Below are 388,343 nucleotides of genomic sequence, written 5' to 3' on the forward strand. Positions count from 1 at the left end.
TTTGCCAAACTCCCAAGATCAACAACGTAATTCCTCCATACATTTGGTAGCGTGCTGCTGTCTCAAATGTTTCTAGGCGATTAATCTCGCGTAAATAGTCCTTCCACGCGTGTGCCCCAAAAGCGCCTATGGCAACAGAAAGTCCAGCAATAAGTGAGCCGAAAAAGAGCGAGAATTTTTTCATGGAGGAGAGATAAAAAAAGGCCTTGTTTCCAAGGCCTTTCGATTAAGATGCTAAAGAAACTTTCAAATCGTTCAGCTTCCGCTTGATCGAATCATCGATCTGTTGGTCACCTACTTTCAAAATGAATCCACCGATCAGGCTTTCATCAATTTGTTCGATCAATTCTACTTCTTTACCGGTGTAGTCTTTAACGATTTTCGCTACTGTTGCTTTTTGATCTGCTGTTAAGCTAGATGCTGTAGTAACGGTTGCTTTTTGGATTCCTTTGTAATCCGTGTACATCGAGATGAATTCCTTTGCCACAGCAGGAAGAATCTTCTCGCGGTTTTTGTTCGTGATGATCACGAAGATTCCGTAGGTAACTGGATTGAATTTATCCTTAAATAGCTTCGCTAGGATAGCTAATTTCGTATAATGCTTAATGATTGGGCTCTTTAGCGCTAACACTAATTCGTGACTGGCGTCGCAGGTTTCTGCGAAATCTATCATGTCTTTAGCTACTGCCTCTACTGCGTTCTTTTCGATCGCGAAGTCTAGCAGGGATTTAGCGTAACGGTGAGCTACAATTAATTCTGACATGGTCTATGCGATTAAGATAATTTAACGTCAGCCATCCACTCAGTCACTAATTTTTCCTGAGCTGCTTTGTCTTTTAATTGGCTTTTTAACACTTTTTCCGCTAAGTCTAACGAAAGAGAAGCCGCTTCCTTACGGATGGCTGCTACAGCACTTGCTTTCTCTTGTTCGAAGGCTACGCGCGCTTTTTCGATTTCTTGGTTAGCGGCTGTTTGTGCATCTAATTTAGCTTGAGAGATCATCGCATCGGATGCCTCTTTCGCTTGCTTGATCAACGCATCACGTTCAGCACGCGCTGAAGTGATTAATTGCTCATTACCTGCTTTCAATTCGGCCATTTCAGCACGTGTTGTTTCAGATAATTTGATCGCCTCGTCGATCGATTGCTCGCGTTCAGCTAACGATTGAATGATTGGTTTCCAAGCAAATTTGGCTAAAAGGAAGAATAAGATTCCAAAGACAATTAGTTGCCAGAAGATAAGTCCAAAGTCTGGGGTGATTAACTCCATAGTATGTTAATTTTTTTGTAAATCGTGTCAAAAAACGCAATTTGGCACCTAATGTAAACCAAATTGCGTTTTAAATGGGGTAGAATCGGATGCAAAGGCTAACCCTTTGGAGATTCTGATTGGTTTCTTATTTCAAAGTAACCAATAGACAAATTACAGCAGCGAATAACGCAACCGCCTCAACGAAGGCAGCAACGATTAACATCGCACCTTGAATTTTTCCAGACGCTTCTGGTTGACGAGCGATAGCTTCCATGGCAGAACCACCGATACGACCGATACCCATTCCAGCTCCTAAAGCAGCTAAACCAGCACCAATACCTGCAAGACCAAGACCTACAGAAACTTCTAATAAAATCGATAAAATAGACATACGATTTGGGTTTATATAAAAAAAATAATTTACAAATTAATGGTGATGCTCTTCTACCGCCGCTCCGATATAAGTCGAAACTAACATCGTAAAGATGAAGGCTTGAATGAAGGCAACAATCAGCTCAATTACGTTCATGAAAAGCGAGAAAGGGACTACTGCTAGACCTAAAGCCGCGTTTTCAAAAATGAAAATCAAGGATACTAAACTTAATAAAATGATGTGACCCGCTGTAATGTTCGCAAACAAACGAACCATTAAAGAGAAAGGCTTCATGAAAATACCTACGATCTCTACCGGCGTTAAAATAACTAACATCCACTTAGGAACACCTGGCATCGCGAAGATGTGCGTCCAATATGTAGAACGGCCATTGAAGTTCGTTACAAAGAAGGCAATGATCGCTAACACTAAGGTTACCGCGATATTTCCCGTTAAGTTAGCTCCACCGGGAATTAAACCTAACATGTTATTAAACCAAATAAAGAAGAAGATCGTCAATAAATACGGCATGAAACGACGGTAGTGTTTTTCGCCAATGTTATTCTTCGCAATTTCATCGCGAACGAAAATGATGATCGGTTCGAACATCGATTGCATTCCTTTAGGAGCTCTGTGAGGATTTTCCTTGTATTTGCGACCAATACCGATGAAGATAGTCAATAATAAAACCGCTGAAAGCAACAAAGAAGCTACGTTCTTCGTGATAGAAAAGTCATAAACTTTCTCGCCATTTTCTGCGTGTATCTTTCCGTGCTCTAAAACGAATCCGTTGTAAGGAATTTCTTCATGGTGTTCGTTTTTGAAATTAGATGACGAGAATACTTGAACACCTGCTGATGTTGTGTACACGATGCAAGGCAAAGGTAAAGTCGCATGGAAATGGCCAATCGTAAAGAAATGCCAATCGTGCTCATCCGCAATGTGGTGAAGAATTAATTTACCTGGATCAAATTTTTCAGATGGAGCTTCATGAGCTGCAGGAGTAGCTGCGTGAGCCGCCGTATCTGCGTGAGCAGAATCGTGCGCTACAACTGGTTCGTTTGCGAACACATTAAAGCTAATAAAGCTTAAGAAAAGCCCTAGTAGTATATTCGAAAAGTACATTTTTTGTGTTGAAGTCTTGACCTGCATCTGAAACATTAATCTTGCTATTTTCTAAAAACGTCGCAAGTTACGAAGCAAACCAAAAATTTCAAAATTTGTGCTACATAAATAGAGTACAAAAAAGTTGCTGACGAACAAGACAAGGTTTGGGGTGTGGATATAGGCGAAGAAACCGATAAAAACGACGCTTAAAATAAAGCGAATCGTCAAGGAAATCATCTGAAAAGGAATGAATTTCTCGCCTTCGTTTTTTAAACCGAGTTGAGCGAGGTTGAAGGTCAAATAGGTTTGGAACAACAGAAAGACAAAGATGAATTTCAAGTCCGGGTGTAAATAGGTTAGGAAAGATGTCTGTGCAAGAGCATACAGAATACCACCTAGAAGACCGTAAAAAATTGCCATTTTTAACATGGGACAAATATCGGTAGAAAGGAATTAATCGGCAAAGTTTTTGGAAAAAAGCGATTTCGGCTGTTAATTGCATCCTCAAATCAAAAAGCCTCGCTTGTTGATTTATAAAGAAGAAGGGAGAGACTAGGCTCAGTGAACTTCTGGCAACCCGTCTGCAAAGCAGACCCCGGTGCTAATTCCTACCCCAGGCGGTGCCTGTTTAGGGAAATATAAACCATTTTGTGCATGCAAGCTGAGTTTCATCATTTTCATTCCGCGTCCCCATTTGCCCTTGAATTAGGGGGTGAATTACCTGCTTTGGATTTATCTTACCAAACCTGGGGCAAACTCAATGCTAAAAAAGACAATGTGGTCTGGATTTGCCACGCCTTCACCGGAAGTCACGATGTGGCAGAATGGTGGCAAGGGCTCGTAGGCCCCGGAAAGTTATTCAATCCAGAAAACAATTTAATCGTCTGTGTGAACATTTTGGGTTCTCATTATGGTTCGTCTGGCCCCTTAACGGTGGATCCGAGAACTGGAAAGCCTTATTTTCACTCGTTTCCGGACGTGACGATTCGCGACGTGGTTTCTAGTTTCGAGATTCTGCGCAAGGAATTGAAGATCAATCGCATCAAAACCTGCATCGGTGGTTCCCTGGGAGGTCAGCAGGCGGTGGAATGGGCGATTGTGAATCCCGGTTTGATCGAAAACCTGATTTTAGTAGCGACGAACGCCGTGCATTCACCTTGGGGAATTGCCTTTAATGAGTCCCAAAGAATGGCCATCGAAGTCGACCCCTCTTGGAAGGAATCACAGCCTAAAGCCGGTTTAGAAGGAATGAAGGCTGCTCGTGCGACCGCTTTGATCTCTTATCGGAATTACGAAACCTATCAGATTACGCAAGCCCGTAAGGAAAATACCTATGGTTCTTCCCTTCGTGCCGTTTCCTATCAACGCTACCAAGGCGAAAAATTAGCCCAACGCTTCAATGCCTTTTCCTATTATCAATTATCGAAAATGATGGATTCGCAGGATGTGGGTAGAAATCGTGGCGGAGCCATCGCTGCATTAAAATTGATTCAATCAAAAACCCTGGTCATTGGTATTAAATCTGATGCCTTGTTCCCGATTGTGGAGCAAGAGTTTTTGGCTAAATACATTCCTGGTGCCTCTTTCCACGTCATCGACTCCCTGTATGGGCATGATGGATTCTTAATCGAAAGTGGCTTGATGACCAAGGCCGTTCGATTGTGGCAGAAATTACAACGCCTCGAAGTCAATCCGATGGCCGATTTCTTCCAAGCTTTAGAAGCTAAACTCGCATCCCATGAAATTTCACAATAAAGTTGTTTGGATTACGGGGGCATCCTCTGGAATCGGTGAAGCCTTAGCTTATGCTTTCGCGGCGGAAGGCGCGCTTTTAGTGTTGTCTGCTCGCAGAGAAGAAGAGTTGCAGCGGGTGGCCAAAGCTTGCGGCAATGGGTACGTGCTCCCTTTCGACATGCTATCGCTGTCAGAACACGCAGATCGCGTGCAGGATGTCATTCAAACCTATGGTCGTATCGATTATTTGGTTTTGAATGCCGGAGTTTCTCAGCGTTCTTTTGTAAAAGATACGGAATTCGACGTGTATCGCCGTCTTTTTGAGGTGAATTTCTTTTCGATTGTCTCTTTGACACAGGCTGTTTTGCCTGTCTTTACCGCCCAAAAATCGGGCGTTTTTGTTCCGATTGCTTCGGTCGCTGGACGTATTTCTACGCCGCGCAGAGCCGCTTATGGTGCGACGAAACACGCGTTAATCGGATTCTTTGATTCAGTTCGCGCGGAGGTTTTCAATGATGGCATTCGCGTGACCACGATTTTGCCGGGTTACATCAGGACGAATATTTCCCTTCACGCGATGAACGAGAATGGGGAGGCATACGGAAAGATGGATCCGAATCAGGCCAAAGGCTTAGATCCCAACGTCACCGCACAGAAAATCTTGCAAGCCGTGCTAGCACAGAAAAATGAATTCTTTGTCGGAGGTTTCCTCGAAGGATTTGGCCTATTCGTCAAGCGTTTCTTTCCTTCGATTATGCCGTTTATGCTACGGAAGATTAAGAATACGTAGTCTTTTTTTCATTAAAGAAGAAAACGAAAAGCAGCAAAACGACTCCTGCAATCGCAGCCGGAACCATCCAAACCGCTTGCCAATTCTTGACGTCATTTATAGTATAATAATCTAATACGATTCCTGATAGCTTCGATCCGATGCCCATTCCGATGCCATAGGTGGCAAACGTGATTAAACCTTGTGCGGAATTTTTGATTTTATCGCCGGCTTTTTGGTCCGTATAAATCTGTCCGGTCACAAAGAAGAAATCGTAGCAAACGCCGTGCAGAATAATCCCGATATACAGGATCCATTCGCTTGAAATTCCATCCCCATAACCGAAGCAAAGGAATCGAATAATCCACGCCACTAAACCCACGACAAGCATTTTCTTTACACCTAATCGGGTAAAGGCAATCGGAATTAACAGCATGAAAATCACTTCAGAAGCCTGTCCTAAAGACATTTTGTTCTCTACATTGCTCATATGTGCATCCGTTAAGGATGGATTTGCCATCGCATAATAGAAGGACAAGGGGATGCAGATCAAAATCGAAGAAATAAAGAAGATCAAGAAAGAACGGTCTTTAAAAAGTTTCAGCGCATCTAAACCCAAAATCTGTGCTACTGACGCATTCTTATCAGCTTTAGGAGGCGTATTAGGTAAGGTAAACGAGTAAATTCCTAGAAGGAAGGAAGTGTACATCGCGATCTCAAAAATGGCCACCTTGTCTCCCAGCGCATAAAATCCAATAATATTAGTCACCACTATCCAAGCAATCGTTCCTGTCACGCGAATCGTAGGGAATTCCTTTTCTGGATTAGACATCTGGTTCATTGCAATCGAATTCGATAAGGCCAAATTAGGGGCAAAGCAAAGTGTATAGGCTAAGATATACCAGAAAAAGGCTTCAGGGTCTCTTTCTAAGCTCAAGAAGTAGAGGATCACACCGCCCAAAATATTTAAAAAGCCCATGACTTTTTGAGCAGCAAAAAAGCGGTCTGAAATCAAGCCCACGAAGAAAGGGGCAAAGATGGAAGCAATCGCAAAAGTGGTGTAAGCATTCCCTACTTGATCACCCGTAGCGTGAAGATTATCTAATAAGTATTTACTCATTTGACCATACCAGGCGCCCCATCCGAAAAACATCAGGAACATCATGGACATGAGTTGGAATTTTACGCTACTTTTCATCTTTTTTTAGGTTTAGAGAGACCAAAAATACAAATTTGTGCGAAATTTAAAATTTTCTGAAAATATATTTTTCGGGCTTTTTGTCGGTTTTCCTATACCTGTTTTCCGTATTTTTTTCATTTTTCCGAAAGACAAGTCTGTTTTTGTATCGGCTTTTTGGGATTATGGCAAAAATCTCATTTTATCCCCCAAAAACACTACTTGGCTCCGCTTTTCTCCCGGGGTTTACTTATTTGATAAACCGTATTATTTATCGTTTTTTTGAGGACTGAAATGTATTCAGCCACTCATTATGTTCGGAATCTTATTAATATCGGCGCGGCCAACAGGAGAATTTCACGGATCGATGCCCTTGTTTTTGGGAGCATTTACGGTGATCTCCTTGGTATTAATTGGTTTTGGGATAGTCCTTTTCAAAAAGCGAAAAGAGTGGATACATAATTCGAAAATGACCTACGGCAAAATCGTCGAAATTTCGAAGCGTTATTCCCGCGATGACCACAGCGGTCGCTTCCCCATTTATTTCCCAATTGTCTCTTACTATGTGAACGGTTTGGAATTTAGACGCGAAGCGGATAAAGGTTTGGCCAAAAACTGTGAAATAGGGCAAGAAATCCCCGTTCGTTACCTTTCCGAGAATCCCTACGAAGCCTCTTTAGCTGAAAATACGGTTCCCGGTTTAAATCCATCGATCTTCTTTGCGATGGGCCTCTTGATGCTAGCTAGCGCGATCATCTTGTTGATCATGAAGTCCTAATTTCATTTTTCGTAGCCTTTTTGTAAATTGGTCCAAAATCTAGGACTATGGAAACCCCTATTAAAGAAAAAGAGCAGTTTAGAAATTACGATCAAGGTGATATCACCGCTGCCGTAAAAGAACATTACCGCAAAATGCGCTCTCGCCAAACCTACGACTACGTTCAGCGCATGAAGGCCAAATACCTGACATTCGAACGTCCCATGGATCTTTGGGAAATGATGGAGCGCCTAAACGTCCTCGTCGATGTTTCCGATCCTGATTTAAATCTACCTAACATCATTCACCTATTGCAATCTGCAGAAGGTATGCGCGCGGACAATCGCCCCGACTGGATGCAGTTAGTCGGTTTAATTCATGACCTCGGAAAGGCCATGTACTTATTCGGTTCAGACGAAGACGGCACTTCACAAGCCGAACAATGGGGATTAGTAGGAGATGTATTTGTCATAGGATGTAAATTGCCAGACTCTTGTGTCTATCCAGAGTTCAATGCCTTGAATCCGGACATGCAAGACCCTCGCTACAATACCGAATTAGGAGTTTACGAAGCAGGATGTGGTCTAGATAACGTTCATCTAGCCTGGGGACACGATGAATATTTATTCCAAATACTACGTAATCACCAAGAGAATACTATCCCAGAAGCAGGAATGGCCATGATTCGGTATCATTCATTCTACCCATGGCACTCAGGCGGTAGCTACAAAGCTTTGCTGAACGATAAAGACTCGCAATACCTCGAGTGGATCCGCGATTTCAATCAATATGATTTGTATACCAAATCTCCTGTGATTCCTGTGTATGAGGAATTGAAGGAGTATTATAAGCCGATTGCGGAGAAATATCTCGGTAAAGGGCCTATTTATTGGTAGTTCTTTAGAGGCTCCTTAAAAACGGCGCAAGCACATGTTTTTTGCGGAGCCTCTAAAGAACTATCCAAAATAAAAAGGGCTCTTGGCCTCATAAAACTAAAATACCCCTTGAAAATGGCGCGAGCACATATTTTCTACGGGGTATTTTAGTTTTAATCTCTTTCTGAAATAAGTTTTAGATTGGGGTCAAAAATCGCCACCTATTTCCAGAGATAAATTTCTTCTCCCTGCTACAAAACATGTGCTTGCGCCGTTTTAAGCAGGGAGAAGAAATTTATCACCATCCATCATCCGCCTTCGGCTTCGCCACCGCTTTCTTAACCGGTGCAGCTGCTTTTGTAGGAGTGGACTTCGTTGCACCTGTTTTGGCACCCTGACCCGTCGCCAGATTAACATCTAAAGGCACCCGACTATATACGCGACAAACGATTTTCCAATCGTCGTTCATTTTAATTAAGCTTAGTAAATCGATGTACTTGAAATCATCAAACTTGAATTCCACTGTCGCTACCGCCGAAGTTCCAGCATAAGAGTAATTTAATAGAGCTCCAGTTGCTTTTGCGCCGCCTGCTGGCATACCTGCGATGAATTTACGCAAAGGGGTGTCTGTGATTTTTCCAGTCGTGGTATTGAGGTTTCTCAGTAGTGCATTGCTTGCGAAAGCACGGCCAAGGCTAGCTGTGTCGCCTTTTGTGAAACCTTCCGTGTAAGAAGTAATGGCAGATTTAATGCCCTCGTCTTCTGATTGAGCGAAAGCCGAGGTGGCTACTAGGCAAAACAGTGCAATAAATAGATTTTTCATGGTTTGTTTAATTAATTGCCTCCTGAAGATTCGCTTTCTGCTGGGAGATTTTCTCCTTTCAGGAAGAATTTCGCTTTTTCAGGATACAAGATGGATTGAACGATATTGACTTTGGCTAACGAATGATTCGCCATATTACCTAAAATGATAATAGCCGAATTGTCTTTTTGATTATGCAAATAATAATTTTTGAATCCGTGCCACCAGCCTGTGTGGTAAGTAAGCCATTCTCCATTCTCAAGTTGCTTCAATCGCCAGCCTAAGCCGTAGTTCGTTGCAAGGACTTTAGGCTTCGTATGTTGTGGTGTAAATGCTTCCGCTAAGGAGCTAAGTTTGACTACCGTTTCTGAATTCAAAGCCTGGTCCCAAAGAAACATATCCTCCACCGTAGAATAAATTCCTTTGTCCCCGGTAACACCATCTAAATGGTCGAAACCTACCACGGCAAGTCCGGAACGTTTGGGTTGATAGCCAGTAGCCGATTTTTTAAGTAATTCCGGGTGTTGCGGATCATATACAAAAGACTCGCTCATGCCCGCAGGCGTGAAAATGTTTTCTTTTACGTATTCCCTGAAACCTTTACCGCTAATGCGCTCTACGATATAAGCCAATAAAATGTAATTGGTATTATTGTAATGAAACTGGCGATTCGGGTGGTAATCGATGCCCGGTTTGATTTTGTTGAACAGTTCGACCACTTTGGCATTTGTTAACGGGGCTTTCTTGTCATAGTATTTATCCAAACAATAGGCGTAATTAGGTAGGCCAGACTTGTGTGTCAATAAGCTGCGAATGGTGATGCTGGAATCGTAGGGAAAACCGGGGATGTGTTGTTCTACTCGATCATCGAGTTTTAATTTCCCTTGTTCCATCAATTGTAAGATGGAAACGGCGGTGAATTGCTTAGAAACGGAGGCTAATTGAAAGGGAGTTCGCGTACTTAATTGTGCTTTCGTGAAGTTATTCGCAATCCCAAAAGCGCGTTTGTAAATAATCTTACCATATTGTGCGACTAGCACGGTACCATTGAATCCTGTTTTCTTTTGTAAGGTTTTAAAGAAGGTATCGAGTTTAATCGCTTTTTGCTGCGCTATTTTAGGGTCAAATAAACTCGCAATACTATCGTTTCTCTTTTCGACCGCGCTGTTTTTGGCAAAAAAATGACCAGGAACATTATTGCAGGAGGCCATGCAGAATAAGGATGCCAAAATACTAAGAGCCAAAGACCTACGATTCATATGCGAAATTGCGAAATGTATTTGTTAAATTTAAAAGCAATTTAATCAGAAAAGGCCTTATTTCAAACCCTATGATACAGCGGATTTTTGTTTTCTTTTTTCTAGTCTTCATTCGCTTATACCAAGGGATGATTTCTCCCTTTCTTCCTAATTCCTGCCGCTACACGCCTACCTGTTCTGAATATGCTAAGATAGCCTTTCAAAAGCACGGCCTAATCGAAGGTTTACGTCTTACCTTGAAACGGGTAGGTAGTTGCCATCCCTGGGGAGGAAGTGGTCATGATCCGGTGCCTTGAACTCCGACGCAACAGTGTAGCACTGTTTTAATTGTATTATTCTAATTTTATCCTAAATTATTTTTGGCATTAGATTACCGAAAAAAAAGTGATTTTTTTTTCAAAAAAGTTTCTATTGAAAAAATACAATCGAATGCGAGCTGTTTTGGAGGTTTTGGTCTAAAAATGACTTTGAAATAGGGGCTCTGTTTATAATTAGCTAACAATTAGATTATTTTCAGATTCTGTCCTATACTGTGCTAGCTTTCAACAAAATCTAGATTAAGTACAATTTGTGGCCCTAAAGTCATCGTTTCATTATCTATTTTCATTTTTTTATTCAATTTATTCTTACTTTTTTTGTGAAGGTTTTGAAATTAGTCTCCTTGTGTAAACGATTACAAGGGCATTTCAGAAGGCTTCGGCCAGCAGAAACTCTGTCTTCTATATATTAAAGGAATAAGAACAAGACCTACAAGAATCATTAATCATTTTTAACCCTTAATTTTTCACTTATGATTCATTCTTACAAAAGAGTGGGTCGCCTTGTGCGATCAAGTGTTAGTAACCTAGGCTTCAAGCAAGCTTTTAGTGTTGCTGTAGCACTATTAATTTCCTTGGGTGCTTTTGCTCAAGATGTGGTTTCAGGGAAAGTTACTGATGCTGCTGATGGCTCAGCAATCCCTGGTGTTTCTGTTACTGTTAAAGGTACTACAAAAGGTGCTCAAACTGACATTAACGGTACCTATAAAGTAAACGCAGGAAGTGGAAGCACTTTAGTGTTCACATTCGTAGGTTATACTTCTAAAGAAGTAAAAGCTACAGGTTCTGTAGTAAACGTTTCTTTAGCTGCAGACAACAAATCTTTAGAGGAAGTTGTGGTAGTAGGTTACGGTACACAAAAGCGTAAAGAGATTTCTGGAACTGTAACAAGTTTAGGTTCTCGTGAATTTAACGCGGGTGTAGTAACTAACCCATTAGCTGCTGCTCAAGGTAAAGTGGCTGGTTTAGTAATTACGCAGTCTTCAGGAGATCCTAACTCTCGTCCAACTGTTCGTTTACGTGGTACAGGTTCATTGAACGCAGGTTCAGAGCCATTATACGTAATTGACGGTGTGATTGGTGCTCCTATCGAAAACGTTGCTCCAGAAGATATCTTATCTATGGACGTTTTACGTGATGCATCTTCTGCTGCTATCTACGGTTCTCGTGGTGCGAATGGTGTTATCTTGATCAACACAAAACGTGGTAAATCAGGTGCTCCTACAGTTGATTATTCAGCTTATGTAGGTGCTGAGACTATTTCTCAACGTCCTGAGTTATTAAACGCTGCTGAATTCCGTGCTGCTGCATCGAAATACAAGCAAACATTTGATGACAACGGTGCTAACACAGATTGGTTAGACGTTATTACACGTACTGCGGTTTCTCAAAACCACAACGTAGGTGTTTCTGGCGGTTCAGAAAATTTATCATACCGTGCTTCAGTAGGTTATTTAGACCAAACTGGTACATTGATCGGTTCAGCTAAAGATCGTTTAACAGGTCGTTTGAACTTAGATGCTAAGGCATTAGATGGTAAGTTGATGATGAAATTTAACATGTCAGCTATGCAAACAAACGGTACATTCTCGGATAACCGTGCAGTAGGTTTTGCCATGAACATGCGTCCAACTGATCCAGTTTATGCTGCAAACGGAAATTATTTCCAATTGCCAGGTACATTCGCAAACTTTAACCCGTTAGCGGCTTTAGAGAAGAAATCTAACACACAACGTTTACAAGATTTCTTATTCAATGCATCTGCTGCTTATACTATCTTAGATGGTTTAGTATTCAACGTTTCAGGTACATTACGTACTCAAAACGCGAACAACTCTTATTTCGCTTCAACTACTCCAGGTAACTTATTGTCTACTGTAGGTGGAAACTCTGCTTCTCGTTCATTGAACTCAGTAACGGATAAGCAATTAGAAGCTACTTTGAACTGGACTAAGAAATTATCTGATGTGTCTACTTTGACATTATTAGGAGGTTATACTTACCAAGATGTAGTTAACGACGGTTTCGGTGCTGCTAACAACAACTTCTTAACAGATGCGTTTGGTGCTGATAACATTGGTTCTGGTTTAGGTATTCGTACGAATCCTTCTTTATTGTATTCTTACAAAAACGAATACAAATTAGTTTCTTTCTTAGCTCGTGCTCAATACTCGTTAATGAACAAGTATTTCGCTACAGTGAACATGCGTCGTGATGGTTCGACTAAATTCGGTGATAACAACAAGTGGGGTTTATTCCCATCGGTTTCAGTGGGTTGGTCATTATCTGAAGAAGCATTCTTAAAAGGAAATACTACAATCGACAACTTGAAGCTTCGTGTTTCTTGGGGTAGAACAGGTAACTCGGAAGGTATTCGTCCGTTGTTATCTAAATCATTCTACGGTCCATCAGGGTCATACTATGATGGTTCAGCAGATGACTTCTTACCTGCATACGCTATCCAATCTAACCCGAACCCTAACTTGAAGTGGGAGATTAACGAAAACTACGGTGCTGGTATCGACTTCTCTATCTTGAAAGGTAAGTTAACTGGATCGATTGACTGGTATACTCGTCAAACGAAGGATTTATTGTACACGGTTAATGCTCCGCAAGAAAAAGGATATGTATATCCTACGATCTTAGCGAACATTGGTTCGATGCAAAACCGCGGTATTGAAGTTTCGGCTACTTACCAATGGTTAGATACACAAGATTGGTCAATTAGCTCTACATTCGCTGGTTCATTCAACCAGAACGAATTGATCGCATTGAAAAATGATGAGTTCGCTGCAGCAGACCAAGTATTCTTGTCTACTACTTTAGGAAGCTTTATCCGTGGTACATCAGCTGTAAACTTCTCAGTTTTACAAGCTGGTCAACCAGTAGGTGTGTTCTACGGAGCGAAAATTGCGAAAATCGAAAATGGTCGTTATGTATTCCAAGACCTTAACGGTGATGGTACAGTAGATCCTAACGCAAAAGATCGTACTTACTTAGGTGATCCTAATCCTAAATTTGTAGGAGGTTTAACTACGAACGTACGTTACAAGGCATTTGACTTACAATTCCAATTCACTGGAAATGCAGGTGCTAAAATCGTTAACACAAACAACCTATTATTAGGTCGTCAAGATGGACGTATTGCTGAATCAAATGCATTGAAATCTGCTTTAACATCGATTATCAATGATGAGCGTACTATCCCTATGGATTACTACGTAGAATCAGGAGATCACATCCGTTTGAACAACGCTTCATTAGGTTACACTTTTGCATCTAAAGGTGTATTCAAAAGAGCTCGTGTTTATGTAGCTGGTAACAACTTATTGTTGTTCACTAATTACTCTGGTGTAGATCCAGAAGTTAGCCAAAACCTAGCCATTGGTTCTGCTGCTCCAGGTATCGATGTTCGTGAGACATATTACAAAACTCGTGCATTTACTGCGGGTATCAATTTGTCTTTCTAAACAAAATACCACTCTATTAGTTATATAACTTAATTAATAAAATAATTAAAAAAATGAAAAAATATATCTATAAAGTACTTTCAGTAGGTGTTTTCGCTTCGTTAGCCCTATCGTCTTGTACAGATTTAACTGAGCCAGTTTACGATTCGATCCCTGCGGATCAGTTCTTGAAAACTGACGCTCAAATTGCTGCGGCATTAGGACCTGCTTATGGTGGTCTACGTGGTATCACTTGGGATTGGTTTAATCCAAGTGAAGCATCTTCGGATGAGTTAATCGTTCCTACACGTGGTGGTGACTGGTTTGACGGTGGTGACTGGTTAGCGTATTCTCGTCACACATGGACTCCACAACACGGTCCTATCAATGGAATGTGGGGATTCATTTTTGGTAACATCTCTCAGGTGAACCAATTGATCCCAGTGGTTGCTTCTAACCAAAAAGCAGTAGATGAGTTACGTGCAGTACGTGCGATCTATTACTTCATGGCGGTGGATGCATTCGGTAATGTACCTATCGTAACAGATAACAAGTCTTCTGCTGCGACTAAGACGCGTGCTGAGGTTTATGCATTCATCGTTTCAGAATTGACTTCTGCTATTCCTAACTTGCCTTCAGGTAAGGCTTACTCTCGTATGACACAAGATGCTGCTAAAGCATTGTTAGCGAAAGTATACTTAAATGCAGCAGTTTATAGCGGTACAGCACAATGGCAAAAAGCGTATGATACAGCTGATCAAGTTATCAAATCTTCGAACAACTGGTCATTAGCTTCTTCTACGTTGTCTAACTTTATCGTTCAAAACCAAGGTTCTAACGAGAATATCTTCGCGATCCCTTTTGATTCATTCAAAGCGGGTGGTATGAACTTCCAAATGAGAACGTTACACTATGCTAACCAACAAACGTATGGTTTAGGTAACTCTCCTTGGAACGGTTTCTGTACTTTAGCTGACTTCTATAACTCATTTGAGTCTGGTGACTTACGTGGTGCTATGTGGATCAAAGGACAGCAATATGCTGCTTCTGGAGCTAAGTTGAAAGATGCAAAAGGTGCTGATTTAGCATTCGTTGCGGATTGGGATAAAGATCAAATGACTGATGCAGATGCAGTTTACCAAGTAGCTGGTATCCGTTCTCAGAAATATGAGATCCAAAAGAACAACCCGAACGGTGATCAATCAAATGACTACGTATTCTTACGTTTAGCTGACGTTATCTTAATGCGTGCTGAAGCTGCTTTCCGTTTAGGAAATACAGCGCAAGCGTTGACAGACGTAAATGCTATCCGTACTCGTTCAGGTGTTGCTCCGTTGACTGCTATTACAGCTGATGATATCTTAGCTGAGCGTGGTCGTGAGTTAGCTTGGGAAGGATGGAGACGTAACGACTTAATTCGTTTCGGTAAGTTCTCTGTTGAGCGTAAGTTCATGAAGGTGACTGACAAGACGCGTGAATTGTTCCCAATTCCACAACCTCGTCGTGATGCTAACCCATTATTGACTCAAAATCCAGGATATTAATCTGACGGTTTTTGATAGAAAGGCAGAACCATTTGGTTCTGCCTTTTTGTTTTAGGCGGGTTTTATATGCCCCTCGTATTTTGTATTTTTGTAGCGCAAAAATTCGATCATTCAGAATGAAAAATTACCCTTTAATCTTTCTTATTTCCATTAGTCTTTTCTCCTGTTCTCAGCAGGAGGACAATCTTTTCGAGGAGTTGCCTGCGGAGCAAACCGGTATTGATTTTGTCAACCGTAGTTTGGAGAAAAAAGAGTTCAATATCTTCAATTACCGCAATTTCTATAATGGAGGAGGCGTGGCGATAGGCGACGTGAATAATGATGGTTTATCGGATCTTTTTGTGACCTCTAATTTCGAAGACAATAAGTTGTATTTGAATAAGGGGTCGATGAAGTTCGAGGATATTACGGTGAAGTCAGGGATTGTGGGGAAGAAGTTTTGGTCTACTGGTGTTACGTTTGCAGATGTGAATGGAGATGGCTTGATGGACATCTATGTGTGTAATTCAGGTTCACGTGATCAGCGTGGGAATCAATTGTACATTAATCAAGGAATAAAGGGTGGTGTGCCTACTTATAAGGATCAGGCTAAAGAAGCTGGTCTAGAAGATGGAGGATTTTCGACGCACGCGGCTTTCTTCGATTACGATCGCGATGGCGATTTGGATATGTATTTGTTGAATAACAGTTTCACCCCGATTGATAAATTAGGGTATACGAATTTGCGGGAGGAGCGAGATAAGTTAGGGGGTGATAAGTTATTTAGAAATGATAGCAAGGATGGAAAGGAACTTCATTTTACCGATGTGTCGGAGACGGCAGGTATTTATGGAAGTTTAATTGGTTTTGGTTTAGGAATTACGATAGGCGATGTCAATAATGACAACTGGCCTGATATTTATATTTCAAATGACTTTTATGAGCGTGATTATTTATATATCAATCAAAAGAACGGCACGTTTAAGGAAGATTTAGAGAATGAGATGCCGCATATTTCGCTTAGTTCGATGGGTGCGGATATGGCGGATTTGAACGACGATGGCTACATGGACATCTTCGTAACGGATATGTTGCCGGGCGACGATCGCCGGTTAAAGACTACGTCGGTATTTGAGGGATATAACCTAGTGGAGTTGAAGAAGAAGCGTGGGTTTTGGAATCAATATATGCGCAATAATTTGCAGCTGAATAATGGCGATGGCACCTTCTCTGAGGTGGGTCAATTAGCCGGTGTACATGCGACGGATTGGAGCTGGGGCGCCTTGATCTTCGACATGGACAATGACGGAAAGAAGGATATTTTTGTGGCGAATGGTATTGCGAAAGATCTAACGGATCAAGATTTCGTCGATTTCTTAGGCGATCGCAACACGATGCAGCAAATGCTAGATGGCAAGAAGTTCGATTACAAAGAGTTTACAGATAAAATCTCCTCCGTACCTATCCCGAATTACGCCTACAAAAACGAGGGCGATTTGAAATTCTCGAATCAAGTAAAATCATGGGGTTTAGAGGGCCCAGGATTCTCGAACGGTTCTGCCTATGGTGACTTAGACAATGATGGTGATTTAGACTTAGTGGTGAATAATGTGAATGCACCTTTGTCAGTTTATAAAAACAAGTCGAATGAGAAGTTAAAGAACCATTATTTGACCGTACATCTGAAAGGGGCGGATCGTAATTTGAATGGTATCGGAGCTCGCGTAACGGTGTATCAGAAAGGCGGATTCAAAGTATTGCAGCAAATGCCGAATCGCGGTTTTCAATCGTCGAGTGATCACCAAATGGTCTTTGGATTAGGAGCGAATGGAGCGATTGATTCGGTACAGGTTTTATGGCCAAACGATAAGATCGAAACAATTAAATCTGTGAAAGCGGATCAGATCATTACCCTTAAGCAGGAGAATGCAAAGGAGATCTTCCACTTTTTTGAGGCGAAACAAACACCGATTTTTGCAGATGTGACATCTGGTTTATTGGATTATCTACACGTGGAAAGTATGTTCAATGACTACGATCGCGATGTGTTATTAAAACAAAAGTATTCTACACAAGGACCAGCTTTAGCGGTGGGTGATGTAAATGGTGATGGTCTAGAAGATATTTACCTAGGTGGGGCAGCGGGTCAAATCAAGCAATTATTTATCCAAAAAACCGGTGGCAAATTCGTCAATTCTCCTCAAGCAGATTTCAGTTTAGATCAGACTACTGAGAATACGGATGCGACTTTCTTCGATGCGGATAAAGATGGCGACTTAGATTTGTTCGTGGTAACGGGAAGTAATGAGTTCGCGGAGAATGCGCCGGAACTTCACGATTTATTGTATTTGAATGACGGCAAAGGCAACCTAAAACGTGATGTTCGATTCCCAATGATTTACGAAAATGGTTCAAGTGTATCTGCTGCGGATTACGATAAGGATGGTGACATCGATTTATTCGTGGGAACGCGGATGATCAATGCGAAGTATGGCCAAAGTGCCCAAAGCAATCTGTTTATCAACGATGGAACGGGAGGGTTCAAGAATCAGTCAAAACGCTACATGCCACAAGTGACAGAGCTAGGGATGGTGACTGATTCAGAATGGGCTGATGTGAATGGCGATGGCTATGTAGATCTTTTAGTGACGCAAGATTGGGGTCCGGTGGTTGTGTTTAAGAATGAAAGAGGTAGAAAATTAACGAAGCAGGAGCCCGTTGCGGGATCGGAAGGACTTTGGTCTTGTATTAAACCGGCGGACATAGATGGCGATGGGGATATGGATTTTGTGCTGGGGAATTTTGGCCTAAATTCTAAGATTAAAGCCTCAGCTGAGTCACCGGCCTACTTACACGTAGGGGATTTTGATAAGAATGGTGCCATCGAACAAATCATCTCTTGCGTAACAGAGGATGGAAATACCTATCCGATGGTGTTGAAAGGGGAGATGCAGCGTGCGCTTCCGATGATTAAGAAAAAGTTCATCAAGTACAAGGATTATGCGAACAAAACGGTAGACGAATTATTCACGGAAGAACAGCGTGAAGGTGGAACTGTGCGTCAAATTACGACCACTCAATCGTCCTTTATGATCAACGATGGGAAAGGCAACTTTAGCTTGCAAGCACTTCCTTACCAGGCTCAATTCTCTCCTATTAGGGGAATTCAAGCAGCCGATTTCAATAAGGATGGCAAACTAGATATTTTATTAGCGGGTAATTTCTTTGATTCACTTCCGGAATGGGGGCGATTTGATGCGAATTATGGTCTTCTACTAGAAGGACAAGGAAAAGGGAAGTTCGCCGTGAAATTATCAAAGCAAACAGGATTTAAAACCCTCGGTCAAGTACGTAATATGGCGCTCGTAAAAGGAGGAAAGTCGACGTATGTAGTATTGGCCAAAAATGATGACAAAGCCCAAGTATTTAAATTTTAAAACAATGCGTACCAATTATTTTTCAATTCTCTTTCTTTCTATTGTTCTTTTTGCCTGTAATTCAGGTGATGATGTAGTGCTTTTTGAAAAATTAGATGCAGAAAAAACGCACATCGATTTTTCAAATAATATCACAGAAACGAAGGATTTCAATATCCTAGATTATCTCTATTTCTACAATGGAGGCGGAGTTTCGTCTGGTGATATCAACAATGATGGCCTGGTAGATTTGTTTTTTGTGTCAAACCAAGGCAAAAACAAATTGTACCTGAACAAGGGAGATATGCAATTTGAAGACATCTCCGTGAAGGCAGGAATCGAAGGATTCTCTGACTGGAAAACGGGGGTGACGATGGCCGACGTAAATGCGGATGGCTTTTTGGATATCTACATTTGTGCGGTAGGGAATTACAAAGGTTTAGAAGGGTCGAACGAGTTATACATCAACAACGGTGACAATACGTTTACAGAGAAATCGAATGAATTCGGTTTAGATTTCACCGGATTCTCCACTCAAGCGGCCTTTTTTGATTACGATAAAGATGGCGATTTAGACTGCTACTTATTGAATCACGCCGTGCACAACACGCGTTCGTATGACCGCGTCAATACGCGTTCGTTGAAAGATAACGAGGCGGGCGATTATTTATACCGAAACGATGGAGGCAAATTCGTAGATGTGTCGAAAGAGTCTGGCATCTACCAAGCGGCAATGGGTTATGGTCTAGGAATTTCGGTGGCGGACATTAACAACGATGGCTGGTTAGATATCTACGTGAGCAATGACTTTCACGAGGATGATTATTACTATATCAATCAAAAGGACGGTACTTACAAAGAAGGTATTCGCGATCACTTCAAGCACTTGAGTCGCTTCTCGATGGGTTCAGATGTGGCGGATATTAATAACGATGGCTTTCAAGATGTGATGACCTTGGATATGTATCCGGATGACGAGAAAGTGGAGAAATCGTCTGTGGGAGAGGATCCTTTGGACATCTACATGTACAAATTACAGTTCGGTTATTTCAATCAATACAGCCGTAACTGTCTTCAGTTAAATATGGGAGGCCAAAAATTCTCCGACATCGCTGCCTCTTCCGGAGTTGCCGCGACAGATTGGAGTTGGTCGACTTTAATGAATGACTATGATGGCGATGGCATTAAAGATATCTTCATCTCGAACGGTATTTTACGCCGCCCGAATGACTTAGATTATTTGAAATTCGTCATTGGCGATTCGCTGCATTATGGTTTGCCTACGTCGGAGAAATTAGATCAAGAAGCCATCGATTTGATGCCGGATGGCCGTGTACACAATTACATTTTTAAAGGCGCGAAGGATTTACGTTTCGTAGATAAATCAATTAAATGGGGCTTTGAAGAAAAAGGCGTTTCGAACGGATCAACGTATGCGGATTTAGACAACGACGGTGATTTGGATTTAGTGACAAACAACTTGAATGAAAAGGCAAGTGTCTACCAAAACAACAGCCGCCAATTATTGAAGCATAATTTCGTCAATGTTAAATTCAAAGGTGATGGCGGAAATACGTTTGGTATAGGGGCAAAGGTCATCTTGAAAACGAAAGACGGACAGCAATTGCAGCAGATGATGCCCACGCGTGGTTTTATGAGTTCGGTAGAGCCTACTTTACTTTTCGGTATCGGAGATTTACAGCAGGTGGATGAGATGCTCGTGATTTGGGAGAATGAAAAAATGCAGATCATTAAGAATCCTAAGATTAATACCACGTTAACGATGGAGCAAAAGAATGCGAACGTAAATGTGAAAGATTACGTGTTCTCTGCGCCGGTGAAGCCACTTTTTGCGGAGGTGACGGCCGGAATAAATGTGCCGTACCAGCACCAGGAAAATGTGTATTTCGATTTCAATCGCGAGCTTTTAATACCTTTCAAGGTATCGATCGAAGGACCGAAAATTTCGGTGGGTGACGTGAATGGAGATGGTCTGGAAGATGTGTACCTGAGTGGTGCGAAATACCAGGCAGGTCAATTATTGCTTCAGAAAGGTGCTGGCTTTGTGGTATCAAATCAGCCCGTATTTAAGGCAGATTCATTATATGAAGATGTGGATGCCCTGTTCTTTGATGCAGATGGAGATACGGATTTAGATTTGTATGTGGTAACCGGGGGAAATGAATTCTTTGACAAAATGCCGGAGCAATTCGATCGTTTGTATACGAATGATGGCAAAGGGAATTTCACCCGCGCCTTGAATGCCTTACCTCCGATGTACGATAATAAATCAGTGGTTCGTCCTTGCGATATCGACCGCGATGGAGATATGGATTTGTTTGTGGGTGGCCGTGTCGTAGGTTATTCGTATGGCGCTTCGCCGCGTTCTTATTTATTAGTGAATGACGGTAAGGGGCACTTTGCAGATAAGACTGTTGCACTTGCTCCGGAATTGCGTGAGGCGGGGATGTTGACGGAGGCGATTTGGGCAGATATTGATAAAGATGGAGATCAAGATTTAACCGTGGTGGGTGATTGGATGCCGATTAAGACCTTTGAAAATAACAAAGGGAAATTCAAATTAATCGAGAATGGACTGGAAGAGAAGACGGGATTCTGGTCAGGTATAACGGCGGCGGATTTTGACAAAGATGGCGATATGGACTTCATCATAGGAAATCTAGGGACGAACACGAAGCTTCGCAAGGACTTAGAGGGTCAGTTGCGGATGCAGATTAAGGACATCGATAAAAATGATACCAAAGAGCATATCGTATCGTATAACCGTGGGGATGATTGGTTCCCGATTAATAGCAAGGATGAGATGGGAAAACAGATTCCAAGTATCATCAATAAGAAATATACGGCCTACCATATGTTCGCGGGTAAGACGGTGGAGGAGATTTTTGGCGATAAGGAATTAGAGGGTGCGGAGGAAAAACGCGTGAATACGTTTGAATCTGTTTACTTGGAAAACCAAGGAAACAAGACCTTCAAAATGGTAGCGCTTCCTCCATTAGCTCAGGTTTCTAAAATCATGGTCATGCGCACGGAGGATGTGGACAAAGATGGAAACCTGGACGTGATCGTGGGAGGTAACTTTAACGGCGCTTCGATGTACCAGGCGCGTTATGATGCCTTCTTTGGGCTAATCCTGAAAGGCAATGGGAAAGGCGGGTTCAAACCACTTATCCCCACAGACACAGGTTTGATGCTCGAAGGCGACATTCGCGACATAAAACAGGTGAAGACTACCGCTGGAATCTTGTACCTAGTGGCTCGTAATAACGATAAACTCCAGGTGTTTAAGAAATTATAGGATGCGCAATCTGCTGGCAATCGCCCTCTTCTCGGTACTAGCCTATGGCTTGCCCAGCTGCTCGAACAAAGCAGCGGAGGGGAAAGAGCTAGCAAAAACCTATTGTGCCTCTTGCCACTTGCTTCCGGATCCCGCGAGTTTACCTAAAAATGTGTGGCAGTATAGCACCTTGCCCTACATGGGAATCATGATGGGGGTGAATAAGGAGATCGGGATGTTGGAAAAACCGCTATCTGATTACACGATTCTAGGTCCAGGTTCGCAGATGATTCCAGATGAAGACTGGGAAAAGATCAAGGCCTATTATTTAGAGGAGGCGCCCAAAACTTTGGAGATGCCTGCTTATATTCCTTTGCCTTCGCAGACTCTATTCGAAGCAGAACCCATCGTAGCCACCTTGCCCGGTACAACTTTGCCTAATATGACAGCCGTCAGAATAGATGCGCGACGTCATCAAATCACCGCAGGGGATCAATCGAATCGCGTGATTTGGAAGTGGGATGCGGCGGGAAAATTACTCGAAACTAAGAAAGATCAAGATGCCTTGACAGATATTACTCTGTTAGGTTCCGAAACCTTGTATACGTTCATCGGGACCACGACACAGGCCAATCCGGACGTGAATGGATTCGTAAGCCAAGCGACGACAGGTAAGAAATTAGTGCAAGGATTGAATCGCCCGATTGGTTTGGTGTCAGCTAACTTGGATGCGGAAGCAGGCGATGAATTGATCACGTCTGAATTCGGATTTAAGGTGGGTGGAATGAGTGTCTGGAAGTTGGATAAAGGCACGTACAAAAAACAGGTGTTGAATCCGCAAACTGGGGCGACGAAGACGATTGTTCGCGATTTTACGGGGGATGGTCGTCTCGATATTTTGGCGCAGTTTGCGCAGGGTGATGAGCGTATTTTGCTCTATGAGAACTTAGGTGGATTGAAGTTCAAAGAAAAACAACTACTTCGTTTCCCCTCTATCTATGGATCCTCTTCGTTCGATGTCGTGGATATCGATGGGGACAAGGACTTGGATATCATTTATACGGCAGGGGATAATGCCGATTTTACGACGGTTTTAAAGCCATACCACGGGATGTATGTTTTCGAAAATACGGGTGGATTTACATTCAGACAAAAAGCCTTTTTCTCTCAAAACGGCGCCACCAAAGTAATGCCCGGCGATTTTGACGGCGATGGCGATGCGGACTTGATATCGATTGCCTTGTTCCCAGATGTGGCGGCTAGACCGGGCGAGGGGGCGATGTATTTTGAGAATAAAAAAGGAACCTTTGTTCCAATGACTTTACCCATACAACACTTGGGTCGCTGGTCTGTGATGGACGTGGCGGATCTGGATGGAGACGGTGATTTAGATGTGGCGTTGGGTTCCCACGCGGTGGCTAAATTCCCACAAGGAGGATTTGATCCTCAATGGAAGCAGGCAAAAGGTCTGCTCATCTTACGAAATAAAACAAAATGAAACTAAGCCTAAGGGTAATCCTATTATTGCTACTCTGTGGCCCATTGACTTTTGCCCAACGCAAAGGTTATGTCATCTTTAGTGGAAAAATTGTCGATGTAGAGAATAAAGCACCCATTGCTGGAGCTTCGGTCTTTTTCTCTGGCTCCTCTGCCGGGGGAACCTCTGATTCGCTTGGGCAGTTTACTGTCACGATTGCCGCTAGATCCTATCAAGTCATAGCGAGAAGTCTAGGCTATAAGTACAAAACCTTTCGCTTAGATCTCTCTAAAAACACCCAAACAACCATCGAATTAGAACGCTCCGAGCAATTATTAGGCGAGGTGGTCATCACAGCGGAAAAGGCAGATGCGAACGTGAACCGAGCCATGATGGGGGTGGAGAAGATGTCTTCCAAAACCTTGAAAAAACTGCCTACCTTAATGGGTGAGGCCGATGTGATTCGTAGTATTTTATTGTTGCCCGGGGTATCGACCGTAGGCGAGGGCGCCTCAGGATTCAACGTCCGAGGTGGTAATGTGGATCAAAACCTGGTCTTGTTAGACGGTGTTCCCTTATTTAACACCTCCCATTTATTCGGATTCTTCACCGGTTTTAATGCCGATATGGTCCAGGATTTGAGCTTGTACAAAGGTGGTATTCCCTCCATGTACGGCGGTCGCGCTTCATCCGTTTTAGATGTGCGCGTGAAGGAAGGCGATTTTGAAAAATGGTCATTGCAGGGTGGCGTGGGACCCATTTCATCTCGCATTTTAGTGGATGGACCTTTAGTGAAAGGAAAAACATCTTTAATCGTGGGAGCCCGCGGTTCTGTTTCGGACTTTTATCTGAAGTATTTCCCTAATCCGAGTCTAGCGAAAAGCAAGGCGGATTTCTATGATGTGAATTTTAAGTTGACACATCGATTTGGGAAGAACCAGCGCATCTCTTTATCCGGTTATGCGAGCAATGATGGATTCAAATTTGCGCAGGATACCCTGTATTCTTGGAACACGAAGGCGTTAAGCTTTAAACACAATGCCTTATTGAAGGGTGATTTGTCTCATAATTTTACGGCTTTTTATAGCGATTATACCTATGGGATTGAGGGCCAAAAAAGTGGCTTGGAATTCCTTTGGAAACCATCCATCATCCAAACCTCCGTTAAGGAAGAGTTGAGCAAGGACTTAGGTAAATATGGTCGCCTGGATGCGGGTGCAGAGTTATCGGCCTTTACGAATGATGCAGGTAGTTTCTTACCTAATTCGTCCTCTTCTAAGGTAGACAAATTCGCGATGTCCACCGAGCATACCCGGGAGATGGCGGCCTATCTAGGCCACAGTTTACCACTTGGCAAGAAATTGAGTTTAGATTATGGACTTCGCTATGCGTCTTATCAATTGTTAGGGCCAGGTGATTTCTACCAATATAAACTAGGGACACCTCGTGAAATCAATACGATTACGGACACGCTGAGTGCAGCTTCTAATGAGGTAGTAGCTACGTATGGTGGATTCGAACCGCGTCTTTCGTTCGCTATTAAATTAGACACAAGTTTCTCGATCAAAATCGGTTTCAACCGCATGCAGCAGTTCCGCCACTTATTGTCGAATACGATGGCCGTTTCGCCCTCTGATATTTGGAAGAATTCGAATCAACAAATTCCTCCCCAAATCGCAGATCAATATTCCATCGGTTTCTTCAAGAACTTCACGAATGCTTCAAACGCCGTTTTCGAAACCTCCGCAGAATTCTATTACAAGAATTTAAACAACGTGGTGGATTATGTGGATGGAGCGCAATTATATTTGAACCCGACGGTGGAGACACAATTATTAGTGGGTAAGGGTTTAGCGTATGGGGGAGAATTCTTCTTGAAAAAGTCACGCGGCAAGCGATTGACCGGTTGGATTTCGTATACCTATGCAAGGACGTTTAGAACGATTCAGGCGAATGAGAATCAGAAAGAAGCGAATTTTGGGATTCAATTCCCGGCGAACTTTGATACGCCACACACCTTTAAATTTGTGTTGAATAATCGCTGGACAAATCGCATCTCATTCAATGCGAACTTTACCTACACGACGGGTCGCCCGATCACGTATCCGAATGGTCGTTACAAGATTTATTCGTTTAATGATTTGTACGACTATGCGGTGGCGACAGGGATATTTCCGCGACCAGGTTTGGCACAATCATCGTATACCTACAACGGAACGACGTACACCTTTTTGCAGCCTAAAGAAATCAAAGAACTGTTAGATGGCTATTCCACCGCCTCGTTCACGTTGCGAAATGCAGAGCGAATCCCAGATTACATCCGCTTAGACGTGGGGATAACGATTGATCCCAAACCAGGTAAGCGCTGGCAAGGCAGCTGGAACTTCTCGATCTATAACTTATTAGGTCGCCAGAACGCCTATTCCGTTTACTTCCGTTCCTCGACCGGCGAAATTAACCAAGCGAAAACTTTCCAATTGTCGGTTTTGGGCGCCGCGATTCCATCTATCACTTATAACTTCAAATTCTAATGAGACACTTACTCTTATTTTTCTGTGCCTTGTTTCTTTTGAGTTCTTGCGAGACGGAGATCGAGGATTTTCAAACCCAAAACGTGAGTTCAGCCATCGTGGTCTACGGTGAAATTTCGAATGTAGACGGTCCCTATAACGTGCGCTTGAACTACGTGAGTGCTTATTCTCCCTACGACGCGACGCAGTTTTCTGGTCAGCCCATCACAGATGCCAATGTGCGCATTGTGGATGGTAATGGGAAGGAAACGGCCTATTATGAAAAGAGTAAAGGCTATTATTTGAGTCCAGTCGGTTTTAAAGGCGAGGTAGGCCAAAAATACAAATTACGCATTAAGCTTTCAGGGGGAAAAACCATTGAATCGAATTTTCAAACGATTAATGCCGCTCCAGAATTGGCTGAATTTTCGTATTCTTTTAAGGATGCGACTAAAGTGGAAGATATGCGCTTTCCACTAACGGCAAGTATCAAGGATCCCAAAGCCACCGAAGATTTTTATTTCGTGAAGCGCCAGGACTTTAGACAGTTTTTATTAACCTGTCCTAATCCGCCACCACCACCCGCTCCCGTTCCAGCCTGCAATTGCAAATGCTGGCAAGCTCCGCAGAACACGCAGCCTTATTTACTCGATGATTTTTTGCTCAGCGGTAAGAATTTATCTTTGGATTTAGGTCAGCTTCCTTATGAGGATTTGACGGATTGGGTGGTGCAATTAGATGTCTATTCGGTATCTAAAGAAACGCATACCTATTGGAAACGATTAGAGGATCAGCGCAAGTTAAGTGGGGGGATTTTTGATAAGGTGCCTGCTCAGGTGATCGGTAACTTAACCTGTACAAGCGATCCTTCACAGGAGGTTTTGGGCTATTTTATGGTGGGCGGATTAACGCAGAAGCGATTGAGTGTAGACCGCTTTAATGGGATTCCTACAGAGGCTTATCAGAAATTATTGTTTTATGTAGACTTCCAAAATGTGCGCTACAAAGACATCCCCCTTTGGAATTGCAAAGACGCCGCTTTTATCAAATATAACCTCGGATATTCCTTGCCTCCATTATAAATATAGTATGCTTGCATAATAGTTTTTTTCTCTGCAAATTTGTTACAACCTAAACGTTATAACCATGGCAAAAGAATACGACCGTCGCAACCTAGACTTTATTTTAAACGAGGTTTTTGATACTGCTTCTCTTTGTAACTATCCTCGATACGCGGATTATACCCCTGATATGTTTACAATGGTATTGGATTCAGCCGATGCCATCGCGGAAAAATATTTACGTCCCATCTATGTGGAATCGGATCGCAAAGCGGCTGAATTAGTGGATGGCGTCGTCCATGTTCACCCTGGAATTGAGCCCTACATTAAGGAGATGGGGGAGTCCGGAATGATCGGTTGTACCTTTGATCTAGAACATGGTGGTCAGCAAGTGCCATCGATGATCGGTGGGGCACACGAATTCATTCGCGGTGCGGCACACAATTCAGCGGTCATGTTTACGGGATTATCCCATGGGGCTGCTCACTTAATTGCCTCTTTTGGTTCCAAAGAATTAGCGGATACTTACGTTCCTAACATGCTTTCTGGCAAGTGGACTGGTACGATGTGCTTAACAGAGCCACAAGCCGGAAGTTCATTGAATGATGCGTCTACCTCCGCTAAGGATTTAGGGGATGGAACCTATGCCATCAAAGGACAAAAAGTATTCATTTCAGGAGGGGATAATCACTTCTCAGAAAATATCATTCACCTGGTTTTAGCCCGTTTAGAAGGCGCTCCAGCGGGTACGAAAGGAATTTCTCTTTTCGTTGTACCTAAGAAGCGGATTGAAAATGGAACATTGGTGAACAACGAAGTGGTTTCTATGGGCGTCTACCATAAGATGGGCCAAAAAGCGACCCCAGCCCTCCACCTCTCTTTTGGGGATAAAGGTAATTCTATCGGCTATTTAGTGGGTGAACCTAACAAAGGTTTGTCATACATGTTCCAAATGATGAACGAAGCTCGTTTAGGGGTGGGAATGGGTGGAGCCTACATCGCATCTGCTGCCTACCACGCTTCTAAGCAATACGCGAATGAGCGTGCACAGGGTCGTTTATTGACGAATAAAGACCCGCATACGCCGCCTACCTTAATTAAAAACCACCCGGATGTGCAGCGCATGTTGTATTTCCAAAAAGCGATCGTCGAAGGCTCGATGGGCCTATTATTCCAATGTTTTATGTGGGATGATTTAGCAAAAAGCTTAGAAGGGGAAGCAAAAAAAGAAGCCCAAATGATGCTCGACTTGATGACTACCGTAGCTAAAACCTATCCTGCAGAGATGGGGACTCAGGCGGTTAATCAAGGATTGCAAGTTTTAGGAGGCTACGGATACACCGAAGATTTCCCTTTAGAGCAAATGGCCCGCGACGTACGGATTATGTCGATCTATGAAGGAACAACCGGTATTCATGGTTTGACTTTATTAGGTCGCGGTATTCCCGCGAACAACGGAGCGGCTTTGCAGACCTTAGGAAAGTTAGTTTACGCAGACATCGCTGTGGCAAAAGGCCACGAAAACCTAAGCAAATATGCAGAGATGTTAGAAAAAGAACTGGAGAATCTGACCAAAGTGACGATGCATAAATTAGGCTTCGCGATGAAAGGCGAAATCGAAGTGTTCTTAGCGGATTCGACCTTGTATATGGAGTTGTTCGGCTTGATTACTGTCGCTTGGCAATGGTTGAAGCAAGGTCACGTGGCGGCTGCTGCCTTAGCCAAAGGTGGGTTAAACGCAGAAGATGAAGCTTTCTACAAGGATAAGATTCACACGATGAAATTCTTCTACCACTACGAGGTGCCTAAGGCTTTGGGTTTATCGAAGCGTTTGATGGATGAAGAAGTTTTGACTATTTTTGATCACAAATAAAAAGTATTATGTTTAAAAAACACGTATTCCTGGGTCTAGCGTTGTTATTATCAACTGCTGCGTTAGCTCAAAGTAAGTATTCCGCTTACGAATTGTTTCATCCGCTTTGGAATTATGGACCTGTATCTCCTATGCGTTCTGCGGCGGGTGTTCCCGGACCAGGCTACTGGCAGAACTCGGCAGATTATAAGATTGCCGTTTCATTAGACGATGTCGCGAATAAAATCACGGGCGATGTAGAAATTACCTATAAGAATAATTCCCCTGATAAGCTGCCGTTTTTGTGGTTGCAATTAGACCAAAATAGTTTCAATACGCAGTCTCGCGGAGGCAAGACGACGCCTATTTCGGGTGGTCGTTTTGGGAATTTAGCTTTCCAAGGTGGGTATAAAATTGAGAGCGTAACGATCGATGGTAAGCCAGCTAATTTCATTGTGGAGGATACGCGGATGCAGATTCGCTTGGCTTCTCCTTTGGCAGAAAAAACAGGAACAGCTAAAATCAAAATCGTTTATTCATTCACTTCACCGGAGAATGCTTCGGATAGAATGGGTATCCAGCAAACGAAAAATGGCGCGATCTACACGGTAGCGCAGTGGTTCCCCCGCGTTTGTGTGTACGATGACATCGAAGGATGGAACGTATTGCCTTATTTAGGAGCTGGGGAGTTTTATTTAGAATACGGTAATTTCGAATATTCAATCAATGCCCCGGCATCACACATCGTGGTGGGTTCAGGTGAATTGTTGAATCCGACAGAAGTATATACGGCTGATCAGGTTAAGAAATGGGCTGCAGCTGCGAACTCAGAAACAACGGTCGTGATTCGTTCGGCGGCTGAGGTTACAGATCCAGCTTCTCGTCCGGCGAAAGATCGCTTGACTTGGAAATTTAAGTGCAACAATGCGCGTGACGTTGCATTTGCGTCATCGAAATCATTCATTCTGGATGCATGTCGTATCAATTTACCTAGCGGCAAGAAATCGATGGCCGTATCGGTTTATCCGGTAGAATCAGATGGCAAAGAGGCTTGGGCACGTTCATCAGAATACGTGAAAGCATCGATTGAGCATTATTCGAATTGGTTATATGAGTATTCGTATCCGGTAGCTACGAACGTCGCTGGTATCGTTTCTGGTATGGAATATCCGGGCATCATTTTCTGTGGCTATAAGGATAAAACAGCTTCATTATGGGGCGTGACGGATCACGAATTTGGCCATAACTGGTTCCCTATGATTGTGGGTTCTAATGAGCGTAAATTCGCCTGGATGGATGAGGGTTTCAATACCTTTATCAATTTCTATTCGACGGATGCTTTCAATAAGGGCGAATACAAGAACCGTAAATTTGATATGCACACGATGGCGAAATCGATTTTCCGCGAAACCGCAGATCCAATTATGTCGATTCCTGATGTGATTCAAACCCGTAACTTAGGAATGGAGGCTTACGGTAAACCTGGTTTTGGCTTACGTATCTTGCGTGAAAATATTTTAGGTGCTGATCGTTTTGATTATGCTTTTAAAAATTATATCAACAAATGGGCTTTTAAACACCCGACTCCAATGGACTTCTTCCGTGCAATGGAAGATGGTGCTGGTGAGGATTTAGGTTGGTTCTGGAGAGCTTGGTTCTATGAACTTTGGAAACTAGATCAATCGGTGAAAGACGTAGATTACGTAGAACAAGATCCTGCAAAGGGGGCTGTGATTACGATCGAAAACTTAGACAAGATGGCTATGCCAGCAGTGGTGGAAGTGGAATTAACGAGCGGAGAAAAAGAACGCTTTACGTTCCCGGTGGAGATTTGGCAGAGAGGTTCTAGCTGGACGTTCCGCACTTCAACGAAGCTACCAATTAAATCGGTGGTGATCGATCCAGATCATTCATTTCCGGATATGGATTCGAAGAATAATACGTGGAAGCCGCTGAGTGTTCGCTCAAGGTAAGAAATGAAAAAGGCCCTTTATGGGCCTTTTTTTATGATAAAATCTATAAGTCGTAGTTGGAAATTAATGATTTTTTTCAATTCAAGAATCGTTTCCTCGTAAGTAGGTTCAATTAAATTATAAGAATTTATTTCTTTAATTTTCGATTCAAAAAGCTCTACTAATGGTACTTCAAGGATCTGAGAAATAATAAGTAGTGTTTCATACTTAATTTTAGTTTGTTGATTTTCGATTTTCGAATATGCTGTTTGAGATATCTCTAATTTGTTAGCAATATATTCTTGTGAAATACCAAGTTTAGATCTAATTTTCCGGATTTGATCGCAAGGGTGTGTCATTTTATTAGTGGTTATTTATTCTAAATGTACGAAACCCATTTGTTTTAATTACTTAAGTTATAATGCTATAACTTATATTTTTTGGTGGACATAATTTTCAACCCATATTTGAAAAAAAATCAAATATGAAAAATCCACTAATACTATTTATTTACCTGTTTTCATTCAGCACCTTATTTAGTTGTCAAGATGAATTAGGAGGAATAAAGCCACAAAATGCCCTAAAAGGGCAATTGATCCCGTTAGAAAAACGACCCAATGGCGTTGCAATCATTTTTAAATCTACTGAAGAGATGATTGAGTTTTTATCTATTTTAGAAAAGGATAAATTAACCAAAACTGATTCTGTAAAACTAATTAGTCTTAGTTTAAGCTCAATGAGTGATTCAATAAGGCAAACATTTTTTAATCGTTACAATTCAGAAAACAAGTTACAATTGTTGGGCAATACAGATGATATGGAAATTTGTACTGATTGTGTAAATAAAAATCCTAAAGGATTTATTAGATACAATTTGGATTGGTTGAGAAATTTTTCTGCAAATTTTACATGGAACAAAAACGGAGAAGTTGATAATGTATTTTCTCGTTTAGATGGTTTTTTCTTTGGTGGGTCTTACGTGCAAGATTACTGGAATCAATTTGGGAATATTCAACCAAATGGTAATATTCAATTAATAATTGGTGGACATTGGGAAATAATAGTCTCTGTTAATGGATCTTTAAATTTTGGTTATTCACATCCTATGGAAGAATTGTATATAACCTATAACACTTTAACCGGAGTCTATTCAATTTCTTCAGTTAAACCTTCAGCTTGGAAAATACACTAATCATGAAATATCTATTCCTACAATCGCTTTGGCTCGGAGAATTAATCTCTGTATTTATTTATGTACTTGTACTATTATTTATAGTTCAAGTATTTCGTTGGTTTTACCTTCGATTTAAATAACTACCCTTTTAAAATCCTCCCGATATCATTCGCCTTTCCTAATTCTTCTTTCAGTTTTTCATAGCTGCCAGAAAGCATCAGGCCTTTGTATTTCAACAGGGTGTTGATGTATTCGTCCAAAACGTCGAGCAGATTCTCTTGGTTTTGGTGGAAAATTTGGCTCCAGGTTTCAGGGGAAGATTTCGCTAGACGCACGGTGGATTCGAAACCGGTGGAGGCTAGTTCGAAAATGCGGGCTTCGTTTTTTTCTTTCTCCAGTACCGTATTTGCCAAAGCAAAGGAACAGATGTGCGAGATGTGTGAAATATAGGCCGTGTGCATGTCGTGCTCGATGGATCCCATATAGATGAGGTTCATCTCTAAGCCGCTGCGGTATAAATCTTCAATCAAAGCAACGGCAGCAGGGTCACTGAGTTCTTTATCGCAAATGACACCTCGTTTACCCACGAACAAGCCTTGAACAGCTGCTTCAGGGCCCGAGAACTCGGTTCCGGCCATCGGGTGAGTGGAAACGAACTGAGCTCTTTTCGGGTGGTTCTTTAAAGCCTCGAAAACCGGGGTTTTGGTGGAACCTACCTCGATGATCACTTGCCCAGGTTTTAGCGCATCCAATACCGATGGAATTAAAGCCACTAACAGATCAACTGGGATCGCGCAAACGAAGACGTCTACTTGATCGATGGCCTCTTGCCAAGAGGCGATGCGGTCAACGAGTTTTAAGGAAAGGGCCTTTTTCTGGTGTTCGGGATTGGTATCAATACCGATGATCTCGGATGCCCAGCCACTCTTGCGAAGACCGAGTGCGATGGATCCACCAATTAATCCGATACCGATGATGCCTACTTTAGGAGATGCCATTGCTGTGGTTTTTGATGCGATCAATCGCTTGTGAGAAAACGGATTCTTGTGCGCAAAGCGAGATACGGATGTAGCCGTCGCCTTGTGTTCCAAAGATTCCGCCCGGCGTAATGAACACCGCGTTTTCGTCTAATATTTTATCAGAAAGTGCGTAGCCGGAGTTGAATGTGGCTGAGATTTTGGCCCAAACAAACATCCCCGACTGTGCCGGATCATACACGCAATCGAGTAAATCCAATAAGTCAAATACGAGTTTCTGGCGCGAACGGTAAATGCGATTCTGATTCTCAAACCACGCGCTGTCAGCAGAAAGAGCTTTAACGGCTGCCTGTTGCAAAGGCAAGAACATCCCAGAATCCATATTGGATTTGAACTTCAAGACCGGTGCTAGAAACTCCGCTTTCCCAAAAGCCGCCCCAATTCTCCAACCCGCCATATTGTGGGACTTCGAAAGGGAATTTAATTCGATCGCGACATCCTGCATCCCCGGAATGGACAGCATGCTCATCGGCTTCTCGTTCAGGATGAAGCTATAGGGGTTATCATTGACTAATAAAATCGCATGGCGAATAGCGAAATCGCGCAACTCCGTGAAGAATTCCACCGTTGCTTGTGCACCGGTAGGCATGTGCGGGTAGTTGACCCACATGATTTTGACTTTGGAAAGATCACGCTTTTCTAACGCCTTTAAATCAGGTAACCAACCCGTGGAGGCTGATAATTCATAGCTTTCTACCGTCGCACCGGCTAAAGAGCAAGCCGCCGAATAAGTAGGGTAGCCCGGATTAGGGATCAAGGTCACGTCGCCTTTCTCTAAATAGGCCATCGCGATGTGCATGATACCTTCTTTGGAGCCGATCAAGGGCAGAATCTCAGAAGCGGGATTAACCGTAACGCCATAATGCTTCGCATAAAATGAGGCGAAAGCCTCGCGCAAAGCGGGAATACCTTGGTAACCTTGGTAGGCATGGTTGGCTGGATTTGCCGCGCTTTCTGTCAATGCCGCGATGGTCTCAGACGATGGGGCTAAGTCTGGAGATCCAATACCTAAGTTAATGATAGGTACGCCGGATTCCTTTAAAGCCGCGATCTGCTTCAATTTCTTAGAGAAATAGTATTCCTCCACGCTGTTTAAGCGGCTCGCCGCTGTGATGTGTAAGCTCATAAAACAAAAAACCGACGTAAAGTCGGCTGATATAATTGACAAAAAACTATATAACCGATTAGGCAGCGTTGTAATAACCTGCGTAATAATACCCTGTTAAATAGTTGATTGCGTGTGAATTCATATGCCAAAGGTAGGAAAAATTTGCTTTTATGCAAATAGAGGCTTCAATAGCTCGCGAACGAGGGAGGATTCGTATCCTTTAGAGAGGCCAAAGTTATAACACTTCTGATACCGTTGTGGCGAGGTCCCCGTTTTAATCTCGTCTCTTTTCTTCTGTAAAATAGCACGAGCTTTTTCGATGTAATCCGCATCATCGATGCCATCCCAAGCTGAGGCTAAAAGAGAAGCTGAAATGCCGCGCTTGCGTAATTCGTAATTGATTTTCGTGCGTCCCCAGCTTTTCTGATTGAACTTCGAGCGGACGAAGATTTCGACAAAACGCGCTTCGTTCAGGTAGTTGTTTTCGCGGAGCCACATTAAATACGAAGGGAAATCAGCCGGCGAAACCTCAAAAGTCTTCATCTTCTGCTCCAGTTCTTGGACGCATCTTTCCTGGTAGGCGCAATAGCGGGCCAGCTTTTGGAGAATCTCGCTATTCATAAAGGCAGATTTAAGAATCGATTTCTTCGAAACTTTCTAGGTTGAACAGATCGTTCAGAACGTCCACCATTTTATCCGAATCGCCACGCTTGCAAGCGGCTTTTAAGTGGATGATGGGTTGTTTGATGATTTTTTGGACTAAACCAGCCGTGATTTTCTCTAGCTTCTCGGTCTCTTCCTTCGTCAAACCTTTCATATGGCGGTTCATCTCCTCCTTGCGGATTTGCTCCAGCGCATTTTTCAATTTGTGGATGGTAGGCGAAACCTCCATCTCTTTAGACCAATCATTAAAGCTCACAATACTCTCTTCGATGATGGTGCGTACATCCGGAATAGAGGCTAAGCGAGTGGCCAAAGCCTCATCCGCGCGCTCCTTCAAGGTGTCGATGTTGTATAAAAGGACCCCATTAATCTTCTCAATACCATCCTCGATGCTGCGAGGCACAGAAAGGTCGATGAAGTATTTGAAGGATAATAATTGCAATTTCTTAATCTCTGCCTGCGTGATCATCGGGCTATCCGTGCGTACAGACGAGATAATGATGTCAGCAGTGGCGATTTCTTTCCACAAGTCAGCGATAGGAGCAACTCTGAAAAGTTCCTTTCCAGCGGCAATCTTCTCTGCTTTCTCGATCGTGCGGTTCATAATGGTGAACTCCGCAAAATCCTTTTCTTCCATATTCTTGCATACATCCAAACCGATTTCGCCTAATCCTAGGATTAAGACTTTCGGGTGAGGAAGTGCTTGAGAAAGTTCTTCCGCTAAGGCAACGGTCGCATAGGAAACAGAGGCTGCTCCATCACGGAACGAAGTTTCTTGGGCTACGCGCTTGTTAGAATAGAAGATGGTATGCATCAAACGGTGCAAATACGGACCAGCCATATTTAAATCCGCCGCTTGTTGGTAGGCTTTTTTGATCTGGTTCGGGATCTGTAAATCCCCTACTACTTTTGACTGCAAGCCGGTTGCTACTTCGAATAAATGGCGTAGAGAATCCTCTGTTTCGTCCATTTGCTTGAAATAACCTAGGTATTCGGCGGTGTTCGTTAAGCCTTTTTCGATTAAGAAAGCCTTGATTAAGTCGGTCGAGATATCGCGATCAGACGTATAGTAGAACTCCGTGCGGTTGCAGGTAGAGACAATTAATAATTCATTTAGCCCGAAAAGATCCTTACACTTCACATAAAACCCTTTGCTCTCGTCCTCGTTCAACGCTAACATCTCGCGAATGGCGAGCGGCGCAGTACGGTGTGAAAGGCTGACGGATTTAAAAGGTAAACTCATTTCTGTCTTAAGCGTGATTATTAATTCACAAAAGTACAATGCAAAAGTTTAAAATGTATCTGTCTTTGAAAGAAAATCGTAATTTAGATGAAGAAAAAATAGGAATCATATGCACTTCAAAAATAAGACAGTCTTTATCACCGGAGGATCTCGCGGAATTGGATTAGAGATTGCAAAAAAATTAGCTTCAGAGGGTGCAAACATCGTTATTGCGGCTAAAACGTCTGAGCCACATCCTAAATTACCAGGTACGATTTACACGGCGGCGGCTGAAATTGAGGCGGCTGGCGGAAAGGCTTTGGCCTGTATGGTAGACATTCGTGACGAAAATCAGGTTTTAGCGGCGGTTAAATTAGCTGTCGAGACCTTTGGAGGCATCGATATATTAATCAATAATGCGTCGGCGATTCAGCTGACCGGGACCTTGCATACGAAGATGAAGAAATACGATCTGATGAATCAGGTGAATACGCGCGGGACCTATTTGTGTGCTCAGGCTTGTTTGCCTTATTTATTGAAAGCGGAAAATCCTCAGGTATTGACTCTTTCTCCGCCCTTGAATGTGGAAGCGCGCTGGTTTGAGAATCACGTGGCGTATTCGATTGCCAAATTTGGGATGTCCCTTTGTACCCTCGGAATGGCGTCTGAATTTAAGGGGAAAGTGGCATTTAATTCACTTTGGCCTAAGACCATTATTGCGACTGCTGCCATCGAATTCGCGGTGGGGAATGTGTCGATGATGCAATTAGGACGCAAGGCAACTATTATGGCGGATGCGGCTGCAGCGATTTTACAGAAAGATGCGAAGACGGTCACAGGAAATTTCTACATCGACGAAGACGTGTTACGTGCAGAAGGAGTGACGGATTTCACGGAATACCGCGTCAATCCGAATACGCCAGAAAATCAATTGTTACCCGACTTTTTCATTTAATGGTAGAAAATTATACCCCGCCACTTTGGTTACCGGACGGGCATACACAAAGTATTTATCCCTCGGTTTTTCGGAAAGTGATTCTTTCGGAAACGCCACGTCGCGAACGAGTGACGACTCCCGATCAGGATTTCTTGGATATCGATTGGTATGGTGGCGAACTTTCAGAGCGTCCCTTATTAATTGTGTCCCATGGTTTAGAGGGATCAAGTGATCGCCAATATGTGACAGGCTTAATTCACAAATTGAAGGGAATGAACGCGCTGGCCTGGAATTACCGCAGTTGTTCAGGGGAGCCAAATAAGAATCTACGGTTTTACCACAGTGGGGCGACGGATGATTTGGACTTCATTATTAAACTAGCCATCGAACGAGGCGCGAAAGATATCTATCTCGCTGGATTTAGTTTAGGGGGCAACTTAACCTTAAAATGGTTAGGTGAACAGGGTAAAAATCCTCCCCAAATGATTCGAAAAGCTGTCGCATTTTCCGTACCTTTACACCTTTCATCGAGTAGCAAGCAATTAGCTAAGCGGGAAAACAGACTCTACACTCATCGATTTCTACAAACTCTCATTAAAAAAGTCAAGGAAAAGTCCGCGCGCTATCCTCAGGATATTACCGTGGAGATGATTGATTCGATTAAGAGTTTAGTGGATTTTGACGATGTGATCACAGGGCCTTTACACGGGTTTAAAGACGGGGAAGACTATTACGAAAAGAGTAGCTCCTTGTATTTTTTGGATCAGATTAACGTACCCACTTTAATCGTGAATGCAAAAAATGACCCATTTTTATCGGCGGAATGTATTCCGGAATCTTTTGTGAAGACCTTGGACTTTGTCCAATTAGACGCACAGGAAAAAGGAGGACATTGTGGTTTTTATCCGAAGAATTACCAGGGTTATACTTGGTCGGAAAATCGCGCCGAAACTTGGTTTAAAAAAAGCGTTTAGAAAATAATAACATGCCTACAGCTCAAGCAGAACCTTTAAAAATTGTCATTGATTTCGATAGCACATTCACGAAAGTGGAGGGGCTCGATGAATTAGCGAGAATCGCGCTTCAGGGAAATCCGAAGCAGGCGGAGATCGTGGGAAAGATTACCGATATCACCGACCAAGGAATGGTAGGGGCCTATTCTTTCGCCGATTCCTTACGCGATCGCGTCGCTTTATTGCCGGCAAATCGCTCGCATGTAGATCAATTGATCGTCTTTTTAAAAGGTAAAATCTCCGAGTCATTTAAGCGCAACAAGGATTTTCTAGAAGAAAATGCCGCACAAATCTTAATCGTTTCCTCTGGTTTCAAAGACTTTATCGTTCCCGTAGTGAACGAGATGGGTATCCCAGCGGAGAACGTATACGCGAATACGTTCACGTATGATGCGGAAGGAAATATCACCGGATACGATGCGGACAATTTATTGTCCCAGGATAAAGGTAAAGTACGCTTGTTGCAATCATTGCAATTAGAAGGCGAGGTTTACGTGATCGGTGATGGTATCACGGATTATGAGTTGCGCGAGTCAGGTTTAGCGAATAAGTTCTTTGCGTTCACGGAGAACGTGTCGCGGAAGGCGGTGACGGACAAAGCGGATTACGTAGTTCCGTCATTAGATGAGTTCTTGTACATCAACGGTTTAAGCCGCGCGCAATCGTATCCTAAATCAAGAATCAAAGTTCTTTTATTAGAAAACGTGCACCCTGGTGCCGTTCAGGCGTTCAAGAAAGAAGGTTTCCAGGTGGAGCTTTTGAAAGGCGCTTTGGATGAGGATGAATTGATCGAAAAAATCAAGGATGTGTCCATCATTGGTTTGCGTTCGAAGACGAATTTGACGAAAAAAGTATTAGAACACCCGAATGCCTCTCGTTTGATGTGTGTGGGTGCTTTCTGTATCGGTACAAACCAAATCGATTTAGTGGAATGTGAGAAGCGCGGTATTGCGGTGTTTAATGCGCCGTATTCGAATACACGTTCGGTAGTGGAATTGTCGATTGGTTTAATGGTGATGTTGACGCGTAATATCTTCGAGAAATCGACGAAAATGCACGCGGGTGTTTGGGATAAGTCGGCTACGAATTCGTACGAGATTAGAGGTAAGAAAATTGGTTTAGTAGGATATGGAAGTATCGGTACGCAGATTTCCGTGATTGCGGAGGCGCTGGGTATGGAGGTGTATTTCTATGACTCGGTAGATAAATTAGCTTTAGGTAATGCCAAAAAATGCAGCAGCCTGAAAGAGTTATTATCGCAAGTGGATTTTGTGAGTTTGCACGTGGATGGTCGTAAGTCAAACACGAATATCATCGGCAAGGAGCAATTCTCTTGGATGAAAGATAATGTCATCTTCTTGAACTTGTCACGTGGTCACGTGGTCGAAATTTCGGCTTTAGTGGAGGCGATCAAGTCCGGTAAAGTGTGGGGCGCGGCGATTGACGTATTCCCGCATGAGCCGAAGACGAATGACGAGGAGTTTATGAGTGAATTACGCGGATTGCCTAACGTGATTTTGACGCCGCACATCGGTGGTAGCACGGAGGAAGCGCAGCAAAATATTGGTGAATTCGTGCCAGCGAAGTTGTTGCAATTTATGAACAATGGTAGCACGTATGGCTCTGTGAACTTCCCAGAATTACAATTGCCGCCGTTAGAGGATGCGCACCGTTTGTTGCATATTCACCACAATGTGCCGGGGATTTTGGCCCAAATCAACCAAATCTTCGCCAAATACCACGTAAATATCATCGGTCAATACTTAAAGACCACAGAGAATACGGGTTATGTGATTACGGATGTGGCCAAAGAATACTCGGATGAAATCGTGAGCGAATTGAAGCTGATCGATAACACCATTAAGTTTAGAATGTTATATTAATATGAGCACCTTTTTTACCCCCGGCCCTGCGGCCTTGTTTCCTACGGTACAGTCCCATTATATGGAGGCTTTTCGCTTAAACCTCGGTTCGATTTCCCATCGTTCCGCGGCTTTCCGTAAGATCTACCAGCACGCAGATGAGCAATTGCGCGAGTTATTCGCCTTGCCTAAGAGCCACGCAGTCCTATTTACGGGATCTGCGACAGAGGTATGGGAGCGTATCATCATGAATACAGTGGAACACGAGAGTTTTCACCTAGTGAATGGCTCGTTTTCGAAGAAATTTTTCGATTTCTCTAAAGACCTACACAAGTATGCGAATTCGATGCACAAGCCATTTGGCGAGGGTTTTGATGCCGCGGAAGTGGAAGTGCCGGAATACGCGGAATTGATTTGCTGCACGGCAAATGAGACGAGTTCAGGTGTGCAGATGAAGGCTTCAGAGATCCATAAGATCAAGAAAGCAAACAAGGATAAGTTTGTGGCGGTGGATATGGTTTCGTCTGCGCCTTACCCGAATCTCGATTTTAGCTTAGTAGACTCAGCCTTTTTTAGTGTCCAAAAATCATTCGGAATGCCCGCCGGTCTAGGCGTTTGGTTTGCGAATGAGGCGATGCTGGAGAAGTCGGAACGAATGAAGAAGCACGAGGGTATCGTGGGGACGTATCACTCGTTGCCAAGCCTTTGGGAAAATTATAAGAATTTCGAAACGCCAGAAACTCCTAACGTGATGGCGATTTATGTGTTAGGCAAAGTGGCGGAGGATTTTAACCGAATCGGCGTGGAGACTATGCGCAAGGAGACGGATAAAAAAGCGAAAGCTTTATATGATTTTGCGAAGAAATCGGATAACTTCGAAATATTCGTGGAGAATGAAAATCACCGCTCGGCGACTGTTGTGGTGTTAAACTGCAAAGAGGGGTCGTCTAAAGTGATCAATACGATTAAAGAGAGAAGCGATATGATTATTGGGGCTGGATATGGCAAATTGAAAGAAACCCAAATCCGCATCGCGAATTTCCCAGCAGTAAATATGGACCAGGTTCAGGCTTTAATAACTGAATTAGGTTCACTTTAATAAAAACCTAAAACTATGAAAAATGGATCACCCATTCGGTGGGGTATATTGGCATGCGGCGGAATTGCCCGCAAATTTGCAGATGATTTAGCCTTTGTTAAGGACGGTTATTTAGCGGCTGTTTCCTCTAGAGATATTTCCCGTGCAGAAGAATTTGCGTCCCATTATGGGCCCGATGTAAAATGCTTTGGTTCGTATGAAGCGATGCTTGCAAGCGGCGAAATCGATGTGGTGTACATCGCCTCTCCGCACGGATTGCACCACGAGCATACGTTATTATGTCTGAATGCGGGACTTCCTGTTTTATGTGAAAAAGCCTTTGCGATCAATTCGAAGCAAGTCGCTGAAATGATTCAGACGGCGCGTGATAAGAAAATCTTCTTAATGGAGGCTTTATGGACGCGTTTCCATCCCTCTATCGTGAAACTGCAAGAGATTCTAGCCTCGGGTGTGATCGGAGATATCGTTCACCTGGCAGCAGACTTTGGCTTTCACGCACCCTACGATGCGGAGGCGCGTTGGTTCAACCCAGCGTTGACCGGCGGATCCTTATTAGACATCGGTATTTACCCTTTATTTATCTCCAAATTCGTGTTAGGGGAGCCTTTAGAAATGAAAGCGACTGGCGTGATGGCGCCTAGCGGAGTGGATATGAACACGTCCATCGCCATGAAATATAGTTCAGGAGCAACGGCTACCTTGTTCTCCACGTTCGCCACGAAGACGGATACGACCTGTGAAATTCATGGTACGAAAGGTAAGATCCATATGCATTCGCGTTTTCACGAAACGAAAGGAATCACGGTAACCATTCACGAAACAGAGCAAGAAACGTTCTATGAAACGGAGCGCTTAGGCTGGGGTTATAGCTACGAAGCGGAGGCAGTGCAAGCGGATTTGCGTGCGGGTCGCACAGAAAATGCCTTGATGACGCACGCCTTCAGTACGGAATTAATGGCTTTATTAGATGAAATTCGTTCTCAAATTGGTTTAAAATATCCTAATGAATAAGATCCTTCTTTTCCTGTTATTGTCTTTTAGCGTATGCGCACAGAATCGTTTCGAGAGAGAAATCGTGGCCTATGAAAAGCAAGATTCCATCGCATTGCCGGCAAAAGGGATGAAATTGTTCCTCGGTTCATCGAGTTTTCGTTTGTGGAAAAGCTTCGATGCGGATACGAAAGGAATGAATGCCTTTAACCGCGGCTTTGGCGGAAGTACTTTAAAAGATGCCTTGTATTATTTCGATCGCATGGTCGTGAAATACCAGCCCTCTTGGGTATTTATGTATGAAGGAGATAATGATTTAGCGATGGGCCAAAGTCCGGATGAGATCGCCTCGCAATTTGAGGAGTTTTCAGCCCGTTTAGCGAAGCAGGTTCCGGGGGCAAAACTCGTTTTCGTATCAGCTCGTCCTAGTATAGCTCGGGAGGCGATGAAATCCAAACAACAAGACTTGAATCAACGCATCGCTGCGATTGTTGCGAAGAAAAAGGGGCATTATGTCATCGATATGCACTCGCCTTTCTATAACGCGGACGGCACTTTAATGCAAGATATTTTCGTAGCGGATAAATTGCACCTGAATGAGAAGGGCTATGTCATTTTCGCCAAACAAATACAAAACTTCATTCAACAGCATGCCAAATAAAGATGTTTTAAAAGGTGATTGGTTACCGAATATCTCGGTGGACTGCGTCATTTTTGGGTTTCAAGAGAATCACCTGAAGGTGCTTTTGTTGAAATTTAGAAATAACGAGATTTGGTCGTTGCCGGGTGGTTTTATTGGAAAAGAAGAGGACGCGGATGAGGCTGCGAAACGAATTTTGTGGCAACGGACAGGTCTGGAGAATATCTATTTGCAGCAGTTTCATACTTTTGGCGATTTGAAAAGGAATATCGGGGCGATTGAAAAACATGAGGAGATTAATCTAGCCATGGGTCGTTCGAATGAAGATTTAAAATGGTTATCGCATCGCTACATTACCATTGGTTATTATGCTTTAGTGGAATATTCTAAAGTGAAAGTGACCTTAAATGATGTGTCAGATGATTCTTCTTGGATGGATGTGGATCAAATTCCGTCCTTGTTTTTAGATCACACCGAAATCGTAAAAACGGGATTAACTCATTTGCGCAGCTCAATTGATACGAAATTAGCGGCGTTTAATCTGTTGCCAGAGACGTTTACCATGTCTGAGTTGCAACAAGTCTATGAGACGATTTTAGGGAAGGAATTAGTGCGAACGAATTTCCAGCGTAAGATGCTGAGTTTAGATATTCTGGAGCGAATTGAAAAGAAATATTCCGGTGGAGCGCACAAAGCCCCTTATTTATATCGTTTGGACAAGAAAAAAGCGGAGGCTTTTTTGTCCTCCGCTTCGTAATTTCATTAGCCCATGTTATGGTAGACGTTCTGTACATCGTCGTCTTCTTCTAGACGCTCGATGAGTTTTTCGACGTCAGCTGCTTGCTCTTCGGTTAATTCTTTGGTCTCATCTGGGATTCGCTCGAAATCCGCACCCATTAACTCGAACCCTTTTTCTTCTAGGAATTTTTGAATTCCGCCAAAAGCCGTGAACTCCCCATAGATATTAATCTGGTTCGTTTCCTCATCTAAGAAAACTTCATCACCACCAAGGTCGATTAATTCGAATTCTAATTCTTCTAAATCGATTTCTGGTTTAGCCGCGATTTTGAAAACGGATTTACGGGTAAAGATGAAATCTAACATCCCAGTTGTTCCTAAACTTCCTCCGCATTTCGTGAAAGAAGAACGGATATTGGCTACCGTACGGTTGATATTATCGGTGGTTGTTTCGACTAAGATAGCGATACCGTGTTGTGCGTATCCTTCGTAAACGATCTCTTTGTAATCCTCTTGGTCTTTCGAAGTCGCGCGTTTGATAGCGCGTTCTACGTTTTCCTTCGGCATGTTCACTGCCTTCGCGTTTTGGATGATGGCACGTAAGCGGGAGTTAGACGAAGGGTCGCCACCACCTGCTTTCACTGCAATCACAATATCCTTACCAATTTTGGTAAAGGTTTTGGCCATTTGACCCCAACGTTTGAATTTTCTCGCTTTTCTAAATTCGAAGGCTCTTCCCATAGTTCATTAATTTGAATTGCAAAAATAAAACAAGCTGATGGAATTCCGCTATCCCATCTAAAAAAAATCCCCCTATAGTACCGCCTTCTTAGCTGATTATTTTGGCTAAATTGCAGAAATGAAAAAATACGTCTGGCTCTTTTTTGTCCTTTTTACCACATCGCTCTTTGCCCAAAAGAAGAACGAAAACTTCCAAATGCACATCAAAAAAAGCACGGGAGCCATCAAAATCGATGGAATCTTAGAGGAGAACGCCTGGTTTCAATCTGCAGCAGTCAGTGATTTCATGATGTGCAATCCCTTCGATTCCTTGTGCGCCCAGGTGCGGACGGATGTGAAGATGACCTACGATGACAAATACATGTATATTTCCGCGGAATGTTTCTTAAAAGAACCCGGGGCTTTCGTGGTGGAGTCGATGAAGCGAGATTTTAGTTTTGGAGTCAATGATAATTTTTTAGTTTTCATCGACACGTTCGAAGATAAGACGACGGGTTTTGCGTTCGGAGCGAATGCGGCTGGGGCGCAATGGGACGGCCAAATGTCCGAGGGTGCTAAAGTGAACTTGAATTGGGATAATAAATGGGAATCAGCGACCACCTACAAGCGAGATTCGTGGATTTTCGAGGCGGCGATTCCCTTTAAGTCGATTCGCTATAAGGGGAATCTGAATCGCTGGGGGATTAATTTTTCTCGCTATGATTTGAAGGCCAAAGAAAAATCCGCCTGGGCCCCTGTCCCTCGGCAATTTCCCACGGCATCGTTAGCCTACGCAGGTGTTTTAGTGTGGGATACGCCGCCACCCACACCTAAAAAGAATGTTTCCTTGATTCCCTATGTCTTATCAGGGGTGACGGCTAATTACGAAACGAAAGATCCTGCCTCGATGCGCAACCAAATAGGGGGTGATATTAAAGTAGCCATTAATTCAGGATTGAACTTGGATATGACCTTGAATCCAGATTTCTCGCAGGTGGATGTGGATAGGCAACAGACGAATCTGGACCGTTTTGAGCTCTTTTATCCAGAAAAACGCCAGTTTTTTATTGAGAACTCGGATTTATTTGATGGATTTGGGACGGATAATATTCGACCCTTTTTCTCCCGTAGAATCGGTTTAGCCTTGAATCCCAAGACGGGGATTTACGAGCAGACGCCCATCACCTACGGGGCGCGATTAAGTGGAAAGTTAAATCAGGATTGGCGGATTGGGGCTTTGAATGTGCAGTCTGAACGAATTGACGCGAAAGGAGTGCCTACCCAAAATTATTCCATGGTTGCCTTGCAACGCAAGTTATTCGCCCGCTCAAACTTTGGGGCCTATATGGTGAACAAGCAATCGTTTATCGATACGGATCTGCAGCGTTCGAATGGCTTTCAAACCTATAATCGGGACCTGGGCTTCGAATATAATTTAGCTTCAGCAGATAATTTCTGGACGGGATCGCTCTTTTATGCGAACACGATTAGCCCTTTGCAAAAGGATCGCAGTTTTTCGCAAGCGGCTTCTTTGGCCTATAAAGACAACGACTGGGCATTTGGCTTCAAAGAATCTTGGGTAGGAGAGAATTATAATCCAGAAACAGGCTATGTTCCTCGCGTTAATTATATACAAACGCAGCTAGATGCAGCGAAGAATTTCTACCCTAAAAATAAGTCAACGAACGTGTTTTATACGACACTATCCGCGATGACGATGAGCTATTGGAATAACCAAGGCACTTTTACAGACAATACGACCTACGTTGCCTATGAGGGGACGATGAAGGATCGCTCCACTTTTGGGGCCTATTTGTCCTATGATTATGTGAAATTATTATATGATTTTGATGCGACCCGCATGGGCAATACGGCCTTGAAAAAAGGGACTGAGCACGATTGGTATGCGCTGAATGCGCGTTATGGTTCTTCGCCTATCAAGTTATTTACCTATACGTTATCGTCTCGTTTTGGGGGGTATTATGGCCAAGGTTGGCGCACCGGAATTACCGCAGATATTGGATATCGATTCCAGCCTTATGGTAGTTTCTCTGTTGCCGTGGATTATAATGACATTGTGGATGTGGCCATCCCAGGAACGGATGTGGCGGCAGCGAAGAAAGTGTCCTCTAACTTCTGGATCATTCGACCTAAAATAGATATCACTTTTTCAAACAAATTGTTCTTTGCTACGTTCTTTCAGTTGAACCAGCAAACAAAGAATATCAACTTAAACGCACGTTTGCAATGGCGTTACAAGCCTGCTTCGGATTTATTCTTAGTGTACACGGATAATTATTTTCCGGAGATCATGCAAATTCGTAACCGCGCATTGGTGTTGAAATTGAATTATTGGCTTAATTTGTAATCTAAATAAAAAACAACCTATGAAGAAGTTCTTATTACTATTGACTTGTTTAGTTTCTTTCAGTGTTTTGGCACAGAAAGCGGCTCCATCACCTGCTGCTGTGGCTACGGCAAAAGTAGGCAACACCGAAGTGATGATTAAGTATGCGCAACCTTCGGTGAAAGGCCGTTTGGTTTTTGGTACGAAAGAAGCGAAAGCTTTAGTTCCTTATGGTGAAGTTTGGAGAACAGGCGCGAACGAAGCGACTACAATCGAAATCTCCAATGACATCACGGTTCAAGGCAAGACCTTAGCTAAAGGAGTTTATTCTTTATTGTCTATCCCAGGCGAAACAGAGTGGACGATTATCTTTAACAAAGAAGCTAAAATGTGGGGTGCTTATACCTACAAGGAAGCAAATGATGTGTTACGTGTAAAGGCACGCGTAAGCGAGCATGCACACACAGAGCAATTCACGATCGGAATCACGGCTGCAGGCCAGGTGAGCTTAGATTGGGACAAAACTTCGGTTTCGTTTTACTTGAAATAAAATCAAGATCTTGATAAAAAAGCGGTTCAGTATTGGGCCGCTTTTTTTATTGCCAAAATTCGTTTGAAATACACATTCCTTTGGCTATTTTTACTCGCAATTGACGATAAATAAAGAATATATGAAAAAGGTATTGATAGCGGAAGATAGTTCAGTGATCCAAAATCTAGCTAAGAAGATTTTAGAATTTCAAAACTTCGAAATTCACGCCGTGAAAAATGGACAACAAGTGTTAGATGAATTAGCGAAAGCTGAATTTGATATTATCTTACTTGATATCAATATGCCAGTAATGGACGGTATGGACTGCGCTCGTGCGGTTCGTGCGTTAGCAGACAAGAAAAAAGCAGCTATCCCGATGATTGCGATCACTGGAAATGCACGCAACTATTCGATGGATGACTTTAAAGCAGCCGGATTCAATGATTTCTTAGCTAAGCCTTTGAACTTCGATTCCTTGGTTTCTCAGGTGAAAGCCTTAACGGAATAAAGTTATGTCCCCTTCTAAAGTGACGTTTTTAGGAACGGGAACTTCGCAGGGGATTCCGATGATCGCTTGTGACTGCGCTGTTTGTCAGTCCACGGATGAGCGAGATAAGCGTCTGCGTGTTTCGGTGCACATCGAAATAGGAGGGAAGAGCTTCATCATTGATACGGGTCCAGATTTTCGCCAGCAGGTGCTTAGGGCTGGAATTAAGCGATTGGACGCCGTTTTATACACACACGAACATAAAGATCACACGGCAGGAATGGATGATGTGCGGGGATTTAATTTTCACCAGCAATCGTCGATTCCTTTATATGCCCGTGCTCAGGTCATCGAGCAGTTGAAGCGGGAGTTTGCCTATGCTTTTGGCGAAAATAAATACCCAGGCGTGCCGGAAATTGATGTCTATGAGATCGATGGCCAGCCCTTTACGGTCCAAGGGATCAACATTCAGCCCATCTTCGTGAAACACTTTTACTTAGATGTGTTGGGTTTTCGGTTTGGAAATTTTGCCTATGTGACGGATGCGAATTCCATCGCCCCAGAGGAGCAAAATAAACTACGAAATCTAGACGTATTGGTTATCAATGCCTTACGTAAAACAACCCACGTTTCCCATTTTACGCTAGCAGAAGCCCTTGAATTAATCGCGGATTTAAAGCCGAAACAGGCGTATATTACCCATGTTAGTCACCAAATGGGTTTGCATGCCGAGGTACAAAAAGAATTACCCCCTAACGTTTCTTTGGCCTATGATGGGCTCGTTTTAAACTTATAAATATGGCATTCAAAGCTGTTTTGTTCGATATGGATGGCGTGATCGTAGATAACCTACCGTATCACGTGGAGGCTTGGTTGCTTTTTTGTGAGCACCACGGCATTCCCCTGACCAAAGAAGTATTTTACAAAGAGTTAAACGGGATGAATTCGAAGGACACCTTTGAATGGTTTTATAAAAAGGAAATGACTCGCGCGGAAGTGGAAGTGCTGGAAGAGGAGAAAGAATTACTTTACCGAGCGTTTTATGCGGAGCATAGAAAGCCAGCTGAAGGGCTTTTAGTCTTTTTAAATGAGCTGCGTTCCAGAGGAATTAAAACCGCGTTAGCTACTTCGGCAGGTCCGGGGAATATTGATTTTATAGTGGATGGTCTAGGTATTCGGGATCAGTTCGACGCGATCATTGGTGGTGCTGAAGTAACAAAAGGAAAGCCAGATCCAGAGATTTATAGTAAAGCGGCTGCGCTAGTGGGTGTCGCACCGGAAGACTGCTGGGTGATTGAAGATTCCCTCCAAGGTATTGCGTCTGGGTTAGCAGCCGGTGCGCGCGTGGTAGGAATCACTACCTCTCATACGGCTCAGGAATTAGCCCATACCCAGGTGATTGCCCCTAATTTTATTGGTTTATACGATCAAATAGCTTCCTTATGAGACATCTACTCTTCTTATTCTTGTTTATCTGCACAGCTACTTTTGCCCAAAAAGGCCGCTATAAAATGGAGATGGTGCCGGGTAAAATGATCCAGGAATATACGCCCGAATACTTGGGCCTGAAACGTGATTTGCCAGCAGGCTATACCGAAAATATGCGGGCTATTTTAGCCCAGGCTGCTGCCATAAAATTAGACGCTTCATCCCAAACGAAGGCCGCAGCAAACATCGTTTTGACTTACGAAACAGTTCCGCCAGCGGATGTGAAAGCGGTTTTTGAGAAGGCGGCGGCCACTTGGTCTACGGTATTTTCTTCTGATGTGCCCATCAATGTCTATGTCAAATGGGCGTCACTTTCCGCTAATGTACTAGGTAGTGCAGGTGCTTCAGTGAATGTGCGAAACTTCGTGGGAGCGAATCGTTTGAATACGTTTTATCCTATTGCTTTGGCAGAAAAAATGGCTCACAAGAATTTGAATGGGACGAATGCAGATGTCGTTGCTACTTTTAATTCTGATTTTACGGCTTGGTATATTGGTACGGATGGCGTTCCTACCATTAATCAAATTGACTTGTATTCTGTGGTGTTACATGAGATGGGTCATGGTTTAGGTTTTATTGGTCAGATGAGCGTGGATAATGGGGAGGCCGGTTATGGTTTTCCGGGAATTTTTGACCAAAACATGGTTAATGCTACAAACGTCGCATTAACGGACACGAATAGTTTTAAAAATCCATCTGTCGCCTTGTATACGCAGCTTACTTCCGGCAAAATTAATTTATCTACTCCGGCTGTTTTACGTACGAATGGTAGCGCAGGTAAATTGTACACTCCATCCACGTATTCTGAGGGATCCAGTATTTACCACGTGGATCAGGTGAAATATAAAGTGGGTGATGAGAATGCTTTAATGACCCCCCAAATCGCCCGAGGTGAGATAACTCGGAGTATTGGGCCGATTGTGAGTTCGGCATTTAATGATTTTGGCTGGTATTCATCGAATTTAATTGGTGAGGAATACCCGGATACGGAGGATCAGGCGACGGATAAGGTCTTTTCGGTGCAGGTGTATTCGGATACACTTTGGGATGAATCTTCTTTAAAGCTGTATCTAGCTGTTAATTCCAATACGTTTAATGCGGTATCCGCTTTTGTAAAAACGGGTAACACCTATTCCTATACCTTGCCTAAAAGTGCAACGGCCAGAAATATCAAGTATTATTGGTATGCGCAGGAAAAGTCAGGGAAGAAATTTGTGACGCCGGCAGAGGCTCCTGTGATTTCTGGGACCTCCTTGGGAAGTTATTTTGAGTTTAATATCGCCCCAGATACGACGAAGCCGGTGGTCGTTTATGCGAATCCATTGAAGTATATTTTTACCTCTCAAACTTCGTTTACGCTTCCTACATTACTGGCAGCGGATAACATCGGAATCGATACGGTCTATATGGAATATTCCATCAATGGGGGGGCTACGATTCGGAAAGGATTTACAAAAGTGGCTGGATTGAGTTTTAGCTTTACGAATAGTTTTGATTTTGCTGCTGGTTTATTGAAAGCAGGGGATGTGATTAAGTACCGGATCATCGTAAAAGATAAGGCCAAAACCACCAATACAGTCACCCTACCCGTAACTGGAAACTATGAGTTCGTGGTGATAGGTTTGCAGGCCGTTGCGGCGAATTATCTGCAGAATTTTGACACAGCTCCTGCGACTGATTTTTATTTGAAAGGCTTTAGTTTTGCCCAGCCTTCCGGCTTTACATCAATGGGTTTGCACAGTGCGCACCCATATGCGGATGGGTCAGAGGAGTCCTATAATGGGGCTGGCGGATCAGATAAGTTCACTAATAGTGATGCAGTCTTGCTAAAACCTATCACTGTGCGCGCAGACACGGCTAAAATGTATTTTGAAGAGGTGGTGTTAGTGGAGCCGGGCGATGCAGGGGCGTCATTTTTAAATACGGATGGAACCGTGAATCGCAGTTTCTATGATTATGTAACGGTTCAGGCTTCGAATGATGCAGGTAAAAACTGGTATAACTTAATCAACGGTTGGGATTCTAATTTCTCTACTACTTGGTTGAATGCGTACAATACGGGCTTTGATTCAAAAGGCAATTCGACCGGGGTGGGTTCGTCTACGTTGGTCAAAAAACGTGAAATCGATATCCTTTCCTCCGGTAAATTCAAAGCCGGCGATCAATTAATCTTCCGCTTCCGTTTGCACGCTGACGTAGGGGCGCACGGCTGGGGCTGGGCGATAGATAATTTGAATATCCAAGGGTCGGTAGCTCCGCCACCGCCACCGTTGGTTTTAGCGGCAGAGCCTACCTCTTATTCGACTGAAATGCAGGTAACGCCTAATCCCACTTCGCGCTGGGTAAACTTACGTTTAGCTGTAGGTTCAACTGATGAGAAGGTGGTGACTGGAATTTTGGGATCTCAGGGTCAATGGATTCAGCAAGAAAGTGTGCAGGTAAAGGGAGGAATGCTAGAGAAGCAATTCGACATTTCTACCTTGCCTGCTGGAACCTATTATGTCCAAGTAATCACCAATAGAAATGTATATAATAAGCGAATTATTGTGGTTCGCTAAGGCCTAGCAAAGCTTTTTACTTATCTTTGCAGACTTAATCATTAAAATTAGCCCTATGTCTTGGTTTTCAAGAAAAGAAAAAGGAATTGTTACCCCCACTGCTTCTAAATTAGACGCCCCGGATGGTTTGTGGTACCAATGTCCTTCTTGCAAAAAAGCGATTCATACGCGCGAACACCGTCTGTTTGCCTACACTTGTTCAGGTTGTAATTACCACGAAAAAATCGGCTCACAAGACTATTTCGAATTGTTATTTGACAATTCCCTTTACACTGAATTAGATCCGATGATGGGTTCAGGTGACCCATTAGAGTTCACGGACACGAAAAAATACACTGATCGTATTAAAGCTACGGAATACAACACGGGCTTGAAAGATGCGGTTAGAACAGCTTACGGTGAGATTAATGGATTGCCTATCACCATTTCGGCGATGGACTTTAACTTCATCGGTGGATCGATGGGATCCGTGGTGGGAGAGAAGATCACCCGCGGTATGCGCCACTCCTTAGAGACAGGAAAGCCCTTCTTAATGATTTCTCGCTCTGGTGGTGCCCGTATGATGGAGGCAGGTTTTTCGTTAATGCAGATGGCCAAAACCTCTTCTTTAATCGCCCTCCTCGCAGAAGCTAAGATTCCTTATATCTCCCTAATGACCAATCCGACTACGGGTGGTGTAACAGCTTCGTTCGCGATGCTAGGAGACTTCAATATCGCAGAGCCAGGGGCCCTAATCGGTTTCGCAGGGCCACGTGTGATTAAGGAAACCATCGGTAAGGATTTACCTAAAGGATTCCAAAGCGCCGAGTTCGTCGAAGAGCACGGCTTCTTAGACTTCATCGTAGATCGTAAAGATTTGAAAGACAAATTGAGTTCCTTGTTAGGGATGTTGAAATAGAAAAAAGCCAGCTGAGAAGCTGGCTTTTTTTATTCTGCTTTATGTAAAAATACTTCCGCCGGAATTCGGAAAAAATCTTTTAATTTTTGGGCCATTTTTAGGGTGATTTCACGACGGCCAGAAAGTACAGATGAGACATGGCCTTTACTTCCAATTAAAGGCTCAAGGTCTTTTGCTTTCATTCCCATTTCTTCCATTTTGTATTTAATTACTTCAAGGGCATCTAATTCAGGTAGTTCAAAATGTTTGTTGTCGTAATCCTCAATTAATACCATTAGAAGTTCTAATTCATCTTTTTCTGGGGTATTAGATTTTGCGTGGAAAATCTCCATTAGCCTTTTAGAAGCTTTTTTGTATTCGGACTCCGTTTTTATGACCTTCCAATTCATGGCTTTTTTGTTTTAAAATCTAAAATATTTGTGTCGAATGAAATGGTAGCAGCTTCGATTTTATCATATGCAAGATTATACATTAGTTTTCATTTTGCAAACTTTTCTACTTATAATCTCACAAAAAAAGCCCGCTATTTCTAGCGGGCTTTTCCATTGTATTCTGTTGAAATTACTCAGCAGCAGCTGCTTCTGCTTTTGGTGCAGCTTTAGCGCGAGATTTCTTTTCTTTCTCCGGTGCTGGGATAACATCTTCTACACCGGCGAATACACGTCCGCAATGCTCGCAAACTAAGATTTTCTTCTTGTCTTTGATGTCTGTTTGACGTTGTGGTGGAACAGAGCTGAAACAGCCGCCACACGCACCACGCTTCACTAAAACAACCGCTAAGCCGTTACGTGCGTTGTCGCGTAATTTTGTGTATGATTTGAAAAGACGCTCGTCTACGGTTTTCACTGCTTTCTCACGATCTTTCAATGATTTTTGCTCGTCTTCTTCGCTTTCAGCGATGATTACTTGCAATTCATTTTGTTTGATCTCTAAATCCTTCTTGCGCTCGAATAAATTCGATTCAACAGAAGCGATTTCGTCGTTTTTGTTCAAAACTTTGAAGTCGATTTCTTTGATACGCTTGTCAGCAATCTCCATTTCGATTCCTTGCAATTCAATTTCTTTAGAAATCGCATCGAATTCGCGGTTATTGCGCACATTCATTTGTTGTTCCTTGTACTTAATGATTAAGTTATCAGAATTTTTCTTTGCGATTCTATAGTTGCTGATTTGCTCTTCGAAATCAGCTACGTCTTGTTGGAATTTAGCCAAACGAGTCTCTAAACCCATGATCTCGTCTTCTAAATCACGAACTTCTTCGGGTAAATCACCCCGAACTTTGCGGATAGAATCTAAGTTTGTATCAATTGTTTGAAGCTTTAAAAGGGCCTCTAACTTTTGGGCAATCGTTGTTTCGGTAACTGTAGCCATTATTCTAATTTATTTGAATTGTCTAACCTCTCTCGTTTTAAGCGAAACGTACCGGATTGGTATTGGTCTCACTTTTCAGAACGGCAAAATTACTAATTTTTTTTGATAAATAGTCATGTATCGCATCAATAATCATGACTTCTGACTCGTAATGCCCCACATCGATGATTAAACATTGATTTTCTGCGTCAAAAAACTCGTGGTACTTAATATCAGCCGTAATATAGGCGTCACAACCTTGTTTTACGGCCTCTTTTATGAGGAAACTTCCGGCACCACCACAAACAGCCACTTTGGAAATGGGACCTGACGGTAAAGCCGTGTGTTTGAGGGTTTGTAGGCCTAGACGTTTTTTGGCAAAAGCAATAAACTCCTCAGGAGACATAGGTTTTTCCAAAGTACCCACATAGCCTGATCCCACTTCCTGCCACGAATTATCGAGCGAATGTATAGAATAGGCCACTTCTTCGTAGGGATGGGCAGCTTTGAGCGCGGTCAAAATCTGACTAGAAAGATGCGAAGGGAAAACCATTTCGACTTTTACCTCCTGAACTTCAGATAAGATGCCAGCAGATCCCGTATGCGGATTCGCCTCCGAGGAAGGCTGAAAGCGTCCTAAACCCTCCTGCGTGAAACTGCAAGATGAATATTCGCCAATATTCCCCGCCCCAGCCGTATGCAAAGCGTCACGCAAGACTTGCTCATGCGACGCTGGTACATAATACTGCAAGGCTTTCAAGGCATCGCGCATCGGTTTCATTACTTGTCCTGTGATGCCTAACTTCGAAGCTAGGTGATAACTAACCCCTTTAGGTGCGTGGTCTAAATTAGTATGGGATGCGTATAAGGCAATATTGTGTTGAATGGCTTTGATGACCGTTCGTTCCACATAGTTTGCGCCGGTGATTCGTTTTAACCCGGAGAAAACGATGGGATGGTGCGAAATAATTAAGTTGCAGCCCTTTTTAATGGCTTCGTCTACGACTTCCTCTGTGCAATCTAGGCTAATTAATACGCCTTTCACTTCTGCTGAGCTGTCGCCTACAAGAAGGCCTGCGTTATCATAGGATTCTTGCCAGGCCAAAGGTGCCCAAGCTTCCATCTGCTGACAAATTTCTCTTATTTGCATATCACACGTTCGTTTTGCCTGCAATTTAGGAAATCTAATGGTATATTTAACCTTTCAAAAAACTCCAACCCTATGCGAATTAGACCAGCTGCGCTCATCATCGAAAATAATCACGTGCTTTTTTTGCGCTACGATTATCCGGGTGGCAGCAAATTCGCTTTGCCGGGAGGAAACGTCGATGCGGGCGAGACTTTTCCGGTTTGTATAGCACGCGAGTGTGAGGAGGAACTAGGTATCGAGGTAGAAGTGGGGGAATTAATTTCAGTGGGTCAAGTGCATGCGACGGCTGATTTTTCCGCTTGTACGCACTTGGTTTTTGAAGGAGATATCGTGGGAGGAATTCCGCAATTGCATCCGGATGAAACGACTGCAAATGATTTAGTTTGGGTGCCAGCGGATAAAATCGCTGAATTGAATATCTATCCCGCCCTGAATGACGCTATTCTTGATTTCATTCATTCTGGAAAGAAGGGTCAGTATGTGGGAACGCTTAAGCAGATTTGGCTTTAATCTGATTTCCCACCAGCAAGCCGATCAATCCCGCTAAAAGTCCATACCACACCGCTGGAATTTCAGACGGGCTGATAAAGTGAAAATATCCCCAAAACACTAATCCCAAGACCATACTCAAGTGACTTCCCCAAGGTGTCGTGCGTTTCCACCACAGACCTGCATTCAGCGGAATAAAGAGGGAAACGAGGCTGAAGGCAGAGGCTTCGCCTACGAGTTCGAAGATGTTTTGGCGTTCAATAGCCATAATAATACAGGCCAAAGTCACTAAAACCACCGAAACTCGGATAAATAGCAACACCGTTTTATCAGATGGTTGGCGCATCAAGGGCTTCAAAATATTCTCCCCTAATACCGAAGCTGGCGCTAAAATCGCACCGGAAGTCGTACTTAATAAGGCTGAAAGTAGCGCCCCTAAAAACAAGACTTGCATCGCCCGGGGAGTGAATTTCATGACCAAGGTAGGGATCAATAAATCGTCTTCAGCAAGCAGCGAAGGGTATAATCGAACCGCGATAAAGGCAATCAACAAAGGTAAAAGCGCAATTGTCAAGTACATCGCGCCGGCAGCAATACTCGCTCTAGCGGCTATTTTTTCACTCTTCGCGGACATCACGCGTTGAAAAATATCTTGCTGTGGAATAGAACCAAAACCAATCGTAATCCAAGCCGCGCCATAAATCAACCAATCTTTCCAGGTGTTTTCATGCGGGATAGCTCGGAAGAAACCTTTGGGTTGCGAGTTGACGAGTTGGTTGAAATCCGGGACTTTGGCCCATAATAAATAGGCTAAAAATAACAGCCCCGCAATTAAGATAATGTTATGAAAAAAGTCGGTCACCGAGATCGACCACATTCCTCCTAAAAGGGTGTAGGCCATCACTAATAAGGCGCCTATGATGATGCCCATCTCGACAGAGATAGGCAATAAAAGGTGCATCGTGAGTCCTAAGGCCACTAATTGAGCAGAAATCCAGCCGAAATAGGACGGGATCATTATGAGCGCCGAAAGCTTCTCTGAAAAGGCGCCAAAACGCAAGCGGAAATAATCACTAAAGGTCAATACCGGCAGTGGATACAGTTTTCGCGCATAAATGGCACCCACTAAAAACAAGCCGACCGCCGCGCCAAAAGGTTCCTCAATAATCGCCAACACCCCGCCATGTACGAATTCCTTAGGCGCACCTAAAATCGTTTCAGACCCAAACCAGGTCGCGAAAGTCACCATTGTCGCCAAAGCAAAAGGCAACGAGCGCCCCGCTAACACAAAATCCTGCGTAGAATGCACCTTTTTGCTAGCCCACCAGCCCACGGCCAGGTTCAGTGCAAGGTAAAAAATGACAAAGCCTACGAGCATTCTTTTGGTTAAAATGAGCCCAAAAATACGAAAACCTTTTACCTTTATCCTATGAAAAATCTCGCCTTTTTATTCCTATTCGCTTTAGCAGGTTGCCAAAGCTCCCATTTGCAGATCGCCTTCAACGAATCCAGCCTCGCTCAGCGGGCCAGCGGCGTCATGATCAAGGACCTTTCTTCTGGTAAGGTATTATTCGAAAAGAATGCAGATCAGTATTTCATGCCGGCTTCTAACATGAAGCTGTTGACCTTTTTAGAGGCGAATAGAATTTTAGGCAGTCAAATCCCTTCCTTTACATACCGGGAAACAAAGGATACCCTCTTTTTCTGGGGTACCGGCGATATTTCTAATCTGCATCCCTCCATCAAAAACACCGCCTTGCGCGATTTCCTTGCGGCTTCCTCGAAAGTTTTAGTGTACGGATCGCCTTTGAAACCCATTCCTGTGATGGGATCCGGCTGGGCTTGGGACGATTATAACGACCACTATTCGGCAGAAATATCGGATATGCCTTTGTATGCGAACTTGGTGAATTTTTCGGCTTCTGAAAAGCGTTGGAAGATTTTGCCAGACGCCTTTGAGGCCGTGGCTAAAACAGGATCAACGTTAGAAGTACGTCGAAATCGCTTGAAAAATCAGTTTGAATTACCGGTCTTACAAACCGAAAAATATGGTGCTCAAGATGTACCATTCATTACTTCGCCAGATATGACGGCCTTTTTATTGACGGATACCCTACATAAATCCGTAGAGACCATGCCGCTCGCGGTTCATCCGGATGCCCGAATTTTTTATGCCGGCAAAATGGACAGTTTATACCTCCCTATGTTGCACGAAAGTGACAATGCCGTGGCGGAACAATTATTAGTGATGATTGCCGCAGAGAAAGGTTGGGATCCCACGCAGGTAATCGAAAACTTGAAAAAGGAGCCAGGTAATGAATTTTTACGAGATATTCGCTGGGTAGATGGCTCCGGTTTATCGCGTTATAATTTAATTAGGCCAAAGGATTTCATCCACATCTTAGAATTATTAGCGAAAGAAGTAGCTCCAGATCGTTTACGTGCCCTGTTGCCAGAAGCCAGTAAAACGGGTACGATGCGTAACGTGCAAGACCTAAATCCCGGCGTGCGGATGTGGGCAAAGTCAGGCTCTTTTGGAAATACCTATGATCTTTCGGGTTATTATCTCACCAAAGACGGGAAGACACTTGCCTTCTCCGTATTATCGAATCTAGGTAATGCGTCTGTGAGAGATATTAAGAAGTCGGTGGTGGAGTTTTTGAAAGCCATTCACTAAATGGTGAATGGTAAGTGGTAAATGGTAAATGGAGGACTAAGCTGCGTAGTAGCGACTAAATCGCATCGCGATGACTAAGACGTAGTCGACTAAGTCCGCAGGACGACTATCGTAAAAACTTTCGATATACTAAATAACTCACCCCCACAAACCCTACCACATACACCACACTCCCCAGATTCGTCACTAAGGTTCCGATCAAGAAGAGGGTAGAGATGATCACTAATATCCAAGGTAAGACGGGATATCCCCAGGCTAAATAAGGACGTTTTAGGTTAGGCTCAGAGACACGGAGCTTTAATAGTGACGCGAATCCCGCTAAATAACTGGCCACAAAAAAGAAGGTTGCAATGTCCGAGAGACGTTCGTTTATTTCTTTACCTGCTAAAAGAAACAGGCAAGCTGCGAACACCGTTAAATGAGTCGCGGTGGTGGGAGAACCTGCCGCATTTACTTTTTCTGCCTGTTTGAAAAACAATCCATCACGACTCATCGAGTAAATCACCCGCGGGGCGAACATCACTTGCGTGTTCAAGATTCCTAAGATGCTCAACATTAAAAAGACGGTAATCCAGCGGCCCATGTCAGCGCCAAATAAGGCTTTCATCGTATCAGCTGCCGCTAATTTACTCGTTGAAAGGGTGTCGAGTGGAAGACTATACAAGATGCCCACATTGATCAGCAAGTAGATAAATGCGACGATGATGACGCCGATGAACATGGATTTTGGCATGGATTTAACAGGATCCTTATTTTCTTCCGTGAAATAACTAGCGGTGTGCCAGCCGTCGAACGCATAGAAGATGGACAACAAGGCGGTCATGATGCCGGTCGTTAAAGGCAATCCAGTGGGTGCCGTTGTTTTCTGCAAGAAAACGCCACCAGTACCGTAGGCAAAGCAGATGGCGATGAAAATCAATAAGGCCAAAGCCTTGATGCCACTCAGCCATTCTTGGGATTTACCGGCCATCACCACGCCTAATTGATGGAAAAACCACAATAGGGCAAGGATTCCGATGGCACAATAGACTAAATAAGGGCTTAGGCCAGGGAAAACAATGATGAGGTATTCGCTGAAGGTATAGGATCCAAAACCTAAGGCAGTCACGGTTCCTAACCAACTCGTTAGTCCCACAAGGAAACCGACGTAACGGCCAAAAGCCCGTTCGGCATAGCCATACCAAGACCCAGCTTTGGGAATCGATAAGCTTAATTCCAACACACAACTAACGCCTAATAACGCATAAATAGCCACTAAAACCCATAAACTGAGGATTAATCCGGGGTCTTGTAAGGAGGCTGCAATGGGACCTGGTTTACGTAAGATGCCGGTTCCTACGGTTCCGCCTAAGGTGACTGCGATCCCGAAACCGGTGCCTAATACCTTCCAGAGCTTATTTTCCATGCAAGACGTATTGACCCACGGTAGGGAAGTGGTCGGAGTATTTGATGTTGCGCAGGGTTAGGAAGTTCGTTGCTTTCCATTCCTCGGAGAAGAATTGATCATCGATGCGCACTAAATAGGGGCTGCGATTGAGGGTAAAGCCAAAACCAGATCCCGCTTCCTCGAAGGAATTTTTCAAGCGTTCCCGAATCGTTCCATAGGCCCAGCCGGAAGGGGTTTCGTTTAAATCTCCTACGACTAAGATGGGATAGGGGCTTTTTTGGATGAGGCGATTGATTTTGTCCATCTCCTTTTTGTGCTCAATAAAGCCCTTGCGAAGGGAGGAGATGATGCCACGGCCTTCTTTTTTGGCATCCGTATAATCTTGTAAACGAATTTTTGAGGTCACTTTATTTACCCGAATGCCCATAGACCAAAGCTGCAAGTTGATCACCCGAATGGTATCTTGATCTTTCACAATATCAGTTAACAGATATCCATTCGCTGAATTTTCAAATTGTTCGCCCTCTTCATGGATGATGGGGTATTTTGAGAAAACGACTAAGCCCATTTTTTCGTGGGAATCAAATAATTGCTTCTTAAGTGGAATGAAGGCGTAGTGCGGATATTTTTCCTTCAAGAAAGAGACCGTGTGAAAGGCCTTGCGATCGGAATGGGAATAAAACTCTTGGAAACATTTAATGTCTGCGTCGTAATCACGCATGAATTTTTTCAGGTCCTCTAATGGCTCTTTTTTGGCCTCATATTCATTCGAATACATCCCAAAAACATTGTAGCTCATCACCGTCAATGGTTTTTCTAAAGTAGCTACCGGCTGATTAAAGCTAATGGTTCTACCGATAAAACCATAGCCTAGTGCTAACACGATCAAGGGCAAAAGCGCTCGCTTCGCTCGCTGAAAAATCCAGTAAATCAGGGATATAAGGCATAATAACTGGGCATAAGGCATCGTCATCATCAGAAAGCCAGCGAACCAGTGTTCTACTATCAGGGAATAACTCAAAAGGTAGGTCAATAGCGTGTACAGGCACAATGGCAACGTTCCTAACCAGATCAAGGAAGAGATGATTTTTTTCTTCAGGGGTGCCTTTGTGTTGCGTTTCGCCATACCCAAAGATACACATTGTCACGCATTTTATAAATTTTCGATACAGGTTTGGGTTATTTCAAAATATTTTCTAATTTTGCAATCCCTTTAGGAAAGAACAATTTTAAATAAAATATACGATGGCAAAGGTTTGTCAAATTACAGGACGCAAAACTCAAGTAGGAAACAACGTTTCTCACGCTAACAACAAGACTAAGCGCAAGTTCTACCCGAACTTACAGACTAAGAAATTTTTCTTAGAGTCAGAAGGTGTTTGGGTTCGTATGAAGGTTTCTGCGAAAGCAATTCGCACAATCAACAAAAATGGTTTCGAAAAAACATTAATCGCTGCAGCTCGTAAGGGTACGTTAAGCGTTTAGTTTTCAAAATATTTATCGAAATTAGCCTTCTTGATTTTTCAAGAAGGCTTTTTTTATTTGTACCTACATGTTAAGCGATTTAGAATTTGAGCGTTACCGTAAACAGCTGAATCTGCCGGAATGGCGGAAGGCGCAACAGATGCGCTTGAAAGAATCGAAGATTCTTGTCGTGGGTGCGGGAGGTTTGGGCTGTGGAGCTTTGCCTTTTCTAGCTGCGGCTGGCGTGGGGTCAATCACGATTCTAGATGCGGATGTGATTGAGTTATCGAATTTAGCCCGTCAAGTATTGTATAAAACGGATGCTGTAGGTGCCTCAAAGGCCTTCAAGGCAGCAGAGGCTTTGCAAGCCTTGAATCCAACCATCGTCATTCAGGGTATTGCAGAGAATTTAACGGCAGATAATGCATCCAGCTATATTGCGCAATACGATCTGATCATTGATTGTACGGATAATTTCAAAACAAGGTATTTGATTAATGATACCTGCGTCGCTTTAGAAAAGCCTTTCGTCTATGGGGCCATTCATGCCTGGGAGGGACAGTTTGCCGTATTTCATCCGGCAGGGCCTTCTTATCGATCGCTTTTTCCTGTTGAACCTAGTTCACAGGAAATTCCCGCCTGCGATGAAGTAGGGGTTTTAGGTGTATTACCCGGAATCATTGGTTTATTGCAGGCCAAAGAAGCCATATTCTACCTCGCCGGCTTCGAATCGCCAGCACAGCAAGGATTGATGACCTTTGATCTACGCGATATGCGTCTCAGTTCGTTTAGGCTATAATGTCGCCATACAAGTCGAATTCTTCGGCCTTATTAATTTTCACCGTTACGAAATCACCCAAACGCGCATATTGTTCCGCTGGAATCAACACTTCATTATCCACCTCTGGTGAATCGAATTCGGTACGCCCCACGAAGTAACCACTCTCTTTGCGGTCGACCATCACTTTCAAAGTTTGGCCTACTTTCGCTTGATTCAATTCCTCCGAGATTCCTTGTTGCAAGGCCATGATCTCGTCAGAACGGAATTGCTTCACGTCCTCCGGCACATCGTCGTTCACTAGGTAAGCGTGCGTATTTTCCTCGTGGCTATAATTGAAGATGCCTAAACGGTCGAAACGCATACGTTCCACGAAGGAATAGGTTTCCTCAAAATCCTCTTCTGTTTCCGTAGGGTAACCTGAAATCAAGGTCGTTCTCAGGGCGATTCCTGGTACTTTCTCGCGAATCGTATGAATTAAATCCTCTGTCTTCTCGCGTGTAATTCCACGGCGCATGTGTTTTAACATCGCGTCTGAACCACTTTGGAGTGGCATATCGAGGTATTTACAGATATTTTCGCGTTCCGCCATGGTGTCTAAGATTTCCAAAGGAAAACCAGCTGGGTAAGCGTATTGCAAGCGGATCCATTCGATGCCATTGACATCAGATAGACGCTCTAGTAGTTCTTTTAATTGTCGGCCAGATTTGCCCTCGCCTTTTAGGTCTAAACCGTAAAAAGTAAGGTCCTGGGCGATCAAGATCAATTCCTTCGTGCCCTTTTTCGCGAGCGATGAAGCTTCTTTCACTAATTCTTCGATAGGCGTGGACACGTGTTTTCCACGCATCAACGGAATGGCACAGAAACTACAAGGGCGATCGCAACCCTCTGCAATCTTTAAATAGGCATAGTGTGCAGGGGTCGTCAAAAGACGCTCGCCCACTAATTCGTGCTTGTAATCCGCCTTTAAGGCTTTTAATAAACGAGGTAATTCATTCGTCCCAAAGAACGAGTCCACCATCGGGATTTCTCTTTCTAAATCATCTTTATAGCGATGAGAAAGGCAACCCGTCACATATAATTTATCGATTTTACCCGCCTCTTTTGCATCAGCATAGCGTAAAATAGTGTCGATGGATTCTTGTTTGGCATTATCAATGAAGCCGCAGGTATTGATCACGACGATGTTCGCCTTGTCCTTTTTCGCCTCATGGGTCACCTCTAATCCATTCCCTTTTAATTGGGTGTAGAGTACTTCTGAATCGACTAGATTCTTCGAACAACCGAGGGTGATGATGTTGATGGAGGGCTTTGGGGCTACTTTGGTCTTCATGGATTTTTATATCAGCCCGCAATTTACAAAGATTTGACGCTAAAATTGCCCGCAACAGATACAATTGTTGTAGACTTTTAGTAGTATTGTAAAAATCATAAACCTAATTAATATGAACAAAATTTTTTTAACCTGCGCGGCAGTCTGCTTCGCATTTGTGTCTTTTAGCCAAGGAGTAAATGAATTAACAAAGGCTGAAAAGAAGAATGGCACCCAATTATTATTTGATGGAAAAACGTTCACGGGCTGGCACAGCTACGGAAAAGGAGATAAAGTAGGATCTTCTTGGACAATTGAAGATGGCGTAATCGGTTTTGATGCAGCGAAAAAAGACGGTGGCGATTTAGTGACAAACGAATCGTATGATAATTACGAATTCACGATCGATTGGAAGATTTCCCCGAATGGTAATTCAGGTATTATCTTCAACGTGACGGATGATCCTAAGAAATATTACGCGACGTATGTGACAGGCCCAGAATTTCAGGTGCTGGATAATGATGGCCATGCGGATGGTAAAATCACGAAGCACCGCGCAGGAGATTTATATGACTTAATTAAGTCGTACAAAGAAACGGTAAAGGCCGTGGGCGAGTGGAATACTGGACGCATTGTGAATAACAAAGGCTTATTGCAATTGTATTTAAACGGTACCTTGGTAGTGGAAACGCGTACAGATGACCAAAACTGGAAAGATTTAATCGCCGGTTCGAAGTTCAAAGGAATGCCTGATTTTGGTAAAGTCATGCAAGGCCACATCGCCTTGCAAGATCACGGAAATCAAGTTTGGTTCAGAAACATTAAGATCAGAAAATTATAAAAAATGAAAGGCCTCGATTTTGCGATCGAGGCCTTTTTTTATGTTACGCTACGTGGATTTGTACGGATTCGCACGGATTATTTCAGACCTTTCGTCTTCACCCGCAACAGGTTCATTTTCGAAGTAATGAACAAGGTTGAACCATCTTCTCCAAAATTCACATTCGAATTCGGGTTCCCTGTTTCAATGCGTCCCAATAATTTTCCCGCTGGGCTAATGATCAAAATTCCTCCTGGTCCTGTCGTCCAAATATTGCCTTGCTTATCCAGCTTCATCCCATCATAGCCGCCACGAATTCCTTGCTTCGCTAATTCGGCTGCATCAAAAAATACGCTGGGTTCGCCTAAATTCCCTTTCTTGTCTACCGGGAAGGCCAAAATATGGGATTCTTTAGGCTCAGATGAGCCTACATATAAAATGCTTTCGTCTCGATTCATCGCTAGGCCATTCGGTCTCGCCATTTTATCGTATTGCAAGCTCAATTCGCCTTTTTTCGAGAGGCGATACACCCCTTGGAAAGCGATTTCTTTCGCCACCTCTTCTTTTCCGCGGCCGGGTAAACCATAGGGAGGATCGGTGAAATAGTAGTCGCCATTATTGGCTTGGATGACGTCGTTCGGGCTGTTGAGCTTTTTGCCCTCCCACAAGCCAGTCAGTGATTTTTTTGATTCAGGTTTTCCCAAAGGCATTTCGGCAATCCTCCTGTCTCCATGTTCGGCTGATACGAGGTTCCCTTTTTGGTTGATAATCAAGCCATTTGCACCCGGTTCATAAGAATAATAGGTGGAGCCTGTGTAGCCAGATGGCGTTAAATAAAGCACGGCACCTTTCTCTGCGGTCCATTGGTAGATTTTATTTTCAGGAACATCAGAGAATAATAGATACCCACCTTTCTTCACCCAAACCGGACCTTCTGACCAGGTATATCCCTCAGCGACAATTTCAATGGGAGTAGTTGGGTCGATCAAAGTAGTCACAGATTCATCGTAGACGTGAATCTTCCCAATCGTTTTGTATTGTGCGTTCACCGCCGTGCTTAATCCTAGGATTGTGATGAGCGGTAGTATTAATTTTTTCATAGCGTTTTCATCGGTTTATAATTCGTAAATTTACCCAAATTCTCCACAAATGAAATCGATTGCCAGTCCTATTCTCATCCAGCAAATAACCGAAGCGATTTCGACGCATTATCAGCCATCTGAGGCCCGTGCGATTGCTTTTCGTTGCCTGGATTTAGGATGGAATTTGAGTTCGATGGATATTATCTTGAAAAAAGAAGTGGACCTGCCGGCAGATTGGTCATCGCGTTTAGCGCGTCTTGCCGCAGGAGAACCCTTGCAATACGTGATGGGCAAGACCTATTTTAGAGATCATTTGTTTCAAGTGAATGCAGATACCTTGATTCCGCGTCCGGAAACGGAAGAATTAGTGGATCTCGTTTTAAGCCACGCTCCGGAGAATGCCTCCGTTTTAGATGTGGGGACGGGTTCAGGTTGTATTCCTATTTCTTTGAAGTTAGAACGGCCATCGCTTTTAGTGGAGGCTTGGGATATTTCTACCGCTGCGCTGGGTATGGCTCGCCAAAATGCCAACGCCTTACAGGCAGAAGTAGAATTCAAACAGCAAGATATTTTCGACTGGTCTTCCTCTGAAGGTACTTGGGAGGTGATTGTGTCGAATCCGCCTTATGTGACAGAGGAGGAGAAAAAAGAGATGGCGATTCACGTGCTTGATTATGAACCACATTTGGCCCTATTTGTTCCGAATGATGATGCCCTAAAATATTATGAGGCATTAGCGGATTTTGCGCTGGAACGATTGCGCACAGCTGGCTACTTGTGTCTAGAAATTAACCAGTATTTTGGAACTCAAACCGTAGAGCTCTTGTTTAGCAAGGGTTTCCAAGAAGTCAAGCTTCTAAAGGACTTCAAGGGGAATGACCGGATGATTGTGGCCCAAAAATCAGGTCTTTAAAATTTAAATAGTATTTTTGTTTCAGCTTAAAACCAATTAAAATTTATCAAGATGAATAAGACAGTATGGATTGTTTTGGGAGTGATTGCTCTCGTGATTTTTTGGGGTGTAGGTTCACGTAATAGCATGGCCACATCGGATCAGGACGTAAAAGCGAAATGGGCGAACGTTCAGAGTGCGTACCAACGTCGTGCGGATTTAATTCCAAACTTAGTGAAGACGGTTCAAGGCGTAGCGAATTTCGAAAAATCAACGTTAACAGCGGTGATCGAAGCACGCGCAAGTGCCACACAGATGAAATTAGATTCTAAGGATTTAAGTCCGGAGAATTTGCAAAAATACCAAGCGGCTCAATCTTCTTTAGGAGGTGCTTTATCGCGTTTGATGGTGGTAGCTGAAAACTACCCACAATTAAAGGCTACGGAGAACTTCTCTGAATTGCAAGCTCAGTTAGAGGGAACAGAGAACCGTATCAAAGAAGAGCGTGATAATTTTAACGCAGCTGTTCAAGCATACAATACGTTAATCGTTACTTTTCCGAACAGCTTAATCGCCTCTTTCTCTGGATTTGCTGAGAAAGGATTCTTCCAAGCAGAAGCTGGTTCAGAGAAAGCGCCGGAAGTGAATTTTGACGAGAAGAAATAAGCATGTTGTCAGAAGAACACCAAAACCTGATTTTGCAAGCCATTCACGACGCTGAATTACAGACGTCTGGGGAGATTCGTGTACACGTAGAAAGTCATTGCGCCGGACACCCGATCGATCGGGCGAAGGAGGTATTCTTTCAACTGGGCATGAATAAGACGGATTTGCAGAATGGGGTTTTGGTGTATCTGGCCATCAAAGACCGCAAGTTTAGTATCATCGGAGACAAAGGAATCGATGCGAAAGTGCCGGCGGAGTTTTGGGAAACGATTCGCGATGAAATGCGGGCCTATTTAGCGAAGAATGAATTCGGAGCGGGATTAGCGCACGGCGTGAAGCGCACGGGCGAAGTCTTAGCGGGCTTCTTTCCCTACCAAGCGGGAGATGTAAATGAATTGTCGAACGAGATCTCCTTTGGGCTCTAACTAGTTTTTATGCGCAAGCTTTTATTTCTACTTCTTTTTAGTGTACGACTTTTCGCGCAAGAAGGCATTCCAGCTAAACCGAATGGCTTTATCCTCGATGAGGCAGGCTTATTAAATCCGGAGGAGGAAAATGCGCTCGAGCAGAAAATGCGCGGTTATGCAGATTCGACTTCCACTCAGTTCGCCATTGTCCTCGTTAATTCGACCAATGGACGAGATCCTTACGATTATGCAATCGATATAGGCAAGATTTGGGGTGTAGGCCAAAAAGGTAAAAACAACGGCGTGGTCATCCTCGCAGCGATGCAGGATCGCAAACTGCGCATCGTAACAGGTCGTGGCATCGAAGATGTCTTACCTGATGCCATTTGCAAACGCATTATCAACCGGACTTTAAAGCCTACCTTCAAGGCAGGAGTATATTACCAAGGTTTAGATGAAGCGACCACCGAGATGATGCGTCGCGCTAGCGGTGAGTTCAAGAACGAGGATAGCGGTGAAGAACCGCAAGGAATTCCTCCATTTATCATCATCTTCCTTATTCTTGTCATTTTCTCAATTATCAAAGCCATTCGTAACCGCGGAGGGGGAGGAGGTCCTGGATCTAGAGGAGGCGGTATGTTTTTTCCACCTATCTTTTTAGGCGGAGGAGATTATGGACGAGGAGGCTCTGGCGGTGGAGGCGGTGGATTTGATTTTGGCGGCTTTGGCGGAGGTGACTTTGGCGGAGGCGGTGCCGGAGGCGATTTTTAATTATCTTTGCATTATGAATAATCTGATCACCCAATCCCTTCAAGAGTCTCAGCAAGTATTAGCTGATTTTTTAGCCAATCCAGCGAAGATCGAAGCCATTGAAAAGGCGGCTGATGTGTTAGTGGAGGCCTTGAAAAAGGGGAATAAGATTTTGTCTTGTGGGAATGGTGGAAGCCATTGCGATGCGATGCATTTCGCAGAGGAATTATCCGGTCGTTACCGCGAGAATCGCCCGGCTTTAGCGGCGATGGCGATTTCAGATCCATCCCACATTTCTTGTGTGAGCAATGACTTTGGGTATAATTACATCTTTTCTCGCTTCATCGAAGGCTTAGGAAACCAAGGCGATGTGCTGGTAGGTATTTCTACTTCTGGGAATTCGGCGAATATCATAGAGGCGGTGAAGGCCGCTCAAGCAAAAGGAATGGAAGTGATTCTCTTAACGGGCAAAGACGGCGGTCAATTAGCGTCCTATGGTTGCCATGAAATAAGAGTGGACCACTTTGGTTACGCAGATCGCATTCAAGAAATCCACATCAAAGTGATCCACATATTGATTCAATTGATTGAATCGAAACTTTTCTAATTAATACGAGGCATCTCCATCCTCATCATCACCCATAACTACGTCCACCATTTTGCGGAATAGGTCACCTATGCGCGGAGCTGGCTTCGAAGGTTTGGAATCCGTATATCCGGTTTCTTTCGCCATTTCTTTTACGGGAGCACTCGCCATAGCGGCTTCATCTGCTTCTGCTGTTTCTTGCTGATCGTAATAAACCTGTACTAGGCCAATGACCGTTGCGAAAGATGGGTCTTTGATTTCCGTGGCAATAGCTGGGTTAGTAGATGTCGCGTTCGGGTCCCCGATACGGGCGTCAAGGCCGGTGAATTTTTGGAACAACTCATCGATATACGGAAGCTGAGCTCCTCCACCCGTTAACACTAGACCGGCTTTTAAGTTCTTGATATCGGTATGCTTGGAGATTTCAGCCACAAGGATGGCCGCTAATTCTTTCAAACGCTCTTCGATAATAATAGCTAAGTTCTTCACAGAAACAGGCGTAGCCTTACGGCCTGCAATACCCGGAATCATAACAACTTCACTGACTGGAATGTCTTTTTGGATAGCTGATCCGAAACGTACTTTCAACGTCTCTGCGTGATCACGTGAGATATCTAAACCAGATTGAATATCATCCGAAATTAAATCGCCACCCCAGTTTAAAACGGTAGCGTGCTTTAAGCGGTTATTTTGGAAAATGCTGATCTCAGTCGTTCCACTACCTAGATCCACTAGCACGACTCCTTCTTGTTTCTCTTCTTTATTTAAAACCGAGCTAGCTGTTGCTAAAGAACTGAAATAGACATTTCCTTTCTTCAAGTGCTTCGTCTCCGCTGATTTCAAACACTGCGTTAACAAGTCGTTCTTGCTCGGATTTGCCGAAATGAAGACAAAGTCGGCTTGGATTTTTTGGCCGATTTGGCCGATAGGATCTAAGGTTTCAGGTAAATTGCCTACTTTGAAACCAATAGGTAAGGTATGTAAAACGCAAGGATTTTTGTCTACAAACGTGCGTTTCGCTTCTTCAAAAAGGCTCATCACCTCGTTGTTTGAAACGGCTTCTCTCTCGTTTTTGCGTATTTTAGATAGGCTAAATGGTTGTACTTTAATGTGCGAACCTGACAAGTTCGATGCGAAGAAATGTTCCGAATTTTTTCCGTCTAACACGTGTGAAATTTGGTTCATCGCCTCAGAAATCGCAGCCGTTGTTTTATTGATATTAACAATCTCCCCGTTTAACACATTATTGTTGTTCACAGAGGATCCTGTCGCTAAAATCTCTAATCTGCCTCGGTCGTTTTGCTTTCCTGCAATCGCCCTCACATGAGAACTACCAATGTCTAAACCGATAATTAAGTCGTTACGCATTATATTTTTTTTGTAGAACGGATATTAAATTAAAACATTTGGTCATTATTCGCAAATAACCTGATTCTTATATTTCAGCTGCACCCAGCTGTACTTATTCCAACCTTTGTTGGGGATCACTTTTTGGTAGAATATGAACAATTTCTTGAATTTGTTTTCGATATTCATGGGTAGGCCAAAGTCGATGCGCGTTGTCCCTATCGTCGGAATTAACACAATTCCACCATCTTTAGCTACGATGATTTGGGAGATTTGCGCTTTCCAAAATTCGTTATTCTCAATAAACTGAAAGAAGGGAATTAAGGTCTTGCCGCGTTTATCTTGCAGGTCTCTTTTTCCATCGAAATAGGGGCCACCCGTTATTAGAATGCGGGGTGTGAACAAGGGACTCGTTCCAATGAATTTTCCATCTTCTGAAATGTATTGATCAGGGAATGGGGATGTGCCTATGGTCGAACGAACGATACGTGCAATGGGCTTGTATTCTTTGACCGATACCGTAACCACGCCACTGAAATCATGGTGAGCCTCACAAGATTTTACTAAGGGAATGCGCTTGACGCGTTCTTCGATTTGACGCAAGGAAATCTGGGTGATGGGTTTGTCTAAGAAATAGTCGGTACCCTGTTCAGACACCATTAATTTAATGTCTTTTTTGCTTAATAGAGCCTTTTCATTCTCAGAATCGAGACTTACTTCCACTCCCTTGCAAACAACTTCATTAAAGCTAATTTCTGCAAAAACGACAGCAGCCAGGATGAGGGTGAATAAAATCACCATCCCGATTACTTGCTTGATTAACGTCGCGTTTGCCTTCATTTTGAAAAATTATACTAAGATAAGCTCAATTTTAAATCATTCAAAAGAAGATCGATATCTCCTGCGCCCATCGTCACTAAAAGTTTCGGTTTCTGGGTATCAATTACCTTTAAAAGATCCGCTTTAGAGATGACCTGTTTGTCTTGTAAATCGATCTTGCTTAATAACCAATCCGATGTGACGCCTTCCATCGGCAATTCGCGTGCCGGATAAATATCCAATAAAAAGAGTTCGTCAGCGATGGCGAGGCTTTTGGCAAAATCATCGATAAAGTCCCTCGTTCTAGAGAATAAATGCGGCTGGAAAACGGCCGTAATTTTTTCGCCTGGGTAAAGCGCTTTCACCGAGTTCAAGCATGCCGCAATTTCCGTGGGGTGGTGCGCGTAATCATCGATCATCACGTGCTCATCTGATTCCACGTGGTACTCGAAACGGCGTTTAACACCTAGGAACGAAGCAATACCTACTTTGATCTCTTCACCGGTCACACCTACCTGCATCGCTAAAGCAGCGGCAGCTAAGACATTTTCAATATTATGAAACCCTGGAATGCGCATCGGTATATCAAGTACTTCGCCACCTGGATAGCTCATGTCGAAAATCATCCGGTGATCTTCGATGCGGATGTTATGTGCCTTGAAGTCCCCTGTGTCAATCCCAAAAGTCGATTCACCCAAGTCAGAATGTAAACTCAATCCCTTTTTTTGGATGAAGAAACCGCCTGCCTTGATTTGGTTCACAAACAATTGGAAACTCTCTAAAACTGAATCCCCATCGGCATAGATATCTAAGTGATCCGCATCTGTGGAGGTCACCACCGCCGCTTGAGGGTGCAAGGTTAAGAAAGAACGATCGTATTCATCTGCCTCAACCACACAAACGATGTTTTCTTTCGAATGGTTTGGGATGAAGTTCGTGCCGTAATTGACGGTTATACCCCCTAAAAACGCGGTTACATTCTTCTTAGCACTGATGAGTAAATGGGTCAAAAGCGACGAGGTTGTCGTTTTGCCATGGGTTCCCGCCACCGCAAGGGTAGGGATTTGTTGTGTAATCCAGCCTAAAATTTCCGAACGCTTGTAGAGGCGTATGCCTTTGGAAAGCAAATAATTCATCTCCACATGATCCTTCGGGATGGCCGGCGTATAGATAAATAAGCTATGTTCAATGTCTGATAGGCAAGCCGCCGGAATCAGGTCGATGGAATCCTCGTAGTGAATCACCATTCCCTCCTCCGCTAATTTCTTTGTCAAGGGACTCTCCGTTTTATCGTAACCTGCCACCGGAAAACCATTATGCAAGAACCAGCGCGCGATGGCCGACATACCGATGCCGCCGATTCCTAAAAAATAGACTTGTTTTAAATCGTTCAGGCTTAATTCTTTTTTCATCGGCTTAAAATGGATTGGGCTATTTCATGTGCTGCGTTTGGCTTTGCTAAACGAAGGCTATTTTTTTCGAGGGTACTTAAATCGGTTTGCAGTGCTGCTAACGCTTCTGTGATTAATTTTTCTTTCACATCTACGTCGCGAACCAGAATGGCGGCGTTTTGGGAAACGAGGCTTTTCGCATTCTCCGTTTGGTGATCTTCTGCGGCGCTTGGTAGTGGAACTAAGATGCTGGCTTTACCGATGAGGCAAATTTCGGAAACGGAGGACGCACCGGCTCTAGAAATCACTAAATCGGCCATGGCATACGCTAAATCCATTTCATAAATAAAGGCGGAAACGTAGGTGCTCGCATTTCCAGCCACCGCCTGCTTGGCCGTAGATTCAAAAGCAATTCCAGTCTGCCAAATCAACTGCACACCAGCATCAGTTAATCGGTCTAATCCGGCTAGTATCCCGTGGTTGATGCTACGTGCCCCTTGGCTACCACCGATGATTAATATCGTTTTTTTAGCGGGATCTAAGTGGAAATGCTCAGCGGCTTGTGCTTTTTTGCCGGCCGCATTGATTAAGTCTTTGCGAACTGGATTTCCACTCAGGGTGATTTTCTCCGCGGGGAAGAATTTCTCCATGCCTGGATAGGCTACAAAAATATGCTCCGCCTTAGCGGCTAAGGCCTTATTCGTAATGCCCGCAAAGGAATTTTGTTCTTGAATATAATAGGGGATACCGAGGAATCGGGCAGCTAATAATAGCGGTCCAGAGGCGTAACCTCCTACACCCACGGCCACATCAGGTTTGAAATCTTGAAGGATTTGAACCGATTGCCAAAGGCTTTTGATTAACTTAAATGGGAAGAATATATTTTTCCAAACCTGCGTTCGTTGGATGCCCACAATGGGAAGACCGATGATGTTAAAGCCCGCTTTAGGTACCTTTTCCATCTCCATTTTTCCTTCCGCTCCTACGAATAAGAATTCCAAAGAGGAATCGATTTCCTTCATCGCATTGGCGATCGAAATGGCCGGGTAAATATGTCCCCCAGTTCCTCCTCCAGAAATAATGACACGTTTAATAGACATTAGGCAACGGCGGGTTGAACAGGTTCAGGATCTTTGTCCTTGCTTACGGCTAAAATGAGGCCAATCGATATGGCTGTAAAGATCAATGACGTTCCTCCGGCAGAAATCATAGGCATCGGCTGACCGGTTACAGGGCCAGCGTCCACGGCTACGAGCATATTGATGAAAGCCTGGAATACGATGGAGAAGGTTAATCCGGCCGATAATAAGCCACCAAAAGGCTTATTACTATACTGAATGGCCTTCGCCCCCCGGTACATAAAAATCAGGAAGAGTAGCGGAATAGCGAGTCCACCTACGATGCCATATTCTTCAATGATAATGGCATAAACGAAATCGGATTCGGCTTGTGAAAGGATGTAGCGCTGCTGACTTTTGCCAGGGCCTTTCGGGTGAATAGCTCCGGTGGCGATGGCGTAGAGACTTCGGGTGATTTGGTAATCCTCGTTCTTTGCCTTATTTACTTTGGTCTCATTTTTACCAATACGCTGTATATAGTTTTCAATACGGGTTTTTACGGTTTGAGCCCTTTGCCCAATCCCTAAAACCACCACACTAAAGCCAATAGCGGCCACCGTAAGCATAATCAAGCCAATTTTTTTCGCCGGTACGCGACCAAAAAACATCAGAATGAGACTCGTTAAAAAGATCAAAATACTCGTAGAGAAGTTAGACAGCATAATCAAGAAGCAGGAGACACCTATCTTGAACAGGATGCGAAAAAACATCACCCAATTATAGGATTCTGGATCTGCCTGTTTAGAAGAAAAATCCTTCGCTAAGCTCGTGATTAGGCATAATTTCACCATATCAGAGGGCATAAAAGAGATAGGGCCTAAATTTACCCAGCGATTTGCTCCCCCCTTCGTTGCCCCAAAAACATAAGCCACCATAACTAATCCCCAAGACAAAAACAGCGCCAAGTCACTGAATTTGGCGACACGGCTGTAATTGGATTTGGAAAAATAGGACATCAAATAGAAAGAAATCCCTAAGATGACCAAGGTTTTAATGAAGCTTGAAAGGGGCTCAAACGGGCCATCCATCGTCAACTTTGCTTTCGCAGAGAACTGAATCAATAACCCGAACGCGTTTAAAATAAACACGATTAACCAAATCTTATAATCCCCTTTCAGATGCTCCTGAAAGAAGGCTCTGATCTTACTATCCATGGATCAAACGTTTAACAGTGTTTTTAAATTGATCTCCTCGATCTTCGTAATTCTTAAATAAATCGAAACTAGCACAAGCTGGTGATAGTAATACGACATCGCCATCGACCGCCCACTCTTTTGCTTTCAGTACGGCATCCTCTAACGAATCCGTCGCGAAAAGTTGCGGTACGATAGGTCCGAAATGCTGCTCTAGTTTTGAGTTATCTGTTCCTAAGCAAATCAATCCCTTTACTTTTTCCTTCACTAAAGGATCTAATACCTCGTATTCATTCCCTTTGTCCACACCTCCCATCATCAGGATTAAGGGTTGCTTGTAGCTATTTAAGGCATAAAAGACCGCATCCACATTCGTGGCTTTCGAGTCATTGATAAATTCCACGCCACTCCATACGCCACAAGATTCTAATCGATGTGGAGCATTCTCAAAGAAGGGTAAGGACTGAAGGATTTGCGAGAAGGATACACCTGCCTCATGTGCCGCTAACATGGCCACGGCCATATTGATGGCATTGTGTGGTCCTTTTAATGGTGCATCTGCTAAAAGTAGTTCCGCTCCATCGAATTGAATCTTTTCAGCCGTAATGTAGGCGTGTGCTTTTTGCTGAAAGCTAACGGTTTTGAACGTTGCACTTGCAGGTATTTTAGCTAGGTTAGATTGAATCACCTCATCATCCGCCCAAAACACACAGCTCGTCTTGGTATCGGCATTTTGGAAAATACGGAACTTCGAGGCAATGTAGTTTTCGAATTTATATTCGTAGCGATCTAGGTGATCCGGTGTGATATTTAATAAGACAGCTACATCTGGTTTGAATTGAAAGCAACGATCTAATTGGAAGCTGGAAATCTCTAGAACATAGACGTCGTGCTGATCTTCCATCACTTGTTTAGCGAAGCTTTGACCAATATTTCCCGCTAAACCTACCTTAAGGCCAGCTGATTGTAGGAAATGATAGGTTAGTAGGGTAGTGGTTGTTTTGCCATTTGAACCTGTGATGGCAACAATCTTCGCTTTCGTATAGCGCGCCGCAAATTCGATTTCGGACACCAAGGAAATACCTTTTGCCTTGATGGCCTTTACGATGTCCGTTTTTTCTGGAATTCCGGGACTGATGATGATCTCTTGAGAGCCTAAAATTCGCTCCAAACTATGTCCTCCCGTCTCGAATTCAATTTCATTGTCACGTAAGGTTTGTTGGTAGTTTTCTTTTAGCGCACCCGCATCAGATAAAAATACGGCAAATCCTTTTGATTTAGCTAATAGAGCGGCTCCTACGCCACTTTCTCCTCCACCTAAGATGCTAATTAACGCCATGCTCGACTTGAAAATATTCGAAATTGAATTGAGTTACAAGTTAGAAAATGTCGCGCATTCTATCAACTCAAAATGAGCATCTGGTCGGAATTTTACTGACAAAAAAAAGACCCACCGTTTCGGGTGGGTCTTTCGTAAGAATTCGAGTGGTATTACACCAAAGCGATACGTTTGAACGATGAAATCGTTAAACCTTTTTGCGTTTGCTCTAATAGTTGACGAATCGTGATCGATGAGTCTTTTACGAATTGTTGGTTCAATAAAGTTTGCTCTTTGTAGAACTTCTCTAATTTACCTACCGCAATTTTCTCTAACATCGCCTCAGGCTTACCTTCTTGACGTGCTTGATCTTTTCCGATTTCGATTTCTCTTTCAATTGTTTCAGAATCTACTCCATCCTTGTCTAAAGCGACAGGTTTCATAGCCGTGATTTGCATCGCGATATCTTTACCTACTTCTGATACGTCTACTCCTTGTACATTTTCGAATGCTACTAGAACACCGATTTTGTTATTCGAGTGAATGTATGAAACCACTTTCTCAGCTGTAACGTTTTCGTAGGCTGCTAAGGTGATTTTCTCTCCAATTTTACCGGTTAACTCGATGATGTGACCTTCTACTGAACGTCCATCGGCTAATGGCTCAGCTAATAAATCATGCGCAGAAGGAGCGTGAGACGCTGCTGCTGTATCGATGATTGTTTTAGCTAAATTATTGAAGTCAGCTACTTTAGAAACTGGTTCAGTTTCACAAGCTAAAGCGATTAATTTACCGTTTGAGTGATCTGCATTAAGTGCTACTAATACAACACCTTCATTCGTTTCATTGTCCGCACGTTTCGCTGCTACTTTTTGACCTGCTTTACGAAGGATGTCTACTGCTGCTTCGAAGTCACCTTCGGCTTCAGTCAAAGCTTTCTTGCAATCCATCATTCCGGCACCGGTCATTTGACGTAACTTGTTAACGTCTGCTGCTGTAATTGACATATCTATGAATATTTATTCTTGTTCTGCTTCTTTTTCGTATTTAGCCGCTACCTTAGCTGCCTCTTGTGAATCGTCGTCCGCTGCTTTTTTAGCTTCTACTTCTTCCGCCTCACGAGCATCATCCTTATCTTGCTTTCTTTCTGCTAAACCTTCTTCGATCGCTTTAGAAATAGCAGTGATGATGATAGAGATAGACTTGTATGCATCATCGTTTGCTGGGATTGGATAATCAACTAAATCTGGGTTAGAGTTCGTATCACACATAGCGAAAACTGGGATACCTAATTTCTTAGCCTCAGAAACCGCGATATGCTCACGCTTAACGTCTACAACGAACAAAGCCGCTGGAAGACGAGTTAAGTCAGTGATACCACCTAACACACGCTTTAATTTTTCTTCTTCACGAGTTAACATTAAACGCTCACGCTTAGCGATTGTCTTCACGATAACTTCGTCTTTTAACATTTTATCAATGCTAGACATCTTCTTGATAGACTTACGTACAGTCGCGAAGTTAGTCAACATACCACCTAACCAACGGTCAGTTACGTACGGCATTTTTAATTTATCTGCTTCTGTAGTCACAATTTCTTGTGCTTGTTTCTTAGTTGCAACGAACATTACTTTACGGCCTGAACGTACAATAGAACGAAGAGCTGCTGAAGCTTCTTCTAAAGAAGAGATAGTTTTATTTAGATCAATGATGTGGATACCATTTTTCTCCATAAAGATATATGGAGCCATTTTAGGATCCCACTTACGTGTCAAGTGACCGAAGTGAACGCCTGCGTCAAGCAAGTCGTTGTAGCTTAATTGTGCCATTTTGGTTGTTTAAAAATGTGAATAATAAAAAGGTGGAAAAGGCATCGGCAACAGACAAGCCTTTTCCACGAACAAATCTTAACGCTTAGAGAACTGGAATCTCTTACGAGCTTTCGCACGTCCTGGTTTCTTACGCTCCACCATACGTGGGTCACGAGTTAAGAAGCCTTCTTTTTTCAAAGGAGAACGTAATTCTGCATCTTGCGTTTGAAGTGCACGTGAAATCGCCATACGAAGCGCTTCAGCTTGCCCTTTGATACCACCGCCATCTACGTTAGCTGTTACATCAAATGAACCTACTGTGTTCGTTAAAGCGAAAGGTTGATTAACCACAATCTGAAGAATTTCAGATGGGAAGTAATCAGCTAATACACGGCCGTTGATTTTAATCTGGCCTTTACCTGGTGTCATCGAAATACGAGCTACTGCTGTCTTTCTTCTACCGATTTTACTTGTTATTTCTGCCATTATCTTAGTATCCGTTAAAAGGTAAGTTCTTTAGGTTGTTGAGCTGCGTGAGGATGTTCTGGTCCTGCATAAACGAATAGGTTGTTGAATAACTCACGTCCTAAACGGTTTTTAGGTAACATACCTTTTACTGCTGATTCGACAACACCTCTTGGGTTTTTAGCTAAAACCTCACGTGGAGTTGCGAAACGTTGACCACCTGGGTAACCCGTGTGACGGATATACACCTTGTCTGTCATTTTCTTACCAGTTAAGCGAATTTTGTCCGCGTTGATAACGATAACTTGATCGCCACAATCAACGTGTGGAGTGTAAGAAGGCTTGTGCTTTCCACGAATGATTTTCGCAATTTCAGAACAAACACGTCCCAAAACTTGATTTTCAGCATCTACAACAAACCAAGCTTTCTGAACAGTAGCTTTGTTTGCGGAGATGGTTTTGTAACTTAAAGTATCCACTTGTTTATAATTTAACTGTTTGAATCGTTTCCAGCTAGACTACGGAATTTGTCTAAAGGAATTGATTATGACCTATTTTATCTTTCAAACGGGCATTCAATCGAAAAATGGGAGTGCAAATTTATAAAATCTTGATTTGATATGCAAGTGTCTAATTGAAAATGTTTTAGAACAAAAAAAGGAGGCCTGAAAGCCTCCTTTTTTACTACCTGTTTAGGTTAAATTACAAATCACTTAGATCGAATGTTTCCATGAACGCCGTCGTGAATTGACCGGACTTAAACGTAGGATCATCCATCAACTTGATGTGGAATGGAATCGTTGTTTTGATACCTTCGATGACGAATTCTTGCAAAGCACGCTTCATACGAAGTAAAACTTCTTCCCGGCTTTGGCCTGAAACAATTACTTTCGCAATCATTGAATCGTAATTAGGTGGAATAGTATAGCCAGAATACACGTGAGAGTCAATACGAACGCCGTGGCCACCTGGAAGGTGAAGATTCGTAATCTTACCTGGTGACGGACGGAAACCGTTCGCTGGATCTTCCGCGTTAATACGGCATTCTAAGGCATATAATTTAGGGAAGTAGTTTTGGCCCGAAATCGCGATGCCCGCTGCTACCTTAATTTGCTCCTTAATTAGATCGAAATCCGTTACTTCTTCTGTGATCGGATGCTCTACTTGGATACGGGTATTCATCTCCATGAAGTAGAAATCCCCATTTTTGTCCACTAAGAACTCAATCGTACCCGCGCCTTCGTACCCAATGGCCGTTGCACCTGCGATCGCCGCATCACCCATTTTCTTGCGCAATTCGTCTGAAAGGGCTGGGGATGGCGTTTCTTCACACAATTTTTGGTGACGACGTTGAATCGAGCAATCGCGTTCTGATAAGTGACAAGCTTTGCCAAATTTATCTCCCACAATCTGAATCTCAATGTGACGAGGCTCTTCCACGAATTTCTCCATGTACATCGCATCGTTTCCAAAAGCCGCCGCTGATTCCATCTTCGCATCTTCCCATAATTTGTCAAATTCTGACTCCTCCCGGATGATACGCATCCCGCGGCCACCACCACCAGCCGTAGCCTTGATGATTACCGGGTATTTGATGGCTTTCGCTAATTCTTTTGCTTCTTCTACGGTGTCGATTAAGCCGTCAGAACCCGGGATAACTGGAACCCCAGCACGCTTCATCGTCTCTTTCGCTGTCGCTTTATCTCCCATCGAATTAATCATGTCCGCCGAAGCACCGATGAACTTAATCCCATGTTCAGAACAAATACGCGAGAATTCTGCATTCTCAGAAAGGAAACCGTAACCCGGGTGAATTGCATCTGCTCCAGTCACTTCTGCAGCCGAAATAATCGCCGGAATACTCAAATAAGATTGTCTGCTGGGCGGAGGTCCGATACATACGGCCTCATCCGCAAAGCGAACGTGTAAACTGTCGCGATCGGCGGTAGAGAAAACAGCCACCGTTTTGATGCCCATCTCCTTACAAGTCCGAATAATACGCAAGGCAATTTCCCCGCGATTCGCTATTAATATCTTTTTAAACATAGATTACGCTTTTTCAACCAAGAATAAAGGTTGATCAAATTCTACTGGACTAGCATTGTCAACTAAGATTTTAACGATCTTTCCAGAGATCTCTGAATCGATTTCGTTAAACAATTTCATCGCTTCGATCACACAAACCGTTTTACCTGGAGCGATTTCCGTTCCTACTTCTACGAAGTTATCTTTATCTGGACCTGGAGCACGGTAGAATGTACCGATCATAGGAGACTTAACGGTATATAAGTTATCTGCTACGGGTGCAGGTGCTGCTGGAGCCGCTGGCGCCGCTGCTGCCGGAACAGCTGCTACTGGAGCCGCCGCTGGTGCTGCAGAAACGACACTTACTACCGGTGCTGCTTCTCCGTGTTTCTTAACAGAAACCTTTAAACCTTCTGTTTCGATGCTAACCTCAGCTAATGGAGATTTAGCGATATAATCGAGTAATCGTTGAATTTCTTTAGTATCCATTCTTTTTGTTAATTAAACGCTACAAAGGTAGCTAATTATTTTACACGCTCAGCGTATGAATAGGTTCTTGTATCTACTTTAATTACTTCATCTTGTTCGATGAAAATAGGTACGGTAATCGTTGCTCCTGTTTCTACCGTTGCTGGTTTCTTAGGAGAGTTAGCCGTATCGCCACGAACACCTGGTTCTGTGTAAGTTACCTTCAATTCTACGAATGGAGGCAATTCACAAGATAAAGCAGCATCGTTTTCGGTATTGATCAAAATCTCCACCTCTTGTCCTTCTTTCATCAAATCAGCCATCACACATAAATTCTCATTTAATAGAATTTGCTCGAATGACTCTTGGTCCATGAAGTTATAGCCAAACTCATCCTTGAAGATGAATTGGAATTTTCTGCGTTCTACACGTACTGGATAGATTGCCACGCCTGAGTTAAACGTGTTATCGATAACTTTTCCTGATGTTAATGAACGTAATTTAGTCCGAACGAAAGCCGGGCCTTTTCCTGGTTTTACGTGAAGGAATTCAATGATCGAATATAAATCGTCATTGTATTTAATCACCATCCCATTTTTAATGTCTGCTGTAGTTGCCATTTCTAATTATTTAGGGTCGTATGCCCATTTAACGTAAGCTGATCCCCACGTGAAACCTCCACCGAAGGCCGCTAAGATCAGATTATCTCCTTTTTTTAGTTTGTTTTCGTAATCCCAAAGACAAAGCGGAATCGTCGCCGCCGTCGTATTTCCATATTTCTGGATGTTCAACATCACCTTATCTTCACTCACACCCATGCGATTTGCCGTCGCATCGATGATACGTTTATTCGCTTGGTGCGGAACTAAATATTTAATATCGTCACCAGTTAAGTGATTGCGCTCCATGATTTCTGCCGAAACATCAGCCATACGCGTCACCGCAAATTTAAATACGGATTGACCTTCTTGGCGAATGTAATGCCATTTTGCTTCCACCGATTCTACCGTAGGAGGGTAGGCGCTACCGCCGCCTTTTTGCATTAAGGATTCACATCCTTCTCCATCTGATTTCAAAATGAAGTCTTGTACGCCTAAACCTTCGAAATTAGGTTCTAACATGACCGCTGCCGCACCATCCCCAAAAAGAATGCACGTCGTACGATCCGTATAATCCACAATCGAAGACATTTTGTCCGCACCCACCACTACGATTTTCTTGTAACGACCTGATTCAATGAAGGCAGTACCTGCACCTAAGGCGTTTAAGAAACCTGAACAAGCCGCTGCTAAGTCAAAGGAAGCCGTTTCACGGATGCCTACTGCCTTGCAAATCAAGTTCGAAGCGGAAGGGAAAAAGTAATCTGGAGTCACCGTCGCGCAGATTAACATATCTACTTCTTCGGGTTTGGTATTGGTTTTCTTCAAGAGATCCTCTACCGCTTTAGCCCCCATAAAAGACGTCCCTAGGCCTTCGCCTTTCAAAATACGTCTTTCTTTGATGCCGGTGCGAGAAGTGATCCACTCGTCGTTCGTGTCAATAATTTTTTCTAATTCTTGATTCGTCAGCACATAATCCGGTACATATCCTGCGACTCCGGTGATGGCTGCACTTATTTTTTGGCTCATATTCATTATTGGTTCTCGATGGCGGCCTTAATCTTACCGCAAACATCTGATTCTACGACGGATCTACACAATTTGATCATGTTTTTGATTGCCAAAGGACTAGACGCCCCGTGTGCAATAATTACATTCCCATTAATCCCGATAATCGGGCTACCGCCGTATTTTTCGTAATTTGTATTCTCGACGAAGTCATTCGTGATTCCCTGGTCCTTCATGATTTTGTAAAGGGATTCCCCCATCTTCAAAATAATGTTACCTGTAAATCCGTCCGTCACTATCACGTCTGCTTTGTTCTTGAAGAAATCTTTTCCTTCTAAGTTTCCAATGAAGTTGATCTTCTTATTCTCTTTTAAAAGGGCGTGTGTCGCTAGGGAAAGGATATTTCCTTTTTGCTCTTCTTCACCAATGTTCATCAAGCCCACACGTGGTGCTTTCTTGCCCGTTGTCGCTTCAAAGTACACAGAGCCTAAGACCGCAAATTGATCTAACATCTCTGGTTTGCAATCCGCATTCGCGCCAATGTCCAGCATTAAGGCATAGGTGCCGTCCTCTTGTGGAACGAATCCGGCAATCGCTGGGCGAGAAATTCCTTCGATGGTTTTGACAGAAAATAATGATCCGACCATCATAGCGCCGGTATTTCCTGCAGAAGCAAAGACGTCAGCTTTGCCTTCCTTTAAAAGATGAAACCCAACTCCGATGCTGGAATTGGGTTTTTGAGATAATGCCTTAGTCGGATGTTCACCCATTTCAATTACTTGATCCGCAGGAATGATGGCAATTTGCTTGCCTGCATACCCGTGTTTCGCTAATAATTGCTCGATGGTGTCCTGTGGACCTACGGCTAATATAGTGTCGTCGTTTGAAAGACTAGATAACGCTAAAAGTATTCCTTCGATTACAGCTTCTGGAGCATAATCTCCACCCATCACATCAACGGCTATTTTCATTTAATTATGTTTAATTACTAAAGCTTTTGGCAAAAATAGCATTAAATTTAGTCAAAAAATAGCATTTTAACGGGATTTTTTCAGTGGTGCTGAAAAAACAGCGTAAAGCTGCAGTCTACCAGGGAATTACTTAACCGTGAATCCTTCTACGATCATTTTTCCTTTGTAGAACAAGTTACCTTCATGTACGTGAGCACGGTGATAAAGGTGAGTTTCGCCTGTTTGAGGATCTACTCCTAAATGCTTAGGAGTCCCGAAATCATGCGCTCTTCTTGTATCACGACGCGTAGTAGAGATTTTTCTTTTAGGATGTGCCATTGTATTGTTATTTATTAATTATTGTCTGTTAATTTTTTTAAGGCTGCCCATCTCGGATCCATTTCTGGCTCCTGATCGGCTTTATTTTCGTCTTCTGGGTCTGTTGTATAAATCAACTCGCCATCTACATGCTCATCTAAAGGTTTCACAAACCGTGGGTGCAACTTCTTCATAGGCACCTGCAAGGCAATGAAATCAAATAAATCTTGCGATAAATCTAATTTAGGCGACTTTCTATCTAACAAGAATAAATTATCTCCCATATCTTCATTGTGATCCGAATATTTATAAATAATCTTCTCATCAAGGTGGATGGGGAATTCAAATTCCTCATTTGATCTATCGCAAATTAATTTCAAAAAGCCGTCAATCTCCAGTCTAACCTGAATCATGGTCGGCGATTTATCTAACGTCGCTTTTGCGTTAAATTCGCCCTTTTGGACCCATTCCTGCTCGAAAGCAGCGAAAAACTCATCATTCCCAGTGAAGGAATACGGGTATACTTTATCCTCTAAAGAAAGTATCGGTATCTGGTATGCTTCTAGGACGTTCATTTTCACTCTTGGGTAAAAAAGAATGCGAAATTACGAAAATATTCGAAAACAGCAATAGTTGCGCTGAACAAATTCGTAATTTCGAGGCATGAAGTATTGGAGTCAATCTGTAAAAGCATTTGTAGTAATCTTTATTTTGTATGAAGTAGGAGGTTGGCTTTTTGTCAGCACCTACGAGCGTCTCGATCAGCTCCAGTTAATCAATGGAAACCATTCCCAGCTGGCGGACCTTTTATTTCAAGCCTTGACTGCCACGGCAGAAGTCGTTCTGCCTATTTTACTCTTACTCTATTTAATTCGGTTTCAGAAAGCCTACGCCTTATCCTATGTCTATTCATACGCTTTATCTACTGGATTAATTCAGGGATTAAAGCATCTGGTGTTTACGGACGCGCTTCGACCTTTGGCTTACTTTGCAGCAAGTGGTGTCAAATGGCATCTTGTAGCGGGATTACCTATTCATGAATACAACTCCATGCCCTCTGGTCACACGGGATCAGCTTTTTTTATGTTTTTTTGGGTGGCGGTGCTGTTGCGTCGCTGGTTTTGGGGAGCGCTAGCTGGTTTAATTGCCGTGGGAGTTGCCTATTCCAGAGTCTATTTATTTCAACATTTTCCGGTGGATACCCTCGTGGGGGCGGCCATCGGAGTAGGCTCATCGGCCTTATTTTATTCGATCCACTATGCTAAAAGCAGTTCAAAGTAAACCCTACCTTTTCTGGGCCCTCGTGGGAGCGGCAGTTTATATTCCTTTTTTAGGGTCGACCCATTTATTCGACTGGGATGAGGTGAATTTTGCGGAATCGGCACGGGAAATGATTGTGACGGGAGATTTTTTAAGCGTCCAAATCAACTTTCAACCCTTCTGGGAGAAACCACCTTTGTTCCTTTGGCTGCAGGCTTTGAGTTTTATGGCCTTTGATTCGTTCTCTGGTCAATCGGATATTTCGATGGAATTTGCTGCCCGTTTTCCTAATGCGGTCATTGGTATTTTGACGCTTTGGACTTTACATGCGGTGGGGAAGAAGACTTGGGGCGCAAATTTTGGGAATCTGTGGGCCTTCTCTTATTTAGTTGCTATTACACCCCATGTCTATGCGAGTTCAGGGATCATTGATCCGCTCTTTAATTTGTTGATATTTTTAGGCGTCTATTTCTTTTCAGAGTTTTTTCAGGATGCGACGCGCTTTAGAAATGTCCTATTCGCTGGCATTTCAATTGGTTTAGCCTTGTTGACCAAAGGTCCAGCGGCATTGCTCCTCTGGGCATTAACCCTTTTGTTCGTGGGGATTTTATACCGTTCACGTATCAATGGCCGTTTGTTTACAGGCGCTGTGGTAGCGGGATTGATCTCCGTATTTTTCTTTGTGGCTTGGTATGGTTTGATTGCTTATAAGTTTGGTTGGCAGATCATTGAAGACTTTTTTACCTACCAAGTTCGATTGATGACTACGGGGGATGCCGGCCATGGACAACCCTTTTATTACCACTTTGTGGTCTTGTTGATCGGATGTTTCCCGGTGTCGATTTGGGCAGGTGCTCGGTTATTTCGTTGGAAGCGCGAGGATTTGGACTTTTCGAACTGGATGAAAGTCTTGTTTTGGGTGGTTTTGATTCTGTTCAGTATCGTGAAGACGAAAATTGTGCATTATTCGTCCATGTGTTGGATTCCGTTAACCTATTTCTCTGCGGTGGTACTGCAAGAATGGCAGGCAGGTGGATTTCGCTTTAATTGGAAATATAATACGGCGATCGGTTTTGTAGGATTGCTTTTAGCGGCAGTGTTAACGGCGGTTCCATTGATTGGCCAAAATGCGGGCCTCATCGCTCCTTACATCAAAGACGTATTCGTGCAAGGTAATTTACAGGCGCCGGTGTATTGGGCGGGTTGGGAATTTTTGATCGGTGTTGCGTTTGCTGCGGCCGTGATCTATTATTTATTTTCGAAGAAACTACACACCTTGATGGCAGCGTCCTTGGTGACGATTATGGCTTATATGGCCATCGTGGTGCCTAAAATAGAAGGGTATACGCAGGCGACTGTGATTGATTTTTATATCGCAAAGATGGGCCAAAAAGTCTACATCGAGCCCGTTGGCTTCAAATCGTATGCCCACTTATTGTATTTTCAAAAGCCCGCAGGAAGTCCCGCGGGCGATGAATTATTATCTGAGAAAAAGCTGGATAGACCGGCTTATTTCATTCTGAAAGCGGATGCGGAGGAAAAGTTCAAATACCACCCGAACTTGATCTTCCTAAAAGAAGAGAACGGATTCTTATTCTATAAGCACCGCTAATCTAAGTACTGATAAGATTTAAACGCCTGGGAAGAAGAACGCACCTTCGATGGCTGCATTCTCATCAGAATCTGAACCGTGGATGGCATTAGCCTCCAGAGATTTGGCAAATTGCTTACGAATAGTTCCTTCCGCTGCATCTGCTGGATTTGTGGATCCTATCAAAGTGCGAAAATCTTCTACGGCATTTTCTTTCTCCAAAATCATCGGAATAATCTCGCTCTTCGACATGTAGTCGCACAGGCTTTTATAGAAAGGGCGCTCACTGTGAACGGCATAAAATTGACCCGCTTGCTCGGGGCTCATCTTTAATTTCGTGATGGCAATAATTTTATAGCCGGCTTTTTCAATTTGTTGAATGATGGGACCTGTGTGACCGTCTGCGACCGCATCCGGTTTAATCATAGTGAAAGTTCTATTTGTTGACATGGGTATAATTTTGAACAAATTTATCTCTAACTTTGCGTTCGCCCAAATTTATTTCTGGCCATCCCATTTTATGACCTCCATCTCTGAGTTAAAAGCCCACCTTATTCCCGGCACGAAAGCTGTGATCACTGCCCATTATAATCCGGATTCGGATGCGATTGGTTCGACCCTTGCTTTTCAAGGATATTTGGCCAAAAAAGGTATTCAAGCGACGGTAGCGGTTCCATCAGCCTTGTCTGCTAACCTAAAATGGATGCCGGGAGCAGCGGATATTTTAACGTATGATGAGCTACTTCATAAGGTGCAAATCGATGCGCTGGTCGAGGAAGCTGATTTTATTTTCTGTTTGGATTTCTCGGGCATTCAAAGGTTGCACAACATGGCTCCTTTAGTGCGCAAGTCGCGGGCAAAAAAGGTGGTGATAGATCACCACTTGGATCCGGAAGACTTTGGCGATTATTATTACCACCGCACGATTGCGGCGTCGACCTGTGAATTAATTTATGATTTAATCCTGGAGTGGGGCGATGAAAATCTACTCGATCCAGCCATCGGTTCTTGCTTGTATTCGGGTATTATGACCGACACAGGCTCTTTTCGTCACCCGAATACGACCGCTCATGTGCACACGGTGGTGGCAGCCTTGATTGATGTAGGGGTGAATACAAACGAGGTGCATCGCAAGGTATTTGATTCATCTAGTATCGATCGGTTGAAGTTTATTGGTCATGTGTTAGGCCAAAGAATGGACTACCTTTCCGAGTTTCACCTCGCTTTCATGTGGATTACGGCAGAGGATTTAACAAAATTTAATTCCCAAGCTGGGGACACAGAAGGAATTGTGAATTACGGTTTGCAAATCACCGGCTGTGTGTGGTCCATCTTGATGATTGAGCGTCCAGATGGCGTAAAGCTGTCTTTTAGGTCTATCGAACCTTTTGCTGTGAACGAATTTGCTTCGAAATACTTTGAAGGTGGTGGGCATAAAAATGCCTCCGGTGGACGTTTTTCTGGGGGAAGTTTAGTGGAGGCGAAGAAAAAACTAATGGAAGTGTTACCTTTGTATCTTTCTGAAATAAATCGAGTTAAAAATGTATAAAATCAAAATCATGCGTAAACAACTAGCAGTAATTTTAGTAGCGGCAATGGCACTAGCTTCGTGTAACAATGTCGAAGTAGTAGACGGAGTTAAAATCCAAAAACACGAACATGATGATAGCGCCGCTAAATTAAAAGAAGGTGATATCATTACGTTTGATTTAGTCATCAAAAATGATGCCGATTCTACTATCAAAGATTCACGCAAAGAAGGCAAGCCATTACAAGATTTAGTTCCTCCAGCAGCGCCTGCAGGTGCATTTAAAGGTTCTTTTGAGAACGGTTTACGTTTATTAGCTGTAGGAGATAGCGCAACCATCTTCGTTCCAGTAGATAGCTTATTTAAAGATGCAAACCAGCCAGTTCCTCCGTTCTTAAAGCGTGGGACAGACGTTCGTTTCATCGTAAAGATTAAGAAATCTCAATCTCGTGCAGAATTTGAAAAAGAGATGACGAAATTATCAGCAGAGCAAACAGGTAAAGACGCGAAATTAATCGAAGCGTATGTAGCTAACTCAGGTAAGAAATTCACAAAAACTTCTACCGGTCTTTATGCTTCTATTTCGAATCCAGGTGTGGGCGAAGGTCCTAAAATGGGCGAGTCTTGGGAAGTGAACTACATCGGAACATTTTTAGATGGAAAAGAATTTGACAAAGGTGCAGGTGTTGCGATGCCTCCAGTAGGTCAATTAGTTCCAGGCTTCAACGAAGCGCTAATGTTATTGAAAAAAGGAGGAAAAGGTACGTTTGTGATTCCATCAGCGTTAGGCTATGGTGCGCAAGGTGCTGCTCCACGTATCCCTGCAAATGCTATTTTAGTATTTGAATTAGAAGTATTGTCTAAGAAATAATTGAATGAAAATTTTCGGATTCCTATTTATTGCCTTTTTTACGTTTTCTTGTCTCTCTGATATTGCATTAGAGGATGATGTGAAGGCGAAAGAAAATGAAACACAGATTTTAGCCTATTTTGCTGGTCAAAATCAAAGCCCATCTTCTCTATCAGATGGAGGCTATTATTTCGTAACTAAATCGAATCCATCAGGGGAATTAGCGACGAAGGGCGATTCGCTCTATGTACATTATGAGTTCTCTAACCTGGCGACAGGTAAGGTCTTAGATAGTACGAATCGGGCGACTAATTCTCCTTATTTTTTACGCTTTGGAAATGGAAATCCAGTGTTCGTTTCTTTGTTTACGGCCCTTCGTGAAGGAGAGCAGGCGACCTTAGTGATTCCAGGAACTGCGCAGTCCTTTCCGGATTTGCCTGCCTATACTCCCATGAAGGTGAAAATCAAGTCCTACGTAGTGCGTACACAAGAAGACCTTATTCGGGAGTTTATTGCTCGTAATGGGTACACTGTTACGGACACCCAAACAGATGGTCTTCGTTACATACGTTTGCAAGCCGGAACGGGTGATATTCCAGCTCAAGGAAAAGTAGTTAAAATTAAATACACAGGTCGCTTCTTAAGTTCTAAAGCCTTTGATGGCAATATGGCTCGCACAGACAGTTTGAGCGTTACCATCGGAGGAACGCAAACGGTTCCCGGTTTCCAAATGGGGATTGAGAAGATGCGTTTAGGCGAGAAAGCGGTGATCGTTTTCCCATCCGCTTTAGGGTATGGAGTGAATGGAAATAGCAGTATTCCAGGTTATACTCCCTTAAGTTTTGAGATTTACGTGGCTAAAATTGAATAAGCATGAGTAAGTATTTGGTTTTATTTTTCGCGTTAGCGCTAGCTATTTCAGGTTGCTCGGTGGAGAATCCAGTAGAGCAGGAGGTTGCAAAGAATAATGCAGATATTCAAAACTATTTAAAACAGCGTAATCTGACCTACCAACGCACGGCAGATGGCATGTACTATTCCATTACATCCACCGCTACAACTTCCACTCCATCAGTGGCAGATTTAGTGACATTACACTATAAATTGTCCTTACTAGATGGGACTTTCGTTGACTCTACCTCGAAGGTGGCTAGCCAGTCTAAATCCATCGTTTTCGGTGTATCCCAAAGTTTATTCACGTTACCAGTATCGTTTATGAAAGCAGGAGATAAAGGCACCTTTTTGTTGCCGTCTTCCTTAGCTTTTGGGGCGAATACATTCGGGAATGTACCCGCTTATGCTGTTATTAAGGCAGAGGTAGAGGTCGTTTCCATTCAGAGCCCAGCGGATCAAATCACCTCGATGCAAACGCTTTACGGTTTTTCTGCACCCGAGAAAACGACGTCTGGTTTAGTCTTTCAAAAGACGCTAGAAAATCCGACTGGAGCAGCTATTCTAACTGGGCAATTAGTTAAAGTGAATTACACGGGCCGTTTAGGTTATGGGTATATTCAAACAGATGCCACGAATAAAGTGGTTTACGATTCTAAATTCGGTTCAGGTACTTTAACGTTCACGGCCGGAGCGGGTCAATTGATTGCAGGATTTGAAGAGGCTGCCCTTAAGTTAAAGGTGGGAGAAAAAGGCAAAGCCATTCTTCCTTATACCATCGCTTATGGTGCTTCCGGAAATTCAACCATTCCAGGGTATTCTCCTTTGTATTTTGAAATCGAAGTAGTTTCAGCCCAATAATGCTTCCAATTCTCTATCTAGCCACCCAAAACAAGCACAAAGTAGAAGAACTTAGTGCCTTGTTACAGGAGCAATTTACCGTGCGTGATTTGAGTACTTTAGCGCTCACGGAAGAAATCCCTGAAACGGGCACCACGCTAACGGAAAATTCGCTTCAAAAGGCGCGTTATATCGCCGAAAAATTCCAAGTTTCTTGCCTAGCAGACGATTCAGGACTTGAAGTAGAAGCACTTCATGGGGCTCCAGGAGTCTACTCTGCCCGCTATGCAGGCGAACCGAAAGATGATCAAGCCAATCTTCAATTACTTTTAAAAAACCTGAAGGATTTCACGAATCGCCGTGCGCGCTTTGTAACGGTCTTAACCTATTTCGATACACAAAATTATTTTTCTTTTGAAGGGGAGATACAAGGTACGATTGTAGAAGCTCCTAGGGGCGAGTCAGGTTTTGGGTATGATCCTATCTTTCAGCCTGAAAAAGAGACCCGTACCTTTGCTGAAATGACTTTGGCAGAGAAGAATTTGATCGCCCATCGGGCGCGTGCTTTGGAGAAATTCAAAAACTTCTTAGACGAAACACAGAAATGTGCCGACGAATAGCGAATTATTCGCTTAGCTTGCTATTTTTGTAACGTTTGCAATCAAAAAACTCCTCGATGAAATTGAAATTCAGCCTATTGCTGGCTTTTTTCATGTACTGTACGGTTTTTACCTCTGAAGGTCAATTTTTGATCAAAGGGAGGGTTACCGACGCAAAGAACGGGGATCCAATTCCATTTGCTTCTGTAGGTCTAGTGGGCGTTAGCCAAGGTGCCACCACCAACTTTCAAGGGGAGTTTACACTTAATTCAAAATACTCAGCCGATAGTCTTTTTGCCTCGTTTGTAGGCTATAAAAAACGCGTTAAAAAAATCACCAGAGGGGCTAAATTACAAGAAGTAGATTTTCAATTAGAGCCTACGGGCCGCGAAATGGCGGAGGTGATTGTGTATTCAGGCGAAAATCCAGCCTTCAAAATCTTGCGCGGTGTCATTCGCAACCGCGAAAAAAATGATCGTTCGAAGCTATCTGCCTACGAATATGATTCGTATGCGAAGATGGAGCTGGATGTGGACAATATCTCCGAGAAGTTTAAAGAGCGCAAGGTGATGAAGGATATTGCGCAAGCCATTCAGAAATTTGAGAAAATAGCTGGGGAGGATGGAAAGCTTATTATTCCGACGTATATATCTGAGTCTGTGGGTAAATTTTATTACTTAGAGAATCCACAGCGAAAAAAGGAGACGATCACGAAGACGAATATCAAGGGTATAGGGGTGAAGGATGGTTCCTTGATTTCTCAGCTTGTGGGGGGTAATTTAGTCGCGAATTATAATTTTTATCAAAATTTCGTCGGCTTTTTTGGTAAGGACTTTGCTAGTCCGGTCGGTGAAAATTGGAAAGGAAATTATACGTACTTCCTGGGGGATACAGTCAATGTGGATGGGCACGTTTGTTATCAGATGGACTTTGATCCTAAGAATCCGATGGACCTGGTCTTTAGAGGCCAAATGTGGATCGATACAACCTCTTTCGCCTTAGTACAAATCGATGCTGCGGTGGATAAAGCCGCTAATTTAAATTTTATCGATAAGATTAAAATCTCCCAAGAACTAGAACAAACTAGTTCAGGAGCTTGGTTGCCGGCTCGAACTCGATTCTTGATTGATTTAGAAGAAATCACGAAGGGCAGTGCCGGGATGCTTTTGAAGATGTATATTTCTAACAAGGATTTTATCGTCAATCAACCGCATGAACTAGGTTTTTATGATTTGACGACGGAGGTGGCTGAAGATGCGATGCAGCCTAATCCGGAGTTTTGGAAATATGCCCGGCATGAACCACTAAGCACCCAGGACCTGATGGCCTCAGCACTCATCGATTCTGTCCAAAATTTACCAGTAGTTCGAACCTACATCGAAATTGCAGAGCTTGTTTTAAGCGGATACAAGAAGTTCAATGACATCGAAGTAGGTCCTTATATTTCTAGTTTTGCATTGAATAAAATCGAAGGAGCGCGTTTTCGTTTAGGTTTTAGGACGAATGCAAATTTTGATAAGCATTGGATTTTAAGAGGAAATGTAGGTTTTGGGACGAAAGATCTAGTGCCTAAATATTCCGCAGAAGTAAATTACCTCTTCTCTAAAAAGAAATGGACAGTAGCGGGTCTGCGGCACTCTTACGATATCGAGCGAGTGGGTCTAACCCCTGAGCTCATAGGAGATAATAAATTGTTCTATTCGTTCACCCGTTGGGGGGCATTTTCGGGTGCTTTCTTTCGACGCGAATCAGAAGCCTTTTTTTCATCGGAATTATACAAAGGTCTAACGGTAAGGACTTCCTTGAATACGCGTTCTTTTGATCCTTTATTCCGTTTTCAATACCGTTTAAATCCTGAATTAGGGCGGGCCTCCGCGGTTCAGGATTATTACCAAGAGACTTTTGCAACAGTGGAATTGCGTTTTGCGAAAAACGAGACCTATATCATGAATGGCAATGAGCGGATTACCTTAGCTACGAAACGAATTCCTGTGATTACCTTGAAATACCAACACGGATTCAAAGGCTTTTTAGGCGGCGATTTCACCTATGACCGGGTAACTTTAAAAGCCTACCAAACCTTCCGCATAGGCAACTTAGGCCGTTCTGATTATACCTTTACCGCAGGCTACACGCCATCTAATTTGCCAGCGCCGCTTTTATTTCCACATTTGGGAAACGAAACATTCTTTTTTGTGCGGTCCGCCTATTCTACGATGAATTATTTTGAATTTGTGAGTGATCAATATGCTTCGATTCAATACAATCATAATTTTGAAGGGCTGCTATTTAATCGATTACCTTTAATTAAGAAACTAAAATGGCGTTTTATTGCCTCTGGAAATATCTTAATGGGTAGTCAGCGCTCGGCAAATCGAGAAATGATGAAGGATGTGAATAGTCCGTTGCGCTCTAAATTCTTAGATCAATATTCGTTTGATTCACTAGATCCCAACAAACCATTTGCGGAGGTAGGTTATGGTATTGATAATATTTTCAAAATTTTACGCGTTCAAGCCTTTCATCGTTTGACTTATTTAGATCATGGAAATCCACAGCGATTTAGGTTAATGGCTTCCGTTAATTTCTCGTTTTAGAACATTACAAAGACGAAAGTTTAAACATTTCAAGAATGTTTTTAATGTATTTGATTTCGTAAACTCGACGCCCTATATTTACAAGGTTACAATCATTCTATTATGCTATTTATTCTCGTGGGCCTGTCATTATTAAGTTACCTGTTAGGGTCTATCCCTACGGCAATTTGGTATGGGGATCGTTACCATGGAATGGATATTCGCCAGCATGGAAGTGGTAATGCTGGGGCCACGAACACTTTTCGTGTGTTAGGAAAAAAGGCAGGTTGCTTCGTTCTTTTCGTGGATGCATTTAAGGGTTTTGCCGCGGCTAGTTTAGCCACGGTATTGTATTCTTTCAACCTTGTGGATTGGCAGACGTGTGTGACACTGAAGATTTTGTTTGGTTTCTTAGCTATAATAGGCCATCTACTTCCCGTTTTTTGTGATTTTAAAGGAGGTAAGGGAGTTGCAACCACTTTAGGGATGGTCATTGCCTTACATCCGCAGGCAGCATGTGTCAGTAGTCTGGTATTTTTGTTAGTATTCGCGATTTCGCATTACGTGTCCTTAGGTTCTATGGTCACTTCCGTAGTCTTCCCTCTATTACTACAGTTCGAGGTATTCGGGAAGGAATTACCTATTTTGATTTATTTTGGATTCATTATTTCTTTCTTAGTGATTTTTACGCACCGTAAAAATATCGGTCGAATCATTTCAGGAACGGAAAATCGGATGTATCTTATTCCTCGTAAAGGACGTTTATAGCCTTTCTATCTTCATTTATTATGCAATCAACACACGAATTTATTGCCGCTCACAAGGATCGGTTTCTAGCGGAGCTATTAGACTTATTACGTATTCCTTCTGTTTCTGCGGATCCGGCTTATGCTGGAGATGTACGCAAGGCCGCGGAATGGGTAGCAGCGAATTTGCGCGCAGCGGGAGCTGATCACGTTCGATTAGAAGAAACACCGGGGTATCCGATTGTTTATGGAGAAAAAATGGTGGATCCAGCTGCACCTACCGTGTTAGTCTATGGCCATTATGATGTACAGCCGGCGGATCCTTTGGAACTTTGGGATAATCCTCCCTTTGAGCCTGTCATTAAGAACGAAGTGATTTATGCGCGTGGTGCTTGTGACGATAAAGGGCAGGTTTTTATGCATCTGAAAGCTTTTGAAGCCATGCTTGCTTCGGAAAATTTGCCTTGTAATGTCAAGTTCATGATCGAAGGCGAAGAGGAAGTGGGATCTGATAATCTGGGAAATTTTGTCGCGGCAAATAAAGACCTGTTGAAGGCGGATGTGATTTTGATATCGGACACCGCCATTATTGCGAATGACATTCCTTCGATTGATGTGGGATTACGCGGTTTGAGTTATATGGAAGTGGAAGTGCAGGGGCCTAACCGTGATTTGCACTCCGGAGTCTACGGGGGAGCGGTGGCGAATCCGATTACTATTTTATGCCAAATGATTTCATCGATGCACGATGAATTCAATCACATCACTATCCCTGGTTTTTACGATGGAGTAATGGAAGTAAGTGCGGCGGACAGAGCAGCCATGGCGCAGACCCCTTTTGATTTAGATGCTTACCAAAAAGATTTAGGCATCGACACCGTGCACGGGGAAAAAGGGTACACCACCTTAGAACGTGCCTCCATTCGTCCAACACTAGACGTAAATGGAATTTGGGGCGGTTATACTGGTGAGGGAGCTAAGACGGTTTTGCCTTCTAAAGCGTATGCTAAAATTTCCATGCGCTTAGTGCCTAACCAATCCTCTGCAGAAATTACGCGTTTGTTTACAGAGCACTTTAAGGCGATTGCGCCTAAAGGGGTTAAGGTAAAAGTGATGGCTCACCATGGGGGAGAGGGCTATTTAATGCCTACGGATAGTATTGCTTTTAAAGCGGCATCGGATGCGATGGCGACGACTTTTGGCAAAGAGCCCGTGCCTACGCGTGGAGGAGGAAGTATTCCTATTGTGGCCTTATTTGAGAAAGAATTAGGTGTTAAGTCTATTTTGATGGGTTTTGGCCTAGATTCAGACGCAATTCATTCGCCTAATGAGCATTACGGCCTTTTTAACTTTTATAAAGGCATCGAAACGATTCCCCATTTCTTTCAAAACTTCGCAGCATTATCAAAATAATATGGCCGAAAATTTAAGTGTTTTAGCAACGGAATCAGCCTCTACTTATGAAAATTTAGAGCAGCAAACGGTCGACACCATCTTGCGTCAAATCAATGCTGAGGACAAAACAGTCCCTTTTGCTGTCGAAAAGGTCATTCCTTCGATCGAAGCTTTAGTGCATGAAATCGTTCAGCGCATGAAGCAAGGTGGTCGTCTATTTTACATTGGGGCGGGAACTTCTGGACGACTAGGGGTGGTAGATGCCTCGGAATGTCCACCAACGTATGGCGTTCCTCACGATTGGGTCATTGGTTTAATTGCCGGTGGTGATTCTGCCATTCGAAAGGCGGTAGAAAATGCGGAAGATGATGAAAAACAAGCTTGGCTAGACATGGAGGCTTATGGAATCGATTCGCTAGATACCGTGATAGGAATAGCGGCTTCAGGCAGAACTCCTTATGTTATCGGCGGGCTACGCGATGCAAACGCACGGGGTATCCTAACGGGCTGCATTGTTTGCAACGCAGGAAGCGCAGTAGCAGCAGAAGCAAAATTCCCGGTAGAGGTAGTGGTAGGTCCTGAATATGTCACAGGAAGTACTCGAATGAAATCGGGTACGGCCCAAAAACTTGTTCTAAATATGCTTTCTACGGCTGTTATGATCCAATTAGGCCGTGTCAGAGGTAATAAAATGGTAGATATGCAGTTAAGTAACCACAAGTTAGTGTTGCGTGCGATTCGGATGGTTCGAGAGGCGACAGGGGTGAGTGATGAGGTGGCAGCCGAACTTTTAGAAAAACACGGCAGCGTGAGAAACGCGGTGGATGCAATTCAGTAAAATAAATTGGGATAATAACGCTTTAATCGCTTAATTTGTAGAATTAATAATCAAATACCTCGTATGAAAAACGTATCTAAACTTATTTTAACGTTCGTGTTCGGAACAATGGCTTTTAGCTTTCAAGCAAAAGCAGAAGATTTTCCAGCAGACATTAAGCCCTTAATGACTAAATATACTTGCTTCGCTTGTCACAAAGTAGATGCTCGTTTAGTAGGACCAGCTTATAAAGATGTCGCTAAGAAGAAATATTCAGTAGACAAAATTGTTGCTTTAATTGCAAAGCCACAGCCTTCTAACTGGCCAGGTTACCCTCCAATGGCACCCATGAATGTGCCTAAAGAAGATGCTGTAAAATTAGCTAAGTATATTAACTCATTGAAATAAGTCAATGAAAGCATAAAAAAAGCCCTTGATCAAATCAAGGGCTTTTTTATTTACAAGGTTTTCAACATCCAAATATCACATCCATCATGTCCGCTGTTTCCTAATGGATGATCGAGTGCTTTGAAACCCACCTTTTCGTAGATCGAAACCGCTTTCGCTAATTCTGGCATTGATTCTAAGTATACCTGCGTATAGCCATTTTCTTTTGCCCAGCTCATAGATTGCTCCATCAATTGCTTTCCTAATCCTATGCCCCTGGCATCTTTCGAAACATACAACTTAACAAGTTCGCAGGTTCCATTGGGCAAATTTTCCGTAGGAAAGATACCGCAACCGCCTACCACTTTGTTCTCGTTTATCGCTACAAAATAATAAGAGCCCGGTGTTTGGAATAATTCAAATAAGGCATCCGTGGTGGGGTCAAAATAGACCGTTCCAGGTTTGTTCGCCCCAAATTCCGCCAATGCTGTTCGAATTACCTTCGCCAGTGCTTCATTGTCTGTGGATTCAATAGGCCGAATCTGCATGCTGATTATTTTGTGGCTTTCTTCGCAGCTGGTTTTTTCTCAGCTTTCTCAACTGGTGCTTTCTCTGCTTTAGGTGCTTTTTCTGCTTTTGCAGCTGCTGGGAATAATTCAGGTGTATTGGCTACCAAAATCAAATACCAACTTAAGATTTTTTTGATGTCTGACGCGAATACGCGGTCTGTATCGTAGTTAGGAACTACGGTAGCTAAGGTGCTAAATAATTCAGCATCATTCGCTTTTTTTGCTTCGATAGGTAAAACTCCATTGAATTTTGCGTGGATTTGTAAAAACAAATCGGCTAACGGTAAAGTGCTATCTTGGTGATCATCTAAGTATAAAGAGATGTCCTTTAACACAGAAATACGTGTTTGGCCTCCTACGACTGATTTTTGTTTCGCAGCGTCCAAAGTCTCCACAATCACACCCGTGCGCGTAGGTTTTAACACTTTATACAATCCACTTTTTCCCGAGATATGGGCAACTTCATTCAATAAATCCATGTTTTTTCGCTTGTTATGGGGGCAAAATTAGTACTATTTCCCTATTCTGTATGGGGAAGTTTGAATTAATTCATCGATTGACTTCAAAATTTCCTCACGTCCTACGTGCTTTTCCGCCGAGGTAATAAACAAAGGAGGTAATTCATCCCACATTTCTAATAGGAAGTTTTTGTAGACGTCCACACTTTCGTTCACTTGCTTTTGAGATAGCTTATCTGCTTTCGTAAACACGATATAAAACGGAATCTCATCCTCTACCATTCGGCTCATGAACTCGATATCCACCGCCTGAGGCTTCAAACGAATATCCACTAACACAAACAAGCAAGTCAAATTCTCCCGATGGATTAAATAATCAAAAATCATTTTCTCAAATTCCTTCCTTTTTTCCTTGCTGACTTTGGCAAAACCATAACCCGGTAAATCCACTAAATACCACTTCTCATCAATAATGAAGTGATTAATCAATTGCGTTTTTCCCGGTGTTTGCGATGTTTTAGCTAAACCTTTATGAAAGGTCAGCGAATTTATCAAGGATGATTTTCCCACATTCGAACGGCCAATAAAGGCAAATTCAGGAAATCTTGCCGGAGGGCAATTCTTAAAGTCGGTGTTACTGGTAACGAATTTCGCGTTAATTTGAGCCATGGGGCGGGTGATGATGAGGGACAAAGGTAAGGAAAATAGTCGCTAGTCGCTAGTCGCTAGTCGATAGTCGATAGTCGATAGTCGATAGTCGATAGTCGATAGTCGATAGTCGATAGTCGATAGTCGATAGTCGATAGTCGATAGAAATTGGAATACAAGTTAGTTGATTGGAATTGTGTTGCCAAAAATCAAAATTTGTTGCAATGGTATTAAATAGGTAGAATAATGAAAATTAGAACTTTCGAGGATTTATTGGTTTGGCAAAAGTCTATTGTCCATTCTGTAGAATTATATAAACGATTTCAGTTAAATACTGATTTTGGATTTAAGAATCAGATTCAACGAGCATCAATTTCAATTTCGAATAATATAGCTGAGGGCTTTGAACGTGGATCTGATCGCGATTTCAGACGCTTTTTGTTTATCGCTCAAGGTTCGTGTAGTGAAGTTAAATCTATGATTTTTATAGCTGTCAAGTTGAAATATATAAATCAAGATGAATTTGATATCATTTATGCTCAATTGACTGAAATAGGCAGAATGCTTTTTGGCCTAATGAAAACCTTAAATAGTTCAGAGATCAGAAAATACAGGTCCGACTAGCGACTAGCGACTATCGACTATCGACTAGCGACTATTGACTATCGACTATCGACTAGTGACTATCGACTAGCGACTCTCGACTAGTGACTATCGACTAGTGACTATTTTTTCCTTAACTTTGCGTTAGATATGGAAAAACTACAAAACGATCTTCTTCTTCGTGCCGCGCAGGGTCTGCCTGTGGAGCGAATCCCGGTTTGGGTGATGCGTCAGGCGGGGAGGATTTTACCTGAGTATAGAGCGGTGCGCGCGAAAGCGGGTTCCTTCATTGGTCTAGCGACGCATCCAGAAATGGCGGCGGAGGTGACGATTCAGCCGGTGACACGTTTTGGGGTGGATGCGGCGATTATCTTTTCGGATATTTTAGTGGTACCGGAGGCGATGGGTTTGCCCTATGTGATGGAGGAGCAGAAGGGTCCGGTTTTTCCAGAGGTGATTCGGTCGAAAGCGGATTTGGCGAAGATTCGGGATGCAAATCCGGAACAGGATTTGAAGTATGTGTTAGATGCGATTAAGATTGTGAAGAAGGAGTTGGCTGGCAAGGTGCCTTTGATTGGTTTTGCTGGTGCGCCGTTTACGATTTTCTGTTATATGGTGGAGGGGAAAGGGTCGAAGACTTTTTCGCAGGCCAAAAAGATGTTATATGCTGAGCCTGAGTTAGCGCACGCTTTGTTGCAAAAGATTACGGATTCTACGATTTCGTATTTAAAAGCACAGGTCGCGGCTGGGGCTAATTTGGTCCAAATTTTTGATTCATGGGCGGGAATTTTATCGCCAGCGCAGTATTCGGTGTTTTCAACTCCTTATCTAAAGCAAATTTGTGATGCGGTGACGGAAGTTCCGGTGACGCTTTTTGCCAAAGGCGCATTCTTCGCTCGCGAGGAAATGGCGACACTTAATTGTGCGACCATTGGTTTAGACTGGAATATGGATATCGCAGAATCGCGTCGATTAGTAGGTCCTAACAAGACTTTGCAAGGGAATTTAGATCCTTGTGCCTTATATGGTGACTTCAAGACGGTAGAAGCGGAGACTAAGAAGATGATTGATCAATTTGGGACGCAACGCTACATTGCTAACCTAGGTCATGGGGTTTATCCGGACATTGATCCTGATAAGGTCCAGTGTTTTGTGGATACGATTCAGAATTATAAATAAAAAAAAGCCTCGCGATGAACGAGGCTTTTTTTATGAATAAGCGAAAATCTTATTTCGCAGAATAGTTAGGCGCTTCTTTCGAGATGCTCACATCGTGTGGGTGACTTTCTTTCACACCGGCTGAAGTGATTTTCACGAACTTCGCTTGTTGCATCGCTTCGATGGATGAAGCTCCGCAGTAGCCCATGCCGGCTTTTAGTCCACCGACCATTTGGTACAAGATCTCTGTCACCGAACCTTTAAACGGTACGCGACCTACGATTCCTTCTGGAACTAATTTTTTGATATCGTCTTCCGCGTCTTGGAAGTAACGGTCTTTCGATCCGTCTTCCATAGCCTCTAAGGAGCCCATTCCGCGGTATGATTTGAATTTACGTCCTTCCAAAATGATCATCTCACCTGGTGCTTCGTCTGTTCCAGCAAGAAGAGAACCGATCATGACGGTACTGGCGCCGCCTGCGATGGCTTTGGCCACATCCCCTGAATAGCGAATACCTCCGTCAGCAATGACTGGGACATCATATTTTTGTAAAGCTTTGGCCGCTTCATATACCGCCGTCAATTGAGGCATACCCACACCCGCGATGATACGCGTCGTGCAAATACTACCTGGGCCTACACCCACTTTAACTGCATCCGCTCCCGCTTCCGCTAACGCAACGGCTGCTTCGCCTGTGGCGATGTTACCAACAATTACATCCAAGGTAGGGAATGCTTTCTTGACTGATTTCAAGGCATCGATGACGCCTTTCGAGTGACCGTGCGCGGTATCAATACTGATAACGTCTACACCCACTTGCACTAAGGCTTGCACGCGGTCTAATAAATCCGGTGTTACACCTACGGCAGCACCTACGCGAAGACGGCCTAGTGGATCTTTCGATGCCAAAGGGTGTGACTTGCGCTTCAATATATCTTTATAAGTAATTAATCCGATCAACTTCCCGTTCTTATCGATGATCGGTAATTTTTCGATTTTGTATTCTTGCAAAATGCTTTCGGCCTCTTCCATGCTGATTCCTTCTTTGGCCGTAATCAAATTGTCCTTCGTCATGATCTCTCTCACGGGACGAGCAGTTTGTTTTTGGAAACGTAAATCACGATTCGTCAAAATGCCCACTAATTTTCCATCATTATCGATCACCGGAATGCCACCGATCTTGAATTCCTTCATGATGCGTTGAGCATCTCCTAAAGTGGAGTTGTCTTTCAAGGTCACCGGATCGATGATCATGCCTGACTCAGAGCGCTTCACCTTGCGAACTTGAGCGGCTTGTTGTGCAATCGTCATGTTCTTGTGGATGATCCCGATGCCACCTTCTTGCGCTAAAGCGATGGCTAAATCAGCTTCCGTAACGGTGTCCATCGCTGCGGAAACAATCGGAATATTTAACCAAATGTTGCGCGTAAGGCGAGAAGAAGTACTTACTTCACGGGGTAAAACCTCGGAATAAGCGGGAAGCAAAAGTACGTCGTCGTACGTTAAGGCTTCAAAAAGAAATTTAGTGGAATCAAGCATAGCAAATAATTTGAACCGGGTGTTGAATGAGTGCCCTTATTTGCAGGACAAAATTACATGAAATTTCTGAAATAATTCAATCCTTTTCTGAAATTTTCTCCCAGATTTAGATTTTTAGCTGTAAATTGCGGCTTGAATTTTTAAGCCTTCGTAATGAACTATCAACCTCAGGATTTCCTTCCGATTTTTGTTCAGCTAGCAGCTGCTTTGGCATTTATCGTCGCTACGATGGTAGCCACTCACACATTAGGTCCTAAAAGACATTCTAAAAAGAAAGATGACGCCTTCGAATGTGGAATTGAGTCGATCGGAGATGCGCGTACGCCTATCTCAGTGAAGTATTTTTTGGTAGCCATTCTTTTTGTGCTATTTGACATAGAAATCGTCTTTATGTATCCTTGGGCGGTTAATTTCAAACAATTGTCTTGGAACGGTTTCTATGATATGCTCGTATTCATGGGCTTACTTTTAGTGGGTTTCTTGTACGTATTGAAAAAAGGAATTTTAAAGTGGGAAAAATAAACATATTGGCCTTGCCAAAGTTTATATATTCAACAGATAATTAAGATATGAGTAATTCAACAGTTCAAGTGGCTGAAGCGCCTCCAGGAGTAGAGGGAGCGGGTTTTTTCGCTACGTCATTAGATAGTTTAGTAGGTTTAGCACGTGCTAATTCACTTTGGCCACTACCATTCGCTACTTCTTGCTGCGGTATTGAGTTTATGTCTACGATGGCATCTCATTATGATATCGGTCGTTTTGGTGCGGAGCGTTTAAGTTTCTCTGCCCGTCAAGCGGACGTTTTGATGGTGATGGGAACCATCTCTAAGAAAATGGCACCGGTTGTAAAACAGGTGTATCTCCAAATGGCTGAGCCACGTTGGGTATTATCGGTAGGGGCTTGTGCTTGTTCTGGCGGTATTTTTGATACGTATTCTGTACTGCAAGGAATTGACCGTATCATTCCCGTGGACGTATATGTGCCAGGTTGCCCACCACGTCCGGAGCAAATTTTGGATGGCTTTATGCAGATCCAAGAATTGGCAAAAAATGAAACTACGCGTAGAAGAAATGAGCCAGAATACAAGGCTTTATTAGCTTCTTACGGAATCGAATAAGTATGAACGATCAGATAATCGAAGCGCTTCAGGCGCAGTTTGGCGAAGAGGGAGTGTATGGAGTAGGTGAGTCACACGGCATTTTGCAGGTGACTACGGCGGTAGAAAATATCGTTCCAATGATTCACTTCTTGTATGCACACCCGGTATTTAAGTTTCAATTTTTGACGGATTTAGCGGGAATTCATTTTCCAGAGGCTAAAGGGCAGGAATTGGGAGTGATTTACCACTTACATTCTTTGGAAAACAACGTACGTCTTTGGATTAAGGCTTATGCGCCTATAGAAGCGCCTACTTTCCCTACGATCACCGGCCTTTTTGCTACGGCAAATTGGATGGAGCGCGAGGCGTTTGATTTTTATGGTATCCTCTTCGAAGGTCACCCTAATTTGACCCGTATCCTGAATATGGACGAGATGGATTACCACCCGATGCGTAAAGAATATCCATTAGAGGATGCGACGCGTCACGATAAGATTGATGAATTGTTTGGACGATAATAAATAGACATGTCTGAAATAGCTTTAGTAAACAGCCCTAATGTAGGATTAGATAAAACACAAAAAGGGGGACCTTATGTGAATGAATTATCTACGTTAAACTTAGGTCCTACGCACCCAGCGACGCACGGTATCTTCCAAAACATCTTAACGATGGACGGAGAAACCATCGTAGACGCGGAGCAAACGGTGGGTTATATCCACCGGGCCTTTGAGAAAATCGCAGAACGTCGTCCTTTCTATCAAATCACGACTTTAACAGACCGCATGAACTATTGTTCAGCTCCTATTAACAATATGGGCTGGCACATGACGGTAGAGAAATTGTTAGGCATCGAAGTACCTAAGCGCGCGCAATACATGCGTGTGATCATGATGGAACTTGCGCGTTTAACGGATCACATTGTGTGTAATTCCATTCTAGCGGTAGATACCGGAGCCTTAACGGGTTTCTTATATGTTTACCAATGGAGAGAGTTTATCTACGAGATTTACGAGGAGATGTGCGGTGCCCGTCTTACGACGAATATGGGTCGTTTCGGCGGTATGGAGCGTGATTTCACGCCTGTAGCAATCGAAAAAATCCAAAAATTATTAAAAGAACTTCCAGCCGCTTTGAAGGAATTCGAAGGCATGGTGATGCGTAACCGTATCTTCATGGACCGTACCCAAAATGTGGGCGGGATTTCTGCCGAACGCGCATTAAACTACGGATTTACTGGTCCTAACTTACGTGCTGCAGGTGTCGATTATGATGTACGTGCCATGAACCCGTATTCTTCGTATGAAGATTTCGAATTCGATGTGCCAGTAGGTACAAAAGGCGATACGTATGATCGTTTCTTAGTGCGTGAAGAGGAGATGTGGCAAAGTTTGCGCATCATCCAACAAGCGATGGACAATCTTCCAGAGGGAGCATACCACGCAGATGCACCACACTATTATTTACCAGATAAGCAAGACGTTTACCACAACATGGAGGCCTTGATCTACCACTTCAAAATTGTGATGGGAGAGATCGATGCACCGGTAGGTGAGGTTTACCACTCAGTAGAAGGCGGAAACGGGGAATTAGGTTTCCACTTGGTTTCTGATGGAGGTCGTACACCCTACCGTTTGAAATTCCGTCGTCCCGGATTTATATATTACCAGGCTTTCCCAGAGATGATCAAGGGAACCACCCTTTCAGATGCGATCGTAACGATGTCATCGATGAACGTAATTGCAGGAGAGTTAGATACATAAGACATGAGCAAGATTGTTTTCCCAGCAGAAACGCTGGAATTAGTGAAAAAAATTATCGCCCGCTATCCGGATGGAAAGCAGAAGTCGGCCTTGTTGCCTATTCTTCACTTAGCGCAAGCGGAGTGGAAGTGGTGCTCTCCGGAGGTGATGGATTATGTAGCGTCGCTACTTTCTATCAGCTCGATTGAGGTATACGAGGTGGCGTCTTTCTATACGATGTTCCATTTAGAACCGGTAGGAGAGCACGTGATTGAGTATTGCCGTACAGGCCCTTGTTGCTTAATGGGTGGCGTGGAAGTATACGATCACTTGAAGAAACGTTTGAAAATTAATACCGGCGAAACGACGAAGGATGGCAAGTTTACCATCAAAGAAGTGGAGTGTTTAGCCGCTTGCGGATGGGGTCCTGTTTTCCAAATCCGCGAAAAATACTACATGCACTTAACGAAAGAGAAAGTGGATGAAATTATAGATGAACTGAGCAAATAAGGCCTAGGATGAAGATATTAACCGAACATATAGACGTACCTAACATCGACACCATTGACGTGTTCATGAAGCATGGTGGGTATTCAGCGGTCCAAAAAGCGATTAAAAAAATGACCCCTGACGAGGTCACGGAAGAGGTGAAAAAGTCAGGTCTACGTGGTCGTGGAGGCGCAGGTTTCCCGGTAGGTATGAAGTGGTCGTTTTTGGCTAAGCCTGAGGGTGTGCCTCGTTATTTAGTGTGCAACGCGGACGAATCAGAGCCTGGTACGTTCAAGGACCACTATCTGATGTGGAAATCCCCACATACCTTGATCGAAGGAATGATTGTTTCTTCGTTTGCCCTAGGAGCAAACACCTCGTACATCTACGTGCGTGGCGAATTGATGTATGTGATCAACATCCTAGAAAAAGCGATTCAAGAGGCGTACGATAAAGGATTATTAGGAAAGAATATCTTAGGTTCAGGTTACGATCTTGATCTATTCGTTCAGCCTGGTGGTGGAGCTTATATCTGCGGAGAAGAAACCGCATTATTAGAATCCTTAGAAGGTAAACGAGGTAATCCTCGTAATAAGCCACCTTTCCCAGCGGTGAAAGGTTTATGGCAATGTCCTACGGTAGTGAATAACGTGGAATCTATCGCAGCCACTTCGTGGATCGTTAACAACGGTGGCGATGCCTATGCGGCGATTGGAGTAGGACGTAGTACAGGAACGAAATTAATCTCTGCTTCTGGTCACATCAAAAAACCAGGTGTTTACGAGATCCCATTAGGGATTACGGTCGAAGATTTCATCTACTCTGATGAATGGTGCGGCGGTATTCGCGATGGACATAAATTAAAAGCAGTCGTAGCCGGTGGTTCGTCTGTACCGATCTTGCCAGCGGAGTTAATCTTAACGACAGCGGCAGGGGAGAAGCGTTTGATGACTTATGAATCTTTATCGGATGGTGGTTTTGCTACCGGAACGATGTTAGGGTCAGGAGGTTTTGTGGTGATGGATGAGACCGCTTGTATCGTTCACAATACGTTGACTTTTGCGAAATTCTACCACCATGAGTCGTGTGGACAATGTTCCCCATGCCGCGAAGGAACGGGTTGGATGGACAAAGTATTGCACCGCATCGAGCATGGTCAAGGCCGCAAAGAAGACATCGATTTGTTAGTCGATGTAGCGAAGAAAATTGAAGGAAATACGATTTGTCCATTAGGGGATGCGGCGTCTTGGCCAGTGGCTGCGGCGATTCGCCATTTCCGCGATGAGTTCGAGTGGCATATTGAACACCCAGAATTAGCGACAAAACCAGGCGCGGTATTTATGCGCAAGGGGGCTAGTTGGACAAAATAATTTGGCAGAAATTAACGAATATGAAAGTTACGATAGATAATATCACCCTTGAGGTAGATCCAGGAACCACCATCATGCAGGCAGCTCGCATGATCGGGCCTGAGGTTGCTCCGCCAGCTATGTGCTATTATGAGCCTTTGAAAGGTTCAGGTGGAAAATGCCGTGCTTGTTTAGTGAAGGTGACAGCGGGTTCTGAAAAAGATCCTCGTCCGATGCCTAAATTAGTTCCAGCTTGCATTACAGCCGTTCAAGACGGGATGATCGTGGAAAATACGGTGAACGAAGACGTGCTAGAAACACGCAAGGGCATCGTGGAATTCTTGTTATTAAATCACCCATTGGATTGCCCAGTGTGTGATCAAGCGGGTGAATGTCACTTGCAAGATTTCTCGTTCGAGCACGGTGTTTCATCGACTCGTACAGTAGAAGAGCGTAATACATTCGAGCCGACGGATTTAGGTCCAAACATTCAGTTGAACATGAACCGTTGCATCTTGTGCTACCGTTGTGTGTATACAGCAGATCAAATTACAGATGGCCGTGTTCACGGGGTGATGCACCGCGGAGATCACGCGGAAATCAGTACCTATATCGAGAAGGCGATTGATAATGACTTCTCTGGTAACGTGATTGATGTGTGTCCGGTGGGCGCTTTGACAGATAAAACATACCGTTTCAAGAGCCGTGTGTGGTTCTCGAAGCCAGTAGATGCGCATTGCGAGTGTGAGAAATGCTCGGGTAAAGCAACGATCTGGTACAAAGGAGAGGAAGTTATTCGCGTGACGGGTCGCAAGAACATGTGGGGCGAGGTAACGGATTTCATTTGTAATGGCTGTCGTTTTGACAAGAAAAAGACGGCTGATTGGGTGATCGAAGGACCGACCAATGTGTCTCGTCATTCGGTGATCTCAGCGAATAAATATGGTGCGAATTTGATTAAGCCAGCGTTCCCAGTGTTACAGGCGGCGCGCGATTACAAGCAAATCAATGATGATCGTGACCGTAGTTTTTTAGGCATTCAACCTGCTTTACCTAAATCTAAAAAGAAATAGATGGACTTATTTGATTCAGTATTTTTGGCCAAAGCTTCTTTCATTGGGATCGTATTCGCGATCACTTTGGGGATTGCAGCCTATTCAACGTATTTTGAGCGTAAGATCGCGGCGTTTATGCAAGACCGTATCGGACCGGATAGAGCGGGTCCCTTTGGAATTTTGCAGCCTCTAGCGGATGCGGTAAAGATGTTCATGAAGGAGGATTTCATTCCGGCTAACTCTAACAAGTGGTTGTTCATTATGGGCCCCTGTTTGTCCATGTTGACGGCGTTGATGACTTCGGCGGTGGTTCCTTTTGGAGACACGATCACGATCGGTGATGTAACATTTGACTTACAAGGTATCGATGTGAACATCGGTATTTTATGGGTATTCGGTATCGTTTCTTTAGGTGTTTATGGCATCTTGATCGGTGGCTGGGCATCTAATAACAAGTATTCTTTGTTAGGCGCTATTCGTGCAGCGTCCCAAAACATCTCCTACGAATTAGCAATGGGTCTTTCGATCATCGCGATTTTGATGATGACCGGATCGCTTTCAACGAAGGCAATTGTGGAGGCGCAACAAAACGGTCACTGGAACATTTTGTACCAACCGATGGGCTTTATCATCTTCTTGATTTGTGCTTTTGCGGAATGTAATCGTACGCCATTTGACTTGCCGGAGTGTGAGACGGAATTAATCGGGGGATACCATACGGAATATTCATCCATGAAATTAGGCTTCTATTTGTTCGCGGAATACATCAACATGTTTATTTCGGGAGCGGTAATGGCGACCCTTTATTTTGGTGGATATGATTATTCAGGGGTGGATTTTGTAACGGCTCAATTAGGTGCTACGGCAGCGACGTTGATCGGAGCAGGCGCATTGATTGGAAAGGCTTTGGCCTTCGTATTTATCTTTATGTGGGTGCGCTGGACATTACCCCGTTTCCGTTACGATCAATTAATGGGCTTAGGCTGGTCAGGCTTAATTCCGTTAGCGATGTTTAATGTGGTGGTAACCGGATTAGGTATTTTATTAGACCAACAGATTCTAATTGGAATCGGTGGAGTGGTCGTTTTCATCGCGGGAATCGTGGTGTACGATCAATTATTTGTGAAGAAAAAATTAGCATAGCGATATGAAATTAAGTAACCGAACGAAGGTAGTCGAGCAAGGCGAAATGACTTTAGCGGAACGTATGTATCTTCCTGCCATCGTAGGGGGTATGGCGACCACGTTAAAGCACTTTTTCTCTAAACCGGTCACCATTCGTTACCCAGAGCAAACGCGTTATTTAGGGCCGATTTACCGCGGTCACCACATCTTGAAGAAGGATGAGCAGGGGGCAGAACGTTGCACGGCTTGTGGTCTTTGTGCCGTGGCTTGTCCAGCGGAGGCTATTTCTATGGTCGCTGAGGAGCGCAAGAAGGGTGAGGAGAAATTGTACCGGGAAGAGAAGTATGCCAAAGTATACGAGATCAACATGCTTCGTTGCATTTTCTGCGGTCTTTGCGAGGAGGCTTGCCCTAAGGAGGCGATCTTCTTACGCCACGATCAAATGGTTCCTGTATTCAATAGCCGCGATGAGGTGATTTACGGGAAAGATAAATTAGTTGAAAAAATGGACCAACGCTACTTGCGTGAGGGCTGGAAATAAATTCTTATGGAGATTTCTAATATTTGGTATTTTCTTTCAGGTTTAACTTTACTAAGCGCCCTAATGGTCGTTCTAGCAAAGAACCCGATTCACTCGGTCTTGTACCTAGTTTTTACTTTCTTTTGCATCTCAGGACACTACGTCCTGTTAAATGCCCAGTTCTTGATGGCCGTAAACATCATCGTTTACGCAGGAGCGATCATGGTTTTATTCCTATTCGTGATCATGATGTTTGATCTGCGCAAGAATCAACCGGAATCAAAATCGAATCTAACGAAGCTAGCAGGCTCAGTCGTCGCTGGCTCCTTATTAGTGGTTTTAATTGCTTTAGTACGTCAAAATAATTTCCAAACCCCTCAAGTGGAAGGTTTTGTTTCCCAAACGGGTATGGTGGAGAACCTTGGAAAGGTTTTGTATTCTGAGTACTTATTACCTTTCGAACTGGTATCTATCTTGTTCTTTGTGGCGATGGTGGGTGCGGTTCTTTTGGGTAAGAGGGAAGCCGGGGAGCGAAACTTCTAAGCATTTTAAAAATGCGTGCTATTTCGGTATAAAATTCGAAAATGCGTGCTATTTCGGCACAAAATTCGAAAATGCGCTTCGCGATATTTTCTTAAATTTTATACCGAAATAGCACTTTTGAAAATGCTTTAAATCTTTACTCTCTACTCTATTATCTATACTCTATAAAGTATAAAGTTTGTATTAAAAAAGGGGATCAATCTGATCCCCTTTTTTAATGATTTCGTGAAGCACATTTCACATACGTATCCGCGCAGCGGATTCCGACTTTGTGCTTTTTGCTTTGTTCTTTGTGCTTTATTTTTGATTATCGCTTTTTGCGATAATCAAAAACCCCCACCTTCACCCCAATCGTACCAGCTGCTTTTGCCATCCCGTCTGTTTTCTCTTCCCCAAAAGCGAAGCGGTAATTAGCACCACCGAACACTTTTACGTATTTGAAAAGATTCACTTCAAGGTTTATACCTGGTTGCACACCTAGGGCTCGTGGACCGTTGCTAAATCGATCATGGGCTTGTCTGTAGGGCAGAGGCTGATAGGCAGTTCCAGGGTAAGCAGGGTAATTGATTAGCGGAGCTTCCTCCTGAATACGTCCAATGGCTAAAGGGAAACTTAAATGAAACACCTTATTAGCCATTGGCGTGACTTCCATCGTTAAAGCATTAAATCGACGACGTGGTTCATCTGCATAGCGATTCGGATCATCATTGCGTGGATTCGAATTAAAAGAAGCAATACCTAGGGATAATTTGTTATTCAAGTGAACTTGAAATCCCATGGATCGTTCTGGGCCACCCTTGCCGAAAAGCATTTGAGATTGAAGGGATACGCCGATAGACGTCAGCTTGTGTGGTTTGAAAAGCGTCTTCATAGCAGAGTTGGAAGAGTCTTTTCTGATTTTGAATACTGTTTCTTGGCCAAAGGATTGTAGGCCAATCAACAACAAGAATAATAGGCGGATTGAATGTTTCATGTCTTTAATTTTTTTACGAATGTACAAATTATAACGTTTCGATATTTCTAATTAGATACATGGGCTTTTTTTGAAGATTAATGGTCCTATTCTATCGATAAGGGGCGCAGGTGGATTCCACTTATTTGGCTAGATTTGTAAAAATCATTTGTGCTATGTGGCAGGCTATTAATTCTAGGAAAACGAAGCGGACCTTTCAGGTATTGTTTAACCTGATTCTGTGGGGAATGTGGATAGGCTTGCCTTTGTTAAGTCCTGTCCACCAAACGCACGAAGTAGCTCATCCGCATCCGCATGATAATCCAGAGTTTTCCGAGCATATCTGGGTGGAGCTGATTACCGTGATGCCGTTGTTCTATGTGATTACGCTACTTTTGATTCCTTTTGTTTTTAAAAAGAAAGGCATTTGGTTCTTCTTTGCTAGTTTAATACTAACAAATGTGGCGTTCTTTTTAGTCCAAATGTTGTTCCACCACTTGTTCTTGGAATTTGAACACGAGCATGGTACTGCACCGGAGATTTTGGGCGCTTTTCCGCTCATCATGGTTTCTGCGATTGCGTCTGCTTATGGTTTATTGTTAGAGTTTTTAGAGCAAGATGCGAACAAGGAAGAACAGAAAAATGAGCAGTTGAAATCAGAGTTAGCGTTTTTGCGCTCTCAGATTAGTCCGCATTTCATCTTTAATATTCTGAATAGTATTGTGTATTTGATTAGGACCAAAGCCTCAGAAAAAGCGGAAGATGTAACCATGCGTTTGTCTTCTTTGATGCGCTATATGTTGTATGATTCGGACCAAACAATGGTTCCATTGACTAATGAATTTGCTTATTTAGAGAATTATATTGATCTCCAAAAAATGCGATTTGACGGGAATGTCGATTTTAAATTCCAAGTGAATGGCGATGGAGCAGGTCATTTAATTGAGCCGATGTTATTAATTCCTTTTGTGGAAAATGCGGTTAAACATGGGGTGGGTTTAGTGGATAAGCCGTTTATCTATGTTACCCTAGAAACGACAGATCACGGTTTGCATTTTCAGGTTAAGAATAAAAAGGGAAAAGAAGAACAGGTTTTTAAAGATCCTAGTTCAGGAATTGGGTTGAAGAATGTGAAGCGTCGTCTGGAATTATTATATCCTAAAAAACACGAATTAGTCATTGAAGAGGACGACGTGAATTTCTCCGTGGATCTACACTTAACATTGAAATAAGATGGTAAAGATGAATTGCGTTGTCGTGGACGACGAAGTGATGGGACGTAAATTATTAGAGGAAAATGTGAAGCAGATTCCATTTTTGAATCTAGTGGGTTCTTGTTCGAATGCGTTCGAGGCGATGGAAGTGTTGCAAAAGGAGCAGGTCGATTTACTTTTCTTGGATATTCAAATGCCGGGCTTGTTAGGGACGTCGTTCTTATCTTCTTTGGCCGTTAAACCTCTTGTGATTTTTGTGACTGCTTATGCGAATTATGCGGTGGAAAGTTATAATCTGGACGCGGTAGACTACTTAATGAAACCGGTGAGTTTAGATCGTTTTGCCTTAAGTGCAAATAAGGCGTATCATATTTTTGTAGGTAAAAATATGGTTGAAAAGGAACCTCTAGAGGACTTCTTTTTTGTGAATGTGGAATATTCACTCGTACGGATTTCGATTCCAACCGTAACGCACGTGGAAGGTTTAAAGGATTATGTGAAGATTTTTGTGGAAGGAGAACGGCATCCTATTTTGACCAAACAGACGATGAAAAGTGTAGAGGCAAAAGTGATGCCTCATGGCTTTATGCGCGTTCACAAATCGTTTATTGTTAATCTCCAAAAGATTGAATCAATTAAGCACCAGCGAATCAAAATAGGAAACTATGAGATTGCCGTGAGCGATTCTCATCTAGCAGAATTGATGGAGCGGCTTAACGCGAGTAGGTTAGGTTAAATTGTAAGCCTAGATGGAAGTTTCGGCCGGGAGCTGGGTTGTAAAAACGGCCTCCGATGGCATTTAAATCTGGTCCAGGTGAATAGCGCTCATCGCCCACATTTTCTGCCGCCGCCCAAACTGTCCAGCACTTCCGCGCATAACTTATTTTTGTGTTCCAAAGGCGATAGGAGCCCATCCGCTCCGTATTCGTGTCATTCAGGAATTGATAATCCACCAATTGAAAATTTTGCACGAGACTTATTCCTGATGGGTGTCGCCAAACGAGTGTAGTTGCCTGTTGGTAAGGAGTTGTTCCCGTTAAGAAATTTCCATTCGCAAATCGAAAGTTTTGCCAAGTATGCGATTGTTCTAATGTCAAAGTAGGGTGGATCATCCAGGTACTACTTAATTCCAAACCTTGTTGGGTCGTAGAACCAGCGTTCGTAAAATAGTCTGATCCATCAGCCGCTCTTCTGACCACGATGGTTTCGTCCAGGTTAAATTGATATACACTCAAATCCCAATTGAATTTCGCGTATTTACCTCGGTAAGTTATTTCGTGGTTCCAGCCATTTTCGGCTTTTAACGTACGGTTTATTTCCCCCGTTGACGGTCGTAATTCACTAATGCTGGGAGGTGAATAGCCATGTGCTACTTTGGCAACAATACTCTGATGCGCCCCTAATTTGCGTAGAACCGCCAAACGAGGGGAGAAGATAGCTTCGTTACCGATATACTCCGTCCAATAGCTACTCAAGCTACCGGAGAAAGTGAAGAGCCAATTCGCCAACCCGGCATATTCATTTTGTAAGAAGAGGCTTCCTTGCTGGACATGGGTATTTTGAGTCAATTGCAAAGTGTCTTTTACGCCGTTTCTATTTCCAAAAGTCGAACTATTCATTTGTCCTGCCTGGTATTCAAATCCCAGGTCGCTATTAATAACTCCTTTTCTGTGGAGTACTCCGCGCGTGGAATAATTGGGTTCATGGCGAACTTCATAATTCCGTATCGTCGGATTTTCGATATCATTCACTTGAATTGCCTGACTCAAATCCCAAGCCCAAAGGTTATTCAGCACTTGAGATGCCCGAGCACTTAAGCCATAACTTTTTATTTTAAAGGTCGCCCCTTGCTGTTGCGCACTCTTGAAAGCGCCTGCCGCAGGTCTAGCTTGCTGAGGATTTGCAAGGAATTGAGCTTTTGTTAATCCTCCCGGAGTTTGGTAGGCCAAATCAACATAATAGGTGCTTAGATCTAGGTTGATATCTTTCGTAAAGTTGTGGTGGAATTCATACGAAATCCATTGCTTTTTCATCGCGGATTGAGCTCGATAACCCTCTTGCTGGTTGAAGGAGGCGTAAAGTCGGTGGTTTTCTGCGGATAAATCGATGGCCGTTTTCATTCCCCCTAAGGAATGGTAAACAGTTTCGGCCGTAAGGGCATTTCCACGTGCTCCACTTTCGAATAGCAATACTCCACCTGTTCCTGCTCCGTATATTCCGGCAGATGGGCCTTTGGTTACGGTTAATGATGAAAATAAGGCGGGTTCTAGTAGTGAAATGTAGGTGTTGTTCCCGGCATCTGTAAAGGGAATTTGATTCCAATATACTTTGGTGTTACGTACGCCAAAGGGTGCCCTAAGTGAGCTACCTCTTATCGCAATTCGGTAACTACCCGGAGATCTTTCTTCCATCCGAATACCTGCCATGGAATTAAGCGTAGATACAAATTGGGTCGAACTAAACTGCTGAAGATCTGCAGCGCGAACAAAGGCATCTGGGGTATTTAGCGTACTCCGTTTTTGTTCAAACACATACACTTTTACTTCCTCGAGGACTTTCGTAGAATCTTTTTGGGCTAAACCAGGAAAACAGAAAAGGAGTAGTAGGAATTTCTTCATGTTAGAAGAAATAGGTGAATAAGGTGGACGGTATGATGGCTTGAGAGGCTTTAATCGACTTAGAATTAGGGTTTTCTGCTCCACCTAAATTGAGTGATTCTAGGTTGATAACCCAGCCAAAATGTCCCTTAGTCAGTTGAATTTTTGCTTTAAAATTAGGAAGCTTTTCTGAAACCAAGGACTGGTAGGGCACTCCTACATAGCGACCATATAATGTCACCACTTCATACAAAGGTTCAAAAACTTGTGCTTGTATCTGGAAAGTCGTTTTTCCCGGGATCACTAATCCGATTCCACCGCTCATTCCGTGTAAGGAGTATTTTTCTTCTTCGATGTATTCAGACCTTAAAGAGCTGATTTTTCTAGCTATAGATTTACTGTATAAACTTAAAATGGGTGTTAGATGAACAGTTGTTTTTCGTTTATTCGTATTCCAAAGCAGACCCACTTCAGCCTCACCTCCACGGTAACTCGATTGCAAAACTTCGTTAGGTTGAATAGGTTGATTGAAATTATTCATCGGAGGTTCAATGAACGTATAGTTGCTTCTATCTATCGCGCTTCCGGTTAGGTTTCCCATTGTTTTTAAGGCGATGAAAGTCTTGTGATTTTTTTCTGGGTTTTGGAACGTGATTTCTGCCGCGAAATCTAAGGTCATTTGTTGTTCGTGCCACGAAATGAGGGAGGTTCCTACACTCGAATTAAAGCGAAATTTTTGGCCAAAACTGACAAAGGTAATCACTAGAAAAACCAGGCTTATGCGAAATCTCATAGCCACAAATATAGGGGATTTACCAATACTTCCCCTGTTTTTTCAAGGCAAAAATCAATCCTCTGGCAATGATTACCAAGTGGTTGATTAAGTTAGGTAGTAAGCCAAAATGTGATCGTAACACCTGGTATCTTTCCTCCCAGGATCTCTTCAAGTTTTGCACAGATGCGCCTCCCATCAAATAAGTACAGATAGGTGAGGCAGATTTTAATATATGCTGGCTTTTTTTCAAAACTTGAATCTCCCAATTAATATCGGAACTAAGGCGGTAGTGTAGATCAAAAAGTGGCGCAAGGCTGCGCTTTGCAATGAAAGCTTGGTGGCAAACCAACATGCCATAACGGAAATTTTGCCAAGTTAAATGAGTGGGCAAACGATGTGGTGTCACCTCACTGCGCAAGCCTAAAGATTGACCGTCGTTATTGACAAAAATTGCCTCGCCGTACAGGACATCCGGATTTTCTCCCAGTTCTCGTAAGATATTTTTCAATGTCGATGAAGAAGCAAAAGTATCCCCCGCATTCAAAAACAGGATATAATCTCCTTTTGCCATTTGCATTCCCTTGTTCATCGCATCGTATATACCCTTGTCTTTCTCAGAAATGAGTTGATTGATCTGAGCTTTATTCGCTTCTATGATAGCTAATGTTCGGTCTTTCGACGCCCCATCCACCACGATATAATCGATTTCCTCCGCACACCCTTGCTCGAAAACACTTTTTAGTGTGCGTTCGATATAGGCCTCAGCCTGGTAGGTGATGGTGATGATACTAAGCTTGGGCATAATAGGCGAGGTGTTGCTGGGCAACGATGGTTTGGTTGTATAATTGTAGCGCGCGCTCCCTGGATTTTGATCCGGAGGTGGTAGACCCGAGACACCAGTTTATGCCTTTTGCCAAATCTGCCGGGTTAAATGCTTGGGCCACATAGCCAGTCACTTCGTGTTCGATCATCTCCGGAATTCCTCCCACTTCGAATCCGACGCAAGAAGTGCCGCAGGCCATGGCTTCCATGATCGTATTGGGTAAATTTTCTTCCAAAGAGGGAGTAACAAACACATTTGCCGCCGCATAGATATCGCGCATTCTGGCTGGGTCTGAAACCTGCCCAAAATTATGTGCTTTCAAAGGTAATTCCTCGGTCATCTCTCCACCCACGATCAGCAGCTCGGTCGTAGTGGCATCCAAATACTGCAAGGCCTCTTTCAATAAATGAAAGCCTTTGGCGGGCGCATTTACGCGCATGGCTACAAAAAGAACATATTTCTTGTTTGGATTTAATCCTAAGCTAGATGCATTAGGCGAGAAGAATTCCGTATCAATCGCGTTTGGAATGGTTTTAATCGAGTGACCTCCCAAAATGCTACTTTGTCTCGCTCTATTTCCCAGCCAATCACTGCAAGTAATGATGTGTAGGTTTTTCTCCGCAAACCCCGTTTTCTTCGCCTCCCACATTCGGTGCGAAAGATCCGTCGGATTTGGATTTTTCAAGAATTTACAATCTCCACAACTCTGTCGAAAATGCTCGCAACTCCCACTGTGGTGACAGCCTCCCGTAAAGGCCCACATATCGTGCAGGGTCCAGAAAACAGGTTTATTAAGCCTAGTCAGTTGAGCAATATCGCTCACAGATAAGAAACCAAAATTCACCCAATGCAAATGCACAATATCTGCCTGCTGGATCAGCGGATGCTTCGAAACATCACTCCCAAAAACACCCGGATTGAATAGGAATCGAATCGATTTATCTTTCTCAAAACGCAAAAAGAACAAGCGCTCGGCAATGAATTTCAACCAAGAAATCAGGCCATTGCCGAATTTTAGGGCGCTGGAAGTGCTCCCTTTTTCTCTGACGAGGTAGTCGACTTGATGTCCCGCTTTTTCCAAAGCCACTTTCAATCTACCCGCCGCAATCCCAGCCCCGCCATTGCTGTCGTGGTAAGAGAGGAGGACGATATGTAGCTTTTTGGCAGACATTAAGCAAAAATTTCAGCTAGTTGAGCGGCTATTCTTTCGGCTGCCTTACCATCCCAAAGCGGAGGGATGCTCCCTTTCTTCACCTTGCCTGCCAATATCTCTTGCAAAGCAGCATAGGTTTTCTTTGGATCTAAATCCGATAACAATTGGTTCGTCCCTAAAGTCACCGTGATCGGTCGTTCCGTCGAATCGCGGAAAGTTAAGCATGGGACGCCTAAGTAAGTCGTTTCCTCTTGAATGCCGCCTGAATCGGTTAATATCGCTGTGGCATTGGACATCAATTGAATGAATTCTAAATAGCCCAAAGGCTCCGTCATAATCAAGTTTTGCGCCTGATCTAATCGTTCCGCTAAGCCAAATTTCTCCATATGTGCCCGCGTTCTCGGGTGGATAGGAAAAATGATTTTGGTATCCTTACTGCTTAATTCAATTAACTCTAGAATGGATTCAAGACCCTCTTTCGTATCCACGTTCGCCGGGCGGTGCATGGTCATGACAATATAGTCGGCAGTCGATAGTCGGGAGTCGGGAGTCAATAGTCGGGAGTCGGGAGTCGCTAGGCCGGAGTCGGCAGTCGATAGTCGGGAGTCACTAGTCGCTAGTCCGAGGTCTTCCAGTATGGTGGTGGTTTTCGCTTTTTCTTGATAGCGAACTAACGAGTCAATCATCACATTGCCTGAGAAAAATACACGCTCATCTGCCACACCTTCATTTTTCAAATGTTGCAATCCGCTTTCTTCCGTCACAAATAAATAATCCGCCACGCTATCTGTCAAGATGCGATTTAATTCCTCTGGCATCGTTCGGTCAAAGCTACGTAAGCCTGCCTCTACGTGAGCGACTTTGATACCCATTTTGATCGCCACTAAGGTACAGGCCAAAGTCGAAGTAACATCCCCCACCACAATAATTAAATCCGGTTTTTCGGCTTCAACAATTTTTTCAAAGGCCACCATAATCTTCGCAGTCACTTCTGTGTGGCTTCCACCCCCAATTCCGAGGAAGAAATCCGGTGTAGGTAATTCCAGTTGTGTAAAAAACACATCACTCATCTTTGCGTCAAAATGCTGACCCGTATGAACGATCTTCGATGTCCATCCGGCTAATTTTTGGATCGCACGATGTAGCGGTGCTACTTTCATGAAATTAGGACGAGCGCCTACGACTTGAATTACTTTCATTTATACCTATTTAAAAATTCTAATTTACGAATTACAAAGAACAAAGTTCAAAGAGCAAAGTTCAAAGTTAGAATCCCCTGCGGGGATGAACTCATGAAATAAATCCTTCGGACTCACTTCCTACGGACTGACCACTGACTACTGTCCACTGGCTACTGAATACCTAAACGCCTCCATATAATTCCCCAGCACCGTATGTATATTGATCTCCTTCTCAATAATCTCCCTCGAACGCGTGCCCTTTATTGTGATTTTCTCCGGCTGTGCAAAAAGCCTTTCAATAACTGTTTGTAAGCTGGATAAAGATCCCGATTCAAAGTAATGTCCGTTATATCCCTCCCGCACTAAGCGTTTTTCGGTGCCATCTGCCACAGAACAAACGACGGGTTTCGAGAAACACATCGCCTCATTAATAGACAAACCACCCATGCCAGCTAAGACATAGATCCCCGATTCGCAAGTGATTTTGCCTAGTTCTTTGGGGTCATAAATACCTCCATGAAATTTTATAAAATCGTAGCCTGAAGCCTGCGCTTTTAAAGCTTCCAGCTCCGGCCCATCTCCCACAATGCTGAGTTCGGTCTGCGGGTATTTCGCATGCAAGGCAATTGCCGCTTCAATCAATAAATCGACCTGCTTCCATTTGACCAAACGTCCGATATGCAAAAGTCGGAATGGATTGGCGGTAACGCCTTTTAATTCGTTCGCAGTATGTAATAGCGCATCGGTGTCTGGGGAATTCGCCGTGATAAATACCTTCTCAGCCGGAACGCCATAGCTTGCGTGTAAAGCAACGGCCTCCTCTAAATAATTGATGTGGGCGTCTACCAGATTAGAGAAACGCTTTCTCGTTTCGCGTACGATGAAGAATTTTAATCGGGCCAAAAGAGAGGGATTCGACTGGTGCGCTTGGTTGTTTTCGGTTACGCCGCCGCCTTGTAAATAATAGGAAATGGCGTTGTCGTAATGAGGAACTTGGAAGGGGATCTCTTTGGAAATAAGTGCCACTTTGTGTTTTCTCAGAAAGCGGTACCAGCCGGGATAAAAAACGAAAGAGGCTTGATAGGGCCAGTTGACCATTAAGACGTCTGGTTTTTCTGCCAAAATCAACTCCTTCAACCCGCGGAAAAACTTCTTCCCATAATAGGTCGTGTATTCCTCGCGACGAAAGACCTTGAATTCAATGCCTTTGTCTGACGTATATACCCCAGCACCCAGCGTTGCCCCTTTTTCTGTGGGCACCACCACGCACACCTCCACTCCATAATCGCGTTGCAATTTGTTTAGGACTAGGTTATAATAGTGTGGCAGGCCACCGGCCAGGGACATTATTTTCATTTCTTAAACCAATTAGTAACTAGCTCGCTGATGTCTGGAGATAGCTTGAATTTCGTGACCGCTAGGATAAATAATCCACCTATCGCTGCACTGCGAATGCCTACATTCAGTAGCCAGGCGATTAAAGGGCTGCCTTCGATGACCGGGATTTGGGAAACAACAAGGTAGATTAACACACTAACGATCAGAATTCCCAGGGATCTAACATCAAACGGTTGCAGGTCTAGTTTCCACCAGATAAAGCCAAATTTCAATACATTATAGCCCGCCAAAGCCAATAGGGAAGCTAGGGCTGCCCCATTATAGGAATAAATAGGAATCAAGATTAGATTACCTACCACTAAACCCACCGCGAGGATGATGTAGAAGAGGAGGTCGTAACGGTAGTATTTGGAGTTAATCAACACCTCTGAATTTAGGCCCGTTCCCATATCGATGATCTTACTCAAACCTACCATCAGCACCACCCAGCGGCCAGCCTCGTAAATTTCATGGCGAGGGATGATGGTGTAGATGAAGTCCAAATTACACCAGATCAACAGGAATAAAACGCAACCGATGAGGAGGAGATTCAGAGAGGATTTTTGGTAAATATCCTGGATATTATCGCGGTCATTTCGGTTCCAAGCCTGCGCTAAAATGGGTGCCGCAATCGCCGCAATCACGTTTCGAGGGATCGAAATCATGATCGCCATCCGGGAATTAATGTCAAAAATCGCCGTCGTACTCAAACCGCCCATATAGGCTGGCAACATGATCTTTTCGATGTGCTGAATCAGCGTAAAGCTGGCACCGGCTAAAATCACCCAGCCGCCATACGAAAGCATTTCTTTGAAAACCGGGGTGCGTAAAAAGGAAAAATCAACTTTCGTATAAAAGCGTTTCAGCTGCTTAATGTAGGCTAATAAACCCACAACCGCCACCACATAAGAAAGCGTAATCGCTAAAATCAATTGATTGAATGTCAAATAGCCGAGAGCAAAAGTAATGACTAAAACTCCATTAGAAATCCTTAAAAACAGCTCTCGAATGATCGCTGGGACCACAATGCGAAGATGGACTCGTGCATAAGCTTCTAAAACGCTCATGTATAAATAACTAGCCGTCAGTGGAATAATGTAATAGAAATACTGGGGTAATAGCGGCGAATTCGTGCCATATGCCTCGAAAAACAGTGGTTTTAAAGCTAAATAGCCCAGCACAAAAAGCGCTAAACCAAACAGTGGTGCGACGAGCAGAAAGGTGAAAAAACCTTTATGGCCATTCTTCGGATCATCGAAATGCGGGAAAAAACGCACCGCAATATGGGGAATTCCGAGTTGGGTAAAAGAGGCAAAAATAAGGGGAATGCTAACCAAAGCACCGGCAATTAAGCCCACCTGCTCCTGCGAAAGAAACTTATTGTAGAGGAAGATTACGTTAAAAGTCCCGATCGCCGTACCCAAATAGGTAACGATTGAACCCTTTAAACTTTGTCGAATGACGATCCCCATGCCTTGTTTTGAATGTAATTTACAAAAATACGATTTTGCGGGGCATTCTTTATACGAGAAGAGCTTTGATTTTCGCGGAGAGCTTTACCACATCATATTGCTCCTCCATGTGTTTACGTGCAGCGACACCATAGGCATGTGTAGCCGCGGAATCTGAGGCTAAGGATTTCAGTGCAGCAGCCATTCCCTCCACATCGTGTTCATCCACCAAAAGCCCCGTTTTTTCCTCGATGACCGCATCCGGAATGCCGGCGTGTCGAGTGGAACAAATAGCTAATCCGCAAGCGGAGGCCTCTAAAATCGCCACAGGCGTTCCTTCGGAATCCCCACTAGGGGTTAAGATCGAATGTTGAATGAACACGTTCGATTCTTGTAACAAGGGCAAGTAGTCCGATTGTCCCATAGCCCCTAAGAAATGAATGTTACCAGAGAGGCCGTGCGCGGAAACATACGCTTTCGCTTCTTCCCACAAAGGTCCATCACCGACCATCCGTAATTGGGCATTGGGAAAATCGCCCAACAACATTTCAAAGGCTTGAATGCTTTTCAAGGATCCTTTTTTCTCTGCAAAACGTGCTACAGAAATGACGTTGAATCCGTTTTTTGCCGTGCCTGGAGTAAATCTCGAGGTATCAACCCCACATGGAATGACATGTAAATTGGGTAAAGGCCCCGCGATTTCTTCCAAATTCGCTCGCATGGACTCGGCCACACAAATGATGGCTTTCGCCTTAGGTAAACTGAGGGCGTAACGGGCCCCATAAGTCGCTAAAGTCTTTTTCTCTGCTGCATCGAAGCCTAAAAAGACAACGGAATAAGGAATGTCCTCAGCCAGACACGCCTCGTAGATATTCGTGCCTAATGGACCGTAATTCGCTAAGAAGGCATCTACTTTATGGACGCGTAAAAAGCGTCTAAGGTAATGGGTATAGATCTTCTGATAAAGTCCAGGAATGATGCGGCGTAACACACCTCTAACGGCAAGAATCGAAAAAGGAAAAGAATAAATGGATCCGCCCGCCATTAATCGGCTCGGTTGCCAGCCTTCGTATAGGACGTGAATGGGTTCTAATTGATTGATCTGCTCTTCGATAAAGGTCTCGGAGTACGAAAAGAAATTAGAGCGGGCAATGATTAAACGCATTCAGGGCTGATTTTTAATGCAAAACCGAAATTAGCTAAATTTTTCGGCTATTTTTACAGCAAATACGCGTCATGGAGAAAAATTTAGTCGTTGGAGGAAGTGGTTTTTTGGGCTTGAATTGGCTGGCTTATTTGCAGCAACACGGTGTAGATAACGAGGTCGTTGTTTTCGCGCACGAAAAACCTGCAGGCGTTGAATTTCCTTCTTTCGTGACTTTTGTGGTGGGGGATTATGCGGATGCTCAAGCTTTGGACGACTTATTTAGTGCCCATCATTTTGATCGCGTATTCCATTTTGCCTCTTCCATTATACCTGCCATTTCATCTGAAAATATTCGCCAAGACATCGAGTCTAACTTGTTGCCTACCATCGGTTTGATGGAGATGATGAAGAAACACCAGGTGTCAAAATTACTTTATCTATCCACCGGTGGGGCAGTTTACGGGAATGTGACGGAAGAAAAAGTGAAAGAGGAGTATCCTTGTAAGCCTATTTCATCTTACGGAATTATCAAGCTGGCCGTGGAGCATTACATCGAATTGTATGCGAAATTATACCAGATCGACTACTTGATTTTGCGCTTGTCGAATCCATTCGGGGAATTTCATCGCTCGCCTAAACAAGGGGTAATTAATATTGCTGTTCGCAAGGCGCTGAAAGGAGAGGTGATGACGGTTTGGGGAGATGGATCGCAGGCCAAAGATTATATCTACGCCGCTGACATCGGTCAAGCCATCGATGGTCTAATAAAGGCAGGGGTAAAAAATGAAACAATCAATGTGGGTTCAGGCGAATCGCTCAGTTTAAATACCATTATTCAGCGCATTCAAGCGAAATTACCCGCATTTCAAGTCGAATACAAAGACGCGAAGTTGACGGATGTGCAGAGAATCTGTTTAGATACGTCGAAATTATCGGCGAAAATGAGCTGGGAAATCACCTCCTTCGATCAAGCCTTAGAAGCAACCATCGCTTACGAAAAAGCTAGACTTTCTTAGCCACCAGCACAAAAGTGCAGGCATCTTCGTTGCGTGATTTAGCCGTGATGATCTTATCGAAAAAGATGATCAAAGGCTGCAGCACTAAGGACAATAAGAAACGAAGCGGCTTAGGTAATTTGAATAAAAGACCATCTTGGAATAATTGCAATCCCATCGCGGAGCGCCCTAGAATTCCCTCGAAATAAACTACCTCAAATCCCGCTTCCGTCACAATTTTTTTCAAACCAGTCGAAGTCCAGCGCCAAAAATCCGTCGGATCCGGGTGGAACATCCAATAGCCGTGCGTAGATAAAATTAATTTGCCCTCTTTTTCCAAGATGCGGTGTGCCTCTTTTAAATAAGCCTTCGGGTCTTCCACGTGCTCTAATACTTGCGTGGACAAAACGAATCCCACGCTTTCCTCAGGCATATCAATGATGCCAGCGGGGTCCACGACCACATCCGCTTTGGTATTGTAGGCTAAATCTAGGCCGATGTATTGCTCCACAAAAGGGGTGAAAAGTGGCTCGTAAGGTTTGTTGCCACAGCCATAATCCGCTAACAATTGATGGGGTGAATTGCGGACATACAAGGCAATGACGCGTTCTAATTGCTTGCGCAGTTGGATTAAATAGTAGTAGCGCGCGGACATGCGGCCCGTGATTTTGGGATATAGGCGTTCAATTCCGGCTTCTCTACTTTCCATGGGATAGTCGTTTGTGTTCGATTAATGAATTTTTGTATTCAATAAAATCTTCAGAAATACGAAGGTATTTTCTAAATAGATGAGGCTTCTTTTCGCGGTATGCAATGCGAGTTAGACCTAAATAGGCTAATCCTCGTATGTCTTTTGTCAATCTTTCTTCAAAAGGGAAGGCGATGGATTTGAGGTACCAAGACTCTGCTTTGTTTAAATCTTTTCGTTCCACCTCTTCGCGCATGCCACGTAGCGTGTAAGCTGCGCCGGTGTAGTAGGGCGTTTTTAGTGCTTCCATTTTTTCAATGAAGGGTTCCGCTTCTTCGAATTTGCCCGCTAAAGTTAGCAACTCTGCTCTTTGCAATAGATACCAGTGGTTATTTGGAAAGTTGTCGCTGAGGATTTGGTTATAGGCCAAAGCCCGTAAGGGATTTCCCTCGTATTTATTCTGCACATAGCCCATATAGAATAGACATTCATTCTTCACAAAAGTGGTCCTTCGAGTGCCAGCTTCTAGTTGAGTCAATCCCACCCGTTTGTTCCCATCTTGAAACAAGAACATAAACGGTTTTAAGACTGGATGTAAATCTGGATAGGCGACGCTGTAATAATTGTACATCCCGGTGGAATACAAGAATTCGGGTTGTTTGTCGGTGTTTTTTAGCCCAATTTTTAAAAAGCTATAGGCCTGTTTAGCATAAGAGACCACGCGCATGAAGTTGTGTTGATCTGCCTCATAGGCGGCCAGAAATCCAAGGGAAGCCGTACAAAAAAAAGAGGCTTCTAAATCATTCTCATCTCGCTCGGCCATCTCTTTTCCTAATTCAAATGCTTTTTCCAGGTGAGCTAAATAGTTTTTCCCTTGAGCAGGATGATCCTTTAACGGAAAGTATTGCTGCTCCCACTGCATAGCCAGCAATAAATAGGGAGCGGGATGACGAGGGTATTTGGCCTTTAGGCTATTGAAGATAGCCGTAGATTCTTTGAAATCGTATTGGTATAAATTCGTCAGTCCAGCGGTGATCTGAGCTTTAGCCGTGGGATCTTGTAGGATTTGGGCCTGCGATCTCAGTGAAAGAAAAAAGAAAAGTAAGAGTGCAACCCGAATCATGTGAAATGTTTACCCCGCAAATTTAGTTAAGCTCTGTGGTTTTTGGGTCGATTTTTTTACTTTTGTTTATAAACCCTAAGACATGATTTCATTCGAAGAATTTACCCTCGCTAACGGCCTTAAAGTCATTGTGCACGAAGATCCGGACACGACGATGGCGGTGGTAGATGTGATCTACAATGTAGGATCCAGAGATGAAGACGAAAACCTGACGGGTTTTGCGCATTTGTTCGAGCATTTGATGTTCGGAGGATCTGAAAACATTCCTTCCTTCGATGCGCCCTTGCAAAAAGTAGGCGGCGAGAACAATGCCTTTACCACCCCAGATTTAACGAATTACTATATATCTGTTCCAGCCCAAAACATCGAAACCGCTTTTTGGCTTGAATCAGATCGGATGAAGCAATTAGCGTTTAACACGCAAAGCCTCGAAACGCAGCGCAAAGTGGTGATAGAGGAATTCAAGCAGCGTTATTTAAATCAGCCTTATGGCGATGTGTGGTTGAAGTTTAGACCCTTAATCTACAACAAGCATCCTTACCGGTGGCCCACGATTGGAGCTGGCATTCAGCATATCGAGGAGGCGCAGATGAGTGATGTGAAGGCTTTTTTCCAAAAGCACTACGTGCCTTCAAACGCTGTTCTTGTCGTTGCAGGTAAAGTAAAGTTGTCCGAGGTGAAAGCTTTAGCCGAAAAATGGTTCGAACCTATTCCTGCTGGTGCTAAGCCTAAACGTAATTTACCTCAAGAGCCGCTGCAAACCGAAAATCGGGCGATGGAAATCGTGGCGGATGTGCCGGCGAATCGAATTTACAAAGCCTATCCCGTGCTAGGTCGTTACGAACTGGGTTATCATGCAATCGATTTGATGGCGGACTTATTAGGCAGAGGAGAATCTTCTTATTTGTATGAGCATTTGGTACAAAAGCAGCGCCTATTCGATACGATAGGAACCTACCAAACAAGTTCCATCGATCCAGGCCTATTGATTATTCAGGGTCAGGTAAGTGATAACGTAACGATTGAGGAGGCGGAAGAGGCGCTAGAGAAGGCGATACAGGATTTTGCGACCTCGAAAATCGCCGAAAAAGACTTGCAGATGGTGAAGAACCAATCGGAGGCGAGTTTGGTTTTTGGGGAAGTGGAAGTACTGAATCGGGCGATGAATTTAGCCATGGCTGCGAATGCGGGCGATGCGAATTTAGTCAATACGGAGGCGGAAAAGATCGCGGAAGTGCAGACGCAGGATTTGGAAAAATGGGCTCAGCGCTTGTTTATCCAAGGAAAATCGAATACCTTAAAGTATAAAAAAATAGCCAAATGAAAATTCGCGTAGGACAAGGGTACGATGTGCATCGCTGGGTAGAAGGACGTCCTTGTATTCTGGGTGGTGTGGAGATTCCGTCAGAGAAGGGGCCTTTAGGTCATTCGGACGCGGATGTGGTTTGTCATGTATTGTGCGACGCCTTGTTAGGGGCCGCGAATATGCGCAATATTGGGTACCATTTTTCGGACAAAGACCCGATGTGGAAAGGTGTCGCTTCGACGCTTTTATTGAAAAAAGTGATGGAGATGATTCGCGAGGCAGGTTGGGAATTAGCGAATGCGGACGTGACGGTGATCTTAGATCAACCGAAGCTGAACCCAATTATTCCAGCGATTAAAGATAATTTAGCTTCCGTGATGGGAGTGGAGGTGGATCAAATTTCGGTCAAAGCCACCACCTCTGAAGGATTAGGATTTGTAGGAAGAGCAGAAGGGATCTCGGCGATGGCCGTGGCCCTGATTCAAAAAGAGTAAGATGCAGATAGATTTAGAAAAGGAACGTTTAGAGATATTGAAGCGCTACCGCAAATTATTGCGGACTGCTAAGCCTTTTTTAAAGGATGATGACGCGAAGCAGATCAAGAAAGCTTTCTTGATTTCGGCGGAGGCGCACAAGGAAATGCGTCGTAAATCCGGCGAACCTTACATCTACCATCCCTTAGCTGTGGCGCAGATTTGCGTAGAAGAAATTGGACTGGGAACCACGTCGATTATTTCTGCTTTATTGCATGATGTGGTAGAGGATACGGATACGACTTTGGCCGATATCGAAAAACAATTCAATCCGAAAATCGCCTCCATCATCGATGGCCTGACGAAAATTGCGGGCACATTTGAATACGGAACTTCGCAGCAGGCGGAGAATTTCCGAAAGATGCTTTTGACGCTTTCGGATGATATTCGCGTGATCTTAATTAAGCTCGCGGATCGTTTGCATAACATGCGGACGCTGACGAGTATGGCCAAAGAGAAGCAGATGAAGATCGCTTCTGAGACCATTTATCTGTATGCACCTTTAGCCCATCGCTTGGGTTTGAATGCGATTAAGTCGGAATTAGAAGATTTAGGCTTAAAGCATACGGAGCCGGAAGCCTACAAGGAAATCGCGGATAAATTAGCCGAAAACAAGCGAAGCAGAGAAGGCTTTGTGGAAAATTTTATCAAACCGATTAAGAAAACCTTGGACGAGCGCGGATTGAATTATACGATCAAAGGTCGTCCCAAATCCATCTTTTCCATTTACAACAAAATCAAAAAAGGCAACACACCTTTTGAGAAAATATACGATCTTTTTGCGGTGCGTGTCGTTTTAGACGTGCCCATAGAACGCGAAAAATCAGACTGTTGGGAAGTGTATTCCGTGGTAACGGATCATTACCGTCCTAATCCGAGTCGTTTAAAGGACTGGGTTTCCACCCCTAAATCGAACGGTTACGAGTCGCTTCACACGACCGTGATGAGCAAGCCTTTTGCACAGGATAAAGAGGGTCGTTGGGTCGAGGTGCAGATTCGTTCGAAGCGGATGGATGAGATTGCGGAGAAAGGGGTGGCGGCACACTTCAAGTACAAAGGAACGGATACGCGGACGAGCGAGGCGTTTGAATCGTGGCTTTCGCAGGTACGCGAAGCTATCGAGGCGAACGATAAGAGTCAGTCTGCGGTGGAATTAGTGGAGGACATCAAGAACTCACTTTACCATGAGGAGGTTTTTGTCTTTAGCCCGAAAGGCAAGTTGATCGTCTTGCAATCCGGGGCTACGGCTTTGGACTTCGCCTTCGAGATTCACTCGGAGGTAGGTGCCCGTTGTATTGGTGCCAAAGTAGGCGGAAAACTCGTTCCCTTATCCCATAAATTACAGAATGGAGATCAGATCGAAATCCTAACCTCTTCGAAGCAAAAACCATCGGAAGATTGGTTGCGTATCGTGTTCACGACGAAGGCGAAAGCACGCATCAAGGACTTCATCAAAGAAGAGAATAAATCACATATCATTAAGGGGCGCGATTTGATCGAGCACCGCTTAAAGCACTTGGGTTATCCTTTATTGACTTTAGAAATTACGAACCAGTTGCGGGCTTATTTTAATGCCAAAGACGCGAACGATTTGTTCTACCGTTTTGGCAAAACCTACATCAACATCGACCAGCTCAAGCACTGGAAATTAGATCGGGAATTACACGAAAGAAAGCAGGCGGAGAAATCGATTCAAGCGCCCATCGTGGATAGCAAATCCTTTAGAAAGGAGATGCAGCAATACCACAAGGAGCGCAAGGAGTCTGATACCTTATTGATCGGTGAGGATATGGATAAAGTGGATTATACCCTTGCGAAGTGCTGTAACCCCATTTCTGGCGATGAGGTATTCGGTTTTGTGACCATCAATGAAGGAATCAAAATTCACCGGGCAGCTTGCCCTAACTCACCAGAACTGCTTTCTCGTCATGGAGATCGGGTGATTAAGGCACAGTGGACGTCTCAAATTGCGATGTCATTTGTCGTGGACTTGGTGATTCGTGGAATTGACCGTGTGGGATTGGTGAATGATGTAACGCGCTTGATTTCGGAGAAGCTTCAGGTGAACATTACCGCCTTGAACATTGGGGTGAAAGATGGATTATTTGAAGGCCAAATATCACTGATGGTACAAGACACGGATCACCTCGACAGTTTGAGCGCTGAAATGGAACAAGTTCCGGGCGTTATTGAGGTGGAACGGAAAGTTTCTTAGTTTTTGTCCGTTATTTTTGCTTATTTTACGTCGTTTTTTTTCCATAAATGTCCCAAGAATTAGATAAACTAGATTCAGTAAAAAAGATCTTCACTGCCTACCTGGAAAACAAGGGTTTGCGGAAGACTCCGGAGCGCTTTGCGATCCTGGAAGAGATCTATTTACGGGACGATCACTTTGATGTGGAGGAGTTGTATATCTCCATGAAAAACAAGAAATACCAAGTCTCTAGGGCTACCGTTTACAATACGCTCGATGTGTTAGTAGAATGCGATTTAGTGGTAAAACACCAGTTTGGTCGCAATCAGGCACAATTCGAGAAATCCTATGGACGTCGTCAACACGATCATTTAATTTGTACCGATTGCCACAAAGTCACGGAATTTTGTGATCCTCGAGTACAAACCATCCAAAGTTTAGTAGGCGAAATGCTGCAATTCAATGTAATGCACCATTCCCTTATTTTTTACGGTTCTTGTACGAACAAGAATTGTGAACACAGAGCAAATTACCAAGCAAGAAATCAAGAATAAAACAATATTATGGCAGTTGATGTATTATTAGGCTTACAATGGGGTGATGAAGGGAAAGGAAAGATCGTAGACGTTCTAGCACCCAAGTATCAAGTAGTTGCGCGTTTCCAAGGTGGACCTAACGCGGGTCACACCTTAGAATTCGACGGGTTTAAGCACGTTTTGCATCAAATTCCATCGGGAATTTTCCGCCAGGAAGTTCAAAACATCATCGGTAACGGCGTTGTTTTGGACCCGATTATCTTCAAAAAAGAGATCGACGGTTTAGCGCATTTCAACTTAGACTTACGCAAGAACTTAGAGATCTCGAAGAAAGCATCGATCATCTTGCCTACCCACCGTTTATTAGACGCGGCGTACGAAAAGGCCAAAGGGGATGCAAAAATCGGTTCTACTTTGAAAGGAATCGGACCTACTTACACGGATAAAATTTCTCGCCAGGGATTACGTGTGGGAGATATGATTTCGCCTGATTTTTCTGCCAAATACAATGCATTAGTTGATCGCCACAAAGCGATTTTGGACGTATACAAATTCGAATACGATTTAGCGGCAGCTGAGAAGGAATTCTTCGAAGCGGTTGCTTTCATGAAAGAGTTCCGCTTAGTGGATTCAGAATATTCAGTGAACCATGCCATCAACGCAGGGAAAACAATTCTTGCAGAAGGTGCTCAAGGTTCTCTTTTGGACGTAGACTTCGGTTCTTATCCATTTGTTACTTCATCGAACACGATCACCGCGGGTGCTTGTACGGGTTTAGGTGTAGCGCCTAAAAACATCGGTGAGGTTTTCGGTATCTTCAAAGCGTACGCAACTCGCGTAGGTTCTGGTCCATTCCCTACGGAATTAGAGGACGAAGTGGGCGAGCGTATGCGAGTGGAAGGCCGTGAATTCGGTTCTACGACAGGTCGTCCGCGCCGTTGTGGTTGGATCGATTTGCCTGCCTTGAAATACGCGATGATGATTAATGGGGTGACTCAATTAATTATGATGAAGGCGGACGTCTTGAATATCTTTGACGAGATTCAAGTGTGTACGGCCTACGAAATGCCAGACGGTTCGATTACAGACCAAATCCCTTTCGAAATCACCGATATCAAAGTAAAACCGGTGTACGAAACATTAAAAGGTTGGGCTTGCAGCTTAGAAGGCATGCGCGATTTCAACGAATTGCCAGTTGAGCTAGCGGATTACATCAAATTCTTAGAAAAACACTTGAACCTACCTATTAACTTCATCTCGACAGGTCCAGATCGCGAGGCATGTGTGTTAAGAGGTTCTTTAGCATAAACCATCAAAATGGAGGGGATTTCAGTAGCTGATTTGTACAAGTTCGACGAGATCTATTGGGTCCCGCAGGATAAGTCAGAGGCGCAGCTAGCGGAATCCCCTGCTGTTGAAGTTGTAGCTGACACAATAGCAGAGGTAAAACCGAAGGTTTCCACTCCTTGGGTCGTTGTAGGCCAAATCGCCGAAGCCGAACTAGCTCGTTTAAAACTTATTTTTTCTGCACCTCCACTCGTTTTAGGTCCCTCCGATTGGTCAGTCTATACGCCATCGGACGAAGAACCAAGCTTCACTGAATTCCTGAAAGAGACGAGCGCAAAACGCTATATCCTTATCGGTCAACAGCCGGCTGTTTGGCAAGGGGAATTACCTACCACCGAGATCGATACCATTGAATCCAAATTAGTCTATTTCTTTCCACGCTATATTTCGTCGCTGACGGATGCGGAGAAGACGCTGAAGATGGCGTTTTGGAATGCGTTGAAGGAAATGAAAGGGTAATTCAAATACCAAATACCAAAGCTCAAAGTTCAGAGGTTGTATCGTTTGCAGCGATGGATTCGAATAGCAAAGACCAAAGCTCAAAGTTCAGAGGTTGTATCGCTTGCAGCAATGGATTCGAAAAGCAAAGACATTTCTGAATTCATCCCCGGAGGGGATTCCATCTTTGAACTTTGAACTTTGAACTTTGGTCTTTGCTCCTTGCTCTTTTACAAGGAGTATCTCGCTAACGGACTCACATCCTGCCCACAAAATTCCCCTGCTTCTGCCTTAAAATGACCCGCCATGGCGATCATTCCCGCGTTATCGGTGCAATAGCTGAAGGCGGGGATGAAAACCTCCCAACCTAGTTCGGTACCTAACTCTTTTAGTCGAGTGCGCAAACCGGAGTTAGCCGAAACGCCACCGGCAATGGCAATTTGGGTGCAGTTCATTTCTTTCATCGCCTTTTTCGTTTTGCGAAGAAGCATGTCGATGAGGGATTTTTGAACGGAGGCGCAGATGTCTGCTTTGTTTTCTTCGATGAAGTTGGGGTTGTTTTTGACTTCTTTTTGGAGGAAATATAAAATGGCGGTTTTGATGCCAGAGAAACTGAAGTTTAAGCCGGGCATTTCACCTAGGGAGAAGGGGAAGCGGTCGGGGTTACCTTCTTTGGCTAACTTATCGATTAATGGACCACCCGGGTAAGGTAAGCCGATCAGTTTGGCGGTTTTGTCAAAGGCCTCGCCCACGGCATCGTCCTGTGTCTCGCCGATGACCTCCATATCAAGTGCCGATTTTACCCAAACCAATTGGGTGTGGCCGCCACTAACAGTCAGACAAAGGAAGGGAAAAGTGGGCTTCGGATCTTCAATAAAATGCGCCAACACGTGCGCCTGCATGTGATTCACCTCGATTAAAGGGATGTTCAAGCTCAAGGCTAAAGACTTCGCAAACGAGGTGCCGATTAATAAAGCTCCTAAAAGCCCAGGGCCCCTTGTGAAGGCAATGGCATTCAGTTCATTTTTGTTTATATTTGCTTTTTGCAGGGCCTCTGTCACGACAGGGATGATCGATTTTTGATGAGCTCTGCTGGCTAATTCGGGAACGACGCCACCCCATTCCGTGTGGATGAGTTGTGTCGAGATGATATTAGACTTCAAAACGCCGTCTACCATGACAGCAGCCGAAGTTTCATCACAAGAAGATTCAATAGCCAGTAGCTTCATAAAAATAGAATTCTGCGCAAAAATACGGCAATATGGTCAAATATCTCAAAATCTTCGTCAAAACAATCCTCTATGGATTGCTGGGGATTTTTTTGCTGATTTTTGCCACCATTCTCCTCCTGAGAGCTCCCGTTAATCAGACTTTATTAGCGAATTATTTAACTCCCAAAGTCGAAAAGGCAATCGGTTATCCTGTGAAAATGCAGGGTATTCAAGTGAAATTTTTCGACGAAGTCAGTATTAAAGGTTTGGAGGTGAAAGACCCTTGGGGCGCTAAAATGATTCAAATCGATCAGCTCGATGTAAATTTTAGCATCGCCCATTTATTCCTTCAGCCCGGGAAACCAAGTTTAGATTATGCGCGTTTAACACGTCCTAATGTCCACCTAATCTTTGAAAAGAAGACGAGTAAAATGAATATTGAGGAGTTTATTTTACGCCTTGAAAAGTGGATTACGGGGGGAGTAAAGACGGTGAAAAAAGGTCCGTCGTCCATTTTTACCATACCGGAAGCGGAGGTTATTGATGGTGCTTTTTCTTTAGATGATAATACCGTAAAGAGTGAAGCGACTCGCCGTCATTTCGATATTTCGCACTTTACTTTAGCGAAGGTTTATTCCAAAGTCAAGAATTTTTACATCAAGAACGATACGCTTGGACTACAGGCGATTGGTTTGCGGACGAAAGATCCGTTGACTGGTTTTGACGTAAAAAGTCTGAATACGGTGTTTATGATTTCGGATCACCAGATGCGATTTGATCAACTGGATTTGCGCTTTAATGATTCGCGCGTGACACGGAAATTTGTGGTGAATTACCGCGATATGAGCTCGATGACGCGTTGGATTACAGACGTGGACATGCAGGCAGATTTTAATGGAGCGCTGGTGAAAGGGGAGGATTTAGGCCGATTTGTGGAGGCGATGTATGACTACAAAGGGATGTACCGTTTGAAAGGTTTGCTTAGAGGTACAGTGGCGAAATTGGATTTGAAAAAGTTTGAGTTAGGTTTTGGTGCTAAAAGTGTCTTGCGAGGCGATTTTAATTTCAAAGGTTTGCCTGTGGTGGACAAAACGGAAATGGATTTCACCATGCGTTCTTCGCTGTTCTACCCCCAGGATTTAGGTACGTATATCACGAAGCCGGCAGCGGAAAATATGGTTATTTTAGGGCCAGTGGCTTTTGATGGTCTTTTCAAAGGGAACAACAGAGTCTTTAGAACGGCCGGGAAATTGAAGACTGGATTAGGCTATGTGGAGGCAGATGTGAAAATGAATTTGCAGGATTCGATGGCCTTTTCGCGCTACGATGGGAAGATCAAATTACAGAAATTTAAGTTAGGTAAACTGCTGGGAATGGAGCCCATGTTAGGGACTTTGGATGCAGAAGGGAATTTGAAGGGGAGTGGATTTGCGAAGAAATCGGCTAATATTGATTTTGATGGGAAGGTTTCGGAAATCTTTTTTAATCAATACCTCTACCACAAACTTACGTTAAAAGGGAACTTCCAGAAGCAATTATTTAAAGGGGATGTCATTTCGAAGGATACGAATTTAGTGGCAACGATGTCAGGTTTAATTGACCTTCGGGGAGCGAAGCCAGTGTATCAAATGCAGGGAGAAATAACCCATTCGAATCTTCACAACCTTCGTTTACTTGATCCTCAACTGAGTTTGACTACGGACTTTGAATTGGATTTTAAGGGGGATCGCTTTGATGATTTAGAGGGGCGCACGGTCTTTTACAATTCTACCTTGCGCACGCCTAATAAACCCGATTTGCATGTAGAGTTAGTGACGCTGACTTCGGAAAATGGGCCTGGCCAAAAGCGGCATTACAAGTTAACTTCAGATCTAGTTTCCGCTGAAATCAGTGGCGAGTTTACGCCCAGTTTATTGCAATCTCAATTGAGTCAACTGGCTAAAGAGTATGCGTTATTTTTCCAAAAAGGGTCTGATGAACGCTGGGGTTATTATGCCACTCATCGCCACGAAATTGACACCAAGTACAAGGCAGATTTTACGGTGATTTGCCATCGAGTAGATCCGATTTTGGCGCGCTTTTTTCCGTCGGTTCAGATCGGAGAGAATACCGTATTTTCAGGAAATATTTCGAAGGGGAGAACGCTTTCTGTGAGTTTGGAGGCCTATCCAGACACCTTAGTTTTAGGGGGATACCATTTTTATCAATCTGTTTTTTCCTTCCAAAGTTCGAAATTCTTAGGAGCACCTGAAGTTTCATCTAGTCTCGTTTTCTCTTCTAGAAAGCAGCAATTGAACTTTTTGACACCGACAGAGAATTTAAAATTGGATGCGCTTTGGGATCAAGATCGGATCAACTTTGGACTTGATTTTAAACAACAAGGGGAAGAAAATTCAGCACATCTAGCGGGGGCATGGGCCTTCGAGGAAGAGGGCTTGTCGTTGAAATTTAAGGATACGTATTTTCGCATTTTAGGTCAGGACTGGGCAATGGATCCAGCGAATAAAATTACGATTCAAGGGCCAGAATGGAAGGCAGATCGGGTATTAGTAGCGAATCAGAATCAATCCATTTCCTTGCAAGGGAGTCTCTCAACTGACACGACAGAGACGATCAAATTGCGGGCAAATCACTTTCAATTGTCTACGTTGAAACCTTTGTTCGCCACCAAGACCACCGGGGAATTAAATGGGGAGATTGCGATTCAAGATTGGTACAACCATACGCGTCTGGACTCTTGGTTATTAGTGGATTCGCTGCGCTTGAATAAGTTTTATATCGGGAATTTGCAAGGAGTGGGAACCTATTTAGCGGATGATAAAGCGATGGATTTGAATCTGAACCTGAACCGCTTGGGTGAATCGGTTTTATCGCTTACAGGGACTTATAAGCCTTTTGAAGAGGAACAGAAGTTGAATGTGAAGGCAGAGCTGAATCAGACGGATTTACAGATTTTGGAGCCCTTTACAGAAGGTGTTTTCTCTGGTTTGAAAGGTTCGGCATCAGGTAATTTACACATCGGAGGTTTGCCTACAAAACCGGAGATTACGGGTGATATCGTGTTTTCGAAAGCGGGAGCTGTGTTTGATTATTTGAAAACATCGATGTCGGTATCGGACACAGTAAACTTTACCCCGCGGAAGATTTATGCCAAAAATTGGAAAGTCTTAGATTCAGAAGGGAATAAAGCGTTAGTCAATACCACGCTTCAGTTTCCAGAGGGTAAGCCCTTTGAACTGGACATCCAAGCGAACCTAGATCAGTATAAATTATTAAATACGAGCCGGGAGCCGAACTCGATTTATTACGGGTTAGGCTATGCCTCAGGTCCGATGCGGGTTTCTGGATCGATTGATAATTTAGTCGTTTCGGCTGATTTAAAATCGGAGAAAGGAACGCGCCTATTCATTCCTTTGGATCGAGAAGAAGATGCGTCAGAGGCGGAAGATTACAGCTTTGTGAGTGAAATAGCGGCGACCAACGTGGAGCAAGCCGCCGCTTCCGTGTCTACTAAACTACAGGAGGATGGGATTACGCTAGACTTACGTTTAGCATTAACTCCCGAAGCCTATGGTGAGGTGCAGTTTGATGCGAAGAAAGGGGATGTGATGCGGATGTATGGTTCCGGAGATATCAAGATGAATTTGGACAAAAAAGGATCCTTTAAAATGGTAGGCGATTATGCGATCGATCAAGGAGATTATACCTTTACTCTCCAAAACTTAATCAACAAAAAATTCGCTATCCAACGTGGTTCGAAGATCTCATGGACGGGTGATCCACTCGAGGCTAATGTGAATATCAAGGCGATTTATACCCAATATGCCTCCTTGTTTCCTATTCTGTTAGATACGACAAACAAGGGGAATTTACCGGAGTTTAAGCGCCGTTACCCGGTGGACGTGACGATTAGTTTACAGGATCGTTTGTTATCGCCTAGCGTGAATTTTGATATTGGTATCCGCGATTATCCGAAAGATATGACTTTGAATGGTGCGGTGACAGCCTTTACGAATCGGATCAAAACAGACGACCAAGAATTAACGCGTCAGGTCAGTAATCTCTTGTTGTTTGGCCAATTGGTTTCGCCATTTGGGGGAAGCGGTCTAGCACTGGGGAATTTGATGGGTAACTTCACAGAGATGCTTTCCAATCAGTTGAGTAATTTGGCCTCTAAAATCAATAAAGATTTAGATATTTCTGTTTCGCTGGGCGGCGGTGTTTTAAACCAAGATATCTTGTCGAATTTACAATTACGTGCCTCTTATAATTTCAATGATCGCCTGCGCATCACGAGAAGCGGTGGATTTACAGACGCTAGAAACCAAACGAGTCCGCAAGTATTACTGGGGGATTGGGCCTTAGAATGGTTCGTGAAACCGGATGGAAGTTTGCGGCTGAAGACCTATAATCGCAACGTGCAGACGACCATCTTAGGTTCCTTCAACTCCTACCAAATCAACCAAACCGTGGGAGCCAGCTTATTATATAACAAGGGTTTCAATACCTTCTTTTGGCAGAAGAAGAAATAAAAAAGGCCACCCTGTCGGATGGCCCATTTCAAAAAACGTAGGAGGAAATTACTTTACCTCGAATGCGCCAGTTCCGATTTGGAAACCTTCTGCATATAATTCTACTGAATATTTACCTGGCTTGTAAGCAACACCACCGCGAGGGTAAGTGACAGCTACGGTTTGGCTATCATTCGTATATTCAAAAGTTTGCTTCGCTGTGTATGTCAGCTCTTTTCCGTTGATGGTGATACGGCCAGAACCGATTGCTTCGTCAGAAAGAGTAGCACCTTCGCCATCTAATACACGAACGTAAACCGTCTTGTTTTCTAACTTTGTGATTGGGTTTGTCGCTAGGCTAAATACCACTTTCAGTTTCTCGATTTTCTTACCGTTCAAACGAGAACGTTCTGTTTCTTTTCCTTTCGCGTTCACGGCTAACACTTTCAAGTTTTGTGCCTTCAAAGCTGCAGCGATGCTTACTTTGCGCGCTAATTCTTTATTGCGTTGACTTACTGAAGAAAGCGTATCGTTTAACGTTTGGTTTTGGTTTTTCAAACCTGAGTTCTCCGTGTTTAACGTCGTGTTTTGCGTCGTTAACGTTTGGTTGCTCTCCGTTAAAATACCGTTTTGCTTCTTCAATTCAACGATTTCAGCGTCTTTTGTAGACAAGACCACGTTGTATTCTTTAATTTTCGCTTCATACGAGGCGATCGTTGCGTGGTTTGAGTTCTTTAAAGAGGCTTTATCTTGTTCTAATTGAACTTTCAAAGCTTCTAAATCAGCTACTTGACCACCAAGAGACTTGATCTCAGCGATTTTAGCATCTAATTGCGTCGAAATCGAATCTAAAGAAGCGCGTGTATTGGATAATTCGGTTGCTTTTTGTTCGATTTGCGTAGCTTGATCCTTCGTCGTTTGGTACGAACGGAAGTACAAAACTCCTAAAACTGCCGTTAGCACTGCTAAGACAATTAGGGCTGTTTTGGAATTGTTGTTAGGCGATTGTTCCATTGGGTATAAATTGATTTTTAAGGGTTTATAATTTTTAATGCGGCAAAAGTACAAAAAAAAGTCCACATTTCGGGGGGTATCTCGGATTGAAGGCTCTTTTTGATTAATTTGCACTGCTTATTTAAATCCTATGCCTACATACGACTTTATTGTCATCGGTTCTGGAATTGCTGGTTTATCCTACACGGTTAAAGTGGCGGACTATTTTCAGCAACGTCAAATCCCCATCAAAATTGCCTTGATTACGAAGACCGTGGCGGAAGAGACGAACACGAAATATGCGCAAGGCGGGATTGCAACCGTTTGGGATTCAGCGGATTCCTTTGAAAAACACATAGAAGACACGATGGTAGCTGGGGACTTTGTGAGTGATCGCAAGGTGGTAGAAATAGTGGTAAATGAGGCTCCAGCGCGTTTAAAAGAGTTAATCGCCTACGGGACTGATTTTGATCGCCAAGCAGATGGATCATTTGATTTAGTGAAAGAAGGGGGCCATTCCGATAAGCGTATTTTGCACCATAAGGATTCAACCGGAAATGAAATAGAACGGGCTTTATTAGCCAAAGTCAAGTCCTACACTAGCGTGGATTTCTTTACGCATTACTTTGCGGTAGACTTAATCACCCAGCATCATTTAGGAGAGAAAGTGACGAAGGATACGCCGGGTAAGAAATGTTTTGGGGTCTATGTGCTGAATCTCAAGACGAATAAAATTGAAACTTTTTTAGGTAAAACCACCTTGTTAGCTACCGGAGGAATTGGTCAAGTATACCAATCGACGACCAATCCCACGATCGCAACGGGTGATGGAATCTCAATGGCCTACCGAGCAAAAGCCTTTGTGCAAGGAATGGAATTCATTCAATTTCATCCTACGGCCTTGTATAATCCGGGTAAAAAACCCTCTTTCTTAATTTCCGAAGCTGTTCGCGGACACGGTGGAATTTTGAAGAACCAAGATGGTTCTACCTTTATGGAAAAGTACGATGCGCGTTTATCTTTAGCCCCTCGGGATATTGTGGCGCGTGCGATCGATTCGGAGATGAAGAAGAACGGAACGGATCACGTTTTCTTAGATACCCGTCATATTCCGAAGGAAGAAATTCTACAGCATTTTCCCATGATTTACGATCATTGCCTGCAGGTGTTAGGTATTGATATGTCTCAGGAAATGATTCCAGTCGTTCCAGCCCAGCATTATTTATGCGGGGGAATTATCGTGAATGAACATAGCCAAACGAATATCGAAAATCTTTACGCCGCCGGTGAATGTTCGTTTACGGGTTTACATGGGGCGAATCGTTTAGCCTCTAATTCCTTATTAGAAGCGATTGTTTACGCGCACCGGGCATTTGAAAAATCAGTTTCTGAATATGGTACTCAGGTGTTGCCGGAAGGTATTCCATCGTGGAATGATGAGGGAACACGCCACCCCGAGGAGATGGTTTTAGTGACGGAGATGACGCGTGAATTAGAGTCCATCATGTCAAATTATGTGGGGATTGTTCGGACGGATCGCCGTTTGAAAAGAGCCTACGATCGTTTGGAATTGATCTATTTAGAGCATGAAGAATTGTACCGTCAATCGAAAATTACGGTGCCTTTGTGCGAATTAAGAAATATGATTAATGTGGCCTATTTGATCATCAAACACGCGCGTGCACAGCGGGAAAACAAAGGTTTGCACTATAACCTAGATCTGATTCTTTAGGTAGGAAACGATTACATCGAGTCCTTTTTCGAAGTGCTGATTGTTCGGAATCACGATGTCACAACTGCGTTTGTGTGGTCGAATAAACTCCTCGTAGGTGGGTTTTACGTGGTATTTCCAGCGGTACATCACATCCTGCAAATCGTATCCTCGCTCTTCGTTATCGCGTTTGATTCTCCGTTTTAATTTGATTTTATCTCGGGCGTCAATGAATATTTTGAGGTCCAAAAGCTGTGCCACCTCCGGAAAGTGAAACACAAAAATCCCCTCCACTACTAAGATTTTGCGGGGATGAAAATGCAACATATCAGGCACTTTCTCCGTGTTATTGAAGGTGTATTCCACCCTACTCACTACTTCGCCGTTACGCAATCGTTCGATGTCTGCCGCAAAAGCTTGGTCATCGATGGCCCCTGGAAGATCAAAATTTTCGATTCCGTTGTGATCCTTCGTCTGGTGTTCGATAGGACGGTAGTAGTTATCTTGGGACAAAAGGCAGATGTCATCCGTCCTGAACTGTTCCATTAATCGGCTTAAAAAGAGGGTTTTACCTGAGGCGCTACCACCAGTGATTCCGATAATAAAAGGACGTTCGATTGTTGACATAAGTGCTTAATTCCGGTGCAAATTTGCGAAAAGGTTTTTATTTAAGCTAAAAAACCGCTTTCATTTTCGGAATTTGAGGTAAATCGCCACTTCATCCTTCGTCTTGGTTTCTATATATTTCAGGCCGGCTTGCTCGAATTCGTCGATGATTTCGGGCTCAAAAAATAAGTCTTTTCCGCATCCTTCATGCTGCAAACGCTCCACTTTGGATATTTCCTCCTCGATAATGATGATGCCACCTTCCTTTAAGGCGCTTTTGATTTTTGCTAGCATAGCTGCGCGATCCTCCAATTCGTGCCAGGCATTAAAGACCCAAATTTGATCTTTATGTAGTAGCTTCTTTGGATTTAGTTCGACCTCCGTATTCCAAATTAACCCCGTTTTTTCCGTGAAATAGTCAATGCTATCTTGGATATCTTCCTGTTGTACGACTGGATCTACTAGGGCTAAATTCTGTGCGGGATAATGTAGGCAAAGGCCTACTTCCCACCAACCATAACCACAGCCAATGGAAGCGATGTGATCCGTCGTTTTCCATCTGCCAAAATCGTAGAATTCTTTCATAGACTCGCAATTTAAGGTATATTTGGTCAATAATATAAAACAACATGGCGATTTTTATTGCACCTACGGCCAGCGTAATGGGTCGCGTTTTCATCTCGAAGGATGTTTCTGTTTGGTATGGCGCAGTAATTCGGGCGGATGTGGAGGAGATTCACCTAGGCGAAGGCTGCAATATTCAAGACAATGCCGTTTTGCATGCAGATGAGGGTGATAAAACCATTATAGGTCCACACGTAACTGTCGGTCACGGCGCCATCGTGCATGGAGCGGAAATAGGAGAGGGAAGTTTAGTGGGGATGCAGGCAACGGTGTTAAATAGGGCCAAAGTAGGGAAGTTTTGCCTCATCGGAGCTCACGCCTTAGTCACCGAAGGGATGGAAATCCCCGATTACTCTTTGGTTTTAGGGACGCCTGCAAAAGTGGTTAAGACCCTTAACAAAGACCAAATTAATCGTCTGAAATATGGCCCACCGCATTATGTTAAAATGGGTGCCGAACACAAATCTGGAAAATTTCCCTTGTTAACCGCAGCTGACTTCGAATAATGGAACTCATACTCATTCGCCACGCACATGCAGGGCCACACACGGTAGAGGATAAAGGACGCCATCTCTCAGAAAGAGGCATTGAAGAAGCGCTTCTTTTAGGGGAGTGGATGCATTTAAAACAATTCCCAGCTGGGTTCTGGTTAATCTCTGATGCCATCCGTACGCGAGAAACGGCTGAATTACTAGGCAAACCCTTCTCAGAATTCGAGTTATCTGAATTTTGGTATATTTCGAGTGGTCCAGATTACTTGACCGAAATCGCGAAGCGCACGGAGCCCATCCTTTATCTGGTAGCTCACAATCCTTCTATTTCTTATCTCGCCTCTTATTTAACCGGCGATATGATTCAAATGGAAACAGTCGGTTGCGTATCTTTGCATTTCCCGGGTCTAAGTTCTTGGTCAGAAATCACCAAAGGCTTCGCCAACATCACACATCAACTATGAACAAGAATCAGAAAATATTTCGCTGGGTGTTAATTTTGTTTACGCTGCTGATGATCGGTTTAGCGATTCAGATGGCTGTAAATACGACGGCGCCATGGCACAAGAAATCGTCTATGAAATCTCAAAATCGTGCTGCGCAATGATTTTGAGATTTCATAGACGATTTCTGTCTAGAGAGCTAGCAGGTCTTTTCTGATAAACATAAAAAAGGGGCGTCAGCCCCTTTTTTATTCCAACTTTGAACTTTGCTCTTTGAACTTTGGTATTTATATCATTTCATGAATGCATCGCCGCAGGCGAATCCAACTCTATGCTTTATTCTTTGTGCTTTAAATAAGTGCTTTATGCTTTAAAAGAAAATCTCTACTCTATACTCTAAAGTACACTAGCAATGTGACGTAAATGATGCTCACAATGCCACGCATATATCCCCAACACCTTATCTAGTTGATACGTAATACCACGTTCTGGGTGTAAATAGGTTTTCTTCCAATCAGACTCGGTCATGGTTTCCATCAAATATACCCAACGCAAGTGGATGTAACGCAAGCCCTCAATAGACCAAGCGATAGGTGCTTGATTGCCATCTGGCATAGATGCCCAATCATCTTCACTATAGGGTTTGATGGTAGGATTGTCTTCTGTTAGGGCCATTTTGAAACGGATGTAGCTGTTCATGTGGCTATCCATTAAATGGTGGATCACTTTGCGAGCTGACCAGCTACCTTCGCGGTAAGGTTTCTCTAATAACGATTCATCAACACCCTTTAATAAGGCGGTTAAATCGTCGGCAGTCGTTGCGATGGTTTTGATCCAAGCGGCTCTGATCTCTGGCGTAATGACCTCAGGGTGTTTGTATTTCCCGATAGGGTATTGCAATGGGTTCAGTTCTGTACTAGACATTCGTGTAAAATTTAGTGATGTCGATAGCTGCTTCTCTCGTATGTGCAATCAAGGGATGAACTCCTGTTTTGATGGCTTCTAGCATTTCTTTGGCGGTATCTTTACTTAAATGTGCGACGTGTAAGGGAAGCAAAGTTTCGCCCTCTTCGATTTCCAAAGTAGTACAAACGCGGAAGTTCTCTGTACCCCTTGCAGCTAATTCCGCTGCCTGAACCTTGATGGCTTGGAAACTTGTTTCTAATGCCTCATCGTCTGCACCAGTAATCTCTAATGCTTGGACTACTTGAGCAGCTTTAGCTTGTAAGGAGGTTGCAATGGCTTCATCTAATCCTTTTAATTGCTGACATAAGACAAAGTAATTTTTGCCCGTTCTTAAGCGCTCGCGGATGGATTGGCGGATGAAGTAGGTCAAAGAATCTGTCACATTCAGCCCGATTTCGGCCATTTGCTTGAAGATTAATGAGCTAGGCGACATTCCTGGGATCGTATTGGGGTCGTGTAAAACAACAATGCCATTCGTATCTAAGAAACCATCTATTCGGGTACAAACCCCAAAGCCTAAGTCCTCAAAAGCTTGTTTAACCTGCGCTTGAATCACTTGTAAGTGAGCAAGGCTCGCGTGCATGGGGATGCGTTTGCGCGTTAATTTGGATTTGTATTTGGCATTAAAATCAAATACTTCTACTGATTCATCGATGACGATCTCGGTAGGAGGTAGGGCCACAGCTTGTCCGGCTGGGGTTTGGATGACACCACAGCTAAATTCGTTTCCATTCACAAATGACTCTAATAAGATGGCATCTTCTGAGTGAATGGATTGAATGCTTGCTTTTGTGACCGTATGGGTGAAGTATTCTCGGAGGGCTTCTAATAAGTTAGCTGGATGATGGTACACCTGTTTTTGGAATACGACTGGGAAACCGATTCCCTCGTCTAGGTTGACCATTTTTTGTAATAAAGCTACTTGCGCCTCATCGTCTAATGTAATCCACTCCTCGCGGTAAATTTCCTCGATGAAAAGACATTTTTTGATGGCTTTATCGAAAACCTCGAGTGAATCTTCCTTCACGAAGGCAAGACCGATGGAGGATCCTTGGTGCGGCGCTTTGGCCACAAAAGGGATGCCGATTTCTTTCTTTACTTGCTCGAAAAGCGTTTCACGGCCGTATTTGTTGTAATCGTCACGCTGTAAAACGAAAAATTTCTTTTCTAGACCAACGGACTTCTTCAGCCATTCATTTTGTTTGGCTTTATCAATACCAATAGCCGATCCTAGTACACTAGGTCCCGAATAAGGAATGTTATACCACTCTAATAGTCCCTGAATACTACCGTCCTCTGCACCTGGACCGTGCATCGCGATGAAGGCAAAGTCAAAGTGTTTCGCAAAATCAGCTGGCTGAATAATTGTGCCGACTTCTTTTAACAGAGCGGCAGCATCTGCATCTGGCAAAGATTCGATGTAGACGTTGAAAGGAGCTGTTTGTAAGCGTTTAGGTGGGTAAAATGAACGAATCGATTCCTCGAAAATGAGCTCTTCCTTGATCAAGATGAAATGGCCTAGGCTATCCACGAAAACGGGGATAGGCTGAAACAAAGCCTTGTTCAGGTGGGCCATCGCTGTTTTACCCCCTAAAAAACTGATCTCCCGTTCACGTGCGGGGCCACCAAAAAATATTCCTATCCGCATCATATGCCTATTAGGGTTTTACTTCTTCTACTGCTGTAATTTCTGGGACATCTCTGCGGATGGCCTCTTCAACCCCTGCTCTAAAAGTCATAGCTGACATATTGCAAGATTGGCAATTGCCTGTTAGGGCTAATTTAAGTACATTTTCAGGCGTGATTTCGACAATTTCTACATTGCCTCCATCGGCCACTAAATAGGGTCTAATGCTATCTAACGCGGTTTGAATGCGATTATGTAGTGGGTGGTTTTCCATATTATGAGGCTTGATTCGCGTTAGAAATGGCTACTTGCTGCGCTAAATTAGCGGCAATCGACGCAAATGCATCGGCGCTTTGGCCTTCACTCGAGGCGATGGGTTTACCTTCGTCTCCTGCTTCGCGAATCGCTTGAATTAAAGGAACCTCACCTAAGAAAGGTACCGCGTATTTTTCGGCTAATTGCTTTCCGCCATCCTTGCCAAACAAATAGTATTTGTTTTCAGGCAATTCTGCCGGAGTGAAATAGGCCATATTTTCAACTAAACCTAACAAAGGAACATTGATGCCTGCTTGCTTGAAGAAGGCTAATCCTTTCGTGGCATCTGACAAGGCGACTTTTTGAGGAGTCGTCACAATCACTGCACCGGTTAGTTTAATTAGCTGAACTAAAGTTAAGTGGATATCAGAGGTTCCGGGAGGGAGGTCGATTAGTAAATAGTCTAATTCATCCCAGTTGGTATCCCCAAAAAACTGACGCAAAGCCTGCGTCATCATAGGTCCTCTCCACGGCACAGGACTTTCGCTCGGAGCTAAAAACCCCATGGAGATCATCTTGATGCCATATTGCATGATCGGTTGAATGCGATTCTTGCCGTCTACTTCTGTGACTAAAGGCTGTAAATCTTCTGCCCCGAACATCACCGGAATCGATGGTCCAGAAATATCTGCATCTAGGATACCTACTTTCGCTCCAGCATTTTTCAAGGCCATCGCTAAGTTCGCTGTTACCGTAGATTTGCCTACGCCACCCTTACCGGATGCCACCGCAATCACGTTTTTAACGCCTGGAATGAGGGGGTCTTTTGAGGTCAAAGTGGTTACTTCGGCCGTCATGTTAATCACGATTTTCAGGTCTGGATGCACTAAGTTGTGAATCGCATCCTCGCAATCTTTTCTGATCTTCTCTTTCAGTGGACAGGCAGGTGTCGTTAAAACGACCGTAAAGCGAACTTCGCCCACGCCTAATTCTACGTCTTTAATCATATTCAAGGTCACTAAATCTTTCTTCAGATCTGGCTCTTGAACGGTGCTCAGGGCACCTAAAATAATCTCTTTGCTTACGCTTAATTCTCCCATGAATCTCTTTTCCTTTTCAAACCTCAAATATACGTGTTTTTTATTTCATGCGCGACGTATTCGGCGATTTTGCACGTATCAATTTCTTGGTATTTTTCGGTATTTAATTCTGCTAATAATACTTCTAAAACACGTCGGTGATCGATTAATTTAGCCGGGTGTGGTTTGTGTGCCAAAGTCCGGTAAATCGAATCCCACCTCTTCCTAATTGACTGTAGTTCTGGGTCGAAATAAGTCGAAACAAATCGCTCCCAAATATAATCCTGCGCCTGTTGGTTCGGATGAATCATATCTGCCTCATAGAAGCGGTAATCACGCAATTCGTCCAGCATAATTTCGTAGGCTGGAAAGTAGTGGACATTCTCGAATTGTTTAGAAATAATGTCTGTTGCTACGCGCAAAGTAGATTTAGAAACCTGATTCTCCTGCATACCGTCTTTGGTATGGCGAACAGGTGAGACCGTTAAAACGACTTGCGTCGTAGATGGGAGAGTGGAGAGTAGAGAGCAAAAATGGGAAACTATCTCATCCACCGTTGATAATCGTTTTTCGAAACGATCTGAAGGCATCTTGTGGCAGTTAGCCACCGTTTTATTTAGATGTTTGTCAAAATAACTAAATGATGTTCCCCAGGTGAGGATTAAAAAGTCCGCTGAAGTCTTAAAATCCACGACCTCCGTTGCCACTGATCGAATATCTTTTACTAAGTCTGCTGAGGAATTCGAAGTAAACACTGAATGATAATCCGGGTGCAAAAAATAACCTCCATGCTCATACAGATCTTCCGAAACTTCCCCTGATAAAGCCCTAGTAATCGCAAAAGGATGAAATAGGGTGCCAAAAGGCTGCGTCATAACCTCCAGCGGCAATTTACTCAAACGCGATCCCATCGAGGCTGCAAAACAAGAACCCATCGCCAGCACCCGACTCTGATGATTCATCAGAACAGGTGCTGCAGGTATGGGAAATGTCGTGGTTAATTGCATTATTTTACAGAAGTCGCCCAAGTGTTCATTTTAGTTTCCAAAACGTCTAAAGGCATATTTCCATCCTTCAAAAGTTCGTCGTGGAAATCCGATAACTTGAATTTAGGGCCCATTTCTTTCGTCAAGCGCTCGCGAATCTCGCGGATTTTCAAGGCGCCGATTTTATAACTCAATGCTTGCGCTGGAATGGCCATATAACGTTCGATTTCAGCGATCGTGCCTTCCTCACTTAAAGGCTCATTATCCATCATGTAGTTGATGGCTTCTTCCCGTGTCATGTTTTTTGAGTGCATACCCGCATCGACCACTAGTCTGATCGCCCGGTGCATTTCATCTCCTAAGGCTCCCATATATTGGTATGGATCCGTGTATAGGCCTAATTCCTTGCCTAGACTTTCGGTATATAATGCCCAGCCCTCTGCATAGGCAGAGTTGCCTCCGAAGCGGCGGAACTTTGGCAAATCAGCATTTTCTTGTTGCAAGCTGATTTGGTAATGGTGTCCTGGAATCGCTTCATGTAAGAATAAACTTTCCATTCCAGAGGTAAAATTGAATTTTTTAGCGTCCAAAATAGGTACATAAAAGATCCCCGGACGTGTTCCGTCTTCTGATCCTTGGAAGTATTCAGCAGAGGCAGATGCAGCACGGAAAGCTTCGGTTTGGCGAATTTCAAAAGGCGTTTTAGGTACGCGACCAAACATCGTCTTTAACGACGGTTCCATCTTCTTATGAATGGCGTGGAAAGCGGCTAAAACCTCTGCAGGAGTCTTATAGGGGTAGAATTTCGGGTCAGTCTTCATGTGTGTGAAGAATTCCGCTAACGTTCCTTTGAAGCCTACCGCGTTTTTCGTTTTCTCCATTTCGGTACGAATACGCTTTACTTCGCTTAACCCAGTTTGGTAGATTTCGTCTGCTGGTTTGTCCGTAGTAGTTAATACACGAATTAAGTATTGGTAGTACGCTGCGCCATTTTTCAAGGCACTAATTCCCGTGCTAGAGCGTGCTTTCGGCAAATATTCGTCCTGTAAAAAAGTAGCTAAACGAGCATAAGCCGGAAGAATTTCGTTTTGAATCGCCGCCGTGTATTCGGCTGTAAAACGCTTTTTGTCAGCTGCTGAGAAAGAGGCAGGAAATTGCTTTAAAGGTCCGTAAAAAGTGGATTCCTTGATGTCCTTCACAGCGAAAGAGGTTAATTGAGGAATGATTTTGACGACCAAAGCCTTTGGCAATACATAATCCTCCTTCATTCCTCTACGGAAATAAACAATCGAAGAATCTAAATAGGCCACGCCTTTTTTCATTCGCTTAGCCCAGTTTTCATAATCCTTAACGGTCTTGAATGGCTGCATTACCTGGCCAGAGCCTAATTGCGCGAAAGTCAAGTGGAATCCATAGAATTGGTTCAATGGAGTCAAATTATCTGGATAGGTCAATCCCTCCAAGCCTAATTTGATGTCACGAGTCAATAAATCATAGGTGATTTGATCGTTCGCATTCAAATCATCCCGATGTAAGGCTGATAAAGAATTTTGGTATTTCTCTAAAACGGATTTCACTAGTGCGCGGTGGCTATCGGTGAAATCGATGTTTAACTGATCATTGTAGCGGTTATCACCGTTCGCAGTGGCTGCTCCGGGATTGAGTTTTAATTGCTCTTCATAGTAGTCTCCCACTATTTTAGCTAACTCGGTAGAGGGTTGATCTGACTTTTTACAAGAAAAAAAAGACAAAAGAAGGCATAAATAGAGGAGTTTTTTCATCGTTTATTTGCTGATTTTAGGGGCAATTTACGTAAATTGGTCTTTGCATTTATACCTAAGTTAAGAATTTATACATTAAATAAGTACTATGTCAGGATTGGGAGCGGAGCGCGCACGATTGCAATTGCGAAACGATAATAAAGGGTGGAAAAAATGGGGGCCTTATTTGACGGAGCGTCAATGGGGAACAGTGAGAGAGGATTATTCCGCCCATGGAAATGCCTGGGGGACGATAACCCACGATATGGCGCGTTCGAAAGCCTACCGTTGGGGAGAAGAGGGGATAGGGGGTATATCAGATAATAAACAACACGTTTGTTTTGCGTTTGCCTTTTGGAACCACCGAGATCACATTTTAAAAGAACGCTTTTTTGGATTAACGGGATCGGAATCGAACCACGGAGAGGATGTTAAAGAACTCTATTATTACCAAGATTCGACGCCTACGCATTCCTACCAAAAAATGCTGTACAAGTATCCGCAGCAAACATTTCCCTACCAAAAGCTGATTGATGAATCTAAAAATCGAAATCGCCAGGAGCCGGAGTACGAGCTTTTGGATACGGGGATTTTTGATAATAATGAATACTTCGATATTTCGATCGAATATGCGAAAGCGGACGAACAAGATATTTTGATTAAAGTAACCGTAGAAAACCGCTCGAAAGTGGCGGCGCCTATCACGGTTTTGCCTACCATTTGGTACCGAAATACGTGGTGCTGGGGTTACGAGAAATACAATTACAAACCACTGCTAACGGGGGTGGGAAATTCATTTATTGAAGTCGATCACCGCGTGGTAGGGCGTTTTAAATTGTATGCAGAGGATGCGGATGAATTTCTTTTCTGTGATAATGAGACGAATTTTCAGCGTTTGCACCACTCGGATAACCTCTCGCATTTTACAAAAGATGGGATTAACGATTACATCGTAAACAAACAAAAACACGCCGTTAACCCGAACCACATTGGGACGAAAGCCTCGGTAAAATACACTGACAAGATTCCAGCGGGAGGCAAGAAAGTGTATCGCCTGCGTTTGAGTAATGTGACACAGCGCGAGCCATTCGCGGATTTTGATCAAGTTTTCGAAGATCGCATCATCGATGCGGATCAATTCTATGCGGAATTGCAGAAAGGAATTGAAGACGATAATTTACGTTCTTTGCAGCGCCAGGCCTATGCTGGGATGCTGTGGACGAAACAATGGTATTATTATAATGTATTCGAGTGGATTAAAGGTGATCCATCGATGCCGAAGCCAGATGCGAGCCGGAAAAATGGTCGAAATAGCACCTGGAGGCACATGTATGCGGCGAATATTTTGTCGATGCCGGATAAATGGGAGTACCCGTGGTTTGCGGCCTGGGATTTAGCGTTCCATACTTTGCCTTTGGCTAGATTAGATCCTGATTTTGCCAAAAGACAGCTAGCCGTTATCCTCCGCGAATATTACATGCACCCGAACGGCCAAATTCCGGCCTACGAATGGTCCTTCTCCGACGTCAATCCTCCGGTGCACGCCTGGGCAACCTGGAAAGTCTACGAGATCGATAAGGAAATGAATGGCGGAAAAGGGGACGTCATCTTTTTAGAGCGTATTTTCCACAAACTATTATTGAACTTCACTTGGTGGGTGAACTTGAAAGATGAGGGAGGAAATAATATTTTTGGGGGAGGATTCCTTGGAATGGATAATATCGGGGTGTTCGACCGCTCCGCTGAATTACCTACAGGGGGCCACCTAGAACAGGCCGATGGAACGGGTTGGATGGCGATGTATAGCTTAAATATGCTACGTATTGCCTGCGAGATTGCACTAGAGAATCCGGTCTACCAAGATATGGCCTCGAAATTCTTCGAACACTTCTTGCACATTGCCGGGGCGATGCAATCGATCGGTGGAGATAAGTTGAATCTTTGGGACGAAGACGATCAGTTCTATTATGACATGTTGCATAAAGAAGATGGATCTGCAGAATTATTGAAAGTGCGCTCCATGGTAGGTTTGATTCCACTATTCGCAGTAGAGACCTTGACATCAGAGATGCTGGAAAAATTACCTGCCTTTAAACGCCGCGTGGAATGGGTATTAAATAACCGTCCAGACTTAGCCAACTTGATTTCACGTTGGTACGAACCGGGTAAAGGGGAGACACGTTTACTGTCGATCTTACGTGGTCACCGGATGAAGATGATTATGAAAAGGATGTTCGATGAGACGGAATTCTTGTCAGATTTTGGCATTCGTTCCTTGTCTAAATTCCACAAAGAGAATCCCTATAAATTTGCCTATGAGGGAGGTACGCTGCAAGTTGATTATACGCCTGCAGAGTCTACGGGCGATATGTTTGGCGGAAATTCGAACTGGCGCGGACCTATTTGGTTCCCGATGAACTACTTGATTTTGGACTCCTTATCGAAGTTCTCTGACTATTATGGTTCAGACTACGAGGTAGAATTCCCAACGAATTCGGGTGAAATGATGAATATCAAAGACGCAGCGCGTGGGGTTTCTGAGCGTTTGTTAGCGATGTTTGTGCCGGATAAAGACGGGAAAACACCGATGTATGGCGAATACGATAAATTCCAAGATCCTCATTTTAAAGATTCACATCTCTTCTTCGAATACTTCGACGGAGATACCGGAAAAGGATTAGGCGCGAACCACCAAACCGGTTGGACAGGCTTAATCTCCGAAATAATCAGACAATTACATGGCAAAAACTAGTCCAGAAGAGAATTTTGCGGCCTTAGGCCTGACACTTCCACCCGCTCCTAAACCTTTAGGCGTATACAAACCGGGTTTACAGGTAGATCATTTTTACTATGTTTCAGGCCATGGCACGGTGCAGACGGATGGCTCTTTGATTATTGGTCGCATCGGAAAAGACTTGGATATAGAAGAGGGGAAACTAGCGGCGCGCCAGGTGGGTTTAGCGATTTTGGCGACCTTAAAAGCACAGTTAGGATCCTTGAATCGCATTAAACGTGTTATCAAAGTCTTAGGAATGGTCAATGCCACAGACGATTTCTTGCGTCACCCTTACATCATCAACGGATGTAGCGAATTATTCGCCCAGGTGTGGGGAGAAGAAAATGGCATAGGCGTTCGGTCCGCGGTGGGAATGGGGACTTTGCCCGATAATATTCCGGTGGAAATCGAAGCCGTTTTTGAACTGAACGACTAAGCCGAAACTTCTAGCATCGCTTTCAGAGCTTTGTAGGCAGGAACGCGCGTTGCTTCTGGTAAATTGATTTCCGGCAACTCGTAATACAAGGCATTATACAATTTCTCCAGCGTATTCATCTTCATATACGGACACTCGCTGCAAGCGCAGGTGTTTTGCTCGTTTGCAGGTGCCGGAATCAAGTGCTTCTGCGGCACCGATTGTTTCATCTTATGCAAGATTCCCGCTTCCGTTGCCACGATGAAGGTGGAATTAGGCGACGTTTCCACGAATTTCAACAGGGCCGTCGTCGAGCCCACATAATCCGCTTCTTTCAAGATCACTTCCTTGCATTCCGGGTGCGCGATCAATAACGCTTCTGGGTATTCTTGCTTTAAAACGGCTAATTTCTCTAACGAAATGTCGATGTGCACCATGCAGGCGCCTTCCCAAAGGATTAATTCACGTCCTGTCTTGTGAGCGACATAGCGACCTAAGTTCGCGTCTGGAGCAAAGATGATCTCGCGATCTGCCGGAATCGATTCCACGATTTGAACCGCGTTTGACGAAGTACAAATGATATCGGTCATCGCCTTGATATCGGCTGAACAGTTGATATAAGAAACCACCACAGCATTCGGGTGTTTGGCTTTTAATGCCGCAAATTCAGCTACTGGAACGGAGTCAGCTAGTGAACAACCTGCGTTAAAGTCAGGTACCACCACTTTTTTCGTGGGATTTAAGATTTTCGCCGTTTCACCCATGAAATGAACGCCACAGAAGACGATTAAATCCGCCTCCGTTTTCTCAGCTGCCTGGGATAAACCTAAGCTATCGCCTACGTAATCCGCCAGTTCTTGGATTTCACCATCCACATAGTAGTGTGCCAAAATCACCGCATTTTTCTCCTTCTTTAGTCGTTGGATTTCGGTGATGAGTTCGACTCCTTTAGGGGTAGAACGGGCAATGTAGCCCACTGAGGTTGCTTCTTCCTGTAAATTCATTTCGCTTTTAGGCTTAAATCTAAACTCTTTACTTGGTGGGTTAATGCCCCCACGGAAATATAATCGACACCCGTTTCGCCATAGGCGCGGAGTGTTTTTTCTGTAATTCCACCAGAAGCCTCGGTAATGAAGCGTCCGTTAATTTTGCGAATCGCATCGCGGAGGCGATCGGGTGTAAAATTGTCTAGCATGATGCGCTTTACCCCACCTATCGCAAGTACTTCGTCTAATTCTGTTTCATTTCTGACCTCAATCATGACTTCAATGGGCTTCGATAAGGTCTTAGCATAGCTGAATGCTTTTTCTAAAGCCTGCTTAATCCCACCCGCAAAGTCCACGTGATTATCTTTTATTAAGATCATATCGAATAAGCCATACCGGTGATTAACCGCTCCACCTATCTTACAGGCCCATTTTTCTGCCAAACGGAAGTTAGGAGTTGTCTTTCTCGTATCTAACAATTTCGCGCGTGTGCCATCTAGGATGTTAACTAAAGAGCGTGTGTAAGTCGCAATCCCGGACATTCGTTGCATGCAATTCAATACTAAACGCTCCGCTTTCAATATCGATTGGGAGGATCCACTTACTTCTAAGACCACTTGTCCAGGCTCAATCCAGGTTCCATCGGGAATGAAAACCTGCACCAGTAAAGTCGGATCTACTTCCTTGAAAATAGCCAGTGAAAGTTCCACTCCGGCCAAAATTCCTCGGTCCTTTACCTTTAGTTCCGCCGTTCCTTTAGCATCCGCCGGGACCGTAGAAAGCGAGGTATGGTCGCCTTCACCCACATCTTCCCGAAGGGCTGATTGGATGAATGCTTGAACGTAAGAAGGGTCTTCGTAGTTGAACATGCGTCTATTTTACGCCCCAAAATTACGAAAATTACCCGGAGAATTGATTTCTAAGAAAAATATCCTATTTTTGCTACCTACAATGCAAAAGAAGGTTAAAATATCCCATCTCATCCTGTTTATCCCCGTGCTTTTTTGGCTCGTGGCTAAGCCTATTTCCCTGTTCGCAGTGGAGACAGGTGCAGTAAAGACGGAGAAGACTTCTAAGCACACGATTGTAAAGGCTGAACAAAATGTTTATCAGTCTGCTACCACTCTACAACTCGATTTTCCTCAAGATTGGAACTTCAGCAGCCCTACCGAAATCTTCGTTGCGCGCTCGATGCAAGCCATTAAATTGCCTGCATTCACTCATCGCACGCAATTCTTACGGATTTTATTTACCCAATTTATAGCCACTCTGGCGCCGTGAGGGAAAGTCACTAGTCGGGAGTCGATAGTCACTAGTCGGGAGTCGATAGTCGCTAGTCGATAGTCGGGAGTCACTAGTCGGGAGGATACATTCACCACTCACCATTTACCATTCACAATTTTTCATTTACCATTAACCATTTAAAGTTATGCGTTACAAAAGTGCCATTATTTGGCTGTCTACGATTATTTCAGCCTTATGTATTTTCTTCCTTTCGTTTACGTGGAAGTCTAATCAATTAAAAGAACAAGCTATCAAGTATGCTACGACAGCAGATGGCAAAGTAGATGCAGCGAAGCGTTTACATTTCATTGATTCCCTTTGGAAACAACCCGTTTATATCGGATATACGTTACAAGAAGTAACTCAATATGCGTTACAAAAAGGTCTTGACTTAGAAGGTGGTTTGCACGCGGTTTTAGAAGTTTCTCCAGCAGAAATCTTGCGTGCCTTATCAGGTAAGTCAAACGATCCTGCATTTGAGAAAGCACTAGCAGCGGCAGGTGCGGCTCAAGCGACTTCGACGAAATCGTTTAACGAATTGTTCTATGAAGAATTCGCGAAGGCGGCTCCTAACCAAACTTTGGCATCCGTATTCGCTAATTCAGTGAACCGCGGTAAAATATCTTCTACTTCAACTGATTCACAAGTTCAGAAAGTAATCGATGCAGAAATCGACGGTGCAGTTGATCGTGTTTACAAGATCATCCAAGCGCGTATCGATAAATTCGGTGTAGCTAACCCGAACATCCAACGTCTTCCAGGTACTAACCGTATCCAGGTAGAATTACCAGGTGTGGAGAATCCTGAGCGTGCACGTAAATTATTATCAGGTGCAGCGAAATTAGAATTCGTTGAGTGTTATGAATTGAACGAATATGGCGGAGGCTTAAATGCGTTAGGTGCTTTATTAGATAGAGAAGCGAAAGCTCCAGTAGCAGCTGCACCAGCGGCGGCTCCGGCGACGAAGGATACGGCGGCTAATGCTTTGGCAAACAAATTAGCAGCAGCTCCTGCGACGAAGGATTCTGGAAAAGCAAAAGCAGATACGTCTGCAGGTTCTGCTTTAACGAAATTATTCTTGCCTTTAGGAAATAATATCGGTGTATATGTAAAGGATACGGCTCGTGTGAACGCTTTGTTCGCTCGCGCTGAAGTGAAAGCGATGTTCCCTGCGAACTTAACGTTTGCTTGGGCAGCGAAAGGAATTCCAGCTAAGAATGGCGACGAGATCCTTTCTTTAGAGGCTTTGAAAAAAGCAGAAGGTCAATCCGCTCCATTAGAGGGTGATGTGATCACGGATGCAGCACAAGATTTTGATCAAGCAGGTCGTGCGGAAGTGACGATGGCGATGAACGGAACGGGTGCTCGTATTTGGAAAAACTTAACAGGTGCTAATATCGGACGTCGTATCGCGATCGTTTTAGATGGTTATGTATATTCTGCTCCAGTCATTAACGGTGAGATTCCAGGTGGTCGTTCTTCGATCTCAGGAAGCTTTACAGTAGAAGAAGCAAAAGATTTAGCGAACGTATTGAAAGCAGGTAAATTGCCAGCTCCTACCCGTATCGTGGAAGATGCGTTTATCGGTCCTTCTTTAGGGGCTGAGTCGATCAACCAAGGGTATATGTCAATGGCATTAGGTTTATTATTAGTGATCGTGTTTATGATCGGTTACTATGGAACTCCGGGTTGGATGGCGAACTTAGCCCTGTTCTTTAACGTCTTCTTTATCGCAGGTGTTTTAGTCCAAATCCAAGCAGCGTTAACCCTTCCAGGTATCGCAGGTATCGTGTTAACGTTAGGTATGGCGGTCGATGCGAACGTATTGATCAACGAGCGTATCCGCGAGGAATTACACAAAGGGAAGGGCTTGTTAGATGCGATTAACGTAGGTTACGAGAAAGCGTTAAGTGCGATTTTAGATGGTAACATCACGACGGTATTGATCGGTGTGATCTTAATTATTTTCGGTTCCGGTTCTGTAAAAGGTTTCGGAGTAACGCTTTGTATCGGTCTAGTGACGTCTGTCTTTACAGCGGTGTATATCTCTCATATCTTAGTGGATTGGATGGCGAAACGTGCGATTAAAGCAGGTAAGGAGAAAGAAATGACATTCGAAACATTTATCTCGCGTGATCTTTTCAAAGGAATGAACTTCGACTTTATCGGAAAGCGTAAGTATTCGTATTGGTTCTCTTGGTCATTAATCGCTATCGGAGCTATCGTGTTATTTATGCAAGGTGGTTTCAACCTAGGTGTGGATTTCAAAGGTGGTCGTTCATACGTAGTTGAGTTCAATCAAGCGGTACCGACTGACAAAGTGAAAGAAGCGTTAGCGGATGATTTCGGTGGAAAAGGTGTGGAGGTAAAAACCTTTAACGGTCCTACGAAATTAAAAGTGACGACGTCTTACTTAGTGGAAGATGAGTCAATCACCGCTAATAATACGGTTCGTACGGCATTAGACAATGGATTGAAAGAATTTACAGCACAAGGTCCTAAGGTAGTTTCTACTTCCAAAGTAGGAGCAACCGTAGCTGATGATATTTTGACACAATCATTCGTGTCAATCTTCTACGCCTTGATTGCAATCTTTATCTACATCTTGATTCGTTTCCGTAAATGGCAATATTCATTAGGTGGAATTGTAGCCTTAGTTCACGATACTTTAGTGGTATTAGGAATGGTAGGTATCGTTCGTTTGTTTGGCTTCGAATTAGAAATCGACCAAGTATTTATCGCGGCGGTATTAACGGTGATTGGTTATTCGATTAACGATACCGTGGTTGTATTTGACCGTATCCGTGAGGAGATTGGTTTAGATGCTGACTTAGGTAACAAAGAATTGATGATCAAAACGATCAACGAATCGATTAACCACACGATGTCTCGTACAGTGATGACTGCGACTACGGTATTCCTAGTTGTGACGGTATTGTTGATCTTCGGTGGCGACGTGTTAAGAGGTTTCTCTTTCGCGATGTTTATCGGGGTTGTGTTTGGTGCTTATTCGTCTATTTTCGTGGCAGCACCGATTGTGATTGACTTCGGAACTTCGAAGAAAGTAAAGAAATAATTTATTCTGCTGGTTGCTCGAAAGGGTGACCAGCATTTTTTTTGTATTTCATCCTAAAAACTAGAATTATGAATAACAGTATTTGGAGAAAAAAACCGATGCACATGTTTGAGCAAGACATGCAAAAAAGTGAGCTCAAGCGCGTATTAGGGAAATGGAGTTTAACGGCTATCGGTATCGGTGCGATTATTGGTGGTGGTGTTTTCGTATTAACAGGAACGGCAGCGCATTATCATGCGGGTCCTGCTTTAGCTTTATCCTTCGTGATTGCGGGGATTGGCTGTATTTTCGCAGCGCTTTGCTACGCAGAGTTTGCGGCGATGTTACCGGTAGAAGGTAGCGCCTATGCGTACGCTTACGGAACGGTAGGTGAATTATTTGCTTGGATTATTGGTTGGGGATTGATCCTCGAATATGCGATGGGTGCGATGACGGTCGCCGTGAGTTGGTCTGGATACTTTAATAAACTCCTCCATCTCTTTGGACTACATTTGCCTGAAAATTTAACAAATGACCCAGTTACTTTTGGTGGAGCTGCGGTGAATTTACCAGCTTTAATCATCGTTTGGTTTGTGACTTGGATTCTTGTTAAAGGGATTAAAGAAGCAGCTAGCGCGAACAACTTAATCGTTGTCTTGAAAGTGGCTGTGATCTTATTTGTGATTATCATGGGAGCGTTCTACATCGATGTAGCGAACTGGACTCCATTTATCCCAGAAGAGACTTTAGTAGAGCACGAAAGTGGTGAAATGCTTCCTGCGTATGGCTGGGGTGGTATCATCTCAGGTGCTTCAGCGATCTTCTTTGCCTATATTGGTTTTGATGCCGTTTCTACGCAAGCTGGTGAGGCAATCAACCCGAAGAAAGATATGCCTTTCGCTATTATCGCGTCTTTATTGATTTGTACGGTATTGTATATCGCGGTTTCATTAGTGTTAACCGGGATGATGAATTACAAAGATATCACGGGCGATGCCTTGAAAGCTCCAGTAGCTTTTGCTTTTGATCAAGCGGGTCAACCTTGGGCTGTGTTTATCATTACAGCGGCAGCGACAGCGGGTTTATTATCCGTTATGTTAGTGATGATGTTAGGTCAAACACGTGTATTCTTAGGTATGGCGAAAGATGGTTTATTGCCAAAATTCTTCGCAGAAGTTCACCCGACTTTCAAAACACCTTATAAGTCAACAATCTTAGTAGGTGCGGTAGTTTCTTTAGTGGCAGGTTTTACACCGATTTCTTTATTAGGTGATATGACTAGCTTCGGTACTTTATTCGCCTTCACGATGGTTTGTTTAGCGGTATGGATTCTTCGTTTCAGAGATCCAAACCGTGACCGTCCATTCAAAGTGTCTGGCTTAAATATCATTGCTCCACTAGGTATCTTAGTGAACACGTTTTTAATCTTGAACTTAGGCCGCACGGCGCAAATCTTTGCGATTGCGTGGTTATTGTTCGGATTAGTGGTTTACTTCTTATACGGTAGACCAAGATCATTACTGAATACGAGAGAGTAATTCTTTCAAAGAGAAGGAGCCGGGGCGAAAGCCCCGGCTTTTTTTTGCCCTTTTAATTCCACCATTTTTGGCGTATTTTTGCACCTTGATTTTTTAATAAAGAACGAATGAGTCAGATAGTAACTGAAATTGCGAAACGTAGAACCTTTGGGATTATTTCTCACCCCGATGCTGGTAAAACCACATTGACGGAGAAATTGCTTCTCTTCGGGGGAGCGATCCAAACAGCCGGTGCCGTAAAATCGAATAAGATTAAGAAAGGCGCTACCTCTGACTTTATGGAGATCGAGCGCCAGCGTGGGATCTCGGTCGCGACATCCGTGATGACCTTCGAGTACAATCAATTAAAAATCAATATCCTGGATACGCCGGGTCACAAGGACTTCGCTGAAGACACCTACCGTACCTTAACGGCGGTCGATTCCGTGATCTTAGTGATTGACTGCGTGAAGGGTGTGGAGGAACAAACGGAGCGTTTAATGGAGGTTTGCCGCATGCGCAAGACTCCCGTGATCATCTTCATTAATAAGATGGACCGCGAAGGCCAAAACCCGTTCGACCTGTTGGATGAATTAGAACAAAAATTAGGCATCTCTGTGCGCCCGTTGACTTGGCCGATTAATATGGGCCAAAACTTCAAAGGCGTCTATAACCTCATGGAAAAATCGCTGAATTTATTCTCAGCGAATAAGACCAAAATAGAAAAAGAAGTCGTTGCTGTGGATATCGATTCTGCTGAATTAGATACCCGCGTGGGAGAACGTGACGCGAATCAATTGCGTGAAGATGTCGAGCTAATTGACGGCGTTTACGAACCCTTTGACCGTAACGATTACCTATCTGGTGATATAGCCCCTGTGTTTTTTGGCTCTGCAGTAAATAACTTCGGCGTGCAAGAACTATTAGATACGTTTACCCGCATCGCACCCTCGACGCAAGCGCGTGGCACCGATGTGCGTACCGTGGAACCAGAGGAAAAGAAATTCACTGGATTTATCTTCAAAATCCACGCGAACCTAGACCCGAAACACCGCGACAGAATCGCCTTCTTACGCATCTGTTCTGGTACTTTTAAACGCAATACTTTCTACCAACACATTCGTTTAAAGAAGAACGTTCGTTTCGCGAACCCGTATAACTTTATGGCCCAAGACAAAGAGGTCATTGAAGAAGGTTTTCCAGGCGACGTTGTGGGTCTTTACGATACCGGTAACTTCAAAATCGGTGATACCCTCACCGAAGGCGAAGTATTGAACTACCAAGGCATTCCTTCCTTCTCACCAGAGATTTTTAAGGAGTTAATTAACCTCGATCCGATGAAAGCCAAACAGCTCGAAAAAGGGATCGACCAGTTAACCGACGAGGGAGTTGCCCAATTATTCTTGCAACCCCAATTAGGTAACCGCAAAATCGTAGGAACGGTAGGTGAACTTCAATACGAAGTAATCCAATACCGTCTCGAGCACGAATACGGCGCGAAGTGTCGCTTCGACGGCATGTCCGTAACAAAAGCCTGCTGGATCACTTCAGAAGATCCCAAAAAGCTGCAAGAATTCGTCCGCTTAAAGGGCCAAAACATCGCCCAAGACAAAGACGGCAATTATGTTTTCTTAGCCGAATCCGATTGGATTCTTCGGATGAATCAGACGAACAATCCGGAGATTGAATTCCACTTTACGAGTGAGTTTAAGTTAGCATAAAACCGTTGGTTTTAAAGCATAGAGCATAAAGCACAAAGAATAAAGTTCGAATCTCCTGCGGAGATGGCTGTATGAAATATTTCTAAATGCATAAAAAATGGGGCCTGAGCCCCTTTTTTTATGCCAACTTTGAACTTTGCTCTTTGAACTTTGCTCTTTTAATTAAGCCCTAAATCCCCCTGAATCACCCCCACCTTCTTCTGCAATTCTGCATATACGGTAAAGAAGTCTGCCGCAGAAGTTAAAGGAGCATTTACGGAAACATAGAACTTGATTTTAGGCTCCGTACCCGATGGACGAGCGGAAACTTTCGATCCGTCGGCTAGAATTAATTGAATCACATTCGATGCTTCGATGCCTAAGCCTACTTTGATAGGTGTTGTTTTGCCTGTTAATAAGTCGGTTGAAACTAATCCCTCGTAGTCCAAAACGCGAACTGGCTTCGAACCTGCCACCGTGGCTGGGACGTTTGAGCGTAAGTTGATCATCATTTGTTTGATCTCCTCGGCGCCGGCTTTTCCTTTTTTGGTCAACGAAATAAGACCTTCGTAGTAGAAATTGTTTTCTACGTACATCTCAGCTAGGAAGTCGAAGAGCGATTTGCCCTGATCTTTCGCGTAAGCCGTTAATTCCGCGATCATTGCGCAAGAGGCCACTGCGTCTTTATCGCGCACTGCATCGCCGATTAAATAGCCATAGGACTCTTCTCCGCCGCCCAGGAACTTTTCTTTTCCTTCTAATTCGCGGATGACTTGGGCGATGTATTTGAAGCCGGTTAAGGTATTATAGCAAGGCACGCCTTTAGAGGCGCACATTTTGTCGATTAAATCGGTCGTTACGATGGTTTTCGCGGCGAACTCGTTGCCCTTTAAATCCGATACTTTTAACAAGTAATACAGGATTAGGCTGGCCATTTGGTTCCCGTTTAACAGGGCCCATTCGCCGTCTGGGCTTTTCACAGCGGCTCCTACGCGGTCTGCGTCGGGGTCGGTGGCGATGACGAGGTCGGCATCGATTTCTTTGGCCTTATTTAATGCCAAAGTCAAGGCTTCCTTCTCCTCCGGATTCGGATAAATCACCGTAGGGAAGTTTCCGTTCGGAATCGCTTGCTCTTCTACGACCGTCACCGCCTCAAATCCTAATAGGGCCAAAGCAGGCGGCACTAACGTAATCCCGGTTCCGTGAATAGGGGAGAAGACGATTTTAAGGTCTTTTTGGCGCTTGATCACTTCCGGTTGGCGGCAGTTCTCAAGGATTGTTTGTAAGTAGGCCTCGTCAATAGCGCCATCTAATAGGTGCAATAAGGCATCGTTTCCTTCGAATTTGATGTCCGCAATACTCGTAATTGCGTTCACCTCTTTCACGATGTTCTTATCATGCGGAGCAACCACTTGAGATCCATCAGACCAATAGGCTTTATAGCCGTTGTATTCTTTTGGGTTATGCGACGCCGTGATTACTAAACCTGCTTGGCAACCTAGGTGGCGAACCGTGAAGGAAAGCTGTGGTGTGGGACGCAAAGCCGGGAATAGATAAACTTCGATCCCATTCGCGGTGAAAATATCCGCAGCGATGCGCGTGAATTCGGGCGAATTATTGCGAGAATCGTGCGCGATGGCTACTTTGATTTTTTGGCCTGGTAAAGACGCATTTAAGTAGTTTGCAAAGCCTTGAGTGGCAGCGCCTACCGTGTATTTGTTCATTCGATTCGAGCCTACACCCATCTCGCCGCGCATTCCACCTGTCCCAAATTCCAGGGATTTGTAGAAGGAGTCCGTCAAAGTAGTCTGATCGCCTTTCGCGATCAATTCTTGGATAGTTGCCTTGGTTTCAGCGTCGTAAGGGCCTGAAAGCCATTGGTCAATCGTTTGTTGCGTGGTCGAATCTAAGGTCATATTATGCAGAAATTGTGCCAGTGAACACTTGTTTCGCTGGGCCGATCAAGAAAATATTGGTAAAACCAGTGATAGCATCGCCGTCGAAATTGACTGCTAATTCCCCACCTAGGGTTTTGATTTTAATTGGAGTTTGTACGTTTTTGAAGGTCTTGGCCACTAAAGCCGCCGCCGTCACGCCCGTACCACACGAATACGTTTCGTCTTCCACACCGCGTTCATAGGTGCGGACGAAGAGCGTTTGGTCATCTAATTTTTCAACGAAGTTTGCATTCGTCCCATTAATAGGTTGGTATGCCTCAGAGTAGCGGATCGCTGCACCGGTATTTTTAACATCATAAAACTGCACCTGATTCGTAAAACGCACGAAATGGGGCGAACCCGTATTCGTGAAATAGTCATCATTGTGCTGCTCGATGCCCGGAACATCCACCATTTGCAAGGAGATGGTCTCTGGTGTAATATAGGCCAAATGGGGTCCATCTACCGCGATAAAGTGTGCTTTCTCGGTCACGATGCCTAAATCTGCCGCAAAGCGAACTAAACAGCGACCACCATTACCACACATCGTGCCCTCGGTTCCATCGGAATTATAATAAACCATTCGGAAATCATAGCCCTCAGCCTCTTGCAAGAGCATAAAGCCATCAGCTCCGATCCCAAAACGGCGGTGGCAAAGCAATGCAATCGCCTCTTGATCTAGGCCAAAAGTCTTAGCGCGGTCATCGACCACCACAAAATCATTTCCAGTTCCTTGGTATTTGTAAAAATGCATAAGGCAATTTAAGAAATTTGGCTCAAATATCGCTCCTTAATTATCCTAAGGTGGTGTTTTTCATGACCAGCAATCATCCAAGCTAATGCACGTGCACTGATCGATTTGCCATTTGCCTGGCCCATTTGGTTCCATTGCTTGCTGGAAAATGAGTTCAATAAAACAAAGGTCGCGACACGGGTAGCCTTGTATTGTGCTAAAATATCCATCGCTTCCTGCGTTTCGTATTCTGATGCCGCCTGGTATTCATTTTCGTCAAATCCTGGTAAGGCTGTTTTTTCGCCTCTGGATAGTGCCAAAACTCGGTATGAAAAGATTCTTTCCGTATCAACCATATGTCCTAATAAACCTTTCAGGCTCCACTTTCCTGCTGCATAGGCGAACTCTGCTTGACCTTTAGGTAAATTATCATACAAGTCGATGATTTCTTTGGACTGATTTTTCAATACCTCGAATAAATTTTCTTCTTTCTCAAAACTCAGATATTCAGCGAAATACGTAGCATTCGGGTATTCGTAGCTAGCAGGTAAATGCATATTTTCTTATTTTTTTACCCAAAGGTATTGTTTCAAAGCAGAAAATCCCTAATTTTGTGCCACCAATTACAAGACGGTCCGGTAGTTCAGTTGGTTAGAATACATGCCTGTCACGCATGGGGTCGCGGGTTCGAGTCCCGTCCGGACCGCCAACTAAGAGAAAAGCTTCAAAGAAATTTGAGGCTTTTTTTGTGCCCGATTTTAATGGTTTGCAGGGATGTTCAATTGTTTTTATGGTATCCCTCTACAATAAATGTTTCATTAGGTTTAACATTTCCTTTCAACGCACCTCGTCGAAGTTTTATAACTATAGCACAAGTTGCTCTTGCATAGGTATAGGGTATTGCCTCTTCGAAAATTAGAATTTTTTCCACAATGGATGGGTTGATCTCAAGTTCAATATTGTCAATTTCGTCTTGACGTAGTTCTTGGTTCTCAATATAGACTTTTAATCCAGGGCCAAATCTATTTTTACGTGGTTGGATAAGTGTATTCAACACGGTGGACATGGAAGGCTGATTTTTAATTCTATTTTCACCTACCATAACACTAGGAGAAATACCATTGATTTCATTTGGATCAGATTTTTTAGTCCGAATTACGACTTCTTCCAAAACGGTATTTTCTTTCTCTTTTCTGATTCTTTCTAAAATAATACGGTTTTTACGATTTTCTAATTCAGCTAAAGATTCCGTTTTATCTAGTAGGCTCCAATTAACCGTTGATTTCGAAGTTGAAATGGGAGGAGTAGCTGTTAGTGTGTCTAAAATAACTTTATTCTCAGGGGCAATAAAAGTGGCTCTCATTTTACCGTAAAAATCAATGTTTTGAAAAACAAATTGCTTCTTGGCGACTGTAAAAAATGGCGTTATTTTTTGTTCCGTTGTATCATTTTGAATATTCGATAAAACCATTGAAAGCTTATACTCTTTTTTATTTTCCTTTCCATCTAATCCAACTATTTGTCCCTTTAAATTAAGCCCCTTTTCTGCTGAATATTTGAGTATAGGGTCAACATTGAAAAAGTGTGAAAGAGGTTTAGTTAATACTATTTTGTCCTTATTTAAATCATCTTTGGTGATTTCATTTGGATTGATATCAACTATACGTTCACTTAGTTGGTTTCCATTTTTATCGATCAAAAAACAGTTAATTTCTCCGAACAAAATGTTTTTAGGGATATTGATGAGTAATGTTGGGTTATTGTTTTGAAACCTTTTCCAATAAACTACGTGATTTTCTCTAGTTAATAATAGCGTAATTGTATCATTCGATATTTCATTTGTCTGGATAAATACACTTAGTTGTTTTTTACTACTTAAATGATCAATTGTTAAAATAGTGCCCTTAGGCCGAGATGAGGGGAGAGTAAAGTACTTTTTTCCTACTTTAATTCGATAAACCTCATCACCTTTGGGTAATAAGTCAAATACAGTTACACCTTCATTATCTGTATGAGCATTAGTCAAAGTGTCATTATTACTATTCAATAATGAAAAAGGAACACTAATCTTTTCTCCCAAAGTATTCAGCGTTTCTATGGCCACTTTAGACTTCAAGCTATCCACTAAAAATCCCCCTTCAATATGAACAATTAGCGTATCGAAAACTGATATTGAGGGAACTGATGGTATCTCTCTTTTGAAATTTTGAGAAAAAACAGTGAAATCTTGCTTGAAGAATCCTTTATCCGAAAAATTGCGCATCCAATTGGTGTATGCTCGAATCTGATACTTACCAGATGGTAATTCAAGGGAAGTTGGAATGGATAAATCCGCTTTCCCGTCTTCTAACTTTAACGTAAATCGGTTCAATATCTTTTTCCACTTTAAGTCGATAAACTCAACATACAACGGGATACTTAATTGAGATGGTACACTTTCCTTTGTAATTTGACTTAGCCTACTTTCAGTAACAAATGTCTTCAGTCGAATTGTTTCCCCTGCTAAATAATAGGGCTGAATACCTTTAATGTCAATTTTCTCTCTGGGGATTTCAATTAAAGCCTGTATTTGTTGAGGTAATCGGGGTAAATTTTGAGGAAAGGTAATTTTATTATCTTCAAACAATTCAAAATCTAAAGGCAGTAAATTGGCCAAACGTTTTTCACCCATTTTCCCATTAATTTCAATGGAGTAGGGGTCTAACAAATTCCCTTCGGAACTAATTACTATTTCTGATAAAGGCTTTATTTCTGAAAATTGTGCGGATAATTGTTCATTTTCATATACAATCACCATGGGTTTATGAATGGTCAAACTATATAAATTAGGTATCGAAGTGGGCTGAATTATTTCTTGTGGGTTACAATCGAAATACAAAGGGGAATTTGGAGATTTAGTGGATTCAGTATTTAAAAAATACGCCTTAAAACCTTCTTCTTTTAATCGATTATTTAATAATGATTTTAAAAAGTGCCTAATTGAGCCTTGGTAAGCTATAATTCTATTTTTCTCCCATTGTGCTTTTTGTTTGCTGTTTTGTGGTTCAATTAATTCATATCTACTCAGACCTTTGTATGATATTCTATTTGATTTTTTTTCAAACCCATCCAGAACGTACGTTTGTTTATAACCTAATTTTAAATTTTCAATAATAATTGGCTGGTTCGCTTGAGCTGAAAACTCCCTCGTTTCTCGATTGTAGTCAATGTCGATAACCTCTTTATTCAAGATCTTAACTTCTTTTTTATTAAAGTCATTACCTAAAAACTCACTTTCAAATTGTTTGATTTGTTTTTCCCAAACCTTATCACGACTTCCTGTAACTTTTACTTCATTTAAGACTTTACTATCTTCTTCTAAGGAAATTTGTATTTCGAGGCTTTTATCTAAAATTTCAATATTTTGGATAGCTGATTTATACCCAATCATTGAAGCAACCAAACGATAACTACCCAGTGGTATATTTTTTATAATGAAAGTGCCATCTTGGTTGGTTTGAGTTCCAATAGTTGTGCCTTCAATGAATACATTAACGAAAGGAAATGCGCTATGATTTTTATTATCTAAAACTTGACCCTTTAGGGAGAATTTTTGTTGTCCAAAACTGACAAAAGACAGTATTACAAAAACGAATAAGTGTAAATATTTAGCCATGGTTTTCATAACTTTATTTACCAAGGTTAAACTTTTTGAAAATTAAATCCAAATAATAGCACTTGAAGAAATTGATTATAATGTTGACTGTCTGAAAAAGTGGTACTTAGATGCGGTAGTTCTGAATTGGTTGAACCTGATAAATTTATTAAATTGGTCGAATGAGAGGTATCGTATTTTTATATATTTTTTTCATACCAATACTTTTGGTAGGTCAAAGTAAATCGGCCAAAGAGTTTGGATTTCGACATATTGTTTTCGGTTACAAAGGAGATACGGTTGATATACTTATAAAATCGAAAAAAGGTGAGGAAGGTCTTCCGAAACCACTATTCTTCTTTATTCAAGGGTCACTGCCACATCCTTTAATAATCACTGAAAATGGCGGTAATTACGGAGTGTTCCCATTTGATACTGATAGTCTCGAACAAAGGTATCATCTCGTTATCGTGGGAAAACCTTTTACGCCAATGATTGTAGATAAAATGAAGTTGAAAAACTTTCAATTCGTAGATAGTACTACTAATAGGTTTTCAAAGGAATACATTAAACGAAACTATTTGGGTTATTATGTTGATAGGGATATAAAGGTTCTTGAATTCCTCTTGAAACAGAAGTGGGTTAAGAAAAACAAGTTGGTTGTATCAACACATTCAGAAGGATCTACGATAGGTGCCAAACTTTCTGTACTATATCCCAAGGTTACACATTTGATTTATTCTGGCGGAAATCCATTTGGAAGATATATAAATATAATCCTTCAAAATCGATTTGAGGAACTTTCTGATACTACTATAAATACAGAAGACGCCTACAATCAATGGAAAAACATAGTTAGAGAACCGCAACAAATTGATAATTCTGGCGGTGACACCCATAAAGGAACATTTGGATTTTCCATTCCACCGATAAATTATTTGAGAAAACTGAAAATCCCCGTCTTGGTAAGTTATGGTACCATGGATTATTGTAGTCCATTCAATGATTATATGAGATTAGAATTTATCCAAAAAGGAAAGAGAAATTTCACATTCAAACCTTACATCGGATTAGAACATAATTATTTCCCCAAGGATAAAATGGGTGTAGTAAATCATAATGAATTTTACTGGAACAAGGTGTCAAGTGATTGGTTAAAATGGTTGGATTAGTAATTTGTCTTTGATTTAGGAAGGTGCAAATATCTAACTCAAAATGTCGGGATTATATAAATTATATTCTGTTTAGGATTAATTAAGAAGGTTTTGTGCTAAATCTGGATCAGAACCTATTAAATTCAAACAATTAGCGTGTCTATCTAATTTTTATACTTTTATATTTTTACCATTTTGTTCTGCATTATTTCATTCAGATTTGTTTCATTCCACCCACTAAGCGAAAGGAATCAAAAATGGGGGTATTCATCACAATCAAAAGACTATTTTTTAATTAATATAAAACTCTCAACATTAAATTCTGCAAATAAATTAAGGGTGTAGCCTTAAAAATATTTTTATATTTCAGGTAATAACCTTAAATTTGTATCAAATGTTTCAGGTAATAGCCTTATGAAAAACAATAAACAGTATTTGCTTTTACAGCAAACGGATAAGAAATTACTAGCTTTTAAGGATTTGAAAGCAATAGTAGTGCCGACAAAAGGGTGGATCAATACCTTTCGTACAGCATTAAAAATGTCATTGCGCCAATTGGGTAATCGTTTGAATATTGCACCACAAAGTACAAAGGAAATTGAGGAACGTGAAGCCAATGGAACAATAACGCTCAATAACTTGCGTGATGTAGCTAATGCTTTGGATATGCAATTAGTGTATGGTTTTGTTTCCAAACACGAGTCATTAGAACAAATGATAGAAAAGCATGCTAAAGTAGTAGCAACTGAGATAGTGATGCGTACTAACAATACGATGACGTTAGAAGACCAACAAAATTCAAAAGAACGTATTGAGAAAGCAATTGAACAAAAAACTATTGAGATTAAAAGTGAAATGCCAAAATACCTATGGGATTAATGATTGAATATATTGACGGTCAAACACCTTTAAATGAAGAGGAAAAAGAAGGATTGCGTATTCCTTCTATAACCACTCGGGAGGAACTAGACGAATTTGAGCAACTTAATATTGAGAAAGCGATTCAATGGACTTTTGGCAAAAAACTAAAGGCAGAACAAGTGTATTCGGAAAAATTCATTAAAGAACTTCATAAGCGTATGTATGGCGAAGTATGGAAATGGGCGGGGAATTATAGAACCTCTGAAAAGAATATAGGCATTAAGAGTTATCTTATAGCCATTGAACTCAAACAGTTATTAGATGATGCTATATTTTGGCATGAAAATAATACATATGATCCAGAAGAAATGGCTATTAAATTTAAGCACCGTTTAGTGAGTATTCATTGTTTTGCAAATGGAAACGGAAGACATTCACGTTTAATGGCGGATTTAATCATAGAAAAAATATACGATAACAAATTCTTTTCTTGGGGCAGTGCTAATTTAGTTAAAGCCACAGAGGCGAGAAATAATTACATACAAGCAGTTAGAAAGGCGGATAACAACGATATTCAACCTTTAATTGCTTTTGCAAAATCTTAGCCATTTCGCCTAAGTGTTTGATTATTAGATTTGTTTCATTCCCACCGTCCGGACCGCCAACTAAGAGAAAAGCTTCAAAGAAATTTGAGGCTTTTTTGTTTTCAGCCCGGTGCTATATTACTAATAGCCCCATCTCCCTTAACTCTTCTGCGATTTCTCCCTGCCAGAAGTTTTCGAAATCACCTAAGCCTGCCTTTGAAAATGCCGCTTGGAATTCAGCAAAGATTCCTGTTTTTTCAGCGCCCAAGGATAAGTTGGGCAATTCATCCATAAGCCAGGCACCCAGTTTTCCAGAAACCTCTAATTCAACTTCTTCTTTCCCTAAACTGAATAATAGGTATTTTTTAGTCTTCGTAGGAACTGGTCCGAGCCAACAAATTTTTGAGGTGGGTTTAGGCATCGATTCTGCCGAAGGTGCTAGAATGCGCTTAATATAGTTTTTAGGAATTTGCGTGCGGGGAATTTTGAATTCAAACCATTCCTGCAACGGCATATCTAATCCAATTCCATGCATATAATTGAACAAGGATTTCTTTAGGCCTTCACTAAACAAGGCATGGTCAGTTCCCGTTGGATCCGCATGCTCTAAATCGTTATTCGCGAAGGTACCTGGTTCAGGATTCAGAATTTGAATTTGGTAAGCAGCTGGATTTAGACCTACTGGACTGTGAGCCGTAAGTGCAAATTGATGCCAAAATCCCGAATGCATCACCCCATTCTCCACTAGCTGTCTTACTACTTCCAGTGAATCTACGGTCTCTTGTGCGGTTTGGGTAGGAAATCCATACATCAAATAGGCGTGTACTAAAATGCCGGCTTGTGTAAAATGATCCGCTACTTGCGCCACTTGGGCTACCGTTACGCCTTTATCAATTAGTTCCAGCAATCGATCCGAGGCCACTTCCAAACCACCAGAAACAGCGATACAGCCCGATCGAACGAGTAATTGGCATAAATCTTTGGTAAAACTCTTCTCAAAACGGATATTCGTCCACCAAACAACGGTCAAATCTCTACGAATAATTTCGAGCGCCACATCGCGCATCAAGGCAGGCGGCGCGGCTTCATCCACAAAATGAAAACCATTATTTCCCGTTTGCTGAATCATTGCCTCAATGCGATCGACCAGCATAGGGGCAGTCGTAGCCTCGTAATCTTTAATATAAGATAAAGAAATGTCGCAAAACGTACATTTGCCCCAATAACAACCGTGCGCAAGAGTCATTTTATTCCATCTTCCATCGCTCCACAAACGATGCATCGGATTCGCAATCTCAATGACGGATAAATAGGAATCCAAGGCTAAATCCGAATAATCCGGAACACCCACATCCTTTTGCTTCACATCGGAATCCTTCGACCCATTCAGGTAGGTAACGGTTCCATCGATGCAACAAAACGTGCGTTTCAGATCTTTCAATTCGCGTGTACCTTTTAAATGCTTCAAAAGATTCATCAAAGGCGTTTCCCCGTCATCCAGCGTGATAAAGTCCACAAATTCAAACACGCGCGGCTCTTGTAAAGAGCGTAATTCCGTATTCGCATAACCTCCACCAAAGGCTACTTTGATGGCAGGATGGTGTTTTTTAATCCACTGTCCACAACGCAAAGCACTATATAAATTACCTGGGAATGGCGCGGTAATGGCGACTAGATCGGGATTTTCGGCCTCGATTTTGGCCTTTAATATATCTATTAGTAATTCATCGATGTAGGTCAGTGGGGCATTCAATGCTTGGTTTAACTCTTGAAAACTCGAGGCAGACCTGCCCAGGCGTTCTGCGTAGCGACTAAACCCAAAATGCGGATCGACCGCATCAATAATTAAATCAGAAATATCTTCTAAGTAGAGCGTCGCTAAATGCCGCGCTTTATCCCGCACCCCCATACTCCCAAAGGCCCATTCTAGATCTGATACTTGCTGAAAACGAGACGCTTCCGGCAAGTAGTTTTGCTCCGCAATGACATGCGCAAGGGTGGGGTTTTTATCGTGTAAAAAGGAAATAACTGGGTCAATCGTGCGAATGTAGGACTGTTTCAGTCGAAGCATACGCTGCCCATTTTCATTCCCTTTTTTGCCTGAATTTTCAATGTGCGCAAATAAGTTCTGTAGTCCGTTAGCGGAAAAAAGCTGGAGAATGACTTCCAGCCCTAAGTCAGCCTGATAAGAGGCCAAACCTTTGGTATTCAAAAAACCTTTCAAATAAGCCGTCGCAGGGTAGGGCGTATTCAACTGGGTAAAAGGAGGGGTAATGAAAAATACCTTGGGGTCTTTTGTGCTCATCTGCCTCAAAAGTACTTCAAATGCACTAAAAAGAAAAGGCTATCTATTGATAGCCTGCTTTCTTCTTTTCTCTTTTTTCTTCTTTTTTCTCCTTCGGAGTTTTCACGGCTTCTTTCTTTGCCGCCTTTTGGGAATTCATGCCTTTGGCCATCTTTTTGGGGTTTAGGCTGGCAAGGTCGGGAATTTATTTGAAATGTGGAATACCTAACCACTCTTTTATCACCTGAGCCGTTAACTCAAAGTCCTTATCCAGCATCAAATCATGCGAGCCTCCCTCGATGATTTCTAGCTTTGCGTTGTAGTGTTTTGAGGTTTGTTCAAATTCCTTTACTGTAATCAATCCATCAGCTGAACCTCCCACCACTAGTATGGGAACGGAGCTTTGATGAAAGACCGGAATAAATAAGCCCAAATAAGCAAGGAACGATTCCGCGCACATAAAAGAGGCGAAATGAGAAGTTCCATTGAACATTAATTGCGGATACTTTTTGAATCCGCCAAGCAAATTCAATTGAAGTAAATAGGGAATCAATCCTGGGTAGCGAAAGAGCGCTCGCAAGCTCGCGCGCAAAACGCCAGAAGGAGGAACCGAAGACATCAAAATAGCCTTTTTACACCTCCCCGTTTTAAGAAAGCGTTGTAGAATCATACCGCCCATGGAATGACCGATGATGATGGGAGGCTGCTCTAGTTTTGCAACGACTTGGTATAGGGACTGAACATAATCGCCTAAAGTATATGAAATACGCCGAGAGCTGCCTGGCGTTTCGTGCCCAGGTAGATTCAGTGCGATGCATTCGTAACCTAGTTCTTGGAAATAGGGGACGAAATTCTCTTCCCAGCACCAGGCGCCGTGACTCATACCGTGAACAAAAACGATCGTTTCTTTCATGAAACCGGGGTTTTGCTCACATAGTTTTTAGGAAGATGCTTCTTGAGTTGTTTTATGAACAAATGGAAATCCACCGTGATTGTGTGTCGCGGGGTTTTGATTTGATTGAGGTGGGGATGTGTGACCTCTCTTTGGCATAATTCAGCGATGTTTTCTGGTCTTTTCCAAAGTCCCTTAATCGCTCTCGCCGCAATTTTACTCTGCAATTCAGAACCTGGCCAAATACAACCAAGTGGCTGGAACATGCCCACGAAATACAGATTTTCGTATTTCTCGTGCAGCATTTTTAAATACAAAGGCACATCGCCTTCACTGTAATTCAGGAAGTCTTTTCTAAAGAAGGGATGTTCTAAAATATAGCCCGTACAGGCAATGATCGTATCAAATTCCTCCACAGATCCATCTTTGAAATGGACAATTTTGCCCTCAAAATGATCGATATCGGGTTTAGGAAACACTTTGCCATGCCTCACTTTATACAATAATTCCTCATTGATCGTGGGATGGGTAGCCGTGATACTGTGCTCTGGCTCAGGTAGTCCATAATTTTTATTGGATCCGGAGAATATTTTGACGGATAATTCAGACAAGAAAAATTTCAAATTGGTAGGTAACCAGGCTAAGCGCGAAGCGACTACATCGCTCGGTTTCCCAAACAAAAATTTGGGCACAATCCGGTACCCTCTTCTCCAGCTGATACTTGTCTTTTTGCTGACGCGACTCGTTTCTACGGCCACGTCGCAAGCTGAATTTCCCCCACCAATCACTAAAATACGTTGATCGCGAAAAGGTTCTGCTTTTTTGAATTCGTGTGAATGCATGAATTTGCCACTGAATTCCCCAGGATATTGAGGCATTCTTGGTAGCCAATGGTGACCGTTGCAAACAACAAGGTGGGTAAATGTTTCTGTTTTTTCGGCGCCATTATGCTCCGTTTTTACCACCCAATTCTTCGCTTCGTCTAGTTCACAAGATTTCACTAACGTATTGAATTCAATGTGTGGATACAGATTGAAATGGGCGGCATAGCCTTGAAAATAACGTCTCAGTTGATCGTGAGAAGGATAGTCAGGCATTCCTTTTTCAAAGTCATCGAACGTAAAGTCCTCGTACTGCGATAAGGTTTTCGAACTAATGATGTGCGTCGTCTCGAAAACACTGGAGTGTCCCGTTTTCTCATTGTAGACCCAATTACCGCCTACTTCCGTATTGAAATCATAACAGACAACCTCCAGGCCTTGATCTAACAGGTTTTTTAAGGCGGTGATTCCGGAAGGTCCGGCACCGATTACGCACACTTTTTGCATGGTTTAGAGAGTCTTTTTTCAAATATAGTAAAAAGACTATTTAATCTTCCTTTCGTATAAGTATCTAATACTTTTGCTGATCATGGCAGGTATCACAGAGGCATGACCTTCATCATCAAAAAGAACAAGTTTAATTTCCATATCAGGATAATGACTCTTGAATAAAGTCGCTATATTTTTCATGTTTTGTATTCCTTCCTCGTCCTCCAGTTGACCATAGGATAAAAATACTTTGACAGGTAGACTCTTGTGTTTAGATGCAAATTCCTTTTCTGCTAATAGGATATCATTTTTATTCCAATCGACAAAAGAAGGGCTATTGATAGCATAATGGTCAAAAAGTTCGGGCGAATGGAAAAGGACATTCGCGGTGAAGAGGCCCCCAAGTGAATGGCCAGAAAGTCCTCGATGTCCGTTTGTAGCGTACTTTTTTTCAATAAAAGGGATTATTTCATTTTTGATCACATTCAAAAATCGCTTCCCATCGCCTGATTTTAATCCAGGTGCAGGTATGCCCTCCATGATCGAAGTTGTGCTGTCATAGGTGGGGAATTTTGTGAATGTTAATTCTGACCATCGCTTCGTAAACCAATCCTTATTCGTTACGGCTGTGCCTTCTATGGTTACCAAAATAAGATCGTCAATCTCTTCGAAAAATTTCAATGTTTTGTGCGTTCCATGTGCAATTTCAGAGGCATAGTAACCGTCTAGCATGTAAAGCACTGGGTATTTTTTCTTTACATTGTACTCTTTTGGTAAAGAAACTCCCAATCGATAGGTTGTTTTATTAATCGTCGAATAGAGTTTGTAGGAAACGGCGTGGTAATTAATGAGTGGTTTTTGAGCGAAGGCTATTGAACTGATGATGCAACATACTAGGGTGAAAAAACGCATGATTTTTTGTTTAAAATTCGGATTATAAATCGAATAACACAAGTTCGTCTGAGACTCCTACTGGTTTTCTACTTACTGTAGTGGCCGCAAGTTTAAAGTCTTATACTTACATATGAAACAAAAGCATCAAAGACTACTCGAAACTAGAGTTGATTTTTTACTTTCCACAAGCACTCCCGTTATTATTTTTTCAACCGTAGGAATACCTGAGCTATTTTCTGATACCACAATTAATTCATACGTTCCTGCAGCTAAAAAGGAGAATTGGAAGTTTCCTGTTAAATCTACCTTAGTACTTGTGGTGGCCCCAGGGAATCGTACATTTTCTCCTGAGGGTTCGTTACTCTCGCTAGTTGTGTATTTATCTTTTTCATACACATAGACTACATACTTGCTTGTATTAAGTAAATTTGAAATAGTCCCTTTTATCTCTCCGGCTTGATTATTTACAATAATTTTAATGGTAGGATTCAAGATGTAGGTACTTCCTGAGCCAGTCAAAATAATTGATTTTCTAAGATCAAAATCTGAGGTAACAGAGACTGTTCCATTAATAGGTACGGTAAAATTGCCTATCGCTTTATAGCCTGATTGGGAGCCACTTGGAACATATAATGGTTTCTTTTCACCAGTGGTTAATTCGACATAACATCCTGGATTTGTTGGGGTATTTGCTCCTCTAGTGGGAGCATCTAATTTAAAGCGAAGTCCTGTGTAGATTCCAGAGCTTAAACTATATTCGCCTAATAAAGAAGACTTTCCATTTTGCAAATCAAGTAAATTAACAATTTGTGGAGTAGTAAATTCGGAAGCAGTTGTCCAGTTGCCGGCGCTGTTTTGGTATTCTAATCCTGTAAAGGTGACATAAACTGCTTTCACATTACTAGCATCAATGGGGGAGTCGGTAACACTTAAAGCTAATTTTCCTGTGCCAGAGGATGTATCCTCTTTTTGGCAAGAAAAAACCAGAGCAGCAATAAAAAGGTACAAGGTGATAGTTGTTATACGTTTCATGGCGTTGATTATTTGGTTTTTTACAAAACGAAAATGATTTTAAAAAAGTGCCATGCTAAGGTAAAATTTTTGAAATCGCTCCAAGTTAGGTCTTCCACTCTCTTAAAAAATAAATGTTCCCAAATCCGCAAAAGGGAACAAATGCATCCGCTGCAAAATTGTCCAAATGAGTCCAAATAGACTCAACAGGTCTTCTGTTGGAATGGCAGATTTGGCCTGAATGAATTAAATCGTATATTGAGTGGTAATTGTTCTAAATCTATGCCAGCATCGGTACCCATCAGTTTTCATGAAAAGAAGTGGTTAGTTAAAATCATCCAAGATGTGTATGGTATTCAGGTGATCGATGCCTATTCCTGCCAAAAACTAAGCGAAGAACTAGAGCGAAAAGCTAAAATCTCTATTTCGTATAATACGTTGAGGAGGCTTTTTGGCATTATTAAGGGACCCACGAATGCCTCGCGATTTACGCTAGATAGCCTTTGTAAAGGAATGGGCTATGCTGATTTCACCTCTTTTCAGCAAGCAGTAAGTCAATTCGAAAAAGATTTTTTCAACGAAATGCTCATTTTGAATCGCTTGGGAAATCGAAAAGATGATCAAATTATCTTAGGGATAGTTCAGCAATTTCAAATGAAGACTTGGGATGAGGTATACCAGTTTAAATCGATTATTGACCTTTGTTTAGAAGTCAAAAATTTCGATTTATTGACCCAAATCTTCGAAATCCCATTTGACACGAAGAGTGAGGATGTGACTTGGCGACTCTACGTGTCCTTCCAATCGATATATGTGCAAAGTTGTCAAAATAACGAGGCAGTCATCAACTATGTTGCTGAATTATTGAAGACGAATGAACTGGCTCAGCGAATTCTATTGCAGTTATTTGTGGAAGAGGATGGCTTACAAGGCTACTATGGTAAATGGCTTCTAGCGACTTCAGAGGATTTAGTGGAAGATATGCCGGTCTTTAAAAATCTGATGTTATGCCAGCTAGCCTTCGAGTTAAGGGATATCCCGGGTGCCCAGCATCACTTAGCGTTGAGTAAACAATTTTTTCAGGAAGGTATGCACCCTAATTTAAAAGGTCGAATTGCTGCCTGGGATTATATCTTGGAATCAAAATCGGAAACCGTTTTTCATTTCTATAAAGGATTGCAGGACTTCTCTTCTAAGCTTTCCCTTTTGGTCTTTTTCTATCGATTATTAGAAGTGTATCAGCAGGATATAAGCCAGTTTGATTTAATAGAGGACTTTGTCGTGGATGATTTGTTGATTAATTTTTCGTTTCCCGAGAAACACAATCTGAATAAATTGTATTTGTTAAAAGCCAGATACTTTATCCTGAAAGGCAATAAAGTGCAGGCTCGCGCAGCGATGAATCAAATCAACCTGCTCTATATTTACAGTTGTGATAAAGGCTGGGTAAATCAGCAGGTGGCCATTATAGAAGCGGCATGTTAGGTTTTTTGTATATACTATTAAGTTCTGCTTTTTATGGCTTTAGTAATGCCTATTGGAAAAAAGCGATTCAGGATGCCCCCTTTTTGCAAGTCATTTTTAGTAGAGGCTTGTATACCACTTCGTTTTTTGGTCTTTGTTATTTGGTGGATTATCAGTGGGGGATTTTCACCCCTTGGGTAGGTGAGCGACCGGTATTTACGACCTCGCAACTGGTGATGAGTATTGGTTTGTGCATTTTTAGTTCGTTTGGCCTGTATTTTTTTGTTCGCTCCATGAAATCTGAGGCTGTCTCACTGGTAGCGCCTGTTTCTTCGATTAATCTCTTTGGCTTGCTGACCGCGGTCTTATTTTTAGGGGAGTCTTGGGGATTTAGCTATTCGATGGCAAGCCTCTTTGTCTTGGCAGGTCTATTTTTACTCTTCCAAAGTGATTGGCATTTTAGCTCGATAAGCTCTTTTATGAAGGCTTTAGGAGGCAGTATTTTAGCTTCGTTTTTCTGGGGCGTATCCTATGCTTTATTTAAGTATCCTGTGGCTTGGCTCGGCGTAATCCCGTTTTCCTTTTTATTAGAATTGTGCGTGACCCTCTGTGTAGGAGTTTTTCTTCTTTTCCAAAAGCAAAAATGGCAGCAAATCCCTCAAACACCCATCCGAATGCTCGCCCTCTTCATTATTTTAGGATCGATTTTTCTGAACATTGCCTACAAGACCGCAACGATTACACAAATCATCTTTGTCAGTAAATCACAACTCGTTTTAACCTTGATTTTTGGCCAAATCCTCTACCGCGAAAAAGTGAAGGCTTTACAATTACTGGGAATTGCTTTACTTATTTTGTCGATTTACTTGGTCATCTAAAGCATCATCGCTACATAACTCTTCAATCCGAAAGCTTCTTTAGGCCGTAAATGCCGCAGCGAACAAAAACGATTCTTCGTGAGGGCGATGAAGGTGTCTGCTAGTACCAGATTTTCGATTGTCCGTACCTGAACCACGTCATTTACTGGGAAGGTATTCACTAATTTTTTCCAGCGAAATAATCGAAGTGAGTAGACTTCAATCATCCCATTACGGACGCTTACTTCACGCCCCTCTTTTCCCATTAATAAAACGTAAAAAGGACTTTTGCAGAGATAGTATTTTGTTTCCATAGCGTTTTAATTTCTATGGAATAAAGCTACGCTAACCGCAGGATACATCCTTTGGCCAAATAGGGCCAAATGTGTTCAAACGAGTACAGCCTATTCGAAACAATCCATGCCAATAGGCGCACCATCCGGAATCATCGGCGTCTGCATCGGTTTCCAATCCGCTGGATTCGCTTTGAATTGATCGATTGTTTGAACAAGATAACTTGCGAAAGCGCCAGGCTTTTTGCTGTACATAAATCGAATTCCTTTAACAGACTCATTCACTTCTGCCGCCGCTAAAGGAGAAATGGATGGCGCATTTAACACATTCAATAAAGACGAAACTACTTTGAAATTGATGGTCTCTTGCGTGGCTTGCAAATAGGGATCCGTGTGCGCTGTGTACAGGGTCGCGTTTAACAAGGTGCTTAATGTCTCAGAAACCCCTAATTGCTGCGCATTCACCGCTTTATTACCTGCTAGACGAGATAAGCGATCTGGATGTAATAAGAAGTCCAAGGTGAAATCGGCTGCCGATTCTACGGCGCCCATCGGATCAAATGTGATGCCGGTCTTGCCTTTAAACGATTCGCGAGTTCGGTCGTTATTAAAAGCGCGTGGAGGGAAGAGGGCTAATTTATCCTTAGGAATCGCTAGTGTTCGCGCGTCCAAAGTCTGGGTCACTGCTTTTAAAGCTTGCGTTTGCAACGCAACAGAGGCTGGTTCCAGGACTAATTCCTTACCACCTCTCACCGCGTAAGTGTATTCAGAACCGCCTATGATTTTCGTGGTCGCTTCGGTTTGGTAACGATGTAAGAAATACAAGGGAACGAAGACGTCTTCCAGGTGAGAATAGGTTTCGTTCAGGCGAATGTTGTGAACGGAGAAGTTTGCGATCGCTTTTTTGCGTACGGCTAAAAGGTGTTCAAGTTCGTCTACAATCGTTTTTCCATTGTCCCAAAGGTGTGCATAGATATGCGCTCCACCCGGGTTGCGCGCGTCGGAGTCGGTGATGAAGCGAAGACCTTTGGCATAGGCTTTATCAATGACTTGATTTAATTCAGCTGTTGTTTTGTGATCGCCGTAAGCGTAATCAACTGATACTTTATCCCAATCCCCGATTTTTGTGTCGTAGGCGTGGCTGAAATCCATTTGATCTCCTTTGAAGTCAATCTGTGGATGGGGATAATCCATCACGCTCGAATTCTCCCGAGCACTTGCTGCATAATTGTGGGCAAAACCTAGTGTATGGCCTATTTCGTGTGCCGCCAGTTGTCTAATACGAGCCAAAGACATCGCCATCATTGGCCCATTCGCCGAACCATCAACTGCAAAAGGGGCGTTCATCAGCGCCTGTGCGATCAAGAAATCTTGGCGGATTCTAAGGCTCCCTAGACTCACATGGCCCTTCATAATTTCGCCCGTACGCGGATCTGTAATCGAAGCGCCGTAACTCCAGCCCCGCGTAGAACGGTGCACCCATTGGATGACGTGGTAGCGTACATCCATTGGATCTGCGTCCTCCGGCAATAATTTGACTTGGAAAGCATCTTTGTATCCGATCGACTCGAATGCCTGATTCCACCAGCGGCCACCCTCCATCAAGGCTGAGCGAACCGGTTCTGGGGTGCCATTGTCTAAATAATAGATGATCGGCTTAACTGCCTCGCTAACGGCAGCTTTAGGGTCTTTTTTCTCCAACCGGTGGCGCGTAATCCACTGCTTCAATACCACCTCATTGACTGGGGAAGAATAATCTTGGAAAGAAATCGCGTTTGCTCCTGAACGTGGATCAAACAAGCGTGGCTCGTATTTATTGTCCGGTAATTCGATGAATGAATGGTGTTCTACCACCGTCACGTAATCTGCATTAGGCACTACGGAGCGAACTTCAGCCCCTGTTCCATTGCCTGCAAAAGTCAGGCGCGCCTCGAATTCCGTGTTTTTAGGGAATGATTTCGTGCGGTCTAAGGCCAAAGAGCTTTTGGACTTATCTAAACTATAGCTTCCTTGTTTAGCCTGCGTTAAGCGCTTTAATACGCCATGCGCGTCTTGCATCAGAAAATCGGTGATGTCGATAATGTAAACACCATCAGAAGAGCTCTCAATTTTGAATCCAAATAGGACCGATTTCGCGAAAGCTTGTTGAACTGATAATTTCTCCAAAGCATTGCTCGTATTCGCCCGGTATTGGGTATTCGGTTGAACTAAGAAGATTTTGTTTCCTTGTTTTTCAAAGAAGACCACTTGCTCGTTTCCTAGTTGTCCGCGGTCTAATCCGAGGTCATTGTTTCCCACGCCTTGCGCTAGGGAATAGGTATATAAAAACTCCTCATTCAGCTTTTTGACTTCTAAAAAGATCTTGTCATTCGACTCATCGTAGTAGAAGTTGAAATAACCCGTGTGGGCTTTCATGGATTTTACTTTCTCAGCGATTTGCGCGGTGGTGCTAAAGCTGATTAAGGCGAAAAGAAGGAGCAGTTTTTTCATGCCCTAATGTAAGAATTATTTTGCTGTTTTTACCAGCGATCTAATCCGAGAATCTTTTTACCTAATGCATTCAGGCTAGCCGTTTCGTATTTCGTTTGTTCCCATTTGCGCGGATCGCCTGGGAAAGCATAGCCTTCAGGAGCGATGCGGTCTCGCCACGAGTTTACGCGCCATTCGCGCAAGGAATCGTTATCTTCCTCCGCTGGCATCATCGAGATGTATTGGGCACAACGTACTTTGTCGCTATTATTCGCTCGGATTCCGTGAGGTTGCAAGCTATTGAAAATCAACAGGTCTCCTGCTTCTAATTTGACTTTAGTAGGGGTAAAGCCGGTCGTATCTGGAAGGAAGCGATTGCGATCCTCCGGTTGTGTTAATTTCCAGGTATCATAATTGCGAAAAAGTTCAGGGATGCACTGAAAACCTCCCATATTCTCATCTAATTGATCCGCTAAGGCCAAAACTCCTTGCACATTCACAGGTCTCGTTTCTGGATCGTAATCCCAGTGAATAAAGGCTTTGTATTCGTGACCTGGACGAATAGGGAAATTCAAATTCGCGCGATCGATAGTCACCCACAATTTCTCCGTCCCCCAAATATCAGCAAAAGCATCATAAACCCGCTGTTCTGATCGATTATCCCACTGCAATTGGCTATTATAACATTCCACCATTCCCGTGTTCGCCAGCTCTTTCATCTTCATTTCAGCCCGTGGCGCCGTATACCAGGTGGAGGAATCATTCGGATCTTTCTCTTCAAACTCATACAAGAATGCCGCAGTCTTCAATGCTTGTTCTCTCGGAACCGCCTGCTTAATCACGACATAGCCATTATGTTTCCAAAACGCCCAATCCTCTTCGCTTAATACACGAAGTGGCTCGCCGTTCGAACGGTCGTTTAATTTTACCGCACTGCTCTTTGCGGTGGAGGGATTGCCGGGAATATCGTAGTGGCCGTTGTTAGGGATGTCAGTTTTCATAGGTGTTTATTTTGTATGCCAAAGGTATAGCGACCTGAGCCTCTTTTTTTCTGCTCTATTGATAATTATTTGCACTGTATTGATATTTTATTTCATCATTTAACTATTTTAGGCAAATGAAATTGAATTTAGAGCAAATTCTGCCGGATAGTGATAGTTCGTTTAGGTTCCTGTTGACCCCTAAATTGAATGAAGTTTTCTATTGGCATTTTCACCCCGAAATCGAATTAGTGTATGTAGAGGCAGATAAAGGAATTCGCCACATTGGGGAACATATCTCGACCTATGAGGGATGCGATTTGGCCTTAATCGGATCTTATATTCCCCACTTGAATTTCGATTATGGCGTAAAAGCAACGGTGGAGACGGTTGTGATTCAGTTTCCAGAGACTTATTTCGAGAGTGGCTTGGTCCGAATTCCCGAATTAAAAAAGGTCGTAGATCTGATGGAACGGGCGAAAACGGGATTGGCTTTTACAGGTGAAACGAAGCGGATTGCCGGTGTACGGTTGAAAAAATTAGCACATTTGGATCGATTTCATCAGTTTGTGGAGCTGATGAGCATCTTCCAGTTTTTGGCAGAATCAGACGAATATGAGGATCTCGATGTGCACCCTATTTCTAACCAAACTATCCTCAAACAACAAGAACGGATGCACCGCATCCATCAATTCGTCGAAGCAAATTTCCAAAAACCCATCGACACCCAGCAAATCGCGAACGAAGTTAACCTTTCACTTCCGGCCTTTTGCCGTTATTTTAAGAAAACGACGAAACTAACTTACACCGATTTCGTGAATCAATACCGTGTTCAATACGCGAAGAAACTCTTGATTCAAGACAAGAATGTAACGGAGACCTGCTTCGAGTCTGGCTTCGAAAGTCTTTCCTATTTCAACCGGATCTTCAAGAAATGGACAGGGGAGGCACCGTCGAGTTTTAGGAAACAGCGGTTAAAATAAGACGCCGAAGAACAATGTCCTCCGGCCTCTTTAAAAATGCTTAGCAAGGATTATTTTCTCCCTTGAGAATATTGATCAATACCGGAGATTTTTCCGTTTAAATCAAATTGGAAAATTTCAACTAACGATTTGTTCCAAACAGAACCATCCTTAGAAACACGCTTCTCAGTAGAAGTGACAAATACACCTGAAACAGGATCCGTATAGGCGATCTTAATAGGAAGAATGCTTGTAAATTTCCAGTCTAGTGAAGTATAACCATCCATCATTTGGCTAAGGTCTTTTTTTGTCAACTCTGATTTGTTGCCATCAAAGTCAGTGATTTTCACCTTTTCAGCGAAGAAAGTTAACACTGTAGCAACATCCATCGCATTATAGGCTTTGTTGAATTTCTCCATAGCTTCAATCTCACCGCGATTTGAGAATTGGAATGCTCTGCCGTTTACTTCATTCTTAGGATCCTCCGTAATATATTTTCCGCCTGTTGTTTTGCCGAATTCGTTAGTCGATGGAATTTTCGAGTATTGATTGAAGTTACTGATTTTGCCATCCTTGTTTATTTCGAATATCTCAAAAAGATTCATTTTCTCTTTTGAACCATCTTTTGCTTCACGCGTTTCCTCTGATTGCAATAATACAATTTCATTCTTTGAACCGGCTACTTTAATAGGCAAGATCGCCATAGGTACATCATTTACATTCTTGATATAGTTGTGCCATTTCTTGTTGAATTCAATCATATCCTTTTGCATTTCTGAAGAGTAATACGTTAGTTCCTTTTCAGAATCATTTGCATTGTATGCTTTAACCGCATCTAATACTACCTGGCTGCTTTTTTCAGAACCTAATTGAAATGCTTTTCCAGCATCTGGGCCAGAGAAATACTTACCTGCTGTCGTTTGTGCCGAGACACTGAATGTCGATGCGATGATCGCACCTGCTAGAACAAATTTTTTCATTGAGATTAATTTTTTTGATTAGGTCAGCAAGTACACTTGAAAAAAGGGTCTGTGGAAAGAAAAGGAGAATGCATTTGTTCCCAAATGCGCAAAAGGGAACATATTCGCTCGTTCTAAATGAGCAATAGCGAGGGAGATGTACTAGGTTTGGCAAACATCAAAAAACAATAACAATGAAAAAACTTATTTTATCACTTTGTGTGGCGGCGGGATTATTCTCTTGCACGTCAGAGTCGGATCAAAATGCCATTGTAGGTAAAGCTAACGTAGCTTATTACGGGCGTGTTTGGGAAGTAGCTATCAATGAAGGTCGTACTAATATCTTGGATTCAGCTTACGTGGAGGATGCCGTATTGCATACTGTGCCTGAAGTAAAAGGCAAAGCAAATTGCAAAGCCTATTATGAAAACTTTGTCACAGGTTTCACGGAGCGTCAATTTACGGTGAAGGAAATTTTTGCGGATGGCGACAAATTAGTCAAGTACTGGCAGTTCAAAGGAAAGCACACGGGTAATTTCTTTGGCATTCCTGCAACGGGAAAATCGGTAGACGTTATCGGTTGTACAATCGTGAAAATGAAGGATGGAAAAATTGCTGAAGAGCAAGATTTCATGGACAATATGGTATTGATGACTCAGTTAGGTCTACTGCCAGCAAGTAAATAAGTGGATAAAGGCGGGGGCTTAGGCTCCTGCCTTTTCTTTGATATACACAGAAGGGGTTACTCCTTTGCGCGCCTTGAAGGCATCGATGAATTTTGAACGCGAGACGAAACCAGCATCTGTTGAAATGGCTTCGATGGTGATCTTCTTCGCATTTCCCTCCTCTATTAATTGACACGCATACTCAATGCGCAAATCATTTTTCCATTCTCCAAAGGTCTTTTCCATCTCCTTATTGAAGTAATTCGACAGGAATCGCTCGGGCATTTTTAGGTCAAAGGACATTTGCGACAAGGAGAAGTCCTTTTTTACAAAGGGATGGGAGGCTAAATAACCCTCTAACTCCCTTTCAAAGGCATAAAAGCTACTCGATTTCTTGGCTAAACTAGATTTGATTTCTTGCAAGATCGTGCCTGCATTTAGCTCCACTTCGTAGGAAACGTTACCGTAGAGGATTTTGGGAAATAAAAACAAAATGAAGTTTTGGACAAAAAAACCTCCTCCACAGATCGCAAAGAAGCGAGCCTCGCTGAAAATGACATTCGATGGAATGCCAAAAATCGCATAATTATGCGCATAAATGGTAATCATGTGCCCCAAACTATTCGAGGCAATCACTAATTGCAAAAAGATCAAGGAGAAAATCCATTTCTGAATCAAGCGATGATTCGAGGGTAAAGCACCGTATTTCAGCAGGAGATGACGCTTATTCACAAGAAAATAGATCACAGAAGCCACACAATAGAGAATTAAATGGATAGAACGGCCATATAAAATCTGTTCAAAAGTGACCCATTGGAAATTCAAATTATAATCTTCGGTGATATTCACAATCTCGTGCGCCATCGCCGTCTTTGTCGCTAAGGACAAAGTCGTGAAAGGTAAGGTGGCTAATCCCGTAAAAATCGCCGGAATCAAATGCAATAAATCAGACAGGTGAAGTTGCTTGTCTTCTGAAACGGTGTGTTTGACATAAAAAAACAAAGCAGGGCCGAGCAAGAAGGAGAGTGGTAGAAAATGGACGAAACAGATGCCCTCCCAAAACTCGATTTTACTATAATGCAAGCCAAAATACACCATCAATACGGAATTGCAGCACAAGAAAAACAAGGCCAAAAACGTATTGGATCTATTCAATGAACTAAGGTAGTACAAGAGAATAAAGGAAGTGAAAATGCCGAACAGCGGAGCTAGTATTGCCAAAACTTGATATTAATCAGCTACAAGATAAGAATATTCTGTTTAATTTAACCCAATGAACAAGGTTTACGATTCGGCTTTTGAGGCCATTTTTGATGTTACATCGGGCTCATCGATGTTGTTTGGCGGTTTTGGATTAACTGGAATCCCAGAAAATGCGATCGATGCCTTGCTGGCAGCAGGTACTGCCGAAATACTTTGTATCTCGAATGAAGCGGGAATCGAAGGCTTTGGCTTAGGTAAATTAGTCGCCTCCCGAGCCATCAATAAGCTCATCTGTTCCTATGTGGGCGAAAATCACTTATTAGAAGCGTTGATTCTAGAAGGGCACTTATCTGTGGAACTTGTTCCTCAGGGAACCTTAGCGGAACGCATCCGTTGCGGTGGTGCAGGGATTCCCGCCTTTTTCACGCCGGCAGGAGTAGGGACAGAAGTAGCTGAGGGGAAAGAAGTGCGGGAGTTTGGGGGAAAGAAATACCTCTTAGAAACCGCGCTTACAGCAGATTTTGCATTTGTGAAAGCTTGGAAAGGGGACACGGATGGCAATTTGATTTACAAAGGAACCTCCCGCAATTTCAATCCAGTCATAGCTCCAGCAGGTAAAATCACCATCGCCGAAGTAGAAGAACTAGTGCCCGCAGGTTCGCTAGACCCGAACGAAATCCACACGCCAGGTATCTATGTGCAGCGTATTTTTCAGGGATCAAACTATGTCAAACCCATTGAAAAATTCGGTGCCTTAGCTCATTCAGAAGATGAAAAGAAGGAAATCATTGCCCGCCGTTTAGCGAAAGAAATCAAAGACGGTGATTATGTCAACCTTGGCATCGGCATTCCTACGCGGGTCTCAAACCATATTCCACCAGGAATGAAAGTGATATTACAATCAGAAAATGGATTATTAGGCATTGGCCCTTTAGCCGAACCTGGTCAAGAAGATCCCGATTTAATCAATGCGAGCAAGCGTCCGATTACGATTTTAAAGGGTGGTTCTCTATTTAGTTCCGCCGAAAGTTTTGCAATGATCCGTGGCGACCATATTGACGTGACGATTTTAGGGGGAATGCAGGTTTCTGAGCGCGGGGATTTAGCGAATTGGAAAGTACCTGGCAAAATGGTCAAAGGGATGGGAGGGGCGATGGACCTAGTCGCTTCCGCAGACAGAGTCATTGTGGCGATGTTGCATTTGACCTCCGATGGAAAATCGAAATTAGTCTCTTCTTGTGATTTGCCTTTAACGGGGGAACGCTGCGTCACACGAATTATAACCGATTTAGCCGTGATTGACATAAACCCCGAAGGCGGCTTTCTATTAAAAGAGCGTGCCCACGGGGTTTCTATTGAACAAATCAAAGCGGCCACAGCCGGTAGATTACTCATCCCAGACGAAGTGCCGGAATTTTAGATTTTATAGTATTGCTCCCAACCTTTTCTTGGCGGCGCTCCCACTAAAAGAGAATTCGCTAAGGAGTTGTTCGTAATTTGTTTCGTCTTGCGATCGAATTGTAATTTCGTATTCAGTTTTTGTGCCATGACACCGAGTGAGAACACTTGGCTTAATGGACCCGCGATTTCGAAAGGAGAACGCGTCTTTTCTTGACCCATACACGCTTTCAAGAAGTTCGCATAGTGATTCGAAGGACTTGCCTGCACTTCAGGTAATTTTAAATCCTTGCCCGCATCGCCTAAAATCGAAAGCGTACTTCCGTGCGATCCACCTTTGAAGGTTAAATCCTTGCTGTAGATAATTTTGCCTGGATTTAATTTAGCGGGTTGGATTTTGCCATTGGCCGCTGGTGGAATATTCGGATCTAGTTCGTTGGTTCCATAATTCGATGGTACCGGTGGAATGTTGTTTACGCCATCATACCACGTGATATCCATCGCAGGCATATTCTTGCGCTCAGGGAATTTAAACTGAATCGTGGATGACATCGGGTAGAAGAAATTATTGTGACCATCTGCCCGTAGCATATTGATTTCTGTAGGTAAGCCTAAGTCCAAAAACTCGTGTGCCGTATCCATGATATGAGCACCCCAGTCACCCAGTGCACCTAAACCATAGTCAAACCAGCAACGCCATTGACCGTTCACAAAATCTTTTTGGTACTCATGTGGCTGAACAACTCCTTGCCAAATATCCCAGTCTAAAGAAGAAGGAATCGATTCTGCTGCCGGAAATTTAGTGATCTTCGGATCCCAGCTATGCCATCTACGAGGCGAATTCATGTGAGCCGTCATCGACGTCACATCCTTAATAATTCCTGCTTCTTTCCAAGCCTTGAATTGGAAGTAATTTCCTTCGGAGTGGCCTTGGTTACCCATTTGAGTGACTACTTTCGGGTGCTTGCGCGCCGCTGCCATCATCAATTCGATTTCATTAAAGGTACGCGCCATGGGTTTCTCCACAAACACGTGTTTGCCTAGACCCAGCGCCATCATCGTGATAGGGAAGTGGGAATGATCAGGAACACCAATGGAAACGGCCTCGATCTTCGATCCCATTTTGTCAAACATCTGACGGAAATCTTGGAAGCGAGGAACATCTGGGAATTTCTCTAATACTTTTAAAGTCTGCGGAGCACCCATGTCCACATCACAAAGGGCGACGATATTCGCTAAACCCGTGTTATATAAAGACATGACGTCTAAGCCGCCTTGGTTACCAATGCCGATACAGGCAAGATTGACTTTTTCTCCAGGTAATTTCGAAAGTATATTGGGGAAAGCTGCAGCAGCTCCTAATAGGCCGGCGTTCTTTAGGAATTCCCGGCGTGAATTTTGTAGGTTGTTCATGTGTAGGAAATAGGTTTGCAATTAAAAGCCAAAGACTTAGCTAAACTACTTGCCTCCTAAATCAAAAAAAAGATGAAAGAAAAATTCTTTCATCTTGATGCACACCAAACCACTAATTGATTTTGTAATAAGCGAAGGTAGGTCTATTTCTCGGTTATCAAACACCGGTCTATCAGATTATCAGTTTATTGATAAAGTGATAGGGCTATCGCTAAAGTTGCGTGCATCTTTTCTCGTAAATATGCAGGTTCAATTACCTGTAATTCAGTGGAATAGCGCAGTAGAAAGTTTTCTAATTCCTGATTAATTTCTAAGGACAAGGTAAAATGATGGGCGTCTAGTATTTTTTGGGAGGAGTGGATGGGGTATTTAGTCACATACTCTTTTATCCACGAGTTTTCTTGCACTTGTATCAGGATACGCTCGGCGGCGCTAACACCCCTGAATAGCCCTAAGCTATTTTTAAAGAAATCAGAGGGGCGGAAATCAGGATGAATTCGGGTTTTATGGAGTGTCTGACTGAGGCGAAGGGATTCGATTCGATCTAACGCAAAGAGCCGAAGTTTATCTAGCGAAATGTTTGTTTGTAAGTCAGATATCTCTTGAAAAACTACATACCAGCCGGTATACCAGCCATTATTGTATTCCTTTATCAGCAAGGGGAGCCCAGTGATGGTTTTTGCTTTAGAGGTGGCCGCTAAGCCTTTGTGTGAAATTTCAATTAATCTCTTTCCTGCGATAGCGTCTACCAGAAATTTGAGGTGTTCTGATCCGGAGCGATCCCCCTCGTTAATTAATTCGATGGCTGGCCAGTTCGCCAGTTCTTCGTGTTTTAGGAGGTTGTTTTCCAAAGAGATCGCCCGCAACTTATTCACTATCCCATTCCCATTTCCACCCGTAAATAAATGTTTGTTGAAATCGATGATGGAGGCGATTTGGTCTAGTTCTTTATCTGAGAAAGAAGGAAAGGCGCTGATGTCATCGCGGATATAGTAAAAGCGGTTTTCTGATTTAGAATAGCGAATTAAGTCGCCCTCCGACTCTTCTAGGCTGGGATAACGTTCCGCTAGTTTTTCTTTCAACGCTTTTAGGTCGCGGCTGAAACTGCGTTCGCTATAGCTGAGTTGGTCAAAATGTTCCGTGAAATAATCACTCACCGTTGCCGCGCGCAAAGGAAAAGTCTTTCGCAGAAATAGGTTATTCAGTTCTTTGAGACGATCTGTTGTATTCATCAGAGGCGAATCTAGTAAATTCTTTGTAGTACGCCAACTTTTGGCGAACTACTGACGCAATTTTGGGTATTCAAAAACGAAAACAACATGAAAAATATCAAAACATTACTCGTATTACCTTTCTTCTTTTATGCCACAGAAGGTTATTTGAAAGCATTCAAAGTCTCTCCTGCAAAACTTCCTGCAGCCCTTTTTGTCATCTGTAATTTCCTGCTTTGCTTGGGTTTAATCATGGCAGACTTTCAATTATTCGGAAATTCAGATGCGGATGGATGGTATACGCAAGCGGTTTTAGTGGAAGTGCTTTACTTAGCCGGGGGTGAGGGCTTGAACTTGTTCTCGGAGTTAGAGGTAGTAGAGACGCGTTAGTTGACGCGTTCGAATTGGAACTTTAACACGAATTCGTGGGTCTGATTCGTAATTTTAGAAATCGTGTTTGTAGGCATCTCGTATTGGTAGCCTAAGTAAACGGTGGGACTAAATTGAACACCTAGGTTAATGCCGATAGCGTTTTCATTTCGATAGCCAAAACCCACATCGAGTAATTCATAAAACGATCCGGTCAAGTTAATGTCATAACTCAAGGGTAGGTCAGCTGCCGCGCGCACAATGGCATTTGTATGAATACTAACGGCTTGACTTAAAACTTGTTTTTTGCCTATCATACCATAATAGAAGGAGGCGTCTTTGTATTTCCCGTTTTGGAGGCCAAAATCATTCCAAAGCATCCTTGGTTGAGAAATACTCACATAGAACTTATCTTCTTTCGCCAGGCGAATCCCCCAGCCTGAATTGATCTGTAAACCGGTAGAATAATTTTGCGTAAATAACTCATCTGTTTGATCTAATAAACTCAGTCCCGCAAAGTCCAAAGCTAAATTAGTCACCCCCACGCGAATCCCACCTGAGAGCGCCCATTTTTCATTAATCAAGGAGTGATAGGCAAAATCGCTGTTCACTGAAGTCGCTTTCACAGGGCCTAATTGATCCAGAAATGCCGTGAATCCCACGCCCATTTTCTCTCCCCAATTAAAGTTTCCCATCAGGGCAGTGGTGACGGGTGTCCCCGGCATCGAAGTCCATTGGTTGCGGTTTACGAGAATGATTTCGTTCTTATCGCTAGCTCCTACGAACGTAGGGTTTATGATTTGTGGGTACAATCGAAATAAGGAGAATACAGGGTCAGTCTGGGCCTTTATTTGGCCAGCTAAAACTAACAAACACCCTAAAATCACAATCCGTAATTTCATTTATTTCTTCAAACGATTGATGTAAATATAAGTAGAAACGCGAGGTCTCACGTCATTATAGTCTAAAATATAGAAATATACGCCGTCAGGTAATAGACCATCTCCCGCTAAAATCGGATTCCCTCGGTTCGTTTCACCGCCCCAATTATTGCCATAATCTTTTGCTTCGAATACGATATTTCCACCTCGATCTAGGACCGTTAAGGTATTAGGCGTCGTACGCATGACGCCTGGAATGACTAAATAATCATTTTTACCATCTCCATTCGGCGAAATCCCTTGGAAGGCCACCGGGTCACAGGCATCTGGGTCAATGCGGTTATCCACCCCGTCATGATCGCAATCAGGTAGGCCGCCATAATTCAAATCATTTTCCCATTCGTCTTTGATTTCATCCCCATCGGAATCTAAATCATTGTAATCTGGAAGCCCGTCTTTATCTGTATCCACCGGATTATTTCGATCACCACCTATCTCCACGATATCCGTGTAACCATCTTTGTCCGTGTCATAATTCACATCTTCTAACACCGTAATCGTCGTGCTGTCCAGGCCAGGCCCAGTGGAATTCGTTGCCGTAATAATATAGGTTCTAGGTTTCGCTGGCCAAGTAGGCGTGCCAGAAATGAGACCCGTTTTTGCGTCAAAACTTAGCCCTGCCGGCAATAAAGAATCGATCGCGAAAACATCGACAATTCCTACAACGACCGGCTTGAAGCTCACAGCTACACCTTGTTTGAATACCCCAGTTGCAGGGTAATCGATCTCAGGGAAGGCGATTAAGACTTTAATTGAAATCGTAAAGGTGTCGTATCCCGTTGAATTAGTGGCCGTAATCACATAATCCGTAAAGTCTTGTGCTTTCGTAGGCGTTCCCGTAATGGATCCTGTCAAAGGATTCAATGTTAAACCAGCCGGCAGCGGTTTGTCTACCGTATAGACCGTTGGATTTCCCTGAACACTCGGGTTCAACGCACTGATTTTAATCTTCTCAATATAGGTCTGAGGAGTGGTATAATTCAAACTGCTCGGACGCGGAATAACCGTGGCAATCCGAATAGTGTCCGTAGTAGCGGCGGTGCTATTCGTAATGGTGACCACATAGGTAGTAGGCGGACTTAAAACGGTAGGTGTACCTGAAATGATTCCGGTGGCAGGATCGAATACTAATCCAGTAGGCAATGGCCGGTTTATCACAATACTTCCCACGACACCTTTGATAACAGGGATTAAATCCGCGTTCGTTTTCCCTGGGAAAAATAAGTCAACGCCAGTATATACCGGATTAATTTGCGATCCTAGCATAGGCTCTGGATACGTAATATGGGGTCTTGCGATTAATACCGTGATCACAAGTCGTGCCCTGGCAGATCCCGTCGTATTAGTAGCCGTTACCCAGTATTCCGTTAATGGAATCGCCTTCGTAGGAGTCCCAGATATAACCCCTGTGATCGGATTAAGCGTCAAACCATCCGGCAACGCTTTGTCAATCGTATACGTATCTACTTTTCCGGTCACGCTTGGATTTAACGGAGTGATGGGCACTTCCTCCTCATAAATGACAGGAGTGGCGTAGGAAAGATTTTTAGGCTGAGCAATTAATACTTCTAAGTCCAAAGGAGCAGAGGTAGACCCCGTCGAATTGGAGGCCGTTACGATATAGCGTATAAGTCCCGTGAAGACGCTCGGTTTACCCGTAATTTCTCCCGTCGCATTGTTGAATGTGAGCCCTAAAGGCAAAGGTTTGTCTATCGTGAAGGCAGTCGCTAAACCGGAATAGGTCGGTCTAACCGGTGCTAACGTACTATCTTGTATTAATCGAGTGGGACTGAAGTAGGCCAAATTAGACGGCGGCGCAATCACCACCGAAATGTCAATACTCGCCGTCGCCGATCCCGTGCTATTTCTAGCCGTGATCACATAGGTCTGCATCGAACTTAAAGCCGTGGGAATTCCACTGATGATTCCCGTAGTCGAACTAAAGGAAAGCCCTGCAGGAAGCGTGCGGTCGATGGAATAAGTCGCTACGGTTCCGGAAACGGATGGAGCGATATCGGGGATGAGAAAGTCTTGATACAAGACTTTTGGGGTTGCATAGACCAGATTTCTTGGTCTCGCAATCAACACCGTCATCACCACATTCGTCGAGGTAGATCCCGTCGAATTCGTCGCGGTAACCACATAGGTTGTGGTCGGTTTTGCCAAAGTAGGTATGCCAAAAATCCGTCCCGTCGTCACATCTAAAAGTAAACCATCTGGTAGTGCCGGAGCGACGGAATAAGAGGCAACATAACCAGTTACCGTAGGATTCAGAGGGCTGATGTCAACCCCTTCTTCATATACATTAGGGGTATTATAAGACAAGCCAGTAGGCGCTGGAATTAATACCGTGATAGGAAGTGCATACGAACTTGACCCCGCCACATTTGTGGCAGTAATCGTAAATATAGTTCTAGGAATTGCTTGCGTAGGCGTCCCCGAAATCCTTCCCGTATTCGTATCGAAACTGAGTCCATCTGGAAGTTGTTTGTCGATCGAATATGACGCCACAAAACCCGTCACCGTAGGACTTAAGGTACTGATCGCTGTGCCTGTAAAATAGGTAGGAGGGTTCACGTAGGTCAAATTCGTAGGCGGCGGAATGGTGACCGTAATATCCACTACTGCGGTTCCTGTTCCCGTCGTGTTCGTCGCCGTAATCGTATAGGGGGTTCTAGTTGATTGAACCGTCGCCGCCCCTGAAATGATTCCCGTACTCGTGTCAAAATTCAAGCCAGCCGGTAATCCAGGACTGATCGCAAAAGAGTTAACAACCGTTCCATTTTTGTTTGGAACTAACGGATTAATAGCCACCGTCTCATAAAACACATTAGGTGTCGTGTAGGAGATTTGTGGGCGGGCGATGAGGACGGTGATGGAAGTGGTGGCGGTGGTGAAGCCGGTAGTGTTTCTAGCCGTAATCGTGTAAGTCGCACTAGGACTAGCAATGGTAGGAGTTCCATTTATTTGTCCATTCCCTGGATTGAAATTGATTCCTAGAGGTAGTGTTGGATATATTTCGTAGGTATCCGGACTTCCCGCAATTCCTGGGTTTATACCAGAAATAGGAACACGCTCTTCAAATATGAGAGGGTTGGGGTAAGTTAAGCTTGATGGAGCCGCGATTTTTACACTAATGGTTATGGGAGCTGTGACGAAATCCGTTGAATTAGTGGCACGGATGATATAAACGGTACTAGGCGTAACTGCCGTAGGTGTTCCCGTAATTTCTCCTGTCGCGGGGTTAATATTTAGTCCTGCAGGTAAACTTGCAGCCGTAAAGGTGATCCCGGTTCCAGAAATACTAGGTGTTATGCCTGCAATAGGTGTTCCTTGGGTGAATTCGTGCGGGGAAGAATAGCTAAATCCACTTGGAGGTGGAATGACTACACGAATGCTGGTAGTGAAAATGATGGATGAAGTGCTGTTTTCAGCAGTGATTGTGTAGGTAATCGGCCCACTTAAAACAGAAGGGAATCCTCCGATTTCGCCAGTTGTTTGATCAAAAGTAAGTAGCCCGGGTAAAGTGGGGCTGATGGTATACCTCGAAACGGTTCCGGTTATGGTGGTGGGAGGAATGGGGGTAAATGCTGTGTTTAAATAAAGTGTTATAGGGTTAGGGTAACTCAAATTACTTGGAGCCGGTATTACTACATCAAAAGAGATGGTTTGGGTGAAATCTCCATTGGCATTCGATCCTTTTATTACATAAGAATTAAAGCCAGTAGTTTGAGTAGGTGTGCCTGAAATTATACCGGTCGCCGGGTCTAAAGTTAAACCACCAGGCAAGGGAGTTGTTGTAGTGTAGGTGCCTACTATTCCTCCTGTTGCAGCTTTTACTGGAGAAATCGGGGTAATAGGGGAACCTATAAAAAGTCTATTAGGGGCTGTGTATGTGAAATTTGGAGGGGCAATTATAACTGCAATACTAATAGGCGAGTCTGTAAAGCTGGTAGAGTTAGTTGCTCTAATCGTATATTGAGTAGTGGGACTAGGCACTTGGGGTGTGCCTGAAATTTCCCCAGTTGCAGAATCGATAATTAAACCAGCAGGTAGAGTAGAACCTGGTGCCATACTAAAGGTGACTCCTGCACCCGAGACCGTTGGTCTAAAAGGTGTAATAGGTGTGTATTGTTGAAATGTATAAGAATTTGTAGGAAAGGATAAGCCAGTAGGAGGAGGGATGTTAACCGTAAAAACTACTGTCGCTTTTGTGAATCCTTGACTATTGCTACCAGTAACCTCAACAGTCACTGGGTTGGAATTTAAGGTCGTAGGTGTTCCATAAATATCACCTGTATACTGGTCGATAAACATTCCAGGAGGAAGAGTCCCGCTACTGATACTAAACGTTTCAAAATAACCGATAGCGCTGGCAATTGGGACTAGATTCTGTTGATTAACGATGAGTTTTACAGGAGTATTATAGCTTAAAAATTCAGGAGCAGCTAGATTGATTTGGACAGTGGCGGTATAGTTGTTTGAAACACAGCCTGTCGTTGTATTTTTTACATTGACACTGAAATCATAGCTTCCTATTTGGCCAAATGGGATATTTACTGTCAAGGAAGAACCTCCCATCTCTCCGTTTGAAATGGGCTGAAATCCATTCATGTTGATGGCAGTAACAGAAAACCGAGATGGGCTATTAGTAGGAGAGCCATATGGTATAGTAAATGATCTATTATTCGACGTGATAGCGGGTACTGCCCCTGGATTAATGGAAGGAAGAGGGTTGACAATAACTGTTATTGGATTACTTTCAGAACTTATTATTCCACCAATAGTGGATTTAGCGGTATATACTCCTGCTTCAGTAACTGTTAAGGTTTGTCCTGTAGTAGGTAGTAGTGTAGTACCTTTATACCAAGTAATGTTTCCACTTAAATTAGAAGTTAATGTGGTGGAGCTTCCGGCGCAAATGGCTTCAGTTCCTTTATTTTCCCATAACTCAAATGTTAGGGTGCCATTGTTGTTTGTATCTCCATCTGTAAAACTATATTTCGAACCTCCGGCCCACAATCCAATATAGTATTCATAAATATTGTCAGTTGCATATCCAACAGGAAAATTGGGTGTGGGTGGGCACACTCCCATTAATTTCCAAGTTGCTTCTGTACAAGATGAATTTAAAACTGGGGAATCAGTTCCGATCGGATTGGCAATATTGGAATTATAATAGGCCGCATCCATGTAGAGTGCTGTAGATGCAGCATTCGTACCAAAAGTCCCCCTTACTCTAAGTTTGTAATAATATCCGGCAACAGTAGAAGAAGAAATTTGGCTTGAAGTACCAAAATTTGATCTCATATTTTTGAGGTCTGAACCTATCTGAAACCATTTTGAATTATCTGTATTCCCCGAAATCATAGGTGCTGGACTCACCGATTGGGCGCGCGCTATGAATTGGATAAACAGAAACAAGTAGAGAAATAATTTTCTCATGTATGATTTTAAGAACAGATAATTACTAAAATTAAGGAAAATAAATGGTTTGCGTTTTATTTCCCCTTCCAATAATTCGCCAGTGCAGAGCCATTAATGTTCATGACTGGGCCAAAAATCGCCGCTGGCAAGCCTAGTGTCCCCACTTTACCCATCGCCATGGCGAGGCCTGATGCGAGTCCCGCGTTTTGGAGCCCTACTTCAATCGCTATGGTTCTGCAATCTCTTTCTGGCAATCGACTTAAGCGACCACCCCAATAGCCCAGCATAAATCCAAACACATTGTGCAATAGACAAACTAAAACTAACACCGGACCTACAGCCACAAGTGCGTCTCTTCCGTTTGCTGTAATGATGACAACGATGGCACCTACACTCCACATGGAAATGGTGGGTAATGCTTTTTCAAACCAGGGAAAGCGAGAACCCAATAATCGATTATAAAGGACTCCCGCCGTAATAGGAAGTATGATTAATTTGCTGATTTCCCACACCATCGCCCATAAATCGATCTCAATTAATTGCCCTGCCAAGTTTTTCATGAGTAAAGGGGTAAGCAAAGGGGCTAAAAGAGTTGCTATTGACGTCAGGGTGAGTGATAAAGCTACATTGGCTTTGGCAAGATAAGACATCACATTAGACGCCAAACCGCAAGGCATGCAACCCACTAAAATAATACCCGCTGCGATTTCTGCCGGAAATTGAAAAACCTTAGTGAGGCCCCAACCCACGAAGGGCATAATGGTAAATTGGAAGAAGACTCCTAAAACAACGGCTTTAGGTGAGCGCAATACCTCCGCAAAATCACCCATTTTCATCGTGGACCCCATGCCAAACATGATGAGTTGTAACAGGGGAATAATGAAAATTTTGAATTTCAATGTACCCAAACCTATAAAGGGCTCAGGAAAAATAAGCGTTAAAATGACAGCAGCAATGATGCTGAAAGTGAATAAAAGGCCTTTCATAGCAGGTTTTTGCTACCAATTTACGAATAATTAATTATTCAATGTCCCTTCTGCGATCCAGGCTTTGATTTGGCTAATCTCGCAAGTTCCTAGTTTAGATGTGCTTGATGGCATTGGAATATATCCAACCGCGTGATTTATGGAACCCATCAATTTGCCATTAGCCGCATACACTTTTACAGCTGCGTGGGAGTTTAAATCAATGCCTGCTGATGGCGTTGTGCCACTATGGCAACCGGTGCAATAGGTTTTCAAGGTAGGAAACACGGTGGCTGAAAAGGAAACGGCGGTAGTGTCACAGGTGGCAGAGGAGGCAGAACAGGAATTGTTTTTTGCCCCTTGTTGTATCCATTTTAAGACAAGTCCTTTGTTTGCCAAACTAAATTCGGCTGCGGGTGCTGGCGGCATTCGATCTTCACCAGTCTCTATCAGGCACTTGTATAAATCACTTGATGACGGCGAGCTTACTTTTACCTCGCGCATGATGTTCGTATAATCCGTTAGAATAACGCCGTCTTTCTTCGAAATGGCATCATGGCAGCCACTCATGGCACAATTAGACGTGATCAGGGGAAGAATAGTTTGATGGAAATAGACCGTGTCTGGGCTGCAATTTGTAGCGGGCGTTGTAGGAGTGCTAGGATTAATGGGGGTAACAACAGTCGTAGTATCCACCACAATCGGTTGATAAGCCAAAGGACTGTTCTTGTCATTTAGGCAAGAAACAAATACGAAAATGCTTAAAATAAGTCCTAGAATTCTCATTTTTTGGTATAGTTCATTTTTGAAGAAATCTTAATGACCTCGGCGATTTTGGCAAAAACAATCTTAGGGATATCTACTTTGTAATCCACTAACTTCACCTCGAACTGGCACGTTAAAGCTAATGTCGAACCCGTGGAAACAATCGTCCCTTTCAATTCAATGGGACGAGTCACTCCGTGAATGGTGGCAGATCCGGAAGCGGTGATAGGGTAAGTTCCAGCCACTGTTAGATTGACGGATTCTTTGATTTTCCCTTTGAAAGTCGCAGAAGGGAATTTTTCACTTTCCAAATAATTCTCATTGAAATGCTCCTGCATTAACTTGTTAGGGAAGACAAAATTTGTGATGCGCATTTGAACGGCTACTTCGTTCGTAGCCGTATTGATGATGCTGGAAACGGATTTATTGACGGCATCGATGTCCTCCATTGGAGTTTTGGAGAAAAAGGAAACTTCCCCGTTCGTCGTCATAAATAACTGTGCCTTGGATTGAAATCCAACAAATAACAGGGCTAAAAGGAAGAGTTGTTTCATTTTTTCTTTGGTTCTAAACTAAAAGTACGGGCCATGTTAAAGCCATAAAAGATGTCGCCTGCGCCCCAGGTGCCTAGGGTTTGGCCTATAAAATGTTTCTCGGTCATTCCGCGAGAGTTTGTCAAATGCAATTGAAAAACGTGTCCGCCTGTCTCGATATCAAAACCGACAGAAAAGGAATCTTGGTAAGGGTAAGCTACGCCAGCGCCTTCCTCATAATCCTCTTTGTCCACGATATTTTTATAATATTCTGCCGAAACGCTCAGGCGATTTGTGAGTTTATATCGACCCCCAAAACCCATCGATAACAAATTATTATCTAAGTAGATGGATTCTGATTTGTTGTTGTGCAAAACTGTGGGCATCAATTGCAGCGAAAGTTTGTCGCTAAATTTGCGGGCAATGAGTAGTTGGCCAAAATAGGACTGGCGTTGCAAATTATTTTGATAGCTCATCACATTTCCACTCGAAGTCGTGTAGCCTGTGGGCATCGTATTAGTTGTCATGCCACCATACAAAGTCGCGGTGATGGGCATTTTATTCGATTGCGCTAACACTTTATATTTCGAGTAAAAATCATAGGTTTTCTCGATAGTCGAACGACCAGCTCCTAAAAGCCATTTGTCGGTTAAGGAGTATTCTAGGCCTAAACGGATTTTGGCCTCATCTAAACCCAGGAAATTATCAATGAATCCAGAATTGATAGATCCAAAACGGTGCGAGATCCAAAAATTCAAGTGCTGTTTCGCCAATGTCTCCACCGTTTGCCCATTGATCAGACGCGTTCCTTTGAACGTGGCCTGGGTGAAGGTGGTTTTTTTTGCATCCTCTTTCTCTAACATATCAAGAAGGTCATCCTGGGCAAAAAGGGAAGTGCTACAAAATAGGAGTAGGAGTATTTTTTTCATTAGGCGAATATGCGAAGGCTGGTTCCAGATAAACTTGTTTGATAGGCTTTAATGCCCTTACTACCGTTTGCATTAGTGCCAGCGCCAGTGGTAGAGAAAGTGGCCCCATGTTGGGTGCAATAAAAACCGCCACCGCTGTAGATGACGTTGGCTTTATTTTCGTGAGAACAAACTTGAGTAACAGCGGCAAAACCAGTGCTAGACACGCGAGCGATAACGATTCCATTCGCAATGACATAATTACCTACCGTATTTAATTTGCTGTAGGTCGCGTTCGTTAAATCGAGAGAGAAATCAACACTGCTTGCTGGGGCAACTGATTCGTTTTTACACGAAGAGAGAGTAGAAACTCCGCAATAGACAGCTAAGAGAGAGGCTCCTTTCAGGCCTAATGACTTTAAAAAGGCATGTCGTTTGATTTTGTTTTCCATATTCAGAGGGGTTTGTATATGCAATATTGCAAATTTTAACGCGCTAAATAAATGATTATTATCACGAGTCGATGAATGCCTCTAGCAAAATGATGAATAGGTGAATAGGGCAGATAATAGGAAATGGTTATATTTGAAGATAAATAAGAACAAATGCTAGAAACCTTTTTGATTCGGTATGCACTGAATTTACTTTTTACGTTCATCGTCGTGCGGTTTATCTATTACCCTAAGTACCGGAATAACGACTTCGTTTTCACTTTCTTCTTATTTAATACCATCCTCTTTGTGCTTTGTTATTTGTTAGCGGAGGCTGATTTGAAGTTTGGTTTTGCCTTTGGATTGTTTGCCTTATTTTCGATGTTCCGCTACCGGACGGTGACGGTACCCATCGGAGAAATGGGTTATTTTTTCTTAGTGGTGACGCTGGGAATTATCAACTCTTTGGCCTCTTTAGTGAACATTGAAATGCTTTTAGTGGCTAATGCTGTGTTAGTGGCGATGACTTTTTTATTAGGTCGTACGTTGCAATTAACACATGAGAATTTTCAGACGCTTAATTATGAAAATTTGGGCTTGATTAAGCCAGCTGAACGCGCTGAATTATTAAAAGATTTAACAGATCGCACAGGATATCCGATCCACAAAGTGCAGGTCGTTAAGGTTGATTATCAACGTGGAATCGCACAATTACGGGTGTATTATTTTTCCAAAGAAAATGAGTCCGGCCCTCTTGACTTAGATGCATAAGTTTCTATTTCTTCTATTTCCATTTTACGCTTTTGCGCAGAAAGATACTTTACAGGAAGTGCGGGTAAATGCTATTCGTTCTGAAATGACGAGTGATCCCTCGAAAAAGGTATTTCAGGTGGGGGCGAATTTGACGAATTTGGGCGGTAATCTGTATGATGTTTTAAGCAACATACCCTCCATCTATGTGACCAGCGATGGGAATGTGAATTACCGTGGTAATCAAAATTTGACCATCTATTTTGATGGAAAACCAGCCGGAATTTTAAGCTCGTCTCGGGCAAATGCCTTAAGTCTTTATCCCGCAGATCAGATCGACCGCATTGAAATCATCTCGAATCCGGGCGCTAAATATTCCGCGGAAGGTAGTTCGGGTATCTTAAATATCATTTTAAAGAAAGGATCGAAAACGGAGTCTTTACGCCTAAATTCAAACCTAGGAACGAATGATAAATATGCCCTTTCGGCTACTTATGCAAAAGGTTACAAACGTTGGACGCATTTGGTAGATCTGAATCTACGCCAAAATACGCGCAACAACTACCAATACCTCTACCGAGAAAACCCAAGTCCCTTCGGCTTTTCCCAAATCGCCCAAACAACGGATGAAATCAACCGCGATTACAACCAGTCTATTCGATTAAATTCGATCTATACTTTCAGTAAGGACCGGACTTTCGGGATTTCATTTATCGGCCGTTTATCGTCTGACCACAATTCCGAAGTGCGCTATAACAAAAGCGAATTCAGCTATGCGGCGGATCGATTTTATGCCCGAGATGCGGACAAGAAAGGAAGTGATTCTGGTTTTGATTTGAACCTGTCGTATAGTCCAAGCGCAAACGGAAAGATCGATTTTTTATGGATCCAAAACCAAGGTTCCGACGCGAATCAATTCTACCAGCATTATTTTTACGGGGATTTTGATACCCCTAATCCAAACATTCCTGTTCGCAATGAGCGTTCGTCTGCCTATAGCACAAACTCGACCCTGCTCTTGCAAGGGGATTGGACTAAGTCGTTTTCGAAAAAGCTTTCGCTCGACTATGGGTTCAAATTGAACTCGCGCTTCTTCGAAAATTCCTTCTTATATGAGAAACAGAAGGAGGGGATTTATGTCAAAGATGGCGTTCGTTCGAATGGATTTACGTATGAGGAACACATTCAAGCGGGCTATATTTCATTTGCTAATAAAGCGCGTTATCTTCAGATAGATGGGGGGCTCCGCGTCGAGGCCACTGAAATTGCGGGTGATGTGCAACAAAACTATGTGAATCTATTTCCATCACTTTCCATTTTGCACCCCATTTCTCCTTCACAGTCGATTTCGTTTGCCCTTTCTTCCCGGATCACAAGGCCCAGTTACAAGTCCTTGAATCCTTTTATTTCTTTTGCGGACCCTTTGAATTTGAATGCGGGTAATCCATCGTTGAAGCCCGAAAAGGCGCTTCTTTTAGAGCTTTCGCACGTGAAAGACTTTACTTCTTTATCGGTTTCAAATTCCCTATTTTACCGCGAAATTACCGGATTAGTGGGGCGTGTTCGTACTTTTTTGAATGGCGATACGACCTTAACCCGCTATGAGAATATCTCCAAATCCCGTGCCTGGGGTCTCGAGAATCTCAGCACTTGGACCGTTTCAAAGGCCTTCAAAATAACCCTTAGTTCGTCAATCTACCAGACCGATTTACAAGGTTTGATTAATGGAACCCAAGTGGCTGAAAACCGTTGGAGCTGGAACTCTCGCCTAAATCAGCAAGTCAAATGGAAAAGCAATTGGTCTGCACAGCTTTCAGGAATTTACCAGTCTTCTCAGATTAATCCTTTAGGAATCATCAGTCCGTATTATACCGTGGATCTGGGCGTGAAAAAAGACCTAGGTCGATTGACGATCAATGTCCGGATTAACGATTTATTTAACACCCAAAAAACGATCTACGATTCCCGTCCTTTCGGCTTTGTCAGCGACCTCGAACGCAAGAAAGAAACCCGCATTTACTATATCGGCTTTAGCTATAAGTTTGAAAGTAAGAAGATGAAAGAAGGAAGGGAGAGAAAGAAGGTGAACGAAGAAGTAATAAATATAGAGGATGACTAGTCATCCTCTATATTTATTACTTCTTCTAGATTAAAGATTATAGAGTAGAGATAGGAGATATCCGGAATAATCTCAGAGAGTTTGTTTTAATGTAAATCACAAAATTATCGCGCAGCGCAATTTTAGATTTACATTTAAATAAACGAGGCAATTTTCGTATCACTAGGCCAAAATCGGACTTTACTTACTCTTCACTCTCGACTTCTCCGCCTCTAACCCCGTCGCTCTCTCCCGCGCTCCCTTAATGGCCATATTCCCAAAACGGTACGTGAAGTTCAATCGAACCACACGTGAATCTTGACGCGGACGAACGATGATATCTAGGTCGCCGTATTTGATAAATACATTTGGGTTAGAGGTTAAAAGTACGTCTTGCGCATTGAGGCGGATGACACCGCGTTTGTTTAAGATGGTTTTTTGGACCCCTAAGTTTAGTGCACCTCCAGCTCCAAAAATAAACGCACTCTCTAAACCTCCCGAAAAGTAGTTGCCGCCGATTTCAAGACGATAGGCCTTTGGCAAGGTGAAGATGTGGTTCGAGCTGATGTAAAATTGATTATTGACCGGACTTAAATTCGCATTTTCTACTTTCCCGACTAATTCCGCTCGGTTAAAGTAGATGTCGCTATTTGTAGACCACCATTTCGCAATGGGGATAGGCAAGGAGAATCCAAGGCTGTAATTAGTCCTCTCCGCCATATTAGCTGATGTTTGGTAGGATTTTCTAGCCTGCGTGTCTTGCTTTAGGATCTCCGTGATCACATTTGTGGTGTGGCTATAGCCCAAAATCGTACTGAAAGCCCCCATGTAGGTATGGCTTAATTCCACCGAGTTCGTTAACTGTGGGGTTAACATCGGATTACCCACTTTGAAAGTGTAGTTGTCCAAAAAGAACACAAATGGGTTCAGATCCCCATAGCTTGGGCGGTCAATGCGGCGCGAATAGTTTAAGCCAAGGCTGTGGTTTTTGGATAGATCATATTGCAAAAATGCACTCGGGAATAGTTGAGCGTAGTCGCGGTGGAATGTGGAATCTTTCGAGTTCGCCGTGTAGGCCTGAGACAATCCATCTGCTACCGTCCATTCGCCACGTAAGCCAATCTGATAACTAAATTTGCCGATGGCACGTTCCGTGTTCAAGTAGGCGGCGTGAATTTGTTCGGTGTAGACGAAGTGGTTACTTTGGCCTGTTAAAAAAGTAAAATTAGCGTCTCCATCGTTCTTACCCTGGAAGCGCAAATCGTTATCCGTTTTCACATAGGACGATTTTAAACCTGTGCCCCATTTTGATTTTAAAAAGGAGGGAAGAACGTAGTCTAATTTAAAGGAATATTGATCTACAAGGGAGTTTGCATTATTTAACAAAAGGGAGTCTGCACGCAAGGTGCTGAAATCCCCTCGCTGGAACTGTGAACGCAAATTAGATCCGCTATTGTCCACAAAACGGGCATAGTCCACATCGATCGTTAATTCCCGACCCGTGCTATCATAGCTATGTTTGAAGTTGAAATTCGCAGCATAATTATGACTCGGATTTCCGACATTATTAAACGTATTTAAGCGGGTCAAAGCCGTTCCAGCACTCGTATATTGTACCGTCTGATTCAATCCATCGCGTAAAGTAAATTGGTTAATGTTGCCAGAAACCAAAATTCCTACAGTCGTCTTCTTCGAATAGTACCAATCCACCCCACCTTTCAATTGTGTCGTCTGATTCTCATTTTTAAAGGCAAATCCATTTTCCCAAACTTCATTTTGGGCTCTAAAATAGCGGGTTAAATTGTTGCGCTCTAGCATTTTGCGGTTCACTACGGAACCATTCCCAAACCAGTTCCAGCCATTCTTTCGGTAGTTTAAATTCACCCCCGTACTTTGGCGAGAATAGACTCCTTGTGCCAAAGTCGCATTCGCAGAACCATTCAACCCAATATTTGAATTCTTTTTCAACTTAATATTGATGATTCCACCTGTTCCAGCCGCGTCATATCTTGACGACGGATTGGCCATAATCTCTAGCTGAGAAACCTGGTCTGCGGGTAAATTCTTCAGATAATTAGCTAAGTCAGCCCCACTTAAGTACGAAATTTTTCCATCAATCATAATGGCAGCACCCGATTTTCCTCTTAGGGAAATGTTGCCATCTTTGTCCACGATCACACCTGGAGAACGCTCCAATAATTCCATGGTCGTATTTCCGGCCGCCATGGCAGAATTCTCCACATTAACGATCGTTTTGTCTAGCTTTTTTTCGATGAACGGTTTCGTTGCCGTCACTTTCACTTCCGCTAATTCGGTGCTTAATGGCTGCAATGTGATGACCCCTAATTCGATTTGAGTATTCGCTGATATCTCATCTAAGGCGATTTTCGTTGGTTTGAAACCCGTCGATTGAAGGGTTAAGGTAAATTTGCCTAGGGGTAATTTAGTAACCCGTAATTCCCCATTTTCGTCTGTATTCATCCCTTTTACAAGGCTTGAATCAGTCGTTTTTTTCAAAAGAACCGTCGCAAAAGGCAGCGCTTCTTTATTAGCATCTTGAAGGCGGAGGTGTAAGGAATTTTGGCCAAAAGCCGTAATCGAAAAAATGAGTAGTAAGGCAATTAATTTCATGGGGACAAAGTTCCCACAAAAAAATTGCTAGAGAAAGCATAAAATGATGAGCGGTGCTTTTAACGGAGATAATAGATAATAGATAAGAGAGTAAAGAGTATAGATAAAACCTTTGGACTATCTCTACTCTCTACTCTAAAATCTTTACTCTATTGTGGACGCAAACGGAATACCATCCCCGGACTCTCTACCCCCACATACAAGTACCCATCGCGGCCCTGCTTCACATTGCGCATACGGCCCACGTTTAACAATACCTTTTCTTGCTTCACGACCTTGTTGTTCTTAACCTCCACACGATTCAAATAATTGAAACGTAAAGAGCCGATCATCAAGTTGCCTTTCCACGCCGGGTATTTATCGCCCGTCACAAACGTTAAACCAGATGGGGCAATCGATGGGATGAAATAGGAGATAGGTTGCTCCATTCCGTCTTTTTTAGAGATCGCTGAAATCGGTTTTCCATCGTAATTAATACCATAGGTAATGACTGGCCAGCCGTAGTTTTTGCCTGCTTTGATGATGTTGATTTCATCACCACCACGAGGACCGTGCTCCGTCTCCCAAATATCATCCGTCCAAGGATTCGTCGTCAAACCTTGAGGGTTACGTTGTCCATAAGAATAGATGCTCGGGTGATCTGTGTTCTTGAATGGATTATCCGCTGGTACGGTTCCATCGTCATTTAAACGGTGAATTTTACCATTGTCATTATCTAAACTCTGAGGGAACACTTTTTCCATTCCACGTTCTCCTACAGAGAAGAATAGATGTCCTTTTTTGTCAAATGTAATGCGAGATCCGTAGTGGAAAGATGTTTTCGTGTAAGGTTTCGCTTCGAATATCTCTTGCGCTTCTACCCAGTTATTGTCTTTTATTTTTCCACGAACGATGGCCGTTGTGTTTACTTTGGCCCCATCCTCCATTTTAAATTTCGAGTAGGATAAGTAGATCCAGCCATTTTGCTCGTATTGCGGGTGAAGTGTGACATCTAATAAACCACCTTGTCCCTGCGCATACACTTCTGGAGTCCCTTTGATCGCCGTTTTGTTGCGTTTTTGATCCACTAAATACAATACTCCTGCACGATCTGTAATTAAATAGTCGTTCGACGGTAACTGCGTGAAACCCCAAGGGCTATCGAAACCAGTGGCGATCGTATCTAAAACGATGGTCATTCCATCTGACTTGAAGATGTTTGACGTTGGTTTATTGGCAAATTTATATTGCTCAACACCGGCTAAATTTTCAACGATTAAATCTGCCAGTTTTTCAATTTCTTTAGGTGTCAAAACCTCTTTCCACGTAGGCATTCCGGCATCAGGATAGCCATGCGTAATGCTGTTTAAGATGTCTGATTTTTTATCTCCGTGCTTCCATTTGCGGTCCACGAACGCTTCCACTTTTTCGCCGTGGCAAGACGCGCAATATTTGGTGTAATTAACCTCTGCTGGCTCTTCAGTAACAGCTGGAGCATTCGTTAAGGACATAGTACTTAAAGCGGCCATCGCAATCAGGCCAATAAAGGATATTTTTTTAAACATAGCTTGGTATTTTTCTGCCACGAAGCTAAATATTAATTTCTATATTTCTATCTTTAAAGCTTACCTGATTCAACTTATGAAAAAAATCTTACTCGTTCTATTATTCGCGTCGCTGACGATTCGCGCGCAGGTTCCTAGTCCTACATCGCATTTTGGCTTTAACATAGGCGATAATTACCATTTAGCTACATTTACGCAGACGGAAGGCTACCTGAAAAAGGTCGCCGCAGCGTCTAATCGCGTGAAATTGCAGTCGATTGGAAAGACGGAAGAGGGCCGAAATCAATACATGGTCATCGTTTCTGATCCCGCTAATATTCGTAATCTAGCCAAGTACAAGGCCATTTCGCAGCGCTTGGCGCGGGCGGAGGGCTTGTCTGAGCAGGAGGCAAAGGCTTTGGCCAAAGAAGGAAAAGCCATCGTCTGGATCGACGGCGGTCTTCACGCTACAGAAACGGTGGGAATTCACCAATGGATCGAATCGATCTACCAGTTCACAACTCGTAACGATGAGGAAACGAAGCGTATCCTCCAAAACACCATCATCCTTTTCGTTCACGCGAATCCAGATGGACAAGAACTTGTTTCCAATTGGTATATGCGCAAAGCAGATACGCTGAAACGCTCCACAGATAACTTGCCGCGTTTGTATGAAAAATACATTGGACACGACAATAACCGCGATTTCTATATGATGAATATGAGCGAGTCGACTAATATGGCTCGCCAACAATACATCGAGTGGATGCCTCAAATCCTATATAATCACCACCAAACGGGTCCAGACGGAACCGTAGTCGCTGGTCCTCCGTACCGTGATCCATTCAATTATGTGTATGATCCGCTTCTAATTACCGGTATCGACGCTTTGGGCGCGGCGATGAGCTCTCGCTTAAATGCGGAAGGCAAACCGGGTTATACGATGAAATCTGGTTCCGTTTATTCGACTTGGTGGAATGGTGGATTACGTACCACAGCCTACTACCACAATATCATTGGTTTATTAACGGAAATCATTGGAGATCCGACGCCGGAAAACATACCATTAGTACCTAATCGTTTGATTCCAAATTCGGCGACGCCATTCCCCATCACGCCGCGCAAGTGGTTCTTCAAGAACTCGATTGATTACTCACTTTCGTTGAATTATGCCGTGTTGAATTATGCGACTCGTTACCGCGAAGAGGTCTTGATGAATATTTACAAGATGGGTAAGAAATCAATCGATTTAGGATCGCAGGATTACTGGACAATGTCTCCAAACAAAGTGGAGAAGTTAGCGGAGATTTCGGGCGGGAATTACAAGAAGAAAGCAGACAGTTTATTCGCCGTAGTCTACAAGAATCCAACGACTCGTGATGCGCGGGCATACATCGTGACGGCAGATCAGAGCACTTCAGGTATCGCCTTTATCAATATCTTGATTAAAAGTGGTATCCGGGTTGAGAAGGCTACAAAAGCTTTTGAGGTAAAAGGAAAGGCCTATCCAGCGGGTTCTTATGTAGTAAAGACAAATCAAGCTTTCCGTCCGCACGTGATCGATATGTTCGAGCCACAAGATCACCCGAATGACTTCCAATACCCAGGTGGCCCTCCGGTTCGTCCGTATGATGCCGCTGGTTGGACACCTGCTTATACGATGGGGATTCAATTTGACCGCATGTTGGAAGACGTAAACGGTCCATTCGAAACCGTTCCTTACGGCGAACTTCAAAAGGCCAAGCCTGTTTTCACAACGGGCGCTTATTATTCATTCTCCACTTCGGACAACGCCTCGTTCACCTTATTGAATGATTTGCTAAAAACGGGTATCGAAGTGTCGAAAAACGCTTCGTCGTTTTATGTGAAACACAGTGCGGCGGCAGCGGATATTTTGGCGAAAGCAACTGTGAAAACTCAGCCCCTTTCTGCTTTGCCTGCTTCAGTTTCTGCCAAAGTAGGCACGAAGCGTGTGGGTCTTTGGGATACGTATGGCGGTTCAATGCCGTCTGGTTGGTTGCGTTGGATTTTAGAACAACACCATTTTGACTTCAAATTAGTGTTCGCGAAGGAGATCGATAAAGGTGGATTACGTTCGAAATTCGATGTCTTGATTTTTGTCAAAGGAGCCATTCCAGGCTTAAAAGCGGAACCTGCAAATGAGTGGGATGAGAAAGAACCTGTAGAGGCAGATATTCCAGCGGAATACCAAGAAACGATGGGTAAGATTACCGCAGCTAAATCAGTACCAGCACTTCGCGCTTTCTTAGAAGAGGGCGGAGATATCATCACGATCGGTTCGAGTGCGAACTTGGCCTATCATTTGAATCTACCTGTTAAGAATGCCTTAGTGGAGATGGTGGCAGGAAAAGAGCGCAATTTGCCAGGAGAGAAATTCTACATTCCGGGTAGTGTGATGCAAGTGACGGTGGATCAAAATTCACCAGCAAACTGGGGAATGGCGCCTAAAGCAGATGTGATCTTTGCCGCAAGCCCTGTGTTTAAGTTAGCGCCGGATTCTATCTCTCGTGGTGTAGTAACTCCATTAGCTTGGTTCGCGACAGAGAAAACTTTGCGTAGTGGCTGGGCTTTTGGCCAGGCTTATTTGCAAGATGGCGTAGCTGCTTTCCAAGCGAAAGTGGGAAAAGGAAATTTATATGTGTATGGTCCAGAAGTAACGTTTAGAGGCCAAACACACAGCACATTCAAAATGGTATTCAATCAATTGTATGAAAACAATCGCTAAGATTTTAGGGGGCTTATTAGTAGCCATCATCGCCTTAATTCTATTTTTCGCTGAACGCGATCGTCCAGTGGAGGAGTTGATTCCCTTGTATGCAAACAAGGGTTCGAAATTCATGCCTATCATGGGAATGAAGGTGCATTACCGGGACGAAGGTGTAGCGACGGATACGTTGCCTCTGATTTTGCTGCACGGAATGTCTTCCTCTTTGAATACTTGGGATAACGTGGCGCTGTACTTAAAGCGGTACAAGCGGGTGATTAGTCTCGATTTACCAGGTTTTGCGTTAACGGGGCCATCGCCGGAAAACAACTATGATTTTCCGTATTATTCCAAGTTCATCGATTCCTTTGCGACGCGCTTAAAGATCAAGCGTTTCATTTTAGTCGGTAATTCGATGGGTGGCGCTATTACCTGGAATTATGCCCTGCATAATCCGTCTCGCTTGGCGAAAATGGTCTTGATCGATGCGGCGGGTTATCCCAAAAAAGGAGAGAGCGGTTCACTTGGTTTTAAACTAGCTTCCACTCCAGTGATCAACAATTTGTTGTTGTATGTAACGCCTAAATCATTAGTAAGAAAAAGCCTGGAATCTATTTACGCTGATCAGTCCAAAGTGACTGATGAGCAGGTGGAGCGATTCCATGACATTGCCATTCGGGAAGGAAATCGCCAAGTGGCATTGCAGATATTCAAAGGATCTTTCCATGGGGATTACAAGCGCATTAAAGAAATCAAGACGCCTACATTTGTTATGTGGGGGGCGAAAGATCAGTTGATATCGGTAGATAATTCAGCAGAATTTATGAAGGATATCAAAGGAAGCACAGGGGTGATTTTTAACGTGGGTCATGTACCTATGGAAGAAATACCATTCGATGTGGCTTTATCGATATATAAATTTGTGCGATAGGACTTTCCAAAAGATTGTTTTATTATTGTATCAATTATTGACAATAAACCTATTTAACAATTAAACTATGAAAAGAATCTGGCAACTTACTTGCCTGCTGGGCCTAATTGCGTCTAGCGCGTTTGCACAGACTGATTTTAAAATGCCTGTTCAGGCTAAAATAGAATCAGGAATCATCGAAGGTGATTACAATACACAAACAGGAGTTCAGACTTATTTCGGTGTACCTTTTGCCAAACCACCGGTAGGAGATTTACGTTGGAAAGCACCAGTTCCGGCTGAACCTTGGTCTGGAGTGAAAAAAACAAAAGCTTTTGGACCACGTCCTATTCAGGCGATTGTATTTGGAGATATGGGATCTCGTTCTGCGGGTCTTAGCGAAGATTGTTTATATCTGAACATTTGGTCTCCAGCTAAAAGAAATACGAAAAATTTACCGGTCTTAGTTTATTTCTACGGCGGTGGATTATTCGCGGGGGATGCATCTGAGCCACGCTATGATGGCGAGGCGATGTCGAAACAGGGAATCGTAGTTGTGACGGTGAACTACCGTTTAGGCCTTTTTGGTTTCTTCTCCCATCCGGAATTATCAGCGGAGGCTTCTTATAAGGCGTCTGGAAATTATGGTTATTTAGACCAAAACTTAGCCCTGCAATGGGTGAAGAGAAACATTGCTGCTTTTGGTGGAGATGCGTCTAAAGTGACGATCGCTGGGGAATCAGCTGGTTCTGCTTCAGTTTCTGTCCAAATGGCTTCTCCGCTATCGAAAGGCTTAATCGCCGGAGCGATCGGAGAAAGTGGTGCGGGAATTAATCCTACCATGTCTCCTGTTCCTTTAGCGCAAGCTGAAAAAACAGGAGTGGCTTTTGCGGAGAAAGCAGGAGCGAAGTCTTTGAAAGATTTACGCGCCATGTCATCTCGCGAATTATTTGAAATCGCTCAAGAAACACGTACGGTTAGTTTCTCTACGGTGCTTGATGGCTATTTTTTACCTAAAAGCTTACCAGAGATTTTCAATGCAAAACAGCAATCGATGGTTCCGCTTCTTTTAGGTTGGAACTCAGCGGAGATTCCGGGTGGAGCCTTTATGCAAGGCAAACCGTATACACATGATAATTATGTGGCGAAGGTAAAAGAAGCGTATCCGGCAGATCATGAAACCGTTTTGAAATTATACCCATCGGGATCGGAGGATGTGATCGAGCGTTCAGCAACGGCTTTAGCGGCAGATCGTTTCATTTCGTACAGCACTTGGAAATGGTTCGATTTACATCGTAAGAATTCAACGCAACCGGTATACCGTTATTTATATTCACGCCACCGCGCTCCACTAGTGGACAAGTCAGTTGCGTCAGGTTTAGCTGGGGGAACAGTGAAAGCGGATCCCAATGCACCGAAACCTCGTCCAGCGGTGGGAGCTCCTCACGCTTGTGAGATCGAATATTGCATGGGCAACTTGCACTTGATTAAGGATTACGCTTTTACAGCGGATGATTATACGGTTTCTAAAACGATGTTCACCTATTTCGCGAACTTCGTAAAGACGGGAAATCCGAACGGGGGAACTTTGGCAAACTGGCCTGCAGCAGCTCCTCAAGATAAGGAACCTGGTGTAATGGTGATTGATGTGGAATCCAAAGCAATCAAGGCGACGGATGACGCACGTTATGAGTTCTTAGACAAATTCTATAAAAACTAATCTTATGAAAAAATTAATCATTGCATGTGCTTTAGTGATTGGCTCCATGAGCTTAAAAGCACAAATCACTACAGGTAAAGATGTCGCTATTGTGGCGACGGATGCCGGGAAAGTACGTGGGTATATTCACAGTGGAATTTATACCTACAAGGGTATTCCGTACGCGGAGGCAGCTCGTTTTGAGGCACCTCACAAGCCTAAACCTTGGGCTGGTGTTCGTTCGTCTATGTCTTATGGTCCGGTTTCGCCTTTAATTGATGAAACAACTCAGATTCAGGATGAATCAGAATTCGTATTCAACCACAACTGGGGTTTCACGAATGAGGATTGCATGCGCATTAACGTCTGGACGCCTGGAATCAATGATGGCAAGAAGCGTCCGGTGATGTTCTGGATTCACGGTGGTGGATTTACAGCTGGTTCAGCGGTAGAATTGCCATCGTATGATGGAGAGAATTTGGCCAAAAAAGGGGACGTCGTAGTCGTTTCCATTTCCCACCGGTTGAACATTACGGGTTATTTAGATTTATCGGCTTACGGCGAAAAATACAAATACTCGGCAAACAATAGCGTATTGGATATGCGTGCGGCGTTGGAATGGGTAAAAGAAAACATTGGCTCTTTCGGGGGTGACGCGAAAAACGTAACCATCTTCGGGCAATCGGGCGGAGGCGCGAAAGTAAATACCTTGATGGCGATGCCATCAGCGAAAGGTTTATTCAGCAAAGCAATCAACCAAAGTGGTTCATTCCGCGCAAACATGTTAGACAAGGCAACTACCCAAAGCATCACTGCCGAAGTCTTGAAAGCTTTAAACATCCCTGCAGCAAAAGTAGATAGTTTACAATCGATCCCGTATCCGGTCTTAGCTTCAGCAGGCAAGAAAGCCTTAGCAAACATCGCTGCTCAAATGAAAGCGGCCGGAAAACCTGTAGTTGGTTTTGGCCTAAGCTGGGGCCCATCAGTAGATGGCGACTTATTACCTTACCAATTGTTCTCGAAAGAGGCATTCGAACTATCAAAAGACGTTCCTTTGTTAATCGGAACGGTGAAGAACGAATTCATGCCATCCATCATGACAGGAATGTCGGATGCAACCGCAGAACAAGTGGATGCGTACATTAAAAGAACCTACGGTGAAAAAGCGGAGGCGTTCAAGGCAGCCGTAAAGAAAGCCTATCCGAATGACACGAAGCCATCTGATTTAATGGATGTGGACGTGATGTTCCGTCCAGGTGCAGTAGTTCAAGCAAAAGAAAAATCTGCCTTGAAAGCGGCACCCGTTTACATGTATTTAATGACCTGGCAATCTCCAGTAATGGATGGTAAATACAAAGCATTCCATTGCATGGAATTACCGTTCTGCTTCAATAACATCGCGCGTTGCGAGGAAATGACAGGAGGCGGAAAAGAAGCCTATGTCTTAGCAGATCGCATGAGTTCGTCTTGGATTAACTTTGCTAAAACGGGTAACCCGGGTCACAAAGGTATCCCAGCTTGGCCTACGTTCGATACAGCAAATACAGCGACGATGCACTTCAATAATACCTGCGAGGTGAAACCGCAGCAAGATGCGGAATTATATAGCTTGATTGCTAGATAATGCATCTCTAGATAAAGAAAGAGGCCCATCTCGCGTTGGGCCTCTTTTGTTTTAGCTCATTTTCCCTATCGCGCAGCTGACATAGGATTTGGCTTGTTTGAACACGGAGTTTTCTCCTTTTTGTGGGTAACCCATACTATTTAACGAATCGATAACCTCGCTTAATTGGTACTGATCGCCGGTTAAGCTAATTTTTTCCTCGTCTTTATCGATTTCTACTTTTGTAATTCCTTTTATTTTTTCCAAAGCATTTTTAATGCTTGTCATACATCCGCCACACTTGATGTTTTCTACAAAAATCTCTTGCGTTTTCATGGTGTTATTATTTGTTTAGTCAAATGTAGCCTATCTTTAAGCCATAAAAAGTGATAAAAGTCACTTCTACCTTTATGAGCAAACATTTTTCTCTTTCTGAACTCCAAACCTGGGATCGTTTCACCCGCGCTAATTTCATTAACTCCTTGAGTGGATTTAAGAGCCTATCGCTGATAGGAACGGTGAACGGAAATGGCGTTTCAAATCTCGCTGTTTTTAGTAATATCGTTCATTTAGGAGCGGATCCTGCCTTGATCGGCTTCATTAATCGTCCATTGGCGGCGGCACCTCATACCTTACAAAATATCCAAGAAACGGGTATTTATACCGTGAATTTAGTAACGGAATCGATGTACAAACAAGCGCATCAGACGAGTGCGAAATACCCGGATGGCGTTTCGGAATTCGAGATGACAGGATTGACGGAGGAATATCGCGAAGGGTGCATTGCGCCATTCGTGGCGGAGTCTCCCGTTCAATATATGTTGAAATTTGAGCGGCTGATGCCCATTGAATTGAATAATACTTTTTTAGTTATTGGATCATTGCAGGAAGCCTATGTGCCGGCTGGAATGCAGGAGGAGGATGGCTTTTTGGATTTGGCCAAAGCCGGTATCTTAACCTCCTTAGGAACCTCCGGTTATTACAAAACCGATAAAATTGATAACTTGCCTTATGCAAAAACTACGTAAGCAATTAGACGAATTAGAAAGCTTTATTCCACAACTTGAAGTTAGGAATGATGCGATTTCAGCTTCTACAGTAGGTTGGCAAATTGAGCATGATTTGTTAGTGATTAGTTCTGTTATTGAGGGGGTGAAGCGCTCAGATCCGACTAAGTTCAAGTGGCGATTTAAACCTTTGAAATATGTGATTCTTTGGCGCGGTGTGATTCCAAGAGGAAAAGTGGGAGCACCTAAAATCGTGACTCCAGGGGAAATTACACAGGAGACCTTGCGAGCGCATGTGGCCTTATGTCGTGAAAGAGTAGAGGAATTAGAAAACGTAGAAGCCGGTAATTATTTCACCCATCCGTTTTTTGGGGATTTGAAAAAGAAGGAAACTTTTCGGTTTTTATATGTGCATTCGGAACATCACTTGAAAATTATTCGGGAGATGCTGGCGAACTAGCAGCGCTCTTTCCGGCAATAAATCCAGTGGTCCACGCAGATTGAAAATTGAATCCACCGGTGATGCCATCGATGTCCATTACTTCACCCGCAAAGAATAAGCCAGGGCACTTTTTGCTTTCCATGGTTTGGACGCTAATGTCTTGTAAGTCTACGCCGCCCGCAGTGACAAACTCCTCTTTAAAGGTTGTTTTTCCCTGAACCACATAACGGTCGTTAATTAAGGTATTGATTAATTTATTGAGCGCTTTGCCTCCTAATTCATTCCAGCGGAGGCTGGTCTTGATTTCATTCTTTTCTAATAAGTAGACCCAAAGTCGATTCGGCATCGCAAAGGGATTCAAATTGGCCATCATCTTGGCCCCATGCTCTTTCATGACTTGCGAGATTTGCGCACGTAACTCTTCTTCTTTTGTCTCGTCTAACCAGTTCACGAGGATGGCACATCGGTATTCTTTTTCTGCCAAAATCCGCGCTCCCCAAGCCGAAAGCTGCAGAATGGCCGGTCCGCTCATTCCCCAATGCGTGACTAACAGAGGACCTTGGCCGATAAGCTTTTGGCCTTCAATCCGAACCCGGGCTTTCTCCACCACGATACCCATCAAATCCCGAATAGGTTCTTGCGGCATGTTAAAGGTAAATAGGGAAGGGACTGGCGGAATAATTTCGTGACCAATATCTGCGAGCCAATGCAATCCCGACATCTTCGGTTGTCCACCCGTCGTCACAATCACGCGATCCGCGTCATATTCCGTATCTCGGCAATGAATGCGAAAGCCTTTCGCCGTGGGCTTTATTTCCTCTACGGATTGACTGCTATGCAGGTTGATGTGCAAGCGTCGAGCCTCGGACATAAAGCAATCGATAATGGTTTGGGAATCGTTTGAAAGGGGGAAAATGCAGTTATCATGGTAGGTCTTCAAAGCTACACCTCGAGTCTCTAGCCATTCGACCATCGAGGACGCATTGAATACTTCAAAGGCCTTACGGAGGAATTTCTCCCCACGGGGATAATTTTCTGATAGCAAACGGGAATTAAACGTAGCATTGGTGACGTTGCATCGGCCACCGCCGGATATTTTAACCTTCCCTAAAAACTTGGAGGTTTTCTCCAGGATGGTTACTTCAGCTTCAGGATTATGCTCTTTGGCAGAAATAGCAGCAAAAAATCCAGCGGCACCCCCACCGATGACGATTATTTTCATTGGATAAAATCTGCGCGCATAGGATTAAACGAATCCACCAAAATGCCTTCTTCAAGAGCCACTACACCATGGTCGATGGAGGGAGGTATGAAGAACACGTCACCTTGTTTTAGGATCTTTTTCTCATCACCTATAATCACTTCAAAAACGCCACTTTCTACATACGAACCTTGGGTATGAATATGCTGGTGAATCGCACCTACTCCGCCTTTTTTGAAATGTACCTTCACGATCATGAGACCATCATTATAGGCCATTATTTTGCGTTTGCAAGACTCGTTTAGGATTTCCCATTCGATGTCAGCGTCTGCGATCCAATTCGTCTTGTTCAAAGGCGTCCTGTTCAAAGGTGTTTTGCTCAATGGTAATTTACTCATGTACAAAAATAAGATAAAATCAGGAAGCAAATCGCATATTATCAGTTTACTGTTATTATGACTCTTTTGAATCCACTAGTTTAGTGTCATTAAAACGGATAACCACTATGAATAACCTAGAGTCAAAGAAGCGATTAAGTCAGTTTTTGGAATCATTTCATCTCTTGTCGACTGAAGAATTAGCGATCTTTTTGCGTGCTTTTAAATACCAGCAGACTAAACGTAATCAGCCCATTACCTCTTGTGTCGATTCGAAACCGCGTTTGTATTTTGTTGCGGATGGCCTTCTTCGACACTTTTCTACAATGCCTAACACAACACAGCAAGACTCCACTATCGATCGAGGTTTTGTCCTCCCCTCGACGTTCTGTTTATCAGCTGCTAGTTTCCAGCCGACTAAAGTAACAATCATTCATTCAGAAACGATTAAGCGAACAACCCTACTTTACCTTGATCGTTGCTTACTCGATCAATTATTCGTTCAGATTCCTGTTCTCTCTCTTCTTTTTCGTCAACTAATGGAGCTCTATTTTTTTGAAATGGAACACCTGAACTTGATTTTACACATGGGTAATTGTCAAATGCGTTACGAGTATTATTGTCTTCACTTTGCTGCACATATCAAACAAGTACCTGATAAATACATTGCTCAATTTTTGAATATCAGTCCTTCCGAATTAAGTAGAATTAGAAGTAGAATGGCAAAAGGAAAGCCGTTTAAGGCAAATGCTTCTCCTTCGTTTGTCGATTAATTTCCTCTTCTATGGCAGACGGTAGTGGTTTGAAATTCGGATGAGAAGCTGCTTTTTCCCAATAAGGGTCGCTGTACCTAGTCTCATTCCCTAGTGAAGTTCTTTTGGAGAATCCTTTTTCGTCCCCTTTTTCGATCTCAGCGGAATGAATAAAAAATTCCGTGATAGAATTATATTGATCAAAGTGGGGTTTTCCTTTTGCTTTGAAATCTATTTTATTCACATTCTTATGATAGATGAGCTGGATGGGATCGAAGTTTTCTCTATTCTCTACTTGTGCGATACTTTCTTCGTCGCTCACTATGATGTGCGATTCCATCCCCAAACTTTTAAGTATTTGAGGTTTTCCTAATGGATAGTGATGAATTGCCACTTGAAGAAGTTGGGCATTTATTCGATTCATTTGACCCCAGCGAACCCCTGTCTCAGCTTGTATGAGCGCAACTGAATCTTGCCTCGCGTTTAGGGCTTGAGCCGAGGATTGCAAATCTCTAGTTCTAATCAATTCGAGGATAGGAGGGAGCGTGATGGTCATGCCGTAACTCGTCGATTTTCCTTGAAAAGCTATTTTAAACAATTGGCCTTTCAAATTTCGCTGTTGAATCCGTTTGTATTCGACGCTTTTGTTTGGATTGGCTGGAACTAAAACCTCGATTTCTCCATCACTGAAAAATTCTAGACTGTCATTTCTGAATTGAAAGCTCCGGAAATAGCCTTTTAGTAAAACGCCCATTTTCCGTTTATTCGATTTTACCTGAACGTCAGCTAACTGAATGCTGCGTGGTTTTAAATAAACGTCTTGTGACGCTGTATTTGTTTTGCTTTCATACAGAAAATGAGAAAACAGAAAAGTAGCTGGAGATTTCAGCTCAACTTCGCCTTTTGTATCACTGAGCCCCATCAGAACGCCTGTAGGGGAATAGACCTCCACACCTTCGATAGGTTGTTGGTTTTTCTCATTTAGCACGTGTATTTGTGCAAGAGAGGAATAAGAAAGTGCGAGTAAAAATACGATTTTTTGTAGCATAGTAAATGGAGTAAAAAAGAGGTTAGGACCGGAGTCCTAACCCATTTATCAGAAAATTTTAATTCCGAAAAGATATAAATCAACGTCCGTGTTGTTTTTTACGCCATCCAGAACACCGAAAATTTCCAATTTGAAAATATTCAGAAAGCAAGCTTCGGAAGTTTTGAAAGTCGGACTAGGATTAAATTGAATACTTGAAATGAGCATCACCGCTAAGGCAATTCCAGTTAGAAATCGATTCGATTTCTGAGTTGTTGATTTTAGGTATAACATGGTTAGGTATGTAAATAATGGTCACCTACTCTTTTATTAGGTTTTTCGGTAGTCACCTGAGGTTCGCGATCCTTAGGTCAAATATCCGCCATTAAATAGGAGTAATTCTTGCGCTAGAGCAAGAAAAAAAAGCCGGGACGATGCCCGGCTTTCTGTATTAATCTGCCAATGTCTGGTAAACCATTTGGCGTAAACTGTTGTGGTAATCCCAAGTGAAATTGCTTTCCTGAGTCATAAATAGAGCAATGAGTTTCTCTTTCGGGTCAATAAAGAAGTGGGTGTTATTTGCACCTCCCCAATAGAATAATCCTTTTGACGCCGGAGTTTTCGTCGCTGGCCCGTCGATTACCACGGCAAAGCCTAGGCCCCATTCTGTTCCTGGAGTTGGGAATAAGTCCCCTGTGTGATTGGAGGTCATTAATTCCACGGTCTTGCGGCTCAAGTATTGTTTGCCTTTATAGGTTCCGCCGGCTAGCATCATTTGGCAAAAAGTGGCATAATCTGCAGCCGTCGAAAACAAGCCATTCACGCCACTCCAAACCGTCACATTTTCAAAAGGAGGCTGATTCGCAGCCACAGAAATCGTTCCATTTTTACCCTTAGTATGTAATGCCACAATTTTAGCTTGTTCCTCTTTAGGTACATTATACCCCGTATGTTTCATCTCTAAAGGCTCAAATAAGCGTGACTTTAAAAACTCATTCACACTCATCCCAGAGAACTTTTCAATCAATACACAAAGCACATCTGGTCCAGCGCTATAATTCCATTCCGTACCCGGTTGAGCTAATAAGGGGAACTTCGTCATATTGGCCACACGCTCTTGAATCGTTTTAATGCCGGGTTTGAAATAGCCATTTCTGAATCGAATTTGAACGGGGTTTTGGTCCAAACCATGTGTTAATCCACCGCTATGGCTTAATAATTGCGTCATCGTGATCTGCGACTTTAACGAATCAGTAGGAGCATCCGGGCCATCATTTACACTTCTTACGACGCGCAAATTTTTAAACTCTGGTAAGTATTTCGAAACAGGGTCGCTTAATTTAAAATACCCTCCTTCATACAACATCATGAATGCCGTGGAGATGATGGGTTTCGTCATGGACTGGATGTAAAATAAATCGTCCGTAGTCATGGGTGCCTTAGTCACCACGTTTTTGTATCCCAAAGCCCCTTGGTGAACCACGTGGCCATTGTGAATAATCATCGTCACGGCACCAGGGATGTTTCCCTTATCCATTTCGGACTGAACAAATTTTTCTAATCGTTTAACTCGGTCGACATTGATGCCGGCCACAATTTTGGGTGCCTGTGCACTGATTTCGCCTACGAATAGGAGACTGAATAGGAGGATAAGGTGTTTAGTGAATTTCATTTTGATTATTTTAAAAGGAGGTATTAACGTAAAGGTGATAGAATTTGTCTAGATTACAAAACACAATTTTAACCACTACATACAATGGAAAACACCTTAAGTCTTTACCTGAAAAAGTACGGTATTGCAATTTGCTTAGTCATTAACCAAGCTATTTGCATTTACCTATTATCTTACGAGAGTGATTTTAAGAGTCCTAGAATTTACCTTCACCTTGTAACGTTAGGGATGATGGCCTTCATTGCCATCAAATACCCCGAATACCAGCGAATTCATTGGAAAGCAATGTTAGCAATCCTAATTTTCTTATTGATCTTTTATTTTCTAGTTGCACGATAAAAAAAAGGACAACCGCAAAGCTGTCCTTTTTACTTATTTCCCTTTTTTCTGCGCCGCCATCCATTCCATGATGGTAACCGGCTTGCCATTCACTCGGACTGGTGAACCGTCTAGATCCGTTCTGGGTAGGTTTTCGTGTAGGTAAACCCAGGACCAGTGGCCATTGTATTCAAAGCCTTTTCCGCCGTAGAAATTAGTGATGTCGTTTACGCGATCGTAATAGGTGAAGTGTACGTTTTTCGCACCTGCCTTGCGTAAACGATCGAAAACGGGTACCACTGTAATGTCTGGGATGGTAGTTCTATCGTCTTTGGAGTGCACAAACCAAATAGGCACATTCTTAATCTTTTGAATATCGCTATCAGGGATGTATTCTGATTTATAGGCCAAAGCACTAATGTAGCCTGCTGCAAAATAATCCGGATTCAAGAAGATCAATTTCAAGGCCATATATCCTCCATTCGAGCAACCGCCCACATAAATGCGGCTAGGGTCGATGCCTGGATTTGCTTTGACATAATCCTTGATCAAGGCCATTAAACCTTCATTGTAGATGTCGTTATCTTTTCCTTGTGTGCCCACCCCTTGCGTATTGTGCATCCAGGCGCCTGGGCATTGTGGTGATAATACGTAGGCTCCTTCGAAAATGGATTGGATGCCTTCAGCGGCATAGTTGGCTGCTTTGTTTCCCAAAAGAGGAACCGTAGGATCCGTCCCACCTTCGCCACCGCCGTGAAGCCAGATGATCAAAGGCGCTTTGTCTTTCTTTACTTTAGGGGTGAAGGTCGCGTATGACATGGTTAATTTCTCATTGAACACGTATTTGCCAGTGAGGTCAAATTGATCAATCAATGGCATGATTTTGCCTGTAGATGTATCCCAAATCTGCCCAGTTTTAGGCTGTACGATGGTTAAGGAATAATCCACCCAAACGTTGCCTTTACTTCTTAGGTATTGAAAAGGGGAGCTAATAGGCAGCTGAGGCCCTACGGATAAAACGAGCGTAATGTTTTTGCCGTTGCGAATACGCGCACCATTTTCATCTGAAACGTAAGCGCTAACGATTTCGCGTTTAGTATCTTGGTCCGCTATAGGGCCTGTGCTTAATTTTCGGCTAGCATAAACGGTAAAGTCTGCTGCATTCACTTTAGAGGTGGTGTCATTCAAGGCTAGAATGACTTTGTTGACTCCAGCGCCCCAGTCGAAGCCTTCGACGACGATTTTGTAGGTGCCTGTGGGTTTTGCAAAGCTGCTGAAGGCCATCAAAGCAAACAGCAAGGTTAATAAGGGGTACTTTTTCATAGGTAATAGGTTTAGTTTAAATTTTCAAGTAATTCTAATGCTTTACGCGTGGGTAATTCTTTTGACTCGATGACCTTATCCAGGATTTGGACTTGTTGGTCTGTGGAATTAAATGTAGGCCAAACCTCTAAACCAGCTCCATTCGGATTTCCGGTCTTTGTGAAATTGACCCAATAAGAAGACATTTTTTGGCTTAAAATAGTGTCTACTGCTTCAAATGGGCGATTAACCGTATGCAAATTAGCATAGGCATACGGAACTTCTCCCGTGTGGAAGGCGCCAAAACGAGTAGATTCATCATAACCCGGGATCGCTCGGTTGAAGTTATATAGGTAGACCGGTGCCTTTCCATGGTGGTTCTGCGTCTTTGCCCAGGTGTGCACTTGTACCCCAAAACTTTCATCACGACCTAAATCCAAGGATCCGTTAGGCCCATAGGCCGCGAATACTTCTGCCCCGCGAGAACCAAAACGCTTCTCGAGCGTCGCTTTGAACACCTCAGGTTCTGCCGCTTTAGATCCCAATCGATCTTCTGAATTCCAACCCACTAAAATAGGGACATCGTTTTGAAGACCTTTGGCATAAATTTCGGGCATCGCTAAGGGTAAAACATAGCCATCTGAATAGGGAGACGCATTTCCTCCTGCTTGTTGAATGGCATCAGCGGATAAAGCGCGCAAATCGGCAAGTGACTTAGCCCCTAACTTAGTCGCCCATTCAAGACCATTATTTTCCGCTTGGGCTTTTGTGATCGCCGGTCTTAATGGACTAGGAAGCATGCTGGCACCACTTTCTGCAATAGCGCCCTGAAATAATCCTTTCGCAAGGGGAGTGGCACACAGGAAGTTGACGGCAAAGGCTCCAGCGGATTGTCCTGCAATGGTTACCTGGTTCGGATCTCCACCGAACAAAGCAATGTTTTCTTTCACCCATTTTAATCCCGCTATCATATCTAATAGGGCATAATTTCCAGAGGCGCCGTATGTTGCTTCTGCGCTTAATGCTGGATGAGCTAAGAATCCGAAAATACCTACACGGTAGTTGATGCTAACGAAGATGATGTCTTTCTGTGCCATATTTTCCCCATCATAAATAGGGCAAGCTGCTCCTCCGCTTCGAAATCCGCCGCCATAAATGTAAACTAACACGGCTTTTTTGCCTTTATTCGATCGCGGCGCCCATACATTTAAATACAAGCAATCTTCGCTGATAGGCGATTCTGGAATGAGGAATTCGGAAGACCAAAACGCAAAAGGAGCAGGCTTGGCTTGCATCGGACTAGGGCCAAAGGCTTTAGCCGCTTTTATGCCGGACCACGACTCCATGGGCACAGGTGCTTTCCATCGTAAATCTCTCACAGGAGGTTTCGCAAAGGGGATTCCAAGGAATTTTTCCACCTTTGTCTCGGGATTGTAGACTCCTGCAACGGACCCTTTTGACGTTTTAATGATGACGTCTTGCGCTGTAAGGTTCAGCGCTAAACACAGTAAAAGGAATGTCTTTTTCATACTAGTAAGTCAATTCACATTTCTCTCCATCGCACATCTTACGAATGTCGCCGGAGTAGATATTTTTGAGGTCAGATTTTAATAATTCGCGCTTTTCAAGCGATAGTTTTCGAAGTAATTTACCCTCGGCGAATCGACGCGTTTGGGTTTCGTCTTCTAAAATTAGGCCAGGAACTTCTGTCAATTCGCCATCGTCGTTCTTGGCGGCCATGGTAAAGTAGCAGGAATTCGTGTGGGTGACAACACCGGTTTTGGGCTTTAAGGATTCGATTCGCATGCCTATGATCATGGTGGTTCTGCCAACGTAATTCACGGATGCTTTGATCGAGACAAGGTCGCCCACTTCGACAGGATTAAAGAATTCCACTCCTTCTACCGCCACAGTTACGCAATAATTGCCACTGTGTTTTGCCGCGCAAACGTAGGCTACTTTGTCCATTAAAGAGAGTAAAGTGCCTCCATGAATTTTGCCACTGAAGTTTGCGAAGGCGGGGATCATTAATTCGGTAATCGTTGTTTCTGAATCAGAAACTCGCTTAGGGGAGAGCATAGTAGGAGGTTTATCAGGCCCTAAGCTAGCTAAATTTTGGGCATAAAAAAAGGGAACGATCGATGACCGCTCCCTTTCCTTTTGGAAATAACTATTATTTCGCTTCTGATGCCGTAGCACCTTTTGCGATGTTCCAAACAACTAGGCCGAAACCAATTTTGTTGATCGCATCAGCAATGTTGTAAGCTAAGTCAATGTTTCCTGAGAATCCTGATAACAAGTTACCTGGTAACATCATGTATCCTACTGGATAGATTGCCCAGCCCACTAAAGTGAACCAACGCATTACTTTGAAGCCAGTTTTTACATCTTCGTTAGAAGAAGCTGCTGCTAACTTAGAAGCCTCACCCATGTAAATTTCATAGATAATTAATGCCCATCCTAAGGTAGAGATGATTCCCCACATCACGTTTTGAGCTGGAACTACTGCTTCTCCGATGTAACCCGCAACTAGCATTACTACTGAGCCAAAGATTAAACGAGATAACATTCCTGTTTTAGCACCTGCTGGCTTTAAAATCAAGAAGTATTCAATGCACATTAACGGCACAGTTAAAGTCCAGTCAATGTAACGGAATTGTGTAGGAGACTCGTGAGTGTCTAACCATACACCGCGCATGTAGAAATAATGCACTGCCGCAATAAAGGTGATCAAAGCAGAAATCAAAAGAGATGTTTTCCACTTATCGTTTACTGTACCTCTCTCTACAATGAAGAAGATCGAAGCAGCAAGCATCGACATGTAACCTGTAAAGAAGGTGAAGCCGATGTAATCTCCGGCAGCTAGGGTGCCGTTCAATAAAATGTTTAATGTTTCCATAAATGTTAATGATTTAAAGTTAAACTGTTAACTAAACATATGATGTCGGCAATTGTTTCAAATATTGTAAAAAAAATTTAAAAAAAAATTAAAATTGTACAAATTGTTCAATCTGGGCGTTTTATTAATTTATGCATAAGTAGAAAATGCGGTAGTGTCAGTAAGGAAAGAAATATGAAAATGGGATAAACTTGTAAGTTATTGGTAGCCAATTTTATATAAGCTATTCCTAGTACAACGGCTCCTGCAGAGAATAGAATAAGTTTTTTGTACAATTCCACTATTTTCATTTTCAGGTGCTTTCGCATGCCTTCAAAACTGGTGATGGCATGGCAACACGAAAAATAACAGATAAAGGCGGGAATTAGCGGCAGAAAATAACCGAAAACTAAAGCAAAAAAAGTATTGAAAAAAGGGTGAACGTTTTTCTTTTGGAAACCTAAAATCAACAACAAAAGGCTAACAAGTAAAGAAAATTTAGGCAAGCTTGGCGGTACTTTAACTTGCATTGAAGAGATAATTTCAAAAGCCTCTGACCAATGACTTAACAAGATAAAAGACAAAATTCCCGCACCTAGGCAAAGGGTCTGTGCCAGATTGATCCAGGTTTTATTGGATTCAACTGGCTGCACATCTTCCATGTCTCCGAAGTGAAACACACTAATGGCAATGAAAATAACGAATGCAAGCAAAGGAGAAACGAACCAAAGTGCCGCATAAGCCAGCATGATACCCAGGTAATACACGATAAATGGCCGCAAATGAAAAGTGAGATTTTCTCTTTGGGCGATTTTTGCCGCAATTAAATGGTCTCCAGCGCCATGTGGAATCCCGATGGCAAGCAGCAAAAAGCCGCTTATATATAAATCAATGGAGCTCGACCACGGTCCTACAAGGAAATACGTAACTACATAAAGAAAGGTAGCAAGGGCGCCTAGGTAGTTTTTCATCTCAGCAAGTGTTTGATAAACAAAGGGATATCGAGCTGGGAAAGTAATTTAATTTCGTCTATCAGCGAAGTTTTATCATCCAGAAAATTAAGTATTTCTTTTTTAGGGACCCGTGTGAACAGGCGATCCATGACCTCAGGAATCTTGATCATCTCATTTTGCATGATTTTCAACAGCATTTTGTCGTAAAAATGAAAACGAGCTGGCGGCGTAGAGCTGCGGTTTTGCGCTCGATCGATCGCATCAGCGTGCATTCGCGTAAACGCATAACCTGTGGAGGCTTTGATATTTCCACCAGCTGCACCGATGGTAAAAATAGGGCCTTCTTTTTTTTGTGTTTTTACACCCATGGGGATGGTCCCAGTTTCATTCGAGAGCACCGTATATTTTTGATTGGCATAGGTAAGAGCCATGTATTTTTGCCAAATCTTTTCATAAGCCTCCTGATCATACGCAGCACGCGTGAAAACAGTTGTTTCAATGAGTGCTTTTGTTTTGCTAAAAGGCAATATATAATGAAATACCGCCATTTCAGGAGTGGAAGCAGGTAAACTGAAGTCCATCAAGGTCATACACGTATCATCTAAGATAGGCTCATCAAACTCAATAAACTTGCCGCTGAAATGTTGGAAGATCAAGTTTGGCTCTGTGGATTTCACGGGTCTGGAATCAGCCACCTTTTTAGCTTGGTAAATTTGTCCGTTTTTACAGCTAATTTTCACGCCCGTAGGTAGTTCTTGCAAATCAGAAACCCACGTATTTAGGTGTGTAATGTTCGTATTCGCTGGTATGAAATCCTCGAAAAAGTAGGTGAAAAATTTACTTGAAGAAATGTAATGGTAGGCAAGTGGGTTAATTTCTGATGTGATGCTTTCGCCTTTAGAGGTTTTAAAGAGCATTGAATCCCACGATTTTTCGATTAAAAAGGGAAAACAGGATGCGTCTTTATTTTCCCAAAAACACCAACTCTTTGCCGATCGATCTCCTGAATCAAGGAGTAAGATTTTTTGTTCAGGATTCGCCTGTGTCAATTCATACAAAAGCTGCAATCCTGACGCTCCAGCACCTATAATCGCAATATCGTATACAAGTGTTGGCATCAATATAATTATTGAAATAAAAAATTGTACTATCTAAACCATAAAGTTGAATTATTGTTTTAATTATTTAAATCGCGCGGCATCAATAACTAGACAGAGCCCTGCATTGAAAATGACCAATGCGCCTGTTCCATAAAAGAACCAATCGCCACCTTGGAGTTTAATGAGACCAGCATCGATTGCCATGGAAAGTCCCGCACCGGTTAGCAACAGGCCTAGGGACGCCTGAAGAATCCACCTTGTTTTATTTTGCATGTTGTAAATAGTTAACTAAAGAATGATAACCTGGTTTTTTAGTATAAGTTTCGTCAAAGAGGAGGGGATATTCTTTCGGTCGTTTGAAATAACCGCGTAGCCAAGTATCCTTGTCTGAAACATTCCAAAACGTGATGCCATATTGTTGCCTCGCCGGAATAGCACGAAACGACGTAAATATGAATTGGAATAATTCATTCTGCGTATTTGCTTCATAGATATACTCCGGATTGTTTTTCGGATTAACAGCGATGTCTAACTCCGAAAAATGAATAACGAGACCTGTTTGGGCAGATTGCTCAATTACCCTTGCAATTTCTGTGCGTTTCGAATCCACATTAATATGCATCTGCAAGCCTAAACCGTGAATAGGAATGTTACGCTTTTTTAGGTCAGCCACCAGATCAAGAATGGCCTGCATCTTTTTAGGATGGCCATCTTGGCCGTAATCATTGTAAAATAGAAGGGCATTGGGATCTGCCTCGTGGGCCCATTGGAAGCTTTTGGCGATATAATCCGGGATATGATCTGCCCAAAGAGAAGGCCGCAAACTGCCGTCATCTAAGAACGATTCGTTCACCACATCCCACCCAGAAACCTGGCCTTTATACCGCGTAACGACAGCCTGAATGTGGTTTTTCAGCATTTCTTCCCAGGCTTTTTGATCGCCTTGAAAATCCTTCATCCATTGCGGAACTTGATTATGCCAAACCAAGGTATGTCCATGCATTCGCTTACCCGTCTTCGCTGCGAAAGCCACAATTTCATCGCCTTTCGTGAAGTCAAAACGATCTGCTGCTGGATGAATCAGCATCATTTTCATGTGATTTTCCGCTGTTAGGCTGGTGAATTCGTTGCTAGCAATATTTCTGTAGGCTTCATTTTCCACTAACATTCTGGGATTAACAGAGGCCCCTAGACGGAAAGAGACTGCGTCCTTTAATAAACTTTGCGCATTGACGAGAGTGGAAAGGCCTAATAATAAGGCAATTAGTTTCATAGGTTGGAGGTTTATTTTTCCAAAATAGGTAAAATAAACGATATACTCTACCCTGATTCCTATGAAAATGATCCGCCGTTAAACTTGGTATTAAGGATGGAGAAGGGATTTAATCTGGTCTTCTATCCCTGGTTTAAGGTGGTAATTAAACATGCGTTTGTCTTCCTCAGATGGGGACCGTTCTATGGCATTTTTGATCTTAAACCTAAATTCTAAATGGAAATTGATGCGGTTAATAACGAGGTGCCTGATTCTTCTTTGGCTTTCTTGTGACTTTTTAGCGCAATTTAAAAGTTCATTTAAATCGATTGTCGTTATATTTTGGTCTCTATGTTGAAGCAAATGGTCAAGTAACTTGCGTTCTGGATCGCATAACCAAGCTAGTTTTTTACGATTTCTACTTTGCGATTGATGGATGCCTAAACTAGCGAGTAGTACGGTAAAAGCCAATAAACTCATGTGTAGAGGCAATCGGCTACTTTTAATTGTAATTGATTTGAAATTTTGAATGACTGGGGTTAGTCGATACTCTGTTTGAGCCGTATTCGTTTGAATAAAGAAGAAGCAAACGATGTGTAACAGGGTGTAAATTTTCCTCATTTTTCGCCAGTTAAAGAAGAAGTTTTGAGTAACTCTGCCTTAAATAATGTTGATGTACAAAATTAAGGGCGCGGCGATTGGGGAGAAATAGACCCTAGGGTTCAATTTTGCAGGCAGTTGTACATAAAAAAAGCCATTTCTAGGAAATGGCTTTTTGAAGAAATTTGTTTAGTGTTTTTTTAACCACTCATCGTATTTATTTGGATACAGTTTTTTGTAATAATTACGTAGCCTTTTTTGGCCTTTCTGATCTTGATTAATAGAATAAAACAGGTCGAAATATTCGAGTTCTTCTGGACTAATTTGCAATGGGGTTTTTAATTTCGCTGACAAGTTATTATAGTAGGTTTTAATCCGTTTTTCGGGATCAAAATTTGGCTTAACCACTTCGTAATAGGACAATTGATGGGCCTTGAAAATCGCACGAAGTCCATCGTATACCCCTACAAATGGAACCGATCCATGGTCATCGTTTGGATAATATTGATAACTAAAGAGCATGGAATTGGAATGACTTAGCTTTTGGCAGAAACGTAAAATGCTTTTTTCGTGGACTGAAAATGGCGCCTTGCTAGCCAGTATTTTGTTCAGATTCGGTTCATTCATTGTATTGGCTAGGCCAATGAACAAAGATTTGTTCCCTAGTTTTCCTGCTTGAATTGTTTGCAAAACACTTTTTGAAAACTGACCATCGTCATACCAAAGACTTGGATCTATCACGATGTAGTCATCGAATAAATCTGGGTGCTTCTGTAAAACAGACAGCGCAAAGATTCCTCCGAAACTATGGCCAATTAATGCTCGGTAGGGGCTCGTGGGATATTTGGCATTTATATATGGAATGATTTCTTTTTCGAGGACCTGAGTGAATGTTTCAGCACCACCTGTTACCTCAGCCATGGCTTTGGGTAACATCGCGGAGGCATTAACCCGATAAGGAGTCAAGTCGCGCGTCCGATTCGTATTGTTTATAAAAACGACAATCATTTTGGGAAATATGCGATTGCCATTGACCTCCGTGAGGTAATGCATCATCCCAGAAATTGCCAAATAATTATCATCTCCATCGAGGACATAAAGGACAGGATACTGTGCTTGTTTTTGTTTTTTTTCTACGATTTCTTTGGGTATATAAACGCGAAAGGTTCTGGACTCATGTAATACGTTTGAATGAATTGAATCTAGGACGATGTGGGTTTGTTGGGCTGCCAACAAATGCGAACTCCATACGAGCAGCATGATTAAAAGTGGTTTCATATTATAAAGCTGTTTCAATCAGTTCGATTAAATCTTGTCCTTCCTTCTTTAATTTCTCCTCAAAATGCATTACCACATAATTACTTTTATCCATGGCAAAAAACTGGGCCATCATGACATTGATTTTTGCCCGGTCATAGGTTAATAGTGGAGGGTTGCCCTGTGGGATTAAATTTGACGTATAGTTGCTTACGTTACTGCCTGCGTATTTCATGAGGACTTTTACATCAAAAACCTCTGCATTGGCTTTGGAATATTCACGTAAGTAATTCATTTCCCCTTCTTGGAATTTCTCAATCGCCGAAATCGAGTTTTCGTAATGTTGAATGGCTTGAATGATTTTGGGATTGTGGATAAGCCGCAATCCTCCTGCATTTTTCATGAGTTGGAATCCAGCATCGGTTCTTTCGAATAAATAGCGGACGTGCAGGCGCCGACCGTTATAATAAAAAGGGCCGGAATTTTTTTTGTATTCGTCATCAGTAAAGTTTTTAGTGAACTCTTTACTGATTTCGGCACGGATATTTCGGTAATATAAATTCGAGTCCACCATCGAAATATCCATTTGAATATCTTTGGAAATGAGGCTCAGGAATTCTTTTTCGCGGGCACGTTCGATGAAATGTTCTCGGTAATTTTCGACAAAAAACCCGAGGGTGACTGCCATGAAAAGCATAAAAAACTCGCTGAGGTATTCTTTCCAATTTTTAGGTGCGTGATGTGGGTGGTGTACTTCCATCTTAGTCAGGGAAATTTGATTTAATTAATTTACGCAGTTGGTAGCTTTTGGCCTTATAAGCATTATAATACCCTGTTTCGGTCACATTCATGAGCCAATCACTGCCACGAAGCATATTGGCAGTTTGTGTGCCTAGATTCTGGTGTTGGGTATCCAAGAAGTAGGGTTTTCCGGGCGCGGAACTTTGATTTTGTTCTAGCAAAGCCATCATTTTCGTGCGCGAAAGTCCGTTCCGATGTGCATCGACATGTGCTAGATTTAAATGATTCACCACCCATGGCTGAATATTGGCATAGAAATATTCCTTTTCGCGGTCCTGTCTGTATTCGATACGCTTCAATTGCATTTTCAAATCTGAGATGGCTTTGGCCAAGGTGTCGTTTTTAAAATAGCGGAGAGAGCCGGAGCTAATGATTTGATCTAAATTTGCTTGACGAAATTCAGGATGCCGCCAAATAAAAACCCCTCGAATAAAGTGATAGTAGAGTGTCGTGTCGATGGGTTTTAGGCCTTGATTTTCAAGGATTTTTATGGCCTGATTAACCGATTTTCGTTCGACGATTCGGAGTTCTTGGAATTCTTTGAAGTCTACGGAGTCCGCAGCGAGGTCTTTCAATAAAGATTTAGCTAATTCCTTTTCGCGTAATCCTTCGATGTAATGTTCGCGCTGGTTTTCAACTAAAAAACCCAAGGTTAAAGCGACGAATATGACAATGAATTCACTAGCATAATCCTTAAGACTTTTGGGTGGGTGGTGGGGGTGATGTACTTCCATGAATTTGTATATACCTCGAAAAAGTAAACAAAAAAATCAAAATTTAATCTTTTCGAGGATTAAATTTTGATTTTTTAAGAAAAAATTATCTTTTATTTAGATGACAAATCAGGCTGAAGTGTCATATAAACGGATTCGTTTTCCACGATATAATTACGCATAATAGTGATGTCGCGGTCATAAGATCCTTTACCATAGATTTCCTCGTAGGATGCTTTTAGTTTGGATGGTTCATCCATTTCTTTCCAACCGTTCGGGAAGCGGCGAGAGAAAATGAGGCGCGCAGCACCCGAGGTTTGATAAGTTGCGATTTTGATTCCTGCTTTGTCCCAGGCTTTTGGTAAGCGTTTTATTACGTCCCAAAACTCGGCAGCCGGCGCATATTTCAATGTTAAGATACTTGAACGAATTTTTGCTGATCGTTCACTTGGATTTGAGTTACTATAATCAGCTTGGTAGGAGATGATTTCACCGCCTGTAACGCTTTCGATGTGTGGAGAAACCTTCAGGTAGAAATCATCAGCAGCTTCCGTGTTTGTGGGTGTTGCCCCTAATTCGTCGCGTTTAGCCCAGGACGTACCTATATTGTACAAGGACATAACTTCCCCATGGTGACTACCACCTACGAGATTGAAAATGGCCCATTCGGTGGCAGTACCCGCTTTGCGGAATTTGGTCGTGTGGTTTTTAAGGGCCTCATTGAATGCGCCGCGGTGACCAGGTTTTACTTTATAATATTGGAAATTAGCTGTATTTGCTTGGCCGAAAACCATTGTGGTAAGCAAGCAAAAAATCGAGAGAATAAATAATTTTTTCATATGAATTGGGGTTAAATGATTTGTTTCTGAAAATTAGGCCAAAGAATTTCTGACCCGTATTTTTTTCAGCCATGCTTTGTCTTGTTTTTTGAAAAATTTGTCTAATTTTCAACACATGTCTAACGAAGCGATCATTTAATGTTTGATTTTGTCCCTTATTTATCGTTTTTGACAAGTGGCATAGGGCTCTTTTTTATTTTTTATTTGTTGGTGCGTTTCGGAAAATTCCCAAAAGTTTATGGTCTGATTTACATCATCTTCGCTGTCGTTTTTCTTGAGTTTTATATTTATGCATTGACCTCCAAGCATATCTATCACATGCTTTTTATTTTGAGGACTCCGAACATCATTCGGATTTTTTTGCCCGTTGCCCTTTTTCTTTACGTGCGTGGTATGTTGTTGCCCTATAACCAATTAAAAGGTTTGCATTTCCTGCATTTTGTATTTCCAACTTTGTTAACGATCGGTGTAATGCCTGATTTGTTTTTGTCGGCAGCAGAGAAGACTGACATCCTCAATCATTATTATGCGCAGAACAAATACTTTATTACGAGGCCTATGGGTTGGATTCCGGCGGGTTTTGTCCAGCCCGTGTCGATTTTGGTGGGGATTGTGTATGGAATAGCAACGTTGGTTTTGATTTCTTTGACGAAAAAAAGGCAAGGGGCTGATTATGTATTTATTAACAGACAATCATTAGTGTGGCTGAATATGTTGAGTACGGCAGTTACCCTATATTTTGTATTGCAACTGTATCAATATCTCAATTTATTCATCAATAATTCTTTTGATCCTCCATCGCAATTAATAAAATGTGTGATAGGTATCATGTTATTTACCTACTTCATTACAACACCGAACGTACAGGAGAATATGGATGGCTGTATTCTGCCAAAGGGAAAATTGTTTCCTTCGATCCTGGAGATTTACCCGCATTTAATCCCTGAGTTTAAAGTGGATCAAGTTGCGATGAATTTAGACAAGCAAGTTAAAGCATCGAAAGCCTATTTATCAGCCGAATATGATTTGTCGGCCATGGCAAAAGACTTGGAAATACCTATTTCAAAATTTCCAAAGCTGATTAAGAAATATTATGGGGTGTCCTTTGTCGAATTCCTCAATCGTTTGCGTATTCATCATTTTTTGGAACAGCGGTCATTTTTTGACCAATTTACCTTAGAGACCTACATGTACCAAAGTGGATTTTCGAATCGGTCCACTTTCTATGCGGCTTTCAAAAAATATGTGGGGGTGAACCCCAGTTTTTATTTGAAGGAAATGGCTAATTGAGCTGTTTTTTGGACAAGAATAGTTGATTTCTAGACAAATTTCTTGGGCTTTCCCCTTCGTATTTTATCCGTTTTAGTCAACTTGTAAGTATATAAAAGATAGCCTGCTGAGGTGAAAATTATCTTGATGAAATATTAAATGCATAAATGTGCGATGCAAAAGCTAGGCATATTGAATCTCAAAATCATTTGAAAAAAATCAAAACCTTTTTTGGAGCACATCCACATCTATCTACAAACTAATTTACCCTATGAAAATCTTACATCTAATTTTTCTTTTACTTTTTTGTGTACAGCTCACGCTTGCGCAAAATTTTGAATTATTGAATCAAATTTCCAAAAACGAAGTCAAAGCCTTGGGATTTGATCAAAAAGTATTGGATGATTTCCAAAATGAGGTCTCCAAAAGTATCCAACAAAAAGAGATAGCTGGCGCAGTTACTTTAATTGCACGCAAGGGTAAAATTGTTCATTTTGAGGCCCAAGGTGAATCGCAAATGGAAACGCATATCCCGATGCAAAAAAACGCCATTTTTCGTTTGGCATCCATGACTAAACCCATAGCTACGCTAGCTCTGTTGCTATTAATAGAAGACGGTAAATGTAAACCGAATGATTCCGTGAGTAAGTACTTGCCAGAGTTCGCGTCCCAACAAATCATGCTATCAAAAGATAGTGTGGATGGCATGTGGCTGTATAAAACGCGCGCGGCGACAAAACCGATGTTGATTCGTCATGTATTGACACATACAACAGGCCAGCCGAGTGCTTATGGTGGCAATATGCCCGAGGCCTATGCGGCGATTACCAAAAATGCCTATTCAAGTGACATTGAAAATTATGTGAAGAAATTAGCCAAATTACCTTTAAGCCATGAGCCGGGTGAGGGTTGGATTTACGGCCCTGGTCTATTGGTTGCGGGTCGTATAGTAGAAGTTATTAGTGGGATGCCTTTCCAAGATTTTGTGCAGAAAAGAATTTTAGATCCCTTGGGGATGAAGGATACGCATTTTTTCTTGGAGCCAAAGGACGCGCCGAGGTTCACTTCGTATTATCAGCCAGATGGAAAAGGGGGATTGGCATTGATTGATCCTGGATCTGAAAAGAGTATACGAATTAGGGGCTCAAAAACGTATTATTCGGGCTCAGGTGGATTAAACTCAACGGCAATTGATTATTTTAAATTTAGCCAAATGATCCTTCAAGATGGGGAATTAAATGGGGTTCGTATCGCGAAACCGTCAACGATAGCGATGATGAAAACAGATCAAACGCCGTTGAATTTAGAGGCGGCGATTACGCCAACAGATGATTTGAAGAATAATGGCTTTACGTTTGGCTATGCGATTAAACGGAAGGATATTGGTAATGACCCACGGCCAGCGGGGACCATCTATTGGAGTGGTGCTACGGGTCCAATATTCTTTATTGATCCGTCGCATGAGATGATCGCCATGGTTTTGTATCAACGTCCATCTACTTCGCCAATAAAAATTCGGACGGATTTTAAGTCTTGGGTCATGAAAAGTTTAATCAAATAAATATGAAAGCATTCATTTTTTCGATTTTAGTTTGTTGGGCTGCGGTCGCACACGCGCAGATTCGGTATGGTTCAAATCCAGCTGTGGGCAAACGCATCCAAGTAGGTGACATCTCCATGTACTATGAAACCTATGGTAAAGGGGAGCCCTTGATTCTCTTGCATGGCGGCTATGGCTCTATTGAAACAATGGGAGGAATGATTGCTGCATTCTCAAAAAAATACCAAGTCTTTGCGGTCGATTCTCGCTCCCAAGGCAGAACCACTGATAGTGATGCGAAAGAATTAACCTATGCGCAAATGGCGCTTGATGTCAATGGCTTGATGGATTTATTACAAATTAAGAAAGCTAAATTCGTAGGCTGGAGCGATGGGGGAGATATTGCGTTGGAATTAGCCTTGATTCATCCTGAGAAAATGGATAAAGCGGTCATCATGGGGGCTAATTTTTTAGGGGAATCGAAGGGAGTAGCATTGACAATGGATACGACTTGGAAAATGAATTCCACAGATCCCCTATTTGCCAAAACCCGAAAGCCGCTTGCAAAGTATTTTTCTACTTATGAGCGTTTGGCTCCAGATAAAACTAAGATTGCGGCCTCTAAAAAGAAAGTGGCGGATAATGCGTTTAATAATCCCAACATCAGCTTGGTTCAATTAAATTCCATTCAGGTACCATTTTTAGTGATGGCTGGAGATCATGATATGTTCACAATCGATCATACAATTACCTTGTACAAGAATCTTCCTCGGGCTTCTCTTTATATAGTACCTGATGCTACGCATATATCCCCTTTTGAAGAGCCAGAATTAGTCCATTCAGAGATTTTACGGTATCTGGCTAAACCCTATCGGAAGTTGGATGCCTTGTATTTTTGGAGATAAAAAAAAGCCACCCCTTTCGAGATGGCCTCCTACTGAATAAGGTAGATTATTTCCCATCCACCTTCTTAATGAACGAAATGACACCGTTCATGTAGACTTTTTGGTCGTCCCACATGGCTAAGTGGCTGCCGTTAGGGCAGTATAAATAGGATCCTTTTTGGACTAATTTACTTTGTTCTTCCATCGCTTTAGGGTCCATCGTATCGTATTTTGCCCCGATCATCAGGGTAGGAACGGAGATTTCTTTTAAGCGATTTTTGATATCCCATTTTTCCAAAAGTCCGCTAATCCCGAATTCACTCGGCCCTTGCATTCTGACATATATCGAACTATTACCGTGCTTTAACGAGCGATTCAAGGCATCTGGCCATTCTTGTAAGCGGCAAATATGTTCATGGTAGAAGTTAGGAATCAATAATTCCATGTAGCGCGGATTGTTAAAATCCTTTTTTGCTTCGATCGCCCTTACTTCCGCTAGGACTTTAGGGTCCATCTGTTTGGCCAAAACCTCCTCCGCATATTTTCCATATTCTGGAGCGCTTGCTACCATGTTTGAGACCAAAAGTCCCTTCATATTCTTCTGGTATTTCAGCGCATATTCCATGCCTAAAATGCCGCCCCATGAATTCCCAATTATGTAAAAGTTCGACGAATCTGCACCGATGGCCTTGCGAACTTGTTCTACCTCTTCTACGAATCGCTCCGTTTTCCAAAGTGTCGAATCCGTCGGTTGGTCACTATAATACGAGCCTAGTTGATCGTATTCGTAGAATTCGAAGCCCTCTCTTTGGAAAAAAGTCTCAAAACATTCCATGTATTCGTGCGTCATCGCCGGGCCGCCGTGTAATAAGAGAATTTTGATCTTAGGATTAGTGCCAAAACGCTTCGTCCACACCTTAAAGGTACCGGCAGGTGTTTGAATGGGAATCATTTTCACTCCACCAGCTTCCAGGCTGTCAGGGTAAGAAAAGTAGTTATCCGCCGTTTCTTCACTTTTTGTGCAGGAAGTAAGGGCGAAAATCGACAAGAAAATTAGTAATAGTTTGTTCATCGTTTTTTTTCTTAAACATAAGTGGATTACTTGAAAAATCAATGTAGCACTTGTTCCAGAAACGGATAAGGGAACAAATTGGTGTTTTTAAAATCATGATTTATGGTTAATATAATAGCTATTTTTAATAAAATTATCTATATTTAGCTATTATATTATCTATTATGAATTCATATCTTTTGCATAAGACGCCTTTAGCTACGCAGGTAGAATTAGCAAGTAAATTACGCGTGTTGCGGAAGCAAGCAGGTTATTCGCAAGCAGAGTTAGCTCTTCGCTCCGGAGTTTCGCTTGGGAGTATCAAGCGTTTTGAAAGGACTGGAAAGATCTCTTTAGAATCATTAGTTCAATTAGCACATCTGCTTGATTGTCTGGATGATTTTGATTCCGTTTTTGTGTCTCGTCAAGTAGATAAAAGAGTGGAAAAATTGTTCACTTAAAAATTTGATTCCATGGAGAAGTTGAAAGTGATGTTAGATTTTGGGCCAAAGCAAGTGGAAGTGGGCGAGCTCGCGTTGCTAGAAAAATGTATTTATTTTAAATATGCAACTTCTTTTTTAGAGGGTCCTTGGGATATTTCTCCCTATCATTTGAAGCGGAGTGCTCAAATTCAAGAATGTTCCACCTCGTTATTTTCAGGGTTATTTGGTGTGTTTGATGATTCGCTGCCTGATGGCTGGGGAAAATTATTAGTGGATAGGAAGTTGTTAGCTTCGGGTGTTTCTTTGGAAGAGATCAATCCGCTACTGCGCTTATCCTTAGTAGGTCAAACAGGGCCAGGTGCTTTAATTTACCAGCCTGCGGAAGAAGACCTTGTGCAAAATGCTTCCTTTTCGGCATTGGAGGAAATGGAAATCGAAGTAAAAAAAGTGTTAGCGGATGAGCCTAGTGACTTTTTAGACGATTTGTTTGCCATGGGTGGAAGTAGTGGAGGAGCCCGACCTAAAGCGAATGTGGGATTTAATCCACTCACAGAGGAATTGTTCTTAGGAGCTACCGAAATGCCTTTGCATTTCGAACCTTGGATAGTGAAATTTCGGTCTACCTCTGATGTTTCGGATATGGCTCAAGTGGAATACGCGTATTATTTGATGGCCAAAGAGGCAGGCTTAGATATGAGTGACAGTCGATTATTTGAAGGACAGTCAGGGAGTTATTTTTTTGGGACGAAACGATTTGATCGAACAATAGGAAACCGGATTCATCTACATTCGGCGGCTGCTATGTTGCAAGATAATTACCGATTAAGTAGTTTAGATTATGGGCATCTCATGGAATGTGCCTTTCATTTAGAAAAAGATGTAGCCGCCATAGAGAAAATTTTACGACTAGCTGCCTACAATGTTTTTAGCGAAAATCGAGATGACCATAGCAAGAATGTCTCTTTTTTAATGGATGCAGAAGGAAATTGGACCTTAGCGCCACCGTATGATTTAACTTTTTCCCAATCTGCTCATGGTCACCACAGTATGTCAATAGCGGGAGAAAGTAAAAACCCCGGCAGAACGCATTTGCTTCAATTGGCGAATACATTTGGTCTAAAAAATGCCAATGAAATCCTGGATCAAGTAGAGGTTTCGATCTCTAAATGGACGGACTTTGCAGACCAAGCCAGAGTTTCAAAAGCGAGTCGCACTAGGATGGGGAAGGCGTTAGCTAGGAGACGGTAATAGATTCATCCTTATTGGGTAAAACGATTTTGGTATTATTTGACTAAATTTGCTCCTGCAAAGCCTATATTGGTGGAACTTATTAGCAGATCATGCCTAAGAATGTTAAAATATCGGTGTTGATGGCCGTCTATAATACGGACTTTCAATTAACCAAAAGAGCCATTGATTCTGTTTTAAACCAAGATTTTCAAGATTTCGAACTGATCATTATTGATGATGGTAGTACGGAAAATGATCGAAAAGCACTTCTCGAATATGTGGAAGCGCACGAGGAGAAGGTTGTCTATATTAGGCACCGCAATCGCGGTCAAGCCGAATCCATTAATCGCGGTGTGTTGAACAGTGTGGGGGAATTTATCACCATTTTAGATAGTGATGACGAGTACAAACCCTTTCATTTGAGCACCTGTTTGAAAGAAATTGAAAATGTGGATTTGATTTGTTCTACCGCGGAGACCGTGGTGGACACGGTGGAAGATTATTATGTTCCGGATAAAAATGATCTAAGTAAGCCTATTCATTTAGATGATGCGGTGCTTTTTGGGACCTTATTTGGCCATCAAAAAGTGTTCAAAAGTATCGATTTTAAAGGCGGTTTTGCGGCGGATTCTGCCTTCTACGAGCGCGCAGAGATTGAATTTAAAACGAAGAAGGTATTCCAAAGATCTTACATTTACTACCGCAATAATCCGAACTCTACCTGTGCTTTATTGAAGCAAGAACTTCTGCTGAACGCTAATTAATCATGCAAGATCTTGTTTTAGCGTGTCACATTACGGGAGTGTATGATGTGAATCGGAATATGACCTTAGCGGATGATTCTTACGAACTCGTTCGAGAGTGGGCGGAATCAGTTGCGGCGGCGAAGCTGAAAGGGGTTATTTTTCACAATAGTTTTTCGGATCAGACCTGTGCAAAGTATTCAACGGAGTACATTTCTTTCGAGCGCATCACATACAATCCTTCTTTTAATCCGAATGTCTTTCGCTATTTTGTCTACCGCGATTATTTAGCTAGGCTTAAGCAGGTTCAGGGTGTTTTTGTGACGGATGTTTCGGATGTAACATTGGCCCAAAACCCTTTTATTCATCCGCTTTTTACCGCTAATCCAAATTCCCTTTTTTGCGGCGATGAGCCTAAAGCCTTGCACAATGAGTGGATGCTGGCACATGGGGAGCATTTGCGCGGGCAAATGGCAGATTATGCGGCCTATGAGGAACGTTTTGCTTCCGAGGTACTTTTAAATTGCGGTGTTTTCGGAGGACATTTTCCTCTGTTTTTTGACTTTTTGCAGCAGCTGTGTGCCTTGCATTCAACCTATAATCACACTAATAAAACGGCTTATACGGGCGATATGGGTGCCTTTAATTACCTCGCCAGAACGCGATTTAATGACAATTTACACCACGGAGCTCCCGTAAATACGGTTTTTAAGGCTTATGAAAACGAGCGAACTGATTGCTGGTTTCGGCATAAATAAAATATAAATCCCATTCTTCAAAACTTATTGATAATAAGTGAGTTATAGACTTACACAATCTAAACAAAAGAATCATGATGTTTAAAAAATTAGCTCTGTCCTTAGTGGCGTCAATCGCTTTATCTTTTTCTGTTAGCGCTCAGAAAACAGTTGTAGATATCGCCGTGGGATCAGCAGATCACACTACTTTAGTGGCAGCTGTTAAGGCGGCAGATTTAGTAACTACGCTTCAAAGTGCAGGTCCGTTTACGGTTTTTGCTCCTACAAACGCAGCTTTTGCAAAATTACCAGCAGGAACGCTTGAATTTTTATTGAAAGCAGAGAATAAAGCAACGCTTGCTAAAATCTTAACTTACCACGTAGTTGCAGGTAAATTTGCTGCTGGAGATGTGGTGAAAGCAATCAATGATGCGAAAGGAACTTTATCGCTGAAGACAGTTAGCGGAGCTACTTTACTTGCTTCTTTAAAGGACGGTAAAGTGATTTTAAAAGACGAAAAAGGAGGTATTTCTACGGTAGTAGTGGCTGACTTAATGGCAGGCAATGGCGTTGTTCACGTAATTGACTCTGTGGTTTTACCTAATTAATCATTTGGGGTGATTATTTTTTGAGAAAGTGGCCAAAAGCTTTTTGGCCACTTTTCTTTTTTATACCTGCTTTCTCCCGAATTCGGGCTTTACATTTTAAAAATCAAGAATCATGTTTAAAAATTTTAAAGCATCTGAGATGTTAATTGTCTCTGAACAAATTGAAGAATTAGGAGTTTAATTGGTGGCGAAGCCCGTAAGAAAGAAAAAAGTGGTCGTTTCGTAATCCACTAGTGAAATGATTAAAATTGCTTTCGATCCCATTTACGCACATGAGTTGCCGGAAAATCACCGGTTTCCCATGCTGAAGTATGAATTAATTCCGGCGCAGTTACTTCATGAAGGGACGTGTCATCCAGAGCAGTTTTTTTCTCCCAAATCGTGCACAAAAGATGTGATTTTGTGGACGCATGACGCGGAATACTTAACTAAATTAGTAGATCAATCACTTAGTGCTTCTGAACAGCGACGCATAGGATTTCCACAATCTGAACTACTTGTTCGACGCGAATTAATCATCACCCAAGGAACAATAGACGCCTGTCACTTTGCACTTGAAAGTGGGGTTTCTCTAAATGTGGCAGGTGGCACACACCATGCTTTTGCGGATAGAGGAGAGGGTTTTTGTCTATTGAATGATATGGCGATTGCGTCTAATTACCTGCTAAAACATCAATTAGCTAGTAAAATATTAATTATAGATTTAGATGTGCATCAGGGGAATGGGACTGCATCTCTTCTCCAAAATGAATCGCGTGTCTTCACCTTTAGTATGCATGGCGCTACCAATTATCCTTTCCACAAAGAAAAGTCCGATCTAGATATTGGGTTATCGGATGGCACTGATGGAGTCACTTATCTATCGATTTTGGCTGAAACGTTACCGCGATTAATCAAAGACGAAAAACCTGATTTTATCTTTTATTTATCTGGCGTAGATATTTTAGCAACAGATAAGTTAGGTCGATTGTCGGTGAGTTTGGCTGATTGTAAGGAACGCGATCGTTTCGTTTTTAGCTTGTGCAAGCAGCATGAAATTCCCGTTGTAGTTGCGCTCGGAGGGGGCTATTCGCCCGATATTAAGGATATCGTGGAAGCGCATTGCAACACATTTCGTTTAGCAATGGATTTTTTTAGTTAGTTTTTCTTCTCGTTAGCCTTGTAAACTCGCAGGAAATTTCCTCCTAATACTTTGGTAATATCCCTATTTGAATAACCTCTTGCGATTAATGCCTGAGTGAAAAGCGGATAATCTAACACCGTTTTCAGTTGTTTAGGCGCTGAATTAATCCCATCGAAATCAGATCCCAAACCCACGTGATCCACTCCAATCAGTTTCACGATGTGGTCAAAATGCTTCATCAGTTGTTCTAGATCAGGTTTGATGGCATCACTTTCAAGTGGATATTTGTCTGAAATAGCGGTGAAAGCATATTCCGTTTGCATGCCTGAATGAATTAAGGAGTCGATTTCAGCAGCGTGGTTTTTGCGGAATGCTGCATCTTTTTTGAAGAAATCTACATCTACAAAGCCAGAAAAGAAGTTTAGATGGATCACTCCGCCGTTCTTCCCGATAGCGATAATTTGATCATCTTTCAGGTTTCTAGATACCGGACAAATGCTGTAAGCATTGCTGTGAGAAGCAATAATCGGTTTTGTCGTCGTATTAATTACATCCCAAAACGTCGTCTCACCCACATGTGAAACATCCACAATCATACCTAGTTGGTTCATTTTTTTTACCACCGTTTTGCCAAAATCCGTCAAGCCTTTATGCCCCTTGTAATCCGGATTCTTCTCATCCGCATGCGAGCTTGCCCAGCCGGGGGAATTATTCCAAGTAAGTGTCATATACCGCACTCCCCGGTTATAAAAAGTCTCTAATTTCTGTAGATCATTCTCGATCATATGACCACCTTCCACTCCGAATTGTGCCACTAATTTTTGCTCTTTTAAGGCGCGCTGGATGTCTTTCCAGGATTTGGCAATCACCACCTTATCCGGATTTCTCGCTGCCACCGCATACAAACTATCCATCTCCCGCATGGCCCAAGCGTATGGATTCGCCTTCTCCCCATCGCACCAAATCGAAAACAGCTGGTAATCCACCCCGCCCTTTTTAAAGCGGGCTAAATCCGAGTGATTAATCCCCGTTAAATCCTGGTCCAGTGAAACCTTTTTCTCGATACAAGCCGTCAAGCAGTCATTGTGTGTATCCACTAGAATCGATTTGAAATGGATATCTTGGGCGAAGGTGGAGAAAGAGAGGAGGAGGAATAAAAGGTGTTTCATGCGTTGGAAGGTTTCGTTGAAATTATCAGTTTTTCACGATTAAACCAATAAGACGCTATAAATCAGGAATTACTAATTTGTTTCGTATATATTTGCCAATGGTAGATGAGTGGATTATTTATGATAATACAAGCACTCTTCCAGTAGTGATATGTCGCAATGATTTTAAGAGTGGCTTGCAAATCAAAAATCTAGCATTATGGAAAGCACTAAAACAAGTAAGGTAAAAGCCTCATTGTCTACTTTGGATAAAATCGAGATAGGCATGAAACTCGTAAAAGCGGATCTAATCGCCTACAAAAAAGCCAAAAACTCAGAAATAGTAGTCATGCAAGGCGATAAAATTGTCTATTTAAAACCAGATGAAATCCCTGACTAATCCTATGACTAACTGGAAAACAACGAATCAATCCCTTGAGAAAACCTTCGAATTCCATACTTTCGAAGAGGCGATGCAGTTCATGCAGGACGCCACTCCATTTATCACCCAAACGGATCATCATCCCACTTGGTCGAATACCTACAATCGGGTTCACGTAATAATCACGACACACGATGCAGGTAATCAGGTGACGGAGAAGGATCATACATTAGCGAACTTTTTAGACGAATTATTTAATCGATGAAAAAAATATTCTTATTCCTATTATTGTGCCCTTTGCTGGCGATGAGTCAACAAAAAACATCCGATGAGGATCAAATCAAAGCGGTTATTTTAAAGACCTTTTCCGCCATGAAATCCGTGGATTCTGTTGCCTTGAAGTCTTGTTTTACGAGCAATGCCCTATTGCATATTAGCCAGGTGAAGCCGGAGGGAAATGTGGTCAGGGAGGTGCCAGCCACTAAATTTATCCAAAATGTGATGACCAGAAAACCGGGTGAAATGGACGAGCGCGTGCTTTCGTGGGGACCTATTTTAATTGACCAAGAAATTGCGACTGCTTGGGTTCCGTATGAATTTTACCTGAACGGAAAGTTTAGTCATAAAGGGGTGGACGTATTTATATTCGTTAAATCGGGTAATGAATTCAAAATCAAGACGCTCTTGTACAATATGCATCAATAGTTTCTATGAGAAATTACCTGCTTATTTTACTCGTATTTGCCTTTGTGAGTGCAACCGCTCAGAAAGGAATCTACTATCCTTCCGCTAAAACCTGGGAACATAAGTCACCTGCTTTTTTCGGGATTGATACGATCAAAGTGAAGGAGGCGGTGGATTTTGCCAAAGTCCATGAAACAACCCAACCTAAAAACTTGTGGCTTTCACAGGCAATGCAATTCGGAAAGGAGCCCTTTTCTGATCCGATCGGACCCATGGCAGATCGCGGCCCTGCTGCTGGAATCATCATTTACAAGGGATATATTATTGTGGAATGGGGAAACCCATCGGCTGTGGAAATGACGCACAGTGTAACGAAGAGTTTCGTGTCTTCTGTGGTAGGTTTGGCCTACGAAAAAGGGTTAATTAGTTCATTGGATGATAAAGTGTATACTTATTTACCCCCTGTGGAGTTAGCGGCCACACAAGACCTGCCTAACGAAAATCCAATCGCAAAAACCTCATTTATTTATCCTTTTGAAACCGAGCACAATCGCAAGATCACTTGGGATCATTTGTTGAGACAAACGAGTGATTGGGAAGGCGTTTTGTGGGGCAAGCCGGATTGGGCAGATCGGCCATCGGATAAAATAGCGGAGTGGACGACTCGAAAGCGATTTGAACCGGGCACAGTGTATAAATACAATGACACGCGAGTGAATGCGTTGACATTGGCGGCGACCTTGGTTTGGCGAAAACCCTTACCTGAAGTTTTGAGAGAAAATATCATGAATCCCATCGGAGCCTCTAACTCATGGACTTGGACGGGGTATAAAAATGCCTGGATTGTGGTGGACGGCAAGATGATTCAATCGGTGAGTGGGGGAGGCCATTTTGGGGGAGGCATGTTTATTAATGCCTACGATATGGGTAGATTAGGCCTTCTAACCTTGCGGAAAGGCAATTGGAATGGCAAGCAAATTTTATCAGAGGACTGGATTCGTAAGGCTACAACGCCTACCGTCGCGAATACAGGATATGGTTTTATGAATTACTTTTTGAACACAGATCGCAAGCTATATCCTTCCGCACCCGCTACCGCCTATGCACACATCGGGAATGGCACGAATGCTATTTATGTGGATCAGGAGAACGATTTAGTGGCCGTGGTTCGCTGGATTGAGGATAAATCGATGGATGGTTTTCTCCAAAGACTATTAGCGGCCTTGCCCGCAAAGAAATAGCAGTTATCAATTTCTTGATTAGCTTATATCCAAGTTCTCTAGTGTTTTTTTGTATGTTTGTTAAAATAAGTATTTGACCTATGACAACCTCAGCGATTAAAAAGCAAGTGGATAATTATCTGCCTTTATTGCCTAAAGGTCAACAATCACTCGTTTTAGAGGTTATTAAAAGTTTATTTGAAGAGGTTAGTTCATCTGATCGAATTGGTAAAACTCAATACAACAAAGAAATTGATGCAGCCGTAGCAAGAATGGATGCAGGTGATTTTATTTCTCATGAAGATGCTTTGGATGAATTATCCAAATTGTAATGAATCCTAAATACACGGTTATTTGGGAAAGAAATGCATTAGTTGAATTTAAATCAATCCTAACCTATTTGCATACTCAAAGTTCAAATGCTTCAAGAATAGTCAAACTCAAAATGCTCGATAGGGTGGAGTTACTAAAATCTAATCCATGATTAGCAGAAGCGGATAAACTAAAAAGTCATCCCAATACGAATTTCCACGCCTTTGTTGTTTTTAGTTACAGATTAACATATCAAATTGTGGAGAAAGAAAAACTCATTAGAATTTTAAGGATTAGACATACTAGCAAAGAGCCACTTAATTATTAATCCAACAACTGAATTTGGGAGCAATTTGCAAAATCTGCAATTTGCTCCCAACTCCAATATCACTACTTCAACACATGAAACGCCAGCACATTCTGCACGTCGTACACATTCACTGATTTATTAAATTGCTTTCTGATACTGGGTTGAGCTTCCCCAGAAATCCAAATCTTCAATTCCGCATCTAGATCAAAAGTCCCAGCTGTTTCAATGCTGAAGCGTGAAATACTTTTATAGTTGATGGATTTGTATTCTGTCTTAGAGCCTGTGAGTCCTTGCTTGTCTACTAAAATAAGGCGCTTAGAAGTAAATATGAAGGTATCTCGGATGAGCTTGAAGCCTAGTTCGATGTCTTCGCCTTCGATGAGAAGTTTTCCAAAATCTTTCAATAAATCCTCCTTACTAACGGTTCCTGCGTTTCCTAAAATGGCTGAAAATAGTCCCATGTTGTTTTGATTATGTGTTTTTGAGTGATGGATGAAATTACGGAAATTAATTTAGTAATTTTATAGAATACCATTCCTACGTTAATCAATAAGCATTTATGTCAACCATCCCCACCCTGAAGCGAATCGATTCCATCGACGTATTACGAGGCATTGTCATGGTTATTATGGCGCTCGATCACGTCCGGGATTTTGTGCACGATCAGGCCTATACGGGTGATCCGCTGAATGTGTTGACCACGACTCCTGTGTTGTATATTACGCGGTGGATTACGCATCTGTGTGCGCCTACGTTCGTTTTTCTGTCGGGGCTTTCTATTTATTTGCAAAGTATCCGCAAGTCGAAAGCGGAATTGAGTTCGTTCCTGTTTAAGCGGGGGATTTGGTTGATTTTCGTGGAATTGGTCTTGATATCGTTAGCCATTACGTTTAATCCGTTTTATAATTTAATCGTGCTGCAGGTTATTTGGGCGATTGGGATTAGTATGATTCTTTTGAGTTTTCTGAGTCGTCTGCCGTACAAAGTGGTATTGGCTATTGGGTTGGTGATTGTTTTGGGGCATAATGCATTGGACTTTTGGGAGGCTGAGCCTGGGTATAAGGCCGGGTTTTGGTGGGATTTGTTTCACCATGGTTTATTTGCGGTTTATCCCATCGTGGGTGATCATTACCTGGCCATTATGTATCCTTTTGTTCCCTGGACGGGTCTGATGATTTTAGGTTATTGTTTTGGGGTCTTTTTTACTGCCAAATTCACGTCAGCTCAAAGGCAAAAAATCTTAACAAGAATTGGGTTATTCTTACTAGCTTTTTTTGTTGCTCTAAGAGCTATCAATGTCTATGGGGATCCGCATCCCTGGACGACTCAGGCAAATGGGTTTGCCACCTTTTTGTCCTTTATGAATGTGAATAAATATCCGCCTTCTTTGGCCTACATGTCCGTGATGATTGGGATAGCTATATTGGCTTTGGCATTTTTAGAGAATATAAAAAACCAGGTAACAAATGTGTTTCGTGTTTTCGGTAGAACGGCATTTTTCTATTATATCCTGCACTTTTATCTGGCGCATTCCATCACGGCCGTCTTGTTTTTTTACAGGGGACATTCGCTTGATGATGCCATGAAAGCGCTTCAGAAAATCCCCTTCTTTTTTCAAATTCCGGGAGAAGGGTATAGTCTAGAAATCGTTTATCTTATTTGGATTCTGTTGATAGCCGGCCTGTATCCTTTGTGTAAATGGTATGATTCCTACAAGTCGGCACATAAGGAAAAGTGGTGGTTGAGTTATTTGTAAGTTTATTCCACACCCTCACTCATCGCCTTTCTTTGAAGTTTCCGGATAGCCGTTTCGATCGATTTTTCGGGTTCGATGATATTGTATTTACCCCAAAAATCTGGATCCCCTAAACTCTTCACCTTGTCAGACATGATGACGTTAGAACTTAGTTTTTGGGTGTCAGAGTTCTCATTTTTCTCTTGTTTTTTCGAGTCGGTCACCGCCATTTCGATGGAGGTGGTGTAGATGGTGTTGAAAATACGTTTGGCCCAATTCAACTTAAAGGTCAAATCCGCGCGAGAATAGGCATAAATCCACTTGTCTTTTTGTTGTCTATAGTTAATCTGGTAGCGGACTTCAGTGGGGTAGATGTCAAGGCCGGCTGGCTTTTTGCGCGTGAACATGAGCCCCGCTTTGACTTTATTCTCGACATTCAGGGCGAAAGTGGCACTAACGACGGCCAAACTCTTCGCATCGATGTATAATTTCCCGTAATAAAGCGGGGTTTCGATGCCTTGTTTTTGTTTGAAGGCTAATACTAAAACCTGGTTGTCATTTATCTGGGTGTTTTCTTCTAGGTTGAAATCGTATAGTTCGAAGGCCTCGTTTGAAAAGATAAAGTCAGGATACTTCACTAAATCAATGAACAGGGCGGAAAATGGACCACCTTGGAGTTTGAAATTGACTGTATCTAACTTCGAGTAATCGGCATTTTTTCTGCCCTTGTAAAGACTGATTTGATCTTGTGAGCCACTTTGGAAGGGTTGCTTTAGCACATTAATGATAGACTCGGAAAGGGAGACGTAGGTGCGGCGTTTGCGAATGGTTTCGCGGTAGAAAGCCGTCATTTGGATGGGATCGTCGCCATAGTTTTGTAGACGATTTGCCAAAACCCCAGCATAGATATTTTTTGCATCACCACCTTTTACTACCACCTCTTCCAGAAAGGTTGTGCTGGGTTCTAAATACAACACATTCTTTTCTGGCTTTAAATCTTGGATGGAAACGACTTTGTTTCTATAGCCTAGGAAGGAAATGAGGAGGGTTGCATGCTGATTTTCGGCAGGAACTTTGATGGAAAATTTACCCTCGCTATTACTGATGGTGGAGATGGTGGTTCCGGAAACGGTGATGCTCGCGTAGATGAGTTCGTTTCTTGTTTTGCTGTCCAAAACCGATCCTTTAAACTGCTTGTACAAACTCGAATCTTCTTTAGCATAGGCAGAAAAACGAGCCTCTGAAGGCATAGCAGCAAAAAGCAGGAAGAATAATCCCATTATTCCTCGCACAAAAAATTGTAGGGTAGGTTTCATTCGGTTTTTACGATTAGATGGATGAATAAATCAATAACAAAGTAAAAAACAAAAGTGTTTTAAACTACGATTTTAGGGGTAATGTGATGAGAGGTAAATGTCTTCTTTTATAATTAGCTACTTTTAACTTACCGTGAAAAGTTGTATATTTACACCATATTTCACGGTAAGTTACTGAGCTCAACATGATCAACCAAGCCACAAAAGATAAGATTGAAGGACTGCGAAAGCATTACGAAGGCTTAATAAAGGGCAATGAGCGTTTGTTAAAAGAGATAGCCTTGGCTGAAATTCCTGAGTTGGTCTATAACTCAAATGCCATTGAAAACTCCACACTTAGTTTAGAGGATACTGAAATCATTCTTTCGGGTGGTATTTTGGGTCGAAATGTGCAGGTGAGGGAAGTGTATGAAGCGAAAAATTTGGCTATACTGACAGAAACGGTTGCGGAGAATAGCAAGGCTGCTTTAAGCCTCAAACTCATTTTAAGTTGGCATAAAACCTTGCTCAGTCACATCGATGATAAAATCGCTGGCAGATTTAGAACTGGTAAAGAATGGGTGCGAGTGGGGAATCATTTAGGGGCTAATCCAGCTTTTGTGGCGACACTTATGCAGGAGTTAGTGGATAGGTTTAAAAAAGATAAAACCAGCTATTTTTTAGATGCCATTGCAGACTTTCATGCCGAATTCGAAACCATTCACCCTTTTGTGGACGGGAATGGACGTATGGGGAGGGTGCTGATTAACCTACAGCTAGTGAAGGCGGGATTTCCTCCCATTATCATTCCGAACAAAAGCAAGCACACGGAATACTATCCGCTATTTGCCCAGTTTCAAACTACGATGAAATCGGATGGTTTTACGAAACTGTTTGCGATGCTTTTACTAGAAACCTTGCACAAACGAATCACCATTCTGACCGCAAAAAAGATTATTCCCCTTTCTAAATGGGCTGCTAAAAATGCCATTAAACTGAATGTGGCTGCGAATAAGGCCAAAAGACAAACGATTCCAGCCTTCCGTATGCGGGAGAAATGGATGATTGCGGAGGAGTATGAGTCAAACTAATATTGAACTGTTGCATTTTTTGCAACGGTTGGGTTGTCACTGGACTAAATGGGGAAGAAATTCGGAAATTCCGAATTTCAACAGAAAGCCTCTTCCAGCTCTTCAGAAATTCCATACAATTCAAACAGAGAGGAATTGGGGAGTTGAAAGAGTGCTTGAAAAGCACCATCCTACCTTTATTGCTGTCCAATAAGTTTAGACTTATTATCTGCAAGTTGTTGATTGATATATGCCTTTAGCTCTTCAAAAGTCATATTTTGAGTTTCAGAACTTATTTTTTCTCTGATTTCCCTCATCATTTTAACAGAGTCAAACTGTTTTTCCTTTTTAATCGTTTCCATAATTTACAAGGTCTTTGGGGCTTCTAATTTCTATTATTGAATATCCAAGTCGCATGTTAACAGAATTGTAACCTTTAATTCTGTCAAGGTTTACGATATGTTTAAAGTTCCAACTAGCTAATACGTCTACTTTATAAATAGTTGCTAATGCGATATGTCTGCAGTCTTCTAAACTCGTCTTGCCTACAACTTTTTCATTGATGTAGGTATCAGCTAATTTAATGGCTTCTTCCGTTAATTCTATACGTTGAAATTTATCAGCTGGATAGCTATGTAAAAGCAATCTTACGTGAGTCGGAGCATTTATTAATTCTAGGTCGAGTAAATCAGAAACAACAAAGATTACCTCATCTTGAATAAGCCTTTCAAATAGCTTAATTGTCGCTTCTTTGAACTCTTCGTCAAAGTAACCGCCCACGACAGATGTGTCTATGTAAATTCGCTGTTTCATTTATTTTTTATTCCTTACGAAGTTAATAAAAAAGGTGGTACAAAAAATCCCACCCCCTACACCCCACCCATACAACTCTCATAAAACTCCTCAAACTCCGCCGTATCCGCGAAGTAGCCCTCATAGTTTTCAGCCTCTTCAGGGTTCAGTTCTTGGGCCTTTTTGAGGTCTTCGCAAGCACCTACATTGTCTTTTAGTTTTGCTTTCGCCGCCGTTCGGTAGAAATAAAACGTAGCAGAAGGTTCGAGTGCAATGCTCTTAGAAAGGTTCTCTAGCGCCTCTTCCCACAGAAACGCGTTATATAAAGCGAAGCCCAACAGGCCGTAATTAATGGACCGGTATTCTTTTGTTTCGCCTTGTTTTTCCATCACGGTGACGATTCGTTTTCGCACGGCGGCCTCTTCATCAAACTGAGAAAGTTCAGCTAGGCAGTCAGCCGCTCTGATCAGGAGGATAATGTATTCTGGGTTGATGGCGATTGCTCTATTGTAGTCGTTGAGTGCGGCTTCCACGGCCCCGTTGTGTAGTTTAATGTCACCTCTGAATAGGAGCATTTCTACGTCGAAATTCTTTTTCAGAAAGAAGCTATCTACGAGGACGGAAGCTTTGTCGAATTGTTTTAAACGTAGGAGGCATCTGATTTTAGAGATGAGGCTGGTCGTATGGTAGGGATCTACTTTTAAGGCCTCGTCATAGGCCTCGATCGCGAGCGCGTAGTTCTGTTCGTATTGGTGGGAGAGGGCTAGGTTATAGCGGAAGTTGATGTTTGTGGGGAGTAGGGTGATGGCTTGTTGGAGGTATTTTCTGGCCTCTTCGTATTTTTCTAGTACGAGGTAGTCGAAACCGATGGCTCCCAGGGTTTCGGCGCTATTAACTCCGCTAAGTGGATCGTATTTTAAAACCTCTAAGTAATCTTTCACCGCGAGGTCGAATTTTTCTGTTTTTTCGTAGCATACGGCGCGGTTTCGCCAGGCCTTCACGTCCTTCGGGTTTAGTTTGATTGCCAAAGTCAAAGCAGCAATCGCCTCCTTATATTGACCTTTTTCGAAATGCGCCTTCGCCTTAACGTGATACGAATCAGCCGTCTGGGCAAACACACTAAAAGACAGCAGCAATAAGAAGAGTATGTTTTTCATAAAGGCAATCTCAATAAACCCTCAGACAAATAGGGTCAAACGTTATAAAATTTATTAAGCGGTAAAAAATCCCCGGAATTCGTTAAATCTCTGCCAAATAAAGTCAAACCCTTGCCAGTGAATCAATTAAAATGGTAAGTTTAGTTTTTAAGACTGTTTCTATGTTCAATCAGAATCGAATCCTGCGGGTTTTTAAGCTCATCACATTGCTGAAGACGTTCCCGGCTAAATCCATTAAGAGGCTGGCTGCTTCGTTAGAGATATCGGAGCGGAGTTGTTATCGCTACATGGATTTGTTAGCGGAGCTGGGGTTCGAGGTGCGCAAAGACGATCACCATAAATTCTACTTACAACCCTCCCTCGAAGAATCTAATTTCCTAGCTACGAACATCGTGCATGGGCATTTGGCCAAACTCTTAGCGCAAATAAACGAGGCGATAAAGGAGCAAAAGCAAGTCATCCTTCACAAATACCAGTCTGCGAGTAGTGAATCGATCGCTGATCGCTTAGTAGAACCTATCGGTTTTACGGCGAACTATACGTACCTCTGTGCCTATGAACCAGCGGATGCGCAGAATAAATATTTCAAGCTGGAGCGGATGGGATCCATTGAAATACTAGCAGAAACTTATAAATTTAAGGAAGCTCACGTCTTGCTGACACCCGATGTTTTTGGTTTTAATGATTCAGGAGAGAAGTTTCCTATCAAGCTAAAATTAAGCATGCGCGCTATGCTCTTCCTAAAAGATGATTATCCGGCAACGGTTGATTATTTGACGGACCAAAAAGATGGCTCCTGGCTCCTCGAAGTAGAGGTGAATAGTATGGAGCCGGTGGAGCGGATTTTGAGGGGAATGCCGGGGGAGGTGGGTTATATGTAAGATTATTCAATAAGTAAAGTCAAATTTTCGTAATGAAATTCAAAGACAAAATCAGTTTCCTAATCTACTTGACTTCAAATGAAAATTTCGGACCTCTAAATGTTCAATTTTCAGAACAAGATTATGGATCTATCGACTTATCGATATATCCAATAGATTCTTCAAAATCAATTCCTGAAAATATATACGATAAACTTTATGATATCATATGGTATCATTTCTATGATACCACGGAATTGTTAGGCCATTCAAATAATAATATCATTAATTCTGAATTTACAATCCAAAATAATGATGGAGAATTAGAGATGATCCTAAGTTCATTTAAGGGTTCTCATGAATATGAAGAATTTGAAATGATCTCTCAAATAAAATCATTATTACAGAAAACCGTAGGAAGAGAATACTTTTTGGCATTGAATATTTGGGGTTCCTATGATGACCTTAAAAATGCTAAAGTAGAAACTTATTATTTAGGTCAGTACAATGAAGGAGCAGAGGATACATCTATTCCCGATGAAGATGGGGCGTTAAAGGCAAAAGTGCTTGAAATGATTACCTCGTGGGCAAAAAATTTTAGTGAAGAAAGTTCTGGCGGAGAATATGAGTTTGAAGAATTTTATTTGGACTTTTCTATTGGTTCTTATCAAAATCATGATACCTGGTGTCACTTTGATGAAGAAAGCAGGGGGTCTTTATTAGACATTTCAGTTTTAAATGTAAGAAATGAGGAAGTTGAAATTGATTTTGATATCTAAACCATTGTTCAAGTATTATTTTTTTAAAATGAATTGAGGAATATGAGTAATAAAACACAAAGTATAAAATCATACAAAATAGTATATCCACAACTATATTCTTATACTCTCCCTAATCGCGTAGAGAATAATGGGTCAGAAAAAATTGGTTATACTGAACAGGAAAATGTTGATGAAAGAATTTTGCAACAAGTAAAAACTGCAGCTTTTACAGAAAAATATACAAAAATTTGGAGTGCGCCAGCATTTTTTGAGGGTGGGAAAGAAAGTTTTAAAGATGTTTCCTTCCATAAATTTCTCGAAAAAAAAGGCATTGAAAGAAAGGTTAATTTAGGTAGAGAATGGTTTTATTTTAATGAAGAACTTTCGAAATCTAAAGACCTCTTTGATTTGTTTCGAAAAGAGAAATTTTCCGCACTTCAAAATAGTAATAGAAAGTTGGAATATTCATTAAGATTTGAGCAAGAAGAGGCGGTAAAAAAGGCACTGGAATACTTTCAAAATAACCCAAAAGGTGAATTTCTTTGGAATGCGAAACCTCGCTTTGGCAAAACACTAGCAAGCTATGATTTAGCAAAGCGACTAAAAGTGACAAAAGTACTAATTGTGACGAATAGACCTGCAATTGCAAATTCATGGTTTGAGGATTATGACACCTTTATTGATGGATATTCATTTATTTCTGAAACTTCATCTTTAAGTAATAAACCAACAATCACAAGAGAACAGCATATTTCAATTACACCAATTAAGCCTCAATTCACGTTCCTATCATTACAAGATTTAAAAGGATCAAAATACTTTGGAGGGAACTTTGAAAAATTGCGGTGGGTTGCTGATTTAGAGTGGGATTTATTAATTATTGATGAGGCGCATGAAGGAATTGATACTGGTAGAACTGATGCCGCATTTGATATAATTAAACGCAATAACACACTTCATCTTTCAGGTACTCCATTTAAAGCATTAGCAAATGAAAAATTCCCCAAAGAAGCCATTTACAACTGGACATATTTGGATGAGCAAAAGATTAAGCAAATAGAAATACAAGAAGGTGAGTCAGGCGAGCACACTGATATGCCTGAATTAAAATTATTTACTTATCGTATTTCTCAAATGATAACGGATCAAGTAAATGTGGGGATAGAAATAGATAGAGAAAACTTTGATTATGCGTTTGATTTAAATGAGTTTTTTAGAGCAAAAAATCAAAAGTTTGTAAGAGAAAATGAGGTCAAAGAATTTTTGAATAACCTTACATCAAATACAAAATATCCTTTCTCTACACCTGAATTAAGAAATGAACTAAAACATACATTCTGGTATGTGGGGAATAGAGTTGAATCCGTAAAGGCCCTTGAACAACTGCTTAAAGAAGATTCCATATTCAAAGATTATAAAATTATAGTAGCTGCTGGAGATGGAAGAACTTTTGAAGAAGAAGAAAACGATTTTAGAGGTAATGAAAAATCGTATGAAAGAGTAAAAAATGCTATAAGAGAAAATGATAAAACAATAACTCTTTCTTGTGGGCAATTGACAACTGGAGTTACAATCAAAGAATGGACGGCAGTTTTAATGTTGAGTGATTTAAAAACGCCCTCTTTGTATATGCAAGCTGCATTTAGAGCTCAAAATCCTTATAAAGAATTCAGGAATGGGCAGCTGTTGATGAAAAAATCTGCCTATCTGTTTGATTTTGCACCAACGCGTGTTCTTGAAATTTATGACCAGTTTGCTAATGGTTTAAATCCAAAAGCAGTTAAAGGTGAAATTACCGAAATTGAAAGAGAGGAGAATATCAAAGAGCTTCTAAACTTCTTCCCGGTTATATCAGAAGATGTATACGGAGAGATGATTGAATTAGATGCAGAAAAAGTATTAACATTTCCTAATGCATTAGCTGCATCTGAAATTGTGAATGCTCGCTTCATGACTAATCTGTTATTTAATGATAGCTTGAAAGGAGTTTTTAACTTCCCGAAAGAAGTTGAAGATATTCTGGATAAAATGCCAGAAGAGAAAAATAAGCGCGTCCAAAAAACTTCCGAAACTCTCGACTTAGATGATGCAAGAAAAGTAAGTGAAACAAAAATTGCTAAAATAAATGAAAACAGTGAAATTATTCTTGGCGAAAAAATATTCAAAACTAATGCCGAGCGAGTTGTTGATAATTTATTAAATAACAATTATGATCAAATTTCTCCCGAAGAATTAGTTTCGACTTTTACTCAAGTAGCAGAACCGCTTATTGCTAAATACAAAGAAATATATAAAGCTACTACAGCGGAAACAAATGAGGCGACTAAACAAATACAAGAAAAAGTAAAATTAGTTGCACAAGAATACAACAATTTAGAAGTTAAAGATGGTGCCAATTTAAAACAAAAATTAATTGATATCCTAGAGGAAGATTTCGTTAGAAATAAGGTAACTGAAAAGGAACAAGAGGTTGTAGAAAAAGTTCAAAAAACAAAAGAAGATGAAGTAAGGGATAGATTACGTTCATTTACTAGGACAATACCTATGTTCATAATGGCAAATGTCTCTAAAGAAGAAATTACTATTGATAATTTTGACTTAGAAATAGATGATCATGATTTCTTAGATCTTACAAGTATAACCAAAGAAGAATTTCACAAACTCCGAGATGGTTTTGATTATGAGGAAGATGGAAAGAGAAAAACCTTTCAAGGAGTATTTGATAAATATAGATTCAATGCCTCAATTGCAGAATTTAAATTAAAAAAAGAGAAACTTGCAAATTATTTTACTGCAGAGGAAGACATATTTGGGTTAATTCCAAATCAAAAAACAAACCAAATATTTACACCTAAAAAGGTCGTTCAAATGATGGTGAATCAATTGGAAAAGCATGACCCAAGTCTATTTATAAGAACTGACAGTACGTTTATTGACCTATACATGAAATCTGGAATGTATATTACCGAGATTGTAAAAAAACTGTTCGCCAACACCAGAGTACAATATAATAACGACCATAACTGCTTGAAGCATATCTTAGAAAACCAAGTATATGGACTGGCTCCAACAACTATTTTACAAGGCATTACACATTCTTATATTTTTGGATTTGATGTTGATAATATGATCTCTCGCAAGAATTTTATTCAACATGACCTTAGTCCTGAAGCACAAAATGGCACTGGAAAAGAAAAAATACAAAAACTGTTTAAAATACAAAACGACATGAAATTCGATTCAGTAGTAGGTAATCCACCTTATCAAGATTCAATAGATGGATATAATCGTCAAGAACCTATTTATCAATATTTTTATGATTCTGCAGAAAGTATTGGTGAAAAATATTGCTTAATTTCTCCCGCTCGGTTTTTGTTCAATGCAGGGTTGACAAAAAAGGAATGGAATTTGAAAATGCTAAATCACGTAAACCTTAGTGTTGTATACTACAATCCGAATTCGAATGAACTATTTCCAAACACTGATATTAAAGGAGGCGTTGCTGCCATCTTATTCGATAGAAATAAAATATTTGGTGGAATCAAAAAATTTATTCCGAATGATAATTTAAAAAAAATAGCGTCTCACTTTGAGGATAATCAAGTTGATAATTTACCTTCACTTATTTTCGGTGGCAGGTCAGACCTAAAGTTTAATGCTGAATTTATTAAGGTCTATCCCAACTCAATAGCAGATAGACTCAGACAAATACAACAGAAGCACCCAGAGGTAATTGAACTTGGACCAAATGAAGAACATGAATTGAAATCATCAACCCTTGAAGTGTTACCGAATGTTTTTAAAAATGAGAAACCAAGCAATCCGTCAGAATTTTACAGAATTTTGGGATTAGTAAATGGAAAAAGAGCTTGGAGATGGATTGAAAAAAAATACATGCAACCTCGATACCCCAATGACAATAATATTGAAAATTGGAAAGTTTTTATTCCTGAATCCAACGGTAGCGGTTCATTTGGTGAAGCTTTAAGTGCACCCGTTATTGGTGCGCCTTTGGATACCTCAACACCCACATTTATAAGTATAGGGAATTTTGATAAAGAAGAAGAGGCACATAATGCATCTAATTATATTAAAACAAAATTAGTAAGAAGTTTATTGGGTATTCTTAAGATTACACAACATAATCCTAAGTCAAATTGGTCATATATTCCAATCCAGGACTTTAGTAATAATTCAGACATTGACTGGTCAAAAACAATTTCAGCAATAGATCAGCAGTTGTATAAGAAATACCACCTTAGTGTTGAGGAAATTGCATTCATTGAAGAGAATGTTCAACCTATGAACTAAGAAGGGATTAATGATGAAAGAAAAAATTGATACTCAAACGATAGATATACGAGAGGATTATCTTTTAAAGAAAGGTCAACTGCTGGATCTTCTTTTGCAAGATAAAAGTACAGGTAAAAATATATTATGGGCTACAGATTCTTATGAATCAAAAGGAAAAAGGTTTGCTCCAAGTGCTCCTATTTCTTCAGATTTAATAACGGGTAAAAATGGTAAACTTATTCAACCTCGCGCGGTAAAAAGTAAAAAAGAACAACTAATAAGAACACGAGATAAAGCAGAAGTTTTTACACCACTTGGGATTGTGAAACAAATGAACGAAGCTTGTGATACCAAACGGTTAACCAAAAATAACTGGCAGGAATACGTTGCATTACTGAAATTAGAAATTACCTGTGGCGAGGCTCCTTATATCATTTCTCGTTATGACCCTATATCTGATAAACAGGAGTTACTACCGATAAGCAAACGAGTGGGTTTTTTAGATAAAAAGTTGAGTCTTATTTCAAAATACTGCGATAATCGAGAAGAATGGCTCAATTGGGTTTTAATTGCTTTTAAAAGTTCTTACGGTTATGAATGGCAAGGCGATAGTTTGCTTATTGCAAGAGAGAATTTGCTTTATACTTTTATTGACTATTACAAAGCAAAATTTAAAGAAACACCAGGTGTAGAATTACTGAAAGAACTAGCTGAAATTATCGTTTGGAACATCTTTCAAATGGATGGTTTAAGATATGTGATACCAATGAGCTGTATGAGTGAAGAAATAATAATTAAAGGAGAAGAAACTTTATTTGAGAAAAAAGAAGACTACATTGCTATAAAGCATTGTTCAGGTTGCGAAAAAAAAATAATCCAAAATCATAATGGGGTTTATGTGAAAATTATGGATTGGGTAAATAATCAAGCTATTAAATTTATAGAAATTGTGCCAAACAATTAAGCAAGCCAATCAAGTATTGTGGTTTTTCCAGTTCCTAGCCTATTTTATTTATAAGTCTTCAAACCTTAAAATGGGCTCTATTTTAAAAGTGTCACAAAACTTATGATATAGATCGTATTCGATATCGTGTTCGTGCTCATTTAAGAGATATTGTAGTTTTTGGCCAATTAGCTCTGGAGTATAATCGTTTGCCCAGTAAATTTGATTATTCGAAATACTAGCTATAATGATTCTATTTAATTGCTCAATTGAGAACTCGTTTATTTTAACTAATTCAGCTAATCTTGCTCTAGCCGCGTCAAATGTTGTACTATCTTCAAATGCTTTAATTTTTGTGTTTTTTATATCTTCAGTTGTTATTTTAACTTCAGGGAATGTTGTTTTCAAAAACTGATTAAAGCTATTATAAAATATCAGGTTTGATTTCTTAAGATTCTTCCACTCATTATTTAAAAAATCAGAAAAATCATTTTTGTCTAAAGGAGATGAAAAATCACTGTCATCAGAAACAAAATGCAAATCTTTGGTTTTAGGTATTATAGAGAGTAACGTTTCCCAATTAATAGCATCGCCTAAAGATTTATTTTTTCCTGGAGGATTTCCTAATTCGAATCGATATTTAGCAGATGCCATAATTGTATTTGAAATAGGAATTATTTTTGAATTATCAAATAATCTAAAAATAACTTGATCTGCTTTAAGTGATTTAGATTTGATGTCATTACTTAGCTTTTCAATTAGCATTCTTTTTTTCTCTTTGAAAATCATTTCTGATTTTTTTAAGTCTTTGAACTCATCATAATCTTTACACATTTGAGGTAATTCTGACTTCAATTCGTTTAATGAAAGTCTTTTTATAGCATCATGTAATTTAATTTCTCTGTTTCTATTGAATTCATCTAAAACTTGTTGAGTAATAAAAATTGTAACCTCATCTCCATTTATTAAACTAGACAAGTCCATTAAATTATCTAAATCTTCATTTGAAAAATGATAAAAATTCAAAAATATATTAGTGTCTACAAACAGATTTATCATTTTTTATTTTTTGACAATGATTTGATTAAAATTTATCATATAACTGATACACAACTTTCATTAGTAGATATTCCGACGAAAGTACACCAGCGTTACGCTATAAAGTACGCCATTTATTCCGGAGTAAAGTACCACACTTTTTTAGCCTATTTTTTCCACTAAGCTAACCTGTTTTTTTTAAAATCAGTGATTTTTTGGATATTCCGCTACTAAGTACCCTACGATTCCGCTGACCTGTTACCAAAAATCGAGACTAAACTAGAGTAAATTGGGTGTCAAAATCAATAAAAAACAGATGGTATGAAATTTGGAATCAGAAAAGTATCGATCTCTAAAAGTATGGCGGCTAGGACCTCTTTGACCCGTATAGCTAAAAATAGTCTAGGCCTGAAAGCCCCAAGAGGTTATGGCTGGTTAACTAACCCGAAGAAGGCCTTGTATAACAAAGTGTACAATAAGACCTCTGTGATTATTTTTAGTTCGAAATTTTGGAACTGGTTTAAATAGGAATGCTTTTAGACCTAAAAACACCTTGCGTCGATTAATTTCCTTAATCGACGCATTTTTGCGTAGAATAATCGATATATTTACCGCATTGAATTAATTGAACATGGCGAAATACATCTATCAATCACCCACTTGGCCTAACTTCACCTGGAAAGAAGTAGAACTAAATCTACTTTTAGGGGAAGTTCGCTTATTACAAGGTAAAATTTCTGGCCAAATGTCTGCGATCGGGTTTCTGCCCAGACAAGATGCCCAGCTGAACTCCTTGACTTTGGATGTGGTCAAATCCTCTGAAATTGAAGGGGAACACCTAAACTATGATCAAGTTCGATCTTCGGTGGCCATACGATTAGGAATCGAAGCGGGTGGATTAGCCACTGACGACAGGAGAGTGGATGGAGTAGTGGATATGGTTTTAGATGCAACGGTAAATTTTCTAAGTCCTATCACGAAAGAACGTCTATGCGGTTGGCATGCCGCACTTTTTCCTACCGGTTATAGTGGTCCCTATAAAATAGAGGTGGGCCGCTACCGGACGGGAGAAATGCAAATCGTATCGGGTGCCATGGGTAAAGAGAAGGTGCATTATGTAGCGGTAGAAGCCGCCAGGGTCTCACAAGAAATGGACATTTTCATCGATTGGCTAAACAGCGATGTGCCTATGGATTCCGTGCTAAAAGCGGCCGTCGCACACTTTTGGTTTATTATCATACACCCTTTTGACGATGGAAATGGACGTATCGCCCGGGCGATTAGTGACCTGTTTTTGGCCAGATCAGAAAAATCAGCTGAACGCTTTTACAGCATGTCCAGTCAAATGCTGATCCAGAAAAAAAACTATTATGCCACCTTGCAAAAAGTCCAACACAGCGACGGGGACATCACAGATTGGATGCATTGGTTTCTAGACTGTGTACACTTAGCGCTATTAGAAACAGATTCACAGCTCCGCACCTTGCTGGTGAAGACGGAATTTTGGCATAAAATGGACAAAACCCCTATTAATGAACGCCAAAGAATCCTTTTAAACAAATTGTTTGACCACTTCGATGGCAACCTAAGTACCTCTAAATGGGCTAAAATCGCCAAATGCTCCCATGACACCGCCTTGCGCGATATCAAAGACCTAATCGAAAAAGGAATACTAAAGGAGGATCTAGCCGGCGGGCGAAGTACGAATTATGTGTTAGTGGCCCCATAGAAATCATTCGAAATATTTATCAATTTCTTGGCCTCCTTTAATTCGTTTACTCATCTACTTTTTTTTAAGTTTGTTCAGCCTGAAAAAGTGGTAGTTCGGAAATTCCGTATACCCACTTAAAATGGTGCTAGGGCTGGTGAGCCTAAAAATATTGTCGTTGAGCAATTAGAAGATTCGGATTTTAAGAATATTACAAAATCTAGGTATCATTTTAACTGGGAAGAGCAAAAGGCAAATGATGTATTCAAGCTTAGGTTGATTGAAAGCGATGAAATCTTAGGACTTATGTCATTGAAAGTACATAGGGATGAAATGCGAATTGAAATTGTGTTATTAGCTTGTTCAATTGAAAATATGGGTAAAAACAAAATATATGATCGAATTGCAGGGAATTTAATAGCCTTTGCATGTCGTGAAGCAATTAAATTGTTTGGTGCTGATGCTTGTGTTTCACTACTGCCCAAGACTGAACTGAAAAAATATTATATAAGTCAATATGGGATGTTAGACGCTGGTAGGCAAATTTATGTAGAATCAAATTCTCTATTTAATCTTATAAAGGAATACAAGGTATGAAAACGAATGAAAATAAATTTACCTTAGCCGAGTTAGCTGAATCTGTTGTATTTGAAAATCGTCTAACTCCAGAGGAAAGAAAATCAGCTGATATAGAACTGGCTGAAGCTCGAAGAAAAAATAGAGAAAGAATCACAGGCAATCAGCAATTATATGCCCAAGTATTGCAATTACGCTTTTTAATGGAAGATTACGCTAAATCAGAAATCTTTGATCAGGAGTTATCATTTGCATCTTTTCTGAGAAAATATATAAGGTTGAATTACAAGGTCAATAAAAAGTTCGCTAATGACATTGATTTAAAAGAGGCTGAACTTAGTCTGATATTGAATAGGCGCCGGTTACCTAATGAAAAAACCATAGTCCGGTTAGAACTTCATTCAAATGCTATGATTCCCGCCATCAGTTGGTATCGAGTTTTGGAGAAAGAAAAAGAACATGAACTTCTGTCAAATACCGCGTTTAGACAAAAACAAGATAAACATGTGAAAAATCGCCTAAATCTTGAATTACAAGAAGTTTGAGTTAATGGAAATTCTGGAAAGGGGATAATTATATTACCAATCGCTATTAGACTTTTCAGTGATATCTTCTTTCTTTCTGCTCGCCCTTTGACGTTTACTCTCTTCTAATTTTGCTAATTGGAGCGGGCTTAACTGCAGTGGTTTTATCTCAAAATTTTGAAATATTTGAAGTTGTCCTAGTGCCCTTAAAATTTGAACTAGAGATAGAAGTGTGATGCTACTACCATTTTCTATTTGAACAACCGTAGAACGATTAACACCAGCCGCAGTTGCCACTTGTTGCTGCGTTTTATTCTGCTGCAATCGCGTTTCTCGGATAAACGTACCCAGCATTTCTAATAGCGCAGGGTCGCTCATCGCGTGCCAATAGTTGATTCCTTTTTCCATTTTCAGTTTCCAGATCTATGCTAAAATATCAATTTTAGCATTATTGTTGGTAAATTCCATCACAAATATACATTTTATTCATTAATGATGGGAAATAGCAACAATTATTTTGATGAAGTCTGTCTTGTGTAAACAATCGGCACTAACCATTTGTCAATGGCTTATACTCAAACTTCATCAGCTCCTCCAGTGAGATGTACTCTAAAGTCTTAACATGTGTCGCCTTTAATAGGATGGGAGGTGCCACGTTAGCTTGATAAGCCTCTATCCATCTCGATACACAAAGGCACCATTTATCTCCCTCCACTAGACCTTTAAAACCAGATGCGGGGTAATCAACGGTTAAGTCGTTCCCTCTACTTTTGGAAAACTGTAAAAATTCATTGGTCACCACAGCACAAACCGTATGTGTCCCTCTATCGTTCACACCCGTGTTACAGCAACCATCTCGATAAGCCCCCGTCATAGGACTCGTTCCACAAATCAGTAAGGGCTCGTTGAAAACATTGAGAGAATTATTCATTTGGGTCATTTAGGGATTTATTGTGCGTATAAAGCTATGTTTTTTTAACTAAAATAAGCTAAGGGCAGATCTAAATGTAGGGCAATAAAAAAACCACCTCGTTTGAGGTGGTTTTTGTGGTCCCACTAGGATTCGAACCTAGGACCCCCTGCTTGTAAGGCAGGTGCTCTGAACCAGCTGAGCTATAGGACCATTTCGTTGAATTGGTTTGCAAATATCTTATTTTATTTTAAAATATGCAAGTCTGGGTTTGAAAAAAGTTGATAAATTTTGTCTCAGAGGCCCTTTTCTTTGATTATCTGCCTGAAACACACCATCTTTGCGGCAGAAAAATATTTTTATGGAATCATTGCTTTCGGTAGATAGTATTGTCAGTTTATTGACATTGACGTTTTTGGAGATCGTATTAGGGATCGATAATATCATCTTTATTTCGATTACGGCCTCCCGCTTACCTAAAGAGGAGCAGGGCAAGGCGCGCAATATCGGTCTTATGCTGGCGATGGTTTTCCGCATTATCCTGTTGTTTGGGATCTCGGTCTTGATTTCGCTGCAGCAACCCTTCACGCACATCGACTATCCGTGGCTGAAGGCCGCACCGTCTGGCCAGGCGATCATCCTCTTTGTGGGTGGCTTGTTCCTACTCTATAAAGCGACGAATGAAATCTTCCAAAAGCTAGAAGGCGAGGAGCACGAAGTCTCCACCACAAAGAAAGCCGTTAATTCAGTGGCCAAAGTCGTAACCCAAATCGCCCTCATCAACCTCGTCTTCTCCATAGACTCCATCTTAACGGCCATAGGCCTAACCAATAACATGCCGGTGATGATTATCGCCGTAGTCGTATCTGCGTTAATTATGATGGGATTCTCGGGCCCAGTCGGCCGCTTTGTGAACAATCACCCGTCCTTACAGGTTTTGGGACTATCCTTCTTAATCATGATCGGCTTCATGCTGATCGCAGAAGCGAGCCACGACTCTGAACTAACCATCCTAGGCAACTCCATAGGCCAGATCCCTAAGGGCTACCTCTACTTCTCCATCGCATTCTCCCTATTCGTAGAATTCATCAACATTCAGATGCGCAAGCGCAGCACGAAGAAGGTGGAGATAAACGATATGAAGAACCAGGCGGAACGCGAGGGTATCATATAATTAAAAAGCCCCAGAAGGGGCTTTTTAATTATATATTGTTTATTCACCTGATAATTCTTGAACCTCTTTTTGAAGAATGGGAAGGTGGTTGATAACAATACCCCAGACAATTTCGTCAGACACAGAATCATAGCCATGAATAATTCTATTTCTCGTGTCTACTATTTTGCGAGAATTGGTGATTTCAATAGTAGTATCTTTGGCCATAATTCTACTTAAAGCTTCTCCTATGATCTCAATATTTCTTTCGACCGCTCTTCTGGTGCGAATGTCATTTCTGTAACTGGAATATTCTTTGGGGATATCAGTAAAGAAACTATCAATTTCCATGATAGAACTTAATATATCGTACAGCCACGCCTTTATCTCAATATCCATAAACAAGTTCCTTAGTTTGATTAACGACTTGTTTAAAATAAGGATTCTTGATGGCTTGTGCCTCTAGTAAATCGATGGGACGATTGAATATCTCTTGTAAGGAGAACTTGAAATCAAAATAATTGTCAGCGTATTCATTGACGTTTACATCATCAAAATCGACGAGTAAATCAATGTCACTATGAGAGTTGAATTGAGGCGTTAGAACAGAGCCAAAAGCATACAAGCTCTTTACCTTGTGGTTCGCACAAAGGGCATTGATTTCATTTTTGTATGCTGTAAGCGTGTTCATAATACGAATTAGAACGTAAACTTAACGTAAATCAATGCCGAAGCAAACTATTTAATACTTTTCGCAATCGCTAGCAGCTCTTTCGCGCCACCCTGCGGCAGGCCTAGAACCTTCTTCTTCACTTTGCCTGAGGCATCTAAAAAGAAGACCGTAGGATAACCTTCTAATGGATACATATTCGCTAAGGCTGGGCCTTCTCCCGCTTCCATGTCCACACCGATAGACACGAAGTGTTCGTTGATGTAAGCGCCTAATTCTGGATTAGGGAATACCTTTGACTTTAATACCTTACAAGGACCACACCAAGTCGTATACGCATCGAACATGATGCCTTTGTTCTCTTTCTTGGCTTTGGCCATCGCTTGTCTGAAAGTTCCTTCGAAGAAACGTACACCCGCTGGCTCGTCTTGCGCAGTTGTGGTTAACGAGATGGCTAATAGGGCAATTAGTAGGTATTTCATAGGTTTAAGTCGGGAGTCGCTAGTCACTAGTCACTAGCAAAATTTTAAATTATATCTCTACTCTATAATCTTTGCTCTTTAACTGTCGACTATCGACTAGCGACTGTCGACTATGTTAAATTCATACAATTAATCCGGAGGATTAATTGTATGAATTTAACATCACCGGCATCACAAGTAACAAAATATCCTCATTCTCATCTTGATCCGATGGAATAATTAATCCAGCCTTGTTAGGCTCGCTTAATTTGATGTCTACGAATTTCGCAGAAAGGTTTGATAACAATTCAGAAACTAATTTCGCGTTGAAACCGATCTCCATGTCTTTTCCTGCGTAGTCGCAAGCAAGTACTTCGTTCGCCTCGTTCGAGTAATCCAAGTCCTCTGCTGAAAGCGTTAACTTGTTCGCAGATAGCTTTAAGCGGATTTGGTGGGTTGTTTTATTCGAGTAGATCGAGATACGTTTTACCGAGCTCAAGAACTCTAAACGGTTGATCGTTAAGATCTCGTTGTTTTCTTTCGGGATCGCGTTCTCGTATTCTGGGAAGCGCTCGTCGATGATACGGCAGATTAAGGAGAAGCTTTGGAAGCTGAAGAAAGCGTTTGAGGCGCTGAATTCAACGGTTACGTTCGTGTCATCTGCAGGTAGCGTGGATTTTAATAGGGCCAAAGCCTTCTTTGGCAAAATCAAACTACTCTGTGCATCCGGACGAATGTCATTACGACGGTAACGCACTAAACGGTGACCGTCAGTGGCTACAAAGTTCGTGTGATCGCCCATCATTTGGATTAAAACACCGGTCATCGCTGGACGCATATCGTCGTTAGAAACCGCTAATAAAGTATTGGCGATCGCTTCTCCTAAGACCATAGATGTTAACGAAATCGTTTGATTCTTCGCTACTTCTGGGATACGTGGGAAGTCGATAGGGTTTTCGCCTGATAATTTGAAACGACCGTTTTGAGTCGAGATCTCAGCGCCAAAAGTCGCTTGATCCGCCGAAATCGTCACCGGTTGCTCTGGTAAGCTACGTAAAGTCTCTAACAATAAACGCGCTGGTAAAGCGATCGATCCGTTTTCGAATCCTTCCACTTCTAAACGCGTCGTCATCACCGTTTGTAAGTCTGATGCCGTTAAGATCAAGGTATTACCCTCTAATTCCACTAAGATGTTCTCTAAGATAGGAATGATAGGATTGCTAGCAACCACACCATTGATGGCTGATAATTGCTTTAATAAGACATTAGAGGCTACAAGAAACTTCATTATAATTTAGCTTTAAGATACGTGTAAAAGGGTTTTCGACAGGCTGTCGTTCAAACCTTGAAGTTAAAATAATTTAAGCTTTCTACCAAAGCTTTTAGCGATTGTATTTCCGCTTTCGGTAAAACACAACCCCTAAACTCAGCAACGTCGCAAAAAGAAGTGGCACCGCAATATTAATCACTTGGTAGAAGGTGCCGTCTGCTTGGATTTTGGCCTTATCTAAAGGTCGAAGCTGTATCGATTTAGACCGCGCTAACAGCGGCGAATTCTCCTCGATTAAATACGTGAACGCGTTCAACAGAAAGTCCTTGTTTGCGAAGGTATTCTTCATAAACGGGTCAAAACCCAGCGGCAGCGCCTGCTGCGACTGATAATCCACCCCATTCAAGGCCACATCGCCATCGCCCACGACTAGAATCGCAGATTCTTTGTCGCTGGAAGCCACGAAGTTCGTGTCCTGCGTTAAATTATTATAGGCAGACTCGAATTTGCCCTCCACAAGATACGCGGCCGTCTGAACCCCCGCATTATAAGCCGCTGGGTCAAAATCCTTGCCCGCAGAACTAAACGACAGCAGGGAAGGGGCTTTCGCCACCTGCGTATACTGACTGGTGCGTAATAAAGGCGTTTTGCGCAAAGCGACGCCTGAAATCGTATCGACCGTAGAAACGAAACGGCCATAAACCGCATCCAGATTTTTCGTGATCAAGTTCTTCGGATTTCCATTCAATAACGGGAAAGACGGCCAAGGCATCAGCTGGATGTTTGGCTTATTGCCCATATTGCCCACCTTCAAAGGAATCATCCCAGAAAGCTGCGCGTCCTTCACCAGGTTCGCATTGATGCGTAGACCATAATGGAACAGGATATTTTCTAAACCGGTTTTGCGGGGACTGATGGCTAAACCTTGGTTCTCCAATGTATCGATTTTCACGCCATCCACCAGGAACAGGGCCTTACCACCTTTGACGATAAACTGATCAATTTTATAGGCGTCTGATTCGCTGAATTCACGTGTCGGATTCAAGACGCAGATCGCATCCAAGCCGTCCAAGGTAGGAGAAGCCGCTAAGTCCACCGGGAATAGGTCATACTTGCGTTTTAAGCTATTCACCAGATCGATTTGGGCAATCGCCGGGGTAGACGAATATTCGACAAAGAAACCGATCTTCTTGCGCTCTTGTGGCAACAAGGTTTGGATCCCTTGCACGATCTCGTATTCTAATCCTTCGACAGACTGATTAATAATCTCTTCTGGACCCGCTAATTTGTTTCCTTTCAGTAGAAGCACGCCTGTTTTTAAGGCGCCTTTGGAAATAACCAAACCCGGAAAAACTAATTGTTGTACCTGCTTGCCATTCTCCTGATGAACTAAATTAGTGGGCGGAATGCCTAAAGAATCTAATTGCTGTGTCAAAGAAGCGCGCGCCTCTTCCGTAGGATATTCGTCATAGACATCGATCACTTCCACCTCCATCTTCGCGCTGGCGCTAGATTGCATGTCGGCGAGTAGGTCCAACGTTTCTTTTTGGAGACGTTTAAATCCTCCCGGCAAATCATCCCCACCTAAATAAACTTGCACTAAAAGGGGCGCATCGATGCTATTCAAGATGATCTCACTCGACTCACTCAGCGTATACTTGCCGTCCTCGCTCAGGTCAAAACGTCCGCGCACATAAGGGCTCAACGCCATCAGAAGGACTCCGATACCGATGAGGTAATAAGCGCTAAAACGTTTTAAGTGCGTCTTCATATAGGTGGTAAACAAGAAAAGCATCCCTTGCAGAATGCTTTTCTAATCGAAATTTCTAATTCCTAGTAGAACTTGTAGCGCTTGTCTACAATGTTCGCATTTTCTTTAATCGCTTCGTTAATGTAGAAGGATGAACGTTGTGTGTTCATCATTTGGATTTGGTTCTTGAAATTAGAGTAATCCGCTAAAGCTGGAGCAGGAGCACCGCCTAATTTCTCAGCGATAAACACACCGTTATCTCCTACGAATACTTTCGAACGCTTACCGTTTTTCAAACCAGCGATGCGACCTAAAGCAACTGCATCAGGACCAGCCGTATTTAACATACCACTAGCTAACGTAATATCTTGAACCGATTCTACTAAAGCACCCGCGCCATAAGCTTGTGCGATTTGCTCTAATGAACCTTTCTTGTTCTCTAATTTCTTAGCGATCATTTCGCCTTTCAATTGATTGCGAACTAAAGCCGTTAATTCTAAACGGAAGTCTTCTACTTTCACATTGTCTTTCTCAGACTTTCCTGTTACGTAAGCCACGATGTATTGAGAATCTTGCTCGAATACCTTCTTAGAACCATCGCCTACCGCTGTGTTGTCATCAAATGCCCAACGTACGATTTCACGTGCGTTCGATAAGTTATTTACCGCAGAAGCATTTTCTGTCAAACGCTCAGCACGCATCATGATCAAATTTTTGTCCTTTTTCAACGCCACTTCGAACGAAGCTAAGTTGCCGTTTGCATTCGCAAACGCATCAGCCGTCGTGAACACTTTGTCCATCGTCGCTTGAGAAGGAGCAATCGTTTTGTTGATCGCTGCTAACTTGTAGCTCGTGTTTGTTTTCGCGTCCGTTACTTTCACTACGTGGAAACCAAATTCCGTCTCTACGATACCTGGCATTAATCCAGCACCATTGAAACCGAATAACGCTTTCTCGAATGACTTCGCCATTCCACCGTTGTTTTTAAAGTATCCTAAGTCACCACCTTGTTGTGCGGTGCCGTCCATGCCGTTCATTTGGGCCAAAGTCTCGAAGCTCGCGCCTCCCTTAATTTGTGCCAAAATTCCTTCCGCACGTGTTCTCGCTTGCGCCTTCGCTGAATCCGACTTGTTCGCTGGTGCGATCAAGATGTGGCTAGCACGCATCGTGAACAAGGTATCTTTCTTCACGCCACCGTATTTGTAGATTGAATACGTTAAACCTTCCTTGAACGGTCCGTAGATACCACCCACTTGGAACGTAGGTAATTGCTCTTTCACCGCTTGTGGAATTTCTGAGTAAGAAACTAAATATGGAGTACGGACATCTGAATTCAATACCGCGAACGCTGAATCGTTTTGGGCTACCGCTAAATCCTTCGCTAACTTCTTGATTGAGTTATAGAACTCTACCGTATCTTGTTTCGTAGGAATTACTGGGAACGTAGCGTATTGGATAGAACGCGTGTTCGTTCCTTTGAACTCATCTTTGTGCTTCGCTAAATACTCCTCTAATTGAGAATCTTGCACCTTAATGCTCGAATCTGGGATAGAGAAGAACGGAACAAATAAGAATTTCGAATTGAACTTCGCCGTTTGCGCTTGGTATTCCTTCGCTGCATCTGCTTGAGTCACGTAGTTAGACATACGCATCAAGTTCTCATATTTCGCACGGATACGATCTTGAGAGATAGACTTCTCAAAACGATCCCACGCTTGTTGTTGCTCTACAGGCAATGTTTTCAAGTTCTTCAAGAACTGAACCACGAAAGTCTTGTCGAATTGACCCGTTTGAGGGTTAGTGAATTGCTGACGAACAGATGGGTGGATGTTATTTCCTTGCACCATGTCGATTAATTCTTCGTCAGAAACCTTGATTCCTAAGGCATCGAATTCTTTCTTGTAAGCGATGTCTAAGATTAATTGGTTCCAAACTTGGTCACGAATCATGCTCGCCTCTTGCTCAGATGGTCCTTTACCCGTTTGGGCAGTGTAATTCTGCGTAGCTTCTTCTACTTTCTTTTGGAAATCTTGAATTAGGATGCTCTCTCCAGCGATTTCACCTACTTCTTGCGAGTTAGACCCGAACAAAGAGGATTTACCTTGGAAAATATCACTTCCTACTAGGAACAATACTAAACTGATAGCAATCGCCGCCGCCGCTACTCCTGACTTCTCTCTAATTTTTGTAATTAATGCCATTATAAGGATAAATAATTGTTTTTACGCTTTATTTTGCTCTTGTGTTTTGAACAAAGAAACGCAAAATAATCACATTTCTAGTTCAAAAGCAAGGGTTAATTTGCTAAAACCGTTTTTAAACTCTGTAAAAATTGGTCCGCAATTTTTTGATCGATCGCTAAGCTCGGCAAAAGACGCAAGGTGTGCTTCCCAGAATAACCGCAGAAGATGTGTTCTTTAAATAATAAAGCATCTCTCACAGTCCCTACAGGCTGCTCTACCTCAATCCCGATCATCAATCCGCGACCTCTCACTTCCGTAATTCCGTTTATGCCTTTCAGCTCTTTCTGAATATAGTCACCCACCTTCGATGCATTCTCGATCAACTTTTCTTCTTGAATCACATCCAGCACCACATTCGCCGCCGTACAAGCCAGGTGATTCCCCCCAAAAGTCGTCCCCAGCAAACCATAACTCGCCTGAATATGCGGCGCGATTAATACGCCACCGATAGGGAAGCCGTTGCCCATACCTTTGGCAGTCGTCATCATATCCGGATGAATTCCTGCAAACTGGTGCGAGAAAAACTGCCCAGAACGGCCATAGCCACACTGCACCGAGTCCAAAATCAATTGCGCCCCCGTCTCATCACAACGCTTTCTCAACGCCTGCAAGAACGCATCACTCGCCACCTGAATACCACCCACACCCTGAATTCCTTCCACAATCACCGCCGCCGTTTCCTCCGTAATCCCCGCTTCCAATCCCTCCAAACCATTAAATGGCAAGAAACTCACATGCGACGTGTCATTAATTGGCGCCACAATGCTCGGATTATCCGTCACCGCCACCGCCCCAGCCGTTCTCCCGTGGAAAGCCTTCGAAAACGCTACCACCTTCTTACGACCCGTATGAAACGACGCTAATTTCAAGGCGTTCTCATTCGATTCCGCTCCTGAATTCGTTAAAAACAAGGTATAATCTTCGTATCCAGACACGCGACCCAGCTTTTCCGCCAGCTCCTGCTGACCCGAAATGATAATCGAATTCGAGTAGAAACCGATATTGTTCAGCTGCTCCGTCATTCGCTTCACATAGGTAGGATGCGAGTGTCCGATGGAAATCACCGCGTGACCACCATATAAATCCAGGTATTCCTGGCCGTTTTTGTCCCACACCGTACTTCCTTTGGCTTTTACAAGCTCAATGTCGTAGAGGGGGTATACGTTGAATAAGTTCATAATTCAAATTTCAAAGAGCAAAGCTCAAAGTTCAAAGTTCAAAGTTCAAAGAGTAAAGTTCAGTGGGGGCATTTCATCAATTCATCCGCGCAGCGGATTCGAACTTTGAACTTTGAACTTTGCTCTTTGGTATTTGTAAAGCTAAAATCCGATGGATTTAAGCTTTAATCCTAAATCTTCCTCCCACCCCAGCATCAAATTCATATTCTGAACCGCTTGGCCGGAGGCACCTTTGATCAAGTTATCGATCACGGAGCTGATGAGGATTTGGCCTTCATGGACCTGTAAATAAAGAAAACACTTGTTTGTATTCACCACTTGCTTCACATCCACCGCGGCTGGGCTAAGGAAAACAAAGGGCGAATTCGCGTAGAAATCTTCGTATAGTTTTTCGGCCTGCTCCTGCGTCCCGCTGTAAGGCGTGTACACATTTGCCATAATCCCGCGCGAGAAATTGCCGCGGTAAGGGATAAAATGGATAGCCTTTTTTGTACCTAAAGTCTGTTTAATTTCTGCCAAATGCTGGTGCGTAAACGTCTTATACACACTCACATTGTTATTTCTCCAGGAGAAATGGCTCGTAGGCGAAAGTGATTGACCCGCGCCAGTTGAACCGGTGATGGCTGAAACGTGCACGTCTTCGGTGATTAGACCGGCTGCCGCTAGAGGCAAAAGGGCTAATTCGATGGAAGTGGCGAAACAGCCAGGGTTGGCGATTTTAGTCGCGGATTGGATCTTTTCTTTTTGGAACTCAGCTAAACCGTAGACAAAGCCTTCGGATTCATCGCGGAAGTCCGTGCTTAAATCAATGATTTTGGTGTGCCAAGGAATGTCGTTCGCGGCTAAGAATTTCTTCGATTCGCCGTGTCCAGAACATAAGAAGAGGACGTCTACGGGTGTTAGGTTTTTACTAAAACGTAAATGCGTAGAGCCCAATAAATCCGTGTGCACATCCGAGATCAATTTTCCCGCCTGTGAATTCGATAAAATACAGGTCAAATGCACATCCGGGTGATTCACTAAGATTCTTAGTAATTCGCCTCCAGTGTAGCCTGCGGCCCCAACGATTCCGATCTTTGCCATCTTATTGTTCGTTCACTTTCCGGTGGATCATCGTTTGATTCGAGGCGATTTTCGAGAATCCTCTCACGTCGTCACCTGTCCACGCTTTGTTCATTTCTCCGTACGCCCCAAAAACAGACGACATCAAATCATATTTCGATTTCATTCCCGTCACCATAAATTGGTAAGGAGACAAAGTCACGTAAACCGTTCCCGTCACATTTCCTTGCGTATCCGCTAAGAACGTTTCGAAATTACGCATCACAGGCTCAAGGAATTGACCTTCGTGCAATAGCGTTCCGTACATATCACCGATGTTTTGTTTCCAATACAATTGGTGCTTCGTCAATACGTGTTTCTCTAATAAATGGTGTGCTTTAATGATGATCAAGGGCGCCGGAGCCTCGAAGCCCACACGTCCCTTAATCCCGATGATCGTATCACCCACGTGGATGTCTCGGCCGATCGCGAAAGCACCTGCTCTTTCCGTTAACTCCCGGATCGCAGCGACAGTTGATGGGAATTTCTTGCCATCTAAACCGACTAATTGACCCGCTTCGAATTGCAAGCTGATTTTCTCAGGAGTAGTCTTTGTTAATTGTGTAGGCCAAGCCTCTTCTGGTAAATAATCATCTGAGGTTAACGTTTCTTTTCCACCTACGGATGTACCCCAAAGGCCTTTATTGATCGAATAAGTCGACTTGTGCCATTCTTGCACCACGCCTTTCGATTTTAAGAATTCGATTTCTGCCTCTCTGGATAATTGCAAGTCGCGGATAGGCGTGATCACCTCGCACTCCGGTGCTAGGATTCTGAACACCACATCGAAGCGAACTTGGTCGTTACCCGCGCCTGTACTTCCGTGCGCGATGGCTTTGGCTCCTAATTTGGCAGCATACTTAGCGACTGCCGTAGCTTGAAAAACGCGTTCTGCAGAGACTGAAAGGGGATAGGTATTGTTTTTTAAGACGTTTCCGTACACTAAATACTTCAAACAATCCTGGTAGTATTCCTCCACCACATCCAAGGTCACGTGTGAAGTCACACCTAATGAATAGGCTTTCTTCTCGATCGTTTTCAACTCCGCCGGCGAGAATCCACCCGTGTCTACTAAGGCCGAATGCACTTCCATGCCGCGCTCTTCCGTTAAATATTTCACACAAAAGGAGGTGTCTAAACCACCACTAAACGCTAGAATTACTTTAGGCTTGCTCATATTATTTCTATTTTGCTTTCTTCGTGAAAGGCAGTAGTAATTTTTCTTTAAACTTCTTTAGACGGGTAAAATCGGCGATATTCTTTAAGAATAACCACTTCTCATCTTTCTCTTCTGTTGTTTTCTTATCCGGGTTCTCTGGATCATAAATCATTCCCGTGCATAAACAGATCTTGCGTTCCGTTCTAGTTAGGATGTCAAAATTCACACAAGACTCGCAGCCTTTCCAAAAATTATCGTCTACCGGTAATTCCGCAAAAGTCGTGGGCTCATACCCTAAGTCCGAGTTGATTTTCATCACCGCTAGGGACGTGGTGATACCAATGATTTTAGCATCTGGATAGCGGCTGCGCGATAATTCGAAGGCTTTCATCTTCACGGCTTTGGCCACCCCATACTGGCGGTAGCTAGGCTTGACGATCAAACCGGAGTTCGCGACAAACTTGCCGTGTTGCCAGGTTTCAATGTAACAGAAACCCACAAAAGAGCCATCCACGTCATCTGTGGCGATGATCGCTTTCCCTTCGGACATCTTTTCTTGTAAGTATTCGGGAGTACGCTTGGCAATTCCGGTTCCGCGGGCTTTGGCTGATTCAGCCATCTCGTGGCAGATGGATTCGGCTAGGTCGAAATGTTGTTCGCTAGCCACTTGAACGGTATATTTATTCATGTAAGGACGAAAAAAAAAGAAGGAAACAAATTACACAAAAACCTGCTGGGTATCAGACCCGGAAGATAAATCGTCTCCTTCGTCGAAGAGGAGAGGTAGCGTAATAATTTGATTTAATAAAGGCCATTCTTTAGTTTTGCCAAAGCTTTGTCACGTGACAACCGCGTTTAAAGGTCGAATTTCGTGAAATCTTCGTTTAAATCCCAATAATCAATAAATTATTTCATGGCCGCTTCTACGCCACTTACTGCAGAAACACTCGTCTACGCGTATGCGTCTGGCGTGTTTCCCATGGCAGAAGAGACCGGAGAGATTTTGTGGTACAGCCCAGATCCTCGCGCGATAATCCCGATCCAAAGTTACCAGCCCGCTAAATCGCTTCGGCCTTTTATCAATCAAAAGCGCTTCGAAATTCGCATTGACACCAGTTTCGAACAAGTCATGCGTAATTGTGCCTTGCCGCGTCCCACGGAGAATGAGACCTGGATTTCGGAAGAAATGATTGCCGCTTACACGGAATTACATCGGATGGGTTTAGCTCATTCGGTCGAAGCTTGGCAAGACGGAAAATTAGTGGGAGGATTGTATGGAGTGGCTTTGGGCGCGGCCTTTTTCGGTGAATCGATGTTCTCATTTGTCTCTAATTCCTCGAAAATTGCCTTTCATTATTTGGTCCAAATCCTACGCGAACAAAATTACCAGCTCTTAGATTCGCAGATGATGAACGATAACGTCTTGCGCTACGGAGCCGTTGACATTCCGCGTTCAGCTTACCTGAGAAGACTTGCCAAAGCCCTAAAAAGCACCTGCCATTTTCAGAAACCCACAATTTAACGTAAATTGCGGTATGTCTAAGCCCATTCTAGTCATCAAATTCGGCTCCTCTTCCATCACCCACAAGAACGGGGAGGTGAACGAGCAGACGTTGGAGAAAATCGCTGAACAAGTTTCCAGCCTCACAAAAGACTACCACATCGTCCTCGTCTCCTCCGGAGCCGTCGCCGCTGGGAAGGCATTTTTAAGCAATTACAAAGGCACACTTTCAGAACGAAAAGCGGCCGCAGCGATCGGAAACCCCATCCTCATCGCTAAATACAACCAGTATTTCTCAAAATACGGCATCGCCATCGCCCAATCGCTTTGCGAACGCCACCACTTTTCCCGCCGCGAATCTTTCCTCCAATTAAAGGAAACCTACACGGAACTTTGGAAAAGCAACGTCATTCCCATCGCAAACGAAAATGACGTCGTCTCTAACACCGAACTTAAATTCTCCGACAACGACGAACTCGCGACCTTGATCGCGACCGGCTTTGGCGCAGAAAAACTTTTAATATCTACTTCCGTAGGTGGCCTTTTAGACGCAAACGGCGAAATCATCCGCCACGTGCCTAAAATCGACGCCTCCACTTTATCCGTCGTTTCCTCTGACACCTCATCCACCGGATTAGGAGGAATGATCTCGAAACTCACCTTCACCCGCCTAGCCATGCGCTTAGGGATTAAGGTCGTGATTTTCGGACTAGACAACGCAGGCGGAATCGTAGACGCCTTACACGAAAAAATAGGCACGGTCTTCGAAGCAGGCAAAGCCAGCTTAACCGCCCGCCAAAAATGGCTCGCCGCCGGCAGCCTCATCACCGGCAAAGTCGTCCTTGACAAAGGCGCCGTCAAAGCCATCACCTCCCGCAAAAGCCTCCTTTCCGTGGGCATCACCGAAATACTCGGCGATTTCATGAAAGGCGAGGTCATCGAATTACTAGATTCCACTAAAACACCTTTCGCAATCGCCAGAGCAAGATGCTCGAAAGCGGAGCTGGAGGGGGCAAGCAGTGGAGTGGAAGTCGCAAACGCCGACGACATCGTATTAATCTAATTTTCAAAGACCAAAGCAAAAAGTTCAAAGTCGGTATCCGCTTCGCGTATGAACTCGTGAAATATTTTGCATTTTCTTCTAAAACTAAAAATGGGACCTGAGTCCCATTTTTAACCAACTTTGAACTTTTTGCTTTGAACTTTGCACTTTGCTTAGTTGCGCTCCGCGCCGACTATGCTATCACCACCGCTCTCCCGCTCTCCACATCCTGCTCCACCGTCTTGTACTTCACATCTTCTTTGATGCTTCCGTCAGCGTATTGAACAGTCACGCGTTGGTTACGGTCTGCAATTTTGATGGCTTGGCGAGGTGCCGCGCGTTCTACTGAAGGAGTAGACGGATCGTGGTATTCCTCTTGTGCGCCGGCTAGGCCACCTAATAGAGAAGAAATCGCATCGTCCTTGCTCATTTGCAATTTAGGTGCTTTCTCTTTCGGTGCTTTGGCAGCAGACTGATTCGTTTGTTGAACCGCTGGAATTTCGGCTTTGATCACAAAGCTGATGGTATCCATGTTCACGCGGGCTACGAAACGCTGGAACAAGTTTACGGATTCGAATTTGTAGATCAATAAAGGATCTTTTTGTTCGAATACCGCATTTTGAACCGATTGTTTCAAATCATCCATTTCGCGTAAGTGCTCTTTCCACTCTTGGTCGATCAGCGATAAGGTGATGAATTTCTCCATCTCTTTGACCACCTCTTTACCTTGCGTTGAAATCGTTTTGTCTGCATCTACGACGATACCTGTCGTCATTTGGCCATTGCTAATCGGCACTTGAATGCCAGAATAGCCGTGTTGTTTCGCTTCTTGCGCCACCTGAATGACCTGAGAGGCGATGACCTCGTTTTTCGACTTATAATGTTGCTCTGCCGCTAGGAATAATTGTTCCGTTCGTTGGTCATTAGTCAATTTATTGAACGCTGACGCATCGAATGGCGGCTCCATTCCAAGAAGTTCGATCGTTTTCAATTCGAAATCATCGTAGCTTGTGAACTGCGTCGAAATATCGCGGCAAACGTCGAACAAGATGTTGACGATATCCAATGATAGTCGCTCGCCTAAAAGGGCGTTTTGACGACGTTTGTAGATGGCATTACGTTGGTAGTTCATCACGTCATCGTATTCTAATAGACGTTTACGAATGCCAAAGTTATTCTCTTCCACCTTCTTCTGCGCTCTTTCAATCGATGAGGTAATCATCGAGTGTTGGATCACTTCGCCTTCTTCCATTCCCAGTCGGTCCATCACTTTCGCGATACGGTCTGATCCGAAAAGACGCATCAAGTTATCCTCTAGTGAAACGAAGAATTGTGACGATCCCACATCCCCTTGACGTCCTGCACGACCACGTAATTGGCGATCGACGCGACGCGACTCGTGGCGCTCGGTACCAATGATCGCAAGACCACCCGCCGCCTTCGACTCTGGGCTTAGTTTAATATCGGTACCACGACCCGCCATATTCGTAGCGATCGTAACCTTGCCTGACTGACCCGCTTCGGCGACGATTTCTGCCTCGCGTGCGTGTTGTTTGGCATTCAATACATTGTGTTGAATCTTGCGAATCGTTAACAAGCGACTCAATAATTCCGAGTTCTCCACCGAAGTCGTACCTACTAAGACCGGACGTCCGCTCGCTACTAATTCTTGAATCTCTTCCGCCACCGCGTTGTATTTCTCGCGCACCGTGCGGTACACTTTATCTTCGTGGTCCTTACGTTGAATGACACGATTCGTAGGAATTGAAACGACATCTAATTTATAGATCGTCCAAAACTCGCCCGCTTCCGTCTCCGCCGTTCCTGTCATACCACCTAATTTGTGGTACATACGGAAGTAGTTTTGGAGGGTAACCGTAGCATAGGTTTGGGATGCATCTTCTACATTCACGCCTTCCTTCGCCTCAATCGCTTGGTGCAAGCCATCCGAATAACGACGACCTTCCATTACACGACCCGTTTGCTCATCCACGATCTTCACCTTGCCATCTACTAAGATATATTCCGTATCCTTCTCGAATAGGGTATAGGCCTTCAATAACTGGCTCACCGTGTGAATACGCGATGCTTTCTCGTTGTATTCTTGGATCAATTGCTCCTTCGCGCCTAAACGGTCAGCGTCAGATAATTCCTTGTTTTGCTCTATCTTGTTTAAATCAATAGACAAATCCGGTAGTACGAAGAAGTTCGGATTCTCGGTGTTGCCACTCATGAATTCCAAACCTTTTTCGGTCATCTCTACCTGGTTGTTCTTCTCCTCGATCGTGAACAATAACGGCGCTACTGCCTCTGGCATCAACTTTTGGTTGTCTGCTAGGAACGTACTTTCCGTCTCGTTCATTAATTGCTTCATGCCGTTTTCGGACAAGAATTTGATTAATGGCTTCGACTTAGGTAAACCTTTGTAGGCGCGGTATAGGGCCAAACCACCCTCTTTCTTGTCGCCCGCAGCGATTAATTTCTTCGCTTCCACTAAGAAGTTCTGAACGATCTGCTTCTGCGCTTCTACTAATTTAAAAATACGCGGCTGGAACGTTTCAAACTCTTGTTCGTCACCTCTTGGAATCGGTCCAGAGATAATCAATGGCGTTCTCGCGTCATCGATTAACACGGAATCGACCTCATCGACCATCGCGAAATGGTGTGGTCTTTGGACTTGATCCTCTAAACTACGCGCCATGTTGTCGCGCAAGTAATCAAAGCCAAATTCATTATTCGTACCATACGTAATGTCCGCCATATAAGCGACACGACGCTCTTCTGTATTCGGCTCGTGCTTATCGATGCAATCCACCTTTAAGCCGTGGAATTCAAATAAAGGCGCGTTCCATTCGGAGTCACGTTTCGCTAAGTAATCATTCACTGTTACTAAGTGAACCCCACGACCAGCAAGTGCATTTAAATACGTAGGAAGGGTGGAAACGAGTGTTTTTCCTTCACCCGTACCCATTTCTGAAATCTTTCCTTGGTGTAATACGATACCCCCGATTAGCTGCACATCATAGTGCACCATATCCCAGGTAATCTCATTTCCAGCGGCTAACCATTGATTTTTCCAAATGGCTTTCTCCCCCTCAATCACCACATTCTTCTTCTTAGAAGCGATGAATTTATCTTCTACGGTTGCTGTTACAACTAATTGTTTGTTCTCTGTAAAGCGACGTGCAGTTTCTTTCACAACAGCGAAAGCTTCTGGCAAGATCTCCATCAATACAACCTCTAAGCGCGTATTACGCTCTAGTTGAAGGGCATCGATTTCTTGGAAAAAACGGTCTTTCGCATCTACATCTTCTGTTTCTTCTGCAGAGGTATGTAGGGAAGTAATTTGATTATCTATATCGGATAAGAAAGCGGCGATGCGCGATTTGAACTCCGCTGTTTTACCACGTAATTCGTCATCGGACAAGCTGGCTAATTTAGCGTACTCGTTTTTTATATTCTCAACGATAGGCATCAACGCTTTAATGTCGCGCTCTGATTTCGTGCCAAAAATTTTCGTTACCGATTTACTGATGAATGAAATCATTATAATATTCTGTGCTTGTTAGGCGTTTGGAAAAATGAAAAGGCAATTTACCAATTTGAATTTTTATCCTAACTATAATCGATAAATTAATCCGAAAAAATGTTAGAATCCAATCAAAATTAGTTGATTTGTAAATTAATCTCCTCAACAAAATGTCAGACGTTCCAGTTCCACCGCGCAGAGCTCCCCGTAAAAAATTAAAAATGCCCCTTTTCGGAGGAATGGGTGGCGGCGGATCGGCGAACAAGGATGACTTTTTTGGCAAGAACTTTGGCTCTATCTTAATCGCCATGACCGGAATGGCCTTCGCGGCGCAGATTTTTCTGCCTAACATTTGGTCTCAAAAAGTATATAACGATGCGGATGAAATCACGGAGATGACCTGGAATGGAACCATCCGCAAGAAATATACCGACGCAAAATACAAGAGTGAAATCCATTATTATCTCGTGATTAAAGGCGAGAAGGGTAAAAAACAGGTCATCGACTTGGTGGATGCGGACCCCGTTTTCTTTGATCAGATCGCTGTTCCTCAGCGCGTAACGAAAGCCGCGAATTCATTGGATGTGCGCGTGCAGCGTTTTTCCAAGCCGGATACGACTTTGCGCATTAAATTCCTCGACTAAGATGGCCGCCTGGAATTCAACACATGTGAAGCACTTAGTAGCGAGGACACTCTTTGGGTATTCGAAGAATGATGTATCGGTCGCTATGAGCTACGGCTCGTTTTCAGAACTACTTGACGCAGCCCTGTTACAAGAGATTCCGGCTCCCGCAGCTCCGAACGCCTGGGTAAATACTCCGCCTGCCGCTTCTCAAGTCACCTCGAACGAGGTAGGCACCTGGTACCGGGAATTTAATTATTGGTGGTTTAAATTAATGTACAAAGAGGGCCTGAACATGCAGGAGAAAATGGTACTCTTCCTGCATAATCATTTTGCGAATGAGCGGGATAAGGTTCAGTATCCCCAAAACATGTACGCCCAGAATGCCTTGTTTAGAAAGTATGCTTTTGGCAATTTCAAACAACTGGTAAAAGAGATCTCCATTGATCCCGCCATGTTGATCTACTTAGATGGAAATAATTCCCGCGGCTCCGTACCGAATGAAAATTATGCCCGAGAGCTTTTGGAATTATTCACGATGGGGATTGGGAATTACTCAGAAGCGGATGTAAAGCAGGCTGCTAAAGTCCTATCTGGCTGGCAAGTAAGCGGCTTAAAAGCGAATTTTGTGGCTGGTCGCTGGTATACCGAATCCTCGGTAACGGTATTGGGTAAAACGGCAAAATTCGATATTAACTCCTTAGTGGATCATATTTTTGAACAAAAAGCCACGGCGGAATTCCTCTGTCGAAAACTCTACAAGGAATTCGTCTACTACAAACCGAACGAGGCTTTTGTCCTACAAATGGCCGCTGTCTTGCGTGCAAACAACTACGAAATAAAACCGCTACTTAAGTTCCTGTTTAGTTCGGAAGAATTTTTTACGCCCGCTTACCTGGGAAGTAAAATCAAAAACCCGACGGAATTAATGGTGGGTGCTTGTAAGTTATTAGAATTGCCTACTCCGGATTACATCAATATGTATGAGCTTTCCAAAGTCCTTCAAATGCAACTCTTCCAACCACCCGATGTGGCGGGCTGGCCGGGTCAGCGCGAATGGATTTCGTCCACTACCTATTCCTACCGAGGTGGATTTAGTGATTCCTTAATCACAGGTAAGCGCTACAATGGGGTGGCAGTGTCAGGTAAATTAGTTCCGGTGCCGTATGCGCAAACTTTCCTGAATTCAGAGAATGCGGTGGAATTCGTCGACGACGTGTTAGCCTTATTTTTGCAATTTCCGGTCACCGCAAAGAAAAAAGCCTTTTTGCTTGAGACGCTATTAGGTGGAACCATCGTTAAAAACTGGTCTACCTACACTCCAGGAGCTAATGTGAATTTGCAGCAATTTTTCAAAGCGGTCATGCGCCTACCTGAATTTCAACTCTGCTAAAAATGAAGAAGGAACTAACTAGGTCTGAGTTTTTACGGCGGATGGCGCTTCTTTCGGGAGGGGTCGGATTAGGCATTTCGGGTATTCCCGGGCAGGCCTACGCCGCATTGCCTGCTGGTTTAGCGGCCTCTGTGCCTGCAGGAAATGCGTTAGTAATCATTCAATTGTCTGGGGGGAATGACGGATTAAATACGGTGATTCCAGCGGAAAACGATACGTACTTTGCGAAAAGACCAGACATCGCGATCAAAAAAGTCGACGCGCTCGCCCTTAAAAATGGGATGTATTTGCATCCTTCGATGACGGGAATTAAATCCTTGTATGATCAAGGAAATGTGGCAATAGTTCAAAGCGTAGGCTACGCAAACCCCAACCGTTCCCACTTCCGCGCCACCGACATCTGGAATACCGGATCGGATGCGAATGTTGTCTGGGAGGAAGGCTGGGCGGCACGTTATTTGGCTGAAAAATACCCTGCATACCCCATTTCGATGCCCGCTCACCCCATGGCGATCCAATTAGGTTCCGTGGAATCCCTTTTATTTCAATCGGACATGGGTCGATTTGGCACCGTTTTTGAAGACCCTAACCTCTTCTATCAACTCGTCTCTGGCACTTTATCAGATGACGAAATTCCTCCGGCAACCTTAGCGGGGGATGAATTAGCGTTTTTAAAACAGGTCTCCAGCACCTCGATTCAGTATTCTACTGTCATTCGAGATGGGGCTTTGAAAGGAGCCAATTCCGTTACCTATCCGGCCACTAATCTGGCTAAGCAGCTAGGTATCGTCGCAAAACTGATCTCAGGAGGACTCGAGACCCCTGTTTATTTGTGCACGATCGGTGGTTTTGATACCCATGCGAATCAATTGAATCAGCACGCGAATCTGTGGAAACAGATTTCGGATGCGGTAACCGCCTTTCAGAAAGATTTAAAAACCCAAAACAAAGCAGACAAAGTCACCCTGATGACCTTCTCGGAATTTGGGCGACGGGTGAACCAAAACGGCACCACCGGAACCGACCACGGAACGGCAGCTCCTATGTTCGTCATCGGAAATACCGTACGCGGAGGCTTAATAGGGGAGAATCCGAATCTAGTAAATCTAGATTCCAACGGCGATTTAAAACCTAATTTTGACTACCGTCAAGTGTATTCCACCGTTTTATCGGATCATTTAGGCTTGTCCACCACGAGCACTGCCGGTATTTTCAAAAAGTCGTTTGATCGATTACCCATCTTCTTGAATTCGCCGCTCATCGCTGAGGCGGGTGTCAAAGTGACCTTGCTTGATCCAGCGCCTAATCCAGCCTCCGGTCAAGTTCGAATCCAATTCGCAGCCTTTGAGGCGATGCGCATTGAGCTTGCTTTATTCGACATGCAAGGTCAAAAACTGGGATCGATTTTCGCCGGCGAAGTGCCGAGCGGAACCTATACCTATCCAGTAGATATAACGCAATTCCCGGCGGGCACGTATTTAGTTAGTTTAGCCGCTTCCACCGGAGCAAGAATTACCAAACGATTAATCATAGTAAATTAGAATCAGATGCTTATCTTTGTAGATTGATGAAAAAGAACTTCTATTTATTGCTTTTACTTACGTTGTTTAGCTTGTCTGCAAGCGCACAACGCTGGTCTTATGGTGCTGGTTTAGGAGGCTCCCTCTACCACGGAACCTGGGCAAATTGGCATACACTCCCTAACAATAAGGAGTTTGCGATGACTCGTCCGGCCTTAAATCTACAGGTGCGCTATCAAAACAGCCCCACTTTTGCTTACCGACTTCAAGCCGTGTTTACGGATTTGAAAGGTGGCACCGGTAACCGTGTTTCTCCGGTGACAGTGGCGCTTCCTGTAACGAATTTTGCCACGTCCATATTCGGTTTAGACGCCTTGATGGAATACAATTTCTTGAATTACCAAAACTCCGTTAGACGCGTAAACAACTGGACGCCCTATTTCTATGCGGGTATTTCTACGGTTTTTGCCAAAGTATCCGGCAACCTAGATGGCGTCGGTTTCAAGACCAATACGAAAATGAATTATGCCTTGCCTTTCGGGGTAGGGGTGAAATACCAACTGTCTCCTAGCTGGGGAATTCAATTCGATTTAGGGGCGAGAAAGACCTTTACAGATGCATTAGATCGTCCTTTGTCAGAGGGCGAAGCATCCTTTAATCTGACGAAAGGGGATCAATTTCTGAATTCCTCCCTCACCGTTACCTACACGATTCAATCCGTTTTTTGTCCTACCTATTAACAAGTTTTAATTGGATAGGGTGGCCAATATGACTACATTTGCCCCTTATTGATTACAAATTCTGAATTACATTGAAAGAGTTAATTGATCTACATCATGTTCCTGTTCACATCGCCGTTATTATGGATGGTAATGGACGTTGGGCTAAGCAACAAGGCATCATGGATCGTGTTTTTGGACATAGATCTGCCTTGAAAGCGGTGCGGGAGACCATCGAAGGTTGTGGAGAATTAGGAGTGAAGTTTTTGACCTTGTATGCCTTTTCTACAGAGAATTGGAATCGGCCTAAAGCAGAGGTAACTGCCTTAATGAGTCTTTTAGTGGGCGCCATTAAAGATGAATTGCCTGGAATGATCCAGAAAGATATTCGCCTGAAAGCGATAGGGGATCTCAGTAAATTACCCGCCTCATCCCGCGCTGAATTAGAAAAAGCGATGGAGAAAACGGCGAACAATCAGGGATTGACCTTGAATTTAGCCTTGTCTTATTCCGGTAAATGGGATCTAGTACAGGCGACTCAGCAGATTGCTGAGAAAGTAAAAAGTGGCGAATTAAACGCAGCATCGATTACGGCTGATACGATAAACGAGTACTTGTCTACGGCAGGAATGCCTGACCCTGATTTAATGATCAGAACAGGGGGAGACCACCGGATTAGTAATTTTATGTTGTGGCAATTAGCCTATGCAGAGTTGTATATTTTTGAAGATTTGTTTTGGCCTGATTTTAGAAAAGAACATCTAAATGAAGCGATTATAGACTTTCAAATGCGTGAGAGACGTTTTGGAAAGATTAGTGAACAATTAAATTAAGGGCTGAGGCCCCCGTATGAAAAAATCAATTGCCATCCGATTACACAATAACCGTAGCCTCTTTTTTGGCCTACTTATTTTTATCCTAGGAGCTTATTCTGCCTCTGCCCAAATTTTGGGTGGCGCTCGTTCCCTCAGCTCTGCACTGCCTGAAACCAATTTTTCGTATGCAGATCCGAAGGAATATACCATTGCGGATATTCAAGTAACGGGTTCTCAGTTTTACGACGGAACTTCGATGATTAATATCTCCGGTCTTCAAGTGGGAGATAAAATCAAGGTTCCAGGTGATGCGATCGGTTCTGCGATTCGCAAGATCATGAATCAAGGGATTTTAGATGAAGTCCAAATCTATGCCACGAAGGCCGAGGAAGGAAAAATTTGGTTGATGATCGAATTGAAAGAACGTCCTCGTTTATTCTCTATCCAATACACAGGGATCAGAAAAGGCGAGCAAGAAGCTTTGAACGAAAAGATGAAGACGTATAAAGGTAAGATCATCACAGAGACCCTTCGTAAAAACTTAGAATTAACGATTCGCAAATATTACCAAGAAAAAGGTCGCCTTAATGCGAAGACCAAGTCGACGATTAAGACAGACACCTTGCGTGGAAACAATGCCATCCTTCAAATTGCAGTAGATAAAGGGGAGAAGGTGAAAGTAAACAAAATCATCATTAACGGGATTGACGAAAGTCAGCGTTCACTGATTTTGCGTAAGATTAAAAATACCAAGCAGATTCGTTTTGGCCGTATTTTCAAGCCGTCTAAATTCGTTCCTAAGAAATGGGATGAAGACAAGGAAAAGTTACTAGCGGCGATGAATAAATTAGGTTACCGTGATTTCCAATTGAAGTCTGACTCCATTGGTAATTTCAATAAAGAGTCCATTAACCTAGTACTAACTATTGAACAAGGGCGAAAATATTATTACCGCACTATTCGATTTGAAGGAAATTACATTTACCCAGATTCTTTATTGCGCGATGTATTAGGCGTTAAGAAGGGGGATGTCTACAATACAGAAGAATTAGACAAGAAAATGAATTCAAATCCAGGCGAGGATTTAAGTTCAGTTTACATGGATAATGGGTATCTATACTACCGAGCAGAACCTGTAGAAACGGCTATCGAGGGAGATTCCATCGACTTGACCATTCGCATCTCAGAGGGAAAGCAAGCGACCATTAATAAAGTTACCTTGAACGGAAATACGAAGACTTCAGATCACGTGGTGATGCGGGAGATTCGGACGCTTCCGGGTCAAAAATTCAATAAGTCTGCCATCATTCGTACCGTACGTGAGCTTTCGACGATTGGTTATTTTAACCCGGAGAAGATTAGCCCTAACCCGATTCCGCGTCCAGACGGAACCGTGGATATCGAGTACAATGTAGAGGAGAAAGCATCCGATCAAATTGAGCTCTCAGGAGGTTGGGGTGGCTACATCGGTTTTGTAGGTACTTTAGGGGTTGTTTTTAATAACTTCTCGGCTAAGAATATCTTTAATCCGAAATCATATCATCCATTGCCTGCAGGGGATGGCCAAAAGCTAGCCGTTAAGTTCCAAGCAAACGGAGCATCGTTCCAGAATTACAGCTTAACATTTACGGAGCCTTGGTTAGGGGGTAAGAAGCCTAATTCTTTCTCTATTTCCTTAAATAGCAGTATTTCCTACCCTTATAAATTCCGCCAAACAGGTTATAACAACTTTGGTGGTAGTGGACTAGGTGGTTACGGCGGAGGCTATGGTGGCTATGGTGGCTATGGAAGTGGTTACGGCGGTTATGGTGGTGCGCTGGGTGGTGGCTACGGAAATTATGCGGTGCCGGATTCCTTAGTAGACGCGCACTTTAACGTAACAAGTTTGTCTTTAAGCTTAGGAAAAAGATTAAAGTGGCCGGATGATTACTTCTCGTTAAGTCATTCCTTAGCTTTCTCGCGTTTCGATGTGGATCGTTACTATACGTGGGCTTATCCTCAAGGTATTTCTACGTCTGTCACGTTCATGACGAATCTTTCGAGAAATAGTATTGATAATCCTACTTTCCCACGTTCAGGGTCTAGTTTCTCTTTATCAGGTACTTTAACGCCTCCGTTCAGCATGTTAGGCTTGAATAAGGATAACTTATTGATTGAGTACCATAAGTGGATGATGGACGCGAGTTGGTTTAGTCCATTAGTAGGTAAATTCATCTTACATACGCGCGCTCACTTAGGTTTCTTAGGTTCTTATGGGGGTAAAGAGATTACTCGCTTTGAGCGCTTTGATTTAGGGGGCTCTGGTATGGTGCAAGGATTCTCCTTTAACCGGGATATCGTGGGTCTAAGAGGATACAAAGACCGCGTTATTGGGCCTTCTGGTTCGTATGGTAACGGTGGGGTTGCTTATAACAAGTTTGTGATGGAAGTGCGTTATCCTGTATCCTTAAACCCATCAGCGACGATCTTCGTTTTAGGTTTTGCGGAGGGTGGGAATAACTTCTCTTCTTTAGGGGAATACAATCCATTTAATCTATATAAGTCGGCTGGATTTGGAGCGCGTATCTTTATGCCAGCCTTTGGTATGATTGGAATTGATTATGGTATGGGCTTTGATAAGCCGCGTCCAGGAGAATCAGATTTTGGCCGTCAAGCCTTCACTTTCTCGATTGGTCAACAACTTAGATAGGAATGAGACGTTTGTTGCTTATATCGCTGGGGATTCTGTTTTTTGCAAGCCACACGTTTGCACAGAAGTTCGGTTATGTAGACACGGAATTTATTACCTCTAAGATGCCGGATTATGCGAAAGTCCAGCAGCAAATCGATCAGAATACGAAGACTTGGTTAGCTGAAGTAGAAAAGAAAAAGTTGAGTTTAGAGAAGCTCGAAAAGGAATACAAGCTAGAGGAGCTTTTGTTAACGGAGGATTTGAAGCAGCAACGACTAGCGGAGATTCAAGCGAAGAGCAAAGAGGCGAAGGCTTTTGAGAATCAGGTTTTTGGGGAAGAGGGAGAGTTGTTCAAGTTAAAGCAAGCAGCCTACAAGTCGATCTTAGATCAAATTTCGAAGGCGATTGAGAAGGTGGTTCGGGCGAAACGTTTGGATTTTATCTTTGACAAAGCAAATGATGGATTAGTCCTCTTGTACACAAATCCGGTTCATGACTATTCTGACTATGTTTTAGAAGAATTAGGACTAGAGTTAGATCCTAATTTGGTAGAAAAAGCAAAGAAAGAGGAGGCGCAAGAGCCGAAAAGTCCTAAAAAGAATTAATTTTACCCTAAATAATACAGAGAACACAAACAAATTATTAATACACATGAAAAACAAGTTTATTTTGGCCGCAGGCCTACTTTTCGGATTAGCTGCGTTGCCTGCAACGGCTCAAGTAAAAATCGGATTCATCTACCAAGAGAAAATTTATAGCCAAATGCCTGAGGCTAAGCAAGTAGAGGAAGATTTGAAGAACACGGAGAAGCAATACCAAACCTTGATCCAAGCTAAAATCAAAGATTTCCAAGACAAAGCGGCTGTTTACGAGAAAATGCCAGCCAACACGTCTGACATCATCAAGCAAGACAAAGAGAAGGAATTACAAAACTTACAAACTTCGATCCAAGAGTTTCAACAAAATGCACAAACTTCGATTCAAAAGAAGCAAGCTCAATTGTTACAACCAATCGTGAAGAAGATTGAAGAGAACATGCACGCAGTAGCAAACGAGAATGCATACACATTCGTATTCAACAACTACGAGCCAGGAACAGGTGCTAACCCTGTTTTATTGCACTTCCCAGCGGAGGCAGATATTTCTGACTTAGTATTAAAGAAAATGGGAATTACGCCTCGTCCAGCAGGTGCTCCAGCTCCAGCGGCAGCGGCTCCAGCAGCAGCGCCAGCAGCGAAGCCAGCAGCTCCTAAGAAGTAATGGCTAAAGCCTTTATAAGGAAGCCTGATCGGAAACGGTCAGGCTTTTTTTATGCCCTAAAGTATTGGATCGTTTGTAGAATAGAAATGGTTCCTATTACGCCTAAGACAACGTAATGGAAGTATTTCTCTGGGATGAAGGCCAATACCTTTTTACCCAGGTAGGAACCTAACACGGCGATGACAATTAGAAAAGGAATCAGAATAATATGTTCGCTTGTAAAATATCCCTGCATAATATAGACCACGGCTCTACTTGAATCCACGCCTAAATCGATCAGGGCAGATGTGGCTATAAACATATCTTTTTCCAGGCCAAAAGCCGCCAGCGTAATTCCCCTTATAGCTCCACCCGTACCGATTAGACCCGCTAAAAAGCCAGAAATAATGCCGCCCGTATACAGATTGAAATTCGTTTGTTTAATTTTTTTGCCTGCCCCTGAAATCAAGAATACGGTTAATCCCAGGATGATTAAATTCATGCTGAGCTCAATCTCTTTCAAAGGAATAACGGAGGTCAAATAAGCTCCCAAAATCACGAAAAGGACAGCGGGAATCCCTAATTTTAGGGCGATGTTTTGGTGGATTCCTTTTTGGAAAAGAAAAATCTTCGACAGATTACTAAAAACATGGAAAACGGCTGTGATGCCTAATACTAGTTTGAAATCAATAAAAAGCGATGCTAAAGGAACGAATAGGATAGAGGATCCAAAACCACTAATCGTACCAACGATCTCCGCTAGCAAGGCTAATAAAAAGAAAAGATAAAAGCCTTGATTCATTTGCTTACTCCTTAATGAGAAACTTGTTCTGAAAAAACAAGATGGCCATTACCCCACAAAAGATGGCCGCGTCCGCGAAATTAAAGATAGGGGTAGAATAATAGGAACCACCCCAAAGTGGAATCCACGAAGGCAACGGACCCTCATAGAAATCCGCAAAGAACATATCGATGACTTGGCCGTGAAACCAGCTCATCGGAGCTCCTGCCGGCGCATTATTAAACCAAACCCCATAAAATACGGAGTCAATTAGGTTGCCAATCGCACCCCCTAAAATCAAAGCTACGGATATTAAAAGGCCCGTAGGGCTCTTCTTAACAGTCAAGGAATGTAGGTAGTAGCCTATTCCGAACATCGCCACGATGCGGAAGGTCGTCAAGATTAATTTGCCCCAAATCGACCCGATTTGAATTCCAAAGGCCATGCCCGGATTTAAGGTGTAATGTAATTTGAAAAAGTCGCCTATCAGAGGGATTTGGCCAAAATAACCAGGCTCCATCCAGGTATGCACCGCTAGTTTAATTCCCTGATCTAGGGCAATAATCAACAGACTTAACAGGAAATAGCGGTAGTTTTTCATGCGTTGTTTCGGCGGTTTACTTCTTTTTGTAATAAGGCAAATTCGCGGGACGTTTGTCCAGCGATGGAACTATTTTCTTCTGCGCGTCTAAATAAATAGGGCATTACCGCATCTACCGGGCCGTAAGGTACGTATTTGGCCACATTATAGCCAGAGGCAGCTAAATTATAAGAGATGTTGTCAGACATACCTAATAATTGCGCGAAATAGATATTGGGATGATTGCTAGGGATTTGCAAGGCGTTCATCGCATCACAAAGTCGTAAACAGCTCGACTCATTGTGTGTTCCCATGCAGAAATGAACGCGATCCACGTGTTTTAAGCATAATTCAACGCCTAAATCATAATCGCGATCTGTATCTTCTTTACAGACGTGAAGGGGTTCGGAATACTCGTCTTCGTGCGCTTTTTGGCGTTCTTTTTCTAAATAGGCCCCTCGCACTAATTTAACTCCTAGGAAATAGTTCTTTTCCTCCGCCGCTGCGATTGCCTCTTTTAAGTTCGCTAGCATATCGTGGCGGTACATTTGGAAGGTATTGTAGATGATGGCTGTTTCTTGATTGTATTTTGCCATCATTTCGTAGGTCAATTGGTCGATCGTTGTCTGGATCCAGCTCTCCTCTGCATCGATGAATAAGCGAACCTTTAAGGCGTGTGCTAGGTCACAAATTTCGATTAATAAGTCTTTGCTATGGTTAAATAATTCCTGCTCCTCCTCACTTAAAGCTGCTTCGGTTTGTGCTTTCTCCAAAAGTTCTGCCTTAAAAATCCCCGTTACCTTAAATACGGCGAAGGGAATGGCCGGATTTTCGGCGGATTTACGGATGGTTTTGAGGATTTCTTCCTTGGTTTTTTGGAAAGATTTTTCGCTTTCTTCCCCTTCTACTGAGTAATCCAAAATGGTCCCAATTTTCGCTTTTTCAAGTTCTTGAATCGTTGATTCACAGCCATCTATGGTTTCTCCCCCACAAAATTGAGCGAAAATGGTACTTTTTATGATTTTTTTAACCGGAAAATGCAGGAAAAGGAACAATTTGATGAAAAAAGTGCCTAAATTTACGAGCCAATTTTGGTTCATTGTGGCGAAAATCCAATAGGACTTCTTCAGCTGAAAATTGTCTTTCGAAGCAAAGGCGATTTGCGTATCCTCAAAAGATAAACTTACAGAGGATTGTGTTGATGATTTTTTTGTCATTTGTGCGAAAAATTGTTGCAAATATAAGTGAATTATTATCGATTGCTTAAGAAATAAATAAACAAATCAATAGGGGACGGAAGTCCTCGTTAACCGTCAGATTATTATGAATGCCAATTTAGACATTGTACCGATGCAGGACTGGATTCAGACGAACGGCAAGCCCTTGATTATCGCGGGTCCCTGTTCAGCTGAGACAGAAGAGCAAGTATTAGAAACCGCTCGCCGTATCAAAGCGGAGGGTTATGCTCACATCATGAGAGCGGGTGTTTGGAAACCTCGTACACGTCCAGGCAGTTTTGAAGGGATGGGAGAACCAGCTTTGAAATGGTTAGTAGAAGCAAAGAAAGAAACAGGATTACCTTTAGCGATTGAAGTAGCTACTCCAGAGCACATCGAATTAGCCTTGAAATACGGCGTTGATGTTTTATGGATCGGTGCTCGTACAACGGTTAACCCGTTTAACGTACAAGATTTAGCGGATGCTTTGAAAGGAGTAGACGTTCCTGTATTAGTAAAGAATCCAGTGAATCCAGATTTAGCTCTTTGGGTAGGTGCTTTCGAGCGTCTTCAAGGATCAGGTATCAAGAAATTAGGTGCTATCCACCGTGGTTTCTCGAATGCACAAGAAACAAAATACCGTAACTCACCTATGTGGGCGATGGCAGTTGAATTAAAGCGTTTGTTCCCTCAAATGCCTTTAATCGGTGACCCATCTCACATGGCAGGTAAGCGTGCGTTATTGATGGAATTATCTCAACGTATTTTGGATTTGAACTACGATGGTATGATCATCGAGACTCACCGCGATCCAGATGCAGCGTGGTCAGATGCTTCACAACAAGTAACTCCGGAGAAATTAGGCGAAATGTTACGTGATCTAGAAGTTCGCAACGCGAGCTATGGCGCAGACTTCTCTGATGAATTAGCAGGTCTTCGTGAGAAAATCGACAACATCGACCGTGAATTATTAGAGGTTTTGGCTGCACGTATGGCTGTAGTGGAGAAACTAGGGGAATACAAGCGTGATAACAACGTAGCGGTATTACAATTAGATCGTTGGAAGCAATTACACAACGACCGTGCTAACCAAGCGAAAGGTTTAGCTTTATATCCAGAATTCGTAGAAGAACTATTCAAATTAGTTCACTTAGAGTCTATCCGTAAGCAAACGGAAGTGATGAATAATGCGGCTGTTTAATCGCTTAATTTTATAAAAAAAAGGCCCTTCAAAGGGTCTTTTTTTTATAAATTTAAAAGTTCAAAGACCAAAGTTCAAAGTTCAAAGGTGGTATCGCCTGCGGCGATGAGTTCGTGAAGGATTTTTCTTGAATGTATCCGCGAAGCGGATTCCGAATTTGCTCTTTGCTCTTTGCTCTTTGCTCTTTGAACTTTGCTATTTGAACTTTGCTATTTGTCGCGGCGACTAACCGCGTACCCCGCCCACACAATCAGCCCCATTCCCAAAATGGTAATGAAATCAGGTAATCCGTGGCCTAACACCACCTCAATCGCAATAGAAAAGATAACCGCGCTATTTCCCACTACGCCTACGATGCTGGCTTTTTCGTTCAATAGCGCCTGCGTCGTAAAGTATTGAACGCCTAAAGCTAAAAGACCCATCACTAAGGCCCAAATCCATTCCGCGAGAGAAGGCTGCACCCAAACACCCGTCACGAAGCTATTCTCAAAACCACCTAGTGTTCCCGTTAAGAGGGAAATGGTCGAAGCGATTAATCCTGCCCCCATAAAAGAAACGACGACCCAGCGGGAGTCATAATACTTTTGGGCCTCTTTGATCGCTAAATAGCCTAAGGCTGTTCCCATTGCGTAGATGATCCCGGTACTATGATGCCAAAGCGATCCTCCGCTTCCGGGCTGGAAAATAAGTAAGATGCCGAAAAAGCCGATCAGTAGAAATAAAACTTGTTTGCTGGAAAGTCCCTCATTTGGCAATAAAAAGAAGCTAAAAACCGCGATGAAGAGTGGAAATGCCTGGCCATAGGTGTTCGTTAAGGACAAACCAAGGTGTTCCAGCGTGTAGAAGAGGCAATACAAGGTGAAGGCGCCCAAAAGTCCGCGTAGGATAATGAAATAGAGTTTGCCGCCTGCTTGAACGGCTGGTTTACGGTAAAGGCTTGTCAATAAAAAGGGGAGACCTACGGCGCTGCGGAAAAAGACGAGCTGGATGGAGCTGAACGTCTGGCTCATCTCTTTTGCGATCGCGGACATGATCGCGAAGCAAAGCGAGGAGAGTAACATGAAAAATACACCCTTATTCGAATAAATTCGTTTTAACATCATTTATAAACTTCGAGGATTAGCTCAAATTTTCTAACTTGCATTTCATTTCAAAGGTATGACAAAAAAAATAATTTTATCTCCTGATGCACCCGCTCCCATTGGGCCTTATTCCCAGGCAGTTGAGGTGAATAACACGCTTTATGTGTCTGGACAGATTGCTTTGGCAGTTTTCGAGGCAGGTGGATCGATCGAAGAAGAGACGAATCAAGTGATGCTGAATTTGCAGCATATTTTGACGGCGGCGGGTTATACGTTCGAACAGGTGGTGAAGTGTTCCATTTTCGTGAAGGATATGGGTCATTTTGGCCAAATAAATGAAGTCTACGGTCGTTATTTCGTTCAAAATCCTCCCGCTAGAGAGACGGTAGAGGTGGCGCGCTTGCCTAAGGACGTGCGTGTTGAAATTTCCTGTATTGCCTATAAATAAGAGATAAATGTCTGATTCAGTACGTGTTCGCTTTGCGCCTAGTCCTACCGGACCACTCCACATCGGAGGGGTAAGAACCGCTTTATATAATTACCTGTTTGCCCGCAAAATGGGGGGTAAATTCTTGTTACGTATCGAAGATACTGACCAGGCGCGTTTTGTGCCGGGTGCGGAAAACTACATTTTAGAGAGTTTAGCTTGGTTAGGCATCAGCCCAGACGAGGGTGTAGGGGTGGGTGGGCCACACGAACCTTATCGCCAAAGCGAACGCAAAGACCTCTACAAAGCCTATGCTGACCAATTATTAGCAGATGGCAAAGCCTATTACGCCTTTGACACCTCAGAGGAATTAGATGCGATGCGTGCTAGTTTTGAGAGCCAAGGTTCTGCTTTTCAATACAATTCATTGACCCGTGTGAAGTTGAAAAATTCGATTGCTTTAGCTTCGGCCGAAGTGGATCAATTAATCGCTTCCGGAACGCCTTACGTGATTCGCCTGAAAGTTCCGGCGAAAGGGGAGGTGCGTTTCCAAGACAGCATTCGCGATTGGGTACACGTGCATACGTCCAGCATCGATGACAAAGTCTTGATGAAGTCAGACGGGATGCCTACCTACCACCTAGCGAACGTGGTGGATGATCACATCATGGAAATTACCCACGTGATTCGGGGTGAGGAATGGTTGCCATCCGCACCATTGCATATTTTATTATACCAAGCATTTGGGTGGAAAGCACCTCAGTTTGCCCATTTGCCTCTTTTATTAAAGCCAGAGGGCAATGGTAAGTTGTCCAAAAGAGACGCAGATCTAGGTGGCTTCCCCGTATTCCCTATGGAATGGACGGATCCAGCGACGGGTGCGATTTCGAAAGGATTTAAGCAGGAAGGCTACCTGAAGGAAGCCACCTTGAATTTCTTAGCTTTCTTAGGCTGGAATCCAGGCACAGAGCAAGAGATGTTCAGCTTAACAGAGCTAGCAGACGCGTTCTCGTTAGAACGCATTAATAAAGCGGGTGCGAAGTTCGATGTAAAAAAAGCCCAATGGTTTAATGAGCAATACATTAAGCAACAAGATCCGGTAGCTTTGGCGGCGGATTATTTGCCTAGCTTACCTGCAGAACAAGGTCTCGCTTTCGTGCACTTATTCTTAGATCGCATTACGTTCCCACAAGAATTAGCGGTGAAAGTGGCGGAGTTTCAAGCGCGTCCAGCGATTTACGAAGAAGCCGTTCTGGCTTCGAAGTGGAATGCTGATGCGGCGTCAGGTTTACAGTTTATTGCACAAGCCTTGCCTAGTGTGGATTCGTGGGAGCCGGAAGGCATCAAGCAGGCGATTCACGAAGTATTAGAGGCGAATGGAATTAAGATGGGAAAAGTGATGCAGATTTTGCGCGTAGCCTTGAGTGGAAACGGAGCAGGTCCAGATTTGATGATTTCGATGCAATTATGGGGCAAAGCGGAGGTGATCGAGCGATTGTCTACGGCTTTGGCAAAATTCCCTGCACTCTAAAAGGACATGGCTAAAAAGGACAAAAAGAAGGAATTGCCCACGGTTCATCCAGAATTAGCGGGATTTGAAATGAATATCGATTCATTAGGCACGATTACGTCTAGTCTTGATCGAGATCGTTTGAATGCTTTTTTGGACAAGCACATGCCCGAGGATAAAAAATTAAAACCGAAAGAAAATGAAGGTTAGTCAAGAAGATGTGAAGAAAGTCGCGCATTTGGCTCGATTAGAGATGCCCGAATCTAAATTAGGCGAAATGCAAGATTCTATTAACAAGGTTTTAGTCTGGATGGAAGCGCTAAATTCGGTGGACACAACGTCTGTGGAGCCTTTGGTCCATATGACCTCTGCCTTAAATCATTTCCGCGAAGACGAAGGTAAACTGACCTTAGATCGTGCCAAAGCCTTAGCTTTAGGTCCTGACACCAATGATACCTATTTCAAAGTGCCGCAAGTAATCGAATAATAATGGAATAATTAGCCAATATAGTACTCAATCGCCTTTTTCATTTCCGATTTACTCACCGGAATATCATAGCCGCAATCTCCTATACCTGTTAACAGCGAGAAGCGAACTTCTCCACCTTTGTTCTTCTTGTCTTGAAGCGTTAACGCTATAATCGCAGGAATTTCAGACGCTTTCAGCGGCACCCTTCCATAGGTCTCAAACAAGTATATTTCGATATCACCTAATTCTTGTTCACTAATCAATCCCCGTTGAAAGGCTACAAAAGCTTCCATAATCATTCCTACGGCGATTGCTTCCCCGTGTAAGATCTTACGCTTTCCTTGTTCCAACAAGAACGTTTCCACCGCATGACCTAAGGTATGTCCCCAATTTAAGATCTTGCGCAATCCTTTTTCGGTCGGATCCTCAGTCACCACTGCCTTCTTAATTTCAACGGAATGTTCGATAAGACTAGCGAAATCAACCTCCGAGAAATCCGTATGGCTTATTTGCTCCCATTTCTCCGCATCGCGAATCAGGCAATGCTTGATGATTTCAGCATAACCTGAAAGCTTTTGAGAAGCCGGTAAAGTTTGAATGAAAGTAGGGTCGATTAATACCGTTTTAGGTAAATTGAATACCCCAATGTGGTTCTTTAAACCTTGAAAATCCACTCCTAATTTTCCACCCACACTTGCATCTACTTGAGCTAATAAGGTCGTAGGGATCTGAATAAAGTCGATTCCTCGCTTATAGATAGAAGCACAGAATCCACCTAAATCACCGATCACCCCACCACCTAAATTAATCAATAGGCCGTGGCGATCCATATTCGCCTTTGTCATCGCTTCCCACACTTTTTCGCAAGTTGCTAAATGCTTGTTATTCTCTCCAGACTTAATCTGAATCTTGATGAAGCTCTTGGGTAAATAGGCTTGAATTAACGGAAGGCAATGTTTTGAAGTCTGCTCGTCTACCAGAACCGCTATTTGCAAATAGGAATTTTGGCTCAAAAAAGCCGGCAAAGAATTTGAAATAGGGGCGATTTCTACTGACATAGGATTTTTTCTTCAATGGATTCCTCAAAATTACCATGATTTTGTGAAAATGGACTATTTTTTGCCTAATTTTGTACCCGCTTGTTAATCCCACAAGATTTACATTTTTTTATGAGAGAAATTCAGTTTAGAGAAGCCTTACGTGAGGCAATGTCAGAGGAAATGCGTCGTGATGCATCTGTTTTTTTAATGGGTGAGGAAGTGGCGGAATACAACGGAGCCTACAAAGTTTCCCAAGGAATGTTAGACGAATTCGGTCCTGAGCGCGTGATCGATACCCCCATCGCTGAATTAGGTTTCGGTGGTATTGCTGTGGGTGCTTCTGCGAATGGTCTTCGTCCCGTTGTTGAATTCATGACCTTTAACTTCTCTTTAGTCGCGATTGACCAAATCATCAACTCCGCTGCTAAATTGATGTCTATGTCCGGTGGGCAATTTTCTTGTCCTATTGTTTTCCGTGGGCCTACGGGAAATGCTGGCCAATTATCTTCTCAGCACTCGTCTAACTTCGAGAACTGGTTTGCTAACACTCCAGGTTTAAAAGTAGTCGTACCTTCTAATCCTGCAGATGCGAAAGGTTTATTAAAATCAGCGATTCGTGATAACGACCCGGTGATCTTCATGGAATCTGAAGTGATGTATGGTGATAAAGGTTTAGTACCAGAAGGCGAATACTTAATCCCAATCGGCAAAGCGAATATCGTAAAACCAGGTTCAGCGGTAACGATCGTAACTTTTGGTAAAATGCTTTCTCGTGTGGTGATGCCAGCGGTAGAGGAATTAGAGAAGCAAGGAATCTCTTGCGAAGTAATCGACTTACGTTCTGTTCGTCCGATTGATTATATCACCGTGGTAGAATCAGTGAAGAAAACGAATCGTTGCGTTGTAGTAGAAGAAGCGAATCCATTATCGGCTATCTCTTCGGAGATCGCTTACCACTTACAACGTTGGGCATTTGATTACTTAGATGCACCAGTGGTTCGTGTGAATTCACGTGACTTACCACTTCCATACGCACCTACCTTGATCGAAGAAATTCTTCCAAGCATCGAGCGTACAATCCAAGCGGTTAAAACAGTAACTTATAAGAAGTAATTACCTTCTTCTGTGTATAAAAAAAAGCCGGAGCTTTGTTAGAAGCTTCGGCTTTTTTTAGTGGACAGTTGACAGTCGCGACTTTTTAAAGTTCAAAGAGCAAAGTTCAAAGTTCAAAGATGGTATCGCCTGGGGCGATTCATTTGTGAAGTATTTTTCACAATTTCATCCGCGAAGCGGATACCTCCTTTGAACTTTGCTCTTTGAACTTTGCAATTTGCTCTCTACTCTATAATCTACACTCTAAAGTACGTAGATAAACCTTGACCCATCCACATCCACACCTTCCAGCTTGATGCGTCCTTTTCTGGATTCTAAAGCCTCAACTGCCTCCTTAGGACTGTTTATTGCGCGGTCATTGATCTTAGTGATCACAGAACCTTTCGCAAGTCCGTACATTTCTAAACGACCGTCTGCTAGTACTTCGGCGATCTTCACACCAGAGCTAACTCCGAATTTCTTCATCTCAGCAGGAGTCAAGCTCGCAAACTTAGCGCCTAAGAATTCTGATTTCGCTGATTCAGTAGAATTATCGCCTTTTACGATTTCGGTGTTGCCGTCTTTGTTCTTTAAGGTAACCTTGAATTCTTTTGTAGCGCCATCGCGGTTAACGGTTACTTGAATAGCCTCACCTGGGCGCTTGCGGCTAACGATTTCCATTAATTTCGAAGATGATTTAGTCTCTACTCCGTCGATCTTCACGATCACATCATTGATTTTGATACCTGCATCTTTCGCAGCTGAGTTTTCAGAGAAACCACCCACGTACACTCCGGCGCTAGTTTTAAGGTCTTTTTCGTCCGCTAGTTTGGCATTCACCTCAGAGATTTGAACTCCTAAGAAACCGCGCTGAACGTTACCGTATTTGATTAAGTCACCTGACACTTTCTTCACGATGCTCACAGGAACGGCGAAAGAATAGCCGGCAAATTGACCTGTACGAGAGTAAATCGCTGTGTTGATACCGATTAATTCGCCTTTTAAGTTCACCAAAGCCCCTCCAGAGTTACCCGGGTTAACCGCAGCATCCGTTTGGATGAAGGACTCTAATGGATTCACGTCTGGAGAATCGCGGTCGATGATGTTCTGGCGACCTTTGGCAGAAACAATACCTGCTGTTACAGTTGACTCTAAATTAAAGGGATTACCCACGGCTAATACCCACTCGCCCACGCGTAGGGCGTCTGAATCGCCAAAAGTCAAGAAAGGTAAATTCGTTTCCTTGATTTGGATAACCGCTAAATCCGAAGATGGATCTGTTGAAATGACTTTGGCCTTGTACTCGCGCTTGTCATTTAGAATGACCGTCACTTCTGAAGCTTCAGCCACCACGTGATTATTCGTTACGATATAGCCATCGGCTGAGATGATGACGCCAGAGCCAGACGCTTCCTGTGGTTGTTGCTGTTGTCTACGACCACCGCCACCGAATGGATCGCCAAAACCGAAGAAATCATCAAAAGGGCTCGAGGACTGTTGTCTCTGGCGCACTTCCATTTTCGTCTTAATGTGAACTACCGCAGGAGTCGTTTTCTCCGCAGCATAGGTGAATTCACCAGGATTGCCGGGTACGTTTGGATTAGATACGGAAGTAGTAAAAGCGGAGGGTGCATCCGAGAATCCGGATGAGTTTCCTAAATTAAAAAGAGAATAGGCACCTAAAGTGACTCCACTGGACATTAATGCAATGATCGCATACGACTTAAGCTGATTATTCATTTTTATTTTTGATTTAAATTTAAAAATTACTGCTGCGAAATTAATCGAAAATTCGCCTCGCACAACCTCATTAACAAGTTTTAAGAGTTTTAAATCCCAAAGGAAATGGCTAATTTTGTGGTTCATTCGTAAAAACACGTTCAAATGATTTTAAGTGAGCAAGAATTATTGAGGAGACAGAAGCGCCAAGAATTATTGGCGATGGGAATTGATCCTTATCCTGCACAGGAATACCCGGTGAATGTTTATTCTGATCAGATTTTGGCAGAATTTAAACCGGAGTCTGGCAATTTCCAAGACGTGGTATTGGCAGGTCGCTTGATGGGCTTCCGTATCATGGGAAATGCCTCTTTTGCGGAACTTCAGGACGCGAATGGCCGTATTCAATTGTACTTCCGCCGCGACGACCTTTGTCCGGGCGAGGATAAAACCTTGTACAATACGGTATTTAAAAAGTTACTAGACATCGGTGACATCATCGGTGTAAAAGGATATGTTTTCACGACGCAGATGGGAGAAATCTCCGTTCACGTACGTGAGTTTACGATTCTCTCCAAAGCCTTAAAGCCACTTCCTGTCGTTAAAGAAGCAGATGGCCAAACCTACGACGCCTTTTCTGATCCAGAAATGCGTTACAGACAGCGTTACGTAGATTTAATCGTTAACCCTTCCGTAAAGGACATCTTTATCAAGCGTGCGAAGATCATCTCGACGATGCGTGCAATGTTTGACGAACGTGGTTGGTTAGAGGTGGAAACACCGGTATTGCAAGCGGTACACGGTGGAGCTTCGGCTCGTCCGTTCAAGACCCACCACAATACCTTAGATATGCCTCTTTATTTGCGTATCGCGAATGAATTGTATCTGAAGCGTCTGATCGTGGGTGGTTTTGATGGCGTATATGAGTTTGGTAAAATGTTCCGTAACGAAGGAATGGACCGCACGCATAATCCGGAATTCACTTCGTTAGAATTCTATGTAGCCTACAAGGATTACAATTGGATGATGAGCCTGACAGAGTTAATCTTCGAAACGGTTGCCTCTCGTTTACACGATAAAACCAAAATCGCGGTAGGGGAGAACGAAATCGAATTTGCTGGACCTTATCCTCGTTTAACTATCTCGGGTGCTATTTTACAGTATTCCGGAGTAGATGTGGATGCCTTGTCAGAAGATGAATTGCGCGCGAAGTGTGTGGATTTCGGAATGGAAGTGGATAAAGGAATGGGCAAAGGAAAGCTGATCGATGAGTTATTCGGCGAGAAAGTAGAAGCAAACTTGATTCAGCCTACCTTTATCACCGATTATCCAGTAGAGATGTCACCTTTAACGAAAAAGCACCGTTCGAAAGAGGGTTTAGTAGAGCGTTTTGAGTTATTCGTGAATGGAAAAGAAATTGCGAATGCCTACTCTGAATTAAATGACCCCATCGATCAAAAAGAACGTTTCGAAGATCAATTAGCCTTAGCTGAGCGCGGAGATGATGAGGCGATGGCGATGGATCACGATTTCATTCGCTCCTTAGAATATGCGATGCCACCTACCTCAGGTATTGGTATCGGAATTGACCGCTTAACGATGTTGATGACGAATCAATCCTCTATTCAAGAAGTATTGTTCTTTCCTCAAATGCGGGCAGAAGTGATTAAGGAAGTGGATTCTGAATCAGCTTTCGCGGAAAGAGGCATCTCTGAAGTATGGATCCCAGCCTTACAAAAGATGGGCATCTTAACATTAGAAGCCTTGGATGCTGCAAACCCGAACAAAGTCTTTAATGACTTAGGTGGAATGCGCAAAAAATTAAAGATTGATGCGGCATTGCCGACGAAGGACGAAGTGACTGCTTGGATTCAAGGATAATCGCTTCACCTATTGCATAAAAAAAGCCTTCCGTAAAGAAGGCTTTTTTTATTTCTCTTTAACTAGAGATCAATGTTGCAATTTTTGTAGGTAAACCTAAATATATATTGTAAAATACTGATTTGCTCTAATCAAAAAAACGAAAGAAAAATTAGATTTTCTTTACGTTGATAGCGTTTGCGCCACGCTTTCCATCAGTAACTTCATAAGATACTGAATCATTTTCGCGGATAGTAACACCTGAAAGGCCAGTTACGTGTACGAAAATGTCTTCACCTGTTTGATCGTCAACGATGAATCCGAAACCTTTCGTCTCGTTGAAAAATTTTACTTTACCAGTTTGCATAAAAAAAATGTTAAAAATATTAATGCCATCCAGACGAAAGTCTTTCAAGCTCTCAAATGTAGAAAAAAAACAATTGTATGCAAGACTTTTAAAATAATAAATCACTTATTTGAAAATATAATTATATTATTCATATAATATATATAACTATTTTAATTATGTGTCATTTGCGTTTAAATTTGACTAAATTTGTTCCTTCAATCAATCACTTATGGAAAAGCTGAAATTTTTTGTTGAGAATCAGGCATTTGGCGTGTGTACTCACCTAGGAGAGAAGTTTAAAATCTCCACAAGTAGTATTCGATTGTACTTTATCTACACCTCGTTTATCACGATGGGTTCCCCGGTGATTATTTATTTGATTTTGGCTTTTTGGATGAATATCCGTCGCTATTTACGTCAAAGAAATAACCCAAGTGTCTGGGATATCTAAAATTTGATTTGATTGAATTTCTTTTTGCCTCGAAGGAAATAGTCTACTAGAATGTTTCCGGTATAACTTTTTATCCAGTTTTTCTGAACAGGGGACGCTTTTGGTTCGAAGAACAAATAGTGATAGAAGCCATAATGGGCTTTTAAGATCGCTAAAAAGGAACTGAATTTCCCTTCTGTTAAAAATTTGATTCCTGCGATTCCGTCTAAGATCATTCGGATGAAAATAGTCTTAAAACGTAAAGAGGGTTCTACGTTTTTATAGAGCAAAATCAAGTTATTACGGAAATTCAGGTAGGTTTTGAAAGGATTTTCTTTGTTTAACGTCCCGCCACCTACGTGTAATACTTCACTTTCAGCCACTGCTGCGATGGAATATCCTGCTCTTTGCATGCGCCAGCAAAGGTCGATTTCTTCCATGTGAGCAAAAAGGTAAGCGTCTAATCCTCCTACTAAGTGAAAAACCTCAGTTCGAACCATTAAACAGGCGCCCGTCGCCCAGTTTACCATGGAGGTTGCATATTGCCCCTCATTTTTTTCAATGGTATCGAATAGTCTTCCACGGCAGAAAGGGTAGCCATAGGAATCCCAAAATCCACCCGCAGCTCCCGCGTATTCAAAATACTCCGGTTTATGATAATCTAATAGAAACGGTTGTGCCGCAGCAACGGAAGGATTTGCTTCGAAATAGGCTACTAAAGGTTGTAACCAATTTTTACGTGGCGCTATATCGGAATTCATTAGCACGAAATAGTCGGCTTGTATTTGGCCCAAAGCAAAATTATAGCCACCCGCATAGCCTAAATTCTCAGCCCAGGAAAGGACGGAAACGCTAGGGAAATTAGCTGCTAATAAGGCCAATGAATCGTCAGAAGAGCCATTGTCTGCTACATAAATCGCCGCATCCTGCGTGTTTTCGAGGACGATAGGCAAGAAGTCGGCTAAGAATTTCCGACCATTGTAATTTAAAATAACGACGGCGACTGACATGTCACAAAGGTAATCGAAATCAATCAAATTAGAATTTCTTTCAGAAAGATGTATTTTTGTCTCTTCATTAACAATCCAATACCGTATGTGGTCAAGTTTTTTTCGCAAGAAATCCATCGATAAAATTATTTCAGATCAGTTAGAGATTGAAAGCATAGAAGGTAATTCTATGGACAGAAATCTGGGAGTGCGCGATTTGACCTTTATGGGTGTGGCGGCCATCATCGGGGCGAGTATTTTCTCTGCGATCGGTCAGGCATCTGCTAATGGCGGTCCAGCGGTATCGATGTTATTTGTGTTTACGGCGATGGCCTGTATGTTTACGGCCTTCTGTTATGCACGTTTTGCAGCTACCGTTCCTATTTCTGGTAGTGCTTATACGTATGCTTATACGAGTTTGGGTGAGATTGTTGCCTGGATTTTGGGATGGAATTTACTGTTAGAATATGCCATTTCGAACGTAGCTGTGGCTATTTCGTGGTCAAAATACTTTGTGGATTTGTTAGAAGGTTTAGGTGTTCACGTGCCAGAGTTTATGACGATGGATTATTTGTCTGCCAAAAGAGCCTTCACCGAAACCTCCTCCGCACTAGCTAGTGGCGAGAAATTTGAAGCTTTATCTGTTAACCTACGCGAAGGTTTTACCGCCTATCAATCGGCTCCTACCATTTTTGGTTGGCATTTTGTTGCTAATATTCCGGCGCTTTTGATCACGGTAGCCATTACCTATTTGGTCTACATTGGAATTAAGGAGTCTAAAAACACGAACAATATTCTGGTGATTTTGAAACTATTGGTCATTATGATTGTAGTAGGGGTGGGCGCTTTTTATGTGCAGGTAGAGAACTGGACACCCTTTGCGCCGAATGGAATTTCTGGGGTGTTGAAAAGTGTGGCGGCCGTTTGTTTTGCTTACATCGGTTTCGACTCGATCTCGACTACCGCAGAAGAATGCAAGAATCCGCAGCGGGATATTCCCAAAGCCATGATGTATGCCCTAATCATCTGTACGGTCCTTTACGTATTAGTTACCTTGGTCTTAACGGGTATCGTGCCATCTGAAAATTTAGCTGGAATTGAGGATCCTTTGGCCTTCATGTTTATGCAAGTAGGCTTGCCAGGAGTAGCCGGAATCGTAGCGGCGAGTGCGGTAATCGCCTTAACTTCAGCCCTTTTAGTCTATCAATTAGGTCAGCCACGTATTTGGATGACGATGTCACGTGATGGTTTATTGCCAAAAGCCTTCTCACGTATTCACCCCAAATACCGTACCCCATCGTTCTCCACGATTATGACGGGCGTTTTAGTAGGTGTTCCAGCCTTGTTCGCAAACCTAGAAGAGGTGATCAATTTAAGTAGTATCGGAACGCTCTTCGCCTTCGTATTAGTCTGCGGTGGTGTTTTAGTATTAGATCTAGATCCAGAGAATCAAAAGAAATCCAAATTCAAGATCCCTTACATCAATTCAAGTTACTACGTGGGTTTGTCGCTTATTTTAGCGCTTGGTCTGATTTCCTATTCAGGTGTAAATCTGGGCGAATGGTTAGAGGGCCTATATTCAGGTGAAACGAAGGCGGATCACTTTATTATGTTCGGGTTCTTCATTATCTGGTCTGTAATGTCCTTCTTTAGCATTACAAAGAAATTATCATTAATCCCTGTGTTAGGATTATTAGTGAACCTCTATTTAATGACCCAAATGGGCTCCACAAACTGGGAACGTTTTATGTACTGGTGCTTGGCGGGGGTTGTTATTTATTTTGGGTATAGTTATAGACGTTCGAAACTAGCCTAAGAATGGTAAATGGTAAATGATGAATGGTAAATGTTGACTGTGAATTTATTTTTCATTCACCATTTACCATTCACAATTCACCATTTTTTTAGTCATTTCGTCTCCCACCCAACAAATTCAAATAATACAGCAACTGCGCTAACATACCGAGCGCGGCCACGACATAGGTCATAGCAGCCCACCAAAGCGCATCCTTTGACATCGCATATTCCGTAGGCGTTACGATTCCTTTTTCTTTAATCCAGTTTAGGGCTCTATTGGAAGCGTCAAATTCAACAGGTAAAGTCACAAAGCTAAATAAAGTGGCCATTGCAAAGAGAGCGACACCTATCGCTAGCAAGGTGGTGTTTCCGGTGGAATACAAGACCATCATTCCGATCATTAATAGGATGGGCATAAAGCCATTTGCAATGCTCAGCATGGGAACCATGGCGCTGCGGAATTGCAAGAAGGCGTAAGCTTTAGCGTGTTGAACCGCGTGGCCACATTCGTGCGCTGAAACAGCAGCGGCTGCTGCGTTACGGCCGTGATACACATCTGCACTTAAGTTGACTGTTTTGTCAGCAGGATTATAATGGTCAGTTAATTGTCCTTCTACAGAAATAACCCGAACATCCGTGATGCCATGATCTGCTAGCATACGCTCAGCAATTTCGTGGCCAGATAGGTTGCTCTGGATGGGTGTTTGTGAATAGGTTTTGAACTTGGATTTTAGTCGCCAAGAGATAAGCATACCTGCGACTCCGAAAAGGATGGCAATGAAATACATGGTTTTATTGTTTAAGTTTTTGAATGATTTTAGTAGTAGAGTAATCAGGGACTAGCGCGATGGTTTTGACGGATCCGCCAGCGGCAATCACTTCTTTGGCCCCCACAATCGTCTCAATAGTATAATCGTCACCTTTTACAAGGACATCTGGCTGAAGGGCTTGAATGAGTTCTAAAGGGGTCGAATCCCCGAAAATGATAACCATCGAAACAAAACCCAGTGCAGCGATTAAGCGCGCACGGGCATACTCCGCATTCACCGGTCTTTCGACTCCTTTCTCTAGGGTACGAACAGAGGCATCCGAGTTAACGGCAACGATCATTTTAGTGCCAAATTCGCTGGATTTCTCCAAATAATCCACATGGCCTAAATGCAAAATATCGAAACATCCGTTCGTGAAAACGACTTTGTCTCCGTTTGCTTTCCATTGCTTACGGAGTTCGATTCCCTGGGCCAAAGTGACAATTTTATGTTCAGTTCTGTTCGACACGTGAGCTAATTTTGGGTAAAAATAGGGTTAAAATAAAACTAAATCCACCCAATAACAACAAAGTAATCATTTGAGTTCCGTGGAAAAAGGTGGCTAGCATAAAGCCATCTTTATAAGTGAGCGAGTAGAAAACGAAGGCTGAGGCCACTAGGCTGTGGTACGCCCCAATTCCTCCTTGCGTAGGCGTTGCCATCCCAAAGGTGCCCATCACTAAAACAGTCAACGCCGCGCTCATTCCTAAGTGTTCGCTACTAGGGAAAGCAAGAAAGAGGGTATAGGTGCTCAAATAATAGCACAACCAAATGCCCACACTATATCCAATAAATTTTCCGGGTTGAGCTAGGTGGCGAATGCTACCAATTCCAGCGACCCAGCCGAGGATCATTTTGCCCACTTTCGATTCGGCGCCGATGTTTTGGAGAAAATCTTTAAACTTCCATAAAATCACTAATCCCATTAAGCCTAGTATGGAAGCGGTGATAATTAAGGTGCCAGACGGCAAATGCAAGGTAGGGAAAAGGCTCTTCTGTAGGGGTTCCCACTCAAATAGAAACGTAATTCCAACCAGGGCTACTAGACTCAATAAATCCACAATCCTCTCTGTAATAACGGTGCCAAAGGATTCCTCAAACGGAATATCCGCCGTCTTTTTTAATGATCCGCAACGGGATACTTCGCCCAAGCGGGGGACTAGAAAGTTTGCAAAATAGCCAATTAATACGGCTGAAAAGGTGCGTACAGTGCCCGGCTGATAGTTCATTGCGTCTAATAATTGTTCCCAACGCAAGGCGCGCAATAGGTGGGAAAGGATGGCGATGACCACGGAAACGGCAACCCAATTGTAATCGGCTTGCTGGAAGGTGCTGATGATGTCATTCCAATGCAATTGGCTTTTAGAAAAAGCCCAATACAATAGGCCTCCGGCTAATAAACTAGATATAAGGTATTTTAAGATTGATTTTAGCATCTGGTTCTTTAATCAGAAGGCAAATTAAAGACCTTTCATTGTATAATGATGGTGATAATCCGATTATTTTTTTGTATTTTTGTAATGTTTTTTGGGGTAATTTGCCCCTAGTAATCAATTTAGAATGGCCAAATTACGTATTCTTTACGTTTCAAGTGAGGTAGATCCTTTTCAAAACACGTCAAAAATTGCTGATTTCGTACGCGCTCTTCCTACTGCTATGCAGGAGAGGGGAATGGAAATTAGAATTTTAGTGCCCCGATTCGGTTCGATCAATGAGCGTAAAAACCGATTGCACGAAGTAGTTCGTCTTTCAGGTATTACCATTCCAATGGGTGAGGAAGAAAAACCTTTGACCATTAAAGTAGCGAGTATTCCAGCTGCGAAATTACAAGTATACTTCATCGATAACGAAGATTATTACCAACGTAAATATGTGCTTACTGATAAAGAAGGCGCATTTTATGCGGACAATCACGAGCGTGCTATCTTCTTCTGTAAAGGAGCTTTAGAAACAGTTGTGAAGTTAGGTTGGGCTCCTGATATCATTCACTGCAATGACTGGATGTCTAGTTTAGTTCCTTTGTATGTATCGACGCATTACCAAAATCACCCGATTTACAAAGATTCGAAAACTATTTTCTCTCCACACAATTCTGCCTTTGATTTTGCGTTTGAAGCAGACGATTTGATCGAAAAAGTGAAGATCGGAGATTTAGATGAAGCACATTTAGGTAGCTTAGCCGGTGGAAATTACGAGGCATTTATCAAGATAGGTGCGGAGTATGCAGACAAAATAGTTTCTTTAGAAAATGCGGATAACAGCCGTATCCAATCGATTATTGATGAATATCAACATAAAACCTCTCAAAACATTGCCGACAATGACCTCGATTTCTTCGAAAAAACGTACTTGGAAATGTCCGGCAATTAAATGGGTAGGAATTCTTTCCTTATTCCTTGCATCTTGTGATACACCTAAAGAAATCGGCGACGATTTATTTAGTGTGGAAGTAGGGTTGAATTATTCAGATACGGTTACGATTAAGTCGTCTACCGTATTGATTGATTCGATCTATACGGGTTCGCCTAATACCTTGTTAGTCGGAAATTACACCCATCCCGTGTTAGGTACAGCTGAGGCCGCAGCGTATACACAGCTGTCTAATATTGATACACTTCGGGCTAAAAGCACGTCTGTTTTTGATTCATTGACACTTCGTTTAGCCTATGCTAATTACCAAGGAGATACGACAAAAACACAGACCATAAGTGTGTACCGTTTGTTAGATAGCTTAAATCGGGGAACTGATTATTTTGCTAATTCGGCTGTTCGCAACGACGCTTCGCTTTTAGGTAGACATACCTTTACTCCTAGACCTATTCGTTCGAAAGCCATTAATGGGGATTCTGTTCGTCTTGACACCTTGCGTTTTAGAATGTCAGATACGTTTGGGCGGGAATTACTCAGTAAATACGCGGATGTTACCGTAGGGGCTGGAAGTAAAGGATTTAGAGATTATTTTCCGGGTATGTTGTTTAAGGCATCGGCTACCTCTACGGGGGCATTAATCGGATTTAATCCAGGTTACTCTCGGATGACTTTGTATTACCACAACCCTGGTGATACGACTAAATATAATTTGGACTATTATTTTAGTCTTTCTAATGCCCTTTATCCTGAATTATTAGCTCGATTTAACCAGATTAAGTCTACTAAATCGGGTGCTTTAGCAGCTCTGCAAAATCCAGGTAACATCGTTTCATCCACTGCTACAAGTGGTATCACCTATATCCAGGCGGGTACGGGTGTAGCCACGAAAGTAGAATTTCCTTATCTACTTAACTTAAAAGGGAATCGCAATGTGGCAGTGAATAAGGCGGAATTGGTTTTGACAGCTGCAGACAATATTGATTTACAACAAACCATCGGTCAATTATCCATTGTAGAAACAAATGCGACGAATCGTACGCTACGAAATAGTTATGGTTTGAAGTATTTGCTATCAGAGGGTGGTTCGAGTGTGTTAACTGCCGCGATTGATCCAGGTGCTAAGACGTATACCTTCAATGTTACGACGGCTGTTCAATCGCTTTTAGTAGGAAAGCAGCCTAATACGGGTTGGTTGATTACGCCGGCTTTGACAGCTAACTCTGCAGGAAACACTAGAATTATCAATGAAAGTGCGCGTTTTGTGCCATTACAGGCCATGAAAGCTCGTTTGAAAATCTATTATTCTTATATTGCCAAATAAACACCGGCAATCATGACGAATCTACGGGTAAGCTTAGTTCAAACCGATTTAGTTTGGGAGGATCCTGCCGCTAATTGTGCTCAATTAGAGGAAAAGCTCGCTGACTTAGCTGGTAAAACAGATGTGGTCGTTTTGCCGGAAATGTTTGCAACGGGTTTCTCCATGTCACCCTCCGGTGCCGAAATAGGTAGAGGACCTGTACTTCAGTGGATGCAGGTTCAAGCAAGTCGATTAGGGGCATTAATGATAGGCTCTCTAAAAGTAAAACAACAAAATTCCTTTTTAAATCGCCTCTATGCCGTCCATCCAGATGGCTCTTTTGTGTCGTATGATAAACGCCATTTGTTTCGAATGGGTGCAGAAAACGAATTTTATCAAGCAGGTGACAAGCAGGTAATTGTTTCTTACAAGGGCTGGAACTTAGCGGTATTTATTTGCTATGATCTTCGCTTTCCTGTTTGGTCTCGTAATGTAGGAATGGCTTATGATGCGGCTATTTATGTAGCGAATTGGCCGGCTCCTCGGGCGAATGCTTGGAGGACTTTATTGCAGGCTCGCGCGATTGAAAATTTAGCCTATGTAGTGGGAGTGAATCGCGTAGGGACTGATGCGAATAACTTATCCTATGCGGGAGATTCCTTGCTTGTGGATTTTAAGGGCGGACTACATTTGGATTTGCAGGCTAAGGATCAAATCTTAACGAGTGAATTGTCCGCTGTTGACTTAGCAGATTTCAGAGCGAAATTCCCCGCGCACTTAGATGCTGATTTGTTTAGCTTGTCTTCTCTTTAAAGAACTTCTCTAAATCCTTGATTTCCTTCATTGGACGGTCACAGACTAATTTACCTTGGTGAATCAGTAGGACACGGTCACAAATGGCTTCCACCTCCGATAGGATGTGACTGGAGAATAAAATGATCCGGTCTTTTTGTAGACTTTTGATTAAGTGGCGGATTTCATCCCGTTGGTTCGGGTCTAGGCCGCTAGTGGGTTCGTCCAAAATCAATACCTTAGGATCATGTAAGATCGCCAGAGCAATGCCTACACGTTGCTGGTATCCTTTAGAGAGCTCCTGAATTTTCTTGTGCGCTTCTTTTTCAAGCCCCACCCATTCGATTACTTCTTGGATTCGCTTGTCTAGATTCGAGAGCTCGTGGATGTTTCCGATAAAGGCCAAAAACTCTCGGACATACATTTCCGGGTAGAGCGGATTTTTCTCGGCTAAATAGCCAATTCGCTTTTTGAGGCTAATCTCCTGTTCTTGGGGGTCTTTGCCATCGACAAGTACGCTACCTGTTGAGGGAGAAATGAGTCCTAACAGCATTTTTAATGTTGTCGATTTTCCCGCGCCGTTGGGTCCTAGAAATCCCACGATTTGGCCCTGTTCTAAACGGAAGTTTAGGTCCTGAACAGCGGATTGTTTTCCGTAGTTTTTAGAAAGATTTTTAGCCTCGATGAACATATTGACAAAGGTAGTCAAAAAGGGAATTATTTCGTGTAACTTTGTGTTTCTGATTCAAATGCCTACAAAATGCTAGATAAAATTCGCTTAGATCGTATCGAAGATGCCTTGGAAGATATTCGCCAAGGGAAAATAATTATAGTCGCTGACGATGAAGATCGAGAGAACGAGGGCGACATGATTTGCGCGTCGGAAGCGATTACGCCTGAGATTGTGAACTTTATGATTAAGGAGGCGCGTGGTTTGATGTGTGTGTCCTTGACGGATGAGCGTTGCCAGGCTTTGGGTTTAGAGATGATGGTGAATCAAAATACGACCTCTCACGAGACGCCATTTACGGTGTCTGTCGATTTGTTAGGCAATGGTTGCACCACGGGTATTTCTGCGCAAGATCGAGCAAAAACGATACAAGCGCTGGTCGACCCGGCTACTCAGCCGGCAGACCTAGGAAGGCCCGGTCATATTTTTCCTTTAAAATCGCGTACCGAAGGTGTTTTGCGTCGTACGGGTCACACGGAAGCATCGATGGATTTCGCACGTCTAGCAGGCTTTAAACCCTCTGGTGTATTGATCGAAATCTTGAACGAGGATGGTAGTATGGCACGTTTGCCGGACTTGCGCGTGATCGCGGATAAGTTTGATTTGAAATTAGTGACCATTAAGGACTTGATCGAATACCGTTTGGCGAAAGAATCCCTTATCAAAAGAGAGATTGGCGTGAATATGCCTACCGAGTGGGGTTCCTTCGAATTAGTCGCTTTCAAGCAGATTAATACTGGCGACACCCACTTAGCGTTGATCAAGGGAAGCTGGGAGAAAGATGAACCGGTGATGGTGCGTGTTCATAGTTCTTGTGTGACAGGGGATATTTTTGGATCTTGTCGCTGTGATTGTGGCGAACAATTGCACGCCGCAATGGAAATGGTGGAGAAAGAGGGAAAAGGAGTGATTTTATATATGTTCCAAGAGGGTCGAGGAATCGGTCTAATCAATAAATTGAAAGCCTATAAATTGCAAGAGCAGGGCCGTGACACGGTGGAAGCTAATTTAGAACTAGGCTTTGCAATGGATGAGCGCGATTACGGCGTAGGTGCCCAGATCTTACGTGATTTAGGCATTCACAAGATCCGTTTGATTTCGAATAATCCGAAGAAAAGAGCGGGATTGATGGGTTATGGATTAGAGATTGTTGATTCGATCGGAATTGAGATACCAGCTAATCCACACAACAAGAAATACTTAGAAACGAAACGAGATAAAATGGGGCACGCGATTCGCTAGAATCACGTACCCCATTTTATTATTGATTCCCTAAAATGATGGGAGCACTTTTACCTCCCATAATAATCACTTTTGCGTTAGGGGATTTAGCTAATTCTTTTTGGGCAATAATCGACTCATATTGCAATTGCTTGTCGCTCAATCCCGTCGATAAAATCTTCTGGTAATCCGCGATACCCTGCGCCTCTACACGCTTTCTCTCCGCTTCTTGCTTCTCTTTCTGTAAGACGAATTGCATTTTCTGTGCGTCTTGTTCTGCATTGATTTTTGACTCAATGGTGGTCTTAACAGAAGTAGGAAGGTTGATATTACGGATCAATAATTGCTCTAACACTAAGCCACGTTTCTTGAAGTTCTTCTCGATGTCAGAGTAAATGCGTTGCTGGAATTCGTTCCGTTTTAACGAATAAAGGCCTACCGCATCGTAATAAACGGCATTATCGCGAATCATCGTACGGGTGATGGGACGAACAACCTTGTCCTTGTAGTTTTCTCCAATCTCCGCTAAAACATGCGGAGCTTCCGAAGGAATAATTCGAAAAAGTACAGTCAAGTCTACTACCACCTCTAATCCATCTTTCGTTAAAACGCGAATGGCATCGTCTCCGGCTTTGTCGCCCTCGTCGTGTACGCTAGACATGGTGTAGTTTTGTGTTTTGGCATCGAAAACGACCACTTTAGCTAAGGGATTCACGAAATTAAGTCCACTATTTAAAGTGGAAGATTGCACTTTTCCAAAGACGCTTTGAACGCCTACTTCACCTGCGTCTACTTGCACTACGGCAGAACTAGTTAGCCCTAGGATGGCAAAAACGGCCCCTACGACTTTCAACGTTTTGCTGTATTTAGAGAATACTAAATTAGGGTTAGCGATCGCGTTACCGCCGATAAACAACAAAACCCCGAGGAAGATGAAAAACATAGATTTTTGATTTAAATGTTATCAAATTTATCATAAAGTATTCAATAATCCCTAATTTTGAATATGATTGAAATCAAGGGTTTATCTAAATCTTTTAACGGTCGTGTGGTGCTCGATGACATTAGTGCGAATTTCCAACAAGGAAAGACGAATATGGTGATCGGTGGTAGTGGTACAGGTAAATCTGTACTGTTGAAATGCATGATCGGGATTTTAGTTCCAGAGCGAGGTAAAGTGCTGTATGATGGGCGTGATTTTTTAAAGGCTCATCAAGATGTGGTGAAAGAAATTAGACGCGAAATGGGCGTTTTGTTTCAAGGAGGAGCCCTTTTTGATTCTAAATCCGTTTTGGAAAATGTACGTTTCCCCTTGGATACCCTTACCTCCCAAACCCTCGAAGAAAAGAACGCACAAGCGATGCTTTGCTTGCAACGCGTCGGTCTAGAGAGTGCTGCTTTATTGATGCCATCCGAGATTTCAGGCGGTATGAAAAAGCGAGTGGGAATTGCGCGTGCCATTGTCATGAATCCCAAATATTTATTTTGTGATGAGCCTAATTCAGGTTTGGACCCATTAACCGCGGTAAAAATTGATTATTTAATTCAAGAAATTACGCAGGAATACAATATGACCACGGTGGTGATTTCGCATGATATGAATTCGGTGATGCGGATGGGTGAATCGATCATTTTCTTGAAGGATGGGAAAAAGATTTGGGAAGGAAATTCAGACACCTTTCACCATTCTGGCGTTCCTGAATTAGAGGAGTTTTTGTCTACTAAATTAGTTTAATATGTTTTCTCTACGTGCATTTAATACGTTTGGGATTGAGGCGGAAGCTCGTCAATTCGTAGAGATTAGTTCCATTGATCAATATGTTGCCCTTCGTACATCAGGGGAATATGCCCATTTACCCCATCTTTTTTTAGGGGGGGGGAGTAATGTTTTGCTTACGCAAGCCCAAGAGGCTCTTATAGTTAAAATTTCGATTCCAGGTATTTCTGTCGTAAAGGAGGATGCTGATTTTGTGTGGTTGAAAGGCGGAGCTGGAGTGGTTTGGGATGAATTTGTACAATATGCAGTGAACCATGGCTGGTCCGGATTAGAGAATTTATCCTTGATTCCGGGAACGGTAGGTGCGGCTCCCATGCAAAATATAGGAGCTTATGGTGCAGAAATTAAAGATACGTTTGCCTCCTTGGAGGCATTGAATCTACAGACATTGGCGATAGAGGTGTTTGATGCCAAAGCTTGTGCTTTTGGCTACCGTGAAAGCTTTTTCAAACGTGCCGGGAAAGGTTTATACCTAATCGGTTCTGTTACGTTCAAGTTATCCAAGAAACCTTCTGTTAAAACGTCATACGGCGCCATTCAGGAAGTCTTAGCGACTAAAGGTATTACCCAGCCCTCCATCCGAGACGTGGCAGATGCTGTGATTGAAATCCGCAAAAGTAAATTGCCTGATCCCAAAGAAATCGGTAACTCCGGTAGCTTCTTTAAGAATCCAACCGTTTCTGCCTCAGAGGCGTCACGACTAATGGCTGAGTTTCCTGGCATTCCGAATTATCCTGTAGAAGGTAGTACGGAGGTTAAGTTTCCGGCTGGTTGGTTTATTGAAAAAGCGGGTTGGAAAGGATTTAGAAGAGGGGATGCGGGGGTGCATGCAAAGCAGGCACTCGTTTTAGTGAATTATGGAGAGGCAACGGGCGCTGAGATTTTGGCCCTATCTGAAGAAATAAAGCAATCAATTAAAGACACATTCGGCGTTTCTTTAGAGACCGAAGTAAATATTTTATAACATGACATTACCGACTTTAGATAATTTAGGCAAAGGCCCCTTCTTTTTGATGGCTGGATCTTGTGCGATTGAGAGCAACGATTTAGCTTTTGAGATTGCAGAAAAAATAGATGGTATCACGAAGGCGATGGGTATTCCTTATATTTTCAAAGGTTCCTACCGCAAAGCGAATCGGACTAAAATTGATTCCTTTACCGGTATTGGTGATATCAAAGCCTTGGAAATTCTGCAAGCGGTGGGTAAACATTATTCCTTGCCTACGGTGACAGATATTCACGAAAGTGCAGAAGCAGCCATGGCAGCGGCTTATGTCGATGTTTTGCAAATTCCCGCTTTCCTTTGCCGTCAAACCGATTTATTAGCAGCTGCTGCCCAAACAGGCAAAGCCGTGAATATCAAAAAAGGTCAGTTCATGTCAGGGGCTTCCATGCGTTTTGCCGTAGAAAAAGTATTACACGAGAATCCTGAGGCGGTTGTTTACTTAACAGATCGAGGTAATTCTTTTGGTTATGGTGATCTAGTAGTGGATTACCGTAATCTTCCAGAGATGTCTGCGATGAATGTCCCCGTTATTATGGATTGCACGCACTCCTTACAACGTCCGAATCAAACGACGGGTGTAACCGGTGGGCAACCTGCTTTGATTGAAACCATCGCTAAAGCAGCCATCGCTGTAGGTGCAGATGGAATCTTTATCGAAACTCATCCGAATCCTTCGGTAGCAAAATCAGATGGTGCTAATATGTTGCCATTAGATCAATTAGAGGGTCTACTTGAGAAATTATTGCGCGTTCGCGAAGCGATCGTTTAATGCATTTTATAGCTGATTTGAAGGGTAATATCGGTTTTGGTATTCCCTTCAATCGTATCTAAGCCAGAACCCACCTCCGTTCGATCGTGGTATTGAATACGTGCCCACTTAGCCGCTACAGAGATTTCTCTATTCCATTGATAGGCCATTACTAAGGTCGTTTTGATGGCCTTGCCCGCATACGCAGGCAAGAGGAAAGAATAGGGAACACCTGGTTCATAGGCATAATTTCGGGTATCATAGGTAGGCGTATTCATATAGGCAAAACGTCCCTGTACATTCCATTTGCCCTGATCCCATTTGATGTCTTGCAATAGTAAGTACCCGATCTCTGCACCTAGTTTAGAGGCCATTGCACGCACGTGAAAATCCCAGGACTTAAGGGCTATGTAGTGTCCGTCCAGGCTGATTTGAAGCAGATTATTATCTTCTTTTCGAGTCCATTTGCCTTGAATGAATCCGCGGGCGCTATGCCTTTTATCCCACTGCAATCGACTCAAGAATTCCCAACCAGAGGTATTAGTGGCTACAATTTGGTATTTAGGGCCAGGGAAGCGAAAATAATCGACATAGGAGCTAAGCTTCATTCGCTTGTTGATTTGGTAACCTAGGCCAAGGAATAGGCCTATTTCGTTGAGATTTTCCGAGTTTTCAGATAGGCCATTGGATTTAGGACTAAAATAGCCTGCCCCATAGTACCGGAATAAATAAGATACGTCCACTTTTTTAGAAAGTGAAGTGGCGGCGGATTGTATCAGAGAATAGTGATGATTATTTGAGTAGGCAAATTCACCCACCATTCGGATGTTTCGAAGGGGATATTGAAAGCTGATGGAATAATTTTCTAGTTCATTTCCAGCCCATTCGGGTTGTTTATAACCTAAACCAATAGGCTTAGATAAGGACCAATGAGTGAAAACACCAGTGAACTGAATGACGAGTGGCCTACTTAGAGGAGAATAAACTAGATTCGCCCCCGCCGTTTTTTCTTGCATCGCGTCTTTGTGGCTGATTTCCGAATTAGTTCGATGGAAGCCATCTTCTACTCTTGTGCGTAAGTAGTTGCTTCCGGTAGAGTCAATTCCCGTTGTGGCATCTAAGTTTCTGTAGGATGCGAAAGTTTGGATTCGTAGGAATTCGCTGAGTTTTAGGGTGGTGTTGATTCCGCGATAAAAACCATATTCCATGCTGGAACTGTAGGCTAATCCTCCTAGGTTGAATTTTTGGGTAGCTTTAATGCTTTCAAAACTCTTACCTAAAGAAAATCCACCCGATTGAACAAGCCCTTGACCCCATTGGTTGATGAAATCGCCTAGGATGATTTTCTCTAAAATTCCTTTCGATTTAAACTCCACAAACCCACTACTAAAGTCGCTTAGGTTTTTTTCTCCAGCATCCTTTTGCAATAGAAATCCGATCCGAAGGTTCGCATTTAACTGCCCGCGGTATCGAAGCGTTTGATTCGTTCGGTCCCCCACATAACGTGTTTTGCTGCGCAAATCGGGTGCTGTAAACCCTTTCTTTGTCTCCGCTGTCCAATCCGTTTTAAATAATATCTGATGGGTAGAGGAATGGGGTTTCCACCAGCGGGGATTAGGCGGATGGCATACTAAAAAGTCCTGAATCCTGCGTAGGAAGTCAAGGTCCCAATTCGGAATGCTTTGTAACTCTAAAATAGATTGGAAGGTCCCTATTTGTTTGCGAAAGGCTATAAATGCAGCGATTTGTTCAGCGCTAAATAGGAGGGAGGATTGTAGTTCCGTTTCAGATACTAAATTGATATTTAGCGGATTGGTGATATAATAATCAAAACTGGATTGCTTTTCCTCTTCCTCCTGCGTGGGGATTTGGGCAAAACAGGCGAAAGAGGTTAGAAAAAACAAGATTGTTTTCAAGGGATTATTTTTCCTTGAAATTACCGGGTGTTCTAGGTTAAATGCGTGTTAAAACTGATAATGAAAATCAGTTAGTTGAACTTCCGTTCGATGAGTTGGTGTAGTTCTTCCCAGATAGCTTCATTTTCCGCTAAGCGATACGCCTCATAACGTTCTAAGAGGGCTTGAGACCAGGTTTCAGCTTCCGCCTCTTCATCGATGAATTGAATCAATGATTCTAGTTGCGCCACATCCCCTAGGAATATTTTCTGGATGAATTGAATTCGCTGGTGAAGGCTGATGGTGTCAGCGATGCGTTGGGTCATTTGTGATTCGACTTTGGACTTCAAAGAATCCGACGAACCACTTAATAAATCCTTTAGTCGCGTAAATTCCTCTTCCGAAGAATCTTCTAGGCTTTCTGGAGCCTCAAAATAAACCTCTGTATTCAATAAGTCGAAGGGCTCTGCTGGCGTTTCCGCTGGAGCATAGGGCGCATCTGGTGCTTCATAGGCATTCAATAAATCGGCAAAACTAGGCTGCGGTGTATCTGCAACGGGAACAGCCAAGCTTTCTATCCACGAGCCCCAAATGAATGCTGGTAATGCTACTTGGTATAACAAGGTTTGGGCGATGCCTTCCCATTTCTCTAAAAAGCGTGGATTAGACCAGGGAAAATTAGGGAAGTTTTCTTGGGCTCGCGCTGAATTTAGCTGAGCTAACAAATCCACTTGAATGGATTCTATGATAGGAGTGGGAACCTCCCAGGCTAATACCTCTTGAAATGTGATTGATTCAGGTGAATCATTCCAGTATTGCAAGAATATATTAGGTGCCATAGGTGTTGATTATTTAATGTCTAATTGTTCACAAGCCATTCTAGCGGCTGTTTGTTCTGCTTTCTTCTTCGAGTAACCTTTCCCTTCAGAGATCTTTTCGCCGTCTAAGATGACCAAAGCCGTAAATTCGCGGTTGTGGTGCTCTCCCTCTTGATCTAGCTCAAAAGAGACCTTTTTGCCTTCTTTTTGAGCCCATTCGATCAACATTGACTTGAAGTTTGGGTTGTTTTGTACAACGGCTTCTAGGTCAAAGTATTGCGTCAGAATCTTTTTAATGATGAAGTTTTGGGTGAATGCGAAACCTTTGTCTAAATATATAGCTCCCACAAAAGCCTCCAAAGCATCTCCGTACATCGAAGTGCGGGACATCGCGTTTTTACGCTGTGTTTCGTACTCGATCACTTCCTCCAAGCCTAATTTGCGACCAATCACGTTCAAAGACTCCCGGCTGACCATACGAGAACGTATTTCAGTCAAAAAACCTTCATCTTTAAATGGGAATTTTTGGAACAAATACGTCGCTGTGATCATCCCTAGGACAGAATCGCCTAAGAATTCCAGGCGTTCATTCGACTCTTTGTAATTTTCTGCCACACTCTCTTTCGAAGCAGAGGAGTGTAAAAAGGCTAGTCTGTATAACGTTAAATTACTTGGACTAGCCCCAATAAGATGTGTAACCGATTTCTTTAAGAATTTCTCTCGTTCGTCTAGTCGAATCGGATCTAACCAGTTTAGGAGAGATTTTACGGCCATATTTGTATTAGATTTTTCTGAAAATAACCGTTGCGTTATGACCACCGAAACCAAATCCGTTGCTCAATGCCACATCGATTTTGCGTGCTTTTCCTACGTTTTCCGTTAAGTCGATGCGTTGATCGATTTCTGGATCGCGGTTAAATACGTTAATCGTAGGCGGGACAAATTGGTGTTGAATCGCTAATACAGACGCTACCGCCTCTACTGCTCCTGCACCACCTAATAAGTGACCCGTCATCGACTTCGTAGACGAGATGGCCATTTTGTAAGCGTGCTCTCCAAAACAATCCACGATCGCTTTAATCTCTTGTGGATCACCGATCGGAGTGGATGTTCCGTGTGTATTCACGTAATCAACTTCTTCTGGCTTGATGTTCGCATCTTCTAAGGCATCGATCATCGACAATAAAGCGCCATAACCTTCTGGGTGTGGTGCTGTAATGTGGTGAGCATCCGAAGAGAAACCTCCACCGATTAATTCCGCATATATTTTTGCTCCACGCGCTTTAGCGTGCTCGTATTCTTCTAAAATCAAGGCACCCGCTCCTTCTCCTACCACGAAACCATCGCGATCTACGTCATAAGGACGAGAAGCTGTAGCTGGATCGTCATTACGAGTGGACATGGCGTGCATTGCGGTGAAACCACCTACCGATGCAATCGTCACTGGAGCCTCAGAACCGCCCGTTACACACACGTTAATACGGCCTGTGCGGATATAGTTGAACGCATCAATGATCGCGTTGTTCGCAGAAGAACAAGCTGAAACGGTAACGTAGTTAGGGCCACGGAATCCGTTGCGGATCGAAATTTGGCCTGATGATGAATCTGCAATCATCTTAGGGATAAAGAATGGATTGATTTTCGGGGTTCCGTCTCCTTGTCCGAAATAAATCATTTCGTCTTCAAATGTCTTCAAACCACCGATACCTGATCCCCAGATAACGCCTACTTTATTTTTATTTAAGGAATCCATGTCAAAATTCGCATCAGCGATGGCTTCATCAGCCGCCACCACAGCGTATTGAGTGAATGGGTCCATTTTACGCGCTTCTTTGGCATTGATAAAATCTTCTACCTTGAAATTCTTTAATTCGCAAGCAAAACGAGTTCTGAATTTTTCCGCATCGAACTTCGTGATGGGTCCGCAACCGCTTACGCCGTTCTTTAATCCATCCCAATATTCACTGACTGTGTTCCCGATGGGGGTTAGGGCGCCTAAGCCCGTGACAACTACTCGTTTTAACTCCATATTCTTGTTATTTATGAATCTGCTTAAAATAAAAAATGTCAATCAGTCCGAGAAATCCCATGGAAAAATCCACCTGATTACTGTTAACTAATTGACATAATTTTTATGGTTGCTTCGATTACTTTGCGTTCTCTTCCAAATAAGTAATAGCTTGGCCTACTGTTTGGATGTTCTCCGCTTGATCATCTGGAATAGAAACAGAGAATTCTTTTTCGAATTCCATGATTAACTCAACTGTATCTAGCGAGTCAGCTCCCAAATCGTTTGTGAAAGATGCCTCAGGAGTAACTTCTGATGCTTCTACACCTAATTTTTCAACGATGATGCTTTTTACTTTTTCTGCAATATCTGACATTTTAATATTATTTTGGGGTTCAAAAACGTTGCAAAGATTAGAATTAAAGTTGAATTTATCAAACAAATTTCATTCTAATTAGCCTGTTCTAGGCTGTTTACCTTAAAAACAAAGCGATGCAGCCCCTAAAAGACCTGCGTCATTGCCTAATAAGGCTTTCTTAATAGTTAATTTTTCCAAATAAGCTGGCGTTAACCAGTAATTTAACTGCTTCTCCATACTTGGTAAAATGAAGTCGTAAGAGGCTGATAATCCGCCACCTATGAAGATGTTTTTGATATCTAGGATACGAATCAATGAAACGAGCATATCACCTAGCATCGTTCCTACTTCGTGCCAAATCGCTAAGGCTAATTCATCTCCTTCTTCTGCACCTACGACTAAAGCTGTCGTTGAAATAGTTCCATCTGCAGGAAGCGAGGTTTTGCCCGTGTAGGCCGCACGCATGGCGGTAGCCATTTGTAATAATTCTTTCTTTCCTACGTTTCGCTCTAATACTTTTCCATCGCGAGAAGGCACGTGACCTGGCTCCATCGCATTACCATCACCACCTAAGAAGATTTTGCGGTCAATGACTGCCGCTCCACCTACACCTGTTCCCAAGGTAATGAAAATGAAGTCCTCTGGCATATTTGTTTTCTCAGGAGAGAAGTAAAATTCGCCTAAAGCCGCTGCGTTCGCATCGTTTTCCATAAAGAAAGCATGCTCAGGAAAACGTTTTTCCAGCATATCAATCATAGGAGATCCATCAATTTCAGGGATGGCCGTGATCTCAATTAAGGTACGGCGGTCTTTTGTTAGGATACCTGGAAGACCAATTCCCACTTTCTTGACATTCTTGTGTTGGTATAATTGCAAGGCAATCGCATCCGCTAAACGCTCTAAAAAATGGTGTGATTCTCTCCAGGTAGCAGTATCATAACTTTGAAAATTGTTGATTTGACCTGTGTCTGCGTGGACGATTCCCATTTTAACGCCGGTTCCACCTACATCGATTCCTAAGTATTCTGCTGCTGCCATAGTTTTGATTTATTGAATTACGAAATTGCCGATTTTTGACGTGAATTTCAAATCAAAAGTGGTTCAAGGGTAAATTTGCTCGATTTTTTCTAGAATTTGTGTCACTGCGGGGCAAATGAGCGCATTTTTTGAGGTTAATCCTAAAATCCCCATGATGTTCTTTCTATCGGTATGGGGGTATTCGCGGCAGGCTTTGGGGCGGTGATCGTAGATGCCGCATTTATTATCTTCCAAGTCTAAAAAGGGGCAAGGAGCTGCGGGGTAAACCCAATCGCCGTCTGAATCTTGGACTAAATAGGCATCCAAGAAAGCGGAGGTCTTCATTTTGAATAAATGAGAAACGCGCTGGATATCCGTATCATTCCACATCGGACTAGTCGTGCGACAGCAATTGCCACAGGTCAGGCAATCCGTTTTCTTGAAAACTTCGGTGTGAGCTTGAAAAAATTGCTGGTCCAGGTTCTTAGGCTTACGAGCCACTAAACGTTGGATGAGTTTTCGGAAAGAGGGGTCTTTAGTTTTGGCCATGGAAGCAAGAACGGCAGCGAGCCTCATAAGACTCTGTTTCGCCTAATAAGACGGTTTGTTGTTGCTCCACCTTGCGGTAAGAGTAATGCGCAGCCGCTCCACAATTTACACAAACGGCGTGTACCTTAGTGACGAATTCAGCGATGGCCATTAAGCCGGGCATAGGTCCAAAAGGTTGCCCTTTAAAGTCCATATCCAATCCTGCCACGATGATTCGCTTACCTTGATTCGCTAGAGAATTACATACCTCTACGATGTGATCATCAAAGAATTGTACTTCATCTAAACCGATCACGTCGCAATCGCCAGCTAACAAAAGGATTTCTCCCGAGTTGTTTACCGGTGTAGAGCGGATGGAATTTTGGTTATGCGAAACGATATCCTCATCGTGATAGCGGGTATCCGCCATTGGTTTGAAGATTTCGACGCGCATTTGTGCGATTTTCGCGCGCTTTAGGCGGCGAATCAGTTCCTCTGTTTTACCAGAGAACATGGAACCGCATATCACTTCAATCCAACCAGCAGGTGGATTGCGTTCAGCAGATTTGGAATGGGTAGGTTCTAAAAACAAGGGCGTAAAAAGCCCCTGAAATTGCATCCAGGGGCTATAAAATGAAAATTATTTAGACGAGAATGTCGCTGAGAAATATTCGCGGTTCATACGCGCGATGTTCTCAATCGAGATGCCTTTAGGGCATTCAGCCTCGCAAGCACCAGTGTTTGAACAAGCACCGAAACCTTCTTCGTCCATCTGAGCAACCATCGCTTGTGCGCGTGACGCTGCTTCTACCTGTCCTTGAGGAAGTAAAGCTAACTGAGAAACTTTAGCAGACGTAAACAACATCGCTGAGGCATTCTTACAGGCCGCTACGCAAGCACCGCAACCGATACAAGCCGCTGCTGCAAAAGCTTCGTCTGCATTTTCTTTCGGAATGGGTAGGTTGTTTGCATCTTGTGCATTTCCTGTATTTACGGAAACGAATCCGCCTGCCGCGATAATGCGGTCAAAAGCAGAACGATTCACCACTAAGTCTTTAATCACTGGGAACGCACTCGCTCTCCAAGGCTCAACCGTGATCGTTTCGCCATCTTGGAAAGAACGCATGTGTAATTGGCAAGTCGTCACACCTCGGTTTGGCCCGTGAGGACGACCGTTAATGTACATCGAGCACATACCGCAAATACCTTCGCGGCAATCGTGGTCAAACGCTACCGGATCATCTCCTTCTTCGATCAAACGGTTGTTTAACACGTCAATCATTTCCAAAAATGACATATCTGTGGAGATGCCGCTCACCTGATAAGTTTCGAACTTACCAGCTACGCTTGCATTTTTTTGTCTCCAAATTTTGAGTGTCAGGTTTAAATGTCCTTCCATTGTATCGAATTATTTATAAGATCTTTGAGCAATTTTGATGTTTTCGTATTTCAATTCTTCTTTGTGAAGTTTGAAGCTCGATTGTTTTTCGTATTCCCAAGCCGCTACGTAGGCGTAGTTCTCATCATCACGAAGGGCTTCCCCGTCTTCTGTTTGGTATTCCGTACGGAAGTGACCACCACAACTTTCGTTGCGATCCAAGGCATCAATACACATTAACTCGCCTAATTCTAAGAAGTCAGCCACACGGCCCGCTTTCTCTAATTCAGGGTTTAAGTTATCGATCTCACCTGGAATCTTCACATCTGACCAGAATTCTTTCTGCAGAGCTTGAATCTCCTTGATAGAAGCTTTCAAACCTTCTGCGCTACGAGCCATACCGCACTCGTCCCACATGATCTTACCTAAACGCTTGTGGAAGTAATCGACTGGCTTAGATCCTTTAATGTTCATCAAGGTCTCTAAACGATCACGTACCGCTTTCTCTGCCGCTACGAAGTCTTCTGAATCCGTTGACATCGCTGGCGTACGAATCTCTGATGCTAAATAAGCACCGATCGTGTAAGGAATCACGAAATAACCATCTGCTAAACCTTGCATCAAGGCTGAAGCTCCTAAACGGTTAGCGCCGTGATCAGAGAAGTTAGCTTCTCCTAAAGCGTATAAACCTGGAACAGTCGTCATTAAGTTATAATCTACCCAAAGTCCGCCCATCGTATAGTGAACCGCTGGATAAATACGCATAGGCACCTCGTAAGGATCTTCACCCGTAATTTGCTTGTACATATCAAACAAGTTACCGTATTTCTCTTTCACGACTGCTTTACCCATCGCTTGAATCTCTTCGTCGGATGGATTGTGCATATTGTTTTTATTAGCTTCTCCTTTTCCGTAACGGATGATCGCCGCAGCATAGTCTAAGTAAACAGCCATTTTAGACGTTCCTACACCATAACCTGCATCACAACGCTCCTTAGCTGCACGTGACGCAATATCACGAGGTACTAAGTTTCCGAATGCAGGGTAACGACGCTCTAAGTAGTAATCTCTTTCGTCTTCTGGAATCTCGTTCGCCTTACGGTTATCGTTTTGTTTCTTAGGAACCCAAATACGACCATCATTACGAAGGGACTCAGACATCAAGGTTAATTTCGACTGGTGATCGCCTGAAACCGGGATACACGTTGGGTGAATCTGTGTGTAACAAGGGTTAGCGAAGTAAGCACCTTTTTTGTGTGCTTTCCAAGCCGCTGTTACGTTCGATCCCATCGCATTGGTAGACAAGTAGAATACGTTACCGTAACCACCTGTACACAATAATACCGCGTGTCCGAAGTGACGCTCTAAAGCCCCTGTCACTGAATCACGAGCAATAATACCACGTGCCTTTCCGTCGATCGTTACGACATCTAGCATTTCGTGACGTGTATACATTTTTACGTTACCCATTCCCACTTGGCGTTGCAAAGCAGAATAAGCACCTAATAATAATTGCTGACCCGTTTGACCTGCCGCGTAGAACGTACGTTGTACTTGCGTTCCACCAAATGAACGGTTAGAAAGCAATCCACCGTATTCACGAGCGAAAGGAACCCCTTGCGCTACGCACTGGTCGATAATGTTTCCTGAGACTTCAGAAAGACGGTGAACGTTCGCTTCACGCGCACGGTAGTCACCACCTTTAATCGTATCATAGAATAGACGGTAAACCGAGTCGCCATCGTTTTGGTAGTTTTTCGCTGCGTTGATACCTCCTTGTGCGGCAATCGAGTGTGCACGACGTGGAGAATCTTGGAAACAGAATACTTTTACTTTATATCCTAATTCAGCTAACGATGCAGCGGCAGATGCACCTGCTAGGCCTGAACCTACCACGATGATTTCTAAGCTACGTTTGTTCGCAGGGTTTACTAGGGAAACGCTGGAACGATATTTGGTCCATTTGTCGGCTAACGCGCCTTCTGGAATTTTGGCATCTAATTTTGTCATATCAATCGTATCGCTGAAATATTAATGAATCAAATGGAAATAAAAGGCAATCGGCATCGCAGCAAAAGCCGCTGGGATAACGATAGAGAAGATAGCTCCGATCGTTTTAATCGTAGGCGTATACTTAGGGTGATTCCAACCAATCGACTGGAATGCACTCGAGAAACCGTGTAAAAGGTGATATCCTAACGAAATACAACCTAACACATACACCACTACAACGACTGGGTTCATAAATACCGCTTGCATCTCTGCATATAAAGTATGGTCTTCTAAACCCTCTGTTAAGCGAGAGAAGTACCAAAAATGCTTCAAGTGAAGGATTAAGAACAATAATAATAGCGTTCCTAAAAGGCCCATCGAGCGAGAGTACCACTTGCTATTCGCAGCGCCATCTACCTTCGCATAAGCGACAGGACGCTTCGATTTGTTTTCTAACCAAAGGCGTAAACCATCATAAATGTGTAATAACAATCCTGCGAACAACACAATCTCCATGGTACGGATGATTGGGTTAGTGCCCATGAACTCGGCGCCCTCATTAAAAGCGACACCTCCATCATTTAGGAAGATTAGAGCGTTCAAGCTGCAGTGAACTAACAGGAAGCTAATTAAAAAGAGGCCCGTAATGGCCATCAGGAGCTTTTTCCCGAGAGATGAATTAAGTGATTTTGCTAACCAAGCCATAAATAAATGTATTTGTTAAGAGGAAATAAAAATAAACGAACAGGTTCGATTTTTTTTAGCTACCAAAACTACAATCGAAACGCCGCTCTATCAAATTTAAAACGTAAAAAATCCATTTTTTTTGAAAAAAACGAATTGCCTTCTTAACTTACAGCTAATCAAAAATGTTTTATGTACCTGAAAAGAATAAGCCTTTATTTTCTGTTTTTGTGCGGGCTAAGTTTTGCAGCACAAGCGACCCACTTAAAGGGGGGGGAGATCACAGTAAAGCGTGTGTCAGATAAAACATTGACTTTCGAATTCACCTTAACGACGTACACGGAAAATAACAGAGCGAACGTGGAGCAGAATGTGGTGAATTTTTGCTTTGGTGACGGTTCTTCCATTTTACCGGCGCGTCGTTCTGCAGGTTATCCCATTAATCTGGGAAATGGGACAATGAAAAATGTCTATAAAATTCAATATACCTATCCAGCCGCTTCCTTATTTTACAAGGTGTCTGTGGCAGTTCCTAACCGAAATGATGGTGTGTTGAACATCACTCGCTCGGTCGATGTTGCTTTTTATGTAGAAACGATATTTTCCATTAATGCGGGTCTAGGCTTAAATTCAACTCCTATATTATTAAATCCCGCAGTCGATTTGACTGCTGTAGTCGGTCAGCCCTTTATACATAATTCGAATGCGGTAGACGCGGAGGGAGATTCTTTGGCCTACCGCTTATCTGTTTCCAGAACGGGAGCAGAACTTAGCTGTGATCCGGCAGGCAGAGGTTTATTAGCCCCTAATTTCAAACAACCGAATGAAGTCTCGGCTACCCCATCCTCTTTTACGATGAATGCTAAAACCGGGGATTTAATCTGGAAATCACCCCAAGAAGTAGGCTTTTATAACTGCGCTTTTATCATCGAGGAATGGAGGAATGGAGTTAAAATATCTGAAACTGTTCGGGATATGCAGATTGAAGTGAAGGATTTAGACAATCGAGGACCTCTTCTAAACGTCCCTGCAGACGTGTGCGTTCAGGCAGGAACCCGGATTAATCAAACGATCACAGCCATTGATCAGGTTTCCAAAACGGGCCGGGTGGATCCGATATCCATTACAAGTAGCGGAAATGTCTATGCGATTGATTCCTCCTATTCGGTAAAACCTCCTAACGCAACTTTCGTGTCGGCGGCTCGCCAAACGGCTCTGACGGCCATAGGTACTTTCAATTGGCAAACGGATTGCGTGCACATTCGAAAAGAAGGCTATGACGTCTTTTTCAAGGCAGAGGACTTTCCGCCTGTGACGAATGCAGGAGTAAGTAATTTAGTGGATAGTAAGATTTGGAACATCCGCGTCTTAGCTCCAGCGGTGAAAAATGTGACGGCTACAGCAGGCCTTGGAACCTCCATCGCACTTAAATGGACTTCTTATACTTGCGCCTTATCTAACGCTACGTTGATTTTGTACCGCAAACAAGGTGCCTGTGATGCCACGGTGAATGCGAATTGTGCGACCGGAATGACGGCTTCTGGCTATACAGAACTGACTCGATTGCCTATCAGCACATCGAGCTATACGGATAATGCGATCGTGAAAAACACAAACTACTCCTATGTGTTAGTGGTGGCCTTTACGAATTCGAAAGGAGTAGATGATTTCAGTCCGATGTCTAATTCGGCTTGTTATTTGATCGCGAGCGCTTCGCCTATCATGACGAATGTTTCGGTACTTAAGACGAGCACGACGGCAGGGGAGAACCTTGTGCGCTGGACACGTCCAATAAAATTAGATACTTTGCAATATCCAGGTCCTTATTCCTATCAATTGATGCGTGCATCTGGAACGGGTGCTTTTGGCGCGATTGGTTCGCCTATTTCAGCTTCGATACGCACCGCGGTAAATGATACGACTTACACGGATACGGGGATTAATACTTCCGCTGTTACTTACCGGTATCGCACAGATTTCTATTATACCTTAAATGGAGTACGGACCTTGTTAGAGTCACCTACGCCAGCCTCTAATGTGCGTTTAAGTACGCAGGTGGCCATTGCTTCCGTGAAATTAGCTTGGTCGGCTACAGTACCTTGGTCCAATGAAAACAAAGTGCACCGCGTTTACCGTGAGACGCCACGTGGTTCTGGACTCTTTAACCGTATTGCGGATGTGCCGGTGACAACGGCTGCGACCTTTAAATATGTGGATGCTGGGGCAGATACCTACGCCTCAGATGGGACTTTTTCTGTGGCGATGAAGACTGATTCATCGTATTGTTATTACGTGGAGACCTTGGGTTCCTATGGGCCAGGATTGCCAGCGATGGAATTAATTAATAAATCGCAAATCATTTGTGGCATTCCACAGACAGATATTTTCCCTTGTCCACCCTCTTTGCAGCTCTATTCCGTGGATTGTGCATCGTTAAATGCAAAGGCGGATTGTTCGTTTAGCAGTTTTACGAATCAACTTACTTGGACGCCTACGGTTTCCGGTGTTTGCGATCCAGATATTGTGAGTTATAAGATCTATTATGCTAAAGACCCTTCGTCTGCCTATACCTTATTAGCCTCTTCTTCCACGTTGAACTTCTCGCACATTCTTCAAAACTCCTACCGAGGATGTTATTATGTAACGGCGGTCAGCGCGCTAGGGAAGGAGAGTACGCCTAGTAACAAGATTTGCGTAGAGAACTGTGCTTCGTTTGACTTGCCTAATTTATTTAGTCCTAATGGTGATGGACTAAATGATTCCTTTAAGCCGATGCGCTGCCCTCGTTTTGTTTCGTTTGTCAGTGCCAAAATTGTGGATCGCAACGGCCAATTGATTTACCAATATGCGGGGCCTTTGGATGGCTTTGGTTGGAATGGAACGGATTCAAACGGAGTTCAGATGGCTGCCTCGTCTTATTTCTATACGTGCGATGTGGTTTTCGATCTTTTTGACAAATCTGCACAAAACAAGAGTCTGAAAGGCTGGGTAGAACTAGTTCGCTAAAATGGACGGAATCGTATTAATCGATGGTAATTGCCGCTTTTGCTGCTTCGCTTCTAAGCTACTGAAGCGGATGGTAACGGGTGATCTGCCTGTTATCCCGGAGACCTCTTTTACAGATTTCATTCTTCCTGACATCGATAGTATTAAATGGGTAGTCGGTCATGATGTCTATGTGAAATCGGATGCCCTATCGCGCATTTTAGTGAATGCCCATTGGTATTTTCAACCTCTTCGTTTGGTTTTTTTATTGCCTGCTGGCCTATTGGATAAAGGCTATGATTGGGTGGCGAAGAATCGATTATTTTGGGGTAAATCGGTGGACGATTGTGCCATTTAGGGCTTTTGGCCTATCTTTGTGAAACAATTAATCAAAAATCATTCAAATGAAAGCATATATTTTCCCAGGTCAAGGTTCTCAGTTTCCAGGTATGGCAAAGGATCTGTACACGAATTTTCCTTTGGCAAAGCAGATTATCGATGAGGCGGATGCCATCTTAGGTTTCTCGTTATCGTCTGTGATGTTCGAGGGAACAGAGGAGGAATTGAAGCAAACGAAAGTGACGCAGCCTGCGATTTATTTGCATTCTATTTTGATCGCCAAATTAGGCAAAGACTTCGCTCCCTCGATGGTAGCAGGTCACTCCTTAGGCGAGTTCTCTGCCCTTGTTTCTGCAGGTGGTTTAAGCTGGCAAGATGGATTACGATTAGTGTACCAACGAGCTCTTGCGATGCAAAAGGCCTGCGAAATCGAGCCAAGCACGATGGCTGCCGTTTTGGGCTTGCCAGATGCAACGATTGAAGAAATTTGTAAGGCTTACGGTCCATCCGTAGTAGCTGCGAACTTTAACTGCCCAGGCCAAGTCGTGATCTCCGGATCAGTAGAAGGAATCGAAGCAGTGGGTATTCAATTGAAAGAAGCAGGAGCGAAGCGCGTATTACCTTTACCAGTGGGTGGAGCCTTCCACTCGCCTTATATGGAACCAGCTCGTGTGGAGTTAGCCGCAGCGATCGAGGCAACCGAAATCGTAAAGCCGATTTGCCCTATCTTCCAAAACGTGAACGCTAAGCCATCTCAAGACCCAACTGAAATCAAAGCGAACTTAATCTCACAGTTAACAGGTGCAGTTCGTTGGACACAGTCAGTTGAAGCGATGGTAGCCGCAGGTGCAACCGAATTCATCGAATGTGGACCAGGTAAAGTATTGCAAGGCCTTGTTCGTAAGATTCACGCGGAGGCTGTCGTTTCTTCTATAGAATTAGCATAAGAATAATCGAATTTGATGCGCTGATTGTGAGTGCTGTAGCAAAAAATGACCGAAATAATTCAATTATTTTTTCGGTAACATTTGATAATTTGGGTGCAAGCCCTTACTTTTGCATCACATTATGGTATTGACCTATGGTGTAATGGTAACACACCAGTTTTTGGTTCTGGTTTTCTAGGTTCGAATCCTGGTAGGTCAACAGAAATTTAAAAGAGCTCATCGCAAGACGAGCTCTTTTTTTTATTTCTAGATCATCTTCTTCATCTTCTCCAGTCCAGTCTTCGCCACCTTCAGTGGATCTTGTGCCCAAAGGTCCTTGTTGAATAATTCCAACGATAGAATAACTGGCTTTTCTGACGGCTTTAAGCGTTTAATAATTTCCTTGATGGGTGCTTCTCCATCCCCCGCATAAATGCGATCGCCGTCCGTGATGGAGGTGGGTTTAATGGAAGTGACATAGTCGTTGACGTGGAAAACGTCGATCGAGTTTTCTCCTACGAGGTGGAGGCAGTCAATGGAGGATTCGCCTTTGTAGATATGGAATACGTCTAATAGAAGTTTGGCGTTGGGTTGGCCCGCTTCGGCGGCGACGAAAAGGACGTCAGCGACACGGTTCAGATTTTTTGAGTGTCCCCACATTTCCAGTTGGGGTGTCACGCCGGTGCTGACTCCTAAGTCGAGGATGGCGCGGTAGCGTTCGGCCGCGCGGCGTAGGTCGAGGCCCGCTTCTTTGGTGGCGCCCATCGGTGGAGCGGCGGTGCGGAAACAGCCTAATTGCGCGAGCATATCCATCTCGCGTTTCATTTGTTCCAAACCTTGTTTGCGTGTCGCCTCATCATCTACAATCCACTGAGCAAAGCCGATGGCGTTTTGAATCTTAATTCCTAGGTCATCGATGCGCTTCTTCGCTTCTAAAAGGGTTCCGCCTGATTTCAAATAGGCCTCAAGCGTAGGTACCCAAATTTCACAATGCTGAAAGCCAGCCGCGGAGGCGACTTCGAGTTCTTTGATGAGTCCTAACTTTTGGCCCATAATCGTACTCATATTCAGCGAGAACTCGAATTTATGAGCTTTTGCAACCGGTGCGGCGGAGGCAGCGGAAGGTAAAAAGGCCGCTCCTGCAGCAGTTCCGGACGCAATCAATAAATCGCGACGACTAATGTTTGTCATAGGTGTAGGTTTATTTCGCCTAGCTTCTCATAGGAGAGAATCATCGAGCGAACATTATGGTAATTTATTTTCCAGTTGTGGGCCATGTGTCGCCAAATCGGTTCCCCTTCACGGGTCATCAGCGGCCACCATTCACCCGTATTTCGGTTAATCATTTTATCAAAGACGAAGCGATGCACTTGTTCATAGGCTTTTAGGAATTGCGGATCTCTGGTTACTAGATAAGCATCCAGCATTCCGATGAGCATTTCAGCTTGCTGCCAAAATTCCTTCTCTACATCCGTTGGCCCGCCACTGTGCGATCCCTCCACGTATACTCCGCCGTGTTCCCAGTCGATGCCATTTTCCATCGAATGGTAGAATGCCTTTTTGATGTTGTCCAAATAGGGGGCGACATCAATCTTGCCTACCTTCAACGCGTGCAATAAGAGCCAGCCAAATTCCGAATTGTGGCCGTAGGAGGTATTGTCGACGGCTGAGGCTTTTTGGCCTCCCTCCTGAAAACGATCCCAGCCCCACACGATATCGAATTTAATCTGTGGCGCTACGCTCCAGTCTGCCCAAAACTGCGGAATGCCCGTTCCAGTTGCCGGATCCATAATTTTATGAATCAGAATATCTATTGACTCCTGCAGCTTTCTGCGGTGAATCTCTTTTCCACTTGCCTCATACAAGGTCGTAAACGCTTCCATCAAATGCATGTGTACATCTAAGGTCTTGCGGTCCCCACCAGGAGCGCCTGGTCCCATCAGCGACCAATCTTCCGCAAAGAATTCCCAGTAACCGCCGTAATGGGTATCCACGGCATATTTTTGGAGTAAATCAAAGACCTTCTCTGCATATTCCAAACCCACCGGATCCCCCGTCGCCAGAGTATATTCGCTGAGGGAATAAATCGCAAAGCTATGTCCATACCCAATCTTCTGTTTATTCGTGGTTTCACCCGCTCGGTTCACCATCCAATAGAAACCGCCGTGTTCTGTATCCCACATTTTGTCCAATAAAAACCGAACTCCATGTGCAGCCATCTCCTTCATCACCTCTCCTCCAAAACCGTGGCGATAGGCCTGCGAGTACGTAAATACAGAACGGGTCATCGCAATCAACGACTTCTCATCATCCCCCGCATCGTCCCCAAACTCATTAAAATGCGTGATGAACCCGCCTTGTTTGTTATCAACCGTTCGTTGAACCCAAAAGGGTAACAAAGCGCCCTCGGTATAATCCTTGATTTCTGCTCTAAGCGATTGAATGTCCATCGTGTAATTGTCTAATGGCGTCCGGACTCGCGGAGCCCGTTTCACCTAGTTGATGAATACTGATATGTACGGCCAAGGAAGCAAATTCACAGGCTTCCTCCACCGAGGCCCCCGCCGCTCTCGCCGCAGAAAACCCTGCTACCACCATATCTCCCGCACCCACCGTATCGATGGGGCCTTTCACAAGGAAAGCAGGTTGGTGATGAAATTCCTCCGTCCCTGCGTATACCATTCCTTTTTCACCTAAGGTGACTAAAACCGGTTTGTTTCTCGTATTAGCCCAGGCTCTTATGTTTTCTGGAGTGGCTGGCTTTTGGTGTATTTTGATAAACTCAGCCTCATTTACTTTTAGAGGGAGGTTTCTTGCAAAGCTACCTAAGCTACGAAGATCTGCTATGGCTTGTGGATTAGTTAGCGACTCGATGTGCTGCGCTTGCAAAAGAGGAATACTAAATTGTTCATTGTAGATGATCCAGTCGAACGTTTCAGCAGCTAAGGCTTGTAAGAGTTCTCCTGTCTGTGCTTGAAAATTCGAAGACCTTGTTCCAAAATCGATTCGATTCAATTCTTCCTCTTTTTGCAGCGGTTTCGAATAGGTAGGGGTATCGATATTCGTTTCTTTAATGTTCGTCGCATCGATACCTAGTGCCGCCATCTGATGCGCCATCTCTCTTCCGAAGAGGTCATTCCCGTGTACCCCAAAGGCCGAAACGCGTGCACCTAAAACAGCTAGATTCTTTGCCACATTTCCCGCGCCACCTAAATAGGCACGTGGCGCAGAAGCGAGATGCACTTCTTTTGCGGTTTCAAGGGAAAATTCACCTGTAGAGGTTTGAAGGTCAAAATAGAAGTCCAAAGCAAAATCCCCCATCACCGCTATACGCAGTTGTTGGATTCGAGCCAAAATGGTCTCTAATCTTTCGGAATTCATGTAGGATAGGTTTAGCTAAATTTTCATCGAAAAATAGGGATATTTTCTTTAATTTTGATCATCTATTCATTCTAATTCATTTTTGTTTTGGCACTAATCAAATCAATCTCAGGCATACGTGGTACCATCGGTGGAAAACCGGGCGAAGGTTTAAGTCCACTCGACGTCGTTACTTTCGCAGCGGCTTATGGTACCTGGTTAAAGAAAAAAGGACATCCATCGAACTCGATCGTGTTAGGTCGTGATGCGCGTATCTCCGGAGAAATGGTCAGTTCCTTAGTAGCGAATACCTTAATCGGTTTAGGCTGGGATGTTTTAGATATCGGTCTTTCTACGACCCCAACTGTTGAATTAGCGGTGCCGTGGACGAAAGCGGCGGGTGGAATCATCATCACCGCTAGCCACAATCCAGCGCAATGGAATGCCTTGAAATTATTGAATGATCGTGGAGAGTTTATCTCGGATCAGGATGGAAAAGACTTATTAACTATCGCAGAAAATCAAGATTTTGATTTTGCGGACGTGATGAAGTTAGGTCAATTAACCCAAGACGATAGCTTTTTACAGCAGCATGTGGATCACGTGTTAGGTTTGAGTTGGGTAAATAAATCAGTGATTGAAAAAGCGAACTTCCGCGTTTTAGTCGATGCAGTGAATTCGACGGGAGGAATCGTGGTGCCTATGTTGTTGAAAGCTTTGGGTGTTCAGCACGTGGATGTGATTTTTGGCGAGGCTACTGGTCATTTTGGTCATAACCCAGAACCACTTCCGGAGAATTTAACGGAGATGATCTCGAAAATGAAAGGCGGAAATTACGATTTAGGAATCGTGGTGGATCCAGATGTGGATCGCCTTTGCTTTATTTCGGAGGATGGGACGCCTTTTGGCGAAGAATATACGCTAGTGGCGGTAGCCGAATATGTGCTTTCTGTGAAGCCTGGCAATACCGTATCCAATCTTTCTTCTACGCGTGCTTTGGCTGATGTAACGCGTAAAGCGGGTGGCGACTATTTCGCGGCAGCGGTAGGAGAGGTGAATGTCGTGACTCAGATGAAAGCGGTGAACGCGATCATCGGTGGCGAAGGAAACGGAGGAGTAATCTTCCCTGAGTCGCATTACGGACGTGATTCATTGGTGGGAATCGGATTGTTCTTGACGCATTTGGCAAACAAAGGCATCAAAGCATCCGAACTGCGCGCGAGCTATCCGGCGTATGTGATTTCCAAAAACAAAATCGAATTATCCGCTGACCTGAACGTCGATTTAATTCTCGCAACGGTGGCAGAAAAATACAAGAATGAAAATGTAAACACGATCGATGGCGTGAAAATTGACTTTCCAGATCGCTGGGTTCATTTACGCAAGTCGAACACGGAACCGATCATTCGGATTTACGCGGAGGCATCTTCGGAGGCTGAAGCGGATACACTCGCTCAACAAATTATACACGTGATTGAAGAAATCGCAAAAGTTTAAATGTCAGATAAAACACCTATTTACCTAGATAACGCGGCGACTACTTCGGTGGATCCAGCTGTTTGGGCTGAGATGCAGCCTTATTTCGAGAATTTTACTGCGAATCCCTCGTCAATTCACTCCCACGGTCGCCAAGCGAAAGTGGCCGTAGAAAAGGCGCGTAAAACGATCGCCACTTTATTAGGGGCGTCGCCATCGGAGATTTTCTTTACCTCTGGTGGAACGGAAGCGGATAATACGGTCTTGCAATCAGCTGTTTTGCACGGAGGATGCAAGGTGATCATCACGTCGCCTTTAGAGCACCATGCGGTATTGCATACGGCGGAGGCTTGGGCGAAACTCGGTTTAGCGGAATTGAAATTAGTTCGCGTGAATCCGGATGGAGCGATTGATTTAGCGCATTTGGAAGAATTATTAGCTTCTTCAGATAAGGCGATTGTGAGTTTGATGCACGGGAACAATGAGATTGGTAATTTATTGGATTTAAACGCGGTGGGCGACCTGTGCGAGCAATATGGAGCCTTATTTCATTCCGATACGGTCCAAACCATGGGCCATTACAAGCACGACGCCTCAGCCTTGAAAGTGCATTTCATGGTGGGTGCCGCGCATAAATTCCACGGTCCAAAGGGTATTGGTTTCTTGTACGCAAAAGCCGGAACGAAGTTCAGTCCGCTGATGCACGGTGGAGCGCAAGAGCGTAACCAGCGTGGAGGCACGGAAAACGTGTATGGAATGATTGGTATTGCCAAAGCCCTAGAAATGGCCTACTCCGCCATGGACGAGCACGCAACCTACATCAAAGGCTTGAAAGCTTATTTCATCGAAGGTTTACAAAAGCAATTCCCGGGCATTTCCTTCAACGGAGCTTCTGGGGATGTAGAAAATAGTTTGTATACGGTGTTGAACGTGCGTTTTCCATCGGTGGCGGACGGCGACATGTTGTTGTTTCAATTAGATATCGAAAAGATTTCAGCTTCAGGCGGTAGCGCTTGTTCGAGCGGTACTTCGGTGGGTTCACACGTATTGTCGGCCTTGAACCCGACAGCGACGGGTGCGGCCGTTCGTTTCTCCTTTAGTAAAAATAATACCCGAACGGAGATCGATCGGGTATTAGAAGTATTGAAAAATATCGTGTCCTAGTAGGCGCGCGCGAAGATAACTCTGCGGCTGGAAGGTGCTCCTGTTAGGATGCATTTTCCAGCTTCTTCTTTTGCATCTAAAGGAATACATCTGATCGTCGCTTTTGTTAATTCTTTGATTTTCTCTTCCGTCTCAGATGAACCATCCCAGTGCGCTGAAAGGAATCCACCATCTTCGATTTTAGCTGTAAACTCTTCCCAGCTGTTCACCTCGAAGGTATTCGCTGCTCTGAAGTCAAAGGCTTTTTGGTAAATGCTTTTTTGGATGTCTTCCAAGGTATCCACGATCACGTCTTCGATTCCCTCGAATGGCATACTCGTCTTCTCTCTCGTGTCGCGACGTGCTAATTCGATCGTTCCATTTTCCATATCACGGTTACCGATCGCAAGACGTACCGGAACCCCTTTTAATTCGTATTCAGCGAATTTAAAGCCTGGGCTCTGGTTCTCAGCGAAGTCAAACTTCACGGATACTCCGCGAGATTTTAGCGCTTTCACTAATGGATTGATGCGCGCTTTGATATTTTCTAATTGCTCTTCACCCTTATAGATCGGAACGATCACGACCTGAATGGGAGCTAATTTAGGAGGCAAGACTAAACCTTGGTCATCGGAGTGCGCCATAATCAAGGCACCCATTAAACGCGTCGAAACACCCCAAGAGGTTCCCCATACATAATCCAATTGGTTTTCCTTGTTAACGAATTTTACATCGAAGGCTTTAGCGAAGTTTTGGCCCAAAAAGTGCGACGTTCCCGCCTGCAACGCCTTCCCATCTTGCATCATCGCTTCGATACAATACGTTTCATCCGCACCTGCGAAACGCTCATTCGCCGTCTTAATTCCTTTCAATACCGGCATCGCCATAAAAGTCTCTGCGAATTCCGCATATACCTCTAACATCTGCTCGGTCTCTTCGATTGCCTCTTGCTTTGTCGCATGAGCCGTATGGCCTTCTTGCCACAAAAACTCTGCCGTACGCAAGAATAAACGCGTACGCATTTCCCAACGTACTACGTTCGCCCATTGATTAATCAATAAAGGCAAATCACGGTAGGATTGAATCCAGTTTTTATAAGAGGACCAAATCACCGTTTCCGAGGTAGGTCTCACAATTAATTCTTCTTCTAATTTTGCGTCTGGATCGACGATGACTCCGCCGCCATTCGGATCATTCTTTAGGCGGTAGTGCGTTACGACGGCACATTCTTTGGCAAAACCCTCCACGTGTGATGCTTCCTTCGAAAGGAAAGATTTAGGGATGAAAAGGGGGAAGTAGGCGTTCGTATGGCCTGTTTCTTTGAACATATCATCCAATGCGCGCTGCATTTTCTCCCAAATGGAATAGCCATAAGGTTTAATGATCATACAGCCTCTCACCGCTGAATTTTCAGCTAGATCTGCTCTCTTCACTAATTCGTTGTACCACTCAGAATAATTGTCCGCGCGGCTTGGTAGGGATTTACTCATAAATTATGTTAAAATCGTCATGTATTGTTCGTTTTTTCGTTTACTTTACGTTTGAAAAATGGAACGTTACAAAGATACGTTTTGTTAGGCTTTTAATTGACATCATCCGCTAAAAACCATGAAAAATCAATCCTTTGCTTATCTAGTGCTAGTGGGATTTGGAATCCTCTCCAGCTGCGTGAATGTGACTAACAATTCTTACGCCACAGATGATTTATACGATGAAGCGAATCGTTCCGTTCAGGTAGCGAAAGCGCAGGCTACGAAAGCCGCTAAAGATAAGAAATACCTTGATTTTCAAGATTTAGCCGAAGATGATGTGGAGGTGATAGAGGAGGAAGAAGGTCTAGCTCAGCGCAATACGGTTAATCCTAATTTGTATCAATCTGCTTATCAGCAAGGACTTTCAGATGGTTTGTACAATAGTCCGTACCTTGGTTATGGCTACCGATACACTCCGTTTTCGTATTGGAGTCCATCTTATTCGTATTTTGTCAATCCCTACACCACCTTTAGTATAGGGATGGGCTATTCGTATTTTAATCCTTATTCGTTTTATAGCCCATACAATTCGCTTTTTTACGATCCTTATTTTTACAACCCCTATTATAGTCCATTTGGATTTAATTCCTTTTACCGGAATTACAATTATTATGGTCCAGGAGGCTATTACACAGGATACAGTGGGCAATACATGACCAATGATACTCGGGAAAGAAAGAACTTTGGTCCTCGTGATGATCGTTCAAGTAACCGTAATACGGGTGGAAATTACACGAACTCTCCACGTGGGGGAAATAATTCCTATAATACGCAAGGGAATAATTTACCCCGCGTAAATACGCAACAAACGAATGGTTCTGGTACAGGGTCTCAACAATATGTGGCACCGCGTCGTAATTCAAATTATGAATACCGTGCAGCTCCAGTAGATGGAGGCCAGAGATCAAATTCCACATCAACGCCTTCCTACAGCAGCCCAAGCTCCGGCGGAGGCTCTAGTTCCGGCGGTGGTGGAGGTGGTTCAAGTCGCGGTCCTCGTTAATTTACGATCATGAAAAAAGTACTTTTCTTCTTTTTCAGCGTTTGTACGCTGAACGTGGCTGTGGCCCAAATCTATACCTATCCTAGTTTAGCGAAGCAATTCTCCACTTCGTATTCAACAGGAACAGCACGTATGCAGGCATTAGGCGGCGCGTCTAGTGCTTTAGGAGCTGATTTAAGCTCACTTACAGGTAATCCCGCTGGTCTTGGTTTTTATACGCGTTCTGAGGTGAACATGAGTCTTGCCTATACCGCTATTCAAACGAAATCGGTGTATTTGTCTTCGACGGGTGAGGCGTCTGATAATCAATTTCAAATGCCCACACTGGGCATGGTGATTTCCGGAAATTACCTCGGTGGAGGAGATTGGCATGGGGCTTTCGGATTTGGCTATTCGCGTCAAGCGATTTTTATTCAGCCGCTACAGATTTCAGGTACGAATAATCGCAGTTCTTTATTGGATAACTTCATCGAAAAAGCAAACGATAAAGGTGCTACAGGTGCTAGTTTAGACGATGAATATGACTCTTATTCTGGGACGGCATCTTCTGCCGAAGCTTTGGCCTACCAAACGTATTTGATTAATCCTAATTCAGTCACAGGTGGCGCTCCTTTTGAGCGTTTTCAGCCTTTATTGCCTACGAATCAATATGGATCTGCTTCTAATTCAGGAGCATTAACTTCGTGGGATTTTGCTTATGGTGCGTCCTACCGCGATAAGTTGTATGTAGGTGCAACCCTCCATTTTTCTAAAATTAATGCGAGTTCTTCGACTACCTGGGAGGATGAATTTGTGGGCGCAAAATACGTTTCAGGCTTTCAGTACGCTGAGACCTTACTGACATCAGGGTCTGGGATTGGGCTAAGTCTGGGAGGAATCTATAAAGTGAATCCATCTTTGCGATTGTCCTTTGCCTTCCGAAGTCCTATGTACTATGATCAGATGAATGAGACGTATGATGCGCGTTTATTTCCTAATGTCATCGGCATTCCGGCCATAGGTTCCTCCGGAAATCCCATCACAATTACGAAAGTAAATCCGATGAGACTAACAACAAATGAGTTTACCTACCAGTTTTTAAGTCCGATGAAAGTTTCGGGTGGTTTTGCCTTTTTCTTTTCAAAGAGAGGTTTCTTGACGGCGGACTTGGAATATGTGGGTTTTGGAGGAATGAAAGTTTATTCTGCTGAATTAGGTGGTTCTGCAAATCAAGCATTCCAGACGAAGTACAATGGTCAAATTTCCCGCAATTTCGAAGGTGCTTTAAATGTGAAAGTGGGATCTGAAATACGGGTCTCACCGTCCATTAGTTTACGTGGTGGGGTGGCGATGTTTGGAAGTGGATATGCGCAAAGCTATGACACGATCGATCGTAACGCATTTCAATTTTCGGGCGGGATTGGCTATAGAAAATCAACATTCTATCTAGATTTGACAGCTATTCAACGGACCCAGAAAGATGCCTATACACCGTATACCCTAAAGAATACAGCGGATTTTAGTTCAGCTACATTAGATTTGACGTCCACTCAGCTGATGCTAGGAGGCGGGATCTATTTCTAAACGGGTAAGTATTGATCTAAAAGCCAAAGTAATTGGCTCACAGTAATTTCTCCGTCTACTTGAATATCAGCTTGCTGGTAAAATGGTAAGCGCTCCTCAAAGGTCTTTTTGATGGAGGCGATGACCACTTCTTCGCTTTGGGTCTTATCTAACAAAGGGCGGTTATTGCCTTGTGCTTTGTATAAACGCTTCGCTAAATCATTTACGTCCACATTTAAAAATACGCTTACGCCATTTTGCTTAATGAAGTCCATGTTGTCATTAAAGCAGGGGATTCCGCCACCCGTAGCGATCACCATCGATTGATCCGGTTGAAAACCTCGAAGCGTCTTTTTTTCTATTTCGCGGAAATGCGCCTCGCCAAAATTGGAGAATATCTCCGATACGGTCTTTTGTTCACGGGTTTCAATTAACTTGTCCATGTCCATAAAGGAGTATCCGATATTCTTTGCTAATTCTTTTCCTAAGGTACTTTTACCCGAGGAGGGCATTCCTACTAAATAGATATTCTTCATTCTTTTTTATTCTAGGCTTTGTTGAATTTCATCCGCGGTGGGTAAGGAATAGGAAGACCATTTGCCCTTCACCGTTCCATCCTTTACTAGCCATAATCCTGGGCTAGAGCGAATGATGGTTTTTAATATTTTCGTGTCTGCAGATAAAGCAGGAAACGCTAATTGGTATTTGTGTCGTAAGGCATTGACCTCCGCGTCAGGGGAAGCAGAGACAAGCCAAACAGTGATATTTTTTAAACCCTTCGTCAGTTGCTCAATTTGCGGTATCGCTCCTTCATTCATGTGGTGAATGTTAGGGATGATAATCATCAGTTTAGCGCCTTTAAAGCTCTCTTGTGTATAATTTGTTGTATCCCCATCCACCCATAATTGATAGTCCGTGATTAAAGGTTTGGCCTCTTTCTCATTCGTCGCTTGCATCGAAATGAATTCCGCCGTCGTATCCGTCGGCATCTCGTTTAACTCGGTCTCAAAACCTTTAATTTTATAGACATAGGTGAATTTTAAGGGCTCCCTTTCCTTCATATTACTCGGAATGTGATCACCTACCGCATAGGGTAATCCGTCGCTGATAGGTAGGTGGAAGTAGCAGAATGTTCCTAATGCGATGCAAAGGACTGATGTGAGTAAAACCCATTTCCCCGATTTTCTATCTGCTGGTTTTTTGGCGATTAATAAAATAGCCGTCAGAACGAGTAAGAAAATGTCTTTTCCAAAAGACGTCCAGGGAGTTAATTTGATCGTTTCGCCAAAGCATCCACAGTCCGTTACCTTGTTGAAATAGGCTGAATAGAAAGTTAGGAATCCAAAGAAAGCAAGGATGCCCACAAAAGCATATAATGTCTGTTTGATGCGGTAATTTAGCGCTAAGGCAACGGCTAAAACGATTTCCAAGCTACTTAATAGGATGGAAAGAACCAGCGCATAAGGAATCCAAAACTGCCAAAAACTGGCCATAAAGGCGAAGTCCACCGAGAATACCTCAAAGTATTCCTCTAGTTTTAGTTGGGTTCCTATTGGGTCGTTTAATTTAATAAGACCTGAGAAGAGGAATATTCCCACCAATAAAATCTTCGCGATTTTAGTCATTATTGCTGTTGTTGCTGCTGTTGCTGTTCGCCTTTCAATGTGATCAGACAGAACACGGCGTAATTAAGCATATCTTGGTAATTTGCTTCTACGCCTTCTGAAACCAATGTTTTGCCGTCATTGTTTTCAATTTGCTTTGTGCGGAAGATTTTCATCAGAATTAAATCTGTCATGCTGCTGATGCGCATATCGCGCCAAGCCTCACCGTAATCGTGGTTTTTGTTGCGCAATAATTCTAAGGTAATTTCTACTTGCTCATCATAAATGCGGCCTAATTCCTCTGGGGCAAATTCCATTTGATCAGAACCTTCCAGTGATTTTTGAATTAAAGCGATGATGCAGTAATTGATAATGCCAATGAATTCTCCCTCGATGCCATCCTCAATTTTTTGCGCTCCTTTTTCTTGGATGCTGCGAATGCGTTGGGCTTTAATGAAGATTTGGTCAGTTAAGCTAGGTAGTCGTAAAATTCTCCATGAAGTACCGTAATCTTTGTTTTTTTTATCAAACAAGGCTTTGCAGTATGAAATTACTTGGCGATATTCGATTTCGGTTTGGGAAGGCGTTGAGTCCCTATTCATAGATACAGTTTTTAGACGATGCTCACGTTTTTATAGCCTACAAAATTATTTAAATTATCCTAAAATTCACTCGATTTGGACGCTCTTTTTTCCACAGGTCAAACAATCCGTTTAAATGGGCAATTGCTTGATTTTTCGCAGCCCCAAATCATGGGAATTTTAAACATTACGCCTGATTCATTTTATGAGGGAAGCCGCGTTTCATCGGTTGATTTAGCCTTGAAACAGGCTTCTGATATGATCGCTGCCGGTGCCCTGATTTTGGATATTGGCGGGCATTCGACTCGACCCGGAGCAGCATCGGTGAGTCCACAGGAAGAAATAGATCGGGTTTGTCCCATAATTTCTGCGATTTCGTCGGCCTTTCCTACTGTCATTATTTCTATCGACACCTACCGAGTGGCGGTTGCAAAGTCTGCTGTAGCGGCTGGCGCACATCTGTTTAATGATATCGGTGCAGGTCAAATGGACGAAGGTGTGTTCGATTACATCGTTGAAAATCAAGTTCCTTATATTCTGAGCCATAGCGTAGGACGATTCGACCAGGTACACGAAGTACCAAACTACCAAAACGTAGTAGCAGAGGTATTGCACAATTTATTGCCAAAAGTCCAAGAGTTGCGCTCACGCGGCTTCAAGGATTTGATTGTGGATCCCGGTTTTGGCTTTTCTAAATCAATAGATCATAATTATCAATTATTAGCTCATTTACGCTCTTTTAAATTATTAGGGGCTCCCATCTTAGCAGGGTTGTCGCGCAAGACGATGATTTGGAAAGAATTAGGTATTACGGCAGATGAGGCATTGAATGGATCCTCCGTTTTACACACCGTTGCTTTATTGCAAGGAGCCTCTATCTTGCGGGTCCATGACGTGAAGGAGGCCCAAGAAACCATACATTTAGTCCAAAAACTACAACAAAATGGCATATCCCATTTATTATAAAGGCCAATGGCAAGATCCTGGAAAAGTGACTGTGTCCGTTAAGGATGTCGGTTTTTTACGCGGTTTTGGCATTTTCGATTTCTTCCGAATCATGGATGGAAAGCCCATTTTTATGTCGGATCATTTGGATCGTTTTTTGAGTTCGGCTTCGAAAATGGGTTTGTCGCATAGCTATTCTAAAGAGTCGCTGGCTGCGTTAATTCATGAGATTGCGTCGCTTTCCGTCGATCCTTGCCTAGGAGTTAAGTTGGTTTTAACAGCTGGTTTCAGTTTGAATGGATTCGATCCGATAGGGGAGTCTGAATTGTATATTTTTCCGAGTGTCTTCGCATTTGCCGAGCCTACCGCTGGAATGCGTTTAATGAGTCGCGCATACAAGCGCGAAATGGCGGATATTAAATCGTTGAATTATGCTTTCGCCTTACGGGAAATGCCTGCGGTTCGAGCTGCAGGTGGCGATGATTTGATTTATTATACACCTGAGTTCGGCGTTTCAGAGTCCTCACGCTCTAATTTGTTTTATGTCAAAGACGGGGTTATTCACACACCCGAAGACCATATTTTAGAAGGAATCACCCGTAAAAAGGTGATGGCTTTAGCTTCCACTGAGTTCAAAGTTCGTGTAGGCACCTGCACATTAGCCGATTTTATGAATGCGGACGAAGTATTTACTACGGGTAGCACGAAGCGTGTCTTGCCTATTTTCTCCATTGATGGGAAACAGATAGGAGATGGGAAGAGGGGGAAAGTGACGGAGAGGCTGTATGGGATGTTGTTAGGCTTAGAAGCCTAATAAAGCATAAAGATTAGAGCAAAAAGCATAAAGTTGGAATCCTCTACGAGGATGAATTTGAGAAATGAGAGTATAGAGTAAAGAGTAAAGATGTGTTTTAAATTAATTTCATGATAGAATCGATTATAGTAGCTAGTATTTTCTTTGCACTGGTGACAGTCTATTTGCTAATATTTCGTAAATATTCACACCAAATATATTCAGATGCCCTGTTGGCTTTGTTTCTAATCACATATGCCTTAAATATTGGAGCTTATCTGGTAGTTGTTTTTAAATGGTTGACAGAAGTGCCTTTTTTATATAAAGCAGCTGCACCAATAAGTTATTTTGCTCCACCATTGGCTTATTTATATGTTCGTTCTGTTTTAAAAAATGAGATTAAATTTCAAAGAAAAGACTTATGGCATTTTTTGCCTGTTATACTTGTAGCCATTAATTATTTACCCGTTTATTTTATGCCATTTGATGAAAAAGCAGCTTTGGTCGCAAGGGTGGTTGAAGACCCATTTGGAGTGCTTTATGAGAAAGATGGCTTTTTGCCCCCTTATTTCCAGTTTGCTAAGCCATTACAATGTGTTGTATATTTTATTTTTCAGTTGCAATTATTAAATCGGTTTAAGCAAAATAAGTTAATCACATCATTTAATAAGCAAACTAAATTGGTAGTTCAGTGGATTAAAGTGTTCAATGTTTTAATCTCGACCACAGTATTTTCGTTTTTATTGTTAGTGGCCGTTCTTTTTGTTGGAATGAGCCCAAAAGAGGCAAATCAAGATTTTGCTCGATTCTCAATGCTTCTATTGTCACTAAGTATATTGTATTTGAGTAGTTATTTGATCTTAAATCCACAGCTGTTATTTGGTTTGCCTTACGTTAAAAATAGTCCGATAAGAAGTGTAACTGATGAGGTTGAAAATGCGAATGTTAAGGAAAATTTTGACAAAGAAGCAAAAGTAATTTCGGATTATTTTGACAGAGAAAAACCTTATTTAACGTCGCAGCTTACTATACGCGATGTGTCCGTTGCGATTGATAAACCACTCCACGAACTTTCTTTTATTTTGAATCGCTATTTTGAACTACGATTTACAGAGTATGTAAATGGTTATCGCATTAAATACGTAGTTGAAAAAATCAAAGAGGGCTATCTAAATCAATATACGCAAGAAGCTTTGGCACTTGAAGCTGGTTTTAAAACCAAGCATGGATTTTATGACGCCTTTCGGAAAGTTCATTCCTGTACACCAGCTGAATTTGCTGCAAAGTACAGTATTTAGTCGCCATTTTATAAGTCCCGACTAAGCAATCTCTAATATATTCCTCTTTTGCTAGCTTTCATTTTACATTTAGTTGCCGCTTAACTATTATTCATAGTTAGTGGACTTGACTGATTTTTAATGAAAGTACTTTTCCTAAGCTGTTGTTTTCTTTTGATTCATTTGGCTGCGTTCTGTCAGTCAATTTCGCCTTATACGCTTAATTCTGGTGGGGGCTTTTCAACTGGTTTAGAATGGAGTTTAGGGGAGTCTGTTTCTATTGCGAGTTTTGTCAGTACTAGCCTTACCTTAAACACAGGGGTTTTACAACCTCAGGCAAATTTAGTGACGGCTATTTCAGAATTTCCAACAAATCAATTTTCGAGTCAAATTCAAATAGGTCCTAACCCCGTTGTTTCCACTGTGTATCTTGATTTAGCTTTACCTGAAGCTGGAGAACTATCCTATGCCTTGGTTAATCTCTTGGGTGTAGAACTTTATCGGCATGAGGCAGGGCTGGTTTTTGGCAATTACTCAACAGAGCTCGTGGTGGATAAATATGCTTCTGGAGCCTATTTTATCCGCTTTTTATTTAGGCCAATAGTGGGCGAAACTCGAACGGCAATATTCAAAATTATTAAACTATAAGCATTTAAACTGAAGATGAAATCCAAAGTAATACTCTCCTTTTTTCTACTATTTGTAAGTCTAAGTTCATTTGCTCAAATGGGACTTAATTTTCAAGGTGTTGCGCGTAATTCAAGCAATGCAATACTAGCAAACCAACAGGTAAATTTAAGACTCAGCATATTGCAAGGAAGTACAACGGGTTCAGCTGAGTATACTGAAACTCGAAAGGTGACAACGAATGCCCAGGGATTATTTAACGTTGTAATTGGAGATGCAAATGCGAGTACATCAACAGGCGATTTTTCTGCTATCAGCTGGAAGAATAATCCTAAATTTTTAAAGATTGAAATGGATCCCGCAGGAGGAACTAGTTTTACCTTATTGGGGGCTACACAATTTCAGTATGTTGCGTATGCCCACTTTGCAAATAGCGTAGATGCCACTAATATATCGGGTATTGTTCCCCTAGAAAAAGGAGGGACGGGTGTTTCAAGTTTAAATGCTTTGAAAACGTCGCTAGCAATTGAAAATAGCCTATCAACTAAAGTAGATAAGATCACGGGTAAAGGTTTATCCAGCAATGATTATACAACGGCAGAAAAGACAAAATTGGAGGGGATTACTGGGACAAATACAGGGGATCAAGATTTGAGTGGTTATGCAACTACAACAGCTTTGGCATTAAAAGTGAATAAAACGAAAGTAGACAGCAGTTTAGTTCTGAAAGCAACTATTTTCAAAGTAGATAGTGGTCTAGCCTTGAAGGTTGATAAGATCACGGGCAAAGGTTTATCCAGCAATGATTATACATCGGCAGAAAAGACAAAATTGGAGGGGATTACTGGGTCAAATACAGGGGATCAAGATTTAAGCGGCTTAGCCACAAATACGGCATTAGGTTTAAAGTCCAACGCTGCAGATGTTATAGCGGGTTTAGCATTGAAGGAAAATGTTTCTAATAAATCGATAGCAACTGATTTAGGAGGGCTATCTCCTAGTGACGAATTATATCCATCCCAAAAGGCGGTAAAGGCATATATTACTGCAAATAGTTCGTCAGGAGTAATTGCTGATGGAGGAATAAGCACGATAAAATTAGCAGATCTTGCAGTGACGGATGCAAAATTAGCTACTGGCATTAGTAAAGCAAAAGTGGGTTTAGGTAACGTAGACAATACAAGTGATGCACTCAAACCTATAAGTACGGCTACACTATCGGCATTGGATTTAAAAGCAAATCTGACTGATCTAGAGCATTCGGGTGATGTGACAGGTACGTATTCATTAACTATCGCAGCTAATGCGGTAACTACAAACAAGATTGCTGACGCAAATATCACATTCGGGAAAATACAAAATCTTAGTTCAAGTAATAAAGTACTTGGTAGAGTATCAGTAGGCTCGGGTATGGTGGAAGAGATTTCTACAACCGGAACAGGAAATGTAGTTAGAGCTACTTCCCCAACATTAGTTACACCAAATATAGGAGATGCAATCGCTTCTAGGATTTCTGTAGGTACTCCAGTGGCAAGTAATTATTCGGCACTTGAAATTAATTCCACAACTAAAGGATTTCTTCCACCTAGAATGACCAAAGCAGAAAGAAGTGTTTTGGATGGAACGAACGTAGTTCCAACTAGAACGGAAAAAATTCCTCAAGGAACTACAATTTATTGTACCAATTGTGGAAATGGTGAATTGCAAGTTTATGACGGTTTAAGTTGGAAAAATAGTTCTGGATCAGCTCTTGCAAATTTAGAAGTGGGGGATTTTGCCTTCGGTGGCGTTGTTGGTTATATTTTAGAACCTGGAGACATTGGGTATGTGGATGGTGTCACTAAAGGGGTTATAATCGATTGGAGAACGTTAAACGATATGAATTATATTTATGATAATATCAATGGTTACAATGGCATTAATCCTGCAATTGAACCATTTTATTATCTTAATTTCAATCCTCTTCAAAATCAAAATTACTACAATCCTCAAACAAGTGTGGCCCTAGGTTCCGGAATGGAGAATACAAATAAAATTATTGCTAAAGCTGGAAACAATGGAGGGGCCGCATTATTCGCCTATAATTATTCATATGGAGGCTATGCAGATTGGTATTTGCCAAGTAGAGATGAATTGCTTAAAATCAGGACTAATGAACATATTTTGATAAATAAATTAGAAAATGTCATGTTGGGCACCTATCAAGGTTCAACTGAATTTATAAGTAGTTCTGAAAATTTTTATGGTCCTACTGTTGTTGATTTTTTGGGTCCACAAGGCCCAGGCCCTGTTAATTATAATAACAATAATACTAGAAATTATGATTACACCCATTTAAATCCTAGCATGATGATAATTAGATCATTTGCTTTTAATAAATCAGGAGATTTGAATATAGAAACTTCGGAATCAATCAAATCTAAATTAGGTATTATTACTCTTTCCGGTACTAATACAGGAGATCAAATAAATATCAGTGGAAACGCTGGAACAGCCACTTTGTCTGGGAATATAACTGCTACAAATAATAGTACATTAACTTCTTTATCTAATTTAACAAGTGTTGGAACAATCACTAGTGGCGTATGGAGTGGAACTGCGGTAGCTGTTGCGAAAGGAGGAACGGGATTAATAAGTGCTGGCACTAATGGTCAAGTATTAACATCAACTGGAAGTGGAACTTTAACATGGACAACAACATCTGATGTCAGCACACATACAATAGGAGAGTCATATGGTGGTGGTATAGTATTTTATGTATATGACAATGGTAAACACGGTTTAATTGCTGCAACATCAGATCAAAGTACCGGAATCAGGTGGTATGGTGGTTCAAATACAAATACAAGAGCAAGGGCAGATGGGGTTGGTGCTGGTTTAAAAAATACTGCACTAATTATTGCAAATCAAGGAGCTGTAGATGGTAATGCATTTGCTGCAACGGTTTGTAATGAGTATTCAGTAACTGTTGATGGAGTAACTTATGGTGATTGGTACTTACCTTCAAAATATGAACTCAATTTACTTTATTTACAAAAATCAGAGGTTGGAGGTTTTGAGTATTCCGGCTATTGGAGTTCTACGGAGTTCGACGACTTCAAAGCGTGGCCCCAGCATTTCTACAATGGCATTCAGGGCTACTACAGTAAGGGCTACACATACTATGTTCGCGCCATTAGGGCTTTTTAACAATTTACTTGACCCTAGTACTTGGGACAAAAATAATGAATACCTAACATTTAAGCTTATTCTCAATTTAGCATTGATTTCAGTTGTAAAAAAAATACATATTTCTGAACTTTCTCAAATTAACAACAATCTAAAAAGTATTAAAATGAATGAAAGTTAGCATCGAGTTTTTCTTGTCAAAAATTCTCAATTGTATACGAATCAAATAACGATAAGTAAAATTGAAAAATAATGGTAGATATAGAATTTGAAATTTAATTCAAAGATGAAAGAACAACTTTGAACTTTGCTCTTTGAACTTTGAGTAGAGCTTCGCTCTACTTAGGCCTAAAAGCCTTCATATTCTCCTCCCTACACATTAAAAATGGTCCACCAATTAGATCGATGCAATAAGGGATGGCTGGGAAAACTGCCTCCAAGCATTGTCTGATGGCTTTCGGTTTTCCTGGTAAATTTAGAATTAACGTTTGATTTCGAATGCCGGCTGTTTGGCGACTTAGGATAGCGGTAGGAACATATTGCAAGCTCACAGAGCGCATTAACTCGCCAAAACCCGGCATCATCTTTTGGCAAACTGCCTCTGTTGCTTCTGGGGTGACATCGCGCAGGGCTGGACCTGTTCCTCCAGTGGTGACAAGCAGGCAAACCTCTTCTGACATATCGATCATCTTCGCCTCGAGCTGGTCTTGTTCGTCGGGAACGACGGCGTACACCACCTCGAAATCGGATTCGAGGTATTCTTTTAATAATTCGACTACAGCCTTGCCAGGAATATCTTCGTAGATACCCGCGCTAGCCCGGTCAGACACATTAATGACGCCTATTTTGATCATTCTTTTTGGGTAATTTAAGTTTCTTCTCCATCGGGATGGGTTCGTCTAATAGATCGCGAATGACGATGGATGCGACTACGCCTCCGAAGGCGGCTGGTAAATAAGAAATCGTTCCATAAGCAGACTTCTTAAAATTGCTTCCGTCAGTCAGAATAAGTGATTCGTCTTTGACTTTTTCCAAAGAGAACACCGCTTTAATCCCTTTGCCTACTCCCATCTTGCGAATACGTTTGCGCACTAAAGAGGCTAAATAGCATTCGCGGGTATTCAGGAGATCAGCTGTTCTAATTTGGGTGGGATCCATTTTGCCTCCTGCGCCCATCGAGCTTGCGATTTTAAATCCCAAGTCATAAGCTGTTTTTAGCAAGGTGACTTTAGGGGTTACGGAATCGATACAGTCCATGACGTAATCGAATTTCGTCGTTTCTAACAAGTTCTTCGCCTCTTCAGGACTTAAGAATTGTTCGATTGCCGTTAATTCAAGAGCTGGGTTGATGGCTAGTAGGCGTTCGGCCATGATTTGGGCTTTAGAAACCCCATGGTTTGTCGCTAAAGCGGGTAATTGTCGGTTACGGTTCGTAGGATCGACTACGTCTCCATCCACGATGGTCATTCGGCCTACACCAGAACGCGCGATGAATTCAGCGGCAAAGGAGCCTACGCCCCCTAATCCGACAACTAAAACGTGTGATTTTTGTAATTTATCGATCCCATCCGGTCCGATCAAGAGTTCAGAGCGGCTAAGCCAGCTTAGATCATTGTTTGGCATAATTAGGATATTTCTTCCTTGATTTGATAATTCGTCGTCTTATCTGAGTTCGTAATCAATAACTCTCCGATAAAACCGGCTAAAAAGAGCTGTACACCCAGTATGATGGCCACTAGCGCTAAAAAGAACAGCGGATTGTCTGTGACATTGCGGTACTTTAAATTATAAGCAATGTTATAAATTTTAACACCCATTAAATAGATGGTCAAACCAGAACCCGTTAAAAAGGACAAGATTCCTAGGCTTCCAAATAAGTGCATCGGACGTTTGCCAAAAATCTGCACAAATGAAATCGATAACAGATCCAAGAAACCATATAGGAAGCGCTCTAAACCAAATTTAGTCGCTCCATACTTGCGCGCCTGGTGTTGAACTACTTTCTCGCCAATCTTCGTAAATCCGTTCCATTTCGCTTGAACCGGAATGTAGCGGTGCATTTCACCGTACAAACGTAACGTTTTCACTACTTCAATTTTATAGGCTTTCAAGCCGCAATTGAAATCATGTAAATGAACGCCTGACAATTTGCGGGTTGCTGCATTGTATAATTTAGTGGGAATTGTCTTCGAAATAGGATCAAAGCGCTTCTGTTTCCAGCCTGAAATCAGATCGTAATTTTCCTCTGTAATCAATCGATATAATTCAGGTATCTCATCTGGAGAATCCTGTAAATCCGCATCCATCGTGATCACTACTTGGCCTGAAGCCTTGCTGAATCCTTCGTGAAGAGCTGCCGATTTGCCATAATTACGCGCGAAAGAGATGGCTATAATCGTGCTGTACTGCGTGGATAATTGCTTTAAAACCTCCCAGGAATTGTCGTTACTGCCATCGTTTACGAAGATCATTTCGTAAGAAAATGCATTTTCTTTCATCACTCGATCGATCCAAGAACATAGTTCTGGAAGCGATTCGGCTTCGTTATAAAGAGGGACTACGATGGATAGCTGTAACATACGAGCAAAAATACAAAATTATTGCGAAGGATAGATGATATAATAGGGTCTTAATAATTCGATGAACTCCGGGCTGTATTCCCCTAGTTCTGTTTTGATATTTATTCGGTCCTGTTTGATTGGATTATTTTTCCTAGATCCGTTCGCCATTACGCGTAATACGGGGCTAGAGGGGGTGGAATGGATGGTTACCTTTTCATGTAAGAATAGCCCATTTACCTGTAGAGATTGTTCGAATTGGGCCAAAACATCTTCCGGATACAGCACCGCAAATTCTCCCTCTTTTGTTAGTAGTCGATCAATGGAGGCTGCTAAATCTACCGGACTTAAATGATCCGCATGAATCGCCATGTGTTTTGCTTCATCCGAAGCCGCGAGGTGATTTGTAAAAAAAGGTGGATTAGAGCAGATGAAATCGAATTTTTCTTCTGACTTAAATGTTAAAACGTTCGCTTCGATGGCTTGCAGGCGTTCTTTAAAAGGACTGCTATTGAAATTTTCGGAAGCAATTTTGGCCACTTCGGGGTGAATTTCAAGTGCTTTCGTCGAACAAGTGGGATTGGCTTGTGCGAGCATGGAAGCTAACAAACCACATCCCGTTCCAATATCTAGACAATTACCCCGTGCCTTCATAGAAGCCCAAGCGCCAAAAAGACAGGCCTCCGTACTAATCTTCAATCCCGGATTACCGTGATGTAGCGAAAATTGTTTGAACTCAAAAGTAGATCTATTTTCGGCCATAATCCGCCGGATTTTCACCCCAGTCCTCCGTTTCCCATTTCAGAACTTTAGTCGTGTAATGGTTACTTTTTAACCACGCGATGGCATTATCGACCATCTGGAATAATTCTTCCGTTCGTGCATTGCGCTCAAGATTCGTTTTGATCGCTCTGTTTCTTACCCAAGCAATAGCCGTTCTCGAATCTGAATACAAAGGATATGGACAATCTAATTTCTTTAAATAGGCCAGACCGTGAACAATGGCCAAAAACTCACCTAAGTTAACGGTGCCTTCTGGAAAGGGACCGCGCGCAAATAACACTTCTTTCGTTTCTGTATTTACGCCTTGGTATTCCAATTTACCTGGATTGCCTGCGCAGGCAGCATCCACCGAAATACTTGGAACGACAATTTTAGCCGCGTTTAAGCGAGGCGTTTTCGTCTTAGAAGCTGGTGAAACGCTGGCCCAATAATTCTTTTTAGCGGCGCTTTCAGCTTCGGCTTTCGATTCAAAAGACTTGTATTGCGCACCCGCATAGCCTTTGATGTTCTTTTCGGTCTCCGCCCAAGAATCAAAGATCCCTTTCTGATGACCCGCCCAAATCACGTAATATTTTTGTTTTTTGGCCATCTACATCAAACGTGATTTAAAGATTTTAATCGCGATCGCAATCAAAATTACCCCGAAAATCTTGCGCAAAATCTGCGTCCCTGCATTTCCTAGTTTCTTCTCGATCCACACGCTAGAGCGTAAGACGATGTAGATGAATACGAGGTTAATGAAGATACTGATAATGATATTTTCCTCTTCAAATTGTGACTTCAAGGAAATTAAAGTCGTCATCGTTCCCGCTCCAGCGATGATAGGGAAGGCTAATGGTACAATGGAATGCGTATTAGTCTCGATTTCTTCACTTTTGAAAATGTTTCGACCAAGCGTCATCTCCATACCGATGAGGAAGATGATCAAGGCCCCCGCCATGGCGAAGGAATTAGTATCGACCCCTAATAAATGGAGGATGAATTTTCCGGCAAAAAAGAACCCGATCATGATGATTCCCGAGGCTAAAGTCGCCTGTCCAGGATGGATATCTCCATTTTTTTTACGCAATTCGATGATAATGGGAATGGACCCTAAGATATCAATCACGGAAAAAAGGATCAGCGAGGAGGATAAAATCTCTTTTGAGTTAAAGTTCATATTGTATGGTTTGGATGAGTGTTTCAATATCTTCAAACGTATGGCTGGGGAAGTTTGCAATACGGAAACTGGTTTCCTTCCAAGCGCCATAGCCTTTTCCTAGTTCTATACCTTTTTTTAAGCAGAGTTGATGCAATTGCTTAATCTTACCTGGTTCCCCTGTTAAGGCCAAAACCGTAGGCAAACGCAACGCTGGGTTCTCTATTAAATAGCTAAAATCAGGTTGATTGTCCCAGAAATCCGTCCACAATTTCATTTTAGCTAAAGTGGCAAGATGTACTTCTGATAACGAAGGCAGCTGCTGCGTTAATCGGTAAACTAGGTAAATACTCAACACATTCGGTGTCATTTGCGTCTGAAACATTTTTCTGTTTTCTTCCAAAAACAAAACATCGTTATAATGCGTCGATCGATTTAGTTCTTTTGCCCTAGCTAATGCCTTGGGAGAACAAATGAGTAGGCCCATTCCCGCTGGAATTCCGATGCATTTCTGTACGGATGCTAACCAAACATCGGCTTCATCCCACGGCAATTCAATTCCGCCCATTGAGGAGGTGGCATCCACGGCGATTAGGGCGTCTTCTGTTAATTGAAAATCAGCTCTTCGTATTTGCTGGCCGGTCCCATTCGAAGTTTCACTTTGAACTAGACATAGCGTATCTCCCTTGATAGGACCTAGTTGAAGGCCGATTTCGGCTAAGCTTTGGTCCAAAGAGAACTCAATAGATTCTGCGGTGGATGCCGCATAATGCGCCCATTTTTTTCCAAAGGCTCCATTATATAAGTGAGTTGATTTTTCTCTAACGAGGGATTGAATGACAATCTCCCAAGCCTCAGTAGCGGAAGAAACGAAATAGATGGTATAATTCGATGGGATATTCCATTTCTGATGAAGCACCTCAAATGTAGCCTCGAGCAGTTTTTCGAATCGCTCACTTCGATGGTTGATGCTGACAATACCCTGCTCAAAAGCCTCTTGAATGTATCCAAGGGCCTCTGGATGAACCTTAGAGGGGCCAGGGTAGAAGGATAACATGGTTTAAAGGAAAGAATAAAGGCCTAATTCATAACCGCGCAAGCCTAAACCGACGATGATTCCCTTTGCTTTAGGACTTAAATAACTGTGGTGGCGGAACTCTTCTCGTGCGTGAACATTTGAAATGTGAATTTCAATCACGGGTGTTTTGATGGCTGCTACTGCGTCGCCTAAGGCCACCGAAGTGTGTGTATACCCTCCCGCATTGAATAAAATGCCATCATAGGTAAATCCCACTTCGTGCAATTTATTAATTAAAGCTCCCTCTTCGTTGGATTGGAAGTAAGAGATATCTAGTTGCTGGCCGAATTTATCTTGTAAGATTTCCAAAAACTGCTCGAACGTCTGTGCCCCATAGATTTCTGGTTCTCGTGTGCCTAATAAATTCAAATTAGGACCATTCAGGATTAATATTTTCTTTCTTACCATATTTAAAAAGGGACATGCGGTGTAAAAATACGTAATTACTTTAAATTTACGGGATTCATAGCACAAAATGTATATGTGGGAGACAGAAATCCAGTCTTTTGGTGATTACTTGAAAATAGAGCGTGGCTTATCCAAGCACTCCCACGAAGCCTATTTACGGGATATCCAAAAGCTGTCCACCTATCTATCTATTGCTCCTATTGCGATTAGCGAGGTAGAGGAATCTCATATTTTGGCCTTCTTAAAAGACCTACATTCCTTAGGTATCGAAGCAAGCACCCAATCGCGCACCCTTTCAGGCATTCGTGCTTTTTTTCAATTTCTCGTTTTCGATGGCACCCTAAAAGCAGACCCCACCGTTCACGTAAAAAATCCCCAGATGGGGCGCAAATTACCCGACACCCTCTCTTTCGACGAGATTACGGCCATACTTGAACAGGCAGATCTCTCTAGTCCGGAAGGGGTACGAAATCGAGCAATGCTGGAATTTTTATATGGGGCCGGTTTACGCGTTTCTGAATTAATTGGCCTAAAAAGAGAAGATATCTACGAAGATCAAGGCTTCATCAAAGTCCGTGGAAAGGGCGACAAAGAGCGTCTGATTCCCGCTGGCCGCGATGCATTCAAGTATTTGAATTTGTATTTGGAATCAGTTAGGCCATCTGTGTCCGTCAAAAAAGACGCCACCCACTTCGTTTTTCTAAACCGCCGAGGTTCTGGCTTAAGCCGGGTGATGGTTTTCTTGATTTGTAAAGACCTCGCCGCGAAAGCAGGCATCACGAAAGTAATCAGCCCCCATACTTTTCGCCATTCTTTTGCAACCCATTTAATTGAAGGCGGAGCTGACTTGCGCGCCGTTCAGGAGATGTTAGGCCATGAATCGATCTTAACGACGGAGATTTATACCCACTTGGATCGGGCGTATTTAACGCAGATGGTGCAGGATTTTCATCCTTTTTCAAAATACAAAGACCAAAGTTCAAATACCAAATAGCAAAGACTCAAGTTCAAAGTTCAAAGAGCAAAGAGCAAAGTTCAAAGAGCAAAGTCAAAATTTGGAAGTTATCATTAAGTTGGTAGTTATTATCAGTTTTTTAGGGTTTCCCCAAAGGTTGCTAGTGTAGTTTTATAAAAAAACACCACTATGACCTATACTAATATTGTCCAAGAAAAAGCGTTTCAATTTTCATTGAATTTAATTCCAGTTTGTATACGATTATCAAATGAAAAGAAGGAATTTGTGCTATCAAAGCAGCTTTTAAAATCTAGTACTTCAATTGGAGCAAATTTAGAAGAAGCAATTGGAGGCTTTTCGAAGAAAGATTTTCATTACAAAATTTCTATTTCTTACAAAGAAGCGAGAGAAACCCGCTATTGGCTGAAATTACTCGTTGCATCTGACCTAATAAACATGGAAGATGGTAATTTACTATTGGATGAATTGGAGGAGATTCTTAAGATTTTAGGACGTACAATTATCACCTTGAATCAAAATAATTCAGCCTAATTTGAACCATTCTATTTTGTCTTTGCTCTTTGAACTTTGGTCTTTGAACTTTGCTATTTGTCTTCCGGAAAAGGAATAAACACAAAATTCGTAAACTGCCCATCCACCACAAAGAGGCAAGCGAATTCTTCGATATCTTTGAAGTTTTGGACGAAGAGCTCCATGTTCTCTTCTGCGATGAGTTTACGCTGCACAAATTCTTCCATCATCGAAGCATGGTAATTCCACTTATTTTCGTGCAATTCACTTACGCCGATCAGTTTTTGGCCGATTTCGATGGGACGTTGGGAGGTCACGAAGATGGGGAAATCGGAGAATCCTCGTTTTTTGATTTGGTAAGACGCCTCTTTCAGGGTATCGGCTACTTTGATAAAATCAGAGGAAATGAGACCTAAGTATTTTCCGTTTAAGTCTGGGGAATTAGGCGCGTTTGAAAGGGCTGTGTAATCTTCGATCATGATTTAACTCTTACTTAGTAATAATAATTGAATGTCTTTGACAGGTTTGTGGAACAATTTTCCTGTGCTTGGTTGTGTTACGAAGCCGCGGTAGCAGAATACGCCTTTCATGAAGGATTTTCCTTGCCAAAGCATTTCTTCCACACCCCCAGTCTTCCCCGCCTTCAAGATGAAAGACGTCATGAGGTTGCTCATCGCTAAACTAGCGGTGTGAGCCACAAGGGATGGGATGTTAGGAACACAGAAATGAGTGATGCCGTATTTTTCGAAGGTGGGTTTTTGAATCGTACAAGGCTCTGAAGTCTCAAAACAGCCGCCTTGGTCAATACAGACATCCAGAATCAACGTTCCAGGTTTCAGCTTGCTCACCATCTCTTCCGTCACGATGCAAGGAGTAATTCCGCTGTCTGAACGCAAGGCACCTACGATGATTTGGGCTTCCTGTAAAGCTTTAGCTAAATTTTCCGAATCAATTACCTGCGTGACGATGGGGAATCCCAGCGCCGCTTTTAGGCGTTGTAACTTATAAATGTCTTTATCGAAAACTTGGAATTGAATGCCTGCGCTCGCTGCCGCTCGCGCCACTTGCTCCACCACCTGACCCGCACCTAACAGCACTAGATTACAAGGAGGAACACCTGTGACATGCCCTAAAAGCAATCCTTTTTTCTTTTGAATTAAATCGGTGGCTATCGGCAAGATCAATTGTCCGGCTATTTCTGCCATTATTTTGATGAAAGGAAAGCCGCCGCCATTGTCTTCGACGAATTCTAGGCCGATGGCCATCAGCTTTTTGGCATTCATCGCATCGATTAATTCGGATGACAAATGCTGGTACGAGGCACTCGAAATAAAGGCTTGACCTTCTTTCATGCGCGCGATTTCAGCGATGGTAGGAGGGGTAATTTTTAAAGTCAACGCACTTTGCCAAATCATCGCCACATCCTCGCTCACACTCGCTCCGGCTAATAAATAGTCAGAATCACTGAAGCCTGCACGTTCACCAGCCCCTTTTTCGATCACAATTTCGTGGCCATTATTGGTTAATAAGGCAACGGCTTGTGGGCTTAAAGAAATGCGGTTTTCGTTGGGATCGGATTCCTTAGGTAGACTGATTCGGATGCTTTGGGCATTCTGCTTTGTCCAAGCCATCGCCTCTAAAGGGGCGATGCCCTGTTTTGAAAGTAAATCCTGAAAGGGATTGTGCTCTAGTATCTTCGCCATACGACTTCTAATTTACGGTGCGCGTCATCGACGTGGGAGACGTTTAGTTCTAGATGTTCAAAGGTCCAAAACTCCTCCGCCTGCTCTGGCCATTCCACTAAACACAAGTGCCCAGAGTCTAAATATTCTTCTAATCCGATGTCAAAAGCCTCTTGTGCGTTCTTCAATCGGTATAAATCAAAATGATAAACGGGATTACCTTTGCCATCCACATATTCATTTACGAGTGAAAAGGTGGGGCTTTGAACAGATTGCGCCACTCCTAATTGGTGGCAAATCTCCTTAATTAAGGTTGTTTTACCAGCACCCATTTCACCGCGAAATAACCACACATTGGGGTAGTCTTTCGTCTCACGAATGAGGCTAGCGGCTATTTCAGGCAGTTCCGTGATGCTGTATTTATCCCAGGGTCTCATAGCTCGATGTCCCCTAATTGTGGTCTGATGAGTATTTCTTCTAAAACCGTGGACGGATTCATCGTATAAGCCGAATAAATCGTCGATGCGACATCGTCTGCGGGTATAAAGCGCGACTCAGGCAATTCTACGCCATCCCAAGCGGGTGTTAAAGTAGCCCCAGGTAAGATGGCTGTCACTTTGATGCCTTGCAGTTTCGTTTCTTCGCGTAAGACTTTAGTAAAACCTAATAAGGCAAACTTACTGATGCAATACGATCCACCGGCTGTGTAAGCCGTGATAGATGCCGTAGAGCAGATGGTGAAAATGTGGCCTGATTTTTGGGCTTGCAAGGTAGGTAATACGGCGCGCGTTAAATGATAGGCGCTATATAAATTAGCTTCGATTTGACGTTCTAAGACGCCATCCTCTTCGTTTTGGATTTGACCCGGCATAAAAAATCCAGCGTTGTTGATCAGGACATCAATGGTTTTGGTTTGGCCTAAAACCCATCCTGCAAAGTCCTGGCACTGTTTTTTGTCACTTAAGTCTGCGACAAACGTATGCAGTGAAGTTGAATTGAATTCAGCCGAAAGGGCTTTCAATTTCTCGCTTGTTCGCGAACACGTAAATACGGTAAATCCTTCTGAAAGGAATTTTTTTACCAACGCTTTGCCAATTCCCTGGCTACCCCCACTAATTATAACCGTTTTGTTCATTATCTTTGATAAATATCGATGTGTAATATACCAATCAGATGTCAAAATTAGGCAAATATTTAATCTTCCTGGGTAAGCTTTTTACAAATCCAGAAAAATTTCGGGTTTATCTCGCCTTGACATTTCAAGAATGTGTGGATATCGGTATTAATTCGGTCTTGATTGTGGCGATTGTGTCCACCTTCTTAGGGGCTGTGACTTGCGTTCAAACCGCAGCGAATATGGATAACCCTTTTGTGCCGCAATACATTATCAGCTTAATTGTTCGTGATTCAACCATTTTAGAAATGGGGCCTACCATTACCTGTGTCGTTTTAGCTGGTAAAATTGGTTCTAATATCGCAGGTCAATTAGGAACAATGCGTATCACGGAACAAATTGATGCGCTTGAAGTGATGGGAATTAATTCTCGCTCCTATTTAGTCTTACCTAAAATCATCGCTGCGATGATTACATTCCCTATGCTTGTGACGCTTGCATGCTTTTTAGCGATCTACGGAGGCTATTTAGCGGGATGGTTAACGGGAGCCATCTCTCCGCAAGAATACATTCACGGATTGCAATTCCAATTCAAAGGCAACTATATGATTTTTGCGTTGACGAAATCAGTGGTATTTTCCTTTTTGATTGTCACGATTTCTGCCTTCAAAGGATTCTATACAAAAGGTGGTGCCTACGAAGTAGGAACGGCGAGTACTGCCGCAGTAACCAATTCGTGTATTGCGATTTTGATTGCGGATTATCTTTTGGCCCAATTATTAGTCGGCTAAATTCTTTCAATAAATACGTTGGTAGTTAATAAGGAGCTTGCGGCACCTCGATACGATCCGTAAACAGGCGTAATCTCCTCCGGTAAACAAGAGGCGGCTAGTGGAATGTGATTCCCAGAAACGACCTCGTGCTGCGTAGGATCGTAGCCTCTCCAGCCACCACCAGGCAAATAAACCTCCACCCAAGCATGTAAATGATGCGTTTGGTTAGGGACATCAACAGGCGCAACACCGATGTAATAGCCGGAAACAAATCGCGTAGCTAAGCCCATGGCTCGACACAGGGCAGAAAATAAGACCGCATAATCTCTGCAAGATCCCTTGCGGTTAATCAGCGTAAATTCCGGGGTATTGGGATTTCCTTCTTCGCGAATTTCGTAAGCAAAATTGGTAAAGATGAACTCATTCAACGCAGAAAGATAGGCGGATGTGCTGTAACGAACCCCGGATGCGATCTGCCTAGCCATTTGTTCCACATGAGGGGTAACGCCTTCTAAGCCTAAATAAGGGCTGAGGGTTTTTTGGTAAGAACGGGAATAGGAGATGGGTAGGGATTTGCTTTCAAAAGGAAAGTAAACAAAATCAAAAGGATTAAATTCTGTCGTTTCCACCGTTGCCTTCATTTCGATTTCTAAGAAATTCGTTGGCTCTTTGAAGAACAAGATATTTTGAATATTTCCCTCTGGATCCAGGTTTTTAGATACCTGTACAGGGTTGGGTAGGATGTCTAATAGGAAATCTTGAACCGTTAAAAGCGCACTTTTTCGTGGGTGTAAATAGAGGACATGAGGATCCAAAGTGACCGACTCACTGTAATCATACCGTAGTTTATGCTGGATGCGAGCGATCATTTCGAAGGTGAAATTAACTCTTTCATCCATCCCTCATCAATTCCTGCGAGCGATTTTCGCAAGGCTTCATTCCAATCATCAGAAATTGCTTGCATGTCTTTCTTGTATAAACGGACTTCTTTTGCCTTGAAACTTCCTTTTTCGTAAACGACCACATCGATGGGATAATCGACATCGTTCGCACTGACTTGGGTGGCGTCAAAAGATAAGAAACCCATCTTCAAAGCCTCTTTGAGCGAGGTTTCATGGGTTAAATTGCGATTCAATAAAGGTTTGCCGTAATTAGAATTACCAATAATCTGGTATTTTAATCCATCATTTATCTCAATCCAATTGCCTTCCGGAAAGATTAAAAATAGCTTGTGTTCGCTGTCTTTAGGCATTTGCCCGCCCACTATGGCATGTAGATTGAAAGCATAACCTTCTTTTTCTAAAGTTTCGCGATCTTCTGCAGCCACTTGTTTTAGTTTCTGGCCAAAGGACGTAGCCGCCTGAAACATATAATCATAACTTTCTTCCTCATCCTCTATGGCTTGATTAAAGTAGGTTACCGCCTTGTCGCGCACGGAACGCAATCCTGCGGTCATGATGAAGAGTGAATGATTTTTGATCTCATGAATAGAGATTTTCTTATTTGAATACACTTCATTACCTGCGGTAATACGCGTATCAGCAATCGCAATCAATCCTTCTTTAACAGTAATTCCTAAACAATATGTCATATGATGAGGGTGGCAAATGGGAGCGCAATATTACACTAATTTTATCAAATAGCCGGCTTAATTGACCGGCTTTAAGTCAAAATAAGTATCGTGTATGGTTTGCCCGATATCATTGTTGGAGCTTTGAAAAGCATCCAAAAACTGGTGCAGTCCCGTATTCAATATGTCCTCGATTTCTGTGAATTGTACTTCAGAAAGAATCTTAGAGAGTTTTTTTTCGGCTAAATTCGAATACCCATGATCAAACGAGGTGCCTGAAATGGCATATAGCGATTGTTCAGCCTCCGTTAGACAATGAACGACTGAACGCGGAAATCCTTTGTCTAAGATCAAAAACTCCACAATATTCGTGGGATTCACCACTTTGTATTGCTGGCGAAACATATTGTAGGCCGAAACGGATTTTAAAACAGACGACCATAACAAAAGATCTAAGGGAGATCCCACTGCATCTACATTAGGCAATAGCGTGAAGTATTTGACATCTAAGAAGCGAGTTGTCTTGTCTGCTCGTTCTAAAAGTTTTCCTAATTGACCAAAATGCCAGCCTTCCCCACGGGTAATCGTCGAATCGACAATGCCGTAAAATAACTGACTTCCGGATTTGATTTCCTCTAAAAAACCTTGGTATCGGGCTAACTCCCAGCTTTTACTTCCTTCTACACGGTCCTTTACTTTCCAATAGATTTGGTTCACATACTCCCACATCTCTTTTGAAATACTCTCGCGAATCGTGCGGGCATTTTCACGCGCGGAATATAAACAAGAGAGAATCGAGTTCGGATTGTTAACATCGAATGTCATAAAATACAAAACGTTCTCACGATTTGCCTCTGGATAATGCTCGAAGAAATTGTAATGATCTGCCGTGGCCACGATTAATGGCTCCCATTGTTCCGGGACATTCGGGGGTAAATCTAGGGCAAGGTTGAAATTTACCGAGATGAAGCGGGCATAATTGTCAGCTCTCTCGATGTACCGGTTCATCCAATAGATGGAATTGGCTACACGACTTAACATAGGCTATAAATTTTTCTAAAATGCTTGATATCTTAAAATTAGGATTTTTTTTCAGAGTGCGGCATGAGCCCGTCCTTTTTTGTATTTTTGTCTCTTAATTCGTCCAAAAAATCCACATGTTTTATCAAATTTTCATAAAACCCCTTTTCTTTTTGTTTAATCCAGAGCGTGCTCATTACTTGGCCGCAGATTTAATTCGGCTAACATTGCGAATTCCGGGTATGTCGTCTCTCTTTAAAGCCTTGTTTCAGGTGGAGGATAAACGATTAGAACGCACGGTTTTTGGCCTACATTTTCCGAATCCCGTGGGTTTAGCTGCCGGATTTGATAAAAACGCGATGCTCATTGATGAATTCGCTGAATTGGGATTTGGATTTATTGAGGTGGGTACGGTTACGCCCAAGCCGCAGGATGGCAATCCGAAGCCTCGTTTATTTCGTTTACTCGAAGATGAAGCGATTATTAACCGAATGGGTTTTAATAACGAAGGCTTAGCTGCGATGAAAACTCGCTTGGAAAAGCGTCGTTCGAAGGTAATTGTGGGTGGAAATTTGGGCAAAAACAAAGTAACTCCGAATGAACTAGCGGATGACGATTACCGCCAGGGATTTGAAGCCTTATATGATGTCGTAGATTATTTCGTGGTCAATGTAAGCTCTCCTAATACGCCTAATTTACGTGCTTTGCAGGAAAAGGAGCCACTGAAGCAATTATTGCAGACCCTGCAAGAGTTGAATGCCTTGAAGCCGGTGCAGAAACCGATTTTATTAAAAATCGCTCCAGATTTAAGTAATGATCAATTAGACGATGTGATTGAAATTGTGTTAGAAACAAAGTTAGCAGGTGTCATTGCTACGAACACTACTTTATCTCGCGAAGGCTTACAATCTGCTCACAAAGGGGAAATGGGAGGATTAAGTGGAAAGTCTTTGACCAAAAGATCCACCGAGGTAGTGGCTTATTTACATCAAAAATCAAACGGCCAATTTCCCATCATTGGGGTAGGGGGTATTCATTCTGGAGCAGACGCTATTGAGAAATTGAAAGCTGGAGCCTCCTTAGTTCAGATCTATTCCGGCTTCATCTATGAGGGCCCTGGTTTGATTAAAGAAATTAACCAAGAAATACTCGCGGCAGGACTGTAATTTGATTTTGTAAATCGGATCAAAAAAGCGAAATTTATAAGATTATACCCTTGTTCCTTCTATGGCAAAAAAGATAAGTAACCCTACAAGCACTTTACAACTTAATTTTGAGCAAGATAAGCCCAAAAGAAAAATGGATGGTGCTGTTCTATACCGCATTCAGTTAATTATTGCCGCCTTTTTGTTTTTGATAGGTACACTCCTGTTAGTCTCTTTTGGATCTAGTTTTTTTGTAGGCGTTTCTGACCAAAGCGAAGTTGAGCGTGGCGTAGTGGATACCATCAAGGGCTCTGATATTCCCATTAAAAATTTTGCAGGTCTTTTAGGCGCGAAAATTGCTCATTTCTTTTTATTTAAGACATTCGGCTGGTCCACTTTACTCTTAATTCCTTTATTCTATTTGTCCGCCTTAAAAGTAGGTTTCAAGAAGGAGATTTATTCCTTAGAGCGCCTTTCTTGGCAGGTCTTGTTTTACATCCTATGGTTTAGTTTACTGGCTGGATTTTTTGTTTTCTCCCTTGATTTGCCGCATTCTATCGGAGGTGGAGTGGGGTATTTTGTGAATGAGAAGCTTTATCAGTTATTAGGTTACTTGTCCATCTTTGTGATTGGTTTTGGTGGATTTATCTTTTTGGTATTATTCTATCAACTGAATCCGAAAAAGGCAGTTGTTGCGGCTCCTTTGGCCGCTGAAGAAGAAGAGGAAGAAGAAGAGGAAAGTCTATTTATTGATGAAGATGGCCCAGCGGTTCATGTAGATAATGATGATTTAGAAACATTTAGACCGATTGTTCCGCCGGTGGTGGAGGAAATTGTTCCGGTAGTTGCGACGCCAGTGGAGGTTTTACCAGATCCTGTAGTAGCGGAAGAAAAGAAAGAAGATGACTTAGATTTTACTTATAAGGTGGCGGATGTGGCTGACGAGGTGATCGAGGAAGAGCCTACACCGGTATCTAGAGAGATTAAGGCGAACGATTTGGTAGAGCAATTTGGCCTATATGATCCAACGGCTGATTTGCCTAAATACCAATTCCCTACCATTGATTTATTAAAAGAATACGATCAAAAGAACCAGACATCGCAAGTGACGATGGATGAGTTGAAGGCGAATAAGGAGAAGATTGTCGAGACTTTATTGAATTACGGAATCGGGATTCAGAAGATTGAGGCAACGATCGGACCCACGGTTACCTTGTATGAGATTGTTCCTAAAGCAGGTGTTCGTGTAAGTAAAATCACTTCTCTTGAAGATGATTTGTCCCTCTCATTAGCCGCGATGGGTGTTCGTATCATCGGCCAAATGCCGGGTAAGGACACTATCGGTATCGAGGTAGCTAACAAGAACCGTGAGATGGTTCCAGTTCGTGCGGTTATCGGCTCTGAGAAGTTCCAAAAATCCACCTACGACCTTCCTATCACATTAGGTAAGACGATTTCGAATGAGATTTTTGTTGCGGATTTGGCTAAAATGCCTCACCTCTTAATGGCCGGTGCTACAGGTCAAGGTAAGTCCGTAGGTTTAAACATGCTCTTGACTTCATTAATTTACAAGAAGCACCCGGCGACGTTGAAGTTTGTTTTGGTCGATCCGAAGAAAGTCGAATTGTCGCTTTTCAACAAATTAGAGCGCCACTTCTTAGCTTGTCTTCCTGATTCTGCAGAGGCGATTATCACCGACACGAAGAAGGTGGTGAGTACGCTGAATTCGCTTTGTAAGGAGATGGACTTGCGTTATGATAAGTTAAAAGACGCTGGTTGCCGTAACATTAAGGAATACAATCAGAAGTTTATTAATCGTCGCTTGAATCCAAATGAGCACGACTTTATGCCGTATATCGTTTTAGTGATTGATGAGTTAGCGGATTTGATGTTAACGGCTGGTAAAGAAGTAGAGCACCCGATTGCTCGTCTTGCTCAATTAGCACGTGCTATTGGTATTCACTTGGTTGTTGCGACGCAAAGGCCTTCGGTTAACGTCATCACCGGTACGATTAAGGCGAACTTTCCAGCGCGTCTTTCGTTTAAGGTAATGTCCAAAATTGACTCCCGCACCATTCTAGACGCCGGTGGCGCAGATCAGTTAGTGGGTATGGGAGATATGTTATTATCGATGGGATCAGAAGTGATTCGTTTGCAATGTGCCTTCGTAGATACTCCAGAAGTAGAAGACATCTGTGATTTCATCGGAAACCAACAAGGTTATACTTCTGCCTATTTATTGCCTGAACCTGATTCAGAGGAAATGGGCGGACAAGATCGCGGGGATTTCGATCCAAGTGATCGAGATTCGTTCTTCGATGAAGCAGCTCGTTTAGTTGTGATGCACCAGCAAGGAAGTACCTCGCTCATCCAACGCAAGTTGAAATTAGGGTATAACCGCGCAGGCCGTTTAATTGATCAATTAGAGGCAGCTGGAATTGTAGGCTCATTTGGTGGTTCCAAAGCCAGAGAAGTGCTTGTGAAATCAGAAACGGAATTAGAAGAGATTTTGAAAAACTTATAAGATGAAAAAAGGACTATTAGTACTATGCTTGAGTTTTAGCGTATTCGCGCAGTCGAATAAGGCAGTAAGCTTGATTGATGGAATGCAGAAAAAGTACAAAGCGATGGGTTCATTCTCCGCGAACTTCACTTACCAAACCGAAGGTGCAGCGACCATGTCTGGATCTATCACGGTAAAGGGAACTAAGTTTCGCTTAAAAACGGCTGGCCAAGAGATCTTTAATAATGGGAAAGAAGTAGCCACCTACATCAAAGAAATCAATGAGGTGAACATCTCGAGCTTTGATCCTTCGGAAGGAGATTTGAATCCAGCTAAGATTTATTCCTTTGATAAGAAGGCCTATAAGATCTCTTTAAAAGGTGTATCGGTTGGCGTTTCCACTGTTGAGTTAGCTCCTGTAGCAAAAGGTACTCAAGTGAAGAGTATCGCCCTTAAAATCTCAAATGCAGATCTTACTGTGAGTGAGTGGACAATTATTAACAAAGCAGGAAAGAAGCAGCACTTCAAAGTCGCTAAATTGAACCCAAAAGCAAACGCTGATGATAAATTCTTCAGCTTTGACAAGAAAGCCTTTCCGGGTGTAGAAGTGAACGATTTACGTTAATCTATTAACTTGACTGAACAAAAAAAAGGCCTCTCGAAAAGAAAGGCCTTTTTTATGTTGTGCTTTGGAAGATTAAACAGTCTGTAATATCAATTGCTTCATAATCTCTAATCCATCCGTATTATTCAAATCTGGATCTGCCGCTCTTTCAGGGTGAGGCATCATCCCAAATACATTTCTACCTTCGTTACAGATACCTGCGATGTTTAAAAGACTTCCATTCGGATTAGATTCCTCTGTCACCTCGCCATTCTCGTCACAGTAGTAGAACAAGATTTGGTCATTTGCTTTCAAAGAAGCCAACGTCTTCTCATCTGTAAAGTAACGTCCTTCTGCGTGAGCGATAGGTATTTTGTAGGCTTTATTCGTGTCTAATTCTTGTGTTAACAAAGAATTGTTCGTAGCTGCTTTCAAGTAGATATTCTTCGAAATGAATTTCTGGGAACTGTTTCTTAATAAAACACCCGGCAATAAATGCGCCTCTACTAAAACTTGGAACCCATTGCAAATACCCATTAAATAGCCACCGTTTTTAGCGTGCTCAATAACGTGCTCCATAATAGGAGAGAAACGTGCAATAGCACCAGAACGCAAGTAATCTCCGTAAGAGAAACCACCTGGAACGATGATGAAATCACAGTTTTGTAGATCAGTCTCTTTGTGCCAAAGTTTAACAGCCTCATAGCCTAAACTTTGAATGACTCCGACGGTATCGTCGTCACAATTGGATCCTGGGAATACTACTACGCCAAATTTCATATCTTCTTTGCTATTATTTTGTGCAAAAATACGGTTTTTGAATGAAAAATGCAGACCCTTCGGGGCATTTATTTTAACCAAAAGCCGAGTCTCAATCCTGCTTTGGTTTCAAATCCATTTTGCCCAATTCCTGCATTTACCGATAGGTCAAGATGGAAATGGCTGTTGTAGTTTCGTTGAATACCCCAAACACCTCCAGCATACATATTGGTTGCCTCTTCCCCTTTCTTAAAAACAAAAGAAGGCTCCGCAAATAATCCGATGTAGTTTCCAGAATAATTTGTGGAGAGACGCCCTTCGTCTCTCCGTTTCTCTAGGTTATAATAGTGTCGGTATTCGCCTCTCAGCAGGAATAATTTAGACTGTAAACCATTTGTGCTGCCATATCCGATGGAGTTTCCTATAGATAATTTAAGCGAGTTATTTTCTTGTATGCTCTTCTCCAAGCCGATGGAAGGCGATAAAATAGAGATGGAATACAAAGGCTTGGTTTCTTGTGCACTCAGTTGAAGTACGACAAAAAGCAGAAATAAGGTGATAGGGTATTTCATAAGAATGAGTTTAAAAATGTAAGGAATAAGTAAGTCCATTTCTTCCACGACAGACAGCTGTTCCCACATTCGTTGTCCAATTTAAAGGAACGTAATTGAAGGTTTCGTCGATGACCGTTTCGATTTTATAATCATCATTCGTGGAAACAGAATAATGTTTTGTGAATGGGGTATAGTACTCTAGGAAATTGATATCTCCTTCCATTGACATCGCCGCGCTACTATTTCCCCAATAGTAGGTGAACCAAAAACGTTGGCGCCATTCGTGTTTCACCCGCACAGCTAATTTGCGGTAAAAGCCTAAGTCTAAAAGATATACTTCTGCGGTAAAGCGACAGGTCCCTTGTCCTGGGTTTTCGTAGGTGACGGAATTGCTTTCGACTTTATTTAGCATTTTACTAGTTGTATTTTTGATGGCAGATGCTGACTGACTTCTATAAACCGTGGCTTGAGCCACTTTTTCTGGTGAAGTAAGGAAAGTAGCCTTAGTCTGTTCGAAGTCGGCGATTCTTATTTGAAAGACTTTCGATGGATTAACTTGGTATACCAGTTCGCCTATTTGAATCAGCCCATCCTTGTTTATTAATCGGCTTAAAATGGGGTCGTCAACAAGGGGCTGTAGTGATTTGTCGTCATCGTCTCCTACCAGTTTTAGCATATGTTCATAACCTGTTAGGTCGCCTGTTTCTGCCATTTGACTCAGGGAGACCGAATCTAATTTGCGCAATTCAGTGCTTTGAGATTCTAAGAATTGAATATCACGTAAAATCACGGGATCGGAGGGATTCTTTTGGAAATTTTCAACATACGCTTGAAAAGCGACTTGGTCTTCGAAAGCCAGAAAGCCATTCGAGTTAAGCAAAGTATATGTCGTGTTTGCGGGAACGAAAGTAGCTGCAGGATCTTTCGAGCAAGAAGTGGAAAATAAAGTGCAGGCAAATAGGATTGCCACGACGTACGTCGGGTAGCGATTTTTCATTGTATTAGTGGTTAAATGTGAGTACTGGGATAAAGGTAGTTTATTCTTTGAGAGTTCGGTACCCGCACATGGAGATTACCAAGAAACTGATAATGGACAAAAGAAAAAGGCCGCGACTCGTAGAGTCGCGGCCTTTCAAAACCGAACTAGAATAAATCCTAGTATCTGTAGTGCTCTGGCTTGTATGGCCCTGCTTGAGGAACACCAATGTAATCCGCCTGCTCTTTCTCTAGCTTCTCTAATTTAGCACCGATGTGCGCTAAGTGTAAGAACGCTACTTTCTCATCTAAGTGCTTAGGAAGAATGTATACTTTGTTCTCGTAGCTCGCTGAGTTCGCCCAAAGCTCTAATTGAGCTAATGTTTGGTTACAGAATGAGTTCGACATCACGAATGAAGGGTGACCCATCGCACAACCTAAGTTCACTAAACGACCTTCCGCTAAAACGATTACGTTTTTGCCGTCGATTGTGTACATATCTACTTGTGGCTTGATTTGATCTTTCGATGCACCGTAGTTGTTGTTCAACCACTCCATATCGATTTCGTTATCGAAGTGACCGATGTTACAAACGATTGCTTTGTCCTTCATCGCTTTGAAGTGACGATCACGGATGATCTTCACGTTACCAGTCGCCGTTACGAAGATATTAGCGCGTGTTGCTGCTTCATCCATTGGAACTACTTCGTAACCATCCATGGCTGCTTGTAAAGCACAAATTGGATCGATCTCCGTTACTAACACACGGCAACCTGCACCACGTAATGAATCAGCAGAACCTTTTCCTACGTCACCGTAACCAGCTACTACCGCTACTTTACCCGCTAACATTAAGTCAGTTGCACGACGAATCGCATCTACTAATGACTCTTTGCAACCGTATTTGTTATCAAATTTAGACTTCGTTACTGAGTCATTTACGTTGATCGCTGGCAAGAATAACGTGCCATTCTTCATACGCTCATATAAACGGTGAACACCCGTCGTTGTTTCTTCTGATAAGCCTTTGATGCCTTCGATTAACTCCGGATACTCATCAAAAACCATATTCGTTAAATCACCACCATCATCCAAGATCATGTTTAATGGTTGACGATCTTCTCCAAAGAATAAAGTCTGCTCAATACACCAGTTGAATTCTTCTTCGTTCATACCTTTCCAAGCATAAACCGGAATACCTGCTGCTGCGATAGCCGCTGCTGCGTGATCTTGTGTAGAGAAAATGTTACAAGATGACCAAGTAACGTCAGCTCCTAAAGCGGTTAATGTTTCGATTAAAACCGCAGTTTGGATCGTCATGTGAAGACAACCTGCGATACGCGCACCTTTTAAAGGTTGTGCAGCACCGAATTCTTCACGTAATGCCATCAAACCTGGCATTTCTGCTTCTGCTAATTGAATTTCTTTACGACCCCAGTCTGCTAATGCAATGTCTTTTACTTTGAATGGTACATATGTACCCGATTGTGATGCCATTGTGTGTATTTTTTGAAAGGTATTTTCTTACTAAAGTGCAAATTTAATGCAATTATTTGGAATTTTCTAAAAATGCCAAAACACTTTCTAGTTGAATTCCACGCGAACCTTTAACTAAAAGAAAACTGTCCTGAATCGGATGATCTTGTAGCCAAGTATGCAAGCCAAATTTGTCCGGGAAATAATAAGCCGAAGGCAAATGAATTAGTGCGTGTTGCATGTGCTGCCCCACTAAAAGTACTTTTTCAAAGGATAATCCCGCAAGGAGCTTACCCAGTGCCGCGTGTTCATCAGCCGAGGATTCTCCTAATTCAAACATATCTCCTAAAATGACAAGCTTGGGATTTCCTTCCGTTTCAGCAAAATGTGAAATAGCGGCTGACATCGACGAAGGATTGGCATTATAAGCGTCCATCAAAACTTGGTTTGATCCTATTTTGATGAATTGAGAACGGTGATTATTCGGGATGTAGGTGCTGATCCCTGTATTGCATTGCTCATCGCTTAGGGAAAAGAATTTGCCCACCGCAATCGCTAGTTGAATATTTTCAAAATTATAAATCCCTGGTAAGTGCGAATCGATTATTTCTCCAGAAGCTAAAGCATAGCGTACCATCGGTTTTGCCTCTACGAGGGTAGTGGGCATCGCTTCGTTTGAGTACACGGCATTTTGCATTCCTCGTTCGCTAAACATTTCCTGTATAACTCCGGATTGCTGAGGTAAAAAGGTGACCCCTTTTGAAGCTTGTAAAAAGTCGAAAAGTTCTCCTTTTCCTTTGCGCACACCTTCTATTCCTCCAAAACCTTCTAAATGGGCTTTGCCTATATTAGTAATCAAACCATGAGTAGGCTGCGCGATATCAACGAGTTCTTTGATATCACCTTGTTTGTTCGCTCCCATTTCGATCACCGCGATTTCATGCTCTTTTTTAATAGATAAGATAGAAAGAGGGACACCGATGTGGTTGTTCAAGTTACCAGTGGTGGCAAAGCAGTGGTATTTTTGGGATAAAACAGAAAAGATTAATTCTTTCGTGGTAGTCTTTCCGTTCGAACCGGTTAAGCCCACAATGGGTATTGTTAAGGTTTGGCGATAGGCGGTTGCCAAAGCTTGCAAGGCTAACAAGCCATCTTCTACTAGTAAGGTGCGTTCTCCTGCTAAGTAATCCGCATCATCGATAATTGCATACTGAGCTCCTTTCTCTATGGCTTCGGCGGCCATCGCATTGGCATTGAAATTAGGGCCTTTTAAGGCAAAGAATAGATTACCAGCTTGAATCTTTCGGGTATCTGTGGATACTCCGGTAGAGGATAAGAACCTTTCTAAAAGGGTTTGTGTGTTAACAATCATTAGCCTGTTGTGACAATTGACTGCAAATATCTACAAAAATTTTGGAACCCCTAAGATAATCTGACGCAGACTGACGATGATAATGACGATTCCCACGAGAATCATCATGGATTTTACTGGCAACTTATTCGCTAAACGTGCCGCGATAGGAGCTGCGATGACACCGCCTAGAATTAATCCGATGATGACATGTAGATATCCTAGACCGATAACAGCAAAAAAGGTTAGCGATGAAGCAAGTGAAACGAAGAACTCCGTCAAGTTCACACTGCCAATCGTATACTTCGGATGACGCCCGGAGGCAATCAGGGTAGAGGAAACAATTGGTCCCCAGCCGCCACCGCCAATGGAATCTAAGTAACCACCAAAGAGCGCTAACCAGCCTACTCGTTTCAATTGACGCTTTTCTTGGCGTTTGATGAGGGCCTTGCGAATGATAATGGCACCTAGGAATAACGTATATACAGAAACGATAGGTTTGATGTATCCAGCATACTCCTCTAAACTCGATAAGACATAGGCTCCTAAAATAGCTCCAATCACACCTGGAATCACGAGTGTCTTAAATAATTTGGAATTCACATTGCCAAACTTCAAGTGCATGTAGCCTGAAACTCCGGATGTAAATACTTCAGAGGCATGAACGCTTGCTGAGGCTGCGGCAGGCGTGATGCCCACGGATAACAAGAATGTTGTTGCCGTTACACCATAAGCCATTCCCAAAGCACCGTCAATCATTTGGGCAATAAATCCTCCTAATACGTAATATAAAATGGACGAATCGACCGTGTTGAACACGGCGATGACTTTTTCTGCCGTAAGGTACGTGAATAAAAGATGCCCCACGATCATCAATGCCAGCGCATTGCTAATGTGAATAATCACTTCAGTGATGCTACGATCACGCATCCAGATGGTTTGGATGGCATTAAAAATACTCGGAAAATTTCTTTTAGGAGGCATAGATTTTTTAATTCCCTACAAAGTTAATAGACTTTACTTAATCTACCAACAAAGTAGAGTAAATATTTTTTCATAAAAAAGCCGTAATTTGCATCTCCTTTTACAATAAATACATTTTATGCGTACAGAGTATCAGTTTAGAGAGATCGAGAAAGCTTGGCAATCGTTTTGGGAAGCTAATAAAACATTCCAGGCTCAGGTAAATCCAGCAAAGCCCAAATATTATGTCTTAGACATGTTCCCATATCCATCAGGAGCCGGATTACACGTGGGTCACCCGCTGGGCTATATTGCCTCTGATATTATGGCGCGCTACAAGCGTTTGCAGGGATATGAGGTGTTGCACCCGATGGGTTTCGACTCTTTTGGTCTACCTGCTGAGCAATATGCGATCCAAACAGGTCAGCATCCCGCCATTACGACGGAACAAAATATCGCTCGTTATATCGAGCAATTGAAGAATATGGGCTTCTCTTTCGATTGGTCGAGAGAGGTCAGAACCTCTGATGCGTCTTATTACAAGTGGACGCAGTGGATTTTTATGCAATTATTCAATTCTTGGTATAACCAGGAATCAGATAAAGCGGAGTCTATTGAAACCTTGAAGTCTATTTTAGGGGCCAAAGGTTCGATCGGATTAAAAGCCGTATGCGATGAAGAAGTTACTCGAATCACAGCGGAACAATGGAATGCGATGTCTGCTGACGAGCAGTATGCCTATTTATTGAGCTTCCGTTTAGCCTATTTGGATGATTCAGTGGTGAACTGGTGTCCGCAATTAGGGACGGTTTTAGCGAATGACGAGGTCAAAGACGGTGTTTCGGAGCGTGGCGGTTACCCAGTGGAGCAGAAGAAAATGCGCCAATGGTCAATGCGCATCACGGCCTATGCCGATCGCTTATTGCGTGGTTTGGACGAAGTGGATTGGGCTGATTCTTTGAAAGAGCAGCAACGCAATTGGATTGGAAAATCGATCGGTACGGATGTGGAATTTGCCATTGAAAACGTTTCGGATAAGAAGATAAAAGTATTTACCACACGAGTGGACACCATTTATGGGGTCTCCTTTATGGTATTAGCGCCTGAGCACGAGTGGGTTTCGGAATTAACGACACCAGCTCAGAAAGAAGCGGTGGAGGAATATGTGAATTGGGCCAAAACCCGTTCGGAACTGGACCGCGTCTCCGAAGTAAAAACCATTTCAGGAGTTTTCACAGGAACCTATGTGATCAACCCACTGAACCAAGAACGCGTCCCTTTATTCCTAGCTGACTATGTGTTAGCTGGATATGGTACAGGAGCCGTGATGGGCGTTCCATCAGGCGATCAGCGTGACTGGAATTTTGCGAAACATTTTGACTTGCCTATTCCGGCTATTTTAGATGGCCAAAAAGACATCGAAAAACAAGCAGATCCTACGAAAGAGGGGAAATACATTCATTCCGGAATGATTAATGGAATGGGCTACAAGGAAGCGACGGATACCTTGATTACTTGGTTAGAGGCGAACGGAATCGGAAAAGGGAAGGTTCAATATAGAATGCGTAATGCGGTATTTAGCCGTCAACGTTATTGGGGAGAACCTGTTCCGGTGTATTTCAAACCAACAGCCTCAGGCGATTTATTGCCTTATTTGATCGAAGAGTCTGAATTACCTTTGGAACTGCCTAAAATCGATAAATACCTGCCAACTGAGACGGGTGAACCTCCTTTAGGACGGGCCGCAGCTGATTGGAAATACAAAGGACAATACGATTACGAATGGTCTACGATGCCAGGATGGGCAGGCTCTTCATGGTATTGGTACCGCTATATGGATGCCACGAATTCAGGTGAATTCGCTTCGAAAGAGGCGATTAACTACTGGAAAGCGGTGGATTTGTACATTGGAGGGTCGGAGCACGCGACAGGTCACTTGTTGTATTCTCGTTTTTGGAACAAATTCTTGAAAGATTTAGGCTATGTGCCGGAAGAGGAATTTGCGAAAAAATTGATCAACCAAGGGATGATTCAAGGGCGTTCGAACTTTGTTTATCGCTTAAAGGATTCAGCCAAAGTCACTTTTGTCTCTCACGGCTTAAAAGATCAATACGACGTAGCGGCACTTCATGTGGACGTGAATATCGTAGAAAACGATGTATTAGACTTAGAGGCATTCAAAAAATCACGTAACGACGTGCCTGCAGATGCAGAATTTATTTTAGAGGACGGCAAGTATGTGTGCGGTTGGGAAGTGGAGAAGATGTCGAAATCGAAGTTTAACGTCGTTAATCCGGATGATTTAATTGCCAAATACGGCGCAGACACCCTTCGTGTCTACGAGATGTTCCTTGGACCTTTAGAGCAATTTAAGCCTTGGAACACGAACAGTATTTCGGGATCGCATAATTTCTTGCGCAAGGTTTGGCGTTTATTCTTTGATGACAACACGAACACTTCGAAAATAGTGGACGCACCTGCGACTCCAGAAGAATTGAAAGTATTGCACACGGCGATTCGCAAGGTGCAAGATGATTTAGATCGCTTCTCGTTCAATACGGTGGTTTCGACCTTGATGATTTGCGTGAATGATTTGGGTGCCTTAAAATGCCACAAGAAATCCGTTTTACGCGAATTAGTGATCTTGTTGTCTCCTTACGCACCGCACATCGCAGAAGAACTGTGGGCCGCTTTAGGCGAGCAGGAGGGAAGTATATCGTATGCTTCATTCCCTGCTTTCAACGCTGCTTTCCTAGAGGAAAATGATTTCAATTACCCGATTTCATTCAATGGTAAAGTGAAGTTAACGCTTGCTTTCCCCGTTACGGCAACGCCAGCGGAAATTGAAGCGGCGGTTTTAGCGAATGAACAAGTAACGAAACATTTGGAGGGCAAGACGCCTTCGAAAGTAATTGTCGTTCCGAAGCGGATTGTGAATATCGTATTAGGTAAATAAAAAAAGCTCCTCAATTTGAGGAGCTTTTTTTTATTATTCTCTTGGAGGTCCGCCTTGACGCATTTGGCTTTGCATCGTTTTGTATTTCTCTAGTTGTTCTGGCGTTAAGATGGCTTTGAATTGCTCTGCTTGCGCATCGTTTGCTTTCTTCATTTCGGCCATCATTTCTTCTCTTTCCATTCCTTGCTCGCGTAATTCCATCATTTTTTTCATTCGAGCTTCGATGAGCGGTTCTACTTTCGCAACTTGCTCTTTCGATAAACTTAATTCTGTTGTCATGCGCTCAACTTGACGTTGAATCATCGCTTGCGGATCCATTCCTTGTGCATGGATGCTTGTACTGAATGCCATCATGGCTACCACAAAGGCAAAAATGGTGCTGATCTTTTTCATATTAATTAGGGAAAATTGTTTCCCAAATATATTGATATACTTGGGTTGGTGATATCTGTTTGTCGATATTTTGCGACGAAATAAAAACAGGGTAATAGGCCTCATCGCAGAAAGGACTACCGTGAGAGCCTTTCACTAAGCTCGCATCGAGCGGAATTACGTCCATTCGGTAGCGGAATCCTAAGAGTTTACGCGCTAATTTATAGGCCGCTCTGAGCTTTATGAAGGGGTTTTTAGGATCCATGAACATTTCAACTGGATCGTAACCTGGTTTCTTGAAGATGTCTACACAGCGAGCGAAGTCCGGCGCCTTCGCGTCATCTAACCAATAATAATAGGTAAACCACTTGTCAGAATCTGCGACCAAAACCAGATCTCCACAACGCTCGTGTGCGATGTGGTAGTCTTCGAGTTCTTTTCCACTGAGGATTTTGGCGATGCCCGGAACCTTTTCGAATATGGCTTTGATTTCGGATGGGTTCTTGCAATAAATGTGCGCAATTTGGTGATCAGAAACGGCGAAAGCTTCACTAGCCCCCGGATCTAATAATTCCAGTCCTTGCTCTTCTCGAATGGCAATTTTACCTTCCTCGCGTAATACGCGATTTAAATGAATCGGTGTATGGACATCATTGATACCATATTCGGATAACAAGATGATTTCTGTGTTTTTGGCCTCAAAATGTGTGATCAATTGTTCTAAAACCCGATCTATTTCGCTTAACTCTTTTGCAATGGCCGGCAAATCCACCCCGAACTTCTGCAGACAATAGTCTAAATGCGGTAAGTAGATCAAGTTTAGCGTAGGATCGTATTTTTCATCCACATAGATAGACGCATCCGCAATCCATTGAGTGGACTTGATATTCGCATTCGGACCCCAAAAATTAAACAGAGGGAATGTACCCAGTTTGGCCTGTAATTCATCTCGTAGAGTGGCAGGATACGAATAGCAATCAGGCGCCTTCACCCCATCAGAATGGTATTGAGGACGGGGAGTTACCGAATAATCCGCAGAGGAATACATATTATACCACCAGAACATTTTCGCGCAGGTGAAATTCGGATCTTTCTTTTTGGCGGCCTCCCAGATTTTTTCGGCCCTCACTAAAGGATTCGACTGTTTCCAAAACTTCACTTCCGAATCCGTCTTATCATACCAGCCATTCCCTACGATGCCGTGTTCTGATGGACTTTTACCTGTCAAATACACCGATTGAGAGGTGGTCGTTACCGCCGGAAAGGGAGGTTGTATTTTTTGGATCTGCTTCCTCTGGATATAGGCATATAAAAAGGGGGTGTACTCCGCGGAAATAACACTTTCGCTGAGCCCCACCACGTCGATAACGGCAGTCTTTTTCATCATCCTAATAGGTCTGTGATGGTTTTTATTTCGCGGCTAATGGATTCAGCCATAGGTACTTGGAAGGCAGGAGGTAATACGCCCCAGGTATAGGTTTCGATTTCCAAATGATTCGTAAACGGGCTAGCCTTTTGAATAGCGAGCGTTTCACGGATTTCTTTTTGAGTGGATCCTAAAAGACCATAGGTTTCTAAAAATAGTGGTACATGGAAATGCACCCGCCATTCTTCGTAGGTATTAATGGTATAGGCCGCAAAGGCCTCGTCTAAATCTTTGAATTCTTGATAGGAACCGTCTTTGCGTAAGGCTTTGACCTGATGTAAATAAACGGGTTCTTGGTATTTTTGTAATTCCGCGATCTTTTCTGCTTCCTGTTCTCTTAAATCGACACGTAAGGCAGAACTGATTTGAATCTTTCCCACGGGGATGTTTTTAGCTTTCAGTTCCTGAATACTTGCCTCTGGCGCATCAAAGCTCACTCCATAATGGCAGATGTCAAAGCACAATTGGATGTGTTTTCTGATCAAATCTGGATTTCCTGAAGGCAATAATACCTGCTCATACCAAGCCACAAAATCACCGTGATTGCTCAATAAGCCATCCGGCTCCGGTTCGATATCAATGTGGATAGTTTTACCGGTGTTTTTCTCAATCTCAGCTAATACATCAACGACTTCCATTAGATGTTGCGTCGATGCGTACATCGCTTGCTGGCGCTCTTCTGCTGTATTCCACCAGAATTTATAAGACAGGGGAGAGGTAGAAATGCCTCCCTCGTTCTCTGTTAAAAGTGCAGCTAAAATATGCGCTAAACGAATCGTATAATCCCTTCTATCCGTCGTAGTCCAATCGGGTGCGTGCACCTGATCTTTAACGATGGTGTTGTGAAAACCTCCGTAAGGGAATCCATTGAGCGTAAAAACATATAGATTTTGCTCAGAAAGCCATGTTTGTAAATCCTTTAAAGCTGCAGGATCTTGTAAATCAATACTTGCTTGATTCGCAAATCGCAGACCCAAACCCATTGGCTGGTCGGGTGAAACCTGTGCCTTCACCTCAGGAACATGCTGTTTTAATTGCGCAAAGTGTTCTGACCAAATCTCTCCGGTATGAATATTACTGCAATAAGTCAGGTGTCCGTAAGGCGTTTTCATATTAGGCGATTTGTTCCAGGTAATCGACTGATTTTTTGATGAGATCGAAATCCATCTCGTGCACTTCCACTCCTTTGCCTACTTGTTCTAACAAGGTGATGGTTAATTGCCCGCCTAAATGTTCTCTGAACTCATTTAAGCCGTTCGTTAAGTTGATTTTGTCATTTTCTGCCAAAGCAGGATGAAAAATTGCAAAACCCAGTTTTTTCAACAAGTGGATGATGCGATCTACGTCTTCTTTCGTCAAATGACCGATCAAGTGCGAATAGACGCTATCTAAGGCTATTCCAATCGCCACAGCTTCTCCGTGACGGATCTTGAAATCGCTTAAGTATTCTAATTTATGTGCCGCCCAATGGCCAAAATCCAAGGGTCTAGCCGAACCAAGCTCAAAAGGATCTCCACTCGCGATATGTTGCATATGTAGCGAAGCGCAACGGTAAATCTGCTCAATCATCACAGACTTGTCGCGCTGATTCATCGCATCCGCAGTTGATTCTAACCAAGTAAAAAAGCTAATATCTTTTATCAGGGAAACTTTAACAGCTTCCGCAATTCCCGAACGCCAATCTCTTTCACCTAAACTCTCTAGGAACGAATAATCGTTAAATACAGCTACCGGTGGAGCGAATGTGCCCAGGAAATTCTTCTTTCCTAGGTAATTGACGCTGTTTTTAACACCTACACCTGAATCGTTTTGGGATAATACAGTCGTCGGTATCCGGATGAATTTCACGCCTCTATGGGAGATAGCAGCAGCATAGCCGGCCATATCCAAGAAAGCCCCACCACCGATGCAGGCCACAAACGAGTGGCGATCGATTCCGTGTTCATCTAACGCGCGAATCACCTCCTCGTAAAAGCGAGGGTCGTTTTTACACACTTCTCCGCCCGGAAGTACTAAAATTTCTGGGGCTAAATCGGCGGGAGAATGTTGTTGAAAATAGTGGACAATTTCTGCCGTTAAATCGGTCTGAATATCCGTTATCCCTTTATCGAGTACAAAAAGAATCTTTTTGCGAAAGCTAGGGTTGCCAAAGTTTTGGACAAAATCAGCAAAAACGCGATTTTCTGGCACGAATAAACGTTCCGTGAAGAATACCTCGTAAGAATAGGGTACCTGAAAATGTTGTTTTAAAGATTGCATAGGTTTACGTAACGGCGAATTTTTTAGCTAAACCCAAAGATACGGGTAATAAGGCTAAAACAAAGAGGGCGACCATCCATTGTCCACTCGAGGCTACCCACGCTGCATTCATCAATATAAGCGTCAATACCCCTGTTTTTACGGTTAATCCAATGTTTTTGCCCATCGGATTCTTAATAGCAACGCTTAGTTTTCTAAAAATCAGGATAAAGTGGGCCAAGACAAATACCAAGGCAAATTCCACTTTCTCCGCTAAAAATAATTGTGAAGCGTGTACTATCAGAAACAAAAATCCAGCAAAATAAAGCGTTGTGGCCTTACCTCCATGAACTTCGCCTCTACTTACTAACGTAATGGCTGCAATGTAAATCAATGGGATAGCGATCACTGGAAAGTGTTCTAAAACCCCTAATTCATATACGCTCATCCCTAATAGTAGATTATATGCTCGGCATAATCCCATGTTGATAGGCCCAAAAATCCGCATGTGTTTCCCTTTCCAATCATAAAAAAGTGCTAGGGCGGTGATGAAAACGGCGACAATACCACTCAGTCTACTTTGCCAAAAGGCCAGAAAAATACCAAATGATAATAAGACAATGCCCCCGAAAATTGCTTCTGATCTTTTGATTCGACCACTCGGCAAGGCTCTTTCGGGTCTTTCGATGCGATCTAGTTCGTGATCAAAAACATCATTAAACACCACGCCTCCCGCATACAAACACATGCTCGAGAGGCCTAGGAATAAGGCAGGGTAGAACTGGTAGTCTAATCGACCAAAAACAAAGCCCACAATGGCTAAACCTGCCATGATATCAGACAGTGCCGTGACTACATTCGCAGGCCGAGTAAGCTCAGCAAAAGCTCTAATTTTAGACATTAGCGAATGAAGATTGAGTTTTTATCTACGCGAGGAGCTTGTCCGCCACGCAACACCGTATTGCCATTATACTTCAAAGATTGATCAATTTGTAATCCGTCAATAAAGTCTTTCTCATTGATTTGTCCGCTTTGCGCGAAAGAATCGAGGGCATTTTGGTAAGTCACCTTTTGGATATCTGCGTCAGATATGCCTTTGATTTTCATCAAGGCCGCTGTTTTAGGAATCGCCAAAGGATCAGAAATCCCCCAATCCGCCGCCGAATTCACCATAATGCGTTCCGACCCATATTGCTTCACAATCTCTACCATTCGCTCATTCCCCATTTTGGTGAAAGGATAAATAGTGAAAGCCGCATAAAATCCTTGGTCTAAAACTGACTTCACCGTCTCTTCATTATTGTGGTCAATCACGACCATATGAGGTGCTAAACCGTGCTCTAAGGCAATCGCCATACTGCGTTCGGTTCCCTTTTTCTTATCTCGGTGTGGCGTGTGCACTTGTACAGGCAATCCCATCTCTTTCGCAAGCTCTAATTGAGCTCTGTAGTATTTTTCCTCTGCGGCCGTTTGGTCATCAAAACCAATTTCACCTACCCCCACAACGCCTTCTTTCTGTAAAAACAAAGGTAAAATCTCCATTACCTCTTCCGCAAGTGCCTCATTATTCGCCTCCCTGGAGTTTAATCCAATTGTGCAATAATGCTTGATGCCAAACTGAGACGATCTAAAACGCTCCCAACCCACTAAACTCGCAAAATAATCCTTGAACGAAGCTAATCCCGTGCGCGGTTGCCCTAGCCAAAATGCCGGCTCAATAATGGCCACCACACCCGCATCCGCTAGTGCCTGGTAATCATCGGTGGTACGGGAAGTCATATGAACGTGAGGGTCGAAAAACCTCATCCCTTGTGTATAGGCCGCAAAGCCACCTTCTACTTCTTGGGCAGTTTGTTTTTCCTCGGTGGATCCTTCGAAATGGGAGGGATTTAATTTAGGTTCGTTGGGGTTTTGGCACATATTAATAGGCTGTTTCTTCTTTTTCTAACACCTTCCAGGCTTCTAGAGGGCTATTTTGTAGGACCAATTCAGCGGCTTTTTGATCGTTCGGATCAGCGCTTTCTGCTAGTCTTTTTAAATCTTGTTCTTTCGTCTCTGTCTGGAAGTTTCGGATTAATCGCCAAACTTGTGATGGCACCCGTCTTCCAGCCGCCCACCGTTCGTGTGCAAAATCGGCCAGCGTATTCGCTAGCGCTTGATTTGCACGCTCATCTAATCCTTCAATTAAATGGATGGGCTTATCATTGAAAATGCATTTTAAGACTAATTGGTTCCAGGCTAATTCACTGAAATATTGGAAAGGATATGGATTGCCAAAGGCAATGGCATCAAAAACCGGCCCCATATTGGATCTAACCGCATCGGTAGCCCGATGTAACCAAATTTCTGGCGTAGGTAAAACGGGCAATGCTCGATAAAGAGCGACTAATTCGTTCATTTCCGCCGTATCAAATAAGGTCTCGATTCTGGATTTACCATCTTCTTTTTCAGCTAGCTGAATTAATAAGTAAACGCGAACGAGCTGATCAAGCGTGCTATTTTGCCAATTCCAACCGGGGATATTGCCTACTCGTGTTTTAGCTACTTGGCGAGGTACCATCACAAAGGCTAAAGACAAACCTTTCGAATCAGTTATTATTTTATCTGCTATCCAGGCTAGTTCAGTTGGACTGGCCAAAGACTGAATAGATTGATATAGAAGTTCGGCGGTATTCAATTTTGAAATAGGTTTAATTCATCACTATGAACGAATTTACTAAAAAAAAGTCAATTCGCTCCTGATTTTTGACAGGATATTCAATAGGTTAAGCCCCTAAATTCCGCTAATTTTGTTTTATGGAAGAAAGACCGATAACTGACTGGCTGCCCCTCACGAAAAAAGAGGTGGAAAAACGTGGCTGGGATGAACTGGACGTGATTTTAATCTCTGGTGATGCCTATGTGGATCACCCGGCATTTGGTACGGCTGTCATCGGTCGAATCATGGAAAGTGAAGGTTTGAAAGTGGGTATCGTCGCACAGCCAAACTGGAAAGACGATTTGCGTGATTTTAAGAAATTAGGTAAGCCCAAATATTTCTTCGGCGTAACCGCAGGATGTATGGATTCCATGGTGAATCACTACACGGCTAATAAGCGCTTACGTTCGAACGATTCCTATACACCTGGAGGCGAAGCTGGTTTTAGACCTGATTATGCGACCACGGTTTACACCAAGATTTTAAAAGAAATTTACCCAGATATACCTGTTTTAATCGGTGGCATCGAGGCCTCTCTTCGTCGAGTAACCCATTATGATTATTGGGCGGATAAATTATTCCCCTCTATTTTAGTTGATTCTGGAGCTGATATGTTGGTGTATGGAATGGGAGAGCAACCCTTGCGCGAGATTATGCGTGGGGTGAAAGAAGGTAAGAAATTGGGCGATTTGACCCACATCAATCAAGTGGCATTCTTGCAGAAAACAGCTCCTGCTTGCGATTGGGAAACGGTTGAATTAGCTAGTCATGAAGTTTGTTTAGAAGATAAGATCAAGTACGCATCCAACTTCAAAATTGTTGAAGTTGAATCCAATAAGTGGCAGGCAAACCGCATCATCCAAAAAGTAGGAGAGGACGTATTAGTCATTAATCCTCCATTTAAAACGATGGAAGAGGTCGAAATGGATAAATCATTTGATTTGCCTTATACGCGTTTGCCTCACCCTAAATACCGAAAGCGTGGACCTATTCCTGCTTTTGAGATGATTAAATTCTCGGTCAATATGCACCGCGGATGTTTTGGAGGATGTAGTTTCTGTACGATTTCAGCCCACCAAGGCAAGTTTATTGCTTCTCGTAGTGAAAAGTCGATCATGAAAGAGGTCGAGCAAATCACGAAAGCACCTGATTTTAAAGGCTATATTTCTGACTTAGGAGGACCTTCTGCGAATATGTACCGAATGAAAGGGAAAGATGAGGAGATTTGTGCGCGTTGTGTCAGTCCTTCTTGTATCCACCCCGTTATTTGTAATAACTTAGATACTTCACATAAACCTTTGACGGATATTTACCGCAAGGTGGATAAGCATCCTGCCATTAAAAAGGCTTTTGTAGGGTCAGGAGTTCGCTATGATCTTTTAGTGGATGATTTCAATAAAAATAATTCAGATGGTAATCACGACGAATACATGGAGCAATTGATTACGCGCCACGTATCTGGTCGTTTGAAAGTTGCCCCAGAGCATACTTCTGATGCAACATTACGTATTATGCGTAAGCCATCGTTCAAATATTTCCATGCCTTTAAAAAGAAATATGATGAGATTTCTGCCAAATTTGGCCTAAAACAACCTCTCATTCCCTATTTCATCTCTTCTCACCCAGGTTGTGAAGAAGAAGATATGGCAAATCTTGCTGCAGAGACAAAAGATTTAGGTTTTCATTTAGAACAAGTTCAAGATTTTACACCTACTCCAATGACGGTGGCGGAAGTAATTTATTATTCAGGTGTTCACCCATACACTTTGCAGCCCGTTAAAACGGCCAAAACAAGGGAAGAAAAGCAGAATCAAAACAAGTACTTTTTCTGGTATAAACCAGAGTACAAAGATTGGATTCGTAATCGTTTGACACAATTAAAACGACCTGATCTGGCACAGCGCCTTTTAGGATTTAGAAATAATAAAAATGGTTGGAACAAATAATCCAGCTTTTCATTAATTAACCAAAAAACAATAAGACAATGGATGAGAATGAAGAATTAATCGTTCGCGATAGCAATGGAGCTGTTTTGAAAGATGGCGATTCGGTTACTGTCATTAAAGATTTAAAAGTACGTGGATCATCTAGCGTAATCAAGCGCGGAACGATGGTAAAAAACATTCGTTTAACGGACGATGCAGATGAAGTAGAGGGTAAAGTAGAGAAATCGATGATGGTTTTACGGACTGAGTTTTTGAAGAAAGCGTAAGCTTTATGGAGATAGGAGATGAGAGAGTATAGAGTATAGATGGTTGATCTCTACTCTATACTCTATAATCTCTACTCTAAATTTATTCTTCTTCAATTTCCGGCTCTTCATCCTGAACCAATCCCTGATTCAGTTTTTTAGTTGATTTAATGCCCAATTTATGTAGGTTTTGGGCTCTATTAATTAGGTTTCCTTTTCCGGTACTTAGTTTGTTTATGGCATCGCTGTGGGCATCTTCTGCTTTCTTGATGTGCTTTCCTACATCTTCCATATCCTTCGTAAATCCGACAAATTTGTCATATAAATCACCCGCCTGGCGTGCAATTTCAATAGCATTTCTCGTTTGATACTCTGTCTTCCAAACCGAAGCAATGGTTCTTAACGTCGCTAATAGGGTAGAAGGGGAGACTAAGACAATTTTACGATCCCATGCATAATTGAACAAGCTTGTGTCCTGACTGATGGTAGCTACGAATCCAGATTCAATAGGGATGAATAGCAAGGTGAAATCTGGACTGGTTAAATCTAATGCGGTGTGGTAATCTTTCGAAGATAGCTCTTTAATGTGTGTTTTTAGAGATTCAATGTGTGCTTTTAAGGCCAAATCCTTTTCGATAGTACCTTCCTCAGCACTGGTGTAACGTTCATACGCTACAAGTGAAACCTTACTATCAATAATAAGGTTTTTATTGTCAGGTAAGAAAATGACTGCATCTGGTTTGATTGTATCATGGTCCTGGTTTTTAGTCACAAATTGCGTCTGGTATTCCATACCATTCTTTAATCCAGAGCTTTCTAATACACGTTCCAAAATCATCTCACCCCAGTTCCCTTGCGACTTATTGGATCCCTTCAGGGCATTCGTTAAATCTTCTGTTTTCTGTGTAACCGTTTGATTTAAGCTTGTCAGGTTTTTGATTTGCTCCATAAGAACAGTGCTTTGTTCTAAGCTGTTTTTTTGACCCAAGTTAACCTTCTCCTCAAATTCACGTAATTTCTCTTTCAGAGGGTTTAAAACATCGTTTAATTTAACTTGTTGTTGATCGCTAAGCATCTTTCCTTGTCTCAGAACGGATTCGTTACTGATATCTACTAACATTTTGCGTAGTTTCTCCTCATCTGACTTCTGATTCTCTACTGTCATCTTTAAGGTTTCATTCTGGCCTTCAATTTGTGATAATTTTCCAAATAGTGTCCGATTTTCTGCTTCCAATGAAGTCACTTTCGTTTGATCTTGGCTAGCCTGCGCTAATTGACTTTGTAACAAGGCTAATTTACCTTGAAATAGGAGATAGGTAGCTCCTGTGCCGGCTACTAGGGCTAGAATGATGTAGAGAATTGTCATGTAGCAAATGTAAATAATAAAGCACAAAGCATAAAGAATAAAGCTGATAATCAGTAGGCAGTGGGCAGTCGATAGTCGATAGTCAAGAGTCGAGAGTCGAGAGTCGATAGTCGAGAGTCGATAGTCAAAGACCAAAGTTCAAAGAGCAAAGAGCAATACTCAAATTGCTGAGTGCGCGGGGCGATATTTCATGAGTGGATAAAAAACGAGGCGGCAGCCTCTTTTTTATGCCGTATCTCTACTCTTTGCTCTATACTCTCTACTCTATTTCCTGATTACTGCCCACTGATAACTGACGACTAAT

General features: G+C 42.8%; 364 protein-coding genes, 3 tRNA genes and 1 riboswitch (1 of these 368 cut by a window edge). Of the genes, 175 read left to right on the top strand and 192 right to left on the bottom strand.

Features of this window, described 5'->3' with window-relative positions:
- The 6 genes from EWU21_RS01090 to EWU21_RS01115 form a co-directional block, all read right to left on the bottom strand.
- Positions 1–184, bottom strand: the beginning of a protein-coding gene (locus EWU21_RS01090; protein ID WP_130894946.1) for a DUF423 domain-containing protein. It extends 188 nt beyond the left edge of the window; only the first 184 of its 372 coding nucleotides appear in the window; it begins with the start codon at positions 182–184; its stop codon lies beyond the left edge, outside the window.
- Positions 185–226: 42 nt separating this feature from the next.
- A complete protein-coding gene (atpH, locus tag EWU21_RS01095) occupies positions 227–763 on the bottom strand; it encodes an ATP synthase F1 subunit delta (protein ID WP_130894947.1) in 537 nt (178 codons plus the stop codon).
- Between the two features lie 11 nt (positions 764–774).
- Positions 775–1,269: a F0F1 ATP synthase subunit B gene (gene atpF, locus EWU21_RS01100; protein ID WP_130894948.1), complete on the bottom strand. Its 495-nt coding sequence runs from the start codon at positions 1,267–1,269 to the stop codon at positions 775–777.
- 127 nt (positions 1,270–1,396) lie between these two features.
- Positions 1,397–1,642: an ATP synthase F0 subunit C gene (atpE, locus tag EWU21_RS01105; RefSeq protein WP_130894949.1), complete on the bottom strand. Its 246-nt coding sequence runs from the start codon at positions 1,640–1,642 to the stop codon at positions 1,397–1,399.
- Positions 1,643–1,678: 36 nt separating this feature from the next.
- A complete protein-coding gene (atpB, locus tag EWU21_RS01110) occupies positions 1,679–2,749 on the bottom strand; it encodes a F0F1 ATP synthase subunit A (protein WP_130894950.1) in 1,071 nt (356 codons plus the stop codon).
- Positions 2,750–2,800: 51 nt separating this feature from the next.
- The gene (locus EWU21_RS01115) at positions 2,801–3,151 is read right to left on the bottom strand and encodes a hypothetical protein (RefSeq protein ID WP_130894951.1); all 351 of its coding nucleotides are present in this window, start codon (positions 3,149–3,151) and stop codon (positions 2,801–2,803) included.
- A 108-nt stretch (positions 3,152–3,259) separates the two neighbouring features.
- A riboswitch (SAM riboswitch) is annotated at positions 3,260–3,376 on the top strand.
- A gap of 9 nt (positions 3,377–3,385) precedes the next feature.
- Between EWU21_RS01115 and EWU21_RS01120 the strand changes: the two genes are divergently transcribed.
- Positions 3,386–4,486 (top strand): homoserine O-acetyltransferase family protein, encoded by a 1,101-nt coding sequence (locus EWU21_RS01120; RefSeq protein WP_130894952.1) that lies wholly within the window; start codon positions 3,386–3,388, stop codon positions 4,484–4,486.
- The gene (locus tag EWU21_RS01125) at positions 4,470–5,255 is read left to right on the top strand and encodes an SDR family oxidoreductase (RefSeq protein ID WP_130894953.1); all 786 of its coding nucleotides are present in this window, start codon (positions 4,470–4,472) and stop codon (positions 5,253–5,255) included. The genes EWU21_RS01120 and EWU21_RS01125 overlap by 17 nt, the downstream gene beginning before the upstream one ends.
- Here EWU21_RS01125 and EWU21_RS01130 read toward each other — a convergent pair.
- Complete coding sequence (locus EWU21_RS01130; protein ID WP_130894954.1) at positions 5,242–6,432, bottom strand: nucleoside permease; 1,191 nt, start codon at positions 6,430–6,432, stop codon at positions 5,242–5,244. The genes EWU21_RS01125 and EWU21_RS01130 overlap by 14 nt on opposite strands.
- A 292-nt stretch (positions 6,433–6,724) precedes the next feature.
- On the opposite strand from EWU21_RS01130, the gene EWU21_RS01135 reads away from it, so the two are divergent.
- Together EWU21_RS01135 and EWU21_RS01140 are read left to right on the top strand one after the other, a co-directional pair.
- Positions 6,725–7,189 carry a DUF3592 domain-containing protein gene (locus tag EWU21_RS01135; protein ID WP_130894955.1) on the top strand — a complete coding sequence of 155 codons (465 nt, stop codon included), beginning with the start codon at positions 6,725–6,727 and terminating at the stop codon, positions 7,187–7,189.
- 47 nt (positions 7,190–7,236) lie between these two features.
- Positions 7,237–8,064: an inositol oxygenase family protein gene (locus EWU21_RS01140; RefSeq protein ID WP_130894956.1), complete on the top strand. Its 828-nt coding sequence runs from the start codon at positions 7,237–7,239 to the stop codon at positions 8,062–8,064.
- Positions 8,065–8,341: 277 nt separating this feature from the next.
- Here the strand turns inward: EWU21_RS01140 and EWU21_RS01145 are convergent, their stop codons facing one another.
- Positions 8,342–8,866 carry a nuclear transport factor 2 family protein gene (locus EWU21_RS01145; RefSeq protein ID WP_130894957.1) on the bottom strand — a complete coding sequence of 175 codons (525 nt, stop codon included), beginning with the start codon at positions 8,864–8,866 and terminating at the stop codon, positions 8,342–8,344.
- Between the two features lie 11 nt (positions 8,867–8,877).
- Positions 8,878–10,104, bottom strand: a complete 1,227-nt coding sequence (locus EWU21_RS01150) for a serine hydrolase domain-containing protein (protein ID WP_130894958.1) — start codon at positions 10,102–10,104, stop codon at positions 8,878–8,880.
- 71 nt (positions 10,105–10,175) lie between these two features.
- On the opposite strand from EWU21_RS01150, the gene yidD reads away from it, so the two are divergent.
- The 10 genes from yidD to EWU21_RS01200 all read left to right on the top strand — a co-directional run bounded on the left by yidD (position 10,176) and on the right by EWU21_RS01200 (position 30,980).
- Complete coding sequence (gene yidD / locus EWU21_RS01155) at positions 10,176–10,400, top strand: membrane protein insertion efficiency factor YidD (RefSeq protein ID WP_130894959.1); 225 nt, start codon at positions 10,176–10,178, stop codon at positions 10,398–10,400.
- A 494-nt stretch (positions 10,401–10,894) separates the two neighbouring features.
- Positions 10,895–13,891 (top strand): SusC/RagA family TonB-linked outer membrane protein, encoded by a 2,997-nt coding sequence (locus tag EWU21_RS01160; protein WP_130894960.1) that lies wholly within the window; start codon positions 10,895–10,897, stop codon positions 13,889–13,891.
- A gap of 53 nt (positions 13,892–13,944) precedes the next feature.
- The gene (locus tag EWU21_RS01165; RefSeq protein WP_130894961.1) at positions 13,945–15,414 is read left to right on the top strand and encodes a RagB/SusD family nutrient uptake outer membrane protein; all 1,470 of its coding nucleotides are present in this window, start codon (positions 13,945–13,947) and stop codon (positions 15,412–15,414) included.
- 116 nt (positions 15,415–15,530) lie between these two features.
- Complete coding sequence (locus EWU21_RS01170) at positions 15,531–18,830, top strand: VCBS repeat-containing protein (RefSeq protein WP_130894962.1); 3,300 nt, start codon at positions 15,531–15,533, stop codon at positions 18,828–18,830.
- A 4-nt stretch (positions 18,831–18,834) separates the two neighbouring features.
- On the top strand, positions 18,835–22,128 hold the full coding sequence (locus tag EWU21_RS01175) for a VCBS repeat-containing protein (protein WP_130894963.1): 3,294 nt from the start codon (positions 18,835–18,837) through the stop codon (positions 22,126–22,128).
- A gap of 1 nt (position 22,129) precedes the next feature.
- Positions 22,130–23,605 (top strand): FG-GAP repeat domain-containing protein, encoded by a 1,476-nt coding sequence (locus EWU21_RS01180; RefSeq protein WP_130894964.1) that lies wholly within the window; start codon positions 22,130–22,132, stop codon positions 23,603–23,605.
- Positions 23,602–26,115 carry a TonB-dependent receptor gene (locus tag EWU21_RS01185; protein WP_130894965.1) on the top strand — a complete coding sequence of 838 codons (2,514 nt, stop codon included), beginning with the start codon at positions 23,602–23,604 and terminating at the stop codon, positions 26,113–26,115. The genes EWU21_RS01180 and EWU21_RS01185 overlap by 4 nt, the downstream gene beginning before the upstream one ends.
- A complete protein-coding gene (locus EWU21_RS01190; protein ID WP_130894966.1) occupies positions 26,115–27,176 on the top strand; it encodes a DUF4249 domain-containing protein in 1,062 nt (353 codons plus the stop codon). The genes EWU21_RS01185 and EWU21_RS01190 overlap by 1 nt, the downstream gene beginning before the upstream one ends.
- 64 nt (positions 27,177–27,240) lie before the next feature.
- Positions 27,241–29,028: an acyl-CoA dehydrogenase gene (locus tag EWU21_RS01195; RefSeq protein WP_130894967.1), complete on the top strand. Its 1,788-nt coding sequence runs from the start codon at positions 27,241–27,243 to the stop codon at positions 29,026–29,028.
- 8 nt (positions 29,029–29,036) lie between these two features.
- Entirely contained in the window at positions 29,037–30,980 is a 1,944-nt protein-coding gene (locus EWU21_RS01200; RefSeq protein ID WP_130894968.1) for a M1 family metallopeptidase, read from the top strand.
- A gap of 17 nt (positions 30,981–30,997) precedes the next feature.
- On the opposite strand, the gene EWU21_RS01205 is transcribed toward EWU21_RS01200, so the two are convergent.
- On the bottom strand, positions 30,998–31,318 hold the full coding sequence (locus tag EWU21_RS01205) for a helix-turn-helix domain-containing protein (RefSeq protein ID WP_130894969.1): 321 nt from the start codon (positions 31,316–31,318) through the stop codon (positions 30,998–31,000).
- Positions 31,319–31,443: 125 nt separating this feature from the next.
- Here EWU21_RS01205 and EWU21_RS01210 point away from each other — a divergent pair, with 125 nt between their 5' ends.
- Positions 31,444–32,151 (top strand): hypothetical protein, encoded by a 708-nt coding sequence (locus tag EWU21_RS01210; protein WP_130894970.1) that lies wholly within the window; start codon positions 31,444–31,446, stop codon positions 32,149–32,151.
- A 122-nt stretch (positions 32,152–32,273) separates the two neighbouring features.
- Here the strand turns inward: EWU21_RS01210 and EWU21_RS01215 are convergent, their stop codons facing one another.
- From EWU21_RS01215 to hemA, 4 genes are all read right to left on the bottom strand, one after another.
- Positions 32,274–33,131: a prephenate dehydrogenase gene (locus EWU21_RS01215; protein ID WP_130894971.1), complete on the bottom strand. Its 858-nt coding sequence runs from the start codon at positions 33,129–33,131 to the stop codon at positions 32,274–32,276.
- Positions 33,118–34,296 carry a pyridoxal phosphate-dependent aminotransferase gene (locus EWU21_RS01220; RefSeq protein WP_130894972.1) on the bottom strand — a complete coding sequence of 393 codons (1,179 nt, stop codon included), beginning with the start codon at positions 34,294–34,296 and terminating at the stop codon, positions 33,118–33,120. Before EWU21_RS01220 ends, EWU21_RS01215 begins: the two co-directional genes overlap by 14 nt.
- 150 nt (positions 34,297–34,446) lie before the next feature.
- Positions 34,447–34,899 (bottom strand): regulatory protein RecX, encoded by a 453-nt coding sequence (locus EWU21_RS01225; RefSeq protein ID WP_130894973.1) that lies wholly within the window; start codon positions 34,897–34,899, stop codon positions 34,447–34,449.
- Positions 34,900–34,909: 10 nt separating this feature from the next.
- Positions 34,910–36,184: a glutamyl-tRNA reductase gene (hemA, locus tag EWU21_RS01230; RefSeq protein WP_130894974.1), complete on the bottom strand. Its 1,275-nt coding sequence runs from the start codon at positions 36,182–36,184 to the stop codon at positions 34,910–34,912.
- A gap of 109 nt (positions 36,185–36,293) precedes the next feature.
- On the opposite strand from hemA, the gene EWU21_RS01235 reads away from it, so the two are divergent.
- From EWU21_RS01235 to EWU21_RS01265, 7 genes are read left to right on the top strand one after another with little or no spacing between them, the layout of a single operon-like run.
- Complete coding sequence (locus EWU21_RS01235; protein ID WP_130894975.1) at positions 36,294–37,118, top strand: SDR family oxidoreductase; 825 nt, start codon at positions 36,294–36,296, stop codon at positions 37,116–37,118.
- Complete coding sequence (locus tag EWU21_RS01240) at positions 37,118–38,074, top strand: YheT family hydrolase (protein WP_130894976.1); 957 nt, start codon at positions 37,118–37,120, stop codon at positions 38,072–38,074. Before EWU21_RS01235 ends, EWU21_RS01240 begins: the two co-directional genes overlap by 1 nt.
- An 11-nt stretch (positions 38,075–38,085) precedes the next feature.
- Complete coding sequence (serA, locus tag EWU21_RS01245; protein ID WP_130894977.1) at positions 38,086–39,996, top strand: phosphoglycerate dehydrogenase; 1,911 nt, start codon at positions 38,086–38,088, stop codon at positions 39,994–39,996.
- Position 39,997: 1 nt separating this feature from the next.
- The gene (locus tag EWU21_RS01250; RefSeq protein ID WP_130894978.1) at positions 39,998–41,074 is read left to right on the top strand and encodes an aminotransferase class V-fold PLP-dependent enzyme; all 1,077 of its coding nucleotides are present in this window, start codon (positions 39,998–40,000) and stop codon (positions 41,072–41,074) included.
- Between the two features lie 15 nt (positions 41,075–41,089).
- Entirely contained in the window at positions 41,090–42,085 is a 996-nt protein-coding gene (locus EWU21_RS01255; RefSeq protein ID WP_130894979.1) for a Gfo/Idh/MocA family protein, read from the top strand.
- The gene (locus EWU21_RS01260) at positions 42,078–42,725 is read left to right on the top strand and encodes a GDSL-type esterase/lipase family protein (RefSeq protein WP_130894980.1); all 648 of its coding nucleotides are present in this window, start codon (positions 42,078–42,080) and stop codon (positions 42,723–42,725) included. The genes EWU21_RS01255 and EWU21_RS01260 overlap by 8 nt, the downstream gene beginning before the upstream one ends.
- Positions 42,715–43,461, top strand: coding sequence for an NUDIX hydrolase (locus tag EWU21_RS01265; RefSeq protein WP_236633157.1), 747 nt, complete (start codon positions 42,715–42,717; stop codon positions 43,459–43,461). The genes EWU21_RS01260 and EWU21_RS01265 overlap by 11 nt, the downstream gene beginning before the upstream one ends.
- Positions 43,462–43,466: 5 nt before the next feature.
- Here EWU21_RS01265 and EWU21_RS01270 read toward each other — a convergent pair whose 3' ends face one another.
- The gene (locus EWU21_RS01270) at positions 43,467–44,183 is read right to left on the bottom strand and encodes a YebC/PmpR family DNA-binding transcriptional regulator (RefSeq protein WP_130894982.1); all 717 of its coding nucleotides are present in this window, start codon (positions 44,181–44,183) and stop codon (positions 43,467–43,469) included.
- Positions 44,184–44,301: 118 nt separating this feature from the next.
- Between EWU21_RS01270 and EWU21_RS01275 the strand changes: the two genes are divergently transcribed.
- The 7 genes from EWU21_RS01275 (at position 44,302) to accD (ending at position 52,472) form a co-directional block, all read left to right on the top strand.
- Positions 44,302–46,530 carry a DUF5916 domain-containing protein gene (locus EWU21_RS01275; RefSeq protein ID WP_130894983.1) on the top strand — a complete coding sequence of 743 codons (2,229 nt, stop codon included), beginning with the start codon at positions 44,302–44,304 and terminating at the stop codon, positions 46,528–46,530.
- A gap of 19 nt (positions 46,531–46,549) precedes the next feature.
- The gene (locus EWU21_RS01280; RefSeq protein WP_130894984.1) at positions 46,550–47,059 is read left to right on the top strand and encodes a DUF2911 domain-containing protein; all 510 of its coding nucleotides are present in this window, start codon (positions 46,550–46,552) and stop codon (positions 47,057–47,059) included.
- A 121-nt stretch (positions 47,060–47,180) separates the two neighbouring features.
- Positions 47,181–47,549, top strand: coding sequence for a response regulator (locus EWU21_RS01285; RefSeq protein ID WP_130894985.1), 369 nt, complete (start codon positions 47,181–47,183; stop codon positions 47,547–47,549).
- 4 nt (positions 47,550–47,553) lie between these two features.
- Positions 47,554–48,324: an MBL fold metallo-hydrolase gene (locus tag EWU21_RS01290; RefSeq protein ID WP_130894986.1), complete on the top strand. Its 771-nt coding sequence runs from the start codon at positions 47,554–47,556 to the stop codon at positions 48,322–48,324.
- A gap of 2 nt (positions 48,325–48,326) precedes the next feature.
- Positions 48,327–48,974, top strand: coding sequence for an HAD family hydrolase (locus EWU21_RS01295; RefSeq protein WP_130894987.1), 648 nt, complete (start codon positions 48,327–48,329; stop codon positions 48,972–48,974).
- A complete protein-coding gene (locus tag EWU21_RS01300) occupies positions 48,971–51,574 on the top strand; it encodes a T9SS type A sorting domain-containing protein (RefSeq protein WP_130894988.1) in 2,604 nt (867 codons plus the stop codon). The genes EWU21_RS01295 and EWU21_RS01300 overlap by 4 nt, the downstream gene beginning before the upstream one ends.
- 55 nt (positions 51,575–51,629) lie before the next feature.
- Positions 51,630–52,472, top strand: a complete 843-nt coding sequence (gene accD / locus EWU21_RS01305) for an acetyl-CoA carboxylase, carboxyltransferase subunit beta (RefSeq protein ID WP_130894989.1) — start codon at positions 51,630–51,632, stop codon at positions 52,470–52,472.
- Positions 52,473–52,501: 29 nt separating this feature from the next.
- Here accD and EWU21_RS01310 read toward each other — a convergent pair whose 3' ends face one another.
- The 3 genes from EWU21_RS01310 to EWU21_RS01320 form a co-directional block, all read right to left on the bottom strand.
- On the bottom strand, positions 52,502–52,804 hold the full coding sequence (locus EWU21_RS01310) for a helix-turn-helix domain-containing protein (RefSeq protein ID WP_161566456.1): 303 nt from the start codon (positions 52,802–52,804) through the stop codon (positions 52,502–52,504).
- 229 nt (positions 52,805–53,033) lie between these two features.
- On the bottom strand, positions 53,034–53,843 hold the full coding sequence (locus EWU21_RS01315; RefSeq protein WP_130894991.1) for a zinc ribbon domain-containing protein: 810 nt from the start codon (positions 53,841–53,843) through the stop codon (positions 53,034–53,036).
- Positions 53,844–53,880: 37 nt separating this feature from the next.
- Positions 53,881–54,972, bottom strand: coding sequence for a Nif3-like dinuclear metal center hexameric protein (locus tag EWU21_RS01320; protein WP_130894992.1), 1,092 nt, complete (start codon positions 54,970–54,972; stop codon positions 53,881–53,883).
- Between the two features lie 72 nt (positions 54,973–55,044).
- Here EWU21_RS01320 and EWU21_RS01325 point away from each other — a divergent pair, with 72 nt between their 5' ends.
- Positions 55,045–55,482 carry an NUDIX domain-containing protein gene (locus EWU21_RS01325; protein WP_130894993.1) on the top strand — a complete coding sequence of 146 codons (438 nt, stop codon included), beginning with the start codon at positions 55,045–55,047 and terminating at the stop codon, positions 55,480–55,482.
- Here EWU21_RS01325 and EWU21_RS01330 read toward each other — a convergent pair.
- On the bottom strand, positions 55,463–56,839 hold the full coding sequence (locus tag EWU21_RS01330; protein WP_130894994.1) for a sodium:solute symporter family protein: 1,377 nt from the start codon (positions 56,837–56,839) through the stop codon (positions 55,463–55,465). The two genes, EWU21_RS01325 and EWU21_RS01330, sit on opposite strands and share 20 nt — an antisense overlap.
- Before the next feature lie 51 nt (positions 56,840–56,890).
- Here EWU21_RS01330 and EWU21_RS01335 point away from each other — a divergent pair, with 51 nt between their 5' ends.
- The gene (locus EWU21_RS01335; RefSeq protein ID WP_130894995.1) at positions 56,891–58,138 is read left to right on the top strand and encodes a D-alanyl-D-alanine carboxypeptidase; all 1,248 of its coding nucleotides are present in this window, start codon (positions 56,891–56,893) and stop codon (positions 58,136–58,138) included.
- A gap of 106 nt (positions 58,139–58,244) precedes the next feature.
- On the opposite strand, the gene EWU21_RS01340 is transcribed toward EWU21_RS01335, so the two are convergent.
- On the bottom strand, positions 58,245–59,543 hold the full coding sequence (locus EWU21_RS01340; RefSeq protein ID WP_130894996.1) for an APC family permease: 1,299 nt from the start codon (positions 59,541–59,543) through the stop codon (positions 58,245–58,247).
- Positions 59,533–60,651, bottom strand: coding sequence for an endonuclease/exonuclease/phosphatase family protein (locus EWU21_RS01345; RefSeq protein ID WP_130894997.1), 1,119 nt, complete (start codon positions 60,649–60,651; stop codon positions 59,533–59,535). The genes EWU21_RS01340 and EWU21_RS01345 overlap by 11 nt, the downstream gene beginning before the upstream one ends.
- A gap of 119 nt (positions 60,652–60,770) precedes the next feature.
- Here EWU21_RS01345 and rpmB point away from each other — a divergent pair, with 119 nt between their 5' ends.
- Both rpmB and EWU21_RS01355 read left to right on the top strand, forming a co-directional pair.
- The gene (gene rpmB / locus EWU21_RS01350) at positions 60,771–61,010 is read left to right on the top strand and encodes a 50S ribosomal protein L28 (protein ID WP_130894998.1); all 240 of its coding nucleotides are present in this window, start codon (positions 60,771–60,773) and stop codon (positions 61,008–61,010) included.
- A 67-nt stretch (positions 61,011–61,077) separates the two neighbouring features.
- Positions 61,078–61,788, top strand: a complete 711-nt coding sequence (locus EWU21_RS01355) for a HesA/MoeB/ThiF family protein (RefSeq protein WP_130894999.1) — start codon at positions 61,078–61,080, stop codon at positions 61,786–61,788.
- Here EWU21_RS01355 and rimO read toward each other — a convergent pair.
- The gene (gene rimO, locus EWU21_RS01360) at positions 61,778–63,100 is read right to left on the bottom strand and encodes a 30S ribosomal protein S12 methylthiotransferase RimO (protein WP_130895000.1); all 1,323 of its coding nucleotides are present in this window, start codon (positions 63,098–63,100) and stop codon (positions 61,778–61,780) included. The two genes, EWU21_RS01355 and rimO, sit on opposite strands and share 11 nt — an antisense overlap.
- Positions 63,101–63,212: 112 nt before the next feature.
- Between rimO and EWU21_RS01365 the strand changes: the two genes are divergently transcribed.
- Entirely contained in the window at positions 63,213–63,920 is a 708-nt protein-coding gene (locus EWU21_RS01365; protein WP_130895001.1) for a 3-keto-disaccharide hydrolase, read from the top strand.
- Between the two features lie 77 nt (positions 63,921–63,997).
- On the opposite strand, the gene EWU21_RS01370 is transcribed toward EWU21_RS01365, so the two are convergent.
- The gene (locus EWU21_RS01370; protein WP_130895002.1) at positions 63,998–64,999 is read right to left on the bottom strand and encodes an SMP-30/gluconolactonase/LRE family protein; all 1,002 of its coding nucleotides are present in this window, start codon (positions 64,997–64,999) and stop codon (positions 63,998–64,000) included.
- Between the two features lie 49 nt (positions 65,000–65,048).
- Between EWU21_RS01370 and prmC the strand changes: the two genes are divergently transcribed.
- From prmC to lpcA, 5 genes are read left to right on the top strand one after another with little or no spacing between them, the layout of a single operon-like run.
- A complete protein-coding gene (gene prmC / locus EWU21_RS01375; RefSeq protein ID WP_130895003.1) occupies positions 65,049–65,894 on the top strand; it encodes a peptide chain release factor N(5)-glutamine methyltransferase in 846 nt (281 codons plus the stop codon).
- Between the two features lie 51 nt (positions 65,895–65,945).
- The gene (locus EWU21_RS01380; protein ID WP_130895004.1) at positions 65,946–66,539 is read left to right on the top strand and encodes a LemA family protein; all 594 of its coding nucleotides are present in this window, start codon (positions 65,946–65,948) and stop codon (positions 66,537–66,539) included.
- Positions 66,540–66,541: 2 nt separating this feature from the next.
- Positions 66,542–66,964 carry a TPM domain-containing protein gene (locus EWU21_RS01385; RefSeq protein ID WP_130895005.1) on the top strand — a complete coding sequence of 141 codons (423 nt, stop codon included), beginning with the start codon at positions 66,542–66,544 and terminating at the stop codon, positions 66,962–66,964.
- 9 nt (positions 66,965–66,973) lie between these two features.
- A complete protein-coding gene (locus EWU21_RS01390) occupies positions 66,974–67,717 on the top strand; it encodes a TPM domain-containing protein (RefSeq protein WP_130895006.1) in 744 nt (247 codons plus the stop codon).
- 13 nt (positions 67,718–67,730) lie between these two features.
- Positions 67,731–68,303, top strand: coding sequence for a D-sedoheptulose 7-phosphate isomerase (gene lpcA / locus EWU21_RS01395; RefSeq protein ID WP_130895007.1), 573 nt, complete (start codon positions 67,731–67,733; stop codon positions 68,301–68,303).
- Here the strand turns inward: lpcA and ftsA are convergent, their stop codons facing one another.
- The 17 genes from ftsA to EWU21_RS01480 form a co-directional block, all read right to left on the bottom strand.
- Positions 68,304–69,650 carry a cell division protein FtsA gene (ftsA, locus tag EWU21_RS01400; protein ID WP_130895008.1) on the bottom strand — a complete coding sequence of 449 codons (1,347 nt, stop codon included), beginning with the start codon at positions 69,648–69,650 and terminating at the stop codon, positions 68,304–68,306.
- Between the two features lie 45 nt (positions 69,651–69,695).
- Positions 69,696–70,469 carry a cell division protein FtsQ/DivIB gene (locus EWU21_RS01405; protein ID WP_130895009.1) on the bottom strand — a complete coding sequence of 258 codons (774 nt, stop codon included), beginning with the start codon at positions 70,467–70,469 and terminating at the stop codon, positions 69,696–69,698.
- Positions 70,470–70,483: 14 nt separating this feature from the next.
- Positions 70,484–71,860 carry a UDP-N-acetylmuramate--L-alanine ligase gene (murC, locus tag EWU21_RS01410; RefSeq protein ID WP_130895010.1) on the bottom strand — a complete coding sequence of 459 codons (1,377 nt, stop codon included), beginning with the start codon at positions 71,858–71,860 and terminating at the stop codon, positions 70,484–70,486.
- Positions 71,857–72,939 (bottom strand): undecaprenyldiphospho-muramoylpentapeptide beta-N-acetylglucosaminyltransferase, encoded by a 1,083-nt coding sequence (gene murG / locus EWU21_RS01415; RefSeq protein ID WP_130895011.1) that lies wholly within the window; start codon positions 72,937–72,939, stop codon positions 71,857–71,859. The genes murC and murG overlap by 4 nt, the downstream gene beginning before the upstream one ends.
- The gene (locus EWU21_RS01420) at positions 72,939–74,111 is read right to left on the bottom strand and encodes an FtsW/RodA/SpoVE family cell cycle protein (protein ID WP_130895012.1); all 1,173 of its coding nucleotides are present in this window, start codon (positions 74,109–74,111) and stop codon (positions 72,939–72,941) included. Before EWU21_RS01420 ends, murG begins: the two co-directional genes overlap by 1 nt.
- On the bottom strand, positions 74,104–75,429 hold the full coding sequence (gene murD, locus EWU21_RS01425) for a UDP-N-acetylmuramoyl-L-alanine--D-glutamate ligase (RefSeq protein ID WP_130895013.1): 1,326 nt from the start codon (positions 75,427–75,429) through the stop codon (positions 74,104–74,106). Before murD ends, EWU21_RS01420 begins: the two co-directional genes overlap by 8 nt.
- A gap of 152 nt (positions 75,430–75,581) precedes the next feature.
- Positions 75,582–76,415: a translation elongation factor Ts gene (tsf, locus tag EWU21_RS01430; protein WP_130895014.1), complete on the bottom strand. Its 834-nt coding sequence runs from the start codon at positions 76,413–76,415 to the stop codon at positions 75,582–75,584.
- Positions 76,416–76,427: 12 nt separating this feature from the next.
- Positions 76,428–77,237 carry a 30S ribosomal protein S2 gene (rpsB, locus tag EWU21_RS01435; RefSeq protein WP_130895015.1) on the bottom strand — a complete coding sequence of 270 codons (810 nt, stop codon included), beginning with the start codon at positions 77,235–77,237 and terminating at the stop codon, positions 76,428–76,430.
- A 78-nt stretch (positions 77,238–77,315) separates the two neighbouring features.
- A complete protein-coding gene (gene rpsI / locus EWU21_RS01440; RefSeq protein WP_130895016.1) occupies positions 77,316–77,705 on the bottom strand; it encodes a 30S ribosomal protein S9 in 390 nt (129 codons plus the stop codon).
- A gap of 14 nt (positions 77,706–77,719) precedes the next feature.
- Entirely contained in the window at positions 77,720–78,163 is a 444-nt protein-coding gene (gene rplM, locus EWU21_RS01445; RefSeq protein ID WP_130895017.1) for a 50S ribosomal protein L13, read from the bottom strand.
- Positions 78,164–78,386: 223 nt separating this feature from the next.
- Positions 78,387–79,730, bottom strand: coding sequence for an acetyl-CoA carboxylase biotin carboxylase subunit (accC, locus tag EWU21_RS01450; protein ID WP_130895018.1), 1,344 nt, complete (start codon positions 79,728–79,730; stop codon positions 78,387–78,389).
- Between the two features lie 3 nt (positions 79,731–79,733).
- Positions 79,734–80,198 (bottom strand): acetyl-CoA carboxylase biotin carboxyl carrier protein, encoded by a 465-nt coding sequence (accB, locus tag EWU21_RS01455; RefSeq protein WP_130895019.1) that lies wholly within the window; start codon positions 80,196–80,198, stop codon positions 79,734–79,736.
- Positions 80,199–80,233: 35 nt separating this feature from the next.
- On the bottom strand, positions 80,234–80,797 hold the full coding sequence (gene efp / locus EWU21_RS01460) for an elongation factor P (RefSeq protein WP_130895020.1): 564 nt from the start codon (positions 80,795–80,797) through the stop codon (positions 80,234–80,236).
- A 6-nt stretch (positions 80,798–80,803) separates the two neighbouring features.
- Positions 80,804–81,805: a beta-ketoacyl-ACP synthase III gene (locus EWU21_RS01465; RefSeq protein ID WP_130895021.1), complete on the bottom strand. Its 1,002-nt coding sequence runs from the start codon at positions 81,803–81,805 to the stop codon at positions 80,804–80,806.
- Between the two features lie 5 nt (positions 81,806–81,810).
- Positions 81,811–82,755 (bottom strand): phosphate acyltransferase PlsX, encoded by a 945-nt coding sequence (gene plsX / locus EWU21_RS01470; protein WP_130895022.1) that lies wholly within the window; start codon positions 82,753–82,755, stop codon positions 81,811–81,813.
- Between the two features lie 126 nt (positions 82,756–82,881).
- Positions 82,882–83,073, bottom strand: a complete 192-nt coding sequence (rpmF, locus tag EWU21_RS01475) for a 50S ribosomal protein L32 (RefSeq protein ID WP_130895023.1) — start codon at positions 83,071–83,073, stop codon at positions 82,882–82,884.
- 14 nt (positions 83,074–83,087) lie between these two features.
- Entirely contained in the window at positions 83,088–83,627 is a 540-nt protein-coding gene (locus EWU21_RS01480; RefSeq protein WP_130895024.1) for a YceD family protein, read from the bottom strand.
- Positions 83,628–83,715: 88 nt separating this feature from the next.
- On the opposite strand from EWU21_RS01480, the gene EWU21_RS01485 reads away from it, so the two are divergent.
- Together EWU21_RS01485 and EWU21_RS01490 are read left to right on the top strand one after the other, a co-directional pair.
- A complete protein-coding gene (locus EWU21_RS01485) occupies positions 83,716–84,333 on the top strand; it encodes a phosphatase PAP2 family protein (protein ID WP_130895025.1) in 618 nt (205 codons plus the stop codon).
- Positions 84,311–85,924 carry an ArnT family glycosyltransferase gene (locus tag EWU21_RS01490; protein ID WP_130895026.1) on the top strand — a complete coding sequence of 538 codons (1,614 nt, stop codon included), beginning with the start codon at positions 84,311–84,313 and terminating at the stop codon, positions 85,922–85,924. Before EWU21_RS01485 ends, EWU21_RS01490 begins: the two co-directional genes overlap by 23 nt.
- An 18-nt stretch (positions 85,925–85,942) precedes the next feature.
- Here the strand turns inward: EWU21_RS01490 and EWU21_RS01495 are convergent, their stop codons facing one another.
- Positions 85,943–86,353 (bottom strand): nucleoside-diphosphate kinase, encoded by a 411-nt coding sequence (locus tag EWU21_RS01495; RefSeq protein ID WP_130895027.1) that lies wholly within the window; start codon positions 86,351–86,353, stop codon positions 85,943–85,945.
- 10 nt (positions 86,354–86,363) lie between these two features.
- On the opposite strand from EWU21_RS01495, the gene EWU21_RS01500 reads away from it, so the two are divergent.
- The 10 genes from EWU21_RS01500 to EWU21_RS01545 all read left to right on the top strand — a co-directional run bounded on the left by EWU21_RS01500 (position 86,364) and on the right by EWU21_RS01545 (position 96,553).
- Entirely contained in the window at positions 86,364–87,452 is a 1,089-nt protein-coding gene (locus tag EWU21_RS01500) for a DHH family phosphoesterase (RefSeq protein WP_161566457.1), read from the top strand.
- Between the two features lie 10 nt (positions 87,453–87,462).
- Positions 87,463–88,302, top strand: coding sequence for an FKBP-type peptidyl-prolyl cis-trans isomerase (locus EWU21_RS01505; RefSeq protein ID WP_161566415.1), 840 nt, complete (start codon positions 87,463–87,465; stop codon positions 88,300–88,302).
- Between the two features lie 4 nt (positions 88,303–88,306).
- Positions 88,307–89,152: an FKBP-type peptidyl-prolyl cis-trans isomerase gene (locus EWU21_RS01510; RefSeq protein ID WP_130895030.1), complete on the top strand. Its 846-nt coding sequence runs from the start codon at positions 88,307–88,309 to the stop codon at positions 89,150–89,152.
- A 2-nt stretch (positions 89,153–89,154) separates the two neighbouring features.
- Positions 89,155–90,033, top strand: coding sequence for an FKBP-type peptidyl-prolyl cis-trans isomerase (locus EWU21_RS01515; RefSeq protein ID WP_130895031.1), 879 nt, complete (start codon positions 89,155–89,157; stop codon positions 90,031–90,033).
- Positions 90,033–90,632: an RdgB/HAM1 family non-canonical purine NTP pyrophosphatase gene (rdgB, locus tag EWU21_RS01520; protein WP_130895032.1), complete on the top strand. Its 600-nt coding sequence runs from the start codon at positions 90,033–90,035 to the stop codon at positions 90,630–90,632. Before EWU21_RS01515 ends, rdgB begins: the two co-directional genes overlap by 1 nt.
- Before the next feature lie 56 nt (positions 90,633–90,688).
- A complete protein-coding gene (locus EWU21_RS01525; RefSeq protein WP_130895033.1) occupies positions 90,689–93,208 on the top strand; it encodes a DUF5686 and carboxypeptidase-like regulatory domain-containing protein in 2,520 nt (839 codons plus the stop codon).
- Between the two features lie 102 nt (positions 93,209–93,310).
- Complete coding sequence (gene plsY / locus EWU21_RS01530) at positions 93,311–93,955, top strand: glycerol-3-phosphate 1-O-acyltransferase PlsY (protein ID WP_130895034.1); 645 nt, start codon at positions 93,311–93,313, stop codon at positions 93,953–93,955.
- 20 nt (positions 93,956–93,975) lie between these two features.
- Complete coding sequence (locus EWU21_RS01535; protein ID WP_130895035.1) at positions 93,976–95,346, top strand: dipeptidase; 1,371 nt, start codon at positions 93,976–93,978, stop codon at positions 95,344–95,346.
- Position 95,347: 1 nt separating this feature from the next.
- Complete coding sequence (murQ, locus tag EWU21_RS01540) at positions 95,348–96,166, top strand: N-acetylmuramic acid 6-phosphate etherase (RefSeq protein ID WP_130895036.1); 819 nt, start codon at positions 95,348–95,350, stop codon at positions 96,164–96,166.
- A gap of 63 nt (positions 96,167–96,229) precedes the next feature.
- Positions 96,230–96,553, top strand: a complete 324-nt coding sequence (locus EWU21_RS01545) for a c-type cytochrome (RefSeq protein WP_269007260.1) — start codon at positions 96,230–96,232, stop codon at positions 96,551–96,553.
- Between the two features lie 50 nt (positions 96,554–96,603).
- Here EWU21_RS01545 and EWU21_RS01550 read toward each other — a convergent pair whose 3' ends face one another.
- From EWU21_RS01550 to yihA, 3 genes are read right to left on the bottom strand one after another with little or no spacing between them, the layout of a single operon-like run.
- Entirely contained in the window at positions 96,604–97,080 is a 477-nt protein-coding gene (locus EWU21_RS01550; RefSeq protein WP_130895037.1) for a GNAT family N-acetyltransferase, read from the bottom strand.
- Between the two features lie 5 nt (positions 97,081–97,085).
- On the bottom strand, positions 97,086–97,580 hold the full coding sequence (locus EWU21_RS01555) for a DUF5606 family protein (RefSeq protein ID WP_130895038.1): 495 nt from the start codon (positions 97,578–97,580) through the stop codon (positions 97,086–97,088).
- A 33-nt stretch (positions 97,581–97,613) separates the two neighbouring features.
- Positions 97,614–98,228 (bottom strand): ribosome biogenesis GTP-binding protein YihA/YsxC, encoded by a 615-nt coding sequence (gene yihA / locus EWU21_RS01560; protein WP_130895311.1) that lies wholly within the window; start codon positions 98,226–98,228, stop codon positions 97,614–97,616.
- Positions 98,229–98,453: 225 nt separating this feature from the next.
- On the opposite strand from yihA, the gene EWU21_RS01565 reads away from it, so the two are divergent.
- The gene (locus EWU21_RS01565) at positions 98,454–98,831 is read left to right on the top strand and encodes a four helix bundle protein (protein ID WP_130895039.1); all 378 of its coding nucleotides are present in this window, start codon (positions 98,454–98,456) and stop codon (positions 98,829–98,831) included.
- Between the two features lie 129 nt (positions 98,832–98,960).
- On the top strand, positions 98,961–99,989 hold the full coding sequence (gene hemE, locus EWU21_RS01570; protein WP_130895040.1) for a uroporphyrinogen decarboxylase: 1,029 nt from the start codon (positions 98,961–98,963) through the stop codon (positions 99,987–99,989).
- 49 nt (positions 99,990–100,038) lie between these two features.
- Here the strand turns inward: hemE and guaB are convergent, their stop codons facing one another.
- The gene (gene guaB, locus EWU21_RS01575) at positions 100,039–101,508 is read right to left on the bottom strand and encodes an IMP dehydrogenase (protein WP_130895041.1); all 1,470 of its coding nucleotides are present in this window, start codon (positions 101,506–101,508) and stop codon (positions 100,039–100,041) included.
- A 153-nt stretch (positions 101,509–101,661) separates the two neighbouring features.
- Between guaB and EWU21_RS01580 the strand changes: the two genes are divergently transcribed.
- From EWU21_RS01580 to EWU21_RS01625, 10 genes are read left to right on the top strand one after another with little or no spacing between them, the layout of a single operon-like run.
- Positions 101,662–102,030 carry an NADH-quinone oxidoreductase subunit A gene (locus EWU21_RS01580; protein WP_130895042.1) on the top strand — a complete coding sequence of 123 codons (369 nt, stop codon included), beginning with the start codon at positions 101,662–101,664 and terminating at the stop codon, positions 102,028–102,030.
- A gap of 47 nt (positions 102,031–102,077) precedes the next feature.
- On the top strand, positions 102,078–102,626 hold the full coding sequence (locus tag EWU21_RS01585; protein WP_130895043.1) for an NADH-quinone oxidoreductase subunit B: 549 nt from the start codon (positions 102,078–102,080) through the stop codon (positions 102,624–102,626).
- Positions 102,627–102,628: 2 nt separating this feature from the next.
- A complete protein-coding gene (locus EWU21_RS01590) occupies positions 102,629–103,126 on the top strand; it encodes an NADH-quinone oxidoreductase subunit C (protein ID WP_201738082.1) in 498 nt (165 codons plus the stop codon).
- 9 nt (positions 103,127–103,135) lie between these two features.
- Positions 103,136–104,371: an NADH-quinone oxidoreductase subunit D gene (locus tag EWU21_RS01595; RefSeq protein WP_130895045.1), complete on the top strand. Its 1,236-nt coding sequence runs from the start codon at positions 103,136–103,138 to the stop codon at positions 104,369–104,371.
- Positions 104,372–104,374: 3 nt separating this feature from the next.
- Positions 104,375–104,860, top strand: a complete 486-nt coding sequence (locus tag EWU21_RS01600; RefSeq protein ID WP_130895046.1) for an NADH-quinone oxidoreductase subunit NuoE family protein — start codon at positions 104,375–104,377, stop codon at positions 104,858–104,860.
- 8 nt (positions 104,861–104,868) lie between these two features.
- Complete coding sequence (gene nuoF / locus EWU21_RS01605; protein WP_130895047.1) at positions 104,869–106,209, top strand: NADH-quinone oxidoreductase subunit NuoF; 1,341 nt, start codon at positions 104,869–104,871, stop codon at positions 106,207–106,209.
- Positions 106,210–106,229: 20 nt separating this feature from the next.
- A complete protein-coding gene (locus EWU21_RS01610) occupies positions 106,230–107,261 on the top strand; it encodes a 2Fe-2S iron-sulfur cluster-binding protein (RefSeq protein ID WP_130895048.1) in 1,032 nt (343 codons plus the stop codon).
- The gene (gene nuoH, locus EWU21_RS01615; RefSeq protein WP_130895049.1) at positions 107,262–108,386 is read left to right on the top strand and encodes an NADH-quinone oxidoreductase subunit NuoH; all 1,125 of its coding nucleotides are present in this window, start codon (positions 107,262–107,264) and stop codon (positions 108,384–108,386) included.
- Between the two features lie 4 nt (positions 108,387–108,390).
- Positions 108,391–108,909, top strand: a complete 519-nt coding sequence (locus EWU21_RS01620; RefSeq protein WP_130895050.1) for a NuoI/complex I 23 kDa subunit family protein — start codon at positions 108,391–108,393, stop codon at positions 108,907–108,909.
- A 6-nt stretch (positions 108,910–108,915) separates the two neighbouring features.
- Positions 108,916–109,431 carry an NADH-quinone oxidoreductase subunit J family protein gene (locus EWU21_RS01625; RefSeq protein WP_130895051.1) on the top strand — a complete coding sequence of 172 codons (516 nt, stop codon included), beginning with the start codon at positions 108,916–108,918 and terminating at the stop codon, positions 109,429–109,431.
- A 307-nt stretch (positions 109,432–109,738) separates the two neighbouring features.
- Here EWU21_RS01625 and EWU21_RS01630 read toward each other — a convergent pair whose 3' ends face one another.
- Positions 109,739–110,404, bottom strand: coding sequence for a hypothetical protein (locus tag EWU21_RS01630; RefSeq protein ID WP_130895052.1), 666 nt, complete (start codon positions 110,402–110,404; stop codon positions 109,739–109,741).
- Positions 110,405–110,559: 155 nt separating this feature from the next.
- On the opposite strand from EWU21_RS01630, the gene EWU21_RS01635 reads away from it, so the two are divergent.
- The gene (locus tag EWU21_RS01635) at positions 110,560–111,615 is read left to right on the top strand and encodes a sensor histidine kinase (protein WP_130895053.1); all 1,056 of its coding nucleotides are present in this window, start codon (positions 110,560–110,562) and stop codon (positions 111,613–111,615) included.
- A 10-nt stretch (positions 111,616–111,625) separates the two neighbouring features.
- Complete coding sequence (locus tag EWU21_RS01640; RefSeq protein WP_130895054.1) at positions 111,626–112,333, top strand: LytR/AlgR family response regulator transcription factor; 708 nt, start codon at positions 111,626–111,628, stop codon at positions 112,331–112,333.
- Here EWU21_RS01640 and EWU21_RS01645 read toward each other — a convergent pair.
- The 8 genes from EWU21_RS01645 to EWU21_RS01680 form a co-directional block, all read right to left on the bottom strand.
- Complete coding sequence (locus EWU21_RS01645; protein ID WP_130895055.1) at positions 112,311–114,215, bottom strand: TonB-dependent receptor; 1,905 nt, start codon at positions 114,213–114,215, stop codon at positions 112,311–112,313. The two genes, EWU21_RS01640 and EWU21_RS01645, sit on opposite strands and share 23 nt — an antisense overlap.
- A gap of 1 nt (position 114,216) precedes the next feature.
- Positions 114,217–114,987: a hypothetical protein gene (locus EWU21_RS01650; protein WP_130895056.1), complete on the bottom strand. Its 771-nt coding sequence runs from the start codon at positions 114,985–114,987 to the stop codon at positions 114,217–114,219.
- A gap of 19 nt (positions 114,988–115,006) precedes the next feature.
- Positions 115,007–115,771: a glycosyltransferase family 2 protein gene (locus tag EWU21_RS01655; protein ID WP_130895057.1), complete on the bottom strand. Its 765-nt coding sequence runs from the start codon at positions 115,769–115,771 to the stop codon at positions 115,007–115,009.
- On the bottom strand, positions 115,758–116,963 hold the full coding sequence (locus tag EWU21_RS01660; RefSeq protein ID WP_130895058.1) for a glycosyltransferase: 1,206 nt from the start codon (positions 116,961–116,963) through the stop codon (positions 115,758–115,760). Before EWU21_RS01660 ends, EWU21_RS01655 begins: the two co-directional genes overlap by 14 nt.
- Positions 116,963–118,144 (bottom strand): non-hydrolyzing UDP-N-acetylglucosamine 2-epimerase, encoded by a 1,182-nt coding sequence (gene wecB / locus EWU21_RS01665; protein ID WP_130895059.1) that lies wholly within the window; start codon positions 118,142–118,144, stop codon positions 116,963–116,965. Before wecB ends, EWU21_RS01660 begins: the two co-directional genes overlap by 1 nt.
- A gap of 138 nt (positions 118,145–118,282) precedes the next feature.
- Positions 118,283–119,482 carry a glycosyltransferase family 4 protein gene (locus EWU21_RS01670; RefSeq protein ID WP_130895060.1) on the bottom strand — a complete coding sequence of 400 codons (1,200 nt, stop codon included), beginning with the start codon at positions 119,480–119,482 and terminating at the stop codon, positions 118,283–118,285.
- Positions 119,479–120,975 carry a lipopolysaccharide biosynthesis protein gene (locus tag EWU21_RS01675; RefSeq protein ID WP_130895061.1) on the bottom strand — a complete coding sequence of 499 codons (1,497 nt, stop codon included), beginning with the start codon at positions 120,973–120,975 and terminating at the stop codon, positions 119,479–119,481. Before EWU21_RS01675 ends, EWU21_RS01670 begins: the two co-directional genes overlap by 4 nt.
- Positions 120,976–121,024: 49 nt before the next feature.
- Positions 121,025–122,119: a glycosyltransferase gene (locus EWU21_RS01680; protein WP_130895062.1), complete on the bottom strand. Its 1,095-nt coding sequence runs from the start codon at positions 122,117–122,119 to the stop codon at positions 121,025–121,027.
- 71 nt (positions 122,120–122,190) lie between these two features.
- Between EWU21_RS01680 and EWU21_RS01685 the strand changes: the two genes are divergently transcribed.
- Positions 122,191–123,117, top strand: a complete 927-nt coding sequence (locus tag EWU21_RS01685) for an NAD-dependent epimerase/dehydratase family protein (RefSeq protein ID WP_130895063.1) — start codon at positions 122,191–122,193, stop codon at positions 123,115–123,117.
- Here EWU21_RS01685 and EWU21_RS01690 read toward each other — a convergent pair.
- Together EWU21_RS01690 and EWU21_RS01695 are read right to left on the bottom strand one after the other, a co-directional pair.
- Entirely contained in the window at positions 123,104–123,805 is a 702-nt protein-coding gene (locus EWU21_RS01690) for a class I SAM-dependent methyltransferase (RefSeq protein WP_130895064.1), read from the bottom strand. The two genes, EWU21_RS01685 and EWU21_RS01690, sit on opposite strands and share 14 nt — an antisense overlap.
- Complete coding sequence (locus tag EWU21_RS01695; RefSeq protein WP_130895065.1) at positions 123,795–124,907, bottom strand: hypothetical protein; 1,113 nt, start codon at positions 124,905–124,907, stop codon at positions 123,795–123,797. The genes EWU21_RS01690 and EWU21_RS01695 overlap by 11 nt, the downstream gene beginning before the upstream one ends.
- Positions 124,908–124,989: 82 nt before the next feature.
- On the opposite strand from EWU21_RS01695, the gene EWU21_RS01700 reads away from it, so the two are divergent.
- Genes EWU21_RS01700 through EWU21_RS01725 form a run of 6 tightly spaced genes read left to right on the top strand, consistent with a single transcriptional unit; the run spans position 124,990 to position 131,282 of the window.
- Positions 124,990–126,231: a M16 family metallopeptidase gene (locus tag EWU21_RS01700; RefSeq protein ID WP_130895066.1), complete on the top strand. Its 1,242-nt coding sequence runs from the start codon at positions 124,990–124,992 to the stop codon at positions 126,229–126,231.
- Entirely contained in the window at positions 126,228–126,707 is a 480-nt protein-coding gene (ispF, locus tag EWU21_RS01705; protein WP_130895067.1) for a 2-C-methyl-D-erythritol 2,4-cyclodiphosphate synthase, read from the top strand. The genes EWU21_RS01700 and ispF overlap by 4 nt, the downstream gene beginning before the upstream one ends.
- Position 126,708: 1 nt before the next feature.
- Entirely contained in the window at positions 126,709–128,961 is a 2,253-nt protein-coding gene (locus tag EWU21_RS01710; RefSeq protein ID WP_130895068.1) for a RelA/SpoT family protein, read from the top strand.
- 47 nt (positions 128,962–129,008) lie between these two features.
- Positions 129,009–129,494 carry a Fur family transcriptional regulator gene (locus EWU21_RS01715; protein WP_130895069.1) on the top strand — a complete coding sequence of 162 codons (486 nt, stop codon included), beginning with the start codon at positions 129,009–129,011 and terminating at the stop codon, positions 129,492–129,494.
- 9 nt (positions 129,495–129,503) lie between these two features.
- Entirely contained in the window at positions 129,504–130,784 is a 1,281-nt protein-coding gene (locus tag EWU21_RS01720; RefSeq protein ID WP_130895070.1) for an adenylosuccinate synthase, read from the top strand.
- A 9-nt stretch (positions 130,785–130,793) separates the two neighbouring features.
- Positions 130,794–131,282: a hypothetical protein gene (locus tag EWU21_RS01725; protein ID WP_130895071.1), complete on the top strand. Its 489-nt coding sequence runs from the start codon at positions 130,794–130,796 to the stop codon at positions 131,280–131,282.
- A 209-nt stretch (positions 131,283–131,491) separates the two neighbouring features.
- On the opposite strand, the gene tsaD is transcribed toward EWU21_RS01725, so the two are convergent.
- Positions 131,492–132,490: a tRNA (adenosine(37)-N6)-threonylcarbamoyltransferase complex transferase subunit TsaD gene (gene tsaD, locus EWU21_RS01730; protein WP_130895072.1), complete on the bottom strand. Its 999-nt coding sequence runs from the start codon at positions 132,488–132,490 to the stop codon at positions 131,492–131,494.
- Between the two features lie 32 nt (positions 132,491–132,522).
- Here tsaD and EWU21_RS01735 point away from each other — a divergent pair, with 32 nt between their 5' ends.
- Complete coding sequence (locus tag EWU21_RS01735) at positions 132,523–137,004, top strand: translocation/assembly module TamB domain-containing protein (RefSeq protein ID WP_130895073.1); 4,482 nt, start codon at positions 132,523–132,525, stop codon at positions 137,002–137,004.
- A 48-nt stretch (positions 137,005–137,052) separates the two neighbouring features.
- On the opposite strand, the gene EWU21_RS01740 is transcribed toward EWU21_RS01735, so the two are convergent.
- Positions 137,053–137,997 (bottom strand): hypothetical protein, encoded by a 945-nt coding sequence (locus EWU21_RS01740; RefSeq protein WP_130895074.1) that lies wholly within the window; start codon positions 137,995–137,997, stop codon positions 137,053–137,055.
- Positions 137,998–138,127: 130 nt separating this feature from the next.
- Here EWU21_RS01740 and nadB point away from each other — a divergent pair, with 130 nt between their 5' ends.
- On the top strand, positions 138,128–139,708 hold the full coding sequence (gene nadB / locus EWU21_RS01745; RefSeq protein ID WP_130895075.1) for an L-aspartate oxidase: 1,581 nt from the start codon (positions 138,128–138,130) through the stop codon (positions 139,706–139,708).
- On the opposite strand, the gene udk is transcribed toward nadB, so the two are convergent.
- Together udk and EWU21_RS01755 are read right to left on the bottom strand one after the other, a co-directional pair.
- Positions 139,691–140,314: a uridine kinase gene (gene udk, locus EWU21_RS01750; protein WP_130895076.1), complete on the bottom strand. Its 624-nt coding sequence runs from the start codon at positions 140,312–140,314 to the stop codon at positions 139,691–139,693. The genes nadB and udk overlap by 18 nt on opposite strands.
- A 60-nt stretch (positions 140,315–140,374) precedes the next feature.
- The gene (locus tag EWU21_RS01755; protein WP_130895077.1) at positions 140,375–140,878 is read right to left on the bottom strand and encodes a hypothetical protein; all 504 of its coding nucleotides are present in this window, start codon (positions 140,876–140,878) and stop codon (positions 140,375–140,377) included.
- 44 nt (positions 140,879–140,922) lie between these two features.
- Here EWU21_RS01755 and EWU21_RS01760 point away from each other — a divergent pair, with 44 nt between their 5' ends.
- Genes EWU21_RS01760 through EWU21_RS11230 form a run of 3 tightly spaced genes read left to right on the top strand, consistent with a single transcriptional unit; the run spans position 140,923 to position 142,015 of the window.
- Entirely contained in the window at positions 140,923–141,423 is a 501-nt protein-coding gene (locus EWU21_RS01760; protein ID WP_130895078.1) for a gamma carbonic anhydrase family protein, read from the top strand.
- Positions 141,423–141,872, top strand: coding sequence for a SixA phosphatase family protein (locus EWU21_RS01765; protein ID WP_130895079.1), 450 nt, complete (start codon positions 141,423–141,425; stop codon positions 141,870–141,872). Before EWU21_RS01760 ends, EWU21_RS01765 begins: the two co-directional genes overlap by 1 nt.
- The gene (locus EWU21_RS11230; RefSeq protein WP_161566458.1) at positions 141,869–142,015 is read left to right on the top strand and encodes a hypothetical protein; all 147 of its coding nucleotides are present in this window, start codon (positions 141,869–141,871) and stop codon (positions 142,013–142,015) included. The genes EWU21_RS01765 and EWU21_RS11230 overlap by 4 nt, the downstream gene beginning before the upstream one ends.
- 232 nt (positions 142,016–142,247) lie before the next feature.
- On the opposite strand, the gene EWU21_RS01770 is transcribed toward EWU21_RS11230, so the two are convergent.
- Genes EWU21_RS01770 through EWU21_RS01795 form a run of 6 tightly spaced genes read right to left on the bottom strand, consistent with a single transcriptional unit; the run spans position 142,248 to position 148,545 of the window.
- Positions 142,248–142,775 (bottom strand): YfiT family bacillithiol transferase, encoded by a 528-nt coding sequence (locus tag EWU21_RS01770; RefSeq protein WP_130895080.1) that lies wholly within the window; start codon positions 142,773–142,775, stop codon positions 142,248–142,250.
- Positions 142,768–144,468: a D-alanine--D-alanine ligase family protein gene (locus EWU21_RS01775; RefSeq protein ID WP_236633158.1), complete on the bottom strand. Its 1,701-nt coding sequence runs from the start codon at positions 144,466–144,468 to the stop codon at positions 142,768–142,770. The genes EWU21_RS01770 and EWU21_RS01775 overlap by 8 nt, the downstream gene beginning before the upstream one ends.
- A 7-nt stretch (positions 144,469–144,475) precedes the next feature.
- Positions 144,476–144,718, bottom strand: coding sequence for a NifU family protein (locus tag EWU21_RS01780; protein ID WP_130895081.1), 243 nt, complete (start codon positions 144,716–144,718; stop codon positions 144,476–144,478).
- Between the two features lies 1 nt (position 144,719).
- Positions 144,720–145,799 carry an Mrp/NBP35 family ATP-binding protein gene (locus EWU21_RS01785; RefSeq protein ID WP_130895082.1) on the bottom strand — a complete coding sequence of 360 codons (1,080 nt, stop codon included), beginning with the start codon at positions 145,797–145,799 and terminating at the stop codon, positions 144,720–144,722.
- 23 nt (positions 145,800–145,822) lie between these two features.
- A complete protein-coding gene (locus tag EWU21_RS01790; RefSeq protein ID WP_130895083.1) occupies positions 145,823–146,785 on the bottom strand; it encodes a GSCFA domain-containing protein in 963 nt (320 codons plus the stop codon).
- Entirely contained in the window at positions 146,785–148,545 is a 1,761-nt protein-coding gene (locus tag EWU21_RS01795) for a DUF885 domain-containing protein (RefSeq protein ID WP_130895084.1), read from the bottom strand. Before EWU21_RS01795 ends, EWU21_RS01790 begins: the two co-directional genes overlap by 1 nt.
- Positions 148,546–148,633: 88 nt before the next feature.
- Between EWU21_RS01795 and EWU21_RS01800 the strand changes: the two genes are divergently transcribed.
- On the top strand, positions 148,634–151,276 hold the full coding sequence (locus tag EWU21_RS01800; protein ID WP_130895085.1) for an MGH1-like glycoside hydrolase domain-containing protein: 2,643 nt from the start codon (positions 148,634–148,636) through the stop codon (positions 151,274–151,276).
- Positions 151,263–151,736, top strand: a complete 474-nt coding sequence (locus tag EWU21_RS01805; RefSeq protein ID WP_130895086.1) for a RidA family protein — start codon at positions 151,263–151,265, stop codon at positions 151,734–151,736. The genes EWU21_RS01800 and EWU21_RS01805 overlap by 14 nt, the downstream gene beginning before the upstream one ends.
- On the opposite strand, the gene nadA is transcribed toward EWU21_RS01805, so the two are convergent.
- On the bottom strand, positions 151,733–152,719 hold the full coding sequence (gene nadA, locus EWU21_RS01810; RefSeq protein WP_130895087.1) for a quinolinate synthase NadA: 987 nt from the start codon (positions 152,717–152,719) through the stop codon (positions 151,733–151,735). The genes EWU21_RS01805 and nadA overlap by 4 nt on opposite strands.
- Positions 152,716–153,570, bottom strand: a complete 855-nt coding sequence (nadC, locus tag EWU21_RS01815) for a carboxylating nicotinate-nucleotide diphosphorylase (RefSeq protein WP_130895088.1) — start codon at positions 153,568–153,570, stop codon at positions 152,716–152,718. The genes nadA and nadC overlap by 4 nt, the downstream gene beginning before the upstream one ends.
- Positions 153,571–153,652: 82 nt before the next feature.
- Here nadC and EWU21_RS01820 point away from each other — a divergent pair, with 82 nt between their 5' ends.
- From EWU21_RS01820 to EWU21_RS01835, 4 genes are all read left to right on the top strand, one after another.
- Positions 153,653–153,982, top strand: coding sequence for a hypothetical protein (locus EWU21_RS01820; RefSeq protein WP_130895089.1), 330 nt, complete (start codon positions 153,653–153,655; stop codon positions 153,980–153,982).
- Between the two features lie 148 nt (positions 153,983–154,130).
- On the top strand, positions 154,131–157,061 hold the full coding sequence (secDF, locus tag EWU21_RS01825; RefSeq protein WP_130895090.1) for a protein translocase subunit SecDF: 2,931 nt from the start codon (positions 154,131–154,133) through the stop codon (positions 157,059–157,061).
- A 68-nt stretch (positions 157,062–157,129) separates the two neighbouring features.
- On the top strand, positions 157,130–158,578 hold the full coding sequence (locus tag EWU21_RS01830; protein WP_130895091.1) for an amino acid permease: 1,449 nt from the start codon (positions 157,130–157,132) through the stop codon (positions 158,576–158,578).
- A 107-nt stretch (positions 158,579–158,685) separates the two neighbouring features.
- The gene (locus EWU21_RS01835; protein ID WP_130895092.1) at positions 158,686–160,278 is read left to right on the top strand and encodes a peptide chain release factor 3; all 1,593 of its coding nucleotides are present in this window, start codon (positions 158,686–158,688) and stop codon (positions 160,276–160,278) included.
- 158 nt (positions 160,279–160,436) lie between these two features.
- On the opposite strand, the gene EWU21_RS01840 is transcribed toward EWU21_RS01835, so the two are convergent.
- The 3 genes from EWU21_RS01840 to EWU21_RS01850 are packed head-to-tail and all read right to left on the bottom strand — an operon-like array spanning position 160,437 to position 163,484.
- On the bottom strand, positions 160,437–162,173 hold the full coding sequence (locus EWU21_RS01840; protein WP_130895093.1) for a phospho-sugar mutase: 1,737 nt from the start codon (positions 162,171–162,173) through the stop codon (positions 160,437–160,439).
- A gap of 1 nt (position 162,174) precedes the next feature.
- Complete coding sequence (dapF, locus tag EWU21_RS01845; protein ID WP_130895094.1) at positions 162,175–162,948, bottom strand: diaminopimelate epimerase; 774 nt, start codon at positions 162,946–162,948, stop codon at positions 162,175–162,177.
- 8 nt (positions 162,949–162,956) lie between these two features.
- Positions 162,957–163,484: a DinB family protein gene (locus EWU21_RS01850; RefSeq protein ID WP_130895095.1), complete on the bottom strand. Its 528-nt coding sequence runs from the start codon at positions 163,482–163,484 to the stop codon at positions 162,957–162,959.
- Between the two features lie 75 nt (positions 163,485–163,559).
- Here EWU21_RS01850 and EWU21_RS01855 point away from each other — a divergent pair.
- A tRNA-Asp gene (locus tag EWU21_RS01855) sits at positions 163,560–163,636 on the top strand.
- Positions 163,637–163,705: 69 nt separating this feature from the next.
- Here EWU21_RS01855 and EWU21_RS01860 read toward each other — a convergent pair.
- Positions 163,706–166,591: a carboxypeptidase-like regulatory domain-containing protein gene (locus EWU21_RS01860; RefSeq protein WP_130895096.1), complete on the bottom strand. Its 2,886-nt coding sequence runs from the start codon at positions 166,589–166,591 to the stop codon at positions 163,706–163,708.
- A 152-nt stretch (positions 166,592–166,743) separates the two neighbouring features.
- On the opposite strand from EWU21_RS01860, the gene EWU21_RS01865 reads away from it, so the two are divergent.
- From EWU21_RS01865 to EWU21_RS01875, 3 genes are all read left to right on the top strand, one after another.
- Positions 166,744–167,733, top strand: a complete 990-nt coding sequence (locus EWU21_RS01865) for an alpha/beta hydrolase family protein (RefSeq protein WP_130895097.1) — start codon at positions 166,744–166,746, stop codon at positions 167,731–167,733.
- Between the two features lie 396 nt (positions 167,734–168,129).
- Positions 168,130–168,594, top strand: coding sequence for a mobile mystery protein A (locus EWU21_RS01870; RefSeq protein ID WP_130895098.1), 465 nt, complete (start codon positions 168,130–168,132; stop codon positions 168,592–168,594).
- A complete protein-coding gene (locus tag EWU21_RS01875) occupies positions 168,585–169,181 on the top strand; it encodes a mobile mystery protein B (RefSeq protein WP_130895099.1) in 597 nt (198 codons plus the stop codon). Before EWU21_RS01870 ends, EWU21_RS01875 begins: the two co-directional genes overlap by 10 nt.
- Before the next feature lie 112 nt (positions 169,182–169,293).
- Here EWU21_RS01875 and EWU21_RS01880 read toward each other — a convergent pair whose 3' ends face one another.
- The 5 genes from EWU21_RS01880 to EWU21_RS01900 all read right to left on the bottom strand — a co-directional run bounded on the left by EWU21_RS01880 (position 169,294) and on the right by EWU21_RS01900 (position 175,572).
- Entirely contained in the window at positions 169,294–171,465 is a 2,172-nt protein-coding gene (locus tag EWU21_RS01880; RefSeq protein WP_130895100.1) for a B12-binding domain-containing radical SAM protein, read from the bottom strand.
- Positions 171,466–171,649: 184 nt separating this feature from the next.
- Positions 171,650–172,357: an alpha/beta fold hydrolase gene (locus EWU21_RS01885; RefSeq protein ID WP_130895101.1), complete on the bottom strand. Its 708-nt coding sequence runs from the start codon at positions 172,355–172,357 to the stop codon at positions 171,650–171,652.
- Positions 172,354–173,664, bottom strand: a complete 1,311-nt coding sequence (locus tag EWU21_RS01890; RefSeq protein ID WP_130895102.1) for a flavin-containing monooxygenase — start codon at positions 173,662–173,664, stop codon at positions 172,354–172,356. Before EWU21_RS01890 ends, EWU21_RS01885 begins: the two co-directional genes overlap by 4 nt.
- A gap of 36 nt (positions 173,665–173,700) precedes the next feature.
- Positions 173,701–174,558, bottom strand: a complete 858-nt coding sequence (locus EWU21_RS01895; RefSeq protein WP_130895103.1) for an alpha/beta hydrolase — start codon at positions 174,556–174,558, stop codon at positions 173,701–173,703.
- 126 nt (positions 174,559–174,684) lie between these two features.
- A complete protein-coding gene (locus EWU21_RS01900) occupies positions 174,685–175,572 on the bottom strand; it encodes a DUF4382 domain-containing protein (RefSeq protein ID WP_130895104.1) in 888 nt (295 codons plus the stop codon).
- Between the two features lie 261 nt (positions 175,573–175,833).
- Here EWU21_RS01900 and EWU21_RS01905 point away from each other — a divergent pair, with 261 nt between their 5' ends.
- Both EWU21_RS01905 and EWU21_RS01910 read left to right on the top strand, forming a co-directional pair.
- Positions 175,834–177,036, top strand: coding sequence for a hypothetical protein (locus tag EWU21_RS01905; RefSeq protein WP_130895105.1), 1,203 nt, complete (start codon positions 175,834–175,836; stop codon positions 177,034–177,036).
- Positions 177,030–177,893 (top strand): DMT family transporter, encoded by an 864-nt coding sequence (locus EWU21_RS01910; RefSeq protein WP_130895106.1) that lies wholly within the window; start codon positions 177,030–177,032, stop codon positions 177,891–177,893. Before EWU21_RS01905 ends, EWU21_RS01910 begins: the two co-directional genes overlap by 7 nt.
- On the opposite strand, the gene EWU21_RS01915 is transcribed toward EWU21_RS01910, so the two are convergent.
- The 3 genes from EWU21_RS01915 to EWU21_RS01925 form a co-directional block, all read right to left on the bottom strand.
- Positions 177,890–178,186 carry a hypothetical protein gene (locus EWU21_RS01915; RefSeq protein ID WP_130895107.1) on the bottom strand — a complete coding sequence of 99 codons (297 nt, stop codon included), beginning with the start codon at positions 178,184–178,186 and terminating at the stop codon, positions 177,890–177,892. The genes EWU21_RS01910 and EWU21_RS01915 overlap by 4 nt on opposite strands.
- Before the next feature lie 90 nt (positions 178,187–178,276).
- A complete protein-coding gene (locus EWU21_RS01920) occupies positions 178,277–180,655 on the bottom strand; it encodes a zinc-dependent metalloprotease (RefSeq protein ID WP_130895108.1) in 2,379 nt (792 codons plus the stop codon).
- Between the two features lie 29 nt (positions 180,656–180,684).
- Positions 180,685–181,635, bottom strand: coding sequence for a phytanoyl-CoA dioxygenase family protein (locus EWU21_RS01925; protein ID WP_130895109.1), 951 nt, complete (start codon positions 181,633–181,635; stop codon positions 180,685–180,687).
- 116 nt (positions 181,636–181,751) lie between these two features.
- On the opposite strand from EWU21_RS01925, the gene EWU21_RS01930 reads away from it, so the two are divergent.
- Positions 181,752–182,597, top strand: a complete 846-nt coding sequence (locus EWU21_RS01930; RefSeq protein WP_130895110.1) for an AraC family transcriptional regulator — start codon at positions 181,752–181,754, stop codon at positions 182,595–182,597.
- A gap of 50 nt (positions 182,598–182,647) precedes the next feature.
- Here EWU21_RS01930 and EWU21_RS01935 read toward each other — a convergent pair whose 3' ends face one another.
- Positions 182,648–183,556, bottom strand: a complete 909-nt coding sequence (locus EWU21_RS01935) for a nuclear transport factor 2-like protein (protein WP_130895111.1) — start codon at positions 183,554–183,556, stop codon at positions 182,648–182,650.
- 173 nt (positions 183,557–183,729) lie between these two features.
- Between EWU21_RS01935 and EWU21_RS01940 the strand changes: the two genes are divergently transcribed.
- Entirely contained in the window at positions 183,730–184,221 is a 492-nt protein-coding gene (locus EWU21_RS01940) for an ester cyclase (RefSeq protein ID WP_130895112.1), read from the top strand.
- Between the two features lie 18 nt (positions 184,222–184,239).
- On the opposite strand, the gene EWU21_RS01945 is transcribed toward EWU21_RS01940, so the two are convergent.
- Positions 184,240–185,421, bottom strand: a complete 1,182-nt coding sequence (locus tag EWU21_RS01945; RefSeq protein ID WP_130895113.1) for a helix-turn-helix domain-containing protein — start codon at positions 185,419–185,421, stop codon at positions 184,240–184,242.
- A 52-nt stretch (positions 185,422–185,473) separates the two neighbouring features.
- Here EWU21_RS01945 and EWU21_RS01950 point away from each other — a divergent pair, with 52 nt between their 5' ends.
- On the top strand, positions 185,474–186,823 hold the full coding sequence (locus tag EWU21_RS01950; RefSeq protein ID WP_130895114.1) for a 3-oxoacid CoA-transferase: 1,350 nt from the start codon (positions 185,474–185,476) through the stop codon (positions 186,821–186,823).
- On the opposite strand, the gene EWU21_RS01955 is transcribed toward EWU21_RS01950, so the two are convergent.
- Positions 186,820–188,214: a Gfo/Idh/MocA family protein gene (locus tag EWU21_RS01955; protein ID WP_130895115.1), complete on the bottom strand. Its 1,395-nt coding sequence runs from the start codon at positions 188,212–188,214 to the stop codon at positions 186,820–186,822. The genes EWU21_RS01950 and EWU21_RS01955 overlap by 4 nt on opposite strands.
- Positions 188,215–188,399: 185 nt before the next feature.
- A complete protein-coding gene (locus tag EWU21_RS01960) occupies positions 188,400–189,446 on the bottom strand; it encodes a helix-turn-helix transcriptional regulator (protein WP_130895116.1) in 1,047 nt (348 codons plus the stop codon).
- An 87-nt stretch (positions 189,447–189,533) separates the two neighbouring features.
- Between EWU21_RS01960 and EWU21_RS01965 the strand changes: the two genes are divergently transcribed.
- Complete coding sequence (locus EWU21_RS01965; protein ID WP_130895117.1) at positions 189,534–189,815, top strand: hypothetical protein; 282 nt, start codon at positions 189,534–189,536, stop codon at positions 189,813–189,815.
- Here the strand turns inward: EWU21_RS01965 and EWU21_RS01970 are convergent.
- The 7 genes from EWU21_RS01970 to EWU21_RS02000 all read right to left on the bottom strand — a co-directional run bounded on the left by EWU21_RS01970 (position 189,812) and on the right by EWU21_RS02000 (position 199,785).
- Positions 189,812–190,696 carry a PorP/SprF family type IX secretion system membrane protein gene (locus EWU21_RS01970; protein ID WP_130895118.1) on the bottom strand — a complete coding sequence of 295 codons (885 nt, stop codon included), beginning with the start codon at positions 190,694–190,696 and terminating at the stop codon, positions 189,812–189,814. The two genes, EWU21_RS01965 and EWU21_RS01970, sit on opposite strands and share 4 nt — an antisense overlap.
- Positions 190,697–196,045: a putative Ig domain-containing protein gene (locus tag EWU21_RS01975; protein WP_161566459.1), complete on the bottom strand. Its 5,349-nt coding sequence runs from the start codon at positions 196,043–196,045 to the stop codon at positions 190,697–190,699.
- Positions 196,046–196,236: 191 nt separating this feature from the next.
- On the bottom strand, positions 196,237–197,148 hold the full coding sequence (locus EWU21_RS01980) for a bile acid:sodium symporter family protein (protein WP_130895120.1): 912 nt from the start codon (positions 197,146–197,148) through the stop codon (positions 196,237–196,239).
- 30 nt (positions 197,149–197,178) lie between these two features.
- Positions 197,179–197,913, bottom strand: a complete 735-nt coding sequence (locus tag EWU21_RS01985) for a hypothetical protein (protein ID WP_130895121.1) — start codon at positions 197,911–197,913, stop codon at positions 197,179–197,181.
- The gene (locus EWU21_RS01990) at positions 197,910–198,446 is read right to left on the bottom strand and encodes a YceI family protein (protein WP_130895122.1); all 537 of its coding nucleotides are present in this window, start codon (positions 198,444–198,446) and stop codon (positions 197,910–197,912) included. The genes EWU21_RS01985 and EWU21_RS01990 overlap by 4 nt, the downstream gene beginning before the upstream one ends.
- Positions 198,443–199,354, bottom strand: a complete 912-nt coding sequence (locus tag EWU21_RS01995) for a DUF5777 family beta-barrel protein (protein WP_201737832.1) — start codon at positions 199,352–199,354, stop codon at positions 198,443–198,445. The genes EWU21_RS01990 and EWU21_RS01995 overlap by 4 nt, the downstream gene beginning before the upstream one ends.
- The gene (locus EWU21_RS02000; protein ID WP_130895124.1) at positions 199,354–199,785 is read right to left on the bottom strand and encodes a Rieske 2Fe-2S domain-containing protein; all 432 of its coding nucleotides are present in this window, start codon (positions 199,783–199,785) and stop codon (positions 199,354–199,356) included. The genes EWU21_RS01995 and EWU21_RS02000 overlap by 1 nt, the downstream gene beginning before the upstream one ends.
- A gap of 153 nt (positions 199,786–199,938) precedes the next feature.
- On the opposite strand from EWU21_RS02000, the gene EWU21_RS02005 reads away from it, so the two are divergent.
- Together EWU21_RS02005 and EWU21_RS02010 are read left to right on the top strand one after the other, a co-directional pair.
- A complete protein-coding gene (locus tag EWU21_RS02005) occupies positions 199,939–200,535 on the top strand; it encodes a DUF4956 domain-containing protein (protein WP_130895125.1) in 597 nt (198 codons plus the stop codon).
- On the top strand, positions 200,528–202,633 hold the full coding sequence (locus EWU21_RS02010) for a TonB-dependent receptor domain-containing protein (RefSeq protein WP_130895126.1): 2,106 nt from the start codon (positions 200,528–200,530) through the stop codon (positions 202,631–202,633). Before EWU21_RS02005 ends, EWU21_RS02010 begins: the two co-directional genes overlap by 8 nt.
- A 180-nt stretch (positions 202,634–202,813) precedes the next feature.
- Here the strand turns inward: EWU21_RS02010 and EWU21_RS02015 are convergent, their stop codons facing one another.
- Both EWU21_RS02015 and EWU21_RS02020 read right to left on the bottom strand, forming a co-directional pair.
- Positions 202,814–205,243 (bottom strand): TonB-dependent receptor domain-containing protein, encoded by a 2,430-nt coding sequence (locus EWU21_RS02015; protein ID WP_130895127.1) that lies wholly within the window; start codon positions 205,241–205,243, stop codon positions 202,814–202,816.
- Positions 205,244–205,392: 149 nt separating this feature from the next.
- A complete protein-coding gene (locus EWU21_RS02020; protein ID WP_130895128.1) occupies positions 205,393–206,787 on the bottom strand; it encodes a PQQ-dependent sugar dehydrogenase in 1,395 nt (464 codons plus the stop codon).
- A gap of 76 nt (positions 206,788–206,863) precedes the next feature.
- Here EWU21_RS02020 and EWU21_RS02025 point away from each other — a divergent pair, with 76 nt between their 5' ends.
- The 4 genes from EWU21_RS02025 (at position 206,864) to EWU21_RS02040 (ending at position 213,724) form a co-directional block, all read left to right on the top strand.
- Positions 206,864–209,512: a M14 family metallopeptidase gene (locus EWU21_RS02025; RefSeq protein ID WP_130895129.1), complete on the top strand. Its 2,649-nt coding sequence runs from the start codon at positions 206,864–206,866 to the stop codon at positions 209,510–209,512.
- Complete coding sequence (locus EWU21_RS02030; protein ID WP_130895130.1) at positions 209,496–210,422, top strand: alpha/beta hydrolase; 927 nt, start codon at positions 209,496–209,498, stop codon at positions 210,420–210,422. The genes EWU21_RS02025 and EWU21_RS02030 overlap by 17 nt, the downstream gene beginning before the upstream one ends.
- Positions 210,423–210,489: 67 nt before the next feature.
- Positions 210,490–212,121 (top strand): carboxylesterase/lipase family protein, encoded by a 1,632-nt coding sequence (locus EWU21_RS02035; protein ID WP_130895131.1) that lies wholly within the window; start codon positions 210,490–210,492, stop codon positions 212,119–212,121.
- 4 nt (positions 212,122–212,125) lie between these two features.
- The gene (locus EWU21_RS02040) at positions 212,126–213,724 is read left to right on the top strand and encodes a carboxylesterase/lipase family protein (protein WP_130895132.1); all 1,599 of its coding nucleotides are present in this window, start codon (positions 212,126–212,128) and stop codon (positions 213,722–213,724) included.
- Positions 213,725–213,775: 51 nt separating this feature from the next.
- Here the strand turns inward: EWU21_RS02040 and EWU21_RS02045 are convergent, their stop codons facing one another.
- Positions 213,776–214,039, bottom strand: a complete 264-nt coding sequence (locus EWU21_RS02045; protein WP_130895133.1) for a heavy-metal-associated domain-containing protein — start codon at positions 214,037–214,039, stop codon at positions 213,776–213,778.
- 74 nt (positions 214,040–214,113) lie between these two features.
- Here EWU21_RS02045 and EWU21_RS02050 point away from each other — a divergent pair, with 74 nt between their 5' ends.
- Entirely contained in the window at positions 214,114–214,731 is a 618-nt protein-coding gene (locus tag EWU21_RS02050) for a flavin reductase family protein (protein ID WP_130895134.1), read from the top strand.
- Positions 214,715–215,170, top strand: coding sequence for a DinB family protein (locus EWU21_RS02055; RefSeq protein ID WP_130895135.1), 456 nt, complete (start codon positions 214,715–214,717; stop codon positions 215,168–215,170). The genes EWU21_RS02050 and EWU21_RS02055 overlap by 17 nt, the downstream gene beginning before the upstream one ends.
- Here EWU21_RS02055 and EWU21_RS02060 read toward each other — a convergent pair.
- Together EWU21_RS02060 and EWU21_RS02065 are read right to left on the bottom strand one after the other, a co-directional pair.
- On the bottom strand, positions 215,145–216,374 hold the full coding sequence (locus tag EWU21_RS02060; RefSeq protein ID WP_130895136.1) for a BaiN/RdsA family NAD(P)/FAD-dependent oxidoreductase: 1,230 nt from the start codon (positions 216,372–216,374) through the stop codon (positions 215,145–215,147). The two genes, EWU21_RS02055 and EWU21_RS02060, sit on opposite strands and share 26 nt — an antisense overlap.
- Positions 216,371–216,751, bottom strand: coding sequence for a cupin domain-containing protein (locus EWU21_RS02065; RefSeq protein ID WP_130895137.1), 381 nt, complete (start codon positions 216,749–216,751; stop codon positions 216,371–216,373). The genes EWU21_RS02060 and EWU21_RS02065 overlap by 4 nt, the downstream gene beginning before the upstream one ends.
- 107 nt (positions 216,752–216,858) lie before the next feature.
- Here EWU21_RS02065 and EWU21_RS02070 point away from each other — a divergent pair, with 107 nt between their 5' ends.
- The gene (locus EWU21_RS02070; RefSeq protein WP_130895138.1) at positions 216,859–217,503 is read left to right on the top strand and encodes a Crp/Fnr family transcriptional regulator; all 645 of its coding nucleotides are present in this window, start codon (positions 216,859–216,861) and stop codon (positions 217,501–217,503) included.
- Here EWU21_RS02070 and EWU21_RS02075 read toward each other — a convergent pair.
- The 14 genes from EWU21_RS02075 to EWU21_RS02145 all read right to left on the bottom strand — a co-directional run bounded on the left by EWU21_RS02075 (position 217,469) and on the right by EWU21_RS02145 (position 232,194).
- The gene (locus tag EWU21_RS02075; protein WP_130895139.1) at positions 217,469–218,530 is read right to left on the bottom strand and encodes a hypothetical protein; all 1,062 of its coding nucleotides are present in this window, start codon (positions 218,528–218,530) and stop codon (positions 217,469–217,471) included. The two genes, EWU21_RS02070 and EWU21_RS02075, sit on opposite strands and share 35 nt — an antisense overlap.
- Positions 218,531–218,960: 430 nt before the next feature.
- On the bottom strand, positions 218,961–220,181 hold the full coding sequence (locus EWU21_RS02080; RefSeq protein WP_130895140.1) for a serine hydrolase domain-containing protein: 1,221 nt from the start codon (positions 220,179–220,181) through the stop codon (positions 218,961–218,963).
- Positions 220,182–220,553: 372 nt separating this feature from the next.
- Positions 220,554–221,822 (bottom strand): prolyl oligopeptidase family serine peptidase, encoded by a 1,269-nt coding sequence (locus EWU21_RS02085; protein WP_130895141.1) that lies wholly within the window; start codon positions 221,820–221,822, stop codon positions 220,554–220,556.
- An 11-nt stretch (positions 221,823–221,833) separates the two neighbouring features.
- On the bottom strand, positions 221,834–223,330 hold the full coding sequence (locus tag EWU21_RS02090; protein ID WP_130895142.1) for a carboxylesterase/lipase family protein: 1,497 nt from the start codon (positions 223,328–223,330) through the stop codon (positions 221,834–221,836).
- Between the two features lies 1 nt (position 223,331).
- Positions 223,332–223,880 (bottom strand): acyl-CoA thioesterase, encoded by a 549-nt coding sequence (locus EWU21_RS02095; protein ID WP_130895143.1) that lies wholly within the window; start codon positions 223,878–223,880, stop codon positions 223,332–223,334.
- A 94-nt stretch (positions 223,881–223,974) separates the two neighbouring features.
- The gene (locus EWU21_RS02100; RefSeq protein WP_130895144.1) at positions 223,975–224,700 is read right to left on the bottom strand and encodes a bacteriorhodopsin-like; all 726 of its coding nucleotides are present in this window, start codon (positions 224,698–224,700) and stop codon (positions 223,975–223,977) included.
- Positions 224,701–224,807: 107 nt separating this feature from the next.
- Complete coding sequence (locus EWU21_RS02105) at positions 224,808–225,650, bottom strand: Brp/Blh family beta-carotene 15,15'-dioxygenase (RefSeq protein ID WP_130895145.1); 843 nt, start codon at positions 225,648–225,650, stop codon at positions 224,808–224,810.
- Positions 225,647–226,750, bottom strand: a complete 1,104-nt coding sequence (locus tag EWU21_RS02110; RefSeq protein WP_130895146.1) for a lycopene cyclase family protein — start codon at positions 226,748–226,750, stop codon at positions 225,647–225,649. Before EWU21_RS02110 ends, EWU21_RS02105 begins: the two co-directional genes overlap by 4 nt.
- 63 nt (positions 226,751–226,813) lie before the next feature.
- Positions 226,814–227,005 carry a hypothetical protein gene (locus EWU21_RS02115; RefSeq protein WP_130895147.1) on the bottom strand — a complete coding sequence of 64 codons (192 nt, stop codon included), beginning with the start codon at positions 227,003–227,005 and terminating at the stop codon, positions 226,814–226,816.
- Positions 226,995–228,005 (bottom strand): endo-1,4-beta-xylanase, encoded by a 1,011-nt coding sequence (locus EWU21_RS02120; RefSeq protein WP_130895148.1) that lies wholly within the window; start codon positions 228,003–228,005, stop codon positions 226,995–226,997. The genes EWU21_RS02115 and EWU21_RS02120 overlap by 11 nt, the downstream gene beginning before the upstream one ends.
- Before the next feature lie 768 nt (positions 228,006–228,773).
- Positions 228,774–229,862 carry an alpha/beta hydrolase gene (locus EWU21_RS02130; RefSeq protein ID WP_130895150.1) on the bottom strand — a complete coding sequence of 363 codons (1,089 nt, stop codon included), beginning with the start codon at positions 229,860–229,862 and terminating at the stop codon, positions 228,774–228,776.
- A gap of 1 nt (position 229,863) precedes the next feature.
- Complete coding sequence (locus EWU21_RS02135) at positions 229,864–230,601, bottom strand: hypothetical protein (RefSeq protein WP_130895151.1); 738 nt, start codon at positions 230,599–230,601, stop codon at positions 229,864–229,866.
- 1 nt (position 230,602) lies between these two features.
- Entirely contained in the window at positions 230,603–231,376 is a 774-nt protein-coding gene (locus EWU21_RS02140) for a hypothetical protein (protein ID WP_130895152.1), read from the bottom strand.
- A gap of 92 nt (positions 231,377–231,468) precedes the next feature.
- Entirely contained in the window at positions 231,469–232,194 is a 726-nt protein-coding gene (locus EWU21_RS02145; protein ID WP_130895153.1) for a hypothetical protein, read from the bottom strand.
- A gap of 318 nt (positions 232,195–232,512) precedes the next feature.
- On the opposite strand from EWU21_RS02145, the gene EWU21_RS02150 reads away from it, so the two are divergent.
- The 3 genes from EWU21_RS02150 (at position 232,513) to EWU21_RS02160 (ending at position 235,908) form a co-directional block, all read left to right on the top strand.
- Positions 232,513–233,484: a helix-turn-helix domain-containing protein gene (locus EWU21_RS02150; protein ID WP_161566460.1), complete on the top strand. Its 972-nt coding sequence runs from the start codon at positions 232,513–232,515 to the stop codon at positions 233,482–233,484.
- 322 nt (positions 233,485–233,806) lie between these two features.
- Complete coding sequence (locus EWU21_RS02155; RefSeq protein WP_161566461.1) at positions 233,807–235,024, top strand: serine hydrolase domain-containing protein; 1,218 nt, start codon at positions 233,807–233,809, stop codon at positions 235,022–235,024.
- A 2-nt stretch (positions 235,025–235,026) separates the two neighbouring features.
- Complete coding sequence (locus tag EWU21_RS02160) at positions 235,027–235,908, top strand: alpha/beta fold hydrolase (protein ID WP_130895156.1); 882 nt, start codon at positions 235,027–235,029, stop codon at positions 235,906–235,908.
- A 46-nt stretch (positions 235,909–235,954) separates the two neighbouring features.
- On the opposite strand, the gene EWU21_RS02165 is transcribed toward EWU21_RS02160, so the two are convergent.
- Positions 235,955–236,959: a proline iminopeptidase-family hydrolase gene (locus EWU21_RS02165; RefSeq protein ID WP_130895157.1), complete on the bottom strand. Its 1,005-nt coding sequence runs from the start codon at positions 236,957–236,959 to the stop codon at positions 235,955–235,957.
- 164 nt (positions 236,960–237,123) lie between these two features.
- Between EWU21_RS02165 and EWU21_RS02170 the strand changes: the two genes are divergently transcribed.
- From EWU21_RS02170 to EWU21_RS02195, 6 genes are all read left to right on the top strand, one after another.
- Complete coding sequence (locus EWU21_RS02170; protein ID WP_130895158.1) at positions 237,124–237,399, top strand: helix-turn-helix domain-containing protein; 276 nt, start codon at positions 237,124–237,126, stop codon at positions 237,397–237,399.
- 12 nt (positions 237,400–237,411) lie between these two features.
- Positions 237,412–238,629 (top strand): type II toxin-antitoxin system HipA family toxin, encoded by a 1,218-nt coding sequence (locus tag EWU21_RS02175; protein ID WP_130895159.1) that lies wholly within the window; start codon positions 237,412–237,414, stop codon positions 238,627–238,629.
- Positions 238,630–238,721: 92 nt separating this feature from the next.
- The gene (locus tag EWU21_RS02180; RefSeq protein WP_130895160.1) at positions 238,722–239,375 is read left to right on the top strand and encodes a glycosyltransferase family 2 protein; all 654 of its coding nucleotides are present in this window, start codon (positions 238,722–238,724) and stop codon (positions 239,373–239,375) included.
- A gap of 2 nt (positions 239,376–239,377) precedes the next feature.
- Complete coding sequence (locus tag EWU21_RS02185) at positions 239,378–240,112, top strand: hypothetical protein (protein ID WP_130895161.1); 735 nt, start codon at positions 239,378–239,380, stop codon at positions 240,110–240,112.
- 74 nt (positions 240,113–240,186) lie between these two features.
- Positions 240,187–240,699, top strand: a complete 513-nt coding sequence (locus tag EWU21_RS02190) for a fasciclin domain-containing protein (protein ID WP_201737833.1) — start codon at positions 240,187–240,189, stop codon at positions 240,697–240,699.
- A 238-nt stretch (positions 240,700–240,937) separates the two neighbouring features.
- On the top strand, positions 240,938–241,840 hold the full coding sequence (locus tag EWU21_RS02195) for a histone deacetylase family protein (protein WP_130895162.1): 903 nt from the start codon (positions 240,938–240,940) through the stop codon (positions 241,838–241,840).
- On the opposite strand, the gene EWU21_RS02200 is transcribed toward EWU21_RS02195, so the two are convergent.
- Positions 241,837–242,991: a dipeptidase gene (locus EWU21_RS02200; protein WP_130895163.1), complete on the bottom strand. Its 1,155-nt coding sequence runs from the start codon at positions 242,989–242,991 to the stop codon at positions 241,837–241,839. The two genes, EWU21_RS02195 and EWU21_RS02200, sit on opposite strands and share 4 nt — an antisense overlap.
- Before the next feature lie 199 nt (positions 242,992–243,190).
- Here EWU21_RS02200 and EWU21_RS02205 point away from each other — a divergent pair, with 199 nt between their 5' ends.
- The 5 genes from EWU21_RS02205 (at position 243,191) to EWU21_RS02225 (ending at position 245,588) form a co-directional block, all read left to right on the top strand.
- The gene (locus EWU21_RS02205) at positions 243,191–243,370 is read left to right on the top strand and encodes a hypothetical protein (RefSeq protein ID WP_130895164.1); all 180 of its coding nucleotides are present in this window, start codon (positions 243,191–243,193) and stop codon (positions 243,368–243,370) included.
- A gap of 4 nt (positions 243,371–243,374) precedes the next feature.
- Positions 243,375–243,617: a 4a-hydroxytetrahydrobiopterin dehydratase gene (locus tag EWU21_RS02210; RefSeq protein ID WP_130895165.1), complete on the top strand. Its 243-nt coding sequence runs from the start codon at positions 243,375–243,377 to the stop codon at positions 243,615–243,617.
- A complete protein-coding gene (locus tag EWU21_RS02215) occupies positions 243,614–244,057 on the top strand; it encodes a hypothetical protein (RefSeq protein ID WP_130895166.1) in 444 nt (147 codons plus the stop codon). The genes EWU21_RS02210 and EWU21_RS02215 overlap by 4 nt, the downstream gene beginning before the upstream one ends.
- Positions 244,058–244,062: 5 nt before the next feature.
- Positions 244,063–245,277 carry a serine hydrolase domain-containing protein gene (locus tag EWU21_RS02220; RefSeq protein ID WP_130895167.1) on the top strand — a complete coding sequence of 405 codons (1,215 nt, stop codon included), beginning with the start codon at positions 244,063–244,065 and terminating at the stop codon, positions 245,275–245,277.
- 80 nt (positions 245,278–245,357) lie between these two features.
- Complete coding sequence (locus EWU21_RS02225) at positions 245,358–245,588, top strand: hypothetical protein (protein ID WP_130895168.1); 231 nt, start codon at positions 245,358–245,360, stop codon at positions 245,586–245,588.
- 370 nt (positions 245,589–245,958) lie between these two features.
- On the opposite strand, the gene EWU21_RS02235 is transcribed toward EWU21_RS02225, so the two are convergent.
- Positions 245,959–246,339, bottom strand: a complete 381-nt coding sequence (locus EWU21_RS02235; RefSeq protein ID WP_130895169.1) for a PH domain-containing protein — start codon at positions 246,337–246,339, stop codon at positions 245,959–245,961.
- Positions 246,340–246,437: 98 nt separating this feature from the next.
- On the opposite strand from EWU21_RS02235, the gene EWU21_RS02240 reads away from it, so the two are divergent.
- Positions 246,438–247,634 (top strand): DUF1624 domain-containing protein, encoded by a 1,197-nt coding sequence (locus EWU21_RS02240; RefSeq protein WP_130895170.1) that lies wholly within the window; start codon positions 246,438–246,440, stop codon positions 247,632–247,634.
- Between the two features lie 2 nt (positions 247,635–247,636).
- Here EWU21_RS02240 and EWU21_RS02245 read toward each other — a convergent pair whose 3' ends face one another.
- Positions 247,637–248,929, bottom strand: coding sequence for a carboxypeptidase-like regulatory domain-containing protein (locus EWU21_RS02245; RefSeq protein ID WP_130895171.1), 1,293 nt, complete (start codon positions 248,927–248,929; stop codon positions 247,637–247,639).
- A gap of 185 nt (positions 248,930–249,114) precedes the next feature.
- Here EWU21_RS02245 and EWU21_RS02250 point away from each other — a divergent pair, with 185 nt between their 5' ends.
- Entirely contained in the window at positions 249,115–249,999 is an 885-nt protein-coding gene (locus tag EWU21_RS02250; protein WP_130895172.1) for a Fic family protein, read from the top strand.
- Positions 250,000–250,175: 176 nt separating this feature from the next.
- Here the strand turns inward: EWU21_RS02250 and EWU21_RS11295 are convergent, their stop codons facing one another.
- The 3 genes from EWU21_RS11295 to EWU21_RS02260 are packed head-to-tail and all read right to left on the bottom strand — an operon-like array spanning position 250,176 to position 251,927.
- The gene (locus tag EWU21_RS11295) at positions 250,176–250,340 is read right to left on the bottom strand and encodes a hypothetical protein (protein ID WP_201738083.1); all 165 of its coding nucleotides are present in this window, start codon (positions 250,338–250,340) and stop codon (positions 250,176–250,178) included.
- Complete coding sequence (locus tag EWU21_RS02255; RefSeq protein WP_130895173.1) at positions 250,327–250,791, bottom strand: PIN domain-containing protein; 465 nt, start codon at positions 250,789–250,791, stop codon at positions 250,327–250,329. The genes EWU21_RS11295 and EWU21_RS02255 overlap by 14 nt, the downstream gene beginning before the upstream one ends.
- 56 nt (positions 250,792–250,847) lie before the next feature.
- Complete coding sequence (locus EWU21_RS02260) at positions 250,848–251,927, bottom strand: tetratricopeptide repeat protein (protein WP_130895174.1); 1,080 nt, start codon at positions 251,925–251,927, stop codon at positions 250,848–250,850.
- A gap of 131 nt (positions 251,928–252,058) precedes the next feature.
- Between EWU21_RS02260 and EWU21_RS02265 the strand changes: the two genes are divergently transcribed.
- The 4 genes from EWU21_RS02265 to EWU21_RS02280 are packed head-to-tail and all read left to right on the top strand — an operon-like array spanning position 252,059 to position 258,805.
- Positions 252,059–252,808: a helix-turn-helix transcriptional regulator gene (locus EWU21_RS02265; RefSeq protein WP_130895175.1), complete on the top strand. Its 750-nt coding sequence runs from the start codon at positions 252,059–252,061 to the stop codon at positions 252,806–252,808.
- A 32-nt stretch (positions 252,809–252,840) separates the two neighbouring features.
- Positions 252,841–253,566 (top strand): hypothetical protein, encoded by a 726-nt coding sequence (locus EWU21_RS02270; RefSeq protein WP_130895176.1) that lies wholly within the window; start codon positions 252,841–252,843, stop codon positions 253,564–253,566.
- A 42-nt stretch (positions 253,567–253,608) separates the two neighbouring features.
- Positions 253,609–257,859 (top strand): Eco57I restriction-modification methylase domain-containing protein, encoded by a 4,251-nt coding sequence (locus tag EWU21_RS02275; RefSeq protein ID WP_130895177.1) that lies wholly within the window; start codon positions 253,609–253,611, stop codon positions 257,857–257,859.
- A 13-nt stretch (positions 257,860–257,872) separates the two neighbouring features.
- On the top strand, positions 257,873–258,805 hold the full coding sequence (locus tag EWU21_RS02280) for a restriction endonuclease subunit M (protein WP_130895178.1): 933 nt from the start codon (positions 257,873–257,875) through the stop codon (positions 258,803–258,805).
- A 48-nt stretch (positions 258,806–258,853) separates the two neighbouring features.
- Here the strand turns inward: EWU21_RS02280 and EWU21_RS02285 are convergent, their stop codons facing one another.
- On the bottom strand, positions 258,854–259,843 hold the full coding sequence (locus EWU21_RS02285; RefSeq protein WP_130895179.1) for a PIN domain-containing protein: 990 nt from the start codon (positions 259,841–259,843) through the stop codon (positions 258,854–258,856).
- 300 nt (positions 259,844–260,143) lie between these two features.
- Between EWU21_RS02285 and EWU21_RS02290 the strand changes: the two genes are divergently transcribed.
- The 4 genes from EWU21_RS02290 (at position 260,144) to EWU21_RS02305 (ending at position 262,651) form a co-directional block, all read left to right on the top strand.
- The gene (locus tag EWU21_RS02290) at positions 260,144–260,350 is read left to right on the top strand and encodes a hypothetical protein (RefSeq protein ID WP_130895180.1); all 207 of its coding nucleotides are present in this window, start codon (positions 260,144–260,146) and stop codon (positions 260,348–260,350) included.
- Between the two features lie 103 nt (positions 260,351–260,453).
- On the top strand, positions 260,454–261,551 hold the full coding sequence (locus tag EWU21_RS02295; RefSeq protein ID WP_130895181.1) for a Fic family protein: 1,098 nt from the start codon (positions 260,454–260,456) through the stop codon (positions 261,549–261,551).
- A gap of 285 nt (positions 261,552–261,836) precedes the next feature.
- Positions 261,837–262,127 (top strand): hypothetical protein, encoded by a 291-nt coding sequence (locus tag EWU21_RS02300; protein ID WP_130895182.1) that lies wholly within the window; start codon positions 261,837–261,839, stop codon positions 262,125–262,127.
- Positions 262,124–262,651: a hypothetical protein gene (locus EWU21_RS02305; protein ID WP_130895183.1), complete on the top strand. Its 528-nt coding sequence runs from the start codon at positions 262,124–262,126 to the stop codon at positions 262,649–262,651. The genes EWU21_RS02300 and EWU21_RS02305 overlap by 4 nt, the downstream gene beginning before the upstream one ends.
- Before the next feature lie 33 nt (positions 262,652–262,684).
- Here EWU21_RS02305 and EWU21_RS02310 read toward each other — a convergent pair whose 3' ends face one another.
- From EWU21_RS02310 to EWU21_RS02320, 3 genes are all read right to left on the bottom strand, one after another.
- Positions 262,685–263,038, bottom strand: coding sequence for a helix-turn-helix domain-containing protein (locus EWU21_RS02310; protein ID WP_130895184.1), 354 nt, complete (start codon positions 263,036–263,038; stop codon positions 262,685–262,687).
- A gap of 142 nt (positions 263,039–263,180) precedes the next feature.
- Positions 263,181–263,561, bottom strand: coding sequence for a DUF2237 family protein (locus EWU21_RS02315; RefSeq protein WP_130895185.1), 381 nt, complete (start codon positions 263,559–263,561; stop codon positions 263,181–263,183).
- Between the two features lie 117 nt (positions 263,562–263,678).
- Positions 263,679–263,753, bottom strand: a tRNA-Val gene (locus EWU21_RS02320).
- A 148-nt stretch (positions 263,754–263,901) separates the two neighbouring features.
- Here EWU21_RS02320 and EWU21_RS02325 point away from each other — a divergent pair.
- A complete protein-coding gene (locus EWU21_RS02325; protein WP_130895186.1) occupies positions 263,902–264,714 on the top strand; it encodes a TerC family protein in 813 nt (270 codons plus the stop codon).
- 39 nt (positions 264,715–264,753) lie between these two features.
- Here the strand turns inward: EWU21_RS02325 and EWU21_RS02330 are convergent, their stop codons facing one another.
- The 10 genes from EWU21_RS02330 to EWU21_RS02375 form a co-directional block, all read right to left on the bottom strand.
- Positions 264,754–265,092: a HepT-like ribonuclease domain-containing protein gene (locus tag EWU21_RS02330; RefSeq protein ID WP_130895187.1), complete on the bottom strand. Its 339-nt coding sequence runs from the start codon at positions 265,090–265,092 to the stop codon at positions 264,754–264,756.
- Positions 265,082–265,384, bottom strand: coding sequence for a nucleotidyltransferase family protein (locus EWU21_RS02335; protein ID WP_130895188.1), 303 nt, complete (start codon positions 265,382–265,384; stop codon positions 265,082–265,084). Before EWU21_RS02335 ends, EWU21_RS02330 begins: the two co-directional genes overlap by 11 nt.
- Positions 265,385–265,431: 47 nt before the next feature.
- A complete protein-coding gene (locus tag EWU21_RS02340) occupies positions 265,432–265,845 on the bottom strand; it encodes a thioredoxin family protein (RefSeq protein ID WP_130895189.1) in 414 nt (137 codons plus the stop codon).
- Between the two features lie 142 nt (positions 265,846–265,987).
- Entirely contained in the window at positions 265,988–267,112 is a 1,125-nt protein-coding gene (dnaN, locus tag EWU21_RS02345; RefSeq protein WP_130895190.1) for a DNA polymerase III subunit beta, read from the bottom strand.
- A gap of 94 nt (positions 267,113–267,206) precedes the next feature.
- A complete protein-coding gene (gene gldG, locus EWU21_RS02350) occupies positions 267,207–268,865 on the bottom strand; it encodes a gliding motility-associated ABC transporter substrate-binding protein GldG (RefSeq protein ID WP_161566462.1) in 1,659 nt (552 codons plus the stop codon).
- Positions 268,866–268,927: 62 nt separating this feature from the next.
- Positions 268,928–271,045: a peptidylprolyl isomerase gene (locus EWU21_RS02355; RefSeq protein WP_130895192.1), complete on the bottom strand. Its 2,118-nt coding sequence runs from the start codon at positions 271,043–271,045 to the stop codon at positions 268,928–268,930.
- 95 nt (positions 271,046–271,140) lie between these two features.
- Positions 271,141–272,268, bottom strand: coding sequence for an aspartate aminotransferase family protein (locus tag EWU21_RS02360; protein ID WP_130895193.1), 1,128 nt, complete (start codon positions 272,266–272,268; stop codon positions 271,141–271,143).
- Between the two features lie 138 nt (positions 272,269–272,406).
- Positions 272,407–273,348, bottom strand: coding sequence for an N-acetyl-gamma-glutamyl-phosphate reductase (gene argC, locus EWU21_RS02365; protein ID WP_130895194.1), 942 nt, complete (start codon positions 273,346–273,348; stop codon positions 272,407–272,409).
- A 1-nt stretch (position 273,349) separates the two neighbouring features.
- Positions 273,350–274,543, bottom strand: a complete 1,194-nt coding sequence (gene argG, locus EWU21_RS02370) for an argininosuccinate synthase (RefSeq protein WP_130895195.1) — start codon at positions 274,541–274,543, stop codon at positions 273,350–273,352.
- A 7-nt stretch (positions 274,544–274,550) separates the two neighbouring features.
- Positions 274,551–275,213 (bottom strand): GNAT family N-acetyltransferase, encoded by a 663-nt coding sequence (locus EWU21_RS02375; RefSeq protein ID WP_130895196.1) that lies wholly within the window; start codon positions 275,211–275,213, stop codon positions 274,551–274,553.
- 225 nt (positions 275,214–275,438) lie between these two features.
- Here EWU21_RS02375 and aat point away from each other — a divergent pair, with 225 nt between their 5' ends.
- Positions 275,439–276,047 carry a leucyl/phenylalanyl-tRNA--protein transferase gene (gene aat / locus EWU21_RS02380; RefSeq protein WP_130895197.1) on the top strand — a complete coding sequence of 203 codons (609 nt, stop codon included), beginning with the start codon at positions 275,439–275,441 and terminating at the stop codon, positions 276,045–276,047.
- 13 nt (positions 276,048–276,060) lie between these two features.
- A complete protein-coding gene (gene proB / locus EWU21_RS02385; protein ID WP_130895198.1) occupies positions 276,061–277,089 on the top strand; it encodes a glutamate 5-kinase in 1,029 nt (342 codons plus the stop codon).
- 172 nt (positions 277,090–277,261) lie between these two features.
- On the opposite strand, the gene secA is transcribed toward proB, so the two are convergent.
- Positions 277,262–280,615, bottom strand: a complete 3,354-nt coding sequence (gene secA, locus EWU21_RS02390; RefSeq protein WP_130895199.1) for a preprotein translocase subunit SecA — start codon at positions 280,613–280,615, stop codon at positions 277,262–277,264.
- Positions 280,616–280,767: 152 nt separating this feature from the next.
- Between secA and EWU21_RS02395 the strand changes: the two genes are divergently transcribed.
- The 8 genes from EWU21_RS02395 to EWU21_RS02430 all read left to right on the top strand — a co-directional run bounded on the left by EWU21_RS02395 (position 280,768) and on the right by EWU21_RS02430 (position 289,598).
- Positions 280,768–281,241 (top strand): hypothetical protein, encoded by a 474-nt coding sequence (locus tag EWU21_RS02395; RefSeq protein ID WP_130895200.1) that lies wholly within the window; start codon positions 280,768–280,770, stop codon positions 281,239–281,241.
- A gap of 1 nt (position 281,242) precedes the next feature.
- The gene (locus tag EWU21_RS02400; RefSeq protein WP_130895201.1) at positions 281,243–282,613 is read left to right on the top strand and encodes a DUF1800 domain-containing protein; all 1,371 of its coding nucleotides are present in this window, start codon (positions 281,243–281,245) and stop codon (positions 282,611–282,613) included.
- Between the two features lie 2 nt (positions 282,614–282,615).
- On the top strand, positions 282,616–284,154 hold the full coding sequence (locus EWU21_RS02405; protein ID WP_130895202.1) for a DUF1501 domain-containing protein: 1,539 nt from the start codon (positions 282,616–282,618) through the stop codon (positions 284,152–284,154).
- A gap of 26 nt (positions 284,155–284,180) precedes the next feature.
- Positions 284,181–284,873: a DUF6089 family protein gene (locus EWU21_RS02410; protein ID WP_130895203.1), complete on the top strand. Its 693-nt coding sequence runs from the start codon at positions 284,181–284,183 to the stop codon at positions 284,871–284,873.
- A gap of 71 nt (positions 284,874–284,944) precedes the next feature.
- The gene (locus EWU21_RS02415; RefSeq protein ID WP_130895204.1) at positions 284,945–285,685 is read left to right on the top strand and encodes an isoprenyl transferase; all 741 of its coding nucleotides are present in this window, start codon (positions 284,945–284,947) and stop codon (positions 285,683–285,685) included.
- A 16-nt stretch (positions 285,686–285,701) separates the two neighbouring features.
- Entirely contained in the window at positions 285,702–288,356 is a 2,655-nt protein-coding gene (gene bamA / locus EWU21_RS02420; RefSeq protein ID WP_130895205.1) for an outer membrane protein assembly factor BamA, read from the top strand.
- 2 nt (positions 288,357–288,358) lie between these two features.
- A complete protein-coding gene (locus EWU21_RS02425; protein ID WP_130895206.1) occupies positions 288,359–288,943 on the top strand; it encodes an OmpH family outer membrane protein in 585 nt (194 codons plus the stop codon).
- Between the two features lie 46 nt (positions 288,944–288,989).
- Positions 288,990–289,598, top strand: a complete 609-nt coding sequence (locus EWU21_RS02430; RefSeq protein ID WP_130895207.1) for an OmpH family outer membrane protein — start codon at positions 288,990–288,992, stop codon at positions 289,596–289,598.
- A 49-nt stretch (positions 289,599–289,647) separates the two neighbouring features.
- Here EWU21_RS02430 and EWU21_RS02435 read toward each other — a convergent pair whose 3' ends face one another.
- From EWU21_RS02435 to EWU21_RS02445, 3 genes are read right to left on the bottom strand one after another with little or no spacing between them, the layout of a single operon-like run.
- Positions 289,648–290,379: a sulfite exporter TauE/SafE family protein gene (locus EWU21_RS02435; RefSeq protein WP_130895208.1), complete on the bottom strand. Its 732-nt coding sequence runs from the start codon at positions 290,377–290,379 to the stop codon at positions 289,648–289,650.
- A gap of 4 nt (positions 290,380–290,383) precedes the next feature.
- Positions 290,384–290,959, bottom strand: coding sequence for a lipoprotein signal peptidase (locus tag EWU21_RS02440; RefSeq protein ID WP_130895209.1), 576 nt, complete (start codon positions 290,957–290,959; stop codon positions 290,384–290,386).
- Complete coding sequence (locus EWU21_RS02445; RefSeq protein WP_130895210.1) at positions 290,956–292,155, bottom strand: proline dehydrogenase family protein; 1,200 nt, start codon at positions 292,153–292,155, stop codon at positions 290,956–290,958. Before EWU21_RS02445 ends, EWU21_RS02440 begins: the two co-directional genes overlap by 4 nt.
- A 106-nt stretch (positions 292,156–292,261) precedes the next feature.
- On the opposite strand from EWU21_RS02445, the gene EWU21_RS02450 reads away from it, so the two are divergent.
- Positions 292,262–293,356 carry a chorismate mutase gene (locus EWU21_RS02450; protein WP_130895211.1) on the top strand — a complete coding sequence of 365 codons (1,095 nt, stop codon included), beginning with the start codon at positions 292,262–292,264 and terminating at the stop codon, positions 293,354–293,356.
- Between the two features lie 209 nt (positions 293,357–293,565).
- On the opposite strand, the gene EWU21_RS02455 is transcribed toward EWU21_RS02450, so the two are convergent.
- Positions 293,566–294,456, bottom strand: coding sequence for a DMT family transporter (locus EWU21_RS02455; protein ID WP_161566463.1), 891 nt, complete (start codon positions 294,454–294,456; stop codon positions 293,566–293,568).
- 58 nt (positions 294,457–294,514) lie between these two features.
- Here EWU21_RS02455 and EWU21_RS02460 point away from each other — a divergent pair, with 58 nt between their 5' ends.
- The 4 genes from EWU21_RS02460 to gatC are packed head-to-tail and all read left to right on the top strand — an operon-like array spanning position 294,515 to position 296,862.
- Positions 294,515–294,886 (top strand): Rid family detoxifying hydrolase, encoded by a 372-nt coding sequence (locus EWU21_RS02460; RefSeq protein WP_130895213.1) that lies wholly within the window; start codon positions 294,515–294,517, stop codon positions 294,884–294,886.
- Between the two features lie 7 nt (positions 294,887–294,893).
- Positions 294,894–296,396 (top strand): glutamate--tRNA ligase, encoded by a 1,503-nt coding sequence (gltX, locus tag EWU21_RS02465; RefSeq protein WP_130895214.1) that lies wholly within the window; start codon positions 294,894–294,896, stop codon positions 296,394–296,396.
- A 6-nt stretch (positions 296,397–296,402) separates the two neighbouring features.
- The gene (locus EWU21_RS02470) at positions 296,403–296,585 is read left to right on the top strand and encodes a hypothetical protein (protein ID WP_130895215.1); all 183 of its coding nucleotides are present in this window, start codon (positions 296,403–296,405) and stop codon (positions 296,583–296,585) included.
- The gene (gatC, locus tag EWU21_RS02475; protein ID WP_130895216.1) at positions 296,575–296,862 is read left to right on the top strand and encodes an Asp-tRNA(Asn)/Glu-tRNA(Gln) amidotransferase subunit GatC; all 288 of its coding nucleotides are present in this window, start codon (positions 296,575–296,577) and stop codon (positions 296,860–296,862) included. The genes EWU21_RS02470 and gatC overlap by 11 nt, the downstream gene beginning before the upstream one ends.
- 11 nt (positions 296,863–296,873) lie before the next feature.
- Here the strand turns inward: gatC and aroB are convergent, their stop codons facing one another.
- Positions 296,874–297,902 (bottom strand): 3-dehydroquinate synthase, encoded by a 1,029-nt coding sequence (gene aroB, locus EWU21_RS02480; RefSeq protein WP_130895217.1) that lies wholly within the window; start codon positions 297,900–297,902, stop codon positions 296,874–296,876.
- A gap of 111 nt (positions 297,903–298,013) precedes the next feature.
- On the opposite strand from aroB, the gene EWU21_RS02485 reads away from it, so the two are divergent.
- Positions 298,014–298,997 carry a pyruvate dehydrogenase complex E1 component subunit beta gene (locus tag EWU21_RS02485; RefSeq protein WP_130895218.1) on the top strand — a complete coding sequence of 328 codons (984 nt, stop codon included), beginning with the start codon at positions 298,014–298,016 and terminating at the stop codon, positions 298,995–298,997.
- Between the two features lie 243 nt (positions 298,998–299,240).
- On the opposite strand, the gene EWU21_RS02490 is transcribed toward EWU21_RS02485, so the two are convergent.
- Entirely contained in the window at positions 299,241–300,716 is a 1,476-nt protein-coding gene (locus EWU21_RS02490; RefSeq protein WP_130895219.1) for a Do family serine endopeptidase, read from the bottom strand.
- Between the two features lie 144 nt (positions 300,717–300,860).
- On the opposite strand from EWU21_RS02490, the gene lysS reads away from it, so the two are divergent.
- Positions 300,861–302,576, top strand: coding sequence for a lysine--tRNA ligase (gene lysS / locus EWU21_RS02495; protein ID WP_130895220.1), 1,716 nt, complete (start codon positions 300,861–300,863; stop codon positions 302,574–302,576).
- A 151-nt stretch (positions 302,577–302,727) separates the two neighbouring features.
- Here the strand turns inward: lysS and EWU21_RS02500 are convergent, their stop codons facing one another.
- Positions 302,728–302,922, bottom strand: a complete 195-nt coding sequence (locus EWU21_RS02500; protein WP_130895221.1) for a cold-shock protein — start codon at positions 302,920–302,922, stop codon at positions 302,728–302,730.
- A gap of 211 nt (positions 302,923–303,133) precedes the next feature.
- Between EWU21_RS02500 and EWU21_RS02505 the strand changes: the two genes are divergently transcribed.
- Positions 303,134–303,355, top strand: a complete 222-nt coding sequence (locus EWU21_RS02505) for a PspC domain-containing protein (protein ID WP_130895222.1) — start codon at positions 303,134–303,136, stop codon at positions 303,353–303,355.
- Here EWU21_RS02505 and EWU21_RS02510 read toward each other — a convergent pair.
- Entirely contained in the window at positions 303,352–304,344 is a 993-nt protein-coding gene (locus tag EWU21_RS02510; protein WP_130895223.1) for a glycosyltransferase family 2 protein, read from the bottom strand. The two genes, EWU21_RS02505 and EWU21_RS02510, sit on opposite strands and share 4 nt — an antisense overlap.
- Positions 304,345–304,429: 85 nt before the next feature.
- On the opposite strand from EWU21_RS02510, the gene EWU21_RS02515 reads away from it, so the two are divergent.
- A complete protein-coding gene (locus EWU21_RS02515) occupies positions 304,430–306,139 on the top strand; it encodes an amino acid permease (RefSeq protein WP_130895224.1) in 1,710 nt (569 codons plus the stop codon).
- A gap of 88 nt (positions 306,140–306,227) precedes the next feature.
- Here EWU21_RS02515 and EWU21_RS02520 read toward each other — a convergent pair whose 3' ends face one another.
- From EWU21_RS02520 to EWU21_RS02530, 3 genes are read right to left on the bottom strand one after another with little or no spacing between them, the layout of a single operon-like run.
- Entirely contained in the window at positions 306,228–306,908 is a 681-nt protein-coding gene (locus EWU21_RS02520; protein ID WP_130895225.1) for a zinc metallopeptidase, read from the bottom strand.
- A 4-nt stretch (positions 306,909–306,912) separates the two neighbouring features.
- A complete protein-coding gene (gene rfaE2 / locus EWU21_RS02525) occupies positions 306,913–307,398 on the bottom strand; it encodes a D-glycero-beta-D-manno-heptose 1-phosphate adenylyltransferase (protein WP_130895226.1) in 486 nt (161 codons plus the stop codon).
- Positions 307,382–308,365: a lysylphosphatidylglycerol synthase transmembrane domain-containing protein gene (locus EWU21_RS02530; RefSeq protein WP_130895227.1), complete on the bottom strand. Its 984-nt coding sequence runs from the start codon at positions 308,363–308,365 to the stop codon at positions 307,382–307,384. The genes rfaE2 and EWU21_RS02530 overlap by 17 nt, the downstream gene beginning before the upstream one ends.
- 124 nt (positions 308,366–308,489) lie before the next feature.
- Here EWU21_RS02530 and EWU21_RS02535 point away from each other — a divergent pair, with 124 nt between their 5' ends.
- Genes EWU21_RS02535 through EWU21_RS02545 form a run of 3 tightly spaced genes read left to right on the top strand, consistent with a single transcriptional unit; the run spans position 308,490 to position 311,412 of the window.
- Positions 308,490–309,299: a glycogen/starch synthase gene (locus EWU21_RS02535; RefSeq protein WP_130895228.1), complete on the top strand. Its 810-nt coding sequence runs from the start codon at positions 308,490–308,492 to the stop codon at positions 309,297–309,299.
- On the top strand, positions 309,250–310,620 hold the full coding sequence (locus EWU21_RS02540; protein ID WP_161566464.1) for a DUF4270 family protein: 1,371 nt from the start codon (positions 309,250–309,252) through the stop codon (positions 310,618–310,620). The genes EWU21_RS02535 and EWU21_RS02540 overlap by 50 nt, the downstream gene beginning before the upstream one ends.
- Positions 310,621–310,632: 12 nt before the next feature.
- Positions 310,633–311,412 carry an amidohydrolase gene (locus EWU21_RS02545; protein ID WP_130895230.1) on the top strand — a complete coding sequence of 260 codons (780 nt, stop codon included), beginning with the start codon at positions 310,633–310,635 and terminating at the stop codon, positions 311,410–311,412.
- Here the strand turns inward: EWU21_RS02545 and EWU21_RS02550 are convergent.
- Positions 311,393–312,100 carry an ABC transporter ATP-binding protein gene (locus EWU21_RS02550; RefSeq protein ID WP_236633159.1) on the bottom strand — a complete coding sequence of 236 codons (708 nt, stop codon included), beginning with the start codon at positions 312,098–312,100 and terminating at the stop codon, positions 311,393–311,395. The genes EWU21_RS02545 and EWU21_RS02550 overlap by 20 nt on opposite strands.
- Before the next feature lie 51 nt (positions 312,101–312,151).
- Between EWU21_RS02550 and EWU21_RS02555 the strand changes: the two genes are divergently transcribed.
- Positions 312,152–313,363: a bifunctional 3,4-dihydroxy-2-butanone-4-phosphate synthase/GTP cyclohydrolase II gene (locus EWU21_RS02555; RefSeq protein WP_130895231.1), complete on the top strand. Its 1,212-nt coding sequence runs from the start codon at positions 312,152–312,154 to the stop codon at positions 313,361–313,363.
- A 19-nt stretch (positions 313,364–313,382) separates the two neighbouring features.
- Here the strand turns inward: EWU21_RS02555 and EWU21_RS02560 are convergent, their stop codons facing one another.
- Complete coding sequence (locus tag EWU21_RS02560) at positions 313,383–314,285, bottom strand: prohibitin family protein (protein ID WP_130895232.1); 903 nt, start codon at positions 314,283–314,285, stop codon at positions 313,383–313,385.
- 63 nt (positions 314,286–314,348) lie between these two features.
- Between EWU21_RS02560 and EWU21_RS02565 the strand changes: the two genes are divergently transcribed.
- Genes EWU21_RS02565 through kdsA form a run of 3 tightly spaced genes read left to right on the top strand, consistent with a single transcriptional unit; the run spans position 314,349 to position 316,894 of the window.
- The gene (locus tag EWU21_RS02565) at positions 314,349–315,077 is read left to right on the top strand and encodes an ABC transporter ATP-binding protein (RefSeq protein ID WP_130895233.1); all 729 of its coding nucleotides are present in this window, start codon (positions 314,349–314,351) and stop codon (positions 315,075–315,077) included.
- A gap of 1 nt (position 315,078) precedes the next feature.
- The gene (murB, locus tag EWU21_RS02570) at positions 315,079–316,083 is read left to right on the top strand and encodes a UDP-N-acetylmuramate dehydrogenase (protein WP_130895234.1); all 1,005 of its coding nucleotides are present in this window, start codon (positions 315,079–315,081) and stop codon (positions 316,081–316,083) included.
- A 1-nt stretch (position 316,084) separates the two neighbouring features.
- Entirely contained in the window at positions 316,085–316,894 is an 810-nt protein-coding gene (gene kdsA, locus EWU21_RS02575) for a 3-deoxy-8-phosphooctulonate synthase (protein ID WP_130895235.1), read from the top strand.
- Here kdsA and EWU21_RS02580 read toward each other — a convergent pair.
- The 11 genes from EWU21_RS02580 to EWU21_RS02630 all read right to left on the bottom strand — a co-directional run bounded on the left by EWU21_RS02580 (position 316,891) and on the right by EWU21_RS02630 (position 327,572).
- Positions 316,891–318,789, bottom strand: a complete 1,899-nt coding sequence (locus EWU21_RS02580) for a hypothetical protein (RefSeq protein WP_130895236.1) — start codon at positions 318,787–318,789, stop codon at positions 316,891–316,893. The two genes, kdsA and EWU21_RS02580, sit on opposite strands and share 4 nt — an antisense overlap.
- 71 nt (positions 318,790–318,860) lie before the next feature.
- On the bottom strand, positions 318,861–319,607 hold the full coding sequence (locus tag EWU21_RS02585; RefSeq protein WP_130895237.1) for a hypothetical protein: 747 nt from the start codon (positions 319,605–319,607) through the stop codon (positions 318,861–318,863).
- A gap of 9 nt (positions 319,608–319,616) precedes the next feature.
- Positions 319,617–320,360, bottom strand: coding sequence for a ribonuclease III (gene rnc, locus EWU21_RS02590; protein ID WP_130895238.1), 744 nt, complete (start codon positions 320,358–320,360; stop codon positions 319,617–319,619).
- A gap of 7 nt (positions 320,361–320,367) precedes the next feature.
- Positions 320,368–321,615: a beta-ketoacyl-ACP synthase II gene (gene fabF, locus EWU21_RS02595; RefSeq protein ID WP_130895239.1), complete on the bottom strand. Its 1,248-nt coding sequence runs from the start codon at positions 321,613–321,615 to the stop codon at positions 320,368–320,370.
- Positions 321,616–321,733: 118 nt separating this feature from the next.
- Positions 321,734–321,970 carry an acyl carrier protein gene (locus EWU21_RS02600; RefSeq protein WP_130895240.1) on the bottom strand — a complete coding sequence of 79 codons (237 nt, stop codon included), beginning with the start codon at positions 321,968–321,970 and terminating at the stop codon, positions 321,734–321,736.
- 102 nt (positions 321,971–322,072) lie between these two features.
- Positions 322,073–322,990, bottom strand: coding sequence for an ROK family protein (locus tag EWU21_RS02605; RefSeq protein ID WP_130895241.1), 918 nt, complete (start codon positions 322,988–322,990; stop codon positions 322,073–322,075).
- Between the two features lie 63 nt (positions 322,991–323,053).
- Complete coding sequence (locus tag EWU21_RS02610; RefSeq protein WP_236633160.1) at positions 323,054–323,545, bottom strand: YkgJ family cysteine cluster protein; 492 nt, start codon at positions 323,543–323,545, stop codon at positions 323,054–323,056.
- Entirely contained in the window at positions 323,505–324,089 is a 585-nt protein-coding gene (locus EWU21_RS02615; RefSeq protein ID WP_236633161.1) for a thymidine kinase, read from the bottom strand. Before EWU21_RS02615 ends, EWU21_RS02610 begins: the two co-directional genes overlap by 41 nt.
- Positions 324,090–324,137: 48 nt before the next feature.
- Positions 324,138–324,896 carry a succinate dehydrogenase/fumarate reductase iron-sulfur subunit gene (locus tag EWU21_RS02620; protein WP_130895243.1) on the bottom strand — a complete coding sequence of 253 codons (759 nt, stop codon included), beginning with the start codon at positions 324,894–324,896 and terminating at the stop codon, positions 324,138–324,140.
- Between the two features lie 9 nt (positions 324,897–324,905).
- The gene (locus tag EWU21_RS02625; protein ID WP_130895244.1) at positions 324,906–326,885 is read right to left on the bottom strand and encodes a fumarate reductase/succinate dehydrogenase flavoprotein subunit; all 1,980 of its coding nucleotides are present in this window, start codon (positions 326,883–326,885) and stop codon (positions 324,906–324,908) included.
- A 21-nt stretch (positions 326,886–326,906) separates the two neighbouring features.
- Positions 326,907–327,572, bottom strand: coding sequence for a succinate dehydrogenase cytochrome b subunit (locus EWU21_RS02630; RefSeq protein WP_130895245.1), 666 nt, complete (start codon positions 327,570–327,572; stop codon positions 326,907–326,909).
- A 273-nt stretch (positions 327,573–327,845) separates the two neighbouring features.
- Between EWU21_RS02630 and EWU21_RS02635 the strand changes: the two genes are divergently transcribed.
- The 4 genes from EWU21_RS02635 (at position 327,846) to EWU21_RS02650 (ending at position 332,021) form a co-directional block, all read left to right on the top strand.
- The gene (locus tag EWU21_RS02635) at positions 327,846–330,557 is read left to right on the top strand and encodes a T9SS type B sorting domain-containing protein (protein ID WP_161566465.1); all 2,712 of its coding nucleotides are present in this window, start codon (positions 327,846–327,848) and stop codon (positions 330,555–330,557) included.
- 1 nt (position 330,558) lies between these two features.
- Positions 330,559–330,894 carry a DCC1-like thiol-disulfide oxidoreductase family protein gene (locus tag EWU21_RS02640; RefSeq protein ID WP_130895247.1) on the top strand — a complete coding sequence of 112 codons (336 nt, stop codon included), beginning with the start codon at positions 330,559–330,561 and terminating at the stop codon, positions 330,892–330,894.
- Between the two features lie 46 nt (positions 330,895–330,940).
- Complete coding sequence (fabD, locus tag EWU21_RS02645) at positions 330,941–331,822, top strand: ACP S-malonyltransferase (protein ID WP_130895248.1); 882 nt, start codon at positions 330,941–330,943, stop codon at positions 331,820–331,822.
- A 128-nt stretch (positions 331,823–331,950) separates the two neighbouring features.
- Positions 331,951–332,021: transfer RNA gene (locus EWU21_RS02650), tRNA-Gln, on the top strand.
- A gap of 47 nt (positions 332,022–332,068) precedes the next feature.
- Here the strand turns inward: EWU21_RS02650 and EWU21_RS02655 are convergent.
- From EWU21_RS02655 to EWU21_RS02665, 3 genes are read right to left on the bottom strand one after another with little or no spacing between them, the layout of a single operon-like run.
- The gene (locus EWU21_RS02655; RefSeq protein WP_130895249.1) at positions 332,069–332,992 is read right to left on the bottom strand and encodes a sugar phosphate isomerase/epimerase family protein; all 924 of its coding nucleotides are present in this window, start codon (positions 332,990–332,992) and stop codon (positions 332,069–332,071) included.
- Positions 332,989–334,251 (bottom strand): AGE family epimerase/isomerase, encoded by a 1,263-nt coding sequence (locus EWU21_RS02660; protein WP_130895250.1) that lies wholly within the window; start codon positions 334,249–334,251, stop codon positions 332,989–332,991. Before EWU21_RS02660 ends, EWU21_RS02655 begins: the two co-directional genes overlap by 4 nt.
- Positions 334,232–335,182, bottom strand: a complete 951-nt coding sequence (locus EWU21_RS02665; protein ID WP_130895251.1) for a bifunctional heptose 7-phosphate kinase/heptose 1-phosphate adenyltransferase — start codon at positions 335,180–335,182, stop codon at positions 334,232–334,234. Before EWU21_RS02665 ends, EWU21_RS02660 begins: the two co-directional genes overlap by 20 nt.
- An 87-nt stretch (positions 335,183–335,269) precedes the next feature.
- Between EWU21_RS02665 and glmM the strand changes: the two genes are divergently transcribed.
- A complete protein-coding gene (glmM, locus tag EWU21_RS02670) occupies positions 335,270–336,658 on the top strand; it encodes a phosphoglucosamine mutase (RefSeq protein WP_130895252.1) in 1,389 nt (462 codons plus the stop codon).
- Complete coding sequence (locus EWU21_RS02675; protein ID WP_130895253.1) at positions 336,659–337,801, top strand: cysteine desulfurase family protein; 1,143 nt, start codon at positions 336,659–336,661, stop codon at positions 337,799–337,801.
- Here EWU21_RS02675 and proS read toward each other — a convergent pair.
- Positions 337,798–339,270, bottom strand: a complete 1,473-nt coding sequence (gene proS, locus EWU21_RS02680) for a proline--tRNA ligase (RefSeq protein ID WP_130895254.1) — start codon at positions 339,268–339,270, stop codon at positions 337,798–337,800. The two genes, EWU21_RS02675 and proS, sit on opposite strands and share 4 nt — an antisense overlap.
- A 118-nt stretch (positions 339,271–339,388) precedes the next feature.
- On the opposite strand from proS, the gene EWU21_RS02685 reads away from it, so the two are divergent.
- Positions 339,389–340,315: a hypothetical protein gene (locus EWU21_RS02685; RefSeq protein WP_130895255.1), complete on the top strand. Its 927-nt coding sequence runs from the start codon at positions 339,389–339,391 to the stop codon at positions 340,313–340,315.
- Between the two features lie 9 nt (positions 340,316–340,324).
- Positions 340,325–341,878 carry a hypothetical protein gene (locus EWU21_RS02690; protein WP_130895256.1) on the top strand — a complete coding sequence of 518 codons (1,554 nt, stop codon included), beginning with the start codon at positions 340,325–340,327 and terminating at the stop codon, positions 341,876–341,878.
- On the opposite strand, the gene EWU21_RS02695 is transcribed toward EWU21_RS02690, so the two are convergent.
- From EWU21_RS02695 to EWU21_RS02705, 3 genes are read right to left on the bottom strand one after another with little or no spacing between them, the layout of a single operon-like run.
- The gene (locus EWU21_RS02695) at positions 341,875–342,393 is read right to left on the bottom strand and encodes a shikimate kinase (protein ID WP_130895257.1); all 519 of its coding nucleotides are present in this window, start codon (positions 342,391–342,393) and stop codon (positions 341,875–341,877) included. The two genes, EWU21_RS02690 and EWU21_RS02695, sit on opposite strands and share 4 nt — an antisense overlap.
- 6 nt (positions 342,394–342,399) lie before the next feature.
- Positions 342,400–343,482: a BT_3928 family protein gene (locus EWU21_RS02700; protein ID WP_130895258.1), complete on the bottom strand. Its 1,083-nt coding sequence runs from the start codon at positions 343,480–343,482 to the stop codon at positions 342,400–342,402.
- Complete coding sequence (locus tag EWU21_RS02705; protein ID WP_130895259.1) at positions 343,482–344,063, bottom strand: DUF1599 domain-containing protein; 582 nt, start codon at positions 344,061–344,063, stop codon at positions 343,482–343,484. Before EWU21_RS02705 ends, EWU21_RS02700 begins: the two co-directional genes overlap by 1 nt.
- 150 nt (positions 344,064–344,213) lie before the next feature.
- On the opposite strand from EWU21_RS02705, the gene folP reads away from it, so the two are divergent.
- The 5 genes from folP (at position 344,214) to EWU21_RS02730 (ending at position 350,873) form a co-directional block, all read left to right on the top strand.
- Positions 344,214–345,008: a dihydropteroate synthase gene (gene folP, locus EWU21_RS02710; protein WP_130895260.1), complete on the top strand. Its 795-nt coding sequence runs from the start codon at positions 344,214–344,216 to the stop codon at positions 345,006–345,008.
- On the top strand, positions 344,986–345,801 hold the full coding sequence (locus EWU21_RS02715) for an aminotransferase class IV (protein WP_130895261.1): 816 nt from the start codon (positions 344,986–344,988) through the stop codon (positions 345,799–345,801). Before folP ends, EWU21_RS02715 begins: the two co-directional genes overlap by 23 nt.
- Positions 345,802–345,911: 110 nt before the next feature.
- Positions 345,912–347,078: a helix-turn-helix domain-containing protein gene (locus tag EWU21_RS02720; RefSeq protein ID WP_130895262.1), complete on the top strand. Its 1,167-nt coding sequence runs from the start codon at positions 345,912–345,914 to the stop codon at positions 347,076–347,078.
- A gap of 120 nt (positions 347,079–347,198) precedes the next feature.
- Positions 347,199–347,705: a T9SS type A sorting domain-containing protein gene (locus EWU21_RS02725; protein WP_130895263.1), complete on the top strand. Its 507-nt coding sequence runs from the start codon at positions 347,199–347,201 to the stop codon at positions 347,703–347,705.
- A 15-nt stretch (positions 347,706–347,720) separates the two neighbouring features.
- Positions 347,721–350,873 (top strand): DUF1566 domain-containing protein, encoded by a 3,153-nt coding sequence (locus EWU21_RS02730; protein ID WP_130895264.1) that lies wholly within the window; start codon positions 347,721–347,723, stop codon positions 350,871–350,873.
- A gap of 317 nt (positions 350,874–351,190) precedes the next feature.
- On the opposite strand, the gene mog is transcribed toward EWU21_RS02730, so the two are convergent.
- From mog to aroQ, 8 genes are read right to left on the bottom strand one after another with little or no spacing between them, the layout of a single operon-like run.
- Entirely contained in the window at positions 351,191–351,706 is a 516-nt protein-coding gene (gene mog / locus EWU21_RS02735) for a molybdopterin adenylyltransferase (protein ID WP_130895265.1), read from the bottom strand.
- Positions 351,684–352,475, bottom strand: coding sequence for a tRNA threonylcarbamoyladenosine dehydratase (locus EWU21_RS02740; RefSeq protein ID WP_130895266.1), 792 nt, complete (start codon positions 352,473–352,475; stop codon positions 351,684–351,686). Before EWU21_RS02740 ends, mog begins: the two co-directional genes overlap by 23 nt.
- Before the next feature lie 2 nt (positions 352,476–352,477).
- The gene (locus tag EWU21_RS02745) at positions 352,478–353,431 is read right to left on the bottom strand and encodes a glycosyltransferase family 2 protein (RefSeq protein WP_130895267.1); all 954 of its coding nucleotides are present in this window, start codon (positions 353,429–353,431) and stop codon (positions 352,478–352,480) included.
- Between the two features lie 18 nt (positions 353,432–353,449).
- On the bottom strand, positions 353,450–354,172 hold the full coding sequence (locus EWU21_RS02750; protein ID WP_130895268.1) for a tRNA1(Val) (adenine(37)-N6)-methyltransferase: 723 nt from the start codon (positions 354,170–354,172) through the stop codon (positions 353,450–353,452).
- Positions 354,159–354,782 (bottom strand): ribonuclease H1 domain-containing protein, encoded by a 624-nt coding sequence (locus EWU21_RS02755; RefSeq protein WP_130895269.1) that lies wholly within the window; start codon positions 354,780–354,782, stop codon positions 354,159–354,161. The genes EWU21_RS02750 and EWU21_RS02755 overlap by 14 nt, the downstream gene beginning before the upstream one ends.
- Positions 354,783–355,352, bottom strand: coding sequence for a MarC family protein (locus tag EWU21_RS02760; protein WP_130895270.1), 570 nt, complete (start codon positions 355,350–355,352; stop codon positions 354,783–354,785).
- Positions 355,342–356,388, bottom strand: coding sequence for an aminotransferase class V-fold PLP-dependent enzyme (locus EWU21_RS02765; protein ID WP_130895271.1), 1,047 nt, complete (start codon positions 356,386–356,388; stop codon positions 355,342–355,344). Before EWU21_RS02765 ends, EWU21_RS02760 begins: the two co-directional genes overlap by 11 nt.
- 3 nt (positions 356,389–356,391) lie before the next feature.
- Positions 356,392–356,817: a type II 3-dehydroquinate dehydratase gene (aroQ, locus tag EWU21_RS02770; RefSeq protein ID WP_130895272.1), complete on the bottom strand. Its 426-nt coding sequence runs from the start codon at positions 356,815–356,817 to the stop codon at positions 356,392–356,394.
- Between the two features lie 67 nt (positions 356,818–356,884).
- On the opposite strand from aroQ, the gene xerD reads away from it, so the two are divergent.
- Together xerD and EWU21_RS02780 are read left to right on the top strand one after the other, a co-directional pair.
- Complete coding sequence (gene xerD, locus EWU21_RS02775) at positions 356,885–357,811, top strand: site-specific tyrosine recombinase XerD (RefSeq protein ID WP_394364228.1); 927 nt, start codon at positions 356,885–356,887, stop codon at positions 357,809–357,811.
- 150 nt (positions 357,812–357,961) lie between these two features.
- Positions 357,962–358,324, top strand: coding sequence for a four helix bundle protein (locus tag EWU21_RS02780; RefSeq protein ID WP_130895274.1), 363 nt, complete (start codon positions 357,962–357,964; stop codon positions 358,322–358,324).
- A 53-nt stretch (positions 358,325–358,377) separates the two neighbouring features.
- Here EWU21_RS02780 and EWU21_RS02785 read toward each other — a convergent pair whose 3' ends face one another.
- From EWU21_RS02785 to EWU21_RS02800, 4 genes are read right to left on the bottom strand one after another with little or no spacing between them, the layout of a single operon-like run.
- Positions 358,378–358,782, bottom strand: coding sequence for a hypothetical protein (locus EWU21_RS02785; RefSeq protein WP_130895275.1), 405 nt, complete (start codon positions 358,780–358,782; stop codon positions 358,378–358,380).
- A 3-nt stretch (positions 358,783–358,785) separates the two neighbouring features.
- Complete coding sequence (locus EWU21_RS02790; protein ID WP_130895276.1) at positions 358,786–360,006, bottom strand: alanine dehydrogenase; 1,221 nt, start codon at positions 360,004–360,006, stop codon at positions 358,786–358,788.
- Positions 359,991–360,422, bottom strand: coding sequence for a tRNA (adenosine(37)-N6)-threonylcarbamoyltransferase complex ATPase subunit type 1 TsaE (gene tsaE, locus EWU21_RS02795; RefSeq protein ID WP_130895277.1), 432 nt, complete (start codon positions 360,420–360,422; stop codon positions 359,991–359,993). The genes EWU21_RS02790 and tsaE overlap by 16 nt, the downstream gene beginning before the upstream one ends.
- Positions 360,419–361,120: an SDR family oxidoreductase gene (locus EWU21_RS02800; RefSeq protein ID WP_130895278.1), complete on the bottom strand. Its 702-nt coding sequence runs from the start codon at positions 361,118–361,120 to the stop codon at positions 360,419–360,421. Before EWU21_RS02800 ends, tsaE begins: the two co-directional genes overlap by 4 nt.
- A gap of 38 nt (positions 361,121–361,158) precedes the next feature.
- On the opposite strand from EWU21_RS02800, the gene EWU21_RS02805 reads away from it, so the two are divergent.
- A complete protein-coding gene (locus tag EWU21_RS02805) occupies positions 361,159–361,890 on the top strand; it encodes an MlaE family ABC transporter permease (protein WP_130895279.1) in 732 nt (243 codons plus the stop codon).
- On the opposite strand, the gene EWU21_RS02810 is transcribed toward EWU21_RS02805, so the two are convergent.
- From EWU21_RS02810 to EWU21_RS02820, 3 genes are read right to left on the bottom strand one after another with little or no spacing between them, the layout of a single operon-like run.
- On the bottom strand, positions 361,887–362,741 hold the full coding sequence (locus tag EWU21_RS02810) for a transglutaminase family protein (protein WP_130895280.1): 855 nt from the start codon (positions 362,739–362,741) through the stop codon (positions 361,887–361,889). The two genes, EWU21_RS02805 and EWU21_RS02810, sit on opposite strands and share 4 nt — an antisense overlap.
- On the bottom strand, positions 362,738–363,463 hold the full coding sequence (locus EWU21_RS02815) for a peptidase (protein ID WP_130895281.1): 726 nt from the start codon (positions 363,461–363,463) through the stop codon (positions 362,738–362,740). Before EWU21_RS02815 ends, EWU21_RS02810 begins: the two co-directional genes overlap by 4 nt.
- A gap of 57 nt (positions 363,464–363,520) precedes the next feature.
- Positions 363,521–364,483, bottom strand: coding sequence for an alpha-E domain-containing protein (locus tag EWU21_RS02820; RefSeq protein WP_130895282.1), 963 nt, complete (start codon positions 364,481–364,483; stop codon positions 363,521–363,523).
- 116 nt (positions 364,484–364,599) lie between these two features.
- Here EWU21_RS02820 and EWU21_RS02825 point away from each other — a divergent pair, with 116 nt between their 5' ends.
- The 3 genes from EWU21_RS02825 to EWU21_RS02835 all read left to right on the top strand — a co-directional run bounded on the left by EWU21_RS02825 (position 364,600) and on the right by EWU21_RS02835 (position 368,735).
- Entirely contained in the window at positions 364,600–365,628 is a 1,029-nt protein-coding gene (locus tag EWU21_RS02825) for a quinone-dependent dihydroorotate dehydrogenase (RefSeq protein WP_130895283.1), read from the top strand.
- Between the two features lie 61 nt (positions 365,629–365,689).
- Positions 365,690–368,131, top strand: coding sequence for an FtsK/SpoIIIE family DNA translocase (locus tag EWU21_RS02830; protein ID WP_130895284.1), 2,442 nt, complete (start codon positions 365,690–365,692; stop codon positions 368,129–368,131).
- Position 368,132: 1 nt separating this feature from the next.
- Positions 368,133–368,735 (top strand): LolA family protein, encoded by a 603-nt coding sequence (locus EWU21_RS02835; protein WP_130895285.1) that lies wholly within the window; start codon positions 368,133–368,135, stop codon positions 368,733–368,735.
- 72 nt (positions 368,736–368,807) lie between these two features.
- Here the strand turns inward: EWU21_RS02835 and purQ are convergent, their stop codons facing one another.
- From purQ to EWU21_RS02865, 6 genes are all read right to left on the bottom strand, one after another.
- Positions 368,808–369,494: a phosphoribosylformylglycinamidine synthase I gene (purQ, locus tag EWU21_RS02840; protein WP_130895286.1), complete on the bottom strand. Its 687-nt coding sequence runs from the start codon at positions 369,492–369,494 to the stop codon at positions 368,808–368,810.
- 68 nt (positions 369,495–369,562) lie between these two features.
- On the bottom strand, positions 369,563–370,045 hold the full coding sequence (locus tag EWU21_RS02845; RefSeq protein ID WP_130895287.1) for a hypothetical protein: 483 nt from the start codon (positions 370,043–370,045) through the stop codon (positions 369,563–369,565).
- Positions 370,046–370,055: 10 nt separating this feature from the next.
- Positions 370,056–371,024, bottom strand: a complete 969-nt coding sequence (locus EWU21_RS02850; RefSeq protein ID WP_130895288.1) for a hypothetical protein — start codon at positions 371,022–371,024, stop codon at positions 370,056–370,058.
- 158 nt (positions 371,025–371,182) lie between these two features.
- Positions 371,183–372,499, bottom strand: coding sequence for an adenosylhomocysteinase (gene ahcY / locus EWU21_RS02855; protein WP_130895289.1), 1,317 nt, complete (start codon positions 372,497–372,499; stop codon positions 371,183–371,185).
- Positions 372,500–372,551: 52 nt separating this feature from the next.
- The gene (locus tag EWU21_RS02860) at positions 372,552–373,850 is read right to left on the bottom strand and encodes a UDP-N-acetylmuramoyl-tripeptide--D-alanyl-D-alanine ligase (protein ID WP_130895290.1); all 1,299 of its coding nucleotides are present in this window, start codon (positions 373,848–373,850) and stop codon (positions 372,552–372,554) included.
- Positions 373,851–373,880: 30 nt separating this feature from the next.
- Positions 373,881–374,813 (bottom strand): sulfite exporter TauE/SafE family protein, encoded by a 933-nt coding sequence (locus EWU21_RS02865; RefSeq protein ID WP_130895291.1) that lies wholly within the window; start codon positions 374,811–374,813, stop codon positions 373,881–373,883.
- Positions 374,814–374,931: 118 nt separating this feature from the next.
- Between EWU21_RS02865 and leuS the strand changes: the two genes are divergently transcribed.
- Entirely contained in the window at positions 374,932–377,748 is a 2,817-nt protein-coding gene (gene leuS / locus EWU21_RS02870) for a leucine--tRNA ligase (protein ID WP_130895292.1), read from the top strand.
- 33 nt (positions 377,749–377,781) lie between these two features.
- On the opposite strand, the gene EWU21_RS02875 is transcribed toward leuS, so the two are convergent.
- Genes EWU21_RS02875 through EWU21_RS02905 form a run of 7 tightly spaced genes read right to left on the bottom strand, consistent with a single transcriptional unit; the run spans position 377,782 to position 384,461 of the window.
- Positions 377,782–378,141, bottom strand: coding sequence for a hypothetical protein (locus EWU21_RS02875; RefSeq protein WP_130895293.1), 360 nt, complete (start codon positions 378,139–378,141; stop codon positions 377,782–377,784).
- Position 378,142: 1 nt separating this feature from the next.
- Positions 378,143–379,504: an alkaline phosphatase family protein gene (locus EWU21_RS02880; RefSeq protein ID WP_130895294.1), complete on the bottom strand. Its 1,362-nt coding sequence runs from the start codon at positions 379,502–379,504 to the stop codon at positions 378,143–378,145.
- Positions 379,504–380,658, bottom strand: a complete 1,155-nt coding sequence (gene eboE, locus EWU21_RS02885; protein ID WP_130895295.1) for a metabolite traffic protein EboE — start codon at positions 380,656–380,658, stop codon at positions 379,504–379,506. The genes EWU21_RS02880 and eboE overlap by 1 nt, the downstream gene beginning before the upstream one ends.
- Before the next feature lies 1 nt (position 380,659).
- Positions 380,660–381,805 (bottom strand): 3-dehydroquinate synthase, encoded by a 1,146-nt coding sequence (locus EWU21_RS02890; RefSeq protein ID WP_130895296.1) that lies wholly within the window; start codon positions 381,803–381,805, stop codon positions 380,660–380,662.
- A gap of 4 nt (positions 381,806–381,809) precedes the next feature.
- On the bottom strand, positions 381,810–382,685 hold the full coding sequence (gene eboC, locus EWU21_RS02895; RefSeq protein ID WP_130895297.1) for a UbiA-like protein EboC: 876 nt from the start codon (positions 382,683–382,685) through the stop codon (positions 381,810–381,812).
- Positions 382,685–383,704: a TatD family hydrolase gene (locus EWU21_RS02900; protein ID WP_130895298.1), complete on the bottom strand. Its 1,020-nt coding sequence runs from the start codon at positions 383,702–383,704 to the stop codon at positions 382,685–382,687. Before EWU21_RS02900 ends, eboC begins: the two co-directional genes overlap by 1 nt.
- A 1-nt stretch (position 383,705) precedes the next feature.
- Complete coding sequence (locus tag EWU21_RS02905; protein WP_130895299.1) at positions 383,706–384,461, bottom strand: EboA domain-containing protein; 756 nt, start codon at positions 384,459–384,461, stop codon at positions 383,706–383,708.
- 119 nt (positions 384,462–384,580) lie between these two features.
- On the opposite strand from EWU21_RS02905, the gene EWU21_RS02910 reads away from it, so the two are divergent.
- Both EWU21_RS02910 and EWU21_RS02915 read left to right on the top strand, forming a co-directional pair.
- Positions 384,581–386,428, top strand: a complete 1,848-nt coding sequence (locus tag EWU21_RS02910; RefSeq protein WP_130895300.1) for a YgiQ family radical SAM protein — start codon at positions 384,581–384,583, stop codon at positions 386,426–386,428.
- Positions 386,429–386,466: 38 nt separating this feature from the next.
- The gene (locus EWU21_RS02915; RefSeq protein WP_130895301.1) at positions 386,467–386,694 is read left to right on the top strand and encodes a zinc ribbon domain-containing protein YjdM; all 228 of its coding nucleotides are present in this window, start codon (positions 386,467–386,469) and stop codon (positions 386,692–386,694) included.
- An 82-nt stretch (positions 386,695–386,776) separates the two neighbouring features.
- Here EWU21_RS02915 and rmuC read toward each other — a convergent pair whose 3' ends face one another.
- Complete coding sequence (gene rmuC / locus EWU21_RS02920) at positions 386,777–388,039, bottom strand: DNA recombination protein RmuC (RefSeq protein WP_130895302.1); 1,263 nt, start codon at positions 388,037–388,039, stop codon at positions 386,777–386,779.
- Positions 388,040–388,343 lie beyond the last annotated feature (304 nt).

It is taken from the genome of Aquirufa antheringensis, from assembly GCF_004307425.1.
In the GTDB taxonomy this organism is placed as follows: domain Bacteria; phylum Bacteroidota; class Bacteroidia; order Cytophagales; family Spirosomataceae; genus Aquirufa; species Aquirufa antheringensis.

What these genes read in the sequence shown, in the direction of transcription:
- atpH (WP_130894947.1), bottom strand. Translation starts at nt 763, where the DNA reads ATGTCAGAATTAATTGTAGCTCACCGTTACGCTAAATCCCTGCTAGAC.
- atpF (WP_130894948.1), bottom strand. Translation starts at nt 1,269, where the DNA reads ATGGAGTTAATCACCCCAGACTTTGGACTTATCTTCTGGCAACTAATT.
- atpE (WP_130894949.1), bottom strand. Translation starts at nt 1,642, where the DNA reads ATGTCTATTTTATCGATTTTATTAGAAGTTTCTGTAGGTCTTGGTCTT.
- atpB (WP_130894950.1), bottom strand. Translation starts at nt 2,749, where the DNA reads ATGTACTTTTCGAATATACTACTAGGGCTTTTCTTAAGCTTTATTAGC.
- EWU21_RS01115 (WP_130894951.1), bottom strand. Translation starts at nt 3,151, where the DNA reads ATGGCAATTTTTTACGGTCTTCTAGGTGGTATTCTGTATGCTCTTGCA.
- EWU21_RS01120 (WP_130894952.1), top strand. Translation starts at nt 3,386, where the DNA reads ATGCAAGCTGAGTTTCATCATTTTCATTCCGCGTCCCCATTTGCCCTT.
- EWU21_RS01125 (WP_130894953.1), top strand. Translation starts at nt 4,470, where the DNA reads ATGAAATTTCACAATAAAGTTGTTTGGATTACGGGGGCATCCTCTGGA.
- EWU21_RS01130 (WP_130894954.1), bottom strand. Translation starts at nt 6,432, where the DNA reads ATGAAAAGTAGCGTAAAATTCCAACTCATGTCCATGATGTTCCTGATG.
- EWU21_RS01135 (WP_130894955.1), top strand. Translation starts at nt 6,725, where the DNA reads ATGTTCGGAATCTTATTAATATCGGCGCGGCCAACAGGAGAATTTCAC.
- EWU21_RS01140 (WP_130894956.1), top strand. Translation starts at nt 7,237, where the DNA reads ATGGAAACCCCTATTAAAGAAAAAGAGCAGTTTAGAAATTACGATCAA.
- EWU21_RS01145 (WP_130894957.1), bottom strand. Translation starts at nt 8,866, where the DNA reads ATGAAAAATCTATTTATTGCACTGTTTTGCCTAGTAGCCACCTCGGCT.
- EWU21_RS01150 (WP_130894958.1), bottom strand. Translation starts at nt 10,104, where the DNA reads ATGAATCGTAGGTCTTTGGCTCTTAGTATTTTGGCATCCTTATTCTGC.
- yidD (WP_130894959.1), top strand. Translation starts at nt 10,176, where the DNA reads ATGATACAGCGGATTTTTGTTTTCTTTTTTCTAGTCTTCATTCGCTTA.
- EWU21_RS01160 (WP_130894960.1), top strand. Translation starts at nt 10,895, where the DNA reads ATGATTCATTCTTACAAAAGAGTGGGTCGCCTTGTGCGATCAAGTGTT.
- EWU21_RS01165 (WP_130894961.1), top strand. Translation starts at nt 13,945, where the DNA reads ATGAAAAAATATATCTATAAAGTACTTTCAGTAGGTGTTTTCGCTTCG.
- EWU21_RS01170 (WP_130894962.1), top strand. Translation starts at nt 15,531, where the DNA reads ATGAAAAATTACCCTTTAATCTTTCTTATTTCCATTAGTCTTTTCTCC.
- EWU21_RS01175 (WP_130894963.1), top strand. Translation starts at nt 18,835, where the DNA reads ATGCGTACCAATTATTTTTCAATTCTCTTTCTTTCTATTGTTCTTTTT.
- EWU21_RS01180 (WP_130894964.1), top strand. Translation starts at nt 22,130, where the DNA reads ATGCGCAATCTGCTGGCAATCGCCCTCTTCTCGGTACTAGCCTATGGC.
- EWU21_RS01185 (WP_130894965.1), top strand. Translation starts at nt 23,602, where the DNA reads ATGAAACTAAGCCTAAGGGTAATCCTATTATTGCTACTCTGTGGCCCA.
- EWU21_RS01190 (WP_130894966.1), top strand. Translation starts at nt 26,115, where the DNA reads ATGAGACACTTACTCTTATTTTTCTGTGCCTTGTTTCTTTTGAGTTCT.
- EWU21_RS01195 (WP_130894967.1), top strand. Translation starts at nt 27,241, where the DNA reads ATGGCAAAAGAATACGACCGTCGCAACCTAGACTTTATTTTAAACGAG.
- EWU21_RS01200 (WP_130894968.1), top strand. Translation starts at nt 29,037, where the DNA reads ATGTTTAAAAAACACGTATTCCTGGGTCTAGCGTTGTTATTATCAACT.
- EWU21_RS01205 (WP_130894969.1), bottom strand. Translation starts at nt 31,318, where the DNA reads ATGACACACCCTTGCGATCAAATCCGGAAAATTAGATCTAAACTTGGT.
- EWU21_RS01210 (WP_130894970.1), top strand. Translation starts at nt 31,444, where the DNA reads ATGAAAAATCCACTAATACTATTTATTTACCTGTTTTCATTCAGCACC.
- EWU21_RS01215 (WP_130894971.1), bottom strand. Translation starts at nt 33,131, where the DNA reads ATGGCATCTCCTAAAGTAGGCATCATCGGTATCGGATTAATTGGTGGA.
- EWU21_RS01220 (WP_130894972.1), bottom strand. Translation starts at nt 34,296, where the DNA reads ATGAGCTTACACATCACAGCGGCGAGCCGCTTAAACAGCGTGGAGGAA.
- EWU21_RS01225 (WP_130894973.1), bottom strand. Translation starts at nt 34,899, where the DNA reads ATGAATAGCGAGATTCTCCAAAAGCTGGCCCGCTATTGCGCCTACCAG.
- hemA (WP_130894974.1), bottom strand. Translation starts at nt 36,184, where the DNA reads ATGAGTTTACCTTTTAAATCCGTCAGCCTTTCACACCGTACTGCGCCG.
- EWU21_RS01235 (WP_130894975.1), top strand. Translation starts at nt 36,294, where the DNA reads ATGCACTTCAAAAATAAGACAGTCTTTATCACCGGAGGATCTCGCGGA.
- EWU21_RS01240 (WP_130894976.1), top strand. Translation starts at nt 37,118, where the DNA reads ATGGTAGAAAATTATACCCCGCCACTTTGGTTACCGGACGGGCATACA.
- serA (WP_130894977.1), top strand. Translation starts at nt 38,086, where the DNA reads ATGCCTACAGCTCAAGCAGAACCTTTAAAAATTGTCATTGATTTCGAT.
- EWU21_RS01250 (WP_130894978.1), top strand. Translation starts at nt 39,998, where the DNA reads ATGAGCACCTTTTTTACCCCCGGCCCTGCGGCCTTGTTTCCTACGGTA.
- EWU21_RS01255 (WP_130894979.1), top strand. Translation starts at nt 41,090, where the DNA reads ATGAAAAATGGATCACCCATTCGGTGGGGTATATTGGCATGCGGCGGA.
- EWU21_RS01260 (WP_130894980.1), top strand. Translation starts at nt 42,078, where the DNA reads ATGAATAAGATCCTTCTTTTCCTGTTATTGTCTTTTAGCGTATGCGCA.
- EWU21_RS01265 (WP_236633157.1), top strand. Translation starts at nt 42,715, where the DNA reads ATGCCAAATAAAGATGTTTTAAAAGGTGATTGGTTACCGAATATCTCG.
- EWU21_RS01270 (WP_130894982.1), bottom strand. Translation starts at nt 44,183, where the DNA reads ATGGGAAGAGCCTTCGAATTTAGAAAAGCGAGAAAATTCAAACGTTGG.
- EWU21_RS01275 (WP_130894983.1), top strand. Translation starts at nt 44,302, where the DNA reads ATGAAAAAATACGTCTGGCTCTTTTTTGTCCTTTTTACCACATCGCTC.
- EWU21_RS01280 (WP_130894984.1), top strand. Translation starts at nt 46,550, where the DNA reads ATGAAGAAGTTCTTATTACTATTGACTTGTTTAGTTTCTTTCAGTGTT.
- EWU21_RS01285 (WP_130894985.1), top strand. Translation starts at nt 47,181, where the DNA reads ATGAAAAAGGTATTGATAGCGGAAGATAGTTCAGTGATCCAAAATCTA.
- EWU21_RS01290 (WP_130894986.1), top strand. Translation starts at nt 47,554, where the DNA reads ATGTCCCCTTCTAAAGTGACGTTTTTAGGAACGGGAACTTCGCAGGGG.
- EWU21_RS01295 (WP_130894987.1), top strand. Translation starts at nt 48,327, where the DNA reads ATGGCATTCAAAGCTGTTTTGTTCGATATGGATGGCGTGATCGTAGAT.
- EWU21_RS01300 (WP_130894988.1), top strand. Translation starts at nt 48,971, where the DNA reads ATGAGACATCTACTCTTCTTATTCTTGTTTATCTGCACAGCTACTTTT.
- accD (WP_130894989.1), top strand. Translation starts at nt 51,630, where the DNA reads ATGTCTTGGTTTTCAAGAAAAGAAAAAGGAATTGTTACCCCCACTGCT.
- EWU21_RS01310 (WP_161566456.1), bottom strand. Translation starts at nt 52,804, where the DNA reads ATGGAGATTTTCCACGCAAAATCTAATACCCCAGAAAAAGATGAATTA.
- EWU21_RS01315 (WP_130894991.1), bottom strand. Translation starts at nt 53,843, where the DNA reads ATGGCTACAGTTACCGAAACAACGATTGCCCAAAAGTTAGAGGCCCTT.
- EWU21_RS01320 (WP_130894992.1), bottom strand. Translation starts at nt 54,972, where the DNA reads ATGCAAATAAGAGAAATTTGTCAGCAGATGGAAGCTTGGGCACCTTTG.
- EWU21_RS01325 (WP_130894993.1), top strand. Translation starts at nt 55,045, where the DNA reads ATGCGAATTAGACCAGCTGCGCTCATCATCGAAAATAATCACGTGCTT.
- EWU21_RS01330 (WP_130894994.1), bottom strand. Translation starts at nt 56,839, where the DNA reads ATGCTCGTAGGCTTTGTCATTTTTTACCTTGCACTGAACCTGGCCGTG.
- EWU21_RS01335 (WP_130894995.1), top strand. Translation starts at nt 56,891, where the DNA reads ATGAAAAATCTCGCCTTTTTATTCCTATTCGCTTTAGCAGGTTGCCAA.
- EWU21_RS01340 (WP_130894996.1), bottom strand. Translation starts at nt 59,543, where the DNA reads ATGGAAAATAAGCTCTGGAAGGTATTAGGCACCGGTTTCGGGATCGCA.
- EWU21_RS01345 (WP_130894997.1), bottom strand. Translation starts at nt 60,651, where the DNA reads ATGGCGAAACGCAACACAAAGGCACCCCTGAAGAAAAAAATCATCTCT.
- rpmB (WP_130894998.1), top strand. Translation starts at nt 60,771, where the DNA reads ATGGCAAAGGTTTGTCAAATTACAGGACGCAAAACTCAAGTAGGAAAC.
- EWU21_RS01355 (WP_130894999.1), top strand. Translation starts at nt 61,078, where the DNA reads ATGTTAAGCGATTTAGAATTTGAGCGTTACCGTAAACAGCTGAATCTG.
- rimO (WP_130895000.1), bottom strand. Translation starts at nt 63,100, where the DNA reads ATGAAGACCAAAGTAGCCCCAAAGCCCTCCATCAACATCATCACCCTC.
- EWU21_RS01365 (WP_130895001.1), top strand. Translation starts at nt 63,213, where the DNA reads ATGAACAAAATTTTTTTAACCTGCGCGGCAGTCTGCTTCGCATTTGTG.
- EWU21_RS01370 (WP_130895002.1), bottom strand. Translation starts at nt 64,999, where the DNA reads ATGAAAAAATTAATACTACCGCTCATCACAATCCTAGGATTAAGCACG.
- prmC (WP_130895003.1), top strand. Translation starts at nt 65,049, where the DNA reads ATGAAATCGATTGCCAGTCCTATTCTCATCCAGCAAATAACCGAAGCG.
- EWU21_RS01380 (WP_130895004.1), top strand. Translation starts at nt 65,946, where the DNA reads ATGAATAAGACAGTATGGATTGTTTTGGGAGTGATTGCTCTCGTGATT.
- EWU21_RS01385 (WP_130895005.1), top strand. Translation starts at nt 66,542, where the DNA reads ATGTTGTCAGAAGAACACCAAAACCTGATTTTGCAAGCCATTCACGAC.
- EWU21_RS01390 (WP_130895006.1), top strand. Translation starts at nt 66,974, where the DNA reads ATGCGCAAGCTTTTATTTCTACTTCTTTTTAGTGTACGACTTTTCGCG.
- lpcA (WP_130895007.1), top strand. Translation starts at nt 67,731, where the DNA reads ATGAATAATCTGATCACCCAATCCCTTCAAGAGTCTCAGCAAGTATTA.
- ftsA (WP_130895008.1), bottom strand. Translation starts at nt 69,650, where the DNA reads ATGCGTAACGACTTAATTATCGGTTTAGACATTGGTAGTTCTCATGTG.
- EWU21_RS01405 (WP_130895009.1), bottom strand. Translation starts at nt 70,469, where the DNA reads ATGAAGGCAAACGCGACGTTAATCAAGCAAGTAATCGGGATGGTGATT.
- murC (WP_130895010.1), bottom strand. Translation starts at nt 71,860, where the DNA reads ATGAAAAAAGAATTAAGCCTGAACGATTTAAAACAAGTCTATTTTTTA.
- murG (WP_130895011.1), bottom strand. Translation starts at nt 72,939, where the DNA reads ATGTCTATTAAACGTGTCATTATTTCTGGAGGAGGAACTGGGGGACAT.
- EWU21_RS01420 (WP_130895012.1), bottom strand. Translation starts at nt 74,111, where the DNA reads ATGGATAGTAAGATCAGAGCCTTCTTTCAGGAGCATCTGAAAGGGGAT.
- murD (WP_130895013.1), bottom strand. Translation starts at nt 75,429, where the DNA reads ATGGCGTTAATTAGCATCTTAGGTGGAGGAGAAAGTGGCGTAGGAGCC.
- tsf (WP_130895014.1), bottom strand. Translation starts at nt 76,415, where the DNA reads ATGTCAATTACAGCAGCAGACGTTAACAAGTTACGTCAAATGACCGGT.
- rpsB (WP_130895015.1), bottom strand. Translation starts at nt 77,237, where the DNA reads ATGGCACAATTAAGCTACAACGACTTGCTTGACGCAGGCGTTCACTTC.
- rpsI (WP_130895016.1), bottom strand. Translation starts at nt 77,705, where the DNA reads ATGGCAGAAATAACAAGTAAAATCGGTAGAAGAAAGACAGCAGTAGCT.
- accC (WP_130895018.1), bottom strand. Translation starts at nt 79,730, where the DNA reads ATGTTTAAAAAGATATTAATAGCGAATCGCGGGGAAATTGCCTTGCGT.
- accB (WP_130895019.1), bottom strand. Translation starts at nt 80,198, where the DNA reads ATGGATACTAAAGAAATTCAACGATTACTCGATTATATCGCTAAATCT.
- efp (WP_130895020.1), bottom strand. Translation starts at nt 80,797, where the DNA reads ATGGCAACTACAGCAGACATTAAAAATGGGATGGTGATTAAATACAAT.
- EWU21_RS01465 (WP_130895021.1), bottom strand. Translation starts at nt 81,805, where the DNA reads ATGAGCCAAAAAATAAGTGCAGCCATCACCGGAGTCGCAGGATATGTA.
- plsX (WP_130895022.1), bottom strand. Translation starts at nt 82,755, where the DNA reads ATGAAAATAGCCGTTGATGTGATGGGTGGAGATTATGCTCCAGAAGCT.
- rpmF (WP_130895023.1), bottom strand. Translation starts at nt 83,073, where the DNA reads ATGGCACATCCTAAAAGAAAAATCTCTACTACGCGTCGTGATACAAGA.
- EWU21_RS01480 (WP_130895024.1), bottom strand. Translation starts at nt 83,627, where the DNA reads ATGAACGTCCTAGAAGCATACCAGATACCGATACTTTCTTTAGAGGAT.
- EWU21_RS01485 (WP_130895025.1), top strand. Translation starts at nt 83,716, where the DNA reads ATGAAGTATTGGAGTCAATCTGTAAAAGCATTTGTAGTAATCTTTATT.
- EWU21_RS01490 (WP_130895026.1), top strand. Translation starts at nt 84,311, where the DNA reads ATGCTAAAAGCAGTTCAAAGTAAACCCTACCTTTTCTGGGCCCTCGTG.
- EWU21_RS01495 (WP_130895027.1), bottom strand. Translation starts at nt 86,353, where the DNA reads ATGTCAACAAATAGAACTTTCACTATGATTAAACCGGATGCGGTCGCA.
- EWU21_RS01505 (WP_161566415.1), top strand. Translation starts at nt 87,463, where the DNA reads ATGCGTAAACAACTAGCAGTAATTTTAGTAGCGGCAATGGCACTAGCT.
- EWU21_RS01510 (WP_130895030.1), top strand. Translation starts at nt 88,307, where the DNA reads ATGAAAATTTTCGGATTCCTATTTATTGCCTTTTTTACGTTTTCTTGT.
- EWU21_RS01515 (WP_130895031.1), top strand. Translation starts at nt 89,155, where the DNA reads ATGAGTAAGTATTTGGTTTTATTTTTCGCGTTAGCGCTAGCTATTTCA.
- rdgB (WP_130895032.1), top strand. Translation starts at nt 90,033, where the DNA reads ATGCTTCCAATTCTCTATCTAGCCACCCAAAACAAGCACAAAGTAGAA.
- EWU21_RS01525 (WP_130895033.1), top strand. Translation starts at nt 90,689, where the DNA reads ATGAAATTGAAATTCAGCCTATTGCTGGCTTTTTTCATGTACTGTACG.
- plsY (WP_130895034.1), top strand. Translation starts at nt 93,311, where the DNA reads ATGCTATTTATTCTCGTGGGCCTGTCATTATTAAGTTACCTGTTAGGG.
- EWU21_RS01535 (WP_130895035.1), top strand. Translation starts at nt 93,976, where the DNA reads ATGCAATCAACACACGAATTTATTGCCGCTCACAAGGATCGGTTTCTA.
- murQ (WP_130895036.1), top strand. Translation starts at nt 95,348, where the DNA reads ATGGCCGAAAATTTAAGTGTTTTAGCAACGGAATCAGCCTCTACTTAT.
- EWU21_RS01545 (WP_269007260.1), top strand. Translation starts at nt 96,230, where the DNA reads ATGAAAAACGTATCTAAACTTATTTTAACGTTCGTGTTCGGAACAATG.
- EWU21_RS01550 (WP_130895037.1), bottom strand. Translation starts at nt 97,080, where the DNA reads ATGCAGATTCGGCCTATTGAATCCACAGACAATGAAGCACTGGCGAAG.
- EWU21_RS01555 (WP_130895038.1), bottom strand. Translation starts at nt 97,580, where the DNA reads ATGGATTTATTGAATGAAGTTGCCCATATCTCGGGAAAAAGTGGATTG.
- yihA (WP_130895311.1), bottom strand. Translation starts at nt 98,228, where the DNA reads ATGGCTCAAATTAACGCGAAATTCGTTACCAGTAACACCGACTTTAAG.
- EWU21_RS01565 (WP_130895039.1), top strand. Translation starts at nt 98,454, where the DNA reads ATGAAAATTAGAACTTTCGAGGATTTATTGGTTTGGCAAAAGTCTATT.
- hemE (WP_130895040.1), top strand. Translation starts at nt 98,961, where the DNA reads ATGGAAAAACTACAAAACGATCTTCTTCTTCGTGCCGCGCAGGGTCTG.
- guaB (WP_130895041.1), bottom strand. Translation starts at nt 101,508, where the DNA reads ATGCTTGATTCCACTAAATTTCTTTTTGAAGCCTTAACGTACGACGAC.
- EWU21_RS01580 (WP_130895042.1), top strand. Translation starts at nt 101,662, where the DNA reads ATGAACTATCAACCTCAGGATTTCCTTCCGATTTTTGTTCAGCTAGCA.
- EWU21_RS01585 (WP_130895043.1), top strand. Translation starts at nt 102,078, where the DNA reads ATGAGTAATTCAACAGTTCAAGTGGCTGAAGCGCCTCCAGGAGTAGAG.
- EWU21_RS01590 (WP_201738082.1), top strand. Translation starts at nt 102,629, where the DNA reads ATGAACGATCAGATAATCGAAGCGCTTCAGGCGCAGTTTGGCGAAGAG.
- EWU21_RS01595 (WP_130895045.1), top strand. Translation starts at nt 103,136, where the DNA reads ATGTCTGAAATAGCTTTAGTAAACAGCCCTAATGTAGGATTAGATAAA.
- EWU21_RS01600 (WP_130895046.1), top strand. Translation starts at nt 104,375, where the DNA reads ATGAGCAAGATTGTTTTCCCAGCAGAAACGCTGGAATTAGTGAAAAAA.
- nuoF (WP_130895047.1), top strand. Translation starts at nt 104,869, where the DNA reads ATGAAGATATTAACCGAACATATAGACGTACCTAACATCGACACCATT.
- EWU21_RS01610 (WP_130895048.1), top strand. Translation starts at nt 106,230, where the DNA reads ATGAAAGTTACGATAGATAATATCACCCTTGAGGTAGATCCAGGAACC.
- nuoH (WP_130895049.1), top strand. Translation starts at nt 107,262, where the DNA reads ATGGACTTATTTGATTCAGTATTTTTGGCCAAAGCTTCTTTCATTGGG.
- EWU21_RS01620 (WP_130895050.1), top strand. Translation starts at nt 108,391, where the DNA reads ATGAAATTAAGTAACCGAACGAAGGTAGTCGAGCAAGGCGAAATGACT.
- EWU21_RS01625 (WP_130895051.1), top strand. Translation starts at nt 108,916, where the DNA reads ATGGAGATTTCTAATATTTGGTATTTTCTTTCAGGTTTAACTTTACTA.
- EWU21_RS01630 (WP_130895052.1), bottom strand. Translation starts at nt 110,404, where the DNA reads ATGAAACATTCAATCCGCCTATTATTCTTGTTGTTGATTGGCCTACAA.
- EWU21_RS01635 (WP_130895053.1), top strand. Translation starts at nt 110,560, where the DNA reads ATGTGGCAGGCTATTAATTCTAGGAAAACGAAGCGGACCTTTCAGGTA.
- EWU21_RS01640 (WP_130895054.1), top strand. Translation starts at nt 111,626, where the DNA reads ATGAATTGCGTTGTCGTGGACGACGAAGTGATGGGACGTAAATTATTA.
- EWU21_RS01645 (WP_130895055.1), bottom strand. Translation starts at nt 114,215, where the DNA reads ATGAAGAAATTCCTACTACTCCTTTTCTGTTTTCCTGGTTTAGCCCAA.
- EWU21_RS01650 (WP_130895056.1), bottom strand. Translation starts at nt 114,987, where the DNA reads ATGAGATTTCGCATAAGCCTGGTTTTTCTAGTGATTACCTTTGTCAGT.
- EWU21_RS01655 (WP_130895057.1), bottom strand. Translation starts at nt 115,771, where the DNA reads ATGCCCAAGCTTAGTATCATCACCATCACCTACCAGGCTGAGGCCTAT.
- EWU21_RS01660 (WP_130895058.1), bottom strand. Translation starts at nt 116,963, where the DNA reads ATGTCTGCCAAAAAGCTACATATCGTCCTCCTCTCTTACCACGACAGC.
- wecB (WP_130895059.1), bottom strand. Translation starts at nt 118,144, where the DNA reads ATGAAAGTAATTCAAGTCGTAGGCGCTCGTCCTAATTTCATGAAAGTA.
- EWU21_RS01670 (WP_130895060.1), bottom strand. Translation starts at nt 119,482, where the DNA reads ATGAAAATAATGTCCCTGGCCGGTGGCCTGCCACACTATTATAACCTA.
- EWU21_RS01675 (WP_130895061.1), bottom strand. Translation starts at nt 120,975, where the DNA reads ATGGGGATCGTCATTCGACAAAGTTTAAAGGGTTCAATCGTTACCTAT.
- EWU21_RS01680 (WP_130895062.1), bottom strand. Translation starts at nt 122,119, where the DNA reads ATGCGTTTAATCATTGCCCGCTCTAATTTCTTTTCGTACTCCGAGACC.
- EWU21_RS01685 (WP_130895063.1), top strand. Translation starts at nt 122,191, where the DNA reads ATGGAGAAAAATTTAGTCGTTGGAGGAAGTGGTTTTTTGGGCTTGAAT.
- EWU21_RS01690 (WP_130895064.1), bottom strand. Translation starts at nt 123,805, where the DNA reads ATGGAAAGTAGAGAAGCCGGAATTGAACGCCTATATCCCAAAATCACG.
- EWU21_RS01695 (WP_130895065.1), bottom strand. Translation starts at nt 124,907, where the DNA reads ATGATTCGGGTTGCACTCTTACTTTTCTTTTTTCTTTCACTGAGATCG.
- EWU21_RS01700 (WP_130895066.1), top strand. Translation starts at nt 124,990, where the DNA reads ATGATTTCATTCGAAGAATTTACCCTCGCTAACGGCCTTAAAGTCATT.
- ispF (WP_130895067.1), top strand. Translation starts at nt 126,228, where the DNA reads ATGAAAATTCGCGTAGGACAAGGGTACGATGTGCATCGCTGGGTAGAA.
- EWU21_RS01710 (WP_130895068.1), top strand. Translation starts at nt 126,709, where the DNA reads ATGCAGATAGATTTAGAAAAGGAACGTTTAGAGATATTGAAGCGCTAC.
- EWU21_RS01715 (WP_130895069.1), top strand. Translation starts at nt 129,009, where the DNA reads ATGTCCCAAGAATTAGATAAACTAGATTCAGTAAAAAAGATCTTCACT.
- EWU21_RS01720 (WP_130895070.1), top strand. Translation starts at nt 129,504, where the DNA reads ATGGCAGTTGATGTATTATTAGGCTTACAATGGGGTGATGAAGGGAAA.
- EWU21_RS01725 (WP_130895071.1), top strand. Translation starts at nt 130,794, where the DNA reads ATGGAGGGGATTTCAGTAGCTGATTTGTACAAGTTCGACGAGATCTAT.
- tsaD (WP_130895072.1), bottom strand. Translation starts at nt 132,490, where the DNA reads ATGAAGCTACTGGCTATTGAATCTTCTTGTGATGAAACTTCGGCTGCT.
- EWU21_RS01735 (WP_130895073.1), top strand. Translation starts at nt 132,523, where the DNA reads ATGGTCAAATATCTCAAAATCTTCGTCAAAACAATCCTCTATGGATTG.
- EWU21_RS01740 (WP_130895074.1), bottom strand. Translation starts at nt 137,997, where the DNA reads ATGGAACAATCGCCTAACAACAATTCCAAAACAGCCCTAATTGTCTTA.
- nadB (WP_130895075.1), top strand. Translation starts at nt 138,128, where the DNA reads ATGCCTACATACGACTTTATTGTCATCGGTTCTGGAATTGCTGGTTTA.
- udk (WP_130895076.1), bottom strand. Translation starts at nt 140,314, where the DNA reads ATGTCAACAATCGAACGTCCTTTTATTATCGGAATCACTGGTGGTAGC.
- EWU21_RS01755 (WP_130895077.1), bottom strand. Translation starts at nt 140,878, where the DNA reads ATGAAAGAATTCTACGATTTTGGCAGATGGAAAACGACGGATCACATC.
- EWU21_RS01760 (WP_130895078.1), top strand. Translation starts at nt 140,923, where the DNA reads ATGGCGATTTTTATTGCACCTACGGCCAGCGTAATGGGTCGCGTTTTC.
- EWU21_RS01765 (WP_130895079.1), top strand. Translation starts at nt 141,423, where the DNA reads ATGGAACTCATACTCATTCGCCACGCACATGCAGGGCCACACACGGTA.
- EWU21_RS11230 (WP_161566458.1), top strand. Translation starts at nt 141,869, where the DNA reads ATGAACAAGAATCAGAAAATATTTCGCTGGGTGTTAATTTTGTTTACG.
- EWU21_RS01770 (WP_130895080.1), bottom strand. Translation starts at nt 142,775, where the DNA reads ATGTCTAGTACAGAACTGAACCCATTGCAATACCCTATCGGGAAATAC.
- EWU21_RS01775 (WP_236633158.1), bottom strand. Translation starts at nt 144,468, where the DNA reads ATGATGCGGATAGGAATATTTTTTGGTGGCCCCGCACGTGAACGGGAG.
- EWU21_RS01780 (WP_130895081.1), bottom strand. Translation starts at nt 144,718, where the DNA reads ATGGAAAACCACCCACTACATAATCGCATTCAAACCGCGTTAGATAGC.
- EWU21_RS01785 (WP_130895082.1), bottom strand. Translation starts at nt 145,799, where the DNA reads ATGGGAGAATTAAGCGTAAGCAAAGAGATTATTTTAGGTGCCCTGAGC.
- EWU21_RS01790 (WP_130895083.1), bottom strand. Translation starts at nt 146,785, where the DNA reads ATGCAATTAACCACGACATTTCCCATACCTGCAGCACCTGTTCTGATG.
- EWU21_RS01795 (WP_130895084.1), bottom strand. Translation starts at nt 148,545, where the DNA reads ATGAAAAAACTCCTCTATTTATGCCTTCTTTTGTCTTTTTTTTCTTGT.
- EWU21_RS01800 (WP_130895085.1), top strand. Translation starts at nt 148,634, where the DNA reads ATGTCAGGATTGGGAGCGGAGCGCGCACGATTGCAATTGCGAAACGAT.
- EWU21_RS01805 (WP_130895086.1), top strand. Translation starts at nt 151,263, where the DNA reads ATGGCAAAAACTAGTCCAGAAGAGAATTTTGCGGCCTTAGGCCTGACA.
- nadA (WP_130895087.1), bottom strand. Translation starts at nt 152,719, where the DNA reads ATGAATTTACAGGAAGAAGCAACCTCAGTGGGCTACATTGCCCGTTCT.
- nadC (WP_130895088.1), bottom strand. Translation starts at nt 153,570, where the DNA reads ATGTTCAACTACGAAGACCCTTCTTACGTTCAAGCATTCATCCAATCA.
- EWU21_RS01820 (WP_130895089.1), top strand. Translation starts at nt 153,653, where the DNA reads ATGCAAAAGAAGGTTAAAATATCCCATCTCATCCTGTTTATCCCCGTG.
- secDF (WP_130895090.1), top strand. Translation starts at nt 154,131, where the DNA reads ATGCGTTACAAAAGTGCCATTATTTGGCTGTCTACGATTATTTCAGCC.
- EWU21_RS01830 (WP_130895091.1), top strand. Translation starts at nt 157,130, where the DNA reads ATGAATAACAGTATTTGGAGAAAAAAACCGATGCACATGTTTGAGCAA.
- EWU21_RS01835 (WP_130895092.1), top strand. Translation starts at nt 158,686, where the DNA reads ATGAGTCAGATAGTAACTGAAATTGCGAAACGTAGAACCTTTGGGATT.
- EWU21_RS01840 (WP_130895093.1), bottom strand. Translation starts at nt 162,173, where the DNA reads ATGACCTTAGATTCGACCACGCAACAAACGATTGACCAATGGCTTTCA.
- dapF (WP_130895094.1), bottom strand. Translation starts at nt 162,948, where the DNA reads ATGCATTTTTACAAATACCAAGGAACTGGAAATGATTTTGTGGTGGTC.
- EWU21_RS01850 (WP_130895095.1), bottom strand. Translation starts at nt 163,484, where the DNA reads ATGCATTTACCTGCTAGCTACGAATACCCGAATGCTACGTATTTCGCT.
- EWU21_RS01860 (WP_130895096.1), bottom strand. Translation starts at nt 166,591, where the DNA reads ATGAAAACCATGGCTAAATATTTACACTTATTCGTTTTTGTAATACTG.
- EWU21_RS01865 (WP_130895097.1), top strand. Translation starts at nt 166,744, where the DNA reads ATGAGAGGTATCGTATTTTTATATATTTTTTTCATACCAATACTTTTG.
- EWU21_RS01870 (WP_130895098.1), top strand. Translation starts at nt 168,130, where the DNA reads ATGAAAAACAATAAACAGTATTTGCTTTTACAGCAAACGGATAAGAAA.
- EWU21_RS01875 (WP_130895099.1), top strand. Translation starts at nt 168,585, where the DNA reads ATGGGATTAATGATTGAATATATTGACGGTCAAACACCTTTAAATGAA.
- EWU21_RS01880 (WP_130895100.1), bottom strand. Translation starts at nt 171,465, where the DNA reads ATGAGCACAAAAGACCCCAAGGTATTTTTCATTACCCCTCCTTTTACC.
- EWU21_RS01885 (WP_130895101.1), bottom strand. Translation starts at nt 172,357, where the DNA reads ATGAAAGAAACGATCGTTTTTGTTCACGGTATGAGTCACGGCGCCTGG.
- EWU21_RS01890 (WP_130895102.1), bottom strand. Translation starts at nt 173,664, where the DNA reads ATGCAAAAAGTGTGCGTAATCGGTGCCGGACCTTCCGGAATCACCGCC.
- EWU21_RS01895 (WP_130895103.1), bottom strand. Translation starts at nt 174,558, where the DNA reads ATGCGTTTTTTCACCCTAGTATGTTGCATCATCAGTTCAATAGCCTTC.
- EWU21_RS01900 (WP_130895104.1), bottom strand. Translation starts at nt 175,572, where the DNA reads ATGAAACGTATAACAACTATCACCTTGTACCTTTTTATTGCTGCTCTG.
- EWU21_RS01905 (WP_130895105.1), top strand. Translation starts at nt 175,834, where the DNA reads ATGCCAGCATCGGTACCCATCAGTTTTCATGAAAAGAAGTGGTTAGTT.
- EWU21_RS01910 (WP_130895106.1), top strand. Translation starts at nt 177,030, where the DNA reads ATGTTAGGTTTTTTGTATATACTATTAAGTTCTGCTTTTTATGGCTTT.
- EWU21_RS01915 (WP_130895107.1), bottom strand. Translation starts at nt 178,186, where the DNA reads ATGGAAACAAAATACTATCTCTGCAAAAGTCCTTTTTACGTTTTATTA.
- EWU21_RS01920 (WP_130895108.1), bottom strand. Translation starts at nt 180,655, where the DNA reads ATGAAAAAACTGCTCCTTCTTTTCGCCTTAATCAGCTTTAGCACCACC.
- EWU21_RS01925 (WP_130895109.1), bottom strand. Translation starts at nt 181,635, where the DNA reads ATGAAAACTGACATCCCTAACAACGGCCACTACGATATTCCCGGCAAT.
- EWU21_RS01930 (WP_130895110.1), top strand. Translation starts at nt 181,752, where the DNA reads ATGAAATTGAATTTAGAGCAAATTCTGCCGGATAGTGATAGTTCGTTT.
- EWU21_RS01935 (WP_130895111.1), bottom strand. Translation starts at nt 183,556, where the DNA reads ATGAAAAAATTTGTTCTAGCAGGTGCGATCATCGCATCGACATTCAGT.
- EWU21_RS01940 (WP_130895112.1), top strand. Translation starts at nt 183,730, where the DNA reads ATGAAAAAACTTATTTTATCACTTTGTGTGGCGGCGGGATTATTCTCT.
- EWU21_RS01950 (WP_130895114.1), top strand. Translation starts at nt 185,474, where the DNA reads ATGAACAAGGTTTACGATTCGGCTTTTGAGGCCATTTTTGATGTTACA.
- EWU21_RS01955 (WP_130895115.1), bottom strand. Translation starts at nt 188,214, where the DNA reads ATGAACAACCTACAAAATTCACGCCGGGAATTCCTAAAGAACGCCGGC.
- EWU21_RS01960 (WP_130895116.1), bottom strand. Translation starts at nt 189,446, where the DNA reads ATGAATACAACAGATCGTCTCAAAGAACTGAATAACCTATTTCTGCGA.
- EWU21_RS01965 (WP_130895117.1), top strand. Translation starts at nt 189,534, where the DNA reads ATGAAAAATATCAAAACATTACTCGTATTACCTTTCTTCTTTTATGCC.
- EWU21_RS01970 (WP_130895118.1), bottom strand. Translation starts at nt 190,696, where the DNA reads ATGAAATTACGGATTGTGATTTTAGGGTGTTTGTTAGTTTTAGCTGGC.
- EWU21_RS01975 (WP_161566459.1), bottom strand. Translation starts at nt 196,045, where the DNA reads ATGAGATCAAATTTTGGTACTTCAAGCCAAATTTCTTCTTCTACTGTT.
- EWU21_RS01980 (WP_130895120.1), bottom strand. Translation starts at nt 197,148, where the DNA reads ATGAAAGGCCTTTTATTCACTTTCAGCATCATTGCTGCTGTCATTTTA.
- EWU21_RS01985 (WP_130895121.1), bottom strand. Translation starts at nt 197,913, where the DNA reads ATGAGAATTCTAGGACTTATTTTAAGCATTTTCGTATTTGTTTCTTGC.
- EWU21_RS01990 (WP_130895122.1), bottom strand. Translation starts at nt 198,446, where the DNA reads ATGAAACAACTCTTCCTTTTAGCCCTGTTATTTGTTGGATTTCAATCC.
- EWU21_RS01995 (WP_201737832.1), bottom strand. Translation starts at nt 199,354, where the DNA reads ATGAAAAAAATACTCCTACTCCTATTTTGTAGCACTTCCCTTTTTGCC.
- EWU21_RS02000 (WP_130895124.1), bottom strand. Translation starts at nt 199,785, where the DNA reads ATGGAAAACAAAATCAAACGACATGCCTTTTTAAAGTCATTAGGCCTG.
- EWU21_RS02005 (WP_130895125.1), top strand. Translation starts at nt 199,939, where the DNA reads ATGCTAGAAACCTTTTTGATTCGGTATGCACTGAATTTACTTTTTACG.
- EWU21_RS02010 (WP_130895126.1), top strand. Translation starts at nt 200,528, where the DNA reads ATGCATAAGTTTCTATTTCTTCTATTTCCATTTTACGCTTTTGCGCAG.
- EWU21_RS02015 (WP_130895127.1), bottom strand. Translation starts at nt 205,243, where the DNA reads ATGAAATTAATTGCCTTACTACTCATTTTTTCGATTACGGCTTTTGGC.
- EWU21_RS02020 (WP_130895128.1), bottom strand. Translation starts at nt 206,787, where the DNA reads ATGTTTAAAAAAATATCCTTTATTGGCCTGATTGCGATGGCCGCTTTA.
- EWU21_RS02025 (WP_130895129.1), top strand. Translation starts at nt 206,864, where the DNA reads ATGAAAAAAATCTTACTCGTTCTATTATTCGCGTCGCTGACGATTCGC.
- EWU21_RS02030 (WP_130895130.1), top strand. Translation starts at nt 209,496, where the DNA reads ATGAAAACAATCGCTAAGATTTTAGGGGGCTTATTAGTAGCCATCATC.
- EWU21_RS02035 (WP_130895131.1), top strand. Translation starts at nt 210,490, where the DNA reads ATGAAAAGAATCTGGCAACTTACTTGCCTGCTGGGCCTAATTGCGTCT.
- EWU21_RS02040 (WP_130895132.1), top strand. Translation starts at nt 212,126, where the DNA reads ATGAAAAAATTAATCATTGCATGTGCTTTAGTGATTGGCTCCATGAGC.
- EWU21_RS02045 (WP_130895133.1), bottom strand. Translation starts at nt 214,039, where the DNA reads ATGAAAACGCAAGAGATTTTTGTAGAAAACATCAAGTGTGGCGGATGT.
- EWU21_RS02050 (WP_130895134.1), top strand. Translation starts at nt 214,114, where the DNA reads ATGAGCAAACATTTTTCTCTTTCTGAACTCCAAACCTGGGATCGTTTC.
- EWU21_RS02055 (WP_130895135.1), top strand. Translation starts at nt 214,715, where the DNA reads ATGCAAAAACTACGTAAGCAATTAGACGAATTAGAAAGCTTTATTCCA.
- EWU21_RS02060 (WP_130895136.1), bottom strand. Translation starts at nt 216,374, where the DNA reads ATGAAAATAATCGTCATCGGTGGGGGTGCCGCTGGATTTTTTGCTGCT.
- EWU21_RS02065 (WP_130895137.1), bottom strand. Translation starts at nt 216,751, where the DNA reads ATGAGTAAATTACCATTGAGCAAAACACCTTTGAACAGGACGCCTTTG.
- EWU21_RS02070 (WP_130895138.1), top strand. Translation starts at nt 216,859, where the DNA reads ATGAATAACCTAGAGTCAAAGAAGCGATTAAGTCAGTTTTTGGAATCA.
- EWU21_RS02075 (WP_130895139.1), bottom strand. Translation starts at nt 218,530, where the DNA reads ATGCTACAAAAAATCGTATTTTTACTCGCACTTTCTTATTCCTCTCTT.
- EWU21_RS02080 (WP_130895140.1), bottom strand. Translation starts at nt 220,181, where the DNA reads ATGAAATTCACTAAACACCTTATCCTCCTATTCAGTCTCCTATTCGTA.
- EWU21_RS02085 (WP_130895141.1), bottom strand. Translation starts at nt 221,822, where the DNA reads ATGAAAAAGTACCCCTTATTAACCTTGCTGTTTGCTTTGATGGCCTTC.
- EWU21_RS02090 (WP_130895142.1), bottom strand. Translation starts at nt 223,330, where the DNA reads ATGAAAAAGACATTCCTTTTACTGTGTTTAGCGCTGAACCTTACAGCG.
- EWU21_RS02095 (WP_130895143.1), bottom strand. Translation starts at nt 223,880, where the DNA reads ATGCTCTCCCCTAAGCGAGTTTCTGATTCAGAAACAACGATTACCGAA.
- EWU21_RS02100 (WP_130895144.1), bottom strand. Translation starts at nt 224,700, where the DNA reads ATGGAAACATTAAACATTTTATTGAACGGCACCCTAGCTGCCGGAGAT.
- EWU21_RS02105 (WP_130895145.1), bottom strand. Translation starts at nt 225,650, where the DNA reads ATGAAAAACTACCTAGGCGCCCTTGCTACCTTTCTTTATGTAGTTACG.
- EWU21_RS02110 (WP_130895146.1), bottom strand. Translation starts at nt 226,750, where the DNA reads ATGCCAACACTTGTATACGATATTGCGATTATAGGTGCTGGAGCGTCA.
- EWU21_RS02115 (WP_130895147.1), bottom strand. Translation starts at nt 227,005, where the DNA reads ATGCAAAATAAAACAAGGTGGATTCTTCAGGCGTCCCTAGGCCTGTTG.
- EWU21_RS02120 (WP_130895148.1), bottom strand. Translation starts at nt 228,005, where the DNA reads ATGAAACTAATTGCCTTATTATTAGGCCTTTCCACTCTCGTCAATGCG.
- EWU21_RS02130 (WP_130895150.1), bottom strand. Translation starts at nt 229,862, where the DNA reads ATGAAACCACTTTTAATCATGCTGCTCGTATGGAGTTCGCATTTGTTG.
- EWU21_RS02135 (WP_130895151.1), bottom strand. Translation starts at nt 230,601, where the DNA reads ATGGAAGTACACCACCCACATCACGCACCTAAAAATTGGAAAGAATAC.
- EWU21_RS02140 (WP_130895152.1), bottom strand. Translation starts at nt 231,376, where the DNA reads ATGGAAGTACATCACCCCCACCACCCACCCAAAAGTCTTAAGGATTAT.
- EWU21_RS02145 (WP_130895153.1), bottom strand. Translation starts at nt 232,194, where the DNA reads ATGAAAAAATTATTTATTCTCTCGATTTTTTGCTTGCTTACCACAATG.
- EWU21_RS02150 (WP_161566460.1), top strand. Translation starts at nt 232,513, where the DNA reads ATGCTTTTTATTTTGAGGACTCCGAACATCATTCGGATTTTTTTGCCC.
- EWU21_RS02160 (WP_130895156.1), top strand. Translation starts at nt 235,027, where the DNA reads ATGAAAGCATTCATTTTTTCGATTTTAGTTTGTTGGGCTGCGGTCGCA.
- EWU21_RS02165 (WP_130895157.1), bottom strand. Translation starts at nt 236,959, where the DNA reads ATGAACAAACTATTACTAATTTTCTTGTCGATTTTCGCCCTTACTTCC.
- EWU21_RS02170 (WP_130895158.1), top strand. Translation starts at nt 237,124, where the DNA reads ATGAATTCATATCTTTTGCATAAGACGCCTTTAGCTACGCAGGTAGAA.
- EWU21_RS02175 (WP_130895159.1), top strand. Translation starts at nt 237,412, where the DNA reads ATGGAGAAGTTGAAAGTGATGTTAGATTTTGGGCCAAAGCAAGTGGAA.
- EWU21_RS02180 (WP_130895160.1), top strand. Translation starts at nt 238,722, where the DNA reads ATGCCTAAGAATGTTAAAATATCGGTGTTGATGGCCGTCTATAATACG.
- EWU21_RS02185 (WP_130895161.1), top strand. Translation starts at nt 239,378, where the DNA reads ATGCAAGATCTTGTTTTAGCGTGTCACATTACGGGAGTGTATGATGTG.
- EWU21_RS02190 (WP_201737833.1), top strand. Translation starts at nt 240,187, where the DNA reads ATGATGTTTAAAAAATTAGCTCTGTCCTTAGTGGCGTCAATCGCTTTA.
- EWU21_RS02195 (WP_130895162.1), top strand. Translation starts at nt 240,938, where the DNA reads ATGATTAAAATTGCTTTCGATCCCATTTACGCACATGAGTTGCCGGAA.
- EWU21_RS02200 (WP_130895163.1), bottom strand. Translation starts at nt 242,991, where the DNA reads ATGAAACACCTTTTATTCCTCCTCCTCTCTTTCTCCACCTTCGCCCAA.
- EWU21_RS02205 (WP_130895164.1), top strand. Translation starts at nt 243,191, where the DNA reads ATGGAAAGCACTAAAACAAGTAAGGTAAAAGCCTCATTGTCTACTTTG.
- EWU21_RS02210 (WP_130895165.1), top strand. Translation starts at nt 243,375, where the DNA reads ATGACTAACTGGAAAACAACGAATCAATCCCTTGAGAAAACCTTCGAA.
- EWU21_RS02215 (WP_130895166.1), top strand. Translation starts at nt 243,614, where the DNA reads ATGAAAAAAATATTCTTATTCCTATTATTGTGCCCTTTGCTGGCGATG.
- EWU21_RS02220 (WP_130895167.1), top strand. Translation starts at nt 244,063, where the DNA reads ATGAGAAATTACCTGCTTATTTTACTCGTATTTGCCTTTGTGAGTGCA.
- EWU21_RS02225 (WP_130895168.1), top strand. Translation starts at nt 245,358, where the DNA reads ATGACAACCTCAGCGATTAAAAAGCAAGTGGATAATTATCTGCCTTTA.
- EWU21_RS02235 (WP_130895169.1), bottom strand. Translation starts at nt 246,339, where the DNA reads ATGGGACTATTTTCAGCCATTTTAGGAAACGCAGGAACCGTTAGTAAG.
- EWU21_RS02240 (WP_130895170.1), top strand. Translation starts at nt 246,438, where the DNA reads ATGTCAACCATCCCCACCCTGAAGCGAATCGATTCCATCGACGTATTA.
- EWU21_RS02245 (WP_130895171.1), bottom strand. Translation starts at nt 248,929, where the DNA reads ATGAAACCTACCCTACAATTTTTTGTGCGAGGAATAATGGGATTATTC.
- EWU21_RS02250 (WP_130895172.1), top strand. Translation starts at nt 249,115, where the DNA reads ATGATCAACCAAGCCACAAAAGATAAGATTGAAGGACTGCGAAAGCAT.
- EWU21_RS11295 (WP_201738083.1), bottom strand. Translation starts at nt 250,340, where the DNA reads ATGGAAACGATTAAAAAGGAAAAACAGTTTGACTCTGTTAAAATGATG.
- EWU21_RS02255 (WP_130895173.1), bottom strand. Translation starts at nt 250,791, where the DNA reads ATGAAACAGCGAATTTACATAGACACATCTGTCGTGGGCGGTTACTTT.
- EWU21_RS02260 (WP_130895174.1), bottom strand. Translation starts at nt 251,927, where the DNA reads ATGAAAAACATACTCTTCTTATTGCTGCTGTCTTTTAGTGTGTTTGCC.
- EWU21_RS02265 (WP_130895175.1), top strand. Translation starts at nt 252,059, where the DNA reads ATGGTAAGTTTAGTTTTTAAGACTGTTTCTATGTTCAATCAGAATCGA.
- EWU21_RS02270 (WP_130895176.1), top strand. Translation starts at nt 252,841, where the DNA reads ATGAAATTCAAAGACAAAATCAGTTTCCTAATCTACTTGACTTCAAAT.
- EWU21_RS02275 (WP_130895177.1), top strand. Translation starts at nt 253,609, where the DNA reads ATGAGTAATAAAACACAAAGTATAAAATCATACAAAATAGTATATCCA.
- EWU21_RS02280 (WP_130895178.1), top strand. Translation starts at nt 257,873, where the DNA reads ATGAAAGAAAAAATTGATACTCAAACGATAGATATACGAGAGGATTAT.
- EWU21_RS02285 (WP_130895179.1), bottom strand. Translation starts at nt 259,843, where the DNA reads ATGATAAATCTGTTTGTAGACACTAATATATTTTTGAATTTTTATCAT.
- EWU21_RS02290 (WP_130895180.1), top strand. Translation starts at nt 260,144, where the DNA reads ATGAAATTTGGAATCAGAAAAGTATCGATCTCTAAAAGTATGGCGGCT.
- EWU21_RS02295 (WP_130895181.1), top strand. Translation starts at nt 260,454, where the DNA reads ATGGCGAAATACATCTATCAATCACCCACTTGGCCTAACTTCACCTGG.
- EWU21_RS02300 (WP_130895182.1), top strand. Translation starts at nt 261,837, where the DNA reads ATGTCATTGAAAGTACATAGGGATGAAATGCGAATTGAAATTGTGTTA.
- EWU21_RS02305 (WP_130895183.1), top strand. Translation starts at nt 262,124, where the DNA reads ATGAAAACGAATGAAAATAAATTTACCTTAGCCGAGTTAGCTGAATCT.
- EWU21_RS02310 (WP_130895184.1), bottom strand. Translation starts at nt 263,038, where the DNA reads ATGGAAAAAGGAATCAACTATTGGCACGCGATGAGCGACCCTGCGCTA.
- EWU21_RS02315 (WP_130895185.1), bottom strand. Translation starts at nt 263,561, where the DNA reads ATGAATAATTCTCTCAATGTTTTCAACGAGCCCTTACTGATTTGTGGA.
- EWU21_RS02325 (WP_130895186.1), top strand. Translation starts at nt 263,902, where the DNA reads ATGGAATCATTGCTTTCGGTAGATAGTATTGTCAGTTTATTGACATTG.
- EWU21_RS02330 (WP_130895187.1), bottom strand. Translation starts at nt 265,092, where the DNA reads ATGGATATTGAGATAAAGGCGTGGCTGTACGATATATTAAGTTCTATC.
- EWU21_RS02335 (WP_130895188.1), bottom strand. Translation starts at nt 265,384, where the DNA reads ATGAACACGCTTACAGCATACAAAAATGAAATCAATGCCCTTTGTGCG.
- EWU21_RS02340 (WP_130895189.1), bottom strand. Translation starts at nt 265,845, where the DNA reads ATGAAATACCTACTAATTGCCCTATTAGCCATCTCGTTAACCACAACT.
- dnaN (WP_130895190.1), bottom strand. Translation starts at nt 267,112, where the DNA reads ATGAAGTTTCTTGTAGCCTCTAATGTCTTATTAAAGCAATTATCAGCC.
- gldG (WP_161566462.1), bottom strand. Translation starts at nt 268,865, where the DNA reads ATGAAGACGCACTTAAAACGTTTTAGCGCTTATTACCTCATCGGTATC.
- EWU21_RS02355 (WP_130895192.1), bottom strand. Translation starts at nt 271,045, where the DNA reads ATGGCATTAATTACAAAAATTAGAGAGAAGTCAGGAGTAGCGGCGGCG.
- argC (WP_130895194.1), bottom strand. Translation starts at nt 273,348, where the DNA reads ATGGCAAAGATCGGAATCGTTGGGGCCGCAGGCTACACTGGAGGCGAA.
- argG (WP_130895195.1), bottom strand. Translation starts at nt 274,543, where the DNA reads ATGAGCAAGCCTAAAGTAATTCTAGCGTTTAGTGGTGGTTTAGACACC.
- EWU21_RS02375 (WP_130895196.1), bottom strand. Translation starts at nt 275,213, where the DNA reads ATGAATAAATATACCGTTCAAGTGGCTAGCGAACAACATTTCGACCTA.
- aat (WP_130895197.1), top strand. Translation starts at nt 275,439, where the DNA reads ATGGCCGCTTCTACGCCACTTACTGCAGAAACACTCGTCTACGCGTAT.
- proB (WP_130895198.1), top strand. Translation starts at nt 276,061, where the DNA reads ATGTCTAAGCCCATTCTAGTCATCAAATTCGGCTCCTCTTCCATCACC.
- secA (WP_130895199.1), bottom strand. Translation starts at nt 280,615, where the DNA reads ATGATTTCATTCATCAGTAAATCGGTAACGAAAATTTTTGGCACGAAA.
- EWU21_RS02395 (WP_130895200.1), top strand. Translation starts at nt 280,768, where the DNA reads ATGTCAGACGTTCCAGTTCCACCGCGCAGAGCTCCCCGTAAAAAATTA.
- EWU21_RS02400 (WP_130895201.1), top strand. Translation starts at nt 281,243, where the DNA reads ATGGCCGCCTGGAATTCAACACATGTGAAGCACTTAGTAGCGAGGACA.
- EWU21_RS02405 (WP_130895202.1), top strand. Translation starts at nt 282,616, where the DNA reads ATGAAGAAGGAACTAACTAGGTCTGAGTTTTTACGGCGGATGGCGCTT.
- EWU21_RS02410 (WP_130895203.1), top strand. Translation starts at nt 284,181, where the DNA reads ATGAAAAAGAACTTCTATTTATTGCTTTTACTTACGTTGTTTAGCTTG.
- bamA (WP_130895205.1), top strand. Translation starts at nt 285,702, where the DNA reads ATGAAAAAATCAATTGCCATCCGATTACACAATAACCGTAGCCTCTTT.
- EWU21_RS02425 (WP_130895206.1), top strand. Translation starts at nt 288,359, where the DNA reads ATGAGACGTTTGTTGCTTATATCGCTGGGGATTCTGTTTTTTGCAAGC.
- EWU21_RS02430 (WP_130895207.1), top strand. Translation starts at nt 288,990, where the DNA reads ATGAAAAACAAGTTTATTTTGGCCGCAGGCCTACTTTTCGGATTAGCT.
- EWU21_RS02435 (WP_130895208.1), bottom strand. Translation starts at nt 290,379, where the DNA reads ATGAATCAAGGCTTTTATCTTTTCTTTTTATTAGCCTTGCTAGCGGAG.
- EWU21_RS02440 (WP_130895209.1), bottom strand. Translation starts at nt 290,959, where the DNA reads ATGAAAAACTACCGCTATTTCCTGTTAAGTCTGTTGATTATTGCCCTA.
- EWU21_RS02445 (WP_130895210.1), bottom strand. Translation starts at nt 292,155, where the DNA reads ATGACAAAAAAATCATCAACACAATCCTCTGTAAGTTTATCTTTTGAG.
- EWU21_RS02450 (WP_130895211.1), top strand. Translation starts at nt 292,262, where the DNA reads ATGAATGCCAATTTAGACATTGTACCGATGCAGGACTGGATTCAGACG.
- EWU21_RS02455 (WP_161566463.1), bottom strand. Translation starts at nt 294,456, where the DNA reads ATGTTAAAACGAATTTATTCGAATAAGGGTGTATTTTTCATGTTACTC.
- EWU21_RS02460 (WP_130895213.1), top strand. Translation starts at nt 294,515, where the DNA reads ATGACAAAAAAAATAATTTTATCTCCTGATGCACCCGCTCCCATTGGG.
- gltX (WP_130895214.1), top strand. Translation starts at nt 294,894, where the DNA reads ATGTCTGATTCAGTACGTGTTCGCTTTGCGCCTAGTCCTACCGGACCA.
- EWU21_RS02470 (WP_130895215.1), top strand. Translation starts at nt 296,403, where the DNA reads ATGGCTAAAAAGGACAAAAAGAAGGAATTGCCCACGGTTCATCCAGAA.
- gatC (WP_130895216.1), top strand. Translation starts at nt 296,575, where the DNA reads ATGAAGGTTAGTCAAGAAGATGTGAAGAAAGTCGCGCATTTGGCTCGA.
- aroB (WP_130895217.1), bottom strand. Translation starts at nt 297,902, where the DNA reads ATGTCAGTAGAAATCGCCCCTATTTCAAATTCTTTGCCGGCTTTTTTG.
- EWU21_RS02485 (WP_130895218.1), top strand. Translation starts at nt 298,014, where the DNA reads ATGAGAGAAATTCAGTTTAGAGAAGCCTTACGTGAGGCAATGTCAGAG.
- EWU21_RS02490 (WP_130895219.1), bottom strand. Translation starts at nt 300,716, where the DNA reads ATGAATAATCAGCTTAAGTCGTATGCGATCATTGCATTAATGTCCAGT.
- lysS (WP_130895220.1), top strand. Translation starts at nt 300,861, where the DNA reads ATGATTTTAAGTGAGCAAGAATTATTGAGGAGACAGAAGCGCCAAGAA.
- EWU21_RS02500 (WP_130895221.1), bottom strand. Translation starts at nt 302,922, where the DNA reads ATGCAAACTGGTAAAGTAAAATTTTTCAACGAGACGAAAGGTTTCGGA.
- EWU21_RS02505 (WP_130895222.1), top strand. Translation starts at nt 303,134, where the DNA reads ATGGAAAAGCTGAAATTTTTTGTTGAGAATCAGGCATTTGGCGTGTGT.
- EWU21_RS02510 (WP_130895223.1), bottom strand. Translation starts at nt 304,344, where the DNA reads ATGTCAGTCGCCGTCGTTATTTTAAATTACAATGGTCGGAAATTCTTA.
- EWU21_RS02515 (WP_130895224.1), top strand. Translation starts at nt 304,430, where the DNA reads ATGTGGTCAAGTTTTTTTCGCAAGAAATCCATCGATAAAATTATTTCA.
- EWU21_RS02520 (WP_130895225.1), bottom strand. Translation starts at nt 306,908, where the DNA reads ATGTATTTCATTGCCATCCTTTTCGGAGTCGCAGGTATGCTTATCTCT.
- EWU21_RS02530 (WP_130895227.1), bottom strand. Translation starts at nt 308,365, where the DNA reads ATGCTAAAATCAATCTTAAAATACCTTATATCTAGTTTATTAGCCGGA.
- EWU21_RS02535 (WP_130895228.1), top strand. Translation starts at nt 308,490, where the DNA reads ATGGCCAAATTACGTATTCTTTACGTTTCAAGTGAGGTAGATCCTTTT.
- EWU21_RS02540 (WP_161566464.1), top strand. Translation starts at nt 309,250, where the DNA reads ATGACCTCGATTTCTTCGAAAAAACGTACTTGGAAATGTCCGGCAATT.
- EWU21_RS02545 (WP_130895230.1), top strand. Translation starts at nt 310,633, where the DNA reads ATGACGAATCTACGGGTAAGCTTAGTTCAAACCGATTTAGTTTGGGAG.
- EWU21_RS02555 (WP_130895231.1), top strand. Translation starts at nt 312,152, where the DNA reads ATGCTAGATAAAATTCGCTTAGATCGTATCGAAGATGCCTTGGAAGAT.
- EWU21_RS02560 (WP_130895232.1), bottom strand. Translation starts at nt 314,285, where the DNA reads ATGTTTTTCATCTTCCTCGGGGTTTTGTTGTTTATCGGCGGTAACGCG.
- EWU21_RS02565 (WP_130895233.1), top strand. Translation starts at nt 314,349, where the DNA reads ATGATTGAAATCAAGGGTTTATCTAAATCTTTTAACGGTCGTGTGGTG.
- murB (WP_130895234.1), top strand. Translation starts at nt 315,079, where the DNA reads ATGTTTTCTCTACGTGCATTTAATACGTTTGGGATTGAGGCGGAAGCT.
- kdsA (WP_130895235.1), top strand. Translation starts at nt 316,085, where the DNA reads ATGACATTACCGACTTTAGATAATTTAGGCAAAGGCCCCTTCTTTTTG.
- EWU21_RS02585 (WP_130895237.1), bottom strand. Translation starts at nt 319,607, where the DNA reads ATGGCACCTAATATATTCTTGCAATACTGGAATGATTCACCTGAATCA.
- rnc (WP_130895238.1), bottom strand. Translation starts at nt 320,360, where the DNA reads ATGGCCGTAAAATCTCTCCTAAACTGGTTAGATCCGATTCGACTAGAC.
- fabF (WP_130895239.1), bottom strand. Translation starts at nt 321,615, where the DNA reads ATGGAGTTAAAACGAGTAGTTGTCACGGGCTTAGGCGCCCTAACCCCC.
- EWU21_RS02600 (WP_130895240.1), bottom strand. Translation starts at nt 321,970, where the DNA reads ATGTCAGATATTGCAGAAAAAGTAAAAAGCATCATCGTTGAAAAATTA.
- EWU21_RS02605 (WP_130895241.1), bottom strand. Translation starts at nt 322,990, where the DNA reads ATGGCAGCAGCAGAATACTTAGGAATCGATGTAGGTGGAACCGGCGTT.
- EWU21_RS02610 (WP_236633160.1), bottom strand. Translation starts at nt 323,545, where the DNA reads ATGAGGCTCGCTGCCGTTCTTGCTTCCATGGCCAAAACTAAAGACCCC.
- EWU21_RS02620 (WP_130895243.1), bottom strand. Translation starts at nt 324,896, where the DNA reads ATGGAAGGACATTTAAACCTGACACTCAAAATTTGGAGACAAAAAAAT.
- EWU21_RS02625 (WP_130895244.1), bottom strand. Translation starts at nt 326,885, where the DNA reads ATGACAAAATTAGATGCCAAAATTCCAGAAGGCGCGTTAGCCGACAAA.
- EWU21_RS02630 (WP_130895245.1), bottom strand. Translation starts at nt 327,572, where the DNA reads ATGGCTTGGTTAGCAAAATCACTTAATTCATCTCTCGGGAAAAAGCTC.
- EWU21_RS02640 (WP_130895247.1), top strand. Translation starts at nt 330,559, where the DNA reads ATGGACGGAATCGTATTAATCGATGGTAATTGCCGCTTTTGCTGCTTC.
- fabD (WP_130895248.1), top strand. Translation starts at nt 330,941, where the DNA reads ATGAAAGCATATATTTTCCCAGGTCAAGGTTCTCAGTTTCCAGGTATG.
- EWU21_RS02655 (WP_130895249.1), bottom strand. Translation starts at nt 332,992, where the DNA reads ATGACAAACATTAGTCGTCGCGATTTATTGATTGCGTCCGGAACTGCT.
- EWU21_RS02660 (WP_130895250.1), bottom strand. Translation starts at nt 334,251, where the DNA reads ATGGACATTCAATCGCTTAGAGCAGAAATCAAGGATTATACCGAGGGC.
- EWU21_RS02665 (WP_130895251.1), bottom strand. Translation starts at nt 335,182, where the DNA reads ATGAATTCCGAAAGATTAGAGACCATTTTGGCTCGAATCCAACAACTG.
- EWU21_RS02675 (WP_130895253.1), top strand. Translation starts at nt 336,659, where the DNA reads ATGTCAGATAAAACACCTATTTACCTAGATAACGCGGCGACTACTTCG.
- proS (WP_130895254.1), bottom strand. Translation starts at nt 339,270, where the DNA reads ATGAGTAAATCCCTACCAAGCCGCGCGGACAATTATTCTGAGTGGTAC.
- EWU21_RS02685 (WP_130895255.1), top strand. Translation starts at nt 339,389, where the DNA reads ATGAAAAATCAATCCTTTGCTTATCTAGTGCTAGTGGGATTTGGAATC.
- EWU21_RS02690 (WP_130895256.1), top strand. Translation starts at nt 340,325, where the DNA reads ATGAAAAAAGTACTTTTCTTCTTTTTCAGCGTTTGTACGCTGAACGTG.
- EWU21_RS02695 (WP_130895257.1), bottom strand. Translation starts at nt 342,393, where the DNA reads ATGAAGAATATCTATTTAGTAGGAATGCCCTCCTCGGGTAAAAGTACC.
- EWU21_RS02700 (WP_130895258.1), bottom strand. Translation starts at nt 343,482, where the DNA reads ATGACTAAAATCGCGAAGATTTTATTGGTGGGAATATTCCTCTTCTCA.
- EWU21_RS02705 (WP_130895259.1), bottom strand. Translation starts at nt 344,063, where the DNA reads ATGAATAGGGACTCAACGCCTTCCCAAACCGAAATCGAATATCGCCAA.
- folP (WP_130895260.1), top strand. Translation starts at nt 344,214, where the DNA reads ATGGGAATTTTAAACATTACGCCTGATTCATTTTATGAGGGAAGCCGC.
- EWU21_RS02715 (WP_130895261.1), top strand. Translation starts at nt 344,986, where the DNA reads ATGGCATATCCCATTTATTATAAAGGCCAATGGCAAGATCCTGGAAAA.
- EWU21_RS02720 (WP_130895262.1), top strand. Translation starts at nt 345,912, where the DNA reads ATGATAGAATCGATTATAGTAGCTAGTATTTTCTTTGCACTGGTGACA.
- EWU21_RS02725 (WP_130895263.1), top strand. Translation starts at nt 347,199, where the DNA reads ATGAAAGTACTTTTCCTAAGCTGTTGTTTTCTTTTGATTCATTTGGCT.
- EWU21_RS02730 (WP_130895264.1), top strand. Translation starts at nt 347,721, where the DNA reads ATGAAATCCAAAGTAATACTCTCCTTTTTTCTACTATTTGTAAGTCTA.
- mog (WP_130895265.1), bottom strand. Translation starts at nt 351,706, where the DNA reads ATGATCAAAATAGGCGTCATTAATGTGTCTGACCGGGCTAGCGCGGGT.
- EWU21_RS02740 (WP_130895266.1), bottom strand. Translation starts at nt 352,475, where the DNA reads ATGCCAAACAATGATCTAAGCTGGCTTAGCCGCTCTGAACTCTTGATC.
- EWU21_RS02745 (WP_130895267.1), bottom strand. Translation starts at nt 353,431, where the DNA reads ATGTTACAGCTATCCATCGTAGTCCCTCTTTATAACGAAGCCGAATCG.
- EWU21_RS02750 (WP_130895268.1), bottom strand. Translation starts at nt 354,172, where the DNA reads ATGGCCGAAAATAGATCTACTTTTGAGTTCAAACAATTTTCGCTACAT.
- EWU21_RS02755 (WP_130895269.1), bottom strand. Translation starts at nt 354,782, where the DNA reads ATGGCCAAAAAACAAAAATATTACGTGATTTGGGCGGGTCATCAGAAA.
- EWU21_RS02760 (WP_130895270.1), bottom strand. Translation starts at nt 355,352, where the DNA reads ATGAACTTTAACTCAAAAGAGATTTTATCCTCCTCGCTGATCCTTTTT.
- EWU21_RS02765 (WP_130895271.1), bottom strand. Translation starts at nt 356,388, where the DNA reads ATGTTATCCTTCTACCCTGGCCCCTCTAAGGTTCATCCAGAGGCCCTT.
- aroQ (WP_130895272.1), bottom strand. Translation starts at nt 356,817, where the DNA reads ATGGTAAGAAAGAAAATATTAATCCTGAATGGTCCTAATTTGAATTTA.
- xerD (WP_394364228.1), top strand. Translation starts at nt 356,885, where the DNA reads ATGTATATGTGGGAGACAGAAATCCAGTCTTTTGGTGATTACTTGAAA.
- EWU21_RS02780 (WP_130895274.1), top strand. Translation starts at nt 357,962, where the DNA reads ATGACCTATACTAATATTGTCCAAGAAAAAGCGTTTCAATTTTCATTG.
- EWU21_RS02785 (WP_130895275.1), bottom strand. Translation starts at nt 358,782, where the DNA reads ATGATCGAAGATTACACAGCCCTTTCAAACGCGCCTAATTCCCCAGAC.
- EWU21_RS02790 (WP_130895276.1), bottom strand. Translation starts at nt 360,006, where the DNA reads ATGGCGAAGATACTAGAGCACAATCCCTTTCAGGATTTACTTTCAAAA.
- tsaE (WP_130895277.1), bottom strand. Translation starts at nt 360,422, where the DNA reads ATGAGACCCTGGGATAAATACAGCATCACGGAACTGCCTGAAATAGCC.
- EWU21_RS02800 (WP_130895278.1), bottom strand. Translation starts at nt 361,120, where the DNA reads ATGAACAAAACGGTTATAATTAGTGGGGGTAGCCAGGGAATTGGCAAA.
- EWU21_RS02805 (WP_130895279.1), top strand. Translation starts at nt 361,159, where the DNA reads ATGTCAAAATTAGGCAAATATTTAATCTTCCTGGGTAAGCTTTTTACA.
- EWU21_RS02810 (WP_130895280.1), bottom strand. Translation starts at nt 362,741, where the DNA reads ATGATCGCTCGCATCCAGCATAAACTACGGTATGATTACAGTGAGTCG.
- EWU21_RS02815 (WP_130895281.1), bottom strand. Translation starts at nt 363,463, where the DNA reads ATGACATATTGTTTAGGAATTACTGTTAAAGAAGGATTGATTGCGATT.
- EWU21_RS02820 (WP_130895282.1), bottom strand. Translation starts at nt 364,483, where the DNA reads ATGTTAAGTCGTGTAGCCAATTCCATCTATTGGATGAACCGGTACATC.
- EWU21_RS02825 (WP_130895283.1), top strand. Translation starts at nt 364,600, where the DNA reads ATGTTTTATCAAATTTTCATAAAACCCCTTTTCTTTTTGTTTAATCCA.
- EWU21_RS02830 (WP_130895284.1), top strand. Translation starts at nt 365,690, where the DNA reads ATGGCAAAAAAGATAAGTAACCCTACAAGCACTTTACAACTTAATTTT.
- EWU21_RS02835 (WP_130895285.1), top strand. Translation starts at nt 368,133, where the DNA reads ATGAAAAAAGGACTATTAGTACTATGCTTGAGTTTTAGCGTATTCGCG.
- purQ (WP_130895286.1), bottom strand. Translation starts at nt 369,494, where the DNA reads ATGAAATTTGGCGTAGTAGTATTCCCAGGATCCAATTGTGACGACGAT.
- EWU21_RS02845 (WP_130895287.1), bottom strand. Translation starts at nt 370,045, where the DNA reads ATGAAATACCCTATCACCTTATTTCTGCTTTTTGTCGTACTTCAACTG.
- EWU21_RS02850 (WP_130895288.1), bottom strand. Translation starts at nt 371,024, where the DNA reads ATGAAAAATCGCTACCCGACGTACGTCGTGGCAATCCTATTTGCCTGC.
- ahcY (WP_130895289.1), bottom strand. Translation starts at nt 372,499, where the DNA reads ATGGCATCACAATCGGGTACATATGTACCATTCAAAGTAAAAGACATT.
- EWU21_RS02860 (WP_130895290.1), bottom strand. Translation starts at nt 373,850, where the DNA reads ATGATTGTTAACACACAAACCCTTTTAGAAAGGTTCTTATCCTCTACC.
- EWU21_RS02865 (WP_130895291.1), bottom strand. Translation starts at nt 374,813, where the DNA reads ATGCCTCCTAAAAGAAATTTTCCGAGTATTTTTAATGCCATCCAAACC.
- leuS (WP_130895292.1), top strand. Translation starts at nt 374,932, where the DNA reads ATGCGTACAGAGTATCAGTTTAGAGAGATCGAGAAAGCTTGGCAATCG.
- EWU21_RS02875 (WP_130895293.1), bottom strand. Translation starts at nt 378,141, where the DNA reads ATGAAAAAGATCAGCACCATTTTTGCCTTTGTGGTAGCCATGATGGCA.
- EWU21_RS02880 (WP_130895294.1), bottom strand. Translation starts at nt 379,504, where the DNA reads ATGAAAAAGACTGCCGTTATCGACGTGGTGGGGCTCAGCGAAAGTGTT.
- eboE (WP_130895295.1), bottom strand. Translation starts at nt 380,658, where the DNA reads ATGAAAACGCCTTACGGACACCTGACTTATTGCAGTAATATTCATACC.
- EWU21_RS02890 (WP_130895296.1), bottom strand. Translation starts at nt 381,805, where the DNA reads ATGCAATCTTTAAAACAACATTTTCAGGTACCCTATTCTTACGAGGTA.
- eboC (WP_130895297.1), bottom strand. Translation starts at nt 382,685, where the DNA reads ATGTCTAAAATTAGAGCTTTTGCTGAGCTTACTCGGCCTGCGAATGTA.
- EWU21_RS02900 (WP_130895298.1), bottom strand. Translation starts at nt 383,704, where the DNA reads ATGTGCCAAAACCCCAACGAACCTAAATTAAATCCCTCCCATTTCGAA.
- EWU21_RS02910 (WP_130895300.1), top strand. Translation starts at nt 384,581, where the DNA reads ATGGAAGAAAGACCGATAACTGACTGGCTGCCCCTCACGAAAAAAGAG.
- EWU21_RS02915 (WP_130895301.1), top strand. Translation starts at nt 386,467, where the DNA reads ATGGATGAGAATGAAGAATTAATCGTTCGCGATAGCAATGGAGCTGTT.
- rmuC (WP_130895302.1), bottom strand. Translation starts at nt 388,039, where the DNA reads ATGACAATTCTCTACATCATTCTAGCCCTAGTAGCCGGCACAGGAGCT.